This is a genomic window from Terracoccus sp. 273MFTsu3.1, from assembly GCF_000383675.1.
Classification (GTDB): domain Bacteria; phylum Actinomycetota; class Actinomycetes; order Actinomycetales; family Dermatophilaceae; genus Terrabacter.
The window spans coordinates 631,064-981,748 of sequence record NZ_KB911821.1 but is presented as its reverse complement, the minus strand read 5'-3'; the positions used below and the strand labels follow the sequence as shown (position 1 = coordinate 981,748).

The window sequence follows — 350,685 nt, the reverse complement described above, 5'->3', positions numbered from 1 at the left end:
GACCGTCGGCGTCGTGTGCGTCTCCTGGCAGCAGGTGTCCGTTGGACGACACTGGGCCGGGGAACGCTGCGACGTGCACGTCGGACCGGAGATCCTGCAGTTCTGGATCGGCAACGAACTGCTCCGCACCGTGCGACGCGAGAGCACCGGATCCGTCCGCAACAAGCGACCCCTGGGAGGTGCCCTGACCAAGACCAGAGCAGAATGAACACCAACAACGAGTGTCAAGGATCAACCGACACACAACCGTCAACCATCAACCGAACCCGTACACCAGCTCTCCGGTGTGCATGACGGCGCCTCACGCGTGACGGCCCGTTCGTCGGATCCTCGACGCTCCCTCGCCCGCAGGGCTTCTCGTGGTGTCGCTAGGCCGCTGCCGTGTCGGGTCGGAACGACGTGACGAGCAGGTGCAGGCTGAGGAGCAGGACCCACACGGGAAAGAGCAGGACGGCCCACACCGTCCGAGGCGGTGCGAGCAGCAGGACGAGCGCGACCACGAAACCCACGGCCACCAGCCAGCGCGGCACGATGCCGGCGCGGCGACCGAGGTTCGTGACGACCATGGTGAAGACCGCTGCCATGCGGATGCCGAACGTCGTCAGGAGAGCGGTGCTGACCGCCCCGACCTGACGGACGTACTCCGGCGAGACGCTGTCGGGCCCGTCGTAGAGCGCGAGCAACGCTCCGACATCTGCAGAGGCCGCGAACAGCATGGCGACGAAGAGCAGCCCCGACCCGAGGAAGGTCGTCGCGAACAGCTTGTCCTCACGGTGGCCGAGGCGGGAACGGATCACCCCGATGAACCAGAGGAAGGCGATGCCCGCGTAGGGGGTCAGCTGCATCGCGAGCGTCACCCTGCCGCGCCGCTCCGCGTCGGTGATCCATGTCGAGCGACTGCCGGTGCCCGGGAGCGCCAGGTACATGAGGATGACGACCGCACCCAGGAGCACGGCGAAGGCGATCCCGGCGATGGCCGCGGCTCTCGGGGTACGGATCTCCTCGAGCACCCGCCCCCGTGGTTCGAGCTCAGCCGGTGTCCCGGCCCGACGACGCTCCTCCTCATGCATGCTCATGCTCCAGTTGTAGGCGCTCCGGGCCCCGCGGGGGACCGTTCGTGGGTAGTCGACCCTCGGAACCTCCGCCCGGAGGAGCGCGCTTGCAAGCGGCGGGCCGACAGGAGAGGCGTGGCGATCCGCCGGTCTCGATGCCCCGTGTCCTCTGGACAGGGCGCACGGCGAGTGCCACGGTGAGCTGCGCGGGCGCCGGGACCAGCGGCGACAGCGGGTGGGCCGTGTCGGCCCGCCGAGTCCGCCGAGTGGGTCCGACGAAGGGAGATGCTCGTGAGCGACAGCGTGTTCGTGCTCCACACGGGCGGGACCATCGGCATGGTCGACACCCCCGACGGCTACGCACCCGTGCCCGGTGCGCTCGCTCCGTACGTCGACTGGATCGTGGAGAACTCGAGGGGGGAGCTGCCCCCGATCGTCTTCGAGGAGCTGGACCCGCCGATCGACTCCGCCAACGCGACGCCCGACGACTGGTGCGCCATCGCGCGAGTCCTCCATGAGCAGCGCAGCCGTCATCGTGGGTTCGTCGTCCTGCACGGGACGGACACGATGGCCTACACGGCGTCCGCGCTCTCGTTCCTGCTCCCGTCGTTCGGCAAGCCGGTCATCGTCACCGGCTCGCAGATCCCCGTCGCCCGCACCCGCAGCGACGGACGGCAGAACCTCATCGGCGCTCTCCAGGTCGCGGCGCGCTCGGACGTCCCCGAGAGCACGCTGCTCTTCGGGGAGGTGCTGCTCCGAGGCAACCGGGCGACGAAGGTCGACGCCTCGGGTCTCGACGCCTTCGACTCCCCACGCTTCCCAGCGCTCGCCGCGATCGGCATCGACATCGACGTCCGGACGTCCTTGGTGCGCCCCGCCGACGGCGAACCCGAGCTCAGGGCCGGACGGCTGGGGGAGGTGGCGGCGGTGCGGCTCTTTCCCGGGTTCTCGGCCTCCATCCTCGCGAACGTGTGCCGACCGCCGCTGCAGGGACTCGTCATCGAGGCCTACGGGGCGGGCAACGGACCCTCGAACGACCGGGAGTTCATGGCCGTCGTCGAGGCCGCGACGGCCGCGGACATCGTCGTGGTCGTCGTCACCCAGTGCGTACGCGGGTCGGTGCAGCCCGGGGCGTACGCGACCGGGTCGGCCCTGATGCGGGCCGGCGCCGTGCCGGGCTACGACATGACGTGCGAGGCGGCGCTCACCAAGCTCGCGGTCCTGCTCGGGCAGGGCCTCGACACCGCTGTCGTGGCGGAGATGATGCAACGCGACATCGCCGGTGAGCTGACGAGAAGGGACGACGTCGGGGCCGCGCCGGCGGTGCGCGCGACCTGAGACCGCGGGTCGCCGCTCAGGCGCGCGGCGTCGTCGTCAGGGCCCGGGCGGGCGCGACGGTCGACTGCAGGTCGAGGGCGTCCGCAGGCTGGTGCCGGCGCCGCCTGACCAGCTTGCCGAGCTCGACGACGGCGGGGAGCGCTGCTGCCAGGGCTGTGCACACCAGCCACTGGGTCGGCGTGAGCTCGGAGGTCAGCAGCGCCTGCTGCAACGTCGGTAGCTGGGTCGCCAGGAGCAGCATCCCCACGGGGACGAGGGCGATCGCCAGCGCCCTGAGGATCGGGGGCGTGAGACCGCTGGTGGGGTCGCGCCGGTTGACCACCGCGTTGAAGGCGGTGCCCAGGCCCATCACCACGAACGTCATCGTCATCGACACGGAGGCTCGCGTGGGGCTCGGCTCGTCCGGCCCGAGGACCAACGGCAAGAAGGCGGCGACGAAGAGCACCGCCGCGTAGACCAGCCACATGACGACGGCCGACCGGTTCGTGATGGTGATGCCCGGGTCGCGGGGCGGCCGGTTCATGACGTCAGGGTCACCAGGGTCGACAGCGATGACGATGACACCGACGGCCGTCGCGAAGAACAGCAGGAAGAGCACCATGGTCGGGGTCATCGCGACACCCCGGTTGACGTCGAACACCGTTGCCGCGAGGAACAGGAACACGAGCGAGAGCAGCTGGGTCATCTGGTAGCGCACGTACGAGACGACCTTGTCGTACGCGCGTCTGCCGATCTCGACGGCATGGACGAGCGTCCCGAAGTTGTCGTCCGTCAGCACCATGCGCGCGGCCTGCTTGGTCACCTCGCTTCCGCTCCCCATCGCGACGCCGATGTCTGCCTGCTTGAGGGCAGCCGCGTCGTTGACGGCGTCGCCGGTCATAGCGACGATCATCCCCTCCTCCTGCATCGCCCGAGCCAGCCGGAGCTTGTCCTCGGGCGTCACGCGGCCGAACACGTGCAGCATGGCCAGCTGCTGCTTCAGCTCCTCGTCGCTCAGCGCCTGCAGCTCGGCGCCGCTGATGGCCCCCGGGCCCAGCCCCAGCTCCAGGCCGATCGCGTGAGCGGTGACGGCGTGGTCGCCGGTGATCATCCGCACGTCGATCCCAGCCTTCAGGGCCGTCGCGACAGCGCTCTTCGCCTCGGTGCGCAGGGGGTCGATGATCCCGGCGAGCCCGACGAAGGACAGGCCCTGCGTCAGGGCCATCGGGTCGGCGGTCATCGTCGCGAGCTCGTCGTCGGTGACGAGCCGGGCCGCGAACGCGAGGACGCGCAGTCCCTTGCCGCCCATGCGCTCGTTGGCCCCCCGGAGGCCGTCGAGCGCCTGTCCGATCGGGACCTGCGAGCCACTGAGCGGACCACCTGCCAGGGTGCACCGGGCGATGACGACGTCGGGGGCGCCCTTGACGAGCTCGATGACGTGCTCGGCCCCCTCGATCGTCACCCGGTGGAAGGTGGCCATGAACTTGTACTCGGAGTCGAAGGGCACCTCGGCCAGGCGCGGGTAGGTTCGGCGGGTCTCCTCGGCGTCGATGCCGAGCTTCGCAGCGAGCACCACCAACGCCGCCTCGGTGGGGTCGCCGATCACCGAGCCGTCGTCGCCGACCACCGCGTCGCTGTCGAGGCACAGCCCGAGCCCGAGACGCGTGAAGTCGGGGACCGGTGTGCCGGCCACGGCCCGGATCGCCCCGCTCTTGCGGTAGCCCTCGCCGTCGACGGTGAACCACGCCCCGCTCGCGTACAGCGTGGACACCATCATCTCGTTGAGGGTCAGCGTGCCCGTCTTGTCGGTGTTGATCGCGCTCGTCGACCCGAGCGTCTCGACGTCGGTGAGGTTCTTGACCACGGCCTTGGACGCAGCCAGCTGCTTGGCGCCCATCGACAGGAGCCCGGAGACGAAGGCCGGCATCCCCGTGGGGATCGCGGAGACCGCCATCGCCGTGCCCAGCAGGAGCAGGTCCTTGGCCGGGGTCCCGCGGACGAGGCCGACGACGACGATGACGGCGACGGCTCCCCAGGCGATGAGGCCCAGCACCTTGGTGAGGGTGTCGAGCTCCTTCTGCAGTGGTGAACGCGTTCGCGTGACCGAGCTGAGCATGGTCGCGATCTGGCCCATCTGCGTCCGCTGCCCGGTGGCCGTGACCACGACCGTGCCCGTGCCGCGGGTGACGGACGTGTTCTGGAAGAGCATGTTGGTCCGGTCGCCCAGAGCGACGTCCACGGACCCCAGAGCGGAGTGGTCCTTCGCGATCGGCACGCTCTCCCCGGTCAGCGCCGCCTCCTGGGCCTCGAGGGTGGCGGACCGGACGATGCGTCCGTCCGCCGGGACGATGTCGCCGGCCTCGACCTGCACGACGTCCCCGGGGACGATCTCGGTGGCGGGGACGAGGGAGAGCGCGCCGTCACGGACGACCCGCGCCTGCGGTGTCTGCATCTTGGCGAGGGCGTCGACGCTGGCCCGGGCCGTCAGCTCCTGCCGGGTGCCGAGGGCGAGGTTGAGGACGATGAGCAGACCGACGATCACGCCGGTCGACACCTGGCCGATGACGAGGCTCACGACCACGACGGCCACCAGCATGATGTTCATCGGGTCGCGCAGCTGGCTCGCGGCGACGGCCCAGACGGACGGTGGTTTCTCGGCGGCGATCGCGTTGGGGCCGAAGGTCGCCAGGCGACTCGCAACCTGCGCTCCGCTGAGACCTGAGTCGGCGTCGGAGCCCGCCGCGGCCACGACCTCGTCGGCGTCCAGCGCGAAGGGTGGGGTCTCGGTGTCCGCAGTCGATGCCGGCGTGCCGCTCTCGCTCATGGGTCGTCCCCCGCTCCGCGTGCCTCAACCTCAGCGCTTGTCAGGCTAGTACCAAACGAGCCGCGCGGCAGGGCTGCGGCGCAACGTCGTTCGACGATCCGCTGAGCGGCCACGACTTCCGTGCCAGCCTTGGGTGCGTGACGAGGCAAGATCGGCACTCGGTGCGCGTCGCCGGGATCGCCCTGGACCTGGAGCGTCTGACGTACGCGACCATCGTCGTGATGGCTGTGCTCTCCGCCTACTCCGGCTGGTCCGACCTCCCGTTTCCATCGGCTGTCGTCGTCGTCGTCTCACCGATCGTGGCCGTGTGTCTGGCGCACGCGTTCTCGGAGGTCCTCCATGAGCACGCTGAGGTGAAGCGGAGGCTCACCACCGTGGAGTGGCTGGCAGTGGCGCGCCGGCAGGTGCACCTCCTGCTGGCAGCCGTACCCCCGCTCGCCGTCCTCGTCATCGGTCGGGTGACCTCGCTGGGCAACGCCGACACCCTTCCCGTGGTGGAGCTCACGGGACTGCTGACCCTCGTGTTCCTGTCGGCGGTCGCGAGCAGCAGGGCCGGTTTGCGGGGACCGTGGCTGGTCGCCGGTGCGCTCGCCGGGGGACTCGTCGGGCTCGCGGTCATCGCTCTGCAGATCGTCCTGAAGCCGCACTAGTCCGCGGTGCCCCGGGTCCCTCACGGTCGATCTCGCCCGCCTCCGCGTCCGCGCCGGACGTCCGGCGGAGGCCGATGGGCCACCAGATGCGGTCGCCGAGGTCGTAGGAGACCGCGGGAACGAGCAGGCTGCGCACGATGAGCGTGTCGAGCAGCACGCCGAAGGCGACGATGAAGGCGATCTGGACGAGGAAGAGGATCGGGAGCACCGCGAGCGCCGAGAAGGTCGCCGCGAGGACGATGCCAGCGCTCGTGATGACACCGCCCGTCACCGCGAGCCCCACGAGGATGCCGGGCCGGGTGCCGCGGGTGCGCGACTCCTCACGGACGCGCGTCATGAGGAAGATCGAGTAGTCGATGCCGAGGGCGACGAGGAAGACGAAGCCGTAGAGCGGCGTCGACGGGTCGGAGCCCGGGAACCCGAACACGTGGTTGAACGCGAGCGCGGAGACGCCCATCGTCGCGGCGAACGACAGGACGTTCGCGGCGACGAGGACGAGCGGAGCCACGATCGATCGCAGCAACAGCATGAGCACGACGAAGATGACGGCGAGGATCGTCGGGATGATGACCTTGAGGTCGCGCTCGCTGGCGAGGCGCACGTCGAGGTTCGTCGCGGTGGTCCCTCCCACGAGCACGTCGGAGCCGACCCGGTCGAGGGAGGCGCGCAGGGTCTCGATGGTGTCCTCGGCCGCGACGCTGTCGGCGGCGGCGTCGAGCGTGGCCTGCACGATGACCTGGCCGTCGACGACCTTCGGGGGCTGGCCGGGGACGAGTCCCACCTGCGGGCTGCTGACCCCGTCGGTCGACTCGAGCACCGCGACCACGGCATCGGCCTTGGCCTCGGGGGTGGCGATCTGGACGGGGGAGCCGGACCCGGCGGGGAAGTGGCGCGCGAGCACCTCCTGCCCGGTGACGGAGTCCACCCGGGTGAGGAAGAGGTCGGACTGGGCGATGCCGCGCGCGTTGAGCGTCGGCAGGAACGCCGCGCAGGTCGCGAGGGCGAGGAGGGTGACGACCCAGGTGCGTCGGGGATGGCGCCCGACCATGCCCGCGACCCGGCCCCAGATGCCGCGGGTGCCCACTGCGTCCGCGCTGTGCACGTGGTCGACGTGGGGCACCTGTGGCCAGAAGATGCGTCGGCCGATGAGGAGCAGCACGGCAGGCAGGAAGGTCAGGGAGGCGACGAAGGCGCCGACGATGCCCAGTGCGCCGACGGGACCCAGACCCTTGGTGCTCCCGAGGTCCGACAGGCGCAGGCAGAGCAGCCCGAGGACGACGGTGGCGGCGCTCGCGGCGATCGGCTCGAGCGAGGCCCGCCACGCGATCTTCATCGCCGCCCACGTCGACTCCTCGTCGTGCAGCTCCTCCTTGAAGCGCGCGACGAGGAGCAGGGCGTAGTCGGTCGCGGCGCCGACGACGAGGATCGACAGGATGCCCTGGCTCTGGCCGCTCAGGCTGATCGTGCCGTTCTCGGCCAGGGGGAAGACGACGAGCGCCGCGAGCGAGAGGCCGAACACCGCCGAGATGAGCACGGCGAAGGGCAGGATCGGGCTGCGGTAGACGATGAGCAGGATGAGGAAGACGACCCCGAGCGCGACGAGCAGCAGGATGCCGTCGATGCCGCCGAAGGCGATGATGAAGTCGGCGAAGAAGCCACCGGCCCCGGTGACGTGGACGGTCAGCCCGGACGCTCCCAACGTCGACGCGGCGGACTCGCGCAGGGCCTGCGCGACGGCATACAACGCCGTGTCTCCGGCGATGGTGTCCTCGGCCTTGTCGGCGAGGAAGGCGACGGGGACGAGCACGGCCTGCTTGTCCTGGCTGGGGATCGCGAGGGTCGGGGGCGACTGCAGGAACTCGCCGACGGTGCGTCCGGGGTCGGCGAGCTTGAGCCCGGGTATCCCGTCGACGTAGCGCTGCACGGCCGCGAGGTCCGCCGGGGTCAGCCCGCTCGGGCGCTCGACGACGACGAGGTAGGGCAGCGTCTGGGTGTCGGTCGTGCGGCCCACGAGCTTGCTCACCGACGTCGACTCCGCGGACGGTGGAAGGAAGTTCGCGTTGTCGTTGGTGGCGACCTCGGAGAGCCGGCCCACGAGGGGACCGCCGATGCCCCCGATGGCGAGCCAGGCCAGCACGGCCAGGGCGGCCACCCACCGAACGGCCGCGCGGCCCTTCGGTCTGCTCGACCCACGCCTGCCCCCGGATGCGTCGCTCATGGTCTCATCATGGGGCAGGCGCGCGCCTCAACGTTGGACAGTCGGCGAAGCCGGGTCAGGCGGGGACGTCGGCGCCGGTCGGGTCCGTGTCGGTCTTCGAGACGGCCGTCTCGAAGTACGGCGCCGCGAAGGCCGCCACGGCACCACCGATGAGCGGCGCGACGATGAACATCCAGACGTGCGCGAGGGACTCGCCGCCGTTGAGGAGGGCCGGACCGATGGACCGGGCCGGGTTGACCGACGTGCCGTCGAGCGGGATGCCGACGAGGTGGATCACGGTGAGCACCAGGCCGATGGCGAGCCCCGCGAAGCCGGGCGCGGCGGCGCGGTTGGTGACGAGCAGGATGACGAGGACGAGGAGGAACGTCAGGACGACCTCGAGCACGAACGTGCCCCCGGCGGAGATCGTGACGCCCCAGTTGTTCGTGCCGAGAGCGCCCGTGGCGTCCTTGGCGCCGCCGAAGTCGGACACCATGAGCTTGAGAAGCGATGCCCCGACGATGGCTCCGATGAGCTGGGCGATCCAGTAGTAGACGGCCTCCGTCGTCGTGATGCCCTTGCGCAGGAGGACGCCGAGGGTGACGGCCGGGTTGACGTGGCAGCCCGAGACGGGGCCGATGGCGTAGGCGAGGGCGAGGAGGACGAAACCGAAGGCGATGGCGACACCGACGTAGCCGATGGTGTCGATGCCGAAGACCGCGGAGCCGACGGCGAAGAAGACGAGGACGAACGTTCCGACGGCCTCCGCCACGGCCTTGCGCGTGAGGTCAGGAGTCGGGCCGGCAACGGTGCTGGAGTCAGGCATGGGAGTCCTTCCGTAGCAGGGCGAGCGGGCCCGTTTCCCCCGGGACGCTCGTGTTCAGCGTAGGGCCGGAGGGTTCGCGGCGCCGTCCACGACGTGCCGCCGCGCGCGGTGGGCCAGCTCGATAGGTCGCCCTTCCCTGCCCGCAATCTGGCCGACCCCCGGGGTAGGCCGTGCGGGCGCCGACGTCGCCGCTCCGCAGATTCCCATGGTGCGCCGACCGTTCGGGGAGGACACTCGTGGGGGAACCACACGGACTCACAGCGCGATGGGGGACTCGCATGAGCGGGTTCGAAGAGGCGACGGACGGCTCGGCGAGCAGGGTTGAGACCGAGCTCCGGTCACGGTTGTCCGACGTGCAGGAGCAGTTCCGCGCCACGAGCGACATCCTCAAGGTCCTGACGAGCGGGGCGTCCGCGCAGGCGCAGGTCTTCGAGGCCGTGGTCCATAACGCCCGCCGGCTGCTCCACGCGGACGTGGCGCAGATCCACCTGCTGGAAGGTGACGAGTACCACCTCCGGTGGTCGAGCGGCCACTCCAGGGAGTACCTCGAGATCGTCGACCGCTATCCGGTCCTGCGCAGCCGGGGCACGCTCATCGGCCGCGTCGGCATGGACCGCACCGCCCAGCAGATCACGGACGTCCTCGCGGACCCGGACTACTCGCAGCTCGCCCTCCAGAAGCTCGGCGGCTGGCGCTCCATCATTGGCGCGCCGATGCTCGTCGAGGAAGAGGTCGTCGGCGTCCTGACCGTGTGGCGCAACGAGGTCGACCCCTTCGACGACCGGGCGGGGGACCTGCTCACCACCTTCGCCGAGCAGGCGGCCCTGGCCCTGCGGCACGTCGAGCTCGTCACCGCGCTCGAGACCCGGTCGGCCGAGCTGGGGCGCAAGGTGGAGCAGCTCGAGGCCCTCGCCGAGGTCGGCGAGGCGATCAGCTCGACGCTCGACGCCGACGAGGTGCTGAACACGATCGTGTCGCACGCCGTCGAGCTGTCCGGCACGGACGGCGGGTCCCTCATGGAGTTCGACCGCTCGACCGGGCTCTTCCGGGTGCGCACGGCATACGGCACGAGCGAGGAGGTCATCGACGCGCTGCGGGCCGCGGAGATCCACATCGACCGAACCTGGGTGGGCCGCGCGGCCCGGACCCGCGAGGTGCTCCAGATCCCCGATCTCGACGCGGAACCCGCGCCGGACGACCCCCACCTGGCGGTGCTCCACGGGTCGGGCTGGCGCTCCCTCGTCGCGATCCCGCTCGTGCGCCCCGACCGGGTCGTCGGCGCCCTCGTCGTGCGACGCAAGACGAGCGGGTCGTTCAGCGACGAGACGTGCGAGCTCCTGACCGCCTTCGCGAGCCAGTCGGCCGTCGCGCTGACCAACGCCCGCCTCTACCAGCAGCTCGAGCAGCAGAGCGTCGCGCTCGCCGAGGCGAGCAGGCACAAGTCCGAGTTCCTCGCGAGCATGTCGCACGAGCTGCGCACTCCGCTCAACGCCGTGATCGGCTTCTCCGAGGTGCTCCTCGAGCGGATGTTCGGCGATCTCAACGAACGGCAGGAGGACTACCTCGAGGACATCCACGCCGCGGGCCGCCACCTGCTCGCGCTCCTCGGCGACATCCTCGACCTGTCGAAGATCGAGGCCGGACACATGGAGCTCGACCTCACGACCTTCCCCATCGACGACATCCTCGTCCAGGCGCTCTCGCTGGTGCGCGAGCGGGCGGCGCTGCACGGCATACGCCTGACCCTGGAGGCATCGGACGGGCTCGGCCTCGTCACGGCGGACGAGCTGCGCCTCAAGCAGGTCCTGCTCAACCTGCTGAGCAACGCGGTGAAGTTCACGCCGGACGGCGGCAGCATCGTCGTCCGTGCCTGGCGCGACGGTGAGGAGCTCGACGTCACGGTCACCGACACGGGCATCGGCGTCGCACCGGCGGACCAGGAGCGCATCTTCGACTCGTTCCAGCAGGGTGAGCGGTCGGCGTCGTCGAGCGAGGGCACCGGCCTCGGTCTCACCCTGAGCCGGCGCATCGTGGAGCTCCACGGCGGGCGGCTCTGGCTCACGAGCACACCGGGCGAGGGGAGCACCTTCGGGATCTCGGTCCCGCAGCCCGATGCGGACCGGGAGGCCGGCGGTGACGTCTGGACGGTCGACGGCGAGGACGTCGACGGACCGACGGTCGTCGTCATCGAGGACGACCCCCGCTCGGCCGAGCTCGTCGAGCTGCACCTGCGCGCAGCCGGACTCCGGCCCGTCGCCGCGTCGACGGGCGAGCAGGGACTCGACCTCGTCCGGGCCCGGGACCCGGTCGCGGTCGTCCTCGACATCCACCTGCCTGGGATGGACGGGTGGGAGGTCCTCACCGAGCTCAAGAGCGACCCGACGACGGCCGACGTGCCCGTGGTCGTGGTCAGCGTCGAGCCCGAGCGCGGCCGTGGCTTCGCCCTGGGGGCCACGGAGTACCTCGTGAAGCCCGTGAGCGGCGAGCACCTCCTCGCGGCCGTGACGCGCCTGCTCCCGCCGCCGCGCGCGGACGAGCACAGTTCTCGGCTGCGCGTCGTCGTCGTCGACGACGACCCCCTCGCCCTCAAGCTCGTGCGCAGCACGCTCGAGCCGCTGGGTTGGGAGGTGCACACGTGCGCGGGCGGCCAGCAGGCGGCGGACCTCGTGCGCGCGGTCGCCCCGTCGGTCGTCGTCATCGACCTGCTCATGCCCCATGTCGACGGCTTCGCAGTCATCGACGAGCTGCGGCCGCACCGCGACTCCGAGGGGCCGCCGATCGTCGTGCTCACCGCGAAATCCCTGACGCCACAGGACCGCTCGCGTCTCGAGGGGCGTATCGCATTTGTGGCGGAGAAGGCCGGCATCGACCTGCCGGGTCTCGCGCGCCGGCTCGCGACGGTCGCCGGCGGGCACGTGCGGGAGGGGGAGGTGCCGTGAGCGACCTGCCTGTCGTGCTCATCGTCGAGGACAACCCGCGCAACCTCAAGCTCGCGCGGGACGTGCTGGAGTATGCCGGCTTCTGCGTCGTCGTGGCCACCACCGGTGAGGAGGCGGTCGAGCAGGCGAGGACCAGCCTGCCGGACGTCATCCTCATGGATCTCCAGCTGCCCGGCATCGACGGCTTCGCCGCCCTCGAGCTGATCCGGGACCACGAACCGACGGCGCACATCCCGATCGTCGCGCTCACGGCGTTCGCGATGCGCCGCGACCGTGAGCGGGCGCTCGTCTCGGGCTTCTCGGGCTACCTGGAGAAGCCGATCAGCGTCCGGGAGTTCCCGGCGCAGGTGCGCCGTCACCTGCCCCGACGGGAGGCGCCGGAGCCGTGACGCCCCTCGACGGCAATCCCAGGGTCCCGCCGCTCACGGGCGTGCGGGTCCTCGTCGTCGACGACCTCGAGCAGAACCGCAAGCTCATGCACGCGGTCCTCGAGCCGCGGGGCTTCGTCGTGCGCTCGGAGGGGTCGGGGCAGGCGGCGCTCGAGGCGCTCGCCGAGTGCGAGGTCGACGTCGTCCTGCTCGACGTGCTCATGCCGGTCATGGACGGCTACGAGACGTGCGCGCGCATCAAGGCCGACCCCCGCACGGCGATGCTGCCCGTCGTCATGGTCACGGCGAGCGGGACCCAGCAGCGGTTGCGCGCCCTCGAGGTGGGCGCCGACGACTTCGTCACCAAGCCGTTCGACCAGGCCGAGCTCGTGGCGCGGGTCCGGTCGCTGGCGCGCGTCAAACGACTGCACGACACGGTGCTCGAGCAGACCGTCGCGCTCGAGCGCTGGAACGCCGAGCTCGAGACCCGGGTCGCCGAGCAGGTGGACGACCTCGACCGGCTGGGCCGCCTGCGCCGGTTCCTGTCCCCGCAGATCGCGGGCCTCATCGTCGAGTCGGGTGACGAGTCGTTCCTCGAGAGCCACCGGCGGGACATCACGACCGTCTTCACCGACCTCCGCGGCTTCACCGCCTTCGCCGAGACCGCCGAGCCGGAGGAGACGATGTCCGTGCTGCGCGACTACCACGGCGCCCTCGGGGAGCTCGTCTTCGCCTACGAGGGCACGTTGGAGCACTTCGCCGGCGACGGGCTCATGGTGTTCTTCAACGACCCCCCGCCGTGTCCGGACGCCCCCGAGCGGGCCGTGCGGATGGCGCTCGACATGCGGGACCGCGTCGACGACCTCGCCCTCGGGTGGTCCCGGCAGGGTCACCAGCTCGGCTTCGGGGTCGGCATCGCGCAGGGCTACGCGACGTTGGGTCGCGTCGGCTTCGAGGGTCGCTGGGACTACGCGGCCATCGGCACGGTCACCAACGTCGCGGCCCGGCTCTGCGCGGCCGCTGCCGCCCGCCAGATCCTCATCAGCCCCCGCGTGCGCGCCGGGCTCGACGAGCGCTTCGAGACGCGCTCGCTCGGGCCGGTGGAGCTGCGCGGCATCTCGCGGCCCCTCGAGGTCCACGAGGTCATCGGCACCACCGACCGGGAGGACGACCCATGAACCCCACGACCCAGTCCCCGATCCTGCCGACGGAGGACCGCGGGGGCCTCGACGAGCTGGACGAGGCCGCTCGCGGCCGACTGTTCGACGACCTGCAGCAGGCCCTGCCCGCGGTCTGGAGCCACTTCGGCCAAGGCGACCCGCGGGAGTCGGTGGTCGTCGTGCCGTCGATGAGCGTCGACAACCTCGCGCCGTCGGCGGGCGCCATGAACCAGGCGATGGAGGAGCGTTTCCTCTTCCTCCTGCTGCTGCTGCGCCAGCCGCGCCTCCGGATGGTCTACGTGACGTCGATGCCGATCAACGAGCACATCATCGAGTACTACCTGTCGCTGCTGCCCGGGGTCATCCCGAGCCACGCCCGGGCCCGACTCGACCTCGTCTCGGTGGGCGACTCCTCCCCGCGCCCCCTGACCGACAAGCTGCTGGCCCGCCCCCGGGTCCTCTCCCGCATCGCCTCCCTCGTGAGGGACCCCGTCCGGTCCCACCTCATCCCGTACACGAGCACGACGCGCGAGCGTGACCTGGCGCTGATGCTCGGCGTCCCCATGTATGCCGCGGACCCCCGCCTCTATCCGCTCGGCACCAAGACCGGTTGCCGGCGTGTCTTCGCCGAGGCCGGCGTCGCCCATCCCTTCGGCGCCGAGGACGTCCACTCCGTCGACGACGTGGTCGACGCCGTGCTCGAGCTGCACGCGTCGCGGCCCGCCGCGCAGTGGGCGATGGTCAAGCTCGACGAGGGTGTCTCCGGCTCGGGCAACGCCCTCGTCGACCTGACCGACGTGGACGCGGCGGCCGCGGATCCGGGCGGGACGGGCACCCTGCGCGCGGTCGTGACCGAACGGGTGCTGGGCATGCAGCTCGAGGACGGACGCATCGAGACCGGCGCCTACCTCGGGAGGCTGGACGAGCGCGGTGGCATCGTCGAGGAGCGCATCGTCGGAGACGAGGTGCGGAGCCCGAGCGTGCAGCTGCGCGTGACGCCCCTGGGGGAGCTGGAGATCCTCTCGACCCACGACCAGGTCCTCGGCGGCCCGACGGGCCAGATGTACCTCGGGGCGCGGTTCCCGGCGGACCCGGCCTACGCGACGACGATCACGCGGGAGGCGGAGAAGGTGGGTCGCGTCCTCGCGGACAAAGGGGTGCTCGGGCGGTTCGCCCTCGACTTCGTCGTCGTCCGCCAGGGCGAGCAGTGGCAGAGCCACGCCATCGAGATCAACCTGCGCAGGGGCGGCACGACGCACCCGTTCCTCACCCTGCAGTTCCTGACCGACGGCAGGTACGTCCACGAGGAAGGGCGGTTCGTCACCCCGTCCGGCGCCGAACGTCACCTCGTGGCGACCGACCACCTCGAGGACGCGACGCTCCGGGGCATGGGTGTCGACGACCTCTTCGACCTCGTGGCCCGCGCCGGGCTCCACTTCGACCAGTCGCGCCAGACGGGCGTGGTCTTCCACATGATCAGCTCGATCACCGAGTGCGGCCGCGTCGGCATGACCGCGATCGGGGACACGCCAGACTCCGCCCAGGATGTGTTCGACCGGGCGGAGTCGGCGTTGCTCGCCGAGGCGCGGGCGTCGCTGACGCCGCTCCCAGTGCCCCTGCGGGGGCGCCTCGGCGAGGGTCTGCGGTGACCGTTCAGGGGGCGATCGAGGCCGAGTGGATGAGGGCACCCACGAACGCCTGGTGCCAGGTCAGGCGAGCCACGACGGAGCGGGCCGAGGCGCCGCCACAGTCGCACTCCCACGTCCAACCGCCTCGGGGCAGGCGCGTCACCCGGGGGTGGTGGTGCGCCAGGTCCGGGTGGACCCGTCGTCGTGCCGTTGTCGTCGTCATGGAAGTGCCTTCCCTCGGTGAGGGGTTCGCTGCCCCTCGTGCTGCGGATGTCCCGGTGCGGTCACGTTGCGGTGTCTTCTCCCACGACGGTCCCGCCGACGCCGGACGCTGTCTGTGCGCGCGGCGACACCCCGGGAGTGCTCGCGGGAACCGGGTCCGGGCGGCAGGACGACCGTGACCCTCGACCTCGGGCTGCTGTCCGACCTCGCGCCGGCCGAGCGTCGGGAGGTCGTGGCGACGATGCACCGGCACACGTACGACGCGGGCGAGGTGGTCTTCCACGAGGGCGACGCCGCCGACACCGTGCACTTCGTCGTCGAGGGCCGTGTCGTGGCGCGTCGGTCGTCGGAGCAGGGGGACCGGCTGGCCTATGCCGTCATGGGACCGGGCCAGGCCTTCGGCGAGCTCGCGATGATCGTGCGCGCAGGGCGGCGGACCGCGACGATCGAGGCGGTCGAGCGGACCGTGACCCTGGCCCTGTCCTTCGCGGACTTCGAGCGGCTGTGCGACCGGCACCCCGAGGTCAACCGTCTGCTCGTGCGCCTACTCGCAGCCCGGGTCAGCCGCCTGACCGACGCCCTCATGGAGGCCCTGCACACGCCCGCCGAGCTCCGTGTCGTGCGCAGCCTCGTGTCCCTGTGTGGGGTGTATGCCGTTGCCGCACCGTCACGCTCACCGGTGACGGTGCACCTCAACCAGTCCGAGCTGGCCGAGCTGGCGGGCGTCACCCGGCCGACGGCCAACAGGGTCCTGCGTCGCCTCGAGGCGGTCGGGGTCGTGGTCCTCGACCGCGGACGCGTCACCGTCGTGGACCCCTCGGCTCTCCGCCGGTCGGCGACCGGCGCCAGCGGGTCCGGGCCCGCCTGACGGCATACGACCGGGACGGACGCGACCCGCCCGCTCCGGGCCTGGAGCGGGCGGGTCTGCCGAGCGGGTCCTGACGAGCCGGTCAGTCCTGGCGGGCGAGCCGGTAGCGCGCCGTGTCGTCGGACATCGGTGCCGCGTCGACGAACTGCGTGCAGGCGCCGGCGAGTGTGCAGGTCTGCAGGTTACTCACGGTCCCCGGCCGGCCGTACTGGTGGACGAGGCCGAGCGCCACGGTCACGTCATCGACGAATCGCGTGTCGAGGAACCCGGCGCCCTTGAGACGCAGGACGATCCGCCCTGTGGCGACGTCGAGCACGTCCGTGACGGCTGCGGCGTAGCCGTCGGTCTCGATGGGGTGGCCGACGAGGTGACGTCCGTCGGGCGAGAAGCCGGTCGGGACGAACGCCCCGCACGAGCGGGCCACGACGCGAGCGTCGCCCGACACGTCCAGCACCGAGAGGCAGCCGGACGTCGAGTCGGCGTTCGTCGTGAAGGTCACGGCCTGCCGGGTGCGCTCGTTCACCGCTCGCACTACGCCGGCGTCGGTGTAGCGGTCGATGACGTTGGTGCCGAGGTCCCACACGTAGCTGCGCCTGACCTCCTTGTTGCCGAGGAAGACCCGGTCTCCGACGATGCCGGCGAGGTCGACGGCGTGCAGAAGGTTGCGTTTCGAGGCCACGACCGCCCCGTCGGCGTCGAAGGTCGTGATCATGGCACCGGTGCCCGGTGTCGACGGGACGTTGACGAGCACGGTGAAGCGCGTCCCGGCGGCGTTGACCGCGACCTGGGTCGCGTGCTTGGCGGGGACGGCCACCACATCGGTGACGGAACGGCCTGCGGCGTCGACGATCCGGACGGAGCCTCCCCGGTCCCAGGTGGCGTCGATGACGACCCCACGGCCGTCGGCGAGAGCGGAGTAGGACCACTGGCTGCCCACGGCGAGCGTCGTGGTGCGGCCGTCGCGCGTCACGGTGTCGTCGAAGGTCCAGGCCGTGTCGGGGGCGGCGCCCCGGGGCGCCGAGCTCGTGACGGTGACGACACGGGCCGGCGGGGCGTCGTTGTCGCTGGCCGGGACGGCATCGGCGGCGGGCGGGACGGCTGTCCCCGGGGCCGCCGAGCCCGTGCCGCCCGTGGCCGACCCCGTCGACGTGGGTGCCGGCGGTGTCGAGGTCGCCGGCTCGGACTGCGTCGGGACGCTGGTCGTCGGCGACGACGTGCGGAGCTCGGTCTGCGAGCTGCTCGCCGGCACGAAGGGCTTCTCGTCCGTGCCGCGCAGGCTGCTCCAGGCGAGCGGGGTCGCGACGGCGAGGACCGCCACGGCAGCCACGGCTCCCGTGGCGAGGGAGCGGTTGCGGCGGATCCGGCGCGAGCGGGCGACGGCCGGACCGGTGAGGTCGCTCGTCGCGCCCACGCGGTCGAGGCCTCCGTGGAGGGCCGCGCCGAGGCGTCGCTCCAGGTCGTCGTGGTTCGTCGGGTCGGTGGTCATGCGGGGACCTCCTCGAGCTTGGTCCGCAAGGATGCGAGGGCACGGTGGGTCTGGCTCTTGACCGTGCCGATGGAGCAGCCGAGGATCTCGGCGGTCTGGGCCTCGGTGAGGTCCTCGTAGTAGCGCAGCGCGACGGCGGCCCGCTGGCGGGGTGGCAGCGTCATCACCTGGCGCCACAGGTCGTCGTCGACGGGTCCGTGGTCCGAGCCGAGCGAGCCCGGACGGGTGTCCGAGTGGGCCGTGTCGAAGTCGAGCCGTTCCCGGTGGCGCCAGGCGCGGCGCCACCACGTCGTGTGCTCGTTGACCATGACCTTGCGCACCCAGGCCTCGACGGCCTCGCTGGCGCGGATGGTCTCCCACTTGAGGTAGAGCTTCGCGAGGGCCGTCTGGGTCAGGTCCTCGCCGCTCATCCGGTCGCCCGTGAGGAGGTAGCCGAACCGCACGAGCGCGTCCTGTCGGGCTCGGACGAACGCGGCGAAGTCGTCCTCGTCCTGAGGTGTTTGCATCGTGAGTGCCTCTCTGGCGGTTCCCCCTGTCGGAACCGACGACCACAGGACGCGGTCAGCCCCGCGAATGGTTGCACGCCGCCCGGACCTCTTCACCCCGAGCACGTATGCCGTCCGCCCGGGTAAGGGCGGACGGCATACGTGGGTGGTGGGCCGGCTGGAACGCCTTCGGCGCGGTCAGCGCGGCAGGGTGTAGCGGGGTTCCGCGGCCCCGGCGGCGTCGCGAGTCGGGAGCTCGCTGCGGAGGTCGGAACAGGCCCCGGAGAGGCTGCACCGCTGGAGCGTGTTGCGGGTCGCGGGCGACAGCGGCGTCGAGGTGTTGCGCGAGATGACGAAGCTGGTCTCGTCGTCGGCGAGGTGCCAGGTCCATCCGGAGACGACGCGGTCACCCGTGCCGCCGAGCACGGTCGCGCCGTCGCTGACCCGGACGACGCCGGCGCTGAACCAGAAGCCGCCGTCGACGTAGTGCGAGCCGACGAGGTAGGTGCCCCCGCTCGAGAAGGCGGTCGGCATGAACATGGCAGGGTTCTCGCCGGCACCGCACCGCTCGACGGTCTTCGGGAACGACGGCTTCGTCAGGTCGACGACGGCCCAGCAGGCCTCGTCCATCGCGTCGGTCGCGACGAACCACTGGAGGGCGGCCCGGGTGCGGTCCGGCGAGACGGCGACGACGTGGGCGGGCAGCGCCCGCGTCGTTCCGGTGGTGACGTCCCATTCCAGCGAGCCCTGGGACGCGTCGCCGGTGAGGTAGGCGACGTCGCCGACGATCGCCCCGACCTCGCGGGCATCCGTGCGCCGGGCCACCGTCGAGCCGTCCGCGGCGTGGACGACGACCGTGTCGCCGTCCCCGCTCTTGGAGAGCACCAGCGAGCCGTCCGATGACACGGCGTACGTCCCACTGGCCCCGAGCGAGGCGACCGTGCGTCCGGTGGGGGAGAGGATCTCCATCTCGCTCCGGGACACACCGCTCGACAGGTGCGACTGGAGGACGAACCCGCCGTTCCCGAGGACCGCGAAGGTCTCCACGACGGTCCCCTTCTCCAGGCCGACCACGGTGTCCCCGAAGCGGAGCGTGTCGTCGAGGGCGTATGCCGTGTCGCGCGTCGCCGTCGCCCGCACCGTCTCGGGGGCCGTCCGGACGTGCGGGGCAGCGGACCCGGTCGGGCCGGTGGTGGTCGCGGGTGCCGTCGCCGAGGGCTGCGGGCCGGTCGTGGTCGGGGCGCCCTCGGTCGGCACGGAGCTCGACGACGACGACGGGAGCGAGGTCGTCGAGGTGGTCCGTGCCGGGACGGGTGCCGTGCCGCGACCGGCCGACCACACGGTCGGGACGGCCACCGCGATGACGGCGACGGCCGCAGCGGCTCCGAGCGCCGCCCGGGTGCGCTGGTCCCGACGGCGGCGCGCGATGGCGCCGGGCGCGAAGTCCCCGGACACCTCGACGCCGTCGGCGTGCTGCCGGAGCAGCGCCTGGAACTCGTTCTCCTGGTCTGGCGTGGTCACGACGTGACCTCCTTCATGCTGCTGCGCAGCGAGCTGATCGCTCGGCTCGTGTGGCTCTTGACGGTGCCGACGGAGACCCCGAGGATCTCCGCGGTCTGGGCCTCGGTGAGGTCCTCGTAGTAGCGCAGGACGACGGCGGCCCGTTGCTGCGGTGCGAGGGACCGGACGTGCGCCCACAGCTCCGAGTCGTGCGCGGTGGTCGGCGCGGCCGCCGGGTCCATGACGCGGATCAGCTCGCTGTCGGTGCGCTCCCGGTGGCGCCAGGCGCGCCGCCACCACGTCGTGTGCTCGTTGACCATGACCTTGCGCACGTAGGCGTCGGGCGCCTCGACCGTGCTGATGTGGTCCCACTTGGCGTAGACCTTCGCCAGCGACGACTGGACGAGGTCCTCGGCGCTGTGCGGGTCCCCCGTGAGCAGGTACGCGAAGCGTGCGAGCGACGTCTGCCGCGCTCGCACGTAGGCCGAGAAGTCGACCTCGCGCTCGGTGTTTCCCACTGGACGTCCCCTGTCTGAAGTGGTTGGACGCACTCTCAACGCGGTGAGGCCCCCGGAGGTTGTCATCCCGCACGATCTTCACCGAGAACGGCGCCCGGACACGTCGACATCACACGGCGTTTCCGGCGCTCGGCGCCGGCTCCGGCGCCGCCGCGTCAGCCGTGGATGAACCGCTCGAGGACGCTCGCGAAGCGGTCCGGCTGCTCGAGGTGCGGGAAGTGGCCGGCGCCCTCGAAGAGCACGACCTCGGCGCCGGGGAAGACCTCGTGGGCGCGCTCGGCGTGGCCCACGGGGATCATCCGGTCCCGCGTGCCCCAGATGACGAGGGTGCGGATGTGGTCCGCGGTCGTCAGCTGCCCGTGGGCGTTGACCGTCTGGCCGCCGGGGTCGATGACGCCCCGGGTCGTGGCCAGGAACGCCCGACGGCTCTCGGCGTCCGAGAGGGAGGTGAAGCCCTTCCACGCCGCGGAGACGTCGGCGCTCGGTCGCCAGCCCAGGCCGCGGACGGCGCGCCCGACGGTCTCGACCCGGTCGCGCACCCAGGCCGAGGCGATGACGGGCAGCACGAGCTCGGCACCGGGAAGGGTCGCCGAGCGCAGCAGTGGGCTGACGGCTCTCCCGAGGCCTCCGCTGGACACGAGGACGAGGGCCTCGACGCGTTCGGGGAAGAGGTAGCAGAACTGCATGGCGATGCCGCCGCCGAGGGAGTGGCCCACGAGCGCCACCTTCGCGATGCCGAGCCGGTCGATGAGGTCGCGCAGGATGGCGGCGTGCGACCCGAGCGAGTAGTCGCCGACGGGCTTGGCCGAGGCGCCGTGCCCGAAGAGGTCGGGGATGACGACACGGTGCTCGGTGTCGAGCCGGTCGACGAGGTGGGTCCAGTTGTCGTGCGAGCCGAGCAGGCCGTGGATGAAGAGGATCGCCGAACCGTGGCCGGTGTCGACGTAGGAGAGGTCGTGGCCGCCGAGGCTCGCCACGCTCGGCGGGTATCTCAGCTCGACCTCGTCCCGAGGGTCCTGCGTCCTGGTCATGGTGCGCCGTCCTCCCAGCAGGTGCGTGCGGCCGGGGACTGCGGTCGACCGCGATCCACACCTCCAGCCTCTCTCTCCTCAGGGGAAGTGGGGGCTGCCTGAGATACACGTCACCGCATGCGGGCGGGCTTGGTAGCGTCGCGCCGCATGATCTACCACCTGGCCGAGCAGGCCGACTGGCAGCAGGCCCTCCGGGACGGCGCCTATGCGCGTTCGACGCGCGGCCGCTCGCTCGCCGAGGAGGGTTTCGTCCACGCCTCGTCGGCGGAGCAGTGGCCCGTCGTGCGCTCGCGCTTCTACGCCGACCTCGGCGAACCCCTCGTGCTGCTGCACATCGACGAGTCGCGGCTGACCTCGCGCGTGGTCCACGAGGTCGGTGACCCGGCGACGGGTGAGACGTTCCCGCACGTCTACGGCCCCATCGACGTCGCCGCCGTCGTCGACACGACGCTGTTGGAGCCGCCCCACGGCTGACCGACCGCCCGGCTCGGGCTCAGCTTCCGGGCGTATCCGAAGCCCGCGTATGCCGTCCGGTCGGGTGCCCGTCGAGCGGTGTCGTCGCGCTGCCGTCAGTCGGGTCGGATCCGACCCCGACCGGACTTGACCTCGGAGCGGCGCTTCTTGCCCTCGATCCGCCGCCGCTGCGAGCCTCGCGTCGGCTTCGTCGCCCGTCGGGCCGGAGGCGGGGGAGCAAGGCCCTCGCGCAGCAGGTCGGTGAGCCGCTCGCGGGCGGCGGCCCGGTTGCGCAGCTGGGACCGCTGCTCGGAGGCGACGATCGTGATCCGTCCGCCGACGAGGCGACCCTCCAGCGCGGTGGCGAGGCGCTCGCGCTGGGTCTGCGTCAGCGCGCTCGAGGCCTCCGGGTCGAAGACGAGCTCGACCCGGCTGTCGGTCGTGTTGACGCCCTGACCGCCGGGGCCGGACGACCGGCTGAAACGCTCGACGAGCTCGGCCGCCGGGATGACGAGACCGTGTCGCAGGCCGGGTCCGGCCGCGATCACGAGGTCACCGCCGGGCTCGTTCACCTCGCCATTGTGCCCGCCCGGTCGGCCACCTCGCTGCGAGACATGGACCCGGCGTATCTCACGGGGACGCTGCTCACTCCGTCCGGTGACGGCAACAGAGGGCGCGCACCCATCCACCGTTCCGCCGTCGCCGCGCGCCCTCGGCTGGTACGGGCGCCGAGGATGCCCGGAGGGGACAGGTCATGCACACGGACCACTCGACACACGTCACCGTTCTCGCGCCCGAGTCGGATCACGACCGGCGCTACCGGCTCGGTGAGGACGACCTTCTCGTCGGGCGCGCCGAGGCGTGCGACCTGCGCTTCGACGACCCCTACCTCAGCCGGGTCCACGCCAAGCTCGAGGTCAGGTCCGGTCGGGTGCTCATCCGGGACCTCGGCTCCTCGGGAGGCACCTGGGTCAACGACGAGCGGGTCGAAGGCGTGGTCGAGCTGCACGTCGGCGACGTCGTGACCATGGGTCGGGTCCGGCTCAGGGTCTCGACCGACGGATCGGGGACGCGCGTGCTACCACCGGTCGGGCCGACACCGGCCGAGGCTCTGCCGCGAACCGGTGCCGACCGCCGCCCTGAGCCCGGAGTTCGCTACGACGTCGACGAGCAACGCGCCGGCACCATCAACAACGTCGGGCGTGACCAGTTCAACGCCTACATCCACCAGCGCGAGAGCTTCCTGCGTGAGATCGCTGCGACGCGGACGAGGGCCCGATGGCTCCTGTGGAGCGGTTTCGTCGTCTTCGCTCTCGGTTTCGGCGTCCAGCTGTTCGGCTCCGTGGGTTTCATGCAGGGCATCACGGGAGCCCTCGATGAGGGCTTCACCGCGGCGCCGGGAACGACGAACCCGCCAGCCCTGCCGTCGATGGGCAGCTTCCAGCTCGCCTTCATCGGCGCCGCGGTCTCGTCGGTCGGCGTCGTGCTGTTCGTCATCGGACTCGTGCTGCACGTCGTCGCCGCCTCGCGACGCAAGCGGGTCGACCGGGACATGCCCGCACGGCCCTGGTCACACGACAGCTGAGGAGACCGCCATGACCTTCAACATCAACAACCAGAACGCAGGCACGATCAACAACGTCGACGGCGACCAGCACGTCCACGGCGGGCAGCGCTCGACGGTCCGCCTGCACCAGGACCTCAACCAGGGTCGAGACGCCGTGGCCGACCTCCGATCAGCCATCGACGCGTGCCCCGAGGCGACGGCAGACCCGGTGACGCGGCACGAGGCCCGGTGCATCGACGAGGCACTCGAAGGGGAGGAGCCCGACCGGGCGGCGGCGGCGTCGGCGCTCGAGCGACTGACGCAGCGGCTCAGGTCGCTCGGCGCCCTGGCGTCGGCCGGTGCCGCCCTCGTGGAGCCGATCCGCGCCCTCGCCGGCTGGCTCGGACCTCTGGCCAGCGGCGTGTCGACGATGCTGCCCCTGTGAGGCTCGCCCGGAAGACGCGTGTGCCGCCCCGCGGCAACGTCAGGTGGCACACGTCGGACGGGGCGGCGGGGCCTCAGCGCGGCGGCATACGCAGGGCGCCGTCGAGGCGGATGACCTCGCCGTTGAGCATGGGGTTGTCGACGATGTGGCGCACGAGGTTGGCGTACTCCTCGGGGCGGCCGAGGCGCGAGGGGTGGGGGACCTGCTTCTCGAGGACCTCCTTGACCTCGCCCGGCAGTCCGGCGAGCATCGGCGTCTCGAAGGTGCCGGGGGCGACCGTCATGACGCGGATCGCCTTGTCCGCCAGGTCTCGAGCAGCCGACAGGGTGAGGCCGACGATGCCGCCCTTGCTCGCGGCGTACGCGGCCTGGCCGATCTGGCCGTCGAAGGCGGCGATGCTGGCCGTGTTGACGATGACGCCGCGGTCGCCGTCGACGGGCTCGTTGCCGAGCATGGCCGCTGCCGCGAGACGCAGGACGTTGAACGACCCGACGAGGTTGATGTCGATGACCGTCCGGAACGTCTCGAGGGAGAGCGGGCCGCCTCGCCCGATGACGCGACCGGGGGTGGCGACACCAGCGCAGTTGACGGCGATGCGCAGCTCGCCGAGCGCGGTGGCCCGGTCGATCGCGGCCTGCACCTGGGTCTCGTCGCGCACGTCGGCCGCGACGAAGACGGCGCTGCCCTCGCGCTGCGCGTTGAGCTCGTCGACGAGCGCCGGCGCGGTGGAGCCCTCGAGGTCGATGATGACGACGGTGGCGCCGTCGGCGACGAGGCGGCGTACGGTGGCACCGCCGAGGCCGGAGCCCCCACCGGTGACGACGGCGACGGTGGACGAGTTCAGCTGCATGACAAGCCTTTCGGGCGTCGGGAGGTCAGCGGGAGCAGATGCCGGTCGGGGTCAACGGGCGAGGAGCTGGCGCGAGATGACGAGGCGCTGGATCTGGTTGGTGCCCTCGAAGATCTGGGTCACCTTCGCCTCGCGCATGTAGCGCTCGAGCGGGAAGTCCTCGGTGTAGCCGGCGCCGCCGAGCACCTGGACGGCGTCGGTGGTCACCTTCATGGCCGCGTCGGTCGCGACGAGCTTCGCGACGGCGGCCTCCTTGCCGAAGCCCCGCCCCGCGTCCTTGAGGCGGGCGGCATGGAGGTAGGTGGCGCGCGCCGAGGTGACCGCGGCCTCCATGTCGGCGATGAGGAAGGCGAGTCCCTGGAAGTCTGCGATGCGTCGGCCGAACTGCTGTCGCTCGGTCGCGTAGTCGGCGGCGGCGTCGAGGGCGGCCTGGGCCAGGCCCGTGGCGGCGGCGGCGATGCCGAGGCGTCCGGCGTCGAGGGCCGACAGGGCCATCTTCATGCCGTCGCCCTCGTGACCGACGAGCCGCGAGCCGTCGACGGGAACGCCGTCGAACATGACCTGGGCGACGGGGTCGCAGTGCAGCCCCATCTTGCGCTCGGGCTCGGCGAAGGTCAGGCCAGTGGCGTCACCGGGGACGATGAAGGTCGACAGGCCCTTGCCGCCCTCGTCGGACGTGCGCGCGAAGGTCGTGTAGTAGTCGGCGTGCCCGGCGTGCGAGATCCACGCCTTGGTGCCCTTGAGCGACCAGCCGTCGCCGGAGCGGGTTGCCCGCGTCGTCATCGAGGCGATGTCGGAACCGGCCAGGGGCTCGGAGAGGCAGTAGGCACCGAGCTGCGCACCCGAGAGCATCCCCGGCAGGAGGGCCTCCTGCTGCTCGCGGGTGCCGAAGGTCGCGACGGGATAGGCCGTGAGGCTGTGCACGCTGACCCCGACGGCCACGCTCATCCAGACCGAGGCGATCTCCTCGACGACCTGGAGGTAGACCTCGTAGGGCTGGTCGGCCCCACCGAACTCCTCGGCATAGGGCAGTGACAGCAGGCCGGCCCGGCCCAGCGTGCGGAAGGTCTCCTCGGGAAAGGTGCGGGCGCGTTCGGCGTCGTCGACCTTGGGCGCGAGGTCCTTGCGGCAGATCTCTCGCGTCAGCTCGATCAGGTCGGTGGCTTCGTCGGTCGGCATCAGCCTCGTCGCTGGCATGGCTCGATACTAGGACGTCCGAGCATTTCGTCCAAAGTGTGAGACGGACCCGGTGGGCGGACGGGCTGGCAAGGGGTTAGCCGCTTGTTAGGCCACGCCGGTTCAGTGGCCGTACAGGGCACCACCTCACCGCTCGGAAGGACACGAGATGTTCAGGAGATTCGCAGTCGGACTGGTCGCCGTGCTCGGCGTCGCAGCCGCCCTCGTCGGCACCGCGCCGAACGCCAACGCCACGGCCCGCAACGGGGTGTGCGAGTCCGGCGAGTTCTGTCTCTACTACAACAGCGGCAACGCCGGGTCGCGCGTCGACCTCGTCAACTCGCAGCGCGACTACGGCACCGGCTCGGGGTGCATCGAGTTCGTCAGCAGCGGCTCGGGCCAGGGCCAGTGCGTCAAGAACAACACCGCGTCGGTCTGGAACCGCACGGGGAAGTCGGTCTTCGTCTTCTACAACAGCGACTTCGGCGGCACCTACGACGAGGTGCCCAACGGCGCCCAGGTCGACCTCAACGCCAACGTCAAGAACAACAACGCCTCGCAGATCATCGGCGACGCGTCGCTGCGCTTCCCGCTCGCCGTCAACCAGGCCGACATCAAGAACCGCACGCCGCACTGGTGCTGGGACAGCAAGGTCAACTGCCACCACGACTACAACGCCTCCGACATCTTCGCCGCGACCGGTACCTCGGTCCTCTCCCCGGTCAACGGGACGGTCATGACGAAGAACATCCGCGCGGGCAGCACCGGCTGCGACAGCGTCGGCAGCACCGTCACGGTCAAGGACGGCTTCGGCCGCCTCTGGTACTTCGCCCACATGGACGACAGCCCCGCCCCGGTCGTCTCGGTCGGGCAGTCGGTGACCAAGGGCCAGCGCATCGGCTACGTCGGGACGAAGTACCACGCCCTCTGCACCGACTCGCACCTGCACATCGACATGCGGGTCGGCGTCGACTCGCGTGTCTCGTGCAGCGCGGCCGCGTGCGCGAGCTACGGCTTCGTCAACAACCAGCCCCTCCTGCGCAACGCCTTCCTCGCGCTCCCCTGAGCGCCCGACCGGTGGCCGGGACCGCTGAGGTCCCGGCCACCGCCGCGCCCAGCGGGCGGGCGTCCCGGAAACCCCGGGGACGCGGGCACCCCGCAGGCCCTACCGTCGGAGCGTGCTCACGCTCCTGCGGCGTCCGCTGCGCGAGGCGGACGCGACGTCCACCTTCTACGTGCTGACGGCTGTCGCCGCCTTCGCCTTCGCGGCGTGCTTCACCCTGAACCTCGTGTTCCAGTACCGCGTCGTCGGCCTCGACCCGTTCCAGATGGTCCTCGTCGGCACGGTGCTCGAGGCGACGTGCTTCGTCTTCGAGGTGCCGACGGGGATCGTCGCCGACCTGCACAGCCGCCGCGTCTCGGTCATCATCGGCTTCCTCCTCGTCGGGGTCGGCTTCGCCGTCGAGGGCGTCGTCGCGACCTTCGCTGCCGCGCTCGTCGGCAACGTCGTCTGGGGCATCGGCTACACCTTCACGTCCGGTGCGCTGCAGGCGTGGATCACCGACGAGGTGGGTGAGGAGCACGTCGCGCCCGTCTTCACGCGCGAGACCCAGCTCGACCTCGCCTTCGGCTTCCTCGGCACGCTGGCCGCGGGCGGTCTGGGTCTCATCGCCCTGCGGGTGCCGATCGTCGTGGCCGGCGTGACGCTCGTGCTCCTTGCCGTGGGCCTGGCGGTGGCGATGCCCGAGCGCCACTTCCACCCGACGCCACGCGGTGACCGCGAGACGTTCGGACACCTCAGGGACCAGTTCGTCGCGGGTCTCGCCGTGGCTCGCGGACGACGGGTCGTGCGCGTCTTCCTCCTCGTCAGCGTGCTCGTCGGCCTGTCGAGCGAGGTCTTCGACCGGCTCTGGCAGGTGCGCGTGCTCGACACCTTCGCGATGCCGGCGGTCTTCGGCAGCGACCCCGCCGTGGCGTTCACGGTCTTCGCGCTCATCGGGTCGGTCGTGTCGCTGCTCGCGTCGGGGGCGAGCAGCCGCTGGCTGCCGGCACGGGTGGTCGAGGAGAACCCGGGACTGCCGGTGGCGCTCGCCGCCGCGGCGCAGGTCGTCGCCGTCGTCGGGGTCGCCCTGCTCGGGAACCTGTGGCTCGTCCTCATCGCGCTGTGGCTGCACAACGCGAGCAGCGCCTTCAGCGCGCCGATCCAGGCGACGTGGCTCAACCGCAACCTCGAGTCGTCGTCGCGGGCGACGGTGCTGTCGATGAACAGCCAGGCCAACGCGATCGGCCAGGTCGCGGGCGGGCCGCCCCTCGGGGCGCTCGCGACCCGGACGTCGATCCCCGTGGCGCTCATCGTGGCGGCGGTCGTGCAGCTGCCGTCCGTGCTCGCCTTCCTCCGCGTCCGCCACGCGGCCACCCCGTCGAGTGAGCGCCCCGTCACCGTCGAGTGAGCGCGCGGCACCGCGAAGGATGGGGCCACGCGCTCACTCGAGCGGGGCCGAGCGCTCACTCGAGTGGGACCACGCGCTCACTCGAGTGGGTGGGAGGGGAGGCTCAGCGGGGGTAGGTGCGCACCTCGGTGGCCTTGACGGCCGCCCACACGTCCTGACCGACCTGCAGCCCCAGCGCCGTGACCGACTCGAGCGTCACCTCGGCGGTGAGCGGCACCTCGCCGACGAGACCGATGCGGGCCGACTGGCCCTGCATGGTCACGGACGCGATGCGCAGCCGCCAGGTGTTGCGTGGGGACCCTTCCGGGTGGTGACGGTGCAGCGACACGGCACTCGGTGGCACCGTCGCCCACACGGCCCCCTCCGTCGGGCTCGTCGTGACGATGAGCCCACCGTCCGCGGTGTGCACGTGACCGTGCGAGTCTCCCTGCGCGGCATACAGGTTGAGCCCGACGACGGTGCCCACGTAGGCACTCCGTGGCTCGCTCAGCACCTCGGCGGGTGTGCCGAACTGGGTGACCCGTCCGTCCTCGACGAAGACGAGGTGGTCGGCGAGCGTCAGTGCGTCGAGGGGGTCGTGGGTGACGAGCACCGTCACGCCGTCGTATGCCGTGAGGCGGGCTGCGAGGTCGCTGCGTGTCCGTGCGCGCGTGTCGGGGTCGAGGGCAGCGAGCGGCTCGTCGAGGAGGAGGAGCGCCGGGTCGGTGGCCAGGGCGCGGGCGAGGGCCACGCGGGCCTGCTGTCCCGACGAGAGCTCGCGGGGGCGTGCGGCGGTGCGGTCGGAGAGGCCGACGCGCTCGAGCTCGGTGCGCGCGCGGTCTCGCGCCTCGTGCCGCCCGACGCCGCGGCTGCGCGGGCCGAAGGCGACGTTGTCGAGGGCCCTCAGGTGAGGGAAGAGCAGGCTGTCGGCGAGCATGAGCCCGACCGCGCGCTGCTCCGGCGCGAGGCGCCGCCGCCCGTCGTCCCACACCTGGCCGCCGACCCGGACGTGGCCCTCGGCGAGGGGCAGCACGCCGGCGAGCGCGAGCACCGTGGTCGTCTTGCCGCCGCCGTTGGGGCCGAGGACGCCGATGACCTGTCCGGGCTCGGCGGTCAGGGTCACGTCGACCTCGATCTCGCCGCGGGACAGGCGGATCCGCGCGTCGAGTCCGTCCCCGACGCGGCTCGGAGCGCTCATCGGAGCCACCGCCCGCGCAGCACTCCGAGGACGAGCACGCTGACCGCGAGCAGCATGATGCTGATCGAGATCGCCACCTGCGGGTCGCGCTCGAGCTCGACGTAGACGAGCAGCGGCAGGGTCTGGGTGCGGCCCTGGAAGTTGCCGGCGAACGTGATCGTGGCGCCGAACTCGCCGAGCGCCCGCGCCCAGGCCAGCGCGAGGCCGCTCGCGATCCCGGGCAGGACGAGCGGGATCCCGACGGTGCGCAGGTAGCGCAGGTCGCTCGCCCCGAGCGTGCGGGCCACGGACTCGAGCCGGGGGTCGAGCCCGCGCATCGCCCCCTCGACGGCGAGGACGTAGTAGGGCATGGCGACGAAGGTCTCCGCGAGCACGACGGCCACCGTCGTGAACGGGATCTGGATGCCGAAGGGCGTCAGGTACTGGCCGATGAGGCCGTTGCGTCCCCACGTCATGAGCAGGGCCACGCCGCCGACGACGGGTGGCAGGACGAGGGGCACCGTGAGCAGAGCGCGGACCCAGCTTGTCGCCCGGTGCTCGGAGCGCGCGAGGAACCAGGCCAGGGGAGTGCCGAGCAGGAGGCACAGGACGGCCGTCACCGACGTCGTCGTCAGCGACAGGCGCAGCGCCGGCAGGACCGTCGGGGTCGCGAGGTCGGCGGGGATGCGCGCCCAGTCGGCGCGGAGCAGCAGGGCGACGAGCGGCACGACGAGCAGCAGCAGGGCGAGTGCCGCCGGCACGCCGAGCGCGACGCGCGAACGCCACCGGACGGCATACCTCATGTCACGCCATCCTGCCGGTGGCCGGCCGAGCCGCTGCTCAGGGCGCGCCGAAGCCGAACGACTGCACGGTCGCCAGACCCTCGGCGCTCAGCAGGTAGGCGACGAAGGCCTTCGTCGCCGCGTCGTCGGACAGCGTGATGACGGGGTAGGACAGGCTCGTGTTGAACTGCGAGGGGATCTCGACGCCCGTGACGGCGTCCTTCGCGGCGACGACGTCGGAGTGGTAGACCACCGCGGCGTCCGCCTCGGCGAGCTTGATCTTGGAGAGGGTCGCCTTGACGTCGACCTCCTTGCTCACGACGTTGGGCACGATCCGGGCCTTGGCGAAGGTGGCCTGCGCGGCCTTGCCGCACGGGACGGTGTCGGCGCAGAGGACGACCTTGACGGTCGGCTTCGCGAGGTCGTTGATCGAGGTGACCGCTCCCGGGTTGCTCGGCGGCACGGCGATCTCGAGGACGTTGGTGGCGAAGTTCTTGGTGTCCTTGACCATGCTCTGGTCGAGCGGCTTGGCCGCGGCCGTGCCGGCGAGGGCGATGACCGACGCGGGCGCTCCGTTGTCGACCTGCTGCACGAGGGTCGCGCTGGAGCCGTAGGACGTCTCCACGGTGACCCTGGGGTGGGCCGCCTCGAAGTCCTTCTTCAGCTGGTCGAACGACTCGGTCAGCGACGCTGCGGCGAGGACCGTCACGGTGCCCTGGAGGGAGGCCGCCGAGGCACCGGACTTCCCCGGTTGCCCGGTGCCGTCGGCGGACGGGGTGGAGCTGCCGCAGCCGGCGAGGAGCACGGCGGCGGCGGCAGCGAGGGCGGTGACGGTGGGAGCGAGGGTACAGCGGAGGCTCCGGGGGGCTCGCGGGGCTCGGGGGAGCGGCGTGCTCATGCGGGGACCTCCACGACGACGTGGGTCGACTTGACGCTCGCGACGGCGACGGAACCGACCTCGAGCGCGAGGTCGTCGACGGACTCGCTCGAGAGCAGCGAGACGATGCGGAACGGCCCGCACTGCAGCTCCACCTTGGCCATGACGGTGTCCTTCGTGATGGCGGTGACGATGCCGCGCATCCGGTTGCGCGCGGACGCACCCCCGATGGTGCCGACCGCAGCCGGATGCGCGAGCTCCTGGGCCACGGCTGCGAGCTGGGCGCCGTCCACCGTCCGGCGGCCGGCGTCGTCGGTGGACCCGTCGAGGCGGCCGGAGTCGACCATCCGACGGACGGTGTCGTCGGAGACGCCGAGGAGGGAGGCAGCCTCGGTGATACGCAGATGCGGCATGAGCGTGACTCTACACCCGCACGTGCGGAGAAACAGTGCTGATGTATGCCGCGTGCGCGCCTTGAGCGCGCTCGCTCGCTGCGTGGTCGGCGGGCGTCGTCGGGGAACAGGGGTTGACGGAGCGGTGCCCGACGGCTTTAATCAACGTATTAGTTGATCAAGGAGTTAGTTGACAATGATTCTCTCGCCCGTCTCGGATGCGGACCTCGACCGCGCCTTCGCGGCACTGGCCGATCCCGTCCGGCGCGCCATCATCGCCCGACTCAGCCGGGGCGCGGCGACCGTCAACGAGCTCGCCGAACCGTTCGAGATCAGCAAGCAGGCCGTCAGCAAGCACATCCAGGTGCTCGAGCAGGCCGGCCTCGTGAGCCGGACCCGCGACGCCCAGCGCCGCCCGGTCCATCTCGAGGCCGCCCGCCTTGAGGCGATGACGGCCTGGATCGACCGCTACCGGCTCGCCGCCGAGCAGCGCTTCCGGTCGCTCGACGCCGTCCTCGAGCGGACCACCTCACCTGCAGGGCCCACAGCACCTGCAGCAACCACACCGAACACCGACAAGGAGCAGCAGTCATGACCAACCCACTCACCCTCGACATCCCCGCCGGCGTGCCGTGGATCGACTTCACGCGCGAGTTCGACGCCCCCGTCGAGGCCGTGTTCAACGCCCACCGCGACCCCGAGCTCGTCCGCCAGTGGCTCGGCCCGCGGGGCTACGAGATGCAGATCGAGCGCTGGGACTTCACGTCCGGCGGCGGCTACCGCTACACCCACCGCGACGGCGACAACGTCTACGGCTTCCACGGCACCTTCCACACGGTCCGCGACAACGACTTCGCCGTCCAGACCTTCGAGTTCGAGGGGGCTCCCGACGAGGTCGCCATCGAGTTCATGCACTTCGTCGACCTGGGCGGCGGCCGCTGCCGGCTCGAGGGCCGCAGCGTCGGGCGCACGGTCGAGGGCCGCGACATGATGGTCGAGAGCGGCATGGAGCAGGGCATGGCCCAGGGCTACGAGCGGCTCGACGAGCTCGTCGCCGCGTCGGCGTCGTCGTCGGCCTCCGCACCCGCCCCGGCCCAGGGCTGACCGCCGTGGACTGGACGCTCGAGGTCGTCATCGTCCCGGTCAGCGATCTCGGGGCCGCGATCGCCTTCTACCGCGACCAGGTCGGCTTCGACCTCGACCACGAGACGCAGAACGAGCACATGCACGTCGCCCAGCTGACGCCGCGCGGCTCCGGGTGCTCGATCGTCGTCGGCGACCTCCCGTCGCAGCAGGCGATGGCGCCCGGTTCGCTCCACGGCATCCAGCTCGTCGTGGCCGATGCCGCCGCGGCTCGGGACGAGCTCGTCGGTCGGGGCGTCGAGTGCTCCGACGTCCAGGTCATCGACCCACGCGACGGGGGCACGTTCTTCGGCTTCTCCGACCCCGACGGCAACTCGTGGGCCGTCCAGGAGCTCAAGGTCCGCGCCGAGAAGCCGCTCATCCCGCACGAGGCGCGAGGCCGCTTCGGCGAGGGCGTCGAGCTCTGACCCAACCGACCGGCGGCGCGACGACAGGGTGCGCCGCCGGTCCCCGGCCCAGCGATCCAGGAGGACCATGAGCACCGTCGTCTTCGACATCAGCCTGTCGCTCGACGGCTTCGTCACCGCCGCCCCGCAGACCCCGGCGAAGCCGCTCGGACCGGGCGGCGAGCAGCTGCACGGCTGGCTCGTCGACCGCGAGTACCTCGAGCGCGCCGTCAGCGCCCTCGGAGCCGTCGTCGCCGGACGCACCACCTACGACCACTCGATCCACGGGTGGGGAGCCGACGGACCCTCCGGCGACGCCCGACGTCCGGTCTTCGTCGTCACCCACGAGGCGCCGGACCCCGGCACCGTCCCGGAGGGTGGTGTCTACACGTTCGTCACCGACGGGCTCGAGTCCGCGATCGAGCAGGCTCGGGCCGCGGCCGAGGGGCGCATCGTCACCGTCATGGGCGGCGCCGACCTCGGGCGCCAGTGCATCGGCGCCGGCCTCGTCGACGAGGTGTCGCTCCACCTCGCCCCGGTCCTCTTCGGCAGCGGCACCCCGATGTTCGCCGGTCTCGACGTCGGCCACGTCCAGCTCGAGCTGCTCGAGGCGGCCAGCACCCCCGAGACCGTCCACCTGCGCTACCGGGTGCTCACTCCCGCCGGCTGACCCGCCGCCACCCTCACCGAACGACGCGTTCGGTCGTGAACTCAGGGTTCTGCCGCTGAGTTCGTGACCGAACGCGGCGTTCGGATGCGGATTGCGAAGGTGTGCCGCGCCCGACCCGGGTTCCGCTGGGGGGCCCGCGGACGGCATACTGACGGGCATGAGCAACGTCCCCCAGCAGCGGCTCCTGCAGACCGCGATCCCCGGCCCCAAGTCGGCCGCGCTCCAGGCCCGCAAGACGGCGGCCGTGTCCGCCGGCGTCTCCACCGGCCTGCCGGTCTACATCGAGCGCGCCGGCGGCGGCATCCTCGTCGACGTCGACGGCAACCAGCTCATCGACTTCGGCTCCGGCATCGCCGTGACGACCGTCGGCAACGCCGCGCCGCGCGTCGTCGACCGCGTCACCGCGCAGGTGCAGGACTTCACCCACACGTGCTTCATGGTGACCCCCTACGAGGAGTACCTCGAGGTCGCCGAGGCCCTCAACGACCTGACGCCCGGCGACCACGACAAGCGCACGGCGCTCTTCAACTCCGGCGCCGAGGCCGTCGAGAACGCCGTCAAGGTCGCCCGTCACTTCACCGGCCGCAATGCCGTCGTCGCCTTCGACCACGCCTACCACGGGCGCACCAACCTCACGATGGCGCTCACGGCCAAGAACATGCCCTACAAGCACCGGTTCGGCCCCTTCGCCGGTGAGGTCTACCGCGCACCGATGAGCTACCCGTACCGCTGGCCCGGCGGCGCCGCCGACTGTGCCAAGGAGAGCTTCGACGCGTTCGTCACGCAGGTGCACGCGCAGGTGGGGGAGGACAACCTCGCCGCCGTCATCCTCGAGCCGATCCAGGGTGAGGGCGGGTTCATCGTCCCCGCACCGGGATTCGTCAAGCAGGTCGCCGACTGGTGCGCCGACAACGGCATCCTCTTCATCGCCGACGAGGTGCAGACCGGCTTCTGCCGCACCGGTGACTGGTTCGCGAGCGAGCACGAGGGCGTCGTGCCCGACCTCATCACGACCGCCAAGGGCATGGCAGGCGGCCTGCCGCTCGCCGGTGTCACGGGCCGAGCCGACGTCATGGACTCCGTCCACGGTGGCGGCCTCGGCGGCACCTACGGCGGCAACCCCGTCGCGTGCGCGTCCGCGCTCGGTGCCATCGAGACGATGAAGGAGGAGGACCTCTGCGCCCGGGCCAAGCAGGTCGAGGCCCTCTTCGTGCCGCGCCTGCAGGCCCTCGCCGAGCGCTACCCGCAGATCGGCGACGTCCGCGGCCGTGGGGCCATGCTCGCCGTCGAGCTCGTCAACGGCCCCGGCGACCTCACGCCCAACGCCACCCTGACCGGCGCCGTCAACAAGGCCTGCCACGCCGAGGGCCTCGTCACGCTGACGTGCGGCACCTACGGCAACGTCTTCCGTTTCCTCCCGCCGCTCGCCGCCAGCGACGAGCTGCTCTCCGAGGGTCTCGACATCTTCGAGAAGGCGTTCGCCGCCTCCGTCTGAGGCGCGACGCCCCGAGGGGGTATGCCGTCCGGTTGCCTTCCAGCGCACCCGAGCCGGACGGCATACCTCCTCAACGACAGTGAGGCCCGTCCCAAGATGGGGACGGGCCTCACTGTCTCACAAGGGGATCCGCGTCAGCGCTTCCAGACCTTGATCGTCATCGACGTGCCGTTCTGACCGGTGATACCGATGTTGACACCGTTGTTCTGGACCTTCACACCCGTCGTCGGGGTGCTCGAGTACCAGTACTGCTTGCTGTCGTCGAACACCGGCTGGGCGGGCTTGCCCGTGATCCGGTAGCCGACGCTGTTCTTGTGGTACGTGAACGAGTCGGACGTCTCCAGCGAGAACGGGGCGTCGTAACCGGCGATGCGCGGACGCAGGAGCGTGCCGTCACCGACTGGCACCGGCGCCGGGTTGGCGTCGATCGGCAGGATCTCGCCCTCACCCGGGTGCGCGCCCGTGTTGTTGTCGGCCTGCGAGAGGTCCCAGTAGCTGATGAGCAGGCCATCCTGGTAGGGGAAGTGCTCGACGAAGTCGGGCTTCGTGTTGAGCCAGCCGAAGTTGTACGGACCGCTCTGGAGGTACTGGTCGAACGAGACGTAGTCACGGTGCGACGCGATGTAGTAGTTCGGGTAGTCCGTGGTCGTCTCGCTGCCGACGGCCGAGAAGCCGTCGAGGGTCCAGCCCTCGTCGCCCGTCTCGGCACCGGAGCTGACGATCGTGGTGCCACCCGAGACGACCTTGACCTCGTCGACGAAGAAGCCGCGCTCGGTGTAGGCCGGGTCGGTCGCGTAGCGGAAGCGCAGGCTCACCGTCTTGCCCGCGTAGGCGGACAAGTCGAACGTGGCGGGAACCCACGTGTCGTTCGTGGAGCCGGTGATGCCGTTGTTCTCGTTGCCGGTGATGTTGCCCGGGATGGTCGCCCAGCCGGAGCCGTCGTTGACCTCGACGTAGGCGAAGTCGCAGGTGCAGTCCTCGATGAAGTAGTTCGTCTGGAACGACAGCGTCGAGGTGCCTGCGGCGAGGGTGACGTCACGCGTCATGGTCGCGTTGGTCGCGTCCTCGCGTCCGCCGTACCAGGTCTTCGACCCGGCGTAGGGCGCAGCGAGCTTCGTGACGACGGTCTTGTCGGGCAGGCCCACGATGACGGCCTGCTTCTTGGCCGTGTTGTACTCGTGCGGGCCGAGGTCGACCGTGGTGCCGGCGGCAGTGGCGGCCGGGATGTACTGGTAGTCGAGCCAGCCGAGGAAGAGCTTCTCCCAGGCGCCGAAGTCGGAGCCGCGCGAGCCGATCGACTTGTCCTTCGGGCCGGCCTGGCGGCTCTGGGACATCATCGACCACCAGTTGACGCCGTTGTCAGCGCCGGTGGCGGTGTCGTAGAGGTCGGGCAGACCGAGGTCGTGGCCGTACTCGTGCGTGAAGACGGACATGCCGCCGTTCTCGGGCTGGATCGTGTAGTCGCCGACCCAGATGCCGGTGGCGCCGATCTGCGTGCCACCGTTGAGGTTGCCCGCGGGGCCCTGGCTGCCGGCCGTGTTGTAGTAGGCGAACCAGCGGTGCGACCAGATGGCGTCCTCGCCCTGGATCGGGTCGCCGTCGGCCTGGTCGCCGCCCGCGTGCACGATCTGGAAGTGGTCGATGTAGCCGTCGGGCTCGTTGAAGTTGCCATCACCATCGGCGTCGTAGCGGTCCCACTGGTCGTACGTCGCAAGAGTCGCCTTGATCTGGGCGTCGGACTGGCCCTTGGCCTTCTGGTCGGCGACCCACTGGTTCACGGCATCGCGAACGAGGGCCCACGTGTTGGTGCACACGTGCGAGCCGCAGACGTCGCGGCCGTAGCGGGCCTCGTTGTAGGGCACCTTGACCCAGTCGGAGACCTGGCCGTCGATGCTGTAGCGGCCCGAGCTCTGGCGCTCGTACCACTGCTTGACGGTCTCCTGGGTGCCTCCGGCGCCGATGGTGCCGCCGTTGCCGAAGTAGAGGTTCTGGAAGTAGTCGCGGCTGTAGTTCGCGTTCCAGTTCGTGGAGTTGTCGAGCGTGCGGTTCGGCTGCGGGATCGCGTTGTGCAGCGGGCCGTCCCACGTCGTCGGGCCGGGCGTCGCCGGGTCGGAGTCGACGTCGGGGTAGCTGGCGCTGCGCTGGTTCCCGAACTCGGCGAGCACCACGAAGATCTTGTCGGTGCCCGTGCGGCTGAGCTCGACGTACTCATCCGTCGCGCCCGTGCCCCGCTTGCCGGTCGAGATCTTGGCGACGGTGCTCTTGCCCTGCTTGACGGCGGTGGCCTTGCCGTCCAGCACCTGGGTGAGGGCGCGCTGCTTGAGGGCGCGGGCCTTGTCCTGCTGCGGGCTCGAGAACTCGTCCGAGCCGGCCGGTGCCGGGGCGTCGCCGACGTGCACGTTGTTCGGGCCGGCCGTGGGGAGGGCGCCGACCATCGGGGCTCCGACGGACACCCCCATCCCTGCGGCGAGGGCGAGGCTGAGAAGCCCCAAAGATGTCCTACGCACGAAACCTCCTTGTTTCGACGGCACGGGTGGCCGTCAGTGCGCAAACACGTGCGGCCCCGATCGGGAGCCGCACGCTGTGTGTGGGATGGACGGCCGGCGCCCCCGCGCACGACCCGAGGGAGACCTAATCACTTCCCCGCCACCCGGCACCAGAGGTGGAGTCCGAAAATTTCAGGAGATCCTCAGGACGTTCCCGACATGTTCCGAAGGTCTGGCGGTACCGAGCCGGGTCGCCTGCAGGACCTCCCACTCCGAGTCTGTGAGTTGACTGGGAGTCGGCTGAGTCGTGGCCCGGTTCGGCAAGTGCGTGATCAGTCGAACGGGGTCACGTCAGGACGCTTGGCCTGGCGGTGGTCGCCCGAGCTGCGGCCGGTGAGGCGGCGGTGGACCCACGGGCCGACGTACTCCTTGGCCCACTGAGCGTTCGCCTGCAGCGCCTCGCGGCGGCCGATCGGGGGAGCGGGCTCGAGCGGTGTCGCCCAGTCGGTCTCGGCCGGGGTGTGGCCGAGGGTCTCGAGGGCCGCGAGGGCGACGCGGCGGTGGCCCTCGGTCGTCATGTGGATGCGGTCCTCGCTCCACATCCGCCAGTCGCGCACCGCGTGCAGGCCCCACTGGTCGATGACGTGGGCGCCGTTGCGTCGGGCGATGCTCCAGATGTTGGCGGTGTGGATCGCTGCTCGGCCGCGGGTGGCCTTGACGAGCGGGGCGTCCGCGGGGTCGACGGGGGTCGCCATGAGCACGTCGGCACCGGTCGCCCGGATGCGGGCCACGGCGGCCTCGAGGCGCGCGGCGAGGCCGTCGAGGTCGGCCTTGGGCCGGAGGATGTCGTTGCCGCCACCGACGATGCTGACGAGGTCGGGCTGGAGCGACAGGGCGTCCTCGAGCTGGGGGCCGACGACGTCGGCGAGCTTGCGCCCGCGGACGGCGAGGTTGGCGTAGCCGAAGTCGAGCCCGTCGGCACGGGCGATCTCCGAGAGGTGCGACGCGAGCCGGTCGGCCCAGCCGGCGAACTCGCCGTCGTGGCCGAACGTCGGGTCGTCGTCGCACATGCCTTCGGTGAAGGAGTCGCCGATGGCGACGAAACGGGTCCAGACCGTCGGCCCGGAGACCTCGGGGGTGGGCTGGGTCATGTCAGCCTCCAGTCGATGGGAGCCGCGCCCTGCTGGGCGAGGAGGTCGTTGGTGCGGCTGAAGGGCCGCGAGCCGAAGAAGCCGGAACGGGCCGAGAGCGGCGACGGGTGGGCCGACTCGATGCGCGGCACGTCGTCGAGCATCGGCGCGAGCGACTGCGCCTGCCGTCCCCAGAGGATGGCGACGAGCGGCCCGCCACGTGACACCAGGGCCGAGATCGCTTGTGCCGTAACGGTTTCCCAACCCTTGCCCTGGTGGCTGGCGCTCGCCCCGGGGCGCACCGTCAGGACCCGGTTGAGCAGCATGACGCCGCGCTCGAACCATGGCGTGAGGTCGCCGTTGCCCGGCGTCGGGAGGCCGAGGTCGGTGCCGAGCTCCTGGTAGATGTTCTGCAGCGACCGCGGGACCGGCCGCACGTCCGGCGCGACGCTGAAGCTGAGCCCCACCGGGTGGCCGGGCGTCGGGTAGGGGTCCTGGCCGACGACGAGCACTCGCACGTCCGGCAGCGGCAGCGAGAAGGCCCGCAGCACCCGGTCGCCGGCGGGCAGGTAGCCGCGGCCGGCCGCGACCTCGGCGCGCAGGAACTCGCCCATCGCGGTGATGGTGTCGGCCACCGGCTCGAGCGCCGGGACCCACGTCGGGTGGACGAGGTCGCTGAGGGGTCGGGCTGGCACGGCCTCACGCTACCCCCGCCCGGCGTGCGACAGAATCGACCCCGATGAACCTCACACTGCGCGGACCCGCCCTCGTCGACGACACCGTGCTGCCCGACGTCCTCGTCCACGTCGAGGGCGAGCGCATCACGGCGGTCACCCCGGTCACCGCGGGCGACGGGCCCCCACCCGGCGACGGCGCGACCGAGCGGGTGAGCGGGACGATGGTGCCGGCATACGTCGACATCCACTGCCACGGCGGCGGCGGGACGGCGTTCACCGACCTGCGCGACGACGCCGCGGCCGCTGCGGCCGAGCACCACCACGCCCACGGCTCGACGAGCCTGCTCGCGAGCCTCGTCACGATGAGCCCGCGCGACCTCGAGCGTGGGGTCGCGATGCTCGCCGAGCTCGCCGACGACGGCGTCGTCGACGGCATCCACCTCGAGGGCCCGTGGCTGTCGGAAGCCCGCTGCGGTGCCCACGACCCGGCGCTGCTCCGTGACCCGTCGCTCGCCGAGGTCGAACGCCTCATCGCCCTCGGCCGCGGTCACCTGCGCCAGGTGACGCTCGCCCCGGAGCGCGCCCACGGCCTCGACCTCGTCCGCTGGCTCACGACGGCCGGCATCCACGCGGCGATCGGCCACACGACGGCGTCCTACGCGCAGGTCGAGCAGGCCGTCGTCGCCGGCGCCGACCTCGCCACCCACCTCTTCAACGGCATGGACCCGTGGCACCACCGCAAGCCGGGCGCCGCCCCGGCACTGATGCGTGCGGCCGCCCGGGGCCACGTCACCGTCGAGCTCATCGCCGACGGCGCCCACCTCTCGGACGACACCGTGCGCACCGTCCTCGACCTCGTCGGCGCCGACCACGTCGCCTTCGTCTCCGACGCGATGGCCGCGGCCGGGGTGGGGGACGGCGCCTACGTCCTCGGCGGCCTCTCGGTCGTCGTCGACCGTGGCATCGCGCGCCTCGCGCGCGACCCCGACGGCACGAGCCCCGGGTCCATCGCCGGTGGCACGAGCCACGTCTCCGACATCGTCGCGCGCGCCGTCGCGTCGGGCGTCCCGATGGCGTATGCCGTCCGCCCCGCCACGCGCACGCCCGCCCGCGCGCTCGGGCTGGCCGACCGGGGCTCGATCGCGGTCGGGGCCCGGGCTGACGTCGTGGTCGTCGACGACGCCGCCCGGCCGACCCGGGTCATGAGACGAGGGCGGTGGCTGGAGCCGTCGCTGCTCTAGGCTCGGCCGGTGACGTTTCCCCGCTGGTCCACCGCCGTCTTCGACCTCGACGGCACCCTGGCCGACACGATCAACCTCATCGTCGAGTCCTACCAGCACGCGTTCCGCACGGTCCTCGGGCACGAGGAGGATCCGGACGTCATCCGCTCGTGGATCGGCCGCCCCCTCATCGGCGCCTTCCGCGACCACTCGCCCGAGCACGCCGACGAGCTGTACGCGACGTACCTCCAGTGGAACGCCGACAACACCGAGCGCCTCATCCGCGGCTACGACGGCGTCGTCGACGTCCTCGGTGACCTGCGTACCGCCGGTGTCCACGTCGGGGTCGCCACGTCGAAGCGACGCGAGTCGGCGCAGCAGGCCATGGACATCCTCGGCATCAGCGAGCACGTCGACGTCCTCGTCGCCATGGAGGACACCGAGCGGCACAAGCCCGACCCGACTCCGCTGCTGCTCGCCCTCGACCGGATGGGCCGCGGGTCCAACGACGCCGTCTACGTCGGAGACGCCGTGGTCGACGTCCTCGCCGGCAAGGCCGCGGGCATGGACACCGTGGCGGTGACGTGGGGTGCCGGCATGCCCGACGCGCTCCACGGTGTGCGGCCCACCGCCGTCGTCGCTTCCGCCGACGAGCTGCGCACCGCCCTCCTCGGCTGAGGCCCCGCAGACACTCCGCGAACGCGGCGTTCGGTGCTGAACGCGCTGCTCTGACACTGCGTTCGAGACCGAACGCCGCGTTCGGTGAGGGGGGTGGGTCGCCGTCGGCGGAGTGCGGCTCGGGCCGCAGGGCCTAGCATCTGTGCGTGCACAGCTTCGACAAGGACGCCGACCACGTCGCCGTCGACAAGGTCCTCAGCTACGCCCGCGAGCGCCTGCTCATGGACCCCATCCCGCTCGACGGAGCGCAGCCGGAGGCCTACCTCCGGGCGGCCGCCGGCCAGACCATCACCGCCAGTGGCCTCGGCTCGACGCGGGCCATGGAGCTCTTCGAGCACACCCTCGCGCCCGCGTGCCTCTCGACCGACCACCCGCGCTACCTCTCCTTCATCCCGTGCGCCCCGACGCGTGAGGCCGCGGCCTTCGACGTCGTCGTCGGCGCCTCGTCGATCTACGGCGGGTCGTGGATGGAGGGCGCGGGCGCGGTCTACGCCGAGAACCAGGCGCTGCGCTGGATCAGCGACCTGGCGGGCCTACCGTCCGAGGCCGGTGGCGTCTTCGTCCCGGGTGGGACGGTGGGCAACCTCTCGGCGCTCGTCGTGGCACGGCACACGGCCCGGGCGAAGGCCAGGGAGGCGGGCACGGGAGCGCGTCCCTACCGGATCGCCGCCACGGACAACGCCCACTCGTCCGTCGTCTCGATGGCGGCCGTCATGGACGCCGAGGTCTGCGGCGTGCACGTCGACGACAAGCTGCGCCTCACCGGTTCAGAGCTGCGAAAGACCTTGGAGGAGAACGGTCCCGAGACGTTCTTCGCCGTCGTCGCGACGAGCGGCACGACGAACTTCGGCGTCGTCGACGACCTCGAGTCGGTCGCCGAGGTGTGCCGCGAGTACGGCCTCTGGCTTCACGTCGACGGGGCCTACGGAGGCGCCGGCCTCGCCGCACCATCGGTGCGCCACCTCTTCAACGGCATCGAGCACGCGGACTCGTTCATCGTCGACCCGCACAAGTGGCTCTTCGCGCCGTTCGACTGCTGCGCCCTCATCTACCGCCGGCCGGAGCTGGCGCGCGTCGCGCACACGCAGGAGGCGGGCTACCTCGACGTCATCACGAAGTCGGCCGAGTGGAACCCGACCGACTACTCCATCGGCCTGACGCGCCGGGCGCGCGGCCTGCCGCTCTGGTACTCCCTCGCCGTGCACGGCACCGACGCCTACGTCGACGCCATCGAGAGCACCCTCGAGGTGACCCGCTTCGCCGCCGACGAGATCGGGCGCCGCGACTACCTCGAGGCGGTGCGCGAGCCCGACCTGTCGGTCGTCGTCTTCCGCCGCCTCGGCTGGGAGGCCGAGGACTACCAGGCGTGGACCGACCGGCTCCTGGCCCAGGAGTTCGCCTTCGTCGTGCCGACGACCTTCCGCGGTGAGACGCTGACCCGCTTCGCCATCGTCAACCCGCACACCACCAAGGAGGACGTCAACGCCATCCTCGATACGATGGCCTGACCCGGGTGGGTCGTCGGGTCGTCGTGGACGACCGCCGGCACCGACCCGGCACCGACGCGATGGAGCGTCACGGGTGGGGCGCGCGAGGCTCGTGGGACGCATGTTCCGGGCGGTGCGGCGACCTGCCGACGACATGCCGCGCCACGCCTGAACTGAATGACACCCTTGTCATTTCGGTCTAGGGTGTGACCGGAGCCAACGCACGACGCGACACGCAGCACGACTGCAGCGAGACGGGGACATGAGCACAGAACACGCCACGGCGCAGCCGCAGCGCCACGAGTCCGAGGACGGCCTCAGCGCGCGCGACCTCGAGATCCTGGCGTTCGAGCGCCAGTGGTGGAAGTACGCCGGCTCGAAGGAGCAGGCCATCAAGGAGCTCTTCGACATGAGCTCCACGCGTTACTACCAGGTGCTCAACGCGCTGCTCGACAGCCCCGAGGCCCTCGAGGCCGACCCGATGCTCATCAAGCGCCTGCGCCGGATGCGCGCGAGCCGCCAGCGGGCGCGTACGACCCGCCGCCTCGGCATCAACGTCTGACGCCTGCCGCCTGACGCGTCCCACCCGCTGGGCCGCGCGCCCCGGCCGGGCCGTGGTTGCGCGCCGCCAGGGCGCGCCCGTGGTTCACTTCCCTCATGGCCGAGGTGACGATCCGCCGTGCGTCCGCCGACGACGCGCTCATCGTCGCCGCGCTCCACCTCCAGTTCGCCCGCGAGCTGGGTATGCCGTCCGAGACCGGCTACCTCGACCGTTTCGTCGACGCGTGGCTGGCCGAGCGGCCCGACCGCCCGACGTGGATCGCCGAGAGCCGGGGCGACCATGCCGGCATCCTCGAGACCCGGCGCATCCGCGCGCTGCCGTGGCCCGGGCGCAAGGACGTCTCGTGGCTGCATGTCGGCGGCCTCTTCGTCGCGCCGGGCTGCCGTGACCGCGGCGTCGGCCGGGCCCTGACCGAGGCGATGATCGAGTGGTCCCGCACGACCGACGTCAAGTGGATCCGGCTCAACGCCCCCGACGACCGCGCGCAGGAGTTCTACGAGCGGCTCGGCTTCAGCTCGCCGGGACGCCTCATGGAGTTCGACCTCAGGGACCCGCAGTGAGCGATGCTCCCTTCGTCGTGGCCCCGGGTCCGACGAACTCCCTCGTCGACGTCGCGGGCCTGCGGGTGGGCCACTGCACCCGTGACGAGCCGGGCTGGCTCACCGGCGTCACCGTCGTGCTCGCGCCGGACGGAGGCGCCGTCGCCGGCGTCGACGTGCGCGGCGGCGGTCCGGGCACCCGAGAGACCGACCTGCTCGACCCGCGCAACCTCGTCGACCGCGTCGATGCGGTCGTCCTCGGCGGTGGGTCCGCGCTCGGCCTCGCCGCCGCGGACGGAGTCGCCGACGCCCTGCTCGACGACGGGATCGGCTGGCCGATGGGCGAGTCGGGACACGTCGTGCCGATCGTGCCGTCCGCGATCCTCTTCGACCTGGGACGCGCCGGCACGTGGGGCCACCGTCCGCGCGCGGAGGACGGGAGGGCGGCATACGCCGACGCGTCGGCCGCCGCGGTCGCCCAGGGCTGCGTCGGTGCCGGGACCGGCGCCGCGGTGGGTGGCTTCAAGGGTGGGATCGGCTCCGCGAGCGTCGTGCTCGAGTCGGGCACGACCGTCGCCGCGCTCGTCGCCGTCAACGCCGTCGGCTCGGCCGTCGACCCGGCCACCGGGCTGCCGTATGCCGTGGGGCTCGGTCTCGGCGACGAGCTGGCCCACGTCGGTCGGCCGGGTGCCGCCGAGCTCGAGTCGTCGCGCGCCCGGGCCGAGGCGCTGCCGGCGAACGCCGGCCGACCGGGGCTCGCCACGACGGTCGGGGTCATCGCGACGGACGCCACCCTGACCAAGGCCCAGTGCCAGAAGATGTCCGGCATCGGGCACGACGGCTACGCGCGGGCCCTCAAACCGGTGCACACCCTCTTCGACGGCGACACGCTCTTCACGCTGGCGACGGGTGCGCAGCCGGCACCCGACCCCGTCGAGCAGACCCTGCTCATGGAGGCGGGCGCGGACTGCGTCGCCCGGGCGATCGTCCACGCACTGGTCGAGGCGACGTCGGTCGACCGGACGGCCGACGGCGGTGTCGCGCTGCGCTCCTGGTCCGACGCCTTCCCGTCCGCGCTCGCGCGCTGACGCCGGCGCCCGCGCGCCGACGCCGGCGCCCGCGCGACGGCCTGTTGCTTGCGGGTCTCAGGTCGTGGAGTTCTTCCGGCTCCTGGTGCCGAGAGATCTCCTCGACCGGTCATTCGGGTGGTCCACAGCCCCCGCGGCGCGCCAGGTGTCGTCCACAGGTGTGGCCCTCTACCTCGTGGCTGGTGGGAGCCGCAGCGACCCTCGAGGCATGGACCTGGCGAGTGCGCATGACGTCCTTCGCTCGCAGGACGGGGTCATCTCGAGGACGCAGGCCTTCGACTGCGGCCTCGACGACAGCGACCTGGAACGGCTGTTGCGCCGTCGGGAGCTCGCGCGGATCCATCCCGGTGTTTACGTCGACCACACCGGCCGGCCCACCTGGACCCAGCGAGCCTGGGCGGGCGTGCTCTTCCACTGGCCGGCTGCGCTCGGCGGGAGCTCCGCGCTTCGAGCGCACGGCGTCAGATCGGCCGCGGGCGAGGGGACTGGTGTGTCCTTGCTCGATCGCGAGATGTCGCCCGGGCGGCCCGCTCTGGAACCTGTTGAGGTCGTCGTCGACGCGAGCCGCCGGGTCGCTCCACCTGAGGGGGTGCTCGTGACCCGCCGAACCGACTTCGAGCGCCGCGTGCAGCTCCATCTCTCGCCGCCGCGCCTGCGGCTGGACGAGGCACTGCTCGACGTCGCCTCCTCCTGCCCTGACGAGGCTACGGCCGTCGCCGTCCTGGCCGACGCCTGCCAGCAGCGGGTGACGACGGCCGCCCGACTGCACGACGTGCTGTCGTCGCGGGGTCGGCTCTCGCGCCGACAGCTGCTGCTCCCGATCCTCGACGACGTGGCCGCGGGCACGATGTCGGTGTTCGAGCGGCGCTACCTGCACGGTGTGGAGCGGTCTCACGGGCTGCCGACGGCGAGGCGGCAGGTCAAGGTCGTCACACGGCGGGGCGTGACGTACCGCGACGTCGAGTACTCCGACTTCGCCGTCGTCGTGGAACTGGACGGGCGGTTCGTCCACGCCGGACCGGGGCGTGAGTGGGCCGACCTCGAGCGCGATGTCGATGCCGTCGCCCGCGGCGAGTCCACGCTGCGGCTCGGGTGGGCCCACATCCTCGAGCCCTGCCGGGCGAGCGTGCTCGTCGGACGGCTCCTCCGGTCCCGCGGCTGGGAGGGTGAGCCCGGCTCGTGCGGTCGGGACTGCCGTGCGGGCGGAGGTGGGAGGCGGGCGGCATGAACCGCCTGTCGTGCTACGGGTTCGTGGAGTTCTTCCGGCACCAGGTGCCGGAAGAACTCCACGAACGGGCCACGCAAGGGTTGGCGAGGCGCGCGATACCGCGGGGAGGGTTTCAGGCCGGGGGTGGGGTGAGGTGGTCCCAGCCTCGGCGGATGGCGGAGCTCACGTGATCGACCGGGTAGGGCAGGCGCGGGTCCGGCTCGTTCAGCGCGTCCGTCAGCGAGATCCCGCCGAGCCGGCGCTCGCGGATGACGGCGGCGACAGCGGCGATCTCGTCGCGCTGGCGGCCCACGAAGGCGCCGTCCACGGGGTGCCCGTGCCCGGGCACGACGATCGTGCGGTCCTCGGCCTGGACGAGGTGCGAGGTGAGGGTGTCGGCCCACTCGAGCGGCCAGCAGTCGTCACCGAACGACGGGTGGGCGCTCTCCTCCACGAGGTCGCCGAGGAACATCGCGTCGGTGTCGGGCACGAGCACGGCCACGTCTCCGTCGGTGTGGCCGCGGCCGGCATACGTCATCGTGACGACGCGGTCACCGAGGTCGATCGTCGCGTTCGACCCGAAGGTGCGGTCGGGCCCGCGGACGACGGTCGCGATGACCTCCTCGGCGTCGCGGGCGGTGTAGCCGTACTCCGGGCCGTCCCCGGGGTCGGCCCGGAGGGCGGCCTTGATCCGCTCGGCATCGGCCTCGATGGTGCGTCCGACGTTGTCGTGGGCGTGGACGATGGCGGTCTCGAAGGCGGTGTTGCCGAAGGTGTGGTCGAAGTGGACGTGCGTGTTGACGACATGGCGGACCTCGATGTCGCGGCCGAGGCGTCGCACGTCGTCGACCACCTGGCGGCCCTGGACGCCGCTCGCCCGCGTGTCGATGACGACGGCGCCGTGGCGGCCGAGCACGAGGCCGACGTTGACGTCCCACTGCCGGTAGCGCGCGACGAAGACCCGGTCGGCGACCTCGACGAAGCCGCTCGTCGTCGCGGGACGGTCCCCGGCCGGCGGCACGCTCACGCTGCGTCCCTCGGTGTGATCCACGTCTCCCCGAGCATGGGACCACCGTAGCGGCCGCCCTCTGAGGAGGCGTCTCCCGCCCGATTCCTCTACGTTTGTGGACCATGTCGACCGAGAACCACACCTCCACTCCTGGCTCGAAGTCCCGACGCAAGGTCATCATCGCCGCTGTCCTCGCGGCCGTCGCCCTGCTCTCGACCGGCGCCGTCGCCTACTGGTCGGGCGACAGCTGGAGCGACGAGGCGATGTCGTCCAGCGGCTTCCCCGGCCTGCCCGGCGGTGACTGGACGAGCACGACCTCCGACGACGGCTGGGGCTCGGCCGACACCACCTCCGCCGCGACCGGCACGACCGGCACGACCATCGCCGCGACCGGGACCACCCGTCCCGCGACCACGCAGGTCCCGGCGACCGCTGTCGTCCAGCCGGCCTCCGACCCGACCTCGTCGGTGCCGACCACCTCGGCGCCCGCCCCGTCGTCGAGCCGGGCCACGACGCCGCCCGCGCCGAGCTCGACCCTGGCCCCGAGCCCGTCGTCGACGCCCACGAGGGGCAACCCGAGCCCGAAGCCGAAGCCGACCTCGACGAAGAAGCCCACCCCGACGCCGACCCCCTCGCCGACGTCGAGCGACGGCGGCTGCTTCCTGCTCATCATCTGCTGAGCGTCCGCACGCCCGGCGCGACACGGGGCGCGACACGGGCGCGACACCGGCGCGACACCGGGGCGACCCCGGCGTGGGAGCCTGTCGCCATGGACTGCGTCTTCTGCTCGATCGTGGCGGGGGAGGTGCCGGCCGACATCGTGCTCGACGAGCCGGACCTCGTCGCCTTCCTCGACCGCCGCCCGGTCTTCAAGGGTCACGTCCTGCTCGTCCCGCGACGGCACGTCGACACCCTGCTCGACCTGCCGGCCGAGCTGCACGCCACGGTGCTCGGGGCCACCCAGCGCCTCGCCGCGGCCGTCGTCGGGGCGCTCGGCGCGCAGGGCACGTTCGTGGCGATGAACAACGTCGTGAGCCAGTCCGTGCCGCACCTGCACGTGCACGTCGTCCCGCGCACCAAGGGCGACGGGCTGCGCGGTTTCTTCTGGCCGCGGACGACCTATGCCTCGGACCAGGAGTCCGCCGAGCACGCCGCCCGGATCGCCGCCGCGCTGGCACCGGTCGGCGACGCCTGACCCGAGCGGGCGGCATACGCCCTCACCCGCGGGTGAGACGTTTGCACTCTCACCCCGAGAGTGCCAATAATGGCGTTAGCACTCTCCCTAGGGGAGTGACAGAAATGGGCCGTATGCCGAGGGGCTGGGTTCGCAGCTACATGAAGCTGGGGAGACCGGTCCCGTCCGTCGCGGGCGTCATGCGGGCCACCACCAACGATTCGCGTGGAGGACCACCCGAATGGCCAAGACCATTGCGTTTGACGAAGAGGCGCGTCGCGGGCTCGAGCGGGGAATGAACATCCTCGCCGACGCCGTCCGCGTGACCCTCGGCCCCAAGGGCCGCAACGTCGTCCTGGAGAAGAAGTGGGGCGCCCCCACGATCACCAACGACGGCGTCTCGATCGCCAAGGAGATCGAGCTCGACGACCCGTACGAGAAGATCGGCGCGGAGCTCGTCAAGGAAGTTGCCAAGAAGACCGACGACGTCGCCGGTGACGGCACGACGACGGCGACCGTGCTCGCCCAGGCGATGGTGAAGGAAGGCCTGCGCAACGTGGCCGCCGGCGCCAACCCGATGGCGCTCAAGCGCGGCATCGAGAAGGCCGTCGAGGCCGTCACCGCCCGCCTGCTCGAGCAGGCCAAGGAGATCGAGACCAAGGAGCAGATCGCCTCGACCGCCAGCATCTCGGCGGCCGACGAGGAGATCGGTGGTCTCATCGCCGAGGCGATGGACAAGGTCGGCAAGGAAGGTGTCATCACCGTCGAGGACTCCAACACCATGGGCCTCGAGCTGGAGATGACGGAGGGTATGCGCTTTGACAAGGGCTACATCTCCGCCTACTTCGTCACCGACACCGAGCGCATGGAGGCCGTCCTCGACGACGCCTACGTGCTCGTCGCGAACTCCAAGATCGGCAACATCAAGGACCTCATCCCGCTCCTCGAGAAGGTCATGCAGTCGGGCAAGCCGCTGCTGATCATCGCCGAGGACATCGAGGGTGAGGCCCTCGCGACGCTCGTCGTGAACAAGATCAAGGGCACGTTCAAGTCGGTCGCCGTCAAGGCTCCCGGCTTCGGCGACCGCCGCAAGGCCATGCTCACCGACATCGCCATCCTCACCGGTGGTCAGGTCATCTCCGAGGAGGTCGGTCTCAAGCTCGAGAACGCCACCCTCGACCTGCTCGGCCGCGCTCGCAAGGTCGTGGTCACCAAGGACGAGACGACCATCGTCGAGGACGCCGAGGACCGCTCCCAGATCGAGGGCCGCATCGCCCAGATCAAGGCCGAGATCGAGAAGTCGGACTCCGACTACGACCGCGAGAAGCTCCAGGAGCGCCTCGCCAAGCTCGCCGGCGGCGTCGCCGTCATCAAGGCGGGCGCGGCCACCGAGGTCGAGCTCAAGGAGCGCAAGCACCGCATCGAGGACGCCGTCCGCAACGCGAAGGCTGCCGTCGAGGAGGGCATCGTCGCCGGTGGTGGCGTGGCCCTCATCCAGGCCGCCAAGGCGCTCGACGAGCTCGTGCTCGAGGGTGACGAGGCGACCGGCGCCAACATCGTGCGCGTCGCGACCGAGGCCCCGCTCAAGCAGATCGCGATCAACGCCGGTCTCGAGGGTGGAGTCGTCGCGGAGAAGGTGCGCGGTCTCGAGGCCGGTCACGGTCTCAACGCCGCGTCGGGTGAGTACGTCGACCTGCTCGCCGCCGGCATCATCGACCCGGTCAAGGTGACCCGCTCGGCGCTGCAGAACGCAGCCTCGATCGCGGCGCTCTTCCTCACGACCGAGGCCGTCATCGCCGACAAGCCCGAGAAGCACGCGCCGGCCATGCCCGGTGGCGACGACATGGGCGGCATGGGCGGCATGGGCTTCTGAGCCCACCCGTCTGAGCAGCACCGCAGCACGCCGCAAGGGCGGCTCCTCCTCACGGGGGAGCCGCCCTTCGCCGTCCGCCGCCCGACGTCCTGCGGCGCCGGAAGGGCGTGTGCCGGGTGCCCGGGGAGGGGTCAGCGCGCGAAGAGGGCGCGGGTCGCGTTCTCGTGCTCGGCGTAGGCCGACGACGCCTTGAGGGTGAGGCGGCCGACGTCGGCCAGGGCCTCGGTCATCTGCGCCTGGATGCGCTGGTAGTCGTGCATGACGCGCTCGAACTCGACCTTGGCCGGGCCCTGCCAGTCCGCACCCATGCCGGCGAGGCGCCCGCGCAGCTCGGCGGTGCTCGACGTGATGGTGTCGGCGAGCCGGTGGATGTCGCCGGCTGCGGCGGCGATGCGTTCGGTGTCAACGACGGAACGGGACATGGGTGCTCTCCTCGATCGTGGGCCGCCCGGACGGTGGCCGCGTTCGTCCGAGGCTAGGTCGGGCGCGGGAGACTCAACCGGCGTCGTCCACAGGGCACCGGACGGCACGCGTCGGCGGCCTGGCCTAGGCTTCGAGGCATGACCGTGTGGATCGACCAGCCGATCTGGCCCGCCCACGGTCGGCTCTTCGCCCACCTCGTCAGCGACGCCTCCTACGACGAGCTGCACGAGGTCGCCCGGGCCGCCCGGCTGCACCCGCGGTCGTTCGACGGCGACCACTACGACGTGCCGCAGGGGCGCTGGCAGGACGCCGTGGACGCGGGCGCGACGCCGACGACCGGGGTCGACCTCGCCCGCCGGCTCAACGCGTCCGGGCTGCGGCTGCGCAAGCGCAAACGCGACCGGGGGGTGCGGCGCATCCTCGACGTGTCCTTCCCCAACGGCCCGAGCGACGTCGACCTCGTGGCCTCCGACGACCCGCTCGACCCGGCGCGGGTGCTCGCGGCGATGGTCTTCGTCCGCGACCGACGAGGAGACTTCGTCGTCGTGCACAGCGTCCGTCGCGACCAGTGGGGCTCGCCGGGAGGCTGGCGCGAGGGCGACGAGACGCCGGTCGAGAACGCCGTCCGGGAGACCTTCGAGGAGACCGGCCTCAGGCTGCGGCACCCCGACGTGCTCTCGTGCGGCTACGAGCGGTTCACGCCGAAGACCGATGACAACGTCTTCGGCCGCGACAAGCCGTTCCTCCAGGTCTTCCGCACCCGGCTCGACGACGTGCGGCCCGAGCTCACCGACGGCGACGACGGCATCCACGAGACGCGCTGGGTCACGCCGCAGGAGTACGCCGAGCTGTGCGGCCACCTCTTCTGGTGGCCCCTCGCCGTCGAGGTCTTCCCCGACCTGCGCGACCTCGCCCGCCCGCTCTGAGACGCACGTATGCCGCCCACCGGGGTGGGCGGCATACGTGGTCTGTCGTGGTCGGCTCGCCTGTCACACAGGCGAACCGAGGGGTCAGCGCTGGTTCGTGAAGGTGAGCGCGACGTCGAGGTCGGCCTCGCGAAGCATCCGCTGGACGGCCTGGAGGTCGTCGCGGGACTTGCTCGAGACGCGCAGCTCGTCGCCCTGGATCTGGCTCTTGACGCCCTTGGGCCACTCGTCGCGGATCAGCTTGTTGATCTTCTTCGCGTTCTCCTGGGAGATGCCCTCCTTGAGGGGCGCGTCGAGGTGGTACTCCTTGCCCGAGAGGCGCGGTCCGGCCTCGGGGACGTCGAGGTGCTTGAGGCTGACCTTGCGCTTGACGAGGTGCGTCTGCACGACGTCGAGCACGGCGAGGCAACGCTCCTCGGTGTTCGCCTTCATCTTGATGACCTCGCCGGCGAGGTCGACGGAGGCGCCGACGTTCTTGAAGTCGTAGCGCGTCGCGATCTCCTTGCTGGCGCTGTTGACCGCGTTCGCGATCTCCTGCTTGTCGAACTTGCTGACGATGTCGAACGAGGAGTCGGCCATCGGTGGGGTCCTTCCGGATGCTGTTGTCTGGTCTGTCGGGCGGGTGCGCGGAGGCGGTGCGGACACGACGAAGTGGTCGCCGCAGCCCCGATTTCGGACCGCGCCCGATCTCTTGCTATCCTTCCAGACGCACCAAGGCAGGTTGTCCGAGCGGCCAATGGAAACGGACTGTAAATCCGTCGCGAGAGCTACGAAGGTTCGAATCCTTCACCTGCCACCCAGTGCTCGGAAGGGCCTCTGACCAGCGGAAACGCCGGTCAGGGGCCCTTCCGTCGTCCTAGGGGCGTGTCCGACCGTCGGCGGCCGTCGCGGCACTTCACGGGCAGGCGTGCCGCGAGGGCGGCGATGATGTCGACGGCCTCTCGGAGGGTCGTCGACACGCTCAAGCAAGACCCGGATGAGCGCCGTGCCTAAGGCGGGAGAATGTTGATCACCCGGGACAGCACCACGACGAGAACGGCCAGGGAGATCATCGACTGGATCGCCATCAGTCCTTTGACGCGATGGGTCAACGGGAGCGTGTCGGTGGGGCTGAACGCGACCACGTTGGTGAACGCCAGGTAGAGGTGGTCTGGGAACCGTGGCTGCCAGTCGGGTGGCGCGAGTCCCTCGACGCCGGTTTGGGGGAACTGGAAGTCGGGATAGCGCGCGGCACCGACCTGGCGCACGTCGGGGCCGCCGCCGTCGATCTGCCAGTAGAGCAGCCCGAAGGTCACGATGTTCGTGGCGAGCAGGGTGACGGCAGTGACGAGTAGCTGTGTCACGGTGGGAGGCGTCTCACCCTCGGGCGTGCTTCGCAGGACGAGCGCCACGAGCCTGGCGGCGGCGCCGGTGTTCGCCACGATGAGGACGGCCACGAGCGAGAGGACCAGCGGACGAGCAGCCCGTGGGACCGGGCCCGGTTTCGCAGCCACGGCGAGGAGTATCAGGACCACCGCCGCCTCGGTCGCGGGCACGGCGATCGGGGGCCCTTCTCGCATCCTCTCCGGCACCAGAACCTGCGGAAGGATGACCACGATGAGGGCGACCAGGGGCCACACGTACGTCTCCGGCGCCGCCACGACACCCATCTGTCCGGAACCGGTGTCGCCAGGTGGCCCTGGCCGGGGATCCGTCGACGGCTCGTTGGGCATGGGCCCATCATGCGCCGGAAGATGTCGGTCGTCAGCAGATCACGGCGGAGTGAACGGGATGTGCGGCCTTGCGCTGCAGGAGCCCTGGCATCGCTTGCCCCTCAACCAGGGACCACTGCGAGACCAGCGCATCACCATGGCCCGACGTGGCGAAGCCCACCCCGCGCCAATCCCTCATAGGGACAAGCCTGCTCGTGGCCGGCCGGCGGCGGTACGTGTGCGGCCGTCACTGTCGAGGGCCAGGCTGCCCGCGGTGCTGAGATGCGTGCGGGGGTGACCCGGCTGGACGGGCAACCGCTGGAGCTGTAGCCCCACCCCATCGGGGTGATGCGCGCCCGCCCCGACGAGGCCGAGAATGGTGCCCGGTGCTCTCGAGCGGGAGGGGTCAGCGATGACACGAGTGCGAGCGCAGATGCCCGAGATGTCGGCCGTCAGGAGGGCCGAACATCATGGCTGACGGCCCGCCGCCCGTCGGCGCGACCGGGGCGGAGGCATCGACCCAGCCGAAGCGCGCGGGGCTCGTCCTGCTCGCCCTGATCACGGTCGCAGCGGTCGCGAACCTCAACCTGTCGGTCGCCAACGTCGCGCTGCCGTCGATCGGCCGCGCCTTCAACTCCTCCCAGACGACGCTCGATCTCATCGCGGTCGGGTACTCCCTCGGGCTCGCCGGATCGGTGCTCTACCTGGGAGCGATCGGCGACCGCTACGGGCGCAAGCTGCTGCTCATCCTCGGTATGGCGCTGTCCGTGCCGGCCTGCCTGTTGGCGGCCTACGCCGCTTCAGACGTCGTGCTGTTCCTGGCGCGGGTGCTCGGCGGCGTGTCGGCAGGCATGGCCTATCCGACCACCCTCGCGCTGATCGCCGCCCTGTGGGCGGGCCCCGCGCGGACCCGATCGATCGCCTTGTGGTCTGCGATCGGTGGTGGCATCGCCGCCGTGGGACCGCTGGTCGCCGGCTTCCTGCTCGAGCGCTTCTGGTGGGGGTCGGTCTTCCTCGTCACGCTTCCGTTGGCCGCGGTCGCGCTCGTCATGGCCGTGATGCTCGTGCCGGCCCACGTGAACGAGACCACCGATCCGGTCGACAACCTCGGCGGCATACTGTCCGTCGTCCTCGTCGGCGCGCTGATCCTCGCGATCAACTTCGCTCCCGTCCCCGGCAAGGGCACGCTGGCACTCGGCCTCGCGGTCCTCGCGACCGCCGCGCTGGTCGCCTTCGTCGCGCGACAGCGTCGGGCCTCCGTGCCGCTCTACGACCTCCACATCGCTGGGCGCCGCGTCTTCTGGGTGGCGGCGTGCGCGGGGATCATCGTCTTCGGCTCGCTGATGGCGTCCGCCTTCGTCAGCCAGCAGTACCTCCAGAACGTCCTCGGCTACTCCACCTTCGAGGCCGGTGCGGCCTTCCTGCCAGCAGTGGTCCTGATGGTCCTCGTCGCGCCGCGCTCGGCGACGCTGATCGAGCGACGCGGATCCCGGTTCACGCTGCTCGCCGGCTACGTGTTCCTGTTGGTCGCGTTCGCCTGGATGCTCGTCTTCTGGTCCGAAGGCAGCTCCTACTGGCAGATCGCACTCGCCTACGCCTTCATCGGGATCGGCGTCGGGTTCGCGGGCACGCCGGCGTCGCACTCGCTCACCGGCGCCGTCCCGGTGCAGCGGGCCGGAATGGCCTCGGGCACCGCCGACCTGCAACGTGACCTCGGCGGTGCCATCATGCAGTCCATCTTCGGGGCACTGCTCACGGCGGGGTATGCCGCCGCCGTCAGTGCCAGCATCGCCGCCGCCCCGAACGGCGACGAGATCACGAGCAGCGTGCAGAACGAGCTCACGAAGTCGTTCGCCGGTGCCGACGCCGTGGCCGGGCAGTACCCGCAGTACTCGGCGCAGATCATCGCCGCGGCCCGGGAGTCGTTCCTGTCGGGCGCCGACTGGGCCTACACGGCAGGCATCATCGCGATCCTCGTGGGTGCCGTCATCGTGTTCGTCCTGTTCCCGAAGCATGCGGGAGAGCTGGAGCTGCTGGCGCGGTATCGCTCGGAGGACGCCCGGCCCACCAAGGAGGGAAGCCGCACATGAGTACGGATCGGCCCGACAGGGCGTCCAGGCTGGCTCCGGAGTCGCTGCGCGGATACCAACGATCGTGGCTGAGGGCGGACATCATCGCGGGGCTGACCCTCGCGGCGGTGGCCATCCCCGAGACCATGGGCTACACCTCGATCGCTCAGGTGCCGGTGATCACCGGTCTCTACACCATTCTCTTCCCGGCGCTCGTCTTCGCGCTGCTCGGCTCATCCCGGCTGCTCGTCGTCGGCGCCGACTCCGCCACCGCAGCGATCCTCGCCGGCGGCCTCGCCGCCCTCGGCATCGCCGGGCTCGCGCCGAGCTCGCCGCAGTGGCTCGCCCTCACCTCGTTGACCGCGCTCATCTGCGGCGTCCTGCTCGTGCTCGCCCGTCTTCTGCGGCTGGGGTTCCTCGGCGACTTCCTGTCCGCCTCGGTGCTGATCGGTTTCCTCACCGGGGTGGGCATCCAGGTCTTCACCGGCCAGCTGCCCGACATGCTCGGGATCCCCAAGGGAAAGGGCGGCTGGTTCGAGCAGCAGTGGTCGACGCTGACCCATCTGGGCGACGCCAGCCTGCCCACCCTGGGCTTCGCCCTGGGAACGCTCGCCATCATCCTCGGCTTCAAGCGCTTCGTGCCGAAGGTCCCGGGCGCGATCGTCGCGGTGATCCTGTCGATCATCCTGGCCTCCACCCTGCAGGTCTCGGCACACGGGGTGGCGGTCGTCGGGCCGATGCAGGGCGGGTTTCCGCCGATCGGACTGCCCCACGGAGTGGGCTGGTCCGACGTGCCTCCGCTGCTGGGCGTGGCCTTCTCGTGCTTCGTCCTCATCATCGCCCAGAGCGCCGCGACGTCGCGCAGCTTCGCCACGCGACATGGCCAGCGGGTCGACATCAACCGAGACATCGTCGGCCTGAGCGGTGCCAACCTCGCCGCAGGCCTGAGCGGCACGTTCGTGGTCAACGGCAGCCCCACCAAGACAGAGATCCTCGATGAGCAGAAGGGCAAGACCCAGCTGGCCAACGCCACCATGGCACTGGTGGTGCTCGTCATCGTGCTGTTCTTCACCAGCGCCCTGACCAACCTGCCCAAGCCGGTGCTCGGGGCGATCGTGTTCCTCATCGGCTTCAACCTCATCGACATCGCCGGGCTGCGACGGATCTGGCTGAGCCGCCCCAGCGAGTTCTACATCGCGATCCTCACCGCGATCGTCGTCTTCGCGGTCGGCGTGGAGCAGGGCATCGTCCTGGCGGTGGTGCTCTCCATCGTGGAGATGGTGCGGCGCCAGTACCGACCACACCGGTTCGTCATGGGCATCGACGCCGAGGGCGAGCCGACCTACGCCCGAGCGCAGCAGGGCATGCAGAGTGCGCCGGGGCTGCTCGTCTTCCGCTACGACGCCGACCTCTTCTACGCCAACGCCAACCAGTTCTCCGACGGGGTCCAGCAGCTCATCATGGCGACGCCGGACCCCGTGCGGTGGCTGGTGCTCGACTGTTCGTCGATCCCCGACGTGGACTACTCGGCAGGGGCAGCGCTCCACCAGCTCGTGACGTTCGTCCACAACCGAGGAGCGACGGTGGCTCTGGCCGCCCTCGACCCGGACCTGCGCACGACCCTCGAGAAGCTCGGCGTCCTGCAGATGCTCTCGGTCGACCAGATCTACCCGACCGTCAGGGACGCCGTCGTGGCGTTCCGCTCGTCGTCGCCGAGGCCCGGGCCCGACGCTCGACCAACCGAGGCGTAGGAGTCGTCATGACCGTTTCAGTGACCCCACCGCACCTGAGCGCTGCCGAGCGACAGGCGCTCGGCAGGCGGGCGCGGGACCGCGCGCCGCTCGAGGCACAGGCCGGCTGGCACCCACCGCCCGGACGGCCAGACCCTGTGAGCCTGCTCGAGGCCCAGAACGCCACACGAGATCCAGACCTCGTCCCGGTCCGGCACGGCCGGATGATGGCGTCCGCGTTCACCTTCTACCGCGGCTCGGCCGCGATCATGGCCGCAGACCTCGCCACCCGGCGGACCGCAGGGCTCGACGTGCAGCTGTGTGGCGACGCCCACCTGTCGAACTTCGGGGTCTATGCATCGCCGGAACGGCAGCTGCTCTTCGACCTCAACGACTTCGACGAGACGCTGCCCGGCCCGTTCGAGTTCGACGTCTGGCGGTTGGCCGCCAGCTTCGTCATCGCGGCGCGCCACAACCAGTTCGAGCCCTCGGACGTCCGCGAGATCTGCCGGACGGTTGGCAGGTCCTACCGAGAGGCGATGACGGAGTTCGCGCAACAGGACACGCTGGACGTCTGGTACGCCCGCCTGTCCGAAGCCGAGCTGCGACACGCGATGAAGCGGGCCCGCCGGAGCTTCGTGGCCCTGGACAAGGACACCAAGGGCCACGAGCGCCCCTCGGCCAAACACGAGGGCCCGTCGATCAAGGCAGGCGAGGCCTTCCTGCGGAAGGCACACCGCCGGACCAACCTGCAGGCACTGGCCAAGCTCACCGAGGTCGTCGACGGAAAGCAGCGCATCGTCAGCCAACCACCCGTGCTCATCCCGCGCCGCGAGCTCGAGAAGTACTACGAGCTGGACGCCGCCGACATCGAGGACGTCATCACCCAGTTCTTCGCGCGCTACAAGGTGACGCTGAGCGACAGCCGGCGGCGCCTGCTCGACCGCTACACGATCGTCGACGTCGCCCGCAAGGTCGTCGGCGTCGGCTCCGTCGGGACCCGGGCCTTCGTGGCGCTGCTGGAGGGGCGCGACGAGAAGGACCCCCTGTTCCTCCAGGTGAAAGAGGCCACCCGGTCCGTCCTCGAGGCGCACCTGCCCAGATCCGCGTACGCCGACTCGGGCCAGCGCGTGGTCGAGGGCCAGCACCTTCTCCAGTCGGCGTCCGACATCTTCCTCGGCTGGTCCGCGGGCATCGAGACGGACCGCTACTACTACTGGCGCCAGCTCAGGGACATGAAGGGGGCGGCGGTCGTGGAGGCGATGATCCCGGCAGGCATGACCTTCTACGCCCAGATCTGCGGCTGGACGCTGGCCCGCGCACACGCGCGGACGGGCGACCCCATCGCCATCGCGGCCTACCTCGGCAGCAAGAGGCGGTTCGACAAGGCAGTCGCCGAGTTCGCGGAACGGTACGCCGTCCAGAACGACCACGACTACGAGGCCTTTCTGGACGCCATCAGCTCGGGCCGGATCGACGCCCGTGAAGGGGTCTGAGGTGATGGTCGAACCCCCGCCGCAGCACGCTGAAGAACCCGCGTCGAGTGTGACAGTCGCCCTGTTCGCGCCCCCGCGTCGAGCGGTCGTCGTGGCGCTGCTCCGGGTCATGCTGTCGCTGGTCGTGGCCGTCGTCGTCTACTTCCGCATCCCGCTCACGTGGTCGTCGGAGGCGCGGTCGATCATGATCTTCGTCTCCGGGTTGGTCATCGTCGTCGTGGTGCTCGCCTTCCAGACCCGCAGCATCGTTCGTTCGCCGTATCCCCTGCTCCGGACGGTGGAAGCCCTCGCGACGACGGGTCCGCTGTTCCTCATCGTGTTCGCGAGCTCGCACTACGTGATCGACAACATCGACCCGGGCAGCTACACCCAACCGATGACACGTCTCGATGCCCTCTACTACACGGTGACGACGTTCGCGACCGTCGGATACGGCGACATCGCACCCGTGTCGGAGACGGCACGACTGGCGGCAACGCTGCAGATGCTGCTCGGTCTCGTCTTCCTGGGCCTCGTGGCCCGGGTCATCACAGGAGCAACGCGGCTCGGGATGAGGCGGCGGCGCGAGGGCCACGAGAGCTGACCGCCAGATCACGGCGGACGACCACGCCCAGTCCCACCTGCCGGGTCGATCGACCCTGCGGTAGGAGAGCAGCCGGGTCGCGCCGGTCACGGTCGCCGAGGCGTGAGAGCCGGCACTCGAGCCCGTCACGTGGCCGGCGAGAGCACCCGCTCGATGACCGGCGGTGCACGCAACGCGCCGACGAGCTTCGTGAGGTTCCTGCTCCCGCCCACACGGCAGCCGCGAGCTCCCGGTCGCTCGCGCCCCGACGTCGCCAGACCCCAGCAGGATCAGCGCGGCGAACACGACGATGCCGTACCTCGCGTAGCGACGGCGGGTGCGTGCAGACCCGTGGACGCGCGGGCCAGGTCGTTGGTCCGCAGGTACAGCCCGTCCGTGTCGGTGCCCGTGGGCGACCCGGCGGACGGCTCATTCGCCGGTGGGGCCTCCCGCGAGCTCGGAGACGATGTCGAGGTGGCCCGCGTGCCTCGCGTACTCCTGGACCAGGTGCAGCAGCACCCTGTCCAGCCGTGCCGGTGGCTGGCCGTTCCACCTGGGTCCGGGACGTCCCACGTCGGTCAGGTCGTGGGACCTGACGACGGTGTTGCTCCGTGCAGCCTGGCTCCGGAAGGCGGCCAGCAGCTCTGCCAGCGACTCGTCGTCGTCGACGAACCACCGCCCATCGCGGCTGTCGGCCCAGGGTTCAGCAACGGCGGCGCCCTCGAATCCCCAGTCGAGCCATCGCCGCTCCACGTACGTCAGATGCTTGACGAGCTGTACCGGCGTCCAACCCGACGGCAGCCGGCTGGTTCGCTGCTCGTGCTCGGACAGACCCTCGACCCGTTGGGTGACCTGGTCGCGAAAGTAGTCGAGGTAGCGAAGCAGGACCTCAGCCGACGATGACGCGGGCTGGGTCGGTTCGGGAAAAGGCGTACTCATCCGGGGTCTACCTCCTGCGCCTCGTCGTGCTGACGGTCCTGGCGGCCGGCGGGCAGGGCACCGCAGCTGGTGTCTGCCACATCGCCTGACGAGCCATTCTCTCCGATGCCTGACGAGGTCGGGCTCGAGCAGCTCAGCGATCCCGATGTCGCCGAAGCTCCACCAACCCGGCGCCCGCGTCGATAGCCTCAAGCGTCCGGAACGGGGGCCGTACCTCAACAACCAACAGAGGTGGAGTTCATGGGCAGGTTCCTGGGATCGAGAACACGTCGCGCTGCGGTGATCATGTCGGCCGTCGGGGCACTGGGGGCAGCGGGGCTGAGCGCCCCGCAGGCGCTCGGCGCGCCGAACGCCGGCGCTGCGTCAGGGAAGCAGTCACAGCTGGGCAAGCATGACCGCGAACTGCTCGCCACCGCTCGAGCCAACGGCTCGCGGACGGTGACGCTGCTCATCGCGGCCGTACCGGGGCAGAACAACACGGTCACGACCGGTCTGCGGTCGCTCGGTGCGGTGATCAGCAAGGCAGACAGCGACGTGAGCTACATCCGCGCCGTCGTGCCGATCGACAAGGCTGAGGCAGCAGCCAACGTCAACGGCGTCGTGGCCGCGGACCTGGACGAGGTCATTCCTCTGGACGACCCGAGCCCCCAGGGTGCGCAGTCGCCTTCCCCGCAGACACCTCCTGGCGCGAGCACCCCCAGGAACAACGCCTACATGCCGATCGGTGACACGGGCGCCGCACAGTTCACCGCAGCCCACCCCACGTGGGACGGCCGGGGCACCACCATCGGCATCGTCGACTCCGGCATCGACCTGGACCACCCTGCCCTGGCCACGACGACGACCGGGGAACGCAAGATCACCGACTGGGTCACGGCCACCGACCCGTTCACCGACGACGACCCGACGTGGCTCAACATGTCCACCCAGGTCAGCGGTCCGAGCTTCACCTACGGCGGCGTGGCCTACGTCGCCCCACCCGGAAGCTATCGGGTCTCGGTCTTCGACGAGGGTGACCCGCGCCTCGGCGGCGAGGTCGGCAGCGACGTCAACCGTGACGGCGACAGCACCGACAGGTTCGCGGTCCTGTGGGACGCGGTTGCCGGCACCGTCCGGGTCGACACCAACCAGGACGACAACCTGACCGACGACCAGGTCCTCACCGACTACGCCAAGAAGTTCGACGTCGGGCACTTCGGCACGGACGACCCGGCGACGCCTGAGCACGAGTCCATGCCGTTCGTCGTCCAGACCGACGGCAAGAACAAGGTGGTCAACATCGGCATCGTCTCGGGTGAGCACGGCACCCACGTCGCCGGCATCACCGCGGCCAACCAGATGTTCGGCGGCGCGATGTCCGGTGCGGCCCCGGGTGCCAAGCTGAAGTCCGTCCGGGTCTGCATGTTCATCACCGGGTGCACCTCGCACGCCCTCATCGAGGGAATGACGTTCATCGCCAAGCAGGGCAACGTCGACGTCATCAACATGTCGATCGGTGGGCTGCCGGCGCTCAACGACGGCAACAACACCCGTGCGGTCCTCTACAACCGGCTCATCGAGCAGTACAACGTCCAGATGTTCATCTCGGCCGGCAACAACGGCTCGGGCCTCAACACGATCGGCGACCCGGCCGTCGCGTCCAAGGTGCTCGCGGTCGGGTCCTACATCAGCAAGGAGACGTGGCGGAAGAACTACGGCTCCGACTCCGCCTACGTCGACAACCTGCACGGCTTCTCCTCACGGGGACCCCGCGAGGACGGCGGCTTCAAGCCTGAGATCGTCGCGCCGGGCGCTGCGATCTCGACCACCCCGATGTGGGAGACCTCGTCCCCGGTGGCGGGCACCTACGACCTCCCGGCCGGCTACTCGATGCTGCAGGGCACCTCCATGGCGTCCCCCCAGGCCGCGGGAGCGGGCGCGCTGCTCGTGAGTGCGGCGAAGCAGTCAGGAGTGCAGGTCAAGCCGGCGCAGCTGCGCGAGGCCCTGACCTCCTCTGCCCGCTACCTGGACCCCACGCGGTTCGGCGCCTACGAGCAGGGCAACGGCCTGATCAGGGTCGGTGCGGCCTGGGACCTGCTCAAGACGAACCTCAAGCCGGTCGACATCAGCTCGTCCGTCGCGGTTCACACGCTGCTGTCGGGGTTCCTCGCGACGCCCGGGCGCGGCGAGGGCATCTTCGACCGTGAGGGAGTCGCACCGGGCGCCTCCTACACGCGCACCTACACCTTCACCCGGACCTCCGGCGGCGGCGGGAGCCGCACCTACGCCCTGAGCTGGGTGGGCAACGACGGCACCTTCTCGTCGCCTGCCTCGGTGGCACTGCCCCTGAACAGCCCGACCGCGGTCGCCGTCACCGTCCACCCCGTCAGTGCGGGCACGCACTCGGCGATCCTCAACCTCGACGACCCGTCCACGGCGGGCATCGAGAAGGCGACCCTGAACACCGTCGTGGCCGCTGAGGCGTTCAGCGCGGCGAACAACTTCTCGGTGGCCCACTCGGGCAGCATCGGCCGGAACCAGGTGACCAGCTACTTCTACTCGGTCCCGGCCAACACCCCCGCCCTCAAGGTCGACCTCGATGGCGGAGGCAGCACCCCCGGCGCGGGGCAGGTCCGGTTCCTCCGGTTCCACCCCTACGGAGTGGCGATCGACGACAACTCGTCGCTCAGCTGCTACAACCCGTCCTCGGGCGGCTGCGCCACCGGTTCGCCGACGAGTCGCACGACGAGCAACCCGCAGGCCGGCGTCTGGGAGGTCACCGTGGAGGCGAGGCGCACCTCCGACACCGAGGTCGCCCCGTACACCCTGACGACGTCCATCCTCGGAGCGACGGTCTCGCCCAACCCCGACATCATCGCCTCAGCGACCCTCGGAGTCCCGGTGGCGCGCAGCTACACGCTGACCAACGGCTTCGGCGCCTTCACCGGCCGCGCCGTCGGCTCGACACTGGGCAGCGCGACGATGGTCAGGCCGACCATCGCGGCGGGCGCTCAACAGCAGCGCCCGATCACTGTCGCGGCCGGGTCGACGTCGCTGCGGGCCACCATCGGGTCCGCCGCTGACACGGGCGCCGACCTCGACCTGTACGTCTACAACTGCACGACGGGCAGCTGCGTGCTCGCCGGGCAGTCGGCCGACGGGGACAGCGAGGAGTCGGTGACCATCGCCAACCCGGCAGCGGGCACGTGGCTGACCCTCGTCGACGGCTTTGCCGTCCCGCAAGGGACGACGGCGTTCGACTACGTCGACGTGTTCACCAATGCAGCGTTCGGTGCCGTCGTCGTCACCGACGCGAACGCCCTCCGACCCGCGGGGTCGTCGTGGACCGTCCCCGGCACCGTGACGGCCAACGCTGCGCCCGCCACCGGTCGGGTCCTGCTGGGCGCGGTGCAGGTCCGCACCGACACCAACATCCTGGTCGGAAGCGGCACCGTGATCGTGAGTGCCGTGAACCCGTAGCGTCCGCGCTCGGCCGCGACACCCACCACGGAGGGCCTCCCCGGACGATGACCGGAGAGGCCTTCCGTGTGCGTGCCCCGACGGTGGTCGATCGCAGACCCGGGCGTCCGCGGCAGGGCGGCAAGCGACGAGGCCACGCCGTACGCGTCCCCCGGCGGGGCGCCGCGGCGTGGCCACGAGCGACCGGTGGGCTCGACAGCCCGGACATCCTCGCGCCGCCCGGCGAGGTCCTACCGGGGGTCGTTCTCGCTCACGCCGAGGCGCACCTTTCCCTTGCGGGGGCACTCGTCGGAGTGCGCGAGCGCGTCCTTGCGGGCCTTGTCCCGGGCCCGGCGAGCGGGGCCGGTCCAGTCGCAGCTCTTGCAGTAGCCGAGCACGAACGAGCCGTCCTCCTGCGTCGAGTCGGCGTCGACGCGTTCGAGCGTCGCGTGGTGCTTGTTGCCCTCGCCGTCCTTGACCGTGAGCTCGTCACCGCGGCGCTTGAAGAACCGCGGACCACCCCCAGACTTCGCCATGGCGCCATCGTCGCCTGCTTCGGCGCCGGGGCCAAGTCGCTGCCCAGCGCGCGGATGCCGCCTGCGCGTGCCCGGCCGGCGCGACACGCGGGTCGACCCCTTGGATGGACACATTCCGGTCAACTGGCGAGGGTGGGCATTTGTTCGAATCATGCTCTTGCACAGACGAACTCGTCGGTGCTACAACATTCCTACAGCGCATGCCACGACTCGTGAGATGCGGTCGTGGCCACCATGGAGCATCTGGACATGATGGAGGTGACGACGATGCTGATGCGCACCGAACCCTTCCGCGACCCCTTCCGCGACCTCGACCGGATGGCTCAGCTGGCCCTCGGGACCAGCGGCACCTTGGCCAGGCCCTCGGCCATGCCGATGGACGCCTGGCGCGACGGGGACACCTTCCACGTCGAGCTGGACCTGCCGGGCGTCGACCCTCAGTCCATCGACCTCGACGTCGAACGCAACGTCGTCACGGTCAAGGCCGAGCGACCCACCCGCGCCAGCGATGCCGACCTCATCGCCGCCGAACGGCCACGGGGCGTCTGCAGCCGCCAGCTCGTGCTGGGCGACAGCCTCGACACCGAGCACATCCGCGCGAGCTACGACGCGGGAGTCCTCCGGCTCGCGATCCCGGTGGCGGAGCGCGCCAAGCCGCGCCGGATCGCGATCTCGCACGACGCCGACCCAGCCGACGACCGGAAGACCATCACCGCCTGAGGACGTGACGGTCATGGTCACACGAACCGAGTCGGTCACCGACGTCGACGAGGCTTTCCTGGCCCTCGTCTGCGACGACGAGGAGCTGCTGCGCGCGGAGTTCGACGCGATCGTGGGTGCCGCCTGGCCGCCGAGCGGCACGCACAGCCGACCCGACGACGGCGATGGAACGCCTCGCGAGCGGGCACGTCTCGAGGACCGGCGCCGCATGGCGACGCTGCGTGCCGTGCGGCGCGAGGGTGGTCCCGTCGACCGCGGCCGGGAGCGCGCCCCGCCGCCGCCGTAGTCCGAGCCTCGGGCTCGCCTCGCTGCAGGCCCACCGGGTGGTTCGCGCCGCCCGGTGGGCCTTCGACGTCACGTCGTCGGCGAGGACGCAGCCCCGAGCACGCTACGGGCGCTGGTCGCAGCGCGCCGGAGGGCCTCGCCGACCGGCAGGGCCCGGTGCTCGTCCGAGAGGATCTCGACCCCCCACGGTCCGGTCCAGCCCGCGCTCCGGAGGGCGGTGACCATGCCCGTGAGGTCGAAGTCGCCCTCGCCGCAGTACCGCCGGCGGTGGACGGTGTCCTCGAAGAGCGTGCCGACCACCTGCTCGTCCGCGTCGTCCAGCTCGACCCCGACGATGCGCTCGAGCGGCACCGCCGCGAGATCCCCAGCAGGAGTGCCGGCGCGCGCGACGTGCCACGTGTCGATGATGACGCCACCGGCCGGGTGGCCGGCCTCCGTGACGAGCCGGAGGCCGTCGTGGAGCGAGGCGATGTTCGACCACGGGAAGAACTCGATGCCGAGCCGGGCCCCCACGCCGTCGGCCTGGGCCGCGAGCTCGGCGAACCGCGCCGCCCAGAGGCCGCGGTCCCACGGTGCGGCATCGCCGTCGGGGGTGACCTTCAGGTGTCGGGCGCCGAGGGCCTCAGCCGCACCGAGGAGGGCGCTGCGCACCCGCGAGGACTCCGCCTCGTGGGCGCCGTCGTCCCACCACCACGGGATGCCCTCGAGCTCCAGGTGGGTGATCCCGTTGTCGGCGAGCAGGTCACGGATCCCCTTGAGCCCGTATGCCGCCACCGCCGCCGGGAGGTCGTCGGAGAGCAGGCCGAAGCCTCGGAAGCCGGCCGCCGACGCGGCCTCGACGCGCTCGCGCAGGCTCAGCGGGCTGCGCAGGTCGGGCCGGTCGGAGGCTGCGTCGCCGGCGCTGCTCCAGCACGTGGCCATGAGCTCGTCGGCTGCCGTGGTGGTCGTCACCGGAGGTCCTCCGCGAGGTCGGCGTGGGTGGGGCGCGGGCCGAGGCCGACCGCGTCGTAGCACTGGTCGATGAGGCGCATCGTCAGCACGGCGTCGTCGGCGTCGGTGCGGGCGGGGACGCCGGTCCGGATCGCCGTCGTCAGGGCCTCGAGCTGGTAGGTGTAGGAGGAGCGTCGCCCGAGCCGTTCGGTGCGGGTGCCGGCCGAGGTGGTCACGACGAGACGGTCGTCGTCGTGCGGGTTGACGAAGTCCTTGATGACCGCCTCGCCCTCGGTCCCCACGAGACGATGGCTCATCTGGTGGTGGTCGCTCGACATGTGGCAGCCCGCGGATCCCGTGACACCGCCGGGGAACTCGAGCCGGGCGGTCATCCACTCGTCGACGCCGGGGTGCCCGGCTCGCTCGGCGCCCGCGGCGCCGACGAGCACCGGCTCGCCCCCCGCGTACGGCGCGAGCAGGCGCATCGTGTGCAGGCTGTAGCAGCCGAGGTCCATCAGCGCCCCGCCACTCAGCTCCAGGGACCACCGGGGGTCGGAGGGCGCCGGTGCGGGCATGTCCATGACGGTCTCGACGTGCCGCAGCTCGCCGAGCTCCCCGCTCTCGAGGACGGCGTGCAGTCGAGCCACGAGCGGGTGCCAGAGGTAGTGGAACCCCTCGAAGAGCTGCCGCCCGCTCCGACGGGCGACGGCAGCGACCTCCTCGGCCTCGGCGGCGTTGCTCGCGGAGGGCTTCTCGGTGAAGACGTGCTTGCCCGCGGCCAGCGCCGCGACGTTCCACGGGCCGTGCAGGCTGTTGGCCAGGGGGTTGTAGACCACCTCGACCTCGGGATCCTCGATGACGTCGAGGTAGGAGTCGTGGACGCGTTCGACCCCGTGCGCCTCGGCGAAGGTGGACGCGCGTCCGCGGTCGCGGGCGGCCACGGCCACGATCTCGGTTCCGAGGAGCCGCGCCGGCTCGACGAGGGCGAGCTCGGTGATGCGGGCGGCGCCGAGGACACCGACGCGGAGCGGCTCCGTCGCCGGGGCGGCGTCGTCCGGACCGGTCACGGGAGCCTGACCTCGTCCACGCGCACCGGGCGGTGCTCGCGCAACGACAGCACGGCGGCCTCGGCGACATGCGCCACGGCCAACGCGTCGTCCACCGTGCACGGTGAGGTCCGTCGCCCGGCGACGACGTCGGTGAACGCCTGCAGCTCGGCGCGGAAGGCGGCCGTGAGCCGGTCGATGAAGAAGGTGGCCGGCGGACCGGCGGGCCAGGTGGCCCCGGGCTCGAGGTTGCGCAGCGGGGTGGTGTCGCTCCAGCCCGCCGCGACACTGTCCTCGGTGCCGTGCAGCTCGAGGCGCACGTCGTAGCCGCGCGGGTTGTAGCGGGTGTTCGACACGACCGCGGTCGCACCGTCGTCGAAGGTCAGCAGGGTCGCCGCGGTGGCGACGTCGCCGAGCTCGGCGAAGAGCTCGTCGCCCCGGGCGCTCCCCGTCGCGTAGACCTCGATGACCTCCCTCCCGGTGACCCACCGGACGGTGTCGAAGTCGTGGACGCTGCAGTCGCGGAAGATCCCGCCGGAGGTCTTGAGGTAGGCGCGGGGCGCCGGTGCCGGGTCGAGGGTCGTCGACCGCACCGTGTGGACCCAGCCGAGCTCGCCGGTCTCGACGGCCTGCCGGGCGGCGCTGAAGGCCGGGTCGAAGCGGCGCGGGTAGCCGACCTGCACGTCCGCACCGCGCTCGGTGACGAAGCGGGCGATCGCCGCGGCCTCGCCGAGGTCGCCGGACAGGGGCTTCTCGCAGAAGACGGGCACTCCGGCCTCGACCCCGGCCCGGATGAGCTCCGTGTGCGCGCCGGTGGCGGCCGCGATGACGATCCCGTCGACCCCGCTGGCGAGCAGGGCGGCCGGCGAGTCGGCCCGGTCGGCCCCGACCCGCTCGGCGACGGCCCGCGTCGCCTCCGCGACCACGTCGGTGACGACGAGGGACTCGACGTCGGGCAGCTGGGAGAGGGTGTCGGCGTGGAACGAGCCGATCCGGCCGAGACCGATGAGGCCGAGACGCATGGGAGCTCCTGGGGGCGGGGGTGTCGGTGCCACGGCACCCGGTCCGCCGAGGCGACCGAGGACGTCGTGGTCCCGGTTGATGACCCCAGCGTGCGGGCTGCCGCACCCCCGTGGGCCCGCTCGGACCCGTCAGAAAGACCTCAGCGTCTCCGGGGTGGACCTCAGTGCGCGTGGATGCGCGGGGGGATGTTGTATGCCGTCACGACCTCGACGTTCGCCGCGACCGAGGTGGGCGCCCCGGGCACGAGACGGTGGGCGCGCATGACCTGGCGCACGCCGGCCCGCATGTCGGCGTGGAGGTCGTGGTGGAGCACGGCGGTCAGGGCTCCCGAACGCAGCAGGTCGAGGTTGTCCTCGTCGAGGTCGTGGCCGATGAAGACGCGCGGTGGCCGCCCCGCCGCGTCGAAGGCGCCGACGAGGGCGCGGTTGCCGCCGCCGACGGAGTAGACCGCGCGGACGTCCGGCTCGGACCTGAGCACCTCGCCGACGAGGGAGGCCGTCGTCGCGTCGAGGCCGTCGCTGTCCGTGATCGTGTGCACGCGCCGGCCCGGCGCCAGGCGGCCGAGGGCGGCGGTGAAGGCCTCGGCCCGCTCGCGCTCGCCGAAGAAGAACGACCGGCTGAGGCTCAGCAGCACGTCTCCGGGCCGGTCGCCGAGCACCTGCGACACGAGGTAGGCGGCGGTGGCCCCGGCCGCGGCGTTGTCGAGCCCGACGTACGCCACCCGCGCGCTGTCGCGCACGTCGGTGACGAGCGTGACGACGGGGATGCCGCGCCCCGCCAGGCGGCCCACGGCGGCGGCCACGGCCGGGTCGTCGGGCGCCTTGAGCACGACGCCGTGGCAGATGCGTCCGCGCCGCCCGAGGCCGTCGAGCAGCTCGACGGCGGCGTCGACGTCGGCGTTCTCGCGCAGGTGGAATCGGGCCCGCACCGCAGCCGGGCGCAAGGCCGGCAGCTCGTCCTCGAGGGCGGACCGGACGGCCGAGCTGAAGCGCGAGGGAGCCTGGATGACGACGTCGAGCAGCAGGGTCCTGGCCGCGAGCCGCAGCTGGGTCTGCTGGCGGTCGAGGTCGAGCACGGCCTGCTCGACGGCCCGCACCGCCCGCGCGCTCGCGCCGGGCCGCCCGTGGAGCACCCGGTCGATGGTCGCCTCGGACAGGCCGGACTGCTCGGCGATGTCACGGACGCGGTGCGACCTGGCACGGTGCTCGACCATCTCCGGAGCGTAGTACCGAGCGCCATGGCCTGAGGTGTTTCTGAGGTCATCCGCTGGGTCGTCGACGACGCCGCGGACCGCATCCTTGAGGCACGGCAAGCGCCGCCCGAGCGGCGCACCGCCGGCCCCCGATCACCGTCGATCCGCCCGAGGAGGGCCCCATGACCACCACGTCGACCAGCTCACGCCCGGGCTGGATCCGTCCCGAGGACGCCCGTCTGCCCGACCTGCTCGAGGTGCTCGCCGAGCGCACCGACCTCGCCGACTACCCGCACGCGAACCGCGTCGAGCAGGAGGTGCTCGTCTACGACTGGGCCACGCTGCGGCATACCGTGGCGGACGACGCGACCAGGCGTGACGTCCAGGCCGAGCTGGCGCGGGCCCTGTCCGACGGCCCCGGAATCGTCGTGCTCGCAGGCGCTTTCGGGACCGAGCCCCTGGACCGGGCGACCGCCGCCTTCGAGCGGATGATCGCCGAGCAGCGCGCGAGCGGCACCGCCGCGGGCGACCACTTCGCGAAGCCGGGCGCCAACGACCGCATCTGGAACGCCCTCGAGAAGCTCGCCGTGGCCGACCCCGGGGCGTTCGTCGACTACTACGCCAACGACGCCGTCGCGCTCGCCGCGCAGGCGTGGCTCGGGCCGGGCTACCAGGTCACCTCGCAGCTCAACGTCGTCAACCCCGGCGGCGCCGGGCAGACGGTGCACCGCGACTACCACCTGGGCTTCCAGTCCGCCGAGACGTGCGCCCGCTACCCGTCGCACGTCCACGCCCTCTCCCAGGCGCTGACCCTGCAGGGCGCCGTCGCGCACGTCGACATGCCGGTGGAGTCCGGTCCGACGCTCTACCTGCCGCACAGCCAGAAGTACACGCACGGCTACGTCGCCTACCAGCAGCCCGAGTTCCAGTCCTATTTCGTGGCCCACCACGTGCAGCTGCCGCTGTCGGCCGGTGACGCCGTCTTCTTCAACCCCGCGCTGCTCCACGCCGCGGGCACGAACCACACGACGGACGTGCGCCGGATGGCCAACCTGCTGCAGGTCAGCTCGGCCTTCGGCAGGGCGATGGAGACCGTCGACCGCGCGCGGGTCGTCGAGGCGATCCACCCGGCACTGGTGGCGGCGCGCTCTGCCGGGATGACGCCGCGAGAACTCGGCAACGTCGTCGCCGCGAGCGCCGAGGGCTATGCGTTCCCGACGAACCTCGACCGCGACCAGCCCGTCGACGGCCTCTCGCCGCGGACGCAGGCCGAGCTGGTCACCGAGGCCCTCGCCGCCGACCAGCCCCTCGACGAGCTGCGCGCCGCCCTGACGCGCCAGCTGTCCGGGCGTGACAGCCACTGACGAGGGGCGCAGTAACCTGACCCCACACCCTGACCGTCCACCAGCAGATCCGGAGACCCCAGCACCGTGACGTCGCAGCCCGAATGGAGAAGCGGAACCCGCCACCCCACGGGCGGCTACGACAAGGTCATCGTCGCGCGGGGAGACACCCTCTACTTCACGGCCGCGCGGCTGCACCGGCTCGACGGCCCGGCCGTCGAGGCCGAGGACGGCTCGGTCCAGTACTGGGTGCACGGCAAGCAGGTGACCGAGCAGGAGTACCACGACCGCCCGCAGGCGTAGCCGCTGACGCGGTCCGCCGAGACGCCGGGTCCCGGCGACGTGCCAACGACCGGCTACCGGTGGGCGTCGTCGTACGCCGTGACCACGGCCTGTGGGATCCGCCCGCGTGCGGGGGCGTGGTGTCCCGTCTCGGCCGCCCAGGCCCGGATCAACGCGTTGCGGGACTCGCCCACCGCGGGCAGCACCGTCGTCGACCGCGCGGGTGCCGTGTGCGTCCGGCGCTCGTCCCCGGCGCGCCGGGCTCGGGCCACCCAGCCCTCGAGCGCCCCGCGGAGGGCGTCGGCGTTCACCTCGGAGAGGTCGATCTCGAAGGAGTTCCCGTCGATGCCGAAGGTGACGGTCTCGGCGGCCTCGGTGCCGTCGAGGTCGTCGACGAGGGAGACGATGGTCCGGCGCATGGGACGAGCCTAGTGGGCCGCCGGGGGGTGGACGGAGGCACTCCCAACCGTGTGTAAGGTAAGGCTTACCTACTCAGGCGCGCCGTCCGACGGGACCGGCGCGCCCCTCCGGATCCACGAAGGCAGCTCACATGACCTCCCGCCCCCGCACCACCATCGGCGTCGCCATCGCGGCCGCCGGCGCCCTCGCCCTGACGGCCTGCGGCTCCGGCTCCTCCTCCGGCAACGGCGCGACCGACGGATCGGGCAGCATCACCGTCTACAACGCGCAGCACGAGAGCCTCACCAAGGAGTGGGTCGACGCGTTCACGAAGCAGACCGGCATCAAGGTCACCGTCCGCAACGGCGACGACTCCGAGATGTCCAACCAGATCGTCCAGGAGGGCGCGGCGTCGCCGGCCGACGTCTTCCTCACCGAGAACAGCCCCGCCATGACGCAGGTCGAGAACGCCGGGCTCTTCGCCGACGTCGACAAGGCCACCCTCGACCAGGTCCCCGCCGGGTTCCGCCCGTCCACCGGCAAGTGGACCGGGATCGCGGCCCGCTCGACGGTCCTCGTCTACGACAAGCGCAAGCTGCAGGAGAACCAGCTCCCTGCCTCGATGCTCGACCTCGCCAAGCCCGAGTGGAAGGGCCGCTGGGCGGCCTCGCCCTCCGGCGCCGACTTCCAGGCCATCGTCTCGGCACTGCTCGAGCTCAAGGGCGAGACGGTGACGAACGACTGGCTCACCGCGATGAAGACCAACGCCAAGGCCTACAAGGGCAACAGCACCGCGATGAAGGCGGTCAACTCCGGCGAGGTCGAGACCGCGCTGATCTACCACTACTACTACTACGGGGACCAGGCGAAGACCGGCGAGAACTCGGCCAACGTCGGCACCCACTACTTCAAGAACCAGGACCCGGGCGCCTTCGTGTCCGTCTCCGGTGGTGGCGTGCTCAAGGCCTCGAAGAACGCCGCGGCCGCCCAGTCCTTCCTGAAGTTCGTCACCGGCAAGGCCGGGCAGGAGGTCCTCCAGAAGGGCACCTCCTTCGAGTACGCCATCGGCTCCGACGTGCCTTCCAACCCGGCGCTCGTGCCCCTGAAGGACCTCCAGGCCCCGACGGTCGACCCCGCCAAGCTCAACTCCGCCACGGTCACCGATCTGATGACCAAGGCGGGTCTGCTGTAGTTCTCGGGTGACCACCGACCTCACCGCACCCGGCGCGCACCGCGCGTCCGGCACCGGCACGGCTCCCACGCCGGGCCCGGGCACCCGCCCGGGCCCGGCGTCCGGGCGTCGGCGACCGCCCGCCCTCGCGGTCATCGCCGTGCTCATCGCGCTCTTCTCGCTCGTGCCCCTCGGCTACGTCATCGCCATGACGGTCGCCACCGGGTGGGATACCGCGGTCAGTCTCATCTTCCGAGCGCGCGTCGGTGAGCTGCTCCTCAACACCATCCTGCTCATGGCCGTCTCCGTGCCGCTGTGCCTCGTCCTCGGCGTCGGTGGCGCCTGGCTCGTCGAGCGGACCGCCTTGCGCGGCAACAGGTTCTGGGCACTCGCGCTGGCCGCGCCGCTTGCCATCCCGGCGTTCGTCAACAGCTACGGGTGGGTGTCGGCCGTGCCGTCCCTCGCCGGCCTCTGGTCGGGCGTGCTCATCTCGGTGCTGTCGTACTTCCCACTCGTCTACATCCCGGCGGCGGCGACCCTGAGCCGCCTCGACCCCTCGCTCGAGGAGTCCGCGGCCTCCTTCGGGCTCGGACCGTGGCAGGTCTTCCGCCGCGTCGTGCTGCCCCAGCTGCGTCTCGCGATGACGGGTGGCGCGCTGCTCGTCGGACTGCACCTGCTCGCCGAGTACGGTGCCTTCGCCATGATCCGCTTCGACACGTTCACGACGGCGATCATGGTGCAGTACCAGTCGACCTTCAACGGCGCGGCCGGCAACATGCTCGCCAGCGTCCTCGTCGTCCTGTGTCTGCTGCTGCTCGTCGCCGAGGTCCGCAGCCGCGGCACCGCTCGCTACGCCCGCGTCGGCTCCGGCGGGCAGGCGGCCCCGGGGCGTATGCCGCTCCGCCGGCTCCACGTGCCGGCGCAGCTCGCGCTCCTGCTCCTCGTCGTGCTCGCCGTCGGCGTCCCGATGTGGTTCGTCGTCCGTTGGGTCGTGCTCGGCGGATCGGAGATCTGGGCCCCCGACGAGATCGTCCCGGCCCTGCTCCAGACGCTGCTCTACGGCGTGGCCGGTGCAGCGGCGACGACGCTCGTCGCCTTCCCGATGGCCTTCCTCGCGGTGCGCCGACCGAGCTGGTTCACCCGCTCCCTCGAGCTGTCCAACTACATCACGAGCTCGATGCCCGGCATCGTCGTCGGCCTCGCCTTCGTCACCGTGAGCATCCGCTTCCTGCCGGCGTTCTACCAGACGGCCGTCGTCCTCGTCGCGGCCTACGTGCTGCTCTTCCTGCCGCGTGCGCTGGTCAGTCTCCGCTCGGGGCTCGCGCAGGCGCCGCGGGAGCTCGAGGAAGCCGCTCAGGCGCTCGGGGTGCGTCCCCTCGGCGCATTCGTCCGGGTCACGCTGCGGCTGACGGCGCCGGCCGCGGCCGGGGGAGCCGCATTGGTCTTCCTCGCCATCGTCAACGAGCTGACGGCGACCCTCCTGCTCGCACCGAACGGCACGCGTACCCTCGCGACGGAGTTCTGGGCCAAGAGCAGCGAGATCGACTACGCCGGCGCCGCACCGTACGCCCTGCTCATGGTCGTGCTGTCGGCGCCGATGACCTACCTGCTCTTCCAGCAGTCGAAGAAAGCGGCCGGACAATGACCACGACACCCCCGTCGACCTCCTCGCACGCGCCGGTCGACTACCACGACCCGTCGGCCCGGGGCCGTCTCGAGGTCAAGGGACTGACGAAGAGCTTCGGCCCGCAGCAGGTGCTGCGCGGCGTCACCCTGTCGGTCGACCCGGGGAGCACGACGGCGATCGTCGGTCCGTCGGGCTCGGGCAAGACGACCCTGCTGCGCCTCATCGCCGGCTTCGAGCGCGCCGACGCGGGCTCGGTCACGCTGAGCGGGCGCGCGCTCGCCGGTGCGGACGCCTGGGTGCCCGCGCACCACCGCGACGTCGGCTACGTCGCCCAGGACGGCGCGCTCTTCCCGCACCTCACCGTCGGCCAGAACATCGCCTTCGGCATCGACGCCTCCGACCTGGCCGGCGGCCGCAAGGCCGTGCGGGCGCGTGTCGCCGAGCTGCTCGAGATGGTCTCGCTCGACAGTGCGCTCGCGGCGCGGCGACCGCACGAGATCTCGGGCGGGCAGCAGCAGCGGGTGGCGCTCGCGCGGGCCCTCGCCCGCGAACCCGAGCTCATGCTCCTCGACGAGTCCTTCTCGGCCCTCGACGCGGGTCTGCGGGTCGCGACCCGGCGCACCGTGGCCAAGGTGCTGCACGACGCCGGCATCACGACGGTCCTCGTCACCCACGACCAGGCCGAGGCGCTGAGCTTCGCCGACCAGGTCGCCGTGATGCGCGACGGTCTGCTGGCGCAGGTCGACAGCCCGCTCGAGGTCTACACGCGGCCCGTCGACCGGGCCACGGCCGAGTTCCTCGGCGACGCGGTGATGCTCGAGGCGTGGGTCGACGGCGACACGGCGACGTGCTCGCTCGGGTCCGTCCCGCTCGCGGCGACGACCCTCCGCGGACACGTGCAGCTGATGCTCCGACCGGAGCAGATCCGCGTCGACGAGCAGGGACCGATCCGTGGGGTCGTCGTCGACACCGACTACTTCGGTCCCGAGAGCACGGTCCGTCTCGAGCTGACGTCGAGCCGCGAACCCGGTTGTGAGACCTCGGCGCTCGCGCGCGAGGGAGAGATCATCAGCATCCGCCACTCCAACGCGTTCATCGCCGCGAAGGGCACCGAGCTCCGGTTGCGCATCGAGGGCGAGGCCATCGCCTTCCCGGTAGCGGCACCACCGCCGCCCGCCTGACGCAGCGTCGCCGGACCGGCGTCCGAGGTCGTGCCCTCAGGGCATCGGCACCGGGACGTCGGTGCCGCCCTGCGGGGTGATCCGTCCACGGACCTGCACGACGCTCGGCATCGGGACGAAGCCACCGGCGAGCAGGGCCTCACCCTGACGGAAGCGAGCGGCCTGGGCGAGCAGTCCGCGGGGCACGAACCCGAAGACCGACGCCAGCTGGTCGAGGTCCTCCCGCGAGTTCATCCGCATCAGCGTCAGGTTGTCGCACTGGGACACGACGCCCGGGTGGACCTTCGACGGACGCTGGGTCGACAGGAGCAGCCAGAGGCCGTACTTGCGGCCCTCGGCGGCGATCTGGATGAGCCGGTCGCGCACCGCGACCCCGAGGGGGGTCTCGGGCTCCGGGGGGCAGAGGTTGTGCGCCTCGTCGACGACGATGAGGAGGGGGCGGCGTTCGGTGCGCCGGGCCCACAGGTCGTCGAGGACGGCCAGGGCCACGGTGAGCTGCTCCTCGGGCCGGTCGTAGCCACCGAGGTCGACGACCGTCGCAGCCGGTCGGCGCGCGATGACGTCCGTCACGGCCGTGGCGCCGAAGGCCCACGTCTTCGTCCACTCGGTGAGGCCGAGGTTCTCCAGGCGCTGGGCCAGGGCTTCGGCGTCCGGGTCGCCGAGCGATCGCAGGTACGGGACGATCTGCCCGGCGTCCACGGTCTGGAAGTCTCCTCCGAAGAGACGCAGCAGCGCGTTGTACTCGGCCCGGTCGACGACCGGGTCGAGACGCAGGACCGCGGCCTTGGCCCGGGACGTGAGCTCGGTGAAGCGCACCCGCAGCGGGTTCTGCTCGTCGTCGGGCCGCAGGATGACGACCCCACGGTCCTGGAGTGCGTGGGCCTGCTCGTCGTCCTCCGAGCCGGCCTGGACGGCCTGCTCGTGCAGGCGCACGAAGTCGCTGTTGGGGTCGAAGACGACCATGGGGAGGCGGGTCGTCAGGAGGATCCGCTCGAGCAGCACGCCGAGGGCGTACGTCTTGCCCGAGCCGCTCTGCCCGCACCAGAACGTGTGTCGGTTGAGGCGGTTGGGCACGAGCGCGACGCCCACCGACTCCTGGCCCGCGAGGTGGCCGAGGTGCAGCTGGGGGTCGCCGGCCGACAGCAGCCGCTGCACGGCGTCGGGTCGGGTCGGCCGCACCGGGACCTCGTGCCACGGGGAGTCCGCGGGTCGCCCCGAACCGGAGCCGCCCCCGACCTGCACCAGCGTGCCGGTGGCGGCGAAGCCGGAGCCCGACGCCTCGTCCGTGACCTCCTCGACGAACGCGAGGATGCCCTCCTCGCCGTCGAGCTCGAGGTAGTCGCCCGGCAGCGGGCGTTCGCTCCCGGGCCCGCGGGCCACGAAGGACCGGCCGTCCGGGGACTCCAGATGGGTCAGCGCCGGCGGCACGGAGGTCGGAGCGGTGGGCGGGTCGACCTCGACGTTCGCAGTCATGGATCCATGATGCTCACGGCTGACGCCCGATGGGCACCCCTTGGCGCAGAAGGCTGCCCGACGCGCCCGAAGATCACCCTGGTGGGGTGAGCGCAACGCGTCCCCGCGTGACCATGCTCGAAGGTGGGCGGGTGTGACGTCGGGTCCACCTGCAGCCGGTCAGTGCCGGGAGGGCTCATGGAGCAGTCGGACTTCGTCCACACCGGGCAGAAGGTCGGCCTCGTCATGGCCTCCTTCGTCACGCCGTCGACGCTGGCGCCGTCGCTGTCGAAGCGCTCCTGGCAGGACCAGGGCATCATCACCGGCCTGTCGACAGGCGCCCACTACCTCGTCGCGCTCTCCTCGCAGGACGTCATCGACGTCGTCGCGAACGCCGCAGCGACCTGGCCCGTCTTCCCGGACGGATGGTCCGACGAGCGCCGCCGGTCCGCCGCCGCCCTGGGGTGCGAGCTCGTCATGGCACCGCTGGGACTCGGCCTTGCGGCCTACCTCGACCGGCGTGGCGTCGCGACGGCGAAGGACGGGCTCCTGCGACAGGGGGCGTGGCGGATGGGCGCCACGGGCCTGTGCGGGTCCGTGCTCATCGGAGCCACGGCCGGCGCGCGCCGGCTCGATCGGGCCGTCGGTGCGGACGGACGTCTCGCCGCCCTGCCGCTGTCGATCCCGGTGGGGCTGGCCACCTCGGCGCTCATCGAGCGGGTCCGGCGCGAGTCCGCCTCGGAGACAGGGCTCGACACCGTCGACGACGTGCCCACCCTCCGTGGGCTGGCCGCCGGTGGTGGCGTCCTCGCGGTGCTCTACGGCGCGGGCTGGGTCGAACGGTGGACCGCCGAACAGGTGCGCCGGCTCGCACCCGGGCAGGCGCCCGGTGCCGGGCTGGCCTGGCAGCTGGCCTCGCACGCGGCCTTCGTGGCCGGCGCGGGCCTGGCCGTCAGCGCGCTCTGGACCCGGGTCATGCAGCGGATCGAAGCAGTGACGACGACGGTGGACCCGTGGATGCAGGCCGCACCCGGCGTCTGGACGCACCCGATGACGAGCGGAGACCCCGCGAGCCTCGTGTCGTGGGAGTCGCTGGGGCGGGAGGGGCGGCGGCACGCCGTCACCTACGTGCGACCCGAACCCGTGACCGACCGCCAGCCGCTGCCCGACGGCCGGACCCCGCCCGACCTCTCGATCGCGACGGTGATGGGCGAGCGCGCCCGCGCCCACCCCGTGCAGGTCTTCGTCGGTCTCGACAGCGCGGCGACACCCACCGAGCGCGTCGAGCTCGCCATCGCCGAGATGGACCGCACCGACGCCTGGTCACGCTCGCTGCTCATGCTCGTGTCGCCCACCGGGACGGGCTACGTCAACTACGTCGCGATCGCCGCCGCCCAGTACCTCACCCGCGGCGACGTCGCGAGCGTCACGATGCAGTACTCCAAGCGCCCGTCGCCTCTGTCGCTCGGCAAGGTCCGCGACGCGCGCGAGCAGAACCGCTTGCTGTGGCTGCGCATCTTCCAGCGGGTGCGCGACATGGCCCCGGACGAGCGGCCTGAGGTCGTGCTCTTCGGCGAGTCGCTCGGTGCGCACACGAGCCAGGACGTGCTGCTCGGCTGGGGCACCCTGGGGCCGCAGGCCCTCGGGATCGACCGGGCCCTGTGGATCGGCACGCCGGGTGGCAGCAAGTGGATGCACGAGGTGACGGGCGCCCCGCGCCCCGACGTGGACGCGAGCCTCGTCACCGTCGTCAACGACCACGAGCAGCTCGTCGCCCTGGGGCAGGAGGCCCGCGACCGGCTGCGCTACGTGCTCCTGAGCCACGACAACGACGGCGTCACGAAGTTCGGCCCCGACCTGCTCAACCGCAGACCCTCCTGGCTGGGACCCGACCGGCCGCGCCGCGAGGAGGTGCCGCTGCGGTCGCCACGCGGCATACCCGCGGGGATGCGGTGGCGTCCCGTCACGACCTTCTTCCAGACGCTCGTCGACATGAAGAACGCACAGGTGCCGGGCTCCTTCAGGGCCTGGGCCCACGACTACCGGGCCGACCTGCCTGAGTTCATCCGCGACGTCTACGACCTCGAGTGCACGGACGAGCAGATGCAGGCCATCCAGGCCGCGGTGCGTGTGCGCGAGGAGTTCCGCGAGGGGGTCTTCGCCTGAGCGGCCTTCAGCAGCAAGAGCATCCGCCCGAACCTGACCGCCAGAAAGAAACCTGAACGGAGGACGCCATGGCAGGCGCCAGTCCCACCGCCCCCACTCGCCGTGCCCGCACGCTCTGGGCTGCGGGCGCGAGCACCTTCGCCGCGACGATCATGCTCGTCGTGGGTCTGTTCCAGTTCGTCGAGGGCCTCGTCGCCGTCGTCAACGGGCCCGAGTTCTACGTCAGCACGCCGAGCTACGTCTTCACCTTCAACGCGACCGCGTGGGGCTGGTTCCACATGGTCATCGGCCTGGCGGCGGCCGTCGCGGGTGGCTTCATCTTCACCGGCAACCTGCTGGCCCGGTCGGTCGGCGTCGCGCTCGCGGTGCTGTCGGCACTCGCGAACTTCCTGTGGCTGCCGCACTACCCGCTCTGGGGGATCATCATCATCGCCCTCGACGTGCTCGTCATCTGGGGACTGACGTCGGTGGACCTCAGCGACCTCTGAACCGGCGGCGTCAGTCGTGGGGGAGCATCGCCGGACCGAGCCGGAGCAGCTCGGCACGCAGCGTCTCGTCGTCGACGTCGGCGAGCATCGGGTCGATCCCGGCCTGGGCGACGCCGGCCCCGACGACCGATACGGCGATCCGACGCCGCAGGTCGGGCGACGGCCCGAGGAGCAGGGAGGTCAGTCGTCCGATGAGCGAGGTGAGGTCCTCGTGGCCGGCCATGATGCGCTCGACCTCGGGGTCGCGCATCAGCGCGGCCACGACCTGGCGGTGGCTGATCATGAGGTCGACGAGGCCCCGCAGCGCTGCGGTCGCGGCCGCGTCGGGAGTCGCCTCCGCCTCGGCGGCCGTGACGAAGGCCGTCATGTCGACGAGCGCCTCCTCGAGGACGGCCAGGACGATGTCCTCCTTGGCGTGGAACTGGTAGTAGACCGCCGCCTTGGTGACCCCGAGGTGGTCGGCGATCATCTGCAACGACGTCCCGGTGACGCCGTGCTCGGCGAAGAGCTCGACGGCAGCCTCGATGACGCGCCGGCGGCCGTGGCCCCGCGGGGCCTGGGGTCGCGCCATGGTCGCCTCCTCGTCGGTCGTCCACGCGGGTGCCGTATGCCGTCGACCACCGCGCCGCGGGTGGTGGCCGTCGACGGGCACGGCGTGGTGCGCGTCACCCTAGCGGAGCCGGCCGATCGGCTTGTCATCAAGTTAGCCGAACGGTTAACTTGAGGATCGCTGGTCAGCGACGCCCGGCACCGAAGCACCTCGAGACCCTTGGAGTCACCTCGATGGCCACCCTGCTCTACCGGATCGGACGTCTCGCGTTCGGTCGTCGCGGCGTCGTCACGTCCGCCTGGTTCGTCCTTCTCGCCGTGCTCGCCGGTGTGCTGCTGACGCTCGGCAGTGCCCCGACCTCGAGCGTCACGATCCCCGGCACCGAGTCCCAGCGGGCCCTCGAGGCGCTGGCCAAGGAGTTCCCGCAGGCGAGCGGGGCCTCGGGCACCGTCGTCGTCCGGGCGCCCGAGGGGCAGACCGTCGTCGCCCCTGCCGGCAAGGCGGTCGTCGACGACGTCGTCGCGCGGGCCGGAAAGGTCCCGGGGGTCGTCGGTGCCCTCAGCCCCTTCGACACCAAGGCGCTCAGCCCGGACGGCCGCTACGGCCTCGTCACGGTCCAGTTCGACCGGACGGCCGACGAGCTGACCGCCGAGCAGCGCTCTGCCTACGAGGCGCTCGGCGACGGCGCCCCGAGCGGCTGGGCCGTGGCCGCCGGTGGGGAGCCCCTGCTCGCGACACCCGAGATCGGCTCGACCGAGGGCATCGGCGTCCTCGTCGCGCTCGTCGTGCTCGTCATCACCTTCGGCTCGCTCGTCGCGGCGGGCATGACGATGGTCAACGCGCTCATCGGGGTGGGCGTCGGCATGATCGGGCTGCTCATCGTCGGGCACGCCGTCGAGCTCTCGAGCGTGACTCCGGTGCTCGCGCTCATGCTCGGTCTCGCGGTCGGCATCGACTACTCGCTCTTCATCACCTCGCGCTACCGGCACAACCTCGCCCTCGGCCTCGAGCGCCAGGAGGCGGCAGGGCGTGCCGTCGGCACCGCCGGCACCGCCGTCGTCTTCGCCGGCCTCACCGTCATCATCGCCCTCGCGGGCCTGTCGGTCGTCGGCATCCCGTTCCTCACCGCGATGGGCCTCGCGGCGGCCGGGACCGTGCTCGTCGCCGTCCTCGTGGCCGTGACGCTGCTACCGGCCCTGCTCGGTCTCGCCGGCGACCGGGTGCTCTCACGCCGGCAGCGCCGGGCCGACGCCGCCGGCACGGACCTCGACGAGGGGGCCGACAACCGCGGCTTCGCCTGGGGCCGCTTCACGGTGCGGCACCGCGTCCCGGTGCTCCTCGCCGGCATCGTCGTCCTCGGCGCGGTCGCGCTACCGGCCGCCGGCATGCGCCTCGCCCTGCCGGACGACGGCACGGCGCCGGCCGCGAGCAGCAAGCGGATCGCCTACGACCTCATCTCGGACGGCTTCGGCGAGGGTTTCAACGGCCGTCTCGTCATGGTGGTCCACGGCGACACCCAGCAGCAGGTGCAGCAGGCCACGGAGGGTGCGGCCAAGGCGGCCTCCGGCCTGTCCGACGTGCTCGCCGTCGCGCCCGGGCAGACGAGCGCCGACGGACGCACGACGATCCTCGCGGTCATCCCGAGGTCAGGCCCCACGGCGGAGGCGACCTTCGACCTCGTCCGCGACCTGCGCTCGGCTCTCGCCGTGACGGCCGGCGCGACCGGAGCCGAGATCTCGGTCACCGGCGTCACGGCAGTCGGCGTCGACGTGTCCGACAAGCTCTCCGCGGCCCTGCCCGTCTACCTGCTCGTCGTCGTCGGGCTCGGCTTCGTCCTGCTCATGCTGATGTTCCGGTCGCTGCTCGTGCCGCTCACGGCGACCCTCGGCTTCCTCCTGACGATCGGTGCCGCGTTCGGAGCGACCGTCGCGATCTTCCAGTGGGGCTGGCTGTCCTCGCTCGTGGGGCTCGACACTGCCGGGCCGCTCGTCAGCTTCCTGCCGATCCTGCTCATCGGCATCCTCTTCGGTCTGGCCATGGACTACGAGGTCTTCCTCGTCTCGCGGATGCGCGAGGACTTCGTGCACGGGGAGACCGCGCGCGAGGCGGTCGTCGCCGGTGTCGGGCACGGTGCTCGGGTCGTCGTCGCCGCGGCGCTCATCATGATGTCGGTCTTCGCCGGCTTCGTCCTCGTCGAGGACCCGATCATCAAGTCCATGGGCTTCGCCCTCGCGTTCGGGGTCGCGGTCGACGCCTTCGTCGTGCGCCTGTCCCTCGTCCCGGCGGTCATGTCGTTCCTGGGCGACAGGGCCTGGTGGCTGCCGCGGTGGCTGGACCGCGTCATGCCCAACGTCGACATCGAGGGCGAGAAGCTTCGTCCCGCAAGCGGATCCGGTGACCCTGAGGGTGCCGAGCGACCGGCGGTCCAGACCGCCCCGTGACGTCGCCGACCTCGTATGCCGCGTGTCGGAGGGGACACGGCATACGAGGTCGTCAGCGGCTCGCGATGACGATGACGAGTGCGAGGGCTCCGATCGCGAGGACGCCGGCGATCGCGGCCGTCCTCGCGATCGGCACCGCGGCCACCGCGCGACCGTCCGGGTCGTCACGCAGGCGCACGAGGCGGCTGCCGTCGCGGTAGCGACGTCGTGCCGTCAGTGCGATGTCGACGCTCCACAGCAGGCCGAGGAGGGCGACGGCATACCCGAGGGGTCCGAGCTGCGGGGGGAGCACCCGCATCGCGACGAGCGAGCCGACGGCCACCGAGAGCGCCGTGCGGCGCCAGGCGAGCGAGGTGCGTTCCGCCTGCAGCCCGGGGTCCGCCGGCGAGGTCACAGCAGCAAGCCGACGACGACGGCGAGGGCGACGAGCCCGAGCAGCAGTGCGATGGGCAGCTTGAGGCCCGACGAGGGCAGCGGGGCGAGGCGCCGCATGGCGCGCTCGGTGCGCACCCACGAGAGCCAGGCCTGCACCGTGGCGGCCATCCCGGCGAGGACGAGCAGGAGGGAGATGGTCACGCGGAGCCACTCGGTGACCGGCAGCTGGAGGGCCTCGACGGCGAGCCCGGCCGCGACGAAAGCGAGCCCGGTCCGGATCCAGGCGAGGAAGGTGCGCTCGTTGGCGAGGCTGAAGCGGGGGTCGGGGTCCTCGCCGTGCTCGAAGACGGATCGTGGGAAGCGTCCGCGGTCCTGCGGCATGGGTGGTCGCCCTCCTCGTCGTCGACGTCCCCGCTCGGTCGCCGGGGTCGCTCACGATCATCCTCCGGGGCGAGCGGGTCGTGCCGCGTCGGGGCCCCCGGGCGCGTCCCTCGGGGTGGGTGAGGGCAGCTGCGTCACAGTTGCCCGCCGAGGGGTGCGGCACGGAGGAGGATCGAAGAGGGACCGGACCGAGACGCCGTCGGCGGTCGGCCGGGAGAGCGGTCACCGGCGCGTGGCCGGAGGGGAGAGGGTCATGGAGATCGAGGGAAGGGTCTTCGTCGTCACCGGGGGTGGCAACGGCATCGGTCGCGAGGTCGTGCTGGGTCTGCTCGCGAAAGGCGCGCGCGTCGCGGCCGTCGACCTGCGCGCCGACGGGCTCGCCGAGACGGTGCAGGCGGCCCGGGCCGGTGACCGGCTGAGCACCCACGTCGTCGACGTGACCGACCGCGCCGCCGTCGAGGCGCTCGCGGTCGCGGTCGTCGACGTGTACGGCAGGGTCGACGGACTGCTCAACGTCGCCGGCATCATCCAGCCCTTCGTGCCCTTCTCCGAGCTCGACCTCGCCGCGATGGACAAGGTCATGGCGGTCAACTTCTGGGGCGTCGTCCACACCGTCAAGGCGTTCCTCCCTCACCTCGTGACCCGTCCGCAGGCGTGCGTCGTCAACGTCTCGAGCATGGGCGCCTTCGCGCCCGTGCCCGGTCAGACGGTCTATGGCGCGAGCAAGGCCGCCGTCATGCTCCTCACCGAGGGGCTCTGGGCCGAGCAGCGCGGCACGTCGGTGGCGGTGACGTGCGTCTTCCCGGGTGGAGTCGCCACCGACATCGGCGGGCACAGCGGTGTGCCGGTGCCGGGCGGCGCCTCCGCCGACGAGGACGCCCCGACGTCGATGACCTCACCGGTCGAGGCGGCCCGCCGGATCATCGTCGACGGCGTCGGGGAGGGACGCTTCCGCGTCGTCATCGGCAAGGACGCCCGGATGCTCGACCGGCTGACCCGACTCGCACCCCGGCGCGCCACGGAGCTCGTGGCCAGGAGGATGGCGTCGCTGCTCGACCCCTGACTCGCGAGCGACCTCTGCCGCGGGTCGGCCGGCCCTCGCGCCCCGGGCCCGCCGAGTGCCTAGGTTGGACCCATGACCCAGGTTCCGGCACGCACCCTCGGCGACGGCACGACGCTCCCCGCCACCGGCTTCGGCACGTACCCGCTCACGGGCGAGGACGGCATACGCGCCATAGTGTCGGCGCTCGAGGCCGGCTACCGACTGCTCGACACGGCGGTCAACTACGGCAACGAGGCGGAGGTCGGCGAGGCCATCCGCCGCTCGGGGGTGCCTCGCGACGAGATCGTCGTCCAGACGAAGGTGCCGGGGCGCGACCACGCGTACGACCGTGCCATCGCCTCCGTCGAGGGCTCGCTCGAGCGCCTCGGCCTCGAGCAGGTGGACGTCGCCGTCATCCACTGGCCCAACCCGAGCGTGGGGCTCTACACCGACGCCTATCGGGCGCTCGTCGAGTGTCGCGAACGCGGCCTCGTGCGGTCGGTCGGCGTCAGCAACTTCACCGAGCAGCACCTCGCCGACGTCATCGAGGCGACGGGTGTCACGCCGGTGCTCAACCAGGTCGAGCTGCACCCGCTCTTCCCGCAGGAGCGTCTGCGCGCGGTCCACGAGCGGCTCGGGGTCGTCACCGAGGCGTGGAGCCCGCTCGGCAAGCGGAACGCCCCCTTCGCGGCCGATCCGGTCGCTGCCGCCGCGCAGGCTCACGGGGTCACCCCGGCCCAGGCGATCCTGCGCTGGCACGTGCAGCTCGGCGTCGTGCCCCTGCCGAAGTCGTCGGACCCCGAGCGGCAGCGCGCCAACCTCGACATCTTCGGCTTCGAGCTGAGCCAGGCCGAGGTCACCGCGATCTCGGCGCTCGCGCGCGCGGACGGGCGCCTCTTCGGGGGCGACCCGGACACCCACGAGGAGATGTGAGGCCCGAACCGGCGCGCTAGGCCAGGAAGCCGCGCACCGCGGCGAGCTGCTCGACGTCGAGCCGGAACCACGCCCAGCTGCCACGGCGCTCGCGGGTGAGCAGGCCCGCGTCGACCAGGGTCTTGAGGTGGTGGCTGACGGTCGGCTGGGAGACCTGCACGGCCTCGGTCATGTCGCACACGCAGGCCTCGCGCCCGGGTGCGGCGCTGATGATGCTGAGCAGCTGGAGGCGCACGGGGTCGGCGAGGGCCTTGAGCAGTACGGCCCGGCGGTCGGCCTCCACGCGGTCGAGGACGTCGACGAGAGAGGTGCCGCAGGCGGAGACCTCCTGCGGGGTCGTGCTCAACGTGGTCACGCTCACGGGTTCACCTTCCGTTCACCGACATCGACGATGGTCCATATTGACACAGGCCGATGCGGCTGCCAACGTTGAGCGATCGAGGGCGGTCGATGCGGCAGGCCCGCGACCCCGACCCAGCGTTCGAAGGACACCGGTGACCGACCCGACCAGCCCTTCTGCACGCCCCGCGTCTCCCGCCCACGACCCGGTGGCCGCGCAGCTCTCGACCCTCGACCGGTTCCTGCCGGTCTGGATCGGGCTCGCCATGGTGGCCGGCCTGCTGCTCGGGCGTCTCGTGCCCGGACTCGGCGACGGCCTCGCGCGCGTCGAGGTGGACGGCGTCTCGCTGCCCATCGCCCTCGGTCTGCTCGTCATGATGTATCCCGTCCTCGCCAAGGTCCGATACGACCGGCTCGACTCGGTGACCGGCGACACGCGCCTCCTGCTGAGCTCGGTCGTGCTCAACTGGGTCCTCGGGCCGGCCCTGATGTTCGCCCTGGCGTGGATCTTCCTGCCTGACCTTCCCGCCTACCGCACCGGCCTGATCATCGTCGGGCTCGCTCGGTGCATCGCCATGGTCATCATCTGGAACGATCTCGCGTGTGGTGACCGGGAGGCAGCGGCGGTCCTCGTGGCGATCAACTCCGTCTTCCAGGTCGTCGCCTTCGCCGGGCTCGGCTGGTTCTACCTCTCCGTCCTGCCCGGGTGGCTCGGCCTCGAGCAGACCGGCATCGACGCGTCGACGTGGGACATCGCACGGTCCGTGCTGGTCTTCCTCGGCATCCCGCTGCTGGCCGGTTTCCTGTCCCGCCGCATCGGGGAGAGGCGTCGCGGACGGGAGTGGTACGAGACGAGGTTCATCCCGAGGGTCGCCCCGTGGGCGCTGTACGGCCTGCTCTTCACGATCGTCATCCTCTTCGCCCTGCAGGGTGAGGCCATCACCTCGCAGCCGCTGGACGTCGTGCGCATCGCCCTCCCGCTCCTCGTCTACTTCGCCCTCATGTGGGGCGGCGGCTTCGGTCTCGGAGCGGGCCTCGGGCTCGGCTACGAGCGCACGGCGACCCTCGCCTTCACGGCGGCGGGCAACAACTTCGAGCTCGCCATCGCGGTGGCCATCGCCACCTTCGGCGCGACCTCCGGACAGGCCCTCGCGGGCGTCGTCGGTCCCCTCATCGAGGTGCCGGCCCTCGTCGCGCTCGTCTACGTGAGCCTGGCGCTGCGCAGGCGCTTCACCGCCCGACCCGGCAGCCGGGGCGCGCTGCCCGCGTCACTGCGACCATCGACCCAGGAGCTCTCATGACCGACAAGCCCTCCGTCCTGTTCGTCTGCATCCACAATGCCGGGCGCTCCCAGATGGCCGCCGCCTATCTCGCCCACCTCTCCGGCGGCGCCGTCGAGGTGCGCTCCGCCGGGTCCGCGCCCGCCGACGAGGTCAACCCCTCCGCCGTCGCCGCCATGGCGGAGGAGGGCATCGACATCACCGAAGAGACCCCCAAGATCCTCACGACCGAGGCGGTCAAGGAGTCCGACGTCGTCATCACCATGGGGTGCGGCGACACGTGCCCGATCTTCCCCGGCAAGCGCTACGAGGACTGGGAGCTCGCGGACCCCGCCGGCAAGGGCCTCGAGGCGGTGCGGCCGATCCGCGACGAGATCCGGCAGCGCGTCCTGGGGCTGCTCGAGTCACTCGGCGTCACCCCCGTCGACGCCTGACACCCTCCTGCCTCGACCTGACCGGGAGGCCGCGCGTCCGGGGCGATTCGCCGTCTTGGCAACGGCCGTCGCGCGACACTGGGGCATGGCCACCGTGGCGTCCGTCGACCGGCAACGCCTGCACGAGGATCTGGAGAGAGTCCGAGCCGACCTTCACCAGATCGTCGCAGCCGCGAGCCCTCGGGAGCTCCGCTGGCGCAGCGACGGAACGCGCTGGACCAATGGGCAGCTGTTGTGGCACATGGTCTTCGGCTTCCTCATCGTGGCTCGGCTGCTGCCGCTGGTCAGGCTGTTCGGGCGGCTGCCGGACGGCTTCAGCCGGGTCTTCGCAGCGCTGCTCGACGCGGGGACCCGGCCCTTCCATGCGATCAACTACCTCGGGTCCGTCGGTGGCGCGCTCGTCTTCCACGGCCCTCGGCTGACCCTCCGGCTCGACCACACCATCGCCCGGCTGCACCGCCGACTCGACGCCGAGTCGGCCGAAGCCCTCGGTAGGCGGATGCACTTCCCGCTCGGATGGGATCCCTTCTTCCGGGACACGATGACGCTGGCCGACGTGTACGCGTATGGCATGCAGCACTACGACTTCCACCGGCAGCAGCTCACGATCGACAGGTAGCGATGCGCCCAGCACGACAGGGGGGCCGGGAGAGGCCCCGGGTGGATCAGCCGTCGACCGGCGCGAGCAGGTCCGACATGACCCTGAGCGCTGACGGGGCCAAGCGGTAGTAGACCCAGCTACCCCGCCGTTCTGACTCGAGAAGGCCCGCCTCGCGCAGCTTCCTGAGGTGGTGCGACACGGTCGGCTGCGAGACCCCGACGTCCTGGATGTCGCAGACGCAGGCCTCGCCGCCCTCGGCAGAGGCGACGTTCGAGAAGAGCCGCAGCCGCACCGGGTCGCCCAGGGCCCTGAACATCGCAGCCACGCGCTCCGCGTCCGTCTCGCCGATCGGGGACCGGGTCAGCGGCGCACAGCAGGGCGTCGCGACGACGTCGAGGAGAGATCGCGGATTCGACATCCGTCTATGTTGACATCTGTCTATGCCGGTCGCAAGATGGCGATGTCGACATCGACAACCATCGAAACGGTGTGGGTCCCGCCCAGCCTCGGGACGCCACCCACCGAACTGGAGGCCGTCCCGTGACCAGCACCCACCGCGCACCCACCGAGGCCGTCGCCGGCGCGTCGTCACCGGTCGACGCTGCCGTCGCCGTCATCGGTGCCGGCCCGGTCGGTCTGGCCGCCGCGGCCCGCCTCCTCGAGCAGGCGCTCGAGCCGGTCGTGTTCGAGCGCGGAGACCGCGCGGGCGCCGCCGTGGCGTCATGGGGCCACGTGCGGCTCTTCTCCCGCTGGTCCGAGCTCATCGACCCGGCCGCCCGTCGCCTGCTGTCCGGCCGGGGCTGGGTCGAGCCCGACGCGGACCACTACCCGACGGGTGCCGAGTGGGCCGACGAGTACCTCCGACCGCTGGCCGAGGCGCTCGGCGACCGCGTCCACTACGAGACCACGGTGACCGGCGTGGCCCGGAAGGGGCGGGACCGGGTCGTCGACTCCGGCCGCGAGGGGCAGCCGTTCACGGTCCACGTCCGTCACGCGGACGGGCGCACGAGCCGGGTCACGGCCGGCGCCGTCGTCGACGCCTCGGGCACGTGGACGCACCCGAACCCGCTCGGAAGCGATGGTTACCCGGCAGACGGAGAGCACGAGCCCGCCATCGCGGCTCGCGTCTCCTACCGTGTCCCCGACGTCAGTGCCGCACGCGACGTCGCGCGTTTCGGGGGGCGGCGCACGGCAGTCGTCGGGGCGGGCCACTCCGCCCTGACGGCGCTGGTCGCCCTGGCCACGCTCGCCGAGCAGGAGCCCGGTACGAAGGCGGTGTGGGTGCTGCGACGGGGGGCCGTCGGCAGCGCCTACGGCGGCGGTGACGCGGACCAGCTGCCGGCCCGCGGCGCCCTCGGCCTTCGCGCACGCGACGCCGTCGCGGCCGGGCTCGTCGAGGTCGTCACCGGGTTCCGGACGCTGGCCGTCGAGCACGTCGCCGAAGGCTCCTTGGCCCTGGTCAGCGAGGAGGGGCGCCGCATCGACGGCCTCGACGAGGTCGTCGGGCTCACCGGGTTCCGCCCGGACCACTCGATCATGGCGGAGCTGCGCCTGCGCCTCGACGCCCGGCTCGAGGCGCCCCTCGGACTCGCACCGCTCATCGACCCCAACGTCCACTCGTGCGGCACCGTCTACCCGCACGGTGCAGGCGAGCTGGCCCACGACGAGCAGGGGGTCTACGTCGTCGGGATGAAGGCGTACGGTCGCGCGCCGACGTTCCTGGCGCTCACCGGCTACGAGCAGGTCCGCTCCGTGGCGGCCGCCCTGGCCGGTGATCACGAGGCGGCCGCCCGGGTCGAGCTCACGCTCCCGGAGACCGGGGTCTGCGGCGGGGCGGGGCTGTTCGACGAGCCGGCCGTCACCCGGGCGGACGCCGACGGTGAAGGGGCAGTCGGCGGCTGCTGTGCCCCGGCCGTGCCGCAGCTCGTCCGGATCGGCGCCTCGACGGGCAGCGGTGGAGCGTGCGGACCCGTCGGCTGCTGAAGCCTCCCGCCGGCCGCGGCCGCGGCCACCGCCCAGACTGCGCCCACGACTGCGCCCACGACTGCGCGGTGAGCGCCGTGAGAGCGTCATCGCCGTGACGCCCGACAACGTCTCGACCGTGACCCCAGGGCGTCAGTCGCGGGGCTCGTCGTCGTCGTCCCAGTGACACGTGCACGAGCACGTGTGGTCCACCGTTCCGTTCGCCGGGCACCTCTTGTGCCAGCCGTTCTCGCACTCTGCACTCATGGACATCGGCTCACCCCTGTGAGGTCTCCACGCTCGACCAGCCGGGCCACCGAGGGCGGTTCGCCCGGTGGGTGCGTCCCGGCCGCTCGGCCCGGCAACCGGTGGTCACACCGGTGGACGCACTCATGAGGAAACGCCTCAATCCTGAACGACGGCTGTGGGCAGGGGTACGGTGAAACCGGGCCGAGCGGCCGGTCACCGCGGTGGCCTGCGGTTCAAGCGGTCGGCCCGAACGTGTCGCAGGCGTGACCCCTCACGAAAGTGCACCGTGATGCCCCTCCCAGCACGTCCCCCCTCCAGCCGACCGGCCACCGACCCCCCGGAGACGTTCGGGCGACCTCCAGCGTCCTCCGGCAAGGACTGACGCCGTGCACTCGGGGACTGCGCGCACGACCGACGGCGACAGCGACGTCGGCTCCGCCGCCCTCCGGCGCCCGCCCAAGCACCGACCGCCCGGCCTTACGGTCCGCACGGTGCGCCGGGCCACGATCCCGGCACCTCGCGCGCTGGACTCGGCGACGGAGCGTGCCTGCGGCACGGTCGTGCTCGTCGCCGGCTCCGTCGGCACGGGCAAGACGACGTTGCTCGCGGACTGGTCGAACGCCTTGGAGCAGCGCGGCGACCTCGTCGGCTGGGCCTCGCTCGACCGTGAGGACAACGACCCCCAGGTCATGGGCGAGACGCTCCTCGGCGCCCTCAAGGCCGCCGTCGGCGCCCACCTGCCCGCCGTCGACGCGGAGACGGTCCCGAGCCGTGCCGGGCACGCGTTCGTGACCCGGCTCGTCCAGCTCGCGGGTGAGGCGCCGGCGGACACCTGGCTCGTCCTCGACGACCTGCACCTCGTCCGCGACCCGCGGTGCGTGGAGCTCGTCGAGCTGGTCGTCCGCTGGGCCCCGGCGCACCTGCACGTCGTCGTCGGCACGCGTGCCGACCCGGGGCTGCACCTGGCCCGTCTGCGCCTCGAGGAGCGGCTCGTCGAGGTGCGCGAGCACCAGCTGCGCTTCTCCATCGACGACACCCGTGAGCTGCTGTCCCGTCACGACGTCGCCCTCGACGACGGCCAGGTGCGCCACCTGCAGGAGCTCACCGAGGGGTGGGCGGCCGGGGTCGCCCTGGCGGCCGTCTCGTTGGCGCGCGGCCGCGACGCCGACGCCTTCCTCCGCGAGTTCGCGCGGAGCCACCGCGCGATGTCAGGCTACCTCGTCGAGGAGGTGCTCGCGAGCCTCGACGGGGAGGTGCGCGACTTCCTCGTCTCGACCTCGGTCCTCGAGGACCTCACGCCCGAGCTCGCCGCCGCCGTGACCGGGCGCGACGACGCGGGTGCGCTGCTCGAGGCGCTCTCGTCGGACAACGCCATGGTCACGGTCGACCGAGTCGGTCCGCCGACCTACCGCTACCACGTGCTGCTGCGCAGCTACCTCGGCGCGATGCTCGAGTCCCGCAGCCTCCGTGGCGCTCGGGAGGTCCACGCCCGCGCCGCTCGGTGGTATGCCGCCCACGACGTCCCGGGACAGGCGCTGCGTCACGCGGAGGCGGCGGGGGACCTCGACCTCATGAGCGACGTCATCCACCACCACGCGCTCCACCTGCTGCTCGACGGCCGGGCCGCCGACATCGACGCCGCCGTGCGCACGGTCCCGATCGGTGACCCCGTCATGACGGCGGTCGCAGCCCTCGCGAGCCTCGACCTGTCCGACCCGGAGGCCGCCCGGATCCAGCTCGTGTCCCTCGCGACGCAGCCCGACACATGGCTCGCGGGCGAGGGAGAGGGTGCCCGGGCGGAGGCCATGCCGGAGCCCGACGGCCCGGGACGCGACGACGCGGGGGCGCTACCCCTCGAGCGCCTGCTGGCGGTCGGCCTGCGCTGGCTCTCCTTCGTCGGTGACGACGTGGGCCGACGGTCGGCTGCGGACCCGGCCGCGCGCCTCGGCGCCCGGCCCAGTGGCGACGAGCGGGTCGCGGACGGGCTGACCGCCGAGCTGTCCTCCACCCTCCGGACGTGGTCGGGCAGCCGGTCCGCACGCGGCCACGTCGTGCCGACCTTCGACGATCCCGTCCCCGGTCACGGTGTGGGAGAGACGTCTTCGGCGCGGAGTCGTCAGATGGGTCGCGTGCCCCACGAGCATGCCCAGGCCGATCTCGACCTCCTCGACGAGCTGACGAGTGGTGGCGTCCTCTTCGGCGCGGGCCGTCTCGACGACGCGCGGACGGCCTACGGGGCGGCCCTCGGCACCGCTCGCCGTGCCGGGCACCTGCTGTCCGCCCTCCAGGCCATGGTCGGGCTCGCCTCGGTCGCGGCCGGCAAGGAGGACCTCGTCGAGATGACGGCATGGTCCGAGCGTGTGCTCGCGGAGGCGCAGGGCACACCGTGGGCCCTGTCACCCCGACTGCTGCCCGCTCATGTCTTCGCGGCGTGGGGCGCCCACCAGGTCCTCGACGTCGCGACCGCGCGGGACCGCAACCAGACCGCCCTGGCGCTGATCGCCGAGGTCTCTTCGATGATGCCCGCCCTCGTGTCCGGGGACGCGGAGTCCGGCGACGACGCCTCCACGACCGCGGCGCGCGGCCTCGTCCAGCTGGGTCGGCTCGCGCGGATGCTCGAGGCCGACCTCGACCTCGAGGAGGCCGCGGACGAGCCCGGTGCGCGGCAGGACGTGGCGACCCGCGTCATGGCCGGAGCCAGGGACGTGTCGCGACTGTCGATGACCACGGACCTCGCCGTGGGCGAGCTGTCGCGGGCGCACCGGATCGTGCTTCTCGCGGGCTTCCCGCGACTCGCTCTCGAGGTCGAGCAGCTGAGTGCCGGACTGCCCGGGTGCGAGGTCGAGGTCGCCGTCATGTCATCGGTGCGTCACCTCTGGGACGGCGACGACGCCGCTGCCCGATCGGCGGTCGCGCCCCTGCTCGCCGTCGACCCCGCGGTGCTTCCCCTGCGCGCGGCGGTCACGGCGCACCTCGTCAAGGCGGTGGTGGCCCACCGCAATGCCCAGCCCACCGTCGCGCACGAGGGACTCGTCGCCGCTCTCACCCGGGCTGCCCCCCAGCGCGCGCTCCGGACGGTGCTCGAGGTCGCGCCGGAGGTCGCCGACGTCCTCGCCGTCGGTGCCGGACGGTTCGGCGAGCTCGAGCCCTTCGCCCTCGAGCTGCGCGAGCATTCCCGTCCGGGTGTGGACCTGCGCCCCGATCCGCTGCTCGACGTCGCCCTCAGCGCCCGCGAGCTGAGCCTGCTGCGCGAGCTGCCGTCGCTCCTGACCGTCGCCGAGATCGCCGACGCGCGAGCCGTGAGCCGCAACACCGTCAAGACGCAGATGCGCTCGCTCTTCCAGAAGCTCGGCGTCGGGTCGCGCCGCGACGCCGTGGCCGCAGCGCGTCGTCTCGGGCTCCTCTAGGTCGCCGGCGGGTCGAGGTCACCCGCCCGGGGTGACGCCACGACGGACCCGGACCGGCACGATCGGAGCAAGAGCCTTCGGCATCCGGTCCGACCTGCGAAGGGGGCGGCGTGCGCTACGAGTTCATCCTGGCCGAGCAGATCCCCGAGGTCGCGCGCGCGGCCTTCCCGGAGCTCGACGAGTCGACCGTCCCGGTCGGCGCGCTGGGCTCGGTCATGTACGGCGACGTCGTCGACGCACCGCACCTGCACGGCATCCTCGACCGCTTCCAGGACCTCGGCTTCACGCTCCTCGAGCTGCGGCGCCTCCCGGACTAGCGTCGGTGGCCCAGGAGTCCGTGGGGGACTCTGCGGTTGGTCCCCCTGAGCCATGGCGGTCCGAGCAGCCGCACCCGAAGGAGCCGCCGTCGCGAGCCGAGGGACGGCGACGGTCGACGCGACGGCGGGGGTTGCTCGTCGGTGCCCTGCGCATCGGCCTGACGCTCGTCGCGCTGTGGTGGTTCTCCCGCGTCGTGCGCCGGGTCAACTGGTCGGCCGTGTGGGACGCCGTCACCAGCCTCGCTCCGGCCCAGGTCGTGGCCCTGTTGGGCGTGGTCGCGCTGCGCCAGTGCCTCAATGCCGGGCCGCTCGCCGTCTTCGTGCCCTCCCTCGGACTGCGCCGGGCCGTGTCGAACGACCTGTCGGCGAACCTCGTCGCGACGGTCGCACCCCCGCCGGGCGACGTCGTGCTGCGCATCGCGATGCTCCGGTCGTGGGGGATCCCCCCGTCCGAGGGCATCGCGGGCATCACGCTCAACACCCTGACCTACTACGTGGCGCGCTTCGGCGCGCCGGTCCTGGGGCTGGGACTGGCGGCGGTCGCGGGACAGGCCGAGCCGGCATACGTCTGGACCGCTGTCTCGAGCGGGGCGGTCAGCCTCGTCGTCGTCGTGGGGCTCGTCATCGCGTCGCGCGGCGAGCGGCCCGCCGCGCGTGCCGCCGGGTGGGTCGGCCGCCAGCTGCGGCGCGTCACCCCGCGGGTCGACCCCGCGGCGTGGTCGACCCGCGCCACGGAGTTCGTCCGGCAGGCCGGCGACGTCCTGCGCCGCGGTTGGGGCCGGGCCATGGCCTGCCAGGTCGGGCTGGTCCTCAGCGAGGCGCTGCTGCTCGTGCTGTCGCTCCGGTTCGCGGGCGTGCCGGCGATCGCCGCGCCCACCGTCACCATCGTCGTGGCGCTGCTCGTCAGCTACCCCCTCACGGCCCTGCCCTTCGGCGGCGTCGGGGTGCTCGACGCGGCCGTCATCGCCGTCCTCGGCCTGGAGCAGGGCCCGTTCGAGGCGCGGGCCGTCGCGGGCCTCGTCGTCTTCCGGGTCTGCTGGATGCTCGTCCCGCTCGCGCTCGGTGCCGTGACGGTCGCGTGGTGGCGACGCGGCCACGCCGCCGAGTCTGCGGCCGTCAGAAGCGCCACACGAGAGGGATGACGACGACGGCGACGACGAGCCAGAGGAGCAGGACCGGCAGCCCGAGGCGCCAGTAGTCGCCGAAGCGGTAGCCCCCCGGCCCCATGATCATCATGTTGCCCGGCGTGGCGATGGGCGTGAGCAGCGACGCGGCTCCGGCGACCGCGACGAGCATGAGCACCGGCAGCACCGAGACGCCGGTCTCCTGCGCCGCGGCCACCGCGATCGGCACGATGATCAGGACCGTGGCGGTGTTGCTGACGACCTGGCCGAGGACCGCGGTGAGGGCGAAGAGCGCGACGAGCAGCACGTAGGGCCGTCCCTCGCCGACGACGTCGATGAGCCCCCTGGCCACGAGGTCGGCGGCGCCGCTCGTCTCGATCGCGGTCGACAGCGGGATGAGGCCGCCGATGAGCACGACGGTCTGCCACGAGACGGCTCGGTAGGCCTGGTTGACGCTGATGACCCGCGTCAGCACCATCGCGGTCGCGGCAGCGAGGCCTGCGATCGCCGGGGGCACGACTCCGAGCGCGAGCAGGAGGACCATGACGAGGAGGACGACGATCGCCCGACCCGACCGCGGACCGAGCGGAACTGCTTGCCGCCGAACGAGATCCGGGGAGTCGACGAGCAGCACGTCACGGTCGTGCACGAGCTCCTCGATCGACGTCCACGTGCCGTGGAGCAGGAGACTGTCCCCGGCCGCCAGCTCGTGCGGCGTCGGACCCAGGTCCTTCCCGAGCCGGCGGATCCCGAGCACGACGAGGTCGCTGCCGCGCACCTGGCCGGGGAAGGACGTCTCACCGACGAGGGGAGAGCGTGGCGGCACGACGACCTCCGCCACGCCGACCTCGCGGTTCATGATGCCGGCCGACTCGACCGTGATCGGTCGCATCGCGACGGCGAGGCGCAGCTCGGGCACGAGGCGGCTCACGGCCTCGCTCGCCCCGCTGACGACGACGACGTCGTCGTCACCGACCGGGGTCGCCCCCGTCACGGCGTGACCGCCGGCACTCTGCACGCCGATCAGCGTCACCCCCGGGTATGCCGTGAGGTCGAGTCTCGACGCGGGGACCCCGACGACGGGCGACCCCGGGCGCACCCGGAGGCGGTAGAAGCCGTCGTGGAGCTCGTAGTAGGCGGCGAGCCGGCTCGCGTGCCGACCGAGGTCGCGGACCGGCTGGGAGGAGGACCGGTGGGGCAGCACCCGTGGCCCGAGCAGGACCCCGAGGGTCACCGTGCCGATGACGAGGGGGAGGCCGACGACGGCGAAGTCGAAGAAGCCGAAGGGCTCGACACCGGCGTCGACGGCAGCGTTGGAGACGATGACGTTGACCGGGCTACCCGTCAGCGCGAGGAGGGATCCGGCGCTCCCGGCGAAGGCCATCGGCATGAGCATGAGCGAGGGCGACCGCCGGATCCGGGTGGCGAGGACGAGAACCATGGGCAGGAGGGCGGCCACCGAGCCGTTGAGGGTGATGACGGCGGTCAGGACCGCACACAGGCCGAGCACGGCGACCATGACGCGCACCGGTCCGTCACCGACGACGTCGATGAGGCGCTGGCCGGCCCACGTCGTCACGCCGGCCGAGTCGATGGCCTCGCTGACGACGAAGAGGGAAGCGATGAAGACGACGACGGGGTCGCCGAAGCCCGACAGGGCCGTGTCCGCGTCGACGAGTCCCGTCGCGTACAGCGCGAGGCAGGTGATGACGGCCACCCCGCCCACGGGCAGCCGGTTCCAGATGAAGAGGACGACGGTCACCGCGAGGACCACCAGGCTCGTCGTCGCGGGGCTCATAGCCCCATCGTCGGGGCCCGGGGGCCGTCGTGCGGTCACCCACGACGGGTGAATCGGGCGCAGGGCGGCGCGGCCATGCTCGGAAGGACCAAGACCTACGTCTCCGGAAGGAGTCGGCGTGAGCACTCCTGCCATGCGCTCTCTGGATCCCATCCCGTCCACGCGGTCGTCCGCCACGGTCGACGTCGTCACCCAGCTGCCCGGGGCCGACGAGGTCACGGCGGTCGCCGTGCCGGTGGCCGAGGGAGGCGAGCCGCCGCCCGACCTCGGTCAGGACGCGGCCGCCCTGGCCGCCGTGGGCTTCACCGGCAAGCGCGGGCAGACGATCGTGATCCCGAGTGGCGGCCGTGCCCTCGTGGCCGTCGGGATCGGGGCGGCCGACGACGTGGACGAGGCCGCGGTGCGCGACCTCGCGGCGACGTTCGCGCGGGCCGTGCCCCAGCACACTCGCCTCGCGATCGAGCTGCCCGCCCGGGAGATCGGTCTGTCACCGGGCGCCTTCGCCCGCGCCGTCACCGAGGGAGTCCTCCTGGCCCGATGGCGCTTCCGGATCAGCGAGACCGAGGACGAACCGGTCCTCGAGCGGCTCGTCGTCGTCGTGGAGTCGGAGCACTCGGAGGCCGCGGTCGAGGGCGTCCGCCGGGGTGAGGTGCTCGCCCGAGCGGCAGCCCTCGGCCGCGATCTCGCGAACTGTCCTGCCGCGGCGCTCACCGCGACCCGGATGGGCCAGGTCGCCCAGGAGGTCGGGCCGCCCGCCGGTCTCGAGGTCGACGTCGTCGGCCCCGATGAGCTCGTCGAGATGGGGTGCGGCGGGCTGCTCGGGGTCAACCTCGGCAGCGTCGAGGAGCCCCGCATGGTCCGCCTGCACTACGTGCCCGAGGGGACGTCGCGCGGACACCTCGCCCTCGTGGGCAAGGGGATCATGTACGACTCCGGGGGGATCAGCATCAAGCCGAGCGACGAGTCGCACGCGCAGATGAAGAACGACATGACGGGCGCCGCCACGGTGCTCGCGGCGATGACGGCGCTGCGTGACCTCGGCTGCCAGACCGAGGTGACCGGCTACCTCATGTGCACCGACAACATGCCTTCGGGCTCTGCGCTCAAGCTCGGCGACGTGCTCCGGATGCGCAACGGCAAGACCGTCGAGGTCAAGAACACCGACGCGGAGGGCCGCCTGGTCATGGCCGACGCGCTCGCCCTCGCCGTCGAGCTCGACGTCGACGCCATCGTCGACATCGCCACCCTGACCGGTGCGTGCCTCCGGGCCCTCGGCGTCGACATCGCCGGGGTCATGGGCAACTCCGATGCCCTCGTCGACCAGGTCCGGGCGGCCGGCGACGCCGTCGACGAGCCGGTCTGGCCACTGCCGCTGCACCGCCGCTACCGCTCGCAGCTCGACTCGCCGATCGCCGACATGACCAACCTCGGCGGGCCGAACGCCGGGCAGATCACGGCGGCCCTCTTCCTCGAGGAGTTCGTCGGCGACAAACCGTGGGCCCACATCGACATCGCCGGCACGGCACAGCTGCCGGAGGCGCGCGGCTGGCGCAACAAGGGCGCCACCGGGTTCGGGAGCCGGCTGCTCATCGAGCTGGCCTGTGCGTTCGAGAGGCCGGCCGAGGGGGACGCGTGAGCACCACGGCGAACACACCGGAGTCACGCGCCGACGAGGAGGCGACCGAAGCCGGCACGTCCGGCGGGACCCAGCGCTTCCTCGACGCGATCGAGCGCCTCGGCAACAAGGTGCCGCACCCGGCGCTCATCTTCCTCGGGCTCATCATCGCCGTCATCGTGCTGTCGCACGTGCTCTACCTCACCGGCGCCAGCGTCACGACCGACGTGGCCGAGCCCGGCTCGGTCCCCGCGGTCCCGGACTACGAGGGCGGCACCTCGCTGCCGGGCTACCCGCACCCGCCCACCGGTGCGGTCCCGGACTACGAGATCGAACGAGAGACGATCACGGCCAACAGCCTGCTGACGGGCGACGGCATCCGTTTCATCTTCACGACGGCCGTGCAGAACTTCAACGACTTCGGCGTCGTGGCCGTCATCCTCGTCGCCATGATCGGCGTCGGGGTCGCAGAGGAGGCCGGACTCATCGCCGCCCTCATCCGCAAGATGGTCAAGGTCGCCCCGCGGGGCGCGATCACCTTCATCATCGTGCTCCTCGGCGGCATCTCGAGCGTCGCCTCCGACGCCGGCTACCTCGTACTGATCCCGCTCGGTGCCGCGGCGTTCGTGTCGCTCGGGCGCCATCCCCTGGCCGGGATCGCGGCGGCCTACGCAGGGGTCAGCGCCGCCTTCTTCGTCAACGTCCTCATCACCCCCGCCGACGGCATCATCACCGAGGTGACCAACGAGACCATCGGACTGGTCGCGCCGAACGTCGAGCTCAACGTCACCCAGAACTTCTTCTTCAGCACGGCGTCACTCCTCTTCTGCGCCGTCGTCATGACGTGGGTCACCGAGCGCGTCCTCGAGCCACGACTCGGCCGGTGGAACCGCGCGGAGGCCCCCGACGACGTGCCGCCCGAGACGGTGCCGACCGACGAGGACCTCGCGCTCGAGTCCAAGGGCCTGCGGATGTCACTCATCTGGACCCTCGTCGCCGTTGCCGGGGTCACCCTGCTCACGGCGCTGCCGAACGCCCCGCTGCGCAACCCTGAGACCGGCGAGATCTTCGGGTCCTCGCCCTTCATGAGCAGCCTGCTCTTCATCATCTCGATGCTCTTCCTCGCGGCGGGACTCGGCTACGGCCGTGGGGCACAGACGCTCACGGGCAGCACGAACGTCATCAACGCGATCGTCAAGACCTTCAACGGCCTCGGCGGGCTGATCTTCCTCATGCTGCTCATCGCCCAGTTCATCGCGTACTTCAACTACTCGAACATGAGCAGGCTCGCGGCGACCGGGCTGGCCGACATCCTCGAGAGCGCCAACATCGGGGCGCTCGCGCTCCTCGTCGGCTTCATCCTGCTCGTGGCCGTCATCGACCTGATCATGCCGGGCGTCATCCCCAAGTGGGCGATCCTCGCGCCGATCTTCATCCCGCTCTTCTACCGGCTGGGCATCGCGCCGCAGACGGTCATCGCGGCCTACCGCGTTGGAGACGGGCCCATGAACGTCATCACCCCGCTCATGGTCTACCTCCCGTTCATCGTGCTCGTGTGCCAGCGCTACCAGAAGAAGGCGGGTCTCGGCACCGTCGTGTCGATGATGATCCCGTACACGGCCATCGTGCTCGTCACGTGGATCCTCTTCTTCGTCGCGTGGTACCTCATCGGGATCCCCTGGGGCCCCGGCGCTCCCGTCCACCTCAACTGAGCCGTCGGCAGCCGGTGACGTGACGTGGACGTGCGGGCCGACGGGGACGGGGATGACAGGGGCAGCGACAGCGACCCCGGCTCCGTCGGCGATCCCCGGTCGGTGCCGCCCGACGGCCCGGTCACGCGGGTGTCGACGGGTCACCTGCCCGACGACACCACGGTCGGGGAGCTCCTGCACGCGGCATACGACCGGCACCGCCACGTCGAGGACGGGACGGTGGCGACGTACATCCCCCAGCTCGCCCGGGCCGACCCCGCCTGGTGCGCAGCGTCGGTCGTCTCGGTCGCGGGGCGCGCCTTCGAGGTCGGCGACGTCGGGGTGCGCTTCTCGGTCCAGAGCGTCTCGAAGCCGTTCGTGCTGGCACTCGTCGTCGAGGCGCTCGGGGCCGACCGGTCACGAGAGCTGTTGGGCGCCAACGCGACCGGGCTTCCCTTCAACTCGGTCATGGCCGTCGAGGTGCACGACCACCGCACGATGAACCCGATGGTCAACGCCGGAGCGATCGCCGCGACGAGCCTCGTGCCCGAGGTGGCCGGGCTAGGCCACCACGACACCGGGGTCGAGGCGGCCTGGGGTGTCGTCGTCGACGGGCTGTCGGCCTTCGCCGGCCGGCGCCTGGTCGTCGACGAGGACGTCTACGCCGGGGAGTCGGCCACCAACCTTCGCAACCGCGGGATCGCCCACCTGCTGCACAGCTACGGGCGGGTGCACTGCGACCCCGACGACGCGACCGACCTCTACACCCGGCAGTGCTCGCTGTCCGTCGACGTGCACGACCTCGCCGTGATGGCCGCGACGCTCGCCGACGGTGGCGTCAACCCGATGACGGGGGAGCGGGTCGTCTCGGACGCGACGTGCGCTCGCGTCCTGGCCGTCATGGCGACGGCGGGCCTCTACGAGCTGTCGGGCGACTGGCTCTGGGAGGTCGGGCTCCCGGGCAAGAGCGGCGTCAGCGGCGCCGTCGTGACGGTCGCGCCCGGCAAGGGTGGCCTCGCCGCCTGGTCGCCGCCGCTCGACGAGGCCGGCAACAGCGTGCGGGGGCAGCTCATCACGCGTTCGCTGAGCCGGGCCCTGGGACTCAACGTCTTCGCGTCCGCACCCGATCCGCACACCGCCCCGCCGGGGGGATGACGCCCGTCAAAGCACTGGCACCGTGGCCGGGGGCGCGGCGACAATCGTCGGGTGGACATCGACGTCGAGGTCACGGGTGGCGTCGTCCGCGGCGCCACCGAGGGCGGCCTCGCCGTCTTCCGCGGCATCCCGTACGCGGCGCCGCCCGCGCCCTTCGCCGCCCCCGAACCGGTGCAGCCCTGGGCGGGCACCCGCCCGGCCCGGGCGTTCGGTCCGCCGCCGCCACAGTCGGCGGCCTTCGGGATGGACGCCCTGACCGACGAGGGCGACGACTGGCTGACCGTCAACGTCTGGTCGCCGGGGCTCGGGAGCCGGTCACCCGTCATGGTCTGGATCCAGGGAGGCGCCTACCTCTTCGGCACGTCCGGCCTGCCCGAGTACGACGGGAGCACGCTCGCGCAGGGCGGGGTCGTCGTCGTGACGTTCAACTACCGGGTCGGCCTGGAGGGTTTCGGCTGGGTCGACGGCACGCCGGCGAACCGCGGCCTGCTGGACCAGGTCGATGCGCTCGAGTGGGTGCGCGACAACATCGGCGCCTTCGGGGGCGACCCCGAGCGGGTCACGGTCTTCGGCCAGTCCGCGGGTGGCGGTTCGGTGGCCGCGCTGCTCGCCATGCCCCGCGCCGCAGGGCTCTTCCAGCGGGCCGTCGCGCAGAGCCTGCCCGGCACGTTCTTCACCCCCCGGTTGGCCGCCGACATCACGCGGGCCTGCGCGGCCGAGCTGGGTCTCGACCCCGCTGAGCTGCCTGCTGCCGACCGCCGGAGGCTGCCCGCCGCCGCCGACGCCGTGGCGGCGACGATGGAGCTCCACGCGGACCGCTGGGGGCGCGCGGCGCACGCCCACGTCCCCCTGGCACCGGTCGTCGACGGTGACGTGCTCCCGACGACGCCGTGGCTCGGGCTGACCGGGCGCGTCGCGCTGATGGTCGGCCACACCCGCCACGAGCAGCGGCTGCTCACGGCGCTGAGCGGGCAGCTGGGCGCGATCACGGAGGCACAGGCCGCCGAGGCGGCCGAGACCTTCGGCCCCGACCCGGCGCGCTACTGCGAGAGCTTCCCCGACCCCGAGGAGCTCTACGACGTGGTGCGCTCGGACTGGCTCTTCCGTATGCCGTCCCTGCACCTCGCGGAGGCCCAGCTGGCCGCAGGCGGCCGGGTCCACCTCTACGAGCTGACCTGGCCGGCGCCCGGCATGGGCGGGGTCCTCGGTGCCTGTCACGGCCTCGACGTGCCGCTCGTGTTCGGCACCCTCACGGTCGGTCAGCCGGCGCTGCTCATCGGCGACCCCACGGCCGAGGCCGAGGCGGTGTCGGAGCAGATGCGGAGCGCGTGGACGGCCTTCGCCACGACGGGCGACCCCGGGTGGCCCTCGTACGACACCGGAGCGACTCGACTGTTCGACGCCGAGCCGGAGGTCACGAGCTATCCCGAGCAGGTCTCCCGCCGGATCTGGAGCGAGCCTCCGCAGGTGCTCGACCTGGCCTGAACAGCGAGGCTCCCGTCAGCTCGTCGCGGGCGCGACGGGGGAGACCGGTGAGACGGTCGGAAGGCCGAAGCCGTCGACGAAGACGTTGACCGTCACGCTGCCCGCCTTCTCGAAACGGAAGGAGACCGGCAGGAGACGTCCAGCCCGTACGTCGAGCTTGAGGTCGACCATCTCGAGGTGCAGGCCGCCCGGGTACTGCAAAGACACGACGCCGTTGCCCGGGACGTCGACCTGCACGGGGGCCTCGGCTCCGTCGGTGCCCTGGCGCATGATGACCTGACGCGCGTAGACCGAGCTGACGCCCACGAGCCGGTCGGCGGCGTCGCCGTCGTTGGCGAGCGTCGTGAAGAGGCCGGTGTTGGACCCCCCGAGCAGCTTGCGGTCCTCGGGTGCGTCGATGCGGGTCGCGAGGAGCCGGATGCGGCCCACCTCGGCGTTGACGCTCGTGCCGCGCGCCGGGTTGGTGATGCGCGCCTGCACGGGGTCCGGCTGCGAGGTGCACGCGGCGAGCGGGACGGCGCTGACCGACAGGAGCGCGGCGACGACGATCGGGCTGGTCCTCATGCACGTCACGCTAGGCGGCGACCACGTCGGGCGATTCCCCCGTCGAGGGTGATCCTCAGGCGACGGAGGTGCTCGCCCGCGAGGGACGACCGGGAGCGGCGGGCTCCTGCTCGCCCCTCAGCACTGCGCGTACGGCGTCGTCGTCGGGCTCGGCGTCGCGGGGGTGCGCGGCGTCCGGGTCACCGTGGGGGTGCCGCCCGCCGAGCCGGCCGTCGTGGACGTCGGCGTCGGCGTCTTCGCCGGCTTCGGCGCGGCGATCCCCTTCCTGACGAGGGCGCGGATCCTCGCGTAGTCGGGGTCCCACGGCTTGATGCCGTCGTCGAGGGTCAGCGTCACGCTGTTGACCCTGGCCTTCTGCACCCGCTCGACGAGGTCGACGAACGCCGGCAGGCTCCGGGCGGGGATGTCGGTGTAGATGTTGTCGCGCGCGATGCGGGCCAGCTGGGGGTACCGGCCCACCATCTCGGCCGGGTTCACCTGCTCGACGATCGCCTGGACCACGCACCGCTGCCGGGCCTGCCGGAACGTGTCGCTGTCGGCGGCACGCGAGCGGGCGTACCAGAGCGAGTGCCACCCGTCGAGGTGCTGGCGCCCGGGTGTGAACCACGCCTTGACGCCGACGATGCGCTGGTCGGCCGTCACGCGCCCACCGATCGGCAGCGGGCCACCCGTGCCGGCGTTCTTGACATTGATGTCGAGGCCGCCCATGGCGTCGATGAGCAGCGAGAAGCCCTTGAGGTCGATGACGACGACGTGGTCGATGGTCAGCCCGACGATCTGCTGGACGGTGCCGCGGATCTCCTCCCGACCCGGCACGACGCCCTTGGGGTACGCGCCCGGGTGGTCGACGGCATACGCCTCCGCCTCGCTGTAGAGGTTGGTGAGCATGCACTGGCCGGTCGCGCCGGGCTCGTTCTGGGCGCAGGACCGCTCGGGTGAGCCGAAGCGGCCGGACGGGTAGCGGGCGAGGAGGGGGCTGCCGGGGGCGAGCGGCGCCTTGAGCAGGTTGCGGGGCATCGAGATGAGCGTCGTGCGCCCGGAGTGCGTGTCGATGCTCGCGACGATCATCGAGTCCGTCCGGGTGCCGATTCGGTCGGAGCCCGCGTCGGAGCCGAGCAGCAGGAGATTGACGCGGGCCTGCTCGGCCCACGGGTCGTCGCCCTCGACGACCTTCGCGCCCACACCCGGTCGCGACGGCGGCGCGGAGAAGACGACCTCGACGGTGTCCTGGGTGATGAGGGCGTAGTTCGCGGCGGTGATGGCCCCGCCGCCCACGACGAGCACCATGAGCGTCGTGAAGGCGGCGAGCAGGAAGGTGCGGCCGCGGTCGAGCGTGCCCGGTCGTGCCTGGACGGCGGTCAGGACGATCGACGCGCACCAGACGAGGCCCCAGACCGCGATGACGACGACGGCGCCGCGGAGCCATTCGGGGCGGGCGACGACCGCGAGCGCGGCACTCGTGACGCCCTGGCTCAGCAGGGCGTAGGCCCCGCCGGCGGCCGCGACGAGGGTGATGCCGAGGATGACCCAGCCGACCCATCGGCTGCGGGTCTGGGTCAGTCCGGCGCCGGGCAGGACGGTGCCGAGGGCGGTGAGTCCGAGTGCGCGGCGCAAGCCGGTCCCGGGCTCACGGCGCGCCTGGCTGCGACCCGGCTCACCGGGCCCACTCGGCTCTCCCGGCTCTCCCGGCTCTCCCGGTCCGTGCGCGGCGCCGTCCGGCTGCATCCTGCTCCTTCCGGCCTGGCCCCGTGCGCAGGTCACCGAGCGCCATCATCTCTCTCGGGGGCGCCGAGCAGAAGCACCTCGGCGAGAGGCACTCCGGAGGGAGGGCGGACGACGTGCCGGGAGACCGGCGCGGCCGGCAATCCCTCCGGTCACGACCGGTCGATGCGCCCCGTCTCGACGACCTCGAGCGCCAGCACGTGCAGCTTGACGTTGCGCTCCATGCTGGCCCGCCGCAGCTGGTCGAACGCCTGCTCCCGGGTCACCCGGCGCAACGCCATGAGGATGCCGATGGCGGCGCCGATGTCACGGCTGTGGGCGAGGGCGGTCTCGAGCTGAAGGGCGCGCGACTCGGCGGCGTCGAGGCGCTCGAGCGCCTCGAGGAGATAGGTCTCGACCGGGGTCAGCTGCTCGTCGGCGTCGTCGGACGACCCGAAGACCGTGTCGACCCCGGCTCGGGGCGAGGTGCCCGCCACGACGTGTGGCTCCATGCGAAAACTCCTACTGCTACCCCGTCGCCGGCCTTTGCTCGACCGCGATTGGCGCCCTTCAAGCCTAGGGGACAGGTCCGACAGATGGTGCCGAGCGGGTCGGCTGTCCGCTTCGTCCGGCACGGCGCGGCGCACGGCGGCGACTGACGCGGCCCTCGCTGGGTACTCGTCACCCGGCGGCATCGTCGCTCTTCAACCAGGCAGGGGCGGCGGTGACGTCGCAGGACGGACGGCTCCGGACAGGCAGCGAGACGGCACCCGCTCGGGGGATCGGGTGCCGCCTCACCCACACCATCGCGGCCGGCGTGCATCCGTTACAGCCTCCGGCACCCGTATGCCGTCACGGACGGTCGTGGTGCTCCGCGGGCTCCGCGCCGTGCTGGGCGCCGTAGACCGCGGCCTGGGTGCGGCGCTCGAAGCCGAGCTTGGCGAGCAGACCGGACACGTAGTTCTTGACGGTCTTCTCGGCGAGGTGCAGGCGTTCGCCGATCTGGCGGTTGGTCAGTCCCTCGGCGATGAGGGTGAGGATCTCCTGCTCCCGGTCGGTCAGGGTCTCGGTGTTCGAGCCCGGTCGCGCCGACCCGACCCGTCCCGACGCGGGGTGACGAGCACGGTCAGCGGTGTCGGCGTCCTGGGGGCGGCGGATCCGCTCGAGCAGGCGCTCGACGAGGGCCGGGTCGATGAGGGAGTGGCCCGCGGCGACGTGCGCCACCGCCTCGGTGAGGGACGTGCCACGGATCTGCTTGAGCAGGTAGCCCGAGGCCCCGGCCATGACCGCGGCGAAGAGGGCGTCGTCGTCGTCGTAGGAGGTGAGGATGAGACAGCGCGTGCCGGGGCTGCTCACCTGGACGTCGCGGCACACGTCGATGCCGCTCCCGTCGGGCAGCCGCGCGTCGAGCAGTGCCACCTGCGGGGCGAGCGTCGGGATCCGTCGCAGGGCCTCGGCGGCGGTGCCGGCCTCCCCGACGACCCGGAAGCCGTCGTGCGACTCGAGCAGGTCGACGAGGCCCCGACGGACGATCTCGTGGTCGTCGAGCAGGAACACCGTGACCGGCGTCGTCACGGGGTCAGCAGGGCGGTCCATCTCAGCACCGTCTCCCTCTCGTCGGTCGTCAGCGTGCAGTCCCCGCCACGGTCGCGGGCGCGCTTCGTGAGGTTGGCGAGCCCGCGGTGCCGTCGCTCGGGCTGCCGGGTGGTCCGTCCGGCGGCGGCGTCGGTGGCGTCGCGGTCACCCGGTGTCCCCGTGACGTCGCGGCGCGTTCCGTCAGGCCCCACGCCCCGCGGGGCCGGGCCGTCATCAATCACCTCGACCGTGACGGCCTCGGCCGTGACGGCGACGCGGACGGAGACGGCCGAGCACCGAGCGTGCTTGACGACGTTGGTCAGCGCCTCGCGGAGGACGGCTGTGACGTCGTGCAGCAGCACGGGGTCGATGACCGTCGCGACCGGCCCCTCGAGCGTCAGGGCCGGCTCGACGCCGAGACCCGTGGTCGCGGCTGCGACCACCTCGAGGAGCACGGCGCGGGCGTCGAGGGACGACGGGGGTTCCTGCAGCTCGAAGATCGAGGCCCGGATCTGTCGGATCGTCTCGTCGAGGTCCTCGACCGCCCGACCCAGGGCGCTCCGGACCGTCGTGTCGTCGGTCCGCTCGGTCACCGCCTCGAGCGACAAGGCCGTGGCGAAGATGCGCTGGATGACGTGGTCGTGCAGGTCGCGGGCGATGCGGTGCCGGTCCTCGAGCACCGCGATGCGCTCCTCGTCGGCGCGGCCGTCCGCGAGCTCGAGCGCGAGCGCGGCGTGGGTCGCGAGCTGCTCGGCCATCTCGACGTCGGTGGGGGTGAACGGGCGGCTCCCGGCCCGTCGGGCGACGACGACGGCGCCGCGCACCCCGGCCTCACCGACGAGCGGACAGGCCATGGCCGGACCGCCGGGCCCCGCCTCGGCGACCGAGGCGAGGGTCGCGTCGGCGGGCCCGGACGCTTCGGCGAGGACCACCCGACGCTCGCGCATCGCCGTGCCGGCCAGCGAGGGACCGGAGCGGTATGCCGTGCCGACGAGGCCGTCGGCACCCACCCCGCGCGCGACCCCGACGACGAGGCGGACGGCATACGCCAGCGGTTCGTCGGCGTCGGTGAGGACGGCGTCGGTCTCGCGGTCGGGGAAGTCGAGGGTGACGACGTCGGCGTCCGCGAGACGCAGCACCGCGTCGGCGATGCGGACGAGGACCTGCTCGCCGAGGCCGGGTCGGAGCAGGTCGCGGCTGATCTCGGCCGACGCCCGCAGCCACTCCTGGCGTCGTCGCGACTCCTCGTAGAGACGGGCGTTCTCGATGGCCACGCCGGCGCTCGCGGCAAGGGCCACGACGAGGTCCTCGTCGTCGGACGAGAAGTCCGAGCCGTCGACGCGCTCGGCCAGGTAGAGGTTGCCGAAGACCTCGCCGCGGGAGCGCACCGGCACCCCGAGGAAGCCGTGCATCGGCGGGTGACCGGCCGGGAAGCCGACGGACCGCGGGTCGTCGGAGATGGCGTGCAGGCGGATCGGCTCCGGCTCCTCGATGAGCGCTCCGAGCACGCCGCGCCCCGTGGGCAGGTGGCCGATCAGCTCGACCACCTCGGCGTCCATGCCCGAGTGGACGAACTGCTCGAGCCGGCCGTCGATCCCGATGACCCCGAGCGCGGCGTAGCGGGCGCCGGCGACGGTGCGTGCTGCCTCGACGATGCGCCGCAGCACGGCCGGGAGCGCGAGCTCCGAGACGACGGAGCGGTTGGCCGCGAGCAGGCCGCGCAGCCGGTCCTCCGCCGAGCCCGCCGAGCCCACCGAGCCCACCGAGCCCACCGAGCCCACCGTGCCTGCCGAGCCCGTCGCGCCTGCCGAGCCGCGAGATGCGGGTGCGCCGGTCGGGCGGGGCGCCGGCACACGCTCGACCATCAGCGTGTCGTCCGCGCAGGACAGGCGTCCGCCCGCACCCGTCGTCCGGTCGCGCGCGTCGCCGTCATCACCCAAGGCTAGGCCCGCGCGGCCGCGCCGGTGGCTCGATGCCGCAGGACGGGCAGGGCCGTCAGCGGGCACCGCGTCGCGCGGCGGGTGGCACGCGCTGCGACCCGAAGGAACGGCCGGTGATCCGCTCGACGCTGATCCCGATGAAGACGTTGCGCACGCCACCAGCCCACGGCTCTGCACCCTCGACGGTCCACAGGTGCGTGAGCAGCGCCGGTGAGGCGACGGCCTGGGCGCGACCACGGGCGATGACGCTCCAGCCCGTGTGTGCCACGTCGTCGAGGTCGTCGACCTCGAAGACCACCTGGGTCGGCCGCACGAGCTCCGAGAGCACGCCGAAGGGCGAGGTCCGGAAGACGATGAGGTCGGCCGCGCAGGCATAGCTGACGGGGAAGATCTGCGGGCCGTGGCCGGCATTCCACCCGATGCGTCCGACGTTGCGGGACTCGAGCAGGGCCTGGGACTCGGCCGGGGTCAGGTCGGCGTAGTTGATCCGTCGGCTCGAGCGCTGCCCGCGGTCCGCGTGGTCGGGGCTCTGGCCGGTTGGCCGGTCGGTCGTCGTCATCTCAGGACCTCCGTGTCGGCCCGGCCGAGGCCAGGCGCTGGGGATGGTGGGCGCGGCCGGAGTCGCGTCCCACGGGCCGTCCGAGCTCCACGGCGCTGACCGGACGAGGCTCGGGCGTCACGGCGCGGAGCATCGCACGGCACCGGTCGAGCTCGGCCCGCACCCGGGCCAGCTCGGTGCGCACCTCGAGGAAGTGCACGAGGTGGTCGCCGACGCTGCGCGCCCACGCGTCGACGGCGCGCCAGTCCGCGCACCACGTCATCGGGATGGTGGACCGGCCGTCCTCCGGTCCCGCCTCGCCCCCGCCAGCAGGTGGCTCCGTGGGCCGGACGGGGACCGGCGGCCGGGCGCTCCAGTGACTGACGTGCAGGTGGTCGACGGCGACGACGAGGTCGAAGCCCTCCGTCGAGGTGACCGCGACGCACGGGCGGCACGTGACGCGGTGCCCCGCGTGCGAGAGCTCGTCGGCGATCGACGCGGCGATGGCCTCGTCGATCCCCGCGGTCGTCGCCGCGAACGATGGGGTCGGGGCCGGCGCGCCCGTGGCCCCTGCGGCCGGGAGCACGCCCGTGACGTTCGGCTCGGGCAGCGCCTCCGGCGGGGGCGGTGGGGTCGAGTAGGTGATGAGGACGGTGCACATGGCGCGCTCCCTGGTCGGCGGCGCCGGGCGTGGCGCTGCATCGATGGTGCGCGCCGGTGGGCGAGTGACGACACGGCCAAAGGTCGCCACGTGCCGGGACCAAGGTCCCGGATCGGACAGGACCGATGGATCTGTCGGCGGGCCGGGTCGCGGCGGAGGCTGGACCCAGAGGTGAGCACCATGGACGAGACGAGACGGCGCGACCCGGGTCCTGCGCGCTCCGGCGAGGCACGTGCGGCGACACGGCCTGCCGAGGCGTGGGGGGCCGACGCGGCTCGGCAGAGGGGCAGGATCATCGTGGGCGTGGACGGCTCGAAGCAGAGCCGGACCGCGCTGCGCTGGGCCTGTGCCGATGCCCGCGCCACGGGGTCGACGGTCGTCGCGGTCGCGGTCTGGCACCTCTACCCCCTGGCGCCGCCCGAGCGTGTCGGTACGTCGCCGTGGTGGTTCACGGCCGACCCCGAGGAGGCCACCCGGGCCTTCCTCGGGGAGGTCGTGGACGAGGTGGCCGACGACTTCCCGGACGTCGTCGTCGAGCAGAAGGTGCTCTCGGGACATGCTGCCGAGCAGCTGATCAGCCTGTCCGCGGTCGCGGACCTCGTCGTCCTCGGGGCGACCGGCAGCGGTGGCTTCGCCGGTATGTCGCTCGGCTCGACGAGCCGGGCCGTCGTCGAGCACGCCCTGAGCACCGTGGTCCTCGCCCGCTGACGGTCAGTCCGGCACGTCTCCCGTGACCCGCCACGTGCCGTCGGGTTCGCGCCGGGTGAGCCCCCGCGTGGCGAACGCGTCGAGCCACCCCTCCATCGGCCACCAGCCCCACCGGCGGGCGAACCGGTTCGCGTTGTCGACGACGTCCTGCACGTGCTGGACGGGCGGTGAGCTCGTCGGGTGGTGCTGGTGGTGTGCGGCAGCACCTCCGACCCAGAGCAGGCGCCCGCCGCAGGCGCCGAGGCGCTGGCCGAAGTCGGTGTCCTCGCCGCCGTAGCCGACGTACGCCTCGTCGAAGCCTCCGACGGCGTCCCACGAGCGCACGGTCAGCGCGAAGGACAGCGACCAGAAGAGCCGCAGGTCCTCGGCGGGACGCACCTCGTCCGGCGCCAGCACCGGCCGGGCGGGGTGCGGCGCCGCGAGGGCAGCGAGATCGAGGTCCCGGTAGTCGCGTCCCGTCGGCGCCGGCGGTAGGTAGGCCACCTCGCCGGAGAGGACGAGCGGTGCGCCGCCCGGCTCGGGACTGCGGCGGTGCTCGTCGACCAGCACGGCCGCATACCGCTCGACGAGCCGCGGCGACGGGATGCAGTCGACGTCGAGGAGCACGACCTGCTCGGCGCCGGCGCCGGCAGCGACGGCGACCCCGAGGTTGCGCGCCGCGGCCAGGGGCAGCCTGCCCTCGCGTCGCGGCAGGCTGGCGACCCGCACGTCCCACGGCCCCGCCTGCGACCGGGCGAGCGGCTCGACGTCCGGGTCGTCCATCGCGACGACCACCTGCAGGTCGGGCTGCCGGCTCTGGCGACGCAGGCCCCACAGCTGGCGGGCGAGGTGCGTGTGGCGCCCGTGCACGATCGTCACCACGGCCACCCGGGGCGCGCTGCACGTGGTCGCCCGGACTGCCGGCGAGTCGGCGGGGGTCACGACGCCGTGCGGATGTCGTCGCCGGTGCGGTGGAGGCGGTGGAGGCGGTCGTGGCGGGCGGCGAGCTCGTCCAGCCTCGCTGCCGCGGAGGCCGCCCCGTTGCCGGTGGACCACCGGCGCCAGCCCTCCCCGCCACGGTCGAGAGCCTGCTCGAGCAGCCCGGGCCACGCCGTGGCGAGCGGCCAGGCGGGGACGCCGACCGCGGCCCCGAGCCGGTCGACGGCGGCGGCCGTCGCCACCTGCTCGTCGAAGGGCCGCGGCTGGGCCACGACGATGGCGGGACGTCGCGCCGCCGCGACCTCGGCGACGGCGTTCTGGCCGCCGTGCGTGACGACGACGTCGGCGGACTCGAGGTCGGCCCACAGGTCGGGCGACGGCGAGTCGGGTCCGCGCTCGACCCACTCCCAGCCCGGCGTCGCGGCCCGCGCCGCGGCCACCTCGACGGCGGACGTCGACCGACCGCCGCCGCCCCAGAGGACGAGGACCCGTCGCGACGAGGCCTCCTCGGGCTCCGGCCCGGCTTCGGGTCCGTCCGCCAACGCCTCGATGCCGCCCGCGGACGAGCCGAGGGACGTGCGTCGACGCGCCGGGACCCGGTCGTCGAATCGCGAGATCCCCCCGACCGCCCACAGCTTGTCGCGCCACGACGCGGGCCAGCCGGTCGCATGGGCTGCCTCGGGCCACGGGGCGAGCAGGGCATCGGCCAGATCGTAGGCGAGGACGTGGGGCCGGTCGGTGCGCTCTCCGGGCATCGCCAGCACGACCACGGGTACCCCGCACAGCCGGACGAGCGTCGCGACCTCCACCGACACGTCGACGACGACGAGCGAGGGCCGTGTCCGCGTGACCCACTCGGTCAGCGCCGCGGCACGGCGGGCCAGTCCGGCGTCGTGCCGCGGGACCCAGTGCAGCACGTCACCCGCCGTGGGGTCGGCGCGGGCGACCTCGTCGGCAGGCATCCGGTCGTCGCGGTCGAGCTGCAGCCACTCGGACGCCCATCCGTCGGGGGCCGGCAGGGAGCTGATGCCCGTGACCGGTGTCCCGAGGTGCTCGGCGACGGCCTGCAGGCGGGTCAGGTGGCCGAGCCCCTGGTGGTGGACGTACCAGCCGATCATGCGGCACCCGACATCGCGCTGAGGGACTCGTAGATCCCGAGGTAGCTCTCGACCATGCGGTCCACCGAGCAGGCGACGACGGCATGGGCGCGGCACGCGGCGCGGTCGAGGTCGACGGCTGCGGCCACGGCGTCGGCAGCAGCCGCGTCGTCGCAGTCGCGGGGGAGCAGCACCCCGACCCCGGGCACGACGAACTCGCGCAGGCCACCACGGTCGAGGGCCACGACCGGCGTGCCGCACGCGAGAGACTCCGCGGCGACGAGGCCGTACGGCTCGTCCCACTCCGGCGTCACGAGCATGGCGGCGCTCGCCCCGACGAGGGCGACGAGGCCGTCGGTACCGAGGTGGCCGACGTACTCGACGTCGTCCCCGAGCTCGCCCGCTACGTGCTGGGTGAAGTAGTCCGCGTCGCCGACGGGGCCCGCCAGGCGAAGCCGTCGGCCTGCCGCGCGCGCCATGGCGATGGCTCGGTGCGGCGCCTTCTCCGGCACGAGCCGTCCCACCCAGACGAGGTCGTCGCCGCCGGGTCCTTCGACCCACCGGTCGACGTCGACGCCGTTGTGCACGACGTGCGCGGGCGTGACATGCGCCCACGACCGCGCGGTGTGCTCGCTCACGGCGACGAAATGGCTGTGCCGCATGGGGTTTCGTGACCGGGAGCCGATCTCGATCGCGGGCTCGAGCCACGGGGTCGGCGGAGTGTGCAGGGTCGTGAGCACGGGTGACGGCAGCGAGTCGGCCATCGCGACGGGCAGGTGGTGGAGGCTGTTGTTGTGCACGACCGCGACATCCGGACGTCGCTGGAGCGCCAGCATGACCTGCAGGTACGCGTGGTGCTCGCGCAGCCAGGCCTCCGGCACCATCGACGTGTCGCTCCGGGCGGTGTGGCTCAGGCGCAGGGGCTCGACGTCGAGCGCGGTCGCCCCCAGCGTCGGGTCGCTCCCCGGGCCGGCGAAGAAGGACACGTCGACACCGCGTCGCCTCAGCCCCCGCACGAGGTGCCACGTCAGCGACTCCAGGCCACCGGCGAACGGCTCCGCGATGGGGTGCCTCGCGGCAGCGAGGATCACGACGCGCATGCGACACCCCGCTCCGCAGCCGCGGCCAGCACGGCGGCATACACCTGCTCGTGGGCGCGCGAGACGTCATGGCGCTCGCGCCTGCGCTCCTCCGGCTCGGCCCGCCACGAGGGGCGCTCGTGGTACGCGCTCAGGAGGGCGTCCCGGAGCGTCGGGGCCGCGGCCGCCAGGGATCCCGGCGCGCCGTAGAGGAGGCACGGACGCTGGTCGGCGTAGTGGCCGCAGTCCGGGGCGACGACCGTCGTCCCGAGGTCGTGACACGCCTCGAGCCACCCCGAGTGCGTGCCGAAGCGGTAGGGCAGCACCGACACGTCGAGGGACTGGAGGTAGTCCCACAGGTCGTCGTCGCTGAAGTAGTCGTGCACGTGCAGGTCGACGCCGTCGGTCGCTGCGAGCTCCCGGAGCCGGGGCTCGAGGTCGGTCGCGTGCCGAGGGCCGCCCGGCGTCATGACGTCGGTGTGGGCGTCGACGCGCAGCCGGGCGCCGGGCATCTCGGGCAGCGTGGCGACGATGCCCTCGATGACGGGCAGGGGGTCCATGCCCGCGCGCAGGCTCTTGGCGTGGACCCCGATGACGAAGCCACGGTGCGGCGCCCGGGGCCGGGACAGGCGCGGCTCCTCGACGACGTGCGGGTGCGGCACGACGAGCGCCTCACGTCCCCACCGCTCGGCGATCTCCGCCGCGGCGCCGGGAGTGAGCGTGATGAGGGCGTCCGCCGCCTCGACGAGGACCCCGAGCTGTGCGTCGTGCAGCTCGCGCTCGTGGTGGTGCGGGTTGCGCAGGTCGTGCACGGTCAGCACGAGGGGCTTTCCGTGGCGGCGCAGGCTCGAGGCGACCCGGGTGAGGTCGTCGGGTGACACGGCGTCGAAGCCGAAGTGCACGTGCATGACGTCGAAGTCGGCGGCGTGGGCGTCGACCCAGCCGGGCTCGAGCATCCGCGGCGGCCACCACTGGGCGTCGGGCACGTCGGCGCGGGGACGGGGGTCGGGCAGCCGCGTCACCGTCGTGTCGCCGTCAGGAGGAGCGAGGTGACGGACGTAGACGTGGCCTGCGGGGACGGATGCGATGACGGGGCTCAAACCGGTTTGCCTCTCGGTGCACGCCGCCCGACGCACCGATGGAGGGGGCGCCGGCGCGGGTTCGGGGGGCCGCTGGGCTGGAGCCTCCACGCAGGCCCATACCCGAGTGGCGGCCCGGCCACACGGATCCGGCGGATCGTGCGCGGTATGGGGTGGTTTCGCCCGACCCGTGGGCGTATGCCGTCAGGCCGGGCCGGGCGCCCCGGCGCGCTCCCGCCGGCGCTCGAGGTAGCGCATGACAGGGGTGGCGAGCGTGCCGTGGACCATGACCGACAGCAGGATGGTGAAGGCGACGGTCGACCACAGCCACCGCTCGTCGGCGAAGGCGTGCTCACCCGCAGCGAAGGCGAGGTAGTAGAGCGAGCCGATGCCGCGAACCCCGAAGAACGCCGTCGCCAGCGTCTCGCGGCGTCCGAGTCCGCCCGGGAGGTCGGCCGGGCGCGCACGCAGCCGCAGGCTCGCCCATCCGGACAGCGGGCGGACGACGAAGACGAGGGCGACGGCGATGATGACGCCGCGCCAGTCGAGCTCGCCGAGCACGCCCTTGGTCATCGCCATGCCGAGCATGAGCAGGATGATCAGGGTTAGCAGACGCTCGAGCCGCTGGACGACCTCGTGCATCGAGCGGTGGTAGCGGTGGTTGCGCTCGGCCGCCCGCAGGGTCATGCCGCACGCGAAGACCGAGAGGAAGCCGTAGCCGCCGACGAGCTGGCTCAGGCCGTAGGTCATGACGAGCGCCGCGAGGGCGAGCAGGGGTTCGCCCTGCTCGGCGAGTCGCAGCGACCGGCGCGGCGACCGGAAGGCGATCCTGGCCAGGCCCCACCCGACGGCCACGCCGACGAGCACGCCGACGACGACCTTGCCGACGAGGTCCCAGGCCAGCCAGTGCAGGCCCCACGACGAGAAGCTCCCGGCCGACGCGAGGAGCACCGCGGCCGTGACGAAGGGGAACGCGAGCCCGTCGTTGAGACCGGCCTCGGACGTCAGCGCGAAGCGGACGTCGTCCTGCTCGTCGACCGGCTCGCCGAGGGCCTCTCCGTCGTCGGCGCCGTCGTCACCGGCCTCGCCCGCGTGGCCCGAGCCGTCGACCCGCGGACCCTCCACCTGGACGTCGCTGGCGAGCACCGGGTCGGTCGGTGCGAGGGCGGCGCCGAGCAGCAGGGCAGCCGCCGGCGCGACGCCGAGACCCCACCCGAGCAGGGCCACCGACGCGATCGTCAGGGGCATGGCGATGGCGAGCAGCCGCCACGTCGGCGACCACGAGGCCCAGGCGGAGCGGCTGCGCCAGTCGAACGAGCGGTCGATCGCGAGACCGACGCCCATGAGCGCGACGAGGATGGTGAACTCGGTGACGCGCTCGACCTGCGGGCGGATGACGACCGGGTCGAGGCGCATCCCCTCGGGCAGCGGCAGCAGGCCGATGCCCATGCCGAGGAGGAGGAGCACCATCGCGGCCGACACGGCATACCGGTCGAGGACGGCCGGGAGGACGGCCGCGAGGAACATCGCCACACCGGCGATGAGATAGATCAGGTTGATCGACATGACGACATGCGGGAGCTGCTCCTCGGGTGGGCCTCCTGATGACCTACCCGCGACGGTCGCCCTCCGATCGCCGCGACCGGGACACGTCTCGCGCGGACCGGCCCTCGGCGGTCCCTCAGCCGTGGGACGCTGTCCTCCTGGCGCCCGCAAGGGTGCCCGACGACCAGCAGCACCGACCGTGGACCCCTCGCCCGCCGCGTACCGGTCCATTCGGCACGGATCGAAGGTGGGGTGGACCCGTGAGCGTGGACCAGCAGGCCGACGACGTCGTGCGCGAGATCGCCGAGACGTTCGCGAAGCTCGGCTCCGAGCTCGGCTCCCTGGGGCCGGCCGACACGCTCGACGCGGTCGCCCGGATCGCGGTCGAGCGGGTGCCGGGAGCCAAGTGGGCCAGCATCACGAGCTACCAGCACGGCCGCTTCCGGACGGTCGCGGCGACGGACGACCTGGCCCGCCGGGCCGACGCGATCCAGTATGCCGTGGGGTCGGGGCCGTGCCTCGACGCCATCATCGACGACACCCTCTACCGCCCGCGGGACCTGCGGCGCGACGGCCGGTGGCCGGAGTTCGGTGAGAGAGTGTCGCGCGAGCTCGGGATGCGCAGCATGCTCTCGTACCGCCTGGGTCACGAGGTCGGTGACGGCATCGACGGGCTCAACATCTACTCCGACGAGGTCGGCGGCTTCACCGAGCAGTCAGAGCTCGTCGGCCTGATGCTGGCGACGCACGGCGCCCTGGCCGCGGCGCTCTCGGCCCACCAGGAGCAGGTCGAGAACCTCCAGCGGGCGCTGCTGTCGAACCGCGAGATCGGCGTCGCGATGGGGGTGCTCATGACCCGGCACCACGTGACGCGCGACCAGGCGTTCGGGCTGCTGCGGATGGCGAGCCAGAACTCGAACCGCAAGCTGCACGACGTGGCGCTCGAGGTGACCGACACCGGTGCGTTGCCCGCGATCACGGGTGACCGACCCCGGCGGGCGACCACTGCGGACTGACGGCGTCGGCAGCCCCTGCCGTCTCCGCCGGTGACTCAGGAGGCGGTGCCCATCTCCGTGGCGGCCTCGGCGGACGGGGTGGGCGCGACCTGCTCGGCGAGCTGGTCGTGGAGCCGGACGGTGATCCGCCGCAGTGTCCGGGACACCTGCATCTGGCTCACCCCTCGCGCCTCACCGATCTCGCGCTGGGTCATGCCCTCGACGTAGCGCATGAGCAGCAGCTCGCGCTCGTCGTCGTCGAGCTCGGTCAGCGCATCGGCGAGGCAGACGCGGTCGTCCGCCCCGGCGAGGTCGTCGTCGTCCGCGGCGAGGAAGGCCGCGAGGCCGGGGCGCTCCTCGTCCGACGGGCTGCAGTCCAGCGACAGCGGACGGAAGCCGGTGGCTGCCGTGGCCACCTCGCGGACCTCCTCCACCGTCGCGCCGACGGCCTGGGCCAGCTCGGCGTCCGTGGGGGTGGCGCCGAGCTCCTGCTCGAGACGGCCTCGAACGGACTGCAGGTTGGCGCGCAGCTCCTGGAGGCGTCGAGGTGGCCGCACGACCCAGCCGCGGTCGCGGAACCAGCGCTTCAGCTCGCCCGAGATGGTGGGCACGGCGTAGGCGGCGAACGACGGGGCGTGGCCGGGCTCGTAGCGGCGGACGGCCTTGACGAGGGCCAGCCGGGCGACCTGGACGAGGTCGTCGTGCTCGACGCCCCGTCCGTCGTAGCGTCCGGCCATGGAGGCGCAGAGGTCGAGGTAGAGGTGGACGATCTCCTCGACGATCGGCTCGGAGGCTTCCGGTGTGCGGGCGGCGGCGAGGCGGCGGAAGAGCTCGGACGTCTCGGCGTCACGCTCGGCGAACGACAGTCGGGGAGGCTGAAGGTGCTGCGACATGACTCATCTCCGGGTTCCGGTGACGGAGTCGGCGCTGTGATTGGACCGCTCAGACGACTCGACAGTGCCACGCAGCAGCCCCTTCGCGCAACGGGTCCCCGCGGACGCGTCGGGTCTGCGTCGGTTCGGATCGCGCACCCGCTCGTGACGTCGAGCGTCCCGGAGCGCGTCGCCGGACCCGCGGTGGGTAGGAGGAGGGGAGCAGCGAACCCGAAGGAAAGGCACCGACCGTGTCCGAGATCGCCGACCGCGCCGAGAGCATGGTGCGCCACGACGACCAGGGCGGATTTCCCGCCCAGCAGCAGGAACCGCCCGGGCTGACGAGCGAGATGCACCCGGTTCCGGACCACGGGGAGGAGACCTACGTCGGCCATGGCCGTCTCGAGGGCAGACGCGCGCTCATCACCGGTGGGGACTCCGGCATCGGCCGGGCCATCGCGATCGCGTACGCCCGTGAGGGTGCCGACGTCGCGATCAGCTACCTGCCCGCAGAGCAGTCCGACGCCGAGGACACCCTGCGCTGGATCGAGGAGGCCGGCCGCACGGGCGTCCTCGTGCCGGGAGACCTCGTCGAGCGCCAGGCCTGCATGCGGGCGGTCGCCGACGCGGTCCGTGGGCTCGGGGGCCTCGACATCCTCGTCAACAACGCCGGCTACCACTGGGACCGGGGACCCGAGGGGCTCGAGGGGCTCCAGCCGGAGCACGTCGAGCGGGTGATGCGCACCAACCTCTACGCGGTGATCTGGCTGTGCCAGGCAGCACTGCCGCACCTTCGTCCCGGCTCGTCGATCATCAACACGACGTCCATCCAGGCCTACGACCCGTCGCCCGCACTGCTCGACTACGCAGCCACCAAGGCAGCGCTCAACAATCTCACCGTCAATCTCGCGGCGTCCCTCGGCCCCAAGGGGATTCGGGTGAATGCCGTGGCGCCCGGACCGATCTGGACGCCCTTGCAGCCCGCGACGCGGGACAGCAGGAAGATCGAGACGTTCGGTGCCGACACGCCGCTGGGACGCGCCGGTCAGCCGGGTGAGGTCGCTCCGGCATACGTCTTCCTCGCGTCCCCGACGGAGGCCAGCTACGTGTCCGGCACCGTGCTCGGGGTGACGGGTGGCGGAGCCGTCTTCTGAGCCCGGCGGGCTCAGCGGTCAGCCGTCCCGTTCCCAGGGAGCCTCCTCGCCCATCTTCGCGTAGTACTTCGCGAGGTGGCTGCGGACCCGGTCGCGGTCCTTGGCCGGCAGGTCGACCCCGCCGCGTGAGCCCTGCATGACCGCGGCAGCGGCCATGACTCCGCGCGGGACGGCCTTGAGTCGGCCATCGACCACGTCGGCGACGAGAAGCTTGTAGGCCGTGAAGTTCGCCTTGCTCTCCGCGTCGTACCAGACGTGCGCGTCGCGGTACTTCTCGTTCGGTTCGTCCTCGGCGCCGGCCCACGCCCGCACCCGCTTCTCGGCGGCGTCGCCGTCCCACTCCCGGTCGCGGTCCGCGAGGGGAAGGTCCTGGAAGCTCGTCACGCTCATGGATGGGTCTCCTTGTCGGGTGTTCTGTGGCGCGGTGGCGGAAGCCGGTGAGCCCATCGGCTCAGGGGTGCAGGACGACCTTGAGGCACTCGTCCTGCTTCTCCTGGAAGATGCGGTAGAGGTCCGGCGCGTCCGCGAGGCTGCCGTGGTGCGTCGCCAGGCTCTCGAGTCCCAGGACGTCGTCGTCGGCCCGGACGATGTCGAGCAGCTCGTCGCTCCAGCGGCGGACGTGGCACTGGCCCATCCGGATGGTCAGGCCCTTGTCGAAGAGCTCCATCATCGGCATCGGGTCGGCCATGCCCCCGTAGACGCCGCTGATGGACAGGGTGCCGCCACGGCGCACCGCTGCGACCGCGGTGTGCAGGGCCGCGAGCCGGTCGATGCCGAAGCTCTCGATCGCACCCCTGGCGATGGGCTTGGGCAAGCGGCTGGCGCCGGCGATGAGCTTCTCCGAGAACGGGTTCCCGTGGGCCTCCATGCCGACGGCATCGATGACTGCGTCCGGCCCTCGACCGTCGGTCAGGTCCTTGAGGGCCTGCGCCACATCGGTGTCGGACGCATCGATGACCTCGGCGCCGCTGGCCTGGGCCTTCTCGAGGCGATCGGGCACGAGGTCGACGCCGACGACCCGTCCGACGCCGCGGTGCAGTGCCGACCTCACGGCGAGCTGGCCCACCGGGCCCAGCCCCAGCACGGCCAGCGTGTCGTTGCCGTTGACGTCGGCGTACTCCACGGCCTGCCACGCGGTGGGCAGGATGTCTGAGAGGTAGAGGAAGCGCTCGTCGGGCATCTCGTGGGGGATGACGATGGGACCGAAGTCGGCGTGCGGCACCAGGACCCTCTCCGCCTGGCCGCCGGGGACCGAACCGTAGAGACTCGTGTAGCCGAAGAGGCTGGCGCCCTTGCCGGAGTCGGTGTTCTGCGTCGTCTCGCACTGGGCGAACAGACCACGCTGGCACATCCAGCAGCGACCGCACGAGATGTTGAACGGGACGACGACGCGGTCGCCGACGGCGAGGGTGGCGACCCCCGGACCGACCTCCTCGACGATGCCCATGAACTCGTGCCCCAGCACGTCGCCAGGCTCCAGGTACGGCGCGAGCACCCGGTAGAGGTGCAGGTCGGAGCCGCAGATGGCGGTCGAGGTGACCCGCACGACGGCGTCGGTGGTGTGGGCGATGACGGGCTCGGGTACGTCGGTCACACGAACGTCCTCGATGCCGTGCCAGGTCAGAGCCTTCATGGAGCGGACCTACCCACGGTGGCCCACCGGAAACCCGCGTGGGCAGCGAGCAGGTCACACACGTCAGGAGGCGAGCATGAGCCAGACCGACGACACCGACCGCGACCAACCCGTCGCCGTCGTCATCGGTGCCTCGCGCGGGTTGGGCTTCCTCGTCGCGAAGGAGTTGCTGACGCGGGGTCATCGGGTCGTCGTGGCGGCCCGCGACGAGGCGGAGGTCGAGGCTGCCGCCCAGGCTCTGGGCAAGTACGGACCGGTCACGGCGGAGCGCTGTGACGTGCGCGACCGGCACGATGTGGGAGAGCTGGTCGGCCGCGTGGAGCACTCGGTCGGACCCATCGAGGTGCTCGTCACCGTGGCGGGCGTCATCCAGACCGCACCGCTCGAGTCGTTGGCCCTGCACGAGTTCGAGGACGCGATGGACACGATGGCGTGGGGACCGATCCATGCCGCCCTGACGGTCCTGCCGCACATGCGCCGGCGCGGCCGCGGCCACATCGGGACGGTCACCTCGGTCGGCGGGATGGTCTCGCCGCCGCACCTGCTGCCCTACGCAACGGCGAAGTTCGCGGCGGTCGGCTTCTCGGACGGCCTTGCCGCGGCGCTGAGTGGTACCGGCGTGACGGCCACGACGATCGTGCCCGGCCTGATGCGCACGGGCGGCCACCTGCACGCGCGATTCGGCGGAGACCCAGCCGCCGAGTACGCGTGGTTCGCCCCCGCGGCCTCGCTCCCGCTGCTCTCGATCGACGCCGACCGTGCCGCCCGCCGCATCGTCGACGCGGTGGTGGCCGGGAGTCCGATGGTGGTGCTGACGCCCTTGGCCTGGCTCGGGATCCGGGTGCGAGGTCTCGCGCCGGGGACGACGACCCGCGTGCTGGGTCAGATGGGTCGTCTCCTGCCGAGGGCGCCGGCGCGCGCGGGTGCCCGCACCGTTGACGGTGCCGAGGCGCGACGTCGGCTCGGCTCTGGCGTCGTAGACCGGCTGACAGCACTCGGGGACCGCGCGGCACGACGCAACAGGGGTTGAGGCCGCGACGTGTGGGAGCGCCGGGAGGTGGGTAGGCCAGAGGTGAGGAACCCGCAGAAGGAGGCACCATGCCACGCAGGACACCCGGACCCTCGGTGAAGGACCAGCACCTCTACGAGTCGCTCCGCGACGACGGGGCGAGCAAGGAGAAGGCTGCCCGCGTCGCGAACGCGGCGGCCGCGAGCTCTCGCTCCGCCGTCAGCCGCAAGGGTGGCCGGGCCGGCGACTACGAGGACATGACGAAGGACCAGCTGATGAAACGCGCCCGTGAGGTGGGTGTCGAAGGTCGGTCGAGCATGAACAAGTCGCAGCTCATCTCAGCTCTGCGTCACCACTGACGGGCTCGCGGGACGCCCTCCTCAGAGGAGCGGGTCCTCTCCGTCGCGGACGACGAGCAGCCACCTGTAGCCGTACGGCTCGAGGTCGACATCGAGCCGCCCCGAGGCGGTGGCGGCCAGGTCGGGTCGGCCACCGAGCACGTCGACGAGCCGGGCGCCGGCGGGCAGGTCGGCCACGGTGAGGGGCACGACGACCCCCTCCTCGCCGAGGTTGTGCACGGCGAGCATGGCCCAGTCCTCGCAGCGGCTGACGTGGGCCAGGACCGACGCCACCGGGTGGTCGAGCACCTCGACGGTCGCCCACCCGCTCTCGGGCAGCTGTCGGTAGCGACGCGCCAGGCTCCGTACGAACCACCACAGCGAGCCGGGGTCCCGGCGCTGGTCGGCGACGTTGACGTGCTCCGGTCCCCAGACCCCGTCGGGCATGGGTCGGGTGAGACGGCGTGGGGTGGCGGTCGAGAAGCCGCCGCTCGGTGCGGACGTCCACTGCATGGGGGTGCGCACCGCGAGGCGGCCCGGCACGTCGAGGTTCTCGCCCATGCCGATCTCCTCGCCGTAGAAGAGCACCGGCGTGCCGGGCAGGGAGAACATCAGGGAGTACGCGAGCCGCACCCTCCGCTCGTCACCGCTGACCATGGGCGGGAGGCGGCGCCGCAGACCGCGGTCGTAGAGCTGCATGTCAGGGTCGGGCCCGAAGGCGTCGAAGACCTCGTGCCGCTCCTTCTTCGTGAGCTTGTCGAGCGTCAGCTCGTCGTGGTTGCGCACGAAGCTGGCCCACTGGCTCGTGACGTCGAGCGGGGGCCTCTCACGCAGGGCAGCGGCGAGCGGGCCGGCGTCGCCGCGGGCCAGGGAGAGGTAGAAGCGCTGCATCCCGATGAAGTCGAACTGCATGTTGAGCCCGTCCCCGTCGTCGCCGCCGAAGAACCGTCGCTGCTCCGGGTAGGGCAGGTTGACCTCGCCGAGGAGCACGGCGTCGCCCACTCGCCGGGTCACGAAGGACCGGACGTCACCGAGGTAGCGGTCGGGGTTGAAGGCGTCGGCGTCGTCGACGCCGGGCACGCCGTCACGGGCGAAGAGGAACGGCACGGCATCGACCCGGAACCCGGACACACCGAGCGCGAGCCAGAAGCCGAGGGTCCTTGAGATCTCCTCCTGGACAGCCGGATTCGCGACGTTGAGGTCCGGCTGGTGCTTGTAGAAGTGATGCAGGTAGTAGTCGCCCGTCCGATCGTCCCGCTCCCAGATGCTGTCCTCCTCGTCCGGGAAGACGACGTCCTTCGCGCTCGACCGCGGCTTCGTCCGGCTCCACACGTAGTAGTCGCGGTACGGGTCCTCGCGGCTGCGTCGGGCGGACTTGAACCAGGGGTGCTGGTCGGAGGTGTGGTTCATGACGAAGTCGACGATGATCCGGATGCCGTGGGCGCGCGCGGTGCGCACGAGCTCGACGAAGTCGCCCAGGGTGCCGAGCCGGGGGTCGACGCCGAAGAAGTCGGTGATGTCGTAGCCGTCGTCCTTGCGGGCGGTCGGGTAGAAGGGCATCAGCCAGAGGCAGGTCACCCCGAGGTCGGCGAGGTACTCGATGCGGTCGGTCATCCCGCGCAGGTCGCCCACGCCGTCGCCGTCGGAGTCCTGGAACGTCTCGATGTCGGCGCAGTAGAGGACGGCGTTCTTCCACCACACGTCGCCCGTGTCGCTCATCCTCATCGATCCGTCTCCCGTGCGTCCTGGCGCGAGGAACCTTGCGCCGCGGGGCTGGTCACCGACAGCTGAGGCAGCACGGAGGTGCCGAACGCGTCGACGAAGGGTGCCTAGTGCTGGCCGACGAAGTGCACGTAGAGCTCGTCCCAGCCCATGTCGGCGAAGTCCTGGAGCCACTGTGCGTGTCGGTCGAGGTCGGCCGAGACGAGGACCGAGCCCCGGACCTGGTCCGGCGAGACCGTCTCTCCGATGAGGTCGAAGGCCTCGACCGTCTCGGTGTCCCAGGCGACGGGCGGGCCGAGCACGTTGCTGCGCCACTGGTCGTGGGCGACGTGCAGTGCCTCCTCCTCCGTGGCGGCCCAGCTCACGTGCACCTGCAGGCGGGCGGGACCGCGTCCGCCGGCGTCGCGGTAGGCCGCCAGGACCCTGCGCAGCGTCTCGGGTGGCTGGTTCACCGTGATGAGGCCGTCGGCCCAACCGGCGTGACGCGCGGCAGTCTCTGCGGTCACCGCCGGGCCGACGAGGTCGGGAACGGGATCCGGCAGCGTCCAGAGTCGCGCCCGGTTGACCGCGACGAGCCCGTCGTGGCTGACCTCCTCTCCGGCGAGGAGCCGTCGGATCACGTCGACGCACTCGACGAGGCGCGCGTCCCGGACCTCCTTGCGCGGCCACACGGCACCGGTCACCCGTTCGTTCGAGGCCTCGCCCGACCCCAGCGCGGCCCAGAAGCGTCCGGGGAACATCTGCCCGAGCGTCGCGATGGACTGGGCGGTGACGGCGGGGTGGTAGCGCTGCCCCGGAGCCGTGACGACGCCGAACGGCAGGGAGGTCGTGGCGAGGGCCGCGCCGAGCCAGCTCCACGCGTACCCGGACTCGCCCTGGCGGCTGCTCCACGGCGAGATGTGGTCGGACGACATGGCCGCGGTGAAGCCGGCGTCCTGCGCCGAGCGGACGTCCCGGAGCAGCTGGGCGGGGTCGATCTGCTCGTGCGAGCAGTGGAAGCCGATGACGGTCATGCCTCCCCACGCAACCGCACCCGAGGGCGCGCCGTCAACGCCCCGCGGACCGGCGTGATTGCGGCTGTCGGGATCTCGACGGAGTGGGTATGAGGCAGGATCCTGTCGGTCCGGGCGCGTGCCCGGCGACCCCTCAGGACGCCCCACGCCAGGCCGCGACCGCCCCCGCCGTGGCGAGCTCGTTGACGACGGCGGTCGACAGGAGGGTGTGGCCGCTCGCGTTCGGGTGGTCACCGTCGTCGAGGAGGTCACCCGTCGGGTCCCGGCTGCCCGCGGTGCCCTTGAGCGGGCTGTACGCGTCCACGTAGACCGCGCCCGTCGTGGCAGCCACCTGGTGGACCGTGTCGTTGACCAGGCGGGTGAGCTCGTCGCTGCCGAGCACGAAGTCCTCGCCGAGAGCCCGGCCGACCGAGCCGTCGACGGTGACGTTCCAGTAGCCGAGCAGGGCGATGCGCAGGTCCGGACGGTGGTCGACGCGACGGATCGCCGCGATGATCCGGGTCAGGCCGTCGCGCAGGCCGGCGATCGTGGCGGTCCAGCAGTCCGACCCGGCGGCCGGGAAGCAGCCCTGGTCGTCGACCCGGTCGAGGTCGAAGTCGTTGGCCCCCACCTCGACGAGGACGAGGTCGGCGTTCGCGAGGTGGTCGCGGGTGGACGAGGAGCCGAGGTCGTCCTCGACGTCCGCCGTGGTCCAGCCGCCGTTCGCGTCGTTGTGCACCACCCAGCTCCGGTGGGTCAGCGCGCCGAGCCGCTGACCGACCTGTTCGACGTAGCCGGTGCAGCCGCACGTCTCGGCCGATGGCACGGAGTCCCCGAGTCCCACGAGCGTCAGCGGTCCGGACGGCGTCGTCTCGGAGGCCGACGGCGTCACGGGAGCCGGGGCCACCGTCGTGGCAGACGTCGCCGGCGCCGCGCCGGAACCGCCCAGCAGGGTCGATGGTCCGAGCCCGGGCACCACGCCGCTCAGGCCGAGGGCGGCGAGGACGGCCAGGCCGAGCAGCGCCGCGACGAGGTGGCGAGGTCGCGCGCGCACCCTGCGCCCTCGCCCCCGCCGCCGACGGCGTCCCGGCGGCCCGTCAGCGTCCCGGCCCGACGGCATACGTCCCCTGACCTCAGGCACGGAAGCCCGGCAGGGTCTGGGCCAGCCACGCGAGGGCGGCCGGGACGTAGGGAGTGAACACCGAGTCCCGGTGGCCACCGTGGGCGAGGACCGTGCCCGTCACGTCGAGCGGGCTCCGGGCGACGCTGAGGAACTTCGACGTCGTGGGGTAGGACAACGGGTCCTCGCGAGACGTGAGGACCCACATCGCCACGGGCGGCGGCGCGGCGTGCGCCATCGTGACGAGGTCGTAGCCGCGCTGGGTCGCCGTCGTCAGCGGGTCGTAGGCGGCGCTGAAGTCGGGACGGAAGTAGCCGAGGAGCACGACCGCGGCGCCGAAGACGTCGGGGTGGCGCATCGACAGCGACGCCGCGCACCAGGCGCCGTAGGAGTAGCCGAGCGTGGCCCACGACGTCCGAGCCAGCCTGACCCGGAAGTGGTGCGCGGTCCACGCCGGGATGTCGTGCGCGAGCCACGTGTCCGTCTGCGGCTGTCCGACCCCGCCGTTGACGCACTCGGTGTCGAGGCTCGCCGGGGTGTCGATGCGAGGGACGACGACGATCGAGGGGGCCAGCCGGTGCTCGGCGGTGAGGGCGTCGACGGAGCTGAGGAAGTCGAGCTTGAGGAAGCCCTTCGGCCCGCTCGGGAAGCCGTGCAGGCCGAGGATCACCGGATAGGTGCGCGAGGACCTCGGGTCGTAGCCGACGGGCAGGTGGACGTAGACCTGGCCCTCGGCGTCCGACCGAGTGTCGACGACCGTGTAGGTCTGCAGCCGCGAGCCCGGCTGCGGTAGGGGCGGCAGCACGGCCGGGGTCGTGACGCCGCGGAGGCCGGGACCGGCCACGGCGGCCGTGACGACCTCGGGGCTCGTCCCGCCGTGGTGCACCTGGACCGACGTCGAGCGGGAGCCGAAGAGGTCGCCCCAGCTGGAGTAGAAGAGGTACTGGTCGTTCAGCGCGGCGCCTGCGAGAGCGAGGACGAGGACGTTGAGCAGCACGACCTGCACGCCTCGGACGACGCCGCGCGCGATGCCCGAGCCCCACCGGGGCAGGCCGGCGACGACCAGTCCGAAGACGACGAGCGCGAGCCCGGAGAGCAGGACGATGGGGCCGGGATCGGTCAGCTCCATGCGGGGCTCGTCTCGCGGTCGGCCCGGCGCGTGCTCATCGGACGCACGAACGGGAAGGTCAGCACCGAGCGGATCGAGCTGTGGGTCAGCAGCATGACGAGCCGGTCGACACCGATCCCGAGGCCTCCGCTGGGTGGCATCCCCAGCTCGAGGGCGTGGAGGAAGTCCTCGTCGACCTCCATCGCCTCCGGGTCTCCTGCGGCCGCCTTGAGCGACTGCTCGGTGAGCCGCGCCCGCTGGTCGACGGGGTCGGTCAGCTCGCTGTATGCCGTGCCGACCTCCATCCCCGCCACGACGAGGTCCCAGCGCTCGACGAGCCCGGGCTCCGTCCGGTGCGGCCGGGTCAGGGGCGAGGTCTCGACGGGGAAGTCGGTGTAGAAGGTGGGCAGCACCGTGACCGGCTCGACGAGCTCGGCGTAGAGCTCCTCGATGAGGGCCCCGGCGCCCATCTCGGGGCGCACCGTGATGCCGTGGACCTCGGCGAGGCCGAGCAGCACGTCGATGTCGGTGTCGACGGTGACCCGCTGTCCGACCGCGTCGGAGACCGCGTCGAGGACCGTCACCACCGGCCACTCGCCGCTGATGTCGACGAGGTCGACACCCTGCCTGCTGTCGTCGTCGGGCCCCTCGCGTCCGGGACTGGGGACGGGGAGCGGGATGACCTCCCGGCCGTGGACGGTGCGTGCGGCCTCACGGACGAGTCGCTCGGTGAGGTGGCGCATCGTCGTGTAGTCGGCGTGCGGCTGGTAGACCTCGAGCGAGGTGAACTCCGGGTTGTGGGTGGCGTCCGCCCCCTCGTTGCGGAAGTTGCGACCGAGCTCGAAGACGGGACCGAGCCCGGCGACGAGGAGCCGTTTGAGGTGCAGCTCGGGCGCGATCCGTAGCGACAGGTCGACGCCGTACGCGTTGATGAACGTCCGGAACGGGCGCGCGCTCGCGCCGCCGTGAGTCGTGTGCAGCATCGGGGTCTCCACCTCCAGGAAGCCGGCGTCGCCGAGCGTCCTCCGGATCGATCCGACGACCGCCGAGCGGCGCCGGAGCAGCTCGACGTCGCGCGGGTGGACGAGCAGGTCGGTCGAGCGCCGGCGCGCCCGGGCGGCCGGGTCCTCGAAGGCCCGGAAGGGAAGGGGATGCAGGCACTTGGCCTCCATCCGCCAGTCGTCGGCGAGCAGGCTCGGGGTGCCGGTGCGGGAGCGGCCCGGCGTGCCGCCGACGCGAACGAGGTCGCCGACGTCGACGTACGAGGTGAGCCGGTCGAGGCAGGTCCGCCCGAGGCGGGCAGCGTCGAGGACCACCTGGAGCCGTGCCTCCCCGTCGACGAGGGTGACGAAGGCGACGCCGCCGTGGTCGCGAACCTCCCGCACCCGTCCTACGACGGACACGGGACGGGGGACCTCCCAGGCGTCGGGCCCGAGGGCCGCGATCGGTGTCGTCGTGACGGACGCCGCGCCGACCGGGTAGGCCTCGATCCCGGCCTCGCGCATCCGGTCCAGCGCGGCGGCGCGGTGGCGGAACTGGTCGGACCGGCGCGGTCCGAGCGCCTCGACGTCGACGGCCTGTGCGCTGACCTCGGCCACCCTCGCGAGGTGCTCGGCGTCGAGCTCGGTGGGCACGGAGCGGATCGACGGGTGACGCACGAAGCCCTCAGCCGCACCGGCGGCGAGCGCGACCTGCGGGAGGGACACGGCGTCGTCGTAGCAGAGGAAGCGCGGCTGCCACGCCGGCTCGTACTTCTCGTTGGCCCGGTAGAGGCGCTCGAGCTGCCAGACGCGGTCGAAGAAGCCGAGGACCGACGCACCCACGCGTGTCAGCGACCGGGACCCGAGGCGCTCGGCGTCCTCGAACACGGAGCGGAACATGCAGAAGTTGAGCGAGACCCGTGCCAGGCCCAGCTGGCGGGCGTGAGCCAGCAGCTCGCTCACCATGAGCTCCGTGACGCCGTTGGGGGCGTCGGGGGAGCGCCGCATGACGTCGAGCGAGACGCCTGTGCGGCCCCACGGCACGAGGGAGAGCACGCCGACGAGCGACCCGTCGGCGGCGTGGGCGGTCACGTGCAGGACGTCCCCGTCGGCGGCGTCACCGCCGCGCCCGAGGGCCATCGAGAAGCCGCGGTCGGTCTCGCCCCCGCGCCACGCCTCGGCGCGGTCGGTGATCTCGGCGACCTCGTCGGCCCGCAGCTCGCGCTGGCGACGGACACGGACCTCGAGTCCGGCTCGGGCCGCCCGCGCCACGGCGTGCCGGACCGGTGAGAGCGAGGCCCTCCGGAGGTCGAAGCGCGCGGGGTCGAGGATCGCCTCGTCGCCGAGGAGCAGCACCCGCATTCCCCCGGTGGCGGCGTACGCCCGGGCGCCACGCTCGCTCGCGCCGAGCACGGCCGGCACCCAGCCGAACTCGCGGGCCTCGGCCCGCCATGCCTCGATGGCCGGCTGCCAGCTGTCCGGGTGTCCGACCGGGTCGGCGCTGGCCAGGGAGACCCCGGCGACGACCCGGTAGGTCACGGCGGCCCGACCGTCGGGGGAGAAGACGGAGGCCTTGTCGCGGCGCGTCGCGAAGTAGCCGAGGGAGTCCTCGGACCCGTGGCGGGCGAGGAGGCCGCGGAGGGCCACCTCGCGGTCCGGCGACCAGCGGCTGCGTGGGCGGGCCGAGGCGAGGAAGAGGGTGACGGCCGCGAGGATCGTCAGGCCGGCGCAGACCGCCACGACGTCGACGACCCAGGGTGGGACGAGCTCGAGGGTGCGGCGGCTCACGCCCCCGAAGACGGCGAACACGGTGTCGAGCAGGGGGTCGACCTGGGAGCGGGGAGCGCCGACGGCGCCGAGGAGCAGCCAGGCCACCCCCAGCGTCACGGCGGAACCGACGGCGAGCGCGGCGAACGCGAGGCCCCACGAGCCCCGCTGGAGCCGCCCGGTGAACTCGTGACGGATCCGCCAGAGCCACCACAGGGCCAGGACTGCGACGAGGGTCGACACGATGTCGAGTCCTCGCCCGAGCTCGCCGCGGCTCACCCACATCTCGGTCCGCGGGAGCCGTGCGGCCGGCACGAGCGCCACGAACCCGACGTAGATGCCGAGGACCTGGAAGACGGCGACGAACCACAGCCCGATCCGCTTGCGGCCCAGCAGAGCTCGGGTGGCCAGGGCGAGGGCGACCACCGACACGAAGGTCGGGGCCACCGGCACGTTGAGGAGGCCGAAGATGCCCTCGGCGAGGAACGGGTGCGGTCGACGTCGGGCCAGCAGGGTGAGCAGCAGCGCGACGAGGGTGGCGAGCGCGTAGAGGCCGGTGAGCAGTCGCGCGGGACGGTGCGAGGCCGGCGCCCGCAAGGTTCGGGTGCCCATGACGCAGACGATCCACCCGCCCGCTGGACGGTCGCTGGGCGTTGCCTGCGAGCGGTCCCACAGCGCGCGCCCAGCCCGCGCCCAGTCTCCTGCGGGGTCGGCCGGCTCAGGAACCTCTCAGGTAGGCGGTCCACCGTCGCGGGTAGGTCGCGGGTGGACGCGAACGTCGGAGTGCCCGTCCCGTGCGGGCACCCGGGGCGAACGAGCACGGGCCGCGCAGGCGGCACGTCGGGCGAGGAGGCTGTCGTGGGTCGAAGCAGGTGGGTGGTCGGCGGAGCCGGGGCAGGTGCGGTCGGACTCGCGGCCTGGGACCTCCTCCAGCGCAAGCACACGATCCTGCGGCGCTATCCCGTCGTCGGACACCTGCGCTACCTCCTCGAGGACATCCGGCCCGAGCTCCAGCAGTACTTCATCGAGCGGGACTGGGACGGCCGTCCCTTCGACCGCGACACGAGGTCGGTCGTCTACGAGCGGGCCAAGGGCATCCACGGCGAGCGCCCGTTCGGCACCGAGCTCGACGTCAACGAGGTCGGCTACGAGTACCTCGTGCACTCCGCCGCGCCGGCCGACCCACCCGACGAGCCGGCCCGCGTCGTGGTCGGAGGCCCCGACTGCTCGAGGCCCTACTCCATGGCGCTGCTCAACGTCTCGGCGATGAGCTTCGGTGCCCTGTCCGCCAACGCGATCCGCGCGCTCAACAAGGGTGCTGCCCTCGGCGGCTTCGCCCACGACACCGGCGAGGGTGGACTGTCGCCCTACCACCTCGAACACGGCGGCGACATCGTCTGGGAGATCGGCACCGGCTACTTCGGTGCGCGCACCAAGGACGGTGACTTCGACCCGGCGACCTTCTCGGACAAGGCGTCCGGTGACTCGGTCAAGTGCGTCTCCCTCAAGCTGAGCCAGGGCGCCAAGCCCGGCATCGGCGGAGTGCTGCCGGGGGCGAAGGTGACGAAGGAGATCGCCGACATCAGGCAGGTGCCGCAGGGGGAGAAGTGCGTCAGCCCGTCGAGCCACCGCGTCTTCCACACGCCGGTGGAGCTCATCGAGTTCATCGGCCGCATGCGTGAGCTGGCCGGCGGAAAGCCGGCCGGATTCAAGCTCTGCGTCGGCTCCCGCGTCGACGTCCTCGCCATCTGCAAGGCGATGCTCGAGGTCGGCACGACGCCGGACTTCATCGTCGTCGACGGCTCCGAGGGTGGCACCGGTGCTGCGCCGCTGGAGTTCGAGGACCACGTCGGGATGCCCCTCACCCACGGCCTCATGACCGTGCACAACGCGCTCGTCGGCGTCGGCCTGCGTGACCGCGTGCGCATCGGCGCGAGCGGCAAGGTCGCGGCGGGCAACGACATCGTCAAGCGCGTCATCCAGGGCGCGGACTACACCAACTCGGCACGCGCCATGATGATGGCCGCCGGCTGCATCCAGGCCCAGCGCTGTCACACCGACAAGTGCCCGAGCGGCGTCGCCACCCAGAACCCGCGCCGCGCGCGGGCGCTCGACGTCGGCGACAAGAGCGAGCGCGTCCACCGCTACCAGCAGGCCACGGTCGACGAGGCGATGCGGATCATGGCGGCCATGGGCGTCACCGATCCCTCGCGCCTGACGCCCCACCACCTGCGGCTCAACGTGTCGGCGACGAGGAACCAGTCCTACGCCGAGCTCTACGACTGGCTCGAGCCGGGGCAGCTGCTGGCCGAGCCTCCACGGGACTGGGCCCATGACTGGGCCTCGGCGAGCGCCGACCACTTCGGCGGGAGGCAGTCATGACCACCGTCGCCGAGCACATCATCACCTCGTTGGCGGACGCCGGTGTGACGCAGGTCTGGGGCGTCGTCGGCGACGCCCTCAACCCGCTGACCGACGCCATCCGCACGGAGGAGCGAATCGAGTGGGTCGGGGTGCGCCACGAGGAGGTGGCAGCCTTCGCCGTCAGTGCCCAGGCGCAGCTGACCGGCACGCTCGGGGTGTGCATGGGCACGGTGGGACCGGGGTCGATCCACCTGCTCAACGGGCTCTACGACGCGAAGAAGTCGCATGCGCCGGTTCTCGCCATCTGCGGCCAGGTGCCGAGCCCCGAGATCGGCACTGACTTCTTCCAGGAGGTCGACAACAACGCCCTCTTCGCCGACGTCTCGGTGTGGTCCCAGACGCTGACCTCACCGGGGCAGCTGCCCTACCTGCTCGAGCAGGCCGTCAACGCGGCTCAGTCGATGCGCGGCGTCGCCGTGCTGACGTTGCCGGGCGACGTCGGCGACCTCGCGCTCGACAAGGGCGTGCGTCCCGCGACGTTCGCACCGGCTGCCGTGCCGGCGCCCGCACCGAGCGCGCAGGTCGAGGCCGCCGTCACCGCCCTCGCCGGTGACGCCACCGTGACGCTCCTCGTCGGGTGCGGTGCGCGCGAGGCCCGTGCGCAGGTGCTCGAGCTGGCCGACGTCCTCGCGGCCCCGATGGTGCTGACGCTCAAGGCGAAGGAGGGCCTCGAGCACGACAACCCCTTCGAGGTCGGCCAGTCCGGTCTCATCGGCAACCCCGCCGCCGCCAAGGCGATGGACGACTGCGAGGTGCTCGTCCTCGTCGGCACCGACTTCCCCTACCGCGACTGGTATCCCACCGGCAAGACCGTGATCCAGCTCGACGCACGAGGGGAGCACGTCGGCCGGCGCACCCCCGTCCAGCACGCCCTCGTCGGCGACGCCGCGTCGACGCTGGACGAGCTCGTGCCGCGCCTCCGCCGACGCGAGGACCGCGGGCACCTCGAGAGCGCGCGCACGGCATACCAGAGCTGGCACGAGCGTCAGCGCTCGTTGCTCGACCCGGACCACGACCGCACGCTCCTCGGGCGCGCCCGAGCCGTCCTCGACAACCCCGACGAGCGCATCCGGCCGGAGGCGTTGGCGGCCGCCGTCGACCGGCTGGCGCCCGACACGACGATCTTCACGAGCGACACCGGCATGTCCACCGCGTGGCTCGCCAGGTTCGTGACGATGCGTGGCACGCGTCGGCTCGTCGGCTCCTACAACCTCGGCTCGATGGCCAACGCGATGCCGATGGCCCTCGGGGCGCAGGCGCTCGACCGCACCCGGCCGGTCGTGGCCTTCGCCGGCGACGGTGGACTGATGATGCTGCTCGGCGACCTGCGCACCGCGGTGACCTATCGCCTGCCCGTCGTCGTCGTGGTCTTCGACAACGGCCGGCTCGGCATGGTCAAGCTCGAGCAGGAGCAAGGTGGCCTGCCGGAGTTCGGGACCGAGCTCGACAACCCCGACCTCGCAGCCGTCGCCGCAGCCATGGGTCTGACGAGCCGTCGGGTCACCGAGGCCGACGAGCTCGACGACGCCGTCACGTGGGCCCTCGCCGCAGACGGCCCCGTGCTGCTCGACGTCGTGACCAACCCCGACGAGGTCGCGATCCCGCCCAAGCCCAAGCTCGCCCAGGGCTGGGGCTTCGCCATCGCCAAGGCCAAGGAGGCCGTGGAGAGCAGGTAGCCGTGTGTCGTCTCTTCGGGATGAGTGCCGGTCGCGCGCGGGTGTCCGCGACGTTCTGGCTCCTCGACGCCCCGGACAGCCTGAGCCGTCAGTCGCACCGCAACCCCGACGGCACGGGCCTCGGCACCTTCGACGAGGCCGGCCGCTCGGTCGTGGAGAAGCAGGCACTGGCGGCCTGGGACGACGCGGACTTCGCGAGCGAGGCCATGGAACGGCGCAGTGCGACGTTCGTCGCGCACGTCCGCCACTCGTCCGGCACCGGGCCCCGTCCCGAGAACACCCATCCCTTCGAGCTCGACGGCCGGCTCTTCGCGCACAACGGTGTGGTCAGGGGGCTGTCCCGTCTCGAGAAGCACCTCGGCGCCGCGATGTCGACGGTTCAGGGCGACACCGACTCCGAGCGCCTCTTCGCGCTCGTCACGGCCGAGACCGCCGCGGCGGGTGGGGACGTGGCCGTCGGGATGGAGCGCGCCCTCGGCTGGGTGGCCCGCAACCTGCCCGTGTATGCCGTCAACGTCGTCCTGACGACGCCCACCGAGCTGTGGGCGTGCCGCTACCCCGACACGCACGCCCTGTGGCTGCTCGACCGCCGGCAGCCCGTCGAAGGCCTCGACCACCGCAGTGACGCCGGCACGCACGTCGTCAGCGACGACCTGGCCGACGCACCGTGCGTCGTCGTCGCGAGCGAGCGCCTCGACGACGACCCCGCGTGGCGGATGCTCGACCCCGGAGTCCTCGTCCGGGTCGGCCCCGACCTGTCGGTGACCGAACGGGCCGTCGTCGACCCGGAGCCGCGGCACCGCCTGCAGCCGGCCGACCTCGGCGCGGCGGCGGCGTCTCAGCGACCGACGGGGCGGTGAGGCTCAGCCGGCCTCGACGACGCGTCGCACGAGGTCGGTCCACGTGGCGAGGATGCGCTCGCGGGTCACGCCGGCCTCGAGCTGGGGCAGGACGAAGGCCACGTCGAGCGGCGCGAGGAGGGAGAGGGCCAGGACCGGCAGGTCCCCGGTCACGTCGAGCTCGGCGAGCAGATGGCGCACGTGGGCCACGAGGAAGGCGACCGCCGGCAGCGACCGGCCGTGGCGACCGGCTGCAGCGACCATGAGGTCGCCGCTGACGAGGGTGCGCTCGAGCCGGGACTCGCCGAAGGCGAGGAGCCGGTCGAGGGCGGGTGCGCCCGGGCCGAGGGGTGGTGGGCCCGAGATGACCCGGCCCTGCCACCGTGCCTCGCCGTGGTCGAGGAGGGCTGACATGAGGCCGGCACGGCTGCCGAAGCGACGGAACACCGTGCCCTTGCCCACCCCGGCCTCGGCTGCGACGGCGTCCATCGTCACGGCGTCGACGCCGTCGCGGTCGACGAGCCGGTGCGCGGCATCGAGGAGGAGCTCGCGGTTGCGTGCCGCGTCACGCCGCTCCGGGCGGCTGCGCAGGTCGAAGAGCGGTGGCTCGGTGGACACGGTCGTGATCCTAGGTCGGACGTCGGACGGCGCAGGGTGACCCGCTGCGCCCTGTCGGCGGGGGAATAGAAGCGGACCACGGTCCGTTTGAGGTCGCATGACCACTGCTGCCACCCCCCGCACGCGCGTCGCCGTCCTCGTCGGAAGCCTGCGCACCGAGTCCGTCAACCGTCGCATCGCCGAGTCGCTGCGCGACCAGGCGCCCGAGGGTGTCGAGATCGACATCATCGACGGCCTCGGCGCCCTGCCGTTCTACAACGAGGACATCGACGGCGACGACGTGCCTGCCACGGCCGCCCAGCTGCGCGAGAGCGTCGCGGGCGCCGACCGTGTGCTCGCCGTGACGCCGGAGTACAACGGCACCATGCCGGCCGTGCTCAACAACGCCATCGACTGGCTGTCCCGCCCCTACGGTCAGGGCGCCATCGCCGGAAAGCCCTTCGCCGTCGTCGGCGCGACCCCCACCCCCTACGGGGGCAAGTGGGCCCACGACGACACCCGTCGGTCGGCCGGCATCGCCGGTGCCGTCGTGCTCGACGAGGTCATCGTGTCGCAGACGACCATCGACACCGACGTGCTCGGCGACCCGGAGGTCTTCGGGCGTCTGCAGGACGCGCTCAGCGCCCTCGTCGACCACCGGCCCGCCGCCTGACCGACCGACCGGCCCGACGGGCCTGATCCGCCCCGACCCGCACCCGACCACCCGGCTCGTGACGAGCCGACAGCCCGCTGGGCCCGGACCGATGTCCGGGCCCAGCGGCATACCCGGGCCGTCGTCCCTGATGGGCGCGCTCAGTCGGTCGCCGTCGTCGCGGCGATGACCCGGCTGAGCGAGGCGTGCAGCGCCTGGAGGTCCTCGATCCGCACCCCGAGCCGTTCGACGATCTGCGGCGGCACGTCGAGCGCCTGCTCGCGCAGCCGCCGACCGCGCGCCGTCAGGGTGATGGCGAGGGCGCGCTCGTCGTCGGGGTGCCGGTCGCGCCGGACGAGGCCCGCGGCCTCGAGCCGCTTGAGCAGGGGCGAGAGCGTGGCCGGCTCGAGGCTGAGGAGACGACCGATCTCGCGGACCGTGAGCGGTGACCGCTCCCAGAGGGCGAGCATCACGAGGTACTGCGGGTGCGTGAGCCCGAGGGGCTCGAGGACCGGGCGGTAGAGCCCGATGACGTTGCGTGCTGCCACGGCGAGGGCGAAGCAGACCTGCTGGTCGAGCTTGAGCAGGTCGTCGGGGGAGACGGGGGACTCCGGGGAGTCGGGCGAGACGGTGGGAACGGTGGACCCGGCGGTCTCCCCGGTGCGGGTGGTCGGTCGCGGCGTGGTGCGGGCGGTGGCGCTGCGGGTCATCGGAGCCTCGTCGTCGGTGTGGCGGGATCTGTGTACACTAACAGTTAGTACACTAACTAATTGGAGGCACCATCGTGTCGAGATCGACGCCCCGTGACGGACTCTCGATCGGGTACCGCATCGGTTACCGCCTGCGCCTGGTCGCGCTGACCGTCTTCGGCCCGGCTCAGCTGGGCGAGGGCAACGACCCCACGGCCCGGCTCGCGCGCGAGCGCGCGGCGAAGGTCGCAGCGGCCCGGGCCGCCCGCGACCCGCACTGACCGGGTCACTCCCAGCGGCCTCGGGCCACTTCCTCCCGCTTCGAGGGGTGCGACCGGGCGACATCCTTTCGCGCACAACGGGCCTCACCCGAAGCCGACGGGAGTACCGTCGGGAGTGACGCATCGGACCCTGGAGGTGCCCATGGGTGATCGGGTAGGACTCATCGTCATGCTGGCCGTCGTCGTGATCCTCGTGATCGGACTCCTCGTCGTCGGACCCCGTCGAGCCGGACGTGACACCAGCGAGTCCCTCAACAAGCATCGCGACGACACCGAGCAGGCGCGTCGCGACCACCCGGAGGGGGCCGAGCGCTCCCACCTCGTCGGCAACCCGCCCGTGGACACCATCACCCCCGACGGCTGGGGCGTGGCCCGCCCGGGCGAGGGGGCCGAGCCCGAGGAGCTGCCCGAGGACGTCCATCCCGAGCTCCACGAGGACCGCAGCCACCGCCGGCGTCACCAGACCTGACACCGCCGTCCTCGCCTCGGCGCCCGCGGGCAGACTGGGCCCATGGCGGAGACGAACTGGGCCGGCAGCCACACCTACCGGTCCCCGATCGAACGGGTGCGCTCGGTCGAGCACCTGCAGGAGCTCGTCGCGGCGAGCCCGCGCGTGCGTGCCCTCGGGTCGCGGCACAGCTTCACCGACCTGACCGACATCACGGACACCGACGACGGCGTGCTCGTCTCGCTCGTCGACCTGCCCACGGCCGTGGCCGTCGACCCCAGGACCCGCACGGCGCGCGTGACCGGCCATGCGGCATACGGCCAGGTGGCGACCCGGCTGCATGCGGCAGGATGGGCCCTCGGCAACCTCGCGTCGCTCCCGCACATCTCCGTCGCGGGCGCCGTCGCCACCGGCACGCACGGCTCGGGGACCGGGAACGGCTCTCTCGCAACGGCCGTCGCCTCCCTCGACCTCGTCGGTCCCGACGGTGAGCTGCGCACCGTCAGCCGTGGGGACGCCGACTTCGAGGGCAGCGTCGTCGCCCTCGGTGCGCTCGGGATCGTCACCTCCCTCACCCTCGACATCGAGCCCACCTACGACGTGCGACAGGACGTCTTCACCGGCCTGTCGTGGGACGCGCTCACCTGCGGGCTCGACGCGGTCGCGAGCAGCGCCTACAGCGTCAGCCTCTTCACCCGGTGGGGCGAGGCGGGCATCGACCAGGTCTGGCTCAAGAGCCGCGGCGAGCAGGTGCCGAGCGCGCCGCGCGGCGCGGCACCGGCCACGACGACGATGCACATGCTCGACGGCGCGGACCCGGACTCGGTGACACCCCAGGGCGGCGTGCCGGGGCCGTGGCTCGACCGACTGCCGCACTTCAGGATGGGCTTCACCCCGAGCCGCGGCGAGGAGCTCCAGAGCGAGTACCTCCTGCCCTGCGAGCACGCCCTCACCGCGATCGAGCGCCTGCGCGGCCTCAGGGACCGCCTGGCCCCGGTGCTCCAGGTCTCCGAGCTGCGCACCGTGGCCGCCGACGGCCACTGGCTCAGCGGCTCGCACGGCCACGACGTCGTGGCCGTGCACTTCACGTGGGTCCGCGACCTCGAACGGGTGTATGCCGTCCTGCCGGCGGTCGAGGCAGCCCTCCTGCCGCTCGGGGCGCGGCCGCACTGGGGCAAGTGCTTCGTGGCGGGAGTCGAGCAGCTCGAGCCGCTCTACCCGCAGATGGCCGACTTCCGGTCGCTGCGGGCGAGAGTCGACCCGGATGGCGTCTTCGGCAACGGCTTCCTCGACCGCGTCCTCGGCTGAGGGTCCGGTCCGGACGACGCCGCGCTCAGTGGCGCTTGCGGCGACCGGGGCTCGCCGGGTGCGAGGCGTCGATCCGGGTGGTGACCTCGCGCAGCGACGCGGCGAGGGTCCCGAGCGTGGTGGCCACGTCGTGCAGGTCGTCCCCGTCGAACGCGTCGAAGGCCTGGGGCAGCCAGTCCCGGACCTCGCGGAGCCGGAGCACGCCGGACTCGGGGATCTCCACCGAGCTGCGCCTCCGGTCGCTCGGGTCGGGGACGCGTCGCACCATCTCGCGCTGCTCGAGACGGTCGAGGAGCGTCGTCGTCGAGCTCGTCGTCAGGCCGAGGGCGGTCGAGAGCTCGGTCTGGCCCATGGGACCCCGGGCCAGGAGGTAGCTGATGGTCCGGCTCTCGTTGACCGTGAGGTCGAGGCGCGCCGCCACGGCGATGCGGTAGCGCTCGCCGGCGAGGATCAGCTCTCTCAGGGCGACCGTCGCGTCGTCGCGGGCCTGGGCGCGGGGGCTCATGCGCCCAATCTACTGAAGGCCATCTCGCTCGTTGGTCTGGTCGCTTGATTGTCGAATGAACTGTCCGTACCGTGACAGGTGTCGGGAGCCCGGCGACGACCGCCCAGAGCGTGCCGGGATCGGGATCCTTCGGACTCGGGGTTGAGCAGCCAGCCCCGAGTCCGTGACCTCCACTGACGCTGCGATCGCGCGAGGCGGACTGACATGGACGGAAATGACACAGCGGTCGAGAGGCTGTTGACCCCGGCAGAGGTCGCGACGATCTTCCGCGTCGATCCCAAGACCGTCAGCCGGTGGGCACGGACCGGCCGGCTCCATGCGCTGCGGACCCTCGGCGGACACCGCCGCTACCCGGAGAGCGAGATCTGGGCCCTCGTCGACCGCCAGCAGGACTAGGCGGTCCGCGCGGACTGGAGGTGCCCGTCCCGAAGGGCGCCGGCGAACGACGTGATCTCGCCGAGCGCGCCGACGAGGCAGGCCTGGTAGGCGTGGTAGACGTCCGGGCGCCCCTGCCAGACGACGCTCGACGGCACGAGCTCGGGTGAGAGCTCGTGGCGCCACGAGCCCTGCTCGGGGTCGACGAACCACGTGTGGGCGTGCTCCCACCACCGGTCGTACCACGCGGCATACGTCGGGTCGCCGGTCGCGAGGTGGAGCGTGCGGGCGGCGCCGATGGCCTCGGTGACGACCCAGTGCAGGCGGTCCCGCACGACGGGCCGACCGTCGAAGTCGGTCGTGTAGACGAAGCCCTCGTGGCCGTCGACGTCCCAGCCCTCGTGCACCGCGACGTCGAAGAGCGAGCGCGCCTCGTCGAGCAGCCACGCCGGCGCCTCGGCCCCGAGGGCGTGACGCAGGTGCAGCGAGAGCCTCGACCACTCGAGCAGGTGGCCCGGGGTCACGCCGAACGGGCGGAACTTGTCGGTCGGACGGTCGCGGTTGTAGTCGGGGCGCGGCTGCCAGGACGAGTCGAAGTGCTCGGGGAGGCGGTAGTTCCACTCCCGGGCGAAGCCGTGCACGACGCGCTCGGTGATCCGGAGCGCGTGGCCGAGCCAGCGGGGGTCGCGCGTCACGTCCCACGCGGCGAGCAGCGCCTCGAGCGAGTGCATGTTGGCGTTGACGCCGCGGTAGTCCTCGAGGTCGGTCCACGTGCGGTCCCACACGTCGACGGCGAGGCCGTCGGACTCCCGCCAGAAGCGCTGCTCGTAGGTCTGCAACGCCCGGTCGAGCAGCTCGTCGGCCCCGGGCCGACGAGCCGCTGACGCCGAGGTCGCGGCGAGGACGACGAACGCGTGCTCGTAGGCCCGCTTGTCGGAGACGTCCGGAGTGCCGTCGGCGTGGACGGACGCGAACCAGCCGCCGTGCTCGGGGTCGTGGAGCAGGCCGCCGGCGGCGAAGGTCGCGACGCCGTGGTCGACGACGTCCTCGAACGACGTGTCGCCCTCGAGCACCGCGAGGGCGGCGACGTGGGTCATCCGAGCCGTGATCCACAGCTCGACGCCATAGGCCGGGTCGAGCCGGCCGTCGTCGCCGAGCCACCCGAACCCGCCGCCGGGCCGCTGCGCGGCGCGGGCGAGGGCGCGCAACGCCCGTCGCTGCTCCGCGAGCCGGTCGAGGTGGTCCGGGGGCAGCGGGGTGTCGGGCATGAGCCCAGTCTGCCGACGTCGCGGCCCGGCCGCTGCCGGTCCGCGTAACGAACTGGGGTCAGAAGTCGCCGGCGTCGCGTCGCAGCCGGGTCAGGACGTCGACGAGCGAGCGGACGTCGGTCGGCCCGAGGTCGGGCTGCTCGAAGACCTCCGCGTTGAGGGCCTTGGTGGCCCGCTCCGCGAGCTCGCGGCCGGTCGGGGTGAGGGCGACGAGCATCGCGCGGCGGTCTTCGGGGTGCGTCGAGCGTGTGACGAGCCCGGCGTCCTCGAGGCGGTCGACGGCGTTGGTCACGCTCGTGGGGTGGACCTGCAGACGACTGCCGATGACCTTCATCGGGAGCGACCCGCGCCTGCTGAACCACAGGAGCATGAGCACCTCGTAGCGCGCGAAGGTCACCCCGAGTGGCCGGAGCGTCGCCTCGACCCGGGCGAGCACGATCTGGTGCGCGCGCATGAGCGAGGTGATGGCGGCCATCCCGTCGGCGGCCGGGCCCCAGCCCTGCTCGACCCACTGCTCCCGCGCCCGGGCGATCGGGTCGAAGCCGAGGCCGGACCCGGCGGCGACGCCGGCGCTCACCGCGCCGCCCGCTCCGGCGTGCGTGCCGCCCGCGGCGTTGGTCTGCGCACTCATGGCGCCATCGTAGGACGCGGACGCGTTGACGTCCATTAGTAGGAAGTCCTACTATTTTTGCATGTCCGACGCAGCGAAGCGCGATCACCACCAGCCGTCCCACCACGTCCGCCTCGTCACGGCGAGCAGCCTCTTCGACGGGCACGACGCGTCGATCAACATCATGCGGCGCATCATGCAGACGCAGGGGGCCGAGGTCATCCACCTCGGCCACAACCGCTCGGTCCAGGAGGTCGTCGACGCGGCGATCGAGGAGGACGTGCAGGGCGTCGCCGTCAGCTCCTACCAGGGCGGGCACGTCGAGTACTTCGAGTACCTCGTGCAGCTGCTCCGCGAGAACGGCGCGGGACACATCCGCGTCGTGGGCGGTGGGGGCGGCGTCATCGTCCCCGAGGAGATCGCGCGGCTGCGCGAGTCCGGGGTCACGATCTTCAGCCCCGAGGACGGCCAGCGCCTGGGCCTCGCGGGCATGATCAACACCGTCGTCGCCGACTGCGACTTCGACCCGTGGGAGCTCGGTGCGCCCGCGCTCGAGGCCGTGCTCGCCGGCGATCGGGCCGCCGTGGCGCGCGCCGTCACCGGCGCGCAGGAGGGTGACATCGACGACGCCATGCTGTCGGGCATCCGCGAGGCCGCGGGACGTCGTCGCGTGCCGGTCCTCGGCATCACCGGCACCGGCGGCTCCGGCAAGTCGAGCCTCACCGACGAGCTGATCCGCCGCCTGCGCCTCGACCAGCAGGACAAGCTGCGCGTCGCCGTCCTCGCCGTCGACCCGACCCGCAGCCGTGGCGGTGGTGCGCTCCTCGGCGACCGCATCCGGATGAGCTCCCTCGACGGCGACCGCGTCTTCTTCCGGAGCCTCGCGACGCGCGGCGGCTCGCAGGTGCCGACCCACCTCGATGACGTCCTCGACGTGGTGCGCGCCGCCGGATTCGACCTCGTCATCCTCGAGACCCCGGGCATCGGTCAGGGCGATGCCGCCGTCATCGACTACGCCGACGTCTCCCTCTACGTCATGACGCCGGAGTTCGGCGCCAGCAGCCAGCTCGAGAAGATCGACATGCTCGACCGCGCCGACGTCGTGGCCATCAACAAGTTCGAGCGCCGCGGCGCCGAGGACGCCCTGCGCGACGTCGGCCGCCAGATGGTGCGCAACCGCGAGGCGTTCGGCAAGAGCCCGGCCGACATGCCCGTCTACGGCACGTCGGCGGCCACCTTCAACGACGACGGCGTCACCGCGCTCTACCAGGAGCTGCGCGAGCTGCTGGCGGCGAAGGGGATGCCCGTCGACGAGGGCGTGCTGCCGAGGGTCGCCACGAGGCAGTCCACCCGCATCGCGACCATCGTGCCCGCGTCTAGGGTGCGCTACCTCGCCGAGATCAGCGACACCGTGCGCGGCTACCACGAGGCCACCGAGCGGTATGCCGCCGCGGCCACGAGGGTGCAGCAGCTCGAGTCCGTGCGGGGACAGCTCGAGGCCGCAGCCGCGGCTGACGACGTCGACAGCGCCGAGAGCGCGCTCGATGCCGTCGAGGCGCTCCTCGACCGGGCCCGCACCGACGTGCCGACCGAGGTCGCGAGCGCGCTGGCGGCCTGGCCCTCGGTGGTCGAGTCCTACTCCGGCGACGAGCAGGTCGTGACGATCCGGGGCAAGGAGATCCGCAACACCCTGACCCGGGAGTCGTTGTCGGGCAACAAGATCCCTCGCGTCTCCCTGCCGCGCTACCGCGACCACGGTGAGCTCGTCAGTTTCCTGCGCCGCGAGAACCTCCCCGGCTACTACCCCTTCACCGCCGGTGTCTTCCCGTTCAAGCGCGAGGGGGAGGACCCCGCCCGCATGTTCGCGGGGGAGGGCGACCCGTTCCGCACCAACCGTCGCTTCAAGCTCGTCTCCGAGGGCCAGCCGGCCACCCGCTTGTCCACGGCCTTCGACTCCGTGACCCTCTACGGCCGCGACCCCGACCCGCGCCCCGACGTCTACGGCAAGGTCGGCACCTCGGGCGTCTCCGTCGCCACGCTCGACGACATGAAGGCCCTCTACGACGGCTTCGACCTCGTCTCGCCGACGACGAGCGTCTCCATGACGATCAACGGTCCGGCACCGACGATCCTCGCCTTCTTCCTCAACACCGCCATCGACCAGCAGGTCGACGCCTTCCGGGCGCGGGAGGGCAGGGAGCCGGGCGACGTCGAGCGCGAGGAGCTGACGGCATACGCCCTCGCCAACGTCCGCGGCACGGTGCAGGCCGACATCCTCAAGGAGGACCAGGGCCAGAACACCTGCATCTTCAGCACCGAGTTCAGCCTCAAGATGATGGCCGACATCCAGGAGTGGTTCATCGAGCGGAAGGTCCGCAACTTCTACTCCGTGTCGATCTCCGGCTACCACATCGCCGAGGCCGGGGCGAACCCCATCAGCCAGCTCGCCTTCACCCTCGCCAACGGCTTCACCTACGTCGAGAGCTACCTCGCGCGCGGCATGGCGGTCGACGACTTCGCGCCGAACCTGTCGTTCTTCTTCAGCAACGGCATGGACCCCGAGTACTCCGTCCTCGGACGCGTCGCCCGTCGCATCTGGGCCGTGGCGATGAAGGAGAAGTACGGCGCCGGCGAGCGGTCCCAGAAGCTGAAGTACCACGTGCAGACGTCGGGCCGGTCGCTGCACGCGCAGGAGATGGACTTCAACGACATCCGCACGACGCTGCAGGCGCTCATCGCGATCTATGACAACGCGAACTCCTTGCACACCAACGCTTTCGACGAGGCCGTGACGACTCCGTCGGAGGAGTCGGTGCGTCGTGCGCTCGCGATCCAGCTCATCATCAACCGTGAGTGGGGGCTCGCCATGAACGAGAACCCGCTCCAGGGCTCGTTCGTCATCGACGAGCTCACCGATCTCGTCGAGGCGGCCGTCCTCAAGGAGTTCGACCGCATCACCGAGCGCGGCGGCGTGCTCGGCGCCATGGAGACCGGCTACCAGCGTGGCCGCATCCAGGACGAGTCGATGCTCTACGAGCACCGCAAGCACGACGGCAGCCTGCCGATCGTCGGCGTCAACACCTTCCGCAACCCGCACGAGGGTGAGGTGCCCCGCACGGTCGTGCTCGCCCGCGGCACCGAGGAGGAGAAGCAGAGCCAGCTCTCGCGCGTGCGTGCCTTCCGCACTGCGCACGAGGTCGAGGCGACGGCAGCGCTCGAGGAGCTCAAGGCCGTCGCCATCGAGGGCGGCAACGTCTTCGACGTCCTCATGCGGGCGGCACGGGTGTGCTCGCTCCAGCAGGTGACCGAGGCCTTCTTCGAGGTCGGCGGCCAGTACCGCCGCAACGTCTGACCCGCCGCCACCGTCGAAAGGCCACGAACCGTGCCGGTGACACTCGCCGACGACCTGGCGTATGCCGTGTCGTTGGCGACACCTCCACGGCGGGTCGTGTCGCTGGTGCCGTCGATCACCGAGGCGCTGGCGACGACGTGCCCGGAGCGGCTCGTCGGTGCGACCGACTGGTGCACGCATCCGGAAGGTCTTGCGGTGCAAAGGGTTCGGGGCACCAAGAATCCCGACCTCAAGGCCATCGCGGCTCTCGACCCCGACCTCGTCGTGGCCAACAAGGAGGAGAACCGCGAGCTCGACGTCCGACGGCTGAGGGCTGAGGGCATACCCGTCTGGGTCACCGACATCGAGACGGTGCCGGGGGCTCTCGACTCGCTCGAGCGACTCTTCGTCGAGGTGCTCGAGGTCGGCACGCCCGACTGGCTCGTCGCCGCACGGCGCGAGTGGGACGGGCCGGTCCCCGAGCCCGTCGTCGACGTGGTCGTGGCGATCTGGCGAGACCCGTGGATGGCCGTGGGTCGCGACACCTTCACCGGTGACCTCGTGTCGCGGCTCGGCTGGCGCAACGTCCTCGCCGACGACGCGGGCCGCTATCCGCACGTCGAGGTGGCCGACCTCGACCGTGAGGGCGTGACCGTCCTGCTGCCCGACGAGCCGTACGTCTTCACGGCGGCCGACGGCCCGGAGGCCTTCACGCGGGCCCGCACGGCGCTCGTCAGCGGACGTCTGCTCACGTGGTACGGCCCGAGCCTCGTCGGGGCCAAGGCGTCACTCACCACAGCGGTCGAGGGCTGAGCCCGGCGCGACAGCACGCGTCTGACGGCCCCCCCGCGACAGGGGACCGTCCGACGACGGGGGAGTCGAGGCGGCGTGGCCCGTCAGTCGTCGGCGACGACGAGCAGGCCGGCGAGCATCAGCCGGCGAGCCAGCTCGAGCCCGACCATGTCGGCGCGCAGGACGCCGTCGTCGATCAGTGCGACGAACGTGCCGACGTCGTGCGACTCGACCGGGAAGTCGGCGAGGCGGCTGCGCAGCTGGGCCGGGCCGTCACCCGAGGGCACGAGCCGCGCGGCCACGTGCGGCCGCAGCCGGAGCGTCGTCTCCGGGCGTAGGGCCGCCGCGGCCGCCACCTGGGCGAGGGGGCTGATCGGGGCGGGGCGCTGCGAGCCACGGGCTCGTGCCTCGAGGGCGTCGACGACCGTGGCCACGTCGATCTCGCCCAGGGCGCGCACGAGCGATTGACGCACGAGCTCGACGTCGGGGGCGATGGCCTCGTGGTCGAAGCCCGTCGGTGCGATGTCGAGCGAGGCGCGCACGCTCTCGTCGCGACTGGCCTCGGCCAGTGCGATCGACACGAGCTCGTCGGCCACGTGACGGCGCGTCCAGACGTGGACGCCCAGGGTGAGGTGCGTGCTCACGCCGCCGAGCGCGGTGGCCGAGTGCACCCAGCCGCGCGGCAGGTAGAGCACGTCACCGGGGCGGAGCGTGAACTCGTGGTCAGGTGCTCGCCGTCCAGCCTCCTCGACCTCGGCCCGGTGGTCGGTCCACGGCTCGTCGCGCAACGGTGAGTCGTGCACGGGGGGCCGGACCCGCCAGCGCTTCTCCCCGGCCATCTGGAGCACGAAGACGTCGTGCACGTCGTAGTGGTCGCTGAAGCCGGTGTTCTGGCTCGGCGTGACGTAGGCGTTGGCCTGGACCGGGTGCCCCAGCTCCTCCGCGAGCTGCTGGGTGAAGTCGATGAGGGGCCCCCACGTGCGGTGCAGCCCCTGCAGGACGATGGTGGCACCGTCGGCGAAGAGCCCGAGCAGCTTGTCGTCACTCACCTGGTCGGCGACGGATGCACCGACGCCCCCGCCCTGGGTGAACTCGCGGTCGCCGAGCGTCCGGCCGTTCTGGGCGACCCGCAGGAAGGGGGCGCGCAGCCCGCGTCGGGAGACGAGCTCGTCGACCGAGTCCTCGCCGAAGAGGTCGAGCAGCCCGGCGGGCAGGTCGGCTGCCCTCGTGACGACCGGCGTGTGCGCCCAGTGGTCCTTGGCGAACTCCTCGGCGGCGAAGGGGACGAGACGCGCCAGCGCCGAGCGCCCACGCTCGCGCGTGGGCACCCGGCTCGTCGTGCCGGCGGTCATCAGATCGAGCTGGTCGGGTCCGCTCCGGCCCCACCGTCGGCGCCACCGTCGTGGCTGCTCGTGTCGGCTCCGCCGTCAGCGGGGCCCTCGGTGTCGGCGCCACCGTCGGCGCCGCCGTCGTGGCTGCTCGTGTCGGCTCCGCCGTCAGCGGGGCCCTCGGTGTCGGCGCCTCCGTCGGCGCCGCCGTCGTGGCTGCTCGTGTCGGCTCCGCCGTCAGCGGGGCCCTCGGTCGTCGGGTCGTCGCTCACGGGGTCCAGCGGGTTGTCGCTCATGGCTTCTCCTCCACGGGGTGTGGCGCGGCGCCGGACGACGCCGTCGAGGTGCACCTACCCACTGGGCGCGTCGCGGGCACGACCTGACGCCGCGTCCTCAGGTCAGGTGGTCGAAGTCGCCACGCGTCCAGGCTGCATGGCGGTCGGCGGAACGGCGCAGCATGGCCTTGGCCCCTGACGGCACGACGGTGCCGAAGTTGTTGTAGAGGCGGTCGAAGTGCAGGGTCTCCAGCCGACCGGCAACGCGCTGGACGATGTTGCCCGACAAGGGAATCCGGTTCGGATAGCTGCGCATGAAGCTCATCGACCGGCGGTCCGGGTTGGGGAAGACGGCATCGCCGGCCAGCAGGACCCCACGTCCCTCGGCGCCCGCCGTCCACTCCACGACGGCCTGACCCCGGAAGTGCCCTCCGACGCGGTGCAGCGTCAGGCCCGGCGCGACCTGCCGCTGCTCGTCGTAGAGCTCGACCAACGGGTCTCGGCGCCGCACCCACTCGGCGTCGGGCGCGGCCACGAGCACCGGGACGCCGCCGAGCGCGCGGGCCCACTCCGTCTGCACGCCGTACATGTGCGGGTGGCTCGCGGCCACCGCGAGCGTGGGCCCGAGCGACAGCACGAGCTCGACGGCGGCGTCGTCGATGTACCCGACGCAGTCGAAGAGGAGCACCCCCTCGGGCACGCGCACGACCATCGTCTGCTGCCCGATGCCGACCTCGGGCTCCGCGCGCAGCCCCCAGAGGTCGTCCTCGACGACCTCGACGCGGATGCGCGTCCCGGCCTTCCGCAGCTGGCCCACCGTCGTCCAGCGCTGCCCCTGTTCGGGCACCCACTGTCGCTCGTCCTCGCAGACGGCGCACGCGTCCGGAGGTTCGGTCAGGTCATCGGTCTCGACGGCGCACGTCGCACAGATCCAGATCACGGCCCCAGCCTGCCCGTCCCGCGCGGGCCGCACCAGCGGGTTTGCGGGAGGATGCAGAGGTGATCCTGCACCTGCGCGCCGCCGTCGAGCAGCTGTATGCCGCCCCGCCCGCTCGCTTCACCCCGCTGCGCTCCGAGCTCGTGGCGCAGGCGAGGTCCGCGGGCGAGAAGGACCTCGCCGCCTCGGTGGGAGCCCTGCGCAAGCCGACCCTCGCAGCCTGGGCGGTGAACCACTTCGTGCGCGAGCACGCGGACGAGCTCGAGGAGCTCCGGTCGTTCGCCGAGCTGCTCCGTGAGGCCCAGCGCACCCTGGACGCCGACCAGCTGCGGCTGCTCGGCCGGGAGCGCGCCACCCGTGTCGACGCCCTGGCCGACCGCATCGCCGAGGTCGCGGCCGAGGACGGCCAGAAGCTCGGCGCCGGCGCGGCCCAGGAGGTGCGCGAGACGCTGACCGCGCTCATCGCCGACGAGGACGCCGAGGCCTCGGTCCTCACCGGCGCGCTCGTCAAGGCGCTCAGCTACTCCGGCTTCGGCTCGGTCGACGTGGCCGACGTCGTCGCCATCACCGACCCCGACGACCTCCGCTCCTCCGCGCCCGACCGCGCCCGACCGTCGCTCTCGGTCCTGCCCGGTGGAGGTGGGGACCCCGTCGACCTCGAGGAGCGACGACGCGGCCGGCGTGCCGCCGAGCGGGCCCGGCTCCAGTCGGCGCTCGAGACCGCACGGACCGACCTCCGGGCCGCCGACCGGCAGGTGGCGGTCCTCACGGCCCGTCAGGAGGAGGTCGTCGAGGGCATCGCCGACCTCGAGCGGCGGCTCGCGACGGCGAGGGCCCGGCTCGAGAAGGTCACCGGTGAGCTCGACGAGGCGGGCGGCATACGCACTCGCCGCGAGGAGGAGGAGGCGGCGGCCCAGCAGGCGCTGGACGCCCACGACGCGAACGACAGCGAGTGACAGCGGCCGTCAGGGCGTCGGGTGCCGGCCACGGGTCGAGGCCACGTCTCCGGGCCACGTCATCGGGCTACGTCTTCGGGCCGGACGGGTCGTGCCGCGAGAACCAGTGGTGCAGCGTCGCGCGCAGACCCGTCGGCTTCGGTTCGGCAGCGGGTGTCGGCGAGCCGACCGCAGTCCGGGGCCGGGGCAGCACGGGGAGGCGGGCGGTGAAGGACGCGTGCTGGTGGTCGGCGTGCCGGCGCTCCCCGGGCTGCGGAGCGGCCAGCTGGGGGAGCAGCTCGTACTTGCGCGAGTAGATGTCGAAGAGGGCGAGCATCAGCGCGGCCACGGGCACCGCCACGAAGGCTCCCGCGACGCCGAAGAGCGCGGCCCCGAACATCACGGCGGCGAAGGACACCGCGGGGTGCACGTCGACGGCGTCGGCCGAGATGCGCGGCTCGATCGTCACGTTCTCGATCTGCTGGTAGACGAGCGCGAAGCCGAGCAGCGCCAGCCCCTGCCACGGCTCGGGCCCGACGAGGCCGACGAAGACGGGCAGCGCGATCGCGATGTAGGTCCCGATGGTCGGCACGAACTGGGCCACGAGACCGGTCCAGATGCCCAGGGCCAGCCAGTAGTCCATGCCGATGATGAGCATGAACAGGCTGGAGAGGCCGCCGCAGATCGCGGCGAGCACGAGCCGTGCCGAGACGTAGCCGCCGGTCTTGATCACCGCGAGGTCCCACGCGACACCGATGACCTCCTGCTGGCGCGGCGGGGCGAGCTGGGCGACCCAGCGACGGAGGCGCAGGCTGTCGGCGGAGAAGTAGAAGGTGAAGAAGAAGAAGGTGATCGACGAGAAGAAGGCGCCGAGCACGGCGGCGATGGCACCGATGAGGCCGCCGGCCACGCTGCCCGCCAGGCTGCTCAGGCCGCCGACGTCGCTCGTGAACTGGGCCAGCAGCTTGTCGGGGCTGAGCTCGACACCGAACGTCTCGTTGGCCCATGCCGTCGCGCTCTCGACGAGCGCCGGGATCGAGGCGACGAAGGTGGCCAGCTGGTCGGCCAGCAGGTTGCCGAAGGCGAGCATGAAGACGATGCAGAAGACGAGCACGCCGAGCATGACGATCATGGTCGCCAGGCCGCGGCGCATCCGCCGCGAGAGCCGCGCGACGGCCGGCTCCATCGCGATCGAGGCGAGCATGGCCATGATGAGCGTGAAGATGACCGAACCGCCGTCGTCGATGACGAACTTGCCGAGCGCGGCGATCGCGAAGATGGCGACCGCGAGCCAGCCCGCACGCCACACGCTGCGCCGGTCGAAGCGCACCTGCACGTCGACCAGCCGGGTGTCGACGGCACCGACGTCGGTGCCGCCCGGCCCGTCCCCGGACCCGACCGGCGGGTCCGGCGGTTCGGTGGCCGGACCCGGGTCGTGCTGGCCGTCGATGAGACCGCTCATGCCCTGATCCTCCCAGTTGGGACGTCGGCCGTCGGTCATCTACTCGATTTCGTATCCGCGCCGCCGACCGTGTAGTCTCACCGTCGCACAACAGGTCGTCCTGAAGGCGTTCTCGCAACGTTTCTCGGTGTCGGCCGTGCCCCAATAGCTCAGTCGGCAGAGCGTTTCCATGGTAAGGAAAAGGTCTAGGGTTCGATTCCCTATTGGGGCTCTGGTCGGTCGCTCCCCGGCCTCGTCGCTTCTGCGGCGAGCCGGGGGACGACAGCCCATGGCGGGGTAGCTCAGCTGGTTAGAGCGCACGACTCATAATCGTGAGGTCGCGGGATCGAGCCCCGCTCCCGCTACCACTTCCGCGTGCACCCGGTTCGATTTCTCGAATCATCGGGGTGTCGCGTAACCTTGGACGTCGCGCCTGCGTGTCACCCCGGGATGCCGCCCGGAACGCGTGACGCGCCGCGCGACACCCGTCGCAAGACGACCGAACACCCAAGTACGTTCCCGAAAGAGCAGGTTGCCGTGGCCAGCAAGAGCAGCGACGTCCGTCCGAAGATCACGATGGCGTGTGTGGACTGCAAGGACCGCAACTACATCACCAAGAAGAACCGTCGGAACAACCCCGACCGTCTCGCCATGAACAAGTTCTGCCCGAAGTGCGGCAAGCACACGGAGCACCGCGAGACCCGCTGAACCATCGCGTTCCTCGACGCTCCCTCGGCCACCGGCCGGGGGAGCGTCGTCGTTCCCGGGCGCCCACCGGGCGGCGCGGGTGCCGACCGGGCGGCGCGGGCGCCGGTCCGCAGCGGTCGATAGGCTGCCCGTATGCCGGTGAACGCAGACTTCCAGGGCCGGGTCTACCCGCCCACCGAGACCTATCGGGTCAGTGCCGCCAAGATCCGTGAGTTCGCCGAGGCCGTCGGCTCGGCCGACCCGGTCCACGTCGACGCCGAGGTCGCCCGCTCTCGCGGCTATGCCGACGTCATCGCGCCGCCGACGTTCGCGGTCCTCATCGCCCAGCAGTGCGACGGCCAGCTCATCCGCGACCCCGAGGCCGGCATCGACTTCTCCCGCGTCGTGCACGGCGAGCAGCGCTTCGTCCACCACCGTCCCCTGACGGCCGGCGACGCCGTCGTCGGCACGCTCCACGTCGACACCGTGCGCGAGGCCGGCGGCCACGCCATGGTGACGACCCGCACCGAGCTCGCCACCGAGGCGGGCGAGGCCGTCTGCACGGCCACGTCGACCATCGTCATCCGAGGGGGCGAGTGATGAGCACCCAGCCGAGCACTCCGAGCACGCTGAGCACTCCGAGCGCGGCACCGGCGGCCGTGCGGACCTTCTCCGAGGTCTCCGTCGGTGACGCGCTGCCCGCGATGACCGTCCACGTCGACCGTGCGCGCCTCGTCCAGTACGCCGGCGCCTCCCTCGACCGCAACCGCATCCACTGGGACGAGCCCTTCGCCAAGGCGGTCGGGCTGCCCGACGTCATCGCGCACGGCATGTTCACGATGGGCTCGGCCGTCACGCTCGTCACCGCCTGGGTCGGCGACGCGGGTCGGGTCGTCGAGTACGGCGTGCGCTTCACCCGCCCCGTCGTCGTGCCCTACGACGCCGGCGCCGACATCGAGGTCTCGGGCGTCGTCAAGTCCACAGACCCCGAGACGAAGCGGGTCACCGTCGAGCTGACTGCCACGGCGGCCGGCGAGAAGGTCCTCGGTCGGGCGCTCGCCGTCGCGGTCCTCGACTGAGCCGGCCGGTCCACCGCGTGCAGGAGCAACACGACGTCCCCTTCTCGACCCTCACGACGATGCGGGTCGGCGGCCCGGCCGCGCGCGTCGTGACGGCCACGACCACCGACGAGCTCGTCGACGCCGTCCGTGAGGTCGACGACGCCGACGAGCCGCTGCTCGTCGTCTCGGGAGGGTCCAACCTCCTCGTGTCCGACGACGGCTTCGCGGGCACGGTCGTGCGCGTCGCCACGTCGGGCATCACGCCCGAGTCCGCCGACTACTGCGGCGGCGCCGTGGTCCGGGTGGCCGCGGGCGAGGTGTGGGACGACGTCGTGGCCCACTCCGTCACGCAGGGATGGGCGGGCGTCGAGGGGCTGAGCGGCATACCCGGCCTCACGGGAGCCACGCCCATCCAGAACGTCGGCGCCTACGGTCAGGACGTCTCGCAGACGGTCGCGCAGGTGCGCACGTGGGACCGCCAGGAGCAGGCCGTGCGCACCTTCATGAACGCCGACTGCGCCTTCACCTACCGCCACTCGCGCTTCAAGGGGCACTCGCGCTACGTCGTGCTCGACGTCGTGTTCCAGTTCGAGCTCGCCGACCTCAGCCGCCCGGTGGCGTATGCCGCCCTGGCGAAGGGTCTCGGGGTCGAGCTCGGCACGCGCGTGCCCCTCCAGGACGCCCGTGAGGCCGTCCTCGAGCAGCGCCGGTCCCGTGGCATGGTGCTCGACGACGCCGACCCCGACACGTGGTCGTGCGGGTCGTTCTTCACCAACCCGATCCTCAGCCGGCACGAGTTCGACGACCTCGTCGAGCGGGTGGGCGAGCGGCTCGGGTGGGAGGGGCCGACGCCTCCGCGCTTCCCCGAGCCCGACGGCCGGGTCAAGACGAGCGCCGCCTGGCTCATCGACCACGCCGGGTTCACCAAGGGCTTCGGCCTGCCGGCGCCGGCGGCGCTGTCCACGAAGCACACCCTCGCCGTGACCAACCGGGGCGGCGCGACGACCGCCGACGTCCTCGCCCTCGCCCGGCAGGTGCGCGACGGGGTGCGCGACACCTTCGGCGTGACGCTCGTCAACGAGCCGGTCATCGTGGGCGACCAGCTCTGACGCCGGTTCCCCGAGTGCCCGTCAGACTGGCAAAGGCCCCGGTTCCGTTGGGAACCGGGGCCTTTCGCGTCAGACCGGACTCGGCGACTACTTCGTCAGGACGACGGAGAAGGTCTTGGCCGGGATGCTCTTGTCCGTCGTGCTGACGGCGTAGGCCGGTCGGTTGAAGGCCAGTCGCAGGGCCGTCGACGTGCCCTTGTCGACCTTGAAGAAGACCCAGCCGCGGTCGCGGTCGTCGCGCTTCGTCGTCAGCAGCGGGTCGGCCTTGTACGCCTTGCCGAACTCGGCCGTCGGCGCGACGTTCTGCTTGGGGTTCGTCGCGATGAGCGTCAGCATCTTCGGGTCGAGCGCGGCGGAGTAGCGCGAGCCCGCGGCGAACTCGACCTTGACCCCGACGATCTCGAAGGCCTCGGCCCCGACGGGCTGGTTCTTCGGGAACGGCAGGCCGCGCGAGATGCGCAGGGCCGTGATCGTGTGGCCCAGCTGGGGGTCCTTGATGACGGCCTTGATGGTGCGCGTCGAGTACTTCACCGGGGCGGCGGTCGTCGGTGCGGCCGTCGTGGGCGGTGCGGTCGTGGTGGACGTCGTCGACGTGCTCGTGGCGGCCGGGGTCGTGGCGGCCGGGGCCGTCGGGTCGGCGGTCACGGGCGACTCCCCGCTGCACGCCGCGAGCGCGACGACGGGGGCGACGAGACCGACCACGGCGAGTCGTCGCAGACGGGCGCCGGAGGCGGTCGATGGGCGGGTGGTGGCGGGGGCAGAAGTCTTCATCTCCCGACCAGCATGACCGGGCGCACCGATCCTGAGCAAACCCGGTGGGGGTGCGCGACGAGGTCGGCTCCGTGGGGAGCGGCCCGTTATGACCGGTTACGACCCGGTCCGGCGTGTGGTCGGTGTCACGCCGGACCGACGAGCCAGGCGTCCACGTCGGCGAGCGCGGCCTTGCGCAGGCGCTCGGGCATCCGGCTGCCCTCGAGGGAGCCGCGGGCGAGCGCGGCGAGTCCCTCGTCGTCGAAGCCGAGCTCACGGGCCGCGGCGTACTGCGCGGCCAGGCGGGAGCCGAAGAGGAGCGGGTCGTCCGCGCCCAGTGCCACGGGGATGCCGGCCTCGACGATCCGGCGCAGCGGTACGTCGCTCGGGTCGGCGTAGACCCCGAGGGCGACGTTGCTGCCCGGGCACACCTCGAGCGTCACCCCGGCCTCGGCGACGGCGTCGAGCACCTGGGGGTCCTCGACGCTCCGCACGCCGTGCCCGATGCGGTCGGGGTCGAGGTGCTCGAGCGTCTCCATGACGGACTGGGCGCCGAGGAGCTCGCCGCCGTGCGGCACGAGGGCCAGACCGGCCCGCCGGGCGATGGCGAAGGCCGGCGCGAAGTCGGCGACCGCCCCGCGCCGCTCGTCGTTGGACAGGCCGAAGCCGACGACGTCGCCGGCCTCCTCGCCCGCGTGGTGCGCGGCGAGGCGAGCGAGCGTGCGGGCCTCGAGGGGGTGGCGCATGCGGCTGGCCGCGACGACGACGCCGACCCCGATGTCCCCGACGGCCGACACGGCCCGAGCCTCGTCGAGCACGATCTCGAGCGCGGGCGTGATGCCTCCGACGAAGGGGGCGTACGACGTCGGGTCGACCTGGATCTCGAGCCAGCGCGACCCCTCGGCCGCGTCGTCGGCCGCAGCCTCGCGCACGATCCGGCGCATGTCGTCCTCGCCGCGCACGCAGGCCCGGGCGGCGTCGTAGAGGCGCTGGAAGCGGAACCAGCCGCGTTCATCGGTCGCCCGGGCGAGACGGGGCGGCCAGCCCGTCACGAGGGCGTCGGGCAGGCGGATGCCGTGCCGGGCCGCGAGGTCTCGCACCGTGTCGATGCGCATCGAGCCCGTGAAGTGCAGATGCAGGTGGGCCTTGGGCAGGTCCTGCACCGCACGCGTCATGCGCGCCAGTCTCTCACCCGGCTGCTCTCGTTTCGCGCGCTCATGGTGCGAGCGCGCGCTCCTGGGTCCGGGCGCGGGACATGTCACGCGCCGACTCCCCGCTTCGCGCGCTCATGGTCCGAGCGCGCGAAACGGGCGGGGTCGGCGGGGGTGGGCGGGGCGGGGACTGCCAGCGGGGTCAGTCGTCCTCGGGCTCGTCGGCGATCTCGTCGACGATGTGCATCGCGGCCTCCTCGGCCGACGCGCCGGCCCCGTCGACGCCGACGTCGCTGGCCCAGGCCTGCTTCTCGTCGTCGTCGTGCGCGCCCTCGTCGTCGGCCACGAGGCGACCGGCGCGGGCGTCGCCCACCTCGTGGTCGCCGAGCCAGTCGTCCTCGGCGTCGATGGCGTCGGGGTCGTCGCCACCGACTCGGTCGCCGTCGAGGCCGCTCTCGTTGTCGGGTGCGCCGTAGGCGGAGTCGGGGTCTGGCACCTCCTGGCGGATACGCTCGTCGATGGTCTCGTCGACGGACTCCTCGTAGGCGGTCGTGCCGTGGGCGGTGACGCCCTGGGGCCGGTCGTTGGGCGAGTAGCCGCGGTCGAGCACGTCCTCGAGGTCGCCGTCGTCGAGGGTGTCCTCGGGCTGGAGCTGGTCCTCGTCGTCGACGCTGTACGTCGTCAGGTCGTCGTCGATGGTCTCGTTGGGATCCTGGTCGCTCATCGCGAGGCTCCTTCGCTGGCGGTGTGCGAGGGGCTCGTGGCGTCCCCGGCCGACGGCGTCGCGCCGTCGCCCTCTGCCCCTACCCCCGTGGCCCGGTCCTGCGTCAGCTTCTCGGCCGCGGCGAGGGCGACGCACGTCGCGACGCCGGCCATGGCCGTGCGCACCTCGTCGAGCACGGGGAAGGTCGGGGCGAGGCGGATGTTGCGGTCGCGCGGGTCGTGGCCGAGCGGGAAGGACGCGCCCGCGGGGGTCAGCGCGATGCCGGCCTCCTTGGCCAGCGCGACGACCCGCGACGCCGTGCCGTCGAGCACGTCGAGGTTGACGAAGTAGCCGCCGGTCGGGTGGCTCCACTCGGCGACCCCGAGCCCGGCGAGGCCGCTCGTCAGGGCCTCGTCGACCGCAGCGAACTTCGGCGCGATGATCTCGCGGTGCTTGCGCATGTGGGCTCGCACGCCGTCGGCGTCGTGGAAGAACTCGACGTGGCGCAGGTGGTTGACCTTGTCGGGGCCGATCGAGCCCATCGCGAGGTGGCCGAGGTACCACTTGACGTTGGCCTCGCTCGCAGCGAGGACGGCCACGCCGGCGCCGGCGAAGGTGATCTTCGAGGTCGACGCGAACATGATCGGCCGGTTCGGGTGCCCGGAGGCCGCGGCGAGGCTGAGGATGTCGGCGCTCTTGGCCTCGTCCTCGGTGAGGTGGTGGAAGGCGTAGGCGTTGTCCCAGAAGATCGTGAAGTCGGGCGCCGCGGTCGGCATGGCGGCGAGGCGGGCGGCGATCGCCTGCGACACGACCGCGCCGGTCGGGTTGGCGTACGTCGGGACGATCCAGATGCCCTTGACGCTCGGGTCGTCCTTGACGAGCGCCTCGACGGCGGCGATGTCCGGCCCGTCCTCGTGCATCTCGACGGTGACCATCTCGATGCCGAACGACGCGAGCATGGAGAAGTGCCGGTCGTAGCCGGGCACGGGGCAGATGAAGCGGACCGTCTCCTCCTGGCTCCAGGGCCGGGGAGAGTCGACGCCGCCGAAGAGCAGGAAGTCGACGATGGTGCTGTACATCATCGTCAGGCTCGAGTTGCCGCCGGCGATGACCTGGGCCGGCTCGACCCAGAGCAGCTCGGCGAAGAGCTCCCGCAGCTCGGCGAGGCCCTCGAGTCCGCCGTAGTTGCGCACGTCGACCCCGGCGCGGTCCTTTGTCGTGGTGGGCAGGCGCAGGAGGTCGTCGGAGAGGTCGAGCTGCGCGGCGGACGGCTTGCCCCGCGTCAGGTCGAGCCTGAGGCCGCGGGTCTGCAGGGCCGCGTAGGCTTCACGCTGCTCGGCGAGGAAGCCGGCCAGGTCGTCGTCGGACAGGGACGCGAGGGGGGTGCGCGGGTTCGTCACCTCTCGATCCTGCCACTGCGACGCCGGGGTCGGGCGGCCGAGTCCGTATGCCGGGTCGCCCCGTTGCCGCCGCCGGCGCGGCAGGTGCCCGGAGGGTGTCCGGCGGGCGCCGGACGGGTGTCGCGGGAGAGCCGCGGAAGGGGTTTCGGGTCGGTTCGCGTTGTGGCGCATCCGTCCCGTATGATCGTCCCTCGGACGGCTTCGCTGGCCATGCTGACGCATGCCGTTCCGCCGTGGACACCCAACGTCCCCGGCGAAGGGCAATAGCTCAATTGGTAGAGCACTGGTCTCCAAAACCAGCGGTTGGGGGTTCGAGTCCCTCTTGCCCTGCGCAGCCCAGTGATGTGGTCGTCGTGCAAGGCGGCACGCGGCTTCTGCCCTGACGTGGGACTCCACGGTCCGGGTGCGGCGCCCGCGGGCCGACACCCAGGCAGAAAGAAGGAATCGTGACGGAGACGAGCGCCAAGCGCGGGTCCGGCCGTGCCGACAAGGCTCGCGGCGGCAACCCCGTATCGCGCCTCTTCGGCGCGATCAGCCTCTTCGTGCGCCAGATCCTCGACGAGCTGCGCAAGGTCGTGCGGCCGACGGGTCCTGAACTCGTGCGCTACACGACCGTCGTGGTCGTGTTCGTCGTGATCATGATGGCGCTCGTGTCAGCGCTCGACTTCGGTCTGAGCCGGCTGATCTCCTGGGTCTTCACCGGGTCGGCCACCTGAGGCACGAGCCACCGGCCCCCTCACGGGATGTCACCGCCGGCCGTCACGGCCGGTCCACGAGCAAGGAAGTAGGTCAGAGCGTGTCCGAGCAGTTCGCCCACGAGGGCGCCCCGAACGGCGAGAGCACCGAGAGCGACGTCGTCGACCCCGCGGTCGAGACCGACGACCTCTCGGCCTCCGACGTCGAGTCGGGTGCTGAGGACGACGCCACCGACCTCGACACCGTCGACGAGGCCGAGTCGGCCGACGACGAGACCGCCGAGTCCGCCGAGTCCGCCGACGAGACGTCCGAGGACGACGAGCCGGTGGCCCAGGGCAGCGGCGACCCCGTCGCCGACTTCAAGGCCGACCTGCGCACGCGGTTCGGTGACTGGTACGTCATCCACTCCTACGCCGGCTACGAGAACCGCGTGAAGGCCAACCTCGAGACGCGCATCCAGACCCTCAACATGGAGGACTTCATCTTCGAGATCGAGGTCCCCATGGAGGAAGTCACCGAGATCAAGAACGGCCAGAAGAAGCAGGTCCGTCGCGTCCGGATGCCCGGTTACGTCCTCGTCCGCATGGACCTCACCGACGAGAGCTGGGGCGCCGTGCGCCACACGCCCGGCGTCACCGGGTTCGTCGGCAACGCCCACCAGCCGGTGCCGCTGTCGATCGACGAGGTCTTCACGATGCTCGCCCCGAACTTCGAGGCCGCTGCGGCCGCCGACGGCTCCGGCGCGTCGACGAGCTCGAGCGCCGGCAAGGACGTGCGGGTCGTCGACTTCGAGGTCGGCGAGTCCGTCACCGTCATGGAGGGCCCCTTCGAGACCCTCCCCGCGACGATCTCCGAGATCAACCCCGACACCCAGAAGCTCAAGGTGCTCGTCTCCATCTTCGGCCGGGAGACCCCGGTCGAGCTCTCCTTCGCCCAGGTCGCCAAGATCTGATCGAGGGTCGTACGACCTCGTGCGGCTGACCGCACGAGGACATGCAACCGGGTCATCGCCCAAGGCGTCGGCCCAGCAATACAGAAGGTAGGCACCCATGCCCCCCAAGAAGAAGGTCTCCGGCTTCATCAAGCTGCAGATCCAGGCCGGCCAGGCCACCCCCGCCCCGCCCGTCGGCCCCGCCCTCGGTCAGCACGGCGTCAACATCATGGAGTTCGTCAAGGCGTACAACGCCGCGACGGAGTCCCAGCGCGGCAACGTCATCCCGGTCGAGATCACGGTCTACGAGGACCGCTCGTTCACCTTCGTGACGAAGACCCCGCCGGCCGCCGAGCTCATCAAGAAGGCCGCCGGCGTCGCCAAGGGCTCGGGCGAGCCGCACAAGACCAAGGTCGCCAAGCTCTCGCGCGACCAGGTCTTCGAGATCGCCCGTCAGAAGATGGAAGACCTCAACGCCCACGACGAGGAGATGGCGGCGCGCATCATCGCCGGCACCGCCCGCTCGATGGGCATCGACACCGAGCTCTGACGAGCCCGGGTCCACCAGACGTCGGGACGCCCGCCCTCCGCGTGAGGGCGGGCACCCCCGAACCGGGCCACACGGCATACGGCCGTGAGGCCCCGTGGGAGACCAGCGCACGGTCGCACCACGACTCCACGAAGAAAGCAGGAGCACCATGAAGCGCAGCAAGAACTACCGCGCAGCCGCCGAGCTCATCACGCCCGGCAAGGTCTACGCCCCGCTCGAGGCCGTCCGCGTCGCCAAGCAGACCGCCAAGGCCAAGTACGACGAGACCGTCGAGGTCGCCATGCGTCTCGGCGTCGACCCCCGCAAGGCCGACCAGGCCGTCCGCGGCACGGTCAACCTGCCGCACGGCACGGGCAAGACCGCCCGCGTCCTCGTCTTCGCCAACGGCGACAAGGCCGAGGCCGCCCGTGAGGCCGGCGCCGACCACGTCGGCTCCGACGACCTGCTCGAGAAGGTCCAGGGTGGCTGGCTCGACTTCGACGCCGTCGTCGCCACGCCTGACCTCATGGGCAAGGTCGGTCGTCTCGGCAAGGTCCTCGGCCCGCGTGGCCTCATGCCGAACCCGAAGACCGGCACCGTGACGATGGACGTCGCCAAGGCCGTCGCCGACATCAAGGGCGGCAAGATCGAGTTCCGCGTCGACAAGCACGCGAACCTCCACTTCATCATCGGCAAGGCCTCCTTCGACGAGACGAAGCTCGTCGAGAACTACGCGGCTGCCCTCGAGGAGATCCTGCGTCTGAAGCCGGCCAGCTCCAAGGGCCGCTACATCGAGAAGGCCACCGTCTCCACGACGATGGGCCCGGGCATCCCGCTCGACTTCTCCAAGACGCGCAACCTCCTCGCCGAGGAGGAGCAGGCCTGATCGCCTGACCCAGCAGTCCGAGAGCCCGTCACCCCTCGTGGGCGGCGGGCTCTCGCGCGTCGTGGCCGGCCCGGGCGCGACCCGCGCCGGCTACTGCCCGGGTATTGCTCGGGCCGTGGCCCGCTCCCGTCGCCGACGGCCGGGAGCGGCGTGGAGCGTCGACGGGCATATGCCGGCACGCTCGCTTCCCGGGGCACGGTGCCCGTCGCCGATGCCGCCCCCGACCGCCGACGCCACTCGCTCACACTCGAGTGAGCGCCCCGTCCCACTCGAGTGAGCGCCCCGTCCCAGTCGAGGGAGCGCTCCGCTCCGTCCCAGTCGAGTGGCCTCGTGGTCACGCCCGTCCCGGACTTCGGATCGGCAGGTTCTCGGCGCGATCTGGGGCGTTTGCGCGGGTACGGTCGAAAGATGAGTCGTCACAGCGCACGCACCACGACACGTTCCCGATGGGTCCTCGGCGCTCTCGTCGTCGGGCTCCCTCTGTCCCTGTTGCCGGCCACGGCCGGCGCCCAGCCATCAGTGGCTCCAGCCTCCGCAACGTCCGACCGAGGCTGGCACGGGCGGCCCACCACGCTGCCCAAGGTCCCGGTCATGACCGGCTCCGGAGGCGCCGTCAGCTCGGTCGACCGTGATGCCTCGCAGGTCGGCATCGACGTGCTGGCCCGGGGTGGCAACGCGGCCGACGCCGCTGTCGCGACGGCCGCGGCCCTCGGCGTCACGGAGCCCTACAGCGCCGGCATCGGCGGTGGTGGCTTCCTCGTCTACTACGACGCCCGCAGCCGGAAGGTCTCGACCATCGACGGCCGCGAGACGGCGCCCGCGACCTTCACCGAGAAGACGTTCACCGACCCGGCCACGGGCAAGGCGATGGACTTCAACACGGTCGTGAACTCGGGGCTGTCGATCGGCGTGCCCGGTACGCCGGCGCTGTGGGCCAAGGCGCTGCGCGACTACGGCACCCTGTCGCTCAACGCGGCGCTCAAGCCGGCCGAGCGGCTCGCCGCCCAGGGCTTCGTCGTCGACCAGACGTTCGCCGACCAGACGGCGGCCAACGCCGCCCGCTTCTCGGTGTTCCCCGAGACGGCCAAGGTGTTCCTCCGCGGCGGTCAGGCCCCGGCCGTCGGCTCCGTCTTCACCAACCCCGACATGGCCCGGGCGTACCGGACGCTGCGCACCCAGGGCACCGAGGCGCTGTATGCCGGCACGCTGGGACGGGCGATCGTCGCCGAGTCCCGGGCGCCGCACACCAAGGCGGGGTCCTCGGTCAGGGGCGGCCAGATGACGACGGCCGACCTGCGGGCCTACCGTGCGCTGACGAAGGCGCCGATCCACTCGCAGTACAAGGGCTACGACGTCTACGGCATGCCGGTCCCGAGCTCGGGCGGTATCGCTGTGGCCGAGATCCTCAACCTCATCCAGGCCTACGAGGACCGCACGGGCGTCGCCACGTCCGCCCTGTCCGACGTCGACTACCTGCACCGGTTCTCGGAGGCGTCGGCGACGGCCTTCGCCGACCGCAACCGCTGGGTCGGTGACGTCCCGGGCGTGCCGGTCAAGGAGCTGACCGACCCGGCCTTCGCCGCGGAGCGCGCCTGCCTCTTCGACCCGATGAAGGCTCAGGCCCGTCCGATCCCGTTCGGCTCGCCCGACGGTTCCTACACCTCCTGCGCGCCCGGTACGGTCGCGCAGAGCGAGCCCTACGAGGGGCAGTCGACGACGCACCTGACGGCCACCGATCGCTGGGGCAACGTCGCGTCCTACACCCTCACCATCGAGCAGACCGGTGGCTCCGGCATCACGGTCCCGGGGTACGGGTTCCTGCTCAACAACGAGCTCACCGACTTCAACTTCACGCCGCTGAACGCAGACGTGCCCGACCCGAACCTGCCCGGCCCGGGCAAGCGTCCGCGGTCGTCGATGAGCCCGACGATCCTGCTCGACGGCGGCAAGCCCTTCCTCGCGGTGGGTTCGCCGGGCGGCGCCACGATCATCACGTCGGTGTCGCAGACGATCCTCGGCTACCTCGACCGCGACCTGTCGCTCGTCGACGCCATCGCGGCGCCTCGCCTCAGCTCGCGCAACGGCGCCAGCGAGGGCGCGGAGCCGGCGATCCTGAACGGTCCCACGGGCGCAGCCCTCACGGCGGTGGGGCACCAGCTCGCCTCGGCCGGCACGCCCAACGAGATCGGTGCGGTGACCGCGATCCGCAGCCTGCGCGGGGGCCTGTTCGAGGCGGCCGCGGAGACGACGCGTCGTGGCGGCGGCTCGGCGATGGTCGTCCACCCGCGCTGACCTGACGAGAAACCACGAGACGCGTGAGGTCGGTCCCCGACGGGGGCCGACCTCACGCGTGTGCCGGGTGCCGGCAGGTGCTTGAAATGACAAGTGTCGCAATACCACACAAACCTTGCGATTGACGCATCCGACCCATAACACGCCGAGAGTTCGTGTCGTTGAAGTGAGTACATCGGTCAGGGGATCGATGAGCAGGGCATCGATGACAGGAGCACCACCATGAACAGGAAACTCACGGCGATCCTCGCGGCAGCGGCCATCTCCACGATGGCCGCGCCCCTCGGTGCCGCACCGGCATCCGCAGCAGCTCCCGCTACCGGCGTCTCGGCCTCCGCGTACGGCACCTACATCGTGGTCGGGGGCGTCGTGCGCTCCGGGCCCACGGCCCTCGCCTCCATCGGCTGCACGACGGCCTTCGGCAGGACGGCCACGGGCTCCACGGCAGCCGTCACCGTCCCGGCGGCCGGCTCGGTGGGGGCGACGCGCACCTCGGCCGCGACCTCGACGACCACGACCTACAAGATCAGCCGCGCCACGGCGACCACCGGGGCGGTCAACCTGCTCGGCGGGCTCGTCCGGGCCGATGCCGTCACCGGAGCGAGCACGGCGACGTTGAGCACGTCAGGCGTCTACAGCGGCGGCAACCGCGCCGAGCGGATCGGCCTCACGATCGGCGGCCGTGCCGTCAACGCGAACCCGGCTCCGAACTCGGCGATCGCGCTGCGGACGTCGGCGGGGGCCGCGCTCGCCACGGTCTACCTCAACACGCAGACCAAGGCGTTCTCCGGCAACGACTGGCGGGTCGGCACGACCGCCATGCGGGTCGTCATCACGGCCCAGAACTCCCTCGGCCTCCCGGTCGGGTCACGCATCGACGTCGGAGTCGCCAACACCTCCCTCTCCCGACCGGTGGTCGGGCTCGTCTCCGGCATGGGCTACGCGACGTCGGCCAACCTCGCCAACGGCGCCGTGTCCTCGAGCCGGACGGCTCTCGCGTACCCACCGTGCACCGGAGGCTCGGGGCGCGCGACCGTGGCCACCGCAGGGGTGCCGGGGGTCGTGTCGACCGGGACGACGACGACTGACGTCCTCTCCACCATCACGGCCACGTCGCGTCGCAGCCAGGTCACGAACACCATCGGTGCGCCTCGCGTGCTGAACAGCCTCATCAGCGCCGACACCATCGTCGCCGAGACCTCAGCGTCCCAGCCGACTGCCGGCGCGACCCCCGTGACCACCGACACCTCGCGGTTCGTCGGGCTGCGCATCACGGGCCTGCCGTCCGTCACCTCGGCGGTCAAGCCCAACACGGTCGTCACCGTGCCGGGGCTCGGCCGCGTCACCCTGCACAAGGTGACCCGCACCGCGAAGTCGGTCGAGGTCGTCATGATCGAGGTCGTCACCGACCGTGTGCTCGGCTCGCTGCCGACGGGCTCCGTCGTCCGGGTCGGCTACTCCGCGAGCTCGCTGCTCTGACGCGGCACTACTCGTGACGAGGCCGCGGTCGCATCGCCGATCGCGGCCTCGTCACGAGCGGAGAGGGCGTATGCCGGCGGCGCGGACGGAGGTCAGGCCGGCTCGGGAGTCGGCCAGGGCCACGCCGTGCAGCCCTTGAGGCCGTACGTCTGCTGCATCATGACCGGGGCCACCTTGCCCGGCCCGCCGCAGTAGGCGTGCGCGTGACCGATGCCGTGGCCGACCTCGTGGTTGACGAGATAGGTGCGGTAGCCGGCGATGTCGCTGCCGTAGGCCTGCGCGCCGAGGACCCACCGGCGCAGGTTGAGCACGACCCGCCCGGAGTTGTGGCAGCTGACCTGGCCCCGGGTCTGCAGCGGTGCGCAGAGCCTGTCGGTCGTGTCGGGGCTCGCGAGCGTGATGCGCAGGTCGACGGGGGCACCCTTGGCGGCCGCAGCCGGGGAGACGTTGACGAAGCGGACGCCGTCCTTGACCTGCCAGCCCCGCGGGTCGGTCAGCACGCTCCCCACCGTCGTCGCGAGGTCCGCGGCCTTGATGTCGAGACCACCTTCGAGCTCCACGGTGTAGCGCACCGTGCGGCCGCTCGTGGGCGCCGGGCGCAGGGCGGCCGCCGGCATGGCCACGACCGTGAACCGGCCGGACCCGGCCTGGATGACCGCACCCTTGTCGTCCTTGCCGTCGTTCTTGCCCGCGGCCGTCGCGCCGTTCGAGCTCGTCGAGCTCGTCGAGCCCGTGGTGCCCGTCGCACTCGTCGAGGAGGACCCGTCGACCTGCGAGTCGGTCGCGGCCTCGGGTATGCGCTCGACCTGGTCGATCGGGACCGCGGGTGCCGTCCCGGCCGTCATGGAGACCCGCGCGGCGCGTGAGACCGCGCCCTCGGGGACCGGCTCGTCGGCGCCGGCCGACGTCACGACCCAGAGGTCCGCGGCCACGCACAGCACGACGGCCAGGCCCGCCCCCGTTCGGCGGCGACGGATCGCCTGCCGCTCTGACGGGGTCGGGCGGCGGACTGCGCTGCCACTCGCCATGAGGGTCACGCTAGGTCACGTACCCCGTGTGGTGGGGGATCGTGCGTCGGACCCGCCGACGGGTCGCGGGCTCGATTTGGTCCGCAGCGGTCCAGCCCGTACTGTGGTCCACGACCAATGACCGCCGGTTGGAGGGCGTGGGCAACCACGATCTCCCGAAGGTTCCGCACGATGCGGGCAGCCAGCGCAGGACACTCAGCCTCACGGCATACCTCGAGTATGCCGCTGCGAGCCCCGAGCGCCCTGCGCCGGGGCTCTTTTCGTGCAGGCCCTCCGGGCCCCTTCGACGGGCGGCACCACGCAAGGGAAGGAGGCCCAGATGGCGAACTCCGAGAAGACGGCTGCCATTGCCGAGATCGCGGACAAGTTCCGTGAGTCCGGTGCGGCCGTTCTCACCGAGTACCGCGGTCTGACCGTGGCCCAGCTCTCGCAGCTGCGCACCTCGATCCGGGAACACGCCACCTACGCCGTGGTCAAGAACACGCTCACGGAGCGCGCCGCCAAGGAGGCCGGTATCACGGCCTTCGACGGTCACCTCCAGGGCCCGTCGGCCATCGCCTTCATCACCGGTGACCCGGTCGAGGCGGCCAAGGGTCTGCGTGACTTCGCCAAGGCACACCCCCTCCTCGTGATCAAGGCTGGCGTCCTCGACGGCAAGACCTTGTCCCCCGAGGAGATCACGAAGCTCGCGGACCTCGAGTCCCGCGAGGTTCTCCTGGCCAAGCTTGCGGGCGCCATGAAGGGCTCCCTCAACAAGGCCGCCTACCTCTTCGTCGCTCCTCTGTCGCAGACGGCCCGCGTGGTCGACGCCCTGCGCCAGAAGGTCGAGGCGCAGGGTCCCGCCACGCCGGCTGCCGCCGACGAGGCAACCACCGACGTCGCCGAGGGTGGCGACGAGAGCTGATTGCGCTCCTGCGCAGCAGCTCGATTCAACAACACGCCACTCACGGCAATATCTAGGAAGGAAGCCACCATGGCGAAGCTCAGCACCGACGAGCTCCTTGACGCTTTCAAGGAGATGACCCTCATCGAGCTCTCCGAGTTCGTGAAGCAGTTCGAGGAGACCTTCGAGGTCACCGCTGCTGCCCCCGTTGCCGCGGTTGCCGCCGCTGCCGGTGGCGGCGCTGCCGCCGTCGAGGAGGAGGAGAAGGACTCGTTCGACGTCGTTCTCACCGCCGCGGGCGAGAAGAAGATCCAGGTCATCAAGGAGGTCCGCGCGCTCACGAGCCTCGGCCTCAAGGAGGCCAAGGACCTCGTTGACGGCGCCCCCAAGCCCGTCCTCGAGGGTGTCGACAAGGCTGCGGCCGAGAAGGCCAAGGAGCAGCTCGAGGGCGCCGGCGCGACCGTCGAGCTCAAGTGATCTGACCCGGCTCTGCCGGGATCACTGCTCTACCGCGAAGGCGGGTCCGACCATCAGGTCGGGCCCGCCTTTCGCATGCCCGGGCGCGGTGGTCGTCGTGACCCGGGGGCGCGGGGCGTACCGGCGCTCGCGGCGTGGAGCGTCGGCGGGCGTATGCCGGCACGCTCGCTCCCAGCGTCAGCGCCCGCCGCCGATGCCGCGACCACCGCCACGCCCCGCTCCCTGCGTGGCGGGGCGTGGCGGCCCCGCGGTCAGGCGGTGTGGGTCAGGGCGTCCTTGAGGGCGGCGAGGACGAGGGCGACGCGGTCGGGTCTGGCGTTGTGGCCCATCAGGCCGATGCGCCAGACGGTGGCTGCGAACTCGCCCACGCCGGCGCCGATCTCGAGGTTGTGGCGCTCGAGCAGGTAGGCGCGCACGGCGGCCGAGTCGACACCGTCGGGGACGCGGACGGTCGTCAGCTCCGGGAGCCGGGCACCGTCGGCGGCGAAGAGGGACAGGCCCATCTCCTCGAGGCCGTCCTGCAGGAGGCGGCCGGCCTCGGCGTGGCGGTCCCAGACCTTCTCGAGGCCCTCGTCGGCGATGCGCTGCAGGCCGGCGTGGAGGCTCGCGACCATCGCGGTCGGGGCCGTGTGGTGGTAGGTGCGCTTGCCGGAGCCGGAAGCCTCGCCGACGTAACCGCCGAGCAGGCCGAGGTCGAGGTACCAGGACGACGGCTTCTCGACCCGGCGCTCGAAGGCACGGTCGCTGATGGTGAACGGCGCGAGCCCGGGGGCGACGCCGAGGCACTTCTGGGTGCCCGCGTAGCCGATGTCGATGCCCCAGTCGTCGGCGCGCAGCTCGATGCCGCCGATGCTCGTGACGGCATCGACGAGCAGGAGGGCATCGCCCTTGACCGCGCCGAGCGCTGCGATGTCCGACCGGACGCCGGTGGACGTCTCCGCGTGGACCGCGGCGATGATCTTCGGGGAGGGATGGGCGGCAGCGACGCGTGCGGCGTCGACCGGCGTGCCCCACGCGTGGTCGACCCGGACGACCTCGGCGCCGTGGCGGCCCGCGACGTCGACCATGCGCTCGCCGAAGAGCCCGTTGACGGCCACGACGACGACGTCGCCGGGGGAGACGGTGTTGACGAACGCGGCCTCCATGCCCGCCGACCCGGTCGCCGAGAGCGGGAGAGTGCGGCGGTTGTCGGTGCCCCAGGCGTACCGGAGCAGGTCGCACGTCTCGTCCATGATCGCGAGGAAGTCGGGGTCGAGGTGTCCGAGCAGGGGTGCGGCGAGGGCGAGGGTCGCCTCGGGGTAGGGGTTGCACGGTCCGGGGCCGAAGAGGTGCCGGTCGGCGATCGGGCGGCGGGTGGTGACGGGCGGGGTCGCGGTCATCAGAATCCTGCTCCGGGGTTGAGGATGCCCTGCGGGTCGAGGGCGTTCTTGATGCGGTGGGTGAGGGCCATGACGTCGGGCCCGAGCTGCTCGGGCAGCGCCGCGCGCTTGAGGCGGCCGACGCCGTGCTCGCCGGTGATGGTGCCGCCGAGACCGATCGCGAGGCTCATGACCTCCGAGAAGGCTTGTGCCGCACGGGAACCGGCGTCCGCGTCGCCCGCCGGATAGACGATGACGGGGTGCGTGTTGCCGTCGCCGGCGTGGGCCACGACGGGGATCTCGAGGTCGTACCGGCGCGAGATGTCGGCGATGCCGGTCAGCAGGTCGGGGAGGCGCGGCACCGGCACGCCGACGTCCTCGAGCATGATCGCGCCTCGCCGCTCGATGGCGACGATGGCGGCTCTGCGGGCCGCGACGAACATCTCGCCCTCGGCGGCGTCCGTGGTCGTGAAGCACTCGCGCGCGCCACCGTCCTGGCACAGCCGCTCCATCACCGCGATCTCCTCGCCGCGGGCCGCGCCGGGGGCGTCGGACTGCGCGAGGAGCATGGCGCCGGCCCCGCGGTCGAGCCCCATGCTGCGGTGGTCCTCGACGGCGTTGACCGACGCCTGGTCCATGAGCTCCATCATCGACGCGCGGAGGGTGTTGCCGATGGCGACGACGACCCGGGCCGCGTCCTCGACGGTGCCGAACGTGGCGACGAGGGTGGCGGGCGGCGCCTGCGCCGGGACGAGCCGCAGCGTCGCTCGGGTCACGACGCCCAGAGTCCCCTCGCTGCCGACGAAGAGCTTGACGAGCGAGAGGCCCGCGGTGTCCTTGACGCGCTGGCCACCGAGGTGCACGAGCGTCCCGTCGGCGAGGACGACGTCGAGACCGAGCACGTAGTCGGTCGTGACGCCGTACTTGACGCAGCACAGGCCGCCCGCGTTCGTCGCGACGTTCCCGCCGATCGAGCAGATCTCGAAGGACGACGGGTCGGGCGGGTACCATAGCCCGTGCTCGGCGGCCGCCCGCTTGACCTCCACGTTGAGGGCGCCGGCCTCGACGACCGCCGTGCGCGTGGTCGGGTCGATCTCGACGGCGCGCATCCGCTCGAGGCTCAGCACGATGCAGCCGTCGACGGCGTTCGAGCCCCCCGAGAGCCCGCTGCCGGCACCGCGGGGCACGACGGCGACCTCGTGCTCTCCGGCCCAGCGCACGGTGGCCTGGACGTCGGCCGCGCTCGTCGCGCGGACCACGGCGAGCGGCATACCGGCGCCGGCGTCAGCCGTGTAGTCGAAGCGGTAGGCCGCGACGCTGTCGGGGTCGGTCAGCAACGCACCGGTCGTCAGGGACTCGGCGAGCCCCTCGAGCGCGCGCAGGTCGGGAGCGTCCTTGCTCACTGTCGTCACCGCTCCACCGTAACCACGACCGGCCGGGGCTCGCGTCCCGGGCGAGGAGATGGCGTATGCCGTCCGGCCGGGTCGCGGGTCAGCGCCCAGCCGCGCGAGCTCGATCACCGGCTCACTGCGTGCTCGGTGCGTGCCCCCGACACCGCGACGAACCGAGGACGGGATGTCGGGCCGCCACGCCTCGCCGATCCGTCGACCGGCCCCGGTAGGTTTGCCCGCATGGGATGGCTGTCGCGCACCTTCAGGCCCGCTGCTGACGACCGTGCGGACACCGCTGCCCAGCAGGCGCCGCCCGCCGACGCCGCTGCGCCCGCGGTGCCCGCCGATTCGCACAACCCCGCCGTCGAGCCCAGCCCTGCTGCGGCACCGAGCCCTCTAGCGGCGCCGGCCGCCTCGAGCCCGACGGCGCCCTCCGCCCCGACGACCGACGCCGCGAGCCCGACGGGACGCTACGGGCCGCTCGTGTGCGTGACGCGCTTCGACACCGCTCCGCCCGAGCTGGAGTGGCAGCTGCCGCTCAACGGCGAGCTGTACCGGCTCATGCCGGGCTCCGACCGGCCGGACTACTCGTTGCTCGTCCTCGAACGCCCGCTGCACTTCTACCCCCATGACGGGTTCGACCTGCGTCGCGTCGAGCCGGAGCAGCAGGTGCAGGACCGCAAGGGCCGGACGATGGTCCGCGTGCACGCGCTGCTGCTGTGTGCGCGCTTCGTCGGCCAGCAGCTGCACCCGGGCATGGTCGACCTCGCCGTCAACCTCGCCTACGTCATCGACAACTCGCTGGCCCGCGACGCCGAGGTCGACTTCGCCAAGATCCAGTTCGCCGCGATCGGCTTCCTCAGCGAGGGCCACGCCCCGCGGGCCACGACGGAGTCGGCGACCGAGGCATCAGCGGCGCCCGTCCCCGAGCCGGTCCCCGAGCCGGTCGACGAGCCGGTCGACGGGCCGGTCGACGAGCCGGTCAGCGAGCCCGCCATGGAGCCCTCCGCGCCGACCCCGCCGGTCACGGCGGACGCGGCGGCGAGCGGACGGCATACGCCCGTCACGCCGCTCGACGACCTGCTCGACGAGCTGGCGACGACCCTGCGTCGCGGTGTCGAGGAGCAGCGGGGTGCGCCGGTCCAGCGGATGACCGCAGCCCTGACGATGGACGCAGACCACCGACTCACCGGGCTGTCGGGCAACGCCGACGGCCAGGCACCCGTGCCCAGCCCCGACACCTTCGGCCGGATCGCCGACGTGCTCGCCCGCCTCGTGGACCTCGAAGGCGGCGACCGCGTCGCCGCGGTCACCCTGCGGGTCGACGGGGACTCCGTGACCCACGACGTCACGGCCACGCTCGACCGAGGTCAGTCGCCGGAGACCTCGCGGTAGCTGCGCACCTGTGCCGGGTCGGCGAGCCGTCCGACGCTGATCTCCCACATGCCGCCGTCGAAGCTCTCGTAGACGAGCACGGCCTCGGGTGAGTCCGTCGCGACGAACTCGACGAACTCGCACGTGCCCCGGACGCCGAGACCGGTGTCGCCCTCGGCCGTGTAGGTGAGCGACCCCGCCTCGAGCAGCGCCCAGTCGCGACCGTCGAGACTCATGCCGCCCTGGTCCGGGTCGCCGAAGAGGTCGTCCCGGGTCCGCCAGTGGATGACGCACCCGGCGCCGCGCGGCTGGAGCGAGAGCCACTCCCGCGGGCCCGACGAGGTGATGCAGTGCTCGCCCCACCGGGTGCCGTCGAGGTCGAACCGGACGGAGCCGACCACGCGGTACGTGCTGCCCTCGACCTCGAGCACCGCCCCCGGTGCGACCTGTGACGGCCGCAGTTCTGCGCGCATGCATCCTCCTGGCTCCACATGACTCGCACAGGTTAACCGCGGGTGAGCCGCCCGAGCGGTAAGAACCCGACTGGCGCGTAACTTCCGCCCGGCGCCCTCGTTTCCCCCGTAGCCGAGTCGAGACGGCCAGGAAGACATAGGTGGATGCCACATGGGTGTGGAGATCGCGGTGCAAGGTCTGACCAAGACCTTCGGTTCGCAGACGATCTGGCGGGACGTGACCCTCACGCTTCCCGCGGGAGAGATCTCGGTCATGCTCGGGCCCTCGGGCACCGGCAAGTCCGTCTTCCTCAAGACGCTCGTCGGCCTGCTCAAGCCGGATGCCGGGTCGATCGTCATCAACGGACGTGACCTGACCCGCCTGCGCGAGGCCGACCTCTACGAGGTGCGCAAGCTCTTCGGCGTCCTCTTCCAGGACGGCGCCCTGTTCGGGTCGATGACCCTCTACGACAACGTCGCCTTCCCGCTGCGCGAGCACACGAAGAAGACCGAGGCCGAGATCAGGCGCATCGTGACCGAGAAGATGGACCTCGTCGGTCTCTCCGGTGCCGAGGGCAAGCTCCCGGGAGAGATCTCCGGCGGCATGCGCAAGCGCGCCGGACTCGCCAGGGCGCTCGTGCTGGACCCTGAGATCCTCCTCATCGACGAGCCGGACTCCGGACTCGACCCGGTGCGCACGAGCTACATCAACCAGCTCTTCGTCGACCTCAACGCGCAGATCGACGCGACGTTCCTCATCGTCACCCACGACATCAACACGGCCCGCACGGTGCCCGACAACATCGGCCTGCTCTACCACAAGCACCTCGCGATGTTCGGCCCGCGCGAGATGCTGCTCAGCTCGGAGGAGCCGGTCGTGCGGCAGTTCCTCAACGCGCAGACGATCGGCCCGATCGGCATGTCGGAGGAGAAGGACGCCGACGAGCTGGCGGCCGAGTCCGGACAGGAGCTGCCGCCCCTGCCGCCCATCGCGCTCCAGCTCCCGACGAGCGACGGCAAACCGCGTCGCGCCGAGCGGCCCGCCGGCGGCTGGTGCCGCGACAACGGCATCACCCCGCCCCCCGGGTCCTTCGAGTCGCGCAACGCCGGCATCCCCGGTGTCCGGGCGGGGGTGAGCTGACGTGGCCACACCCGTCACGGGCGCCCTGCGCCAGTCCGGCTCGCTCTTCGCGCTCGCGCTCGACGTGTTCCGGGCCATGCCGAAGCGCCCCTTCCAGGTCAAGGAGTTCATCCAGCAGGCGTGGTTCATCGCCAGCGTCACCATCCTGCCGACCGCCCTCGTCTCCATCCCGTTCGGCGCGGTCATCGCCCTCCAGCTCGGCACCCTGACCCGTCAGCTCGGCGCCCAGTCCTACACCGGCGCCGCGAGCGTCCTCGCCGTGCTGCGCGAGGCCAGCCCCATCGTCACGGCCCTGCTCATCGCGGGCGCCGGTGGCTCGGCCATCTGCGCGGACCTCGGGTCGCGCAAGATCCGCGAGGAGATCGACGCGATGGAGGTGCTCGGCATCAGCCCGATCCAGCGCCTCGTCGTGCCGCGCGTGCTCGCCTCGATGCTCGTCGCGCTCCTGCTCAACGGGCTCGTGTCCGTCGTCGGCGTCGTCGGCGGCTACGTCTTCAACGTCATCGTCCAGGGCGGCACCCCGGGCGCCTACATCGCGAGCTTCACGGCGCTGGCCCAGCTGCCCGACCTCTGGACCGCCGAGATCAAGGCCCTGATCTTCGGCGCCATCGCGGCTGTCGTCGCGGCCTTCAAGGGGCTCAACGCAGGCGGTGGCCCCAAGGGCGTCGGCGACGCGGTGAACCAGAGCGTCGTCATCACGTTCATGCTGCTCTTCGTCGTCAACTTCGTCATCACGGCCGTGTACTTCCAAGTCGTCCCGCAGAAGATCTGAGGAGAGGGCGATGGCGACCAAGACCCAGAACCGGGCTCGTCCGGGCTCGGAGCGGCTGCTCCACCTCGCGAGCCGGCCCTCACGCGCGCTCGACTCGCTCGGTGAGCAGATGCGCTTCTACGTGCGCTCCCTCGCGTGGAGCGGACGCACCATTCGCCGGTACAAGAAGGAGGTCATCCGGCTGCTCGCCGAGGTCTCCCTCGGCACCGGTGCGCTCTCGGTCATCGGCGGCACGGTGGGCGTCATCGCCTTCCTCGCCTTCTTCACCGGCACCGAGGTCGGCCTGCAGGGCTACTCCTCGCTCGAGCAGCTCGGCACCGGCGCCTTCACGGGCTTCTTCTCGGCCTACCTCAACACCCGGGAGATCGCGCCGCTCGTCGCCGGGCTGGCGCTCGCGGCCACGGTCGGCTGCGGCTTCACCGCCCAGCTCGGCGCCATGCGCATCTCGGAGGAGGTCGACGCGCTCGAGGTCATGGGCATCCCGTCGCTGCCGTTCCTCGTCACGACGCGCATGATCGCCGGCTTCATCGCCGTCATCCCGCTCTACGTGCTCGGGCTGCTCAGCTCGTATGCCGCGACGCGCTTCATCTCGACGGCGTACTTCGGGCAGTCGGAAGGCACCTACGACCACTACTTCCACCTGTTCCTGCCGCCGGGTGACGTGTTCTGGTCGTTCGCGAAGGTCATGGTCTTCGCAGTCGTCATCATCCTCATCCACTGCTACTACGGCTACACCGCGTCGGGCGGCCCGGCGGGGGTCGGCGTCGCCGTCGGCACCGCGGTGCGCACGTCGATCGTCGCCATCAACATCGTCGACTTCTTCCTCTCCCTCGCCATCTGGGGCGCGACGACGAGCGTGAGGATCGCCGGATGAGCGACACCAGCCCCGGCCCGATCACCCAGCTGACGCGGTGGCGCATCGGCGTCAAGGCCTACGGCATCGTCTTCCTCCTCGTGCTGGCGCTGCTCGTGGGCCTGGCCATCGCGTCCTTCCAGAAGCGCTTCACGCCCGTCGTCATGGTCACGCTCGAGACCGACCGCCTCGGCAGCCAGCTGCAGGAGAGCTCCGACGTCAAGCTGCGTGGCCTGCTCGTCGGCGAGGTGCGCCACGTCGAGGCCACTCCCACGGGGGCGCGTCTCGAGCTGGCGCTCCAGCCCGACGAGGTCGCCAAGATCCCGTCCAACGTCAGTGCCCGGCTGCTGCCCAAGACGCTCTTCGGCGAGCGCTACGTCGACCTCGTCACCGCGACGTCCAACGCGCGGCCCATCGAGGCGGGGGACACCATCCCGCAGGACCGCAGCCGGGTGTCGATCGAGCTCGAGACGGTCCTCGACAACCTCTACCCGCTGCTGCGCACCGTGCAGCCGGCCAAGCTCGCCACGACCCTCAACGCCCTGTCGACGACCCTCGACGGCCGCGGTGACCAGATCGGCCGCAACCTCGTGCTCGTCGACCGCTACCTCAAGGCGCTCAACCCCAGCATGCCGACGATCCAGAAGGACATCTCGCTGCTCGCCGACACCGCAGACCTCTACGCGGGCGTCGCGCCCGACTTCTTCCGCCTCACCGAGTCGCTCCGTGTCACGAACAAGACCATCGTCGAGAAGGACCAGCAGCTCGCCGCCTTCCTCGTCGGTACGGCGGGGTTCGCCAACGAGGCGGCCGGCTTCCTGCGCGACAACGAGCAGCGGATCATCCAGGTCGGCCAGGTCAGCAAGCCGACGCTGCAGCTGCTTGCCGAGTACTCCCCGATCTACCCGTGCGTGGCGTCGGGCCTGGTCAACTGGCTCCCGCGCGCCAACGCGGCCTTCGCGGGTGGCACCTTCCACATCACCCTCGAGGTCGTTCCTCCCCGGCAGGCGTACAAGCCGGGGGAGGAGCCGCGCTGGGACGACAAGCGGGGTCCGCACTGCTACGGGCTTCCATCGCCCGACGGTTCACAGTCCAACCCCTTCGCGGGCAACCACTTCGACGACGGCACCCAGCCGGCGAGCGACGGGACGCCCTTCTCTGCCGTGCCCCAGGCACTCCTCGGCAACGCCTCCGCCGCCGACTCGGGCAGCGCCGGCACGGTCGACGAGCAGCGCGTCGTCGGAGCCCTCCTCAACCGTGACGGACAGCCGTCCGACGGGGGCTCGAGCGGCATCCAGACCCTGCTCGCCGGGCCGATGATGCGTGGCACGGTGGTGAGCACCCGATGAAGGTCAAGGGCTCACTCATCAAGCTCATCGTCTTCGCGGCGGTGACCCTCTTCGCGACGAGCATCCTCGCGCTGACGATCGCCAACATCCAGCTCGGCTCCAAGGCGACCTACACGGCCGTCGTCACCGACGCCACGGGCGTCATCGCCGGGCAGGACGTCCGCATCGCCGGCGTCCGGGTCGGCGAGGTGACCGACGTCCGGGTCGCCCACGACGCGACATCCGAGGGCGCCACCGCCGAGATCGACTTCTCGGTGCTCAAGAGCTCGGTGCTGACCCAGGGCACCGAGGTGACGGTCAAGTACCGCAACCTCGTCGGCCAGCGCTACCTCGCGCTGAGCCAGGGCACCGGAGCCCCTGCCCCGCTCGCCGACGGCTCGACGATCCCGCTCTCGCGCACCCACCCCGCGCTCGACCTCACGGTCCTCTTCAACGGCTTCAAGCCGCTCTTCGCCGCGCTGTCGCCGAGCGATGTCAACGAGCTCTCGGGCCTGCTCATCCAGACGCTGCAGGGGGAGGGCGGCGACGTCAACACCCTGCTCGCCAAGACGGCCAGTCTCACGTCCGCCATCGCCGACCGCGACGCGGTCATCGGCCGGACCATCGACAACCTCAACACCGTGCTCGGCACCGTCGACGCCCACGACCAGCAGCTGCTCTCGCTCATCGACCAGCTCCAGCGCTTCACGAGCGGGCTCGCGGCCGACCGCGAGACGATCGGCCGGTCGCTGTCCGGGATCAACACGCTCTCGGCCGAGACGGCCGACCTGCTCGTCTCGACGCGTCCGCTCATCAAGGACGACGTCTCCCAGCTGCGCACGCTGGCCACGACGCTCAACAAGCCTGCCAACGTCAAGGAGTTCGAGGACTTCATCACCGGCGCGCCGGGCCGCATCGCCACGCTGACGCGCACGGCGACCTACGGGTCGTGGTTCAACTTCTACCTCTGCAAGTTCGACACCAAGAGCCCGATCCTCCCGGGCGTGAGCCCCACCTACGACGTCTCGTCAGCGAGGTGCCAGTCATGAGCATCCCTTTCCGAGAGCGCAACCCGGTCCCGATCGGTGCGATCGGCCTGCTCGTCATCGCGGTCCTGCTCTACCTGGCGTTCAACGCCTCCAGCCTGCCGCTCATCGGCGGCGGGACGGCATACAGCGCGGCCTTCACGGAGGCCGGCGGCATCAAGCCCGACGACGACGTGCGCATCGCCGGCGTCAAGGTCGGCAAGGTGACCGGTGTCGACCTCGAGGACGGCCACGTCCGCGTCGACTTCACCATCACGGAGGACGCGACCTTCGGCCCGCAGACCGGTGCCTCGGTCCGGATGAAGACGATCCTCGGTGAGAAGTACGTGGCCCTCGACCCCAAGGGCCAGGGGCAGCTCGACGCCGACGCGCAGATCCCCGTCTCGCGCACCGTCAGCTCCTACGACGTCATCAACGCCTTCCAGGACCTCACGACGACGACCGAGCGCATCGACACCGACCAGCTCGCGAAGTCCCTGACGGTCATCGCGACGGAGTTCAAGGACAGCCCGCAGTACGTCAAGGCCACCCTCGACGGCCTCTCACGCCTCTCCCGCACGGTGGCGAGCCGCGACGCCGAGCTCGGCTCGCTGCTCCAGCGGGCCAACAGCGTCACCGGCCTCGTCCGCAGCCGCAACGAGCAGGTCAGCACGCTGATCCGGGACGCCGACCTGCTCATGGTCGAGCTCGTCAAGCGTCGCGACGACATCCGCACGCTCTTCCGCAACACGTCGGCGCTCGCCAAGCAGCTGACCGGCCTCGCGCGCGACAACCGGGCGCAGCTGAAGCCGGCCCTCGCCCAGCTCGACACGACGCTCGCCATGCTCCAGAAGCACGACGCCGACCTCCAGAAGACGATCCAGGCGATGGCGCCGTTCACGCGGGTCTACGCCAACACGCTGGGCACCGGACGCTGGTTCGACACGTGGGTCTCCAACCTCGTCGTGCCCGTCGGCACACCCGGGCTCGCCCTGCCCGGCACGAAGCTGCCCGACCTGCTCCTTCCCGGCGCCTCCGGAGGTGGTCGCTGATGCCCGCGCCCGAGAGATCCCGTATGCCGTTCGGCCGGCTCCACGGCCCCGCCACCGTGCTCGGCAAGGTCGTCACCGGCCTCGTCGTCGTCGCGCTCGTCGCGGCCGGCATCGTCTTCTGGCCCCGCCAGGGCCAGACGTCGGTCAGCGCCGACTTCACCCGCGCCGTCGGGCTCTACCCGGGGTCCGACGTGCGCATCCTCGGGGTCAAGGTCGGCCAGGTCGACACCGTGACCCCCGAGGGCGACCACGTGCACGTCACCTTCAGCTACGACGACAAGTACCGCGTCCCCGCCTCGGCCAAGGCCGCGATCGTCGCGCCGTCCCTCGTGTCGGACCGCTACGTCCAGCTGCTCCCCGTCTACGAGGCGGGCCCGGCGCTTGCTGCCGGGACGCGAATCCCCTTGGAGCGCACGGCCGTTCCGGTCGAGCTCGACCGGGTGTCGCAGAGCCTCGACGACCTCATGGTGGCGCTCGGTCCCGACGGGGCCAACAAGGACGGTGCCCTCAACGAGCTGCTGCGCACCTCTGCCGCCAACCTCGACGGCAACGGCGACAAGATCAACGGCACGGTGCACGACCTCTCGACCGCGCTCTCGACCCTGTCCGGCAGCCGCGACGACCTCTTCGGCACCGTGAAGAACCTCCAGTCCTTCACCTCGATGCTTGCGACGAACAACACGCAGGTGCGGCGGCTCAACACCGACCTCGCGACCGTCGCGACCCAGCTGAGCGAGGAGCGCGAGAACCTCAAGGCGACGCTCGAGAGCCTCGGGGTCGCGGTCGACGAGGTGTCGGGCTTCGTCTCCGACAACCGGGCGCTGCTCAAGAGCAACCTCGACCGCGCGGTCACCGTCACCAACGCCTTCGCGAAGAACCGTCAGGCCCTGGCCCAGCTCCTCGAGAACGCCCCGGTCGCGCTGTCGAACCTCCAGAACGCCTACCACCCCGAGACCGGCACCCTCGACACCCGCAACAACGCCAAGGGCCTCGACGACCCGCTGCTGCTCGTGTGCTCGATCCTGACCGGCCCGACGCACACGGGAAACACCACGCTGTGCGACTCCCTCAAGAAGGCCCTGCTGCCGAAGCTGCCCACCCTGCCGTCGCTGCCGAGCGGCACTGCGCTGCAAGGCACCCCGCAGTCGAGTGGCCTCGTCAACCTGCGTGGCGCCGACCCGACCCTCGGCGGACTGCTCGGAGGCTCCCGATGACGTATGCCGTCCGCTCCCGTTCGCGACGCCGTTCCGCCGTCGTCGTGCTGGCCTCCCTCGCTCTGGGGGGATGCAGCGCGTACGACCTCCCGCTCCCGGGTGGCGCCGGCACCGGCGACGACTCCTACACGGTCACGGCAGAGTTCGCCGACGTGCTCGACCTCGTGCCGCAGTCGTCGGTCAAGGTCAACCAGGTCACCGTGGGGTCCGTCGAGGACATCCAGGTGACCGGCTGGACCGCGACGGTCCGGCTGCGGCTCCCCGGCAACGTCGTGCTGCCCGACAACGCCACGGCCGAGCTCAAGCAGACCTCGCTGCTCGGCGAGAAGTACGTCGCGCTGGCCGCCCCCACCGACGTGCCGGCCCAGGGCCGCCTCGGGCAGGGCGACCGCATCCCGCTGTCGCGCACGAGCCGCAACCCCGAGGTCGAGGAGGTCCTCGGCGCGATGTCGTTGCTGCTCAACGGTGGTGGCGTCGCACAGCTGAAGACCATCGAGGCCGAGCTCAACAACGCCCTCCGCGGGCGCACCGGCGACGTGAAGGACCTCGTCACGCAGCTCAACACGTTCGTCGGCGGGCTCGACGCCCAGAAGGGCGAGATCGTCCGGGCCATCGACAGCATCGACCGGCTCTCGTCGACCCTGGCCCGGAACCAGGCCAAGATCGCCGCGGCTCTGGACGAGCTGCCCAAGGGCCTGAAGATCCTCGCCGACCAGCGTCGGCAGCTGACGGCGATGCTGACGGCGCTGCGCGACCTCGGCGAGGTCGGCACCCGGGTGATCCGAGGGTCGCGCAGCGACCTCGAGGCCAACCTCCGGGCCGTGAGCCCGATCCTGCGCCAGCTCAACAAGGCCGGTGACGACCTGCCGAAGAGCTACCAGCTGCTCCTGACCTACCCCTTCCCCAACAACGCCCAGAACACCATCAAGGGTGACTTCACGAACCTCTGGGCCACCCTCGACACCAACCTCGACACCATCGCCGGCAACCTCGGCGTCGGGAAGCTCCCGAACCTGCCGGGCATCCCCGGCGTCCCGCTCCCCTCCGTGCCGCTGCCGTCGGTGCCGGTGCCTTCGGTCCCGCTCCCGAGCGTCACCGTCCCGTCGGTGCCCGGAGTGCCCCTGCCGACGACGCTGCCGGGCGGCCTGCTCGGCTCGGGCCGGCCCGGCTCCGGAGCCGGCACGGCCGACGCGGCGTCGTGGTCCACGCTCTTCCCCACGGGAGGCTCCCGATGATCACCCGCACCGTCCGGCTCCAGCTGGCCGCCTTCGCCCTGCTGTCCATCACCCTCGTCGCGATCCTGTCGGCCAACTACGTCGGTCTCACCGACAAGATCGCCGGCGGCAGCTACGTCGTGTCCGCCGACCTCGCACAGTCGGGTGGCATCTTCGTCGGCGCCGAGGTCACCTACCGGGGCGTCACCGTCGGCAAGGTCGACGGGATGCGGCTGTCGGGCGACGGCGTCGTCGTCGACGCCCGCCTCGACCGTGGCACCGAGGTCCCCAAGGACACGAAGGCCGTCGTCGAGAACCGCTCGGCGGTGGGGGAGCAGTACCTCGACCTCCAGCCCCGCACGCCCCGGGCGCCCTACCTGGCAGCCGGCGACGTCATCCCCCGTGAGCGCACCGCGTTCCCGCTCCGCATCGACCAGCTGCTCCAGCACGTGGACGACACGGTGTCGTCGGTGCCGCGCGACGACCTCGTGACGACGGTCGACGAGCTGGCCGAGGCGTTCAAGGGTGGCGGCTCCGACCTGCAGCGACTCATCGACTCGGGTGACGCCCTGACCACGGCCGCCTCCGAGGCGCTCCCCGAGACGACCCGTCTCATCGACGACGGACGGATCGTCCTCGACACGCAGGTCAAGAGCGGCGACGACATCCGCACCAGCGTGTCCGGCTTCGCGAACGTCGCAGACGCGCTCCGGCAGGCCGACCCCGACCTGCGCGTCGTCCTCGACCGAGGGTCCGTCGCGGTCGAGCAGCTCGACGCGCTCATCTCGGAGAACAAGGCGAGCCTGGCCGCGCTCCTCGCCAACTTCATCACCATCGGCAACGTGACGACGGCCCGGCTCGACGGCATCGAGCAGCTGCTCGTCACCTACCCCGACGTCGTGACGGGTGGCTTCAGCGTCGTGCCCGGCGACGGCACCGCGCACTTCGGGCTCGTGCTCAACGTCGACGACCCCAAGGCGTGCACAGCCGGCTACGAGGGCACGACGAAGGTCGACCCGCACCGCACGACCGGCCTGCCGCCCGTCAACCTCGACGCGCACTGCGCGGCCTCGCGGGGCTCGGGCATCAACGTGCGCGGCGCCCAGAACGCCCCCAAACCCACCCGAGGGGGTCAGAGCGGGCAGAGCTACCCGATGTCCTTCGGGGCGACGCCGGTCGCCCTCGGCAACCGGGCCGTGACCTCCGGCAGCCCTGCGTCGTTGTCAGTCCAGTCGCCGGTCGCTCCGGCCGGTGGCGACGAACGGACCGACAACGGCACGAGCTGGCTCTGGATGATGCAGGAGGCGCTCCGCTAGCCGGTGACGGAAGGAAACCCCCTCGATGACGATGGTCACCACCCGCTCGGAGACCGAGCGACCGCCACGATCCCAGCGGTCGCCCGAGAGCTCCACCGACCGCGAGCCCCACGGGCTCCACGAGCGCCACGAGCCTCATGACCCCAGTGACGCCGCAGTGGGGTCCGGTCCCCCCGACGCGCCACGTGCGGGCCTTAGGGGTGTCCGCACGTGGCGTCCCACCTCGCGCCTGCTGTGGACCGTCACGGCCGTGCTGCTGCTCGCGGCGTTCGCCGTCACGGCGACGTTGGGGCGCTCGGCCTTGCAGCAGCAGCGCGACGCCGACAACCGCGCCGCTGCCCTGGCCGCCGGGCGCCAGATCGCCGTCAACTTCGTGACGATGAACGCCACGACGTTCGACGCCGACACCCAGCGCGTGCTCGACGACTCGACCGGGGCCTTCCGCAAGGAGTACGCCTCCACCCTGGCCCAGCTCAAGCCCGTCGTCACCGCCAACAAGACGGTCTCGACGGTCGAGCGGGCCGAGGCCTCGCTCGTGTCGGGCGACGACGACTCGGCCAAGGTCATCGTCGGGGTCGTCGCCCCCACCTCGAACGCATCGACCCCCAAGGCCGAGAAGAAGACGTACCGGCTCCGGCTCGACCTCGTGAAGGTCGGCGACGCCTGGAAGGTGAGCACCCTTGACTTCGTCAGCTGACCCCCGCCGTCCCGTCGCAGCGTCGGCTGCATCGGGCGCGAGCCCACGCAAGCGCGTGGCCGGTGCCCGCCGCCGGTCCTCGGGTGCCGGCGCGCCCGCGTCCTCGACGATCGTCCTCGACCGGGGCCCGTCCACGACCGGCGAGAGCACGGGCGGCGCCTCCGGTGCCAGCCCCGAGATCACCACCGGAACCACCGCGGGCGACCGCGGGACCGCGGTCGACGAGCGCCGGGTGGGCCCGACCAGCGGCCAGGAGGCGGCCGCGGACGACGGGCAGACCGACGTCGGCACGCGCTCGCGCGGCTCCGCCGGACTGTGGGCGTCCGCCATCGGCGCCACCCTGGCGCTCGCCGTGCTCGCGGCCTCGCTCGTCTACGGCCTGCGCCCCGGGGTGTCCGACACCGACCGGACCGCCGCCGTGGGTTCGGCACGGACCACGCTGGAGAGCCTGCTCAGCTACAGCGGCTCCGCGTTCGACAAGCACATCGGCGAGGTCACCCCGCAGCTGACCTCCCCGTTCAAGGACCAGTTCACCAAGGTCGCCGCCACCGACATCAAGCCGATGGCCGTCAGGAACGACGCCACCGTCCAGGCCAAGGTCTACGACGCGGGTGTCATGGACGCCGACGGCGACGGCGGCGAGGGCACGACGGTGCGGGTCATGGCGTTCGTCAACCAGGCCACGACCACCAAGGCACAGCAGGCACCTGCGATCGACCAGAACCGGGTCATCGCCACGATGCGGAAGGTGGGCGACCGCTGGCTCGTCAGCGAGCTGTCCGCCTTCTGACGGGGGAACGAGGGGGAAGGTCCCGGGCGCCCGAGAGGTCGTCCGGGACCGAGCGGCCCACGGCGGCGTGCGCGGTGCTGCGCCCGGGGTGGTGACGGCGCCGGGCACCGGGCGTCGAGGCCCGAACCGCCTGCCGGGCGCTGCGGCATACTGCACGCTGTGAAGCTCATCCAGGCCAATGGCGTCCCAGAGTCCCTCGCCCGCGTCGACCAGCCGGAGGCCACGCCGGTGCGCGTCGGCGTCGTGCAGCACGAATGGGTCGACGACCCGGCAGCCCTCGTCGAGACCCTCCGCGACGGCATCCGAACGGCCGCGGAGGCCGGTGCCAGCATCGTGTTCCTGCCCGAGCTGACCCTGTCGCGCTACCCCGCCGACACCCTCCCCGAGGGCACCCCGTCCGCGACGGCCGAGGACCTCGAGACGGGACCCACCGTGACCTTCGCCCGTGAGGCGGCCCGCGACTTCGGCGTCCACGTCCACGCCTCGCTCTACGAACGTGCCGACGAGGGCGACGGGCTCGGTTTCAACACCGCGGTCGTCGTCGCCCCGAGCGGGGAGGTCGTGGCCCGCACCCGCAAGACCCACATCCCCGTCACGGCCGGCTACTACGAGGACAAGTACTTCCGGCCGGGTCCGCCCGACGACGCGTATCCGGTTGTGGCACTGGGCGACCCGTCGCTCAAGCTCGGCCTGCCGACCTGCTGGGACGAGTGGTTCCCCGAGGTCGCCCGTCTCTACTCGCTCGGCGGCGCCGAGGTGCTCTGCTACCCCACGGCGATCGGCTCCGAGCCCGACCACCCGGACTTCGACACGCAGCCGCTGTGGCAGCAGGTCATCGTCGGCAACGGCATCGCCAACGGCCTCTTCATGGTCGTGCCCAACCGCTTCGGCACGGAGGGTCTCATCACCTTCTACGGCAGCTCGTTCATCTCCGACCCCTACGGCCGCGTCCTGGTCCAGGCCCCCCGCGACGAGGCCGCCGTCCTCGTCGCCGACCTCGACCTCGCGCAGCGGCGCGACTGGCTCGAGCTCTTCCCCTTCCTCGCCACCCGTCGTCCCGACTCGTATGCCGCCCTCACCGCCCCCGTGCGCGAGGAGCACCGTCGCGAGGTGGCGCCGTGACCGACGCCGCCGTGACCGGCGCCGCCGCGGCGGAGGCCGGTGGGGCAGGGTCGGGGCCCGGCTGGACGATGCCGTCCGAGACGGACCGGCACGACCGCACGTGGATGGCGTGGCCGAGCCAGGGCTACACCCTCGGCGAGACCCCGGAGGAGGTGGCCGCGGCGCGTCGCACGTGGGCCGCCGTGGCCAACGCGGTCGTCGAGTTCGAGCCGGTGCGCATGGTCGTCGTCCCCGCCGATCTCGACGTCGCCGCGGGCCACCTGCACCCCGACGTCGAGCTCGTCCCGGCCGCCCTCGACGACGCGTGGATGCGCGACATCGGCCCGACCTTCGTCCGCTCGGCCGACGGCTCGCGGCTCGGGGCGGTCGACTGGGTCTTCAACGGCTGGGGCGCGCAGTCGTGGGCCACGTGGGAGCACGACGCGCGCATCGGTGCCTTCGTCGGCGGCCTGTCCGGGGCCGAGATCGTCGGCTCGTCCCTCGTCAACGAGGGCGGTGGGATCCACGTCGACGGGCTGGGCACGGTGCTGCTCACCGAGACCGTCCAGCTCGACCCGGGCCGCAACCCGGGGCTGACGCGCAGCGACGTCGAGGCGGAGCTCGCCCGCACCATCGGCGCCACGACGTGCATCTGGCTGCCGCGAGGCCTGACCCGCGACTACGACGAGTTCGGCACCCGGGGCCACGTCGACATCGTGGCCACCATCGCGAGCCCGGGCGTCGTGCTGCTCCACGAGCAGCAGGACCCCTCGCACCCCGACCACGCCGTGTCACGCACCCTTCGCGAGCTTCTCGAGGAGGCGCGGGACGCTCGGGGCGAGCGTCTCGAGGTCGTCGGCGTGCCGGCGCCGCGCACCCTGGCCGACTCCGATGGGCCCGTCGACTGGTCCTACATCAACCACCTCGTCGTCAACGACGGCGTCATCGCCTGCACCTTCGGGGACGAGCAGGACGACGCGTCCCTCGGTGTCCTCGCCGACGCGTACCCGGGGCGACGGGTGGTCGGCGTCGACGCACGGCCGCTGTTCGACCGTGGCGGCGGCATCCACTGCATCACCCAGCAGCAGCCCTCGCTCTGAGGCCGGCCGCACCGTCCGTCCGAGGCGTGCCCGGGAACGCCGAGTGGGCACGTCCCCGGGGGGACGTGCCCACTCGACGTGGCGGAGCCGGGCGTCGGCCGGGCCCGGTCAGGCCTGGGGGAGGCGCTTGTGGATGTCCTCGCTCATCCGGACGACCGACAGGTAGAACTCGAGGGTCATGCGGATGACGGCGAGGTAGATGATCACGAAGATCGGACCGAGGATGAGCGCGGCCAGACCGGTGCCGACGCTGTTGGCGAAGCCGGCGAAGACGAAGATGAGCCAGCTCGCGACGAGTGCCACGGTCGCCAGCAGGTAGACGAAGCGCACGAGGATCGGCGTCACGAAGTTCGTGAAGCTGAAGTCGAAGAGGGCCGTGAAGAAGCCGGCCCCCTCGCGCGCGGGGTCGGGGATGCTCGACATCCCGCTCGGTCCACCGGTCGGTGCGACGGGCGGCGGCGGGGGAGGCGTGCTGCCGCCGACGGGTGCGCCGGTTGCGCCAGGTGCCCCGGTCGCGCCCGGTGCGCCCGGTGCGCCGGGCGCGGGCGAGCTGGGCTGGCTGCTCGGGATCGGCGTGGTCGGGTCGCTCCCGGCCGGCTGGTTGAAGGACGGTTGCTCGGGCGGGTTCGGATCGGACATGGCTTCCCTCTCGGAAGGAGACGTCAACGGATCTCTGGCGTGCTCCATGCTAGGGCGGAGGCCCTCCCGACGGTCCTGATCGAGGCCCGGCGCCGCCGTGTTCGTGCAGGTCAGCGGGGTTCCGGGCGGTGCTCGGCGGCGTGTCGCGACGCGCCTGCGAGGGCGTGGGTCTTGACGTCCGGCCCGCGGAGGGCCATATTCGTCGCGTTCGCATCGCGAGCTCCCGGTCCGGGGGGCGTGGCAGGTCACGTCGAGGGCGCCCGGTCGTTCGAGACCGGGTGGGCACCTCGGGAGACGATCTCCGTCCCTTGACCCGGCTGGACACTCCTGCCCTTTACCGGTAGGCTAGGCCTTTGCGCTGCCCATGCCCACCCTTCGCGACCTCGGTCAGGCCAAACACCATGCCATCCGGCATCCGGTATGACCTCGGGACCCGCGAGCGGAGCCATGCGGCAACGCGGATCTGAAGATTCGAAAAAGGCCCGTGGAAGGACCCTCCTTGGCTGCCTCGCGTACTGCGACGAACATGTCCACCGCACAGACCCCTTCGGGGCGTCTGTCCTTCGCGAAGATTCGCGAACCACTCGAGGTCCCCGACCTCCTGGCGCTTCAGACGGAGAGCTTCGACTGGCTGCTCGGCAACGAGCGCTGGCAGGCTCGCGTCGCCGCGGCCAAGGCCGAGGGGCGCACCGACGTCCCGGACCGGTCCGGGCTCGAGGAGATCTTCGAGGAGATCTCCCCGATCGAGGACTTCAGCGGCTCGATGTCGCTGTCGTTCCGCGACCACCGCTTCGAGGAGACCCGCAAGACGATCGAGTCGTGCAAGGAGCGCGACCAGACGTACGACGCACCGCTCTTCGTCACCGCCGAGTTCATGAACGCCCAGACGGGTGAGATCAAGAGCCAGACGGTCTTCATGGGCGACTTCCCGCTCATGACCGAGCGCGGCACCTTCATCATCAACGGCACCGAGCGTGTCGTCGTCTCGCAGCTCGTCCGCAGCCCGGGCGTCTACTTCGAGCGCACGCCCGACAAGACGTCCGACAAGGACATCTACACGGCCAAGATCATCCCGAGCCGCGGCGCCTGGCTCGAGTTCGAGATCGACAAGCGCGACATGGTCGGCGTCCGCGTCGACCGCAAGCGCAAGCAGTCGGTCACCGTGCTCCTCAAGGCCCTCGGCTGGACCGAGGCCCAGATCCTCGAGGAGTTCGGCGAGTTCGAGTCGATGCGCCTCACCCTGGAGAAGGACCACACCCAGGGCCAGGACGACGCGCTGCTCGACATCTACCGCAAGCTGCGCCCGGGCGAGCCGCCGACGAAGGAGGCCGCGCAGACGCTGCTCGACAACCTCTACTTCAACGGCAAGCGCTACGACCTCGCCAAGGTCGGTCGCTACAAGGTGAACAAGAAGCTCGGTCTCGACGCCTCGATCAACGACTCGACCCTGTCGATCGACGACATCGTCAAGACGATCAAGTTCATCGTCACGCTGCACGACGGCCAGGACTCGATGAAGGGCGTCAAGAACGGCGAGGAGATCGACGTCCGCGTCGAGGTCGATGACATCGACCACTTCGGCAACCGTCGCCTCCGCTCCGTCGGCGAGCTCATCCAGAACCAGGTCCGCACCGGCCTGTCGCGCATGGAGCGCGTCGTCCGCGAGCGCATGACGACGCAGGACGTCGAGGCGATCACCCCGCAGACCCTGATCAACATCCGCCCCGTGGTGGCCTCGATCAAGGAGTTCTTCGGCACGTCGCAGCTCTCGCAGTTCATGGACCAGAACAACCCGCTCGCGGGTCTGACGCACAAGCGTCGTCTGTCCGCGCTCGGCCCGGGTGGTATCTCCCGTGACCGCGCCCAGATGGAGGTCCGTGACGTCCACCCGTCGCACTACGGCCGCATGTGCCCGATCGAGACGCCGGAAGGCCCGAACATCGGCCTCATCGGCTCGCTCGCGTCCTACGGTCGCATCAACGCGTTCGGCTTCATCGAGACGCCGTACCGCAAGGTGACCGGCGGCCACGTGACCGACGACGTCGACTACCTGTCCGCCGACGAGGAGGACCGCTACGTCGTCGCCCAGGCCAACGCGCCGCTCGACAAGCAGAACAACTTCACCGAGGACCGCGTGCTCGTGCGCACCAAGGGTGGAGAGGTCGAGCTCGTCCCCGGCGACGAGGTCGACTACATGGACGTCTCGCCGCGCCAGATGGTCTCGGCCGCGACCGCGATGATCCCGTTCCTCGAGCACGACGACGCCAACCGTGCCCTCATGGGTGCCAACATGCAGCGTCAGGCCGTCCCGCTCGTCAAGAGCGAGGCGCCCATCGTCGGTACCGGCATGGAGTTCCGCGCCGCCCTCGACTCGGGCGACGTCGTCCGTGCCGAGAAGGCCGGTGTCGTCCAGGAGGTGTCGGCTGACCTCGTCACCGTCGCCAACGACGACGGCACGTACCAGACGTACCGCATCGCCAAGTTCGCGCGCTCCAACCAGGGCACGAGCTACAACCAGGTCGTCGTCGTCAACGAGGGCGACCGTCTCGAGGCCGGTGGCGTCATCGCCGACGGTCCCGCGACCGAGGGTGGCGAGATGGCGCTCGGGCGCAACCTGCTCGTGGCGTTCATGTCGTGGGAGGGCCACAACTACGAGGACGCGATCATCCTCAGCCAGCGTCTCGTCCAGGACGACGTCCTCTCCTCGATCCACATCGAGGAGCACGAGGTCGACGCCCGCGACACGAAGCTCGGCCCCGAGGAGATCACCCGGGACATCCCGAACGTCTCCGAGGAGGTCCTCGCCGACCTCGACGAGCGCGGCATCATCCGCGTCGGCGCCGAGGTCCGCGACGGCGACCTGCTCGTCGGCAAGGTCACGCCCAAGGGTGAGACCGAGCTGACGCCGGAGGAGCGCCTGCTGCGCGCCATCTTCGGTGAGAAGGCCCGCGAGGTCCGCGACACGTCGCTCAAGGTGCCCCACGGCGAGACCGGCACGGTCATCGGCGTCAAGGAGTTCCGTGCCGACCTGGGCGACGACCTGCCGCCCGGTGTCAACCAGCTCGTCCGCGTCTACGTGGCCAACAAGCGCAAGATCACCGACGGTGACAAGCTCGCCGGCCGCCACGGCAACAAGGGTGTCATCTCCAAGATCCTCCCGGTCGAGGACATGCCCTTCCTCGAGGACGGTACGCCGGTCGACGTCGTGCTCAACCCGCACGGTGTTCCCCGTCGTATGAACCTCGGCCAGATCCTCGAGCTGCACCTCGGCTGGGCCGCCTCGCGCGGTTGGAAGATCGAGGGCAGCCCGGAGTGGGCCAAGGAGATCGCGCCCGACGCGCACGAGGCCCCTGCGGGCACGCGCGTGGCGACGCCGGTCTTCGACGGTGCCTCCGAGGACGTCGTCACGGGTCTGCTCGACTCGACGCTCAAGACGCGCGACGGGGTTCGCCTCATCGACGCCTCGGGCAAGACGCGCCTCTTCGACGGCCGCTCCGGCGAGCCGTTCCCGGAGCCCGTCGCCGTCGGCTACATGTACATCCTCAAGCTCCACCACCTCGTCGACGACAAGATCCACGCTCGTTCGACCGGTCCGTACTCCATGATCACCCAGCAGCCGCTCGGCGGTAAGGCCCAGTTCGGTGGCCAGCGCTTCGGTGAGATGGAGGTCTGGGCCCTCGAGGCGTACGGCGCCGCCTACACGCTCCAGGAGCTGCTGACGATCAAGTCGGACGACGTTCCCGGCCGCGTGAAGGTCTACGAGGCCATCGTCAAGGGCGAGAACATCCCCGACTCGGGCATCCCGGAGTCGTTCAAGGTCCTCCTCAAGGAGATGCAGTCCCTGTGTCTCAACGTCGAGGTCCTGAGCAGCGACGGCACCACGATCGAGATGAAGGAGTCCGACGAGGAGGTCTTCCGCGCTGCGGAGGAGCTCGGCATCGACCTGAGCCGGCGCGAGCCGTCCAGCGTCGAAGAGGTCTGAGAAGGCCACCTAACGACAAGCGGTGCGTATGCCGCTGAGCCCGCTCGGCGGCATACGCCCCCTCGTCAACGAACACCACTCAGACCAAAGACTTAACGAGAGTTACGAGAGAAGGAACCACGTGCTCGACGTCAACTTCTTCGACGAGCTGCGCATCGGCCTCGCCACCGCGGAATCCATCCGCCAGTGGAGCCATGGCGAGGTCAAGAAGCCCGAGACCATCAACTACCGCACGCTCAAGCCCGAGAAGGAGGGCCTGTTCTGCGAGCGCATCTTCGGCCCCACCCGGGACTGGGAGTGCAACTGCGGCAAGTACAAGCGTGTCCGCTTCAAGGGCATCATCTGTGAGCGCTGTGGCGTCGAGGTCACGCGCGCCAAGGTGCGCCGTGAGCGGATGGGCCACATCGAGCTCGCCGCCCCCGTCACCCACATCTGGTACTTCAAGGGTGTCCCGAGCCGCCTCGGCTACCTGCTCGACCTGGCCCCGAAGGACCTCGAGAAGGTCATCTACTTCGCGGCCTACATGATCACGTCCGTCGACGAGGACCAGCGCCACGCTGACCTGCCGTCGCTCGAGGCGCAGATCCAGGTCGAGAAGAAGGAGATCGAGAACCGCCGCGACGCCGACGTCGAGTCGCGCGCGCAGCTGCTCGAGCGCAACGTCGCCGAGCTCGAGGCCGAGGGTGCCAAGGCCGACGCGAAGCGCAAGGTCCGCGACCAGGCCGAGCGCGAGATGAACAACATCCGCAAGCGTGCCGACCAGCAGGTCGAGCGCCTCGAGCAGGTCTGGGACCGCTTCAAGAACCTCAAGGTCCAGGACCTCGAGGGCGACGAGATCCTCTACCGCGAGATGCGTGACCGTTTCGGTCTGTACTTCGAGGGTGGCATGGGCGCCGCGGCGATCCAGAAGCGCCTCGAGTCCTTCGACCTCGACGCCGAGGCGGACCTCCTCCAGGAGATCATCGCCACCGGCAAGGGCCAGAAGAAGACCCGTGCGATCAAGCGCCTCAAGGTCGTCAACGCCTTCCAGATGACGACGAACCACCCGTCGGGCATGGTCCTCGACGCGATCCCGGTCATCCCGCCGGACCTGCGCCCGATGGTGCAGCTCGACGGTGGCCGCTTCGCGACCTCGGACCTCAACGACCTCTACCGTCGCGTCATCAACCGCAACAACCGCCTCAAGCGCCTGCTCGACCTCGGTGCCCCCGAGATCATCGTCAACAACGAGAAGCGCATGCTCCAGGAGGCCGTCGACAGCCTCTTCGACAACGGCCGTCGTGGTCGCCCGGTCACGGGTCCCGGCAACCGTCCGCTCAAGTCGCTGTCCGACATGCTCAAGGGCAAGCAGGGTCGTTTCCGTCAGAACCTGCTCGGCAAGCGCGTCGACTACTCCGGCCGTTCGGTCATCGTCGTCGGCCCGCAGCTGAAGCTGCACCAGTGCGGTCTGCCCAAGCAGATGGCGCTCGAGCTGTTCAAGCCGTTCGTGATGAAGCGTCTGGTCGACCTCGACCACGCGCAGAACATCAAGTCGGCCAAGCGCATGGTCGAGCGTGCCCGCCCGGTCGTGTGGGACGTCCTCGAAGAGGTCATCACGGAGCACCCGGTGCTGCTCAACCGCGCACCCACGCTGCACCGTCTCGGCATCCAGGCGTTCGAGCCGCAGCTCGTCGAGGGCAAGGCCATCCAGATCCACCCGCTCGTCTGCTCGGCCTTCAACGCCGACTTCGACGGTGACCAGATGGCCGTCCACGTGCCGCTGTCGGCAGAGGCGCAGGCCGAGGCCCGCATCCTCATGCTGTCGAGCAACAACATCCTCAAGCCGGCTGACGGTCGCCCCGTGACCATGCCGACCCAGGACATGATCACCGGCATCTACCACCTGACCGACGCGGTCGACGGTGGCGGCATCGGTGCGGGTCGCGCGTTCTCGTCCCCCTCGGAGGCCCGCATGGCCTTCGACCGTGGCGAGATCCTGCTCGGCTCGGCGATCAAGCTGCGCCTGACGGACGCGGTGCCCCCGGCCGGCTTCGAGCTGCCCGAGGGTGTCGAGGCCGGCGAGGACGGCATCGTCAAGAGCATCACGCTCGAGACGACGCTCGGCCGCGCCATCTTCAACGACACGCTGCCGCTCGACTACCCGTTCGAGAACCGCCCGGTCGACCGCAAGCGCCTCTCGGCGATCGTCAACGACCTCGCGGAGCGCTACTCCAAGGTCCAGGTCGCCGCGTCCCTCGACGCCCTGAAGGAGGCCGGTTTCCACTGGTCCACCCGCTCGGGCTGCACCGTCGCCATCTCCGACGTCACGACGCCGGACAACAAGACGGCGATCCTCGAGGGCTACGAGACGAAGGCCGCCAAGGTCCAGACGCAGTACGAGCGCGGTCTCATCACCGACGACGAGCGTCGTCAGGAGCTCGTCGAGATCTGGACGCAGGCGTCCAACCAGGTCGCCAAGGAGATGGAGACCAACTTCCCGCGCACGAACCCCATCTACCGGATGGTGTCCTCGGGTGCTGGTGGTAACTGGTTCCAGATCCGTCAGATCGCCGGTATGCGTGGCCTCATGGCCAACCCGAAGGGCGAGATCATCCCGCGCCCGATCAAGGCGAACTTCCGTGAGGGCCTCACGGTGCTCGAGTTCTTCATCTCGACGCACGGTGCCCGTAAGGGTCTGGCCGACACGGCTCTTCGTACCGCCGACTCGGGTTACCTCACGCGTCGTCTCGTCGACGTGTCGCAGGACGTCATCATCCGTGAGGACGACTGTGGCACCGAGCGCGGCCTCAAGCTGCCGATCGCCCAGGTCAACGAGACCACGGGCACCCGGTCGCCGAGCGAGGTCGTCGAGGCCTCGGTCTACGCCCGCACGCTGGCCGAGGACGTCGTCGTCGACGGCGAGACGCTGGCCGTGGCCGGCATCGACCTCGGTGACGTCGTCATCGACGCGCTCTACGCGGCAGGTGTCGACGAGGTCCGGATCCGTTCGGTCCTCACGTGCGACAGCAAGGTCGGCACGTGTGCGGCCTGCTACGGCCGGTCGCTCGCGACGGGCAAGCTCGTCGACATCGGCGAGGCCGTCGGCATCATCGCGGCCCAGTCGATCGGTGAGCCCGGCACGCAGCTGACGATGCGTACCTTCCACACCGGTGGTGCGGCCGCGGCCGACGACATCACCCAGGGTCTGCCGCGTGTCGTCGAGCTCTTCGAGGCGCGTACGCCCAAGGGTGTCGCCCCGATCGCCGAGGCCACCGGCCGCGTCGAGATCGAGGACACCGACAAGGCGCGTCGCGTCCTGCTCACGCCGGACGACGGCTCCGAGCAGCACGCCTACCCGGTGAGCAAGCGTTCGCGCCTGCTCGTCGGCGACGGTGACCACGTGACCGTGGGTGACAAGCTCGTCCAGGGTGCGATCGACCCGAAGCAGGTCCTTCGCATCCTCGGCCCACGCGCCGCCCAGAAGCACCTCGTCGACGAGGTGCAGCGGGTCTACCGTCAGCAGGGTGTGTCGATCCACGACAAGCACATCGAGGTCATCGTCCGACAGATGCTGCGTCGCGTGACGATCATCGAGGCCGGCGACGCCGACCTGCTGCCCGGCGAGCTCGCCGAGCGTGGTCGCTTCGAGGAGGAGAACCGCAAGGTCATGGCCGAGGGTGGGCGTCCGGCTGCCGGTCGTCCCGAGCTCATGGGCATCACCAAGGCCTCGCTCGCGACCGAGTCGTGGCTGTCGGCCGCGTCCTTCCAGGAGACGACCCGCGTGCTCACGCAGGCCGCCATGGAGGCCAAGTCCGACCCGCTGCTCGGCCTCAAGGAGAACGTCATCCTCGGAAAGCTCATCCCTGCCGGCACGGGCCTGCCCCGCTACCGGAACGTCAAGGTCGAGCCCACCGAGGAAGCCAAGGCCGCGATGTACTCGCTGCCGAACTACGACGCCTACGACTACGCAGGCTTCGGTTCGGGCACCGGCGAGGCCATCCGTCTCGACGACGAGGCTCTCGGTCTCGACCAGTTCTGACCGGTCCCGTCCGCCGCGCGAGCGGCGGACGACGACCACCACGTATGCCGCTGGGCCGGCTCCCCGACCGGGGAGCCGGCCCTCGGCGTATCCGGGCTCGACGGCCGGTTTCGACGCGCCGGAAACGGACAAATCGGACTAGTCTCTCGGGCGAGGTGAGAGTCCGGCGGCGCCAGGGCCGGCCGGCGACACCCTCCGGAGGTCGTCATGTTCGGTGCTCCTCGTTCGCTCAAGGTCGTCCGCGGCTCGGCCGGCCCGCGTCGCGCGGTGCGCTGGCCGTTCCTCGTCGCCGTGGTCATGCTGGCCGTGGCGGCGCTCGTGGCGACGGCCCCGCCGGGTTCCGGCGCCACGGTCTACTCCTCGCGCGACGCCGCCCTGCGCCGCGAGGTGGGCCGGCTCATGACCGACCCGAGCGTGACGGCCTCGACGGCGCACGTCGGAGTCGTCGTGGCCGACGCCGCCACGCGCACACCGGTCTACGTCCGCTACGCCAACACCCCGCTCGCCCCGGCGTCGACGCAGAAGACGTTCACGGCCGCCGCTGCGATGTACACCCTCGGCAGCGCCTACCGGTGGCGCACCGACGTCTTCGCACCGTCGGCCCCGAACGGGGGAGTGGTCTCCCGCCTCTACCTCAGGGGCACCGGCGACCCGACGCTGCTCGAGCGCGACCTGACCTCGCTCGCGAGCGCCCTGCGGGCCAAGGGGGTCACCCGGGTCACGGGTGACGTCGTCGGCGACGCGTCCGCCTTCGACGAGGTGCGCTACAACCCGTACTGGTCGACGTCGTACGCGTCGAGCTACTACGCCGCGCAGGTGTCGGCCCTGACGTTGGCACCCGACACCGACTACGACGCGGGCACCGTCATCGTCACCGCGACGCCCGCCACGAGCATCGCGAGCGCGCCACGGCTCACCGTGACGCCGCCGGCCGCCGCCTCGCACGTGCGTCTGGTCAACAAGGCGCGCACCTCCGCCGCCGGGTCCGCGACCACGATCTCGGTCGCCCGAGCGGCCGGCACCAACACGCTGACCGTCACCGGCCAGGTGCCCCTCGAGCACGCGGCGGCCAAGAAGTGGGTCACCGTCGACGACCCCGCCCTCATGACCGCGCGGGCCCTGCGCGCGCGGCTCGTCGCCGCGGGCATCCGGGTCGACGGGACCGCCGTGCGCGGCAGGACGCCGGCCGGTCAGGCGCTGCTGGCACGGCACACGTCGATGACCCTGGGGCAGCTGCTCGTGCCGTTCCTCAAGCTGAGCAACAACGGCCACGCCGAGGCCATCACGAAGACGCTCGGGGCCCGGTCGGGACGTCCGGGCAGCTGGGTCGACGGCACGAAGGCGCTGCGCGACTACGCGGCTCGCATCGGGATCCCCACCGCGGGCCTGCGGTTCGTCGACGGCTCGGGACTCGCTCGCGCCGACCGCCTGACGCCCAACCAGCTGTCGACCCTCCTCGACAAGGTCCAGCGCACGTCGTGGTGGCCCACCTTCCGTGCGGCGCTGCCGGTCGCAGGGGCCGACCCGGTCCGGTGGACCGGCGGGACCCTGGCGAGCCGCATGCGGGGCACCGCGGCTGCGGGCAACCTGCGCGCGAAGAACGGGAGCCTGACGGGAGTCACGTCGCTCGCAGGCTACGTCTCGGGCGCGGACGGCCGGCGCTACGTCTTCGTCATGATGAGCAACTACTCCGCCACCTCGCCGCGACCGGTCGAGGACCGTCTCGGCGTGCTGCTCGCGCGCTGGCGCATGACCAACCGCTGAGCCGCGAGACCTGCTGCCTCGGTAGGGTGGTCGCATGACCGAGCCCACGGCCGACGTGCCGAACGCGCCCGAGCCCGCCGAGCGCGCGGCGACCGAGCCCACCACCGCCGCGCCTGGTGTCGAGTCTGCCGCGGCGTCCGCTGACGCACCGGCCGGCCGTCGCGCCGACGAGACCGACAGCGGTCCGGCTCCGACGATCATCGTGCTCACCGAGGAGGCGCTCAAGCCGGTCGACGTCGACAAGATCCTCGGGCTGCACGAGGACGACGCGCCGACCTACCGGGTCCTCGTGCCCGCCGACACGGAGCGCAACCTGCTCAGCTCCTTCCTCAACCACCTCAGCCTCTTCGAGATGCGTGAGGCGCTCGAGTCGCTGCGCCCGGTCGACCGGAGCGAGGCCCACACCGACGCCGACGCCGCGCTGTCGACGACGCTGGCCGAGTTCGGGGGCCACGACGTCGTCGCGACCGGCGAGATCACCGCCGACGACCCCATGCCGACGCTCGTCGAGGAGGTGGCCCGCCTCGGCGCCCTCGAGGTCGTCGTCGTCACGGAGCCGCACGCCGTCGAGGACACCTTCCACACCGACTGGGCCTCCCGGGCCCGGGAGGCTCTCGGCGTGCCTGTCCTGCACATGTACGCCGGTGACTGGCGCCTGGGCTGACGAGCGTCCCCGATGCCGTGGCGGGGTGCGCGTCGGACGGCATACCGCATCGGCCCCGTGGGGGCCGGTCTAACCGATTTGGTCGGCGTGCCGCGCCCCGGTACGCTTGAACACTGTGTCTGAGGCACGTACTCAGGCATGCGCGATGACGGCCTCGGTGCCCTGTCCGCCCGCTCACCGCGGGACGTGACATCACTGCGGTCCAGAGCACACCTTTCGCCGGGCAACCCTTCCCACCGACTGCCTCCCGGCCGTCGTGAAGCAGGGGAGTGCAGGGGGAAGTACCGGTACCGACACACCCGACCTCGGGGGTCGAGGGACCGAACAGTCAAGGAGTCGCCCGCCAGGGTGACTGACCACGAGCAACGTTATGGAGTAACCAGGTTGCCTACCATCAACCAGCTGGTCCGCAAGGGCCGCCAGGACAAGGCCAGCAAGGCCAAGACCCCGGCGCTCAAGGGCTCGCCCCAGCGCCGCGGTGTGTGCACCCGCGTGTACACCACCACCCCCAAGAAGCCGAACTCTGCCCTCCGCAAGGTCGCCCGTGTGCGCCTCAGCTCGGGCATCGAGGTCACGGCCTACATCCCCGGCGTCGGCCACAACCTGCAGGAGCACTCGATCGTGCTCGTGCGTGGTGGTCGTGTGAAGGACCTCCCGGGTGTGCGTTACAAGATCGTCCGCGGCACGCTCGACACCCAGGGTGTCAAGAACCGCAAGCAGGCTCGTAGCCGTTACGGCGCGAAGAAGGAGAAGAGCTGATGCCTCGTAAGGGACCCGCTCCGAAGCGCCCGCTCGTCGTCGACCCGGTCTACCAGAGCCCGCTCGTCACGCAGCTCGTCAACAAGATCCTCCTCGACGGCAAGAAGTCGATCGCCGAGATGATCGTCTACGGCGCCCTCGAGGGTGCTCGCCAGAAGACCGGCACCGACCCCGTCGCCACGCTCAAGCGCGCGCTCGACAACGTCAAGCCGGCCATGGAGGTCAAGAGCCGTCGCGTCGGTGGCGCGACCTACCAGGTGCCGATCGAGGTCAAGCCGAACCGCTCGACCACGCTCGCCCTGCGCTGGCTCGTCGGCTACTCGCGGCAGCGTCGCGAGAAGACGATGACCGAGCGCCTCATGAACGAGATCCTCGACGCGAGCAACGGCCTCGGTGCCGCTGTCAAGCGCCGCGAGGACACGCACAAGATGGCCGAGTCCAACAAGGCCTTCGCGCACTACCGCTGGTGACCCAGCGGTCCGGTCGGTATGCCGGGGAGCTCGCTCCACGGCATACCGCCGGGCACGCGCCCGCCCGTCACACGACGCGGCCCGCGGCGCCCACGATTTTCACTCCACGACGAATGAGACGAGAAACCTGACGTGGCACTCGACGTCCTGACGGACCTCAAGAAGGTCCGCAACATCGGCATCATGGCGCACATCGACGCTGGCAAGACCACGGTGACGGAGCGCATCCTCTTCTACACCGGTGTCAACCACAAGATCGGTGAGACCCACGACGGTGCGTCGACGACCGACTGGATGGAGCAGGAGAAGGAGCGCGGCATCACGATCACGTCTGCCGCCGTGACCTCCTTCTGGGAGGGCACCCAGATCAACATCATCGACACCCCCGGACACGTGGACTTCACGGTCGAGGTCGAGCGCTCGCTGCGCGTCCTCGACGGTGCCGTCGCCGTGTTCGACGGCAAGGAGGGTGTCGAGCCGCAGTCCGAGACGGTGTGGCGTCAGGCCGACAAGTACGACGTGCCGCGCATCTGCTTCGTCAACAAGATGGACAAGCTCGGCGCCGACTTCTACTTCACCGTGGCGACCATCAAGGACCGCCTCGGTGCCGAGCCGCTCGTCATGCAGCTGCCGATCGGTGCCGAGAACGACTTCCTCGGTGTCATCGACCTCGTCTACATGCGTGCCCTCGTGTGGCCCGGCGACGCCAAGGGCGACGTGACCATGGGCGCCAAGTACGAGATCGCCGAGATCCCGGCCGACCTCCAGGCGAAGGCCGAGGAGTACCGGATGGCCCTCGTCGAGCGCGTCGCCGAGTCCGACGACGAGCTCATGGAGAAGTACCTCGGTGGCGAGGAGCTGACCCCCGAGGAGCTCAAGGCCGGCATCCGCAAGCTCACGGTCAACTCCGAGCTCTACCCGGTCTTCTGTGGCTCCGCGTTCAAGAACCGCGGCGTCCAGCCGATGCTCGACGCCGTCGTCGACTACCTTCCGTCGCCGCTCGACGTCCCGCCGATGATCGGTCACAAGCCGGGCGACGAGGCCGTCGAGCTGACCCGTGCGCCGTCCACCGAGGAGCCCTTCTCCGCGCTGGCGTTCAAGGTCGCGACGCACCCGTTCTTCGGCACGCTGACCTTCATCCGCGTCTACTCGGGCCACATCAGCTCGGGCACGAGCGTCATCAACTCGACGAAGGGCCGCAAGGAGCGCATCGGGAAGCTCTTCCAGATGCACGCCAACAAGGAGAACCCCGTGGAGGAGGCCCTCGCCGGCCACATCTACGCGGCCATCGGCCTCAAGGACACGACGACCGGCGACACGCTGTCGGACATCAACGAGCAGATCGTGCTCGAGTCGATGACCTTCCCGGACCCCGTGATCCAGGTCGCCATCGAGCCCAAGACCAAGGGCGACCAGGAGAAGCTCGGTACGGCCATCCAGAAGCTCTCGGCCGAGGACCCGACCTTCCAGGTCCACCACGACGAGGACACCGGCCAGACGATCATCGCCGGCATGGGCGAGCTGCACCTCGACATCCTCGTCGACCGCATGAAGCGCGAGTTCAAGGTCGAGGCCAACGTCGGCAAGCCGCAGGTGGCCTACCGCGAGACGATCCGCCGCGCCGTGCTCAAGTACGACTACACGCACAAGAAGCAGACCGGTGGCTCGGGCCAGTTCGCCAAGGTCCAGGTCAGCTTCGAGCCGCTGGGTGAGACCGAGGACGGCTCGATGTACGAGTTCGTCAACGGTGTCACCGGTGGTCGTGTCCCGCGTGAGTACATCCCGTCGGTCGACGCCGGTATCCAGGACGCCATGCAGTACGGCGTGCTCGCCGGATACCCCCTCGTGGGCATCAAGGCGACCCTGAACGACGGCGCCTACCACGACGTCGACTCCTCGGAGATGGCGTTCAAGATCGCCGGCTCGATGGTCCTCAAGGAGGCCATCAGGCAGGCGGACCCCGTCCTGCTCGAGCCGATGATGGCCGTCGAGGTCCGGACGCCCGAGGACTACATGGGCGACGTCATCGGTGACATCAACTCCCGCCGTGGCCAGATCCAGGGCATGGAGGACATCAGCGGCGCCAAGGTCGTCAAGGGCCTCGTCCCGCTGTCCGAGATGTTCGGCTACGTCGGCGACCTGCGCTCCAAGACGCAGGGCCGCGCGAGCTTCTCCATGGAGTTCGACTCCTACGCAGAGGTCCCCAAGGCCGTTGCCGAGGAGATCATCAAGAAGACCCGCGGGGAGTGACTGCGGGACATCCCGTAGTCTCTTCCATCGGAAACCACCCCAACAGCGCCACGTCCTGCCCTGGTCGTACGGCGTAACACGAGATAGTCCTGAGGAGGACCACAGTGGCGAAGGCAAAGTTCGAGCGGACCAAGCCGCACGTCAACATCGGCACCATCGGTCACATTGACCACGGCAAGACGACGCTGACGGCTGCGATTTCCAAGGTTCTGCACGACAAGTACCCCGACCTGAACCCCCAGTTCGCGTTCGAGGACATCGACAAGGCTCCCGAGGAGCGCCAGCGCGGTATCACGATCTCGATCGCGCACATCGAGTACCAGACGGAGGGTCGTCACTACGCCCACGTCGACTGCCCGGGCCACGCTGACTACGTGAAGAACATGATCACGGGTGCGGCTCAGATGGACGGCGCGATCCTCGTGGTCGCCGCCACCGACGGCCCCATGCCGCAGACGAAGGAGCACGTCCTCCTGGCCCGCCAGGTCGGCGTCCCCTACATCGTCGTGGCGCTCAACAAGGCCGACATGGTCGACGACGAGGAGATCCTCGAGCTCGTCGAGATGGAGGTCCGTGAGCTCCTGTCGCAGTACGAGTTCCCGGGCGACGACCTTCCGGTCGTGCAGGTCTCGGCGCTCAAGGCGCTCGAGGGCGACGAGAAGTGGGGCCAGTCGGTCCTCGACCTCATGGACGCCGTCGACAACTCCATCCCCGAGCCGGAGCGCGACGTCGACAAGCCGTTCCTCATGCCCGTCGAGGACGTCTTCACGATCACCGGTCGTGGCACCGTCGTCACCGGTCGTATCGAGCGCGGCATCCTCAAGGTCAACGAGGAGATCGAGATCGTCGGCATCCACACCGGTCCGCCGGCCAAGACGACCGTCACGGGCGTCGAGATGTTCCGCAAGCTCCTCGACGAGGGTCGCGCCGGTGAGAACGTCGGTCTGCTCCTTCGTGGCACCAAGCGCGAGGACGTCGAGCGCGGGCAGGTCATCTGCAAGCCGGGCTCGATCACCCCGCACACGGACTTCGAGGCTCAGGTCTACATCCTCTCGAAGGACGAGGGCGGCCGTCACACGCCGTTCTACGACAACTACCGTCCGCAGTTCTACTTCCGTACCACGGACGTGACGGGTGTCGTGCACCTCCCCGAGGGCACCGAGATGGTCATGCCCGGCGACAACACCGACATGACGGTCGAGCTCATCCAGCCGATCGCCATGGAGGACGGCCTCAAGTTCGCCATCCGTGAGGGTGGCCGCACGGTCGGCGCCGGTCGCGTCACCAAGATCATCAAGTGATCTGACGCAGCACCTGCTTCACCTGCAGTTCCGGTAGGGCCCGTTCCGCTTCGGCGGGGCGGGCCCTTCCGCGTACCCGGCGATGGTGCTGCGTTCCCGGTCGCGTGGCCGTCGCGGGGCGCTCGAGGCGACTCGCGGCGTGGAGCGTCGTCGGCCGCTACCAGCGTCCGTGCCGCTTGCGTTTGTCGTCGGCCGCCGCCGATGCCGCTCCTCGCCCCGAACGCCCCGCTCCTCGGTTCCGTATGCCGTGTGGGCACCCTCGGCGCGCACGCTCCCTCTCACTCCGGTCAGGGTCTCGCGGCTGTGGTGTAGCGGACCTGCTGGGTGAGGTGGAGCCGGCCGTCGTCGCCGCGGTCCGGCTCGAGGGCCGATTCGATGCGGGTGAGGACGGCGGGCAGCTCGCGGTCGGGAACGGCGGCCCACAGCTGCCGCAGCCCGAGCGTCATCGTCCAGGCACGCCAGGCCTCGGCGTCGGGGAGAATGACCTCGAGCGGCTCGTCGTGGCTGTCGACCTCGGTGGCGCCGGCCGCCTCGAGGAGGGCTGCCGTGGCGTCGGTGGTCGCGAAGGGTCCCGAGCGCCCCGTGGTTCGCGCGTCGAGGACCTGGGGCGGATACGCCATGAGCGCGGCCTCGGCGGCGGCCCAGGCCGCGTCGGTGGGCCCGAACGTCGACAGGCCGATGCGCCCGCCGGCGCGCAGCAGACGCACCCAGCCCGCCAGCGTCTCGGCCGGCTGGGGGTCGAAGAAGAGCACGAGCGACGCGGTGACGACGTCGAAGGTGTCGGCCGGCAGGGTGTCGGGCGACGCCTCGCCGACGACGGCCTCGACCCGCGCGCCGCGTCCTTCGGCCTCGGCGCGGAGGTGCTCGAGCATGGCAGGGGAGAGGTCGACCGCGGTCACGTGTCCGGTGGGGCCGACGGCGTCGACGAGCGGGAAGGTCGCGGCTCCGCGACCCGCGCCGACGTCGAGGGCGCGGTCCCCGGGCCGTGGCGCGGTCAGCTCGACGAGCCGGGCGCCGATGGGCCCGAACCACGGCACGCCGCTCCGGTCGTAGCCCGGAGCGAGGTGGTCGAAGAGGGCGGCGACGCCGGCGCGGCGTTCGGAGGGGTCCATGGCCCGATGGTCCTCCTCGCGGGAGCCGGCCGACAGGGTGCGGGGCCTCCGATCCGGCGGCTACTGGCCGAGGGCGACGAGGACGACCGTGTCGGAGTCGGCCGCGAGGTAGGCCTTGGCGCGGAAGGATCCCTGGGCGAAGAGCGCGTCGAGCGAGGTCGAGCGGAGCAGCTGCCCCGACGGCACGGCGGAGCGGACGCCGTCCTCGACATCGGGTGCCTCGGTGGTGGGCGCCGGTGAGGCTGCGCGAAGGGTGGCCGCGGTCTCGGGAGTGACCTCGACGACGGCGTCGATCCAGTACGTCGAGGGTCCCGGCGCGTCACCGCCGAGGGTTCCCGACATCCACGTCGCGGAAACCGGCGTGCCGAGCGCGCTGAAGCGCTTGGTCAGCGGCTCGAGGTCGGTGCGCACGTCGCCGGTGCCGGTCTTGTTCGCGCTGCTCACGGTGCTCCTCGTGCGGTCGTCGGTCGGGGCGGGGTCGGTGCTGCACCCCGCGCTCACGGTGAGGGTCAGGGCGGCCGCGAGAGCGGCCAGGGTGGGACGGGTCCTCATCGGCTGCTCCCTCGTTCGTCGGCTCGGTCCTCCCGACCCAGGCCGGGGGTGCGCTCGACATCCCCCGGTCCCACGTCGATGCCCGGCGGCGGAGAGCCGACCGGCCACGTGATCGTACGTGTGACGTCGCCGCTCGACGGGAAGGGCTTGGCCCAGCCGATCTCGGTGAAGCGCCCGTTCTCGTTGTCACCGGCGCCGCTCGCGATGTCGGACTGGTCCGGGTTGAAGTTGTAGTAGTCCTCGGCGTGGACGGTGACCTGCATCGAGACCTGGCCGTTCTCGACGGTGACGTCGGCGCTGCTCCACTGCTGGTAGCCGCCGATCGTCTTCTGCCAGTTCTCGGTGGTCGGGTAGGCGGTCGCCGGATGGGCGTCCCCGGTCATGCTGAAGTGCGAGTTGCCGTTGCGGACCATCTCGTCGACGGCCGCGGCGGTGCGGGCCACCTCGGTGTTGACGTTGGCCGCGATCGACGGGTCCTCCCTGTAGCCCTCCTCGTAGTCGAACCGCACCGGCTCGCCGTCGTTGTCCCAGTAGTGGGCGTACATCGCCGTCGCGTCGTCGAGGTCCGACTTGACGATGCGGCTGCCCTCGAGCTTCGCCATCCACTCGAGCTTCGCGATGTGGTCGTGCCAGTTCGAGTCCTTGGAGTCGTACTCGAACCCCTCGTCCCACTCGATGTCGGGCTTGGTCGGCTCACCGAAGTCGTAGCCGTCGACGGGACCACCCGTGCCCGTCGTGGCAGGTGGCGGAGGAGCGGACGGGGTGGGCGCGGGTCCGGGCGACGGTGACGGAGTGGGGCCGAACGACATCAAGACTCCGCCGCCGAAGGGGCCTCCACCTGCGTTGCCGGCGGATCCGCTTGTCCCACCGGCGTTCCCGCTGGCGCCGCGCTGCTTGGCGGCGTTCTCGCGCAGCTTCGCGCCCAGCCCGTGCAGGGCGCGTTCCAGTGCGTCGATGCTGGGGGCGGACGACCGCCAGTCTCCACGGAAGGAGTCGAAGTCCCTTCCGCCACAAGCGGTTCCGAGCGCGCCGAACGCGTGGTCGACGGCGGTGCGGGCCGCCCGGCACTCGCCGGCGAAGCGGTCGAGCTCGCCGGCGCTGCGATCGAGGGCATCCGGATCGGCGCCCTTCCTGTACACGACCACGGCTGATGCCCTCCCCGAGCTGTCGGCGTCCGTGGCGGCCGGGGGTGGCCGCTCCCCAAACCCTAGGCAGGGCGGGCCGGCTCGGCCAATGGGGAGCGCTCCCCGTCGAGTCAGGAGGTCCGCGCCCGCCAGAACCACGGCGTCACGTGGGAGAGGAGCGAGGCGACCTCCCGTCGGACGAGGTCATCGTGCGGGACGGCGACCGGCTGACCGTGGCGCAGCACCTGCTCACCGAGGGCCACGTGCAGCGAGCGCAGCGTCCGCATCGTGTTGCTCGCCTCGGCGGGCACCGGACCCGGAGATCCCGCCGCGAACGTGGCGCGGACATGACCGAGCCACCCGACGGCCGTGGCCGCGTCGACGTCGTCGCGGGCGAGCACCAGGGCGATCGCGCAGGCGACCCGATCGTCCTCCTGGTCGCGCCACACGACGCTCGTCGGCGCCACGAGCCGACGGCCCAGGGCGTCGAGCAGGGCGGCGGGGTCGCCGACGCCGGCGGCGCCGCACGCCCCGAAGAAGTCGGCACCGTGGGCGACGGCGTGCACCCACCCGAGGACGGGGTCGTGCCCGCGGAGGTCCGGCTCGGCGACGTACCACCGGGTGACGTCCTCGACCCATCCCTGCTCGAAGTCGCCGGAGTCGACGAGTGCGGCGAGGACGAGCGGCGCGAAGGCGCGGGCCTCCACCCGGGCGTGGTCGAGCCGCTCGAGCATCTCCCGGGCGAGCCACGAGCGGTCGTCCGCGCCGAGGTCACGCCCGCGCACGAGGCGCGCCAGGGCGGCATACGCCCCGTCGTCCCGCACCGCGGGGTCGGGGGAGGCCAGGTCGGCGACGAGGGTCCGGAGCGCGGGAACGGGCATGCGGGCGATCCTGCCATCCGCCACGACGGCACGGCCGCGACGATCGTTGCCGCCGGTGCCCGGATGCCGTATGACTTGCCGCATGGTCTCGACAGGGGAGAGGGTGTCGGCGTGCTGCACGCGGCGTCCGGCAGGTGGCAGGGGATCCAGCCGTGGGAGTGGGAGCCGGTGGGCCGCGGCCCTGGGCGTCGTGCTGGCGCTCTCCGTGTCCGGGTGCGCCAAGGACGGTGGCTCCGCCTTCACCGTGCCGCGGGCGGGATCGCAGCCGGGTCCGTCCACCGCGGAGGTGACGTCCCCGGCACGGACCGACCCGACCGCGACCTCACCCTCGACCGCCACGTCGGCCGCGACCGTGGCCACGGCGACGCCGAACCCTGCTGCGCCGGTGGTCGTCGCGGGTCGCGTGACGGCCCGGAGGGCCGGCCTGTCCTTCGAGGTGCCGGACGGGTGGCAGGCCGTCGACCCGTCGGCGGCCACTCGAGCCGGCGCCTCCGTGCTGCCCGACTCGTTCCGGACGCTCGCCGAGCAGTCCGGGATGACCGCGGACGAGTTCATGAGGCGGATCGGCACCGCCATGGACGTCATGGTCATGGGCCGTCCGCGCCGCGGGTTCGCCGACAACGTGTCCGTCATCCCGACTCCCGGCACCCGGCTCCCCAGTCCGGCCGACCTGCGCTCCCAGCTCGAGCTGGCGGGGCTTCGGTCGACCGCGTCGACCGCACGACGACGGCGGTCGGCGAGGCCCTCGTCGCGAGGTCGCGGGTGCCCCTCGCGACGATGATCGTCGCGAGCCGTTCCCTCGCGGTCGAGCTGGACGGGCAGGTCACCTACATCACCGTCTCGGCCTCCGACTGGGACGCGGCCGACGCCATCGCCGACGGCATCCTGCGCACCCTCCGCCGCGTCTGACCGCCGTGCCGCCCTCCGGCCCGGCCCTGCCCGAGCGGCCGGTCGACCGGCGGATAGGGTCGGGAGCCATGGCGCACTCGTTCGACACCGACACCGAAGCCCAGGGCCTCATCGACTACGTCGACGCCTCACCGACGCCCTTCCACGCCTGCGAGCAGGCGGCGGCCCGGCTCGTCGCCGAGGGCTTCACCGAGGTCGTCGAGACCGAGCCGTGGCCCACCGAGCCGGGCCGGCACTACCTCGTGCGGGGCGGGTCGCTCATCGCCTGGGACACCACCGGTGCGCACGGGGCCGGGGCCGGTCCCGCCGCGGGCTTCCGCGTCGTCGGGGCGCACACCGACAGCCCGAACCTGCGCGTCAAGCCCAACCCCGACCACGCGCGCGCCGGCTGGCAGATGCTCGGCATCGAGCCCTACGGGGGCCTCATCCTCAGCTCGTGGCTCGACCGCGACCTCGGCCTCGCAGGCCGGGTCGCCGTGCGTGGCGCCGAGGGTGTCGAGTCGCGGACCTTCCACGGGCGAGACGCGCTGCTGCGCGTGGCACAGCTCGCCATCCACCTCGACCGCACCCAGAACGAGGCGCTCACCCTCAACAAGCAGGCCCACATGGAGCCGCTCTGGGGCGTCGGCGACGAGCCCGGCGACTTCGTCGGCTACCTCGCGGAGCAGGTCGGGGTCGACCGCGAGGACGTCCTGTCGTGGGACGTCATGACCCACCCGGTCCAGCCGTCCACCCGCCTCGGCCGGGCGCGTGAGCTCATCGCGGCCCCGCGCCTCGACAACCTCGCGACGTCGTATGCCGGGGTGCGGGCGCTGCTCGACGCCGTGGCCACCGAGCCCGCCCACGTGCCGGTCCTCGTGCTCTTCGACCACGAGGAGATCGGCAGCACGTCCGAGCGCGGCGCGACCTCGACGTTGCTGCCCTCGGTGCTCGAGCGCATCGTCACGGCGGGCGGCGGCACCCGCGACGACTACTGGCGGGCCCTCGCGGCGACCGTCATCGCGTCCGGCGACATGGGACACGCCACCCACCCGAACTACGCTGACCGCCACGAGCCGATGCACCAGATCCGTGTCAACGGCGGGCCCGTGCTCAAGGTCAACACCAACCTTCGCTACGCGACGGACTCGGTCGGTGCGGCGGCGTTCCGCCTCGCCTGCGAGCAGGCCGGCGTCCCCATGCAGACCTTCGTGACCCGCAGCGACCTGCCGTGCGGGTCGACGGTCGGGCCGGTGACGTCGTCCCTGACGGGCGCGACGACCGTCGACTTCGGGGCGGCGGCCCTGTCGATGCACAGCACGCGCGAGCTCATGGGAGCCGAGGACCCGGCGATGTATGCCGGAGCGCTGAGCGCGTTCCTCGCCCCTGCCTGAGCGCTCGGCGGGGGAGTCGCACCACGCTCCCGCCGGACGGTCGGTGGACACCGGGCGCGACGGCATACGTCCTCGGCCGAGGTGGCGCCGAGGTGGCTCCGGGCGGGCCTGCTGCTGCGGGGTGCGATGATCGAGGCGTGGAGACCACGCTCGTCGTGCCGGACCGGCCGACCCTCGTCTACGACGCCGACTGCGGGTTCTGCACGCGCAGTGTGCAGTTCATCGAGCGATGGGTCGACCGGCGCGACCGCTACGACGTGCGTCCCTGGCAGTCGATCGATCTCGCCGCCGTGGGACTCACCGTGCAGGACTGCGACGAGGCGGCCCAGTTCATCACCGCCGACGGCCGCATCCTGTCGGGCCACCGCGCCATCGCGAGCGCCGCGACCCACGGCGCCCCCGCCTGGCGACCGGCCGGTCACCTCCTCATGGCGCCGGGGGTCTCGTGGCTGGCCGCCCGGGCCTACCGCTGGGTGGCCGCGCACCGGCACCAGCTGCCGGGCGGCACCCCCGCGTGCGCCCGCCCCGGTGCCTGACGACGCGCCACGTGCGCTGCCCTGCGATGCCGGGCCGGCTCGATTTGATAGTGCGGTGCGGGCTCTGGCACACTGTTCAGGTTGCTTGACGCGCGTCGCTGACCCATGTCGGTGCCGCCGCCCCTTGAGAGCCTCCTGACGGGGACTCGCCCGGACTCCTCTCGGAGGCCCGAGGGAAGCGCAAGTTACCCGGTTCGGCCGGGCATTCCACACGAAAGTGGCACTCAGGTGCGCACCTTTCACCGCGAAGCGGGCGCGACACGCCCGACCTCGGGGGTCGGATGGCCAAGGGAACCGGTAGTCAGAAGCGAGAGAGAGACGTTCATCAGATGGCGGGACAGAAGATCCGCATCCGGCTGAAGTCGTACGACCACGAGGTCATCGACAACTCGGCCCGGAAGATCGTTGACACAGTGACGCGCGCCGGCGCGACCGTGGTGGGACCCGTCCCGCTGCCGACGGAGAAGAACGTCTTCGTCGTCATCCGGTCGCCGCACAAGTACAAGGACAGCCGCGAGCACTTCGAGATGCGCACGCACAAGCGCCTCATCGACATCATCGACCCGACGCCCAAGGCCGTCGACTCGCTGATGCGTCTCGACCTGCCGGCGGACGTCAACATCGAGATCAAGCTCTGAGGCGGTTGTAGAGATGACTGTTGCTCAGAAGAACGTCAAGGGCGTGCTCGGCGAGAAGCTCGGCATGACCCAGGTGTGGGACGCAGACAACAAGCTCGTCCCCGTGACCGTGGTCAAGGCCGGCCCCTGCGTCGTGACGCAGGTGCGTGCCGACGAGACCGACGGCTACTCCGCGGTCCAGATCGCCTTCGGTGCGATCGACCCGCGCAAGGTGAACAAGCCGATGAGCGGCCACTTCGAGAAGGCCGGCGTCACGCCGCGCCGTCACCTCGTCGAGCTCCGCACGGCGGACGCCGCCGACTACGAGCTCGGCCAGGAGATCACGGCCGAGTCCTTCGAGGCCGGCCAGCGCGTCGACGCGACGGGTACGACCAAGGGCAAGGGCTTCGCCGGTGTCATGAAGCGTCACGGCTTCCACGGCGTCAGCTCCTCGCACGGTGCGCACCGCAACCACCGCAAGCCGGGCTCCATCGGCGGCTGCTCGACCCCGGGCCGTGTCTTCAAGGGCATGCGCATGGCTGGTCGCATGGGTGGCGTTCGCCAGACGACCCAGAACCTCCAGATCCACGCCGTTGACGCCGAGAAGGGCCTCCTGCTCATCAAGGGTGCCGTTCCCGGTCCCCGCGGTGGCATCGTCCTGATCCGCACGGCTGCGAAGGGTGCATGATCCACATGGCCACGAAGACCCCCACGCTTCCCGCTGACATCTTCGACGTCCAGACCAACGTCCCGCTGATCCACCAGGTCGTGGTCGCTCAGCTCGCGGCCGCTCGTCAGGGCACGCACTCGACGAAGACCCGCGGCGAGGTCCGCGGCGGTGGGCGCAAGCCCTACCGCCAGAAGGGCACCGGTCGCGCCCGTCAGGGCTCGACCCGCGCCCCGCAGTTCGCCGGCGGTGGCGTCGTCCACGGCCCGCAGCCGCGTGACTACTCGCAGCGCACCCCCAAGAAGATGAAGGCGGCCGCCCTGCGCGGTGCCCTCTCCGACCGGGCCCGCTTCGACCGCATCCACGTCGTCGACTCCATCGTCTCGGGCGACCTGCCCTCGGCGAAGGACGCCGCCGCGCTGCTCGCCGGTCTGACCCAGCGCCCCAACCTGCTCGTCGTGCTCGAGCGCGGTGACGAGGTGGCGTTCAAGTCGGTCCGCAACCTGCAGAACGTCCACGTCCTGGTCGCCGACCAGCTCAACACGTACGACGTCCTGTGCGCCGACGACATCGTCTTCACCCAGGCCGCCCTCGACGCGTTCGTCGCCGGTCCCGTGAAGGCTGACAAGGCCGACAAGGAGGCCACCAAGTGAGCATCCACACCAAGGACCCCCGCGACATCCTGATCGCGCCGGTCGTCTCCGAGAAGTCGTACGGTCTGCTCGACGAGGGCAAGTACACCTTCATCGTCGACCCCCGTGCGAACAAGACGGAGATCAAGATCGCCATCGAGCAGATCTTCAACGTCAAGGTCGACAAGGTCCACACCCTGAACCGTCAGGGCAAGACCCGTCGCACCCGTTTCGGCCTCGGCAAGCGCAAGGACACCAAGCGTGCGATCGTCTCCCTCCGCGAGGGATCGATCGACATCTTCGGTGCGGGCGCCTGAGATCGACGAAGAATAAGGACACACGAACATGGGTATCCGTAAGTACAAGCCGACCACGCCGGGCCGTCGTGGCTCGTCGGTCGCCGACTTCGTCGAGATCACGCGTTCCACCCCGGAGAAGTCGCTCGTCCGCCCCCTGTCGAAGACGGGTGGCCGCAACAACGCGGGCCGCATCACCACGCGTCACATCGGTGGCGGCCACAAGCGTGCCTACCGCGTCATCGACTTCCGTCGCCACGACAAGGACGGCGTGCCGGCCAAGGTCGCTCACATCGAGTACGACCCCAACCGCACCGCGCGCATCGCGCTCGTCCAGTACTCCGACGGCGAGAAGCGCTACATCCTGGCTCCGAACAAGCTGAAGCAGGGCGACCCGATCGAGAACGGCCCCGCGGCCGACATCAAGCCGGGCAACTCGCTTCCGCTGCGCAACATCCCGGTGGGTACGGTCGTCCACGCGATCGAGCTCAAGCCCGGTGGTGGCGCGAAGATCGCCCGCTCCGCGGGTGCTCGCGTGCAGCTCGTCGCCAAGGACGGCCCCTACGCCCAGCTGCGTATGCCGTCCGGTGAGATCCGCAACGTCGACGCGCGCTGCCGCGCGACCGTCGGCGAGGTGGGCAACGCCGAGCAGAGCAACATCAACTGGGGCAAGGCCGGCCGCATGCGCTGGAAGGGCAAGCGCCCGACCGTCCGTGGTGTCGCCATGAACCCGGTCGACCACCCGCACGGTGGTGGTGAGGGCAAGACGTCCGGTGGACGTCACCCCGTCAGCCCGTGGGGTCAGGCCGAGGGCCGGACCCGCAAGGGACACAAGGAAAGCGACAAGCTGATCGTTCGTCGCCGCCGTACTGGCAAGAAGCGCTGATAAGGAGCCTTTGGAATGCCTCGTAGCCTGAAGAAGGGCCCCTTCATCGACGACCACCTTCAGAAGAAGGTGGACGCCCAGAACGAAGCGGGCACCAAGAACGTCATCAAGACCTGGTCGCGTCGTTCGGTCATCAGCCCGGACATGCTGAGCCACACCTTCGCCGTCCACGACGGCCGCAAGCACGTCCCGGTGTTCGTCACCGAGTCGATGGTCGGCCACAAGCTCGGCGAGTTCGCACCGACCCGCACGTTCAAGGGTCACGTGAAGGACGACAAGAAGGGTCGTCGTCGCTGATGGCCACCGAATCCAAGGAAGAAGTCATGGAAGCCAAGGCTTCGGCGCGGCACGTCCGTGTCAGCCCGCAGAAGGCTCGCCGTGTCGTGGACCTAATCCGCGGCAAGGCCGCCACCGACGCCGTCACGGTGCTCACCTTCGCCCCGCAGTCGGCCTCCGAGCCGGTCAAGAAGGTGCTCGAGAGCGCCATCGCCAACGCCCGGGTCAAGGCTGACCGTGAGTCGGTCGCCTTCGACGAGCGCAACCTCGTCATCACGGCCGCGTTCGTCGACGAGGGCCCGACGATGAAGCGATTCCGGCCGCGCGCCCAGGGCCGCGCCGGTCGCATCAACAAGCGGACGAGCCACATCACCGTGGTCGTCACGCAGCCGGAGAACACGAAGGGAGCCCGCTGATGGGTCAGAAGGTCAACCCGCACGGCTTCCGTCTGGGCATCACCACCGACCACAAGAGCCGCTGGTTCGCAGACTCGACGAAGTCGGGTCAGCGCTACCGCGACTACGTCAAGGAAGATGTCTCGATCCGTCGCCTGATGGAGAAGGGCATGGAGCGCGCCGGCATCGCATCGGTCGAGATCGAGCGCACCCGTGACCGCGTCCGCGTGGACATCCACACCGCCCGCCCCGGCATCGTCATCGGTCGCCGCGGCGCCGAGGCCGACCGCATCCGCGGCGAGCTCGAGAAGCTCACGGGCAAGCAGGTCCAGCTCAACATCCTCGAGGTCAAGAACCCCGAGATCGTGTCGCAGCTGGTCGCCCAGGGCATCGCCGAGCAGCTCTCGGCCCGTGTCGCGTTCCGTCGCGCCATGCGCAAGGGCATGCAGTCCGCCCAGCGCGCCGGTGCCAAGGGCATCCGCGTGCAGGTCTCCGGCCGCCTCAACGGCGCCGAGATGAGCCGCACCGAGTTCTACCGCGAGGGCCGCGTCCCGCTGCACACCCTGCGTGCGCAGATCGACTACGGCTTCTACGAGGCCCGCACCACGTTCGGCCGCATCGGCGTCAAGGTGTGGATCTACAAGGGCGACATGACGGCCAAGGAGCTCGCTGCCCAGCAGGCCGCCGCTCCGCGCCCGTCGCGTGGTCCGCGTCGTGACGGCGGTGACCGTCCGAACCGCGCCCGTCGTGGTGACCGCAACGAGACCGCCGCTGCTCCGGCAGTGAACGAGACCGCTGCTGCCGAGGCCCCCGCCGCGGCCAGCACCGAGAATGAGCAGGCCTGACCATGTTGATTCCCCGTCGAGTCAAGCACCGCAAGCAGCACCACCCGAACCGCCACGGTGCGGCGAAGGGTGGCACGACGATCGCCTTCGGTGACTACGGCATCCAGGCTCTCGAGCCGGCCTACGTGACCAACCGTCAGATCGAGTCCGCTCGTATCGCGATGACCCGCTACATGAAGCGTGGCGGCAAGGTGTGGATCAACATCTACCCCGACCGTCCGCTCACCAAGAAGCCCGCCGAGACCCGCATGGGTTCCGGTAAGGGTTCGCCGGAGTGGTGGATCGCCAACGTCAAGCCGGGTCGCGTCATGTTCGAGATCTCGGGCGTGGCGGAGCCGGTGGCGCGTGAGGCCATGCGTCTCGCGATGCACAAGCTCCCCATGAAGTGCCGCTTCGTTCAGCGTGAGGGTGGTGACATCTGATGGCAGTCGGAACCAAGGACCTGGCTCCCGAGCAGCTGCGTGGTCTGGACGACACGAAGCTGGCGGACGAGCTGAAGAAGGCCAAGGAAGAACTGTTCAACCTGCGTTTCCAGTCGGCCACCGGCCAGCTGGACAACCACGGCCGTCTGCGCGCCGTCAAGAAGGACATCGCGCGCATCTACACCGAGATGCGTGAGCGCGAGCTCGGCATCGGCTCGGCCCCCGCCGCCCCCAAGGCGCCGGAGAAGGCCGAGAAGGTCGAGAAGAAGGCTGCCAAGGCCGACAAGAAGGCCGACAAGGCTGACAAGCCCGAGAAGGCTGACAAGGCCGAGAAGAAGGCCAAGAAGGCTGACAAGGCGCAGGAGGCTGACGCATGAGCGAGCAGGAGAAGGTCGTGAGCGACCAGGCGAGTGAGCGCAACTACCGCAAGACCCGTCAGGGCTACGTGGTGAGCGACAAGATGGACAAGACCGTCGTCGTCGAGGTCGAGGACCGCGTCAAGCACGCGCTCTACAGCAAGGTCATCCGCCGCACCAGCAAGGTCAAGGCGCACGACGAGCAGAACGAGGCCGGCGTGGGCGACCGCGTGCTCATCATGGAGACGCGTCCGCTCTCCGCGACGAAGCACTGGCGCATTGTCGAGATCCTCGAGAAGGCCAAGTAAGCCACCCCCCATTTCCGTTCGGCAAGGCTCATCCGGGCAACCGGTGAGAACCAGCACGACGACAGGAGTTAGACAGTGATTCAGCAGGAGTCGCGGCTGCGCGTCGCCGACAACACCGGTGCCAAGGAAATCCTTTGCATCCGTGTTCTCGGCGGCTCGGGCCGTCGCTACGCCGGCATCGGCGACACCATCGTCGCCACCGTCAAGGACGCGATCCCTGGCGGCAACGTGAAGAAGGGTGACGTCGTCAAGGCCGTCATCGTCCGCACCGTCAAGGAGCGTCGCCGCGCCGACGGTTCCTACATCAAGTTCGACGAGAACGCTGCGGTGATCCTCAAGGCCGACGGTGACCCTCGTGGTACCCGCATCTTCGGCCCGGTGGGCCGCGAGCTGCGCGAGAAGAAGTTCATGAAGATCATCTCGCTCGCGCCGGAGGTGCTGTGAACATGGCGAAGACCACCATCACCAAGATGAAGATCAAGAAGGGTGACCTCGTCCAGGTCATCTCCGGCCGCAGCCAGAAGAACGGCGGCGACCGGGGCAAGCAGGGCAAGGTCATCGCTGTCTACCCCGAGACCCAGCGTGTGCTGGTCGAGGGCATCAACCGCGTCACCAAGCACGTCAAGGCCGGCGCGACCGCCCGTGGCACGCGCACCGGTGGCCTGACGCACACCGAGGCCGCGATCCACGTGAGCAACGTGGCGATCGTCGACCCCGAGTCGAAGAAGCCGACCCGCGTCAAGACGCGTGTCGAGACCGTCGAGCGCAATGGCCGTCAGAAGGCGTCCCGCGTCCGTGTCGCGGTCAAGTCGGACAAGGACCTCTGAGAATGACTGACACCAGCACCAAGCCGCGCCTTCAGCAGCGCTACCAGGACGAGATCAAGAGCTCGATGCTCGAGCAGTTCGGCTACGCCAACGTCATGCAGGTTCCCGGCGTCGTCAAGGTCGTCGTCAACATGGGTGTCGGCGACGCGGCCAAGGACAGCAAGCTCATCGAGGGTGCCGTCCGTGACCTCACCGCCATCACCGGTCAGAAGCCGATCGTGACGAAGGCTCGCAAGTCGATCGCCCAGTTCAAGCTGCGTGAGGGCATGCCCATCGGCGCCCACACGACGCTTCGCGGTGACCGCATGTGGGAGTTCCTCGACCGTCTCGTGACGATCGCCCTCCCGCGCATCCGTGACTTCCGCGGCCTCTCGCCGAAGCAGTTCGACGGCAACGGCAACTACACGTTCGGCCTGACCGAGCAGTCGATGTTCCACGAGATCGACCAGGACCGGATCGACCGCGTGCGAGGCATGGACATCACCGTGGTCACCACGGCGACCAACGATGACGAGGGTCGCGCGCTGCTCAAGCAGCTCGGCTTCCCCTTCAAGGAGAACTGACATGGCCAAGACCGCGCTCGTTAACAAGGCGAACCGGAAGCCGAAGTTCAAGGTCCGCGCGTACACCCGTTGCCAGAAGTGCGGTCGCCCGCACTCGGTGTACCGCAAGTTCGGCCTCTGCCGCATCTGCCTTCGCGAGATGGCTCACGCGGGCGAGCTGCCGGGCGTGACCAAGAGCTCCTGGTAATCGGCTCCCCGAGCCCAGAGCAACCCCAAGACCAACACACCTCTGACACCGTAGGTCGGCCACACGACGGCCCAGCCGTCGCCGGGCAGATAGCCCCGGTCGAAACCCCGGTGAGGAAGGGCGGAGAGCCCACATGACCATGACTGACCCGATTGCGGACATGCTGACCCGCGTCCGGAACGCCAACTCGGCGCACCACGACGTCGTCTCCATGCCGTACTCGAAGCTGAAGAAGAACATCGCCGAGATCCTCCAGAGCGAGGGCTACATCGCCTCGTGGAAGATCGAGGAGGCCGAGGTCGGCCAGACGCTGACCATCGACCTCAAGTACGGCCCGAACCGCGAGCGCTCCATCGCCGGCGTGCGTCGCGTGAGCAAGCCCGGTCTGCGCGTCTACGCCAAGTCGACGAACCTGCCCAAGGTTCTCGGTGGCCTCGGCGTCGCGATCCTGTCGACGTCGAACGGTCTGCTGACCGACCGCCAGGCACACGAGAAGGGCGTGGGTGGGGAAGTCCTCGCCTACGTCTGGTAAGGAGACACTGACATGTCGCGAATCGGACGACTTCCGGTCTCCATCCCCTCGGGTGTGGACGTCAAGGTCGAGGGCCAGGACGTCATCGTCAAGGGCCCCAAGGGTGAGCTCTCCCTGACTGTCGTGCAGCCGATCACGGTCGAGCTGGGCGAGGGCAACCTCGAGGTCAAGCGCCCCAACGACGAGCGCGACTCGCGCTCGCGCCACGGCCTGACCCGGTCGCTCATCAACAACATGGTCCTCGGTGTCACCGAGGGCTACGAGAAGAAGATGGAGATCCACGGCACGGGTTACCGTGTCGCCGCGAAGGGCTCGGACCTCGAGTTCTCGCTCGGATACTCGCACCCGATCCTCATCCAGGCTCCCGCCGGCATCAGCTTCGCCGTCGAGAACCCGACCCGCTTCTCGGTGCAGGGCATCGACAAGCAGCTCGTCGGTGAGGTCGCGGCGAACATCCGCAAGCTGCGCAAGCCCGACCCGTACAAGGGCAAGGGCGTTCGCTACGCGGGCGAGCAGATCCGTCGCAAGGTTGGAAAGGCCGGTAAGTAAGCCATGGCAATGATCATCAAGCGCGGTAAGTCCAAGGCTGCCGCCCGCATCCGTCGCCAGGTTCGCGGTCGCAAGAAGATTGCCGGCACCGCGGCCCGTCCCCGCCTCGTCGTGTCGCGCTCGAGCCGTCACCTCTTCGTCCAGGTCGTCGACGACACCGTCGGCAAGACCGTGGCCTCGGCCTCGACGATGGAGGCCGACCTGCGCTCCTTCGACGGTGACAAGACCGCCAAGGCCAAGAAGGTCGGCGAGCTCGTGGCCGCCCGTGCCAAGGACGCCGGTGTCGAGGCCGTCGTGTTCGACCGTGGTGGCAACAAGTACCACGGCCGTGTCGCGGCGATCGCCGAGGGCGCCCGCGAAGGCGGTCTGACCCTGTGAGCAACTTCGTGAACGCAATTGTTGAGATGAGGAACATCTGATGCCCGGACAGCAGCGTCGAGGCACCGGCCCCGCCGGTGGCGGCGAGCGCACCGAGCGCGGAGACCGCCGTGACAACCGCGGCGGCCGCGACAACCGCGACAGCCGTGACGACAAGAACCAGTACGTCGAGCGCGTCGTGACCATCAACCGTGTCGCCAAGGTCGTCAAGGGTGGTCGTCGCTTCAGCTTCACCGCCCTCGTCGTCGTCGGTGACGGTGACGGCACGGTGGGTGTCGGCTACGGCAAGGCCAAGGAAGTTCCCGCGGCCATCGCCAAGGGTGTCGAGGAGGCCAAGAAGAACTTCTTCAAGGTCCCGCGCATCCAGGGCACCATCCCGCACCCCGTCCAGGGTGAGGCCGCCGCAGGTGTCGTCATGCTCCGCCCCGCCGCCCCCGGTACCGGTGTCATCGCCGGTGGCCCGGTGCGTGCGGTGCTCGAGTGCGCCGGCGTCCACGACGTCCTCAGCAAGTCGCTGGGCTCCGACAACGCCATCAACATCGTGCACGCCACGGCCCAGGCCCTGCGCGAGCTCGAGCGCCCCGAGTCGGTCGCTGCCCGTCGTGGCAAGACCCTCGAGGAGGTCGCTCCGGCGGCCATGCTCAAGGCCCGTGCCGCCGGTATGGCCGAGGCCCAGGCTGCGAAGGCTGGTGCGTGATGGCTCGTCTCAAGGTGACCCAGACCCGTTCCGAGATCGGTGGCAAGCAGAACCAGCGTGACACGCTGCGCAGCCTCGGTCTGAAGCGCATTGGCGACGTCGTCGTCAAGGAGGACCGTCCCGAGATCCGCGGGATGGTCAAGACGGTCACGCACCTCGTGTCCGTCGAGGAGGTTGACTGACCATGGCCGACAACGCCAAGAAGTCGGGCGAGTCCGCCCTCAAGGTCCACCACCTGCGTCCGGCCCCCGGAGCCAAGACCGCCAAGACCCGCGTCGGTCGTGGTGAGGGCTCCAAGGGCAAGACCGCCGGTCGTGGTACCAAGGGCACGAAGGCCCGTTACCAGGTCCCGGAGCGTTTCGAGGGCGGCTCGATGCCGATGCACATGCGCCTCCCGAAGCTCCGCGGATTCAAGAACCCGTTCCGCACGGAGTACCAGGTCGTTAACCTGGACCGCCTGCAGCTGCTCTTCCCGGAGGGTGGTCAGGTGTCCGTCGCCGACCTCGTCGCCAAGGGTGCCGTCCGTGACGGCTTCCCGGTGAAGGTGCTCGGCACGGGCGAGATCTCCGTCAAGGTCGAGGTCGAGGCACACAAGTTCTCGGCGTCCGCCAAGGAGAAGATCGAGGCCGCCGGCGGCACGGTCACGGCCCTCGCCGGCTGAGACCAGGCTCGAGTGACCACCACACATCTCGTGTGAGCAGCGCCCCGGGCGCCCGACCCGCGAGCCGACGTGACGTCGGCCACCGCGGTGGGGAGCCCGGGGCGTTGCGCCTTTGCGTTAACCTTCCACGGATTGCATGACTTACGCCGCGCCACCGCGCGGCCCCCCAGGAGGACCCAGTGCTCGCCGCCTTCGCCCGCGCGTTCCGTACCCCGGACCTGCGCAAGAAGCTGCTCTTCACGCTCGGCATCATCGTGCTGTTCCGGCTCGGATCGCACGTGCCGACGCCGGGCATCAGCTACAGCCTCGTGCAGAACTGCCTGGAGGCCAGCAAGGGTCAGAGCGGCGACCAGAGCGGCTTCCTGAACCTGGCCAACCTCTTCAGCGGCGGTGCGCTGCTGCAGCTGTCGGTGTTCGCGCTCGGGATCATGCCGTACATCACGGCCAGCATCATCATCCAGCTGCTCACGGTCGTCATCCCGCGCTTCGAGGCGCTCAAGGAAGAGGGCCAGTCGGGGCAGAGCAAGCTGACGCAGTACACCCGATACCTGACGATCGGTCTCGCGATCCTCCAGTCGGCGACCCTCGTCACCTTCGCGCGCAACCCGTCCAGCCTCTTCGGCGGCTCCTGCGACACGATCATGACCGACCAGTCGATGGTCACGATTCTCATCATGGTCCTGACGATGACGGCCGGCACCGGCCTCATCATGTGGTTCGGCGAGCTCATCACCGACAAGGGCGTCGGCAACGGCATGTCCCTGATGATCTTCACCTCGATCGCCGCCGGCTTCCCCGCCTCGCTCTGGGCCATCAAGGAGAACAAGGGCTGGGGCACCTTCCTCGGCATCCTCATCCTCGGTGTCTTCGTCATCGCCGCGGTGGTCTTCGTCGAGCAGTCCCAGCGCCGCATCCCGGTGCAGTACGCCAAGCGGATGGTCGGACGCCGGATGTACGGCGGCACGTCCACGTACATCCCGCTCAAGGTCAACATGGCGGGCGTCATCCCGGTCATCTTCGCCAGCTCCCTGCTCGCCCTCCCGGGCCTCATCGCGCAGTTCAACACCCGCGCCGACGGCAACAACCCGGGCTGGGTCTCGTGGGTCCAGGAGAACCTCGTCAAGGGCGACCACCCCTTCTACATGGCGACCTACGTCGCGCTCATCCTCTTCTTCACGTTCTTCTACGTGTCCATCACGTTCAACCCGACCGAGGTCGCGGACAACATGAAGAAGTACGGCGGCTTCATCCCGGGTATCCGGGCCGGGCGACCCACGGCCGAGTACCTCAACTACGTCCTGACCCGAATCACCGTGCCGGGTGCCATCTACCTCGCCATCGTCTCGCTCATCCCGCTCGTGGCCCTCGTCCTCGTCGGCGCCAACCAGAACTTCCCGTTCGGTGGCACGTCGATCCTCATCGTCGTCGGTGTGGGCCTGGAGACGGTGAAGCAGATCGAGGCGCAGCTGCAGCAGCGTCACTACGAAGGGTTCCTCCGTTAATGCGACTGATCATCCTCGGCCCGCCCGGCGCCGGTAAGGGCACGCAGGCCGCCCGGATCGCCGAGCGCCTGGGCATCCCGGCCATCTCGACCGGCGACATCTTCCGCGCCAACATCAAGGACCAGACCCCGCTCGGCGTCAAGGTCCACGAGATCATCACGTCGGGTGGCTACGTCTCCGACGACATCACCAACGAGATCGTCGAGGACCGGCTCACCTGGGACGACGCCACCCACGGCTTCCTCCTCGACGGCTACCCGCGCACCGCGGGCCAGGTCGACGCGCTCGACGAGATGCTGGCGCGGCACGGCCACGCGCTCGACGCGGTCCTCGAGCTCGAGGTCGACGAGGACGCCATCGTCGAGCGTCTGCTCAAGCGCGCCGAGACCGAGGGTCGCGCCGACGACACCGAGGACGTCATCCGCGAGCGCCAGGCGATCTACCGCAAGGAGACCGCGCCCCTCGCGGAGCACTACGAGGTCGCCGGACTGCTCGTCAAGGTCGACGGCATGGGTGCTGTCGACGACGTCACCGACCGTGTCATCGCGGCCCTGCCGCAGCACGCCTGAGCACACCGCAGCGACGTCGCCGTCAGGGCGTCGTCCTGGTGTCGTCACCGAGAAGGACCACCGATGTTCGGACGCCGGAACCGGCTCCAGGGCCGCACCGACGAGCAGCTCCGCCTCATGCGTGAGGCGGGCCTGCTCGTCGGGCGCACGCTCGAGCTGCTCGCCAGCGAGCTGCGTCCGGGTCTGACGACGCTCGAGCTGGACCGTCTCGCGGAGGAGTTCATCCGCAGCAACGGCGGCATCCCCAACTTCCAGCTCGTCCCGGGCTACAGCCACACGCTGTGCACGAGCGTCAACGACGAGGTCGTCCACGGCATCCCGGGCCCGCGCGTCCTCGAGGCCGGCGACATCGTCTCGGTCGACTGCGGCGCCGAGGTCAAGGGCTGGAACGGCGACGCGGCCTTCACCGCGGTCGTCGGCGGGCGCGAGGCGGGTCGCCCCGAGGACCTCGCCCTCATCGACGCCACCGAGGCCAGCCTCTACGCCGGGATCGCCGCGATGCAGGTCGGCGGTCGTCTCTATGCCGTCGGTGACGCCGTCGAGGCGAGCATCGAGGCCGCCGCCGAGCGCGACGGTCGCACCTACGGCGTCATCGACGAGTACGTCGGCCACGGCATCGGCACCCAGATGCACATGGACCCCCAGATCCCGAACTACGCGGTGCGCGAGACGGGACCCAAGCTCGTCGACGGCTTCACCGGCGCCATCGAGCCGATGGTCACCCTCGGCGGCATCGACACCAAGGTGCTCGCCGACGACTGGACCGTCGTGACGGTCGACGGCACCCGGGCCGCGCACTGGGAGCACTCGGTCGCCGTCCGCGAGGACGGCCTGTGGATCCTCACGGCCGTCGACGGTGGCCAGGCTGCGCTCGCGGCTGCCGGGGCGGCATACGCCCCCCTCGACGTCACCGCCTGACCGCGCGCGACTCGGGGCCGTCACCGGCCCACCCGCGGCCTGCGGACGCGTAGCCTCACGCTCGTGAGCCTTCCCCGCAGCACCCCGTCGGCGCAGGGCGTCGACGCCGCCGGCATCCATGCGTTCGTCGACGCCGCCGAGCGTGACAACCTCGGGCTGCACAGCCTCATGGTCGTGCGTCACGGACACGTCGTCGCGGAGGGCTGGTGGAGGCCGTATGCCGCGAGCCGCGTCCATCTCGCGTACTCCCTCTCGAAGACGGTGACGGCCACGGCCGTCGGCTTCCTCGTCCAGGAGGGCCGCCTGTCGCTCGACGACCGCGTCCTCGACCACTTCCCCGAGCTCGACCGCGCCCTGGTGGCCGACGGCTGGGAGGACGTGCGGATCGCCCACTGTCTGTCGATGACCGTGGGGCACGAGGAGGACGCCTGGGCACACGTCTTCGACCGGCTGGGCGGCAGCGAGGGCGGCGACGGGGACGACTGGGTCCCGCGCGTCTTCGCGACCCGGCCGACCCGGCGCCCGGGAACGGTCTTCGCGTACAACCAGGTGGCGACCTATCTGCTCGCCGTCATCGTGCGGCGTGTCGCCGGGGTCGGCGTGGCCGAGATGCTGCGCCCGCGGCTGCTCGCGCCCCTGGGTCTGCCCGACATCCCCTGGCACCGCGACCCGCTCGGGCGCGAGCTCGGGTTCACCGGGTCGCACCTGACCACCGAGGCCATCGCCTCCATCGCCCAGCTCTACCTCGACCGCGGCCGGTGGGAGGGGCGGCAGCTGCTGTCCGAGGCGTGGGTCGCCGAGGCGACTCGCGGCTTCGGGCCGGTCAGCGAGGACCCCGGCGCCGACGAGGACTGGCGCCGCGGCTACGGCTACTCGTTCTGGATGCAGCGCCACGGCTTCCGCGGCGACGGTGCCTACGGCCAGTTCCTCATCGTCCTGCCCGAGCACGGCACGGTCGTGGCGATCACCGCGGAGCAGTCGCGCATGCAGTCCACCCTCGACGGGCTGTGGGCCCACGTCGTGCCGGCCATCGGCGGGAGCGGTTCCGCTGACGCCGACCGCGCCCTGGCCGAGCGGCTCGCCGGTCTCGAGATCCCCGCCATGTCCGGCGACGCTCTCGGGCCGGAGTACGCCGAGTTCAACCGGTCCGACGGCTCGGACCTGTCGAAGGACTACACCGCGGTCTCCGTGACCCGCGACGGGCCCGACGTCGTGCTCGGACTCAGTCGGCGGGGTGAGTGGCTGCGCGTGCCGGTGGGCCGTGGTCTGTGGCGCGAGGGCGAGCTGGTGGCCGGGGGAGCGACCCTGCCCGTCGTCTCGAGCGGCGGCTGGGTCGACGAGGACACCTTCCGCGCCGAGGTCGTCGTGATCGAGACGCCCCACCGCTTCCGCATCGAGGCCCGTCTCCGCAGCGCCGACGCCGACCTGACGTGGCGGATGGTGCCGCTCACCGGCTACGACCCGCTGTGGCTGGCGACGCGCTGGTCGTACGCCTGAGGCGGGGCCGTCCTGTCGTGGGCCGGTCGGGCGTCCTGGCCCCTCGTGGGACCGGTGGCGGTCGCCGGCCGCCGCGACGCGGGGCGCGGACGGACCCTGGACGGGAGCCTGACGGCTGTCGGTGCCCGGGTGGACAATCAGAGGTGCTGCGTCAGGCAGCGGAAGGGGGGCCACCGTGGCCGGCGAGGACAGCACCACCGACGTGACCGGACGCGACGCGACAGGAGAGGTGACGGCCCCGGCCACCGCCCGCGTGGCGCCGCTGGGCGGGGTGCCCGACGGGCACAACCCGTGGCCGGCCCTCTGGGCGATGGTCATCGGCTTCTTCATGATCCTCGTCGACTCGACCATCGTGTCGGTGGCGACGCCCGCGATCCTCAGGGGACTGGACACCGACGTCAACAGCGTCATCTGGGTCACGAGCGCCTACCTGCTCGCCTACGCCACGCCGCTGCTCATCACGGGCCGGCTCGGCGACCGCTACGGACCGAAGAACCTCTACCTCGTGGGGCTGACGGTCTTCACCCTCGCCTCGCTGTGGTGCGGGCTCACCGGCACCATCACCGGGCTCATCGTCGCCCGCGTCGTGCAGGGACTCGGCGCCTCGATGCTGACGCCCCAGACGATGGCCGTCATCACCCGCACGTTCCCGGCGGCCTCCCGTGGTCAGGCCATGGCGCTGTGGGGCGCCACGGCAGGCGTGGCGATCCTCGTCGGTCCCGTCGTCGGTGGACTGCTCGTGGACGGTCCCGGATGGGAGTGGATCTTCTTCATCAACGTGCCCGTCGGCGTCGTCGCGTTCGCGCTCGCCGCCCGTCTCGTGCCGCGGCTCGAGACGCACAGCCACAGCTTCGACTGGATCGGCGTCGCGCTGTCGGCGGTCGGGATGTTCCTCGTCGTGTTCGGCGTCCAGGAGGGCGAGACCTACGACTGGGGCACCATCTCCGGGTTCGTCTCCGTGCCGCTCATCATCGGCGTCGGCCTGCTCGTGCTCGGCGTCTTCATCTGGTGGCAGGCGCACAACACCCGCGAGCCGCTGTTGCCCCTGCGGCTCTTCGACGACCGCAACTTCTCGCTCGCCAACGTCGCGATCACCACCATCGGGTTCTCCATCACGGCGATGGCCTTCCCCCTCATGCTCTACGCCCAGGCGGTGCGTGGGATGTCGCCGACCGCCTCGGCGCTCCTGCTCGCGCCGATGGCCGTCATCTCGGGCGGACTCGCTCCCGTCTCCGGCCGGCTCGCCGACCGGGTCCACCCGCGCGGCATCACCGCGGCCGGGATCGGCCTCACGGCACTGTCACTGCTCTGGCTTGCCCTCGTCATGCACCCGGAGACCGAGACGTGGGTGCTGCTCCTGCCCATGGCTCTCATGGGCGTCGGCAACGCCTTCATGTGGGGTCCGCTCGGCGCGACCGCCACCCGCAACCTGCCGCTGTCGTCGGCCGGTGCCGGGTCGGGCGTCTACAACACGACCCGCCAGGTCGGCGCCGTCCTCGGCAGCGCGGCCATCGCGGCCCTCATCGAGGCCCGCCTCGCCGCCGACCTGCCCGGCGTCTCCGGACAGCTCAGCGGGCTGCAGGGGTCGGGGGCGACGATGCCGGCGCAGGTCGCGAGCGGCTTTGCCGATGCGATGGCCGAGTCGATGCTGCTGCCCGCTGCGGCCCTGCTCATCGGCGTCGTCGCCGTGCTCTTCTTCGAGCGGCCCGCGAGCCACGCGCACTGAGGGCGGGCCTGGTCGGCGGTCGACGGGTCGCGGACGGAACCGAACCGGGCGCTGGTGGGTATCCACCACGACAGCAGCCGGCGAGGGAGGACGACGATGGGGCGACAGCCCGTGTGGGAGAGCGACTACTGCGCGTACTACGCGGCGCGGCAGCGGGCGTTCATGAGGACGGCGTACGCCATCCTCGGCAGTTGGGCAGCGGCGGAGGACGCGGCGCAGTCGACGTTCACCCAGCTCTACGTCCACTGGCCGCGGATCCACGACGAGACCCGCGACGCCTATGCCCGACGGGCCCTCGTCAACTCCTGCTACACCGCGGCCCGCAAGGCGCGGCGAGAGCCTCTCGTCGCCGAGGTCCCCGACCGGGCCGCGGACGTCCGGGAGCGTGTGGACCCCGAGCTGATGGCGGCCCTCGCCCAGCTCTCGGCGAAGCACCGAGCCGTCGTCGTCCTGCGCTACCTCGACGACCTGTCCGTCGCCGAGGTGGCCCGCGTGCTCGACCTGCCCGAGGGCACCGTCAAGAGCCAGGCCGCGCGGGCGCTGTCACGCCTGGAGACCGTGTTGACGAGCAGCGAAGGAGCGCGCGCATGACCCTGCACAGCACCATCGAGGAAGAGCTGAGGAACCGCCTCGACCGGGCGACCACCGACGTGCTCGGCGCACCGGACCTCCACGCGACGCTCGTGGGCGGCCGCCGCCGGCGAGCCGGGCGAAGGCGCGCGGCGGTGGCGTCGGGCGTGACCGGGGTCGCCGTCGTCGCGATGGTCGGCGTCGTGGGGACCGGTGCCCTCCATCCTCCGGCGACGTCGACCCCCGCGGCAGCCGGGGTGGCGTCGTCGGCCACGGACTGGGTTCCGGGCACGACGGTCGACGAGACCCTGGCGCAGGTCGTCGCCGACCACGTGGCGCGCCCGGGTCGCGCCACCGGCATCTACGCGAGTGACTGGACCCGTTCGACCCCCCTGCCCGACACCGAGGCGTCGAGGGCCACCGAGTGGCAGGCGCACTACCGCGTCGCCGGCGACGACACCCTCACCGTGCTGATGTCCCAGCGGCCGACCGACGCGCCGGCCGGGCCGCCGGTCTGTGACCCATCCGTCCGGGTGGTCGACGGCACCGGCACGCGCCTGAGGACAGGAGACATCGCCCCCGACGGGTCGGTGACGCTCACTCCCGGGCGCTCTGCCGAGGGGGCGACGTCCTGCGTCGTGACCCGGAAGGACGGAGGGACGCTGGTGCTGTCCCACGACGGGCTCCGGACCACAGCCACGTTCTGGCGCACCGCCGACGCGACCGTCGTGACCGCGACGGCGCACCGGGGGAGCGGCACCGAGACCACCGCCCACGGGGTGACGGACGCCGAGCTCGCGGGGGTGGCGACCGACCCGCGCCTCGTGTTCGCCCACGTGGCCGACCCGCCCGCCTGGCCCGCCGCCAACGGGCCCGGATGGCCGTCCGGCCTCTGACCCGGTGCCCTCGTGCAGCCGGTCGCGCCGCTGTCGGGCTAGCGGCCGAGTGCTCCGGTGGTGCCACCGACGTGGACGACCATCCGCTCGGCGACCACGCGCGCATTCGTCCGGAGCACGTCGAGGGGGACCCGGGGGAGGTTCTCCTCCCAGTCGATGAGGGGTGACCCGCGGAACTGGAGCATGCGCGCGGGACGGCCGAGGAAGAACAGGTGCAGGTGCGCCCCGCCGTCGCCGTACTTCGCCAGCTGGACCCGGCCGACGCTCGGTACGTGCTCGACGGCGTCGGAGACCGCCACGACGAGCTGTCCCATCTCGGCGGCGAGGTCGCCCGGCAGGGAGGGCAGGTCGTGGTGCGCGAGGGGCATGAGCATGAGCATCACCGGCAGGCCGGTGTCGACGGAGAACGTGAGGCGCCAGCGGGCGTTCGACCAGACGAGCCGGTCGTCGGTGTCCCCGAAGCCGTCGGCACACCAGCAGTCGGCGGCGAGCTCGCCGCGCCGGGGCGGCTCCTCGTCGGCCGGGGGCTGCACCGGCTTGAGGCGCAGGCCCTCGATCTCGTAGGGGTAGATATCCCAGCCGGGCATCTCCTCGACGGCGACGGGAAGGCGGCCGTCGTCGCCGGCCGCGGCCGCGATGCGCGCGAAGTAGTCCTCGACGCTCTCGGCCTCCGAGGGGGCCGTCACGCGACCAGTGCTCTCGGGCGACGTGGCCGGGGCCTCCGACGGCGTGGAGGTGGCGGGTGGGACGGGGGCGTCAGCGCCGGGCTCGGTCACCCGGCCAGTATGCCGCGCCCACCCGCCTCGCTCACGGCCTAGTTCGAGGGCTGGGGGGTCGAGCAGCCGATGCGCGGGTCGAGGCCGACGTAGTTGAGCGGGCCGGCCACGATCGTGACGGCCGTCGTGGCCAGCCGGCTGCAGCTCGGGTCCGCCGAGCCGAGGTAGCCGCGCTGGAAGGCGGCGAAGACGCCGATGAGGAGCCAGAGGAGCACGACGATCGTCGAGGTCCGGGTGCGCGTACGGGTGCGAGCGCTCATGATGGCCTTTCGTGGAGGGGTCGTCGTGACGACGGCCGTGGAGGGGTCGTCCACCCATACCCGGGGGAGCAGGTGCGTCGAACAGGCCCGCGGCAACCGCGGTGGTGCCACGATGGCCGGGTGGGAACCATCGGTGACTACCTCGTCGGTCTCGAGCCGGACCAGCGCGCAGCCCTGCAGCACGTGGTCGACGTCGCCCGGAGGGTGGCGCCCGACGCTGACGAGGGGACGAGCTACGGCATGCCGGCCCTGCGTCTCGCCGGCCGTCCGCTCCTGGGGATCACCGCGGCGGCCAAGCACCTCTCGGTCTTCCCGTTCAGCCCCGCTGTCGTCGAGTCCGTCGCGCCCGACCTGGCGGGGCACTCCCTGAGCAAGGGCACGATCCGTTTCAGCGTCGACCAGCCGATCCCCGACGAGGTCATCGAGCGGGTCGTCACGCTCCGCCGGGCCGAGCTCGAGGGCTGAGGCTCGGGGCAGCGTCCGTGACGTGGTCGGGGGCAGCCACCGGACCGTGGACCGCGAAGGGGCTACCCGTGACATGGGCCCAGTAGCGGTCCCCGAACGACCAGTGCCACCACTCGGTCGGGTAGTTCACGAGGCCCGCCGGTCCCAGGGCGCCGGCGAGCACGCGCCGCAGGTGGCGCGCCTCGTCGTCGAGGCCGGGGGCGTCGAAGTAGCACGCCCCGCCGCTCTCCTCCGGGGTCGCGTCGACGGGACAGCCGAGGTCGAGGGGCCGGCCGTCGCCGTCGGCGAGCGTCAGGTCGACGGCCGCGCCGCTGACGTGTGGCGCCGTGGCCGGTGGGGCGACGAACCTGCTCGCGAGCCGGTCGAGCACGTGCGCGTCGATGCCTGGTCGCTCGGTCGCGAGACGGGCTCGGTACGCCGAGTGGATCATCCGCTGAGTCGCCAGGGGTCGCAGCCCCTCGACGACGAGCAGGCGCAGGCCGTCGGGGAGCAGGGCCTCCGCCTCCGCGAGGCGCTCGGCCAGCGTGCGCCGGACCAGCCCGTGCGATCCGGGCCGTGCCCCCGGGACCGCATCAGTCGGTGTCGACGTCAGACCGAGACCGGGCGGCGGTGCCGGTGGCAGACGCCTGACCTGAAGCCCGAGTGCGGCGAGGTCGACGAGAGGGGAGCCGTCCTCGACGACGGGGATGCCGCTGACCCTCGGGTCGGCGAGCAGCACCGGACCCGTGGACCGGGCCGGCGTGACGGTGCTCGGCGACGCACTCATCCGACGACCACGCCGCGCGTCGCGTCCACCGCATGGCCGGTCGCTGCGGCCGGCCGTCCTGCCGCGGTGCGCACGAGGACGTCGACGAGCTCGGGGTAGGTCAGTCCCGCGGCGGCCCACATCCGCGGGAACTGCGAGGCAGGCGTGAAGCCCGGGAAGGTGTTGACCTCGTTGAGCACGGGCCCGTCCGGCCCGACGAGGAAGTCGACGCGGGCGAGGCCCCGGCACCCGAGGGCCCGGTAGGCCGTGGTCGCGAGCCGCTCGAGGCGTCGGGTCTGCTCCACGGGGAGCCCGGCGGGCACGGTGAACCGCGTCCCGGCACTGGCGTACTTGGCGGTCTCGGTGAAGAACGGCTCGTCGGGGTCGCTCTCGACGAGCAGCGCCGGGCCGCACCGCACCTGCCCGTCGGGCAGCTCGAGCACCGGCACGTCGACCTCGAGCCCGACAACCTCCGCCTCGACGACCACGGCGTCCGGTCCGCCCTCCAGTGCGGTCGACAGGGCTGTCGACAGAGCCCTCGACAGCGAGGTCGCGAGAGCCCCTGGCCCCCCGCCGTCCGCGTGGTCGACGACGACGTCGATCCGGGTGACCCCCATGCTCGACCCGCCGTGCGCCGGCTTGACGAAGAGCGCGCCGAGCAGGCCAGCCGCGGTCACGTCGTCGACGAGCCGTTCGAGCTCCTCGGCCGATCGCGTCGCGGCGACCGCCTGCTCGGAGGGGACGAGCAGGCCCGGTGCGACGGGCACCCCGGCCGCGGCCACGACGAGCTTGGTCAGCTGCTTGTCCAGGCAGACGGCGCTCGCCGCGACGGGCGAGCCGACGTAGGGCACGCCGAGGATCTCGAGGAACCCCTGGACGGTGCCGTCCTCGCCGACGACCCCGTGCAGCGCGGGCACCGCCACGTCACAGCCCAGCAGCGTCTCGGCGGCGTGCAGGACGCCCGAGCCGCTGCCGGTCCGCCACTCGCCCGACCGCTCGACGAGCACGGGAACGACGTCGTGGCCGGCGCTGCGCAGGCCGGCGACGATCCCCTCGCCGCTCGCGACGGACACGTCGTGCTCGGTGCTCGTGCCTCCGTGGATGACCGCGACCCTCATCGTTCCTCTGTTCCGACGCCGGGCCTCTGGATGCCCGTGACGCCCCCGACGTGCCGGCGCTCGACGCGTGCGCCGATGCCCGTGTAGATCTCGTGCTCGTTCGTGCCGGCCCAGGCCGCCCAGTCGCGAGCGGTCGGCTCGCCGCGGTCACCCGCTCCGAGGACGAGCACCTCGGCGCCGACCGGGACCGGCTCCGCGCCCACGTCGACCACGACCTGGTCCATGCTGACCCGGCCGATGAGCGGGGCCCGTCGCCCGCCGACCCACACGCTTGCCCGGCCCGTCGCGGCTCGTGGCAACCCGTCGGCGTAGCCGAGCGGGACGAGCGCCAGATGGGTGTCGCGCGTCGTGCGGCCGACGTGTTCGTAGCCGACCCCGCGACCCGACGCGACACGGCGGACCTGCACGACCCGGGTGCGCAGGGTCAGAGCGGGGCGCAGCCCGTCGCCGATCCCGTAGATCCCGGCTCCGACCCGGACGAGGTCGTATGCCGTGTGGCGTGGGTCGGCCTGCACCGCAGCGGTGTTCGCGAGGTGCACGACCTCGGGGCGCAGTCCGGCGGCACGCGCGAGGTCGATGCCGACGCGGAACATGAGCAGCTGGCGGTGGGTCGCGACCGCGTCCGGGTCGCCGCCGTGCGACAGGTGGGACCACAGACCGACGACCCGGACCCGTCCGGCCGACTCCAGCGCTGCGGCGGCGGCCACGAGCCGGGCCCAGTCCTCGCCCGGGCAGCCGCTGCGGTGCAGGCCGGTGTCGAGCTTGAGGTGGAGGCGGGCACGTCCCGTCGCGCGGGCGACCGCGGCGAGGTCGCCGGGGCTGCTCACGGACAGGTCCACGTCTGCGACGACCGCCTCCTCGGTCCGGGCCGGCTCGAAGAGCCACGCGAGGACCGGAGCCGTGATGCCGGCCCGACGCAGCTCGAGCGCCTCGGCGACGCGGGTCACCCCGAGCCAGGACGCACCGGCGGCGAGGCAGGTGCGGGCGACCGGCACGGCGCCGTGCCCGAAGGCGTCGGCCTTGACGACGGCCATGAGCCGGGTGCCTGCGGCCGCGCGGAGGGTGCGGACGTTCGCCGCGAGGGCCCCGTGGTCGACGACGGCCTCCGCGAGCTCGCCTGCCAGCGAGGTGGACGCCGGAGGTGCGAGCGCGACCGTGGCCCGAGGGTCTGTCTCGATCATGACTCGACGCTAGGAGCGCGACCCCGCGGCCCGCATCGGGCCGCGGACCGAGCTCGGCGTCCTCCCCCGGGAGGAGCGCGGCGCGGCGCGGGTGGAGACGCGGCTGTGGCCTCGACCGTCGTTCGGCTCAGGACAGCGCCACGGCGCCCGTCTGGTAGGCCAGCACGACGAGCGCGACGCGGTCGCGGACGCCGGTCTTGGCGAGGATGTGGCCGACGTGCGTCTTGACCGTCGTCTCGGAGACGAAGAGCGCCTCGGCGATCTCGGAGTTCGTCAGGCCGTTGGCGATGGCCACCCAGACCTCGCGCTCACGGTCGGTCAGGGCCGTCGTGCGGTCGAGGAGCGCCGGCGCCACGGGAGCGCTCCGGACGTACGTCTCGACGAGGCGTCGCGTGGTCGAGGGCGCGATGACGGCGTCGCCGGCGTGCACCGTGCGGATCGCCGCAAGGAGGTCCTCGGGTGGCGCGTCCTTGAGGAGGAAGCCGGAGGCTCCGGCACGCAGGGCCGTGAAGGCGTACTCGTCCAGGTCGAACGTCGTCAGCACGAGAACTCTTGTGGCGCAGTCGCGTTCGACGATCAGGCGGGTGGCCTCGATGCCGTCCATCCGTGGCATACGGACGTCCATGAGGACGACGTCCACCGGCAGCGTCGAGAGGGTGTCGAGGCACTGCTGGCCGTCGGCGCACTCCGCCACCACGACGAGGTCGGGCTGCGACCGCACGAGCATGGCGAAGCCCGCTCGCACGAGCGCCTGGTCGTCGACGATCATGACGCGGATCACGGCGTGACCTCGATGGGTCGGGTCGCCCCGGCCGCGAGTCGCGGCAGCGTCGCCACGACCCGGTAGCCCCCACGAGGATCGGGTCCGGTGACGAGAGAGCCGCCCAGCACCTCGACCCGCTCGGCCATGCCGCGCAGCCCGTGGCCCGCGCCACCGTCGACGTGGCCCCCGCCGACGCCGTCGTCGACGACCTCGACGACGACACGGCTCGGTCCGACGGTCACGCTGACCCAGGCCGTCGCGTCGTCGCCGGCGTGCTTCATGACGTTCGTCAGGGCCTCCAGGACGATCCGGTATGCCGTCAGCCCGGTCGCGGCGTCGCCCTCGCTCGCGTCGTGGGTCACCAGCTCGCCCTCCTGGCGCAGGTGCACGATCCTCCCTCCCGCGGTGAGGCCGGCCACGAGCGTCTCGATGTCGGCCAGTCCGGGCTGCGGCGCCTCCGGGATGCCGGCCGTGTCGTCGCGGAGCACGCCCAGCAGCCGCCGCATCTCGGCCAGCGAGGCCCGCCCCGTCGCGGCGATCGTCGCGAGCGCGGTCGTCGCGGCGTCCGGGTCGGAGGCGGCCGCGAAGCGCGCACCGTCCGCCTGCACGATCATGACCGAGAGTCCGTGCGCCACGACGTCGTGCATCTCGCGGGCTATCCTCTGCCGGTCCGCCAGCCCGTCAGCGCGGCTCACTGCAGCGCGCTCGGCCTGTTCGTGGGCGGCCGCGTCGGCGGCGTGCGACGCGGACTCGTGCTGGAGCGCGGCGCGCTCCCGGGCCGCGCGGACCTGGTCGGCCACGGCCCAGGTGAGCACGACGACGGCGGCACTGTTGAAGAGGAAGACGGCGACCCGGTCGGACAGGAAGGTCTCGAGCGGTGGCAGGAGGTAGCCGAAGCGGAGGAGGAGCAGCACGGTGGCGACGCCGATCGAGCCCAGCGCCGCCGCGAGGGCCCACAGGCCGCCGCGCCGGTCGGTCCAGAGGGTGACGCCGAAGAGCGCGACCAGTGCCATGAGCACCGTCGGCAGCCCGACCATGGCACCGACGGCGTACAGCAGGTAGGCGAGCACGCCGCACGCGGCGAACGTCGCGCGCGGGAAGCGGGGGAGCAGGAGCAGGGCGAGGGCGCCGAGCCCGATGCCGACGTAGCCGAGGACCGCGGGCTGGTCCCGCACGTTGACCCACCAGGCGCTGCGGCCCAGCCCCGCGGCGACCGTGATCGACGCGACGAAGTAGAGCAGGGCGATGATCGCCCCGACGCGGTCGACGAGCGGCCGTGCCGCCCCGCCGGGTGCGGCCGGCGCAGTGGGAGCCTGGGGTGCGGGCCGGACGGTCACGCGAGCACGCTACCCAAGGCGACGGCATACGGGATCCTCCCGTGGGAGGACCCTCCCCGGGTCCGGGCGCGGGGCCTTCCGGCCAGGTGGTCGGCCGCGGCCACGATTTCGGGGAACGGGCCCGCGTGGCGTAGTCTTGTGCGTTGGGTGTCGTGTGCCTCGGCGCCTGAGTTCTCGCTGTGCGACGAGCGCGGCACCCAGGCACGTCCCAAAGGCCGGTTCAGTCCGGGTCGGCCACCAACAGATAGACGGAGGATATGGCCAAGAAGGACGGTGTCATCGAGATCGAGGGCACGATCGTCGAGGCTCTCCCGAACGCGATGTTCCGGGTGGAGCTCTCCAACGGTCACAAGGTGCTCGCACACATCTCGGGCAAGATGCGACAGCACTACATCAGGATCCTCCCGGAGGACCGTGTGGTGGTCGAGCTCTCGCCCTATGACCTGACCCGCGGTCGGATCGTCTTCCGCTACCGCTGAGCACCAGGGTCGGCCGCGACCGTCCGTGAGAGCGGGCACGTCGGGCCGGGACGAGTGCACAGCACCAACTCCCGATTACACAACCAAGCACCTGATCGTCACGTGCCCTCCGGGGCCCGCGGTGGCAGGCGCGCGATCTGAAGACAGCAGGCAGATGAAGGTTCAGCCGAGCGTCAAGAAGATCTGCGACAAGTGCAAGGTGATCCGCCGCAACGGTCGGGTCATGGTGATCTGCGAGAACCTGCGCCACAAGCAGCGCCAGGGCTGAGCAGAAGCACCACCTCGCCGTCGACAGAACTTCGACAGCACGCAAGACAAGTGAATGAAAGCAGCACCCGGCCCCTGATGACCGACCGTCGTGTCGGCGCAGGACGTCACCCCCGGCACGGAGGCCGGGGACCGGTGGCCCGTCCTTCTGTGTGGCGGACCGTGACCCCGGATCGGTGCCTTGCTCCAGACCTCCGCGTAACAGAAATCAGGAGACAACCCAACATGGCTCGTCTTGTTGGAGTCGACCTTCCGCGCGAGAAGCGCGTCGAGGTCGCACTGACCTACATCTTCGGTGTCGGTCGCACCCGTTCCAAGGAGGCGCTGGTTGCCACCGGCGTCGACCCCAACACCCGCGTCAAGGACCTCGGTGAGACCGAGCTCGTTGCGCTTCGTGACTTCCTCGAGGGCAACTACCGCCTCGAGGGTGACCTTCGCCGTGAGGTGCAGGCCGACATCCGCCGCAAGGTCGAGATCGGCTCCTACGAAGGTCTCCGTCACCGTCGTGGTCTGCCCGTGCGCGGTCAGCGCACCAAGACCAACGCGCGCACCCGCAAGGGCCCGAAGCGCACCGTGGCCGGCAAGAAGAAGGCCAAGTGACGCTGATCGCCTCGCGATCACGTCTCACCGACATTCAGTTCTGACGTAGGAGAAAAATGCCTCCCAAGGCTCGTGTGACGAAGGTTCGTCGCAAGGAGAAGAAGAACGTCGCCCACGGGCACGCTCACATCAAGAGCACGTTCAACAACACGATCATCTCGATCACGGACCCCACCGGCGCCGTGATCGCGTGGGCCTCTGCCGGCCAGGTCGGCTTCAAGGGCTCGCGCAAGTCCACCCCGTTCGCCGCCCAGATGGCTGCCGAGGCTGCTGCCCGCCGCGCCATGGAGCACGGCATGCGCAAGGTCGACGTCTTCGTCAAGGGCCCGGGCTCGGGCCGCGAGACGGCGATCCGCTCGCTCACCGCCACCGGCCTCGAGGTCGGCGCGATCAGCGACGTCACGCCCACGCCGCACAACGGTGTCCGCCCGCCCAAGCGCCGTCGCGTCTGATCCGGCCTGAGCGAGAGAGAGAACTAGAAACATGGCTCGTTACACCGGCCCGATCACCAAGAAGTCCCGCCGCCTCAAGATGGACCTCGTCGGCGGCGACAAGAACTTCGAGCTCCGTCCCTTCCCGCCCGGCCAGCACGGCCGTCGCCGGATCCAGGAGAAGGAGTACCTCACCCAGCTCCAGGAGAAGCAGCGCGCCCGCTTCCAGTACGGCGTCATGGAGAAGCAGTTCGTCCGCTACTACAAGGAAGCGGCGAAGCGCCCCGGCAAGACCGGCGAGAACCTTCTCCAGATCCTCGAGTCGCGCCTGGACAACGTGGTCTACCGCGCGGGCCTGGCCCGCACGCGTCGCCACGCCCGCCAGCTCGTGACGCACGGTCACTTCGAGGTCAACGGCGTGCGCGTCGACGTCCCGAGCTACCGCGTCGAGCAGTACGACATCATCACGGTCCGCAAGCAGTCGGTCGAGACCTTCCCGTTCGAGCTGGCTCGCCAGACGTTCGGCGAGCGTCCCGTCCCGGCCTGGATGCAGGTCGTCGACGGCTCGCTGCAGATCCTCATCCACCAGCTCCCGGTGCGCGCGCAGATCGACTCGCAGCTCACCGAGCAGCTGATCGTCGAGCTCTACTCGAAGAACTGATGCAAGGCGGCGTATGCCGCTGGGCTCGCCCAGCGGCATACGCCCCCCTTGTGCGTGGGGTCGCGCTCGCAGACAGAGCCGAGCCGGCCCGCCCGGATCACGACCGGGCAGTTTCACGAGGCGTCATATGGCGGTCGCCCGTGGGAAGGAAATGAACAGTGCTCATCGCACAGCGTCCCGTGCTCTCCGAAGAGGTCGTGGTCGAGAACCGCAGCCGCTTCACCATCGAGCCGCTCGAGCCCGGCTTCGGCTACACGCTCGGCAACTCCCTCCGTCGCACCCTGCTCTCGAGCATCCCGGGCGCGGCGGTCACCTCCATCCGCATCGACGGCGTGCTCCACGAGTTCACGACCGTGCCGGGCGTGAAGGAGGACGTCACCGAGATGATCCTCAACATCAAGGGCCTCGTCGTCTCCTCGGAGCACGACGAGCCGGTCGTCATGTACCTGCGCAAGCAGGGCCCGGGTGCGGTCACCGCCGCCGACATCACGCCTCCGGCGGGTGTCGAGGTGCACAACCCCGACCTGCACATCGCGACGCTCAACGACAAGGGCAAGCTCGAGATGGAGCTGACCGTGGAGCGTGGCCGTGGCTACGTCTCGGCGCAGCAGAACAAGTCCGGTGACCAGGAGATCGGCCGCATCCCGGTCGACTCGATCTACAGCCCGGTGCTCACCGTGACCTACAAGGTCGAGGCGACCCGTGTCGAGCAGCGCACCGACTTCGACAAGCTCATCGTCGACGTCGAGACGAAGAACTCGATGACCCCGCGTGACGCCATGGCCTCGGCCGGCAAGACGCTGGTCGAGCTCTTCGGTCTGGCTCGCGAGCTCAACGTCGAGGCCGAGGGCATCGACATGGGCCCGTCGCCGACGGACGCCGCGCTCGCCGCGGACCTCGCCCTGCCGATCGAGGACCTCGACCTCACCGTTCGTTCCTACAACTGCCTCAAGCGCGAGGGCATCCACACCGTGGGTGAGCTCGTGGGCCGCAGCGAGGCCGACCTGCTCGACATCCGCAACTTCGGTGCGAAGTCGATCGACGAGGTCAAGGCCAAGCTCGTCGGCATGGGTCTGGCCCTCAAGGACAGCCCGCCCGGGTTCGACCCGTCTGCCCTCGTCGACGGCTACGGCGAGGACGACTACAGCGACGACGACGACCAGTCGTTCGTCGAGGACGAGCGTCTCTGACCAACCGCTTCTTGACCGAGCCCTCGGCGAACAGCTCGAGAACGGCCTGGTCGGACTTCTAGGAGAAACGAAATGCCCACCCCCACCAAGGGTCCCCGCGTCGGTGGCGGCCCAGCCCACGAGCGGCTGATCCTGGCCAACCTCGCGACGTCGCTCTTCGAGCACGACAAGATCACGACGACCGCGGCCAAGGCCAAGCGTCTGCGCCCGCTCGCCGAGCGTCTCATCACGTTCGCCAAGCGCGGCGACCTGCACGCCCGTCGCCGCGTCCTCACGGTCGTGCGCGACAAGGGTGTCGTCCACCGCCTGTTCGCGGAGATCGCCCCTGACATGGCGGCCCGCGACGGTGGCTACACCCGTATCACGAAGATCGCCGCCCGCAAGGGCGACAACGCCCCCATGGTCGTCATCGAGCTCGTCCGCGAGCCGCTGTCGGCCAAGAAGGCGACGGTCAAGGAGGCCGAGGCCGCCACGAAGCGCGCTGCGAAGCAGAGCGAGTCGAAGCAGGCTGCTGCCGACACCAAGGCCGCCGAGGACGCCGAGAAGGCTGAGGCGACCGAGGCCACCGAGGCCACCGAGGCCGCGGTCGAGCTGCCGAAGGGCGCCGTCGCTGCGAACGAGGACGGCTCGTCGCCTGAGGACGGCTACACCGTCAAGGGCAACGCGGACTCCGGCAAGTACCACGAGCCCGACGGCCAGTGGTACGACCAGACGATCGCCGAGTTCTGGTTCAAGTCGGCCGAGGACGCCGAGGCCGCCGGCTTCACGAAGGCCGGCTCCGGCTCCTGAGCCACCGTGAGCCACCGTGAGCCACCCCGAGTGACTCACGCTCCGGCGCGACGAGAAGGGCCCCGCACCACTGGTGCGGGGCCCTTCTCGCGTTCACCACCGGTGCGCGACGTCGATGACGAGACGGCGGCCGCCGTCGGTGTCGGCCAGGACGAAGGCGCGCATCGGCAGTCGAGCTCGCACGCCGAGGCCGTAGTCCGTGTAGCCCTCGAAGCTGCCGATGCCCCGGAGCTGCCGGAACGTGGTCCAGCCGGAGAAGGTCGTCGTGGTCCGGCCGAGGACCGACGGCGCGTCGACGGTGACCTGGATCCTCGCGCCACCGTTCACGGCGACGGGGAGGCCGCTGCCCGGCGCGGTGACGGCGCTGACGTAGCGGACGTCGTAGCCCAGGCTGCCACGGCCATGGGCGAGGTCGATGACGAGCCGGTCGTAGCAGGCGTGCCGGCCGGCCCGGACGCCGGTGACGGCGCCGGTCCAGAGCTGGGTGGGGCTCGTCGCCTTCGCGCTCGATCCCCAGGTGATGCCGCAGTACGGCGCGGTCGACGCCGTGGCGGGTGTGATGGTGCCGGCGGACGCGACCGGGGCCGCGAGTGCGGCCGCGCACGCGGCGACGAGGAGCCGGCGGGTGACGGTGTGCATGGAGGTTCCCCCTTCTGGTGGGCCCGGACCGGGTCGTCCGGTGCCCACTCATAGGACGTGCACGGCCCCGGCGTGGTTGACGGGCGCGAGTCACGGACGCCCGTCGGATCCCGTTAGGCTCGGGCGCCATGAACGAGTCGAGCGGGTCCACGCTGCGCGTGCGCCTCGACCTGGCCTACGACGGGACGGCCTTCTCGGGGTGGGCCGCCCAGCCGGCGCTGAGGACGGTCCAGGGTGAGCTGACCGCCGCCCTGTCCACCGTGCTGCGCAGCCCCGAGCCCGTCCGGGTCACCGTGGCCGGTCGCACCGACGCCGGCGTCCACGCGCGCGGTCAGGTCGCACACGTCGACCTCGACGCCCGGGCGTGGGCGGCCCTGCCGGGCCGCTCCGACCGCGAGCCTGGGGTGGCCCTCGTCAGTCGCCTCGGCGGCCTGCTGGGCACGGACGTCGTCGTTCGCCGTGCCGCGGTGGCCCCCGTCGGCTTCGACGCACGCTTCTCGGCGGTCGAACGCCGCTACCTCTACCGGCTTGCCGACGTCGACGCAGACCGTGACCCGCTCCGGCGCCATGACACCGTGTGGTGGCGTCGACCCCTCGACGTCGCGGCCATGGACGAGGCGTCACGCTCGCTCGTCGGACTGCGGGACTTCGCGGCGTTCTGCAAGCAGCGGGAGGGTGCGACGACCGTGCGTACCCTGATCGACTTCTCGTGGGTCCGCCTGCCCGACGGCGTGCTCGCCGCCACGGTGCGGGCTGACGCGTTCTGCCACTCGATGGTGCGGTCGCTCGTCGGTGCCGTCGTGCCCGTCGGCGAGGGCCGTCGCGCCGTGGACTGGCCGCGGGCTCTCCGGGACGGGGCCCAGCGCACGGCGGGGATCCACGTCATGCCGCCGCACGGCCTCAGTCTCGAGGAGGTCGTCTACCCGGGCGACGACGACCTCGCCGCGCGCGCCGCGGCCACGCGAGCGCGGCGTTCTCCCGTCTGAGCGGTGTCTCAGGCCCGAGACCGGACCGGCGGCCACCGACCACCTGTGGTTGGATCGTCCGCATGAAGGCCCGCCCGACCCGCGTCGTCTCGGTGGGCGTCCTCACCTGCGCTCTGGTGCTCACGGGCTGCTCGAAGGACACCACCGCCTCGCCGCCCGCGAGCAGCCCGGCCTCAGCGTCGGGTTCGACGGCGACCGGCTCGGCCACGACGTCCGCGGGCGACGAGGTCCGGGGCCGCTCGGGTGCCTTCACGGTCGTGCCTCCGGAGGGGTGGACCGAGGCGACCGACAAGGCCACCGGCGTGGCCGACATCGACCTCGTGCTCCTGTCGTCCAAGAAGGTCGGTGCCTTCGCCAACAACCTCGTCGTCACCTCGGCCGCCGGCGACCAGTCGGTCCTCGACGGCGAGCTGGCCAAGGGGCGCCAGCAGCTCGGAGCCGCGGGACGCACCGTGTCCTCGGCCCCCGACAAGAGCGTGTCGGGCTCTTCGGCCGTCGGCTTCACGACGACCTTCGAGCAGCAGGGCATCAAGGTGCTCGCCCGCTCCTACGGCGTCGCGCGGGCAGGCCGCATCTACCTGCTCACCCTCAGCTCCTCGCAGGCCGATGCGACGCACGCGATGGCCGAGTTCGACGAGCTCCTCTCGACCTGGGCGTGGACGTAGCCCCATGGCGTCTCGCGTGAGGACGTCGGCGGCACTCCTCCCGGCGATCGCCCTGGTGGTGGGCCCGGGCCTCGCCGGGTGCTCCGCCGACCCCGCCCCGGTGGCGCCGACCCCGACCGACGTCGGCGTCGTCCACCTGCCGACGTCCGCGGCGCCGACGACCGACAGCGGCGGCCACCGCATCGAGCCGCTCCCGTCAGCGGTCGGCCCGGTGGCGATGACCGAGGACCGTGTCCGCGGGGTCGACTACAGCTATCTCCAACCCGTCGGGTGGAGCCGGGCCGAGCGCGACCTCGACCCGCCACCGGACAGCCTCGTGCAGCCCGACGACGACGGCGTGCCGGCGTTCATCGCCGTCGAGCGCCCCATCAAGGTGGGCTCGCACTCGCTGGCCGAGGTCGTCGACGGGATCCGTCAGGGCTTCGAGGCCAAGGGTCTGACGCCCATGGCGGCGCCCGAGCGCGAGATCGCCGGCTACCGGGCGATGGGCATCGTCGTCGACCAGTCGGAGCAGGTGCGCCATGTCTACTACGTCGTGGCCTACACCGAGCAGGCCTTCGCGATCCGGCTCACCTACGATCCTGCCCACCCGGAGGCGCTCGACGTCTACCGCGCCGTGCTCGACTCCTGGGCGTGGGGGTGACGCGTGCGCGCTGGGATGCTTAACCGGGTGACGCGGCCACACGGCATACGTCAGGCTTGACCCTCGTGGGCCATGTCGACGTCAACTCCGTCTCGTTCAGCCTGCCTGACGGCAGGCCGCTGCTCAACGACGTCTCCGTGCGGGTCGGGGAGGGCGCCAAGGTCGCGCTCATCGGCCCCAACGGCACCGGGAAGACGACGCTGACGCGGATCATCGCCGGCGACATCGCGGCCCACGAGGGAGCGGTGACGCGCTCGGGCGGACTGGGCGTCATGCGCCAGTTCATCGGCAAGGTGCGCGACGACACGACGGTGCGCGACCTGCTCGTCTCGGTGGCCCCCGACCGCATCCGCGCCGCCGCCGAGGAGATCGACCGCAGCGAGCTGCTCATGATGGAGCGCGACTCCGAGGACGACCAGATGGCCTACGCCCACGCGCTCGTCGAGTGGGGCGAGGCCGGCGGCTACGAGCAGGAGACGCTCTGGGACCAGTGCACCGTCGCGGCCCTCGGCATCCCCTACGAGCAGGCGCAGTGGCGCACGGTCACGACGCTCTCCGGTGGTGAGCAGAAGCGGCTCGTGCTCGAGGCGCTGCTGCGCGGGCCCGAGGAGGTGCTGCTCCTCGACGAGCCGGACAACTACCTCGACGTGCCGACGAAGCGCTGGCTCGAGGAGGCGCTCGTGGCATCGCCCAAGACGGTGCTCTTCATCAGCCACGACCGCGAGCTGCTCGACCGGGTCGCGACCCGCGTCGCGACGCTCGAGCCCGGTGCCGCCGGCGCCACCCTCTGGGTGCACCCGGGCCGTTTCGCGACGTACGCGCAGGCCCGCACCGACCGCAACGACCGCCTCGAGGAGCTGCGGCGCCGCTGGGACGAGGAGCACGTCAAGCTCAAGACCCTCGTGCAGACGCTCAAGGTCAAGGCCAAGTTCAACGACGGCATGGCGTCGCGCTACCAGGCCGCGCAGACCCGCCTCGCGAAGTTCGAGCAGGCCGGGCCGCCCGAGGAGACGCCGATGACGCAGTCGGTCAAGATGCGCCTCACGGGAGGCCGCACGGCCAAGCGGGCCATCGTCGCGACGGGGCTCGAGCTGACCGGTCTGATGAAGCCCTTCGACCTCGAGGTCTGGTACGGCGAGCGCGTCGCGATCCTCGGCAGCAACGGCTCCGGCAAGTCGCACTTCCTGCGGCTGCTCGCGTGCGGCGGCACCGATCCCGAGCGCGAGCACCAGCCCGTCGGCGACGTGCGGCCGGTCCCCGTCGATCACTCCGGCGTCGTGCGACTGGGGTCGCGGGTGCGTCCGGGATGGTTCGCGCAGACGCACGAGCACCCCTCGCTCATGGGGCGCACGCTGCTCGAGATCCTGCACCGGGGCGACGAGCACCGCGAGGGCCGCCCGCGCGAGCAGGCCGCCCGCGCCCTCGACCGCTACGAGCTGGCGCGTTCGGGCGAGCAGAAGTTCGAGTCGCTGTCAGGAGGCCAGCAGGCCCGCTTCCAGATCCTGCTGCTCGAGCTCTCGGGCGCGACGATGCTGCTGCTCGACGAGCCCACCGACAACCTCGACCTCCAGTCGGCCGAGGCGCTCGAGGAGGGGCTCGACCGCTTCGAGGGCACGGTCGTGGCCGTCACCCACGACCGGTGGTTCGCGCGCGGCTTCGACCGCTTCCTCGTCTTCGGTGCCGACGGCCGCGTCTACGAGTCGACCGAGCCGGTGTGGGACGAGGGGCGGGTCGTCCGACCGCGGTGACCCCGCCCACACCCGCGACGCCGGCCGCACGGCCCGGTGCCCCGGGCGGGGGAGCGGAGTAGCGTCGGGGCATGCTGCTGCGAACCCTGGAGACCGGTGTCGTCGGCGCCCCGATGGCGGGAGGCCCGACGACTCCCGAGCTCGTCGCCGCTGTCGGCGAGGCCGGCGGGCTGGGCTTCCTCGCTGCCGGCTACCTCACGGCACCCCAGCTCGCGTCGGCGATCGCCGAGGTGTGGGACGCGAGCTCGCGCCCCTTCGGCGTCAACCTCTTCGTGCCCGCCCAGGCGAACGCGTATGCCGTCGGGCCGGGCGAGCTGACCGGCGCCGAGCGCGCCGACGCGGTGGCCGCCTACCGCGAGACGCTCGGAGACGACGCGCGGTCCGTCGGCGTCGAGCCCGGTGAGCCGAGACCCGGCGACGACGACGACTGGGAACGCAAGCTCGACCTCGTCGTGCGGGAGCGAGTTCCCTTGGTGTCCTTCACCTTCGGGCTGCCGAGCACCGCAGTTCTCGGTGAGCTGCGCCGTGCTGGCATCGAGACCGTCGCGACGGTCACCGACGTCGACGAGGCGGCGGCGGCCCTCGGTGCCGGCGTCGACGGGCTCTGCCTCCAAGGACCGGAGGGCGGCGGACACCGTGGCACCCTAGACCCGGCCAAGGAGCCGTCGACCTCCGACCTGCTCGACCTCGTCGCCGCCGTGCGGTCGCAGACGGACGCGCCGATCGTCGCCGCGGGCGGGATCTCGACCCCCGAGCGAGCCGCGCAGGTGCGAGCCGCCGGGGCCGACGCCGTCCAGGTCGGGACCGCGCTGCTGCTCACTCCCGAGGCCGGGACCGGCCTCGCCTACCGCCGCGCGCTCGCCGACCCCTCGTACGAGCGCACCGCCGTGACCCGGGCCTACTCGGGCCGCCTCGCCCGCGGTCTCGAGACCGAGTTCCTGCGTCGGCACGACGGCCACGCCCCCGCCGCCTACCCGGAGGTCCACCACCTCACGGTGCCGTTGCGGCGGGCGTCGGCACAGGCGGAGCGCTCGGACCTGCTGGCCCTGTGGGCCGGTTCGGGCTGGAGGTCGGCACGACCGGTGCCCGCCGCCACCGTCGTCGCCGAGCTCTCGCACTGAGGCGGGCGGGGCCGCGGCGGCGACCTTCCGGAGGCTGCCGCCCGCTGCGCTGACGGCATACGGGGATGACGGCCTGCGGACCCCCGGGGCGTCGGGGGAGCCCGCGGCATACGCTCGGGCCATGCCCAGCGCCGAAGGAAACCTGACGTGGGTGGCCGCCTCCGAGCGCCCCGACCTGCTCGCCCCGCCCGTCGCGGCAGCGCTCGAGCACGTGCCCGGGGTCCGGGTCGCGCCGATCGACGCCACGCTCGCCGACACGGCGGCCTTCTGCGAGGCCTACGACGTCGCGCCCGAGGCGTCTGCCAACTGTGTCGTCGTGGAGGCACGGCGCGGTGAGGGGACGACCCTCGCGGCCGTCATGGTGCTCGCGACCGACCGGGCCGACATCAACCGCGTCGTGCGCAAGCACCTCGGGGCCCGCAAGATCTCCTTCGCCGACCAGGCGAAGGCCCAGGAGCTGACCGGGATGCAGCAGGGTGGGATCACCCCCGTCGGACTGCCGGCTGGCTGGCCGGTGCTCGTCGACGAAGCCGTCGTCGCAGCAGGTCCGGTCGTCATCGGAGCGGGTCTCCGCGGCGCCAAGCTGCTCCTCGACGGGGCCGCACTGGCCGGGCTGCCGATGGCGCAGGTCATCGCCCTCGCCGTGCGCTGACGGCTCGGTCAGCCGGCGACGTCCCAGAGCATCTGGGCGCGCTCGGTCGGCGTCGTGCCGCCCCAGATGCCGAAGGTCTCGGGAACCCGGAGCGCGTGGTCGAGGCACCGCTCACGGACGGGACACGAGGCGCACACCATGCGGGCGGCCTCGGTCTGCTCGCGGCGCTCGCGCTGGTCGAGCTCCTGGTCGTCGGCGAAGAACTGCTCGACGGCCTTGGTGCGGCACCGACCCTGCTCCTGCCACTCGTACGAGGAGTAGGTGGGGCGCGGAAGGCGGGTGATCGTCATGGCTTCCTCCGTCGGGTCCGGTCGAGCGATCTGATGCAGAACCTACGCAGAACTTATGCATTGCACAAGAGGTCTGCATAAGTTTATGATCTGGGGAGCCCGATCGGCGCTGGAGCGGTCCATGACGGGAATCTCGGACCGCTCCGCCCGACGCGGGTGACCAACGTGAAACGGTGATGATCGACATGAACCCGCAGCCGGCAGCCTCGAGGGAGCCTGGCCAGACGGAGCCCGACGACCCCGAGCTGGGGGAGTCGGCGCCCGAGCTGGGCTGGCCCGTCGGAGTCGTGTCCGAGCGGCTCGCCATCGCCGCCCCGACGCTCCGGTCCTGGGACCGCCGCCACGGCGTCGGACCGAGCCTGAGGACCCGGGGCAACCACCGCCGCTACACCGAGCTCGACATCCGGCGCGTGCTCCTGATGTCCCGCCTGACCGCCCAGGGTGTGCCCGCGCAGAGCGCCGCCGACTCGGTGCTAGCGATGGACGCCGGGGCGATCGTCGAACGTCTCGACGGGGATCGCGAGCTCGCGGGCTCGGGCAAGGGGGGCGGGACCGGCCTGCCTGGCGGGACCGGTCTGCCCGGCGGGCTCCCCGTCGGTGGTGCACCCGCGACTGAGGTGGAGGGCGCCGAGCAGGATGCGACCGACCTCGTCGAGGCCATCGTGGGCGCGGCCCGAGCACTCGACCCCCGCACGATGGCGCTGCTCTACCGTCAGGTCATGCGCCGCCGCGACGTCGGCAGGGCCTGGGTGGAGGTCTTCGCGCCGGCGCTGCGCCGCGTCGGTGACCTCTGGGAGGAGGGGCGACTCGGGGTGCAGTCCGAGCACCTGACGAGCGAGCTGCTCCAGTCCGAGCTGCGCGCGGTCGTGCGGGCCAACCGGCTCCACGTCGCGGGTCTGCCGGTCGTGCTGGCCAGCGCCGACGACGAGCAGCACCACCTACCACTGCTCGCGCTCGAGGCGGAGCTCGCACGCCACGGGGTGGCGAGCCTCTTCCTCGGCCCGCGCGTGCCGTCCGACGCCCTCGTGTCGGCGCTGCGTGAGTCGCAACCACGTGCGGTCTTCCTCTGGGCCTCGCTCGCGCGTCCGCAGGCCGAGCCGTTCTGGCGCGACCTGGAGGTCATCGACTGGCCGCTCGAGGTCGTCATCGGCGGCCCCGGCTGGCCCGACGGGATCGTCGCGCCCGAGGGGCCCGTGACCGTGACGCGGGCCGCCGACTTCCGTGCGGCCGTGGCCGCCCTCGTGCCGCACCCGGGTGCCTCGGTGGGCTGAACGGTTGCCGTTCGGCGCAAGAAACCGCAACATCCTGAGCCTGAGTGCAAGATTTTGCAGGCCAGGGCTGGCGTGGTGTCCGATTCGGGCGCTAGGTTCTCCCCGGTGGTCGAGCGTCCAGACACGGGCGTGAGCGACCCAGCCCACAAAGGAGTGCGCATGCGCCGTCGCCCGACCCTGTCCGTCGCCAGCATCTCGGCCCTCGTCCTGGCCGGACTCGCCGTCCCGTTGGCCGGGGCACCGACCGCCCGGGCCGACGCCCCGCGCACCGCGACGGTCGTCGGGTCGCTGCAGGACGAGCTCGGCTGCAGCGGCGACTGGCAGCCCGACTGCACCGCCACCGACCTCGTGCTCGAGCCGGGCACGACGACGTATGCCGCAGAGTTCCGTCTGCCCAAGGGCAGCTACGAGCTCAAGGTGGCCATCAACCACTCGTGGGACGAGAGCTACGGCCAGGGCGGCGGCAACGTGCCGCTCGTCCTCGCCGGCCCGGCCACGCTGCGCTTCACCTACGACGACACGACGCACGCCATCGGCGTCGCGCCCACCGACCTGCCCGGCGCCGCCACGAAGGCCGACGCGACGCTCGCCGCGTCGTCGCTGCGTTCGCTCGCGACCAAGGAGCGCTTCTACTTCGTCATGGCCGACCGCTTCGCCAACGGCGACACGGCCAACGACCACGGTGGCCTGACGGGTGGACCCCTGACGACCGGCTTCGACCCGACGAACGAGGGGTTCTACCACGGTGGTGACCTCAAGGGCCTGACCGGCAAGCTCGACTACATCAAGGGCCTCGGCACGACCGCGATCTGGCTCACGCCGTCGTTCAAGAACCGCGCCGTCCAGGGCAGCGGCTCCGACGCGAGCGCCGGCTACCACGGCTACTGGATCACCGACTTCACCCGGATCGACCCGCACCTGGGCACGAACGCCGACATGAAGGCGCTCATCTCGGCCGCCCATGCGAAGGGGATGAAGGTCTACTTCGACATCATCACCAACCACACGGCCGACGTCATCTCCTACGAGGGTGGCACGTACACCTACGTCAACAAGGAGACGAGTCCCTACAAGGACGCCCGCGGCAAGGCCTTCGACGACGCCGCCGTCGCCGGCAAGCCGGCCTGCGCCGGCGACACCGTGCCCGACTGCTTCCCGACGATGGCGGCGGGCAGGTCCTTCCCGTACGTGCCGAAGGTCGCCGACGCCGACAAGGACGTCAAGGTCCCGGCGTGGCTCAACGACACGACGCTCTACCACAACCGTGGTGACTCGACCTATGCCGGAGAGTCCTCGACCTACGGTGACTTCTCCGGTCTCGACGACCTCTTCACCGAGAACCCCAAGGTCGTCACGGGCATGGAGGACATCTACAAGTCCTGGGTCGACTTCGGCGTCGACGGCTTCCGCATCGACACCGTCAAGCACGTCAACATGCAGTTCTGGCAGGCGTTCTCCCCGGCGATCCTGAGCCATGCCAAGGCGATCGGCAACGACGACTTCTTCATGTTCGGTGAGGTCTACGACGGCAACCCCGCCTACACGAGCCAGTTCACGACGAAGGGTGCGCTGCCGGCGACCCTCGACTTCGGCTTCCAGGGTGCGGCGCTCGGCTTCGCCCAGGGCAAGGCGACCACCGGCATCCGCGACCTCTTCGCGGGCGACGACTACTACACCGACACCGACTCCAACGCCTACGAGCTGCCGACCTTCCTCGGCAACCACGACATGGGTCGCGTCGGCGCGATGCTGCTCGCCGGCGGCGCCACGGGCGACGACCTGCTGGCCCGGGACCGGCTCGCGACGTCCCTGATGTTCCTGACCCGCGGCAACCCGGTCGTCTACTACGGCGACGAGCAGGGCTTCACCGGTCCGACGAGCGACTTCGGCGACAAGCGTGCGCGTCAGGACATGTTCGCCAGCCAGACGCCGACCTACCAGGACGACGTCGTGATCGGGAGCAGCAAGCCCGCCGGCTCCGGCTCGCACTACGACACGTCCGCGCCGCTCTACCGCGAGATCAAGGCGCTCTCCGCCCTCCGCGCGGCCAACCCGGCCCTCGCGGACGGGGCGCAGGTGCACCGCTACGCCTCGGACGCTGCCGGCATCTACGCGATCAGCCGCATCGACAAGGCGGCCAAGCGCGAGTACGTCGTCGTCGCCAACAACGCCACGACCGCGAAGACCGCGACCTTCTCGACCTACTCCGCCGGATCGAAGCTCGTGCCGCTCCTCGGCGCCACCTCGGACCTGCGCGCCGCGGCGGACGGCCGTGTCACGGTGACCGTGCCGCCGCTGTCGGTGGCGGTCTATCGGGCGAACTCGACCATGGCGCAGCCGAAGTCGGCGCCCGCGATCTACCCGACGTCGCCCAGCGCGGGTGGTGTCGTGGGTGGTCGGGCCGAGATCGGCGCGGCCCTGCCCGGCAACACCTTCGCGGAGGTCTCCTTCCTCCAGCGCCCGGTCGGCACCTCCGCCTGGACGCCTCTGGGCACGGACGACAACGCGCCCTACCGCGTGTTCCACGACGTGTCCGGCCTCGCCAAGGGCACGCTCGTCGAGTACCGCATCGTGGCGAAGGACATCGCCGGCCACGTCTCGGCCACCTCCACCTACGGCATCGTGGGCGAGCCCGAGACGTCCGGTGGCGGTGGCGGCGGAGGCGTCGGGCCCGTGACCCAGCCCGACAACGTCAGCGTCCCCGGCAACCACAACTCCGAGATGGGCTGCTCGGGCGACTGGCAGCCGGACTGTGCTCAGGCACAGCTCGCCCTCGATGCCAAGGACGACATCTGGAAGGGCACCTTCGACTCCATCCCGGCCGGCGACTACGAGTACAAGGCCGCGATCAACAAGTCGTGGGACGAGAACTACGGCGCCGGAGCGGTCAAGGGCGGCGGCAACATCCCCTACACGGCCGCCGGCAAGCCCATCACGTTCTACTACGACCACCGCACCCACTGGGTCACGAACGACGCGACGAGCCCGATCATCACGGCTCCCGGCAGCTTCCAGAGCGAGCTCGGCTGCCCCGGAGACTGGGCACCTGACTGCATGCGGTCGTGGCTGCAGGACCCCGACGGTGACGGCACGTACGTCTTCACCACCGACCAGATCCCCGCGGGCTCCTACGAGTTCAAGGTCGCCGTGGCTCTGTCCTGGTCCGAGGCCTACCCGGCCAACAACGTCGCCTTCTCGGTCCCGGCCGACGGCGTGCTCACCACCATCACCTACAAGACGTCGACGCACGAGGTCACGGTCAAGACCTCCAAGGCGGGCGCTGCGCCCGACCTGACGAAGTCGAAGGCCTACGTCGTGGGTCCTGACCTCGTCGCCTGGCCCGCGTCGGCGCTGCCGGCCGGCACCGACCCGGCGACCCTCGACTGGCGCCTGCACTGGTCGGCCGACGGTGGTCTCGCCGTCGACGCGGAGGCCGTCACCGGCGGCTCCGTCGCGAGCCTGACGCGCGACCCGGCAGGGCTGCCCGCCTCGTTCGTGGCCGCCCACCCGGAGCTCAAGGGCGCCGTGGCCCTGCGTCTCGACAAGGCGACCGCCGCGCGGATGCCCGAGATCCTCAAGGGCCAGGTCGCCGTCGCGATGTACGCCTCCACGGGCCAGCTGCTCGACGCGTCGGGCGCGCAGACGGCCATCGCCCTCGATGCGATCTACGCGCCCAAGGCGGCCGCTCGCACCTACGGTGTCGGCTTCACGCGCAGCCGCGCGACGTTCAGTCTCTGGGCCCCCACGGCCCAGCAGGTCACCCTGCTGACCTGGCCGGCCCGCTCGGCCGACCGGCCGGTCGACACGGCCCGACGCACGACGATGACCCGCTCGTCCGACGGTGCGTGGACGACGAGCCTCAGCACCTCGACGGCGCTCAACGCCCGCTACCTCTACGAGGTCAAGGTGTGGGCTCCGACGACGGGCAAGGTCGAGACCAACGTCGTCACCGACCCGAGCTCGGTGGCGCTGACGCCGAACTCCACGCGGTCCGTCGCGGTCGACCTGACGAGCCCGGCGTTCATGCCGTCGGTGTGGAGCCGCACGCCGTCGCCGAAGCTGGCCCAGGACGTCGACTCGACGATCTACGAGCTGCACATCCGCGACTACTCCATGTCGGACGCGAAGGTCCCGGCGGCCCTGCGTGGCAGCTATCTCGCCTTCGCCGCGGACGGTGACGGCAGGGCGCACCTCAAGGCGCTCGCCAAGGCGGGTCTCAACACCGTGCACCTGCTGCCGAGCTTCGACATCGCCTCGATCGAGGAGGACAAGGCCAAGCAGCAGACGCCGCAGTGCGACCTCGCCTCCTACGCGCCCGACAGCGAGGAGCAGCAGAAGTGCGTCGGGGCCGTCGCGGCCAAGGACGCCTTCAACTGGGGCTACGACCCGTACCACTACAGCGTGCCCGACGGCTCGTACGCGTCGAGCACCAGTGCGGCCGACGGCGGCACCCGGGTCGCCGAGTTCCGCACCATGGTCGGCGCCCTGCACCAGGACGGCCTCCGCGTCGTGCTCGACCAGGTCTTCAACCACACGGCCCAGTCGGGACAGGGTGACAAGTCCGTGCTCGACAAGGTCGTGCCCGGCTACTACCACCGCCTCAACGCGACCGGCGCCGTCGAGACCTCGACGTGCTGCCAGAACGTCGCGACCGAGCACGCCATGGGCCAGAAGCTCATGGTCGACTCGGTCGTGTCGTGGGCCCGCAACTACAAGGTCGACGGCTTCCGCTTCGACCTCATGGGCCACCACAGCAAGGCCAACATGCTCGCGGTGCGCTCGGCCCTCGACGCCCTGACGCTCTCCAAGGACGGCGTCGACGGCCGGTCGATCTACCTCTACGGCGAGGGGTGGAACTTCGGCGAGGTCGCCGACAACAAGCTCTTCGTCCAGGCGACGCAGGGCCAGCTGGGTGGCACGGGCATCGGCACCTTCTCCGACCGCCTCCGTGACGGCGTCCGCGGAGGCGGACCGTTCGACGAGGACCCGCGCCGTCAGGGCTTCGGCTCGGGCGAGGCGACCGACCCCAACGGTGCCGCGATCAACGCCGACGCGGCCACCCGCCTCGGCAGCGACACCGACCTCGTCCAGCTCGGGCTGGCCGGCAACCTCAAGACGTTCACCTTCCGCAGCCAGAAGACCGGGACGGTCGTCAACGGCACGCAGGTCGACTACAACGGGTCACCGGCGGGCTACGCCGACCAGCCCGACGAGGTCGTCAGCTACGTCGACGCCCACGACAACGAGACGCTCTTCGACTCGCTGACGTACAAGCTGCCGGTCGCGACGTCGATGCAGGACCGGGTGCGGATGAACACCGTGTCCCTCGCGACGACCGCTCTGGCACAGACGCCGTCGTTCTGGCACGCCGGCGCCGACCTGCTCCGCAGCAAGTCGCTCAACCGCGACTCGTACGACAGCGGTGACTGGTTCAACCGGCTCGACTGGACCGGTGCCGACAACGGCTTCGGCCACGGTCTGCCGCCGCAGGAGCAGAACTCCGCCAAGTGGCCGTTCATGAAGCCGCTGCTCGCCAACCCGGCGCTCAAGCCGACCGCCGCCGACGTGCGCAGCGCCGACGCGATGGCGCAGGACCTGCTGCGACTTCGCTTCAGCACGAAGCTGTTCCGTCTCGGCAACGCAGCCGCCATCAACGCCAAGGTGACCTTCCCGGTCTCGGGCACGACGGACGCGAAGCAGGGTGTCATCGTCATGCGGATCGACGACACGAAGGGGGTCGACGTCGACCCGGCCCTGCGTGGGGCCGTCGTCGTCTTCAACGCGACCCCCGACGCGGTGACGCAGAAGGTGCCCGGCCTCACCGGTTCGGTGCGACTGAGCCCGGTCCAGGCGAACGGCGCCGACAGCGTCGTCAAGCAGGCGGCATACGACGCAGGCAGCACCTCGTTCTCCGTGCCCGCGCGCACGGTCGCGGTCTTCGTCCAGCCGAACTGAGCGCGCAGCCTCCTCGAGGGCCGGTCCCCGCCACGCGGGGGCCGGCCCTCGTCGTGGGTGCGGGACCTGCCGACCGGCCGGGCGCGGGCATAGGTTGGACGGGTGACTGCGACTCCTGACATGACCTACCGGCAGCTCGGCGACAGCGGGCTCACCGTCTCGACCGTCGGCGTCGGCTGCAACAACTTCGGCCGACGCCTCGACCAGGACGGCACGAACGCCGTCGTGCGCCAGGCACTCGACAGCGGCATCACCCTCTTCGACACCGCCGACATCTACGGCCAGGGTGCCAGCGAGGAGATGCTCGGCCTCGCGCTGGGATCTGAGCGCGAGAACGTCGTGGTGGCAACGAAGTTCGGCATGGACATGCAGGGTGCCAACGGCCCCGACTGGGGGGTGCGTGGCTCGCGCCGCTACGTCCGCAAGGCCGTCGAAGCGAGCCTGCGACGGCTCGGCACCGACTGGATCGACCTCTACCAGCTTCACCGACCCGACCCGCAGACCCCGATCGACGAGACGCTGGCGGCCCTCGACGAGCTGGTCCGCGAGGGCAAGGTGCGCTATCTCGGCAGCAGCAACTTCACCGGCTGGCAGGTCGTCGACGCCGACTGGACAGCGCGGGCCGCAGGCACCTCCCGGTTCGTCTCGGCGCAGAACGAGTACTCCCTGCTCGAGCGTGACGTCGAGGACGAGCTCGTGCCCGCGTGCGAGCACGTCGGAGTCGGGCTGCTCCCGTTCTTCCCGCTCGCCTCCGGCCTGCTCACCGGAAAGTACCGCCGCGGCGAGCCGGCCCCGGAGGGCACCCGCCTCGCCGGGATGGCCGACCGCCTCGACGGCGCCGACTGGGACACGATCGAGGCCCTCGAGGCGTATGCCGCCCAGCGCGGTCTGCGCCCCATCGACGTCGCGATCGGCGGCCTCGCGGCCCAGCCCGCGGTCGCCTCGGTGATCGCGGGGGCGACGCGCCCCGAGCAGGTCGTCGACAACGTCCGGGCCGGCCTGTGGGAGCCGACCGCCGAGGACCTGGCCGAGCTCGACCAGATCACGACCCCGACCGCCTGACGGCCCCGAGATCCACTCGAGTGAGCGCCCCGTCCCACTCGAGTGAGCGCCCCGTCCCACTCGAGTGAGCGCCCGGTCCCACTCGAGTGAGCGCGCCGTCCCACACGTCCCGTCGAGTGGCCCCGCCGTCACTGGCCCCATGGGGCTGGTGTGTCGTCGGGGCCACTCGACTGTGACTGGGCGCTCACTCGACTGTGACTGGGCGCTCACTCGACGTGAGGGTGGGTGGCGGACTAGTCGGTGGCTGCGTGGAGCGTGGGCTCGGGAACCACGTCCGTGTCGGCGGTGCGCGTCTTCTCGGCGCGCAGGGCGTACCGGTAGAACCATGCGCCGAGGATGCTGACCGCTCCGGCGGTCACCATGGCCAGCTGTGTCGAGGTGCGCTCGGCCAGCAGGCCCAGGAGCGGGGCCGCGATGCCGAAGGCGGCCGAGGCGACCATCGAGTTCATCGAGAGGACCGTGGCGCGGTTGCGGGCCCGGGCCTCGCGGTGGAGCAGGGCGGAGTGGGCCGGACCGGCAGCGCCGTGCAGCAGGTACGTCACGCCGTAGGCGGCGATGAGCGCGGCAGGCCCGGCGACGAGCCCCATGACGACCGCGCCGAGCCCGTTGAGCACGCGTGCGGCTATCGCGGTGCGGGTGACACCGATGCGTCGGCTCGACCAACCCGAGAGGGCCGCGCCGAGGGCGAAGACGGCCCACCCGGCGGCGGCCACCGGGCCCATGATCGCGCCGGCGCGCTCCTCGCCCCCGACGAGCTCGGCCAGGCGGATCGGCTGGAACGTCTCGAAGACGATCATCGCCACCGACCAGAAGACCTCGACGCAGACGATGCCGCGCAGCGCTCGGTTGCTCCGCAGCAGGCCGAGGCCGTCACGCACGACGGCGGGAGCCTCCTTCGCGGAGGCGAGGGCACGGCGGGCACCCGAGGCGTCGAGGTGCTCGGCACCGCGCGGCTCGCGCAGCAGGACGAGGACGGCGACGAGGTGCACGACGTTGAGCGCGACGAAGACGGCCACGGGGAGGACGAGCGCCGACGCGCCCGAGAAGGGGTGCCACCAGACGAGGGCGCCGGAGACGAGGGCCCCGGAGGCGATCGCTCCGCCGAGCACGGTGCCCTGGGCCGCGAGGGCACCGTCGACGTCGGCGCCGGGAGTCGTGGCGTGCACCGTGTCGACGTACCACGCCTCGAGGGGACCGGAGTCGAGGGCACGGAAGATGCCGGTGAGCACGGCGGCCGCGAAGAAGGCCCAGAAGGAGTGCGCCACGAGCAGGATGCTGCTCGCGACGACGTTGACGACGGCCGAGACGACGAAGACCGGCCGACGACCGAAGGCGTCCGCGAAGCCGCTCGTGGGCAGCTCGAGCGCGAAGATCGTCAGACCCGCGGCCGACGAGATCGTCATCGCCTGCGCCACGGTGAGACCGCGCTCGAGCTGCCACAGGGTGAGCAGGCCGACGACGAGCCCGACCGGGAACCACCGGGTGAAGCTCAGGGCGAGGAAGACGCGGCGGGCCGCGGTGGGGGAGAGCAGGGTGTCGCGTGGGCTCATCGGGCTCACTCCTTCGTCGTCGGGGGTCGGTCGAGGTCGAGCGGGTAGGCGAAGGCGTAGACGGCGATGCGTCGCGCCTGCGGGTTGCCCTGTCCGACGCGGCGGTAGCGCTCGATGAGGTCCCACATCTCCTCCCGCATCGCCTCGAGCGACTCAGCGGTGACGAGCACGGCGGCGTCGCTCGAACCGCAGGCGTCCTGCCAGGCGGTGGGCCACGTCGTCGAGACGTCGAGCCACTTGTCGTACTGCTCGCTGAAGTGGCGGGCGTAGTCGCGGGTCAGCCAGTTGAGGGCGGTCTCGGAGTCCTCGTCGCCCTCGAAGTCGCTCGGGTGCCAGGAGTGGTACTCCGAGCTCGCGCGCCACAGCCGGCGCTTGCCCTCACCCTCCTCGGTGTCGTGGACGAGCCCGACCGACTCGAGCTTGCGCAGGTGGTAGCTCGTGGCGCCGGAGTTGGTGCCGAGGAGCGTGGCGAGGTCGGTGGCGGTCGCCGGGCCGCCGCGACGCAGGGCCCCGAGCAGGCGCGACCGGAGCGGGTGGGCGAGGACGCGCACGCTCTCCGGCGTGAGCCAGACGTTCTCGTCGTCGGAGGGGCCGGACGCGGTCCGAGGGGAGGGGGTCGAGGAGTCCTGTGCAGCCATAGTGTGCACAATACCTGTGCACACTATGGCTGCACAAGATCTTTGCACGACCGGTTTTCAGGGACATCGCTGCAGGTCAGCCCGCGTTTTCGGTCCCGGTGCACATGATTTGGGCACGAGGGCCCGACCCCGTAACATGGATGAAGTTGTGCACCGGGCCGTCAGGCGAACCCAGCATCCCCATCACGTGGACTCCACGAGGGCGGGGCCGGGCGACGCGGACCGAGCCCAGCGGCATTCACTGCTCCACCATTTCAGAAGCGAAGGCAGACTCCATTGCGCACGTACACCCCGAAGCCCGGCGAGGTCACTCGCACGTGGCACGTCATCGACGCGACCGACGTCGTGCTCGGCCGTCTCGCGAGCCAGGCCGCTGTCCTGCTCCGGGGCAAGCACAAGCCGCAGTTCGCACCGCACGTCGACACCGGTGACTTCGTCATCATCATCAACGCCGACAAGGTCGCCCTGACCGGCGCCAAGCTCGAGCAGAAGAAGGCCTACCGCCACTCGGGCTTCCCGGGCGGTCTGCGGTCGACCTCCTACACCGAGCTGCTCGCCAAGAGCCCCGAGAAGGCCGTCGAGAAGGCCATCCGCGGCATGCTCCCGAAGAACTCGCTGGCCCGCCAGCAGCTCTCCAAGCTCAAGGTCTACCGCGGTGCCGAGCACCCCCACGCGGCCCAGCAGCCCGTCCCCTTCGAGATCACCCAGGTTGCGCAGTAAGCCCCCCCGGCTGCTGCGTAGAAAGCGACAAGACACGTGACTGACATCGTGAACGAGGAAGTCCTCGACACCGACGAGCCCGAGCTGACCGAGTACACCTCGGAGTCCGACGGCTCCGTCGCCGGCGAGCCGAAGCGCGCCCGTGAGGTCTCGACCCCCGGCGCTGCCACCGGTCGCCGCAAGCAGGCCATCGCCCGCGTGCGCATCGTCCCCGGCACCGGCGAGTGGAAGATCAACGGCCGTACCCTCGACGCCTACTTCCCCAACAAGGTGCACCAGCAGATCGTCAAGGAGCCGCTGACGCTCCTCGAGCTGGACGGCTCCTACGACGTGCTCGTCCGCGTGCACGGCGGTGGCCCCTCCGGCCAGGCCGGCGCGGTGCGCCTCGGCGTCGCCCGCTCGCTGAACGGCATCGACGAGGAGCTCAACCGTCCCGCCCTCAAGAAGGCCGGCTTCCTCACCCGTGACCCCCGCGTCCCGGAGCGCAAGAAGGCCGGTCTCAAGAAGGCCCGCAAGGCTCCCCAGTACTCCAAGCGCTGATGCTTCGGCTGGCGCCGAGCATCACCGCTTGGCTCCAGTCGCGCTGATGCTTCGACTGGCGCCGAGCATCACCGCTTGGCTCCAGTCGCGCTGAAGGTGCGAACGAAGGCCCCCGAGCACTGCTCGGGGGCCTTCGTCGTGCCCGATGGCGTATGCCGTCAGGCGGGGTCGGTGCCCCGTCAGCCCACCGTCACGTGGCTGAGGTCGCACCGGTTCGTGTCGTTGGACCACGTCGCCTGCATCGCGAAGCTGCCCGACGTCGTCGAGACGTTGCCCGCCCCGCCCGCGCTGCCGGGGGCGATCCACGCGCACTCGTCGGCGTTCTCCTGGCCGGAGTAGGTGCGTGACGTGGTGTTCGTCCATCCGCCGGCCGGGTTCTGGTCGGTGATCGTCTCGGCGTACTCGTGGCCCTCGACCATGGAGTAGCCGTCGTCGGTGCCCGCGGCGCCGGTGTTGACGAAGTTCTGCCCGCAGCTCGTGCCCATGTCCATGACGTAGGGCATGTTCGTGAAGGCGATGTCACCGTAGGGGCTGGTCGACCCGACGTAGGGGTCCCCGTTGTAGTCGTGCCAGGCGCAGAACTGCCCGGACGAGGTGTTGAAGCCGTCCGGGTGCGTGCCGGTCGGGGAGAGGACGACGTACTGCGCGTCGCGGTTGCTCGCGGCGGTGGTGTTGCCGAAATGCGCTGCGGCGCGGACGGCCTCGTCGCCGAGCTGCTTGGCCGTGGCGTTGGCGGGCGCCGCGACCGAGGGGTCGAACCACACGCCGGCGAGGGCCCCGCCGGTCGGGTACCGCACGTGAGTAGCGCCCGACGGGCAGGATGTCGCGCCCCTGGCCACGAGCGGACCGTCGCAGTACTGCGTCATGACGCCCGACCAGGCCTCGCCGCCCGTCCCCAGGCCCTTGAAGAGCTTCTGGACGATCGGTGCGCCCGCCTTGGGGTCGCCGGTGAAGGTGAGGTTGCCGCCTGCGTCGGTGCCCTGGCTGCCCCACTGGCTGCCGTAGAACACGAGGTAGACCTTCTCGGCGCCGCCGCTCGTGACCCCGGTCCCGTCGACGCCGCCGCCGTAGGAGAGGGTCTTGGACTGGGTGGGCCGCGCGCCCTTGGTCTGGGCCTCCCACCGGTGCATCTGGGTGTTGAGTTCGCGGGTCGGGACCGCGCCGTGGCGGTAGGGGTGGCCGTAGGCCGGAGAGTAGGGGTTGGTCACGCCCGCGGCGGACGCCCCTGCAGCGGGCGTGGACGGCGCCGCGCTCGGTGCCGCGGCGGACGCGCCGAACGCCGTCGCCACGCTGAGGATGGTGGCGGCCGTTGCGGTGGCTGCGGCCACACGCCCTGAACGTCGAGTGCTCATCGAGTGCCTCTCTGGGAAGGACCCGGGAAGGCCCGCGGGTGTCGGGCCCCGGGGATGGGCACATCGTCGCGGGGTATGTCTGGGAAGTGGATGGGTGCCACCTGCCAGTTCCCTGCCACTTTCCGGCACCGTCGGAGCGGGTATGTCCGTTGTGACCCGTTCTGGCTGGGCCGGATGGCCGTATGCCGTCGGGGCGGTATCGTCGTGCGAGCACATCTCTCGGCCCAGTGGGTCGGACCCCTCGGGAAGGCACACAAGCGTGGCTCGACTCTTCGGCACGGACGGCGTCCGTGGTGTGGCGAACAAGGACATCACCGCCGAGCTCGCGCTCGACCTCTCCGTCGCCGCGGCGCACGTCCTCGGCGAGGTTGGCGCCTTCAACGGTCACCGCCCCGTCGCCGTCGTCGGCCGCGACCCCCGGGCGTCCGGCGAGTTCCTCGCCGCGGCTACGGTGGCCGGCCTCGCCTCGGCGGGCATCGACGTGCGCGACGCTGGCGTGCTGCCCACACCGGCGATCGCCTACCTCGTGGGCGAGCAGGACGCCGACCTCGGTGCCATGCTCTCGGCGTCGCACAACCCGATGCCCGACAACGGCATCAAGTTCTTCGCCCGGGGCGGGCACAAGCTCGCCGACGACCTCGAGGACCGCATCGAGGCCCGGCTGCGCGACGAGTGGCAGCGTCCCACGGGCGGTGACGTCGGCCGCATCACGCCCCTGCTCGACGGTGCGGACCGCTACGTCGCGCACCTGCTCTCGGTGCTGCCGCACCGGCTCGAGGGCCTGCACGTCGTCGTCGACGCCGCGCACGGTGCTGCGTCGGAGGTCGCCCCACGCGCCTTTCGCGAGGCCGGCGCGCAGGTGACGCTCATCGGCGGCGAGCCGGACGGGCTCAACATCAATGACGGCTACGGCTCCACCCACCTCGAGCACCTCAAGGAGACCGTCATCTCGGTCGGCGCCGACTTCGGCATCGCCCTCGACGGCGACGCCGACCGCTGCCTCGCCGTCGACGCCGCCGGGCACGAGGTGGACGGCGACCAGATCATGGCGATCCTCGCGCTCGCCATGAAGGAGCAGGGCGTGCTGCGCGGTGACACGCTCGTCGCGACCGTCATGTCCAACCTCGGCATGATCCAGGCTCTCGGTGGAGCCGGCATCAAGGTGCTGCAGACCGCTGTCGGCGACCGCTACGTCCTCGAGGGGATGAAGTCCGGCGGCTACGTGCTCGGCGGCGAGCAGTCCGGCCACGTCGTCATGCTCGACCACGGCACGACGGGCGACGGCACCCTCACCGGGCTCATGCTCGCCTCGCGCGTCGCCGCGACCGGTCGGGCGCTCGCCGACCTCGCCGGCATCATGACCCACTTCCCGCAGGTGCTCGTCAACGTCAAGGACGTCGACAAGTCGGCTCTCGAGGCCAACACGGCCGTCGCCGACGCCGTGCGTGCGGCCGAGGGAGAGCTCGGGGAGAGCGGCCGGGTCCTGCTGCGCAAGTCCGGCACCGAGCCCGTCGTCCGCGTCATGGTCGAGGCTGCCGACGGCGACCAGGCCCGCACCCTCGCCGACCGCCTCGTCGGGGTGGTCAGGGCCGAGCTGTCGCTCTGAGCCGACCGGACGGCAAACGTCCTCCGGGGTCCGGTCGAAACCGGGTCGAGGGCGGGGCGGCTCCTGCGTAGGGTTCGGTCCATGCCCGACGAGATCCCGGCCGCCAACCCGCTGCTCGCCCCGAGCCCGCTGCCCCACGGGCTGCCGCCCTTCGCCCTGATCCGCGACGAGCACTACCGCGAGGCCTTCGACCGCGGCATGGCCGAGCACCTCGCCGAGGTCGACTCGATCGCGGGCGACCCGGCGCCCCCGACCTTCGAGAACACGCTCGTCGCACTGGAGCGCTCGGGGCAGACGCTGAGCCGGACGAGCCTCGCCTTCTTCGGGACGTCGAGCTCCCTCGCCACCGACGCCGTGCAGGCGATCGAGGAGGAGTACGCGCCGCGCCTCACCGCTCACGCCGACGCGGTCCGGCTCGACCCGCGCCTCTACGCCCGGATCAGGGCCCTCCACGACGACGAGGCGGCGATGGCCGCCCTCGACCCGGAGTCTCGACGTCTCGTCGAGCGGCACCTCACCGAGATGACCGTCGCCGGGGCGGGGCTCGACGAGAGCGCGAAGGACCGCCTGCGCGAGCTCAACGGCCGGCTGGCGAGCCTCGGCACCCAGTTCGAGAAGCGGCTGCTCGCCGACTCCAACGACCTCGCCGTCCTCGTCGACGACGTGACGGCGCTCGACGGGCTGACCGCGGGCGAGATCTCGGCCGCCGCGGCGGCTGCGGCCGAGCACGGGCACGAAGGGGCCTGGCTGCTCACCCTCGTCCTGCCGACCGGGCATCCCCACCTCGCCTCGCTCACCGACCGTCACCTGCGCCGTCGGCTCCACGAGGCGCAGGGCTCCCGCGGCAACCGGGACAACGCCAACGACACCAAGGCGCTCGTCCTCGAGACCGTCCGGCTCCGGGCCGAGCGGGCCCGGCTCCTCGGCTACGACACGCATGCCGCTGCAGCGCTCGCCGACTCCACGGCGCGCACCCCTGAACGCGTCATGGACCTGCTGGGGCGCCTCGCCCCGGCCGCGGCCCGCAACATCGAGGCCGAGCGGGCCCTCCTCGAGGAGGAGGCCGGCCACCCCGTGGAGGCGCACGACTGGGCGTTCTGGGCCGAACGCGTCCGCGCGTCGAGGTATGCCGTCGACCTCGCGGCGATGCGACCCTACTTCGAGGCCGAGCGGGTGCTCCACGACGGGATCTTCCACGCGGCCGGGCTGCTGTACGGCCTGACCTTCCACGAGCGCGACGACCTCGAGGGCTACCACCCCGACGTCCGCGTCTTCGAGGTGCACGACTCCGACGGGACGCCCTTCGGGCTCTACCTGCTCGACCTCCACACCCGCGACACGAAGAAGGGCGGGGCGTGGATGAACAGCCTCGTCCACCAGAACACCCTGCTGGGTCAGACGAGCGCCGTCGTGTGCAACAACCTCAACGTGCCCAAGCCCGGCCCGGGTGAGCCGACGCTGCTCACCTTCGACGAGACCCGCACCTTCTTCCACGAGTTCGGGCACGCGATCCACGGCCTGCTCGCGCGGGTGACCTACCCGCACTTCGCCGGCACCCGCGTCTTCCGCGACTTCGTCGAGTACCCGAGCCAGGTCAACGAGATGTGGATGCTCTGGCCCGAGGTGCTCGGGAGCTACGCGGTGCACCACGAGACGGGGGAGCCCCTGCCGCAGGAGCTCGTCGACCGCCTCGTCGCGGCGCAGTCCTTCGGGGAGGGCTTCGCGACGGGTGAGTACCTCGCGGCAGCGCTGCTGGACCAGGCGTGGCACGCCATCGACGTCGAGGAGGCCGCGACGGTGACGGACGTCGAGGCCTTCGAGGCGTCCGCCCTCGCCGCGGTCGGGCTCGCGAACCCCCTCGTGCCGCCGCGCTACCGGTCGACGTACTTCGCGCACACCTTCTCGTACGCGTACGACGCCCAGTACTACGCCTACATCTGGAGCGAGGTGCTCGATGCCGACACCGTGGCGTGGTTCCGCGAGAACGGCGGCCTGACCCGCGCCAACGGCGACCGCTACCGCCGCCACGTGGTCGGGATCGGCGGCGCCGCCGACCCGCTCGAGTCCTACCGCGAGTTCCGCGGCGCCGACGCGGACATCCGGCACCTGCTCGAGCGTCGCGGCCTCGGCTGACGGGGACGCCGCGGGGCGCGGCTGGCAGACTCGGTCCGTGAGCCACGTCAACGTCGTGCCCCTCTCACGGCGCATGCAGCCTCGTGACCCCCACGAGCCGCATCGCGTCGCGACCCCGCTCGAGCTGCTCTTCGACCTCGTCTTCGTCGTGGCCATCGCGAGCGCCGCCGCGCAGTGGCACCACGGCCTGGCCCAGGGGCACCTCGGCGACCTCGTCAACTTCGTCATGGTCTTCTTCGCCATCTGGTGGGCGTGGATGAACTACACGTGGTTCGCATCGTCGTACGACTGCGACGACGTGACCTACCGCCTCCTCACCTTCGCGATCATGGCCGGCTCGCTCATGCTCGCCGCAGGCATCCCCGAGCTCTTCAGCACCGAGCAGTCCGGGCTCGTCGTCGGCGGCTACGCCGTGATGCGCTTCGCGATGGTGGCGATGTGGCTCCGGGCGGCGGCCGGCCACCCGGAGGGGCGGCGGACCGCCTTGACGTATGCGGCGGGCATCGCTGTCGTCCAGGTGCTGTGGATCGCCCGGCTGCTCCTCGACGGTCGGACGGCCCTGCTCGTGTCGTTCTTCGCCCTCGTCGTCCTGGAGCTGCTCGTGCCCATCGTGGCCGAGCGCCACGGCATCACCCCGTTCCACCCGCACCACATCGCCGAGCGCTACGCGCTGCTGACGATCATCGTGCTCGGCGAGGTCATCCTCGCCTCGGTGCAGGCGGTCCAGGGAGCACTGGAACAGGGCGCGGAGGTGGGGCTGCTCGCCATCGTCGTCGGCGGGCTGCTCATCGTCTTCTCGATGTGGTGGCTCTACTTCAAGCGCGAGCACGCCGGCCTCTTCGAGGGCGGTATCCGCAGCACGTTCATCACCGGCTACGGCCACTACCTCGTCTTCGTCTCGGTGGCGGCGACCGGCGCCGCCCTTGCCGCCGCCGTCGACCTCGTCCAGGGAGAGGCGACCACGACGGACCGGGTGGTCGGACTCGCGCTCGCCGGTGCCGTGGCCGTCTACGTGTGGTGTCTGACGGCCATGCACGCCATGGCGGGGGCGCCCGTCGTCGAGACCCGGGTGGGCGTCCTCGTCGGGCTCGTCCTGCTGGCCGTCGCCGCGGTGGGCCCGCCGGTCGGCGTGACGGTGCTGATCACCGGGCTCGTGCTGGCCGCCGCCGTCGCCCACCACGTCTGGACCACCCGCGTCGAGGCGTGACCGGACCGACGTGCCCACTCGACGACGAGTCGAGCGGGCACGTCGGGAGGCGGGTCAGTCGACGGGCTGGAGCAGCCCGGAGTCGACGTCGTAGATGAACCCGCCGACGAGCGTCCCGTCGGCGATGAGCGGGTGGCTGCGCACCCGTGCGACGTCGGCACGCAGCGTGCGCACCTGGTCCTCGATGACGCCGAAGCTCATCCACGACGCGTCCTTGCCGGCGCTCGCACCGACCTTCTCGCGCAGCTCGGCCTCGGAGTTCGAGGCGACGGCGCACCGCGTGTGCGGCACGACGAGCACGCGCTCCACGTTGAGCAGGTGGGTGCCGAGCACGAGCGCCTCGAGCGCCGCGTCGGTCACGCGTCCACCCGGGTTGCGGAAGATCTTGGCGTCGCCGGGCGAGAGGCCGAGCATGCGCAAGGGGTCGATGCGCGAGTCCATGCACGTCACGACGGCCACGCCGGCGTGGGCCACGCCGTCGAAGCCGTTCAGGGAGAAGTCTTCGGCCCACGTGCGGTTGGCGGCTAGGAGGTCATCGAATCCCGCTGTCGCAGAGGCGTTCTCGCTCATGTCTGTCCTTTCGGTCACTGGAGTCCGGGTCGCTTGGAGATGGTGAAGGCCATCGGCTTGCTCACCTCGGCGAAGAAGTCGTTGCCCTTGTCGTCGACGACGATGAAGGCGGGGAAGTCCTCGACGTCGATCTTCCAGACCGCCTCCATGCCGAGCTCTTCGTACTCGAGCACCTCGACGTGCTTGATGCAGTCCTGGGCCAGTCGGGCCGCCGGCCCGCCGATCGAGCCGAGGTAGAAGCCGCCGTGTGCGTCGCACGCCTCGGTGACCTGCTTGCTCCGGTTGCCCTTGGCGAGCATCACCTTGGACCCGCCGGCGGCCTGGAACTGGTCGACGTAGGAGTCCATCCGCCCGGCGGTCGTGGGACCGAACGAGCCGGACGGCATGCCTTCCGGTGTCTTGGCCGGGCCGGCGTAGTAGACGGGGTGGTCCTTGAGGTACTGCGGCATCTCCTCGCCCGCGTCGAGCCGCTCCTTGATCTTGGCGTGCGCGATGTCGCGCGCCACGACGAGCGGGCCGGTGAGCGAGAGCCGGGTCTTGACCGGGTGCCTGGAGAGCTCGGCGAGGATGTCGTCCATCGGCTGCGTGAGGTCGACCTTGACGACGACGTTCCTGCTGGTGGAGCTGACGCCCACCGCGTCGTCCTCGTGCTCGCCGAGGTCGACGGCGCCGGCGTCGGGCAGGAAGCGCGCCGGGTCGGTCTCGAGCTGCTCGATGAACACGCCCTCGGCGGTGATCTTGCCGAGCACCTGCCGGTCGGCCGAGCACGAGACGGCGATGGCCACCGGGAGGCTCGCGCCGTGTCGGGGGAGGCGGACCACGCGCACGTCGTGGCAGAAGTACTTGCCGCCGAACTGGGCGCCGATGCCGAACTGACGGGTCAGCTCGAGCACCTTCTCCTCGAGCTCGGTGTCGCGGAAGCCGTGGGCCGTCATGGAGCCCGACGTCGGCAACGTGTCGAGGTACTTCGCCGACGCGTACTTGGCTGTCTTCAGGGCGAACTCGGCGCTCGTGCCGCCGATGACGATGGCGAGGTGGTAGGGCGGGCACGCTGCCGTGCCCAGGGAGCGGAGCTTCTCGTCGAGGAAGCGCATCATGGCGTCCTCGTTGAGGATCGCCTTCGTCTCCTGGTAGAGGTAGCTCTTGTTGGCCGAGCCGCCACCCTTGGCCATGAAGAGGAACTTGTACTGCGCCTCGTGGCCCGGCAGCGTGTCGGCGTAGAGCTCGACCTGCGCCGGCAGGTTGGAGCCGGTGTTCTTCTCCTCCCACGTCGTGATGGGGGCCATCTGCGAGTAGCGCAGGTTGAGGCGGGTGTACGCGTCGTAGACGCCCTCGCTGATCGCCTGCTCGTCGGTGCCCGGCGTCAGCACGTGCTGGCCCCGCTTGCCCATGACGATCGCGGTGCCGGTGTCCTGGCACATCGGCAGCACGCCACCGGCCGCGATGTTGGCGTTCTTGAGCAGGTCGAGCGCGACGAACTTGTCGTTGTTGCTGGCCTCGTCGTCCTCGAGGATGTTGCGCAGCTGCTGGAGGTGCGCCGGGCGCAGGTAGTGCGCGATGTCGTGCATCGCCGTCTCGGTGAGCAGCCGCAGCGCCTCTGGGTCGACCTCGAGGAACGTGCGCCCTCCCGGCCCGTCGACGGCGCGCACGCCCTCGGTCGTCAGCAGCCGGTACGGCGTCTCGTCGGCGCCGATGGGCAGCAGGTCCTCGTAGGCGAAGTCGGCCACGAAACGCTCCTTGCGATACAGATGGGCTCGAGCTGGTCAGGCGTATGCCGCCGAGCCCCACGGCATACGACAGTCCCCTCCCAGCCTAGTGACGGCCGGGAGGGGACTGGCGAGCAGGTCGGTGCGGGTGCCGAGGCGGCGCCTCAGCCCTTGACCGCGCCGGACGTCATGCCGCGGATCATGTAGCGCTGCAGCGTGACGAAGACGATCATCGGGACGATGATCGTGATGAACGCGCCCGCGGTCAGGAGCTCCTGACCCTGCCCCTGCGAGCCCAGGAGCTGCTGGAGCTTGACGATGACGGTCGTGTTCTCGCTCTTGAGGAAGAGCTTGGCGATGAGCAGGTCGTTCCACACCCAGAGGAACTGGAGCGTGGCGAACGCCGCGATGGCCGGGATCGACATCGGTGCCACGAGCTTCCAGAACGTCTGGAAGTGGCTGCACCCGTCGATCTTGGCCGACTCGACGACGCTGCGCGGCAGGGTGCTCATGTAGTTGCGCAGGGTGTAGATGCACAGCGGCATGCCGAAGCCCGTGTGCAGCAGCCACACCGCGATGTACTGCCCGCTGATGCCGAGGCCACGCGGGCCGAGGATGTTGAGCATCGGCTGGAAGGCCACCTGGATGGGGACCACCATGACCGCGATGATGAGCAGGAAGAAGAACTCCTTGAAGGGGAAGTCCATGAAGGTGAACGCGTAGGCCGCGAACGCCGCGAACATGATCGGGATGACGGTGGCCGGGATCGCCACGATGATGCTGTTGACGAATCCCGAGCTGAGGTCCGCCCCGGTCCACGCCCCCGAGTAGTTGCTCGTCGTCCAGTCGGCGCCGAAGGGGTTGAACAGCGCGGTCCACCAGCCGGAGGTCGCCGCGTCGTCCCGGGTGCGGAACGAGGTGACGAGCAGTCCCAGCGTCGGGATCGTCCAGAGGAGCGCCAGGATCGTCATGGTGACGATCGAGAAGGGGCTGCGGGGCCGCCCGTCCTTCATCAGGGATCGGCTCATCGACCTGCCTCCTCGTCGCGGAAGTGCTTGACCTGGTACCAGATGAGCGGAATCACCGCGATCAGCAGGACGACGACGATGGCCGTCGCCTGTCCGGCCTCGCTGGCCGCGAACAGCTTGTTGAAGAAGAGGTTCGCGATGACGTTGGTGCCGTAGGCACCGTTCGTCGTGACGTAGACGATGTCGAAGACCTTGAGGACGGTGATGAAGACCGTGACGAACACCGTGATGATCGTGCCCTTGATCTGCGGGATGATCACCTGCCAGAAGATCTGGAACTCGCCGGCGCCGTCGATGCGCGCCGCCTCGACGGTGTCCTCGGGGACGCCCTTGATGGCCGAGGAGAGCAGGACCATGGCAAAACCCGCCTGGAGCCAGATGAGGATGACCATGAGCAGGATCGAGTTGAGCTTGAGTGTGTCGATGGCGAGCCACGTCTGCGGGTCGCCGCCGAGGCCGGTCCAGATCGCGTTGAGCAGACCGGTCTGCGGCTGGCCCGGGTTGTTGTAGGCGTAGACGAGCAGCCAGATGGCGGAGGCGCCGACGGCCGAGATCGCCATCGGCAGGAAGACCATGCTCTTGGCGACCTTCTCACCGGTGGCGGACAGCTTGTCGGCGAGCACCGCGACGACGACCCCGAACGCGACGACGAGCGCCGGCACGATGAGCAGCCACAGGATGTTGTTGACGATGGACTGCCAGAACTCGCTGCTGCCGAAGATCGTCTTGTAGTTCTCCAGACCCACGTAGGCGGTGCTGTCGGCGTTGGCGAACGAGTAGTTGATCGTCTGGAACGTCGGGTAGATGAGCATGAGCCCGACGAGCAGGAGCCCGGGCAGGAGGAAGGCGTAGGGGATCGCGCCCTCCGACAGCCGCCGCGGCAGGCCCTCGACGAACATGTTGAGGAAGTAGAAGAGCAGGGCTGCCCCACCCACTCCCGCGACGATCGCCAGGATGCCGATGACGAACTTGTTGCCGAACCACTCGGGGTAGTAGCCGAACGCGAGGAAGAGGTTGGCCAGCGCCCAGATCACGGCGATCATGCCGACGAGTCCGACGCCGATCTTCACCGGGTTGGTGCGCAGGTGCGCGTCGGGGTCGTCCCCGGTGCGCACTCGTTGACGCGGCGCTGCCGCGCTGGTGTCGGCAGTCATGACTTCGGCCAGGACGCTTCGATGTTGTCAGCGGTCTGCTGCGAGCTCTGCCCGCTCTCCCACTTGACCATCTCGGTCCAGAAGGTGCCCGACCCGACGGCCTTGGGCATGAGGTCCGAGCCGTCGAAGCGCAGCACGGCCGACCGGTTGGCGATCAGCGCGATCTTCTTCGTCGTCTCGTTGGGGTAGTTGCTGAGGTCGAAGGTCTTGTGCGGTGACAGCCAGCCACCGGCCTTGGCCCAGGGTGCGCCGAACTTGTCGGAGGTGATGAAGTCCATGACCTTCTTGGCATCGGGGTCGGTGCCGTTGAAGAGGGCCGCGAGGTCGCCGCCACCGAGGATCGCCTGACCGTCGTAGCCGCCCGAGAACTTCGGGAAGACGTAGATGCCCACCGAGTTGTCGAGGTCGGCCTGGACGTTCTTCGGGTAGAACGTCGTGGCGAAGTTGCCCTGGCGGTGCAGCATGCACTTCGGCGGGTTGGAGAACGCCGGGGTCATGGCGTCACCGAACTTGGTGTTGAGCACGCCCTTGGTGCCGCCGAGGACCATCTTCGGGTCCTTGTTGAACTTGGCCGCCTCGTCGAGGGCCTTGACGACCCGCGGGTCGTTGAAGGGGATGCGGTGCGAGGTCCAGTCGTCGTAGACGTCGGGTCCCCACATCCGGAGCATGAGCTCCTCGACCCAGTCGGTGCCGACCCAGCCGGTGGCCTGGTCGGACCCCCAGCCGATGCACCACGGGGTGATGCCGGTCGCCGCGATCTTGCCGGCGACGTCGCTCTGCAGCTGCTGGATGGTGTCGGGCGACTGGTTGTAGCCGCCCTTCTCGTAGGCTGCCTTGGGGTACCACACGATGCTCTTGACCGCGTTGCGCATCGGGGCGCCGTAGACCCGGCCCTTGTAGCGGGCGGCGTCGAGGAAGCCCGGGAGCAGGGTGCCCTGGAGCTTGTCGTAGTCGAGGTACGTGTCGATCGGCCAGACCTTCTTCTGGGCCGCGAACTCGAGCATGCCGCCCGGCTGTGGGAAGAGGCCGATGTCGGGGGAGTCTCCCGCGGCGACCTTCTGCTTGACGGTCGTCGTGAAGTCCTGGTCACCGGTGTACTGGATCTTGATGCCGCTGCTCTTCTCGAAGTCGGCGAGCGAGGCGTTGAAGTTCTTCTCCTCGTCGCCGCCGAAGGCACCGAGGATCGTGACGACCTTGTCGCCGTCGGCCGTGCCGCTGTCGATGAAGCCGCCGGCGCCTCCTGCTCCGCCCGAGCCGTCACCGCCACTGGCGTTGGGGTTCTGCAGACAGCCGGTCAGCACCAACGCTGCCGCGGCGACCACCCCGCCTGCTTGCAGTGCGCGTCTGGGAAAACCGCTCATGGTCGCTCCTCGTCGTTGAGTTGTGCGTCGATCCCCACCGATCAACGTGACCACGGTCACGTGAAGTAACTCATTCCTACCGCGTCGTAGCAGGTGGGTCTAGTGCGAGTGATCACCCCGTGACCTACCCCGGACGGATGCTGACGAGACACCCCGGGTACGCCGACGGCCCCCGGGTGGCCGGGGGCCGTCGATGTTTCGCGTGTGAAAGGTGGGACGAGGCGTCACCGGGCGCCGAGCGTCAGACGCAGCGACCGTTCTTGCATTCGTGGTCGAAGAGCGCCCGGGCGAGGACGGTGGTCATGTCGGCCGGGGAGGGCGCCGCGTAGAAGTCCGAATAGGTCATCTTCGAGATCTGCGACAGCGCCTTGGGGTCGACGTCGGGCCCGATGCCGATGGTCGTGATGGCGATCGGCTTGGACGGGTCGCTCGCGGCGCGCAGGTTGGCCTTGAGCTGCTCGAGCGAGATGCCCTTCGGGTCCTCGTTGCGGCCGTCCGTGAGGATGACGACGGCGTTGACCCGGTTGGGGTCGTACTGCTGCTTGACCTTCTGGTAGGCGGCCCAGATCGTGTCGTAGAGGCCGGTGCCGCCGCCGACGTTCTTGGCGAGGGTGCTCGCGGCGGTCGCGACGACGGCTCGGTGGGAGTCGTCGTCGAGGCGACCGATGGGGGCGAGCTCGCGCCAGTCCTGGCCCTTGCCACCCTTGTCGATGGAGAAGATCCAGAGCCCGAGCTTCGTCGTCTTGGGCAGGGCCGCCAGGGCGATGCCGGCCGCCTCCTGCGTGATGGCGACGCGCGTCGTGTCCCCGACCTTGTCGTTCATCGAGCCGGAGACGTCGAAGACGGACAGGATCGAGAAGTCGGTCGTCGCCGACTGCCAGACGTTGGTGGCCGCGGTGACGGTGTCGGCGTCGGGGCTCGGCCCGATCTTGACCTCGCCCACGCTGCCCGCCGGTGTCGGCATCGTGACGGGGACGGCCGTCGAGCGGATGCCGTACTGCGCGAAGATCTTCGCTGCCGTCGGCGTCATGAGGTAGGCGCGGAGCAGCTCGACCGCCTGGTCGCGGACCGGGTCGGTCGCGACGTTGACGAGGGAGAACTCGAAGGCCGGGGTGCCCTCGCTCGGGGTGACCGACACCATCTTGTGGTCGGGGTAGAGCCGGTTGTGGTCGATGAGGTCGGCCTCGGAGACCGGGAAGGCGGCCGCGGTCGCGGGGTCGGCGTTGTAGGCGCTGAAGAGGTCGTCGACCGAGGCGGCCGCACCCTTGGCGAGCTTGGGGATGACGACGCGTCCCTGCTCGTTGGACAGCTCCGGCAGGGCCGAGGCGAGCGTCAGCATGCCGGCCGTGGTCGAGCGTGGGTCGCTCATCCGGATCGGGCTGTCGGAGGCGACGAGCTCGAGCCACTTCGGCTGGTCCCCGAGCTTGTCGGCCTGGGTGGGGTCCATCGCGATGACGAGGGGGCTCTTGGCGAAGGCGCCCGCCGGCTTGGCGTTGAGCTTGGCGGCCTCGTTGACGCGCTCGACCCAGCGCGGGGAGTCGGGGATCCAGGCGTCGGGCCGGTCCGGCTGACCCTGGCCCAGACCGATCATGGCCTCGATCGGTGCCTTGCCCTTGACGACGTAGTCGACGCACGGGGAGTCCGGGTCGGCCTGGTACTCCTTGGCGAGCGCGAGCACCGCGGGCTGGGCCGCCTCGGACACCCAGACGGAGACGGGGGTGCGGTCGGGGCACGACTTGCCCGGGGTCGCCGTGAGGGCGGCGACGGGTGCCACCTCGCGGCCCTTCCACCAGACGAAGCCGCCGGCGCCGGCTCCGGCGAGCAGCACGACGCCGAGCACGGCCGCGATGATGCGGTTGCGCCGCGCCGCGGCGATCCGGGCCTCGAGGGCCTTACGGTTGGCACGGCTCTCGATGAGACTCTGCTCGTACGGGCCGACAGGGCGTTGTGGAGGGGTGGGGTTGGACACGAGGTTTCCTCACATGAGGACGCCCCGGCACCGGGGCGTCAGGGTGAACCACCGGCCAAAACTACCCGGCGAGTCGCGCAGAATGGTGCCCGACTGCTTGCCTTCTTGTCGAATGCCCGAATTGTCCTCAGGTCAGGTCGTTTCGGGTCGGCGCGTGGGCCCCGGCCCGCTCGACGGTGAGCGCGCCCGTGTGCAGCGCGCGCTCCACCGAGGGCACGACCTCGGCCAGGGAGGCCGCCCGCAGACGGGTCCTCGCGGCCGACCCACCGAGCAGGCCGGCATCGATGAGGCCCGACACGAGCCCCGCCATGAACGAGTCACCGGCCCCGACCGTGTCGACGACGGTGACGGTGGGCGCCGCGAGCGCCTGCTGCTCGCCGGTGCGGGTGACACGGAAGACCGCGCCCTCGCCCCCGCGGGTCACGACGACGAGGGAGGGTCCGAGCTCGCCCCACGCGCGGATGACGTCGTCGATGGCCTCGCCGGGGCACAGCCACTCGATGTCCTCGTCGCTGACCTTGACGACGTCGGACAGCGCGATCGAGCTCTCGATGGTGTGCCTGGCCTGCTCGGGACGCCCCATGAGCGACGGTCGTGCGTTCGGGTCGTAGGACACCGTCGCACCCAGCTCGCGGGCCTCGGTGAGGATCTCGCGCACCTGACTGCCGCCGGGCTCGAGGACGGCGGCGATGCTGCCGGTGTGGACGTGGCCGTATGCCGTGAGGCCGGGGACCGCGGCCACCTGCCACTCGAGGTCGAAGACGTACGTCGCGGCACCCGTGGCGTCGAGCGTCGCGTGCGCGACGGAGGTGAAGGGTGCACCCTGGGAGCCCGCGGTCAGGGCGACGCCGCGCTCACGGCATACGTCCTCGATGCGGCGACCGCGCTCGTCGGTCGCGATCCACGTCGCGAGGTCGACCGGGTGCTCGAGGGCCGCCAGGCCGAAGGCGACGTTGGCGGGGCTGCCGCCGACGTGCTCGGCGGTGTCGCCGGCAGCGGTCGTCACCGCGTCGACGAGGGCTTCGCCGACGACGAGGGTGCGCACGGGCGACGAGGGGGGCGTCGGGTCGGACATCGTGGCGATCCTCACTCCTCGATCATGTCGGTGCTGCCGAACCAGCCCGGGCGGTCGAAGCGGTGCTCGCTGTCGATCGTGCGGATCGTGCCGCTGCGCGAGCGCATGACGAGGGAGTTGGTCCGCGCCGACTTCGCGCCGTAGCGCACGCCGCGGAGCAGCTCGCCGTCGGTGATGCCGGTCGCGACGAAGAAGCACTCACCGACGACGAGGTCGTCGGTGGACAGGACCCGCTCAAGGTCGTGACCGGCATCGAGGGCCTTCTGGCGCTCCTCGTCGTCCTTGGGCCAGAGCCGACCCTGGATGACGCCGCCGGTGCACTTGATGGCGCAGGCGGCGATGATCCCCTCGGGGGTGCCGCCGATGCCGAGGAGCAGGTCGACACCGGTGCCCGGGCGGGCCGCCATGACGGCGCCGGCGACGTCGCCGTCGACGATGTAGCGGATGCGGGCGCCCGTGTCGCGGATCTGCTCGGCGAGGTGGTCGTGGCGCGGCCGGTCGAGCATGACGACCGTGACGTCGGCCGGCGTCTCCTTCTTGGCCTTGGCGATGCGACGGATGTTCTCGGCGACGGGGAGCCGGATGTCGACGACCTCGGCCGCCTCGGGACCGGTCGCGAGCTTGTCCATGTAGAACACGGCGGAGGGGTCGTACATCGCGCCCCGGTTGGCGACGGCCATCACCGCGACGGCGTTGTTCATGCCCTTGGCCGTCAGCGTCGTGCCGTCGATCGGGTCGACGGCGACGTCGACCTCCGGGCCGGTGCCGTCACCGACCTGCTCGCCGTTGAAGAGCATCGGGGCGTTGTCCTTCTCGCCCTCGCCGATGACGACGACGCCGCGCATGCTGACGGTCGAGATCATGGCCCGCATCGCCTCGACGGCAGCACCGTCGGCCTTGTTCTTCTCGCCGCGGCCGACCCAGCGGCCCCCGGCCATGGCTGCTGCCTCGGTCACCCGGACCAGCTCGAGAGCGAGGTTGCGATCCGGCTGGCTGTGCTTCATCAAAGGTCCTCCGTCGGCGCAGAACGAGTCGGCGCCAGCCTATCGGTGGCCACACCCGCGTTTGGACCGCGTCCGGGAGTCGGGGACCATGGGGGCATGAGCACCCCGTCGACGCCGTCGACACCCCCGGCAGAGACCACCCCCGCTCCGGTGACCGAGTCACCGGAGGCCGCGGGCTCCACGACGTCTGCCGCTCCGCCGAGCCGCTACTCGCTCGGGACCTTCCCCAACATGTTCCGCTCGATGTTCGTCATCGGGCTGTTCGTGCTCGCGCTCGTCGCGATCGTCCCCCGCATCACCCAGGTCCAGCGCCCGGCCGTCGACGCGGCCGGCAAGGCGAGCCAGGTCGCGGCGCAGACGTCCTGGCCGGTCCAGCTGCCGAAGGGCCTCGGCGAAGGCTGGGTGCCGACCGTGGCGACGTACGCGCCGGGGACCGAGAAGGTCCAGACCTTCACGACGGTCTGGACGACCCCGAGCGGCAAGGACATCGCCCTCAAGCAGGCGGCGGGCGCGACCCCGGGGTGGGTCGCTCGCTCGGTCAATGACGGGGACGCCGCCGGCACCGTGACGGTCTCGGGCCGCACCTTCGAGAAGTTCGTCGCGAACGACGCCGGCCAGGTCGCCTACGTCGCGCGCGGAGACGGTGCTCGCGGGCTGACGCTCGTGGCGGGCGGCACCGCGCCCGAGGACGAGCTCAAGGCGTTCGTCGCGGCCCTCGCGCCCGTGGCGCCAGCGGCCGGCGTGACGCCCGTGCCGTCGACCACGACCGGCTGACCCGACCGCCTCAGGAGCCGTCGGTCAGGAGCCGTTTCAGGGGCCGTTGGACAGGGGCCGTCGGTCAGGGGCCGTCGGTCAGGGGCCGTCGGTCAGGGGCCGTCGGTCAGGGGCCGTCGGTCAGGGGCCTCGGTCAGGGGCCGTCGGTCAGGGGCCGTCGGTCAGGACTCGTCGTCCTCGTCGAAGATCTCGTCGTCGGCGTGCAGCTCACCGGCCGGTGCGGCCGGAGACGCCGGCCGCGTCGCGAGCTCGATCTCGGCCTGCGCGCCGTCGAGCCACGTCGCGCAGTGCGCTGCGAGCGCCTCGCCGCGACGCCAGAGGTGCATCGAGTCCTCGAGCGGGGCCTGCCCGGCCTCGAGCTTGGCGACGATCGCGATGAGCTCCTCACGGGCGTCCTCGTAGCGCATCCCGGCGATGTCGGGGAAGCCGTCGGTGGTCGTCGCGTCAGCCATGGGCGCCACCCTACGGCGTGGCGGCGTCACCGCCGCCGGCCGGCTCCGGCGGGGTGTCGGGTCGCTGGCCGGCGCGGGGCGGGCGTGGCGGGCGTGGCGAGGCCGCCTTCCCGGCAGGGGCGCTCGTCGCCTTCCGAGTCGCCGTCCTGCGCGTCGAGGCCTTCGGTGGGGCGTCCTCGGCGCCAGCGGTCACGGGGCGTACGCCGAAGTCGCCGCGGGCGACGCGGACCCGGAGCAGCTCGCCGACCCCGACGTCGTCCTGGTCCATGACGATGCGGCCGTCGCGGTGCTGCACGACGGCATATCCGCGCTCGAGGGTCGACTGGGGGGAGAGCGCCACGACCTGGCGACGGAGGTGTTCGGCCTGGTCGGCGGCACGGTGCAGTCGGGCCTCGATGCGCGTGGTCGCCCGCGCCCGGAGGGCGGCGACCTCCTGACGACGCACGCGGACCAGGGCGACCGGGTCGGCCATGACGGGACGGGAGACGAGGGAGCGCAGCCCGGACCGCTCGGCCTCGACACGACGCACGAGCGCGCGGCGCACCCGGTCGCGTGCCGCGTCGACGAGGGCGCGCTCGTGGGCCGCGTCGGGGACGACCTTCTTGCCGGCGTCGGTCGGTGTCGAGGCCCGCCAGTCGGCGACGAGGTCGAGCAGCGGGGTGTCGACGTCGTGCCCGATGGCGCTGATCACGGGGGTGCGGGCCTGGGCGACGGCACGGACCATCGCCTCGTTGGAGAAGGGGAGCAGCTCCTCGAGCGCACCACCGCCGCGGGCGATGACGATGACGTCGACGGACGGCATCGCGTCCAGCTCGCGGAGCGCCTCGACGACCTCGGTGACGGCTGACGTGCCCTGCACGGCGACCTCGCGGATCTCGAAGACGACGGCGGGCCACCGGCGCCGGGCGTTCTCGACGACGTCCTTCTCGGCCGCGGAGTTGCGTCCGGTGATGAGGCCGACTCGGTGCGGGAGGAAGGGGATCGGTCGCTTGCGTCCCGCGTCGAAGACGCCCTCGGCAGCGAGCGTGCGCTTGAGGATCTCGACGCGGGCGAGGAGGTCGCCGATGCCGACGGGACGGATCTGGCGTGCCTCGAGCTGGAGGGTGCCGCGCTTGGTCCAGAACGTGGGCTTCGCCTGGAGCACGACCCGGGCGCCCTGGGCGAGCGGGATCGGCATGGCGTTGACGGCGTTCATCGGCACGGAGACCGACAGGGACATGTCGACGTCGGGGTCGCGCAGGGTGAGGAACGCGGTGCCTCCGCGCGGGTTGAACTGGACGACCTGTCCCTCGACCCACAGCTGGCTCATCCGGTCGACGTAGTCGGAGATCTTGAGGCTGAGCACCCGCACCGGCCACGGCTGCTCGGCCGTCGTCTCGGCAGCCTTGTCGGGCAGCGGGCTCGTCATGCTCACCCGCGTCACCCTAGAGGTGTGGGGGGACGGAGTGACCCACCCGGCATCGGGTGGCGGTCCCCGAGCCGGAGGGGTCTGCGCCTGGATGGCCGACCGGTCGGCGCTCGCCGCTCGGCCCGGACGGCGAATCGGGGGCGAGCCGTGCGCCACCGTACGATGGGGCCATGAGCGAGCCAGCCGACCAGACGTCCGCCAAGAAGGTCCTCCTCGCGGCGCCACGCGGCTACTGCGCGGGTGTCGACCGGGCGGTCGTGACCGTCGAGAAGGCCCTCGAGCTCTACGGCCCGCCGGTCTACGTGCGCAAGCAGATCGTGCACAACAAGCACGTCGTCACCACGCTCGAGAAGCGCGGCGCGATCTTCGTCGACGAGACCGACGAGGTGCCCGAGGGCGCCACCGTCATCTTCTCCGCGCACGGTGTGGCCCCCGTGGTGCACGAGGAGGCGCGGGTCCGCAGCCTCAAGACGATCGACGCGACGTGTCCCCTCGTGACGAAGGTGCACCGCGAGGCCGTCCGCTTCGCCGACGACGACTTCGACATCCTCCTCATCGGGCACGAGGGGCACGAGGAGGTCGTCGGCACCGCGGGCGAGGCCCCTGAGCACATCACCCTCGTCGACGGTCCTGACGACGTCGAGAACGTCACCGTGCGCGACCCGGAGAAGGTCGTCTGGCTCTCCCAGACGACCCTGTCGGTCGACGAGACGATGCAGACGGTCGCCCGCCTCAAGGAGAAGTTCCCGGCGCTGCAGAGCCCGCCGTCCGACGACATCTGCTACGCCACCCAGAACCGCCAGCTCGCCGTCAAGCAGATGGCCAAGGACACCGATCTCATGATCGTCGTCGGGTCGCGCAACTCGTCCAACTCGGTGCGCCTCGTCGAGGTCGCGATCGAGCACGGCGCCCGGGACGGGCATCTCGTCGACTTCGCCGACGAGATCGACGAGACGTGGCTCGACGGCGTCTCCACCGTGGGCGTCACGTCGGGTGCCAGCGTGCCGGAGGTGCTCGTGCGCGACGTGCTGACGTGGCTCGCGGAGCGTGGCTACGGCGAGGTCGAGGCGGTCATCGCCGCCGAGGAGTCACTGCTCTTCTCGCTGCCCAACGAGCTGCGCCGCGACCTCAAGGCCGCCAGGGGCGAGGACGCCGGCACGGTGCGCCACGACGCCGCCTTCGAGGACTCCGGCTCGCTCCACTGACGCGGGGACGTCCGCGACCCCGAGACTCGCAGCCCCGTCAGCCGCCGAGCGCCGTGGTCAGGGCCGGCTGGAGGTCCTCGACCGTCCGGGTCGAGACGTACTGACCGCCCGTGATCGCCACGACCTGGCGCATCGCGGCCTCGTCCGCGCGACCGCCGATGCCGAGCACGACGACCCGGACCGGTCGCGCCGGGTCCTTCGCGGCAGCGAGCCGCTTCTTGAGCAGCTCGAGGGTCAGGCCGTAGTCGTCCTCGTTGGGGCCGTCGGCGACGACGATGAGGGTGTTGGCGTAGCCGGGCCGCCACGCTGAGCGGGCGCGGTCGTAGGCGGCCGCGATGGTGTCGTAGAGCCCGCTCCCACCGCCGACGTACGTGTCGAGGCGGGCGACCGCGTCGTCCAGCGCGCCGAGGCTCTTGCTCACGCCGAGCCCGCCGTAGTCGGTGAGCTGCCGGTAGTCGTCGGCGCGGCTGCCGACGTGGAGCGAGTAGATCCACAGTGACGCGATCGTGGTCGGGGAGACGGCGGCCACGGCGCGTGCCGTCGACTTCTGCACGATCGCCAGACGGGTGCCCTTGTCGGTGCGCTCGAGCATCGAACCGGAGACGTCGACGGCGAGCAGGGCCTGGGTCTTCCGGGCCGCGGCGTTCCACAGCCCGGCGGCCTTCGTGATCGAGGCACCCTCCGCCTCACCGTCCACGCGGATCTCGCCGTACAGCGGCGACGGGTCCTTGGGGTTGCCGTCGGCTGTGCGGAACCCGCTGTCCTGCAGGACCTTCCTCACGTCCGCGGACGTGAGGTAGTGCTCCAGCGCGGTGACGGCACCGGTCTTGGTCGGATCCTTGGTCAGCGACACGAGGGAGTACTCCAGGGCCGGGGCTCCCTCGGACGGCCCCACGGCCGCCAGCTCCTCGTCGGGGTGGGCGGCGTTCCACGCGACGAGCTGGGCCTGCGAGACGACGGCGCCGACGCTGCGGTCGGCCGTGGCGATGCCGGCGAGCGACACGCCACCGGTGCCCGTGGGCGCCGACGCCGCCGCGAGCGTGCGCAACCTCGCGTCCGGCAGCGACGTCGACGCGACGCCGAGGGCGATCCGGGCGATCGCCGACCGGTTCGGGTCGGGGATGCGCATCGGCACGGGACCACCGAGCAGGTCGGCCCAGCGCAGTCGGCTGCCGAGGCCGGACGCGGTCTCGTCCTTCATCGCCACGAGGACGGCGCTCGAGGCGAAGGGCTCGCCGGGGGTGACCGTGGAACCGGAGACGGCGTTCGCGCGCCCGACCCAGACGGAGGAGTCGGTGATCCAGGCGTCCGGACGTCCCGCTCCGCCGAGGGAACCGGCGACGGAGAAGGGCTCCTCGGAGTCGATCGTGTAGGCCGCGCACGGGCCGTCCGGACGTCCGGCGAGGGACTCGGCGGCAGCGGCCACCGCGGGCGCGATGGCCGGCGCCACGGACACGCGGACCTTGACCGGGTCGGCGCACGACGTCGGCTGGGCAGCGGTGGTGGGCAAGGCGGTCGGGACCTCACGGAGTCCGACGTAGCGGAAGGCGCCGTAGCCGACGCCGGCGACCACGGCGAGAGTCGCGACGGCGGCGATGACGCGCGTGCGTCGGCGCCGGCGCGCATGCTCGCGCTCGGCCGCCTCGAGACGCTCGCGCGACTCGCGCAGGCTCTGCTCGTACGGACCGATGCGCCGGCTCGGCGCGCTGGAGTCCTCCGGACCCGGGCCCCCCGCCCCGGTCACGATCTACCCAATCCCACGCGCGTATTGTCCGCGGCGTCCTAGCGGGTGTCCACTTCCCGGACAAATCGGACATCGCCGACGAGCGGCCGACCTGCCTGCGGCACAAGACAGCTCACGGCTGCGCACCGACGAGCCCTCGACCGGGCCGGCGCCGTGGAAGCGGCCGCGACGGACCCTCCGGCTCAGGCGGACTGCTCGCGGGAGTCGTCGGACCCCTGACGGGAGTCGCGGTCGGCGGCATCCGCGCCCCCCGGTGCAGCCACCCCGGATCGTCCGACGGTTCGGCCGAGGAACGCGTCGTCCCGGGCCATGCGCCCGAGGTCGTCGGTGAGCTCCGCCGCGCTGAGCGAACGCGGTGCGACCTCGAGCGGCTCGAGCGTCGGCGGCGCCTCGGTGGCCAGGTGCAGCTCGTGCATCCGCCGCGCCGTGACGAGCACTCGCGACTCGAGGGTGCCGACGAACCGGTTGTACTGCTCGACGGAGCGCGAGAGGGACTGGCCCATCGTCGTCACGTGTCCGCCGAGGGTCGTCAGACGCGCGTAGAGGTCCTGGCCGATGACGAGCAGCTCGCGAGCGTTCTGCTCGAGGGCGTCCTGCTGCCAGATCGCCCCGATGGTGCGCAGCACGGCGAAGAGCGTGCCGGGGGAGGCGAGGACGACCTTGCGCGACAGGGCGTGCTCGTAGAGGCCGGGATCGTCGGAGAGGGCCGTCGCGAGGATCGCCTCGCCGGGGACGAAGCAGATGACGACCTCGGGGGAGCGGGTGAAGGCCGTCCAGTACGCCTTGGCGGCCAGGCCCTCGACGTGCCGCCGCAGGGAGGTCGCGTGGGCGGCGAGCAGCTCGGCACGCTCGACCTCGGACACGGTGTCGCCGTGGGCCTGGAGGAAGTGCGCCATCGGCGCCTTGGAGTCGACGACGACGTGACGGGACCCGGGGAGGTTGATGACCGCGTCGGGTCGCACCGTCGCGCCGTGGCGGCTGACACGCGTCACCTGCTCGTCGAAGTCGCAGCGGGCGATGAGACCCGCCAGCTCGAGAACGCGCCTCAGCTGGACCTCGCCCCACGCGCCGCGGACGGTGGAGGCGTTGAGGGCGCTCGCGAGCGTCGCCGTCTCGGAGCGGAGCGACTCCGTGGACCGGCTCACCTCGGTGAGCCGCTCGCCCAGCTGGCCGAACTGGAGGGACCGGTCGCGCTCGAGCGCCCCGACCTGGCGCTCGACCCGGCCGATGGTGTCGCGCAGCGGAGCGAGCAGGCTCGCAGTCGTGTCGTCGACGTCGCGGGCGGCCTCGAGGTCGGCCACGCGCTCCCGGAGCACGTCGCGCTCGGCCTCGGCGCCGGCCGATCGGGCCAGCAGGGCGGAGCGCGCCGAGAGCCAGGCGAGCAGGCCCCCGACGAGTGCCCCGATGACGAGCCCGACGAGCAGAGCGGTGAGGTCCATGCGAGCACCGTCCCAGACGGCGCCGACACCATGGGGACGCGACACCCGGCCACGTCGCAACGGCTGGGGCGGACCGGACGTGGCGGACGGCATACGCCCGGGGTGGACGGGACGTCGGGGACGTCTGTTACACCTTGTCCGTGAGCGAGTACGACGACGCGACCCGGCTCGAGACGGGCGACGACCCCACGCAGCGGCACGGCACCTTCCACGAGGAGTGGATGATCGGCAACGCCGTCAACGGCGGCCTCGTCATGACGACGGCCCTCCGGGCGCTCGGCGAGCACCTCGCCGCCGACCCGACCGAGACGACCGAGCACGTCGACCCGGTCGTGCTCTCCGCCTACTTCATGACGGCCTCGCAGCCCGGGCCGTTCACCGTCACGACCGAGGTGATGCGGTGCGGACGGAAGCTCTCGACGGGGCAGATGACGATCCACCAGACCGGAGACGACGGCCGGCCCGTCGAGCGGATGCGCGCCATCGGCTCGTTCGGCAACCTCACCGACCTCGACGTGCAGCGCCAGGCGAGCCCGCCAGAGATGCCGCCGCCCGAGCAGTGCGTCTCGGCCGAGCAGGCACCGCCCGACTTCCTCGCCAACGCGAAGTTCCTCGAGCGCCTCGACCTGCGCCTCGACCCGAGCACGGCCGGGTGGGCGCTCGGCAAGCCCTCGATGCGCGGGGTCATGCGCGGCTGGCTGCGGCTGCGCGACGGCCGCGAGCCCGACACGACGATGCTCATGATGGCGCTCGACGCCCTCCCGCCCGTCGCGTTCGACCTCGGGCTCTTCGGCTGGACGCCGACGCTGGAGTTCACCGGCCACGTGCGCCGTCGCCCCGAGCCGGGCTGGCTGCAGGTGACGCTCGGGAGCGACACCCTCGGCGGCGGGATGATGGAGGAGGACGCGATGATCTGGGACTCGGGCGGCAACCTCGTCGCGCAGTCCCGCCAGCTGTGCGGCGTCCGACTGCCCAAGGCCGGCGGGTGAGCGTCGAGCTCGTCTACGAGACCCACTCGATCACCGACGACAACGAGGCCGGGATCGCGACCGGCTGGCTGCCGGGCCGGCTCTCGGACGAAGGCCGTCGCCTCGCCGTCGAGCTCGGCAGACGGCGACCGGCGGCCGGGTTCGCCGCGGTCTACACCTCGGACCTGGCCCGTGCGGTCGAGACGGCCGAGCTCGCCTACGGTGGCACCGACGTGCCCCGGCACACCGACGCGCGGCTGCGCGAGTGCGACTACGGCGAGCTGAACGGTGGGCCCGTCGCCGACCTCGAACGCGTGCGGCTCGACCACGTCGACGTGCCCTTCCCGGGCGGCGGGCAGAGCTACCGTGACGTCGTCGACGCGATGGCGGACGTGCTGCGCGACCTGCGCCGCGTCCACGAGGGCGAGCGCGTGCTCCTCATCGCCCATTCGGCCAACCGCTGGGCACTCCAGCACCTGCTCGACGGGGTGCCGCTCGAGCAGCTCGTCACCGCGCCCTTCGCGTGGCAGCCCGGCTGGGACTGGACGCTGGCGTGAGCGGGGGAGGGCGGCATACGCCCTCGTGGTCGGCGTGGCCTCAGATCGCCACTAAACTCTTGTCCTCGTGGCACTCACCATCGGAATCGTCGGTCTCCCCAACGTCGGCAAGTCGACGCTCTTCAACGCGCTGACCAAGAACAACGTGCTCGCCGCGAACTACCCGTTCGCGACCATCGAGCCCAACGTCGGCGTCGTCCCGCTGCCGGACTCGCGCCTCGGCGCGCTCGCCGAGATCTTCAGCTCGGAGAAGATCCTCCCGGCCACGGTGAGCTTCGTCGACATCGCCGGCATCGTCCGCGGCGCCTCCGAGGGGGAGGGGCTCGGCAACAAGTTCCTCGCCAACATCCGTGAGGCCGACGCGATCTGCCAGGTCGTCCGCGCCTTCGAGGACGGCGACGTCGTCCACGTCGACGGCAAGGTGAGCCCCGCGAGCGACATCGAGACGATCCACACCGAGCTCATCCTCGCCGACCTCCAGACGCTCGAGAAGGCCGTGCCCCGCCTCGAGAAGGAGGCCCGGGTCAACAAGGACAAGAAGGCTGCCGTCGACCTCGCGCTCGCCGCGCAGAAGGTCCTCGAGGAGGGCCACACGCTGTATGCCGCCGGGCCGGCCGCCGGGGTGGACCTGGCCGAGGCCAAGCAGCTCGGTCTGCTGACGACCAAGCCCTTCATCTACGTCTTCAACCTCGACGAGGACCAGCTCGCGGACGCGGACCTCCAGGCGTCGCTGCGTGAGCTCGCGGCGCCGGCCGACGCGGTCTTCCTCAACGCCAAGCTCGAGATGGACCTCATGGAGATGGAGCCCGACGAGGCGCTCGAGCTGCTCCAGAGCTTCGGGGCCGAGGAGTCCGGCATGGACCAGCTCGCCCGCACCGGCTTCCACACGCTCGGGCTGCAGACGTACCTCACGGCCGGCCCCAAGGAGTCGCGCGCGTGGACGATCGGCAAGGGGTGGACCGCGCCGATGGCCGCCGGGGTCATCCACACCGACTTCCAGCGCGGCTTCATCAAGGCCGAGGTCGTCTCGTTCGACGACCTCGTCGCGGCGGGGAACATGAACGCAGCCAAGGCCGCCGGCAAGGTCCGCATCGAGGGCAAGGACTACGTCATGGCCGACGGCGACGTCGTGGAGTTCCGCTTCAACGTCTGACCCGCTCGACGACACCGGACCTGCCGCGTCTAGCGGAGCGTCGTGCAGAGGTTCTCGAACGAGCCGGTGACACGGGTGAGCTGGAAGTCGGTGAAGACCGTCGGACCGTGGAACACGAACAGTCCCTGTCCGACCGCTCCCGTGGCGTCGTGTCCCGCGAGCACGGGTGAGAGTGACGAACCCGTGAGAACGACCACCGTCTCACCGCTCGTCCCCGAAGAGCTGAGGACTGGCCCCGAGACGTCCCGGACCACCGACGCGCCTGTCGTCTCGTTCGTGACTCTCACGACGAGCCGGCCTGTGACCAGGGTGTTCCCGTTCGGGAAGGTGCGCGCGAACTCATGGTTCGCCACCTCCGAGAGGGTGGCCGCGAACGGGCAGACGTCTCCTGCGCCGAACGTGAACGGAAGACCCGAGGGGACGAAGACGCGCGGGCTCGGCTGTCCACCTCCGCCGACGAGCCCCGCCGCGGCGGATCCCGCATTGACCGTCGGGACTGCGAGGAGGGCGGCGCCCAGTGCCGCCATGACGATTCGGTGAGATGACATGTGATCACCCTTTCCCTGGAAGTTCTGCCGCCTGCTGCTGCAGGTGAGTCATGTCCGGCGGCTCTCTCCCCACGCCGGCGGGGAGGGAGTCACACCCAGGGTCGGTCGGCGCTGTCACGCATGCGCTTGACCGCGAGGAGCTCCCGGTTGCCGCACCGCTGGCAGACGATCACGTCCTTGTCACCCGGCTGGCGTCGATACATGTGCCCCATGACCCAGCACGGGGCGTTCCTCAGTCGCATGATCGGTCCTCTCTCCCGCGCTCAACAGCCGCCGCCGCCGTCGCCACCGCAGCCGCCGCCGTCGAATCCGCCACCGAACCCGTCGAAGCCGCCGCTGAACCCGTCGCCGTTGGAGTAGCCCCAACCGCTCTCGGCCCCGAAGCCGGCGCAGTGGCCTCGGCCTTCCCCGTGCCGGGCGCCTCGCGCACCGGGACGGTGCCTACCGCACTCCGTGCAGGTGTGGCCGTGCGTCGGGTCGTCCGTGGCCGGCTCCCAGCGGTGGCGGCCGATCATGCACGTGAAGCTCTTCGTCGTGTCCATGCCTCAGGATCGGCTGAGACCGGTCCCGCCGTCTGTGCGCGTCGCGACACATGGCGAGGGTGCGTGCTCCGTGTGGACCTCCGGGCACCGGGCCGTCGTCGGGGTGGGCGCTGGCACTTGCCCGTCAAAAAAGCAGATCCCCGACCAGATGGCCGGGGATCTGCGCGGGACCGAAGTCACCGAAGGCTGTGGGGGGTCAGATGCCCTTGACCTTCTCCGCCTGAGGACCCTTCGGGCCCTGCGTGACGTCGAACTCGACCTTCTGGCCCTCCTGGAGCTCGCGGTAGCCGCCGCTCTCGATGGCCGAGTAGTGAACGAAGACATCGGCGCCGCCGCCGTCCTGCTCAATGAAGCCGAAGCCCTTTTCGCTGTTGAACCACTTCACGGTGCCTGTTGCCACTGGTGTTGCCTCTTCTTGTCTGCGAGGCCTCCCGTGCGGAGACCTCAGGCTGCCGCTGGTCACGACGGGCGCGTCACGCGAACCTTCGCGCAGCCGCTTCGTCGTGCCGAGCCCGCACATGGCGGACTGGGACGGCAACTGGGAACGAAGGTAGCAGCCGCAGGCGCCCCTGACCCCGTCCCGGTGGGTGCGAGCCCGGTGTGTCCGGGCCTCGAGATGCGCCGAGGACCGCGCGGAGCCCCCTTCGCGCGCACTCGGTGCCGCGCCTGACTCGCAGTTCTGACGAAGGCCTGTCGCGCGCGACAGCGACGAGTAGCGTTCCTTGGAGTCACATGGGAGCCGGGACAAGGGAGATCGAGATGCCGAACCAGGCTGACGGAGCACTGCTCGTGCAGGTGGCCCAGTGGGGCTCCACGATGGGCATCGAGGAGGCCCAGCAGGCGATCTGGTCCGACGACTTCGATCCCGAGACCGCCTCCACCGACGACGTGCTCGTCTCCCGTGTCCTCAACTGGGGCGAGACGATCGGGACGCTCACGAAGAACGGGCTCCTCGACACCGACCTCGTCCTCGACTGGCTCTGGATGGCGGGACTGTGGTCGCGCGTCGGGCCCGCGGCGAAGAAGCTGCGCGAAGAGCACGGTGTGCCCGAGCTGTACGAGAACTTCGAGGCCCTGGCCACGCGGCAGGTCTGACGCCCTCCGACACTCAGTCGCCGACGCCGGTGTACCGGGCGAGCGTCGAACCGTGGGTGCCCCCACCGGGACTGCGGGCGAAGAGCGAGGGGTCGACCTGTGCGGCCTCCGGCGAGTTGGAGAAGCCCGCGAGCCACTCCGTCACGGCAGGCGACACGGCCACCGAGGCGGCGACGGACGCGAGGAGCGAGTGCGCGTAGAGCAGCGCACTCTCCGGCGTGGCGCCGGAACCGACCGCGTGCCCTTCGGTGACGCCCTGGCCCGGGCGGCGCAGGATCCTCACCAGGTGTCCGGGGTCGAGCAGCTGCGCCGAGAAGGCGGCCTGGGCGAGGTCGGCCGGCTCTGCCGTCGGCGGACGAAGTCCGTCCGGCAGGTCGTGGCGGAGACGCAGGAAGAGAGCCTCCGACTGCTCCGACGAGAGCGTGGCGAAGGCTTCGCGGTGCGCCTGGCGGAGCGCGTCGGACGACGCCACGCGCAGGAGGTAGGTGTATCGGGCGACGTCCATCGCCTCCCCGTCGGGTGCATCGGCCCGCTTCCGTGGCCTGACCTTGCCGAGCCTGTCGCGAATCCCCATGTGCGCTCCTCGAGCACCTCGCGTCGTCGACGCGGACCGCCCTGGCCCGTCGATCGTCCTCCCATGCCGTGCCGGGGGACAAGGGCTGAGCAACCCCGGGCCGCCCGGTGCGTCGCCGCCCGCCGCTAGGGTGCGGGCCATGAGCGACGTCACGATCCTGCACAACAAGCGCTGTTCGACGTCCCGGGCTGCCGTCGAGCGCCTCGATGACGCGCACGTCGAGGCCGAGGTCGTCGACTACCTGCGCCACCCGCTCGACGCGGCCGCACTCGAGGACCTGCTCGACAAGCTCGAGGACCCGCCGACCGACCTCGTCCGCCGTGACGCCTACTTCGCCGAGCTCGGGCTGACCGACGCCGACGTCGAGAGCCGCCAGCAGGTCGTCGCCGTCCTGGCCGAGCACCCGCGGCTGCTCCAGAGACCTGTCCTCGTCAAGGGTGACCGTGCCATCATCGGCCGGCCCAAGGAGCGGGTCGCGGCCTTCCTCGCCGACTGAGCTCAGTCGAGCCCGAGCCCGCGGCGTCCCGTCTCGTTGAGCTGCTCGGGGGCGAACCGGTCGGGCCAGCTGCGCTCGTAGTCCTCCTCCGGGAAGTCGCTCGGGCTGGAACCGGTGAGGAACGCCTCGCGCACGCTGGCGGCATACCGCTCGTTGCGCTCGCACCAGGGCGCGGCGGGGATGTACATGACGTTGCCCCAGCCCTGCTGGTCGGTGACGGGCGCGACGCTGTGGATCATGTCGCAGTGCCACCACACGGAGTCGCCGGCGCGCACGTCGGGGATGCCGCTCAGAGCCTCGAGCAGGAGCGGGTGCCAGCGCTCGCTGGCCGGGAAGACCTGGTTGGTCGTGACCCCGCACATGTCGTCGTCCGGGACGTCGTCGAGCAGCGGGCGAAGCATGAGGTATGCCATCGCCTCGGGGATCGGGACCGTGTGCAGGACGCCCTGGTCGTGGTCCATGTCGGACAGCGCGGTCCAGCCCTGGAACGTGCGGAAGGCCGAGCACATCGTCGTGCCCGGGTACTGCGGGCCGGAGGTGCGGTGGGCGGCGTCCCAGGGGTCGTACTGCTCCACGCTGCCGTCGAAGAGGTGGCGGAAGGCCTGCTGGTAGCCCTGCGTCATCCAGAGGTCCAGCGTGCCCGGGTCGCAGTGCGCCCCGAGGCCGTTCGAGTCGGCGCCCGGAGGGCGGCGGCGGATGCGGTCGGGGTAGAGCGAGTCGCGGTCGGGGTCGAACCACTGCACGCCGTCGGACTCGTGCGTCCACTGCGCGTTGAGCAGCGACTGGACCGTGGCCATGCGCTCGCTCTGTCGGGCCTCCATCTGCGCAGGGGACCAGTACACGGGGTAGATCTCGGGCTTCGACCCGACGCTGCCGAAGAAGTCGTCACCCGGCCCCCGGTAGCTCTCGAAGAAGGCGTTGCCCTCGACGTAGTCGACGATGCCGGCATTCCAGGCGAGCGCCTGCTCGCGCGGGAAGTGGCCGCGGACGACGAGGCAGCCACGCCGGCGGAGCGCCGCGAGCTGCTCCGGGGTGACCGTGCCCTGCTCGATGTCGGCGTAGTCGATGACGGGCCAGACGTCCTCGCCGCGCTCGCGGGCCGCGCGGATCTCGGCGACGCGCTCGGCGACACGAGCCTCGACGACGGCGAAGACCTCGGCGACGGACCGGCCGGACGCCTCGATGCGCGCCCGGATCGCGCTCTTGACCTCACGGATCGCCGCGGGCAGGTCCTCGGGTGGGGTCTCCCAGTGCGGGAGGTCGGTGTCGGCGGGGGTGACGTGCGTGGTGGTCATGGTGGTTCCTTTGGTCAGGACTCCTTACGAAGAATGACGGTAGCGCGTCACCCTCCATTTGGGCAAGAGTCCTAACTAGAATGGGCGCATGTCGTCCGCGAAACCGAGCCTCGACCTGCTCCGCTCGCTCACCGAGGAGCACGTGCTGCACGCCCTGATGGAGCACGGGCGACTCACCCGGGCCGAGGTCGCGGCCCGGACCGGCATCTCGAAACCGACGATCTCCGAGGGGGTCCGGCGTCTCGTCGACGCCGGCCTCGTCGTCGACACGGGGGAGCGCAGCTCGGGCCGGGGTCGGGCCGGGTCCTACTTCACGCTCGCGCCCGATTCCGGCGCCGCCCTCGTCGTCGGCATCACGCCGCAGGGGGTCGTGGCCGAGGCCGTCGACGCCTTCGGCGTGGTCGTCGGGTCGGCCGACGTGGCGCTCCCCCGAGACGCAGGCGTCGGTGCCGTGGGCCTCGCCCTGACGCGAGCGGCGAACGCCGCCGCGGCCAGGGTGACCGGGAGGCTGCGGCTGGCCGTCGTCAGCGCGGCCGACCCCGTCGACCGCGAGACGGGGCGGCTCGTGCACCTGCCCGACGCCCCGTTCCTCGTCGGCGACCTCGACGCGCCGTCGTTGCTCGCCACCGCCGTCGACGGGCCCGTCCTCGTCGACAACGACGTCAACTGGGCGGCCCGAGCCGAGCGCGCCGCGGGTGGGGCCGGCGCCGTCGACGGCTCCCACGACTTCGTCTACCTCTACCTCGATGAGGGGCTCGGGCTCGCCGTCGTCTCCGACGGCGAGGTGCGGCGCGGCCACTCCGGCCTGGCCGGCGAGATCGCCCACCTCACGACGCAGGGCCCCGACGGCCGGGCGACGCGACTGACCGAGGTCTTCGCCCAGCTGGGCCTGCGCCGGGCCGGCTCGACCGCCATCGACGTCGGGCGTCTGAGGACGACGATCGCCGACTCGGGCCGCGGCGCGTCGACCCTCGACGCCCTCGGGGCCGCCGTCTCGGGCGTCCTCGAGGCGGCCGTCGCGCTCGTGGACCCCGAGAAGGTCGTCGTCGGGGGCGCGTGGGGGAGCGACGAGGCGATGGTCGGCGAGCTGCGTCGCCGGTCGGCAGACCTTCCGCGCCGGGTGCCCGTGGTGGTGGCGGCCGTCACCCAGCAGCCCCAGCTCGTCGGCGCGCGAGCCGAGGCCCTCCAGCGGCTGAGAGATGTCATCATCACCACCGTCCGGACACCGGACCCGGTCTAGGTTGGTGAGCGGGTCAGGGGGCGAGCGCGCGGACGCATCCGGAACACGGGGAGCCCTCGGCGTCCATCCGGCGGACGTGCCGGTCGGACGTGCAGGCCGTCCGACGAAGGAGAGCGCACATGCCCGGTACGGAACGCGCCAGGGTGGACTCGTTCGGTCACCCCGAGGACGGTCTGCACGAGGCCACCCCGTGGTACGACTGGGGCCCCTATCTCTCCGAGCGGGCCTGGGGAACGGTGCGCGAGGACTACAGCGCCGACGGCTCGGCCTGGGACTACTTCCCGCACGACCACGCGCGCTCCCGTGCGTACCGCTGGGGCGAGGACGGCATGGCCGGCGTCAGCGACGTCGGCCAGAACCTGTGCATGGCGCTGGCCCTGTGGAACGGTCGGGACCCGATCATCAAGGAGCGGATGTTCGGCCTGACCGGTCCCGAGGGCAACCACGGCGAGGACGTCAAGGAGTACTGGTGGTTCCTCGACGCCCTGCCCAGCCACGCCTGGCTGCGCTGGCGCTACCACTACCCGCAGGCCGAGTACCCGTATGCCGCCCTCGTGGCCGAGAGTGCCCGGCGTGACCACACGCAGCCGGAGTACGAGCTCATGGACACCGGGGTCTTCGACGACGACCGCTACTGGGTGGTCGACGTCGTGCACGCCAAGGCCGACCCGCACGACCTGCTCATGGAGGTTCGCGTCACCAACGCGGGTCCGGACGTCGCGACGCTGCACGTGCTGCCCCAGCTGTGGTTCCGCAACACGTGGTCGTGGGACGTGGGTGCCATCCGGCCCGCGCTGAGGGCGACGGGTCCCGATCGGGTCCAGGTGCAGCACCCGCGGTTCGGCGAGCTCGAGTGGGAGCTCGCGCCCGCACCCGCGGGAGGACCGCCCGACCTGCTGTTCTGCGAGAACGAGACCAACGGCCGGCGACTGTACGGGTCGGACTCGTCAGCGGACTACCCGAAGGACGGCGTCAACGACCACGTCGTGTCCGGCGCGCGCACGGTCAACCCGGACCGGGTCGGGTCGAAGAGTGCGGCCTGGTACCGCCTGACCGTGGCGCCGGGCGAGACGCAGGTCGTACGCGTCCGCCTCCGTGCACCGTCCACGGCACCCGCCTTCGGCGCTGCGTTCGACACGGTGCTCGAGCAGCGTCGCGCCGAGGCCGACGAGTTCTATGCCGAGGTCATCCCCGCCGACGTCGACGAGGACGCCCGCCTCGTGGCGCGACAAGCCTTCGCCGGGATGATCTGGGGCAAGCAGTTCTACCGATACGACGTGAAGCGCTGGCTCGAGGGCGATCCCACGCAGCCTCCGCCTCCGCCGGAGCGACGGTCCGGGCGCAACGCCGGTTGGCTCAACGTGGACGCTCGCGACATCCTGTCGATGCCGGACCCGTGGGAGTACCCGTGGTTCGCCGCCTGGGACATGGCGTTCCACACCGTCGCCCTGGCCCACCTCGACCCGGCGTTCGCCAAGTACCAGCTGCTCGTGCTGTGCCGGGAGTGGTTCCAGAACCCCAACGGCGCGCTCCCGGCCTACGAATGGTCCTTCAGCGACGCCAACCCACCCGTTCACGCGTGGGCTGCCCTGCACGTGTGGGACATCGACGGAAGGCGCGACACCGACTTCCTGGGCCGACTCATGCCCAAGCTGCTCATGAACTTCACGTGGTGGGTCAACCGGATGGACCCGGAGGGAGACCACCTCTTCGCCGGTGGCTTCCTGGGCCTGGACAACATCAGCGCCATCGACCGGTCCCACCTGCCACCGGGTGGCCGCCTCGAGCAGGCCGACGGGACGAGCTGGATGGCGTTCTACTCGCTCACCCTCCTCGAGATCGCCAGGATCCTCGCCGAGAAGGACGACGCGTGGACCGACATCGAGGTGAAGTTCGTCGAGCACTTCGTGCTCATCGTCGACGCCATGCACTCCCAGGGTCTCTGGGACGGGGAGGACGGCTTCTTCTACGACGTCTTCCACGGCGCAGACGGCAGCACGGTCCCGATCAGGGCACGGTCGATGGTCGGCGTGCTGCCGCTGCTCGGGATGGTCGTCGTCAGGCCGGAGCTGCTCCGGACGCTCGGCACCCTCCAGAAGCGCTTCTCGGGGTTCCTCGGGCACCAGGGACCGACCTCCGGTGAGCGCGGTCGCGGTCGGGTCGTCGAGATCCCCGGCACGGAGGCCGTCGCGATCGGTGTCGTGCCGCCGAGAGCAGCGCGTCGGGTCCTGGGCCGGGTCTTCGACGAGGACGAGTTCCTGTCGCCGCACGGGCTGCGTGGGCTCTCGCGCTTCCACCTCGAGCACCCGCTGTCGGTCGAGCTCGCCGGGTCGACGGTCACGGTCGACTACGAGCCCGCGGAGTCCACGACAGGCATGTTCGGCGGCAACTCCAACTGGCGCGGACCCGTGTGGATGCCCGTCAACTACCTCGTGCTGCGCAACCTCCAACGGTATGCCCGGTCGCTCGGGTCCGCGAGCGAGGTCGAGTACCCCACCGGAAGCGGGCACACGCAGGGGCTGGCCGACTGCGCCGAGGACCTGCGTCGGCGCCTGATCTCGTTGTTCCTCCGAGGTCCGGACGGCCGACGCCCGTGCCACGGGCACGTCGAGAAGCTGCAGGCCGACCCCCGCTGGCGGGACAACGTGACCTTCTTCGAGTACTTCCACGGTGACAACGGTGCCGGGCTGGGGGCCAGCCACCAGACCGGGTGGACCGGGCTCGTGGCCGACCTGATCTGCCGGCCCGACCCGTTCGCGGGCGACCAGCGGCCGTGGGGCCTCTGAGGCCCCGGCGCCGCCGCGACGGCTCGTCGTGCGCCCGGGATCAGGCCACGAGCGGCGAACGGGACGGTGGTGGGGACAGGTCGCTCGTCAGCGAGCGGTCGCCGAAGTCGGGACGCACCGGGGTGTAGTCGCCCGAGAGCAGGGGCGAGGAGATCATGAGGTCGGCGCTCGCGACGTTGCAGGCGACGGCGGTGTTCCAGACCGCGGCCACACGCAGCAGCGCCTTGACGTCCGGATCGTGCGGCTGGGGCTCCAGCGGGTCCCAGAAGAAGACGAGCAGGTCGATGAGACCCTCGGCGATCCGGGCGCCGATCTGCTGGTCACCACCGACCGGACCGCTGAGCAGCCGGGTGACGGGAAGGCCCAGCTCATACTGCAGCAGGGTGCCCGTCGTGCCCGTGGCGAAGAGGCGGTGCTCCGCCAGGGTCTCGCTGTTGAAGGCGGCCCACCGAAGCAGGTCGGGCTTCTTGTTGTCGTGGGCGACGAGGGCGATCCCTCGTTCGGTCGTCGTCATGGCGTCTGGCCTCCGTGGTCGGGGCGGGTCACACCACGGTGACCGACCGACGTGACGCGGCCGTTGCCGCCGTGTGAGCGACATGTTGCGGGCTGGGCGCGACGTCGCCGAAAAAACTTCCCGGACGGTGTAACGCTCCGGTGCGCACCGCCGATGGAGCGGTCAGAAGAGGCGCCACTCGGACCCCCGAGCGAGTGGCGCCTCTCCTGTGTCCGGGAGGCCTGCTCGCGTCTGCGTGTGGCGGCCTCAGCCCGCCGGTGGCAGCACGACGCCGAAGCCCGCCACGGCCAGCCGGAGCAGCACCTGTCCGGGGGCGAGCAGGTCGGCGATGCGAGCGGCGCTGAGCACCTCGAGCTCGGCGAGCCGGACGGCATACGCCTCCGGGCCGGCGACGCGAGCCCGCTGGAGCTCGGTCGTGTTGTGCCACACCTTGGTGCGGGCCTCGCGCAGGAAGCGGGTCGAGGCCGCGCGGTTGAGCGGCGTCAGCACCCGGTCGAGCGCGCTCTTGGCGCTCAGGGCGGCCAGCTCGTCGTCCTCCGCGGCGACCCGGGCGGACAGCACCGCGTCGATGCGCTCGTGGTCGCGTCGCCGCCGGTCGAGCAGGACGAGGTCGGCGAAGTCGGCGTCGCTGATGACGCCGAGGAGGGCCTGTGGCAGGTCGTAGTTGATGTGGGCGTTGATGCCGAGGAGCACCTGCCGCAGCGGCGGCAGGTCGGCGGGGGCCCCGAACGCGAGGCGCCACGGCCGCGGCGCCTGCCGTCCCGGGTCGCCTGACAGGTCGGCGTCGAGGGCGTCGAGGTAGAGGTCGGCGAAGACGACGTCCCACTGCTCGACCCACTCCGGGTCCTCGAAGGCGGCGGCCTCGATGGCCGCGCCGACGGCCCGCGTCGTGCGCTGGTAGGTCGCGAGGAACGCGCGTCGGGCGGAGAGCTCCGGTGGCATCTGCTCGAGGGTCGCGGTCATCCGCTCGAGGACGTCGTCGATGGTGCGACCGCCCACGGTTCCGGTCATCGCGTTTCTCCTCACGCACGCCGCCCCTCGCTCCTATTCTGGATCGGGAGTCGCACGGTGTCAGTCGAATCCGAACGCCGTCGCGCGGGGGCGCTCCTGGTCGAGGAGGCCGGATGAGAGCACGGACGCACGGGCCCAGGTCGTTCGACGCGGTCACCGTCGGGCAGCGGGAGACGGACGCGTGGGTGGCCTACTACAGGCACGAGTGGGCAGCCTTCCTGCGGGCGTCGGTGGCGATGGTGGCGGCGGGTTTCGGGATGAACAAGGCCGACACGCTGCGCGGTGCGTGGCTCGTGCTGCGGGCCAACCAGGCGTGGGCGCCCTTTCCCGACAACGACGCCCAGCGTGCGCGCGACCTGATGCGTCGCTTCTACGCGCTGGTCGCGGAGACGGCCGGTCTCGACCTCGATCCGGTGCGGGCCGCCACCCTCGAGGTCGAGTGGTGGCGCGTGCACCGCGAGCACCAGCACGACGGCGACGTGACCAAGGACCAGCTCGTCGGCGCCCTCGTCGACCTCTACTCCTACGTGTACGCGGCCGATCCCGACCGTGTGCGGCCCGCGGCCGCGTGGCGGGTCGAGGCGATGGATCTCTCCGACGCCTGGGTGCGCGGGGGCTGCTCGCTCACCGACCCTCTGGTGGCCGCCGAGCGCCGGGCACTCGTCGCGTCGTATGCCGCCCTGCTCGACGCCGTCGGACGGTCGAGGGGGTGAGCGGCTGTGTCGCGCGTCGACCCTGTGTCCCCGCCCTCGACGACGCGGAGGGACGACCGCGTCCTGCCGGCCACGCGGGTGCTCGCGATCGTGCTCGTGCCGATCCTCGTGACGGCGTTCGCCATCCTCTACGGCTTCCCGTCCGACACCGGGCGGCTCTTCGCCTGGACGATCAGGCCGAGCCTGACCCCCATGGTGCTGGCGTCGGCCTATCTCGGCGGGGCGTGGTTCTTCGTCCGCGTCGTGCGTGAGCGGCGGTGGGCCCGGGTCGGTGCGGGCCTGCTGTCCGTCACGCTCTTCGCTGCCCTGCTCTGCGTGGCCACGGTCCTCCACTGGGACCGGTTCAACCACGGACACGTCGCCTTCTGGCTCTGGGCCACGCTCTACTTCGTCGCTCCGTTCCTCGTGCTCGCGGCCTGGGTGGGCAACACCAGGGTCGCCGCGCTGCCCCGACCCGACGAGCTGCGCCTCAGGCCCGGCGCCCGGGCGGTCGTCGCCGGCGGTGCTGGCCTCGCGCTCGCGCAGGGTCTCGTGATGTTCGCGTTCCCGAGCCTCGTGATCCCGGTCTGGCCGTGGCTGCTGACTCCGCTCACGTGTCGCGTCGTCGGCGCGGTCTTCTGCCTCGGCAGCGCCGGTCTCGTCGTGCTCCGTGACAGCAGGTGGATACGCCTGCGGCTCATGGTCGAGGTGGAGGTCGTCATGCTGACGCTCATCCTCGTCGGGGCCGTGCGAGCGCGGACCGACCTCTACACCGACCGTCCCCTGACGTGGCTGCTCCTGACGGGCTTCGCCGCCACGCTCGGGGCCTCGCTGCTCCTCTGGAGCTCCATGGCGAGACGTGAGCGGGCGCGAGGGACGTCCGCGCGGCCGGCGCCCCGGCGGACGTCCGCACGCTGACCCGGAGCCTCAGCGCGGGGAGAGCACGAGGAACGGCAGTCCCTCGCAGCGGGTCGCCGACCATGCTGCGTGGTCGACCTCGTCTCCGGACAGCCAGGCCTCGATCGGCAGTCCCCGGAGGAGGTCGCCGGTCACCCACGTCGGGTCCGACGACGTGACGACGCGGCCGGCGGCGTTGACGAGGACGCAGGTGCGCTCGACGGCCTCCATGACGTCGAGGAGGTGCTCCTCGAACCAGGCGACGAGGACGTCGACCCCGACGACGCCGGCGAACGTGCCGTCGACGACGAGGGGCTGGGTGAAGGTCAGGGTGTACTGGTCGGTGCAGAGGTAGTCGACGTACGGTCCGGTGACATGGCGCTGGCCGCTCTCGAAAGGCTTTGCGTACCAAGGCAGCTCGGTGTAGTCACGAAACCCGACCGCGCGTGGGTCGGTCTCGGCGGCAAGCTTGGCGATCACCGTCGTGCCGCCGCGGGACTCGACGGTCCACCACTCCAGCCAGTAGGGCGCGTCCGCGAGGACATCGGGAGCGAGCACAGCGCCCGCCCCGGCCACCGGCGTCTGTGGGTCGGCGAGGAGCTCGTGGCAGCGCTGTTCGATGGCGAGGTCGGAACGCCTCGGGGCCGGCGCCGACAGCGGGGCCTCGAGCAGCCCGGCGATGTCGTCGAGCTGACCGAAGACCCACTGCCCGAAGTCCGAGACCCACCGGGCGACGTCGGTGTCGGTCATCGTGGTCGTCATGGGGCCCTCCGCGATCGGGTCTCGCGGTGCAGGGACTTCACCGCGTCGAACAGGTGCCTGACATGATCCTCCGCCCGGGCCCGTGCCGCCGCGGGATCGCCGAGCGCCACGGCCTCGACGACGGCCTCGTGCTCACGGTGCCGCACGGCGCCCGACTCGGCGTCCGCGAGCCAGAGCACGGGTCCGATCTCCCTCTGGAGCACCATCTCCTCACGGGTCAGGCGCGCCGACTGCGCGGTTGCGGCCAGCTCGAGATGGAAGGTGCCCTCCTGTCGGGGCGTGGCGCTCGGTTCGTCCGGCTCGGGGCGCAGCGCCGCCAGGCGGCGCAGGCGCGCCACGTCGTCGGGGTCGGCCCGCTCGGCCGCGAGGGCGGCGCAGTGGCCGCTGATGGCGCAGTAGTGGTCGGCGAGGTCACGCAGCTCGCCGAGGCCGACCCGGGTGAGCCGGGTCAGCAGGGCCGCCCGGCCACCGTCATGAGGCGCCTTGACGAAGGACCCGCCCCCGCGGCCGCGGCGCGTCACGATGAGGTCGTCGTCGCGCAGGGTGCCGAGCGCCTCACGGACCGTGACCGTGGCGACGCCGAACCGGTCGGCGAGGTCGCTCTCGGGCGGGAGCATGCTGCCGTCGGGGAGCAGACCGAGCGCGATCGCCTCGCCCAGGCGGCGGCGAACGGCCTCGGCGCGGCCCGCGGTGGGCAACGGCGCGAACACGGCGGCATACGGGCCGAGCGGCATCGACCGATCCGCCATCGGGCCCTCCCTAACAGTTTGGTCATTTCCCTTGCGCTTAAACATATGGACCCATACCTTTTCCGTCCAGAAGCAACACCGACGACCAGAGGAGTCCGCATGGCTGCCGAGACGGCGTCCGGCACGCCGGCCATCCGGCTGAACGGTCTGCGCAAGGAGTTCGCCGGCACGCCCCCGGTCGTCGCCGTCCACGACGTCGACCTCGACGTCCGCGCCGGGGAGTTCTTCTCGATGCTCGGTCCGTCGGGCTCCGGCAAGACGACCGTGCTGCGGATGATCGCCGGTTTCGAGGAGCCGACGAGCGGCCGCATCGAGCTCGCCGGCGAGGACGTCACCGGTCGTCAGCCCTACGAGCGCGACGTCAACACCGTCTTCCAGGACTACGCGCTCTTCCCGCACATGAGCGTCGCGGAGAACGTCGAGTACGGGCTCCTCGTCACGAAGGTCGGCCGCGCGGAGCGTCGCTCCCGCGTGGCGGAGGCGCTCGAGCAGGTGCGGCTCGGTGACCACGGGTCGCGCCGCCCGTCGCAGCTCTCCGGCGGCCAGCGCCAGCGGGTCGCCCTCGCCCGGGCGCTCGTCAACCGACCGACCGTCCTGCTCCTCGACGAGCCGCTCGGTGCCCTCGACCTCAAGCTCCGCGAGCAGATGCAGGTCGAGCTCAAGGGCATCCAGCGTGACGTCGGCATCACCTTCCTCTTCGTCACCCACGACCAGGAGGAGGCGCTCACCCTGTCCGACCGGATCGCCGTCTTCGACGCCGGACGCATCGAGCAGGTGGGCACGGCGCACGAGGTCTACGAGAGCCCCGCGTCCGCGTTCGTCGCCGGCTTCGTCGGCACCTCGAACCTCCTGACGGGGGACGCCGCCCGTGCCGTGATCCGGCGGGACGGCTCGTTCGCCATCCGTCCCGAGAAGGTCGCCGTCATGGCGGTGGGATCCCCGGCGGACACGGGGATGATGAGCGCCGACGGCACCCTCGAGGAGGTCGTCTACGGCGGCCCCGTCACCCGCTACGTCGTCGCCCTCGACGCGGGCGGCCGGCTCACCGCCCTCGAGCAGAACGCCGGGACGCGTCCCGACGTCGCCGCCCTGCGTCGCGGTGAGCGCGTCGCGCTCCGCTGGCGGGCCGACCACGTCATCGACGTACCGGGCCCACCCGCGCCCGAGCGGTCGCCGCTCGGCGCATCACCACAGCAGTCACCCACCACCACATGAAGGAGATCGGCGTGCGCACGTCAAAGAAGTCCCTGCGGGGGACCGTCGGGACCGTCGCGGCCGTGGCCGTCCTCGCCCTGGCCGGATGCGGCAGCTCCACCCCGAGCACCCCGGGGGGCAGTGCAGCGCCCGGTGGGATGCAGGTGCCCGACCTCAAGGCCCTCGACAAGCTCGGCACCCCCGAGGGCCAGGTCAACGTCCTCGCATGGCCCGGCTACGTCGAGGACGGCAGCAACGACCCCAAGGTCGACTGGGTCAGCGACTTCGAGAAGTCCTCCGGCTGCACCGTCAACATCAAGACCTTCGGCACGTCCGACGAGGCCGTCCAGCTGATGCGGACCGGTCAGTACGACACCGTCTCGGCCTCGGGCGACGCGACCCTGCGCCTCATCGCTGCCGGGGACGTCGAGCCCGTCAACACCTCGCTCATCCCGAACTATGCCGACATCTTCGACGCGCTCAAGATGAAGCCCTGGAACTCGGTGAACGGGGTCGCCTACGGCATCCCGCACGGGCGCGGCGCCAACCTGCTGATGTACCGCACCGACATGGTCAAGCCGGCCCCCGACTCGTGGGCCGCCGTCTTCGACCAGGCCGGGGCGCAGAAGGGCAAGGTGACGGCCTACGACTCGCCGATCTACATCGCCGACGCGGCGCTCTACCTCATGACGACCAAGCCCGAGCTCGGCATCAAGGACCCCTACGCCCTCGACGAGACCCAGCTCGCCGCTGCCGTCGACCTGCTCAAGGCCCAGAAGGCCAACATCAGCGAGTACTGGTCGGACTACCTCAAGGAGGTCCAGGCCTTCAAGAACGGCTCGACGACCATCGGCACGACGTGGCAGGTCATCGCCAACGTCGCGCAGTCCGAGAAGGCCCCGGTCGAGGCGGTCCTGCCCAAGGAGGGTGCGACCGGCTGGTCGGACACGTGGATGGTCTCCGCCAAGTCGAAGAACAAGACCTGCGCCTACACGTTCATCGACCACATCGTCTCGCCCAAGGTCAACGCCCAGATCGCCGAGTACTTCGGTGAGGCACCCGCCAACAAGAAGGCCTGCGCCGAGACGGCGGATCCCAACCACTGCAAGGTCTTCCATGCAGAGGACGAGGCGTACTTCTCCAAGGTGCGCTACTGGAACACGCCGATCAGTGCCTGCCTCGACGGCCGCACCGACGTCAAGTGCACCGACTACGCGACGTGGACGAAGGCCTGGACCGAGATCCGCAACAGCTGAACGCCGTCCGGCGACACAGCACCCACGCACCACTCACACCTGACCGCGACCGCGCCGAGGAGGCGACGATGAGACCTCGCAGAGGGCTCGCGATACTGCTCGGGCCACCGATGCTGTGGCTCGTCGTCGTCTACCTCGGCGCGCTGGCGGTGATCTTCGCGACGGCGTTCTGGACGACCGACCCGTTCACGAACCTCGTCGTGCGCACCTTCACGCTCGAGAACTTCCGCGAGCTCCTCACGCCGACCTACCTCGGCATCATCGGTCGGACCCTGCTCATCGCGGTGCTCGTCACGGTGCTGTGCATGGTCGTCGCGATCCCGTTCGCCTTCTTCATGGCTCGGGTCGCGCCCCGCCGCCTCCGCGGCCTGCTGCTCGCGGCCGTGCTCGTCCCGCTGTGGGCCAGCTACCTCGTCAAGGCGTATGCGTGGCGCACGATGCTCCAGCCGGACGGGGTCATCGACAGCACCTTCGGAGCGACGCCCGGGTTCGGTCTGGCGGCAGTCGTGCTCACGCTGACCTACCTCTGGCTGCCCTACATGGTCCTGCCGGTGTACGCCGCGTTCGAGCGGCTGCCCGAGAGCCACCTCGAGGCCAGCGCCGACCTCGGTGGACGGCCGTGGACGACGTTCCGCCGTGTCGTGCTGCCCGCTCTCCTCCCGGCTGTCGCGGCGGGGTCGGTCTTCACGTTCTCCCTGTCGCTCGGCGACTACATCGCCGTGCAGATCGTCGGGGGCAAGCTCCAAGTCCTCGGCACCGCCGTGCTCCAGAACATCACGCTCGACCTCCCCTTCGCCGCGGCACTGGGCACGGCGTCGGTCGTGATCATGGTCCTCTACCTGCTCGCCGTGCGGCGCACGGGCGCGCTCGACAACCTGTGAGGGGCCTGCGATGAGACTCGGACGTGGCGCGAGGATCGGCATGACCGTCTTCGCCACCCTCGTGCTGACCTTCGTCTACGTGCCGCTCGTCGTCGTCGGGGTCAACTCGTTCAACAGCGACCGGACCTTCGGGTGGCCACCGCCCGGCTTCACGACGAAGTGGTGGGAGGCGGCCCTGCAGGCACAGGGGCCGCGCGACGCGCTGCTCACCTCGGTCAAGGCGGGTCTCGGTGCGACCGCGATCGCCCTCGTGCTCGGCACGCTGCTGGCGCTCGCCCTCTCCCGCTACGACTTCTTCGGCAAGCACGCGGTCTCGATCCTCGTCGTCCTGCCGATCGCCCTGCCCGGCATCGTCACCGGTGTCGCCCTGCAGTCGGTCATCCAGAACGTCCTGAGCCCGGTCTTCGGGATCGGTGCCGGCCTCTTCACGATCATCGTCGGGCACGCGACGTTCTGTATCGTCATCGCGTTCAACAACGTGACCGCCCGGCTGCGCCGGCTCGGCGGATCGCTCGAGCAGGCGTCGGCCGACCTCGGGGCACGGCCCCTGACGACCTTCCGTCGCGTGACGTTCCCGCTGCTGCGCTCGAGCCTGCTCGCGGGGGCGCTGCTCGCCTTCGCCCTCAGCTTCGACGAGATCGTCGTCACGACGTTCACGGCGGGCCCGGAGAGCCAGACCCTCCCGATCTGGATCTTCAACAACCTCTTCCGGCCCAACCAGGCGCCCGTCGTCAACGTCGTCGCCGTCGTGCTCATCGTCCTGTCGATCATCCCGGTCTGGCTGGCGCAGCGACTCGGTGGGGCCGACGCGGCCGAGAGCCGCCTCTGACCCGGGCGTCGCTCCCAGTGCGGAAGGACCGGCGGCCGGCGCCGGGTCGCGCGGCGGGACCGAGTCCTAGACGACGTCGAACAGCTCGGTGTGGATGCGCCGCGAGGGCACTCCGCGGTCGCCGATGATCTCGGTCGCGGCGGCCACCATCGGGCCGGGACCGCAGACGAAGTAGTCGACGACCTCCTTGGTGCGACGCCGGGGGAGCGCCCGATCGAGCACCGCGGCCGTGAAGCGCCCGACCTCGCCGTCCCACTCGTCCGGCGGCTCCTCGAGGATCTCGACCACGTGGAGGTCGAGCCGCTCGCCGAGGTGCTCCCCGTCGGCCCGGTGGAGCAGGTCGTCGGCCGTGCGGCCGGCGACGACGAGCAGCACGGGCCGCTCGTCGCCACGGTCGGCAAGGGTGCGGATCATGCTCAGCATCGGGGTGATGCCGACGCCACCGGCGATGAGGACGAAGCGGTCGGATCGCAGTCCGTCGAGGGTGAACGACCCGTGCGGGCCGTCGATGAAGACGCTGCGTCCGGGGCGCAGGCCCGCGATGAGCTCGCTGAAGTCGCCCATGCCCTTGATCGTGAACTCCTTGCGCCACGGCTCGGTCGCGGCCGAGGCGATGGTGAAGGGGTGCTCCTCGAAGACGTACGGCGACGTGCCGATCTTGAGCCAGGCGAACTGTCCGGGCCGGAAGGCCACCCCGGGGTGACCGGCAGCATGCAGCACCAGGGTCGTCGCGGTGGGCGAGACGTGCCGCACCTCGTCGACGACGTAGCGGTTGCGGTAGGACCGAAGCGGGCGCCAGACCCAGCGGTGCAGGAAGGCGAGGACGAGGAGGACGGCCAGGGCCTGGAACCAGAGCCGTGCCGACGAGAAGCGGGTCAGGTCCCCGAGCCACAGGACGTGCAGGGCCGTGGCGAGGAGAACGATGTGGGCGAGCAGGACGTGGACGAGGCGCCACCCCTCGTAGCGCGGCCGACGGCGCCGACGACTCATGCCGAGGACCACGATGCCGACCAGGCCCGCGGTGGCGATGAGAGCCGCCCAGACGCGAGGAGGTGCCGATCGCAGGTCGAGCACGGCCATCCCCGGTCCGGGACGGACGATGACCACACCGACGTGCACCGCGACGAGCGTCACGGCAGCGAGCGCCAGCGCCCGGTGGTTGCGCAGGAGTCGCTCGACGCCGAGATAGCCCGTGACGGGGCGGAAGCGGCTCGGCAGCACGAACGTCAGCACGAGCAGGGAGGCGGCCGCGAGGGCCGCGACGAGCGAGACCACCCTCAGCGGCCCCTGGTGCGCGCCGTCGGGCGCCGACCACAGAGCCCACAACGGCACGACGAGGGCAGCGGCGACCAGTAGCGCCCACAGTGCAGGGGCGAGTCGTCGCCGGGATGCGCCGCCCCTGCCGCCCCACCACATGCGCCGACCGCCGACGGGGGTCGAGGCCACGATGACTCCATCCGGAGGCGGAAGATCCTCCCGAGCCTACGGAGTCGCTCGGCACGCCGCCTCAAGCCCGGGTCAAGAATCCCTTAAGCCGGAACGCCCGGATCCGCGCCCGTCGGCGGCGAGGGCGGCGTGACAAGGGGCGAGCGCTCAGCAGCCGTCGGGCCCGCAGGCGACCGTGTCGGTGGCGTCGGTGGCGATCCCCGTCGCGACGGGCTGGAGCATGACGAGGGGGTGCGACTCGCGCCACGCCTGCTCGAGCGCCTGGGTGAAGAGCTCGGTGGGCTGAGCACCGGACACGCCGTACTTCTCGTCGAGCACGAAGAACGGAACACCTCTGATGCCAAGGGAGTTCGCGGCGGTGATGTCGGCGACGACCGCGTCCCGCCACGTGTGCGTCGCGAGGCCGCGCGCGATCTCCTCGGCGTCGAGGCCGACCTGCGTGCCGATGCGGACGAGGACCTCGCGGTCACCGATGTCCTCCCCGTGCTCGAAGTGCGCCGACAGCAGCGCCTCCTTGACCTCGTCGCCCACACCGCGGGCCTGCGCGAGGTGGAGCAGCTCGTGGCCGGCGAAGCTGTTGGCCACGACGACGGACGCGAAGTCGTAGCGCAGGCCCTCGTCGGCGGCGATCGCCGTCACCTGGTCGAACATCTGGCTCACCTGGGCGCGCGACATGCCCTTGCGGTCCACGAGGTAGTCGAGCTCCGTGCCGTCGTGGCGGTCCGGCAGCGTGGGGTCGAGCTGGTAGCTGCGCCACTCCACCTCGACCTCGTCCCGGTGCGGGAACGCGTCGAGCGCCTTCTCGAAGCGGCGCTTGCCGATGTAGCACCACGGGCAGGCGATGTCAGACCAGATCTCGACCTTCATGCACCGCTCAACGACGGCGACGGGGGATTGCTTCCCGCCCGTCAGGCTGGTGCGCCGTCGCCGTCCCCGGAGGCGTCGCGCCGGGGCGTGACGGGGGTGCCGGTGGCGTCGGCCCGGGGGGCGTCGTCGGGCACGATGTCGCCGAGCGGGGCGCCGGCCGGCGGGGCGGGAGCCTCGGTGTTCTCCGGGAAGTGGCAGGCGACCTGGTGCAGGGGCGCGAGCTCGACGAGCGGCGGCTCCTGCGTCTTGCAGATCTCCTGGGCCTTCCAGCAGCGCGTGTGGAACCGGCAGGCCGGCGGCGGGTTGACCGGGCTCGGGACGTCGCCCTCGAGGCGGATGCGTTCGCGCTTCGTGCGGCGCTGCGTGTCGGGGATCGGCACGGCCGAGAGCAGGGCGGTCGTGTACGGGTGCATCGGTCGCGTGTAGAGCTCGTCCCGCTCGGCGATCTCCACGAGCTTGCCGAGGTACATCACGGCCACCCGGTCGGACATGTGACGCACGACCGACAGGTCGTGAGCGATGACGACGTAGGTCAGGCCCAGCTCGTCCTGGAGGTCCTCGAGGAGGTTGATGACCTGCGCCTGGATCGACACGTCCAGGGCCGAGACCGGCTCGTCGGCGACGATGAGCTTCGGCTTGAGGGCGAGCGAGCGCGCGATGCCGATGCGCTGCCGCTGGCCGCCGGAGAACTCGTGCGGGTAGCGGTTGTAGTGCTCCGGGTTGAGACCGACGAGCTCGAGGAGGTCCTGGACCTCGCGCTTGATGCCGTGCTCGGTCTTGATCCCCTGCAGTCGGTACGGCGCCCCGACGATGGTGCCGACGGTGTGGCGCGGGTTCAGCGACCCGTAGGGGTCCTGGAAGATCATCTGCACGTCGCGACGCAGCGGCCGCATCTTGCCGGCCGACCAGTGGGTGATGTCCTCGCCCTCGAGCAGGATCGTGCCACCGGTGGGCTCGAGCAGGCGCGTCAGCATGCGTCCGGTCGTCGTCTTGCCGCAGCCGGACTCGCCCACGAGCGAGAGCGTCTCGCCGCGCACGACGTTGAACGTCAGGCCGTCGACGGCCTGGACGGCTCCGACCTGGCGTTGCAGCAGACCGCGCGTGATCGGGAAGTGCTTCGTCAGGTCGGTGACCTGCAGGAGCGACTCGCCCGCCTGCTTCGACGCGGTCGGCTTGACGTGGGTGGTGGTCACGATGGGGCTCCTGTGCTGAGGTCGCGAGGTGTGCGACCGGACCGGGCGTGGACGGACGGTGCAGTCATCACAGCGTCGGCCTGATGTCGTTCTCCCAGATGGTGGCCCGCTCCTCGCGGCTGAGGTGGCACGCGGAGTAGTGGCCGGGGTACGTCTCGGCGAAGGGGGGACGCTCGGACTGGCTCAGCCCGTTCGTGCGGTCGGCGTACGCGCACCGCGGGTGGAACGGACAGCCCGAGGGCACGTTGATGAGGCTGGGTGGGGCGCCCTTGATGGGGCGCAGGCGCTCGGTGCGCACGCGGTCGAGGCGCGGCATCGAGCTGAGCAGACCCCACGTGTACGGGTGCTGCGGCCGAGTGAAGACCTCGTCCGCGGTGGCGTACTCGACCGAGCGACCGGCGTACATCACCATGATGTCGTCGGAGAGCTCCGCGACGACCCCGAGGTCGTGGGTGATGAGGATGACGGCCGAGTTGAACTCCGACTGGAGGTCGCGGATGAGGTCGAGGATCTGGGCCTGCACCGTGACGTCGAGCGCGGTCGTCGGCTCGTCGGCGATGAGCAGGTCGGGGTCGCACGACAGGGCCATCGCGATCATGGCGCGCTGGCGCATCCCGCCCGAGAACTGGTGCGGGTAGTCGTCGACGCGGCTCGACGGCTGGGGGATGCCGACGCGGCCGAGCATGTCGACCGCGTGCTTCTTCGCGACCGACGTGCTCACCTTGTTGTGGATCCGGTAGGCCTCGATGATCTGGTGGCCCACCGTGTAGAAGGGGTGCATCGCCGAGAGCGGGTCCTGGAAGATCATCGCCATGCGCTTGCCGCGCAGCTCGCGCACGCGCTCCGGCTTGGCACCGATGAGCTCGGTGTCGTCGAGCTTGATCGAGCCCGTCATCCGGACCGTGCCCGGCTTGTGCAGGCCCATGATCGACATGCTCGTGACGCTCTTGCCCGAGCCGGACTCACCGACGATGCCCAGGGTCTTGCCGCGGGCCACGTCGAACGACAGTCCGTCGACGGACTTGACGATGCCGTCGTCGGTGGGGAAGTGGACGCGGAGGTCACGCACCGACAGGAACGCGTCGGCGGCCGGGGCGCCCAGGCCCCCGATGCCGTCGAGCGTGTTCGCGGCCGTGGCGCCGACCTTGTCGTCCCGGCGGGTGCGGTCGTTCGTGCGGCTCGTGGTCTCGTTGGTGGACTGGCTCATGAGGTGCGCACCCTGGGGTCGAGGACGGCGTAGAGGAGGTCGACGATGAGGCTCGCGAAGATGACGAACACGGCGCCGAAGAGCGTCACGCCGAGCACCTTCGGGAGGTCGTTGTTCGTGATCGCCTGGACAGCGTAGTAGCCGATGCCCTGGAGCGAGAACGTCGTCTCGGTCAGCACCGCGCCACCGAGCAGGAGCCCGAGGTCGAGGCCGAAGATCGTGAGGATGGGCGTCAGCGCCGAGCGCAGCCCGTGCTTGACGACGACGTCGTGCTCCCGCAGCCCCTTGGCACGGGCCGTGCGGATGTAGTCCTCGTTCATCGTCTCGAGCATGCCGGCGCGGGTCAGGCGGGCGTACGAGGCCGCGTAGAGGAACGCGAGCGTGATCCAGGGCAGCAGCATGCGATGGACGAGGTCGAGCGGACTGGTGGCGTCCATGGGACTCGCGCCACCGGCATACGTCCATTTGAGGCCGTAGCTGAAGATCGTCAGCGAGAGCAGCCCGGTGAAGAAGATGGGGAGGGACACGCCGGCGAGGGCGATGCCCATGAAGCCGCGGTCGAGCGCGCTGCCGCGCTTGAGCGCGGAGATGACGCCGGTGCCGACGCCGCCGACGAGCCACAGGAACGCGGCGCCGGCCGCGAGGATCGCGGTGACGGGCAGCCGGTCGAGGATGTCGGGCAGCACGGGGTTCTGCGTGATGTAGGAGTAGCCGAGGCACGGGGCCGGGCAGTGGTCGATGCCCGCACCGGTGTCGTAGTCGGATCCCGTGAGGACGCCCTTGACGAAGCGGCCGTACTGCACCCAGATCGGGTCGGTGAAGCCGAGCTTGATCGCCTGTGCGTGGATCTGGGCCTCGCCGGCGCTCTTGCCGACGTAGCGCGAGGCGAGGTCGTCCGCCGTCGCACCGCCGATGCGGGGCACGAGGAAGAAGATGACGAAGACGACCGCGCTCACGATGAAGAGCAGCAGGACGGCGGCGAAGAGCCGGCGGATCAGGTACGTCAGCACGATGTGGTGGCCGGACGCGGCGACGAGCAGCCTGTGGCTACCCGTCGCCGCGTCACGCCTTCACCTACTTTCGATGAAAAGGTTCGAACCGGAGGGCCCCCGGAAGGGCCTGTGGGTCACGGGTTGGCGACACCCGTCGAGGCGTAGTCGTAGTAGGAGTAGCCGTCGTTGACGAACACGTTGGCGATGGTGTCGGGGCGGAAGAGCAGCGACTTGGGCCAGACGCCGGGGATGACCTGGGCGTTCTCCATGACGACCTTGTCGATCTGGCCCCAGATGGCCTCGCGCTTGGTCGTGTCGGCCTCGTTGAGCGCCTGGTCCATGAGCTTGTCGACCTCAGGGAGCTTGATGCCGAGGTTCGTGTTGCCCGCGGGGCGGATGACGCGGCTGTCGACGATCTGCTGGAGGAAGCCGAAACCGTCGGGCCAGTCAGCACCCCAGCTCATCACCATGAGGCCGAGCTTGTTGGCCTTGGCGAAGTCCGGCTTGCCGGCGTAGAGCTTGAAGTAGTCACCGGCCGGGTAGGGCTTGAGCGTCAGCTTGACGCCGATCTTGGCGAGCGACTGCTGCATGGACTCGGCTGCGGCCTTCTCCTTCGGGCGCTCCGGGCGGTAGGAGATGTTCGTCTCGAAGCCGTTCGGCTGACCACACTTGGCGAGCGCGGCCTTCGCCGAGTCGACGTCACCGGTCGGCTTGGACTTCGAGTTGTAGAGGTCCATCTCCTGGAAGCCCGGGATGATCGGGGGCAGCAGGCCGGTGGCGATGGTGCCACCGATGTCGCCGCCGTAGGCGCGCTGGTAGCCCGTCTTGTCAGCGGCGAAGATGACGGCCTTGCGGCAGTCGATGTTGTCGAACGGTGCGACGTCGCTGTTGATCTGCGCGTAGTTGGCGCGCGCGGTCGTCGGGTTGTCCGTGTGGGCCTTGAGGGCCGGGTCGGCGAGGATCTTGCCCTGCGCCGCGGCCTGCACACCGGTGCCGGCGAGGTCGATGTCGAGGTCACCGGCCATGAGGCGGTTGTCGAGGTCGGCGGCGTTGACGCCGATCTCGACGGTGATCTTGTCCGGGAGCGCCTTGCGGCCCGTGTCCGGGTCCGTCGCGGGGTCGTACTGGTCGTTGCGGACGAGCTCGATGCGCTTGCCCGTCTGGTAGACCGAGAACTTGTACGGGCCGCTCGAGACGACGTGCTCCTTGTACTTCGAGCCGGTGTCCTTGGCCTGCGGCACGGGGGAGGTGGACGACAGCTGAGCGAAGTAGTCGAAGCCGGCGAACGGCTTGCTCAGGTGGAAGATGATCGTCTTGTCGTCGGGCGTCTCGATGGCCTTGAGGCTGTCGAGGTTCTTGTCCTTGTAGACCGAGTAGCCCTCGGGCACGTTGGCGAGGAAGTCGTTGAAGTACGTCGGGCCGTTGGGGAACGTGCCCTTGTCGAGCTGGCGCGCGACGCCGTACTTGATGTCCTTGCTCGTGATCGGCGTGCCGTCCTCGTACTTCAGGCCGTCACGAAGGGTGTAGGTCCACGTCTTGTTGCCGTCGCTGGCCTTGCCGAGCGACGTGGCGAGGTCGGGCACGAGCTGCGCACCCTCCTTGCCCGGGGCCGACTTGAACGACACGAGCTGGCGGGCGTAGTTGCGCAGGAAGTCCCACGACAGGCCGTAGTACGTGTCACCGGGGTCGACGGAGTCCCAGTCGCTGGAGATGCCGAAACGAAGCGTTCCGCCCTTCTTGTCGGACGGGTTGAAGACTGCGGTCAGGGCGGCGTTCGCTGCAGGTGCCGCGCCCGAACCACCTCCGGCCGTGCCGCTGGGCGTCGTGCCCGGCGTCGTGCTGCCCGCACAGGCGGACAGACCCAGGGCGAGGGCGGCCGCGGTTGCGACCACCATCACGCGTGTGTTCTTCATGAGTGGATGCGCTCCTTCGTGTTGCGGGATGCGGGCTGCGGTGGGTTACCGAGACCGCGGATCGAGGGCGTCACGCAGGCCGTCCCCGAAGAGGTTGAAGGCCAGCACCGTCACGAAGATGGCGAGGCCGGGCCAGAGCATGAACCAGGGGTCGATCTGGTACCACTGGGCGGCGTCGGAGAGCATGCCGCCCCAGGTGGCGGTGGGCGGCTGCACGCCCACACCGAGGAAGGAGAGGCCCGCCTCGAAGAGGATGTTGCTCGGGATGAGCAGCGTCGCGTAGACGAGGATCGGCGCCAGGAGGTTGGGCAGCAGCTCCTTGAAGAGGATGTAGGGCGTGCGCGCCCCGAGGCTGCGCGCCGCGTCGACGAACTCGCGCTCGCGCAGCGACAGCGTCTGGCCGCGCACGATGCGGCCGATGTAGGGCCAGTTGAAGAAGCCGATGATGAAGACGATGACGGAGATGCGCAGGGCGTCTCCCTTGAGGCCGAACGCCTGGTCGGGCACGACACCGGCGAGAGCCAGCGCGAAGACGAGCAGTGGGAAGGCGAGGAAGACGTCCATCGTGCGGCTGATCAGGGTGTCGATGGTGCCGCCGAAGAAGCCGGCGACGACGCCGAGGACCGTGCCGATGACGACGGAGAGCAGTGTCGCGAGGAAGGCGATGAGCAGGGAGACCTGGGAGCCGTAGATGACGCGGCTGAAGATGTCGCGCCCGTTGACCGGCTCGAGCCCGTAGAGGAAGTCCCACGACATGCCGCCGTAGGGGCCGATCGGGATCTGGGTGTTGGGGTCGATGAGGTCCTGGTGGAACTCGTTCGGCGGGTGGCCGAGCAGGCCGACGACGAGCGGGGCGGCGATCGCGACGACGATGAGGTAGAGGACGAAGATGCCACCCGCGAGGGCGACCTTGTCGCGCTTGAGCCGGGTCCAGGCGATCTGGCCGAGCGATCTGCCCTCGATGCGCTTCTCGCCCTGCAGGACGGACTCGGGCTCAGCCGAGGTCGCGCCGGGCTCGAGCTCAAGGGGAGTGCTCATGGGTGCCGTCACCTCCGGGTCGTGATCGGTGCCGGAGACCGGGTCGGCCCTCCAACATGCTGGGTAGCAGCCGCAACCTACCGCCCCCGCGACCGCGCGCTTCATCATTCAGCGGTGCGACACGGTCAGCAACCGACTTGGCCGAATCGTGACTCGGAGGAGATCTTCCGGCGACCTGGCGCGCCGGACCGGAAGATCGCCCGCACCCGTCGCCGCGCGTCGTGAGCCCGTCCCGAGGTCGGCCGGCAGCCCAGAGCGGATCCGCCGACGCCCTCCGACGGCCACGAGGCCCCCTCCGAGCGGGCTCGGAGGGGGCCTGGAGGTGGCTCGGAGGGAACGACCAGCGGGAGCCCAGCATCGCCCGTGACGCACGGCCACACGCCCGGAGCCGGCTGGAGACGGACGAGCGCTACGCGTCCGTCTCGTCGTCGAACTGACCGAGGACGCGCTCGAGGAGGTCCTCCATCGTCACGAGACCGGCCGGGCCCGACGGGCCGTCGACGAGGACGAGCTGGACGTGCTGCGCCCGCATCGCCGACACCGTGTCGAGCAGCGAGAGGCCGGCGTCGACGTGGACCGCCGGCGACGTGACGGTCGTGACGGGCGCGCCGGGAGCGGCCCGGACCACGTCGCGCACGTGGGCGATGCCCACCGGCGTGTCGCCCTCCCGGACGACCAGCCTCGAGCGACCGGTGTCGCGCGAGACGGCCTCGGCCTCGGCGCAGGTCGCGGTCGTGGCGACCCCGACGGCGCGCTCGATGGGGACGAGGACCTCACGGACCGGTGTCGTGTCGAGGTCGATGGCACCGGCGAGGACGCGGTGCTCGGGCTCGGCGAGCATGCCGTGGTCCTTCGAGCTCGCGATGAGCAGCTGCAGCTCCTTGGGGCCGTGGACCTGGCCCAGCTCGTCCTGCGGCGTCACGCCGACGAGGCGCAGGCAGCCGTTGGCCATGGCGTTGAGCAGGCTGAGCGCCGGGCGCATGACCCGGGCGAAGCCGCGGAACGGCAGCGCGAGCAGGACCGCCGACCGCTCGGGGTGGGCGATGGCCCACGACTTGGGCGCCATCTCGCCGACGACCATGTGCAGGAACACGACGATGCCGACGGCCAGCACGACGGAGATGACGTATGCCGCCGCCTCCGGGACGCGCGCGAAGGTGAACACCGGGGTGAGCAGCTCCGCGACCGCCGGCTTGGCCAGCGAGCCGAGCCCCAGGGTGCACAGCGTGATGCCGAGCTGGGCGCCGGCGAGCATGAGCGAGAGCTCGCGGCTGCCGCGCACGGCGGCCCGCGCCGCGACGCTGCCGCGCTCGGCGAGGTCCTCGAGCCGGTGGCGCTTGCTCGCCACGAGCGCGAACTCCGCCGCGACGAAGAACGCGTTGAGGACGAGGAGCAGGAGGGAGACGAGCAGGGCGGTCGTCATCGGCCGGCCTCCGTCCGCGAGCCGCCCCTGCGGTCGGTCGCATCGCCGCCGACCGCGTCCGACGCGTCGGCGTCGGCATCAGAGCCGTTGTCGGTGTCGTCGTCGGTGCCGAGGGCCTCGAGGTCGGACATGAGGTCGAGCACCTCGACGCGCACCGCCGACGGGACGTGGCGCTCGACGGCCTCGACGGTGAGTCGGACCGAGACCGGCAGGTGCCGGTGCTCGCGGTCGTGCTCGCGGTCGTCGCGGTCGTGCACGACCGGGTCGCCCGAGCGCCCCTGCGACTCGTGGTCGCCGGACGGCTCGGCGCCCCCGTCGGCGTCGCCCGCGCGGACGTCGGCGCCGTCTGCCGCGGACTCGTGGTGACCGTCGGACACGACCTCCCGGCGTGCCTCGACGTGGACCTCGTCGCCGACGACGGCCGTGCGGCCCAGGTCCTCGAGGATGAGCCCGCTGATGGTGGAGTACTCGTCGCTGCTGGCGAGGCGCAGCTCGGTCGCGGTGTCGAGCTCGTCGAGGCGCAGGTGCCCCGGGACGAGCCACGAGTCGGCGCCCGTCTCGACGACGCCCGGCTCCGGGGAGTCGTCCTCGTCGAGGATCTCGCCGACGACCTCCTCGGCGATGTCCTCGAAGGTGACGATGCCGGCGAAGCCACCGTGCTCGTCGACGACGACGGCCAGCTGCCGGTGGTCGGCGCGGATCTGTTCGAGCACGCGTGGCAGCGGAGCGCTCGTCGGGACCACGGTCGGGTCCGAGACGACGGAGCCCACGGTGGTCGTGCTGCGCAGGTCGGGCTCGACGGCCAGCACCTCGGCGATGCCGGCGACGCCGACGATGTCGTCACCGTCGCGGCCGGTCACGGGGAAGCGCGACCAGCCGGTGTCGAGCAGGTCGACGAGGGCCGAGACCGGGGCGTCGGCGTGGATCGTCGTGACGCGCACCCGCGGCGTCATGACGTCTCCCGCGTCGAGCTCGCGGAAGCGCAGGCCGCCCTCGAGCACGTCGGAGAGGTCGTCGTCGAGCAGGCCGCCGGCGTGCGACTCGTCGATGATGCGGGTGAGGTCCTCGGCTGTCGCGCCCTGCTCGAGCTCCTCGACGGGCTCGATGCCGACCTTGCGCAGCAGGGCCGTCGACGAGCGGTCGAAGAGTCGCACGATCGGGCCCGCCACGGTGAGGTAGGCGAGCGTCGACCGACTCAGGGAGCGGGCCAGGGGCACGGTCCGCGCGATGGCGAGGTTCTTGGGCGCGAGCTCGCCGAAGACCATCTGCACCACGGTCGAGAAGACGAGGACGGCGGTGACCGAGAGGCTGAGCCGGGCGGCATACGACATCGAGGGGTCGAGCAGCTCGGCGATGCCGGCGCCGACGAGGGGCTCGGAGACGTAGCCGACGAGCAGGGCGGTCACGGTGATGCCGAACTGGGCGGCCGACAAGGTGAACGACAGCTGCGACGTGACGCGCAGGGCGCGTTGGGCCGGGGCGTCACCCTCGGCCGCGAGCTGCTTGAGGGCGTTGCGGTCGACGGCGACGTAGGCGAACTCCTGGGCCACGAAGTAGCCGGTCGCCGCGGTCAGGGCGAGGATCAGTGCGATGCCCAGGCCGATGCCGAGGGCGGTGCTCATGCGTTCACCACCCGGGCGAGCGAGTGGTGCGTCTGGGGCGGCCGGATCTGGTCCGGCCAGGGACTATGGCCCTCCCGGGACTCGGCGCGCGAGTCGGAGCGTGAGTGGGATCGCATGAGGCAATCCTAAGTTACGAGGCCGCATCGGCCGGAGCCGGCACGGCTCAGCCGGTCGCGGCGGCGCCCCGACGGGCGGCCTCCTGGCTGATCTGGTGCGCGAGCTCGACGTCGAGCTGGGTCAGGCCGCCCTCGGAGTGGGTCGAGAGCGCGAAGGCGACGGTGCGCCAGCGGATGTCGATGTCGGGATGGTGGTCCATGGTCTCCGCGGCGGACGCGACCTCCTGGACGAGCGCGATGCCGGTCAGGAAGTCCGGCGCCTCGAAGGAAGCCCGGATCGTGTCGTCGTCACGCGTCCAGTCGGGCAGGTCGCCCAGCTGGCGCTCGATCTCCTCGTCGGTGAGCCGTCGTGTCATGCCACCAGTAAACGCCCCACCGTGCTCGCCCGGTCGTCCTGGACCTCGTGCTGTGGCACCATCGGTGGCGCCATGAGCAGCCCAGACCCCGTCCAGCACCCGGTACGCCTCGTCGTCGGGGCCGCCGTCGTCGACGACCTGGAGCGTCCGACCCGACTGCTGTCGGCCCGACGTACGGAGCCCTCGGCGCTCGCCGGCGGTTGGGAGCTGCCCGGCGGCAAGGTCGACGAGGGCGAGTCCCCGCTGTCGGCCCTGCACCGCGAGCTGTTCGAGGAGCTCGGCGTCCGCGTGCGCCTCGGTGCGCACGTCCCCGGCCCCAGGCCGGGCTCCACGTGGCCGCTGGGCGACCGGTACGAGATGCTGGTGTGGTTCGCCGAGGTCGTCGAGGGCACGCCCGAGCCCCTCGAGGACCACGACGAGCTGCGCTGGCTCGACCGGGGCGACCTCCGTGCTGTCGGGTGGCTCCCCGCCGACCTGCCCATCGTCGAGCAGCTCGAGCGGCTGCTGCGCCCGCCCGCGTCCGACCCGAACGCCCGAAGCGCCTCCTGAACCACACGAGAACCACCCACGACGCCGTGGTCCGAAGCACCCTCGAAACCCTGAGAGACTGTCCCTCATGCCCATGAAGACCCGCGCGGACATCCGCAACGTCGCCATCGTCGCCCACGTCGACCACGGCAAGACCACCCTCGTCGACAAGATGCTCTGGCAGTCCGGCGCGTTCGGCGAGCACCAGCACGTCGACGAGCGCGCGATGGACTCCGGCGACCTCGAGCGCGAGAAGGGCATCACGATCCTCGCGAAGAACACCGCGGTGCACTACACGGGCAAGGCCGCCCAGGACCGCGGCCTGAACGACGGCGTCACCATCAACATCATCGACACCCCCGGCCACGCCGACTTCGGTGGTGAGGTCGAGCGCGGCCTGTCCATGGTCGACGGCGTCGTCCTGCTCGTCGACGCGTCCGAGGGCCCGCTGCCCCAGACGCGCTTCGTGCTGCGCAAGGCGCTCGCCGCCAAGATGCCGGTCATCCTGTGCATCAACAAGGTCGACCGTCCCGACTCGCGCATCGCCGAGGTCGTCGACGAGGCCTACGAGCTCTTCCTCGACCTCGACGCGACGGAGGAGCAGATCGACTTCCCGATCGTCTACGCGTCGGCCAAGGCCGGCCGCGCCTCCCTGGAGCGCCCCGACAACGGTGGCCTGCCGGAGGGCGAGGACCTCGAGGCCCTCTTCGAGACCATCCTCCAGACGATCCCGGCGCCGACGTACGACGACGAGGCGCCCCTGCAGGCGCACGTGACCAACCTCGACGCCTCCAACTTCCTCGGCCGCCTCGCCCTGCTCCGTGTCTTCAACGGCACGATCAAGAAGGGCCAGCAGGTCATGTGGTGCCGCCACGACGGCTCGCAGCAGCGCGTCAAGATCACCGAGCTGCTCATGACCGAGGCCCTCGAGCGCAAGCCCGCCGAGAGCGCCGGCCCCGGCGACATCATCGCCGTCGCCGGCATCCCCGAAATCACGATCGGCGAGACGCTCGCCGATGCCGAGAACCCGATCCCGCTGCCGCTCATCACGGTCGACGAGCCGGCCATCTCGATGACCATCGGCACGAACACGAGCCCGATGGTCGGCCAGGTCCGCGGCTCGAAGGTCACGGCCCGCATGGTCAAGGACCGCCTCGACAAGGAGCTCATCGGCAACGTCTCGCTGCGCATCCTCAACACCGAGCGCCCCGACGCCTGGGAGGTCCAGGGCCGTGGTGAGCTCGCGCTCGCCATCCTCGTCGAGCAGATGCGCCGCGAGGGCTACGAGCTGACCGTCGGCAAGCCGCAGGTCGTCACGCGCGAGGTCGACGGCAAGGTCCACGAGCCCGTCGAGCGCCTCACCATCGACACCCCCGAGGAGTTCCTCGGCGCCATCACGCAGATCATGGCCGCTCGCAAGGGCCGCATGGAGCAGATGACCAACCACGGGACCGGCTGGATCCGCATGGAGTTCCTCGTGCCCAGCCGTGGCCTCATCGGCTTCCGCACCGAGTTCCTCACCGAGACGCGCGGCACGGGCATCGCCCACCACGTCTTCGAGGACTACGAGCCGTGGTTCGGCACCATCACGACCCGCACGAGCGGTTCGCTGGTCTCCGACCGCAAGGGCGTCGTCACCTCCTACGCCATGGTCAACCTCCAGGAGCGCGGCACGCTCTTCGTCGACCCGACGACCGAGGTCTACGAGGGCATGATCGTCGGCGAGAACTCCCGCGCCGACGACATGGACGTCAACATCACCAAGGAGAAGAAGCTCACCAACGTGCGCGCCTCCTCCTCGGACAACTTCGAGAAGATCGTCCCGCCGCGCAAGCTGAGCCTCGAGCAGAGCCTCGAGTTCTGCCGCGAGGACGAGTGCGTCGAGGTCACGCCCGAGTCGGTTCGCATCCGCAAGGTCGTCCTCGACGCCGGCGAGCGCGCCCGAACCGCGTCACGGGCGCGTTCGGCGGCGAAGGCCGAGGGCTGACCGAGCCGTGCGCAACGTGGTGCGCGGGCTGAGGAGGTCGTCGGCCGTCGCGGTCGTCGCTGCCGTCCTGGCAGCGGGCGCCGCGGCGTGCACCGGGTCGAGCGACCCGACGAACACCCAGGAGGCACTGGGGGCCGCCCCGTCGGCAGCGACGGGGCACCCCGAGCCGGGCGGCACGCTGCAGGTCCTCGTCTCGGGCACCATCGCGACGTGGGACCCGCAGCTGATGTACGTCGGGCCCGAGGCGTTCTTCGCCCAGCGCACCTTCGCCCGCGGCCTGACGGCATACGGCACGGGTGAGCACCAGCGCGACATCGAGGCCGACCTCGCCACCGACACCGGGACCCCGAGCGACGGGGCGCGCACGTGGTCCTTCACCCTGCGCGAGGGGCTGACCTGGCAGGACGGCTCGCCGATCACGTGCGACGACGTGCGCCACGGCGTCGCCCGCACCTTCGACCGGCGCACGCACGTCGGCGGCACCAACTACGCGAGCTACCTGCTCGCGATGCCGACGAAGGTGACGCCCGAGGGGCTCGAGAAGCCCGTCTACGCCGGGCCGTCCGACACGTCCCACCAGGCCGACTTCGACCGCGCCGTGTCGTGCAAGGGCCGCACCATCACCTTCCGGCTGCGCGACGCCGAGCCCGACTTCGCGCACATCGTGGCGCTGCCCGAGTTCGCGCCGCGCAAGGTCGCGGCCGACACCACGAGCGACAAGGCGTCGTATGCCGTCATGTCGAGCGGCCCGTACCGGCTCAAGGAGCCGTGGGTCGTCGGCAAGGGCGGCACCTTCGTGCGCAACGAGCACTGGGACGCCCGCACCGACCCGATCCGGCAGGCCTACCCCGACGAGATCCACGTGACGTCCGGGCTGGGGGAGTCGACGGTCATCCAGCGGCTGCTCAACCAGCAGGACGACGACACGTACGCCGTGTCGTGGGTCCAGGCGAGCCCCACCCTGCGCAACCAGGCCGGCACCGACCTCCAGACGCGGCTCACGTTCCCCTACACCGGCAACGTCGACTACCTCGCCGTCAACATGCGCAGCAAGGTCATGTCCGACCCGGCCGTGCGCAAGGCGCTGTCCCTGTCGACGAACCGCGCCACGTACGTGACGGCGACCGGTGGCGAGGGGGCGGGCACGCCGACGTGGTCGGTCCTGTCGCCGACGGTCGACCCCGAGTCCGTGACGCCGCCGCCCGGCCTCGGCGTGGAGGGCGACCCCGAGGGCGCCCGGAAGCTGCTCGAGAAGTCCGGGGTCAAGCTGCCCGTCCCGCTGCGCGTCGTCTACGCCCGCTCGGTGCTCGGCGACAAGGCGTATGCCGCCCTCGCCGCCGGGTGGGAGCGCGCGGGCTTCAAGGTGCAGCTCACGGGCGTGCCGCCCGAGGAGTACTACGAGACGATCGAGAAGCCGACGTCGGTCGACTCCTACGACGTCTTCCGCGGCGTGTGGACCCCCGACTGGCCGTCCGCCGGAGGGGTGCTGCCGGCGCTCTTCGACCCCCGGATCAACATCGACTCGTCGGGTCCGGGCCAGGACGTCGGCTACTTCAGCAGCGACGCCGTCAACGCGCTCATCGACCAGGCCGACGCCACAGCCGACCCCGCGGCACGGGCCAAGGTGTGGGAGCAGGCCGACCGGTCGATCCGCGACGAGGGCGGCTACATCGCGCTGTCGGCGACGAAGGCCCTCTACCTGCACGGCGCGGGCGTCAAGACCTACGAGGACCACAGCGTCGGCGGCATCGTCGACCTCGCCACCGTGTCCGTGCGCTGACTCGCCGAGCACCGACGCTTCGAGAGGACCCCCGTGCCCCGACTGCTCTTCGTCCACGCCCACCCCGACGACGAGACGCTGACGTGCGGCATCGCGATGGCCCACCACGTCGCCCGCGGCGACGAGGTGCACGTGCTGACGTGCACCCTGGGTGAGGAGGGCGAGGTCATCCCCCCGGGGCTCGCCGAGCTCGAGGGTGATCCCGACGACCGGCTCGGACCGTACCGCCACGGTGAGCTGACGCGCGCTCTCGACCGGATCGGGGCCGTCATGCACGTCCTGGGGGCCGACGAGGCAGCCGGACGTCTCTCGCGCTACCGCGACTCCGGCATGGTCGGCTCCCCGGCGGCGGCTCGCCCCGAGGCCTTCGCCGCAGCGGACCTCGACGTGGCCGGCGGTCTCGTCGCCGAGCTCGTGCGCGAGCTGCGCCCCGACGTCGTCGTCACCTACGACGAGCACGGCGGCTACGGCCACCCCGACCACGTCCAGACCCACCGGGTCACGCGCCGCGCCCTCGAGCTCCTCGAGGCCGACGACCGGCCGACGCGCGTGTACGAGATCCTCACGCCCCTCGGCTGGGCGCGCGAGGACCGCGCGTGGTTGGCCGCCGCCGACCCCGTCCTGCTCGACACCACCACGTGGTGGAGCCGTCAGGACCTCGGGCCGGAGCCGCCCGCGCCGCCGCGGCTCGTCGTGCCGGCGGCCGACGACGCGTTCCCACCGTCGGTCGTCGACGACGACCGCCTCACGCACGCCGTGGTCGACGAGGCCGCCCGCACGGTCCAGAGCGACGCGCTGCAGGAGCACGCGACCCAGGTCGTCGTCGCGAGCGCGGACGTGCACGCCCTGTCCAACCTCGTCGCCGTGCGGACGACGGCCCGTGAGGGCTTCCGGCGCGTCGACCCGCTGACGTGGGAGACCGTGGGTGGACCCGTCGAGGTCGGCGAGGCCGGTCTGCTCGCCTGACGACGGCAACGATCTCGTCACGGGGCCGACACCTCGCGGTGCTTCGCCGAAATCGGGCAGCCGCAGCGTTACCTTCGTGCCACACGATGTCCCCTGCCCGGAGAACCGATGGCCCACGACTGGTCCGACGACACGCGCCGCGAGCGGCGCTCGACCGTGCTGCGCCTGCTCGTGGCCACGATCGTCCTCGGTGGCGGCTATGCCGGCCTCTGCGTGTGGTCCTCGCAGCACGTCCCGGCATCCGTGTCGGTGGGGGGCATCCGGGTCGGCGGGATGACGCCCGAGTCCGCCCGCGCCGCCATCGCGAGGGGCTCGCGGTCGCTCCTCGACACGCCCATCGTCCTCAGCGTGCCGGGCCGTCCCGCGCCGATCGAGGTCGTGCCGCGTGACGCCGGACTCACCGTCGACGCGGACCGCTCCCTCGAGGGGCTCACCGGGTTCACGCTCGACCCGCGGGTCGTGTGGGACAAGCTCACGGGGTCGGTCCGGACACCGCTGCTCACCACCGCGGACGACGAGGCCCTCACGGCCTACCTCGACCGGCTCGCGCCCGGACTGGCCGTCGCCCCCGTGGAGGGCCGAGTGTCCTTCCCTGACGGCGCCGTGTCCGTCGACATGCCGGCCCCGGGCAGCACGCTCGACGTGGCCGCGACGAAGCTCGCGTTGCGCCGCGCCTTCCCCGACTCCACCCAGGCCACGGCAGTGGTGCGCGAGGTGCCGCCCGCCGTGAGTGCGGACGTCGTCCAGCAGGTCGGCTCGCAGTTCGGCAGCACGGCGATGTCCCGGCCGCTCACGCTCGTGTCCGGCGCGACACGCGTGCTGCTCTCCCCGGCCGAGTACGCCCCGATGGTCTCGGTCGTGCCGGACGGGTCGGGCGGCCTCACGCCGCGCTTCGACGAGCCCGGCCTCGCCCGGCTCGTCGCCGGCAAGGTGACGGTGCCGAGCCGAACGGCGAGCAGCGCCCGCTGGGTCTTCGAGCCGAACAACGGCAAGCCGCGCCTCGTGCCCTCCGTCGACGGGCTGACCTTCGACGAGGACGCGGTCGCCCGGCAGGTCGTCGCCGCCATCTCCGGCACCGAGCGCACGGTGGACGTGCGGGCCGCGGTCGCCCAGCCACCCTTCACCACCGAGGACGCCCAGAAGGCCGGGGTCACCACCCTCGTGGTCGACTTCCGCTCACCCTTCCCGACGAACGACGCGACGCGCACCAACAACCTCGTCGTCGCGACGAAGCGCATCAACGGCACCTACGTGCCGCCCGGGGGGACCTTCAGCCTCAACGGGATCCTCGGCGAGCGCACGGAGGACAAGGGGTATGCCGACGGCACCGTCATCATCGACGGCCGGCTGACGCGCGGCACCGGGGGTGGCATCAGCCAGGTGTCCACCGTCGTCTACAACCTGGCCTACTTCGCCGGCGTGGACTTCCTCCAGTTCAGCCCGCACGCGTTCTTCATCCCGCGCTACCCGGAGGGCCGTGAGGCCACCGTCTACTGGCCGACGATCGACAACAAGTGGAAGAACGACACCCCCTACGGGATGCTCCTGCAGACCTGGGTCGAGGGCGGCTTCGTCCACGGACGGGTGTGGAGCACGAAGACGTGGGACATCACGTCGGTCAAGGGGCCGCGGCGAAACGTCGTGCCCCCCAAGACGATTCGCACCGACAGCCTGAAGTGCTACCCGCAGCAGCCCAACCCGGGATTCGACGTCACCGTGACCCGCGAGTGGCGCCGACCGGGTTCGGCCGCCCTCGTCCGGAGCGAGCCGGTCAGCACCCACTACGTGCCCGAGGACCACATCATCTGCACGAACCCCGCCGCCACGCCGCCGTGACCGACATGGGGCCGCGACGGTGCTTCGTCGCGTGCGCCTCGTTCCTCAGGTCCTGAGGTCCTCAGGCGGTCGGACGGGCGAGGTAGGTGTACTCGTGGTGCACGCCGAACCCGAGACGCTCCCAGAACGCGACGCCGTCGGCGTTGTCGGCCGAGACCTGCAGGTAGATCGCCGGCATGTTGTTCTCGCGGGCGACCATGGCGATCGCCGAGACGATGGTCGTGGCCAGGCCCTTGCGGCGGTGGTCGGGATGCACCCAGAGCCCGAAGATGCCGGCCCACCCCGGGTGGATCGCCATGCGCGCCAAGGCGATGATCCGCTTCGACTCGGGGTCGGTGACCGAGAGGAAGAGCTGCCCGTCGCTGCCCGTGAGGACCGCCTCGGTCGCTCCCGGCACGACGGTGCGCTGCTCGGCGTAGCTCATGAGCCAGTCGAGCTTGAGCTCCGCGTCGGCGGTGACCGGCACCGACTCCTCGGTGAGGGGCGGGACGGCGGCGGACGGACCCGTCATGACGAGCACCCGCTGCCAGTCGTCGCGGCCGCCACCGACCGCATAGCCGCGCTCGAGCAGGGCTGCGGCAGTGGGGATCCCGTCGACCGCGAACCCGCGCTCGCCGTGGACCTGGAAGATCGGCGGGCGGTCGCGCTCGGCGTACCACTTCTCGACGAAGTCGATCGCCTTGTCGACCGGCAGGCTCGGGTCGCCCACGACGAGGGCCGAGTTGGCCCGACCCGTGAAGCCGTCGGAGGCGCGGAGGACCCAGTCGCCGATGCCCCCGCGGTCGAGCGCCTGCCAGCCCTTGGCCATGAGCTTCTCGAGGTCGTCGGCCGACACCCGCTCGTGCGGCGGGCCGGGGCGGCTGGCAGGGGGCGGCACGTCCTTGGCGGCCACGACGTCCGCACGGATCAGCTTCACGCGCTCCGTCTTCGTGTCGACGATGAGGAAGTCGTCGTTGCGGGCGACGAGCTCACCGACGAAGTCGGTGGCGGCCGCCTCGGCGCCCTCGGCGAGCCGATAGCGCACGACGACCCTGCTGCCGATCGTCAGGCCCGCGGTGAGGCGGTGGCCGGGGGTGTCCGCGGCAGCGGTGGGGGAGAGCGGCGCCGCCTCCGAGCCCGTCGTGGTGTCCTCCGAGGACGTCGTCTCCGGGTCGGTCTCATCCGTGGGGCCGTGCGTGGGCTCGCCGTTCATGTCCGGCATACTAGGCCGTGCAGCATCCGCTCCCGAACGCTCCACAGCAGGAGGTCCGCTCCCCATGACCTATGTCATCGCCCAGCCTTGCGTCGATCTCAAGGACCGTGCCTGCATCGAGGAGTGTCCGGTCGACTGCATCTACGAGGGCAAGCGGTCGCTCTACATCCACCCCGACGAGTGCGTCGACTGCGGCGCCTGTGAGCCCGTGTGCCCCGTCGAGGCGATCTACTACGAGGACGACGTCCCCGAGCAGTGGGCCGACTACTACAACGCCAACGTCGAGTTCTTCAACGACCTCGGCAGCCCCGGTGGTGCCGCCAAGCTCGGCGTCATCGACAAGGACCACCCGCTCATCGAGGCGCTCCCGCCGCAGGAACACGACGAGTGACCACGCCCGGCGCGCCCAGCGCGCCCGTGCGGGGTCTCGACCTCCCGGACTTCCCGTGGGACTCGCTCGCGCCCTACAAGGCGCGAGCGGTCGCGCATCCGGAGGGCATCGTCGACCTGTCGGTCGGCACGCCGGTCGACCCGACCCCCCAGGTCGTGCGCCGGGCGCTCGCCGAGGCGTCCGACGCCCCGGGCTACCCGCTGACCGTGGGCACCGCCGACCTCCGGGCCGCGATCTGCGAGTGGTTCGAGCGTCGCCGCGGCGTCCCCGGCCTGACCGCCGACGCCGTCCTGCCGACCATCGGCAGCAAGGAGCTCGTGGCCTGGCTGCCCACCCTGCTCGGCCTGCGCGCCGGTGACGTCGTCGGCATCCCCGCGGTCGCCTACCCGACCTACGACATCGGCGCGCGCATCGCCGGCGCGACGGGCGTCGTCGCCCAGTCGCTGACGAGCCTCGGCCCGCTCACGGCGGCCACGACGCCGAAGCTGTTGTGGCTCAACAGCCCCGGCAACCCCAACGGCCAGGTGCTGGGGGTCCCGCACCTGCGCAAGGTCGTCGAGTGGGCGCGGGAGCACGGGGTCGTCGTCGCCGGCGACGAGTGCTACGCCGAGCTCGACTGGCGCGACGGCCACGTCGGCACCGCGACCCCGAGCATCCTCCACCCGGACGTCTGCGGCGGTTCCCACGAAGGCCTGCTCGCCGTCTACTCCCTGTCCAAGCAGTCCAACCTCGCCGGCTACCGCGCCGCGTTCGTCGCGGGCGACCCCGCGCTCATCGGCGCGATCCTCGAGGTGCGCAAGCACGCGGGCATGATCATGCCCACACCCGTCCAGCACGCCATGGCGGTCGCCCTGCGCGACGACACCCACGTGCAGACGCAGCGGGCGGCATACGCCCGCCGTCGCGAGCTGCTGCTCGCGGCCGTCACCCGAGCGGGGCTGCGCGTCGACCACTCGGAGGCCGGGCTCTACCTCTGGGCCACCCGCGAAGAGGACTGCTGGACAACGGTTTCCGATCTCGCCGACCGCGGCATCCTCGTCGCGCCGGGCGCGTTCTACGGCGCGGCCGGCAGCCAGCACGTGCGCATCGCGCTGACGGCCACCGACGAACGCATCGCCGCCGCCTGCTCCCGGCTCTGACTCCCAGGCATCGCCGGCCCGGTTCCGGCCCGCGTCCGGCCCGTGGTCGTGCGGTGGTATGGGGTGGACCTGTTTTCTCAGCCGACCCGACGCTGGGGTAACGTCGCTCGCGGATACGTCCGGCGCCGTTGGGCCGGAGTTACAGGAGGCGAGGAACAGTGACGAAGGCAGTGGACGCGACACTCAAGGTCGCAGACAAGGAACTCACGTTCCCGGGAGTCGACGCCGTCGAGGGCAACGACGGGCTCGGGGTGGGGTCCCTGCTGAAGGAGACCGGCCTCGTCACCTATGACGTCGGCTTCGTCAACACCGCGTCGTGCAAGAGCGCGATCACCTACATCGACGGCGACGAGGGCATCCTGCGCTACCGCGGGTACCCCATCGCCGAGCTGGCCGAGAAGTCCACGTTCGTCGAGGTCTCCTACCTGCTCATCTACGGCGAGCTGCCCACGCCCGAGGAGCTGACCCGCTTCGAGGACTCGATCCGCCGGCACACGATGCTGCACGAGGACCTCCGCGCGTTCTTCAACGGCTTCCCGCGCGACGCGCACCCGATGCCCGTGCTCAGCTCGGCCGTCTCGGCGCTCGGCACGTTCTACCAGGACAGCCTCGACCCCTTCGACCAGGAGCAGGTCGAGATCTCGACCGTCCGGCTCCTCGCCAAGCTGCCGACCATCGCGGCCATGGCGCACAAGAAGAGCGTCGGCCAGCCGTACATGTACCCCGACAACTCGCTGTCGTTCGTCGAGAACTTCCTGCGGATGACGTTCGGCTACCCCGTCGAGCCCTACGAGGTCGACCCGACCGTCGCCAAGGCCCTCGACCTGCTCTTCATCCTGCACGCCGACCACGAGCAGAACTGCTCGACGTCGACGGTGCGCCTCGTGGGCTCGGCCCACGCGAACCTCTTCAACTCGGTCTCGGCCGGCATCCACGCCCTGTCCGGCCCGCTCCACGGCGGCGCCAACCAGGCGGTCCTCGAGATGCTCGGCAAGCTCCACGAGTCGGGCGACGACCCGAAGAAGTTCATGGAGAAGGTCAAGAACAAGGAGGACGGTGTCCGCCTCATGGGCTTCGGGCACCGCGTCTACAAGAACTACGACCCGCGCGCCGCGATCATCAAGAAGGCCGCGGACGACATCCTCGAGAAGCTCGGCCAGAACGACCCGCTCCTCGAGATCGCCAAGGGCCTCGAGGAGATCGCCCTGGCCGACGACTACTTCGTCGAGCGCAAGCTCTACCCGAACGTCGACTTCTACACCGGCCTCATCTACAAGGCCATGGGCTTCGAGTCGAAGATGTTCACGGTGCTCTTCGCCATCGGCCGTCTCCCGGGCTGGATCGCCCAGTGGCGCGAGATGATGACCGACCCCGAGACGAAGATCGGCCGTCCGCGCCAGATCTACACCGGTGAGGCCCAGCGCAGCTACCCTGCCTGACCCGCCGGCTCGACCGAGATCCACCCGATGCCCCCGCCCCTTCCGGGACGGGGGCATCGGCATGATGGGGCGATGGCCAAGTACCTCGTCAACGACGCGGCCGTCGCCCGGTGCCGCGACCTCATCGACAAGCGGCAGTACGTCCTCGACAGCGACTGGGGCCAGGTCCAGCCGGATGCAGAGGCGCAGAACGCCTACCTCGAGCGGCACTCGTGGGACGAGTACGCCGCGTGGCACCTGGGCCTCACCGAGGGCGCGAACGACGGCACCAAGGCGCGCTACGCCTTCGTCGTCGGCGACTTCCGCCGGGTGCACCGCACGGCGCTCATCGCCTGTGTCTACCGGGCGAGCGAGTGGCGGCACAAGGACGTCGAGCTCGCCGCGCACGACCTGCTCCAGCACCTCGACCACGTGTCCGGCTGACCGCGGGCGCACCCGCCGGGGCGGACCGCGCCCCGCGCACCGCTCACCACGGGGCGTGCGTATGCCGTGGGGCTCAGCCGAGCGTGATCGTGACCGTCGTGCCGTCGGAGCCGGTCGACCAGCCGTCGTTGCCCTTCGCGCGGTCCCAGGTGCGGTCGCCGATGCTGACCGTGCTCGCCCCGTAGATCTCGGCGCGCGCCACGGCCCACTGCGCGACGGCCCAGGCGGTCGTGCGGTCGCGGGCCGTCACGGTGAGCAGGCCCTCGCCGGTTCGGACCGAGGTGACGCCCATCTGCTCGGACAGGTCGGCAGCCACGCGCTGCGGACCGAGGCTGGTCTTCACCGCGTCGAGCCGGCACGTCAGGCCGGCGGGGGAGTGTCCGGTCAGGGTCGAGGCGAGCACCCGGCCCTGGCCCTCGTGGTCGCGGTAGGCCTCGGGGAAGCCGCTCTTCTGGACGCGCTGGGCGATCTTCGTGATGTCGGCGGTCTCGTAGCCCTGGTACTTCTCGAGGGCGTCGTAGAACGCGTTGGTCGCGTGGACGGGGTCGAGGATCTGCTCCTTCGTGCCCCAGCCCTGGCTCGGCCGCTGCTGGAAGAGGCCGAGCGAGTCGCGGTCGCCGTAGCGCAGGTTGCGGATCTTCGACTCCTGGAACGCCGTCGTCAACGCGATCGTGGCCGCACGCGGTGGCATCTCGCGCTTGATCGACAGCGCCGCGACGAGGGCGGCGTTGGCCGTCTGGTCGGGGTCGAACGTCTCGGTGATCCCGCCGGCCTTGATCGTGCACTGCGGGTTGACGACGCTCTGGATGAGGAAGCGGGCGCCGAACCACCCGGCGGTGCCGACGACCGCCAGCACGAGCAGGATCGGCACCCAGCGGGGGCGGCGACGAGCGCGCGGGCGGCCCCTGGAGTCGGCAAGGGTCGGGCCCGGTCGGTTCTTCGGCATGGGGTCCTCAGGTGGTCCGGCTCTGGTCTGAACCGGTGGCGTCGGTCTCGGTCAGTCGTTGGCGTGCAGTGCGGCGTTGAGGGTGATGCCCGTCCCCGCGCGGTCGCGGGCCTCGACGGCACCGCTCACGCTGTTGCGGATGAACAGGATGTTGCTCGACCCCGACAGCTCCTTGGCCTTGACCACGGTGCCGTCGGGCAGGGTCACCTTGGTGCCCGCCGTCACGTAGAGCCCGGCCTCGACCACGCAGTCGTCCCCGAGCGCGATGCCGATGCCGCCGTTGGCTCCGACCAGACAACGCTCGCCGATGCTGACGCGTTCCGTCCCGCCACCGGACAGGGTGCCCATGATCGAGGCACCGGCGCCGATGTCGGACCCATCTCCGACGACGACGCCCTGCACGATGCGGCCCTCGACCATCGAGGTGCCGAGCGTGCCGGCGTTGAAGTTGCAGAAGCCCTCGTGCATGACCGTCGTGCCCGCCGAGAGGTGCGCGCCGAGACGCACCCGGTCGGCGTCGGCGATGCGCACGCCCTGCGGCACGACGAAGTCGGTCATCCGCGGGAACTTGTCGACGCCGTAGACGGCGACGTGCTGGCCTCGGGCCCGCAGCCGCATTCGCGTCGCCTCGAAGCCGTCGACGGCGCACGCACCCGCGCTCGTCCAGACGATGTTCGGCAGCGCGCCGAAGACGCCGTCGAGGTTGATGGTGTTGGGCTGGACGAGGCAGTGCGACAGCAGGTGCAGACGCAGGTAGGCGTCGGGCGCGTCGGCCGGCGGAGCGTCGAGGTCGATCTCGACGAGCCGCACCTCGGTGCGCACGCGACGCGCCTCGTCGGCGCCGACGAGGGCGTCGAGGCCCTCAGGGACCATCGCGTCGGCCGGGCGCTCACCGAGAGCCGGCTGCGGGAACCACGTGTCGAGCACCTGCCCGTCGTCCGTGGTCGTCGTCAGTCCGTGTCCCCATGCGTTGCGCTCCGACATGGCCGCAAGGATATGGGGACGGCCCATACCGGTGGAACACGGACCCGCACCGTGGTCACCGGACGGTGGCGGTCGGACGGTCCCGGGGGCGCCGCGACGAGGTGGCCTCCGGATAACCTTCGCGTATGCCGTCGACCTCACCGTCCGCCGAACCGACCACCGTGCCCGCCGGGACGGGGGCCCGCGCCGCCACCCTCGACCTGTCCGCCGACGTCACGACGCTCACGGCCGCGATCTGCGACATCGAGTCGGTCAGCCAGGACGAGGCGGCCCTCGCCGACGCGATCGAGGCCGCCCTGCGGCCCCTCGCGCACCTCGAGGTCGTCCGCGACGGCAACACCGTCGTCGCCCGAACCTCCCTCGGTCGCTCGGAGCGAGTCGTGCTGGCCGGGCACATCGACACCGTGCCGCTCACCGCCGTGCCCAACCTGCCCACGCGCCGCGTCGACGGCGAGCTGTGGGGTCGGGGCACCGTCGACATGAAGGGCGGTGTCGGGGTCATGCTCCGCATCGCGTCGCAGGTGCCCGAGCCGAGTCGCGACCTGACCTTCCTCTTCTACGAGTGCGAGGAGATCGACGGCACGTACAACGGTCTGGCTCGGCTCGCCGACACCTCGCCCGAGCTGCTGGCCGGCGACTTCGCCGTCCTGCTCGAGCCGACCGACGGCGCCATCGAGGGCGGCTGCAAGGGCACCCTGCGCGCCGAGGTCGTCACCAAGGGAGTCGCCGCCCACTCGGCCCGCCCGTGGAAGGGCCACAACGCCATCCACGACGCCGCCGCCGTGCTCTCGCGGCTGACCGCCTACGAGGCAGAGACGATCACCGTGGACGGGCTCGACTACCACGAGGCCCTGCAGGCCGTCGGGATCAGCGGCGGGATCGCCGGCAACGTCATCCCCGACCGGTGCACCGTCACGGTCAACTACCGCTACGCGCCCGACAAGAACACCGAGGAGGCCTTCGCCCACGTGCGCCAGGTCTTCGACGGCTTCGACGTGACGCTCGGCGACGCGGCCGACGGTGCCCGGCCCGGTCTGCTGCTGCCCGCCGCCAAGGCGTTCATCGATGCGCTCGGCGTCCCCGTCAACCCGAAGGAGGGGTGGACCGACGTCGCGCGCTTCTCGGCGCTCGGCATCCCCGCCGTCAACTTCGGGCCGGGTGACCCCAACCTCGCGCACATGGACGACGAGCGCTGCCCGGTCGAGCAGTACGTCGAGGCCGAGGCCGCCCTGCTGCGCTGGCTCGGCTGACCTCTCCGCATAGGGTGGCGCTGTGACCGACCACCAGCCTGCACCCGTCACCCCGGGGAGCCCGCACGAGGACCGGCGCCAGACCGGTCCGGTGACGCTGCGCCGTCACAAGGTGCCCGTGACGACGACCGACCAGCGACTGCTCGAGGCGCACCAGCCCAACGAGTGGCTGCACGCCGACCCGTGGCGTGTCATGCGCATCCAGTCCGAGTTCGTCGAGGGTTTCGGCACGCTCTCGGAGCTCGGCCCCGCGGCCGCGGTGTTCGGCTCGGCGCGCACGCGACCCGACGACCCGGCATACGCCATCGGGGTCGAGGTGGGCCGCCTGCTGGCGGAAGCGGGCTACGCCGTCATCACCGGCGGTGGGCCGGGCGCGATGGAGGCGGCCAACAAGGGCGCCTTCGAGGCGAAGGGGACGTCGGTCGGGCTCGGCATCGAGCTGCCCTTCGAGACGGGCCTCAACGAGTACGTCGACCTCGGCATCAACTTCCGCTACTTCTTCGCCCGCAAGGTCATGTTCCTCAAGTACTCCCGCGGCTTCATCGTGCTGCCGGGAGGCTTCGGCACGCTCGACGAGCTCTTCGAGGCACTGACCCTCGCGCAGACGCAGAAGGTCACCGAGTTCCCCATCGTGCTCATGGGCGTCGCGTACTGGCAGGGGCTCATCGACTGGCTGCGCGACACGGTGCTCGACCACGGCATGATCAGCCCGGCCGACCTCAAGCGCCTCGTCCTCACGGACGACCCGGACGAGGCCGTCAAGGCGATCCGCACGTACGAGGAGAGGCGCGCGTGAAGTGGTTCATCCTCTTCGTCGGGATCGTCGTCCTGTGCTTCGTCGTCGCGCTCATCCTCGGGCTCGCCGGGGGCGGTCTCGGCCGCAACACGACGAGCCTGAGCCACGAGCCCCTGCCGGACGAGCCCATTCGTGACACCGACTTCGACGACCTCGTCTTCGACGTGGGCGCCCGGGGCTACCGGATGAGCCAGGTCGACGGGGTCGTCGACCGGCTGAGGCGCGAGCTCCGCGAGAAGGACGAGGAGATCGCCGTGCTGCGTGGGGACACCTCGGCCGAGTCCGCGCCCGAGCCCGCCGAGCCCGCCGAGCACGCGGTCGAGCCCGCCGGGCCGGCCGAGCAGGGCGAGCCGGTCGAGCAGGGCGAGCCCGCCGAGGCGTCGACGGAGGGGGTCGAGCCGACGCCCGATCCGGCGGAGCAGTCCGATCCGACGGTCGGCCGCGAACGCACCACATGACCGAGGTGCTCTTGCTGCGTTCGCGCGGCGTCTTCGTCGCCTGGGTGCTCGCGGTCTACGCGCTGGCCCGGGTCGTCACGACGACGATCCTGCTGCTCGTCATGCAGCACCAGGTCCCGTCCGGCATGACCGGCGGCGACGACGTGCCCGTGTCCTACTTCCCGTTCACCGCGCTATGGGACGGCCAGTGGTACCAGACGATCGCCCAGCACGGATACCCCTCGGAGCTTCCCGTCGGCGAGGGCGGCGCCGTCCAGCAGAACCCGTGGGCCTTCTACCCGCTCTTCCCGTTCATGGCCCGCGCCGGCATGGCGCTGACCGGGCTCGACTTCCCAGCGGTGGGCTCGACGATCGCGCTCCTCTGCGGGGCCGGCGCGGCCGTGCTCATGGGACTGCTGCTGCGCGATCGCATCGGCGACCCGGCGGCATACCTCGTCGTCGCCCTGTGGGCGAGCTTCCCCGCGTCGGTGACACTGCAGCTGGCCTACACCGAGTCGCTCGCCATGCTGCTGCTCGTCGGCTACCTCTACGCGCTGGCCAAGGAGCGCTGGCTCGTCGCGACCGCCGTGGCCCTGCTCGTCGGGCTCTCGAGGCCGATCGCCGTACCGTTGGGACTCGTGACGCTCGTCGTGGTCTTCCTGCGCTGGCGGGCACGTCGCGAGCGCCCGATCAGTCGCGGGACGTATGCCGCGATGCTCGCCTCCCTCGTCGGCTGCGGCGTCGCCGGGCTGCTGTGGCCCGCCATCGCGTGGTGGCGCACCGGGGTGCCGTCGGCCTACACCGACACGATGGCGTCGTGGCGTGGCTCGGGCACCGTCGAGCCGTTCACGCCGTGGGTCGGCATGTCGGAGTATGCGTTCGGCGAGACGTGGGGGCCGGTGATGCTCGTCGTCGTGCCGCTCGTCCTCATCGCCATGGTGGCCGGACCGTGGGCCCGCAACCTCGGCGCCGACCTGCGCACGTGGACGCTGGCCTACCCGGCCTACCTCGCGGCGGTGCTCGACCCGTTCACGAGCATATTCCGCTACCTCATCCCGCTCTTCCCGCTCCTCGTCGTCCTGCTCGGGGCAGGTTGGGCCGACCGTCGCGGCAACACGTGGAAGCGGCTGTTGTGGCGCTTCGTCCCGCTCCTCGTGCTCAGCATCGTCGGCCAGTACTACTGGACCGACATCCTGTGGCGCTTCATCCCCCCGAGCGACTACCCGCCGTGATCTGAGACGGTTCGGTTGACCCCGGCTGTGACATCCGCAGCCCGGCTCAACCCGTGGAGCGCGTTGTGCGCGGCACAGCCACGTGGTGCGGCAGATGGTGCTGCATGCGGTGTGATGATCACCCCACCGCTGGCAGCACCATCCCGCTCGTTATGGCTACGTCGGAAGGTGTGCTCTGGCGGCTGCCGGGAACGGGACGGCCTGGCGTGCAACGGCGATGACCGGCGCTCGGGTGCCGGAGCGCCGGGCCGAGGCGTGGGCGTGCTCGATGCGATGCAGCTGCCCCCGCGGGTCTCTGGCGAGAGCGGCTGGTGTCACCCCGACCACGACGACTCGCGCCGCCGACAGGTCCGAACCAGCCACTACCGTCGCATCCCAGTCGAGGCCGCTGGCGTGGAATTCGTGGGACTGCACGAGCACTGCCATGCCTACGTCGTCGAACCACACGTCAGGCGAGGTCAGCGCCGTGCCGTCCGGGCCCGTGAGGAGCGGGTTGGTCATCGGCTCGGGCAGGCTGAGGGAGGTGTGGATGAGCGAGAGCAGGTCGGACTCGGGGACCGACCATGCCCCGGCCGCGGCTTCGCCCAACAACCGCCGCAGCCGCACCGATCCTCGACGTCCTCGGGCGTCGACCCAGTGCTCGAGGTCGTCGAGCCTCACGAACCGGCGCTGCACGGCCTCGATCACGAGGGCCCGGGCGTTCCTCTCGTCGGGAATCTGGGACGCCGCGTCCACGACGGCCCTCGGCAGGCAGCCGACGCGCAGCGGACCACGCTCGACCACCGGTTCGCGGAGCAAGGACGTCGCGCGGACGTCGACCCAGGCGACTCGCCGCGACCGCTGCGGTCTGGGCACCAGCACCCGGATCGGAACGCCCAGAGAGCAGGACGTCAGACCGTGCAAGGCCGCAGCGGTGGTGCCCGCCAACCACGAGTCATCCCCAGCGACGAGCTGCGCGGCCACGAGGCGCTGCTGCGTGGACGGGATTCCCGTCTGCAGGGCGTAGACGCCCGGTAGCAGCAGACGCCAGTCGCGTCCGATCCGCCAGCGCAGGGTCTCGCGCGAGACGCCTGCGGCGAGCAGCTGGTCCCGTGACAGGACGCCGATCTGACGCGCACCCAGAGTCAGGGCCGGTTCGGGTAGATGCATGCAGCGAGCGTGGCCCGTCCATGCCGCTCGTCCCAGCGGATACAACGGGCTGTGGATGAGCCGGTGCCGGGCTGCCGGAGATGTGGACGGCCCGATGCGTGTTCAGGCTGCGGACGGTGTGGCGGATGGTGCTGCACTCCGTGGGGTGATCACCACACCGGCTGCAGCACCATGGGCAGGTTCATGCGGGGACCGGCGTCCGCGCGCGGCGTCTGCGGTCGGTCAGGTGCCGGTGTAGGTGGGCTTCTCCTTGGCGAGGAAGGCGTCGACGGCGGCCCGGTGGTCGCTGCTGCGTCCGGTGAGGGCCATCAGCTCGGCCTCGTGGGCCAGGGCGGCGGGCAGGCCGGCGCCGGCCGAGTAGGCGACGGCCCGCCGGATCGAGCCGTAGGCCAGCGTCGGGCCGTCGGCGAGCGTCCGGGCCAGCTCCGTCACCGTCGCCTCGAGCTCGTCGGCGGGCACGACCTTCGTGACGAGCCCCATCGCCAGCGCCTCCGCCGCCGACACCGTGCGCGGCAGGAGCAGCAGCTCCTTGGCGCGGGCCGGCCCGACGAGGCGGGGCAGCGTCCACGAGGCCCCCGAGTCGCACGAGAGCGCGATGCCCGCGAAGGACGTGTTGAGCCCGGCCTGCTCCGAGGCGACCCGGAAGTCGCACGCCAGCGCGAAGCTCATCCCCGCCCCGGCCGCCACCCCGTTGAGGGCCGCGACGACGGGCTTGTTCATCGTCGACAGCGCGATGACGATCGGGTTGTAGTGGTCGGTCACCGTCGTCTCGAGCGTCGACGTCGGGTCGCCGAGGCTGCGGACGTGCTCCTTGAGGTCCTGCCCGACGCAGAAGGCCCGCCCGGTCCCCGTGAGCACGACGCACCGCACGGCGGGGTCCTCGCCGACCTCGCGGAGAGCCGCCACGAGGGCGTCCTTGAGGGCGTTGTCGAGGCTGTTCATGGCGTCCGGACGGTTGAGCCGGAGCCAGGCGATGCCGTCGGCGACCTCGACGAGCAGGGGCTCGGGGGCGGGCGTGGAGGGGGAGTCGGACGTCTGCGTCATGGGCGCCACTCTGTCCCAATCCGTCCCGAGGCGGAAGCGTGACGAGCCCCGGAGGGCCCGGACGTGCCCTCTGTCACATCCCCAATTAGGTCTCGCAAACGAGACACGGAATAATGGGGCCAAAGACCGAGGATTCCTAGGGAAGGGGAACCATGGCAGCAATGAAGCCGAGGACCGGCGATGGCCCGCTCGAGGTCGTCAAGGAGGGCCGCGGCATCGTGCTGCGGATGCCCCTTGAGGGCGGCGGGCGTCTCGTCGTCGAGATGACCCCCGACGAGGCTGCAGCTCTGCGTGACGCGATCCAGGGTTGTGACGGCGTCAACTGACCCTTCCGCCTGATCCAGGTTCGACGGCCCCTGACCTCACGGTCGGGGGCCGTTTCGCATGCCCGCCCCGGGCGAAGGACGGCGTATGCCGTCCGGCCGGACGGCATACGTGCCCTCAGCGCTTGACGGCCACGAGCAGGCCCTCGCCCACCGGCAGCAGCGACACGGTGAACTGGTCGTGCTCGCGGATCGTGCGTCCGACCTCGCGGAGGGTCCGAGTCTCGGCGTCCCGGTTGGCGGGGTCGGACTCCTTGTCGGTCCACGTCATGACGAGGGTGCCGCCGGAGCGCAGCAGGCGGGTGGCCTGCGTGAGGTAGTCGGGGTACTCCTCCTTGTCGGCGTCGACGACGACGAGGTCGTACGCGCCGTCGGTCATCCGGGGGAGCACCTCGAGGGCGCGGCCGGCGATGCAACGCGTGCGCTGGTGGGCGATGCCCGCTGCGGCGAAGGCGTCGCGGGCGGCCCGCTGGTGCTCGGTCTCGAGGTCGATCGTCGTGAGGATGCCGTCGGCGGGCATCCCGCCGAGCAGCCAGAGACCCGAGGCGCCTGCGCCGGTGCCGATCTCCATGACGGCCTTGGCCCCGGTGGCGGCAGCAAGCATCTGGAGCACGGCCCCGACGCCGTTGCCGACGGCCGGCGCCCCGAGCTCCTCACCGCGGTGGGTCGCCTCCTCGACGTGCTCGCTCGGGGTGACGAACTCCTCGGCGTGCGACCATGCGGCGACCTTCTGGGTGCTCATGTTCGTCACCCTACTGTGACGTGCCGGACCGATTCGGCACCCCGTCGCACTGAAGCGGGTAAGGATCAGGTCATGGACGAACAGGACAGGCCGACCGCGGAACACCTGCGTCCGGACGGCGTCGACGATGCCACGGTCGAGGCCCTCGGCAAGCTGTCCGAGGCGCTCGAGGTCGTCGAGGACGCCCGCGGACACCTCTACGGCTTCCACCGGCTCACCGGGATGGCGGACCTCGCCCTGGGCGAGGCCGTCGACCTCTTCCGCGAGGCCGGGCACCCCGAGCTCGCCGACCGGCTCCAGACCGAGCTCGTCGGGCGCAACGTCGTGCAGGGACGGTGGACCTTCCAGATCGTCGAGGAGTACGACGACGGCTACTACGCGACCTTCAAGGAACTCGAGAAGACGGCCCGCGACGACCTCGTCGGTGGTCGGCGCCACCTCTTCGAGGCCGAGATGAAGGAGGACCGGCGCACGCACGGGCGGGCCCACCACGAGGCGGTCCCGCACGACGGCAGCGAGCAGTCCCGCTGACCGGCCCGGCCACTGCCCCACGGCTCCGTCCACAGCAGAACCACAGGTTCTGGCTGGCGGCCGGACAGGGCAATCCGAGACGATCGACGGGAACGAAACGAGATCTGACGGCGTTCTTGTCGTTGACCCCTCTCCGTGAAAGGCCCAGCCCCCTGTGAGCACCAGCGTGACGTCCACCTCTCCCACCTCGGTGGAGCAGGCCGACTCGACGTGGACTCCTCCCACGTGGGAGGAGATCGTCGAGCAGCACTCGGCGCGCGTCTACCGCCTGGCCTACCGCCTCACGGGCAACCCGCACGACGCCGAGGACCTGACGCACGACGTCTTCGTCCGCGTCTTCCGGTCGCTGCACTCCTACCAGCCGGGCACCTTCGAGGGCTGGCTGCACCGCATCACGACGAACGTCTTCCTCGACAAGATGCGTCGCAAGCAGCGCATCCGCTTCGACGCCCTGCCCGACGACGCCGCCGGTCGGCTCCCGAGCACCGAGAAGGGGCCGGAGCAGACCTACCACGACGCCCGGTTCGACGACGACGTGCAGCGTGCGCTCGACGCCCTGGCGCCGGAGTTCCGCGCGGCCGTCGTCCTGTGCGACATCGAGGGCCTCAGCTACGAGGAGATCAGCGCGACGCTCGGCGTCAAGCTCGGCACCGTCCGCTCGCGCATCCACCGTGGCCGCGCCCAGCTGCGCGAGGCGCTCGCGCACCGCGCCCCCGAGGTGGCCGCCGCCGCCCGTCCTGCCAAGCCCGAGTCGCGCGCCGCTCGCGCCGGCCTGCGCCTTCCCGGCCGCCGAGTCGCGGCGAGCTCGCGCTGATGGGCCGGAGGTGATGTCGTGACGCCGCACCTCAAGGGATACGTCCGCGCCTACGTCGACCGCGCCCTGCCGCCGGCGATGCTGCACCTCTACGACAAGCACCTCGTGTGCTGCACCGTCTGCCGCGCCGCCGCCGACCAGGAGCGACGCATCGTCGCGTCGCTGCGCTCCGACACCGGCGTCCCGATGAGCCTGCGCACCTCCCTCATGGGTCTCGGTGCCGCTCCGTCGGGCGAGCCCCAGCCCGCACCCGCTCCCTCGCGAGAGACCAGGGCCCCGCGCATCCCGCTGCCGCCCGTCGGCTTCCGTATGCCGTCGACGCCGTCCTACGAGCCCGTGCCCACCGTCCGTCCCACCGCTCCTGCCCTGCACCGCTCGCCGATGCGTGCTGCGGTGGTGGCCTCGATCGCGGCCGGCGCGTCGGTCGCTGCCGCGTGGGGGCTCGCGATCGCCCCGGTGCCCGGCTCGCGCACTCCTTCGGTCCGCGGCCCCGTCGCGAACTTCGGGCCCGGTCCCGTCAGTGCCGTGAACTTCGGCGGCGCCGTGCTCCCCGGCAACAGGATCACGCCCGTCACGCGTCAGGTGCAGGGTCTCGGTGACGTCGGCTCCGGCAACGTCCCGTACTGGGTCGTCACGACCCGCACGTCGGCCCGCACCGCGGCGCTGACGGTCGGCCCGACCTCGGCTCTCGTGGCCCCGGTTCGGGTCACCAACGTCCGTTCGGCACAATCAGGGCCATGAGCGACGAGTCGACGACGCCGGACCCCGATCCGACGGCAGCTCCCGAGCCCCGCGAGCTCGCTCAGGCCCCCGGCACCGCCGGCGAGCCGGAGGTGGAGCAGACCGGCATCATCGACCTGCACGACACCCGGGCCATCCCGTCCGCGTCGCCGACGACCACGGCCCCCGTCCCGTCCGCGACGGAGGCCCAGCCTCCGGTCAGCGCTTCCGGCGCCCGTCCCGCCGACACGGGTGACGACGCCTGGTTCGACGTCTTCGGAGCCGAGCACCCGACCGAGGGCGCAGGTGTCCCGGCACGGGCGGATGCCGCCTGGGGCAGCGACCGTGCCGACTCCCTCGCCGAGGAGGCTCACCGCTCGGCCTACGCCCCGCCGACCCCCGCCCCCGACCCGTCTGCGACCGGGCCCGGTGGGTCCACCCACCCGGGCGAGGGAGTGGCCGGCGCCGCCGCGGCAGCTGGCGGGACGGCATACCTCGGCTCCGTGCCCCACGCACCCGCGGGGGGCGACCCTGCGTTCGGGAGCGGGCCGCTGACGCCCGGGGGCGTCGCGCTCACCGACCCGCCGGCGACGTCCGCCCGCCGCGGCCGCGGCAAGGTGGTCGCTGCCGTCGTCGGCCTCTGTCTGCTCTCCGGCGTCATCGGTGGCATCGCGAGCCAGGTCGCCGAGGACCGCATCAACCTCGCCGGGACGACCCTGCCCGAGCCCGGACCGGGCGCGACGCAGCGACCGGCGGGATCGGTCGCCAACATCGCCGCCGTCGCCCTGCCGAGCGTGGTGACCATCAAGGTCGACGCCGGCAGCGAGGGATCGGCGACCGGATCCGGCTTCGTCATCGACGCCAAGGGTCACGTCCTGACGAACAACCACGTCGTCGAGCCCGGCGTCAACGGCGACATCGAGATCGTCCTCAGCAACGGCGACACCGAGAAGGCGACGATCGTCGGGCGCGATGCGAGCTACGACCTCGCCGTGCTCAAGATCAACCGCACCGACCTCAAGCCCCTGACGCTCGGGGCGTCCGACAAGGTCGTCGTCGGCGACCAGGTCATCGCGGTCGGTGCGCCGCTCGGCCTCGACCAGACCGTCACGACGGGCATCGTCAGCGCGCTCAACCGCCCCGTGACGCCGGGAGATGGCACGGAGTCCTCCTACATCAACGCCATCCAGACGGACGCGGCGATCAACCCCGGCAACTCCGGCGGCCCGCTGCTCGACATGACGGGCAAGGTCATCGGCGTCAACAGCGCCATCGCCCGCGTGCCGGGGACGAGCGGCTCCACCGGCGGCAGCATCGGGCTCGGCTTCGCCATCCCGAGCGACCAGGCCCGGCGCACCGCCGACCAGCTCATCGCGACGGGCAAGGCCACCCACCCGGTCATCGGGGTGAACCTCGACCGAACCTTCGTCGGTGAAGGGGCCAAGGTCCGCGGCGAGTCCAACGCCGTCACGGCCGGCGGGCCGGCGGCCAAGGCCGGCGTCAAGCCGGGTGATGTCATCACCGGCTTCGAGGGCAAGCGGGTCCGCAACAACGACCAGCTCATCGTCTCGATCCGCGCGCGGGCCATCGGTGACACGGTGACGCTCAAGGTCGAGCGCGGCGGCCAGGAGCTCGAGCTCCGGATGACGCTCGAAGCGGATCCGGCCAACTAGCTCCCCGGTCGCCACCGTAGGATGGCGCAGCCGGTACGCGTGGAAGCGAGGGACTGTGTTCGACATCAACGGGTGGGAGCTGCTCCTGCTCGGTCTGCTCGCGATCCTCATCCTGGGTCCGGAGCGCCTGCCCGAGTACGCCGCCAAGTTCGGCAAGTTCGTCCGCCAGGCTCGCGGCATGGCCGACCGGGCCAAGCAGCAGCTCAAGGACGAGATGGGGCCGGAGTTCTCCGACGTCGACTGGCGGGCCTACGACCCGCGCCAGTACGACCCGCGCAAGATCGTGCGGGACGCGCTCTCCGCGCCACCTGACGAGGACGACCAGCCGTCGCCCGTCGTCGACAAGCCCGTGAGCACGCCGCGCGGCCACGACCCGTCGGTCCCGACGCCCTGGGACAGCGAAGCGACGTGAATCTCTGACCCAGAGGTATCTCTGTCGGCGGTCGGGGTTATCGTCACTCCTTGATGCCTGCTGATCCTGCCTCTCAACCGCCCGCCTCCGTCCGGTCCCTCTGGCGCCTGCGCGGCTACCTGCGCCCGCACCGCTGGGCCCTCGTCGTCATGTTCGCCGCGTCGCTCGCCGGCGTCGGCCTCTCCATCGCCATCCCGCTCGTGACGCGAGCCATCATCGACGGGCCGATCACGCGGCACGAGCTCGCGCCGGTGCTGCCTCTCGGCCTGCTCGCCCTCGGCCTCGGGGTGCTCGAGGCCGTCCTCATCTTCGTGCGGCGGTGGGTCCAGTCCAACGCCGTGCTCGGGCTCGAGACGGAGCTGCGCCGCGACCTCTACGAGCGCCTCCAGGCGCTGCCGATGAGCTTCCACACCCGGTGGCAGTCGGGGCAGCTGCTCTCCCGCGCGACGACCGACCTCTCGGCCATCCGTCGGTTCAGCGGGTTCGGCCTGCTCTTCCTCGTCGTCAACGTCCTGCAGGTCACGGCCGTCACGATCGTGCTCCTGACGATGTACTGGCCGCTCGGGCTCGTCGTCGCCGCGACGGCGGCGCCGATCATCTGGCTCTCGATGCGCTTCGAGAAGGCCTACGTCGTCGTCTCCCGTCGCGTCCAGGACCAGCAGGGCGACCTCGCGACGCAGGCGGAGGAGGGCGCGGTCGGCATCCGCGTCATCAAGTCGTTCGGTCGCAGCGACCACATGGCCCGGCGCTACGACGACGCAGCGCTCGAGCTGCGCGCGACGAGCCTCGCCAAGGTCCGCCTGTCGGCGAAGTTCTGGACCTTCCTCGAGGTCATCCCCAACCTCGCCGTGGTCGTCGTGCTCCTGCTCGGCGCCATCGGCGTCGGCCACGGTGACCTGACGCCGGGCGAGCTCGTCGCGTTCATCACCCTGATGCTCTCGCTCGTGTGGCCCGTGTCCTCCCTCGGCGTCATCCTCGCGATGGCGCAGGAGGCGATGACCGCGGCCGCGCGCGTCCTCGAGATCTTCGACACCGAGCCCGACATCGTCTCGGGCCCGCACGAGGTCGCTGCGCGCCGCGGGCACCTGCGCTTCGAGCACGTCGACTTCGCCTTCCCCGACGCGCCCGACCAGCCCGTGCTGCGCGACGTCAACCTCGACGTCGCGCCCGGCGAGACCCTCGCGCTCGTCGGCGCCACCGGCTCGGGCAAGACCGCCCTCACCGCGCTCGTCCCACGCCTGTTCGACGTCTGCGGAGGGCGCATCACCATCGACGGCGTCGACGTGCGCGACCTCGACCTCGCCGCGCTGCGCAGCCTCGTCGCGACCGCCTTCGAGGAGCCGACGCTCTTCTCGATGAGCGCTCGCGAGAACGTCACCCTCGGCCGTGCCGACGCCCCCGACGACGACGTGCTCGCGGCCCTCGAGATCGCCCAGGCCGGCTTCGTCCACGACCTCCCCTGGGGCCTCGACACCCGCATCGGCGAGCAGGGGCTGTCGCTCTCCGGCGGTCAGCGACAGCGGCTCGCCCTGGCCCGAGCCGTGCTCTCGCGCCCTGCCGTCCTCGTCCTCGACGACACCCTCTCCGCCCTCGACGTGCACACCGAGAAGCTCGTCGAGGAGGCGCTCTCGCGGGTGCTGTCCGAGACCACCGGTCTCGTCGTGGCCCACCGTGCGTCGACCGTCATGCTCGCCGACCGGGTCGCCCTTCTCGAGCACGGCACCATCACCCACGTCGGCACCCATCGCGAGCTGCTCGATGGCGTGCCGGCCTACCGCGAGCTGCTCGCGGCCGACGCCTTCGACGAGACGGACGCGCCCGGCTCCGACGACCACGCCCGCGACGCGAACGAGGAGGTGCGGGCATGACCGCCCCGACCCAGCAGTGGCGCGGCGTCGCCGCCGACGACATCGACGGTGAGCTGTCGGCCGAGACCTCGGCCCGGCTCGCCGGCCGCTCCCGGCGGCTGCTGCGCGACGTGCTCCGGCCCTGGCGCCGGGCGCTCTGGTGGCTCATGGTCGTCGTCGTCATCGAGAACGCCGCGCGCCTGTCGATCCCGTACCTCGTCAAGGAGGGCATCGACACCGGCATCCCGCCGATCCGGGAGTCGGGCGACCTCGGCCCGCTCCTGCTCGTCGTCGGGCTCGTCCTCGTCGCGACGATCACCCAGGCCGTCTCGCGCAACCTCTTCCTCGTCCGGTCCGGCCTCATCGGCCAGGACATCCTCCTGTCGATCCGGCGACGGGTCTTCCGCCACTTCCAGCACCTGAGCCCGGCCTTCCACGACCGCTACACGTCCGGGCGCGTCATCTCCCGGCAGACCTCCGACGTCGACGCCATCTACGAGATGCTCGAGACCGGGTTCGACGGGCTCGTCACGGCGGCGCTGACCCTCGTGGGCACGTCGGTGCTGCTCCTCGTCCTCGACGTCAAGCTCGGCCTCGTGGCGCTGCTCTGCGGCCCCGCCCTCGCGCTGCTCACCAACTGGTTCCGCAAGGAGTCGGCCAAGAGCTACCGCGCCACCCGCGAGAAGGTCGCCCTCGTCATCGTCCACTTCGTCGAGTCGATGAACGGCATCCGGGCCGTGCAGGCCTTCCGTCGCGAACCGCGCAACCAGGCGATCTTCGAGGACGTCAACGACCAGTACCGCCGCGCCAACCTCGTGGCCTTCCGACTCGTCGCGTGGTTCATGCCGGCGATCCGCCTCATCGGCAACGTCACGATCGCCGTCGTCCTGCTCTACGGCGGCTACCTCGCCTACCACGGCGAGGTCACCGTCGGCGTGCTCGCGGCCTTCCTGCTCTACCTGCGGCAGTTCTTCGAGCCGATGATGGAGATCTCGCAGTTCTACAACACCTTCCAGTCGGCCTCGGCCGCTCTCGAGAAGCTCTCCGGCGTGCTCGAGGAGGTGCCCGACGTCCCCGTGCCGTCCGACCCGTTGCCTCTCGAGGCGCCCCGCGGCGAGGTCCGGTTCGACGACGTGCGGTTCGAGTACGTCGCGGGCACCGCGGTGCTTCCCGGCCTCGACCTGACGGTGCCGGCCGGGCAGACGGTCGCGCTCGTCGGCACGACCGGCGCGGGCAAGACCACCATCGCCAAGCTCGCCACCCGCTTCTACGACCCGACCTCCGGCACGGTGAGCCTCGACGGGGTCGACCTCACCCGCCTCGCGTCCGACGACCTGCACCGCGCCGTCGTCATGGTGACGCAGGAGAACTACCTCTTCAGCGGCACCGTCGCCGACAACATCCGCTTCGGCCGGCCCGATGCCACCGACGCCGAGGTCGAGGCGGCGGCCCGCTCGCTCGGCGCGCACGAGTTCATCGCGGAGCTGCCGCAGGGGTATGCCACGCCGGTGTCCAACCGGGGTGGGCTGCTGAGCGCCGGTCAACGCCAGCTCGTCGCCTTCGCGCGGGCCTTCCTCGCCGATCCCGCGGTGCTCATCCTCGACGAGGCGACGTCGTCACTCGACGTCCCCTCGGAGCGGCTCGTGCAGCAGGCGCTCGGGACGATCCTCGCCGGGCGCACCGCCATCGTCATCGCGCACCGACTCTCGACGGTCGAGATCGCCGACCGGGTGCTCGTGCTCGAGCACGGCCGTATCGTCGAGGACGGCGCGCCGGGCGACCTCGTCGCGGCCGGCGACGGCCGCTACTCGGACCTGCACCGAGCCTGGGTCGACTCGCTCGCCTGACCCGAGTCAGCCGCCCACGAACCCGCCCGTCGCCGCGTCCCCGGGCGAGCACCTCGTCGAACGCCGCGTTCGGTCGCGAGCTCCCTGGTCGAGCAGCGCCTTCGCCACCGAACGCGGCGTTCGACGGCGAAGCGAGGGGGCCGGGGGTCGTCCGGTCTCTGGTTGTCAGCCTCGGCCGATGCGTCGGTCAGCGGCCGGCGGGAGTGAGGCCGAGCGACCGGCCGGCGAGGCCGCGGGCGCGCGAGCCGAGGCTGCGGGCGATGCCGCGCAGCGCGACGGCAGCAGCGGTGTCGGGATCGCCGAGCACGACCGGCGTGCCGTTGTCGCCGCCCTCGCGCAGGCGCGTGTCGAGAGGGATCTGGCCGAGCAGCTCGACCGGGGCGCCGATGCTCTTGGTCAGCGAGTCGGCGACCGCCTGCCCGCCGCCGGATCCGAAGATCTCCTGGCGGGTGCCGTCCGGCAGCTCGAGCCAGCTCATGTTCTCGATGACGCCGACGACCCGCTGGTGGGTCTGCAGTGCGATCGAGCCGGCCCGCTCGGCCACCTCGGCGGCGGCCTGCTGCGGGGTCGTCACGACGAGGATCTCGGCCGTCGGGATGAGCTGCGCGACCGAGATCGCGATGTCGCCGGTGCCGGGCGGCAGGTCGAGCAGGAGGACGTCGAGGTCGCCCCAGAAGACGTCGCCGAGGAACTGCTGGAGGGCGCGGTGCAGCATCGGGCCACGCCACACGACGGGCTGGTTGCCGGGCACGAACATGCCGATCGAGATGACCTTCACGTCGTGGCTGATGGGCGGCAGGATCATGTCGTCGACCTGGGTCGGTCGCTGCTCGACGCCGAGCATGCGCGGCACCGAGAAGCCGTAGACGTCGGCGTCGACGACGCCCACCCGCAGGCCCTGCGCGGCCATCGCCGCGGCGAGGTTGACGGTCACCGACGACTTGCCGACGCCGCCCTTGCCGGAGGCGACGGCATACACCCGCGTCAGGCTGTTGGGCTTGGCGAAGGGGATCTCCTTCTCCGGGGCGCCGCCACGCAGCTGCGAGCGCAGCTCGGCGCGCTGCTCGTCGCTCATGACGTCGAGCTCGACCTCGACCGAGGTCACGCCGTCGAGGGCGAGGAGCGCGTTGCTCGAGTCCCTGGTGAGCGTCTCCTTCATGGGGCAGCCGGAGACGGTGAGGAAGATCGCGAGGTCGACCTTGCCGGCGTCGTCGATCTCGACCGACTTGACCATGCCGAGCTCGGTGATCGGCTTGCGGATCTCGGGGTCGTTGACCTTCGACAGCGCCGTGAGCATGGCGTCACGGCTGGGCAGTGCGGCGACAGACATGTGTTCCATCGTATGCCGCCCTGCCGGGCCCCCCGACCACGGCCGGGGTGCGCTCGCTCACGGTCAGTGCCGGTTGTCCCTGGGCTCGTCGTCGGCGCCGCGGACGAACCCGCGGTCCTCCATCTCCTCGAGCAGCGAACGCAGCTCGGAGCGCACGAAGTCACGCGTGGCCTGCTCACGCAGGGCGAGGCGCAGCGAGGCCACCTCGCGGGTCAGGAACTCGGTGTCGGCGAGGTTGCGCTCGTCGCGGGCCCGGTCCTGCTCGAGGGCGACGCGGTCGCGGTCGGCCTGACGGTTCTGCGCGAGCAGGATGAGTGGCGCGGCATACGACGCCTGCAAGCTCAGCATGAGCGTCAGGAAGATGAACGGGAACTCGTCGAAGACGAGCGCCGGCGGCGCGAGGACGTTCCAGGCGATCCACGCGGCGACGAAGACCGTCATCCCGATGAGGAACTGGGCCGTGCCCATGAAGCGGGCGAACTGCTCGGACAGGACGCCGAAGGCCTCCTGGGTCAGGGTGATCCGCGGCAGGACCCGGGCGCGCTTCTCCTGGGGCTGGTCGAGCTTGTCTCCACGGACGGCCCGGGGGCCAGGACGACGCTCGGCGCGCTCGCTCACGGCTTCACCCCCAGCTCGTGCCGCTCCTCACGCCAGTCCTCCGGGAGGATGTGGTCGAGCACGTCGTCGACGGTGACCGCTCCGATGAGGCGTCCGTCGTCGTCGACGACGGGTAGCGAGACGAGGTTGTAGGTCGCGAGGGTGCGCGTCACGGTCTCGAGCGACGCGGTGGCCACGACGGGCTCGATCTCCTTGTCGATGATCGACCCCACGGCGCCGTGCGGCGGCTCGCGCAGCAGGCGCTGGATGTGGACGAGGCCGAGGTAGCGGCCGGTCGGCGCCTCGAGCGGCGGGCGGCAGACGTAGACCATCGACGCGAGCGCGGGGGCGAGCTCCTCGCGGCGCACGGTCGCGAGCGCCTCGGCGATCGTCGCCTCGGGACCGAGGATGACGGGCTCGGTCGTCATCATGCCTCCGGCGGTCTTCTCGTCGTACGCGAGCAGACGACGCAGGGGAGCGGCCTCGTCGGGCTCCATGAGCTGGAGCAGCTCCTCGGCCTGCTCGGGCGGCAGGTCGGCGAGCAGGTCGGCGGCGTCGTCGGGCTCCATGGCCTCGAGGACGTCGGCCGCGCGCTCGTTGGCCAGGCCGGCGAGGATCTCGACCTGGTCGTCCTCCGGCAGCTCCTCGAGGACGTCGGCGAGGCGCTCGTCGTCGAGGGCGGCGGCCACCTCGGCCCGGCGCTTGGGGTTGAGGTCGTGGATGACCTCGGCGAGGTCGGCGACCTTGAGGTCGTCGTAGGTCTCGAGGAGACGCTCGGCGCTCTGGGCGCCCGCCTGCTCGTGGAGGCCGACGACGTCGCGGATGTCGACGAGCATCGTCTTGCCCGACCGGCGACGCGTGAGCCGGGACATCGCCTTGGACGCCGACGAGACCCCGGCCGGCGCCTGCCGGACGAAGACCCGGGTGCCGATCCAGTCGCGCCGCGGTCCCTGCTCGATGGCGAGGTCCTCGACGAGCGAGTCGGCGAAACCGGCCTCGACGGCCTCGGCCGTCGTGACGCGAACGGTGCGGTCGAACAGCTCGGCGGCGACGAGCACCTCGTTGGTGCGCTGCTCGAAGCGGCGCATGTTGACCAGGCCGGTCGTGATGACGGCGCCGGCATCGATCGAGGTGACCCGGGTCATCGGCACGAAGACCCGGCGACGACCGGGCACCTCGACCACGAGGCCGATGACGCGAGGCTCGGGTCGGTTGACCGAGAACATCACGACGACGTCGCGGACGCGCCCGACCTGGTCACCGAGCGGGTCGAAGACGCTCAGTCCGGTCAGGCGCGCGACGAAGACGCGGGTGCTCGCACTCATGGCCCAAGGCTATGGGGTCAGCGTCCGCGGCGACGGGTGCCACGTCGCTGGCGCTTCTTGCGCAGCTTCGCCCGCTCCTTCGCGGCGCGTCTGCCGGCCTTGGCCTCGTCACGCGCGCGCTTGCGCTCGGCCTTCTCCTCACCGCGCCCACCCCAGTGCCACGGGCGCCACGACGTCGTCGTCGCCGCGGTGCGGGCCGGAGGCTCACGGTGGTCGTGGGCGGCATAGGCCCCCGGGGACTCGAGCGGACTGTCGAAGGGCACGAGCGCGGTGACGGTGCACTCCGCCGCCCAGCGGGTCAGCGAGTCGTCCACCGAGTTGAGCCGCGATGCGCGGAGCAGCTCGGCGGCGCGCTGCCACTCGGGGGTGCCGGGCTCGAGGACGTGGACGTGCGCGCGGACCGTGAGCAGGCGACCCCCGGTGTCCTTGCTGCGCAGGATCACCCTGACCTCCTTGGGCAGCCACGGGAGTGGCTGCTCGCCCGGTCCGCTCACGACGAGGGCGGCCCCGTCGTCCCACACGTGCCAGGCCGGCCAGGTGCGGTCGTCGGCGACCTCGATCCAGAGCAGACCGGACTTCGCCATCGCCTCGCCGAGCAGGGCGGTCGCAGAGGCCGTGGCCGCTGCCGACGGCGGGTCGGACGGCGGGTCCGACTGCGGGTCCGACTGCGGGTCGGACGGCGAGGAGGGTCCTGGCGCGGACGGCACCGGTTCGGTGCCCGTCCCCGTCCCGGGTCTCGTCCCTGCGCCCTGCTCGGTCACAGGCTCGGTCGCGCGCTCGGTCACACCGCCACCATAGTGATCCCGCCCTCATCGGCGACGCGCGTGACTGTCGTCATAACGCGGGCCGTCCGGCCGTTGCTACGTTGACGCCCATGCGCAGCGCCAAGGACTTCTTCCGGCCGCTCGCGGTGGGGGCGCCAACGCCTCTGACGCAGGTGCCGGCCCGCCCCTCCCGGGTCATCCACTTCTTCGACCCGAGCAACCCGAAGATGGCGGCCAAGGTCCCGGACCTCGTCGGGACCGTCGACGTGCTCCTCGGCAACCTCGAGGACGCCGTCAAGGCCGACCGCAAGGAGGCGGCCCGCGCCGGCCTCGTCGAGATCGCGAGGGCCACCGACTTCGGCGAGAACACCCAGCTGTGGACGCGCATCAACGCGCTCGACAGCCCGTGGGCGCTCGACGACCTGACGACGCTCGTCACCGAGATCGGCGACAAGCTCGACGTCGTCATGGTGCCGAAGGTGCAGGGCGCCGAGGACATCCACTACGTCGACCGACTCCTCGCCCAGCTCGAGGCGAAGGCGGGGCTGACCCGTCCGATCCTCGTGCACGCGATCCTCGAGACGGCACGCGGCATGGTCAACGTCGAGGAGATCTGCGGCGCCTCGCCGCGCATGCAGGGCCTGTCGCTGGGTCCCGCCGACCTCGCCGCCGATCGCCGCATGAAGACGACCCGCGTCGGCGGCGGGCACCCCGGCTACCTCGTGCGCACCGACCCCGTCGACGGCGACATCACGGGAGCGCGCGCGACGGCGCAGCAGGACCTCTGGCACTACACGATCGCCCGCATGGTCGATGCGTGCGCGATGCACGGGATCTACCCCTACTACGGACCGTTCGGCGACATCCAGGACGTCGTCGCCTGCGAGGACCAGTTCCGCAACGCGTTCCTGCTCGGCTGCGTCGGCACGTGGTCGCTCCACCCCGTCCAGATCGAGATCGCCAAGCGTGTCTTCAGCCCGTCCGCCGAGGACGTCGCCCACGCGCGCCGCGTCGTCGCCGCGATGGGCGACGGCACGGGCGCCGTCATGCTCGACGGCAAGATGGAGGACGACGCCAGCCTCAAGCAGTGCCTCGTCATCGTCGAGCTCGCCGAGCGTCTCTCCCAGACCGACCCCGCGCTCGCCGAGCTGTATGCCGGCGAGCCCGCCACGCAGGAAGGCTGACTGCCGTGCCCGTCGAGCCCGACGCATACCGTCCACGTCGCTCCGTGCTCTACATGCCGAGCTCCAACGAGCGAGCCCTGGAGAAGGCGAAGACCCTTCCCGTCGATGCCCTCATCCTCGACCTCGAGGACGCCGTCGCCCCGGACGCGAAGGAGGAGGCGCGCGAAAAGGCCTGTGCCGCAGTGCAGTCGGGAGAATACGGCCGACGGGAGCTGACGATCCGGGTCAACGGCCTGGGGTCACAGTGGCACGACGCCGACCTCTCGGCGGCAGCCGCGGCCGGACCGGACGCGATCGTCGTGCCCAAGGTCGGGTCGGCCGACGAGGTGCGCGGCCTCGTCGCCGCGATGGAGGCCGCCGGCGCTCCCGAGCACACGCGGCTCTGGGCGATGGTCGAGACGCCGGTGGCCGTGCTGCACGCGGAGGAGATCGCGCGCGCGTCCGACCGGCTCGGCTGTCTCGTCCTCGGCACGAACGATCTCTACAAGGAGCTCGGGGCGAGCTTCGCCCCGGGACGGGCGGCGATCCAGACCTCGCTCCAGCTCGCGGTCCTCGCGGCGCGGACCGCCGGGGTGGCCGTCGTCGACGGCGTCTACAACGACGTGAAGGACGCCGATGGCTTCCTCGCCGAGGCGCACCAGGGCCGGGAGATGGGCTACGACGGCAAGACGCTGATCCACCCGGGGCAGGTCGAGGCGTGCAACGCGGTCTTTGCGCCGAGCGCCGAGCAGGTGCAGCAGGCGCGAGCCGTGATCGAGGCCTTCGAGACCGCGCAGGCCCAGGGCAAGGGCGTCGTGACCCTCGACGGGAGGCTCATCGAGAGCCTGCACGTCGACACCGCGCACAAGGTCCTCGCCACCGCAGAGGCCATCGCCGCGCTGTCCTGACGACGCCGTCGACGCCGCTCGGCGCAGGGGGGTGCCGTCGCAAAACGAGGTGTGGGCTCGCCCGGTGACGGTGTTGGATCGGTGCATGTCGATCGAGCTGAGCACGCCGGGAGTCCAGGGCCTCGTCGAGGCCGTGCGCGAGATGCGCGAGTGGCAGCAGGACGGGATGCCGGTCCAGCTGCACCCCGGCGACCTCGGCTGGAACTGGCGCTTCGGCGCCGACGCGACCGCGGCGGCCGTTCGCACGTGGAGTCGCGACGGGCGCCTCGTCGCCGTCGGGTTCCTCGACGACCCGCGCGCGCTCCGGATGGCGATCGCGCCGGCGGCCGGAGACGACGACGAGCTGGCGCACCAGCTGCTCACCGACGTGTCGCGCCCCGAGCGTGGCGTGCTCCCTGCCGGGGAGGCCTTGGTCGAGGCGCGTTTCGGTGACGCCTTCCGTGCCTCGCTCGTGGACGCCGGATGGGGCGACGGCGAGCCGTGGACGCCGCTCGTCCGGGACCTGACCGAGCCCGTCGAGGACAGCGGACTGCGGGTGGAGGCCGTCGGCACCGACCCGGGGCCGGAGCTGCTCCGTGACCGGGTTGCCGTGCAGCGCGCGTCGTTCGACACCTCGACGTTCAGCGAGGCACGGTGGCGGGAGATGGCGTCCGGACCGGCCTACGTCGACGCGAGGTGCCTCGTCGCCTACGACGAGTCCGGAGCCGCGGTGGCCACCGCCACCGTGTGGTCGGCCGGCCGGGGGCGACCCGGTCTCATCGAGCCGTTGGGGGCGCACCGCGACCACCGGGGCCGCGGCCACGGACGCTCGATCACGCTCGCGTGCGCGGCCGCCCTCCGGGAGCTGGGCGCGTCGAGCTGCCTGGTCTGCACCCCGAGCGCCAACGTCGGTGCGGTCGCCGCCTACGTCTCGGCCGGCTTCCGCCGCCTGCCGGACGCCCACGACCTGCACCGCGCCGCCTGAGCCGCGACGCGGCTCGCCCGGCCCCGTGCCGGTTCGACGTTCCTGCGCACCGTCTGCGACGCGCGGACACATGGGATCGGCCACGGGAGGAGGGGAGGAGGACAGGGGAGCACGAGGTCAGGAGTGGGCGGCGGCCCAGGCCATCTCGGCGCGCACGTTGCCGCTCCAGAAGTCGTCGTCGTGGCCGCCAGCCGTGAAGTGGGCCTCCGCCGCGGGCAACCGGCGCGACAGCTCCCGGTTCGCCGCGATGAACGGGTCGGCGGTGCCACAGTCCAGGCGCACCGGGATGCCGCGAAGCCGGTCGATCCGGTTGAAGATCGAGTGTGAGTCGAAGTCGGCGCGCCCGTCGTACGCGCGGGCCGGGGTGTCACTGCCCCGGAGCCAGAGAGCCGCGCTCGCGGCGACGACGCCACTGACCCGCGCGCGGCCGAGCTCGGTCGCCAGCAGGAGTGCGCCGAAACCGCCCATCGACCAGCCGAGCAGGGTCACAGGCGAGGAGGCGGGCAGGCCGGCCGCGTCGAGGGCCAAGGGGATGAGCTCCTCCCGGACCATCGCGCCGGTGTCGCTGCCGTCGCGCCGCGCGTGCCAGTAGCCGCGGCCCCCGTCGACGGAGACGAGCGCCATCCGGGAGGACTCGACCTCGTCGGGGAAGCCGAGCCCGAAGGCGTCGTCGGCACCGCCGCCGGAGCCGTGGAGCGCGACGACGAGCCCGCGCGGTCGCCCGGTCCGTGGCAGGGCGAGCCGCCACCGCGCCGAGTCGACCCCGAAGCGGTCCGGGAGCACCCCGTCTCGCAGGATGGGCCCGTCGGTGGCCGAGCAGCCGGTCAGGGCGGTGGACGCCGTCACCAGCCCTGGCGCCCCGAGCGCCCCGAGCAGCACGGCACGCCGCGACGGGCCGGGGGCGCAGGACATGCGGGCAGCGTAGGACTCGGGCGGCCACGCGAGGGGGCGACGCGCGCCGGGAGGCACACGGCATACGCGCACCGCCCCGGCCTGGAGGGGCCGGGGCGGTGGGCGTGCATCGACGGTCGGTGCCGTCGGAGCGGTCCGTCAGCTCAGGTGGTGCGGCTTGACCTCGCTGCGCTTCTCGGAGTCGTCACCGGCCTCGAGGTCGTCGCTGGCCGAGTGTGGCGGAGCCTGCCCGGCCGGGACGAGGCGCACGAGGACCGCCTTGGAGACCGGGCAGTTGCTGCCGACGGCCGTGGACTCGAGGGCCACGAGGGGGTTGACCTCGGGGTAGTAGGCGGCGACGCAGCCACGGACGGTGGGGTAGGAGACCACCCGGAAGTCGCGGACGACCCGCTGGGTGCCGTCGGGCCAGGGCGCGATGACGTCGACGTGGTCGCCGTCGGAGAAGCCGAGGGTGGCGAGGTCGTCGGGATGGACCATGACGATCTCGCGGCCACCGGAGATGCCCCGGTAGCGGTCGTCGTGGCCGTAGATCGTCGTGTTGAACTGGTCGTGGCTGCGCAGCGACTGGAGCACGAGGTGGCCCTCGGGCGCCGACACCATCTGCAGCGGGCTCACGGTGAGGACGGCGCGCTTCGAGGGCGTCTCGAACGTCCTCGAGTCCCGCGGCGGGTGCGGCAGCACGAAGCCGCCCGGGCGGTGCACCTTCTCGTCGTAGGCCTCGCAGCCGGGCACGACGCGCTCGATGTGGCGCCGGATGACGGAGTAGTCGTCGGCCATGGCGGCCCAGTCGATCTCGCCGGCCGCGCCGCGCCCGGAGAGCGTGGCCGCGGCGATGCCGCTGATGATCGACACCTCCGAGCGCAGCTCCGGGCCGGCGGGCTCGAGCCTGCCGTGCGAGAGGTGCACGCTCGACATGCTGTCCTCGACGGTGACGCCCTGCAGACCGCTGCGCTGCTCGTCGCGCTCGGTGCGCCCGAGCGTCGGCAGGATCAGGGAGGTGTGACCGACGACGACGTGCGAGCGGTTGAGCTTGGTCGAGATGTTGACGACGAGGTCGACCGACCGGAGCGCGTCGTGGGTCACCTCGGTGTCGGGTGTCGCCGCGGCGAAGTTGCCGCCGAGCCCGACGAGGACCTTGGCGTCGCCGTCGCGCATCGCACGGATCGAGTTGACGACATCGAGGCCGCGCTCGCGTGGGACGTCGATACCGAACTCGGCCTCGAGCGCGTCACCGAAGTGGGGGGGCAGCTTCTCCCAGATGCCCATCGTGCGGTCGCCCTGGACGTTCGAGTGCCCGCGCACGGGGCACAGGCCGGCGCCGGGCTTGCCGATGTTGCCCTGCACGAGGGCGACGTTGGCCATCTCCTTGATCGTCGCGACGGCGTGGCGGTGCTGCGTGACACCCATGGCCCAGCAGAGCACCGTCCTGCGCGACCGGGCGAAGAGCTCGGTGACGCGCTCGATCTGGGCGCGGTCGAGCGAGGTGGCCTCGGCGACGAGGTCCCAGTCGAGCTCGCGCATGTGGGCGGCCCAGGCCTCGAAACCCTCGGTGTGGCGCTCGATGAAGTCGGTGTCGAAGACGTCCTCGCCGGCGTCGTGCCGGGCCACGAGGAGCGAACCGATCGCCTGGAAGAGGGCCAGGTCGCCGCCGAGCCGGATCGGCAGGAACTCATCGGCGAGCTCGGTGCCGACGCCGACGATGCCGCGGACCTTCTGGGGGTTGTCGAAGCCGCGCAGGCCGGTCTCCGGCAGCGGGTTGACGGCGACGATCTTCGCTCCGGCGCGCTTGGCGATCTCGAGGGCGGTGAGCATGCGCGGGTGGTTGGTGCCGGGGTTCTGCCCGGCGATGAGGATGAGCTCGGCCTCGTGGATGTCGTCGAGACTCACGGAGCCCTTGCCGATGCCGATGACCTCGGCCAGCGCCACGGACGTCGACTCGTGGCACATGTTGGAGCAGTCGGGGAGGTTGTTCGTGCCGAAGGCCCGGGCGAAGAGCTGGTAGGCGAACGCCGCCTCGTTGGAGGCACGGCCGCTCGTGTAGAAGACCGCCTCGTCGGGCGACGCGAGCCCGCGCAGCCGTTCGGCGATGAGGGCGTACGCGTCGTCCCACGAGATGGGCTCGTAGTGGGTGCCACCCTCGCGCAGCACCATCGGGTGCGTGATGCGGCCCTGCTGGCCCAGGAGGTAGTCCGTCCAGCCGGACAGCTCGGCAACGGGGTGCTCGGCGAAGAACGAGGGGTCGACCCGCCGCAGGGTGGCCTCCTCGGCGACGGCCTTGGCGCCGTTCTCGCAGAACTCGGCGAAGCTGCGCTCCTCCGGGTGCGGGTCGGGCCACGCGCAGCCCATGCAGTCGAAGCCGTCGGGCTGGTTGATCCGCCGCAGGGTCGCGAACGACCGGCGGGCGCCCATCTGCTCCATGCCGCGCTGCGCCGTGACGGCGATGGCGGTCAGGCCGGCGGCCTTGGACTTGATCTTGCCCCGGTCGACCTGGGTGGGGTCGACGTCGTGGGTGGGGGCCGCTGTCGGCCGCACGGGCACGATCGGGATCATGGTGCGGCGCCGGTGCTCGGACATGGTCTAACCCCTCGTCGGATCGGTTGTCACAAGACTCGTTCCCCGTTCGTCCCCGCACGTCACCATGCAGGACTGGCAGTTTCCTGTGAGTCTGCCCCATCGGCTTCGTCCCCTGCGGGATACCTCCGGCCGCCTCGCGCGTTGGACCAGGCATGGGCCAGCAGATGCGGACGGGGGAGCCGACGGCCCGGCGCCCCGACCCGGAGGCACCCCCGTCGGGCGAGAGCGGACTGACGCGCCGTCGCCTGCTGACGCTCGGCGCGGTGGGAGCCGTCGCCGCCGGCGGGGCGTATGCCGTGTCGCGCGGTCCCGGCCTCGCCTCCCTCCCTCGGCTGGCGGGTCTGGGCGAGCCGACGCCGCCGGAGCTGCGCATCGACCCGCAGCCGGTCGACCGCTCGGCCCTGCAGGCGAGGCAGCGCATCGGGGCCGCGGCGTACGTCTACGAGGTGACGGGCCGCCCTGCCACGTACTACGTCACCGAGCCGTTCGGGGCGCGCCTGGACCAGTGGCTCGCCCTGCACCGCCGCCACGTCGGGCAGGTGCCCGACGAGGTGCGCTCGTACGGGGCCTGGGTCCGCGGCTCGGCGACGTCCTGGCACAGCTCGGGGGAGGCCATCGACATCGCGCGGCTCCGCGCCGACGGCCGCGACCTGACGAGCCTGCGCTACGACCTCTGGCGTGACGCGCCGGCGCCCGAGCTGCGTCGCCGCCTCGCGCTCTACTGGCGCACCGCCGCCGGACTGCACCATGAGTTCGCCGACGTGCTGACCTACCTCTTCGATGCCGCGCACAGCAACCACATCCACGTCGACCTCGGCCGGTTCGGCCCGGAGCGTCCGCGCCTCATCCGGCGTTCCGACGCCCAGGTCCAGGCCGTCCAGGCGATGTGCCGGCACGTCTGGGGTCGCACCGACGTGGAGATCACCGGCGACTTCGACGACGTGACGCGGGACGCGACCACGCGCATCCTCGAGCAGGCCGGGAGCCCGGGGGAGCTCGGCGACAGTCGCGAGGCCTGGCAGGCGTTCATGGTCGCGACGATGGAGCGCGTGTAGGCCAACACCGACGTGACGGGGCCCCTGCGCCCGATCATAGGATCGGGGCCATGGCCAAGACCGTGCTCACTCCTCAGTCAGAGGACTTCCCCCGTTGGTACCAGGACGTCGTCGCGAAGGCGGAGCTCGCCGACAACGGTCCGGTTCGGGGCACGATGGTCATCCGACCGTACGGCTACGCGATCTGGGAGCGGATGCAGGCCGACATGGACCGGCGCATCAAGGAGGCCGGTGCGCGCAACGCGTACTTCCCCCTCTTCATCCCGGAGTCCTACCTCAGCCGTGAGGCCGAGCACGTCGAGGGCTTCAGCCCCGAGCTCGCGGTCGTGACGCACGCCGGCGGGAAGGAGCTCGAGGAGAAGGTCGTCGTGCGTCCGACCTCCGAGACGGTCATCGGTGAGTACATGGCGAAGTGGACGCAGAGCTACCGTGACCTGCCGCTGCTGCTCAACCAGTGGGCCAACGTCGTCCGGTGGGAGCTGCGCCCGCGGATCTTCCTGCGCACGAGCGAGTTCCTCTGGCAGGAGGGCCACACGGCGCACGCGACCGAGGAGGACGCTCGTCTCTACGCGAAGCGCATCCACGAGGAGGTCTACGCGCCGTTCATGCGCGAGATGCTCGCCATGCCCGTCGTCCTCGGTCGCAAGACGAAGCGCGAACGCTTCGCTGGTGCGACGAACACCCTTGCGCTGGAAGGGATGATGCGCGACGGCAAGGCCCTCCAGATGGGCACGAGCCACGAGCTCGGCCAGAACTTCGCCAAGGCCTTCGACATCACGTACCTGTCCGAGCAGGGCCGCCAGGAGACGTGCTGGACGACGTCGTGGGGCAGCTCGACCCGCCTGCTCGGCGGTCTCATCATGGGCCACGGCGACGACCACGGTCTGCGCGTGCCGCCGAGACTCGCTCCCGTCCAGGCGCTCGTCATGGTCGTCAAGGACGGCGAGGGCGTCGTCGAGGCGGCCCGTCAGGTCGTCGCCGACCTCCTCACGCGCGGGGTGCGGGCCGAGCTCGACGCCCGCGTCGACACGCCCTTCGGACGTCGCGCCGTCGATGCCGAGCTCAAAGGCATCCCGCTGCGGGTCGAGGTCGGTCCCCGTGACCTCGCCGAGGGCTCCGTGACCGTCGCCCGACGCATCGCCGGTGGCAAGTCGTCGGTGCCGCTCGGCGGCGTCGTCGACACGGTGACCGCGGCGCTCGACGAGGACCACGACGCGCTGTATGCCGCCGCGCTCGCCCACCGCGACACGAACACC

The 350,685-nt window shown here is 71.4% G+C and carries 337 protein-coding genes, 4 tRNA genes and 1 pseudogene (1 of these 342 running past the window's edge); 206 read left to right on the top strand and 136 right to left on the bottom strand.

Annotated elements, in window-relative coordinates:
• Positions 1-208: pseudogene (locus H283_RS28400) on the top strand (hypothetical protein); the annotation flags it as partial.
• A gap of 160 nt (positions 209-368) precedes the next feature.
• Here H283_RS28400 and H283_RS0110265 read toward each other — a convergent pair.
• Positions 369-1,076, bottom strand: a complete 708-nt coding sequence (locus H283_RS0110265) for a hypothetical protein (protein ID WP_196805947.1) — start codon at positions 1,074-1,076, stop codon at positions 369-371.
• Positions 1,077-1,343: 267 nt separating this feature from the next.
• Here H283_RS0110265 and H283_RS0110260 point away from each other — a divergent pair, with 267 nt between their 5' ends.
• Positions 1,344-2,390 (top strand): type I asparaginase, encoded by a 1,047-nt coding sequence (locus H283_RS0110260; RefSeq protein ID WP_196805946.1) that lies wholly within the window; start codon positions 1,344-1,346, stop codon positions 2,388-2,390.
• Positions 2,391-2,406: 16 nt separating this feature from the next.
• On the opposite strand, the gene H283_RS0110255 is transcribed toward H283_RS0110260, so the two are convergent.
• On the bottom strand, positions 2,407-5,193 hold the full coding sequence (locus H283_RS0110255) for a cation-translocating P-type ATPase (RefSeq protein ID WP_020143430.1): 2,787 nt from the start codon (positions 5,191-5,193) through the stop codon (positions 2,407-2,409).
• Between the two features lie 137 nt (positions 5,194-5,330).
• Here H283_RS0110255 and H283_RS27655 point away from each other — a divergent pair, with 137 nt between their 5' ends.
• Positions 5,331-5,843, top strand: a complete 513-nt coding sequence (locus H283_RS27655) for a hypothetical protein (protein WP_231372256.1) — start codon at positions 5,331-5,333, stop codon at positions 5,841-5,843.
• On the opposite strand, the gene H283_RS24675 is transcribed toward H283_RS27655, so the two are convergent.
• Both H283_RS24675 and H283_RS24670 read right to left on the bottom strand, forming a co-directional pair.
• Positions 5,809-8,061, bottom strand: coding sequence for an MMPL family transporter (locus H283_RS24675; RefSeq protein ID WP_051103576.1), 2,253 nt, complete (start codon positions 8,059-8,061; stop codon positions 5,809-5,811). The two genes, H283_RS27655 and H283_RS24675, sit on opposite strands and share 35 nt — an antisense overlap.
• Before the next feature lie 55 nt (positions 8,062-8,116).
• Complete coding sequence (locus H283_RS24670) at positions 8,117-8,866, bottom strand: aquaporin (protein WP_020143427.1); 750 nt, start codon at positions 8,864-8,866, stop codon at positions 8,117-8,119.
• A gap of 278 nt (positions 8,867-9,144) precedes the next feature.
• Between H283_RS24670 and H283_RS26605 the strand changes: the two genes are divergently transcribed.
• From H283_RS26605 to H283_RS0110220, 4 genes are read left to right on the top strand one after another with little or no spacing between them, the layout of a single operon-like run.
• Complete coding sequence (locus H283_RS26605) at positions 9,145-11,805, top strand: response regulator (RefSeq protein WP_020143426.1); 2,661 nt, start codon at positions 9,145-9,147, stop codon at positions 11,803-11,805.
• Positions 11,802-12,194: a response regulator gene (locus H283_RS0110230; RefSeq protein ID WP_020143425.1), complete on the top strand. Its 393-nt coding sequence runs from the start codon at positions 11,802-11,804 to the stop codon at positions 12,192-12,194. Before H283_RS26605 ends, H283_RS0110230 begins: the two co-directional genes overlap by 4 nt.
• Positions 12,191-13,351, top strand: coding sequence for an adenylate/guanylate cyclase domain-containing response regulator (locus H283_RS0110225; protein ID WP_020143424.1), 1,161 nt, complete (start codon positions 12,191-12,193; stop codon positions 13,349-13,351). The genes H283_RS0110230 and H283_RS0110225 overlap by 4 nt, the downstream gene beginning before the upstream one ends.
• Positions 13,348-14,982, top strand: coding sequence for a peptide ligase PGM1-related protein (locus H283_RS0110220; protein ID WP_020143423.1), 1,635 nt, complete (start codon positions 13,348-13,350; stop codon positions 14,980-14,982). Before H283_RS0110225 ends, H283_RS0110220 begins: the two co-directional genes overlap by 4 nt.
• 4 nt (positions 14,983-14,986) lie before the next feature.
• Here H283_RS0110220 and H283_RS0110215 read toward each other — a convergent pair whose 3' ends face one another.
• Entirely contained in the window at positions 14,987-15,184 is a 198-nt protein-coding gene (locus tag H283_RS0110215; protein ID WP_020143422.1) for a hypothetical protein, read from the bottom strand.
• A 174-nt stretch (positions 15,185-15,358) separates the two neighbouring features.
• On the opposite strand from H283_RS0110215, the gene H283_RS0110210 reads away from it, so the two are divergent.
• A complete protein-coding gene (locus H283_RS0110210; protein WP_020143421.1) occupies positions 15,359-16,051 on the top strand; it encodes a Crp/Fnr family transcriptional regulator in 693 nt (230 codons plus the stop codon).
• An 82-nt stretch (positions 16,052-16,133) separates the two neighbouring features.
• Here the strand turns inward: H283_RS0110210 and H283_RS0110205 are convergent, their stop codons facing one another.
• The 5 genes from H283_RS0110205 to H283_RS0110185 all read right to left on the bottom strand — a co-directional run bounded on the left by H283_RS0110205 (position 16,134) and on the right by H283_RS0110185 (position 21,071).
• Positions 16,134-17,537 (bottom strand): hypothetical protein, encoded by a 1,404-nt coding sequence (locus H283_RS0110205; RefSeq protein WP_020665706.1) that lies wholly within the window; start codon positions 17,535-17,537, stop codon positions 16,134-16,136.
• Positions 17,534-18,043, bottom strand: a complete 510-nt coding sequence (locus H283_RS0110200) for a SigE family RNA polymerase sigma factor (RefSeq protein ID WP_020143420.1) — start codon at positions 18,041-18,043, stop codon at positions 17,534-17,536. Before H283_RS0110200 ends, H283_RS0110205 begins: the two co-directional genes overlap by 4 nt.
• Positions 18,044-18,220: 177 nt before the next feature.
• Positions 18,221-19,543, bottom strand: a complete 1,323-nt coding sequence (locus H283_RS24660) for a hypothetical protein (protein WP_043648618.1) — start codon at positions 19,541-19,543, stop codon at positions 18,221-18,223.
• Positions 19,540-20,040, bottom strand: a complete 501-nt coding sequence (locus H283_RS0110190; protein WP_020143419.1) for a SigE family RNA polymerase sigma factor — start codon at positions 20,038-20,040, stop codon at positions 19,540-19,542. Before H283_RS0110190 ends, H283_RS24660 begins: the two co-directional genes overlap by 4 nt.
• 155 nt (positions 20,041-20,195) lie before the next feature.
• Positions 20,196-21,071, bottom strand: coding sequence for an alpha/beta fold hydrolase (locus H283_RS0110185; protein ID WP_020143418.1), 876 nt, complete (start codon positions 21,069-21,071; stop codon positions 20,196-20,198).
• Between the two features lie 147 nt (positions 21,072-21,218).
• Here H283_RS0110185 and H283_RS0110180 point away from each other — a divergent pair, with 147 nt between their 5' ends.
• Positions 21,219-21,545, top strand: coding sequence for a DUF952 domain-containing protein (locus tag H283_RS0110180; RefSeq protein WP_020143417.1), 327 nt, complete (start codon positions 21,219-21,221; stop codon positions 21,543-21,545).
• Between the two features lie 95 nt (positions 21,546-21,640).
• On the opposite strand, the gene arfB is transcribed toward H283_RS0110180, so the two are convergent.
• On the bottom strand, positions 21,641-22,096 hold the full coding sequence (gene arfB / locus H283_RS0110175; RefSeq protein ID WP_020143416.1) for an alternative ribosome rescue aminoacyl-tRNA hydrolase ArfB: 456 nt from the start codon (positions 22,094-22,096) through the stop codon (positions 21,641-21,643).
• 182 nt (positions 22,097-22,278) lie between these two features.
• On the opposite strand from arfB, the gene H283_RS26600 reads away from it, so the two are divergent.
• Entirely contained in the window at positions 22,279-23,109 is an 831-nt protein-coding gene (locus tag H283_RS26600) for an FHA domain-containing protein (RefSeq protein WP_020143415.1), read from the top strand.
• 10 nt (positions 23,110-23,119) lie between these two features.
• Positions 23,120-23,515: a hypothetical protein gene (locus tag H283_RS0110165; protein ID WP_020143414.1), complete on the top strand. Its 396-nt coding sequence runs from the start codon at positions 23,120-23,122 to the stop codon at positions 23,513-23,515.
• Positions 23,516-23,588: 73 nt separating this feature from the next.
• Here H283_RS0110165 and H283_RS0110160 read toward each other — a convergent pair whose 3' ends face one another.
• Positions 23,589-24,365 carry an SDR family NAD(P)-dependent oxidoreductase gene (locus H283_RS0110160; protein ID WP_020143413.1) on the bottom strand — a complete coding sequence of 259 codons (777 nt, stop codon included), beginning with the start codon at positions 24,363-24,365 and terminating at the stop codon, positions 23,589-23,591.
• 51 nt (positions 24,366-24,416) lie between these two features.
• On the bottom strand, positions 24,417-25,562 hold the full coding sequence (locus tag H283_RS0110155; protein WP_028785485.1) for an acyl-CoA dehydrogenase family protein: 1,146 nt from the start codon (positions 25,560-25,562) through the stop codon (positions 24,417-24,419).
• Between the two features lie 148 nt (positions 25,563-25,710).
• Here H283_RS0110155 and H283_RS26595 point away from each other — a divergent pair, with 148 nt between their 5' ends.
• Together H283_RS26595 and H283_RS0110145 are read left to right on the top strand one after the other, a co-directional pair.
• The gene (locus H283_RS26595) at positions 25,711-26,607 is read left to right on the top strand and encodes a peptidoglycan DD-metalloendopeptidase family protein (protein WP_020143411.1); all 897 of its coding nucleotides are present in this window, start codon (positions 25,711-25,713) and stop codon (positions 26,605-26,607) included.
• A 112-nt stretch (positions 26,608-26,719) separates the two neighbouring features.
• A complete protein-coding gene (locus H283_RS0110145; protein ID WP_020143410.1) occupies positions 26,720-27,991 on the top strand; it encodes an MFS transporter in 1,272 nt (423 codons plus the stop codon).
• Between the two features lie 103 nt (positions 27,992-28,094).
• Here H283_RS0110145 and H283_RS0110140 read toward each other — a convergent pair whose 3' ends face one another.
• The 4 genes from H283_RS0110140 to H283_RS0110125 are packed head-to-tail and all read right to left on the bottom strand — an operon-like array spanning position 28,095 to position 31,219.
• A complete protein-coding gene (locus tag H283_RS0110140) occupies positions 28,095-29,168 on the bottom strand; it encodes an ABC transporter ATP-binding protein (RefSeq protein ID WP_020143409.1) in 1,074 nt (357 codons plus the stop codon).
• A complete protein-coding gene (locus tag H283_RS0110135) occupies positions 29,165-29,950 on the bottom strand; it encodes an ABC transporter permease (RefSeq protein WP_020143408.1) in 786 nt (261 codons plus the stop codon). Before H283_RS0110135 ends, H283_RS0110140 begins: the two co-directional genes overlap by 4 nt.
• 37 nt (positions 29,951-29,987) lie before the next feature.
• Positions 29,988-30,827, bottom strand: coding sequence for a molybdate ABC transporter substrate-binding protein (gene modA, locus H283_RS0110130; protein WP_020143407.1), 840 nt, complete (start codon positions 30,825-30,827; stop codon positions 29,988-29,990).
• Positions 30,824-31,219, bottom strand: a complete 396-nt coding sequence (locus H283_RS0110125; RefSeq protein WP_020143406.1) for a molybdopterin-binding protein — start codon at positions 31,217-31,219, stop codon at positions 30,824-30,826. Before H283_RS0110125 ends, modA begins: the two co-directional genes overlap by 4 nt.
• Before the next feature lie 175 nt (positions 31,220-31,394).
• Between H283_RS0110125 and H283_RS0110120 the strand changes: the two genes are divergently transcribed.
• From H283_RS0110120 to gabT, 5 genes are all read left to right on the top strand, one after another.
• The gene (locus tag H283_RS0110120) at positions 31,395-31,793 is read left to right on the top strand and encodes a helix-turn-helix transcriptional regulator (protein ID WP_020143405.1); all 399 of its coding nucleotides are present in this window, start codon (positions 31,395-31,397) and stop codon (positions 31,791-31,793) included.
• The gene (locus H283_RS0110115; protein ID WP_020143404.1) at positions 31,790-32,302 is read left to right on the top strand and encodes an SRPBCC family protein; all 513 of its coding nucleotides are present in this window, start codon (positions 31,790-31,792) and stop codon (positions 32,300-32,302) included. Before H283_RS0110120 ends, H283_RS0110115 begins: the two co-directional genes overlap by 4 nt.
• A gap of 5 nt (positions 32,303-32,307) precedes the next feature.
• A complete protein-coding gene (locus H283_RS0110110; protein ID WP_020143403.1) occupies positions 32,308-32,748 on the top strand; it encodes a VOC family protein in 441 nt (146 codons plus the stop codon).
• A 67-nt stretch (positions 32,749-32,815) separates the two neighbouring features.
• On the top strand, positions 32,816-33,397 hold the full coding sequence (locus H283_RS0110105) for a dihydrofolate reductase family protein (protein WP_020143402.1): 582 nt from the start codon (positions 32,816-32,818) through the stop codon (positions 33,395-33,397).
• A gap of 157 nt (positions 33,398-33,554) precedes the next feature.
• Positions 33,555-34,892, top strand: coding sequence for a 4-aminobutyrate--2-oxoglutarate transaminase (gene gabT, locus H283_RS0110100; RefSeq protein WP_020143401.1), 1,338 nt, complete (start codon positions 33,555-33,557; stop codon positions 34,890-34,892).
• Between the two features lie 134 nt (positions 34,893-35,026).
• On the opposite strand, the gene H283_RS0110095 is transcribed toward gabT, so the two are convergent.
• The 3 genes from H283_RS0110095 to H283_RS0110085 form a co-directional block, all read right to left on the bottom strand.
• Positions 35,027-37,399: an immune inhibitor A domain-containing protein gene (locus H283_RS0110095; RefSeq protein ID WP_028785484.1), complete on the bottom strand. Its 2,373-nt coding sequence runs from the start codon at positions 37,397-37,399 to the stop codon at positions 35,027-35,029.
• 311 nt (positions 37,400-37,710) lie between these two features.
• The gene (locus H283_RS0110090) at positions 37,711-38,529 is read right to left on the bottom strand and encodes an SGNH/GDSL hydrolase family protein (protein WP_020143399.1); all 819 of its coding nucleotides are present in this window, start codon (positions 38,527-38,529) and stop codon (positions 37,711-37,713) included.
• Entirely contained in the window at positions 38,526-39,203 is a 678-nt protein-coding gene (locus H283_RS0110085) for a uracil-DNA glycosylase (RefSeq protein WP_020143398.1), read from the bottom strand. Before H283_RS0110085 ends, H283_RS0110090 begins: the two co-directional genes overlap by 4 nt.
• A 44-nt stretch (positions 39,204-39,247) precedes the next feature.
• Here H283_RS0110085 and H283_RS0110080 point away from each other — a divergent pair, with 44 nt between their 5' ends.
• The 7 genes from H283_RS0110080 (at position 39,248) to H283_RS0110050 (ending at position 45,987) form a co-directional block, all read left to right on the top strand.
• Complete coding sequence (locus tag H283_RS0110080; protein WP_020143397.1) at positions 39,248-40,426, top strand: N-acetylglucosamine-6-phosphate deacetylase; 1,179 nt, start codon at positions 39,248-39,250, stop codon at positions 40,424-40,426.
• A 9-nt stretch (positions 40,427-40,435) separates the two neighbouring features.
• The gene (locus H283_RS0110075; protein WP_020143396.1) at positions 40,436-41,083 is read left to right on the top strand and encodes an HAD family hydrolase; all 648 of its coding nucleotides are present in this window, start codon (positions 40,436-40,438) and stop codon (positions 41,081-41,083) included.
• A gap of 146 nt (positions 41,084-41,229) precedes the next feature.
• The gene (locus H283_RS0110070) at positions 41,230-42,591 is read left to right on the top strand and encodes a pyridoxal-dependent decarboxylase (RefSeq protein WP_020143395.1); all 1,362 of its coding nucleotides are present in this window, start codon (positions 41,230-41,232) and stop codon (positions 42,589-42,591) included.
• A gap of 241 nt (positions 42,592-42,832) precedes the next feature.
• Positions 42,833-43,132 carry a DUF3263 domain-containing protein gene (locus tag H283_RS0110065; protein WP_020143394.1) on the top strand — a complete coding sequence of 100 codons (300 nt, stop codon included), beginning with the start codon at positions 42,833-42,835 and terminating at the stop codon, positions 43,130-43,132.
• Between the two features lie 95 nt (positions 43,133-43,227).
• Positions 43,228-43,692, top strand: a complete 465-nt coding sequence (locus H283_RS0110060) for a GNAT family N-acetyltransferase (RefSeq protein ID WP_020143393.1) — start codon at positions 43,228-43,230, stop codon at positions 43,690-43,692.
• Positions 43,689-44,759 (top strand): P1 family peptidase, encoded by a 1,071-nt coding sequence (locus H283_RS0110055; protein WP_020143392.1) that lies wholly within the window; start codon positions 43,689-43,691, stop codon positions 44,757-44,759. Before H283_RS0110060 ends, H283_RS0110055 begins: the two co-directional genes overlap by 4 nt.
• A gap of 208 nt (positions 44,760-44,967) precedes the next feature.
• Entirely contained in the window at positions 44,968-45,987 is a 1,020-nt protein-coding gene (locus H283_RS0110050; protein WP_020143391.1) for a type IV toxin-antitoxin system AbiEi family antitoxin domain-containing protein, read from the top strand.
• Positions 45,988-46,099: 112 nt separating this feature from the next.
• On the opposite strand, the gene H283_RS0110045 is transcribed toward H283_RS0110050, so the two are convergent.
• On the bottom strand, positions 46,100-46,993 hold the full coding sequence (locus H283_RS0110045) for an MBL fold metallo-hydrolase (RefSeq protein ID WP_231372255.1): 894 nt from the start codon (positions 46,991-46,993) through the stop codon (positions 46,100-46,102).
• A gap of 104 nt (positions 46,994-47,097) precedes the next feature.
• Here H283_RS0110045 and H283_RS0110040 point away from each other — a divergent pair, with 104 nt between their 5' ends.
• The 3 genes from H283_RS0110040 to groL all read left to right on the top strand — a co-directional run bounded on the left by H283_RS0110040 (position 47,098) and on the right by groL (position 50,022).
• Complete coding sequence (locus H283_RS0110040) at positions 47,098-47,655, top strand: hypothetical protein (protein WP_028785480.1); 558 nt, start codon at positions 47,098-47,100, stop codon at positions 47,653-47,655.
• A gap of 89 nt (positions 47,656-47,744) precedes the next feature.
• Positions 47,745-48,170: an HIT family protein gene (locus H283_RS0110035; protein WP_020143389.1), complete on the top strand. Its 426-nt coding sequence runs from the start codon at positions 47,745-47,747 to the stop codon at positions 48,168-48,170.
• A 220-nt stretch (positions 48,171-48,390) separates the two neighbouring features.
• Entirely contained in the window at positions 48,391-50,022 is a 1,632-nt protein-coding gene (gene groL, locus H283_RS0110030; RefSeq protein ID WP_028785479.1) for a chaperonin GroEL, read from the top strand.
• Between the two features lie 131 nt (positions 50,023-50,153).
• Here the strand turns inward: groL and H283_RS0110025 are convergent, their stop codons facing one another.
• Positions 50,154-50,444, bottom strand: a complete 291-nt coding sequence (locus H283_RS0110025; protein WP_020143387.1) for a WXG100 family type VII secretion target — start codon at positions 50,442-50,444, stop codon at positions 50,154-50,156.
• Between the two features lie 138 nt (positions 50,445-50,582).
• Here H283_RS0110025 and H283_RS0110020 point away from each other — a divergent pair, with 138 nt between their 5' ends.
• Positions 50,583-51,371: a DUF4031 domain-containing protein gene (locus tag H283_RS0110020; RefSeq protein WP_020143386.1), complete on the top strand. Its 789-nt coding sequence runs from the start codon at positions 50,583-50,585 to the stop codon at positions 51,369-51,371.
• A gap of 84 nt (positions 51,372-51,455) precedes the next feature.
• Here H283_RS0110020 and H283_RS0110015 read toward each other — a convergent pair whose 3' ends face one another.
• Complete coding sequence (locus tag H283_RS0110015) at positions 51,456-51,950, bottom strand: YajQ family cyclic di-GMP-binding protein (protein ID WP_020143385.1); 495 nt, start codon at positions 51,948-51,950, stop codon at positions 51,456-51,458.
• A gap of 136 nt (positions 51,951-52,086) precedes the next feature.
• Here H283_RS0110015 and H283_RS0110010 point away from each other — a divergent pair.
• Positions 52,087-52,167, top strand: a tRNA-Tyr gene (locus H283_RS0110010).
• Between the two features lie 193 nt (positions 52,168-52,360).
• On the opposite strand, the gene H283_RS0110005 is transcribed toward H283_RS0110010, so the two are convergent.
• Positions 52,361-52,807: a hypothetical protein gene (locus tag H283_RS0110005; RefSeq protein ID WP_196805945.1), complete on the bottom strand. Its 447-nt coding sequence runs from the start codon at positions 52,805-52,807 to the stop codon at positions 52,361-52,363.
• 725 nt (positions 52,808-53,532) lie between these two features.
• On the opposite strand from H283_RS0110005, the gene H283_RS0109995 reads away from it, so the two are divergent.
• From H283_RS0109995 to H283_RS24645, 4 genes are read left to right on the top strand one after another with little or no spacing between them, the layout of a single operon-like run.
• The gene (locus H283_RS0109995) at positions 53,533-55,152 is read left to right on the top strand and encodes an MFS transporter (protein ID WP_020143382.1); all 1,620 of its coding nucleotides are present in this window, start codon (positions 53,533-53,535) and stop codon (positions 55,150-55,152) included.
• On the top strand, positions 55,149-56,882 hold the full coding sequence (locus tag H283_RS0109990; protein WP_043648614.1) for a SulP family inorganic anion transporter: 1,734 nt from the start codon (positions 55,149-55,151) through the stop codon (positions 56,880-56,882). The genes H283_RS0109995 and H283_RS0109990 overlap by 4 nt, the downstream gene beginning before the upstream one ends.
• An 8-nt stretch (positions 56,883-56,890) precedes the next feature.
• Positions 56,891-58,357: a DUF2252 domain-containing protein gene (locus H283_RS0109985; protein ID WP_028785478.1), complete on the top strand. Its 1,467-nt coding sequence runs from the start codon at positions 56,891-56,893 to the stop codon at positions 58,355-58,357.
• Positions 58,358-58,406: 49 nt separating this feature from the next.
• Entirely contained in the window at positions 58,407-58,940 is a 534-nt protein-coding gene (locus H283_RS24645) for a potassium channel family protein (protein ID WP_020143378.1), read from the top strand.
• A gap of 408 nt (positions 58,941-59,348) precedes the next feature.
• Here H283_RS24645 and H283_RS0109970 read toward each other — a convergent pair whose 3' ends face one another.
• Positions 59,349-59,858, bottom strand: a complete 510-nt coding sequence (locus tag H283_RS0109970; protein WP_020143377.1) for a DinB family protein — start codon at positions 59,856-59,858, stop codon at positions 59,349-59,351.
• Positions 59,859-60,098: 240 nt separating this feature from the next.
• Here H283_RS0109970 and H283_RS0109965 point away from each other — a divergent pair, with 240 nt between their 5' ends.
• Positions 60,099-63,317: a S8 family serine peptidase gene (locus H283_RS0109965; RefSeq protein WP_028785477.1), complete on the top strand. Its 3,219-nt coding sequence runs from the start codon at positions 60,099-60,101 to the stop codon at positions 63,315-63,317.
• 230 nt (positions 63,318-63,547) lie between these two features.
• On the opposite strand, the gene H283_RS24640 is transcribed toward H283_RS0109965, so the two are convergent.
• Positions 63,548-63,832, bottom strand: a complete 285-nt coding sequence (locus H283_RS24640) for a hypothetical protein (RefSeq protein ID WP_020143375.1) — start codon at positions 63,830-63,832, stop codon at positions 63,548-63,550.
• 267 nt (positions 63,833-64,099) lie between these two features.
• Between H283_RS24640 and H283_RS0109955 the strand changes: the two genes are divergently transcribed.
• Together H283_RS0109955 and H283_RS0109950 are read left to right on the top strand one after the other, a co-directional pair.
• A complete protein-coding gene (locus H283_RS0109955) occupies positions 64,100-64,552 on the top strand; it encodes an Hsp20/alpha crystallin family protein (RefSeq protein WP_028785476.1) in 453 nt (150 codons plus the stop codon).
• A 13-nt stretch (positions 64,553-64,565) separates the two neighbouring features.
• Positions 64,566-64,838, top strand: a complete 273-nt coding sequence (locus tag H283_RS0109950; protein ID WP_156023080.1) for a hypothetical protein — start codon at positions 64,566-64,568, stop codon at positions 64,836-64,838.
• Positions 64,839-64,906: 68 nt separating this feature from the next.
• On the opposite strand, the gene H283_RS0109945 is transcribed toward H283_RS0109950, so the two are convergent.
• The 4 genes from H283_RS0109945 to H283_RS0109930 form a co-directional block, all read right to left on the bottom strand.
• Positions 64,907-65,788 (bottom strand): sugar phosphate isomerase/epimerase, encoded by an 882-nt coding sequence (locus H283_RS0109945; RefSeq protein WP_020143372.1) that lies wholly within the window; start codon positions 65,786-65,788, stop codon positions 64,907-64,909.
• Positions 65,785-66,834, bottom strand: coding sequence for a Gfo/Idh/MocA family protein (locus tag H283_RS0109940; RefSeq protein WP_020143371.1), 1,050 nt, complete (start codon positions 66,832-66,834; stop codon positions 65,785-65,787). The genes H283_RS0109945 and H283_RS0109940 overlap by 4 nt, the downstream gene beginning before the upstream one ends.
• Entirely contained in the window at positions 66,831-67,835 is a 1,005-nt protein-coding gene (locus H283_RS0109935; RefSeq protein ID WP_020143370.1) for a Gfo/Idh/MocA family oxidoreductase, read from the bottom strand. Before H283_RS0109935 ends, H283_RS0109940 begins: the two co-directional genes overlap by 4 nt.
• A gap of 161 nt (positions 67,836-67,996) precedes the next feature.
• Positions 67,997-69,049 carry a LacI family DNA-binding transcriptional regulator gene (locus H283_RS0109930; protein WP_020143369.1) on the bottom strand — a complete coding sequence of 351 codons (1,053 nt, stop codon included), beginning with the start codon at positions 69,047-69,049 and terminating at the stop codon, positions 67,997-67,999.
• 161 nt (positions 69,050-69,210) lie between these two features.
• On the opposite strand from H283_RS0109930, the gene H283_RS0109925 reads away from it, so the two are divergent.
• Together H283_RS0109925 and H283_RS0109920 are read left to right on the top strand one after the other, a co-directional pair.
• A complete protein-coding gene (locus tag H283_RS0109925; RefSeq protein ID WP_020143368.1) occupies positions 69,211-70,392 on the top strand; it encodes a phytanoyl-CoA dioxygenase family protein in 1,182 nt (393 codons plus the stop codon).
• Between the two features lie 66 nt (positions 70,393-70,458).
• Entirely contained in the window at positions 70,459-70,674 is a 216-nt protein-coding gene (locus H283_RS0109920) for a hypothetical protein (RefSeq protein ID WP_020143367.1), read from the top strand.
• Positions 70,675-70,727: 53 nt separating this feature from the next.
• Here H283_RS0109920 and H283_RS0109915 read toward each other — a convergent pair whose 3' ends face one another.
• Positions 70,728-71,072: an Lsr2 family protein gene (locus tag H283_RS0109915; protein ID WP_020143366.1), complete on the bottom strand. Its 345-nt coding sequence runs from the start codon at positions 71,070-71,072 to the stop codon at positions 70,728-70,730.
• A 131-nt stretch (positions 71,073-71,203) separates the two neighbouring features.
• Here H283_RS0109915 and H283_RS0109910 point away from each other — a divergent pair, with 131 nt between their 5' ends.
• Genes H283_RS0109910 through H283_RS0109900 form a run of 3 tightly spaced genes read left to right on the top strand, consistent with a single transcriptional unit; the run spans position 71,204 to position 75,031 of the window.
• A complete protein-coding gene (locus H283_RS0109910) occupies positions 71,204-72,244 on the top strand; it encodes an iron ABC transporter substrate-binding protein (RefSeq protein ID WP_020143365.1) in 1,041 nt (346 codons plus the stop codon).
• 7 nt (positions 72,245-72,251) lie between these two features.
• Complete coding sequence (locus tag H283_RS0109905; protein ID WP_020143364.1) at positions 72,252-73,868, top strand: iron ABC transporter permease; 1,617 nt, start codon at positions 72,252-72,254, stop codon at positions 73,866-73,868.
• Positions 73,865-75,031 (top strand): ABC transporter ATP-binding protein, encoded by a 1,167-nt coding sequence (locus tag H283_RS0109900; protein WP_020143363.1) that lies wholly within the window; start codon positions 73,865-73,867, stop codon positions 75,029-75,031. Before H283_RS0109905 ends, H283_RS0109900 begins: the two co-directional genes overlap by 4 nt.
• Positions 75,032-75,067: 36 nt before the next feature.
• On the opposite strand, the gene H283_RS24635 is transcribed toward H283_RS0109900, so the two are convergent.
• Positions 75,068-76,504 carry an ATP-binding protein gene (locus H283_RS24635; RefSeq protein ID WP_020143362.1) on the bottom strand — a complete coding sequence of 479 codons (1,437 nt, stop codon included), beginning with the start codon at positions 76,502-76,504 and terminating at the stop codon, positions 75,068-75,070.
• Positions 76,505-76,681: 177 nt separating this feature from the next.
• On the opposite strand from H283_RS24635, the gene H283_RS0109890 reads away from it, so the two are divergent.
• A complete protein-coding gene (locus H283_RS0109890) occupies positions 76,682-78,649 on the top strand; it encodes an alpha/beta-hydrolase family protein (RefSeq protein WP_020143361.1) in 1,968 nt (655 codons plus the stop codon).
• A gap of 68 nt (positions 78,650-78,717) precedes the next feature.
• The gene (locus tag H283_RS0109885; RefSeq protein ID WP_020143360.1) at positions 78,718-79,137 is read left to right on the top strand and encodes a hypothetical protein; all 420 of its coding nucleotides are present in this window, start codon (positions 78,718-78,720) and stop codon (positions 79,135-79,137) included.
• Positions 79,138-79,147: 10 nt separating this feature from the next.
• Here the strand turns inward: H283_RS0109885 and H283_RS0109880 are convergent, their stop codons facing one another.
• Complete coding sequence (locus H283_RS0109880; protein ID WP_020143359.1) at positions 79,148-79,708, bottom strand: TetR/AcrR family transcriptional regulator; 561 nt, start codon at positions 79,706-79,708, stop codon at positions 79,148-79,150.
• A gap of 212 nt (positions 79,709-79,920) precedes the next feature.
• Here H283_RS0109880 and H283_RS0109875 point away from each other — a divergent pair, with 212 nt between their 5' ends.
• Positions 79,921-82,128 carry an MMPL family transporter gene (locus H283_RS0109875; protein ID WP_020143358.1) on the top strand — a complete coding sequence of 736 codons (2,208 nt, stop codon included), beginning with the start codon at positions 79,921-79,923 and terminating at the stop codon, positions 82,126-82,128.
• A 52-nt stretch (positions 82,129-82,180) separates the two neighbouring features.
• Here H283_RS0109875 and H283_RS28395 read toward each other — a convergent pair whose 3' ends face one another.
• Together H283_RS28395 and H283_RS28390 are read right to left on the bottom strand one after the other, a co-directional pair.
• A complete protein-coding gene (locus H283_RS28395) occupies positions 82,181-82,522 on the bottom strand; it encodes a DUF202 domain-containing protein (protein ID WP_020143357.1) in 342 nt (113 codons plus the stop codon).
• The gene (locus H283_RS28390) at positions 82,519-82,884 is read right to left on the bottom strand and encodes a YidH family protein (protein WP_020143356.1); all 366 of its coding nucleotides are present in this window, start codon (positions 82,882-82,884) and stop codon (positions 82,519-82,521) included. The genes H283_RS28395 and H283_RS28390 overlap by 4 nt, the downstream gene beginning before the upstream one ends.
• Before the next feature lie 253 nt (positions 82,885-83,137).
• Between H283_RS28390 and H283_RS0109860 the strand changes: the two genes are divergently transcribed.
• Positions 83,138-83,947 carry an SDR family oxidoreductase gene (locus H283_RS0109860; RefSeq protein WP_020143355.1) on the top strand — a complete coding sequence of 270 codons (810 nt, stop codon included), beginning with the start codon at positions 83,138-83,140 and terminating at the stop codon, positions 83,945-83,947.
• Between the two features lie 72 nt (positions 83,948-84,019).
• A complete protein-coding gene (locus tag H283_RS0109855) occupies positions 84,020-84,859 on the top strand; it encodes an aldo/keto reductase (protein WP_020143354.1) in 840 nt (279 codons plus the stop codon).
• 16 nt (positions 84,860-84,875) lie between these two features.
• Here the strand turns inward: H283_RS0109855 and H283_RS0109850 are convergent, their stop codons facing one another.
• The gene (locus tag H283_RS0109850; RefSeq protein WP_020143353.1) at positions 84,876-85,220 is read right to left on the bottom strand and encodes a helix-turn-helix transcriptional regulator; all 345 of its coding nucleotides are present in this window, start codon (positions 85,218-85,220) and stop codon (positions 84,876-84,878) included.
• Positions 85,221-85,353: 133 nt separating this feature from the next.
• Between H283_RS0109850 and arsB the strand changes: the two genes are divergently transcribed.
• The 3 genes from arsB (at position 85,354) to H283_RS0109835 (ending at position 87,531) form a co-directional block, all read left to right on the top strand.
• Positions 85,354-86,499 carry an ACR3 family arsenite efflux transporter gene (gene arsB, locus H283_RS0109845; RefSeq protein ID WP_196805944.1) on the top strand — a complete coding sequence of 382 codons (1,146 nt, stop codon included), beginning with the start codon at positions 85,354-85,356 and terminating at the stop codon, positions 86,497-86,499.
• Entirely contained in the window at positions 86,496-86,912 is a 417-nt protein-coding gene (locus H283_RS0109840) for an arsenate reductase ArsC (RefSeq protein WP_020143351.1), read from the top strand. The genes arsB and H283_RS0109840 overlap by 4 nt, the downstream gene beginning before the upstream one ends.
• 85 nt (positions 86,913-86,997) lie before the next feature.
• Positions 86,998-87,531, top strand: coding sequence for a DinB family protein (locus tag H283_RS0109835; RefSeq protein ID WP_020143350.1), 534 nt, complete (start codon positions 86,998-87,000; stop codon positions 87,529-87,531).
• 46 nt (positions 87,532-87,577) lie between these two features.
• Here the strand turns inward: H283_RS0109835 and H283_RS0109830 are convergent, their stop codons facing one another.
• Positions 87,578-87,931 (bottom strand): helix-turn-helix transcriptional regulator, encoded by a 354-nt coding sequence (locus tag H283_RS0109830; RefSeq protein WP_020143349.1) that lies wholly within the window; start codon positions 87,929-87,931, stop codon positions 87,578-87,580.
• A 122-nt stretch (positions 87,932-88,053) separates the two neighbouring features.
• Here H283_RS0109830 and H283_RS0109825 point away from each other — a divergent pair, with 122 nt between their 5' ends.
• The 4 genes from H283_RS0109825 to H283_RS0109810 all read left to right on the top strand — a co-directional run bounded on the left by H283_RS0109825 (position 88,054) and on the right by H283_RS0109810 (position 94,590).
• A complete protein-coding gene (locus H283_RS0109825) occupies positions 88,054-89,496 on the top strand; it encodes an NAD(P)-binding domain-containing protein (protein ID WP_020143348.1) in 1,443 nt (480 codons plus the stop codon).
• Between the two features lie 614 nt (positions 89,497-90,110).
• Positions 90,111-93,131, top strand: a complete 3,021-nt coding sequence (locus tag H283_RS0109820) for a LuxR C-terminal-related transcriptional regulator (protein WP_020143347.1) — start codon at positions 90,111-90,113, stop codon at positions 93,129-93,131.
• A 110-nt stretch (positions 93,132-93,241) separates the two neighbouring features.
• The gene (locus H283_RS0109815) at positions 93,242-93,448 is read left to right on the top strand and encodes a hypothetical protein (RefSeq protein ID WP_020143346.1); all 207 of its coding nucleotides are present in this window, start codon (positions 93,242-93,244) and stop codon (positions 93,446-93,448) included.
• A gap of 131 nt (positions 93,449-93,579) precedes the next feature.
• Positions 93,580-94,590, top strand: a complete 1,011-nt coding sequence (locus tag H283_RS0109810) for a lysylphosphatidylglycerol synthase domain-containing protein (protein WP_020143345.1) — start codon at positions 93,580-93,582, stop codon at positions 94,588-94,590.
• Here the strand turns inward: H283_RS0109810 and H283_RS0109805 are convergent.
• Complete coding sequence (locus H283_RS0109805; RefSeq protein WP_020143344.1) at positions 94,565-96,370, bottom strand: SLC13 family permease; 1,806 nt, start codon at positions 96,368-96,370, stop codon at positions 94,565-94,567. The genes H283_RS0109810 and H283_RS0109805 overlap by 26 nt on opposite strands.
• A gap of 118 nt (positions 96,371-96,488) precedes the next feature.
• Between H283_RS0109805 and H283_RS0109800 the strand changes: the two genes are divergently transcribed.
• The 4 genes from H283_RS0109800 (at position 96,489) to H283_RS0109785 (ending at position 102,316) form a co-directional block, all read left to right on the top strand.
• Positions 96,489-98,006 (top strand): leucyl aminopeptidase, encoded by a 1,518-nt coding sequence (locus H283_RS0109800; protein ID WP_231372254.1) that lies wholly within the window; start codon positions 96,489-96,491, stop codon positions 98,004-98,006.
• Positions 98,003-99,697, top strand: coding sequence for an AbgT family transporter (locus tag H283_RS0109795; RefSeq protein WP_020143342.1), 1,695 nt, complete (start codon positions 98,003-98,005; stop codon positions 99,695-99,697). Before H283_RS0109800 ends, H283_RS0109795 begins: the two co-directional genes overlap by 4 nt.
• Positions 99,698-99,826: 129 nt before the next feature.
• Entirely contained in the window at positions 99,827-100,831 is a 1,005-nt protein-coding gene (gene glsA, locus H283_RS0109790; RefSeq protein ID WP_231372253.1) for a glutaminase A, read from the top strand.
• Positions 100,832-100,882: 51 nt separating this feature from the next.
• Positions 100,883-102,316, top strand: coding sequence for a carboxylesterase/lipase family protein (locus H283_RS0109785; protein ID WP_020143340.1), 1,434 nt, complete (start codon positions 100,883-100,885; stop codon positions 102,314-102,316).
• Between the two features lie 15 nt (positions 102,317-102,331).
• On the opposite strand, the gene H283_RS26590 is transcribed toward H283_RS0109785, so the two are convergent.
• The 7 genes from H283_RS26590 to H283_RS28100 form a co-directional block, all read right to left on the bottom strand.
• The gene (locus H283_RS26590) at positions 102,332-102,880 is read right to left on the bottom strand and encodes a copper chaperone PCu(A)C (protein WP_156023078.1); all 549 of its coding nucleotides are present in this window, start codon (positions 102,878-102,880) and stop codon (positions 102,332-102,334) included.
• 117 nt (positions 102,881-102,997) lie between these two features.
• Positions 102,998-104,605 (bottom strand): LCP family protein, encoded by a 1,608-nt coding sequence (locus H283_RS0109775; protein WP_020143338.1) that lies wholly within the window; start codon positions 104,603-104,605, stop codon positions 102,998-103,000.
• 149 nt (positions 104,606-104,754) lie between these two features.
• Positions 104,755-105,093, bottom strand: a complete 339-nt coding sequence (locus tag H283_RS28385; RefSeq protein ID WP_020143337.1) for an ANTAR domain-containing protein — start codon at positions 105,091-105,093, stop codon at positions 104,755-104,757.
• A gap of 340 nt (positions 105,094-105,433) precedes the next feature.
• On the bottom strand, positions 105,434-106,177 hold the full coding sequence (locus H283_RS0109765; protein WP_020143336.1) for a response regulator transcription factor: 744 nt from the start codon (positions 106,175-106,177) through the stop codon (positions 105,434-105,436).
• On the bottom strand, positions 106,153-107,928 hold the full coding sequence (locus tag H283_RS24625) for a GAF domain-containing protein (RefSeq protein WP_196805943.1): 1,776 nt from the start codon (positions 107,926-107,928) through the stop codon (positions 106,153-106,155). The genes H283_RS0109765 and H283_RS24625 overlap by 25 nt, the downstream gene beginning before the upstream one ends.
• Positions 107,929-108,151: 223 nt before the next feature.
• On the bottom strand, positions 108,152-108,655 hold the full coding sequence (locus H283_RS24620) for a pyridoxamine 5'-phosphate oxidase family protein (RefSeq protein ID WP_020143334.1): 504 nt from the start codon (positions 108,653-108,655) through the stop codon (positions 108,152-108,154).
• 1 nt (position 108,656) lies between these two features.
• Positions 108,657-109,295, bottom strand: a complete 639-nt coding sequence (locus tag H283_RS28100) for a hypothetical protein (protein WP_020143333.1) — start codon at positions 109,293-109,295, stop codon at positions 108,657-108,659.
• Between the two features lie 180 nt (positions 109,296-109,475).
• Here H283_RS28100 and H283_RS28095 point away from each other — a divergent pair, with 180 nt between their 5' ends.
• Positions 109,476-110,003, top strand: a complete 528-nt coding sequence (locus tag H283_RS28095; RefSeq protein ID WP_020143332.1) for a universal stress protein — start codon at positions 109,476-109,478, stop codon at positions 110,001-110,003.
• 3 nt (positions 110,004-110,006) lie between these two features.
• Here H283_RS28095 and H283_RS28625 read toward each other — a convergent pair whose 3' ends face one another.
• The 5 genes from H283_RS28625 to H283_RS0109720 form a co-directional block, all read right to left on the bottom strand.
• Positions 110,007-110,861 carry a glycosyltransferase family 2 protein gene (locus H283_RS28625; RefSeq protein ID WP_304412599.1) on the bottom strand — a complete coding sequence of 285 codons (855 nt, stop codon included), beginning with the start codon at positions 110,859-110,861 and terminating at the stop codon, positions 110,007-110,009.
• A gap of 59 nt (positions 110,862-110,920) precedes the next feature.
• On the bottom strand, positions 110,921-112,039 hold the full coding sequence (locus H283_RS24615; RefSeq protein WP_020143330.1) for a glycosyltransferase: 1,119 nt from the start codon (positions 112,037-112,039) through the stop codon (positions 110,921-110,923).
• Positions 112,036-113,118: a glycosyltransferase gene (locus tag H283_RS0109730; RefSeq protein WP_020143329.1), complete on the bottom strand. Its 1,083-nt coding sequence runs from the start codon at positions 113,116-113,118 to the stop codon at positions 112,036-112,038. The genes H283_RS24615 and H283_RS0109730 overlap by 4 nt, the downstream gene beginning before the upstream one ends.
• Positions 113,106-114,197 (bottom strand): glycosyltransferase, encoded by a 1,092-nt coding sequence (locus tag H283_RS24610; protein ID WP_020143328.1) that lies wholly within the window; start codon positions 114,195-114,197, stop codon positions 113,106-113,108. Before H283_RS24610 ends, H283_RS0109730 begins: the two co-directional genes overlap by 13 nt.
• A 183-nt stretch (positions 114,198-114,380) precedes the next feature.
• Positions 114,381-115,742, bottom strand: a complete 1,362-nt coding sequence (locus H283_RS0109720) for a cation:proton antiporter (RefSeq protein WP_020143327.1) — start codon at positions 115,740-115,742, stop codon at positions 114,381-114,383.
• Positions 115,743-115,981: 239 nt separating this feature from the next.
• Between H283_RS0109720 and H283_RS24605 the strand changes: the two genes are divergently transcribed.
• Positions 115,982-116,737 (top strand): ANTAR domain-containing protein, encoded by a 756-nt coding sequence (locus H283_RS24605; RefSeq protein WP_231372252.1) that lies wholly within the window; start codon positions 115,982-115,984, stop codon positions 116,735-116,737.
• A 35-nt stretch (positions 116,738-116,772) separates the two neighbouring features.
• On the opposite strand, the gene H283_RS24600 is transcribed toward H283_RS24605, so the two are convergent.
• Positions 116,773-117,609, bottom strand: coding sequence for a sigma-70 family RNA polymerase sigma factor (locus tag H283_RS24600; RefSeq protein ID WP_020143325.1), 837 nt, complete (start codon positions 117,607-117,609; stop codon positions 116,773-116,775).
• A 260-nt stretch (positions 117,610-117,869) separates the two neighbouring features.
• Between H283_RS24600 and H283_RS0109705 the strand changes: the two genes are divergently transcribed.
• On the top strand, positions 117,870-118,742 hold the full coding sequence (locus tag H283_RS0109705; RefSeq protein WP_051103604.1) for an SDR family oxidoreductase: 873 nt from the start codon (positions 117,870-117,872) through the stop codon (positions 118,740-118,742).
• Between the two features lie 18 nt (positions 118,743-118,760).
• On the opposite strand, the gene H283_RS0109700 is transcribed toward H283_RS0109705, so the two are convergent.
• Together H283_RS0109700 and H283_RS0109695 are read right to left on the bottom strand one after the other, a co-directional pair.
• Positions 118,761-119,132 carry a hypothetical protein gene (locus H283_RS0109700; protein ID WP_020143323.1) on the bottom strand — a complete coding sequence of 124 codons (372 nt, stop codon included), beginning with the start codon at positions 119,130-119,132 and terminating at the stop codon, positions 118,761-118,763.
• Positions 119,133-119,193: 61 nt separating this feature from the next.
• Positions 119,194-120,375, bottom strand: coding sequence for a zinc-dependent alcohol dehydrogenase (locus tag H283_RS0109695; protein ID WP_020143322.1), 1,182 nt, complete (start codon positions 120,373-120,375; stop codon positions 119,194-119,196).
• A gap of 76 nt (positions 120,376-120,451) precedes the next feature.
• On the opposite strand from H283_RS0109695, the gene H283_RS0109690 reads away from it, so the two are divergent.
• The gene (locus H283_RS0109690; protein ID WP_020143321.1) at positions 120,452-121,405 is read left to right on the top strand and encodes an SDR family oxidoreductase; all 954 of its coding nucleotides are present in this window, start codon (positions 120,452-120,454) and stop codon (positions 121,403-121,405) included.
• Between the two features lie 68 nt (positions 121,406-121,473).
• Positions 121,474-121,743, top strand: a complete 270-nt coding sequence (locus H283_RS0109685; protein ID WP_028785473.1) for a Rho termination factor N-terminal domain-containing protein — start codon at positions 121,474-121,476, stop codon at positions 121,741-121,743.
• A gap of 21 nt (positions 121,744-121,764) precedes the next feature.
• Here the strand turns inward: H283_RS0109685 and H283_RS0109680 are convergent, their stop codons facing one another.
• The 5 genes from H283_RS0109680 to lysX form a co-directional block, all read right to left on the bottom strand.
• Positions 121,765-123,447: an alpha-amylase family protein gene (locus H283_RS0109680; protein ID WP_028785472.1), complete on the bottom strand. Its 1,683-nt coding sequence runs from the start codon at positions 123,445-123,447 to the stop codon at positions 121,765-121,767.
• Between the two features lie 104 nt (positions 123,448-123,551).
• Complete coding sequence (locus tag H283_RS24595) at positions 123,552-124,457, bottom strand: TIGR03885 family FMN-dependent LLM class oxidoreductase (protein WP_020143318.1); 906 nt, start codon at positions 124,455-124,457, stop codon at positions 123,552-123,554.
• 133 nt (positions 124,458-124,590) lie between these two features.
• On the bottom strand, positions 124,591-125,490 hold the full coding sequence (locus H283_RS0109670) for an SGNH/GDSL hydrolase family protein (RefSeq protein ID WP_020143317.1): 900 nt from the start codon (positions 125,488-125,490) through the stop codon (positions 124,591-124,593).
• 79 nt (positions 125,491-125,569) lie between these two features.
• Positions 125,570-126,685 carry an esterase family protein gene (locus tag H283_RS0109665; RefSeq protein WP_020143316.1) on the bottom strand — a complete coding sequence of 372 codons (1,116 nt, stop codon included), beginning with the start codon at positions 126,683-126,685 and terminating at the stop codon, positions 125,570-125,572.
• Positions 126,676-130,023, bottom strand: a complete 3,348-nt coding sequence (lysX, locus tag H283_RS0109660; protein ID WP_020143315.1) for a bifunctional lysylphosphatidylglycerol synthetase/lysine--tRNA ligase LysX — start codon at positions 130,021-130,023, stop codon at positions 126,676-126,678. Before lysX ends, H283_RS0109665 begins: the two co-directional genes overlap by 10 nt.
• Positions 130,024-130,269: 246 nt before the next feature.
• Here lysX and H283_RS0109655 point away from each other — a divergent pair, with 246 nt between their 5' ends.
• Genes H283_RS0109655 through H283_RS0109645 form a run of 3 tightly spaced genes read left to right on the top strand, consistent with a single transcriptional unit; the run spans position 130,270 to position 134,371 of the window.
• Positions 130,270-131,793 (top strand): FMN-binding glutamate synthase family protein, encoded by a 1,524-nt coding sequence (locus H283_RS0109655; RefSeq protein ID WP_156023074.1) that lies wholly within the window; start codon positions 130,270-130,272, stop codon positions 131,791-131,793.
• Positions 131,790-133,511, top strand: coding sequence for a thiamine pyrophosphate-dependent enzyme (locus tag H283_RS0109650; RefSeq protein WP_020143313.1), 1,722 nt, complete (start codon positions 131,790-131,792; stop codon positions 133,509-133,511). Before H283_RS0109655 ends, H283_RS0109650 begins: the two co-directional genes overlap by 4 nt.
• 2 nt (positions 133,512-133,513) lie before the next feature.
• Positions 133,514-134,371, top strand: a complete 858-nt coding sequence (locus tag H283_RS0109645; RefSeq protein WP_028785471.1) for a class II glutamine amidotransferase — start codon at positions 133,514-133,516, stop codon at positions 134,369-134,371.
• A 3-nt stretch (positions 134,372-134,374) separates the two neighbouring features.
• Here the strand turns inward: H283_RS0109645 and H283_RS0109640 are convergent, their stop codons facing one another.
• The gene (locus H283_RS0109640; RefSeq protein WP_020143311.1) at positions 134,375-134,968 is read right to left on the bottom strand and encodes a TetR/AcrR family transcriptional regulator; all 594 of its coding nucleotides are present in this window, start codon (positions 134,966-134,968) and stop codon (positions 134,375-134,377) included.
• Positions 134,969-135,065: 97 nt separating this feature from the next.
• Here H283_RS0109640 and H283_RS0109635 point away from each other — a divergent pair, with 97 nt between their 5' ends.
• A complete protein-coding gene (locus tag H283_RS0109635) occupies positions 135,066-135,620 on the top strand; it encodes an NADPH-dependent FMN reductase (protein WP_020143310.1) in 555 nt (184 codons plus the stop codon).
• 140 nt (positions 135,621-135,760) lie between these two features.
• Here H283_RS0109635 and H283_RS24590 read toward each other — a convergent pair whose 3' ends face one another.
• Positions 135,761-136,309 (bottom strand): MarR family winged helix-turn-helix transcriptional regulator, encoded by a 549-nt coding sequence (locus tag H283_RS24590; RefSeq protein ID WP_020143309.1) that lies wholly within the window; start codon positions 136,307-136,309, stop codon positions 135,761-135,763.
• 74 nt (positions 136,310-136,383) lie between these two features.
• On the opposite strand from H283_RS24590, the gene H283_RS0109625 reads away from it, so the two are divergent.
• From H283_RS0109625 to H283_RS0109615, 3 genes are all read left to right on the top strand, one after another.
• Positions 136,384-136,569: a hypothetical protein gene (locus H283_RS0109625; protein ID WP_020143308.1), complete on the top strand. Its 186-nt coding sequence runs from the start codon at positions 136,384-136,386 to the stop codon at positions 136,567-136,569.
• 142 nt (positions 136,570-136,711) lie between these two features.
• Positions 136,712-137,038 (top strand): hypothetical protein, encoded by a 327-nt coding sequence (locus tag H283_RS0109620; RefSeq protein ID WP_020143307.1) that lies wholly within the window; start codon positions 136,712-136,714, stop codon positions 137,036-137,038.
• Between the two features lie 42 nt (positions 137,039-137,080).
• Positions 137,081-138,325, top strand: coding sequence for a D-arabinono-1,4-lactone oxidase (locus H283_RS0109615; protein ID WP_020143306.1), 1,245 nt, complete (start codon positions 137,081-137,083; stop codon positions 138,323-138,325).
• A gap of 25 nt (positions 138,326-138,350) precedes the next feature.
• On the opposite strand, the gene H283_RS26585 is transcribed toward H283_RS0109615, so the two are convergent.
• Positions 138,351-138,830, bottom strand: coding sequence for a MarR family winged helix-turn-helix transcriptional regulator (locus H283_RS26585; RefSeq protein ID WP_020143305.1), 480 nt, complete (start codon positions 138,828-138,830; stop codon positions 138,351-138,353).
• Positions 138,831-139,034: 204 nt separating this feature from the next.
• Here H283_RS26585 and H283_RS0109605 point away from each other — a divergent pair, with 204 nt between their 5' ends.
• On the top strand, positions 139,035-139,226 hold the full coding sequence (locus tag H283_RS0109605; protein WP_028785469.1) for a BldC family transcriptional regulator: 192 nt from the start codon (positions 139,035-139,037) through the stop codon (positions 139,224-139,226).
• Here the strand turns inward: H283_RS0109605 and H283_RS0109600 are convergent.
• Both H283_RS0109600 and H283_RS0109595 read right to left on the bottom strand, forming a co-directional pair.
• Positions 139,223-140,473 (bottom strand): AGE family epimerase/isomerase, encoded by a 1,251-nt coding sequence (locus H283_RS0109600; protein WP_020143303.1) that lies wholly within the window; start codon positions 140,471-140,473, stop codon positions 139,223-139,225. The genes H283_RS0109605 and H283_RS0109600 overlap by 4 nt on opposite strands.
• A gap of 58 nt (positions 140,474-140,531) precedes the next feature.
• A complete protein-coding gene (locus H283_RS0109595) occupies positions 140,532-141,104 on the bottom strand; it encodes a MarR family winged helix-turn-helix transcriptional regulator (RefSeq protein WP_156023073.1) in 573 nt (190 codons plus the stop codon).
• A 61-nt stretch (positions 141,105-141,165) separates the two neighbouring features.
• Here H283_RS0109595 and icmF point away from each other — a divergent pair, with 61 nt between their 5' ends.
• Together icmF and H283_RS0109585 are read left to right on the top strand one after the other, a co-directional pair.
• A complete protein-coding gene (icmF, locus tag H283_RS0109590; protein ID WP_020143301.1) occupies positions 141,166-144,435 on the top strand; it encodes a fused isobutyryl-CoA mutase/GTPase IcmF in 3,270 nt (1,089 codons plus the stop codon).
• Between the two features lie 30 nt (positions 144,436-144,465).
• Positions 144,466-145,227: a helical backbone metal receptor gene (locus H283_RS0109585; protein ID WP_020143300.1), complete on the top strand. Its 762-nt coding sequence runs from the start codon at positions 144,466-144,468 to the stop codon at positions 145,225-145,227.
• A gap of 83 nt (positions 145,228-145,310) precedes the next feature.
• On the opposite strand, the gene H283_RS0109580 is transcribed toward H283_RS0109585, so the two are convergent.
• The 3 genes from H283_RS0109580 to H283_RS0109570 form a co-directional block, all read right to left on the bottom strand.
• Complete coding sequence (locus tag H283_RS0109580; protein ID WP_020143299.1) at positions 145,311-146,558, bottom strand: cupin domain-containing protein; 1,248 nt, start codon at positions 146,556-146,558, stop codon at positions 145,311-145,313.
• A complete protein-coding gene (locus H283_RS0109575; RefSeq protein WP_020143298.1) occupies positions 146,558-146,830 on the bottom strand; it encodes a hypothetical protein in 273 nt (90 codons plus the stop codon). Before H283_RS0109575 ends, H283_RS0109580 begins: the two co-directional genes overlap by 1 nt.
• A 97-nt stretch (positions 146,831-146,927) precedes the next feature.
• Entirely contained in the window at positions 146,928-147,749 is an 822-nt protein-coding gene (locus H283_RS0109570) for a hydrolase (protein WP_020143297.1), read from the bottom strand.
• Positions 147,750-147,808: 59 nt separating this feature from the next.
• Here H283_RS0109570 and H283_RS0109565 point away from each other — a divergent pair, with 59 nt between their 5' ends.
• On the top strand, positions 147,809-148,702 hold the full coding sequence (locus H283_RS0109565) for a hypothetical protein (protein ID WP_020143296.1): 894 nt from the start codon (positions 147,809-147,811) through the stop codon (positions 148,700-148,702).
• 67 nt (positions 148,703-148,769) lie between these two features.
• Here H283_RS0109565 and H283_RS24580 read toward each other — a convergent pair whose 3' ends face one another.
• On the bottom strand, positions 148,770-150,143 hold the full coding sequence (locus tag H283_RS24580) for an AI-2E family transporter (protein ID WP_156023072.1): 1,374 nt from the start codon (positions 150,141-150,143) through the stop codon (positions 148,770-148,772).
• 138 nt (positions 150,144-150,281) lie between these two features.
• Here H283_RS24580 and H283_RS0109555 point away from each other — a divergent pair.
• The 6 genes from H283_RS0109555 (at position 150,282) to H283_RS0109530 (ending at position 152,979) form a co-directional block, all read left to right on the top strand.
• A tRNA-Thr gene (locus tag H283_RS0109555) sits at positions 150,282-150,354 on the top strand.
• A 59-nt stretch (positions 150,355-150,413) separates the two neighbouring features.
• Positions 150,414-150,490 (top strand) — tRNA-Met (locus H283_RS0109550).
• Positions 150,491-150,659: 169 nt separating this feature from the next.
• On the top strand, positions 150,660-150,830 hold the full coding sequence (gene rpmG, locus H283_RS0109545) for a 50S ribosomal protein L33 (protein ID WP_020143294.1): 171 nt from the start codon (positions 150,660-150,662) through the stop codon (positions 150,828-150,830).
• A 132-nt stretch (positions 150,831-150,962) separates the two neighbouring features.
• Entirely contained in the window at positions 150,963-151,409 is a 447-nt protein-coding gene (locus H283_RS0109540; protein ID WP_020143293.1) for a MaoC family dehydratase N-terminal domain-containing protein, read from the top strand.
• On the top strand, positions 151,409-151,888 hold the full coding sequence (locus H283_RS0109535; protein WP_020143292.1) for a MaoC/PaaZ C-terminal domain-containing protein: 480 nt from the start codon (positions 151,409-151,411) through the stop codon (positions 151,886-151,888). Before H283_RS0109540 ends, H283_RS0109535 begins: the two co-directional genes overlap by 1 nt.
• A gap of 17 nt (positions 151,889-151,905) precedes the next feature.
• A complete protein-coding gene (locus tag H283_RS0109530; RefSeq protein ID WP_020143291.1) occupies positions 151,906-152,979 on the top strand; it encodes a UDP-N-acetylmuramate dehydrogenase in 1,074 nt (357 codons plus the stop codon).
• Positions 152,980-153,066: 87 nt separating this feature from the next.
• Here H283_RS0109530 and H283_RS0109525 read toward each other — a convergent pair whose 3' ends face one another.
• The 4 genes from H283_RS0109525 to H283_RS0109510 form a co-directional block, all read right to left on the bottom strand.
• Complete coding sequence (locus tag H283_RS0109525) at positions 153,067-153,750, bottom strand: hypothetical protein (RefSeq protein ID WP_156023071.1); 684 nt, start codon at positions 153,748-153,750, stop codon at positions 153,067-153,069.
• A gap of 125 nt (positions 153,751-153,875) precedes the next feature.
• Positions 153,876-154,904: an adenosine deaminase gene (locus H283_RS0109520; protein WP_020143290.1), complete on the bottom strand. Its 1,029-nt coding sequence runs from the start codon at positions 154,902-154,904 to the stop codon at positions 153,876-153,878.
• Positions 154,905-155,082: 178 nt separating this feature from the next.
• Positions 155,083-155,604: a DUF5709 domain-containing protein gene (locus tag H283_RS0109515; protein ID WP_020143289.1), complete on the bottom strand. Its 522-nt coding sequence runs from the start codon at positions 155,602-155,604 to the stop codon at positions 155,083-155,085.
• A complete protein-coding gene (locus tag H283_RS0109510) occupies positions 155,601-156,983 on the bottom strand; it encodes an aminotransferase class I/II-fold pyridoxal phosphate-dependent enzyme (protein ID WP_020143288.1) in 1,383 nt (460 codons plus the stop codon). Before H283_RS0109510 ends, H283_RS0109515 begins: the two co-directional genes overlap by 4 nt.
• A 257-nt stretch (positions 156,984-157,240) precedes the next feature.
• Between H283_RS0109510 and H283_RS0109505 the strand changes: the two genes are divergently transcribed.
• From H283_RS0109505 to H283_RS0109465, 7 genes are all read left to right on the top strand, one after another.
• A tRNA-Trp gene (locus H283_RS0109505) sits at positions 157,241-157,313 on the top strand.
• Between the two features lie 116 nt (positions 157,314-157,429).
• Positions 157,430-157,699, top strand: coding sequence for a preprotein translocase subunit SecE (secE, locus tag H283_RS0109500; protein WP_020143287.1), 270 nt, complete (start codon positions 157,430-157,432; stop codon positions 157,697-157,699).
• Between the two features lie 80 nt (positions 157,700-157,779).
• Positions 157,780-158,631: a transcription termination/antitermination protein NusG gene (gene nusG, locus H283_RS0109495; protein WP_020143286.1), complete on the top strand. Its 852-nt coding sequence runs from the start codon at positions 157,780-157,782 to the stop codon at positions 158,629-158,631.
• Positions 158,632-158,728: 97 nt separating this feature from the next.
• Positions 158,729-159,160 (top strand): 50S ribosomal protein L11, encoded by a 432-nt coding sequence (gene rplK / locus H283_RS0109490; protein ID WP_020143285.1) that lies wholly within the window; start codon positions 158,729-158,731, stop codon positions 159,158-159,160.
• Between the two features lie 148 nt (positions 159,161-159,308).
• On the top strand, positions 159,309-160,025 hold the full coding sequence (gene rplA / locus H283_RS0109485; RefSeq protein ID WP_020143284.1) for a 50S ribosomal protein L1: 717 nt from the start codon (positions 159,309-159,311) through the stop codon (positions 160,023-160,025).
• A 591-nt stretch (positions 160,026-160,616) separates the two neighbouring features.
• Positions 160,617-162,317, top strand: a complete 1,701-nt coding sequence (ggt, locus tag H283_RS0109480) for a gamma-glutamyltransferase (protein WP_020143283.1) — start codon at positions 160,617-160,619, stop codon at positions 162,315-162,317.
• A 222-nt stretch (positions 162,318-162,539) separates the two neighbouring features.
• Entirely contained in the window at positions 162,540-163,796 is a 1,257-nt protein-coding gene (locus H283_RS0109465; RefSeq protein ID WP_156023070.1) for a choice-of-anchor P family protein, read from the top strand.
• A gap of 92 nt (positions 163,797-163,888) precedes the next feature.
• On the opposite strand, the gene H283_RS27640 is transcribed toward H283_RS0109465, so the two are convergent.
• A complete protein-coding gene (locus tag H283_RS27640) occupies positions 163,889-164,824 on the bottom strand; it encodes a DUF3152 domain-containing protein (RefSeq protein ID WP_081633832.1) in 936 nt (311 codons plus the stop codon).
• Between the two features lie 319 nt (positions 164,825-165,143).
• On the opposite strand from H283_RS27640, the gene rplJ reads away from it, so the two are divergent.
• Together rplJ and rplL are read left to right on the top strand one after the other, a co-directional pair.
• A complete protein-coding gene (gene rplJ, locus H283_RS0109455; RefSeq protein WP_020143278.1) occupies positions 165,144-165,728 on the top strand; it encodes a 50S ribosomal protein L10 in 585 nt (194 codons plus the stop codon).
• A gap of 69 nt (positions 165,729-165,797) precedes the next feature.
• A complete protein-coding gene (gene rplL / locus H283_RS0109450) occupies positions 165,798-166,184 on the top strand; it encodes a 50S ribosomal protein L7/L12 (protein WP_020143277.1) in 387 nt (128 codons plus the stop codon).
• 251 nt (positions 166,185-166,435) lie between these two features.
• Here the strand turns inward: rplL and H283_RS0109445 are convergent, their stop codons facing one another.
• Together H283_RS0109445 and H283_RS0109440 are read right to left on the bottom strand one after the other, a co-directional pair.
• Complete coding sequence (locus H283_RS0109445; protein WP_020143276.1) at positions 166,436-167,563, bottom strand: alanine--glyoxylate aminotransferase family protein; 1,128 nt, start codon at positions 167,561-167,563, stop codon at positions 166,436-166,438.
• Entirely contained in the window at positions 167,563-168,945 is a 1,383-nt protein-coding gene (locus tag H283_RS0109440) for an FAD-linked oxidase C-terminal domain-containing protein (protein ID WP_020143275.1), read from the bottom strand. The genes H283_RS0109445 and H283_RS0109440 overlap by 1 nt, the downstream gene beginning before the upstream one ends.
• Before the next feature lie 228 nt (positions 168,946-169,173).
• Between H283_RS0109440 and H283_RS28090 the strand changes: the two genes are divergently transcribed.
• Complete coding sequence (locus H283_RS28090) at positions 169,174-170,328, top strand: hypothetical protein (RefSeq protein WP_028785462.1); 1,155 nt, start codon at positions 169,174-169,176, stop codon at positions 170,326-170,328.
• Here the strand turns inward: H283_RS28090 and H283_RS27165 are convergent.
• Positions 170,304-170,780 carry a DUF4178 domain-containing protein gene (locus tag H283_RS27165; protein ID WP_196805941.1) on the bottom strand — a complete coding sequence of 159 codons (477 nt, stop codon included), beginning with the start codon at positions 170,778-170,780 and terminating at the stop codon, positions 170,304-170,306. The genes H283_RS28090 and H283_RS27165 overlap by 25 nt on opposite strands.
• 151 nt (positions 170,781-170,931) lie before the next feature.
• On the opposite strand from H283_RS27165, the gene H283_RS0109425 reads away from it, so the two are divergent.
• From H283_RS0109425 to H283_RS0109365, 13 genes are all read left to right on the top strand, one after another.
• Positions 170,932-171,900: an ABC transporter ATP-binding protein gene (locus H283_RS0109425; protein WP_020143273.1), complete on the top strand. Its 969-nt coding sequence runs from the start codon at positions 170,932-170,934 to the stop codon at positions 171,898-171,900.
• Position 171,901: 1 nt separating this feature from the next.
• Complete coding sequence (locus H283_RS0109420; protein WP_020143272.1) at positions 171,902-172,672, top strand: ABC transporter permease; 771 nt, start codon at positions 171,902-171,904, stop codon at positions 172,670-172,672.
• A gap of 109 nt (positions 172,673-172,781) precedes the next feature.
• Entirely contained in the window at positions 172,782-173,546 is a 765-nt protein-coding gene (locus tag H283_RS0109415) for an ABC transporter permease (protein WP_231372260.1), read from the top strand.
• Positions 173,543-174,874, top strand: a complete 1,332-nt coding sequence (locus H283_RS0109410) for an MCE family protein (RefSeq protein WP_020143270.1) — start codon at positions 173,543-173,545, stop codon at positions 174,872-174,874. Before H283_RS0109415 ends, H283_RS0109410 begins: the two co-directional genes overlap by 4 nt.
• Positions 174,871-175,902 carry an MCE family protein gene (locus H283_RS0109405; RefSeq protein WP_020143269.1) on the top strand — a complete coding sequence of 344 codons (1,032 nt, stop codon included), beginning with the start codon at positions 174,871-174,873 and terminating at the stop codon, positions 175,900-175,902. Before H283_RS0109410 ends, H283_RS0109405 begins: the two co-directional genes overlap by 4 nt.
• Positions 175,899-176,930, top strand: a complete 1,032-nt coding sequence (locus tag H283_RS0109400; protein WP_020143268.1) for an MCE family protein — start codon at positions 175,899-175,901, stop codon at positions 176,928-176,930. Before H283_RS0109405 ends, H283_RS0109400 begins: the two co-directional genes overlap by 4 nt.
• Entirely contained in the window at positions 176,930-178,144 is a 1,215-nt protein-coding gene (locus H283_RS0109395) for an MCE family protein (RefSeq protein WP_028785459.1), read from the top strand. Before H283_RS0109400 ends, H283_RS0109395 begins: the two co-directional genes overlap by 1 nt.
• Positions 178,141-179,379, top strand: coding sequence for an MCE family protein (locus H283_RS0109390; protein WP_020143266.1), 1,239 nt, complete (start codon positions 178,141-178,143; stop codon positions 179,377-179,379). The genes H283_RS0109395 and H283_RS0109390 overlap by 4 nt, the downstream gene beginning before the upstream one ends.
• Positions 179,376-180,674 carry an MCE family protein gene (locus H283_RS0109385; protein WP_020143265.1) on the top strand — a complete coding sequence of 433 codons (1,299 nt, stop codon included), beginning with the start codon at positions 179,376-179,378 and terminating at the stop codon, positions 180,672-180,674. The genes H283_RS0109390 and H283_RS0109385 overlap by 4 nt, the downstream gene beginning before the upstream one ends.
• A gap of 250 nt (positions 180,675-180,924) precedes the next feature.
• Positions 180,925-181,371, top strand: coding sequence for a hypothetical protein (locus tag H283_RS24570; RefSeq protein ID WP_231372249.1), 447 nt, complete (start codon positions 180,925-180,927; stop codon positions 181,369-181,371).
• Positions 181,355-182,161, top strand: coding sequence for a hypothetical protein (locus H283_RS26575; protein ID WP_156023068.1), 807 nt, complete (start codon positions 181,355-181,357; stop codon positions 182,159-182,161). The genes H283_RS24570 and H283_RS26575 overlap by 17 nt, the downstream gene beginning before the upstream one ends.
• A 159-nt stretch (positions 182,162-182,320) precedes the next feature.
• On the top strand, positions 182,321-183,283 hold the full coding sequence (locus H283_RS0109370) for a nitrilase-related carbon-nitrogen hydrolase (RefSeq protein ID WP_020143262.1): 963 nt from the start codon (positions 182,321-182,323) through the stop codon (positions 183,281-183,283).
• Positions 183,280-184,362 carry an agmatine deiminase family protein gene (locus H283_RS0109365; protein ID WP_020143261.1) on the top strand — a complete coding sequence of 361 codons (1,083 nt, stop codon included), beginning with the start codon at positions 183,280-183,282 and terminating at the stop codon, positions 184,360-184,362. Before H283_RS0109370 ends, H283_RS0109365 begins: the two co-directional genes overlap by 4 nt.
• A 108-nt stretch (positions 184,363-184,470) precedes the next feature.
• Here the strand turns inward: H283_RS0109365 and H283_RS27630 are convergent, their stop codons facing one another.
• Positions 184,471-185,001, bottom strand: coding sequence for a DUF4282 domain-containing protein (locus H283_RS27630; protein ID WP_020143260.1), 531 nt, complete (start codon positions 184,999-185,001; stop codon positions 184,471-184,473).
• Between the two features lie 499 nt (positions 185,002-185,500).
• Between H283_RS27630 and rpoB the strand changes: the two genes are divergently transcribed.
• From rpoB to tuf, 8 genes are all read left to right on the top strand, one after another.
• Positions 185,501-188,983, top strand: coding sequence for a DNA-directed RNA polymerase subunit beta (rpoB, locus tag H283_RS0109355; RefSeq protein ID WP_028785457.1), 3,483 nt, complete (start codon positions 185,501-185,503; stop codon positions 188,981-188,983).
• 121 nt (positions 188,984-189,104) lie between these two features.
• On the top strand, positions 189,105-193,001 hold the full coding sequence (locus H283_RS0109350) for a DNA-directed RNA polymerase subunit beta' (protein WP_020143258.1): 3,897 nt from the start codon (positions 189,105-189,107) through the stop codon (positions 192,999-193,001).
• A gap of 207 nt (positions 193,002-193,208) precedes the next feature.
• Positions 193,209-194,765, top strand: a complete 1,557-nt coding sequence (dacB, locus tag H283_RS24555; protein ID WP_020143257.1) for a D-alanyl-D-alanine carboxypeptidase/D-alanyl-D-alanine-endopeptidase — start codon at positions 193,209-193,211, stop codon at positions 194,763-194,765.
• Between the two features lie 34 nt (positions 194,766-194,799).
• The gene (locus H283_RS0109340; protein WP_020143256.1) at positions 194,800-195,429 is read left to right on the top strand and encodes a hypothetical protein; all 630 of its coding nucleotides are present in this window, start codon (positions 194,800-194,802) and stop codon (positions 195,427-195,429) included.
• A 384-nt stretch (positions 195,430-195,813) separates the two neighbouring features.
• Positions 195,814-196,188 (top strand): 30S ribosomal protein S12, encoded by a 375-nt coding sequence (gene rpsL / locus H283_RS0109335; RefSeq protein ID WP_020143255.1) that lies wholly within the window; start codon positions 195,814-195,816, stop codon positions 196,186-196,188.
• On the top strand, positions 196,188-196,658 hold the full coding sequence (gene rpsG / locus H283_RS0109330; RefSeq protein ID WP_020143254.1) for a 30S ribosomal protein S7: 471 nt from the start codon (positions 196,188-196,190) through the stop codon (positions 196,656-196,658). The genes rpsL and rpsG overlap by 1 nt, the downstream gene beginning before the upstream one ends.
• Before the next feature lie 132 nt (positions 196,659-196,790).
• Positions 196,791-198,908 carry an elongation factor G gene (gene fusA, locus H283_RS0109325; RefSeq protein WP_020143253.1) on the top strand — a complete coding sequence of 706 codons (2,118 nt, stop codon included), beginning with the start codon at positions 196,791-196,793 and terminating at the stop codon, positions 198,906-198,908.
• 104 nt (positions 198,909-199,012) lie between these two features.
• Complete coding sequence (tuf, locus tag H283_RS0109320; protein WP_020143252.1) at positions 199,013-200,209, top strand: elongation factor Tu; 1,197 nt, start codon at positions 199,013-199,015, stop codon at positions 200,207-200,209.
• A gap of 287 nt (positions 200,210-200,496) precedes the next feature.
• Here the strand turns inward: tuf and H283_RS0109315 are convergent, their stop codons facing one another.
• The 4 genes from H283_RS0109315 to H283_RS27625 all read right to left on the bottom strand — a co-directional run bounded on the left by H283_RS0109315 (position 200,497) and on the right by H283_RS27625 (position 203,878).
• The gene (locus tag H283_RS0109315; protein WP_020143251.1) at positions 200,497-201,321 is read right to left on the bottom strand and encodes a class I SAM-dependent methyltransferase; all 825 of its coding nucleotides are present in this window, start codon (positions 201,319-201,321) and stop codon (positions 200,497-200,499) included.
• Positions 201,322-201,381: 60 nt separating this feature from the next.
• Positions 201,382-201,873 (bottom strand): hypothetical protein, encoded by a 492-nt coding sequence (locus H283_RS0109310; RefSeq protein ID WP_020143250.1) that lies wholly within the window; start codon positions 201,871-201,873, stop codon positions 201,382-201,384.
• The gene (locus H283_RS26570; protein WP_051103573.1) at positions 201,870-203,018 is read right to left on the bottom strand and encodes a WXG100 family type VII secretion target; all 1,149 of its coding nucleotides are present in this window, start codon (positions 203,016-203,018) and stop codon (positions 201,870-201,872) included. The genes H283_RS0109310 and H283_RS26570 overlap by 4 nt, the downstream gene beginning before the upstream one ends.
• 110 nt (positions 203,019-203,128) lie before the next feature.
• Complete coding sequence (locus H283_RS27625; RefSeq protein WP_020143249.1) at positions 203,129-203,878, bottom strand: DUF2785 domain-containing protein; 750 nt, start codon at positions 203,876-203,878, stop codon at positions 203,129-203,131.
• A 190-nt stretch (positions 203,879-204,068) separates the two neighbouring features.
• On the opposite strand from H283_RS27625, the gene H283_RS27620 reads away from it, so the two are divergent.
• From H283_RS27620 to H283_RS0109140, 32 genes are all read left to right on the top strand, one after another.
• Positions 204,069-204,659, top strand: coding sequence for a hypothetical protein (locus H283_RS27620; RefSeq protein ID WP_020143248.1), 591 nt, complete (start codon positions 204,069-204,071; stop codon positions 204,657-204,659).
• Positions 204,641-204,787: a hypothetical protein gene (locus H283_RS27615; protein WP_020143247.1), complete on the top strand. Its 147-nt coding sequence runs from the start codon at positions 204,641-204,643 to the stop codon at positions 204,785-204,787. Before H283_RS27620 ends, H283_RS27615 begins: the two co-directional genes overlap by 19 nt.
• 68 nt (positions 204,788-204,855) lie before the next feature.
• On the top strand, positions 204,856-206,160 hold the full coding sequence (locus H283_RS0109285) for a M18 family aminopeptidase (RefSeq protein WP_020143246.1): 1,305 nt from the start codon (positions 204,856-204,858) through the stop codon (positions 206,158-206,160).
• A 137-nt stretch (positions 206,161-206,297) separates the two neighbouring features.
• Positions 206,298-206,696, top strand: a complete 399-nt coding sequence (locus tag H283_RS0109280) for a thiol-disulfide oxidoreductase DCC family protein (protein ID WP_020143245.1) — start codon at positions 206,298-206,300, stop codon at positions 206,694-206,696.
• Between the two features lie 329 nt (positions 206,697-207,025).
• Entirely contained in the window at positions 207,026-207,334 is a 309-nt protein-coding gene (rpsJ, locus tag H283_RS0109275) for a 30S ribosomal protein S10 (protein WP_009775966.1), read from the top strand.
• Positions 207,335-207,347: 13 nt separating this feature from the next.
• Positions 207,348-208,001, top strand: coding sequence for a 50S ribosomal protein L3 (gene rplC, locus H283_RS0109270; protein WP_028785453.1), 654 nt, complete (start codon positions 207,348-207,350; stop codon positions 207,999-208,001).
• Complete coding sequence (rplD, locus tag H283_RS0109265) at positions 207,998-208,633, top strand: 50S ribosomal protein L4 (RefSeq protein ID WP_020143243.1); 636 nt, start codon at positions 207,998-208,000, stop codon at positions 208,631-208,633. Before rplC ends, rplD begins: the two co-directional genes overlap by 4 nt.
• Positions 208,630-208,929, top strand: coding sequence for a 50S ribosomal protein L23 (gene rplW / locus H283_RS0109260; protein WP_020143242.1), 300 nt, complete (start codon positions 208,630-208,632; stop codon positions 208,927-208,929). Before rplD ends, rplW begins: the two co-directional genes overlap by 4 nt.
• Positions 208,930-208,957: 28 nt before the next feature.
• The gene (gene rplB, locus H283_RS0109255; RefSeq protein ID WP_020143241.1) at positions 208,958-209,794 is read left to right on the top strand and encodes a 50S ribosomal protein L2; all 837 of its coding nucleotides are present in this window, start codon (positions 208,958-208,960) and stop codon (positions 209,792-209,794) included.
• A gap of 15 nt (positions 209,795-209,809) precedes the next feature.
• Positions 209,810-210,091, top strand: coding sequence for a 30S ribosomal protein S19 (gene rpsS / locus H283_RS0109250; RefSeq protein WP_020143240.1), 282 nt, complete (start codon positions 209,810-209,812; stop codon positions 210,089-210,091).
• A gap of 26 nt (positions 210,092-210,117) precedes the next feature.
• Complete coding sequence (gene rplV / locus H283_RS0109245) at positions 210,118-210,486, top strand: 50S ribosomal protein L22 (RefSeq protein WP_020143239.1); 369 nt, start codon at positions 210,118-210,120, stop codon at positions 210,484-210,486.
• Positions 210,486-211,310, top strand: a complete 825-nt coding sequence (gene rpsC, locus H283_RS0109240; RefSeq protein ID WP_020143238.1) for a 30S ribosomal protein S3 — start codon at positions 210,486-210,488, stop codon at positions 211,308-211,310. Before rplV ends, rpsC begins: the two co-directional genes overlap by 1 nt.
• Before the next feature lie 2 nt (positions 211,311-211,312).
• A complete protein-coding gene (rplP, locus tag H283_RS0109235) occupies positions 211,313-211,732 on the top strand; it encodes a 50S ribosomal protein L16 (RefSeq protein WP_020143237.1) in 420 nt (139 codons plus the stop codon).
• Entirely contained in the window at positions 211,732-212,109 is a 378-nt protein-coding gene (rpmC, locus tag H283_RS0109230) for a 50S ribosomal protein L29 (RefSeq protein WP_020143236.1), read from the top strand. The genes rplP and rpmC overlap by 1 nt, the downstream gene beginning before the upstream one ends.
• Complete coding sequence (rpsQ, locus tag H283_RS0109225) at positions 212,106-212,396, top strand: 30S ribosomal protein S17 (protein ID WP_020143235.1); 291 nt, start codon at positions 212,106-212,108, stop codon at positions 212,394-212,396. The genes rpmC and rpsQ overlap by 4 nt, the downstream gene beginning before the upstream one ends.
• 75 nt (positions 212,397-212,471) lie before the next feature.
• Entirely contained in the window at positions 212,472-212,840 is a 369-nt protein-coding gene (rplN, locus tag H283_RS0109220; RefSeq protein WP_020143234.1) for a 50S ribosomal protein L14, read from the top strand.
• 2 nt (positions 212,841-212,842) lie between these two features.
• Complete coding sequence (gene rplX / locus H283_RS0109215; RefSeq protein ID WP_034771676.1) at positions 212,843-213,223, top strand: 50S ribosomal protein L24; 381 nt, start codon at positions 212,843-212,845, stop codon at positions 213,221-213,223.
• Positions 213,224-213,225: 2 nt separating this feature from the next.
• On the top strand, positions 213,226-213,786 hold the full coding sequence (gene rplE / locus H283_RS0109210; protein WP_020143232.1) for a 50S ribosomal protein L5: 561 nt from the start codon (positions 213,226-213,228) through the stop codon (positions 213,784-213,786).
• Position 213,787: 1 nt separating this feature from the next.
• The gene (locus H283_RS0109205; RefSeq protein ID WP_020143231.1) at positions 213,788-213,973 is read left to right on the top strand and encodes a type Z 30S ribosomal protein S14; all 186 of its coding nucleotides are present in this window, start codon (positions 213,788-213,790) and stop codon (positions 213,971-213,973) included.
• Between the two features lie 133 nt (positions 213,974-214,106).
• Positions 214,107-214,505: a 30S ribosomal protein S8 gene (gene rpsH / locus H283_RS0109200; RefSeq protein ID WP_020143230.1), complete on the top strand. Its 399-nt coding sequence runs from the start codon at positions 214,107-214,109 to the stop codon at positions 214,503-214,505.
• A 12-nt stretch (positions 214,506-214,517) separates the two neighbouring features.
• Positions 214,518-215,054: a 50S ribosomal protein L6 gene (rplF, locus tag H283_RS0109195; RefSeq protein ID WP_028785452.1), complete on the top strand. Its 537-nt coding sequence runs from the start codon at positions 214,518-214,520 to the stop codon at positions 215,052-215,054.
• Positions 215,055-215,057: 3 nt separating this feature from the next.
• Complete coding sequence (gene rplR, locus H283_RS0109190; RefSeq protein WP_020143228.1) at positions 215,058-215,432, top strand: 50S ribosomal protein L18; 375 nt, start codon at positions 215,058-215,060, stop codon at positions 215,430-215,432.
• A gap of 40 nt (positions 215,433-215,472) precedes the next feature.
• Positions 215,473-216,129: a 30S ribosomal protein S5 gene (rpsE, locus tag H283_RS0109185; protein ID WP_020143227.1), complete on the top strand. Its 657-nt coding sequence runs from the start codon at positions 215,473-215,475 to the stop codon at positions 216,127-216,129.
• Positions 216,129-216,311: a 50S ribosomal protein L30 gene (gene rpmD / locus H283_RS0109180; RefSeq protein ID WP_020143226.1), complete on the top strand. Its 183-nt coding sequence runs from the start codon at positions 216,129-216,131 to the stop codon at positions 216,309-216,311. The genes rpsE and rpmD overlap by 1 nt, the downstream gene beginning before the upstream one ends.
• A gap of 2 nt (positions 216,312-216,313) precedes the next feature.
• Entirely contained in the window at positions 216,314-216,790 is a 477-nt protein-coding gene (rplO, locus tag H283_RS0109175) for a 50S ribosomal protein L15 (protein ID WP_020143225.1), read from the top strand.
• A gap of 179 nt (positions 216,791-216,969) precedes the next feature.
• Positions 216,970-218,292, top strand: coding sequence for a preprotein translocase subunit SecY (secY, locus tag H283_RS0109170; protein WP_020143224.1), 1,323 nt, complete (start codon positions 216,970-216,972; stop codon positions 218,290-218,292).
• A complete protein-coding gene (locus tag H283_RS0109165; RefSeq protein ID WP_020143223.1) occupies positions 218,292-218,861 on the top strand; it encodes an adenylate kinase in 570 nt (189 codons plus the stop codon). Before secY ends, H283_RS0109165 begins: the two co-directional genes overlap by 1 nt.
• A gap of 63 nt (positions 218,862-218,924) precedes the next feature.
• A complete protein-coding gene (gene map / locus H283_RS0109160; protein ID WP_020143222.1) occupies positions 218,925-219,779 on the top strand; it encodes a type I methionyl aminopeptidase in 855 nt (284 codons plus the stop codon).
• A gap of 63 nt (positions 219,780-219,842) precedes the next feature.
• A complete protein-coding gene (locus H283_RS24545; RefSeq protein WP_020143221.1) occupies positions 219,843-221,276 on the top strand; it encodes a serine hydrolase domain-containing protein in 1,434 nt (477 codons plus the stop codon).
• 310 nt (positions 221,277-221,586) lie between these two features.
• Positions 221,587-223,002, top strand: a complete 1,416-nt coding sequence (locus H283_RS0109150) for a DHA2 family efflux MFS transporter permease subunit (RefSeq protein WP_081633831.1) — start codon at positions 221,587-221,589, stop codon at positions 223,000-223,002.
• Positions 223,003-223,098: 96 nt separating this feature from the next.
• Positions 223,099-223,593: a sigma-70 family RNA polymerase sigma factor gene (locus tag H283_RS0109145; RefSeq protein WP_020143219.1), complete on the top strand. Its 495-nt coding sequence runs from the start codon at positions 223,099-223,101 to the stop codon at positions 223,591-223,593.
• On the top strand, positions 223,590-224,468 hold the full coding sequence (locus tag H283_RS0109140; protein WP_020143218.1) for a hypothetical protein: 879 nt from the start codon (positions 223,590-223,592) through the stop codon (positions 224,466-224,468). The genes H283_RS0109145 and H283_RS0109140 overlap by 4 nt, the downstream gene beginning before the upstream one ends.
• A gap of 38 nt (positions 224,469-224,506) precedes the next feature.
• Here the strand turns inward: H283_RS0109140 and H283_RS0109135 are convergent, their stop codons facing one another.
• Both H283_RS0109135 and H283_RS0109130 read right to left on the bottom strand, forming a co-directional pair.
• Positions 224,507-225,154 carry a hypothetical protein gene (locus tag H283_RS0109135; RefSeq protein WP_043648981.1) on the bottom strand — a complete coding sequence of 216 codons (648 nt, stop codon included), beginning with the start codon at positions 225,152-225,154 and terminating at the stop codon, positions 224,507-224,509.
• Positions 225,155-225,282: 128 nt separating this feature from the next.
• Positions 225,283-225,504, bottom strand: a complete 222-nt coding sequence (locus tag H283_RS0109130) for a hypothetical protein (protein WP_028785451.1) — start codon at positions 225,502-225,504, stop codon at positions 225,283-225,285.
• A 120-nt stretch (positions 225,505-225,624) separates the two neighbouring features.
• Here H283_RS0109130 and H283_RS0109125 point away from each other — a divergent pair, with 120 nt between their 5' ends.
• Positions 225,625-225,969 carry an iron chaperone gene (locus H283_RS0109125; RefSeq protein ID WP_020143215.1) on the top strand — a complete coding sequence of 115 codons (345 nt, stop codon included), beginning with the start codon at positions 225,625-225,627 and terminating at the stop codon, positions 225,967-225,969.
• Here H283_RS0109125 and H283_RS24540 read toward each other — a convergent pair.
• The 5 genes from H283_RS24540 to H283_RS24530 all read right to left on the bottom strand — a co-directional run bounded on the left by H283_RS24540 (position 225,938) and on the right by H283_RS24530 (position 231,113).
• Positions 225,938-226,735 carry a M15 family metallopeptidase gene (locus H283_RS24540; protein WP_020143214.1) on the bottom strand — a complete coding sequence of 266 codons (798 nt, stop codon included), beginning with the start codon at positions 226,733-226,735 and terminating at the stop codon, positions 225,938-225,940. The genes H283_RS0109125 and H283_RS24540 overlap by 32 nt on opposite strands.
• A complete protein-coding gene (locus tag H283_RS24535) occupies positions 226,732-227,832 on the bottom strand; it encodes a hypothetical protein (RefSeq protein WP_020143213.1) in 1,101 nt (366 codons plus the stop codon). The genes H283_RS24540 and H283_RS24535 overlap by 4 nt, the downstream gene beginning before the upstream one ends.
• A complete protein-coding gene (alr, locus tag H283_RS0109110; protein ID WP_020143212.1) occupies positions 227,829-229,013 on the bottom strand; it encodes an alanine racemase in 1,185 nt (394 codons plus the stop codon). Before alr ends, H283_RS24535 begins: the two co-directional genes overlap by 4 nt.
• A 127-nt stretch (positions 229,014-229,140) precedes the next feature.
• Positions 229,141-229,782: a response regulator transcription factor gene (locus tag H283_RS0109105; protein ID WP_043648974.1), complete on the bottom strand. Its 642-nt coding sequence runs from the start codon at positions 229,780-229,782 to the stop codon at positions 229,141-229,143.
• An 8-nt stretch (positions 229,783-229,790) separates the two neighbouring features.
• Positions 229,791-231,113, bottom strand: a complete 1,323-nt coding sequence (locus H283_RS24530) for a sensor histidine kinase (protein WP_020143210.1) — start codon at positions 231,111-231,113, stop codon at positions 229,791-229,793.
• A gap of 257 nt (positions 231,114-231,370) precedes the next feature.
• Here H283_RS24530 and infA point away from each other — a divergent pair, with 257 nt between their 5' ends.
• The 7 genes from infA (at position 231,371) to rplQ (ending at position 235,530) form a co-directional block, all read left to right on the top strand.
• Positions 231,371-231,592, top strand: coding sequence for a translation initiation factor IF-1 (gene infA, locus H283_RS0109095; RefSeq protein WP_013493543.1), 222 nt, complete (start codon positions 231,371-231,373; stop codon positions 231,590-231,592).
• A 154-nt stretch (positions 231,593-231,746) separates the two neighbouring features.
• Entirely contained in the window at positions 231,747-231,860 is a 114-nt protein-coding gene (gene rpmJ, locus H283_RS0109090) for a 50S ribosomal protein L36 (RefSeq protein WP_006592630.1), read from the top strand.
• Between the two features lie 224 nt (positions 231,861-232,084).
• Positions 232,085-232,459, top strand: a complete 375-nt coding sequence (gene rpsM, locus H283_RS0109085; RefSeq protein ID WP_020143209.1) for a 30S ribosomal protein S13 — start codon at positions 232,085-232,087, stop codon at positions 232,457-232,459.
• 56 nt (positions 232,460-232,515) lie between these two features.
• Positions 232,516-232,911: a 30S ribosomal protein S11 gene (gene rpsK, locus H283_RS0109080; protein WP_020143208.1), complete on the top strand. Its 396-nt coding sequence runs from the start codon at positions 232,516-232,518 to the stop codon at positions 232,909-232,911.
• Between the two features lie 31 nt (positions 232,912-232,942).
• Positions 232,943-233,551 (top strand): 30S ribosomal protein S4, encoded by a 609-nt coding sequence (gene rpsD, locus H283_RS0109075; protein ID WP_020143207.1) that lies wholly within the window; start codon positions 232,943-232,945, stop codon positions 233,549-233,551.
• Between the two features lie 158 nt (positions 233,552-233,709).
• The gene (locus H283_RS0109070; RefSeq protein ID WP_020143206.1) at positions 233,710-234,741 is read left to right on the top strand and encodes a DNA-directed RNA polymerase subunit alpha; all 1,032 of its coding nucleotides are present in this window, start codon (positions 233,710-233,712) and stop codon (positions 234,739-234,741) included.
• A gap of 72 nt (positions 234,742-234,813) precedes the next feature.
• Positions 234,814-235,530, top strand: a complete 717-nt coding sequence (rplQ, locus tag H283_RS0109065) for a 50S ribosomal protein L17 (protein WP_020143205.1) — start codon at positions 234,814-234,816, stop codon at positions 235,528-235,530.
• Positions 235,531-235,623: 93 nt separating this feature from the next.
• On the opposite strand, the gene H283_RS0109060 is transcribed toward rplQ, so the two are convergent.
• Positions 235,624-236,169, bottom strand: a complete 546-nt coding sequence (locus tag H283_RS0109060; protein WP_020143204.1) for a hypothetical protein — start codon at positions 236,167-236,169, stop codon at positions 235,624-235,626.
• Positions 236,170-236,297: 128 nt separating this feature from the next.
• On the opposite strand from H283_RS0109060, the gene truA reads away from it, so the two are divergent.
• The 6 genes from truA to H283_RS0109030 all read left to right on the top strand — a co-directional run bounded on the left by truA (position 236,298) and on the right by H283_RS0109030 (position 241,984).
• Positions 236,298-237,155, top strand: coding sequence for a tRNA pseudouridine(38-40) synthase TruA (gene truA / locus H283_RS0109055; RefSeq protein WP_020143203.1), 858 nt, complete (start codon positions 236,298-236,300; stop codon positions 237,153-237,155).
• Between the two features lie 62 nt (positions 237,156-237,217).
• On the top strand, positions 237,218-237,820 hold the full coding sequence (locus H283_RS0109050; protein ID WP_020143202.1) for a hypothetical protein: 603 nt from the start codon (positions 237,218-237,220) through the stop codon (positions 237,818-237,820).
• Between the two features lie 4 nt (positions 237,821-237,824).
• Positions 237,825-238,463 carry a hypothetical protein gene (locus H283_RS0109045; protein ID WP_020143201.1) on the top strand — a complete coding sequence of 213 codons (639 nt, stop codon included), beginning with the start codon at positions 237,825-237,827 and terminating at the stop codon, positions 238,461-238,463.
• Positions 238,464-238,528: 65 nt separating this feature from the next.
• Positions 238,529-240,211, top strand: coding sequence for an ABC-F family ATP-binding cassette domain-containing protein (locus tag H283_RS0109040; RefSeq protein ID WP_020143200.1), 1,683 nt, complete (start codon positions 238,529-238,531; stop codon positions 240,209-240,211).
• Between the two features lie 71 nt (positions 240,212-240,282).
• Complete coding sequence (locus H283_RS0109035; protein WP_020143199.1) at positions 240,283-241,332, top strand: nitronate monooxygenase; 1,050 nt, start codon at positions 240,283-240,285, stop codon at positions 241,330-241,332.
• Between the two features lie 121 nt (positions 241,333-241,453).
• Entirely contained in the window at positions 241,454-241,984 is a 531-nt protein-coding gene (locus H283_RS0109030) for a YbaK/EbsC family protein (RefSeq protein WP_028785450.1), read from the top strand.
• 8 nt (positions 241,985-241,992) lie between these two features.
• Here H283_RS0109030 and H283_RS0109025 read toward each other — a convergent pair whose 3' ends face one another.
• Positions 241,993-242,274: a WhiB family transcriptional regulator gene (locus H283_RS0109025; RefSeq protein ID WP_020143197.1), complete on the bottom strand. Its 282-nt coding sequence runs from the start codon at positions 242,272-242,274 to the stop codon at positions 241,993-241,995.
• Positions 242,275-242,450: 176 nt separating this feature from the next.
• Between H283_RS0109025 and H283_RS24525 the strand changes: the two genes are divergently transcribed.
• The 3 genes from H283_RS24525 (at position 242,451) to H283_RS0109010 (ending at position 250,562) form a co-directional block, all read left to right on the top strand.
• Positions 242,451-243,545: a MerR family transcriptional regulator gene (locus H283_RS24525; protein WP_051103572.1), complete on the top strand. Its 1,095-nt coding sequence runs from the start codon at positions 242,451-242,453 to the stop codon at positions 243,543-243,545.
• Between the two features lie 159 nt (positions 243,546-243,704).
• Positions 243,705-249,500 carry a pullulanase-type alpha-1,6-glucosidase gene (gene pulA / locus H283_RS0109015; RefSeq protein WP_020143195.1) on the top strand — a complete coding sequence of 1,932 codons (5,796 nt, stop codon included), beginning with the start codon at positions 243,705-243,707 and terminating at the stop codon, positions 249,498-249,500.
• Positions 249,501-249,620: 120 nt separating this feature from the next.
• Positions 249,621-250,562 (top strand): aldo/keto reductase, encoded by a 942-nt coding sequence (locus tag H283_RS0109010; protein ID WP_020143194.1) that lies wholly within the window; start codon positions 249,621-249,623, stop codon positions 250,560-250,562.
• Positions 250,563-250,795: 233 nt separating this feature from the next.
• Here H283_RS0109010 and H283_RS0109005 read toward each other — a convergent pair whose 3' ends face one another.
• Together H283_RS0109005 and H283_RS0109000 are read right to left on the bottom strand one after the other, a co-directional pair.
• On the bottom strand, positions 250,796-252,112 hold the full coding sequence (locus tag H283_RS0109005; RefSeq protein WP_020143193.1) for an MFS transporter: 1,317 nt from the start codon (positions 252,110-252,112) through the stop codon (positions 250,796-250,798).
• A gap of 5 nt (positions 252,113-252,117) precedes the next feature.
• Complete coding sequence (locus H283_RS0109000; protein ID WP_020143192.1) at positions 252,118-252,750, bottom strand: helix-turn-helix domain-containing protein; 633 nt, start codon at positions 252,748-252,750, stop codon at positions 252,118-252,120.
• Positions 252,751-253,026: 276 nt separating this feature from the next.
• Between H283_RS0109000 and rplM the strand changes: the two genes are divergently transcribed.
• A complete protein-coding gene (gene rplM, locus H283_RS0108995) occupies positions 253,027-253,470 on the top strand; it encodes a 50S ribosomal protein L13 (RefSeq protein WP_020143191.1) in 444 nt (147 codons plus the stop codon).
• Between the two features lie 36 nt (positions 253,471-253,506).
• Positions 253,507-254,010, top strand: a complete 504-nt coding sequence (rpsI, locus tag H283_RS0108990) for a 30S ribosomal protein S9 (RefSeq protein WP_020143190.1) — start codon at positions 253,507-253,509, stop codon at positions 254,008-254,010.
• A 179-nt stretch (positions 254,011-254,189) separates the two neighbouring features.
• Here the strand turns inward: rpsI and H283_RS0108985 are convergent, their stop codons facing one another.
• Positions 254,190-255,362 carry a hypothetical protein gene (locus H283_RS0108985; RefSeq protein WP_051103571.1) on the bottom strand — a complete coding sequence of 391 codons (1,173 nt, stop codon included), beginning with the start codon at positions 255,360-255,362 and terminating at the stop codon, positions 254,190-254,192.
• A 259-nt stretch (positions 255,363-255,621) separates the two neighbouring features.
• Between H283_RS0108985 and glmM the strand changes: the two genes are divergently transcribed.
• The 3 genes from glmM (at position 255,622) to H283_RS0108970 (ending at position 260,308) form a co-directional block, all read left to right on the top strand.
• Positions 255,622-256,968 carry a phosphoglucosamine mutase gene (gene glmM / locus H283_RS0108980; RefSeq protein WP_020143188.1) on the top strand — a complete coding sequence of 449 codons (1,347 nt, stop codon included), beginning with the start codon at positions 255,622-255,624 and terminating at the stop codon, positions 256,966-256,968.
• Between the two features lie 81 nt (positions 256,969-257,049).
• Positions 257,050-259,101 (top strand): M3 family metallopeptidase, encoded by a 2,052-nt coding sequence (locus H283_RS0108975; RefSeq protein WP_020143187.1) that lies wholly within the window; start codon positions 257,050-257,052, stop codon positions 259,099-259,101.
• Positions 259,102-259,138: 37 nt separating this feature from the next.
• Positions 259,139-260,308 (top strand): low temperature requirement protein A, encoded by a 1,170-nt coding sequence (locus tag H283_RS0108970; protein ID WP_020143186.1) that lies wholly within the window; start codon positions 259,139-259,141, stop codon positions 260,306-260,308.
• 54 nt (positions 260,309-260,362) lie between these two features.
• Here the strand turns inward: H283_RS0108970 and H283_RS0108965 are convergent, their stop codons facing one another.
• The 8 genes from H283_RS0108965 to glpX all read right to left on the bottom strand — a co-directional run bounded on the left by H283_RS0108965 (position 260,363) and on the right by glpX (position 270,175).
• Entirely contained in the window at positions 260,363-260,878 is a 516-nt protein-coding gene (locus tag H283_RS0108965) for a carbonic anhydrase (RefSeq protein ID WP_020143185.1), read from the bottom strand.
• A gap of 14 nt (positions 260,879-260,892) precedes the next feature.
• A complete protein-coding gene (locus H283_RS0108960; protein ID WP_020143184.1) occupies positions 260,893-262,605 on the bottom strand; it encodes a fumarate hydratase in 1,713 nt (570 codons plus the stop codon).
• 143 nt (positions 262,606-262,748) lie between these two features.
• Positions 262,749-263,612: a carbohydrate ABC transporter permease gene (locus H283_RS0108955; protein ID WP_156023066.1), complete on the bottom strand. Its 864-nt coding sequence runs from the start codon at positions 263,610-263,612 to the stop codon at positions 262,749-262,751.
• Entirely contained in the window at positions 263,609-264,766 is a 1,158-nt protein-coding gene (locus H283_RS0108950; RefSeq protein WP_051103570.1) for a carbohydrate ABC transporter permease, read from the bottom strand. The genes H283_RS0108955 and H283_RS0108950 overlap by 4 nt, the downstream gene beginning before the upstream one ends.
• The gene (locus H283_RS0108945; RefSeq protein ID WP_043648600.1) at positions 264,763-266,127 is read right to left on the bottom strand and encodes an ABC transporter substrate-binding protein; all 1,365 of its coding nucleotides are present in this window, start codon (positions 266,125-266,127) and stop codon (positions 264,763-264,765) included. Before H283_RS0108945 ends, H283_RS0108950 begins: the two co-directional genes overlap by 4 nt.
• Before the next feature lie 241 nt (positions 266,128-266,368).
• The gene (locus H283_RS0108940) at positions 266,369-268,096 is read right to left on the bottom strand and encodes a substrate-binding and VWA domain-containing protein (protein ID WP_020143180.1); all 1,728 of its coding nucleotides are present in this window, start codon (positions 268,094-268,096) and stop codon (positions 266,369-266,371) included.
• A gap of 127 nt (positions 268,097-268,223) precedes the next feature.
• Positions 268,224-269,186, bottom strand: coding sequence for a carbohydrate kinase (locus tag H283_RS0108935; protein ID WP_020143179.1), 963 nt, complete (start codon positions 269,184-269,186; stop codon positions 268,224-268,226).
• Positions 269,183-270,175: a class II fructose-bisphosphatase gene (gene glpX, locus H283_RS0108930; protein WP_020143178.1), complete on the bottom strand. Its 993-nt coding sequence runs from the start codon at positions 270,173-270,175 to the stop codon at positions 269,183-269,185. Before glpX ends, H283_RS0108935 begins: the two co-directional genes overlap by 4 nt.
• Positions 270,176-270,271: 96 nt before the next feature.
• Between glpX and H283_RS0108925 the strand changes: the two genes are divergently transcribed.
• Positions 270,272-270,949: a DUF4245 domain-containing protein gene (locus H283_RS0108925; RefSeq protein WP_156023065.1), complete on the top strand. Its 678-nt coding sequence runs from the start codon at positions 270,272-270,274 to the stop codon at positions 270,947-270,949.
• Positions 270,950-271,110: 161 nt separating this feature from the next.
• On the opposite strand, the gene H283_RS24520 is transcribed toward H283_RS0108925, so the two are convergent.
• Both H283_RS24520 and xseA read right to left on the bottom strand, forming a co-directional pair.
• A complete protein-coding gene (locus H283_RS24520) occupies positions 271,111-271,401 on the bottom strand; it encodes an exodeoxyribonuclease VII small subunit (protein ID WP_020143176.1) in 291 nt (96 codons plus the stop codon).
• 10 nt (positions 271,402-271,411) lie between these two features.
• On the bottom strand, positions 271,412-272,809 hold the full coding sequence (gene xseA, locus H283_RS0108915; protein WP_043648954.1) for an exodeoxyribonuclease VII large subunit: 1,398 nt from the start codon (positions 272,807-272,809) through the stop codon (positions 271,412-271,414).
• Positions 272,810-272,979: 170 nt separating this feature from the next.
• Between xseA and H283_RS0108910 the strand changes: the two genes are divergently transcribed.
• Positions 272,980-274,014: a 4-hydroxy-3-methylbut-2-enyl diphosphate reductase gene (locus tag H283_RS0108910; RefSeq protein ID WP_020143174.1), complete on the top strand. Its 1,035-nt coding sequence runs from the start codon at positions 272,980-272,982 to the stop codon at positions 274,012-274,014.
• A gap of 37 nt (positions 274,015-274,051) precedes the next feature.
• Here the strand turns inward: H283_RS0108910 and H283_RS24515 are convergent, their stop codons facing one another.
• Both H283_RS24515 and H283_RS24510 read right to left on the bottom strand, forming a co-directional pair.
• The gene (locus H283_RS24515) at positions 274,052-275,758 is read right to left on the bottom strand and encodes a substrate-binding domain-containing protein (RefSeq protein ID WP_020143173.1); all 1,707 of its coding nucleotides are present in this window, start codon (positions 275,756-275,758) and stop codon (positions 274,052-274,054) included.
• Between the two features lie 182 nt (positions 275,759-275,940).
• The gene (locus H283_RS24510) at positions 275,941-277,197 is read right to left on the bottom strand and encodes a DNA recombination protein RmuC (protein ID WP_020143172.1); all 1,257 of its coding nucleotides are present in this window, start codon (positions 277,195-277,197) and stop codon (positions 275,941-275,943) included.
• A 140-nt stretch (positions 277,198-277,337) separates the two neighbouring features.
• Between H283_RS24510 and H283_RS0108895 the strand changes: the two genes are divergently transcribed.
• From H283_RS0108895 to ychF, 3 genes are all read left to right on the top strand, one after another.
• The gene (locus H283_RS0108895; RefSeq protein WP_020143171.1) at positions 277,338-278,186 is read left to right on the top strand and encodes a thioesterase family protein; all 849 of its coding nucleotides are present in this window, start codon (positions 277,338-277,340) and stop codon (positions 278,184-278,186) included.
• Positions 278,183-278,722, top strand: a complete 540-nt coding sequence (locus H283_RS0108890) for a histidine phosphatase family protein (protein ID WP_020143170.1) — start codon at positions 278,183-278,185, stop codon at positions 278,720-278,722. Before H283_RS0108895 ends, H283_RS0108890 begins: the two co-directional genes overlap by 4 nt.
• Before the next feature lie 67 nt (positions 278,723-278,789).
• Positions 278,790-279,875 carry a redox-regulated ATPase YchF gene (gene ychF / locus H283_RS0108885; RefSeq protein WP_020143169.1) on the top strand — a complete coding sequence of 362 codons (1,086 nt, stop codon included), beginning with the start codon at positions 278,790-278,792 and terminating at the stop codon, positions 279,873-279,875.
• Between the two features lie 29 nt (positions 279,876-279,904).
• Here the strand turns inward: ychF and H283_RS0108880 are convergent, their stop codons facing one another.
• The 4 genes from H283_RS0108880 to H283_RS0108865 all read right to left on the bottom strand — a co-directional run bounded on the left by H283_RS0108880 (position 279,905) and on the right by H283_RS0108865 (position 281,365).
• The gene (locus H283_RS0108880) at positions 279,905-280,423 is read right to left on the bottom strand and encodes a hypothetical protein (protein ID WP_156023063.1); all 519 of its coding nucleotides are present in this window, start codon (positions 280,421-280,423) and stop codon (positions 279,905-279,907) included.
• Between the two features lie 89 nt (positions 280,424-280,512).
• The gene (locus H283_RS27610; protein ID WP_156023062.1) at positions 280,513-280,665 is read right to left on the bottom strand and encodes a hypothetical protein; all 153 of its coding nucleotides are present in this window, start codon (positions 280,663-280,665) and stop codon (positions 280,513-280,515) included.
• Positions 280,666-280,686: 21 nt separating this feature from the next.
• Positions 280,687-280,965 carry a hypothetical protein gene (locus tag H283_RS0108870; RefSeq protein WP_020143166.1) on the bottom strand — a complete coding sequence of 93 codons (279 nt, stop codon included), beginning with the start codon at positions 280,963-280,965 and terminating at the stop codon, positions 280,687-280,689.
• Positions 280,966-281,161: 196 nt separating this feature from the next.
• Entirely contained in the window at positions 281,162-281,365 is a 204-nt protein-coding gene (locus H283_RS0108865) for a cold-shock protein (RefSeq protein WP_009777120.1), read from the bottom strand.
• A 359-nt stretch (positions 281,366-281,724) separates the two neighbouring features.
• Between H283_RS0108865 and H283_RS0108860 the strand changes: the two genes are divergently transcribed.
• Positions 281,725-282,060 (top strand): hypothetical protein, encoded by a 336-nt coding sequence (locus H283_RS0108860; RefSeq protein WP_020143165.1) that lies wholly within the window; start codon positions 281,725-281,727, stop codon positions 282,058-282,060.
• 13 nt (positions 282,061-282,073) lie between these two features.
• Here the strand turns inward: H283_RS0108860 and H283_RS26565 are convergent, their stop codons facing one another.
• The gene (locus tag H283_RS26565) at positions 282,074-282,634 is read right to left on the bottom strand and encodes a hypothetical protein (protein ID WP_020143164.1); all 561 of its coding nucleotides are present in this window, start codon (positions 282,632-282,634) and stop codon (positions 282,074-282,076) included.
• 139 nt (positions 282,635-282,773) lie between these two features.
• On the opposite strand from H283_RS26565, the gene arsC reads away from it, so the two are divergent.
• Positions 282,774-283,130, top strand: coding sequence for an arsenate reductase (glutaredoxin) (gene arsC / locus H283_RS0108850; protein ID WP_020143163.1), 357 nt, complete (start codon positions 282,774-282,776; stop codon positions 283,128-283,130).
• 2 nt (positions 283,131-283,132) lie between these two features.
• On the opposite strand, the gene H283_RS0108845 is transcribed toward arsC, so the two are convergent.
• Positions 283,133-284,425: a DUF1479 domain-containing protein gene (locus H283_RS0108845; RefSeq protein WP_020143162.1), complete on the bottom strand. Its 1,293-nt coding sequence runs from the start codon at positions 284,423-284,425 to the stop codon at positions 283,133-283,135.
• Between the two features lie 88 nt (positions 284,426-284,513).
• On the opposite strand from H283_RS0108845, the gene H283_RS0108840 reads away from it, so the two are divergent.
• Both H283_RS0108840 and H283_RS0108835 read left to right on the top strand, forming a co-directional pair.
• Positions 284,514-285,665, top strand: coding sequence for an ROK family transcriptional regulator (locus H283_RS0108840; RefSeq protein ID WP_020143161.1), 1,152 nt, complete (start codon positions 284,514-284,516; stop codon positions 285,663-285,665).
• Between the two features lie 119 nt (positions 285,666-285,784).
• The gene (locus H283_RS0108835) at positions 285,785-288,451 is read left to right on the top strand and encodes a glucosidase (protein WP_156023061.1); all 2,667 of its coding nucleotides are present in this window, start codon (positions 285,785-285,787) and stop codon (positions 288,449-288,451) included.
• A gap of 40 nt (positions 288,452-288,491) precedes the next feature.
• Here the strand turns inward: H283_RS0108835 and H283_RS24500 are convergent, their stop codons facing one another.
• Positions 288,492-288,965 carry a methylglyoxal synthase gene (locus tag H283_RS24500; RefSeq protein ID WP_020143159.1) on the bottom strand — a complete coding sequence of 158 codons (474 nt, stop codon included), beginning with the start codon at positions 288,963-288,965 and terminating at the stop codon, positions 288,492-288,494.
• A gap of 246 nt (positions 288,966-289,211) precedes the next feature.
• A complete protein-coding gene (locus H283_RS0108825; RefSeq protein WP_020143158.1) occupies positions 289,212-289,976 on the bottom strand; it encodes a DUF5995 family protein in 765 nt (254 codons plus the stop codon).
• 113 nt (positions 289,977-290,089) lie between these two features.
• Here H283_RS0108825 and H283_RS0108820 point away from each other — a divergent pair, with 113 nt between their 5' ends.
• Together H283_RS0108820 and H283_RS0108815 are read left to right on the top strand one after the other, a co-directional pair.
• Positions 290,090-290,689, top strand: a complete 600-nt coding sequence (locus tag H283_RS0108820; protein ID WP_020143157.1) for a hypothetical protein — start codon at positions 290,090-290,092, stop codon at positions 290,687-290,689.
• 6 nt (positions 290,690-290,695) lie between these two features.
• Positions 290,696-291,586, top strand: a complete 891-nt coding sequence (locus H283_RS0108815) for a hypothetical protein (RefSeq protein WP_020143156.1) — start codon at positions 290,696-290,698, stop codon at positions 291,584-291,586.
• A gap of 9 nt (positions 291,587-291,595) precedes the next feature.
• Here the strand turns inward: H283_RS0108815 and H283_RS24495 are convergent, their stop codons facing one another.
• Both H283_RS24495 and H283_RS24490 read right to left on the bottom strand, forming a co-directional pair.
• Positions 291,596-292,327 (bottom strand): cache domain-containing protein, encoded by a 732-nt coding sequence (locus H283_RS24495; protein WP_020143155.1) that lies wholly within the window; start codon positions 292,325-292,327, stop codon positions 291,596-291,598.
• Entirely contained in the window at positions 292,324-293,076 is a 753-nt protein-coding gene (locus tag H283_RS24490; protein WP_020143154.1) for a FadR/GntR family transcriptional regulator, read from the bottom strand. Before H283_RS24490 ends, H283_RS24495 begins: the two co-directional genes overlap by 4 nt.
• A gap of 99 nt (positions 293,077-293,175) precedes the next feature.
• Here H283_RS24490 and H283_RS0108800 point away from each other — a divergent pair, with 99 nt between their 5' ends.
• The 4 genes from H283_RS0108800 (at position 293,176) to H283_RS0108785 (ending at position 297,236) form a co-directional block, all read left to right on the top strand.
• A complete protein-coding gene (locus H283_RS0108800; RefSeq protein ID WP_020143153.1) occupies positions 293,176-294,291 on the top strand; it encodes an ABC transporter ATP-binding protein in 1,116 nt (371 codons plus the stop codon).
• Positions 294,292-294,302: 11 nt separating this feature from the next.
• Positions 294,303-295,526: an ABC transporter substrate-binding protein gene (locus H283_RS0108795; RefSeq protein ID WP_020143152.1), complete on the top strand. Its 1,224-nt coding sequence runs from the start codon at positions 294,303-294,305 to the stop codon at positions 295,524-295,526.
• A gap of 68 nt (positions 295,527-295,594) precedes the next feature.
• The gene (locus H283_RS0108790; RefSeq protein ID WP_043648593.1) at positions 295,595-296,407 is read left to right on the top strand and encodes an ABC transporter permease; all 813 of its coding nucleotides are present in this window, start codon (positions 295,595-295,597) and stop codon (positions 296,405-296,407) included.
• A 10-nt stretch (positions 296,408-296,417) separates the two neighbouring features.
• A complete protein-coding gene (locus H283_RS0108785) occupies positions 296,418-297,236 on the top strand; it encodes an ABC transporter permease (RefSeq protein ID WP_028785445.1) in 819 nt (272 codons plus the stop codon).
• 66 nt (positions 297,237-297,302) lie between these two features.
• On the opposite strand, the gene H283_RS0108780 is transcribed toward H283_RS0108785, so the two are convergent.
• The 10 genes from H283_RS0108780 to H283_RS0108735 form a co-directional block, all read right to left on the bottom strand.
• A complete protein-coding gene (locus tag H283_RS0108780) occupies positions 297,303-298,682 on the bottom strand; it encodes a ferric reductase-like transmembrane domain-containing protein (RefSeq protein ID WP_081633812.1) in 1,380 nt (459 codons plus the stop codon).
• A 147-nt stretch (positions 298,683-298,829) separates the two neighbouring features.
• Positions 298,830-299,549: a DsbA family oxidoreductase gene (locus tag H283_RS0108775; RefSeq protein ID WP_020143148.1), complete on the bottom strand. Its 720-nt coding sequence runs from the start codon at positions 299,547-299,549 to the stop codon at positions 298,830-298,832.
• Between the two features lie 41 nt (positions 299,550-299,590).
• Entirely contained in the window at positions 299,591-300,742 is a 1,152-nt protein-coding gene (locus H283_RS24485; RefSeq protein ID WP_020143147.1) for an ABC transporter ATP-binding protein, read from the bottom strand.
• 67 nt (positions 300,743-300,809) lie between these two features.
• Positions 300,810-301,949 (bottom strand): ABC transporter ATP-binding protein, encoded by a 1,140-nt coding sequence (locus tag H283_RS0108765; RefSeq protein WP_020143146.1) that lies wholly within the window; start codon positions 301,947-301,949, stop codon positions 300,810-300,812.
• Positions 301,946-302,959: an ABC transporter permease gene (locus H283_RS0108760; RefSeq protein ID WP_020143145.1), complete on the bottom strand. Its 1,014-nt coding sequence runs from the start codon at positions 302,957-302,959 to the stop codon at positions 301,946-301,948. The genes H283_RS0108765 and H283_RS0108760 overlap by 4 nt, the downstream gene beginning before the upstream one ends.
• Positions 302,960-303,075: 116 nt before the next feature.
• Positions 303,076-304,854, bottom strand: a complete 1,779-nt coding sequence (locus H283_RS0108755; protein WP_020143144.1) for an ABC transporter substrate-binding protein — start codon at positions 304,852-304,854, stop codon at positions 303,076-303,078.
• Positions 304,855-304,899: 45 nt separating this feature from the next.
• Positions 304,900-305,892 carry an ABC transporter permease gene (locus tag H283_RS0108750; protein ID WP_028785443.1) on the bottom strand — a complete coding sequence of 331 codons (993 nt, stop codon included), beginning with the start codon at positions 305,890-305,892 and terminating at the stop codon, positions 304,900-304,902.
• Positions 305,893-306,301: 409 nt separating this feature from the next.
• Positions 306,302-307,315, bottom strand: a complete 1,014-nt coding sequence (locus H283_RS0108745) for a hemolysin family protein (RefSeq protein WP_020143142.1) — start codon at positions 307,313-307,315, stop codon at positions 306,302-306,304.
• Positions 307,312-308,937, bottom strand: a complete 1,626-nt coding sequence (locus H283_RS24480) for a hemolysin family protein (protein WP_020143141.1) — start codon at positions 308,935-308,937, stop codon at positions 307,312-307,314. Before H283_RS24480 ends, H283_RS0108745 begins: the two co-directional genes overlap by 4 nt.
• A 163-nt stretch (positions 308,938-309,100) precedes the next feature.
• Entirely contained in the window at positions 309,101-309,409 is a 309-nt protein-coding gene (locus H283_RS0108735; RefSeq protein ID WP_020143140.1) for a 4a-hydroxytetrahydrobiopterin dehydratase, read from the bottom strand.
• 72 nt (positions 309,410-309,481) lie between these two features.
• Here H283_RS0108735 and H283_RS0108730 point away from each other — a divergent pair, with 72 nt between their 5' ends.
• The 5 genes from H283_RS0108730 (at position 309,482) to H283_RS0108710 (ending at position 316,506) form a co-directional block, all read left to right on the top strand.
• The gene (locus H283_RS0108730) at positions 309,482-309,958 is read left to right on the top strand and encodes a (deoxy)nucleoside triphosphate pyrophosphohydrolase (protein ID WP_051103599.1); all 477 of its coding nucleotides are present in this window, start codon (positions 309,482-309,484) and stop codon (positions 309,956-309,958) included.
• 67 nt (positions 309,959-310,025) lie between these two features.
• On the top strand, positions 310,026-311,924 hold the full coding sequence (typA, locus tag H283_RS0108725; RefSeq protein WP_028785442.1) for a translational GTPase TypA: 1,899 nt from the start codon (positions 310,026-310,028) through the stop codon (positions 311,922-311,924).
• Between the two features lie 7 nt (positions 311,925-311,931).
• On the top strand, positions 311,932-313,704 hold the full coding sequence (locus tag H283_RS0108720) for an ABC transporter substrate-binding protein (protein WP_020143137.1): 1,773 nt from the start codon (positions 311,932-311,934) through the stop codon (positions 313,702-313,704).
• Between the two features lie 33 nt (positions 313,705-313,737).
• Positions 313,738-314,670: an N-acetyl-1-D-myo-inositol-2-amino-2-deoxy-alpha-D-glucopyranoside deacetylase gene (gene mshB, locus H283_RS0108715; RefSeq protein WP_020143136.1), complete on the top strand. Its 933-nt coding sequence runs from the start codon at positions 313,738-313,740 to the stop codon at positions 314,668-314,670.
• Positions 314,671-314,778: 108 nt separating this feature from the next.
• Positions 314,779-316,506 (top strand): VanW family protein, encoded by a 1,728-nt coding sequence (locus H283_RS0108710; protein ID WP_020143135.1) that lies wholly within the window; start codon positions 314,779-314,781, stop codon positions 316,504-316,506.
• A 61-nt stretch (positions 316,507-316,567) separates the two neighbouring features.
• Here H283_RS0108710 and H283_RS0108705 read toward each other — a convergent pair whose 3' ends face one another.
• Complete coding sequence (locus H283_RS0108705; protein ID WP_156023057.1) at positions 316,568-317,698, bottom strand: GNAT family N-acetyltransferase; 1,131 nt, start codon at positions 317,696-317,698, stop codon at positions 316,568-316,570.
• Positions 317,699-317,762: 64 nt separating this feature from the next.
• Here H283_RS0108705 and fdxA point away from each other — a divergent pair, with 64 nt between their 5' ends.
• The 4 genes from fdxA (at position 317,763) to H283_RS0108685 (ending at position 321,090) form a co-directional block, all read left to right on the top strand.
• Positions 317,763-318,089: a ferredoxin gene (gene fdxA, locus H283_RS0108700; protein ID WP_020143133.1), complete on the top strand. Its 327-nt coding sequence runs from the start codon at positions 317,763-317,765 to the stop codon at positions 318,087-318,089.
• Positions 318,086-319,228, top strand: a complete 1,143-nt coding sequence (gene dapC, locus H283_RS0108695) for a succinyldiaminopimelate transaminase (RefSeq protein WP_020143132.1) — start codon at positions 318,086-318,088, stop codon at positions 319,226-319,228. The genes fdxA and dapC overlap by 4 nt, the downstream gene beginning before the upstream one ends.
• Before the next feature lie 158 nt (positions 319,229-319,386).
• Positions 319,387-320,667 carry a citrate synthase gene (locus H283_RS0108690; protein ID WP_081633811.1) on the top strand — a complete coding sequence of 427 codons (1,281 nt, stop codon included), beginning with the start codon at positions 319,387-319,389 and terminating at the stop codon, positions 320,665-320,667.
• Between the two features lie 72 nt (positions 320,668-320,739).
• Positions 320,740-321,090 (top strand): hypothetical protein, encoded by a 351-nt coding sequence (locus H283_RS0108685; RefSeq protein ID WP_020143130.1) that lies wholly within the window; start codon positions 320,740-320,742, stop codon positions 321,088-321,090.
• Between the two features lie 73 nt (positions 321,091-321,163).
• On the opposite strand, the gene H283_RS0108680 is transcribed toward H283_RS0108685, so the two are convergent.
• Both H283_RS0108680 and dapD read right to left on the bottom strand, forming a co-directional pair.
• Complete coding sequence (locus H283_RS0108680) at positions 321,164-322,036, bottom strand: hypothetical protein (RefSeq protein WP_051103568.1); 873 nt, start codon at positions 322,034-322,036, stop codon at positions 321,164-321,166.
• Positions 322,037-322,087: 51 nt separating this feature from the next.
• The gene (gene dapD, locus H283_RS0108675) at positions 322,088-323,020 is read right to left on the bottom strand and encodes a 2,3,4,5-tetrahydropyridine-2,6-dicarboxylate N-succinyltransferase (RefSeq protein ID WP_020143128.1); all 933 of its coding nucleotides are present in this window, start codon (positions 323,018-323,020) and stop codon (positions 322,088-322,090) included.
• Between the two features lie 125 nt (positions 323,021-323,145).
• On the opposite strand from dapD, the gene dapE reads away from it, so the two are divergent.
• The 4 genes from dapE to H283_RS0108655 are packed head-to-tail and all read left to right on the top strand — an operon-like array spanning position 323,146 to position 326,735.
• Complete coding sequence (gene dapE / locus H283_RS0108670; protein WP_020143127.1) at positions 323,146-324,270, top strand: succinyl-diaminopimelate desuccinylase; 1,125 nt, start codon at positions 323,146-323,148, stop codon at positions 324,268-324,270.
• Positions 324,271-324,292: 22 nt separating this feature from the next.
• The gene (locus H283_RS0108665; protein WP_020143126.1) at positions 324,293-325,066 is read left to right on the top strand and encodes a TIGR00730 family Rossman fold protein; all 774 of its coding nucleotides are present in this window, start codon (positions 324,293-324,295) and stop codon (positions 325,064-325,066) included.
• The gene (locus H283_RS0108660) at positions 325,063-325,524 is read left to right on the top strand and encodes a hypothetical protein (RefSeq protein ID WP_020143125.1); all 462 of its coding nucleotides are present in this window, start codon (positions 325,063-325,065) and stop codon (positions 325,522-325,524) included. The genes H283_RS0108665 and H283_RS0108660 overlap by 4 nt, the downstream gene beginning before the upstream one ends.
• Positions 325,521-326,735 (top strand): hypothetical protein, encoded by a 1,215-nt coding sequence (locus H283_RS0108655; protein ID WP_020143124.1) that lies wholly within the window; start codon positions 325,521-325,523, stop codon positions 326,733-326,735. The genes H283_RS0108660 and H283_RS0108655 overlap by 4 nt, the downstream gene beginning before the upstream one ends.
• A 156-nt stretch (positions 326,736-326,891) precedes the next feature.
• Here H283_RS0108655 and H283_RS0108650 read toward each other — a convergent pair whose 3' ends face one another.
• Positions 326,892-327,884 (bottom strand): hypothetical protein, encoded by a 993-nt coding sequence (locus H283_RS0108650; RefSeq protein WP_020143123.1) that lies wholly within the window; start codon positions 327,882-327,884, stop codon positions 326,892-326,894.
• 222 nt (positions 327,885-328,106) lie between these two features.
• Complete coding sequence (locus H283_RS0108645) at positions 328,107-328,928, bottom strand: enoyl-CoA hydratase/isomerase family protein (RefSeq protein WP_020143122.1); 822 nt, start codon at positions 328,926-328,928, stop codon at positions 328,107-328,109.
• 152 nt (positions 328,929-329,080) lie between these two features.
• On the opposite strand from H283_RS0108645, the gene H283_RS27150 reads away from it, so the two are divergent.
• Positions 329,081-329,254: a DUF3117 domain-containing protein gene (locus H283_RS27150; RefSeq protein ID WP_013493416.1), complete on the top strand. Its 174-nt coding sequence runs from the start codon at positions 329,081-329,083 to the stop codon at positions 329,252-329,254.
• A 115-nt stretch (positions 329,255-329,369) separates the two neighbouring features.
• On the opposite strand, the gene H283_RS0108635 is transcribed toward H283_RS27150, so the two are convergent.
• Positions 329,370-329,993, bottom strand: a complete 624-nt coding sequence (locus H283_RS0108635; RefSeq protein WP_028785438.1) for an O-methyltransferase — start codon at positions 329,991-329,993, stop codon at positions 329,370-329,372.
• 72 nt (positions 329,994-330,065) lie between these two features.
• Here H283_RS0108635 and H283_RS0108630 point away from each other — a divergent pair, with 72 nt between their 5' ends.
• From H283_RS0108630 to H283_RS0108600, 7 genes are all read left to right on the top strand, one after another.
• Entirely contained in the window at positions 330,066-330,524 is a 459-nt protein-coding gene (locus H283_RS0108630) for a hypothetical protein (RefSeq protein WP_020143119.1), read from the top strand.
• Positions 330,525-330,690: 166 nt separating this feature from the next.
• Complete coding sequence (sigE, locus tag H283_RS0108625; protein WP_156023056.1) at positions 330,691-331,338, top strand: RNA polymerase sigma factor SigE; 648 nt, start codon at positions 330,691-330,693, stop codon at positions 331,336-331,338.
• Positions 331,339-331,356: 18 nt separating this feature from the next.
• Positions 331,357-332,079: a hypothetical protein gene (locus H283_RS0108620; RefSeq protein WP_028785437.1), complete on the top strand. Its 723-nt coding sequence runs from the start codon at positions 331,357-331,359 to the stop codon at positions 332,077-332,079.
• Complete coding sequence (locus tag H283_RS0108615) at positions 332,076-333,731, top strand: S1C family serine protease (RefSeq protein WP_020143117.1); 1,656 nt, start codon at positions 332,076-332,078, stop codon at positions 333,729-333,731. Before H283_RS0108620 ends, H283_RS0108615 begins: the two co-directional genes overlap by 4 nt.
• A 55-nt stretch (positions 333,732-333,786) precedes the next feature.
• On the top strand, positions 333,787-334,143 hold the full coding sequence (locus H283_RS0108610; protein WP_020143116.1) for a twin-arginine translocase TatA/TatE family subunit: 357 nt from the start codon (positions 333,787-333,789) through the stop codon (positions 334,141-334,143).
• A gap of 53 nt (positions 334,144-334,196) precedes the next feature.
• A complete protein-coding gene (locus H283_RS0108605; protein ID WP_020143115.1) occupies positions 334,197-336,011 on the top strand; it encodes an ABC transporter ATP-binding protein in 1,815 nt (604 codons plus the stop codon).
• Positions 336,008-337,837 (top strand): ABC transporter ATP-binding protein, encoded by a 1,830-nt coding sequence (locus tag H283_RS0108600; RefSeq protein ID WP_020143114.1) that lies wholly within the window; start codon positions 336,008-336,010, stop codon positions 337,835-337,837. Before H283_RS0108605 ends, H283_RS0108600 begins: the two co-directional genes overlap by 4 nt.
• 187 nt (positions 337,838-338,024) lie before the next feature.
• Here H283_RS0108600 and H283_RS0108595 read toward each other — a convergent pair whose 3' ends face one another.
• The 4 genes from H283_RS0108595 to H283_RS28085 form a co-directional block, all read right to left on the bottom strand.
• Positions 338,025-339,167, bottom strand: coding sequence for an Mrp/NBP35 family ATP-binding protein (locus H283_RS0108595; protein WP_020143113.1), 1,143 nt, complete (start codon positions 339,165-339,167; stop codon positions 338,025-338,027).
• 63 nt (positions 339,168-339,230) lie between these two features.
• Positions 339,231-339,785: a DUF1003 domain-containing protein gene (locus H283_RS0108590; protein ID WP_020143112.1), complete on the bottom strand. Its 555-nt coding sequence runs from the start codon at positions 339,783-339,785 to the stop codon at positions 339,231-339,233.
• Positions 339,782-341,089, bottom strand: a complete 1,308-nt coding sequence (locus tag H283_RS0108585) for a magnesium transporter MgtE N-terminal domain-containing protein (protein WP_020143111.1) — start codon at positions 341,087-341,089, stop codon at positions 339,782-339,784. Before H283_RS0108585 ends, H283_RS0108590 begins: the two co-directional genes overlap by 4 nt.
• Positions 341,090-341,106: 17 nt before the next feature.
• A complete protein-coding gene (locus H283_RS28085; protein ID WP_020143110.1) occupies positions 341,107-341,874 on the bottom strand; it encodes a hypothetical protein in 768 nt (255 codons plus the stop codon).
• 89 nt (positions 341,875-341,963) lie between these two features.
• Between H283_RS28085 and H283_RS0108575 the strand changes: the two genes are divergently transcribed.
• From H283_RS0108575 to H283_RS0108565, 3 genes are all read left to right on the top strand, one after another.
• The gene (locus H283_RS0108575) at positions 341,964-343,037 is read left to right on the top strand and encodes a CoA ester lyase (RefSeq protein ID WP_020143109.1); all 1,074 of its coding nucleotides are present in this window, start codon (positions 341,964-341,966) and stop codon (positions 343,035-343,037) included.
• A 5-nt stretch (positions 343,038-343,042) separates the two neighbouring features.
• Positions 343,043-343,924: a CoA ester lyase gene (locus tag H283_RS0108570; RefSeq protein WP_020143108.1), complete on the top strand. Its 882-nt coding sequence runs from the start codon at positions 343,043-343,045 to the stop codon at positions 343,922-343,924.
• Between the two features lie 85 nt (positions 343,925-344,009).
• Positions 344,010-344,888 (top strand): GNAT family N-acetyltransferase, encoded by an 879-nt coding sequence (locus H283_RS0108565; RefSeq protein WP_020143107.1) that lies wholly within the window; start codon positions 344,010-344,012, stop codon positions 344,886-344,888.
• Positions 344,889-345,005: 117 nt separating this feature from the next.
• Here H283_RS0108565 and H283_RS0108560 read toward each other — a convergent pair whose 3' ends face one another.
• Both H283_RS0108560 and H283_RS0108555 read right to left on the bottom strand, forming a co-directional pair.
• Positions 345,006-345,800, bottom strand: coding sequence for an alpha/beta hydrolase-fold protein (locus H283_RS0108560; RefSeq protein WP_020143106.1), 795 nt, complete (start codon positions 345,798-345,800; stop codon positions 345,006-345,008).
• 138 nt (positions 345,801-345,938) lie between these two features.
• The gene (locus tag H283_RS0108555; RefSeq protein ID WP_020143105.1) at positions 345,939-348,374 is read right to left on the bottom strand and encodes an FdhF/YdeP family oxidoreductase; all 2,436 of its coding nucleotides are present in this window, start codon (positions 348,372-348,374) and stop codon (positions 345,939-345,941) included.
• Positions 348,375-348,526: 152 nt separating this feature from the next.
• On the opposite strand from H283_RS0108555, the gene H283_RS0108550 reads away from it, so the two are divergent.
• The gene (locus H283_RS0108550; protein WP_020143104.1) at positions 348,527-349,429 is read left to right on the top strand and encodes an extensin family protein; all 903 of its coding nucleotides are present in this window, start codon (positions 348,527-348,529) and stop codon (positions 349,427-349,429) included.
• A gap of 50 nt (positions 349,430-349,479) precedes the next feature.
• Positions 349,480-350,685 carry the 5' portion of a proline--tRNA ligase gene (gene proS, locus H283_RS0108545; RefSeq protein WP_020143103.1) on the top strand. 204 nt of this gene lie beyond the right edge of the window, so only the first 1,206 of its 1,410 coding nucleotides appear in the window; the start codon lies at positions 349,480-349,482; its stop codon lies off the right edge, out of view.

Coding starts and splice junctions, on each gene's coding strand:
- H283_RS0110265 (WP_196805947.1), bottom strand. CDS start 1,076: ATGAGCATGCATGAGGAGGAGCGTCGTCGGGCCGGGACACCGGCTGAG.
- H283_RS0110255 (WP_020143430.1), bottom strand. CDS start 5,193: ATGAGCGAGAGCGGCACGCCGGCATCGACTGCGGACACCGAGACCCCA.
- H283_RS24675 (WP_051103576.1), bottom strand. CDS start 8,061: ATGAGCGACGCATCCGGGGGCAGGCGTGGGTCGAGCAGACCGAAGGGC.
- H283_RS24670 (WP_020143427.1), bottom strand. CDS start 8,866: ATGCCTGACTCCAGCACCGTTGCCGGCCCGACTCCTGACCTCACGCGC.
- H283_RS26605 (WP_020143426.1), top strand. CDS start 9,145: ATGAGCGGGTTCGAAGAGGCGACGGACGGCTCGGCGAGCAGGGTTGAG.
- H283_RS0110220 (WP_020143423.1), top strand. CDS start 13,348: ATGAACCCCACGACCCAGTCCCCGATCCTGCCGACGGAGGACCGCGGG.
- H283_RS0110215 (WP_020143422.1), bottom strand. CDS start 15,184: ATGACGACGACAACGGCACGACGACGGGTCCACCCGGACCTGGCGCAC.
- H283_RS0110205 (WP_020665706.1), bottom strand. CDS start 17,537: ATGACCACCGACCCGACGAACCACGACGACCTGGAGCGACGCCTCGGC.
- H283_RS0110200 (WP_020143420.1), bottom strand. CDS start 18,043: ATGCAAACACCTCAGGACGAGGACGACTTCGCCGCGTTCGTCCGAGCC.
- H283_RS0110185 (WP_020143418.1), bottom strand. CDS start 21,071: ATGACCAGGACGCAGGACCCTCGGGACGAGGTCGAGCTGAGATACCCG.
- H283_RS0110180 (WP_020143417.1), top strand. CDS start 21,219: ATGATCTACCACCTGGCCGAGCAGGCCGACTGGCAGCAGGCCCTCCGG.
- H283_RS26600 (WP_020143415.1), top strand. CDS start 22,279: ATGCACACGGACCACTCGACACACGTCACCGTTCTCGCGCCCGAGTCG.
- H283_RS0110165 (WP_020143414.1), top strand. CDS start 23,120: ATGACCTTCAACATCAACAACCAGAACGCAGGCACGATCAACAACGTC.
- H283_RS0110160 (WP_020143413.1), bottom strand. CDS start 24,365: ATGCAGCTGAACTCGTCCACCGTCGCCGTCGTCACCGGTGGGGGCTCC.
- H283_RS0110155 (WP_028785485.1), bottom strand. CDS start 25,562: ATGCCAGCGACGAGGCTGATGCCGACCGACGAAGCCACCGACCTGATC.
- H283_RS26595 (WP_020143411.1), top strand. CDS start 25,711: ATGTTCAGGAGATTCGCAGTCGGACTGGTCGCCGTGCTCGGCGTCGCA.
- H283_RS0110140 (WP_020143409.1), bottom strand. CDS start 29,168: ATGAGCGCTCCGAGCCGCGTCGGGGACGGACTCGACGCGCGGATCCGC.
- H283_RS0110135 (WP_020143408.1), bottom strand. CDS start 29,950: ATGAGGTATGCCGTCCGGTGGCGTTCGCGCGTCGCGCTCGGCGTGCCG.
- modA (WP_020143407.1), bottom strand. CDS start 30,827: ATGAGCACGCCGCTCCCCCGAGCCCCGCGAGCCCCCCGGAGCCTCCGC.
- H283_RS0110125 (WP_020143406.1), bottom strand. CDS start 31,219: ATGCCGCATCTGCGTATCACCGAGGCTGCCTCCCTCCTCGGCGTCTCC.
- H283_RS0110120 (WP_020143405.1), top strand. CDS start 31,395: ATGATTCTCTCGCCCGTCTCGGATGCGGACCTCGACCGCGCCTTCGCG.
- H283_RS0110115 (WP_020143404.1), top strand. CDS start 31,790: ATGACCAACCCACTCACCCTCGACATCCCCGCCGGCGTGCCGTGGATC.
- H283_RS0110105 (WP_020143402.1), top strand. CDS start 32,816: ATGAGCACCGTCGTCTTCGACATCAGCCTGTCGCTCGACGGCTTCGTC.
- gabT (WP_020143401.1), top strand. CDS start 33,555: ATGAGCAACGTCCCCCAGCAGCGGCTCCTGCAGACCGCGATCCCCGGC.
- H283_RS0110090 (WP_020143399.1), bottom strand. CDS start 38,529: ATGACCCAGCCCACCCCCGAGGTCTCCGGGCCGACGGTCTGGACCCGT.
- H283_RS0110080 (WP_020143397.1), top strand. CDS start 39,248: ATGAACCTCACACTGCGCGGACCCGCCCTCGTCGACGACACCGTGCTG.
- H283_RS0110065 (WP_020143394.1), top strand. CDS start 42,833: ATGAGCACAGAACACGCCACGGCGCAGCCGCAGCGCCACGAGTCCGAG.
- H283_RS0110060 (WP_020143393.1), top strand. CDS start 43,228: ATGGCCGAGGTGACGATCCGCCGTGCGTCCGCCGACGACGCGCTCATC.
- H283_RS0110050 (WP_020143391.1), top strand. CDS start 44,968: ATGGACCTGGCGAGTGCGCATGACGTCCTTCGCTCGCAGGACGGGGTC.
- H283_RS0110040 (WP_028785480.1), top strand. CDS start 47,098: ATGTCGACCGAGAACCACACCTCCACTCCTGGCTCGAAGTCCCGACGC.
- H283_RS0110035 (WP_020143389.1), top strand. CDS start 47,745: ATGGACTGCGTCTTCTGCTCGATCGTGGCGGGGGAGGTGCCGGCCGAC.
- groL (WP_028785479.1), top strand. CDS start 48,391: ATGGCCAAGACCATTGCGTTTGACGAAGAGGCGCGTCGCGGGCTCGAG.
- H283_RS0110025 (WP_020143387.1), bottom strand. CDS start 50,444: ATGTCCCGTTCCGTCGTTGACACCGAACGCATCGCCGCCGCAGCCGGC.
- H283_RS0110020 (WP_020143386.1), top strand. CDS start 50,583: ATGACCGTGTGGATCGACCAGCCGATCTGGCCCGCCCACGGTCGGCTC.
- H283_RS0110015 (WP_020143385.1), bottom strand. CDS start 51,950: ATGGCCGACTCCTCGTTCGACATCGTCAGCAAGTTCGACAAGCAGGAG.
- H283_RS0109995 (WP_020143382.1), top strand. CDS start 53,533: ATGGCTGACGGCCCGCCGCCCGTCGGCGCGACCGGGGCGGAGGCATCG.
- H283_RS0109990 (WP_043648614.1), top strand. CDS start 55,149: ATGAGTACGGATCGGCCCGACAGGGCGTCCAGGCTGGCTCCGGAGTCG.
- H283_RS0109985 (WP_028785478.1), top strand. CDS start 56,891: ATGACCGTTTCAGTGACCCCACCGCACCTGAGCGCTGCCGAGCGACAG.
- H283_RS0109970 (WP_020143377.1), bottom strand. CDS start 59,858: ATGAGTACGCCTTTTCCCGAACCGACCCAGCCCGCGTCATCGTCGGCT.
- H283_RS0109965 (WP_028785477.1), top strand. CDS start 60,099: ATGGGCAGGTTCCTGGGATCGAGAACACGTCGCGCTGCGGTGATCATG.
- H283_RS24640 (WP_020143375.1), bottom strand. CDS start 63,832: ATGGCGAAGTCTGGGGGTGGTCCGCGGTTCTTCAAGCGCCGCGGTGAC.
- H283_RS0109955 (WP_028785476.1), top strand. CDS start 64,100: ATGCTGATGCGCACCGAACCCTTCCGCGACCCCTTCCGCGACCTCGAC.
- H283_RS0109950 (WP_156023080.1), top strand. CDS start 64,566: ATGGTCACACGAACCGAGTCGGTCACCGACGTCGACGAGGCTTTCCTG.
- H283_RS0109935 (WP_020143370.1), bottom strand. CDS start 67,835: ATGCGTCTCGGCCTCATCGGTCTCGGCCGGATCGGCTCGTTCCACGCC.
- H283_RS0109930 (WP_020143369.1), bottom strand. CDS start 69,049: ATGGTCGAGCACCGTGCCAGGTCGCACCGCGTCCGTGACATCGCCGAG.
- H283_RS0109925 (WP_020143368.1), top strand. CDS start 69,211: ATGACCACCACGTCGACCAGCTCACGCCCGGGCTGGATCCGTCCCGAG.
- H283_RS0109915 (WP_020143366.1), bottom strand. CDS start 71,072: ATGCGCCGGACCATCGTCTCCCTCGTCGACGACCTCGACGGCACCGAG.
- H283_RS0109910 (WP_020143365.1), top strand. CDS start 71,204: ATGACCTCCCGCCCCCGCACCACCATCGGCGTCGCCATCGCGGCCGCC.
- H283_RS0109900 (WP_020143363.1), top strand. CDS start 73,865: ATGACCACGACACCCCCGTCGACCTCCTCGCACGCGCCGGTCGACTAC.
- H283_RS24635 (WP_020143362.1), bottom strand. CDS start 76,504: ATGACTGCGAACGTCGAGGTCGACCCGCCCACCGCTCCGACCTCCGTG.
- H283_RS0109890 (WP_020143361.1), top strand. CDS start 76,682: ATGGAGCAGTCGGACTTCGTCCACACCGGGCAGAAGGTCGGCCTCGTC.
- H283_RS0109885 (WP_020143360.1), top strand. CDS start 78,718: ATGGCAGGCGCCAGTCCCACCGCCCCCACTCGCCGTGCCCGCACGCTC.
- H283_RS0109880 (WP_020143359.1), bottom strand. CDS start 79,708: ATGGCGCGACCCCAGGCCCCGCGGGGCCACGGCCGCCGGCGCGTCATC.
- H283_RS0109875 (WP_020143358.1), top strand. CDS start 79,921: ATGGCCACCCTGCTCTACCGGATCGGACGTCTCGCGTTCGGTCGTCGC.
- H283_RS28390 (WP_020143356.1), bottom strand. CDS start 82,884: ATGCCGCAGGACCGCGGACGCTTCCCACGATCCGTCTTCGAGCACGGC.
- H283_RS0109860 (WP_020143355.1), top strand. CDS start 83,138: ATGGAGATCGAGGGAAGGGTCTTCGTCGTCACCGGGGGTGGCAACGGC.
- H283_RS0109855 (WP_020143354.1), top strand. CDS start 84,020: ATGACCCAGGTTCCGGCACGCACCCTCGGCGACGGCACGACGCTCCCC.
- H283_RS0109840 (WP_020143351.1), top strand. CDS start 86,496: ATGACCGACAAGCCCTCCGTCCTGTTCGTCTGCATCCACAATGCCGGG.
- H283_RS0109835 (WP_020143350.1), top strand. CDS start 86,998: ATGGCCACCGTGGCGTCCGTCGACCGGCAACGCCTGCACGAGGATCTG.
- H283_RS0109830 (WP_020143349.1), bottom strand. CDS start 87,931: ATGTCGAATCCGCGATCTCTCCTCGACGTCGTCGCGACGCCCTGCTGT.
- H283_RS0109805 (WP_020143344.1), bottom strand. CDS start 96,370: ATGAGCCCCGCGACGACGAGCCTGGTGGTCCTCGCGGTGACCGTCGTC.
- H283_RS26590 (WP_156023078.1), bottom strand. CDS start 102,880: ATGAGGACCAGCCCGATCGTCGTCGCCGCGCTCCTGTCGGTCAGCGCC.
- H283_RS0109775 (WP_020143338.1), bottom strand. CDS start 104,605: ATGCAGCCGGACGGCGCCGCGCACGGACCGGGAGAGCCGGGAGAGCCG.
- H283_RS28385 (WP_020143337.1), bottom strand. CDS start 105,093: ATGGAGCCACACGTCGTGGCGGGCACCTCGCCCCGAGCCGGGGTCGAC.
- H283_RS0109765 (WP_020143336.1), bottom strand. CDS start 106,177: ATGGACCGCCCTGCTGACCCCGTGACGACGCCGGTCACGGTGTTCCTG.
- H283_RS24620 (WP_020143334.1), bottom strand. CDS start 108,655: ATGACGACGACCGACCGGCCAACCGGCCAGAGCCCCGACCACGCGGAC.
- H283_RS28100 (WP_020143333.1), bottom strand. CDS start 109,295: ATGTGCACCGTCCTCATCACCTACTCGACCCCACCGCCCCCGCCGGAG.
- H283_RS28095 (WP_020143332.1), top strand. CDS start 109,476: ATGGACGAGACGAGACGGCGCGACCCGGGTCCTGCGCGCTCCGGCGAG.
- H283_RS24615 (WP_020143330.1), bottom strand. CDS start 112,039: ATGATCGGCTGGTACGTCCACCACCAGGGGCTCGGCCACCTGACCCGC.
- H283_RS0109730 (WP_020143329.1), bottom strand. CDS start 113,118: ATGCGCGTCGTGATCCTCGCTGCCGCGAGGCACCCCATCGCGGAGCCG.
- H283_RS0109720 (WP_020143327.1), bottom strand. CDS start 115,742: ATGTCGATCAACCTGATCTATCTCATCGCCGGTGTGGCGATGTTCCTC.
- H283_RS24600 (WP_020143325.1), bottom strand. CDS start 117,609: ATGTCGCAGCACCTTCAGCCTCCCCGACTGTCGTTCGCCGAGCGTGAC.
- H283_RS0109705 (WP_051103604.1), top strand. CDS start 117,870: ATGGTGCGCCACGACGACCAGGGCGGATTTCCCGCCCAGCAGCAGGAA.
- H283_RS0109700 (WP_020143323.1), bottom strand. CDS start 119,132: ATGAGCGTGACGAGCTTCCAGGACCTTCCCCTCGCGGACCGCGACCGG.
- H283_RS0109695 (WP_020143322.1), bottom strand. CDS start 120,375: ATGAAGGCTCTGACCTGGCACGGCATCGAGGACGTTCGTGTGACCGAC.
- H283_RS0109690 (WP_020143321.1), top strand. CDS start 120,452: ATGAGCCAGACCGACGACACCGACCGCGACCAACCCGTCGCCGTCGTC.
- H283_RS0109685 (WP_028785473.1), top strand. CDS start 121,474: ATGCCACGCAGGACACCCGGACCCTCGGTGAAGGACCAGCACCTCTAC.
- H283_RS0109680 (WP_028785472.1), bottom strand. CDS start 123,447: ATGAGGATGAGCGACACGGGCGACGTGTGGTGGAAGAACGCCGTCCTC.
- H283_RS24595 (WP_020143318.1), bottom strand. CDS start 124,457: ATGACCGTCATCGGCTTCCACTGCTCGCACGAGCAGATCGACCCCGCC.
- H283_RS0109665 (WP_020143316.1), bottom strand. CDS start 126,685: ATGGAGCTGACCGATCCCGGCCCCATCGTCCTGCTCTCCGGGCTCGCG.
- lysX (WP_020143315.1), bottom strand. CDS start 130,023: ATGGGCACCCGAACCTTGCGGGCGCCGGCCTCGCACCGTCCCGCGCGA.
- H283_RS0109650 (WP_020143313.1), top strand. CDS start 131,790: ATGACCACCGTCGCCGAGCACATCATCACCTCGTTGGCGGACGCCGGT.
- H283_RS0109635 (WP_020143310.1), top strand. CDS start 135,066: ATGACCACTGCTGCCACCCCCCGCACGCGCGTCGCCGTCCTCGTCGGA.
- H283_RS24590 (WP_020143309.1), bottom strand. CDS start 136,309: ATGACCCGCAGCGCCACCGCCCGCACCACGCCGCGACCGACCACCCGC.
- H283_RS0109620 (WP_020143307.1), top strand. CDS start 136,712: ATGGGTGATCGGGTAGGACTCATCGTCATGCTGGCCGTCGTCGTGATC.
- H283_RS0109615 (WP_020143306.1), top strand. CDS start 137,081: ATGGCGGAGACGAACTGGGCCGGCAGCCACACCTACCGGTCCCCGATC.
- H283_RS26585 (WP_020143305.1), bottom strand. CDS start 138,830: ATGAGCCCCCGCGCCCAGGCCCGCGACGACGCGACGGTCGCCCTGAGA.
- H283_RS0109605 (WP_028785469.1), top strand. CDS start 139,035: ATGGACGGAAATGACACAGCGGTCGAGAGGCTGTTGACCCCGGCAGAG.
- H283_RS0109600 (WP_020143303.1), bottom strand. CDS start 140,473: ATGCCCGACACCCCGCTGCCCCCGGACCACCTCGACCGGCTCGCGGAG.
- H283_RS0109595 (WP_156023073.1), bottom strand. CDS start 141,104: ATGAGTGCGCAGACCAACGCCGCGGGCGGCACGCACGCCGGAGCGGGC.
- icmF (WP_020143301.1), top strand. CDS start 141,166: ATGTCCGACGCAGCGAAGCGCGATCACCACCAGCCGTCCCACCACGTC.
- H283_RS0109580 (WP_020143299.1), bottom strand. CDS start 146,558: ATGACCGCCGGCACGACGAGCCGGGTGCCCACGCGCGAGCGTGGGCGC.
- H283_RS0109575 (WP_020143298.1), bottom strand. CDS start 146,830: ATGAGCGACAACCCGCTGGACCCCGTGAGCGACGACCCGACGACCGAG.
- H283_RS24580 (WP_156023072.1), bottom strand. CDS start 150,143: ATGAGCGGTCTCATCGACGGCCAGCACGACCCGGGTCCGGCCACCGAA.
- H283_RS0109540 (WP_020143293.1), top strand. CDS start 150,963: ATGCCGGTGAACGCAGACTTCCAGGGCCGGGTCTACCCGCCCACCGAG.
- H283_RS0109535 (WP_020143292.1), top strand. CDS start 151,409: ATGAGCACCCAGCCGAGCACTCCGAGCACGCTGAGCACTCCGAGCGCG.
- H283_RS0109525 (WP_156023071.1), bottom strand. CDS start 153,750: ATGAAGACTTCTGCCCCCGCCACCACCCGCCCATCGACCGCCTCCGGC.
- H283_RS0109520 (WP_020143290.1), bottom strand. CDS start 154,904: ATGACGCGTGCGGTGCAGGACCTGCCCAAGGCCCACCTGCATCTGCAC.
- H283_RS0109515 (WP_020143289.1), bottom strand. CDS start 155,604: ATGAGCGACCAGGATCCCAACGAGACCATCGACGACGACCTGACGACG.
- rplK (WP_020143285.1), top strand. CDS start 158,729: ATGCCCCCCAAGAAGAAGGTCTCCGGCTTCATCAAGCTGCAGATCCAG.
- rplA (WP_020143284.1), top strand. CDS start 159,309: ATGAAGCGCAGCAAGAACTACCGCGCAGCCGCCGAGCTCATCACGCCC.
- ggt (WP_020143283.1), top strand. CDS start 160,617: ATGACCGGCTCCGGAGGCGCCGTCAGCTCGGTCGACCGTGATGCCTCG.
- H283_RS0109465 (WP_156023070.1), top strand. CDS start 162,540: ATGAACAGGAAACTCACGGCGATCCTCGCGGCAGCGGCCATCTCCACG.
- H283_RS27640 (WP_081633832.1), bottom strand. CDS start 164,824: ATGGCGAGTGGCAGCGCAGTCCGCCGCCCGACCCCGTCAGAGCGGCAG.
- rplJ (WP_020143278.1), top strand. CDS start 165,144: ATGGCGAACTCCGAGAAGACGGCTGCCATTGCCGAGATCGCGGACAAG.
- rplL (WP_020143277.1), top strand. CDS start 165,798: ATGGCGAAGCTCAGCACCGACGAGCTCCTTGACGCTTTCAAGGAGATG.
- H283_RS0109445 (WP_020143276.1), bottom strand. CDS start 167,563: ATGACCGCGACCCCGCCCGTCACCACCCGCCGCCCGATCGCCGACCGG.
- H283_RS28090 (WP_028785462.1), top strand. CDS start 169,174: ATGGGATGGCTGTCGCGCACCTTCAGGCCCGCTGCTGACGACCGTGCG.
- H283_RS27165 (WP_196805941.1), bottom strand. CDS start 170,780: ATGCGCGCAGAACTGCGGCCGTCACAGGTCGCACCGGGGGCGGTGCTC.
- H283_RS0109425 (WP_020143273.1), top strand. CDS start 170,932: ATGGGTGTGGAGATCGCGGTGCAAGGTCTGACCAAGACCTTCGGTTCG.
- H283_RS0109415 (WP_231372260.1), top strand. CDS start 172,782: ATGCGCTTCTACGTGCGCTCCCTCGCGTGGAGCGGACGCACCATTCGC.
- H283_RS0109410 (WP_020143270.1), top strand. CDS start 173,543: ATGAGCGACACCAGCCCCGGCCCGATCACCCAGCTGACGCGGTGGCGC.
- H283_RS0109405 (WP_020143269.1), top strand. CDS start 174,871: ATGAAGGTCAAGGGCTCACTCATCAAGCTCATCGTCTTCGCGGCGGTG.
- H283_RS0109400 (WP_020143268.1), top strand. CDS start 175,899: ATGAGCATCCCTTTCCGAGAGCGCAACCCGGTCCCGATCGGTGCGATC.
- H283_RS0109395 (WP_028785459.1), top strand. CDS start 176,930: ATGCCCGCGCCCGAGAGATCCCGTATGCCGTTCGGCCGGCTCCACGGC.
- H283_RS0109390 (WP_020143266.1), top strand. CDS start 178,141: ATGACGTATGCCGTCCGCTCCCGTTCGCGACGCCGTTCCGCCGTCGTC.
- H283_RS0109385 (WP_020143265.1), top strand. CDS start 179,376: ATGATCACCCGCACCGTCCGGCTCCAGCTGGCCGCCTTCGCCCTGCTG.
- H283_RS27630 (WP_020143260.1), bottom strand. CDS start 185,001: ATGTCCGATCCGAACCCGCCCGAGCAACCGTCCTTCAACCAGCCGGCC.
- dacB (WP_020143257.1), top strand. CDS start 193,209: ATGTTCGGTGCTCCTCGTTCGCTCAAGGTCGTCCGCGGCTCGGCCGGC.
- H283_RS0109340 (WP_020143256.1), top strand. CDS start 194,800: ATGACCGAGCCCACGGCCGACGTGCCGAACGCGCCCGAGCCCGCCGAG.
- rpsG (WP_020143254.1), top strand. CDS start 196,188: ATGCCTCGTAAGGGACCCGCTCCGAAGCGCCCGCTCGTCGTCGACCCG.
- H283_RS0109315 (WP_020143251.1), bottom strand. CDS start 201,321: ATGGACCCCTCCGAACGCCGCGCCGGCGTCGCCGCCCTCTTCGACCAC.
- H283_RS0109310 (WP_020143250.1), bottom strand. CDS start 201,873: ATGAGGACCCGTCCCACCCTGGCCGCTCTCGCGGCCGCCCTGACCCTC.
- H283_RS27625 (WP_020143249.1), bottom strand. CDS start 203,878: ATGCCCGTTCCCGCGCTCCGGACCCTCGTCGCCGACCTGGCCTCCCCC.
- H283_RS0109285 (WP_020143246.1), top strand. CDS start 204,856: ATGGCGCACTCGTTCGACACCGACACCGAAGCCCAGGGCCTCATCGAC.
- rpsJ (WP_009775966.1), top strand. CDS start 207,026: ATGGCGGGACAGAAGATCCGCATCCGGCTGAAGTCGTACGACCACGAG.
- rplC (WP_028785453.1), top strand. CDS start 207,348: ATGACTGTTGCTCAGAAGAACGTCAAGGGCGTGCTCGGCGAGAAGCTC.
- rplD (WP_020143243.1), top strand. CDS start 207,998: ATGATCCACATGGCCACGAAGACCCCCACGCTTCCCGCTGACATCTTC.
- rplB (WP_020143241.1), top strand. CDS start 208,958: ATGGGTATCCGTAAGTACAAGCCGACCACGCCGGGCCGTCGTGGCTCG.
- rpsS (WP_020143240.1), top strand. CDS start 209,810: ATGCCTCGTAGCCTGAAGAAGGGCCCCTTCATCGACGACCACCTTCAG.
- rplV (WP_020143239.1), top strand. CDS start 210,118: ATGGAAGCCAAGGCTTCGGCGCGGCACGTCCGTGTCAGCCCGCAGAAG.
- rpsC (WP_020143238.1), top strand. CDS start 210,486: ATGGGTCAGAAGGTCAACCCGCACGGCTTCCGTCTGGGCATCACCACC.
- rplP (WP_020143237.1), top strand. CDS start 211,313: ATGTTGATTCCCCGTCGAGTCAAGCACCGCAAGCAGCACCACCCGAAC.
- rpmC (WP_020143236.1), top strand. CDS start 211,732: ATGGCAGTCGGAACCAAGGACCTGGCTCCCGAGCAGCTGCGTGGTCTG.
- rpsQ (WP_020143235.1), top strand. CDS start 212,106: ATGAGCGAGCAGGAGAAGGTCGTGAGCGACCAGGCGAGTGAGCGCAAC.
- rplX (WP_034771676.1), top strand. CDS start 212,843: ATGGCGAAGACCACCATCACCAAGATGAAGATCAAGAAGGGTGACCTC.
- rplE (WP_020143232.1), top strand. CDS start 213,226: ATGACTGACACCAGCACCAAGCCGCGCCTTCAGCAGCGCTACCAGGAC.
- H283_RS0109205 (WP_020143231.1), top strand. CDS start 213,788: ATGGCCAAGACCGCGCTCGTTAACAAGGCGAACCGGAAGCCGAAGTTC.
- rpsH (WP_020143230.1), top strand. CDS start 214,107: ATGACCATGACTGACCCGATTGCGGACATGCTGACCCGCGTCCGGAAC.
- rplF (WP_028785452.1), top strand. CDS start 214,518: ATGTCGCGAATCGGACGACTTCCGGTCTCCATCCCCTCGGGTGTGGAC.
- rplR (WP_020143228.1), top strand. CDS start 215,058: ATGGCAATGATCATCAAGCGCGGTAAGTCCAAGGCTGCCGCCCGCATC.
- rpsE (WP_020143227.1), top strand. CDS start 215,473: ATGCCCGGACAGCAGCGTCGAGGCACCGGCCCCGCCGGTGGCGGCGAG.
- rpmD (WP_020143226.1), top strand. CDS start 216,129: ATGGCTCGTCTCAAGGTGACCCAGACCCGTTCCGAGATCGGTGGCAAG.
- rplO (WP_020143225.1), top strand. CDS start 216,314: ATGGCCGACAACGCCAAGAAGTCGGGCGAGTCCGCCCTCAAGGTCCAC.
- H283_RS0109165 (WP_020143223.1), top strand. CDS start 218,292: ATGCGACTGATCATCCTCGGCCCGCCCGGCGCCGGTAAGGGCACGCAG.
- map (WP_020143222.1), top strand. CDS start 218,925: ATGTTCGGACGCCGGAACCGGCTCCAGGGCCGCACCGACGAGCAGCTC.
- H283_RS0109150 (WP_081633831.1), top strand. CDS start 221,587: ATGGTCATCGGCTTCTTCATGATCCTCGTCGACTCGACCATCGTGTCG.
- H283_RS0109145 (WP_020143219.1), top strand. CDS start 223,099: ATGGGGCGACAGCCCGTGTGGGAGAGCGACTACTGCGCGTACTACGCG.
- H283_RS0109140 (WP_020143218.1), top strand. CDS start 223,590: ATGACCCTGCACAGCACCATCGAGGAAGAGCTGAGGAACCGCCTCGAC.
- H283_RS0109130 (WP_028785451.1), bottom strand. CDS start 225,504: ATGAGCGCTCGCACCCGTACGCGCACCCGGACCTCGACGATCGTCGTG.
- H283_RS24540 (WP_020143214.1), bottom strand. CDS start 226,735: ATGAGTGCGTCGCCGAGCACCGTCACGCCGGCCCGGTCCACGGGTCCG.
- H283_RS24535 (WP_020143213.1), bottom strand. CDS start 227,832: ATGAGGGTCGCGGTCATCCACGGAGGCACGAGCACCGAGCACGACGTG.
- alr (WP_020143212.1), bottom strand. CDS start 229,013: ATGATCGAGACAGACCCTCGGGCCACGGTCGCGCTCGCACCTCCGGCG.
- H283_RS0109105 (WP_043648974.1), bottom strand. CDS start 229,782: ATGATCGTCGACGACCAGGCGCTCGTGCGAGCGGGCTTCGCCATGCTC.
- infA (WP_013493543.1), top strand. CDS start 231,371: ATGGCCAAGAAGGACGGTGTCATCGAGATCGAGGGCACGATCGTCGAG.
- rpmJ (WP_006592630.1), top strand. CDS start 231,747: ATGAAGGTTCAGCCGAGCGTCAAGAAGATCTGCGACAAGTGCAAGGTG.
- rpsM (WP_020143209.1), top strand. CDS start 232,085: ATGGCTCGTCTTGTTGGAGTCGACCTTCCGCGCGAGAAGCGCGTCGAG.
- rpsK (WP_020143208.1), top strand. CDS start 232,516: ATGCCTCCCAAGGCTCGTGTGACGAAGGTTCGTCGCAAGGAGAAGAAG.
- rpsD (WP_020143207.1), top strand. CDS start 232,943: ATGGCTCGTTACACCGGCCCGATCACCAAGAAGTCCCGCCGCCTCAAG.
- rplQ (WP_020143205.1), top strand. CDS start 234,814: ATGCCCACCCCCACCAAGGGTCCCCGCGTCGGTGGCGGCCCAGCCCAC.
- H283_RS0109060 (WP_020143204.1), bottom strand. CDS start 236,169: ATGCACACCGTCACCCGCCGGCTCCTCGTCGCCGCGTGCGCGGCCGCA.
- truA (WP_020143203.1), top strand. CDS start 236,298: ATGAACGAGTCGAGCGGGTCCACGCTGCGCGTGCGCCTCGACCTGGCC.
- H283_RS0109050 (WP_020143202.1), top strand. CDS start 237,218: ATGAAGGCCCGCCCGACCCGCGTCGTCTCGGTGGGCGTCCTCACCTGC.
- H283_RS0109045 (WP_020143201.1), top strand. CDS start 237,825: ATGGCGTCTCGCGTGAGGACGTCGGCGGCACTCCTCCCGGCGATCGCC.
- H283_RS0109035 (WP_020143199.1), top strand. CDS start 240,283: ATGCTGCTGCGAACCCTGGAGACCGGTGTCGTCGGCGCCCCGATGGCG.
- H283_RS0109030 (WP_028785450.1), top strand. CDS start 241,454: ATGCCCAGCGCCGAAGGAAACCTGACGTGGGTGGCCGCCTCCGAGCGC.
- H283_RS0109025 (WP_020143197.1), bottom strand. CDS start 242,274: ATGACGATCACCCGCCTTCCGCGCCCCACCTACTCCTCGTACGAGTGG.
- H283_RS24525 (WP_051103572.1), top strand. CDS start 242,451: ATGATCGACATGAACCCGCAGCCGGCAGCCTCGAGGGAGCCTGGCCAG.
- pulA (WP_020143195.1), top strand. CDS start 243,705: ATGCGCCGTCGCCCGACCCTGTCCGTCGCCAGCATCTCGGCCCTCGTC.
- H283_RS0109010 (WP_020143194.1), top strand. CDS start 249,621: ATGACCTACCGGCAGCTCGGCGACAGCGGGCTCACCGTCTCGACCGTC.
- H283_RS0109005 (WP_020143193.1), bottom strand. CDS start 252,112: ATGAGCCCACGCGACACCCTGCTCTCCCCCACCGCGGCCCGCCGCGTC.
- H283_RS0109000 (WP_020143192.1), bottom strand. CDS start 252,750: ATGGCTGCACAGGACTCCTCGACCCCCTCCCCTCGGACCGCGTCCGGC.
- H283_RS0108985 (WP_051103571.1), bottom strand. CDS start 255,362: ATGAGCACTCGACGTTCAGGGCGTGTGGCCGCAGCCACCGCAACGGCC.
- H283_RS0108975 (WP_020143187.1), top strand. CDS start 257,050: ATGCCCGACGAGATCCCGGCCGCCAACCCGCTGCTCGCCCCGAGCCCG.
- H283_RS0108965 (WP_020143185.1), bottom strand. CDS start 260,878: ATGAGCGAGAACGCCTCTGCGACAGCGGGATTCGATGACCTCCTAGCC.
- H283_RS0108955 (WP_156023066.1), bottom strand. CDS start 263,612: ATGAGCCGATCCCTGATGAAGGACGGGCGGCCCCGCAGCCCCTTCTCG.
- H283_RS0108950 (WP_051103570.1), bottom strand. CDS start 264,766: ATGACTGCCGACACCAGCGCGGCAGCGCCGCGTCAACGAGTGCGCACC.
- H283_RS0108945 (WP_043648600.1), bottom strand. CDS start 266,127: ATGAGCGGTTTTCCCAGACGCGCACTGCAAGCAGGCGGGGTGGTCGCC.
- glpX (WP_020143178.1), bottom strand. CDS start 270,175: ATGAAGCACAGCCAGCCGGATCGCAACCTCGCTCTCGAGCTGGTCCGG.
- H283_RS0108925 (WP_156023065.1), top strand. CDS start 270,272: ATGAGCACCCCGTCGACGCCGTCGACACCCCCGGCAGAGACCACCCCC.
- H283_RS24520 (WP_020143176.1), bottom strand. CDS start 271,401: ATGGCTGACGCGACGACCACCGACGGCTTCCCCGACATCGCCGGGATG.
- xseA (WP_043648954.1), bottom strand. CDS start 272,809: ATGACGAGCCCGCTGCCCGACAAGGCTGCCGAGACGACGGCCGAGCAG.
- H283_RS0108910 (WP_020143174.1), top strand. CDS start 272,980: ATGAGCGAGCCAGCCGACCAGACGTCCGCCAAGAAGGTCCTCCTCGCG.
- H283_RS24510 (WP_020143172.1), bottom strand. CDS start 277,197: ATGGACCTCACCGCTCTGCTCGTCGGGCTCGTCATCGGGGCACTCGTC.
- H283_RS0108880 (WP_156023063.1), bottom strand. CDS start 280,423: ATGTCATCTCACCGAATCGTCATGGCGGCACTGGGCGCCGCCCTCCTC.
- H283_RS27610 (WP_156023062.1), bottom strand. CDS start 280,665: ATGCGACTGAGGAACGCCCCGTGCTGGGTCATGGGGCACATGTATCGA.
- H283_RS0108870 (WP_020143166.1), bottom strand. CDS start 280,965: ATGGACACGACGAAGAGCTTCACGTGCATGATCGGCCGCCACCGCTGG.
- H283_RS0108860 (WP_020143165.1), top strand. CDS start 281,725: ATGCCGAACCAGGCTGACGGAGCACTGCTCGTGCAGGTGGCCCAGTGG.
- H283_RS26565 (WP_020143164.1), bottom strand. CDS start 282,634: ATGGGGATTCGCGACAGGCTCGGCAAGGTCAGGCCACGGAAGCGGGCC.
- arsC (WP_020143163.1), top strand. CDS start 282,774: ATGAGCGACGTCACGATCCTGCACAACAAGCGCTGTTCGACGTCCCGG.
- H283_RS0108845 (WP_020143162.1), bottom strand. CDS start 284,425: ATGACCACCACGCACGTCACCCCCGCCGACACCGACCTCCCGCACTGG.
- H283_RS0108840 (WP_020143161.1), top strand. CDS start 284,514: ATGTCGTCCGCGAAACCGAGCCTCGACCTGCTCCGCTCGCTCACCGAG.
- H283_RS0108835 (WP_156023061.1), top strand. CDS start 285,785: ATGCCCGGTACGGAACGCGCCAGGGTGGACTCGTTCGGTCACCCCGAG.
- H283_RS24500 (WP_020143159.1), bottom strand. CDS start 288,965: ATGACGACGACCGAACGAGGGATCGCCCTCGTCGCCCACGACAACAAG.
- H283_RS0108825 (WP_020143158.1), bottom strand. CDS start 289,976: ATGACCGGAACCGTGGGCGGTCGCACCATCGACGACGTCCTCGAGCGG.
- H283_RS0108820 (WP_020143157.1), top strand. CDS start 290,090: ATGAGAGCACGGACGCACGGGCCCAGGTCGTTCGACGCGGTCACCGTC.
- H283_RS24495 (WP_020143155.1), bottom strand. CDS start 292,327: ATGACGACCACGATGACCGACACCGACGTCGCCCGGTGGGTCTCGGAC.
- H283_RS24490 (WP_020143154.1), bottom strand. CDS start 293,076: ATGGCGGATCGGTCGATGCCGCTCGGCCCGTATGCCGCCGTGTTCGCG.
- H283_RS0108800 (WP_020143153.1), top strand. CDS start 293,176: ATGGCTGCCGAGACGGCGTCCGGCACGCCGGCCATCCGGCTGAACGGT.
- H283_RS0108790 (WP_043648593.1), top strand. CDS start 295,595: ATGAGACCTCGCAGAGGGCTCGCGATACTGCTCGGGCCACCGATGCTG.
- H283_RS0108785 (WP_028785445.1), top strand. CDS start 296,418: ATGAGACTCGGACGTGGCGCGAGGATCGGCATGACCGTCTTCGCCACC.
- H283_RS0108775 (WP_020143148.1), bottom strand. CDS start 299,549: ATGAAGGTCGAGATCTGGTCTGACATCGCCTGCCCGTGGTGCTACATC.
- H283_RS0108765 (WP_020143146.1), bottom strand. CDS start 301,949: ATGAGCCAGTCCACCAACGAGACCACGAGCCGCACGAACGACCGCACC.
- H283_RS0108755 (WP_020143144.1), bottom strand. CDS start 304,854: ATGAAGAACACACGCGTGATGGTGGTCGCAACCGCGGCCGCCCTCGCC.
- H283_RS0108750 (WP_028785443.1), bottom strand. CDS start 305,892: ATGAGCACTCCCCTTGAGCTCGAGCCCGGCGCGACCTCGGCTGAGCCC.
- H283_RS0108745 (WP_020143142.1), bottom strand. CDS start 307,315: ATGACGACCGCCCTGCTCGTCTCCCTCCTGCTCCTCGTCCTCAACGCG.
- H283_RS24480 (WP_020143141.1), bottom strand. CDS start 308,937: ATGAGCACCGCCCTCGGCATCGGCCTGGGCATCGCACTGATCCTCGCC.
- H283_RS0108735 (WP_020143140.1), bottom strand. CDS start 309,409: ATGACACGACGGCTCACCGACGAGGAGATCGAGCGCCAGCTGGGCGAC.
- H283_RS0108730 (WP_051103599.1), top strand. CDS start 309,482: ATGAGCAGCCCAGACCCCGTCCAGCACCCGGTACGCCTCGTCGTCGGG.
- typA (WP_028785442.1), top strand. CDS start 310,026: ATGCCCATGAAGACCCGCGCGGACATCCGCAACGTCGCCATCGTCGCC.
- H283_RS0108710 (WP_020143135.1), top strand. CDS start 314,779: ATGGCCCACGACTGGTCCGACGACACGCGCCGCGAGCGGCGCTCGACC.
- H283_RS0108705 (WP_156023057.1), bottom strand. CDS start 317,698: ATGAACGGCGAGCCCACGCACGGCCCCACGGATGAGACCGACCCGGAG.
- fdxA (WP_020143133.1), top strand. CDS start 317,763: ATGACCTATGTCATCGCCCAGCCTTGCGTCGATCTCAAGGACCGTGCC.
- H283_RS0108685 (WP_020143130.1), top strand. CDS start 320,740: ATGGCCAAGTACCTCGTCAACGACGCGGCCGTCGCCCGGTGCCGCGAC.
- H283_RS0108680 (WP_051103568.1), bottom strand. CDS start 322,036: ATGCCGAAGAACCGACCGGGCCCGACCCTTGCCGACTCCAGGGGCCGC.
- dapD (WP_020143128.1), bottom strand. CDS start 323,020: ATGTCGGAGCGCAACGCATGGGGACACGGACTGACGACGACCACGGAC.
- dapE (WP_020143127.1), top strand. CDS start 323,146: ATGCCGTCGACCTCACCGTCCGCCGAACCGACCACCGTGCCCGCCGGG.
- H283_RS0108655 (WP_020143124.1), top strand. CDS start 325,521: ATGACCGAGGTGCTCTTGCTGCGTTCGCGCGGCGTCTTCGTCGCCTGG.
- H283_RS0108650 (WP_020143123.1), bottom strand. CDS start 327,884: ATGCATCTACCCGAACCGGCCCTGACTCTGGGTGCGCGTCAGATCGGC.
- H283_RS0108645 (WP_020143122.1), bottom strand. CDS start 328,928: ATGACGCAGACGTCCGACTCCCCCTCCACGCCCGCCCCCGAGCCCCTG.
- H283_RS27150 (WP_013493416.1), top strand. CDS start 329,081: ATGGCAGCAATGAAGCCGAGGACCGGCGATGGCCCGCTCGAGGTCGTC.
- H283_RS0108635 (WP_028785438.1), bottom strand. CDS start 329,993: ATGAGCACCCAGAAGGTCGCCGCATGGTCGCACGCCGAGGAGTTCGTC.
- H283_RS0108630 (WP_020143119.1), top strand. CDS start 330,066: ATGGACGAACAGGACAGGCCGACCGCGGAACACCTGCGTCCGGACGGC.
- H283_RS0108615 (WP_020143117.1), top strand. CDS start 332,076: ATGAGCGACGAGTCGACGACGCCGGACCCCGATCCGACGGCAGCTCCC.
- H283_RS0108605 (WP_020143115.1), top strand. CDS start 334,197: ATGCCTGCTGATCCTGCCTCTCAACCGCCCGCCTCCGTCCGGTCCCTC.
- H283_RS0108600 (WP_020143114.1), top strand. CDS start 336,008: ATGACCGCCCCGACCCAGCAGTGGCGCGGCGTCGCCGCCGACGACATC.
- H283_RS0108595 (WP_020143113.1), bottom strand. CDS start 339,167: ATGTCTGTCGCCGCACTGCCCAGCCGTGACGCCATGCTCACGGCGCTG.
- H283_RS0108585 (WP_020143111.1), bottom strand. CDS start 341,089: ATGAGTGCGAGCACCCGCGTCTTCGTCGCGCGCCTGACCGGACTGAGC.
- H283_RS0108575 (WP_020143109.1), top strand. CDS start 341,964: ATGCGCAGCGCCAAGGACTTCTTCCGGCCGCTCGCGGTGGGGGCGCCA.
- H283_RS0108565 (WP_020143107.1), top strand. CDS start 344,010: ATGTCGATCGAGCTGAGCACGCCGGGAGTCCAGGGCCTCGTCGAGGCC.
- H283_RS0108560 (WP_020143106.1), bottom strand. CDS start 345,800: ATGTCCTGCGCCCCCGGCCCGTCGCGGCGTGCCGTGCTGCTCGGGGCG.
- H283_RS0108555 (WP_020143105.1), bottom strand. CDS start 348,374: ATGTCCGAGCACCGGCGCCGCACCATGATCCCGATCGTGCCCGTGCGG.
- H283_RS0108550 (WP_020143104.1), top strand. CDS start 348,527: ATGGGCCAGCAGATGCGGACGGGGGAGCCGACGGCCCGGCGCCCCGAC.